We start from the raw sequence: 458,625 nt of genomic DNA, 5'->3' as shown, positions 1-458,625 counted from the left end.
CCACAATAGTTTTACCCTGTTCCCGACGGACCATCCGTTTTCCGGAATGTTTTCAAGCAAGTACTGATGGAATGTCGATGCCTAGACGCGCGGCATCGCGACCCAGTTTTTCCCAGGCAACGTCACCCACCGGCACGCCTTTTTCCAGCGCGGCACGACGCTTGCGGGCAGCACTATCGCCCGGCATGCGCACCGGGCCATTGTTCCACGCTGCCGGCGGATTGCTGCGGCATGCCTCAGCCAGATGATCGGACTGCGTGGTGAAGGCATCGAGGCCCGCGAAAAAGGCGGGATCGATGACCTGAAGAAAGGCGCTTTGTGAAAACACACCGGCCGGCGCATTGGCGCGTCCCTTGCCGGACAGTCCCTGCCCCAGCAATTCGACGATCAGCGCAAGTCCAAACCCTTTGTGGCCCTTCAACTGTCCGCCAAGCGGCATCATCGTGCCGCCACGTTCCGTCACCTCGCGCGGATCATCGGTCGGTTCGCCTGAGGCGGTAAAGGCCCAGGCCTCGGGAAATTTCTGCCCGGCCTTGGCCAGTGTCTGCGTCATCGTGGTGGTGGTTATCGAGGCGGAAACGTCAATCAGGATCGGATCGGCGGATGTCGGGAAACCGGCCGCCATCGGGTTGGGCGTCAGAAGCGGTTTCGTGCCGCCATAGGGCGCGACACGACTGGCTGCCGGATGCGATACCGAGATCTGTACGATCAGCCCGCGTTCCGTCACCTGCCGCATGAAGGCCGAGAGCGCGCAGGTGTGATGACAGTTGCGGATCACGGCGGTGACGACGCCGTATTGACCGACACGCTCGCATGCCTGATCGAGCGCCTCCGACAGAAGCCACGCGCCCGGCAGCGATTTTCCGTCCCAGACGAAGGCGGCACCGCGATCGTTGACGACCTCATAACTGCCGGTTTTGGCGAGCGAGCCGTCTTCCAGCGCTTCGACATACCAGTGCAGAAGGCTGACACCATGCGTTTCATGGCCGATCATGTCGCCTTCGACAAGGATGGCGGCGGTGGCCTTTGCCTTATCCGTTTCCATCCCGGCGCGGGTCAGCATGTTTTGAGCAAAATCGGTCAGGGTTGCGCGTTCGATCAGCGGCATCGGTTTTTCCGTTCGTATTGATGGCTTTGACACAAGAAAGTCCCCCTCTGGCCTGCCGGCGTCCTTCGGACCCCACCACAAGGGGGGAGAAAATTCGCGGCAAACTTCTGCCTCGATTGGGCTTCGGCGGACCGGCTGGGTTAAGCCCCTCCCCCTTGTGGGGAGGGGTTGGGGCGGGGTCTTTTCCATATGCGACACCCCTCCCCTCGTGGGGAGGATATGCGGATTACTTGAAGCGGATCTGCGACAGCTGCAGTTCCGAGTTCGTGGCGATCGTCGGCTTGAAGTCGAGGCGCTTGGAAACGCGGGTAAAGCCGACCATGTGGAACATCGGGATATCGGCGATGATCTCGGTGTTGACCTTGGCGAACAGTTCCTTCCAGAGCTTTGCACGCTCATCGCCGGTGGCAGCCGTTGCCTTGGAGATCAGATCGTCGACGGCCGGATCGCGAACCATCGAATGCGAACCGCCGGAAGCGTATTTGACGAAGGCGGTGAAGACCGGGTCGCCGGTGGCATTGTCATGCTGCGACTGGGTGAGCGTCGGGCCGGAATCCTTGACGAACGGGGCGACGAAATAGCCGTTCCAGACGGACACGTCATACATGTCGAGCTTGACGTTGAGGCCGACCTCCTGAAGCATCGCCATGATGGCTTCCATCGTCTCGGTGGCATTCGGATATTGTCCGTTGCGGCCGATGATGCGGATTTCGCGATCGACCGGCACGCCGTCAGCTTTCGCCGCCTCGACCAGTTCCTTGGCCTTTTCCGGATCATAAGGCCAGGCGGGGATATCGGCGTTATAACCGATGGTGGTCGGCACCACGAGATGGGTGGCGATCTTGGCTTCTGCCGGGAACAGCGTCCCGAGCATGGCGGCACGGTCGATGGCAAGGTTCATCGCCTCGCGGATACGCCGGTCATTGGTCGGTGCCTCGCGTGTGTCGATACGCAGCGACGTCGTTTCCGAGTTCGGATAGGCGAAATCGGTTTCCTTGTTGGTGGCATCCTGCACGGCAACCGCCGGCACGATATCGGCCTCGCCCGCATCGACCATGGCGGCGGCAACGGCGCTGTCGGAGCGGAACAGATAGGTCGCCTGCTCCACCTGCGGCTGCTCGCCCCAATAATCTGGATTGCGCTTCAGCACGATATTCTGGCCGACCGTCCACTGGTCGAACGTGTAAGGCCCGGTGCCGACCGGCTTGCGGGTATATTCGTCCGCAGGGGTTGCTTCAGCGGATTCCATCGGGATGACGGTCATCAGCAGCGGCAGGATCGGCTGCGCCGGCTTGGTGGTGATGCGAATGGTGTTGGCATCCGGAGATTCAAACGAGAATTCGGTGCCGCCGAGATATTTGCCGCCGACTTCGCAAGTGATCTTCTTGTTCTTGTTGCGCTCCAGCGTGAACTGAACATCCTTGGCGGTGAACGGCTTGCCGTCATGCCATTTCACATTGGGCCGCAGCTTGAATTCCCAGGTATCGTCATCGACCTGTTTCCATTCGGTTGCCAGACGCGGTTTCAACGCGCTGTTGGCGTAATCGAACTCCACCAGCATCTCGTTGACGTTTTGCGAAATGACGCGGCCGACATCCTGACGGGCGGCCATGCAGGGCTCGACCACATCGACGGTCTCGGCCAGCACGACGGTGACATTCTTCTTGGCATCCTGTGCCATGGCCGGACTACAGGCCAGGGCGATGATTGCCGTGGACAGGCAGGCAGTTGCGATAGGCAGTTTCATGTCGGTCTCCTCCCATGCGCGTTAAGCGCGGTTTGCAGTGAATGCCATTTCCCTCTGTCAGCGGCCCGCCAGCGACTCCTCTTCGCCAGCGAACCCGATTGCCTCACATAAACACTAATGCATGAGTGACTGGTGAAAGGTGCCACTCAGGCAGTTTACTGGGCGGATAGATGAACCCGCCCGGCAACTCGAAAAACTCAGCTTGCGGAAGCAATCAGCTCGCGCATCATCTCGACCTCTTCCTCGGTCAGATCGACCAGCGGCGCACGCACCGGGCCGGCATCAAAACCGCGCAGACGCACGCCGGCCTTGATGGCGGAAACGGCATAACCGGCCTTGCGGTCACGAATGCGGGCAAATGGGTAATAGAAATCCCGCAGCAACTGCTCGCAGGTGGCATCGTCGCCGGCGGTGAAGGCGGCATGGAACTTCAGCGCGGTTTCCGGCACGAAATTGAAGACGGCAGACGAATAGGTGGGCATGCCGGCGCCACGATAGGCCTGTGCGAAAAGCTCATGCGTCGGCATGCCGCCGATGTAGGACAGGCGATCACCCAAAGCGACGGTGACGCGGCGCACGGTGTCGATATCGCCGGTGCCATCCTTGAAACCGATCAGGTTGGGACATTCGTCGGCCAATTGCGCCAGCTGTTCGGCGGAAACGCGCGCCTGGCCACGGTTATAAACGATGACGCCCATATTGGTGGATTTGCACACGGCGCGCACGCGAGCCGCAATGCCCTCTGCCGGCGCTTCGGTGAGATAATGCGGTAGAAGCAGAATGCCGTCGCCGCCGGCTTTTTCGATTTCCTTGGCCATATCGCAGGCGATGCGGGTGCCATAACCGCAGCCGGCGATGACAGGCGCATCACCGGAGACGGCGCGGGCGGTTTTCACCACATCCACGACTTCACCGGGGGTCAGCGAAAACAGTTCCCCGGTGCCGCCGGCCACGATCAGGCCGGCGACGGGGTAGGAGGAGAGCCATTCCAGATGCGCCGAGAACGGTTTTGCGGCAAACCTGTCTTCCGCGTCGAAAGGGGTGACGGGGAAGGACAACAGGCCGTTGCGGATAATTTCTCGCAGGTCGTTCGGTGCAATCATGAAGGGCTCCTCCTAAGCTTTATTTCAGTTGCGCAGATCTGCCGGCAGCAGGGCCTCCGGGAAGTTCTGGTAGGACACCGGACGCAGGAAACGGCGGATCGACATCGTACCGACGCTGGTGGCGCCAAAGTTGGTGGAGGCCGGATAAGGGCCGCCATGCACCATGGAATCCACCACTTCGACACCGGTCGGGAAACCGTTGACCAGCACGCGGCCAGCCTTGCGTTCCAGCACCGGCAGAAGTTCCTGCGCGAGACCGAGATCGCTGTCGTCCATATGCATGGTGGCCGTCAGCTGGCCGGCAAATTTTTCTGCCAGATCGACCATTTCGTCCGTGGAGCCGACGCGCACGACGAGGCCGAGCGGACCAAACACTTCCTCACCGAGCGAATGATCGGCAAGCCATGTCGCGCCCGTCGTTTCGAACAGATTCGGGCTTGCCTGACGGCCAGCGCTTTCGGAGTTCAGGACCGGCGACACGGCATTGCTGGAACGCATGCGCTCGACACCTTCGTGATAGGCGGAGGCTATGCCATCGGTGAGCATGGTCTGGGCTGCCACCTTTTCGAGACCGGCCTTGGCGGCGGCAACGAACTGGTCGGCTTCCGGGCCTGCAACGACAACGGCGATGCCGGGATTGGTGCAGAACTGGCCGGCACCCATGGTGAGCGAACCTGCCCAGCCGCTGCCGATGCTTTCTGCACGGGCAGCGGTTGCGGCCGGCAGAAGGAACATCGGGTTGACGCTACCGAGTTCGCCGAAGAACGGGATCGGTTCCGGGCGCTCGGCGCAAAGGTCAAACAGGGCGCGACCACCGGCAAGCGAGCCGGTGAACCCGACAGCCTTGATGGCCGGGTGCGTGACCAGCGCGGTGCCGACATCACGACGTCCGCCCTGAATGAGGCTGAACACGCCGGCCGGCATGCCGGTGCGCTCAACGGCGGCGGCAACGGCTTCGGCAATGATTTCGCCGGTGCCGGGATGGGCGGAATGGCCCTTGACGACGACCGGGCAACCGGCTGCGAGTGCGGCAGCCGTATCACCACCGGCTGTGGAGAAAGCGAGCGGGAAATTCGAGGCGCCGAACACGGCAACCGGGCCGATCGGACGCTGCACAAGACGGATTTCCGGACGGGCCGCCGGCTGGCGATCCGGCTGGGCGGCATCGAAACGGGCATCGAGATGGGCGCCCTTGCGGATATGGTCGGCGAACAGTTTCAGCTGGCCGGTGGTGCGGCCGCGCTCACCATTGAGGCGACCTTCCGGCAGACCGGTTTCCTGCGTGCCGATCAGCGTCACGGCTTCGCCGCGCTTGTCGATTTCTTCGGCAATGGTTTCGAGGAAGACGGCGCGTTCCTCACGCGATTTTGCCGAATAGGCGGCAAAAGCACTTTCTGCGGCGCGGCAGGCCTGATCGACGAGATCGACGGTGCCGACGGCAAAGTCGTGTGCCGGGCCGTGCGCCGGCTCCGATGTGAATGTCGAGGTGCCGGGCGTCCACTGGCCGGCGATCAAGTGTTTGCCCGAAGGGGTCCAGGTCATCAATGCTCTCCTTCCGGAGACTGCGCTCCGGTTTGCTGTGATATCTCTGCAGGAGAAGGCCTAACACGTGGACGTGTCCTCCTCCATGCCAGGAAACGCTGACAGCGTTCCCGTTTGTCTAAAAATCAGCCGCCAAAACTGCGGGTCTCGACCGTCCAGTCACGTGCCTGACCGGTGAGGCTGCAGCCGAGGCCGGGGCGACCCGGCACGATCATGCGGCCATCCTTGATTTCCAGCTCTTCATTGAAGAGCGGTGCCAGCCAGTCAAAGTGCTCGACCCATGGCTCGTGGGCGTAAGCCGCGGCCAGATGGACATGGATTTCCATGGCGAAATGCGGAGCAAGCCGCATACGCTTGGCTTCGGCCTGCGTGCAGATGCGCATGAACGGCGTGATGCCGCCGACACGCGGTGCATCCGGCTGGATGAAATCAACCGCATCGGCGCGGATCAACGCCATATGCTCTTCTGCGCTCGCCAGCATTTCGCCGGTGGCAATCGGTGTCGCCAGCTCACGCGCAAGTGCTGCGTGACCCTCGGCATCGTAAGCGTCGAGCGGTTCCTCGATCCATTCGAGATTAAGCGGCTCGACCAGACGACCGAAACGCAGCGCGGTGGTGCGATCCCATTGCTGGTTGGCATCGACCATCAGCGGCACGCGGCCATCGAGATGGGTGGTGATGGCATCGAGGCGGCGGATATCCACCATCGGATCAGGCTGGCCAACCTTGATCTTGATGCCGCCGATACCCGATGCCAGCGAATGATCGATGGCATCGCGGATTTCCTCGACGCTCGATGACAGAAAACCGCCCGACGTGTTGTAACAGGCAACGCTATCGCGATGCGCGCCAAGAAGTTTCGACAGCGGCAGACCGGCGCGCTTGGCCTTGAGATCCCACAGGCAGATATCAATGGCAGCGATCGCCTGCGTGGCAATGCCGGAGCGACCGACCGAAGCGCCGGCCCAGCAGAGCTTGTCCCAGATGCGCGCCGTGTCGTTCGGGTCCTCGCCGATCACATTGTCGGCGATCTCGCAGGCATGCGCATAAAAACCCGGGCCGCCGGCGCGCTTGGAATAGCTGAAACCGAGGCCGCTATGGCCGGCTTCCGTGGTGATCTCGCAGAACAGGAAAGCCACCTGTGTGAGCGGCTTCTGCCGGCCCGTCAGAACCTTTGCATCGCTGATAGGCCGCGCCAAGGGCAAATAGGCAAGCGAGAGTGTGACCGAGCGGATCGCATCCAGTTTGGACGGGCCGGCAGCAAAGCCAGCCTTGGGAGGCTGGGCAGGGATCAGACGTTTATCGGGATTGAACATGGCTTCCTCCTCCGCTGTTCGCCGGTTCGGACATCTGCCGCAAAGTTGCAACGACAGAAGACCGCCAGCACCCTTTTTTCAAACTAATATTTCAGTTAGACTCATATATCAATCGCAATTTTGCATTCTTGTGTATCAGCATCGCCGCCGGTAAGAATGCCGGAAAAGGATTTGCTCCATGAACTCGCAGCTTGCCGCGACCTTTGGCCTTCCAGCACCCGGTTTTCCCGTTGCCGTGGGCGGCACGGTGCAGCGCGTCTATGACGACCTGCGCAAGCGTATCATCACCATCCAGCTGCCGCCGGACACGACATTGTCACGCGGCGAACTGACCGAAACCTACGAAGTCAGCCAGACACCGATCCGTGAGGCGCTGCAACTCCTCAAGCAGGAGGGGCTGGTGCGCATCTATCCGCAATCGCGCACGGTCGTTACCCGCATCGACGTGCTGCAGATCTACGAAGCCCATTTTTTGCGCGTGGCGCTGGAAACCGAGGTCTGCCGCCGGCTTGCCGCCGATCCCGAGCTTGATCCCGCCATCATCACCCGCGCCCGCTCCATCATAAAAATGCAACGCGCTGTCGCCGACGATCCCGAACAGATCACCATCTTTCAGGAGCTGGACGAGCTTTTCCACCAGACCCTGTTTGCCGGCGTCAAGCGCAGCAACCTGCACCAGCTGGTGCGCGAACGTTCCGGCCATCTGGAGCGTATCCGCCGCCTGCATCTGCCGGAAACGGGCAAAATCGTCAGTATTCTGGATGGGCACCACGCGATCGTCGAGGCGATCGCCTCCCGCGATGAACGGGCGGCAGTCGATGCGATCCGCGAGCATCTGAGCCGTACGGTGGCCAAGGTGGAAGACATGCGGAAGGAATTTCCGCATTATTTTATCTGAGGTGAATTGGTCCTGCTTATGCCGCAGGCATTGGCATCTCATGTGAAGCAAGTCCCCCTCTGGCCTGCCGGCCATCTCCCCCACAAGGGGGGAGAAAATTTGTGGCCACCACTTGCCCCAATTCAGGCTTCGGCGGATCGGCCGGGTTAAGCCCTCCCCCTTGTGGGGAGGGTGGGGAGGGGTCTTTCTTTCCTACGCGATACCCCCCGATCAATTCACCGGCGTCAGCAGCGGCTTGCCTGCAAAAAACGCATCGAGATTGTCCACCGCAAGCTGCGCCATCCGTTCGCGTGTTTCTTCCGTACCGCTGGCATGGTGCGGATAAAGCACGACATTGTCGAGGCCAGCAAAACGTGGGTCGGGGTTCGGTTCGTTGAGATAGACATCAAGACCGGCAGAGGCGATGCGGCCCTCCTGTAGCGCCTTGATCAAGGCCGGCTCATCCACCACCGTACCACGCGCGATGTTGACGAAACTGCCGGAAGGTCCGAGCGCATCAAGAACCTCGGCCGAAATCAGACCCTCCGTCGAAGCACCGCCCGGCGTTGCCGCGATCAGAACATCCGCCCATTCGGCCAGTTTTACCGGATCGTCGAAATAGGCGTAGTCATTGCCGGTTTTTGGGCTGCGGGTGTGGTACCCAATTGTCAGCCCCACCGCCTCGCAACGTTTGGCGATGGCGAGACCGATCTGCCCCAGCCCGACAATGCCGGCCTTCTTGCCATATGTGGAGCTTGTGAGCGGCATCATGCCCTTTTTGCCCCACTCGCCCGAACGGACATAGGCATCCCCTTGCGGCAGACGCCGGCGGGCAGACAGCATCAAAAGCAGCGCCATGTCGGCGACATCGTCGAGCAGCACTTCCGATGTGTTGGTGAGCGTGATGCCGCGACGCGTCATCGCGTCGAGATCCATCTGGTCGTAACCGGCCGACGAGCAGGAGGCGAGCTTCAACGCCGGCAATTTCGCCAGAAAAGCTTCATCGACCGTGACATGGCCATTCACCACCATCGCCGTGCAGACAGGTCCGGCCTTTGCAAAAACCGCCTCACGCTCTTCTCCCTTGGCGAGGTCCAGACGGTGCAGCGTGTAACGCTCCGCCAGCATGTCCATCTGTTGGCTGCGGAGGGGGTAGGCGACAAGAACATCGGGTTTCATGCGGGAACTAATCCTTCATTGCGAATACGAGCACTGCGACGGGCGGCCTGAACCTCGGGGTCGGGATCGAGGCTCGCAGCCAGCAGCGCCTGTGTATAGGGATGGCGCGGCGCGTCGAAAATCTGCCGGACGGTGCCTTCCTCGACGATCTCGCCCGCCTTCATGACGATGACGCGATCGGCGAAGTCACGAACCACCGGCAGGTCGTGCGCGATGAAAAGATAGGACAGGCCGAACTCCCGGCGCAAGCCATCCAGCAGTGCAATCACCTGCGTCTGAATGGAAACATCGAGCGCCGAGACAGCTTCGTCGCAGACGATCAGTTTCGGTTCCATGGCAAGCGCGCGGGCAATGGCGATACGCTGGCGCTGGCCGCCGGAAAACTGATGCGGATAACGCTCCGCCATATCCGGTTTCAGCCCCACCTTGACCAGCAGGTCGGCCACCCGCTCCTTCCACTTTGCCTTGGGCAAAATGTCGGGGTGAATAACCCAGGCCTCGGAAATCAGCCGGAACACGCTCATGCGCGGATTGAGCGATTGCGTCGGGTCCTGAAACACCATCTGCAGATCACGGCGCAGCCCAAAGATCTCCCTGGGCGACATCGCCAGAAGATCGTTGCCGCGATAAAAAACCTGCCCCTCCTGCGGATCGTCAAGCCGTACGATGGCGCGTGCCAGCGTCGATTTTCCCGAGCCGCTTTCGCCGACCACGGCGACAGTTTCGCCGGGCATGATGGAAAAGTTGACGCCCTTCAGCGCGTGAAAAGCCCCATAAGTCTTTTTCAGCCCTACCGCCTTCAGAAGCGGTTCGCCCTGCCGTTCGCGCTCGGCCGGAATATCGCCCTTGCCGGGGGCGGCATCGATCAGCTTCTTCGTGTAGGGGTGCTGCGGATTGCGATAAACCTCGGCGGCATTGCCGGTCTCAACGATATGGCCGGAATTCATCACCACCACCCGGTCGGCGATTTCGGCAACGACGCCGAGATCGTGGGTGATGAGCAGAAGACCCATGCCTGTCTCGCGCTGCAGCTCTTCCAGCAGCGCCAGAACCTGTGCCTGCACGGTCACATCGAGTGCCGTCGTCGGTTCGTCGGCAATCAGAATGTCCGGCTTGCAGGCAATCGCCATGGCGATCATCAGGCGCTGCCGCTGGCCGCCGGAAAACTGAAACGGATATTTTTTCATCGCAGCTTCCGGCTCGGGAATGCCGACGCGTTTCAGAAGCTCCAGCGCCCGCGCGGCAGCATCGGCACCGGGTTTGCCATGCGCCGTCATCATCTCGGCAATCTGCCAGCCGACCGGATAGACCGGGTTGAGATGGGCGAGCGGATCCTGAAAGATCATGGCGATTTTTGCGCCATTGATCGCCCGCCTCTCCTCCGCTGTCATCTTCAGCATGTCGCGACCGTTGAAGAGAATGGTGCCGCTGGTGATCTTGCCGGGCGGCATGTCGATCAGGTTCATGATCGCCGAAGCCGACACGGATTTGCCGGATCCGCTTTCACCGAGAATGGCCAGTGTTTCGCCGCGATCCAGATACCAGCTGACATCCTGCACGGCCTTCACCGTGCCGGCCAGCGTGTGGAATTCGACCGAAAGGTCACGGACTTCCAACAGATGTTCAGTCGTGTGGTGTTCATGCATTTTTGCGACCTCCCATTTCAAGGCGCCAGCGTTGCGTCGGGTCGAGCGCGATGCGCAGCCAGTTGGACAGAAGATTGAGCGAGAGCGTGGTGAGAATGATCGCCAGACCCGGCCAGAAGGACAGCCACCAGGCATTGGCGAGATAAGGCCTGCCCTGCGCCACCATCAGACCCCAGGTGATTTCCGGCGCCTGAATGCCGATACCGAGGAAGGATAGCGAGGATTCCGCCAGCATGACGAAGGCGAAATCCAACGTGGCGATGGTGACCAAAGTCGGAAAGATCACCGGCAGGATATGACAGAAAACGATGCGCCAGTGTGACGCCCCCATCACCTTGGCGGCCTGCACGAACATGCGCTCGCGCACTTCCAGCACTTCCGCCCGCGCGGTGCGCAGATAGATCGGGATGCGGGTGATGGCCAGAACCAGCACGATATTGGCGACCGACGGTTCCAGCATGTAGAGCACGATCACCGCCAGAAGCAGCGACGGGAACGACATGATGACGTCGCCGAGACGCATGATCCACTGCGCGGCCGATGCCCGGCTGTAACCGGCGACAAGGCCAAGCGCCGTGCCGACCACCGAGGATGCCAGCACGGCTGCGGCCGCCACCAGCATGGTGTTTTGGGCGGCAACGACCACGCGGGCCAACAATGGCCGCCCGAGCGCGTCGGCACCGAGAACGTAAAGCCAGCCGCGGGTGATATCGAACGGTGGCGCGTTGCGACCGCGCAGGTTCTGTTTGGTCGCGATCGCATCCATCAGAAGCGGGCCGAACAGCGCACAGAGCAGGACGATCAGCAGGAACAGAGCGGCGAAAAAGGCGAACTTGTCGGCCCACAGCATGGCAAACCAGCGAGCAAACGGCCCGTTCGATTTTTTCGGCGCGGCGAGGATTTGGGTGTCTGTCATCGTCGTCATCGCTCAATACCGGATACGCGGATCGAGCAGTGCGTAAGCAAGGTCGATCAACAGGTTCATGATAAAAATCGCCAGTGCCGAGACCATGATGACGGCCAGCACGACGGCGAAATCGCGAAGAAGAATGGAATCGATCATCAGCTTGCCGATGCCGGGAAAACCGAAGACGGTTTCGACGACAACGGCACCGTTGAGGATGGCGGCGGCCTGATCACCGATGACGGTGATCACCGGCAGCATGGCATTGCGCAGGCCATGAACAAAAATGATCGAGCGGGACTGCACGCCCTTGGCGCGTGCAGTCTTCACATAGGCTGAGGAGAGCACGCTGATCATCGAACCGCGCACCACCTGCAAAATCAGGCCGAACGGGCGGATGAACAGCACGCCGACCGGTAGCACCCAGTGCCAGACACTGCCGGTGCCGGACGTCGGCAGCACATGCAGATTGACCGCAAAAATGACGATGGCGACGATCGCCACCCAGAAATCGGGGGCAGCCGCGCCGATCAGCGAAAAGAAGGTGGCGATGCGATCGAACACGCCGCCGACGCGGAATGCGGCGAGCGACCCGATGACTATGGCGGCGATGGTGACCAGCACCATGGTGATGACCGCCAGCCATAACGTCCACGTAAAGGCTTCCAGCACCACATCCATGGCGGGGCGGGCCTGCCGCAGCGAATTGCCGAACTTGCCCTGCACCAGATCCATCACGTAACGGCCGAACTGCACGATCAGGGGATCGTTGAACCCGTGCATCTGCCGGAACTGGTCACGCATCTCCTGCGTGGCGTCGATGGGCAGGTAAAGGTTGGTCGGGTCCCCCGTAAGTCGCGACAGGAAAAAAACGATAACGACGAGCACGACGAGGGATACACCACTGGCGATCGCTCGTTTGCCGATGAAACTCTTCATGCCACTCCTCCCGGGTGATTGCATGCGGGTTTTGACACCCCGTTTCTGTTTTCGCCGGCCAGCGGATCGGCCCGCCACCCTCCAGTGACAAACAGAACCGCGACAAGCCGGCGAAGGCTTAACTAAAATATTAGTGCATCTAGAATTTTTGTGAACTGTTTTTTCTGAAAATCGTCAGATGTCGTCGACAGGCGGCTTTTTGCGCCGCGCCGCACCGCCTGTGGCAATGACGGTTGCCCCGATGATCACGGCAGCACCGATCCATGTCTGGATCGCCGGAATTTCGGCAAAGACCAGAAATGCCATCAGCGCCACGATCGGCAGGCGCAGAAAATCGAGCGGTGCCAGAATGCTGGCATTTGCCATGGAGAATGCGCGGGTGATGATCGCCATATTGAAGGCGCCGAGCACGCCCTGCAAAGCCAGCAGGCCCAGTTGCGTCCATGTCGGCATGGACCAGACCGGCAACATGATGATCAGGCCGAGCGGCACCATGGTGATCAGGTTCCAGGCGACCAGACGGTCGGTCGTGTCACGTACCGCCATGCGGCGCAGCAGCAACTGGCTGGACGCCGTCAGCACTGCACCGGCGAGCGCAAACAGTAGCCACGGATCAAACCCCTGATCACCACTTGGACGGATGATGATCATGACGCCGATGAAGCCGGCGACAACGCCGGCAATGCTGCCGCCGCCAACCTTCTCGCCAAGGATGAGCCATGCGCCAAGCACCAGAAAGATGGGCATGGTAAAATTGATGGCTGTGGCATCCGCCAGCGGAGCATGCGCAAAGGCCACGAACAGACAGACCAGTGCCAGCAATTTCAGCCCGGCGCGTACGGCATGCAGGCTGCGGAAGGGAGAAGCCGACAGATTGACGCCCTTGATGATCCACGGCGTGACGGCAATCAGGCCGAAAAACGAACGGAAAAAACCGATCATCAACGGATGCACTTCGCCCGCGAGAAAACGGACGATGACGGCGTCCAGACTGTTCAGAAAAGCCGCTACAACCATGATGGCGACGGCAAGACCCGTGCGGTTGGCAATCATGCGCCAAAAACCCGGCAGGCATCATTCGCATCGACAAGGCATCGGGACCGGATGGTAAATGCAGACTGGGCAGGCATGTTCGTCTCCGAATCGCTTTGCAGAGGGCACGCGAGGAAGAAACGAAAAAGAAGACGCACACAAGCGCCGGCTCGGACTCCCCGTAGCGCGACTGCCGCCTGACTATGGCAAATGCCAAAACCAGCGTCCAGACTGAAATACAAGAATATCAGCTGAGAGGTCAGCGTGAGTTGCCCGGACGCCAGGGTGCGCGTCCGGGCCACAGTCTCGATCAGAGAAGATCGAAACGGTCGGCGTTCATCACCTTGTTCCAGGCGGACACGAAGTCGCGGACGAACTTTTCCTTCACATCGGACTGGCCGTAGACTTCGGCGATGGCGCGCAACTGCGAGTGCGAACCGAAGATCAGGTCGACGCGGGTGCCGGTCCATTTCAGCTCGTGGCTCGTCCGGTCGCGACCTTCATAGATGCCGCGGGCACCCGCCAGCGGGCTCCAGACCGTGCCCATGTCGAGCAGGTTGACGAAGAAGTCGTTCGTCAACGCCTCAGGCCGGTTGGTGAACACGCCATGTTTCGGCTGACCGACGGTGAGCACGCGCAGGCCACCGACGAGGACGGACATTTCCGGCGCCGTCAGGGTCAGCAGTTGTGCGCGATCGACCAGCGCTTCCTCGGCCTTCATGAACTGGATGCGGCTGTCGTTCACATAGTTGCGGAAACCGTCGACGCGCGGTTCGAGCGCTGCGAAGGATTCGACATCCGTCTGGGTGTCGGAAGCATCGGTGCGACCCGGCGTGAACGGCACGGCGACATCATGGCCGCCGGCCTTGGCCGCCTTTTCAACACCGGCCGCACCGGCCAGCACGATCAGGTCGGCCAGCGAGACCTTCTTGCCGCCGCTCTGGGCCGCATTGAACGCCTGCTGGATGCCTTCGAGCACGCCCAGAACCTTTGCGAGCTGGGCCGGCTGGTTGGCCTCCCAATCCTTCTGCGGGGCAAGACGGATGCGTGCACCATTGGCGCCGCCGCGCTTGTCGGAACCACGGAAGCTGGAGGCCGACGCCCATGCGGTGGACACCAGTTCCTGCACGGACAGGCCGGTGGCCAGCACCTTCTCCTTGAGCGATGCGATATCCACTTCATCAACCAGCGGATGATCGACGGCGGGCACGACATCCTGCCAGATCAGATCTTCAGCCGGCACTTCCGGGCCGAGATAACGCGCTTTCGGGCCCATGTCGCGATGGGTCAGCTTGAACCATGCACGGGCAAAGGCGTCTGCAAATTCCGCCGGGTTTTCGAGGAAACGACGCGAGATCTTTTCATAGATCGGGTCGAAACGCAGGGCCAGATCCGATGTCAGCATGGTCGGGAGTTGCTTCTTGGCCGGGTCGAATGCATCCGGGATCGAAGCATCGGCGTTCTTGGCAACCCACTGATGCGCGCCGGCCGGGCTTTTGGTCAGTTCCCATTCGAAACCGAAGAGGTTTTCGAAGAAATAATTGCTCCACTGCGTCGGCGTCTGGGTCCAGGTGACTTCGAGACCACTGCCGATCGCATCGCGACCGACACCGCTGTTGAACTTGCTCGACCAGCCAAGGCCCTGCGCTTCCAGTTCGCCACCTTCCGGGTCGATACCGACAAAGGATGCGTCGCCGGCACCGTGGGTCTTGCCGAATGTGTGGCCACCGGCGACCAGCGCGACGGTTTCCTCGTCATTCATCGCCATGCGGGCAAAGGTGCTGCGGATGTCGCGGGCAGACGCGAGCGGATCAGGGGTGCCGTTCGGGCCTTCCGGATTGACGTAGATGAGGCCCAGTTGCACGGCACCGAGCGGTTCGGCCAGTTCGCGTTCGCCGCTATACCGTTCGTCACCCAGCCATGTGCCTTCCGGGCCCCAGTAAAGCTCTTCCGGCTCCCACACATCGGCGCGGCCACCGGCGAAACCAAAGGTCTTGAAACCCATGGATTCCAGCGCGACATTGCCGGTGAGGATCATCAGGTCGGCCCAGGAAATGCTGTTGCCGTATTTCTGCTTGATCGGCCAGAGAAGACGGCGGGCCTTATCGAGATTGACATTGTCCGGCCAGCTGTTGAGCGGCGCAAAACGCTGCTGGCCCATGCCGGCGCCGCCGCGGCCATCGGTGATGCGATAGGTGCCCGCAGAGTGCCATGCCATGCGGATGAACAGGCCACCGTAATGGCCAAAATCGGCCGGCCACCAGTCCTGGCTGTCGGTCATCAGCGCGTGAAGATCCTGCTTCAGCGCATCGAGATCGAGCTTATTGAATGCTTCCGCGTAATCAAAGGTCTCGCCCAGCGGATCAGCCAGTGAGGAATGGGTGTGGAGGATCTGCACGTTCAGCTGGTTCGGCCACCAGTCGCGGTTCGTCCTTCCACGCTGCGTAGCGCCATGGGCGCCATGTGCGACGGGACACTGGCCTGTGGTCTCTGTTTTCGTATCCATGACGTTCTCCTTGGTTGCTCGAACATGCACTTTTGGGGAAATGTCGACCTGCCTGCTGTTTCCTCCTCGCCGCACTCGGCAGAATGAAAGACCGGGCTAATGCAGCTATGTATGGCCGACTTCGCAGGTGGCAATCTCTTCCCGACAACGTTCTTAGCGCACGCTGTCGATAGACTTAATTCGTTTTTACAGATCACTTCGATAGGATTTTATGATCGTCAAGGACTGACGTCAGCGGACCCCTGACTTGCCGGCACCTTGAGGGCGGGCCCGCGTCCATGCACTCACGATTGATGGCCCCAACGCCGCGCTACATTCGGTCACTGACTGCAGTTCGCAATGAGAAGCCGGCCATGTGGCAGTCCCGCTCCGATCTGGCGAGCCACGTCACTGCAGCGCGCAGAGTGAGCGTGGTTACCGGTTTCGATGATCGGTTCGCCAAGTCTCAGCCTATCCCAAAAAGCCGCACTGAGAGAGCGAAAGCCAAGGCATAAAGAGAATTGACATCAATCAAACATGAATCAGATTCACGTCTGGATGCAATTTTACCATTTTTCATTCAGCTTTATTGGCACTACCGCTAGAGGCGAGGAGTTCTGGAGGACGTCAAATTGATAACATTCGTTCGCGAGATTAAATCGATTACATTGCGCAAAATTGCGACGTGTTCATCGTTTTTGAACGTCGAAAAGAATGCATCAACGGCTCCCTTCCTGATTTCGACGCAATATGTCGACGGCGAACTCCTTGCAGCAGACTTCAGTAATGCAGGAGGTTACATCCATGAACGCCCCAATTCTCGGGCATAACAGGCCGCTGATAAAGAAGGCCTACGAAATCCGGCGTACAGCCCTTCAGATGGGCAAGGTTCAGGGCCAGGGCTACATTGCTCAGGCGCTTGATATCGCGGACGTTCTTTCCGTCGCCTATTTCCATGCCATGCAATACCGTCCGGCCGAGCCGGAATGGGAGGAGCGCGATCGCTTCTACCTGTCGATCGGTCATTACGCGATCGGCCTCTATGCCGCGCTGATCGAGGCAGGCATTATTCCCCGCGAGGAACTTGAAAGCTACGGCACCGACGACAGCCGACTGCCGATGTCCGGCATGGCCGCCTATACGCCCGGCATGGAAATCACCGGCGGCTCCCTTGGGCATGGCCTTCCGATCGCAATCGGCGGCTGCCTTGGCCTGAAAGTCAAAAAATCGAAGTCCTTCATCTATAATCTGCTGTCGGACGGCGAACTCGGTGAAGGTTCCACCTGGGAAGCGGCGATGTCTGCGGCTCACTGGAAACTCGACAACCTGATCGCCATCGTCGACATCAACAATCAGCAGGCCGACGGCCCGTCTTCACAGGTCCTGGCAAGCGAACCGGTGGACAAGAAGTTCGAAGCGTTCGGCTGGTTTGCGCAGCGCGTGGACGGCAACGATATCGATGCCCTTGTGAAGGCCTTCGATGCGGCACGCAATCACGAGCATGCCGTTCCTCGCGTCATCATCTGCGACACGCTGATGGGCAAGGGCGTTCCCTTCCTCGAAGCCCGCGACAAGAACCATTTCATCCGGGTTGATGCCAATGAATGGGACCAGGCAATTGCGGTCCTCGATGCGGAGTTTGCATCATGACACACAAGAAAAAATTCGCAGCTTTCGATCCTTCCAAACCGCGCCTGACCACATCCGCGATGATCGCCTCGATCGCCGGCGAGAACCAGCCGACGAAGCCGGCACCGTTCGGTAACGCATTGGTCGAACTTGCAAAGGATCGTCCTGAAATCGTCGGCATGACGGCCGATCTCGCCAAGTACACGGATCTTCACATCTTCGCCAAGGCTTATCCCGAGCGGTTTTACCAGATGGGCATGGCTGAACAGCTGCTGATGGCTTCGGCTGCCGGCATGGCGCGCGAAGGCTTCATTCCGATCGCAACCACCTATGCCGTCTTTGCGGCACGACGCGCCTATGATTTCATCTGCATGGCAATCGCCGAGGAAAACCTGCCGGTCAAGATCGTCTGCGCCCTTCCCGGCCTGACCACCGGTTATGGTCCAAGCCATCAGGCGACCGAAGACCTTGCAATCTTCCGCGGCATGCCGAACCTGACGATCATCGATCCGTGCGATGCTTTGGAAATAGAGCAGGCGGTACCCGCGATGATCGATCATCCGGGTCCGGTCTATATGCGCCTGCTGCGCGGAAACGTGCCGCTGGTACTGGACGAGTATGGATACAAGTTCGAGCTGGGCAAGGCGAAGATGCTGCGCGACGGAAACGACGTGCTGTTCATCTCCACAGGCCTGATGACCATGCGCACGCTTGAAGCGGCAAAGGAACTGGCGAAGGACAAGGTCGATGTCGCCGTGCTGCACGTTCCGACGATCAAACCGCTCGACGTCGATGCGATCGTCAAGGCATCATCAAAGAGCGGCCGCCTGGTGGTCGTGGCGGAGAACCACTCCGTCAATGGCGGCCTTGGTGAAGCCGTCGCCGCATCGCTGATGCGCTCGGGTGTTTTCCCCACCTTCCGCCATATCGGCCTGCCCGACGAATTCCTCGACGCCGGCGCCCTGCCGACACTTCACGATCGTTACGGAATTTCAACCAGTGCGATCTGCGAAAGCGTTAAAGGCTGGCTGCAGAAGTAAATCATTCTCCGGCCTTTTTGCATTCCTGTGGCCGGCTGACACTCGCGCGACGTTGAGCGCGCGAGTGCCGAATAAAAAAGACCAGGCGGTGCGGCCTCCGGGAGGAATGGCCGATCAAAATCGCGCGTGAAAAACTGAATCTTTCACATATGAGAGTACTTGGGATGGAAACACAAAGACAACGCCCGACCCACTATCGGTGGTTCGTGATGGCGCTTATTTTTCTCCTTTTTATGGTCGCTCAGGCGGACAGGGCAAACATCGGTTTTGCCATTCCGTTCATGCAAAAGGAGTTTGAACTCAGCAACACCGAGACAGGGGTCATTATCAGCCTGTTTTTTGCCGGTTACGGCCTTTTCCAGATTCCAGCGGGCTTCATCGTCAAGAAGACCGGCATCCGCACCGCATACATGCTGGGCATGATCTTCACCTCCGCATTTACCTTTCTGATGGGACGTGTGGATAGCGCGCTTCACCTCAAGATGCTGCGTGTCCTTGTCGGCGTCAGCGAAGCTCCGGTCGTCATCAGCTCGACAGCGACCATCAACAACTGGTTCCCCAGCAAGGAAAAGGGCACTGCCACCGGGATTTTCCTGGCAGGCTCGAAATTCGGCCCCTTCCTGGTTCCGCCGATCTGCGCCTGGATCCTGCTCAACTACGACTGGCGCCATATCTTCCTGTTCTTCTCGATTCCCGGCGTCATTCTCGGTATTCTGTGGTTCATCCTCGTCCGCAATACACCGGCGGAAAGCCGTTTCGTAAACGAAGCCGAGCTTCGCCACATCAATGAAGAAAAGACGGATGCGGCCCAGACCGATGCCGGCTCGCCTGACGAAAAGGAAGCGAAAGCCTTCAAATTCGGCCTTATCGACAAGATCATCCGTACGTCGCATCTTGCTCCGCTGAAGACGTCGCGAGACATTTTTACCAGTTGGGACATTTACGGCGCGGCAATCGGCTACATGTGCATGGTTGGTATCGTCGATGGCGTATTGATGTCGTGGCTGCCGAAATATCTGCTTGAAGCGCACCAGTTCAATATCGTCAATTCGGCCATTCTCGCGTCTGCCCCGTTTGCCGGAAACGTGCTGGGCAATCTCGTCGGCGGCTGGATCTCCGACAATATCTTCGCTAGGCGGCGCAAACCGTTGATGCTGGTCAGCGCGTTCTGCACCATCTTCATGATGGCGATCATGATGAATGCCCCCCATGACAAGGTCATGCTCACCCTTGTTCTGTTCATGGTCGGTTTCCTGCTGTCGCTGGGTTATTCCGCCTACTCGGTTTATGCCATGGGGCGTGTGGAAAAAGCCTCCTATCCGGTTGCCTACTCGGTCATCAACATGGGTGGCCAGATCGGAGCCGTGATCATGCCTCTGGTGGTCGGCATCCTTCTGGACAGCTACGATTGGTCAGCCGTTTTCATGGCACTGAGCATAGCCGCCGTGGTTTGCCTACTCGTCGTGCTGACGATCCGCGAGCCCGTGCCGCAAACCACATGACGCAGCGAAAGCGAATGGGTTCACTGGCGGCCGGACAGCGACTCTCAGCGATACCGCCGGGCTAAGGAAGCCTATACAATGAGTGCCAGGGGTCGCGCCAACGGCCCCTGGTTATTTGACGGGTGCGACAACATACGTTTTCACACGTACCGTAATTTCACGACATTACTCCATAACATCAATTACTTAGATTACCTCTCCACACTGTCGATACGTGAATTGTCAGGTGGCAACTTTGGCCGACCTGATCGGCGGTCATCGCAAACGCATGAGGTCGACAGGACGGCCGTTGATGATTGCTTCCATGGAAAAAAAGCCGGTGACAGTCGCAAGATCGAAATCGGTGATGAGTTTCTGATAGAAGGCATCATAACCGGACATGCCCTTGGTCACGACCTTGATGAGATAGTCCCAGTCACCGCCGATACGATAGAAATCGATCACTTCCGGCAGACGCTCCACATGGGCGCGAAAACCTTCGCTCCAGTCCTTGGAATGGTGGCGCGTGCGGATCATCACAAAGACGGTCAGGTCGAAACCCAGCGCCTTGAGATCGATCGTGTTATGCGCTTCGCGGATCAGCCCGAGCGACTGCAGGCGCTGAAGCCGCCGCCAGCAGGCATTCTGGGAAAGTCCGATCTTGTCGGCCAGTTCGCGCTGGGAGAGACTCGCGTCCTTCTGAATGAAGTTGAGGATCTTCATATCAAAGTCATCGATCTTGACGTTACTATCGTTCATTTGACACAAGATTCCAAAAAAATAACTAGAAATAAGCGCGTTTTCTCACCCTGAACCGAGATAGGATTGCTGTCAAATACCGCAAGCGGGGAAAACGACCTTGGACGCCACCGGCAAAGTGACAGCATCGATCGAAACGCCACTGGCAAAGTTCCGGAAAAGCCTCGGCCATGGCGATGTCATCGCGTCCCTGAATGACGGACTTGTCGGCTCCACCGCCACAATAAACGGTCCTTATGGTGAGAAGGCGCTTGTCTATGCGGACTATGTCGCCTCCGGCCGCGCCCTGCATCAGGTTGAGCGTTTCGTTCTGGAAGAGGTCCTTCCCTACTACGCCAACAGCCACACGGAAGCGTCCTATTGCGGTGGGTTCATGACCCGGCTGCGCCGCGAAGCCCGTGCGACAATCGCAAAATCTTGCGGAGCAACCGAGCAGCATGCCGTGATTTTCACCGGCTCCGGCGCGACCTCCGGCATCAACCGTCTCGTGGCGCTGTTCGGTGTTACTGAAGCGGTTGCGGCAGGCCAGTCGGTGCGCATCATCCTCGGGCCTTACGAACATCACTCCAACATTCTGCCCTGGCGGGAAAGCGGCGCCGAAATCATCGAAATTCCCGAGCAGTCCGATGGCGGCCCTGATCTTGCCCTGCTCGAAGCGGCACTTCACGATGGAGCGCCGAAGCTGACCATCTGCGCCATGTCGGCGGCCTCCAATATCACCGGCATCATCAGCGATGTCGCTGCAATCACCACCATGGTGAAGGCGGCCGGCGCGAGGATGATCTGGGATTATGCGGGCGGCGGCCCCTACCTGCCGATTGCCATGTGTCCGGCAGCCGGCGCGCAGATCGACGCTATCGTCGTCTCGCCACACAAGTTCATCGGCGGCCCCGGTGCGTCCGGCGTGCTGATCCTGCGCCGAGACGCGCTGGCAACCCGGAAACCGTCCTGGCCTGGTGGAGGCACCGTCAAGTTCGTGTCTCCGACGGCGCATGATTACAGCGACAATGTCGAATCCCGCGAAGAGGCCGGCACCCCCAATGTTGTCGGCGATATCCGGGCAGCACTCGCCTTCATCGTCAAGGATGCCATCGGCGCGGAAAAGATGGAGGCCCGCAATCGCGAACTGACCGAACGCGCATTCAGCCGCTGGAAGCAAATTCCGCAACTGGAGCTTCTCGGGCTTCAGGACGCCGACCGCCTGCCGATCTTTTCGTTCCGTGTCCGTGATGGCAAAGGCGGATATGTCCATCAGCAATTGATCACACGCATGCTGAGCGACCGTTTTGGCATACAGGCACGCGGCGGCTGCGCCTGTGCCGGCCCTTATGTGCACCGCCTGCTGTCAATCACCCCTGAGCAATCGGAGGCGATAAGACAGGCGATCCTTTCCGGCGACGAGATCAGCAAACCGGGTTTTGTCCGCCTGAATTTCAGCGTGTTGCTGCCCGACGAAAAAGTTCGGTTCATTCTCGATTGCGTGGCGCAGATCGCAAGCGACGCGACGACATTCGAGGCCGATTATGATGTCGACGCAAGCCGGGCAATCTTCGCGCCCCGCCCGAAGGCGCCGGCAACCAGAATTCTCGCAGACGCGTGAGCCTACGGAGGCTGGATGCCTATGCCTCCAGCCTTTTTGCCAGAAAATCGATAAACGCCCTTATGCGCACCGCGAGGTGCTCGTGGCCGGCATAAACGGCGTGGATCTCCTCGATATCCTCGGGATTGTAGTCTTCCAGAAGAACGGTCAACCGGCCGGCTTCGATATCCGGCTCGACATGAAATCGGCCGACACGGCCGATGCCAAGCCCATCCAGACAAAGTTGCCGGATGATGGAACCGCTGGAGCCTTTGAGGTTGCCGGAGACGGGAAGGACATCAACCTTGCCGCTGTGCGGATCACGAAAAGGCCAGCCCTCGACTGCGCGGCGAAAATTGAAGTTGATGCAGTTGTGACGCGCAAGATCGGCAGGCGTGTCCGGCTGCCCGTGGTCGCGGACATATTGCGGCGAAGCGATCACCACTTGCCGGCTCTGGCCGAGTTTTCGCGCCATCAGCGACGAATCCCGCAATGCCCCATGCCGGATGGCGATGTCGACGCGTTCGCGGATGAGATCGACCGTGTCGTCGGTGAGCGTGAGATCGAGCTGCACCTCCGGAAACAGCCTCTGGAAGTCGCGTATCATCGGCAGAATGTAACTTTCACCAAAGCCGACCGATGCATTGACCGATAGTGGCCCGCGCGGCCGCATGCGGCCACCGCCCGCCACCACTGCTTCCGTATCAGCAATCTCGGCAAGGATACGCGACGCGCGGGCAAGATAGGTCTCGCCCTCCGGCGTCAGTTGCAGCATGCGGGTGGAGCGCACCACGAGCCGTGTGCCGAGCCTGTCCTCCAGCCGCGTCACAAGCTTGCTGACCGCAGACGGCGACAGTTTCAGTCTTCGCCCGGCCGCCGAAAAGCTTTTCAGCTCGGCCGCCAGCACAAAAACTTCCATTTCTCCGGCGCGGTTATCCAAATGATCACCTGTGATTTCAATTCACAAATGATTATCCGCCTATCCAGCTACACAGGCAAGTGTTCGGCAACGATATTGCGATGCATCAAAAGCACTCCTCCCAAGGAACTGAACAATGCCTCTCGCTCTCTATGCCCTGACCGCCGGTGCCTTCGGCATCGGCGTCACGGAATTCGTCATCATGGGATTGCTGATCGATGTCAGCAAGGATCTCGGCGTCACCATCTCTGCCGCCGGCCTGCTGATCTCCGGTTATGCGCTCGGCGTCGTCATCGGTGCGCCGATCCTTGGCGCCATTTCCGGAAAATGGTCACGCAAGACCCTGCTGATGGCCCTGATGGTGGTCTTCACCATCGGCAATCTCGCCTGTGCGCTTGCCCCCGATTACTGGACGCTGATGGCTGCCCGCGTGCTGACAGCCTTTGCCCACGCCTCCTTCTTCGGTGTCGGCTCGGTTGTCGCAACCGGTCTCGTCGCGCCGAACAAGAAGGCATCGGCCATCGCCATCATGTTTACCGGCCTCACCGTCGCCAACATTCTCGGCGTGCCGTTCGGCACATGGCTGGGTCAGGCCTATGGCTGGCGCTCGACCTTCTGGGCCGTCACTCTGATCGGAATTCTCGCCCTTGCCGTCATCGCCCTGCTGGTGCCAAAGGACAAGACATCCGATGGACAGGAAGAAACCTCGCAAGGTCTGCTGGCCGTGCTCGGTCGTCGTGGCGTCATCCTTGGCCTGCTGACCACCGTTCTCTCCTGGGTGGGCGTTTTCGCCGGCTTCACCTATATCGCGCCGATCCTAACGCAGATCACCGGGTTTTCCGAAAGTGCCGTTTCTCCGATCCTGCTGGTCTTCGGTGGCGGTCTGGTTGTCGGCAATCTGTTCGGCGGCTGGCTGGCAGACAGGCACCTCGTCCCGACCATCGTCGGCAGCCTCGTCGCCTTGGCAGCAATTCTGCTAGCGATGACCGCCGCCATCCATCAGCCCATTCTCGCGGTGATCGGCATCGGCCTGTTCGGCGCCGCAGCCTTTGCCACCGTCGCACCGCTGCAGATGTGGGTTCTGAAACAGGCTGAAGGTGCGGGTCAGGGTCTGGCATCGTCCTTTAACATCGCGGCCTTTAACCTCGGCAACGCCATCGGTGCATGGCTCGGCGGTGCCGTCATCGACCATGGGCCGGGCCTTGGAGCCGTGACCTTCGTGGCCGGCCTCGTGCCAATCGGCGCACTGGCCGTCGCTTTCATCGCCATCCGTTTGGACCGGCAGCAGGCTCCCCAAACCGCACTTGCCCACCCGGCCGAATAAACCGCTTTCGTCACGCAGAAGGATCATCATCATGGAATATCGCAGCCTTGGAAAATCCGGCCTGAAAGTGCCGGTCCTCTCCTTCGGTGCCGGCACGTTCGGCGGCTCCGGCCCGCTGTTCAGCGCCTGGGGTACGACCGATGTCGCGGAGGCGCGCCGCCTTGTCGACATCTGCCTGGAGGCCGGTGTCAATCTGTTCGACACCGCCGACGTATATTCCAACGGCGCTTCGGAAGAGGTGCTGGGACAGGCGATCAAGGGCCGCCGCGACGAAGTGCTGATCTCCACCAAGGCCAGCCTGCCCTCAGGTGATGGTCCGAACGACTGGGGTTCGTCACGCACCCGGCTGATCACCGCCGTCGACAAGGCGCTGAAACGTCTGGGCACCGACCATATCGATATCTTCCAACTGCACGCCTTCGATGCCTCGACACCGGTGGAGGAAGTGGTGTCCACGCTCGACAGGCTCGTGGACGCAGGCAAGCTGCGCTATATCGGCGTTTCCAATTTCTCCGGCTGGCAGATCATGAAATCGCTGGCGGCGGCGGAAAAACATGGATGGACGCGGTATGTCGCCAATCAGGTCTATTATTCGCTGATCGGTCGCGATTACGAATGGGACCTGATGCCGCTTGCACAGGATCAGGGGCTTGGTGCACTGGTATGGAGCCCGCTGGGCTGGGGCCGACTGACCGGCAAGATCAGCCGTTCGAAACCGATCCCGGCCGGCAGCCGCCTGCACGAGACGGCAAGTTTTGGCCCGCCGGTGGATGACGAACATCTTTACCGGGTTGTCGATGCGCTCGAAGACATCGCGGCCGAGACGGAAAAATCCGTTCCGCAGGTGGCACTCAACTGGCTGATTTCCCGACCTACGGTCTCCTCCGTCATCATCGGCGCCCGTAACGAGGAACAGTTGAGGCAAAACCTTGGCGCAGTCGGCTGGGCACTGACGGCGGAACAGATCGCAAAACTCGACGCGGCCAGCGCCGTCACACCGCCCTACCCGCATTTCCCCTATCACCGGCAGGAAGGTTTTGCCCGGCTCGATCCGCCGATTGCCGGCTGAGCCAGGTTCCCCCGTTCCGACGGTTGATCCGACTTTCAGAAACCCCATGTAACGGGGGTCACATTCCCGCCCGGCTTTCCGCCGGGCTTCCTTTCCAAAGGAGTTATCCATGCACAGTGTCAGCGCAAATGGCGCCAACATCCCCGCTCTCGGTTTCGGCACGTTCCGCATGCCCGACGCCGATGTCCACCGCATCCTGCCGCAGGCGTTGAAACTCGGCTTCCGCCATGTCGATACCGCGCAGATCTACAAGAATGAGCAGGCTGTCGGCGACGTTCTGGCAAAGTCCGGCATTCCGCGCGCCGATATCTTTCTCACCACAAAAGTCTGGGTCGACCGCGTCGGCCACGATGCTTTCATCACCTCGGTGGATGAAAGCCTGCAGAAACTGAAGACCGATCACGTCGACCTTCTCTTGCTGCACTGGCCGCAGAGCGAAATGCCGCTCGCCGACCGCATCGGCGCGTTGAACGAGCTTCGCAAGGCCGGCAAGGTCAAGAATATCGGCGTATCGAATTTTTCGACCACGCTGATGGCCGAGGCCGTCAAACTGTCGGATGCGCCGATCGTCAACAACCAGGTCGAATATCACCCCTATCTCGACCAGACAAAAGTTCTCGCAGAAGCGGCCAGGACGGGCATGTCAGTCACCGCCTATTACCTGATGGCCGATGGCGCCGTGCCGAAGGATGAGGTGCTGAAGGATATCGGCGCCAAACACGGCAAGAGCGCCGCACAGGTGGTTCTGCGCTGGGCCGTGCAGCAGAAGGATGTGATCGCGCTTTCCAAGACCGCCACCGAAAGCCGTCTGCCGGAAAATTTCGAGATTTTCGATTTCGTCCTGTCGGAAGAGGAGATGGCGGCGGTGCACAAGCTGGCGCGTGCCGATGGCCGTATCGTCAGCCCCGGCCATCTGGCGCCCGACTGGGACAAGTGACGCTTCGATCTTGATGTCTGATACGAACGGGATGGGTGAAGAATCACCCGTCCCGTTTTGCATTTGGGAAGGGAATGACCCATTTTCCGGCCAAACTTGCCCGCTCGCTTTCTTTCATCTCTCAGCCCTCCGTTGCCTCGTCCAACCATCGCCATAGTTTTATCCTCGGCTGGGACAGGAGGAGTTTTCATGCGTTTGACCAAATTGCTTTTACCCGCGCTTACAGTAGCCGTTGCATCTGCTCTGCCGGCCCATGCGCAGCAGCGGCAACGTGCCGAGCCGCAGCTTAAGGATTGCCCGAAAGCGATGCCCGCAGGTACCGAGTGTTTTGCCGGACAGGACATGCGCGGCGCCTATTACTGGATTGCAAAACCCAAAAACTGGAACGGCACGCTGGTTGTGCACGCGCATGGCGGCCCACGCACCGCCAAGCCGAAACCCGACGATCCGGTGGAGGATCTCGAGCGTTTTGCCGTCACCGTTCAGGAAGGGTATGCCTGGGCCGGCTCCAATTACCGGCGCCAGGGCTATGGCGTGCGCATGGCGGCAGCCGATACGGACAATGTCAGGCGTATCGCCATAAAGCTTCTCGGCAAGCCAAAAAATGTCCTGCTGCACGGGCAGTCATGGGGTGGCAACGTGGCGGCGAAGACCGCCGAGCTTTACGCCCTCGACTGGCGCGGCCGCAAAAACTACGACGGTATCGTGCTGACCAGCGGACTTTTGGCCGGCGGCAGTCGCGGATATGATTTCCGCGCCGACCTGCGTGCCGTCTACCAGTATTATTGCAAGAACCATCCGCGCGCCGATGAAACACAATATCCGGTCTGGCAGGGTCTGCCGAAGGGTGTTTCGATGAAGCGCGACGAGCTGGAAAAACGGGTCGACGAATGCACCGGCGTTTCGCTGGCTGCGGACAAGCGCACGCCGGAACAGGCGAAAAACCTGAAGAACATCCTCGCCGTCACGCATGTGCCGGAAAAATCGCTGGTGGCGCATCTTGCCTGGGCGACCGGTCTGTTTTCGGACATCGTCTGGCGGCGGCTGGACGGCAGGAACCCGTTCGACAATTCCAGGGTCGAATACAAGGGATCGGATGACGACGCGGCGCTGAACAAGGGCGTCGAGCGTTTTACCGCCGACCCTGAAGCCCGCCGGGCGATGGCCTATGACGCCGACCTCACCGGCCAGATCGTTGCGCCAACCATCACACTGCATGCCAAGGACGACCCGACCGTGTTCGTGAACCACGAGGCGATCTACCGCCAGACGGTGGAACGGGCCGGCAATGGCGACCTTCTGCAGCAGAATTTCTCCGACGAGGCGGAGCATTCAAAACTGTCGACACCGCAATATGCGGCGCTGTTTTCCGCCATGCTGACATGGATCGATGACGGCAAGAAACCGACAAAACAGTCGATTGCAGCGCTCTGCGAGGGAAAGCGCAAGACCTATGACGAGCCCTGCCGGCTGTTGCCGGATTTCGAGCCGACGGTGGAATGACAGGAAAGAACACTCTTCCGCTCTCCGGTTAGCCGGCAGAGCGGAAGGGTTTTGATCGGGATCCTTACAGCCAGCCCTTGCGCTTGAAGTAGAGGAACGGCAGCGCCATCGACACGATCATCAGCACCAGTGCCATGTGATATCCATAGTGCCACTGCAGCTCGGGCTGAAACGCGAAGTTCATGCCATAGACGGATGCCACCAGCGTCGGCGGCAGAAAGACCACGGAGGCGACCGAGAAGATCTTGATGATCTGGTTCTGCTCGAGATTGATCAGCCCCAGCGTTGCATCGAGCAGGAAATTGATCTTTCCCGACAGGAAGGCGGAGTGGTCACCCAGCGACGTGGCATCCCGCTGCAAGAGCTTGAGGCGCTGGCGCAGTTCCTTTGACAGCTTTCTGTCCACACCATCGAGCGCCGCATAATAGGCGACGGCACGCGAGACGCTGACAAGGCTTTCCCGCACGACGGTGATGAACTCGCCCTTCAGGCCGATCTCGCGCATCAGTTCCTGCAGGTCGCGGGTCTTCTTGTCGGCCTTGCCGGTCTTGGTCTCGAACACGTCGCGGGAAATCTGGTCGATATCGTTGCCGAGCCGTTCCAGCGTATCGGCCATACGGTCGATGATGGCCTCCACCAGACCGGTCATCACCAGTTCGCCATAACCACAATGAACACCACCACCGCCACCGCGGCGGGCACGCGCCATGAAGGCATCGAACGGACGCGGCTCGGCATGGCGCACGGTGACGAGAGCCTGCCCCTTGATGATGAAGGTGGCCGGAACCTTTCGCGGTGCGCCGGCATCGGGCCGCGTCAGCACGGTCATGGTCATGAACTCGGCGCCGTTCTCCTGATAAAGGCGGGCGGAAAGCTCGATATCTTCCATCTCGTCGGCAGTCGGCACGGCGATGCCGAGCAGATCGCCGACGAGGCGCTCTTCCTCGGCAGTCGGCGAGACCAGATCGTACCAGACGGCATTGGCAAGGAGGTCGGCAGCCGGCAGTTCCACCGGATCGGTGGCAACGGTGACGAGACGATCAAGGTCGTGGGCATGGATGCGCAGCATGGCAGCTCCTATCGGGGACCATCGGTTCCCCGGGAGCCATGATCCGGACAGGATCAGGGAACCAGAGAAACGGGTCGGTATGGTGACGTCGAACTTCGACTGTCGGGGTTCATCTCGGTTGTCCTTTGAAAGAACGGCGTCCGGTCGGGCGCCGTCATGCCGCTGCCATGCGCCCGATTGGCCGCGAAGTCAACGGCTTTTGTGCGTTTGCGCTAATGTTGCGAGGCGATTGAAACCGGCATGGATTTGCGCCATTCAAGGCCTGGGCAGGGAGACGCAGTTTGAACGTTCGCAAGGGCACGCCGCCCGTCATTTCCGAAGCGCAGATCATGACCAAAGCCGCCGTCATTGCAGCGGATCGGCTCGGTCTGGACACTGCCACATTCGCAACCACGATCGGCGTCAGCGAAACACGCATCGTTGAAATGACGCGGCTGGAGGACCTGTTGCGCAAGGGCACACCGCCCTTCGAGCGTGCACTTCTGCTGATCCGGCTTTTCCGTACACTGAAACATGCCGGAGACGAGATCACGGCACGCAAATGGCTTCATGAGCAGAACGACGCGATGGGATGTCGACCGATCGAGATGGTCACCGAGCCTGACAATCTCGGGAAGCTGATCCGGCATCTCGAGGATGAAGCGATGGCAAGGGAACCCGGTTGCATGGACGGCGTTCAATAACAAGTGAAGCCTTTTGCCGCCTGCCGATGACAACCGTGTCGTCAGCAAGCCGCATATGGAGGAGAAACGCCATGAGCAAGGACGACCGCGCCCGCGAGGCCATCGAAGAGACCGAACGTAAGCCGGCCAAGGCACCGGAAAGCGACACTCCGCCGGCAGGTCCGCATGCCAAGGCCCACCTGACCGACAAGAGCAAGACACCCGGCACCGGCTCTCTGCCCGACAACGATGACGACAGCACCACTCCGGGTTCCGGCTGAGCGCCGCAAATAGAAGCCTTCCGGCAAACAGTTTTGAAGAGGACAGGATGAAGAAACCACAGGAAACCAGAGAGGCTACCCAGCCGCTCAAAGCCAAAACCGCAGCGCCCCGCAAACGAAGCCCAGTTCTGAAAAAGGCGCCTGCATCCAACCCTCTGGATGAAATCCGCGCTCTGCGTCAGGAGGTTGCCGAACTCAAGCGGCGGCTGGAGGCGCAGCATGCGCCGACAACCACGCCGGCAGTGTCTTCACGAGACAATCTTCAACCATGGCTGCAGATCGCCGCAACCGTTGGTGTGACATTCGCACTCGGCAAGATCATGCAGGCCCTGAGACTTCCGGCCGCAGCAGCCGTCGCTGTGCCGATGATCACTGCCGAACTGAACCGAAAATTCTTCTGACGATCGGGATAGCCGTTCGACAAAGTCCTGATCAGGCGAGCGCCGTCGCCTGCCTTGTACCTGCCGGAAATGTTATGGCCTGCCCCGTAAGCGAAGATTGCTGGGCGGCCAGCCCCATCATCACCGCCCACCGACCATCATCCAGAGACACGTCCACCGGCCCCGCCCCCTGCGCCGCCCGCATGAAACGCTGGTGCTGGTAAAAGGTGGAGCCGTTATGATCGCCGGCATCGAGAAGCGCCGGATCGACCACAATGTCGATCGCGCGTGGCCCCTGCGGCTCGCGCGGTGACACGATCACCTTGGCGACCGGCGGGTTACCGAGATGCTCCGGCCAGAAACGGCCCGGCCCCGGCACCTTGCATTCGATCTTGCCGAGCGGGCCGACGGCGGAAATCTCCTCCTGATAGCGCGATCCTTCGGCGAACATGCACAGTTCCAGCATGGCGCGGGCACCTGAGGCAAAATCGACGATCGCGTAGCCATGGTCCCAGATATCCGGCTGCAAACCGTCATATCGCTCATCGGCATGGTTCACCGCCTGCCCGCCGGACGCCATGATGCGCACCGGATCGGATTTCAGGATCAGCCGCATCAGATCGAAAAAATGGCAGCATTTTTCGACCATCGTGCCGCCGGTCCGGTCATTGAAACGGTTCCAGTCGCCCACCTTCTTCAGGAAGGGAAAACGGTGCTCGCGGATGGTCAGCATGCGGATGCCGCCGGTCGCGGCTTCAGCCTCGGCAATCAGTCTCGCCACCGGCGGCATGTAGCGATATTCCATCGCCACCCAGATCGGCGCCGGATATTTTTCACGCAAGGTCTCGATACGGGCAATGTCGCTGGCGCCTGTAAACAGCGGTTTTTCGACAAGAACCGGCAGCGGCCGGATCGCCGCGATTTCCTCCAGTTGACCGAGATGAAAATGGTTGGGGCTGGCGATCAGCAGGCAATCCATCGCCTCGACAGCCAGAAGCTCCGCCACCGACCCGACCAAACGCGCATTCGGAGAAAGCTCGGCCGCGCGCGCCCTCATCGCCGCATCCGGCTCGAAAATCGCCACCACTTCGGCATCCGGCAGCAGCGCCAGATTGCGCAAATGTTCCTGCCCCATCATGCCGCAGCCGATCACGCCGTAATGCACTGCCATATCTCCTCCGTCCCTATTTCAGCCGCGACACGTACCGGGCGACCGAATGGTCGATCCATGTGCGCGAAACCTCCGCCCGTTTTCCATCCTGCGCTTCGCTGATGCGAAACACCTGCACCGCCGGCTCTCCCGTCCGGCGGCCAAAATTTTCCGGTGCCCAATCCGGCACCGTATCAAGACCGATCCTATCCTCTGCCCGCGCGATCCACAGACCGAGCCGCGTGCGGTAATAGAGGTAAAGCGATTCAGACAGGTCCGCCGGCGCGATCACGTCGACATAACTGCCATCGAGCCAGATTTCCTCCAGCGCCGCCACCTTGCCGGACAGTTTGCGGATGCGACGGATGCGGTGCGCCTCTTTCGACGCACCGAAATCCGGAAGGTCGGCCGGTTTGGGCAGACGTTGCACATCCAAAATGTCCGCCGTCGGCAGACCTCCGCCTTCCAGCAGTTCCAGCCGGAACATCGCGTAGACACTTTGCGGATCACTAATGGCGCGCACGTAATTGCCCGACCCCTGCATCCGCTCCAGCATGCCGCGCGACTGCAGTTCCGAAAGCGCCTTGCGCAAGGTGCCGGTGGCAATGCCGAGCTTTTCCGACATTTCCCGTTCCGGCGGCAGCTTTTCGCCGTCGATAAGCCGGCCGCTGGCGATGTCGCGGATCAGAAGCTCGGTAATCTGCAGATAGATCGGCAGGCTGCCGGATGTCTGCTGCATGCCCCCTCCGATGCGTGCACAGTCAAATTGATACACTATTGATTTACATCAATCGCAATGTTACGCAACAGGCAATCGTCTCGGGGAGGAGAATTCCGATGACCGTAGTGCCCGTTCGATCCGCCGATCTCGATGCTTCGGAAATCTCGTGGTTTTCCGCGCTGTGTTCGGACGATTACGCCTTTCTCGGCGTGCCGGACGGCGCTTTGCGCTCCAGCTTCGAACATTGCTCGCAAATCGTGAAAAAGGCCGAGACGCTGGGTTTTCGCAACATCCTCTGCCCCTCCTCCTATCAGGTCGGGCAGGACACGCTGAGTTTCGTGGCCGCCTGCGCGCCGATCACCGAGCGCATCAATATGTTGGCCGCCATCCGTTGCGGCGAGATGCAGCCGATCATGCTGGCCCGCACCGTGGCGACACTCGACCACATGCTGAAGGGCCGCCTGACGCTCAACGTCATCAGTTCGGATTTTCCGGGCGAAGTGGCTGACAGCGCCTATCGTTATCGCCGCAGCCATGAAGTTGTTGAGATCCTGCGACAGGCCTGGACGCGCGAGACGATCGACCACGATGGTGAAATCTACCAGTTCAAGGGCATTTCCACCGAACCCGCCCGCCCCTACCAGCAGAATGGCGGGCCGCTTCTCTATTTCGGCGGATACTCGCCGGATGCACAGGAGCTCTGCGGAGCGCAATGCGACGTCTACCTGATGTGGCCGGAGCCGAAGGAACAACTGGCAGAACGCATGCGCGCCGTGCATGCCCGCGCGCAGGCGCATGGCCGCGTGCTGGATTACGGCCTGCGAGTGCACATGATCGTGCGCGATACCGAACAGGAAGCACGCGAATATGCCGAACACCTCGTTTCCAAACTCGATGACGAATACGGCAAACTGATCCGCGAACGGGCGCATGACAGCATCTCGCTCGGCGTATCGCATCAGGCGCGCGCCCGCGAACTGGCCGACCAGTTCGGTTATGTCGAACGCCACCTTTGGACGGGCATCGGCCGTGCCCGTTCAGGCTGCGGCGCCGCCATCGTCGGCTCCACGGATCAGGTGCTTTCCGAAATCGAGACCTACCGAAAGATGGGCATCCGCGCCTTCATCTTTTCCGGTTACCCGCATCTGGACGAGGCCGAGCATTTTGGCAGAAAAGTTCTGCCGCAGCTGAAAACCTGCTCGCTTCCACACGAATATGGTCGTGTGCCGAAAGAGACGCCCGCCACACCGCTAGGCACGGGCGAACGCCGATAGGATTTACGCACCGCTTCCCGGATGGGTGAACAGGCGCAGGCCGTTGTCATCGAAAACGTGCAGGACCGGTTTCGACAGATCGAAATGTACCGTATCGCCCGCATTCAACTTCTGCTGGCCCGGCAGCACCGCCAGCACTTTTTCGCCACCGAGATCGCCATGCACGACGGTTTCCGAGCCGAGCGCCTCCACCAGATAGATTTTCACGGCCGGATGCTGCGGGTCATCGCTGACCACCAGATGCTGCGGCCGCACGCCCACCGTCACCTTTTCGCCGACATGAAGTTTTGCCTTCCCGATCTGCAAGTCGGCGCGATACCCGCGGGAAAATGAGAGCGTGGCTGCACCGGCAGAGACCGCAAGCACATCGGCTCCAAGGAAATTCATATGCGGCGCGCCGATGAAACCGGCGACAAACCGGTTGGCCGGCTCGTTATAAAGCTCCAGCGGCGTACCGACCTGCTCGATCTTGCCGGCTCGCATGACGACGATACGATGCGCAAGCGTCATCGCCTCGACCTGATCGTGGGTCACATAGATCATGGTCGAGCCCAGCCGCGCATGCAGTGCCGCCAGTTCCGCACGGGTCGAAACACGCAATTCGGCATCGAGGTTGGACAACGGCTCGTCCAGCAAAAATGCCGTCGGACGCCGAACGATGGCGCGGCCGATGGCGACACGTTGCCTCTGGCCGCCGGAAAGCTGGCCGGGACGTCGGTCCATATAGGCCTCGATCTCCAGCATGCGCGCCGCTTCGTTGATGCGCTCAGTAATCTCGGCCTTCGGCATGTTGGAGTTTTCCAGCCCGAAAGCGAGGTTTTGACGCACGCTCATATGCGGGTAGAGCGCATAGGACTGGAACACCATGGCAAGCCCGCGATCGGCAGCCGTTACCTCGTTGACGCGCTTGCCGTCGATGGCGATTTCGCCACCGGAGACCTTTTCCAGCCCGGCAATGGTGCGCAGAAGCGTCGACTTTCCGCAGCCGGACGGGCCAACGAAAACGACGAACTCGCCATCCTTGATATGCAGGTCGATATCTTTCAGGACCGCGAGTGCGCCAAAGGATTTCTTGACGTCGGTGAGTTTGATTTCGCCCATCGGATAAGTCCTATTTCAAGCCGGTGCCGGCAATGCCGGTGGTGATGAAACGCTGCAGGAAGATGAAGACCAGCACGACCGGGATCATGGTGACGACGGTCATCGCCAGAATGAAGTGCCACTGCACATTGAGTTCGCCGGAATAGATGCTCAGCCCCACCTGCAACGTGTAAAGCTCACGCCGCGACAGCACGATCAGCGGCCACAGAAAATCGTTCCAGCGCCAGACGACCGAAAAGATCGCCAGCACCGCCAGCGCCGGGGCCGTCAAAGGCAGCACGATACGCCAGTAGATCTGCCATTCCGACGCCTTGTCCATGCGCGCCGCGTCGATAAGCTCGTCGGGAATGGTCAGCATGTATTGCCGCAGGATGAAGACACCGGTCGGCGTCGCCACCGTCGGCAGGATCACACCCCAGAGACTGTTGAACAGGCCGAGCGTCGAGATGATCGAATAAAGCGGTACCATGATCACCGAGAGCGGCACCATCAGTGTTGCGAGGATGACGAGCATGGCAAGCGAACGCCCCTTGAACTCGTATTTCGACAGCGCGAATGCCGCCATGGAATTGACCACCAACGTGATCACCGTTGCCACCACCGTCACGAAAACCGAGTTCCAGAGATAGCGCAGGAAATCGAAATGCACGAAGGGTTCGGTATAGTTCTCCGTGGCAAACGACATGGTGCGCACTGGGGTGCGGTCGTTGATATTGACCTTGACGATCTCGGCCGGCGCCTTGGGATCGACCATCTGCGCCACCAGCCCGATACGGCGGACTTCGGCGAGAACCCGCGTCGAACCGTCCGGCATTTTGGCGTCGTACAGCATCAGCGGCTTGTCATAGCCTTCGACGGTCGCCTGACTGGTGACATAGGGCAGGATCGATGGCGGGAATTCCGCCAGCGCCGCCGGGGTCTTCAGCGAGGAAAACACCAGCCAGACGGCCGGGCCGAACATGATGATCAACCCGCCGACCAGCCAGACCCAGGTAAAGATATCGGTCCAGTGCCAGCCCTTGCCGCCTTTTCGGCGCAGGATGAAACGCGCAACCTTACCCATCAGCGTTTCCCCTTGTTTTCACCGCGTTTGCCGATGCCGAGCTGGATCAGCGTCAGCACGACCAGTACGCCACCCATCAGGATCGAGGCGGCAGCCGCCAGACCCGGATTGCGCAATGCGGAAGCAAAGCCGGTTTCATAGATATATTGCGTCAGGAACAGCGTGCTGGTGCCCGGCCCGCCGCCGGTCAGCACGTAGATCTCGTCGAACACCTGCACGGACTTGATCAGCGCCAGCACCACGACGACCAGAAGGTTCGGTGCCAGAAGCGGCAGGGTGATGCGCCAGAAGACGCGCGCCGGCTTGGTGCCATCCATCTCGGCCGCCTCGTAAAGATCTTTCGGGATCGCCTGAAGCCCGGCCAGAATGATCAGCGCGTAAAAGCCCATATGCGCCCAGAGCGACACCCCGATCGTGGCGGCAAAGGTCCAGTTGCGGTCGGTCAGCCACGTATAGGGGTCCATGCCGAACTGGTAGAGGCCGAAATTCAAGAGGCCCTGCCGTTGCAGGATCCATTTCCAGATCAGGCCGACAACGACCGGTGACAGCAGCACAGGAAAGAAGAACACGGCACGCCAGAAGGAACGCGCAGCCAGTTCACGATTGAGGATCAGCGCCGTGATCAGCGCCGTCAGGATCATCAGCGAGACCTGCAGCACCACGAACCAGAACGTGTTGCCGACGGCGGTCCAGAAGGCATCTTCCTGGCAGGACATCGGATCGAGATAGTTCTGGCATTGAAACAGCCGGGAATATTGTTCGCCGCCGATGAAATCGCGCTCGGACAGGAAAAAGGCGGTGCCGCCGGTCATCGAGTAGACGAAGTTGATGACGAGCGGCAGCAGCACGAAGATGCCGAAGATCAGCATGTTCGGCGCGAGGAAGAAGGTCGCCATGCCGCCGATGCCGGTGGCCTTTTGCAGGCGGCGCAGCGGCACGTCGATGATGCGCATGACAGCGTTGACGGGCGCCATCAGGAGGCTGGAGAGAGATGGTGTGGTCATGGTCTCGTGTCTTCTCCTCCATTGCCGTCGAATTTTATCGTTTCGCCATCTCCAAGACGGGAGGGCATATGAAGCCGGAACAGTGCGCCCAGCCGATCTCCCCCCTTGAGGGGGAGATGTCCGGCAGGACAGAGGGGGGTGTTTCCGGCACAAATGCCGCTTTCAATCCATCTGCCGCACCGTTGTTTACCCCCCTCTGTCACTCTCGTGACATCTCCCCCTCAAGGGGGGAGATCGAAGGGAGCAAGAGGCACCGCCTCACCTCCATCTGCAAAGGCCCTCAGCCCGCGGAAAGATCGGCTGGGCGCAGCGCCTCAACTTCAACACAAATTACTTGCCCGCGTCCTTCACCTTCTGGGCAATATCCGCATCGATCCGCGCAAACGCATCATCGATCTTCAATTCACCGGCCAGCGTCTGGCCGATACGCGTCACGATCGCCGCATAAACGGTGTCCGACCAGCGCCAGCCCGGCAGTTTCAGCGCGGCTTCGGATGTCGTCTTGGTGGCATCCACGAACACATTGAGCGCAGTCTTGGCCTGTGCATTGTCCGACTTGAAATCGAGGCCGCCCTTGTCGACCACGCCCTTGTGGCCGGGCAGGAACAGCGTGCGTTCGGAAAATTCCTTGACGATCTTTTCCTGCGCGAACCAGTCCATGACGGTGGCAACGTCCTTCGGGTTCTTGGTGTATTTCACCGCGACAAGCGCCGCGCCACCCGGCATGCCGGTGCAGGCGGCCGGGCCGCAGGGGCTGCCAACCGCGACCCAGTCAAAATTGTTGCCAATCTTGGTGGCAAGGTTCGCCACCTGCCAGGAACCGGAATAATAGAAGGCGAGCTGGCCGTTGATGAAATCATCGGCCGCGGCACGATAGGTGCTGCCGGCCGCCGACACCCAGACATCCTTGCTGACGGTGCCGTCTTCGGCCCAGCCGACAAATTTGGTGAGATAATCCTTGGCACCCTTGTCGAGCGGCGCCGGCTTGCCGTCGGCGCCGATATAATTGGCGCCATAAGAGAGAAGCGGCGCGGTGATGCGGTGGCCGGAACGGTCGATCGCCATGGCGAACGGCACCAGCTGGCTTTCCTGCACCTTCTTCGAGGCGGCTGCCCAGTCTTCCCATGTCGCCTTCGGACCGGGGATCGGCACGCCGGCCTGATCGAACAGGGTCTTGTTGGCATAACCGCCGGTCAGGGTGATCTGCGTCATGAAGCCGGAAATCTGCTTGGAACCGTCAGGCCGCATCCAGTCTGCCTGCAGACCAAAATTGTCGTCCCAGTATTTGGCGTCCTTCACCAGCGGGCGCAGGTCCAGCCAGTGCTTCGACAGTTCCTTGATGGCGGTGACGCGGGCGATATCGGGGCCGTTGCCGGCTTCCAGCTGCACCGGCAGCTGTTCCTTGATGACGCTATAGGCGACATTGTCGAGAATGACGTTGATGCCGGGGGTTTCCTTCATGAAACGCCCGACAAGGTCTTTCATCACCTCGCCTTCGACGCCATCGGAATACCACATGATCCGCACATCGCCGGCATGGGCCGCCGTCGAGGTGAGAAGCGCGAGCGCAAGGCCCGCCACAAGCGATTTGGTCTTCATGCGCATTTTCCTCCCTTTGTGGACAAGGCCTCCCAACCCGTCCGGTGACGACTAGACGCCAAGCAAGATTGCTTCGCCCCTCACGCTGTAATCCGTCCGCGTTATCACGCGGCCTTCAGCCTCCACGGACCCATCGGCCCGGAAGCGAACGCTACCATATTCCGGGTCCTCGACAATGATGATGCCATCCGGCCCGTGTTCGGCGGCCAGATCACCAAAGCGGCTTTCCAACGAAGTCAGATCACCGGCCTCGCAGACACGCACGATCCAGCGGGTCTTCTGGCCGTATTGCCGCAATTCGGCCCCGGCCGAAGGGCCATCTTCTGTTGCGTGAAGATCGGAACCTGCGCGCAAAAGCACAGCCCCCTCACCCGAACGGGCAAGTGCCAGACTTCCCGAAACCCGGCTTTCATCGAACTCGGCCTTCGGGAACCAGGCATGGGTAAAGTCCGGCTGTTCCTCATAGGTGGTGAACTCAAGGACCGCGAGGCCGCGATATTGCTGCACGCGCGGAATGGTGCCGCAACCGCCCCAATAGGATGGACGCCCGTAACCGAACTGGATCGTCTCGCCCGGATGGTTGATCCAGATCGCCGCCTCCGGCTTTTGCCCGATGCGCAGGTGAAGAACGGTTTCCTGATAACCCCATTCGTCCCAGCGGTAATGCACCGTCGAGCCCATGGCGAAGTTTTTGCCCTTGTAGTGATAGAGCGCAGCGAACGCGTTTTCGCCCTGCGCAAACCGCCATTCCTGATGCTGATCGCCCTGATGATCGGCGATTGCAGCAAACTCTTGCGGGATGACCAGGCCATGGTCGCGCAGGCAGACAGCCATCTGCGGCAGGCAATGCACGCGACGACCGTAAAAGCCCTTGCCCCACAGCAGGCGGGAAACCGCCGAAAGCTCCAGCGAACGACCGGCGCACAGCGTATGTTCGTAAGAACGCCCCTGCGCCGCCGTCACCATGCCGTGATGCGCCGAACGGGCGATGATTTCCGCAAGCCGCACGATCCCGGTTTTGGCGCGCTCGGCGATATCCTTGTCCGGAGACAGTGCCGCCAGCGCCGTCAGGCCCTTCAGATCGATCGGGAAATAGGGTGCCGAATTGAACTCCGCCATTTCCCAGTGTTCGAAATGGTCGAGCCATGCCCGCACCCGGTCCGCACCGACCTTCGCCTGTTCCGAACCCTTGCGGCCGGAACGCACGAACGTGGCTTCGGGGAGAAGATGGCCGGCGAGATAAGCCGAGGTGTGGAACAGCAGCGCGTGGTTTTCCGAAAAATACCACTGCACATCATTGCCCGGCTCATCCATCCAGTACCGATAGTTGAGGATGGCGGCATCGATGCGAGCCCGCGTCTTCTCGTTGATGTCCCCGCCCCAAGTCGTGCGTGACCAGATCAGCGGAACGAGCGAGAAATCGGCGCAGTCGTGGCAATCCTCGATCGACGGCAGGATTTCCTCGATCATCGCATCGGTGTCAGCGCCACCACGGCCGCTGGCCAGCCGGGCAAAGGCGCGCACCGTATCGCGTTCGGAATAATCGGACACTTCGGTCAGCGTGTCGGTGATGCGCTCAGCCAGCGAAGAAGAGGCGTCACCCTGACGCGCCGCATGGCAGATTTCCACGCCGACCGACCGCGAGGCGACAAAACCACCGGCATTCAGCGTCACGCGCAGATGGCGGAAATCCGCGGGCGCCTTTTCCGATGGCCCGACATTAAGGCTGGCCACACCGGCCGGAAGCTCGAAATCATAATCGAAGCGTTCGCGCGACATGAAATCGCCTTCGATGGCGACATTAACCTTCGCCTCAACCGGCAAGGCCTTGGCAAACAGCACGGTGATATCGCCGCCGAAATAATGCTGGCGGTCGAGGTGCATGCCGTCCAGCGCCTCTTCCAGACTGTCCGCCACGGCACCCGCCACCGGAACCGGCAGCGCGACATTGGCGGCGGGGCCGGAGAGATAATCGAACTGGTAGAAATAACGGGCATCACGCTCGGCAAGATCATCGAAGAACAGCACGATCTCGTTCAGGCCGGCGGTCAGCTCCAGTTCGAACTCCTGTTTGGCTTCGAGATTGCGGCTATAGGGCGCCATCCAGCCCACTTCCGCACCGTTCAGCCACAGAACCGCGCCGCCGCAGGTGCCGAGCCGGATCTTTGCCGTACCCGCCGTCTCCGCCTCGACATAGGTGCGCGTCCATGTGGCCAGCCGCGTCGGGCGGAACCAGAAACCGGAAAGATCGAGCCGGGGCGAACCGAAAGGCAGCCACCAGCGCGAGGCTTCGAATTCGCCGCGCACATCCGGCCTTTTGCCGCGACAGGTCTCGGCAAAAATGGTGCGGCAGGGATATTCGTGCGGAATGAAGTTCTTGACCTTGGTAAGGAAGAAGAACGGATCCATCTCGCCCTTCATCGGCGCGTCGGGCACATCGAAACGTTCCTCGGCGATGCGGCCAAGCTGCCAGTAGCGCACGGCATCGCCCGGCTTCAATGTCTTGCGCATCCAGTTCTGCTCCGGGTTCATCTTCGCCTGCCGCCTTATCTGAGTTCGCTTAAGGCCACCGGGGCCACGTCGTTATATTCCTGGTTTTCGCCGGTCATGCCCCAGACAAAGGCGTAGCCATCCGTGCCCGCGCCCATGTGGATGGACCAGGCCGGCGACAGAACCGCATCGAGATCCTTGACCAGCAGATGCCGGGTTTCTTCCGGCCGCCCCATCAGGTGGATGACACGCTCTTCCGGCGCGAGATCGAAATAGCAGTAGGCCTCCATGCGCCGCTCATGCAGATGCGGCGGCATGGTGTTCCAGACGCTGCCTTCGGCCAGATCGGTAATGCCCATCAGAAGCAGGCAGGAGGGTGCCACCTGCGGGTGGATGTACATCCGCAAATTCCGCTTGTTGGAGCGTTTTGCTTCGCCAAGATCGAGCGGTTTCGATTCCGCTTTGCTGATCAGCCGATGCGGGATATCGGCCCCGGCCGGAACCGAATTCATGTAGAAACGCGCCGGCTTTTCCGCCGAATGGCTGGCGAGCGAAATCTCCTGCGCACCCCGGCCGATATACAGAATGTCGCGGTTTTCCAGCTCGAATTTTTGGCGATCCACGGTGATCGTGCCGCTGCCGCCCAGATTGGCGACACCCATTTCGCGCGCGGACAGAAGATAGGGCGTGCCGATATCCTTGCCCGAGCCGAATGTCAGCGTCGCATCGAGCGGCACCGCGCCGCCGAGGATCAGACGGTCGACATGGGTATAGGTAAAACCCACCGCACCCGGCTGAAAAAGGTCCTCGACCAGAAATTCCTTGCGCAGCCGCGCCGTATCGAACGTTCTGATGTCATCCGGGCCGGCGCCATACAGAACCTTCATCGTCATGAAACCTCTCCTTCGACATGGCGTAGCGCCTCGGACAGGCACAGGATCGCCAGCGCCTGACCGTAACCGGTCGGCTGGATCGGAATGTCGCGGTAGAACTGCAGATCGTGGCCCATGCGGGTGCCGTAGGACACGTTCAGCACGGTGCCGGTATCATCGATATTGGCAAGCAGCGCCTCGACGGCCCTCAGACCGGATGGCCGCCATTCCGGCGTACCAAGCCCCAGTCGATGGCCTTTGAGCAGGCCATACCCGAAACCAGCCGTGGCGGAAATTTCCTCGTAGGCGGTTGGATCGTCCAGCAGCGTGCGCCATGCGCCGGATGCGGTTTGCGATGTCAGAAGCGTATCCACCTGCGCCACCAGAACACCGGTCAAAAACTCCTTCACCGCTGCCGGGATGTCGGCCAGATCGAAAAGGTCGAGCAGGCCGGCAGTGATCCAGGCATTGCCGCGCGCCCAGCGCGCCTCTGCAAAATTGTGGTGCCCCTGAAAGGTCCAGCCGTGAAACCAAAGGCCGGTCTTCCTGTCGGCTAGATAACGGGTATGGACGAGAAACTGTTTGACCGCTTCATCGACCAGTTCGGTGCGGCCGCTGGCCTGACCGTAAGACGCCAGGAACAGGGCCACCATATAAAGCGTGTCGTCCCAGAGCTCGTCGTCATTGACCTTGTCGGAGACGTGATGCGCAAAGGCCCCTTCCCGCGTGCGGCCCATTTCGGTGATGGCCCGGTTCGCCCATTCATCCAGCACCGGCTGCCAGCGCGGATCGCGGGTTTCGCGCCACAGAACCGAAAGGCCCAGCATCGGAGCGGTGGTATTGACGTTGAGCTTTGGAAGGCCCGCCTCGATGCGCGCGGAATACCAGTTCTCGATCAACGTCTTCAGATCATCGCGACCGGTAAACAGCCACAGGCGGATCAGGCCATAAAGGCCGACACCCTGCGGCCATTCCCAGCTGTCGAAGGAAATGTAATCGCCGGCCGAGCCGTCGAGATTGGGTTCGTGAAACCGACCGTCATCACGCAGACCGGTCATGCCGACTACGAGAAGATCGAGTTTTTCACGGATATGCCGGCCCGAAAGGCCCATGCTCCATCCTCCTTCCACATTCTTTCGAAAGTGGTCCTCCAATCCGCTTCTCCCAAGCGGCGGATGGATGTAAACACCGGATTTATAATTGCGCAATCTGAAAATTTTTTGCAGTCTGGTGACGATTACCGGAGATGGTCGATGGCGGACGCAGCAATTCCCAATAAGCGCGGCAGGAAAAGCCGGCGTGTCCGGCTCGAGGATATTGCCGAAAAAGTCGGGGTGTCCCTGAGCACGGTATCGCGCGCATTGACCGGCGAAAAGGGCGTACGCGACGATATCCGCCAGCGCATTCTGGAGGCGGCAAAAGACGCCAGTTACCCGATGCCGGCGCCCGTTCCCGGAAAGAAGATTGTCATCGCCGCCTCGAGTGCCGCAATGATCGATTACGTGCGCAACCAGTTCACCCTGCATGTCCTGGAAGGCGCGCGAGACCGGGCGCAGATCCTTGGCCTCGACATCATCACCCGGCCGATTGCCGATGCCAGCGACGAACGTTCGGTTCTGGACGAGGCGGGCAGCGATCCCGACGTGACGGGCCTGCTGTTCCTGACGGTGGATGACGAACGCATGCTGGCCGCCACCCGCGCCTTCGACAAGCCGGTTGTGCTGATCAATGGCGACGATCCGCATATGCGGCTCTCGAGCGTCACCCCCTGCAACCGCTCGGCGGCGCAACTGGCAACCGACCGCCTGCTCGATCTCGGCCACCGCCGCATCCTTTTCCTCATGCGCCCCGGCCGCCGCACGATCGAACGCCGTCAGGAAGGTTTTTGGGATGCACTGCGCCATCGCGGCATTGCCGTCACACAGGATATGACCGTCACCGTCGACGACTGGCTGCCGGAACTGGCGACACAGGCAATTGCGGAGCGCATCGCCAAAAAAGGCCTCGATTTCACCGCCATCCTGGCCGCGGGCGACAGCCTTGCGGCCGGCGCGATGCTGGCCGTGCAACAGGCCGGTTACAGCGTGCCGGAGGATGTTTCGGTCATGGGCATGGACGACCTGCCGCAGGCCGCCTTCCTCAATCCGCCGCTGACGACGGTGCATATCCCGATGCGCGAAATCGGCATGACGGCGGTCGACCTGCTGCGCGATCTCTGTTCCGGTGTGCCGGCTCTGTCACGCCGCATCGAGCTTGCCTGCCATGTGGTGCACCGGCGCTCGGTCTCGGCACCGGCAGTGATGGAATAGGTGCTCAGCCTGCAAATCTCCCGCAATTGGTATAGCAACGCGGAGGTTTGAAACCCTCGGATCGCCAAGGGCGGAGACTCTGCCGATCATTCCCGAGCGGCTGCCAGCGGCAAAAATCGCTATCGCTCGCCCCGCGCCACCAGCCAGATGAGATAGGGCGCTCCGACCATGGCCGCGAAAAGGCCAAGCGGAAGTTCGTAAGGGAAAGTGGCGGTGCGCGCGCCGAAATCGGCAAAGGCCATCACCACCGCACCGAGCAGGAACGAGGCGGCCATATGATCGCCTGACCGCACGAAACCGGCGCGCAGCGCGATATGCGGCGCGATCAGGCCGACGAAGCTCAACGGGCCGACGAGAAGCGAAGCAGCTCCGGTGGCAATGCCGCAGATCAGCAGCAGCACAACGCGGCTGACCGGCACCGACATGCCCAGCGAACGGGCAACCGGCGCGCCAAGCGGCAGCACCGAAAGCCAACGCGTGAAGAACAGCGAGACGGCAAGCCCGACCGCCGCGATGGCGGCCAGAAGAATGGCGGTCGTGCTGGTGGCGGTCGAGGCCGAGCCGCCGAGCCAGGCAAGGATTTGCCAGGAGCGCTGGTCACCGATCGCCATCAGGGCGGCAAGCACGGACGAGGACAGCGAACCAATGGCGATGCCGGCGAGCAGCAGCTTGTCGGCCGGAAGATGACGACGGCTGGCGAAACCAAGCACCAGCGCCATGACGATGAGAGCGCCAGCCCCCGCACCACCCAATTGCGTCAGCGCGCCGCCCATCGGCCAGAAGGTCAGCGCTGCGGCAAAACCCAGCCCCGCTCCGCCGCTGACACCGATCACTTCCGGGCTTGCCATGGCATTGCCGGTCATGCGTTGCAGGACGGCGCCGGTGAGCGCCAGAAGCCCGCCGGCAGCCGCCGAGGCGAGCAGGCGCGGCCAGCGCAGGGGCGCCAGATCGGCGATCTGGTGCACATCCAGCATGACCCAGTGGACGCCGTTGCGGGCAACCGCCAGCGCCAGAACGATGACGACAATGGCGGCAAGTGCAAAAACCGGCAGGCCGCGCCGCAATGCGGTCGGCTTGACGATCAGCGCCGACCGTTCGTGCAGTTCCATGGTTCGCACGCGTGGCAGCAGCCACAGCAGAAGCGGGCCACCAATCAGCGCCGTTACGGCCCCGGTCGGAAAGGTTTCGCCGGCACTGCTGGCAACATATTGAACAATCCCGTCGCACAGGAAAAGGAGAAGCCCGCCGGCAAAAGGTGAAAGCGTCACGACCATGGCCGGCCGCCGGACACCGATACCACGCACCAAAGCCGGGGCGGCAAGGCCGACAAAACTGATCAGCCCGACGCCTGCGGCAACGAAACCCGCCAGAGCGGTTGCGAGTGCGGCCACCGCAAACCGGATGCCGGCGAGATTGACGCCCAGCGCACGCGCACCGGCATCGCCCAGACCGAGCAAAAGCAACGGGCGCAGCAGCAGGGCCGACAGAATGGCGGCCATGACCAGCTCGATCGACAGCGACTGGAACACCGACCAGTCCTGCTGGCTGAGCGAGCCGCCATTCCAGGTGACGAGCGACATCAGGTACTCGCCCTGCGCCAGTGTCAGTGCGGCTGAAAAGGCGGCAGCGGTGACGCCGACCAGAAGGCCGGAGACGACCATGGTTACCGGCTCGAAAGCACGGCGCCATGCGAGAGCGAACACGATGGCCGCAGCCGCACCGGCGCCGAACAACGCGACGAATGTGCGGTTACCATCGAGAAATTCCGGAAAGAACAGCGTGGCGACAACGATGGCAAGCTGGGCACCGGCAGAAATGCCGAGCGTTGACGGATCGGCAATCGGGTTGCGCAGCAATTGCTGCAAAAGCGCGCCGGACAGGCCGAGTGCGGCACCGGCAGCCAGCGCCACACCCGCGCGTGGAAAGGTGCCGTAAAGCAGAATGACCTGATCCATGGAGGGAGACGCGGTCGAGAAGATGGCATCGCCCCAGGCACCGGTTTCGACCACCAGCGAGGCTTCATGCACAAAAAGGGCAATGGCAACCAGGAGGGCGGCCAGTGGAACCAGCCAGATACAATGCTTCATCGGCCGTCATCCTGCGCCAGCAGGGCCTGCGTAAACAGCCGGGCAAACCGCATCCCGGCCGTCACACCACCATAAGGACCGATATTGGCCAGTTGCAGGACACGGCCTTCGCGCACCGGCTCCAGCGTGTTCCAGATCATGCTGTTGCGCAGATCCCGGCGTGACTGCACGGGGATATCGGAGATGATGACGATGCGGGCATCCTTTTCCTCCGCAAGCTTTTCGATCGGCACCGGCGCTGCAAAGGTGAAGCGGGAACGGTCGTTCCAAGCATTGCGCAGACCGAGCCGCGACAGGACATCACCGAACATGCTGTCGGTGCCAAAAATGCGGACATGACGCGCATCGCCCATATTGACGAGATAGGTGGGACGCTCGGCAAAACGGTAAACGGATTGCCGCATGGCATCCAGCGTGCCGAGAATATCGCTTGTTACGCGGGTAGCCTGTTCCGTTCTTCCGAGTTTTTCACCCAGTGCCTTTACTGCGGCCAGCGCCTTTCCGAAGGGTGGTTCGCCCTTGATATAAAACGGCAACGACAGCGTCGGCGCGATGGCAGCGAGTGTCGCTTCTTGCCGTGCGTAGAAAGGCGAGATCAGGATGAGGTCCGGCTTGACCAGATGCAGAAGCTCAAAATTGACGGCACCGCGCAGGCCAAGATCGATCACGTCATCCGGAATGAAAGGCTCGACGGCATCCTCTCGAAACTGGATCAGTTCGGTGGCGGCCACCGGCATGACGCCCAAAGCGACCGAGGTTTCCAGCATCGCCCAATCGACGGCAGCAATGCGCTGAGGCGGCGGGTTGCTTTCTGCAGCGCTCACCCGACCGGCAGACAGAAACGTCAGAGCGGCGCCGAGAACGAGTTCCCGGCGCCGGATCGAAATCGATCGGGACTGCTGCAAAATGGGCTTACCAGCTATAGGAAACTTTCCCCATGAATGTGCGGCCATCACCATAATAGCAACCGAACGAGCTGCAGCTGGCCACATAGTTTTCGTCGGCAATATTCTGCACGTTGAACGAAGCCTTGTAACCGTTATTGCTGTAGCTGATGGCGGCATCCACCAGCGTCACCGGATCGAGATTATAGGTGTTGGCACTATTGCCGTAACGTTGCCCGACATACCGCACGCCGCCGCCGATTCCCAGACCGTCAAGCGCACTGTCTTCCTGGAAAGTGTAATTGACCCACAGGCTGGCCGCATGCTCCGGCACGTTTTCGACACGCTTGCCATTGTCGGCACCGGAACCGATTTCCGTGTCGGTATAGGTGTAGGCCGCACGCAGATCGAGACCTGCCGCCAGACCGACGACACCTTCGAGCTCGATGCCGCGAACCTTGACCTCGCCGATCTGCGAAATCACGCCATTGATGGTGCGCGAAACATTCTGCTGCGTCAGGTCATAGACGGACGCCGCGAAAAAACCATTCCAGTTGGTCGGCTGGTATTTGATCCCGGCCTCGACCTGTTCACCGGATGTCGGTTTCAGGGGGTCGCCGAGGCTGTTTGCACCGGCAACCGGTTCGAACGAGGTGGCATAACTGATGTAAGGCGCAATGCCGTTGTCGAAGAGATAGCTGAGGCCGGCGCGGCCGGTCAGTTTCTGGTCGGTCTGGTCGAGCGAGCGCGCAATGCCGGTAATGCCGCTGGTTGACGTGCCGGATGTGCCCGACCAGTCATGACGCAGACCAAGCGTGGCGCGCCAGTTTTCATAAGCCAGCTCATCCTGCAGATAGAGCCCCGCCTGCCAGAGCTGACTGTCCACCGTCGTGTCGATCGTGCGCGAGATCAGATTGATCGGCCCTCCGTAAACCGGTGAAACCATATCGAGCGTCGTTGCCTGCCAGAACTGCGTGCGGACATTGTTGTCGAAATAGCGGTAGTCGAGACCGACAAGCAGCTTGTGATCGACAGCACCGGTGGCAAAGTCCGCCTCGAAATTGTTGTCGACGTTGAACGTGCTCAGGGCTTCGTTCTGGAAGGTGGCGTTGCGGCGCAGTGTGCGGCCGTCTGCAGCCAGACCAGCGGTCGACATGCCGAGCGACGTGTAATCCCAGTCGAAATCCATGTAGCGAAGGTTCTGGCGGAAGGTCCAGGTCTCGTTGAGGCGCTTTTCCAGCTCGTATCCGAGATTGATCATGGTGCGCTTCGAATCGTCGAAACTCGGATCGCCGACATAGAAATCGCGCGGCAGCTTGTAGCTGGTGGCATTCAATGTCAGCTGCGGCGGCAGGCCGGACGGCGTGCTGGGGTTATCGCGCTGGACGCTGGTCAGGATGGTGAGCTTGGTATCTTCATCAGGCTGCCATGTGAGCGCCGGCGCTATGAAAAAGCGATCATTATTGAGATTGTCGGTCTGGGCGCCGGCATTTTTTGCAAGTCCGGTCAGGCGATAGGCGAAATCCGATCCTTCCGTCACTGCGCCGCCGAAATCGAAAAAACCACCGTAATAGTCGTAACTGCCAGCCTGGGCGCCAACTTCTCCAAAACTCTCGAAAGTCGGGCGCTTGCTGATCTGGTTGATCATGCCGCCGGGGTTGCCCTGACCATACATGACAGAGGCCGGGCCGCGCAGCACCTCGACGCGTTCCAGCCCATAAACTTCGAAGGCCGGCGCGCCGGCCGTGCGCATCATCCGCAGACCATTTAGGAACTGCGCCTGACGCCCATCGAAACCACGGATGATCGGAGAATCGAAACGCGGATCGGCACCAAAGGGCTGAGCGACAACACCGGGCGTATACCCCAGCACTTCGCCCAGCGTCTGGGCGTTCTGGGCCTTGATCTGGTCGCTGGTGACCACCGAAACAGACTGCTGCGTCTCGATCAGCGGCGTGCCGGTCTTGGATGCCGTGGAACTGGACTTGGCGACATAACCTTTGACCGGGCCTTTCGGATCTTCCGCAGCATTTCCGGTGACCACGATCGGGGCAAGCGTTGTGCTTTCGGCAGCATCCTGCGCAAGCGCATGACCGGCACCGATACAGCCGGTGAATGCGACGGACGCTGCGAGCATCAGATGGGTTTTCGACAAGATCATTATGCGCCCCCGCAAATTCGTCCGCATGCGCCATCGCGCCCGGATCATCAATCTGGACTTATTTGCTCATCTTTTATAGCGCGGATATCGATCGATCCAATAATCGGGAGGTGGATTTTTCAGAACTATCAATTATGAAATTCACCTATCGGCATAAGCGCCGATTATTACAACCGAGATTTCCGATGGCTGCTCCCAAGACACCCCGCGCATCGCAATTCGAATTGCGGCATCTGCGTTATTTCATTGCGCTGGTGGAGGAGAAGAATTTCGAGCGGGCAGCGGCTCGGCTGGGGATCGCCCAGCCCGGCCTCAGCCAGCAGATCCGCAATCTCGAAACGCTGGTAGGCCTGCCGCTGCTGGATCGTTCGAAACGCTCGGTGCAGCTGACGCTTTCCGGCCAGATCCTGTTCGACGAGGCACGCAAGATCGTGGCGCAGACGGATCTGGCGCTGGCGCAGCTGCGGCGGGTCGGCCGTGGCCAGACGGGAAAGATCTCGATCGGTTATGTCGCCTCGGTTGCCTATGCCGGCGTGCTGACCGAATCGCTGTCCTCCTTCCGCAGCACCTTTCCCGATATCGAGTTGCAGCTGGTGGAAATGGAAATGCGCATGCAGTTGACCAAGATTGCCGAGGGAGAGCTGGATTTCGGCTACATCCGCCCGCCTGTCGCGGTGCCGGCCGGTGTGGCGACGATGACGGTGCTGCGCGAACCTCTGGTGATCGCGCTGCCGCAAAACCATCCGCTCGCTTCGGTGGAGGAGGTCGATCTGGCGGCGCTTTCGGCGGAAACCTTCATCACGCCACGCCAGCCCGCCGATGTGGGCTTCCATTCCAACACGCTGGATGCCTGCCGGGCCGCCGGTTTCGAGCCAAACATCAGCGCCACCGGCCGTGACTTCACCACCATTGCCAGCATGGTGGCAGTGGGGCTGGGGGCGGCTGTCGGGCCGCAATCGCTGTCCTGCCTGCAATTGCCGGGCGTGCGCTATCTGCAGCTGTTGCGCAACCGGGTGACGTCCGATCTGGCAGTCGCCTATCGCAAGTCGGAAAGTTCGGCTGCCGTGCGCGCCTTCGTCGCCCACCAGCGGGCGAAATATGCTGAGGTCAAGCCCGAGGCGTGACAGCCTCAGCCACGCCATTCGCTGGCGAGCGGCATATCTTCAAGGCGTAGCATGTCGATGGCGCGGCAGGCGATATGCTCGACGATATCGGCAACGGATTGCGGACGATGATAAAAGGCCGGCACCGGCGGCATGACAGTTGCCCCCATTTCGGTGACCGCCACCATGTTGCGCAGATGACCGAGATGCAGCGGTGTTTCCCGCGCCAGCAGGATGAGTGGCCGACGCTCCTTCAGATGCACATCGGCGGCGCGGATGAGGAGATTATCGGCCAGCCCCGTAGCAATGCCGGCAAGCGTGCGCATCGAACACGGGGCGACGATCATGCCGGCTGTGCGGAACGAGCCACTGGCGATCGAAGCGCCGATATTGTCGATGGCGTGGTGGTGATGGCAAAGGCTGATCAGGCGGAAAAGCGCATCCGCACCGATCTCCGCTTCGAATGTGCGGGTTGCGGCCTGCGAGACGACGAGATGCAATTCGACTGCGGCCAAACCCGCCAGCAATTCACTGATCCGCAGAGCGATGGCGGCACCCGATGCGCCGGAGACGCCGAGAACCACGCGCTTTCTTGCTTCGTTCATTGCGGCAAATCCAGCCCGAGCTCGTGCCACATGGCCGAGACACGCGCCTCGACCTCCGGCCTCATGGCCAGCACCCTGCCCCATTCACGATCCGTTTCCGGGCCGATCTTGTTGGTGGCATCCAGCCCCAGCTTGCCGCCAAGGCCGGGTTTCGGTGAGGCGAAATCGAGGTAATCGATCGGCGTATCGGTCAAGACCACCATGTCGCGCGAGGCATCGAAACGGGTGGCGAGCGCCCACATCACATCCGGCCAGCTGCGGACATCGACATCGGGATCAACGGCGATGATGAGTTTTGTATAGGAAAACTGCGGCAGCATGGACCACAGGCCAAGCATGATGCGCCGCGCCTGACCGGCGTACCGTTTGTCGATCGACACCACGATGGCGCGGTAGGAACAGGCTTCCGGCGGCAGAAACAGATCGACGATTTCGGGAAACTGCTTTTTGACCAACGGCACAAAAAGCTCGTTCATCGCCTCGCCGAGCACCGACGGTTCGTCTGGCGGGCGACCGGTATAGGTGGAAAGGTAGACGGGTTTCTGCCGCATGGTGATGGCCGTCACCGTCATCACCGGGAAACGATCGACGGAATTGTAATAACCGGTGTGATCGCCATAGGGGCCTTCATCGGCCATTTCCGTTGCCGATACCGTGCCTTCGATGACGATTTCGGCATTGGCCGGCACCATCAAGGGCTGGCTGACGGCCTTGACGACCCGCGTGCGACGACGGCGCAAAACGCCGGCAAAGGCCAGTTCGCTCATGCCTTCCGGCAGCGGCATGACGGCCGAAAGAATGGTCTGCGGGTCCGCGCCGATGACCACGGCAACCGGCGTATCCTTGCCCTGACGCTGCCATTCGCGATGGTGTTTTGCACCGCCGCGATGGGCAAGCCAGCGCATGATCAGCCGGTTTCGCCCAAGCTTCTGCATGCGATAGACGCCGAGATTGACGTCTGCCGGATCATCATGACTGCGGGTAACGATCAGCGGCCATGTGACGAGCGGTGCCGGCTCCCCCGGCCAGCACCACTGGATCGGCAGTTTGGCGAGGTCGATATCCTCTCCCCGCAGCACCACATCCTGACACGGCGCCGAACCGACATTGCGCACGCCCAGCGACAGCGCCGCTTGCAGCATCTGCAGTTTTCCCAGCGCATCCTTCAGCGATGCCGGCGGGCGGGGTTCGCGCAGGTCACCCAGCAGTTTTGCCAGATCGCCGATCTTTCCCGGCTCCAGGCCAAACCCCAATTCAATGCGTTCGCGTGTGCCAAAAAGGTTTACGAGCAGCGGGATGGGACAGACATTCCCTTCGGCATCCACCGGCTTTTCGAACCACAGCGCTGGACCGGCCTGATGCAGCGCGCGGCGATGGATTTCCGTCACCTCATGCACAAGGCTGACCGGTCTGGAGATACGTTTCAGCAGGCCACGGCTTTCGAGGTCAGAGGCAAAATGCTGGAGATCACGGTAGCGGCGCGGCGCGGCATTTGGGGTCATCCCCTTCTTTGGCCGGGGATTTTACCGCCGTCTTTGTTCTAGCTCAAAAACATGTTGCGCCGCGATCGTTAGCCTTTGCGCGAAATGATCCGGAGACGTCCGACGCCTATGCAATTGATCCCCCCTCTTCTGACCCGTCCGCTCAATGCCGTTCCGCTTGTCGTCATCGAACGTGTCTGCCGCCTGATGTTCAGGCGTATCGGCCTTGCACATCCGGGTCTTTTCGAGCGGCTGGGCGAGCACAAGGCAAAACGGTTTGCCTTCCTGCCGACCGACGTGCCGCTTGCCTTCATCGTCGAACCGGCCAGCGACACCATTTTCGTTTGGCGCAAGACCACCGATGTCATCGCCGATGCCGTGACCGAAGCGCCGCTGTTCATGCTGTTGGCACTGATGGAAGGCCGCTGCGATGCCGATGCGCTGTTCTTTTCGCGCGACCTTTCGGTGACCGGCGACATGGAGGCGATGCTGGCCATGCGCAACGCGCTCGATGCCAGCAGTATCGACCTTTCGAAGGACCTCGCCCGCCTTGCCGGCCCGTTTGCGCCGATGGCGGGACGGGTAATCGGCGAAATCCGCAACCGCGCCCTTGATCGCGCTCTGGCCGGAGAAACCGCATCATGGAACTGATCTGTCCCGCCGGTACACCGGCTGCCTTCCACGAAGCCGTGGATGCCGGCGCCGATGCCGTTTATTGCGGCTTTCGCGACGAAACCAATGCTCGCAATTTTCCCGGTCTCAACTTTTCCCGGGAGGAACTGAAGGAGGCGATCGCCTACGCCAAAAAGAAGGGGTGCGAGACCTTTGTGGCGCTCAACACCTTTATGCGGGCCGGCGCTGAGGAGATCTGGTATCAGGGCGCGGCCGATGCCGTGGCCTGCGGTGCCGATGCCCTGATCCTTGCCGATTTCGGGCTGATGGCGCATGTGGCCGAAAAATACCCCGATCAGCGGCTGCATGTGTCGGTTCAGGCCTCGGCCTCCAACCCGGATGCCATCAATTTTCTCGTCGACACTTTTAATGCCAAGCGCGTGGTTCTGCCGCGCACGCTGACGATCGCCGACATTGCCCGCATCGGCAAATCGATCCGCTGCGAGATGGAAGTCTTTGTGTTCGGCGGGCTGTGCGTCATGGCCGAGGGGCGCTGTTCGCTCTCCTCCTATGCCACCGGCAAATCTCCGAACATGAACGGCGTCTGTTCGCCGGCAAGTCATGTGCGCTACCGCAAGGATGGCCGCGATCTGGTGTCGGAGCTTGGCGCATTCACCATCAACCGCTTTCCCGAAGGCGAAGCCGCCGGTTATCCGACCCTCTGCAAAGGCCGGTTCGATATCGCCGACAGCAATGGTTATGCCTTCGAGGATCCGGTCTCGCTCGACGTGATGGGCGAGTTGGAAGCACTGAAGGCTGCGGGCGTGAGCGCGCTAAAAATCGAGGGACGGCAGCGCGGTAAGGCCTATGTCGCCGAGGTGGTGAAGGTGATGAAGGCGGCGGTCAACAGCCCGCCGGACAGACGCGGCGCCCTTCTTTCGCGGCTGCGCAGCATGAGCGAAGGACAGAAAACCACGTCCGGCGCCTACGAAAAACGCTGGAGATAATGCGATGACACAGACGAAACGTCCGGGCCTGACGCTTGGCCCGGTCTATTACCTGTGGGACGCCGCCAAGTGGCGCGATTTCCACTTTCGCATCGCAGACGAAGCCCCGGTCGAGCGCGTGCTGATCGGCGAAACCGTTTGTTCCAAACGCCAGCATTTCATCGAGCCGCATCTGGCAGAGGTGGTGGAACGGCTAGATAGTGCCGGCAAGGAAGTGGTGTTTTCCACCCTCTCGCTGGTCACACTGGCGCGTGAAAGCAAGCAGATCCGCGAGATGGCCGAAACGAGCGACCACATGCTGGAGGCCAACGACCTTTCGGCGCTGGCCGTGCTGAAGGACAAGCCGCACACGATCAGCCCGCTGATCAATGTGTACAACGCACCGACCGCACGGCTGCTGGCCAGCCGCGGTGCCAAAACCATCTGCCTGCCGCCGGAACTGCCCTTCTCCTCCCTGCGGGAGATTGTCCAAAACTGTCCCGAGATCGATTTCGAGGTGTTTGCCTTCGGCCGCATGCCGCTGGCGATTTCAGCGCGTTGCGCGCATGCCCGCTCCAAGGGCCGCATCAAGGACAATTGCCAGTTCGTCTGCGGCGAGGAGCCGGATGGACTGCCGGTGAAAACGCTGGACCGGCAATCGTTCCTGACGCTGAACGGCGTGCAGACGGTGTCGCATGCCTGCCAGTCGCTGTTGGGCGAGATCGATGATCTGCTGGCAGCCGGCATCCGCTCGTTCCGGCTGTCGCCGCAGGATTGCGACATGGTGGAGGTGGCGAGGCTTTACCGCGCCGTCATCGATGGGGGGATGGCGGCGGACGAGGCGATTGCCAGGCTGCAACAGGTCTATCCGGCAGCGCCGCTTGCCAATGGTTTTCACCACGCACAGGAAGGTGCGGCCTGGGTGGCGCGGGCGAGAAATTTGCAGGCGTCCTGAATGGTGGAACGGGCCTGCATTAAACAGACCTTTCAAGCACCTATTTCGTCATCCTAGGGCTTGTCCCTAGGATCTAACCACGTCAATGATATCAGGCAGTTGCAGATCCTCGGGACAGGCCCGAGGATGACGGCGGCAAGGTTTCCGACCTTTGTCAGCAGTCTACGAGCCTGCATGCAGGCTCTCTTAAAGTTGCCATCTCAAAAACTCAGCGCGCCAACCATCCGCCATCGACCGGGATCACCGTGCCATGCACATAATCCGAGGCCTTCGAGGCGAGGAACACAGCCGCACCGCCGAGTTCCGAAGGCGTGCCCCAGCGACCAGCCGGGATACGCGCCAGGATGGCCTCGTTGCGATCCGGATCTTCGCGCAGCGCCGTCGTGTTGTTGGTGGAGAAATACCCCGGCGCGATGGCGTTTACGTTGACGCCCTTGCCCGCCCATTCGCAGGCCAGCAGTTTTGTCAGCCCTGCCAGACCCGCCTTGGAAGCGGTATAGGACGGGATGCGAATGCCGCCCTGGAAGGACAGCAGCGAGGCAATGTTGATGATCTTGCCGCTGCCGCGCTCCAGCATGTGGCGACCGGCCGCTTGCGACAGGAAGAACGCCGTCTTCAGATTGACGTCGATGACGGCGTCCCAGTCTTCCTCGGTGAAATCCACGGCATCGGCCCTGCGGATGATGCCGGCATTGTTGACCAGAATGTCGAGCTTTCCGAAGGTGGAGATCGTTTCCGACACGATGCCTTTGACAGGCTCGATCGTGCCGAGATCCGCCTTGATGACATGAAAGCCGGTGCCGGCGTTTTTTACCGCCGCCTCGGTTTCATTCATCGACGAGCGGCCGACCGCAACGATGGAAGCGCCGGCTTCAGCGAGCGCAATCGCGATCGCCTGACCGATGCCGGTGTTGGCGCCGGTAACAACGGCCACCTGGCCGGAAAGATCAAACAAGGTCATGAAAGCCTCACTTCAGAAATTCAGCACGATGCGGCGTAAACACGTCGATCAGCCGGCCGGCTTCGAGCGCTTTCACACCGTGAACAAGATCCGGCGGCACGATGAAGCTGCCGCCCTTGAGGAGCGTTTCGGTGCGCCCGTCGATGGTCACCTCAAAACTGCCCTCGGCAACATAACTCGCCTGGATATGGGGGTGGTTATGTTTTGCGCCGATTGCGCCGGCTTCAAACACCACTTCCACCATCATCATTTCCGGCAAATAGGCCATGATACGACGGGTGACGCCCGGTTCCGGGTTCACCCATTCGGCACCTTCTGCCGAAACGAACAGATCACTCGATGACATGGGTGATCCTCACTTCAGGTCTTCGATGGCGACCGGATCGACATCGGTGTAATCGACATTGTCACCGGCCATGGCCCAGATGAACGTGTAGCTGGACGTGCCTGCACCCGAATGGATCGACCAGCCCGGAGACAGGATCGCCTCTTCGTTCTGGACGATCAGGTGGCGGGTTTCATCCGGTTCGCCCATCAGGTGGATGACGCGCGCCTTTTCCGGCAGGTCGAAATAGAGATAGGCTTCCATGCGGCGGTCATGGATATGGCAGGGCATGGTGTTCCAGACGGAACCCTCGGCAAGCGTGGTCATGCCCACGACCAGCTGGCAGGTTTTTGCGCTTTCCGGGTGGATGAACTGGAAAATGGAGCGCTCGTTGCTGGTGGCCTGCGAACCGAGATCGATGCGCTTGGCATCGGAAATACCGATATGCTGGGCCGGATGCTTGAAATGCGCCGGTGCACTGAGCAGGTAGAATTTCGCAGGGTTGGACGCATCGTCGGACGCGAAGGTGACCGATGAACCGAGGCCGGCATAGACCATATCACGCGTGCCGGCAGCGAACTTTTCGCCATCGACGGTGACCGAGCCTGCACCACCGATATTGACGGCAATCAGTTCGCGACGGGCGAGCAGCTTGTCGGTGCCGGCCGGCTTGATGGTTTCCAGTTCGAGCGGCGACGAGGTGGGCGTCGCGCCACCGACGATCATGCGATCGTAATTGGTGTAATGTAGCTGGATGCGGCCTTCCACGAACAGCGGCGGCAGCAGAAAATGGTCACGCAACTGCGCGGTGTTGAAGCCGGCGGCCGTCATCGGATCGATGGCGAAGCGATTGGTGTAATCGGTGTGACTCATGTTATCTCCCAAAACTTTGAGTTTGAAGTCATCATACATATTGACGAAACGCATACAACATGCGGCGTTGAAAATTTGCCGCATGCCCTTTTGGATTTCGTATAAAATCCTTGCATTTCAGAACTAATGGTGTGCAGAAAAAATATCCAAGCGATATGAGCCTTCGCAAACAAATCGTGTTAATACTGTCATGAATTTGTCTATTTTCGCATGAAGCAGGCGCGATGAAGAACCCGGACACCGCAACCAGCCCTACAGAGACAGGGATAGCGCGTCGGCAAAAACTGTCCGACCGGATCGTCACGTCGCTGCGACAGGACTTTTTGTCCGGCCAGGTGGAGATCGGCCACAAACTGCCGACGGAAACCCAACTGGCGGATAATTTCGATGTCAGCCGCACGGTCGTTCGTGAAGCGATTGCCACCCTGGTGGCCGATGGACTGGTGGAGACGCGTCAGGGCGCCGGCATTTTTGTGCTGGGGCACCAGCGCTCTTCGACACCGCTGCCGATCACGACCAAGGACCCGTCCAACAACATTTCACATGCGCTCAACGTGCTGGAAGTGCGCATTGCGCTGGAAATGGAAAGTGCCGCCTTGGCCGCCACCCGCCGCAGCGCCTCGCAGGAGGCGCAGATTCAGGAGCGGTTTTTCGAATTCGAACATCTGTTGAAACGCGGAGAGCCGACCGGGGCTGCGGATTTTGCCTTTCACCGCGCGATTGCCGAAGCCACCAACAACGCGTTTTACGTTGAAGTGCTGGATTCACTGGGAAGCCGCACCATTCCCTGCGACGTGACCTCGCCTTATGCCACCGAAGATGTGCTGTCCTTCACCTATCAGGCAGGCCTGCAGCGGGAACATCTTGAAATTCTCAACGCCATTTCGGCAGGCGATGCGGCCGCAGCCCGCGATGCGATGCGCGCCCATCTTGCCGCCAGCCAGGCGCGGTATCGCCAGCGCCTGTTTGAACGACGCAGCCGTTACCAGACCGATCACGAGGTCTGAACCGTGACAGACATGGCCCATGCCTTTCGACATGGGCCATTGGTTTGTTACAGGCGACGCAGCGCCTTGGTCAGGCCATTGACGATCTCCTCTCCGGCCTCTTCCGCCGTCAACTGGCCATAGGCGAACTGTTCGATGACATCCTTGAACACTTCCTGCACGGACGGGTGCTCGATCAGCGGAGACATGACCGGGCCGGTGGCATCGGCAACGATTTTTGCACCATCGAGACGTTCGGGCGTCAACTTGCCCGCCTGCTCCAGCGTCGCCTTGGCGATGGCGGAGGCCGGCAGACCGCGGCTGTCGCCGAGGATCAGGATGGCGTCCTTGTCGTTGAGCAGGCAGTTGACCACCTGAGCCGCCGCCTTCGGGTCCTTCGAATGCTTCGAGACGGCAAACACCATGGACGGCTTCTTGTAGACGCCATCGGATTTGGCACCCGCGATCTTCAGAGGTGCTGCCGGGATGAGTTTTCCGACCTTGAGCGGATCGTTGTATTTCGAATAGGTCGAATCCCAGAAATAGGTGCCGCCGATCTTGCCCGATCCCCAGGCCGGATCGTCAAAAATCTCGACATTGCCGACGCCCGCCGCAGCCTTGGCCGAGCGCACGATGCCGTTGTCGACCATCCACTGATAATGTTTGAGCGCGCCGGCAATATCATCCGCCGTCCAGTCCAGTTCATTGGTGCCGGGCTTGACGAATTCCTTGCCGGAAATCTGCGCGGCAAAGGCTTCCACCATCAGCATCAGGATGACGCGGGTGCTATCGAACGGATAGATGCCCTCCGGGTTGAGTTTCTTGGCGGCGGCCGCGAGATCATCCCAGCTTTTTGGCGCAGCCAGGCCCGCCTTCTTGTAGATCTCCTCGTTGAAATAATAGGTGGCTCCGGTGACGGACACCGGCACGCCATTGAGCTTGCCGCTCATGATGGCAGGCGCCAGCTGGCTGTCGTTCCACTGTGTGAGATCGAGTTCGCCGGCAAACTCCTTCAGGTCGGCAAAACCGGATCCATCCTTGGAGAACTGGTAAAGCCACGGCCAGTCCACCTGGATGATATCCGCCTCGGTGCTGCCGGCCATCTGCGTCGTCAGCTTTTCCAGATAACCTTCAAAGCCCATGAACTCGGCCTTGACCTTGTGGCCGGTCTTGGTGGTGCAATAGTCCAGCGCCTTCTGGGTGGCGACATGGCGACCATCACCACCCCACCACGACATGCGCAAATCCGCAGCAGACGCGGCGCTGGTGGCAACCGCGGAAGCGGCCAGCGAAAGGGATAAGGCGGCGTAGATCGATTTCCTGCTCATGATGCGTTCCTCCTCCTGAAACACGGCATCGGTGAAACCCTCTCCTCGCCCTAGGCGAGGCTGATATTCTGACCGCTCACGCGGTCGAAAATGAAAACCCGTTCCTCGTCCGGCCGGATGCGCAGCGCGCCATCGACCGAGGCTTTTCGATACTCCTCGACCGGCAGCACAACGGTGAACCGTTCACCGCCGATGGTGACATGCACATCGACCTCATGGCCGAGGAAATCCGCCTTGATGACCTTTGCAATCAGTGCATCCTCACCCGGCGCAGCCAGACGAAAATGCTGCGGGCGCACGCCGAATGTGACGTCGCCATCCGTGCCGGCGGCAAGGCGGCCGGCGAGATCGGCGCCGAAGCGCACCGACTGATCGCCGAACGTGACCACCGGCCCGCCCTCGCCCCGGCTCACGGTGGCGTTGACGAGGTTCATTTCCGGCATGCCGATGAAACCGGCGACGAAGGCGTTTTCCGGCCGCGCATAAAGCGTTTCAGGATCGGCCACCTGCATGATGCGGCCATCCTTCATGACGCAGATGCGGTCGCCCATCGTCATCGCCTCGACCTGATCATGGGTGACATAAACGACGGTGGAGGACTGGCCCTGCTCTTTCAGCCGACGATGCAGATCGGTGATGCGCACACGCATCGAGGCGCGAAGTTTCGCATCGAGATTGGAAAGCGGCTCGTCGAACAGAAACACTTCCGGCTTCTTGATCAGCGCGCGGCCGAGCGCGACGCGTTGCGCCTGACCACCGGACAGCTGTTTCGGCAAGCGGTCGAGCAACGGCCCGATTTCCAGCACATCGGCCACTTCCGCGACACGCCGTGCGATCTCGTCCTTCTTTTCGCCGGCCAGTTTCAGGCCGAAGGAGAGGTTCTTGCGCACTTTCATATGCGGATAAAGCGCATAGTTCTGGAACACCATGGCGATGCCACGTTCGCCCGGCGGCAGATTATTGACCACCTTGTCGCCGATCGAGATATGGCCGCCCGACACTGTCTCCAGCCCGGCGATCATCCGCAGGGTCGTTGACTTGGCGCAGCCGGACGGGCCGACCAGCACCATGAACTCGCCGTCCTTGACGTCGAGATTGATGCCGTGCAGCGCTTTCAGCGCGCCGCCATAGACCTTTTCCAGGTTGCGGATGGAGAGTTGAGCCATTCGATTACCCTTTCACACCGCCGGCTGAAATGCCTTCGACGAAGTATTTTTGCGCAAGGAAGAACACCACCAGCGAGGGCAGCAGCGTCAGCACCGACATGGCGAGGATGCGGTTCCATTCGAACGCTTCGGCGGTATCGATCGACAGTTTCAGTGCCAGCGAGACGGGAAACTTGTCGACCGAGGACACGTAGATCAGCGGCCCGAGAAAATCGTTCATCGTCCACATGAACTGGAACAGCGCCACCGAGATCATCGCCGGCACCAGCATCGGCACCACGACATAGATCAGCGTCTGAAAGCTGTTGGCGCCATCGACACGCGCCGCCTCCTCCATATCGCGCGGGATGGCGCGCAGGAACTGCAACAGCATGAAGACAAAGAAGGCATCCCCCGCGAAGGCGGAGGGCACCCAGAGCGGCAGATAGGTATCGAGCCAGCCGAGATCGCGAAACAGCAGATATTGCGGGATGCGAGTGACCACATTGGGCAGAAGCAGGGTTGCGATCAGCGAGGCGAACAGGATCTTCTTGCCGGGAAACTCGAAACGGGCAAACCCATAGGCAACGGCCGTGCAGGAGATCACCGTGAAGATCGTTTTTGGCGCGATGATCAGAAACGTGTTCCAGAAGAACCGGCCAAACGTGTAGGGCGTCGAGGTTTCCCAGCCCTTGGCGTAACCATCCATGGTCGGACTTTGCGGCATGAAGCCGGCGCCGGCAAAGATTTCCGAATTGGTCTTGAAGCTGGCGCCGATCAGCCAGATCAGCGGATAAAGCATGATCAGACCGACAATGGTGAGGATCGTGTAACGAATGGCCAGCGACACCGTTTCGCGGCGTTTTTGTACGGCCAGCAGCCGTTCGGCATTTTCGATCGCTTCGGCGTGGAGAATTCCGTCGCTCATGGTCAACTCCTCTTGTCGCCGGCGTAATAGACCCAGTGTTTCGATGACCAGAAGGCGATCAGCGTCAGCACCATGATGACCGCGAACAGCACCCAGGCGATGGCCGAGGCATAGCCCATTTCGAATTTCTTGAAGGCCACCTCGTAGATATAGAGCGGCAGCAGATAGGTGGATTTCAGCGGCCCGCCCTGGGTGATGACGTAAGGCCCGTTGAACTCCTGAAACGCCTGGACCATCTGCATGATCAGGTTGAAGAAGATCACCGGCGTCAAGAGCGGCAGGGTAATGGCGAAAAAGGCGCGCCAGGGCTTCGCCCCATCGATGGCGGCGGCTTCATAGAGCGATTTGTCGATCGATTGCAGCGCCGCCAGAAAGATCACCATGGCCGAACCGAACTGCCACAGGCGCAGAAGCGTGATGGTGAACAGCGCCGTGCCGGGATTGCCAAACCAGTTTACGCTCTCAAAGCCAATGCCGGTGAGCATCATGTTGATGAGGCCGGTATCGGCGAACATATAGCGCCACAGGACAGCGACCGCGATGGAGCCGCCAAGAATGGAGGGCACATAATAAGCGGTGCGGAAAAAGCCGATACCCTTGAGCTTGGAATTGAGGATACCGGCAATGAACAGCGCAAAGGCCAGTTTCAGCGGCACGGTGATCAACACATAGATCATCGTCACGCTGAACGAGCGATTGAATGTGCGATCGCTGGTAAGAATGTCGGTGTAATTTTCCAGCCCGATGTAATTTGCGCCCTGCATCAGCCGGTAATCGGTAAACGACAGGTAGAGCGAGCCGAGAAACGGGATCGCCGTAAAGATCAGCAGGCCCAACAGGTAGGGCAGCACATACCAGAAGCCGAGAAGGCGGCCATCGCCACTCATGCAAAATCCCCTTTCAAGCTGTCCGGCACAGAGGCCGAGCAGCCACCCGAAAAGGCAAGGATGAAGTTCGTTCGAGATTGCGCGGACATGCTTTCCTCCTCCCGGAAAGGACGGCATTTTCGCTCCGGCATCGCGCCGGATCGTTGTGCTGGATCATCAGGAGCCCGGCCGCGCCGGGCCGGTCATCAAATGTAGGAACGCAGGTATTCCGACAGGCAGAGGATCGCCATCGCTTGTCCGTATGGCATCGCCGTCAGCTTGACCTGACGGTAATAATCGAGGTCTGCCCCCATGGCCGTGCCGAAGGAGGTGTTCTGCAGCTCGCCGGCCGCATCAATATGGCCGATGACGCCCTGCACGGCACGATGCGCGACGGGCAGATATTCCGGCCCGAGATAGCGTTTGCGCACGGCCTTCATCAGTCCATAGCCGAAGCCGGCGGCGGCAGAGGATTCCACATAACTTTGCGGATCGTCGATCAGCGTGTGCCACAGGCCCGATGGCGACTGATGTTCGGCCAGCGTTTCCGCCTGACGTTTCAGCGTCGAGATCAGGTGACGGCGAAAGGCATCGCCTTCGGGCAGGTCAAGCAGATCGAGAAATTCCGGGATGGCGATGGTGATCCACGAATTGCCCCGCGCCCAGAGCGCATTGGCAAAATTGTGGTTGCCGTCAAAGGTCCAGCCGTGGAACCACAGGCCGCTCTTACGATCCGCCAGATACTGGGTGTGGATGAGGAACTGGTATTTCGCCTCCTCCACATAATCCGGGCGGTTCAACAGCAGGCCGATCTTGGCGAGCGGCATGACGCTCATCATCAACGTGTCATCCCACATCTGCTGATGATTGACGTTGTTATACACGATGTGCTGGATGCCGCCTTCGCTTGTGCGCGGCATCTCGTGCATCACCCATTCCGCCCAGGTTTCCAGATAGGGCTTCCAGGCCGGATTGGGATTGAGCTCATACAGGCAGGCAAGCGTCAGGAACGGGCAGACGGTATTGACGTTCTTGGTCGGCGTGCCTTCGGAAAGCCGCGCATCGAACCATGAGGTGATGATGTCCAGCACCTGTCTGTCGCCGGTCTGTTGCCAGTAATTGAACAGGCCGTAGAGCCCGATGCCGTGGGTCCATTCCCAACCGGCCCAGCCCTTGGTGTCGATCACGCGCCCGTCTTCCAGCCGCAGCAGGAATTCGCCCGTCCGGTCCTCGATGGAGACCAGATTGTCGGCAAGCCGCCGGATCAGCCCCACCACATCCGCGCGGGGCGCCACATAATCCTTCTGCCGCAACAGCGCATGCATCGTCAAAACTATAACCCTCCCAGGCAGCCGGACCTCCTCGTCCAGCCAAAAAAATCGGAATGCGATTTCATTTTTGAAAAAAACCATACTCAAAAATGAAATGCAATAGGGGTTCGGAATTTATCATACTAAACGCCGTAACGCCCATTTCACCGCTATTTTTCGAATTTCTCCGATGCCTTGACAGCGGGCAAGAAGCTTTTCAGAATAGCATTCCATATTTTTTGGAACGGATGATGTCTGACGCTTCTCGCAACAAACCCGACAATGTCGCTGCCGTGCTGAAGGTTTTTTCGGTGCTGGAAACGCTGGCGGAAGATGGCCGCTCCAGCCTTGCCGACATCGCCCAACATGCGATGACATCGAAAGCCACCACCCACCGGCTGCTGCAGACCATGGTCGATCTCGGTTACGTGGAGCAGGAAGAGGAAACCGACAAATACCGGCTGACGCTGAAACTGTTCGGGCTGGGCGCACGCACGCTGCGCGGCCAGACGCATCTGCTGCAGGTGGCCGACCGGGCCATGGGAACTCTGTCGCGCGAGACAGGCGAAGCCATCAATCTCGGCGTGATGGACGAGCGCGAACAGCGTGTCGCCTATATCCACAAATATGACAGCGCCTATAACCTGTCGATGAATTCGCCGCTGGGCAAACGCAACCCGCTGCACAGCACCTCGCTCGGCAAGGCGCTTCTGGCCTTCCGCGACGAGACGGAAATCGCCGACCGGCTGTCGAAGATGACCTTCGAAAAGATGGCGCCGAAGACGATTACCGACGTTGCGGCGCTGCGCGACCAGTTGAGCCGTATCCGCGAGGATGGTTATTCGGAAGAGGTGGAGGAAAGCGAGGCTGGCGTGCGCTGCATGGCGGTGCCGATCCGCGACCATCTGGGCAAATCGATCGCTGCGATCAGCATCTCGTTTCCGCTGTTCCGTTTCGACCCGGCCCGCAAATCCACCTATGTGCGGATCCTGCTGGAGGCCGGGCAAACGGCTTCAAGAAGCCTCGGCTTCGACGGCTGATCCTCAGACCGCGTGATAACCGCGGTTAAGATAGATCAGCGACTGACCGCCATCGCTCACCTGCGTTTCGAGAACCCGGCAGATGAGAATGTCGTGGCTGTGACCATCGGCCACCGAGGTGATTTCACAATCGAACGATGCCAGTGCGCCATCGAGCGCCAGCCCGCCGCTTAGCAGTTCCGTCCATGAGGCACCGGCAAAACGCTCCTCGACCGGCGTCTTGCCACCGAACAGGCGGCTGAGATCCTGATGGTCGGATGAGAGCACGTTGACGCAGATCGTGCCATTGCCCTTGACCGGCCAATAGGCGCTCGACGTCTTGTTGAGGCAGACGAGAAGTGTCGGCGGATTGTCGGACACACTGCAGACAGCGGTTGCGGCAAAACCGGCTCGACCGGCCGCACCCGATGTGGTGACGATATGCACCGCCGCGCCAAGCTTTGCCATGGCGTTGCGATAATCCTCGCGGCGGGTTTCTTCCGTATTGTCCGGCTCTTTCGACACGGCCTGTCCCTGCATGCTCATTCCCCCAGAATCTGGCAGGCGTCGTCAAAATCGAGACGCGGCAGGCGCGCAAACACTTTTGCGGGATCGCCATGGCCGAGATTGATCAGGAAATTCGACTTCCAAGTCGTGCCGGCAAAGAACTCGTCATCCACCTTCTTCTTGTCGAAACCGGACATCGGACCGGCATCGAGACCAAGAGCGCGGGCAGCGAGGATGAGATAGCCGGCCTGAAGCGTGCCGTTGCGGAAGGCGGTTTCTTCGGCAGCGGCCGGGCTGGAGGTGAACCAGCTGCGTGCATCCGCATGCGGGAAAAGCTGCGGCAGCTTTTCGTAGAATTCGGCATCATAGGCGGCGATCACCGTGACAGGCGCGGCCAGCGTCTTTTCCAGATTGCCGGAGGACAGGGAGGGCTTCAGACGCTCCTTTGCCTGCGGCCCCTTCACGAAGACAAAACGTGCCGGCGAACAATTGGCCGAGGTGGGGCCGAACTTCACCAGATCGTAGAGTTGTTTCAGCGTCTCGTCGGAGACGTCACCCGGCAACCAGCCATTCTGGGAACGCGCGGAGAAAAACAACGCATCAAGCGCCTGCTGGTCGAGAACGTTCGTCATGGGAAATCCTGAAATCTATCGATCATTGAGGAAGGAAAGAACCGCATCGTTGAAACCCTGCGGGTCGACAACGTTTACGGCATGGGCGCCGAAATCGAAAAGGGCAAGCGTGGAATCCGGCAGGGCATCGGCAAGTTGCAGCGAACGGCTATAGGGTACGAGCATATCATCCTTCGTTGCGACCACGAGCGTGGGCGCATTGACACCCTCAAGCCGGCCTTCGATATCGAAAGCCCTTAATGCTGCGATGCGGTGTAAAATATTCTCCTTCCCCTGGAAATGTAAAAGCGCATGCTTTTCTTCTTCCGCCATGCGGGAGGAATTTTCTGCCATCCAGATGGCCGGATAGAGAAACAACGGCTGCGCCTTGACGAAAGCCGGCACGCCGGACTTTTCGAGCAGCTCGATACGCACATCGAAACAACGGCCGGAATGCGGATCAGCCTTGGCCCAGGCATTGACCAGCACCAGCCTGTCGATGACCTCGGGAAAGCGCAACGCCAGGTCGAGCCCGACAAGCCCGCCAAAGGCATGGCCCATGAAACTGAAACTGGTGAGGCCCAGCGCGGCAGCGATTTCCATGACCTCATCGGCCATGTCGCTGATCGCGTAACCTTCGGGGACCTCTCCCGGCGAACGGCCGGTGCCGAAATGGTCATAGGTGACCACCCGGAACCGCGCCTTCAAAGCCTCGATCTGCGGCGCCCAATAGGAGGCACTGCCGCCAAGGCCCGACGACAGGATGATCGTCGGGGCAGAGGCGTCCATCACTCCATGCACATCGAAATGCAGCATTCCGTCATTTCCCGATATGCGCAACGGTTGCGATCTCGACCAACGCATCCGGCTTCACCAGACCGCACTGGACGCAATACCGCGCCGGCTTGTCGCCCGGAAAGTACTCGGCATAAACCGCGTTGACGGCCTGATAATTGGCCCAGTCGGTGATGAAGATGTGGTTCATAGTGATATCCTCCATCGTGCCGCCAGCGGTTTCGATGACCGACTTGATGACTTCCAGCACATGGCGGGTCTGGGCACCGGCATCACCGACATGGACGACATCGTTGTTCTTGTCGAAAGGCAGCGTGCCCGAGACGTAGACCACGCCATCGGCAAGCGTGCCGGGCGAATAGGGAGCGATCGGCTTCTGGGTGCCTTCGGGCACGATAATCGTTTTCGGCATGTTCGTTCTCCTCTTTTTATCTTTCAGGCTTCGCTCGGCGCGGCCTGCGCAATGACGCCGCAGAAATCGTTGACGGTCGCGACCCAGCCGAAGAATTTTTCGACATTGTAGACAGTCGCCTGCTGGATGAAGTCCGGCCCCAGATGATGGGTGGCATCTTCCAGCATCACCCCGAAATATTCGAGGTGAAAGGCATCGCGCAGCGAACTTTCGACGCAGACATTGGTGGCGATGCCGACAAAGACGAGATTGCGGATACCACGGGCGCGCAGCACGCTGTCCATATTGGTGTTGAAGAAACCGCTGTAGCGCGTTTTCGGCACAAGAATGTCACCCGGCTGCGGCTGCAACTCATCGACGATCGCGTAATCCCATGTGCCCTTGGCCAGCAATTGGCCTTGCAGCTCGGGATTGGCGCGCATGTGTTTCAAGGCATTGGACTTGTGCCAGTTGGGCGAACCGGGGCCACCGGCCTCGACATAATCCTTGTCCCAGCCGTTCTGAAAATAGATGACCTGCACGCCGTTGGCGCGCGCCGCATCCAGCGTCTTCTTGATGTTGTCGATCGTGCCCTTGGCACCGGTTATGTCGAAACCGGCGAGATCGACATAACCGCCTTCGGTCGAATAGGCATTCTGCATGTCGACTACGACAACCGCCGTTTCCGATGGCTTCAGCGTGATCGGTTCCGGCCGGGCCGGCAGCGTGACACTTTCCGACCGGCTGACCGGCGCCTGATATCCTGCAACCACGCTCATTCGGCGGCCTCCAGAGCCGGCTTGATATGCTGACGGCTTTTCATCAATGGCTGAACATATTGCCCGAATTTTTCGATGCCCTCGACGAAATCGTCGAAGGTGAGCATGACGCCACCGGTGCCGGGCACTTCCGCCATCTCGTCCAGCATCGCCGCCACTTCCGCATAAGAGCCGATCAGCGTGCCCATGTTGATATTGACCGCGGACACCGGATTGGACATGTGCCGCACATTGGTATCGGCGCCCGACTTGGTATCTGCCGCACTCTGCAGGCCGAGCCACTGGATCGCCTCCTGATCGGCGCCGGCCTTGTAATGTTCCCACTTGGCGAAAGCCGCCTTTGTGGTTTCCTCTGCCAGGATCATCGTCAGCACGAAGGAGCGCACATCGCGCCCGGTCTTTTCCGTTGCCGCCAGAAGCCGCTCATTGGTGGGGGCAAATGCCTTTGGCGTGTTGATGCCGACGCCGAAGCAAAAGCTGTAATCGGCAAACTCGGCGGAAAACGCCATGCCGGCATTCGACGAACCGGCGCAGATCAGCTTCACATCGCCCTCCGGCACCGGCTTCATGTGGCAATCGTCCATCTGGAAATATTTGCCTTTGAAATCGGATGCACCCGAGGCCAGAAGCTCTTTCAGCACGGTCGAATATTCGGCGAGATAGGCGTAACGATCGCCAAAATAATCATCGCCCGGCCACAGACCCATCTGGCTGTATTCCGGCCTCTGCCAGCCGGTGACCAGATTGACGCCGAAACGCCCACCCGAAATGCTGTCGATCGTGGTGGCCATGCGCGCGACGATGGCCGGCGGCATGACCAGCGTCGCCGCCGTGCCGAACAGTTTTATCTTCGAGGTGACGGCGGCAAGGCCCGCCATCAGTGTGAAGGATTCCAGATTGTAGTCCCAGAATTCCGTCTTGCCGCCAAAGCCGCGCAGCTTGATCATCGAAAGCGCGAAATCGAACCCGTATTTTTCCGCCGTCAGCGTGATTTTTTTGTTGAGTTCGAAGGACGGCTTGTATTGCGGCGCGTTTTCGGAAAGCAGCCAGCCATTGTTGCCGATAGGGATAAAAACACCGATTTCCATCTCATGCTCCTCTCGATTGGGCGAATTGCCGATTGCCTGTCAATCAGCAAGTTGCATGCCAGTCCGAAATAGATGTTTTTAAACAATGGGATAAAAAACAGAAACGCAATGCCGGCTTGTCCGAGCGTGAAATATTGACCGTCTGGTAAATATTTTTGAAATTGTGCCCGATTGGTATGCAGACGCAAGCTGATTTTCACGCAAGCGACAATCTCCGTCGCCACGACGGCACCATGGAATTTAGCAATTGCAAAGAGTTACGGCGGCAGATCAACAGCCTAAATGCTGGGCATCGGCCGCCATTTCACCAGCGTCGCGATCAGACTGAAACGCCGGCCAGCGAGAAAACGGCGCTCAGGCCGATTCCCGCAGCATGATTTCGGCATTGAGCAGGATGCGCTGGCTTTCCGCCGAGGCTTCCGCCCCTTCCATCTCAAGATCCAGCTTGCGGAACAGCAGGTCCATCGCCAGACGACCGATCTCGTTGTAGTTCTGGGCAACGGTGGTGATCGGCGGACAGGCGTAACGCGACAGCGGATGGTCGTCATGGCCGGCGATGCGGATATCGCTGGCGGCAGACTGGCCGATCTTCAATCCATGCTGATAGGCCGCCGAAATGGCGCCGAAAGCGACGCGGTCGTTGGCGCAGAGAACCGTCTTGGTCGGGAAACCGCCTGCGTTCAGGAAACGCCGGGTTTCCTCGTAGCCGAAACGCTCGAAATCCCAGCTGCCATCATGGGCAGTTTCCAGAAGGATCGGCTCCATTTTCAGCTGGCGCATCGCTTCGACATAGGCGGTTTCGCGGGTCGCGGCATTGGTATTGACCGGCGGCATACCGAGATAACAGGGCGGCTCGCCGGAGCGGACGAGATAATCGACGATGAGCTGAAAGCTCTGACGGTTGTTGGTGCCGACAAACGGCGAGGTTTCGTCCAGTGGTGAGTCCACATAAACCAGCGCGATGGATTCCCCGAGCGCCTTCAGCGTTTCGTGCTGCGACTGCACGCCAAGCGGTGCTATGATGGCGCCGGCGACGTTCATCGATTTCAGCGTTTCGATGGCGCGTGCCTCGATTTCGGCATTGCCATCCGACGACAGAACGAAAGCGAGAAAACCGGCGGCATTGGCGATCAGTTCAACGCGGCGTGTCAGCGCCATATAAAACGGATCGGTCGAATTCGGGATGATGATGCCGATGATGTTGCTGCGCCGACGGTTGAGGTTGACGGCAAACATGTTTGGCCGAAAGCCGCTTTCTTTCAGCGCAACCTCGATCAGCCCGCGGGTTTTCGGCCGGACCGAATTCGGGTCGTTAAAATATTTGGACACGGTCGGGCGGGACAATCCGACAAACTCGGAAAAGTCCTCCATCGTTTTGATGGCCCCACTGATGGGTTTCTCTGACAATAACGTCCCACCCGATTTACTAATCGATTGAAATTATGGACACAGTTCAATCAAAACTTCTGAGTCCGTGCAAGCCGCGCCAATCAGGCGCGGCAGGCTTCGAAATAATCTTCCAGCACGCGATCGACGGCGGCAAGAGCCAGTGCGCGCGCATTCGGCTGAACCTTGCCGTCACGCACCGACACATAGGCACCGGTGAGATACTGGCTGATCAGCGTTTCGGGAATTTCCACGCCATCCAGAAGCTCGAACAGCGCCTTTACAGCGGCATCGATTTCCGGCTGCGGCCAGTAGTAGCGAATGCGGTCGCTATAGCTGAAATGGCGCTGGATATGCTTTTCGGCGTCCGAACCGTGGTAATATTTGTCCCAGTTTTTTGGATCCGCCGTCAGCACGCGTTCGACGGTGGCGATCAGCATTTCCGAGCGCTTGCCGGGGAACAGGAACTCGGCAATCTGGTCGAGACCGTAAAAGGCTTCGCGCAGCGCAAAGGTGAGGCCGGGGCCGACCTTCAGGATGGCAAAACCATCCATCACCAGCTGGCGCAACATTTCGCGGGTCTGGTAATCGGTGGAATGCGCTTCAAAGACCATGCCCGGCATGTCGAACAAGGTAGCACTCAGCGCCTTGGCCTTTGCCGGGACGTAAGGGATGACGTTCTCGTTGCCATATTCGACGCCCGGCTGAACGACGGCGCCGACAACGCGCGAAAATGCATCCGATACGCCGGCAGCTTCGAATGCCTTGGCGTGCACGGCAATGGTTTCGCGCGCAGATTCCGGCTTGGTCACTTCGAGTTCGTCCAGCTCTTCCATCGCGCCGCCGGGGATCGGCACTTCGGTGCCGACGATATAGACCGGCTTGATACCATCAGACCCCGTCAGCGCAGCTTCGGCAACGGCGGCAAGGCGCGCGGCACGCTCGGCGGTCAGTGCGTCCGGAAGCGCGACCGGCTCACCGGCGCAGCCCATGCTGGTATCGAGATGCAATTTTGTGAAACCGGCCAGAGCAAAGGCTTCGATCATCACGCAGGCTTTTGCCATCGCCTCATCGGCGGGCAGGTTCTTCCAAGGATTGGGGCCAAGGTGGTCACCACCGAGGATCAGCTTTTCGATCGGGAAACCGACCTTTTTGGCGATCTCTTCCGCGAAGGCGCGAAAATCGGCCGGCGTCATGCCGGTATAACCGCCATCCTGATTGACCTGATTGCAGGTAGCTTCAACAAGCAGATGCGCATCCTGCTTGAGCGCATGCAGCATGGAAGCCTCGATGACCAGCGGATGTGCCGAGCAGATCGACGGAATGCCCTTGACGCCCGAGCCGTTCTGCCAGTTGGCGATGTCGGTGAGATAGCTCTTTTGCATGTCAGGCATTTCCTTGCGCTTGAATGAGTGCGTCGAGTTCGGCGCGGGTAGAGGCCCCTTCCATCGGGCCGGCCTTGGTGACGGCACGCGCACCGGAGGCATTGGCGTATCGCAGCACTTCGGCCGGATGCATGCCCTTCAGCCAGAAGGTGACGAAGGTGGCACCAAAACAATCACCGGCGCCGGTCGGATCGATTTCCTCGACCTTGTAGCTGGGAAGATCGATCTGGGTGTCCTTGTCGTAATAGCTGGCGCCCTTGTCACCGCGCTTGACGACGATGGCCTTGATGCCCTTGGCAAGCAGCTCGACGACGGCTTCCTTCTCAGTCTTTGCCTGCGCGAACAGGAACAGCTCCTCGCCGCTCGGCATGAACAGATCGGTCTTGGAAAGCACCGTCTGCAACGCTTCGCGCATGCCGGGGCTGTCGAGAATTTCAGGACGCAGGTTGGGGTCGAAGGAAACGGTGCCGCCAGCGGCCTTGATGCGTTCGACGGCGGTCAGGATGCTGGTGACGACGCTCGGTGCGTACAGAGCCGTGCCCATGACATGCATATGCGTGCAGGTGTCGATAAGGGCCAGCGTCTTGTCCGACAGTTCGATCTCACCGCAGGCGCTGTTGCGGATGTTGAAGACAAAATTGCGGCCACCGTCCTCGCGGTAACGCACGAAAGCGCTGCCGGTGGTGCCGAGCGGCAGGACCTCGATGCCCGAGACATCGACACCATCTTCCGTCAGGCGGTTGATGTTGACCCAGCCAAAGTCGTCTTCGCCGACGCGCGAGATGATCGCGCATTCCTGGCCGAGCTTGCCGACCTGATCGATGAAGATCGCCGGTGCGCCCGACGGAAACGGGCCGATCAGCGGCACGGCTTCACGAAAACCGTTGCCGCGATTGGTGGCGACGATTTCGACCAGAATTTCGCCGATGGTGAGAATTTTCGACATTGGTATCTGCTCTAATGATTACTGCTTGGCGCGCTTCGACCGCACGTCGAGATAGACGGCGATGAGAATGACGAGGCCCTTGACGATGAGCTGGTAGAAGTAAGGCACCGACAGCATGTTCATCCCGTTGTTGAGGACGCCGATGATAAGCGCGCCGATCAGCGTGCCGATCATGGTGCCGACGCCGCCGGCAAGGCTGGTGCCGCCGAGAACGGCTGCCGCGATGGCATCGAGTTCATAGCTCATGCCGGCATTTGTCTGGGCCGAGAAGAGGCGCGAGGAGAGCAACACGCCGCTGATCGCCGCCATCACGCCGGAGATCATGAAGATGATGATCTTCAGGCGATCGACCTTGATGCCGGAATAAAGCGCTGCCTCGCGGTTGCCGCCGGTCAGATAGGCGCGACGGCCGAATTTGGTCTTGCTCAAGAGAATGTGGTTGAACAGGAACAGCACAGCAACGACCCAGATGACGATCGGGATGCCGATAAAGCTCTGGGTGCCGATGGCGGTCCAGCTCGGTTCCATGATCATGGCCGGCGCACCATTGGTCGGAAGGCTGACCATGCCGCGATAGATGCCCATGGTCGCCACCGTGACGATAAAGGACGGCAGCAGGAATTTCGCCGTCAGCACGCCGTTGGCGAGGCCGAGCAGCGCACCTGCCGCAATCGTCAGGATCAGCGCCGGCACAAAACTCATGCCAAAAGCGAAACATTGCGCGCCGACCATGCCGGCCACCGCGATGATCGAGCCGATCGACAGGTCGATTTCACCGAGCAGGATGACCCAGGTCATGCCGAAGGCGGCAATGGCGATGACCGACACCTGCTGCAGGATGTTCAGAAAATTCGCCACCGACATGAAACGACCGTTGGTGACGGAAAAAATCACGCACAGAACGATCAGCGATAAAAAGATACCGCCATACTGTTTCATGACCTGTTTGAAGGCGGCGCTGGCTGCGCTCTTGTCACTCATGATGCATATCCCGTGGCAAAGTGCATGATCTTTTCCGGTGTCATCTGGTCAGGGTCGGCGATTGCCGTGACCTTGCCCTCGCTCATTACGACGACGCGGTCACTCATGCCTATGACTTCCGGAAGTTCGGAGGACACGAGCAGGATTGCCGTGCCTTCCGCCGCCAGCTGGCGGATGATCTTGTAGATTTCGAATTTGGCGCCGACATCGACGCCGCGTGTGGGCTCATCGAGGATGAGGATCTTTGGTTTGGTCAAAAGCCATTTGGCCAGCACGATCTTCTGCTGGTTGCCGCCCGAAAGAGAGCCGGCAATGGTATCGAGCGAGGCCGTCTTGATAGCGAGGCGTGCGACTTCGGCATTGGCAGCTTCCCGCTCGCGACGGCGTTTCAGGAAACCGAAGGCGCTGGAAAAGCCGTTCAGCGCCACCATCGAGATATTGCTCTCGACGCTGTGGCTCAAGACGAGGCCTTCTTCCTTGCGGTTTTCGGTGACGAAACCGATACGGCGCTCGATGGCCTCTACCGGCGAAGTGATTTTCACCGGTACGCCATCGATGGCAACGGTGCCGGCGGAGGCCTTGGCCATGCCGAACAGCGTATTCATGACCTCCGAGCGGCCGGAGCCGATCAGGCCGAAAAAGCCCAGAATTTCGCCTGGACGCACATCGAAGGAAACGTTTTCGAATTCTTCGACGCGCGACAAACCATTGACGGCGAGAACCGGCTTTTCGGTGAGTGCCGGAGCGGCCACATCACGCGGCGGATAGATTTCGTTCATGTCGCGGCCGACCATCAGCGCGATCAGCTCGGCGATCGTCACCTCTGTCTTGTCGCGGGTGGTGATATAACTGCCGTCGCGCACGACGGTAATGTCGTCGCTCAGCCGCATGATCTCTTCCATGCGGTGCGAAATGTAGATGATGGCGACGCCCTTGGCTTTCAGGCGGCCAATGATCTGAAACAGGATTTCGGCTTCACTGTCGCTGAGCGAGGAGGTCGGTTCGTCGAGGATGACGACCTTGGCTTCGATGCTCAAACCCTTGGCGATTTCCACCAGCTGACGCTGGGCAATCGACAAATCACCGACCTGATCACTGACCGAAACCGGCAGGCCGAGTTCCTTCACCAGTTCGGCCGCCTTGCGCACCAAAACCTTGTCGTTGATGAAACCGGCCCTGGAGGGCTCGCGGGTTGCCAGGATGTTTTCCGCAACGGTCATGTTGTTGCAGAGGCTGAGTTCCTGAAAAACGATGGTCAGGCCGGCCTTGGCGGCATCCTGCGGATTGGTCGGCGCATAAGGCTGGCCATCGAGCACGATCGAACCCGTCGTTGGCTGATAAACGCCCGCGAGAATCTTCATCAGCGTCGACTTGCCGGCACCGTTTTCGCCGAGAATGGTGTGTACGCGGCCCGGCTTCACCGTAAGCTGCATGTTCTTCAGCGCCTTCACGGCCCCGAATTCCTTGGACATGTCCTTGATCTCAAGGATCACCTTGTCGCCTGAGGTTTCCATGGCGTCACCTTTCAACGAGCGCTTCACACCACCACTGCGGTGAAAGCTGCTCCTTATTCCTGATCATGCAGATGGTGCGCCGCATCGGGCGGCTTCGAACAATCCGCAGATTTCCGGTGGCCCGCCTGGGGGAGCGGACCACCGAAGGAGGCAGTCTCAAAGCAGAGACGGCCTCATGCGCAGAGCGTCTTGGGAGGACTTACTGCTTCTTGGTGTAGACGCCGGGAACGATCGGCTGCTCGGCCGGCACTTCCTCGCCCGCCTGCAGCTTGATCGCGGTCTCGACGGCAAGCTTGCCCATCTGGTCCGGGAACTGCTGGATGACGCCGACGAAGTCCGGATCGGCATCGACTGCCTTGATGGCTTCCGGCATGCCATCGAAACCGATGACCTTGACCTTGCCGGTCAGGCCCGAAGACTTGACGGCAACGGCTGCGGCGAGAGCGGCATCGTCACCGAAACCAAAAATGCCACCGATGTCCGGGTTAGCCTGCAGCATGTTCTGGGCAACGGCCAGTGCTTCGGCGCGGGTAATGCCGGTCTGGATCGACACGATCTTGATGTCCGGGTGCTTGGCAATGGCTTCCTTGAAGCCGTTGACGCGGTTCACCACCGACTGCACCAGCGGGTAGTCGATGATTGCGACTTCGCCCTTGCCGCCAAGCTGTTCGGCCATCAGTTCACCGGCCTTGACGCCACCGGCATAGTTGTCGGTGCCGATATAGGAGGCAACCTTGGCGCCTTCGACCGGTACGTCGACGGTGATAACCTTGATGCCGGCAGCTTCGGCGCGGGCAACGGCTGCAAGTGCGCCCTTGCTGTCGACCGGCGACATGATGATGACGTCGACGCCCTTGACGATGAAGTCTTCAATGTCGGCGAGCTGCTTGTTCAGGTCCTGATTGGCGATCGAGATTTCGACCGACACGTTCTTGGCCTTGGCTTCAGCGGTGATCGCCTTGGCGAGCTCGTTATAGAATGGGTGCTGCTGCGTGAGCAGCGATGCGCCGATGCCTTCGGCATGGGCGGCAGCGGCGGCAAACGTCAGGCTTGCGGAAACCAGCAGCGTCTTTGCGAAATTCTTGAGGGTCATGTTTATTCCTCCCCGTCCTTGAGGCCTTAAAAGCACACATCCAGCCGGCGGGCCTCCTCTTGCCGGCGGATTTTTCATCATATGTCCTAAATTTTACGCGCGTCAATATTTTTGAATTCGTACGTAAATAAATTTACGTGAAAAAGTTTCTGTGACCGTGATCTTATACGGCAAGGCCGCTCGTTTTCCCCAGCCTTGATCGGGCCGAAACAACATAGTCGTTGACGGAATTTTCACCTCGTCTACTATATCTAGTGTTCAAGGTTCTTCCGATTCGCATCGGAAGCTAAGACGGGAATACGGTGCGTGAAACCCATGACGGGCGCCACAATGCCGAAGCTGCCCCCGCAACTGTAAGCGGCGAGCATCCGATCGATCAGGCCACTGACGCCAAAAGCGTTGGGAAGGCGGAACGGATGCCGTGACCCGCAAGCCAGGAGACCTGCCTTGTACGAAACGTCCACGGGCGGGGTGTCCGGAAGGTCGCGTATATGTGCGGGATGATCCTGCGCATGCGCTTCCCCGAATGTCCCGTATGAAATGCTTCGGGGTGAAGTCTTATGTTCTTGAGTTTCGATAAGCATCGATATGTCGACCAGCAAGCCGATGTCGGCCTGCTGATTTCATGTTGCGCGCAGTGGCAATGATGGACGTTTAACGTCCGGCCACGTCAGCGACGACCTTCATACCCAATATTCTTTTGCCCGGACATCGGCGGATGTCCGACCGCTTTTGCACGCCTATTCCACACGAGGGGACCGACAATGACCATCACCGTTTACAGTAAACCCGCCTGCGTCCAGTGCACCGCGACCACCCGCGCCCTCGACCGTCAGGGCATCGACTACACTATCATCGACGTGTCCGCCGATGCCGAGGCTTATGACCTCGTGCAGGGTCTCGGTTACCGACAGGTGCCCGTCGTGATTGCCGGCGAGCAGCATTGGGCAGGTTTTCGCCCTGACATGATCAGCGCCCTCGCCTGACCATCATCGCGATGGGTGAGGTCGTTTATTTCTCCACGAAATCGGAAAGCACCCACCGTTTCGTGGAAAAGCTGGGCATGAACGCCCGGCGCATTCCGATCAGCAGCGATGAGGCGCTTTGCGCGCCCAACCCGTTCGTCCTGATCGTTCCGACCTATGGCGGCGGCGAAAACAAGGGCGCCGTTCCCAAACAGGTGATCCGCTTCCTCAACGATGCGGACAACAGATCCAACATCCGCGGCGTGATTGCCGCGGGCAACACCAATTTCGGCGCAGCCTACTGCATCGCCGGGGACATCATTTCCGCCAAGTGCCAGGTGCCTTTTCTCTACAAGTTCGAGCTTCTGGGCACGCAGGAAGATGTCGACAACGTCAGACACGGATTGGAACGATTTTGGACGCGACAAACTTCGAAAAGCCAGTGAATGCGGTAAAGCCGGCCGAAGCCGCGCTCGATTACCACGCCCTCAACGCCATGCTGAACCTTTATGACGGTGAGGGAAAGATCCAGCTCGACCGCGACCGGCAGGCCGCAAAACAGTATTTCCTCCAGCATGTGAACCAGAACACGGTGTTCTTTCATAACCTGCGGGAAAAACTCGATTATCTGGTGACCGAAAGCTATTACGAGCAGGAGGTGCTGGACCAGTATGCGTTCAATTTCGTGCGCGACCTGTTCGACCACGCATATGACAAGAAATTCCGGTTCCCGACCTTTCTCGGCGCCTTCAAATATTACACCAGCTACACGCTGAAGACCTTTGACGGAAAGCGTTATCTCGAGCGTTACGAGGACCGCGTTTGCATGGTGGCGCTGGCGCTGGCGCGCGGCGATGAAAAGCTTGCCCGCGATCTCGTCGACGAGATCATTTCCGGCCGCTTCCAGCCGGCGACGCCGACCTTCCTCAATGCCGGCAAAAAGCAGCGCGGCGAACTCGTCTCCTGCTTCCTGCTGCGCGTCGAGGACAATATGGAAAGCATCGGCCGCTCGATCAATTCGGCGCTGCAGCTTTCCAAGCGCGGCGGCGGTGTGGCGCTGTCGCTCACCAATCTTCGTGAAATGGGCGCACCGATCAAGCAGATCGAGAACCAGTCCTCCGGCGTCATTCCGGTGATGAAACTGCTGGAAGACTCGTTCTCCTACGCCAACCAGCTTGGCGCGCGGCAGGGCGCGGGTGCGGTTTACCTGCATGCCCACCACCCGGACATTATGCGTTTTCTCGACACCAAGCGCGAAAATGCCGATGAAAAGATCCGCATCAAGACGCTGTCGCTCGGCGTCGTCATTCCCGACATCACCTTCGAACTCGCCCGCAACAACGAGGACATGTATCTTTTCTCACCGCATGACGTGGAGCGTGTTTATGGCGTGCCGTTCACCGAAATCTCGGTGACGGAAAAATATCAGGAAATGGTCGAGGACGGCCGTATCCGCAAGAAGAAGATCAAGGCGCGCGAGTTCTTCCAGGTGATCGCCGAGATCCAGTTCGAAAGCGGTTATCCCTACATCATGTTCGAGGACACGGTGAACCGCGCCAACCCGATCGCCGGCCGCATCACCATGAGCAATCTCTGCTCGGAAATCCTGCAGGTCAGCGATGCGAGCGAATTCAACGACGACCTCTCCTACGCGAAGATGGGCAAGGACATTTCCTGCAATCTCGGCTCGCTCAACATCGCCGCCGCCATGGACTCAACCGATTTCGGCCAGACGATCGAAACCTCGATCCGGGCGCTGACGGCCGTGTCCGAGATGAGCAACATCACCTCGGTTCCCTCGATCGCTCAAGGCAACGAAGACAGCCACGCGATCGGCCTCGGCCAGATGAACCTGCACGGTTATCTCGCCCGCGAGCGGATTTTCTACGGCTCGGAAGAGGGTGTCGATTTCACCAATATCTATTTCTACACGGTTGCCTATCACGCCGTGCGCGCCTCCAACCGGCTGGCGGTCGAAAAGGGCAGAAGCTTCAAGGGTTTCGAAAACTCGAAATACGCGTCTGGCGAATATTTCGACAAATACACCGAACAGGAATGGCTACCGGCGACACAGCGCGTGGCCGAACTATTCGAGACCGCGGGCATTCATATCCCGACTCAGGACGATTGGCGGCAGTTGAAGGCCGAGGTCATGGCAGGCGGGCTTTATAACCAGAACCTGCAGGCCGTGCCGCCGACCGGCTCGATCTCCTACATCAACCACTCGACCTCCTCGATCCACCCGATCGTTTCCAAGATCGAGATCCGCAAGGAGGGCAAGATCGGCCGCGTCTATTATCCGGCCGCCTTCATGACCAATGACAATGTCGAGTATTATCAGGATGCCTACGAGATCGGCCCTGAAAAGATCATCGACACATATGCGGCGGCGACCCAGCATGTCGATCAGGGCCTGTCGCTGACGCTGTTCTTCCGCGATACCGCCACGACCCGCGACATCAACCGCGCGCAGATCTATGCGTGGAAGAAGGGCATCAAGACCATCTACTACATCCGCCTTCGCCAGATGGCGCTGACCGGCACGGAAGTGCAGGGCTGCGTATCGTGTGCGCTGTGATTGCCTGAGCAAAGCCCCTCACTTGCGATTTCTAACACTTAAGCAAGCTTAAGATGTTGAAATCGCTTTCTCTCCCGCAAGGGGAGAGAGACCGGAGCCGCGATCTCGAGCCTCTCCCTCTCCCCTTGCGGGAGAGGATACAAAATCATGATCTTAGCAAAGCTAAGTCATAGATTTTGTTGGTGAGGGGCTTTGATACGGCAGGCGGATGAGGGGCAACCCAAAGCCATTTCCTTCAAGGACCAACCACCATGAACATCGCCGTCAAGCCCGCCGCCGCCATTCGCGCCATCAACTGGAACCGCATCGAGGACGATAAGGATCTTGATGTCTGGAACCGGCTGACCAGCAATTTCTGGCTGCCGGAAAAGGTGCCGCTTTCCAACGACATCCCCTCCTGGGCAGCACTCAAGACCAATGAACAGCAGCTCACCATCCGCGTCTTCACCGGTCTCACCCTGCTCGACACGATCCAGAATGGCGTCGGTTCGGTACGCCTGATGGAGGATGCCGTGACCCCGCACGAAGAGGCGGTACTCTCCAACGTCTCCTTCATGGAGGCCGTGCATGCGCGCTCCTATTCCTCGATCTTTTCGACCCTGTGCTCGACGCCGGACGTCGACGACGCCTATCGCTGGTCGGAGGAAAACGAGTTTCTGCAGCGCAAATCGGCGCTGATCATGCAGCAGTATGACAGCGGCGATCCGCTGAAAAAGAAGATCGCTTCGGTCTTCCTCGAAAGCTTTCTGTTCTATTCCGGCTTCTATCTGCCGATGTACTGGTCAAGCCGGGCGCGGCTGACCAATACCGCCGACCTGATCCGCCTGATCATCCGCGACGAGGCGGTTCATGGTTATTACATCGGCTACAAGTTCCAGCGCGCCGTGGAACTTCTGCCGGAAGCAAAACGTCAGGAGATCAAGGATTTTGCCTTCGATCTGCTGCTGGAACTTTACGACAATGAAGCGAAATATACAGAAGCGCTTTACGACGACGTCGGCCTGACCGAGGACGTCAAAAAATTCCTGCACTACAATGCCAACAAGGCGCTGATGAACCTCGGTTACGAGGCGCTGTTCCCGGCCGACGCCTGCAAGGTCAATCCGGCGATCCTCTCGGCCCTGTCACCCAATGCCGACGAGAACCACGACTTCTTTTCCGGCTCCGGCTCTTCCTATGTCATCGGCAAGGCCGTGGCCACCGAGGACGAAGACTGGAATTTCTGAAGAAAGTCGAAGCAAAGGCTAAGCCTTGCCGGCAAGGTGGTCACTCCACGTTGCCGGCTTTCGGCCGTCGAGTGTGGAGCAGACGTGCCGGTCAGCGATAGAGGGATCGCTGCGCCATCAACTGCCGAACCAGCGCCGCCTGCTGGCTGCCTGCGATCGGCTTTGGCTGCGGCACGGGCACCAACATCGGCGCGGGTTCGAAACTGACCTCCATCGCCTGCGGAACGGGAACCGCCTGAGTGGCCGTGTTCTGCGGCAGCGCGTCTTCCTGCGCGCCCACCTGCGGCGCTGCCGGGCCTTTTGTCAGATCATTCAGTGCCAGTTGCGGTGCAGATGTCTCCTGCTGCGCCATGGCGAGCATGTAGCTTCCGGCCGGCAGCGGCTCAGGTGTCTGCAATTCGCCGTCACGCCCGCGCTTCTCATAGAAGGCATTACCGCCGGCGACAGCAACATAGCTCATGTTCTTGTAAGGGAACTTCAGGCCGTTCGTGTGGAAGAACATCGCGTCCTTCACATCCGGGTGGCGTTCGCCCTTCAGGATGGCTTCGCTTGCACCTTCCAGATCCGGTGCCGTCGCTTCATCCATGATTCGCGTCATCACGCCCGGTGCGAACTGATTCTTCTGGGCAACGACATCACAGATCGTGTCCGGATAAGCGCCCGATGTCAGCCGGTTCATGACAACGGTGCCGACTGCCATGAAACCGTTACGGCTGGTGCGTTTCGATTCGAAATACATGGCGCGCTTCAGGCATTCACGGTCCCTGGAGGTATAGTGATAAACCTGCTTGGCGGGCGTTGGCGCGGCCTTTTTGGTCTCGACGGCGGGGGCTTCGATCTTCGTCGTGTTGCAGCCGGAAAGCATGGCTGCAGACATGATCAACACAGTTGCCCACAAAGAACCGCGGAAACTTTTCATAGGCATGCCATCATCAAAAATTTCAGAAAAATGATTTGTGTGAAAACGGATACCTGCAATTTTAATTTACCTCAAGCGTTTTGAGGATTTTTTGTCACGGCTGAGAATTTTATGCCTATCTCAGGGTAAACGACACAGGCAAAAACACCCTCCTTTTCCCTTAACCTCACTGTCCTTCGAGACGCGAATGACAAAAAAACGGCGGCACGATCCTATCGCACCGCCGTCGTTTTTCATGACCGAAACGGATGGTCTCAGGCGAGGCCGCCCTCAAGGCCGGTGGCCACCACCGACACCCGGAAAAGACCATCAAGATTGCGGTCGAAGATTGCGCCGACGACGATATCGGCCTCTGCCTGCACTTCGTCGCGAATGCGGCTTGCCGCTTCATCGACTTCAAACAGCGTCATGTCCGAACCGCCGGAAATCGAGATCAGCACGCCACGCGCGCCCTTCATCGAGATATCATCGAGCAGCGGGTTGGCGATTGCGGCCTCGGCGGCGGCCAATGCGCGGCCTTCGCCGGATGCTTCGCCCGTGCCCATCATCGCACGGCCCATGCCCTTCATCACCGATTTCACATCGGCGAAATCGAGGTTGATCAGGCCTTCCTTGACGATCAGGTCGGTGATGCAGCCGACGCCGGAAAACAGCACGCGGTCTGCGGTCATGAAGGCATCGGCAAAGCTGGTATTGGCATTGGCGATGCGGAACAGGTTCTGGTTGGGAATGACGATGACCGTATCGGCAGCCTGACGCAGCGCCTCGATACCGGCATCCGCCGTCTTCATGCGGCGATTGCCTTCGAAGGTGAACGGCTTGGTGACCACACCGACGGTCAGAATGCCGGCGGAACGGGCCGCATGCGCGATGACCGGGGCTGCACCCGTGCCGGTGCCGCCGCCCATGCCGGCGGTGACGAAACACATATGCGAGCCTGCGAGATGATCCATGATCTCGTCGATCGATTCTTCGGCAGCCGCACGGCCGACATCCGGCAGCGAACCCGCGCCGAGGCCTTCGGTGATCTGCGCACCGAGCTGGATGCGGCGCGACGCCTTGGAGGTTGCCAGAACCTGCGCATCGGTATTGGCGGCGATGAACTCGACGCCGCTCAGGTTTTCACTGATCATGTTGTTGATGGCATTGCCACCACCACCGCCGACGCCGACGACCGAGATATGCGGCCGCAGGCCCGTAATGCCGCTCTTTGCGTCCGTCATAATATTCTCCTTCGGCGCGCTTGGTTGTGCTGCCTTCCTTGGCAGCGAATCGGAGCGCAAATTAGACGGCTCGAATGCCTTAAGCCAGATAAAAGCGGAAGCCGGCAAATATCGGCGGAACCGGACGCCCCCTGCCCCGTTAAAGCGCACCTCGCCACCGGAATTCTTGGCATGACCACCACAGCCAGCCCCGCCAGCCGCTCCATCATCGCTCTCGCTTTCCTCAATTTCTTTCTGGCAGACGCCCGCGACGGGCTTGGGCCCTTTCTCGATGGATTTCTCGCCACGCGCGGCTGGTCGCCGATGACGCTCGGCATGGTCGCGACCCTTGGCGGCGTGCTGGGCATGATCGCCACGCCGCTGTTCGGCGCCTGGGTGGACAGTTCACGCCACAAACGCATGCTGATCGTCATCCCCGTCGTGCTGGTCACCGCTGCGGCCCTCTGGACGCTGGCGGCACCCGGCAATCTTTCGGTTTTCGGAGGGCAATCGGCGACAGCCATCGTCGGTGCCATCATCGGCCCGGCGCTGATGGGCCTGACGCTCGGGCTGGTCGGCGAAAAACGTTTTACCCGGCAGGTCTCCGCCAACGAGTTCTGGAACCATGCCGGCAATGTCGCCTCGCTGGCGGCGATCTATGCGGCCACCGTGATGTTCGGCATGAACGGCATCATCGGCCTGATGATATTGACCGCGCTGGCGACGCTGGTCGCCGTGTTCATGATCGACCCGGATGCGATCGATCACAAGGCGGCACGGGGTCTTGAAAATGACGATGGCGCGCCTGGCCCTTCCGGCCTGTCGGTGGTGTTTGCCAGCCGCGGCCTCATCCTGCTGGCCATTACGCTGATGATCTTCCATTTCGGCAATGCACCGATCAGCCGCCTCATCGCCCAGGATTTTTCCGTCCAGCTCGGTACGCCTTTTCGCACCACGGCCATCACCACCGGCGTGGCACAGTTGTCCATGATTGCGGTGGCGCTGGCGACGCCCTTTCTCATTCGCCGCTTCGGCCTGTCCTTCGTCTTTATCGTGGCACTTTCCGCGCTGCCGATCCGGGGCGCGATTGCCGGCACGTTCACCAGTTTCGACTGGATTTTTCCGGTGCAGGTGCTCGACGGTGTGGGCGCCGGTTTGATCGGCATCGCCACGCCGCTTGCGGTTGAACGCATCATGGCGGGGACAGGCCGTTTTAATGTCGGGCTGGCATCGGTGATGACCATTCAGGGGATTGGCGCCTCGACGAGCAATATCGCTGCCGGCTGGCTGACCGACCTTGGCGGTTACAGCCTTGCCTATTGGGTGCATGGCGGCGTTGCGGCGCTGGCGATCGCCACTTTCGTCATCGGGAGGAAAGTGATCGTGCCGCCGGATACGCGCGTTGCCGCCTGATGGGCGTACCGCCTCCGGCTCAAACAGCCTTTACCTCGGCGGCAAGCTCCGCAATCATGGCGCCCGTAATGGGAGTGCTTTGATGACGAAAGAACAGATGACCGAAACCACCGCAAATGCCGTGATCAGCGAACTCGAACGGCTGCGCAAAAGCGGCGAACGGGTTGCCACCAGCCATTTCTCCAACCTTCCCGACATGTCGCAGGCGACGGATCTGCAGGGACGGCTGACGCTCGAGGGGTCGACAGAGACGGCGTGGAAGGTCGCGCGTTCGCCGGACGGCGTGCCGGTCGTCGCCCGCCTTCATCCGCTGATCGAAAAAAGCGCCGGCGCCAACCTGCCATGGCGGACCGATACGCTGCTGGAAATCGAAATCGCAGTGCGGCTCGGCAAGGATCTGCCAGTCAGCGGCGCGCCATACCAGCGAAGCGATATTCTCGATGCCATCGGCACGGTTTACCTCGGTGCCGAAATGGTGTGGACTGTGCTTCTCGAAGCCGGAAAGGTGTCGTTCCCACTCTATCTGGTCGATCGTCTCGGCAATGACGGTTATGTGCTCGGCCCGGAACTGGGGCGTGAATTTCTCGATGCTTCGAACACGCCGGCTCTGTCGATCCGCTCGGGTTCCGCGTCGATCTTCGATGCGCCGGCAAAACACGCGACCGGCGATGTACTCTCCTGGCTTCTCGATTACGCCAATCTGGCGGATCGACCGGAAACATCGCTCAAGGCCGGCACCTTGATCACAACCGGCACGCTGTGCGGCGCAATTCCGCTGAAGGAAGGCGGCCAGTTCGATATCGAGCTTGCGGGCGCACCGGCCTTCAGCTTTTCGCTGACCTGACTCCGAAAATATAACCGGGCAGGTGTCAGCACCTGCCCGGCCAAAACTTACTGGTTGCGCAACCGGCCTTCCATCAGGTCGATAATGGCGCGTGCGGCATCCAGCACGTTCGTGCCCGGACCAAAGACCGCGGCAACGCCATTTTGCAGCAGATAGTCGTAATCCTGCCGCGGAATGACACCGCCGACCACCACGATGACGTTTTCCGCGCCCTTCGCCTTCAAGGCTTCGACCAGCTGCGGCGCCAGCGTTTTATGACCAGCGGCAAGCGACGACATGCCCACCACCTGCACCTTTTCCCGCATCGCCATGTCGGCTGCTTCTTCCGGGGTCTGGAACAGCGGGCCGGCCAGAACCTCGAAACCGATATCGCCGAAGGCAGACGCAATCACCTTGGCGCCGCGGTCGTGCCCGTCCTGGCCGAGCTTGGCGACCATGATTTTTGGCTTGCCGGCGCTTTTGCCATAATCGGCAAGGCGCGAGACAATCATCCTGTATTCCGGGTCGTCGGCATAAGCCGGCCCGTAAATATCGCCGACAACTTCAGGCATGGCCGAGTGATCGCCGAACGACTGGCGCATGGCGTCGGAAATCTCACCGACTGTCGCCCGCGCACGGGCGGCTTCGACGGCAGATGCAAGCAGGTTGCCCTCGCCTGACTTTGCGACCTCCGCAAGGGCAGCAAGCGCCTGCTCGACCTTTTTCGGATCACGCTGGCGACGCACCTCTTCCAGACGCTTGATCTGGCCATTGCGGACGGTCGTGTTGTCGATGGCAAGGATGTCGATATCGTCCTCGTTTTCCAGCCGGTATTTGTTGACGCCGACGATGATCTCTTCCGCGCGGTCGACCTTGGCCTGACGCAGCGTTGCCGCCTCCTCGATCAGGCGTTTCGGCAGGCCATCGGCCACCGCCTTGGTCATGCCGCCGAGGCTTTCGGCCTCTTCGATCAGCGCCCACGCCTTTTCCGCAAGCTCATTCGTCAGGCTCTCGACGTAATAGGAGCCGGCCAGCGGATCAACCACCTTGGTGACGCCGGTCTCGTGCTGGAGGATGAGCTGGGTATTGCGGGCGATGCGGGCGGAAAAATCGGTCGGCAGCGCCATCGCTTCATCGAGAGCGTTGGTGTGCAGCGATTGTGTGCCACCCAGCACCGCAGACAGGGCTTCGTAAGCGGTGCGGATGACGTTATTATAAGGGTCCTGCTCCTGCAGCGAGACACCGGATGTCTGGCAATGGGTGCGCAGCATCAGCGAGCCCGGCTTTTTCGGCTCGAACTCTTCCATGATCCGCGACCAAAGAAGACGCGCGGCGCGCAGCTTTGCCGCCTCCATGAAAAAATTCATGCCGATGGCGAAGAAGAACGAGAGCCGTCCGGCAAAATCATCGACATTCAGGCCCTTGGCCAGGGCTGCGCGCACATATTCACGGCCATCGGCCAGCGTGAAGGCCAGCTCCTGCACCAGCGTCGCGCCGGCCTCCTGCATGTGATAGCCAGAGATCGAGATCGAGTTGAAACGCGGCATTTCCTTCGCCGTGTATTCGATGATGTCCGCAACGATCCGCATCGAAGGCTCGGGCGGATAGATATAGGTGTTGCGGACCATGAACTCCTTGAGGATGTCGTTCTGGATGGTCCCGGAAAGCTCGGCCTTCGAACAGCCCTGCTCCTCACCCGCGACGATGAAGGAGGCAAGGATCGGGATGACCGCGCCGTTCATGGTCATCGAAACCGACATGTCCTTCAGCGGAATGCCGTCGAACAGGATCTTCATGTCCTCGACGCTGTCGATCGCCACGCCGGCCTTGCCGACATCACCTTCGACGCGCGGATGGTCGCTGTCATAACCGCGATGGGTGGCAAGGTCGAAGGCGACGGAAAGACCCTTCTGGCCGGCGGCAAGGTTGCGACGGTAAAAAGCGTTGCTCTCCTGCGCCGTGGAAAAACCCGCATATTGGCGGATCGTCCACGGACGGCCGGCATACATGGTGGCGCGCGGCCCGCGCACGAAGGGTTTGATCCCCGGCAGCGTATCGAGATGGTCTATGCCTTCAAGATCTTCCGCCGTGTAGAGCGGCTTGATATCGATGCCTTCAGCGGTGTGCCAGACGAGTTTTTCCGGCGAAGCCTTGAGTTCCTTTGTCGCCAGCGCCTGCCAATCCTCGGGCGCGCTGAACGATGCTTCTGCGGATGTGTTCGTCTTCACCTTGTTATCCGACACCGATGTCCTCCTGCTCTGGTGATTGCATGTCCGCACCTGTTCCGGTGCCATTCTATAGCTAGTGCGCCACCGTGCCGATAGAAGCCATGCCGGCCGTGAATTATACAGCACCAGAGCACGATGACGTGTCTTCGACCCTCAAGATATCCAATGCCGCGAACCTTGCTGAACCGCCGACCAGGCGCACCACAAAAGATCACTCCAACGCAATAAATTGGCATTCATCAAGTATTATTCTGATTTTTAATTAAATAACGCTGCGACAATTTCGCCATACACCGATCACCGTGATGATATCACCGTCAAATCGCGTCGATAAATCACCACATCGATCGCAGTCATCCCGATGTTTTCTATAGATGACGCCATCATACAACGAAAACTGACGGAAATATTTTCCAATATTAGCCGATCCCGATGCGACGTCTTGTACATTGACGATAAAAAACCGCGGACCTAGCCATGTGAATGTCGAATGAGGAGCGACGTCCACATGAATTTTCCGTTCAACATCCACGTCGTTTTGCTGGCCAAAGCCGGCCCCCGTTTGCTCGTCCGGTCGCGCACAACCGACCGGCGCTGATCGGGCGCAAGGCGCGCCCTTGCCTGGGGAGAATGCAATCCGGCGACTGGGAAGGCCGGACACGAGATTTCAAATCGCACTTAAATCGTAATGGAGGAAATACAATGAAAGTAAGTTTGAAGACTATCCGCTCGCTGTTTCTGGCAGCCGGTGCCGCCGGCATTCTGATGAGCTCGACGGCCATGGCGCGCGATTTCCGCTCCGCCGACATTCACCCGAACGACTATCCGACCGTTCAGGGCGCCATGTATATGGGCAAGCTGCTGTCTGAGCGCACCGGCGGCAAGATGGGCGTGAAAGTGTTCCCGAATGGCGCGCTGGGGGATGAACGCGGCACGATCGAACAGTTGCGCATCGGCGGGCTGGACATGCTGCGCATCAGCGCCGCCGTGGTCAACAACATGGTGCCGGAAACCATCGTCATCTCGCTGCCCTTCATCTTCCGCTCCACGGAGCATGAACGCGCCGTACTCGATGGTCCGATCGGCGAGGAAGTGCTGAAGGCACTGGAAAAACAGGGCATGGTCGGCCTTGCCTTCTACGACAGCGGCTCGCGCTCGATGTACACCAAGAAGCCGATCAAGACGCTGGCCGACCTGAAGAACATGAAGATCCGCGTACAGCAGTCCGACATGTTCGTGGCCATGGTGCAGGCGCTTGACGCCAATGCCACGCCGATGCCGATGGGCGAAGTCTATACCGGCCTGAAGACCGGCATCATCGATGCGGCGGAAAACAATTATCCGTCCTACGAGTCCTCGCACCATTTCGAGGCGGCAAAATATTTCACCAGCACAGAACACGCCATGGTGCCGGAACTGCTGCTGTTCTCCAAGCCGATCTGGGACACGCTGTCGGACGAGGATCAGGCGATCATCCGCAAGGCCGCCAAGGATTCGGTCGTCGAGCAGCGCCGCCTGTGGGATGAACGCGAAGCCAAATCGAAGGAGATCGTCGAAAAGGCCGGCAGCATTATCGCCGAGGTCAATGACAAGCAGGAATTCGTCGATGCGATGAAGCCTGTCTACGACCAGTTCGCCAAGACGCCCGAGCTGCAGGATCTCGTCAAGCGGATCCAGGAAACGAAGTAGCTCCTACCCGGAGGCAGCCCCTGAAAAAGACAGGCGCTGCTTCCTCTTCCGAGGAATGTCATGAACGCTCAAATCGAACCGGGCGCGGTGCATCTGCCGCCCATGACCGGATGGCTGACGCGTGTCAACGCGCCGCTTGCCAAAACCGGTATGATACTCGCCATCGCTGGCCTTCTCGTCCTTGTTGCCGTGGTTTTCTACCAAGTGTTCGGCCGTTACGTGCTGAACGACAGCCCGGCATGGACGGAGAACCTTGCCATCGTCCTCATTCTCTACGTCACCATGATCGGTGCCGCCGTCGGCGTGCGTGATGCCGGCCATATCGCGCTGGAATCCCTGACCGTGCTGCTGCCCTATCGCTGGCAGCGCTTCATGGAACTGCTGATCTACGCTGCCGTCTGCCTGTTCGGCGCGGCCATGGCCTATAATGGCTGGCGGCTAGGCTGGTCGGTTGCGCCCTACCTGATGCCCAATCTGCATGTCACCGAAGCCGTGCGTTACATCCCGCTATCGGTCTCCGGCGTGCTGATCCTGATGTTTTCCGTTGAGCATATTTTCGCAATTTTCCGTGGCGCGGAGGTCGTACCGTCATGGCACTAACCATTCTCTGCATTACCTTTGTCGCCTTCCTCGTAATGGGCATACCTGTTGCGTTTGCAATCGGCCTGTCGGCGCTCTGCACCATTCTTTACGAGGGACTGCCGATCGCGGTCGGCTTCCAGCAGATGATGGCGGGCATGAACGTGTTTTCGTTCCTCGCCATCCCCTTTTTCATCTTTTCCGGTGAACTGATGCTGCATGGCGGCGTCGCCGACAAGATCGTCAATGCGGCAAAGGCCATGGTCGGCCATGTGCGTGGCGGGCTCGGCATGTCCAATGTCGTCGCCTGCACCCTGTTCGGCGGTGTCGCCGGCTCCCCCGTCGCCGACGTGTCGGCCATGGGCGCCGTGATGATCCCGATGATGAAGAAGGAAGGTTATGACGCCGACTATGCGGTCAACGTCACCACCCACGCGGCGCTTGTCGGCGCGCTGATGCCGACCAGCCACAACATGATCATCTATGCGCTGGCCGCCAGCGGCAAGGCTTCGATCGGCGCGCTGATTGCCGCCGGCATCATGCCAGCCCTGCTGCTGATGGTCTGCAATCTGGGCGCCGCCTATTATGTTGCGCGCAAACGCGGTTATCCGGCCGGCACGTTTCCGGGCTGGCGCATCGTCGCCCGCTCGCTTGCGGCCGCGGCTCCCGGCATGCTGATCGTAGTGATCATCCTCGCCGGCATCATCTCCGGCATCTTTACCGCCACCGAATCCGCATCGATCGCCGTCATCTATACGCTGCTTTTGACCTTCTTCATCTACCGCACCATGACCTGGAAGGCCTTTCTGGAGGCGGCCGCAAAAACGGTGAAGACGACCGGCATCGTGCTGCTACTGATCGGCGTGTCGACCATGTTCCAGTATCTCATGGGTCTTTACGGCGTGGCCGACATGACCGGTGAACTTCTGGCGCATATTTCCACCAACCCGATCGTCATCTTCCTGATGATCAACATCATCCTCTTTCTGCTCGGCACGTTCATGGACATGGCGAGCACGATCCTGATCTGCACGCCGATCTTCCTGCCGATCGCCATGCAATACGGCATGGACCCGGTCCAGTTCGGTATCGTCATGCTGCTGAACTGCGCGCTCGGCCTCAACACCCCGCCGGTCGGCACCACGCAGTTCATCGGCTGCGCGATTGGCGAAATCTCAGTGGGCGAGGTGATGAAATCGATCCTGCCCTTCTACAGTGCGCTGTTCCTCGCCATGGCATTGGTCACCTATGTGCCGATGTTCTCGATGTGGCTGCCGCGCCTGCTGATGCACTGAGAGAAAAACGCGGAAAAACCACTCAGACGACATCACGCCCGGCATCGAATGCCGGGCGTTTTGTTTGCAATATCGACGGTTGCAAACAGAGGACGGCGGCACCACTGGAATGTCGATGCAGAATTGATTTTTTCTAATTCTGACCAATTTGACAAAACACTAGTCTCATGCGGAACCCAAAGAAAGCATGGTTTTGCTCGTGAGTCCTTGACACCTCCCCTAGTGTCACGCCCACACAAGGAGCCATTTGATGTTTGCCAAGACCATCACCAAAACCGTTTTCGGACTTGCCCTCTCGGTCGCGACGCTCGCCGCCACACAGGCTTCGGCCGATGCCACGCTGGACCGTATCAAGGGTCGCGGCAAGCTGACGGTGGGCGTGATCCTGTCCGGCGCGCCATTCGGCTTCATCGATCCGAAATCGCAGGATCAGAAGGGCTACAATATCGATATCGCCAAGGCGCTGGCCGCCGATCTCGGTGTCGAACTGGAAACCGTGACCGTTACCCCGCCGAACCGCGTGCAGTTCCTGCAGCAGGGCAAGGTCGATGTTCTGATCGCCAACATGCAGTATACGGAAGAGCGCGCCAAGGTTCTGGACCATGTTCCGACGCCTTACGACCGTGCCGGTGGTGCAGCCGTGGTGCGCAAGGATAGCGGTCTGAAGGACTGGGCCGACCTCAAGGGCAAGCCGGTCTGCATTTCGCAGGGCTCCAACTACGCACAGCCGCTCGCCGAAGAATATGGCGCGATCGTAAAGGGTCTGCCGAGCCAGCCGGAATCGCTGCTGGCCCTTCAGGGCGGCAATTGCGTGGCCGCCGTGCATGTCGGCGCAACCGTTGGCCTGCTGCTGGAAGACCGTGCGGACGAATGGAAGGATTACGCCATCCCTTTCCCGACCGAACTGATCCCGTCCGACAGCGTCATCTGGCTGCGCCAGGGCGAAAAGGACACCCAGACCGCGCTCGACGAAGCCGTGAAAAAACTGCATGCTTCCGGCAAGCTGCTTGAGCTGGCAAAGGCCAACCGCCTGCTCAACACCAAATATCTCGAGGAAGAGAACAAGAAGCTTTCCGCCAAATAAGTGGAAAGCAGCGGTAAAGCCATATGCAGGACATGAACCTGACCGGCCTGTTCATCGACATGATGGGCAGGCTCGGCCTCAATTACGAGTTTCTGGCGACGGGATACGAAGCACAGATCTGGCGTGACGGTTTCATCACCACGCTTTATCTCGTTGCGGTCACCATTCCCGTCAGCCTGATTGTCGGCCTGATCTTCGCAGCCTGCCTGACCTCGGGCAGGCTTTGGCTTTCTGCGCCCGTGCGTGCCTTTGTGGAACTGACACGCAACACGCCGACGCTGGTGCAGCTGATGTTCAGCTTCCTCGTCCTCAACACCGTCGTTTCCAACATGCTCGGCGGCGCGCAGAACAATCCGCTTTCGCCATTCTTCTGGGTCGTCGCCGTTGTTGGCCTGCATGTCGCAGCATTGCATGCCGAAGCGATCCGCGGCGGCATCGAAGCCGTTCCCTCCTCGATGATCGAGGCGGCGCGCGGCATGGGGTTCAGCCAGTTCGAAATCCTGCGTTACGTGCAGATCCCGCTGGCGTTCCGGTCATCGCTGCCGGCCATCGTCAACGGCCTCATCAGCCTCGTCAAATCGACCACTGTCGGCAATGCCATTGCGGTCAGCGAAATCACCTATGCCTCGATCATGGTATGGACGCAGCGCGACAATGTGGTGGAGATGATGATCGTGCTTCTCGCCTTTTTCAGCCTGATCAATTTCGTGGTGGCCCGCATCGGCCAATGGGTTGAGCGCAGGCTCGCCATTCCGGGGTATGGGCTATGAGCATGACGGCAACTCAAGCACCCAAAACAACAGCCAAGAGCAGCCGCGTGCTGCGTTCGATCGGCTTCGTGGCGATGCCGCTGCTGGTCGTTATCTGGTCGCTGGTCGATCTGACACTCGGCAAGGAGCTGGTGGAGTGGATCCCCTACCTCGCCTCCGGTTTTTCGATGAACATCCTCATCACCATCTGCGCGGTCACGCTCGGCACCACGGCCGGTGTGCTTCTGGGCCTGATGCAACTGGCGCCCTACTGGTTCGTCCGCCTGCCAGCGCAGATCTACGTACAGATTTTCCGCAATGCGCCGGCGCTGGTGCTGATCTTTGCGACCACCTACATCTTTCCTTTCGAGATAGTGGTCGCCGGCAATTACCTGCCTTTCCCGGACTGGGTGAAGGCGGTGATCGGCCTTGCCATTCTTTCCAGCGCCTATATCGCGGAAATCACCCGCGGTGCGGTTCTCTCCATCCCGACCACGCAATGGGAAGCCACCAAGGGCCTTGGTTTTTCGCGCCTGCAGGCGCTGCGTTACGTGATCCTGCCGCAATGCGTGCGCCGCTCGCTGCCACCCTGGATGAACGTCGCCTCGTCCATGGCCATGGGCACCTCGCTTGCCTCGCTGGTGGGCGTGCATGAACTGATGCATGCCGCAACAGACGCCAGCACCGCCGTACGCCGGCTCGATTTCACCATCATCGCCTATGTCGTGGTGATGGCCGCCTTTTTCACGCTTTGTTACCCGATTGCCCGCCTGACCCGTCGCCTCGAACAGCGCTTCAACGCGGGCTGAAGGATTTTTTGATATGTCTGCATCAACCGACTCCGCGATCGTGAAACTGGAAAACGTTCACCTGTCTTTTGGCCAGACGCAGGTGCTGAAAGGCATCGACCTGACCATCAACAAGGGTGATGCCGTCTCGATCATCGGTCCGTCCGGTTCGGGAAAATCCACCATCCTGCGCTGCATAAACGCGCTGGTGACGCCGCAGAGCGGCAAGATCACCGTTGCCGGCACCCGCGTCGATCAGCTGACGAAAGAAAGCGAACGCATCCAGCTGCGCAAACGCGTCGGCATTGTGTTCCAGCAATACAATCTGTTTCCGCACCTGACCGTTCTCGACAATATCGTGCTGGCACCGACACGCATTCTCGGTGCCGACAAGACGGCGACCGTCAAACTGGCGCGCGAGCTTCTCGAAAAAGTACGCCTCTCCGAAAAGGCCGATGCCTATCCCGGCCAGCTCTCCGGCGGCCAGCAGCAGCGCGTGGCGATTGCCCGCGCGCTTGCCATGAAGCCGGAGCTCGTGCTGTTCGATGAAGTCACCTCGGCGCTCGATCCGGAAACGGTGGGCGAGGTTCTCTGGGTGATCCGCGACCTCATCCGCGACGGCATGACCAGCATTCTCGTGACCCATGAAATGCGCTTTGCCGAAGAGATCAGCGACACGGTCGTCTTCACCGAAAACGGCAAGATCGTCGATTACGGCCCGCCGCAGCAGATCTTTCATTCGACCGACAATCCGCGCATCCGCCAGTTCGTCGGCGGTCTTTCGGGCGGCGGCCGTGGCGCAGTGCGCGACGGCGAGGGTATCTGACCATGGCCAGTGCACCGCTCACCACCGCCTTCGCCAAGGCGATCGTCCATTCCGATCCGACCCGCGATATTGCGGCCATGGATGCGGCCCGTACGGCGATCATCGATTTCCTCGCCTGCACGATTGCCGGAGCCACCGACCGTACGACCGGCGTTCTGGCCAAGGCAGTGGGCGCTGATCTGCCGGGTGAGGCAATCCTTGTTGGCAGCGACAGGAAGACCGATGTGCTGGTGGCGGCCGTGGTCAATGCCTACGCCGGCCATGTGCTGGATTACGACGACGTCCATGCCAGCGTGCGCGGTCATCCGACGACGGTGATCATTCCGGCCCTGCTGGCGCTGGCAGCCGAACGCGAATTTTCCGCCGAAGCTTTTGTCGCCTCCTATGTGGTGGGCCTCGAAGCCATGGCGCGGCTTGGTCTCTCGCTCGGCTCAAAACATTACGAAAACGGTTTTCACGCCACGGCAACGCTTGGCCCGATCGGTGTTGCCGCTGCCATCTGCCATCTAACCGGCGCATCCGTGGAAGAAACCGCGATCGCGCTCGGCATCGCCGCCACACAGGCATCGGGTCTCAGGCTGCAATTCGGCTACGATACAAAACCCTATCACGCCGGCATGGCGGCCCGTTCCGGCCTGCTGGCGGCACGACTGGCGGCGGCCGGTTTTGGTGGCGCACCTGACTTCCTCGACAATCCCGTCGGCTTTCACTCCGCCTATGCGTTTGACGCCGGCAAACCGGAACTGGTGAGTGCAAACTGGGCCGCACCGTGGCAGATCGTATCGCCCGGCCTGACCCTAAAGGCCTATCCCTGCTGCACGGCCAGCCACCCGGTCGCCTCGCTGGGTATCGAGCTTAACGGTGAAGGTCTAAAAGCACACCAGATCGAGACAATCACCTTCACCTATCCGCCCGGTGCCGATGCCGCTCTGGTGGTGACCAAACCGACCAACGGCATCGAAGCCCGCTTTAGCCCGGAATATGTGTTTTCCGCCGCCCTGATCGACGGCGCGCTGCGGCTCGACCATTTTGACGAACGCCCGGTCGAAGAGCGGATCATGACGCTCGCCGCCCGCGCCGGCCGCCGCCATGATAAGGCGGCGCCACGCATGTCGACCGATCCGACCACACGGTTTGTCGTGCTGGACATCACGCTGAAGGACGGCGGCACCATCAACCGGCGCTTCGATGGGCTGCCGGGCGTGACCGATCCGACCGACAAATTCCGTGACGCGACCGCCGCCAATCCGGCCTTCGCCGACATTCCGACCCTTGTCCGCAGCATGAAGACCGAGGCCGATCTTTCCCGGCTTCTCTCCCTGCTGAACCAAAACCCCGTTTGACGAAAGAATTCGCCATGACCGCCAAGAGACAAATCCATCTCGGCCTGTTCCTGCAGGGCGCCGGCCACCACGTTTCCGGCTGGCGTCACCCGAAGGCCGAGGCCGGCAGCGAAAATTTCGATCTTCTGCGCCGCGTCTCGCAGATCGCCGAGCAGGCGAAATTCGACATGGTGTTTCTGGCCGACGGTCTGACCAGCGGCGTCGATGCCCACCCGTCCACCATTGCCCGTTTCGAGCCGCTGACGCTGCTGGCCGCACTCGCGCTGGTGACGGACAAGATCGGCCTCGCCGCGACGTCTTCCACCACCTATGGCGAGCCCTATCACACGGCGCGCGCCTTCTCCTCGATCGACCATCTGAGCCATGGCCGCGCCGCCTGGAACATCGTCACCACCTCCTATGCCCGCACCGCCAACAATTTTTCCAAGTCGCATCCCGAGCATGACGAACGGTATGCCGTGGCGGGAGAATTCGTCGATGTAGTGCGCGGCCTGTGGGACAGCTGGGACGACGACGCCTTCATCAAGAACAAGGAAACGGGCGTTTATGCCGACCCGTCCAAGGTTCACCTGCTCGACCACAAGGGCAAATATTACTCGGTGAAGGGGCCGCTCAACATCCCGCGTTCGCCGCAGGGCCATCCGGTCCTCATCCAAGCCGGTTCTTCCGGTCCCGGTCAGGATCTCGCTGCCCGCACCGCCGATGTGGTGTTCACCGCCCAGCAGAGCCTTGCCGAGGCGCAGGCCTTCTACAAGAGCCTGAAGGGCCGCGTCGAAAAGGCCGGTCGTCACGCCGATGACGTCGCCGTCATGCCTGGCTTCCTGCCGGTGATCGGCCGCACGTCCAAGGAAGCCGCCGACAAGCTGGCCGAACTCGACCAGTGGACAGACCTGAAAAGCGCCATGCCGCTTCTGGAAGAACGCATCGGTCACAGCCTTGCCGATTACGATCCGGATGGCCCGCTGCCGGACCTGCCGATCTCCGACCAGCTGCGCAGCCGCGCCGAACTGCTGACGGCCCTTGCCCGCCGCGAAAACCTGACCATCCGCCAGCTGGCTTTGCGCGTCGCCGCCGGTCGTGGCCACCATATCGTGCTCGGCACGCCGGTGGAGATCGCCGACCGCATGCAGGAATGGTTCGACGGCCGCGCCGCCGACGGTTTCAACGTCATGCCGCCCTTCTTCCCGGAAGGTCTGGAGGACTTTACCCAGCTCGTCGTGCCGATCCTGCAGGAGCGCGGCCTGTTCCGTACCGAATATTCGGGTTCGACCCTGCGCGACCACCTGGGACTTTCGCGTCCGGCTCTGATCAATTGAACCTGATCATTGGGTGCTCCGTTATCTGTCGTACTGGCAGATGGAATCAGTTTGCACCGTACCAACCAGTGAGTCGTTATTCTTGATGGCTCACTGGTTTCGTTCAACTATTTTCCTGATGCGTTTTACGGCTCCCGGATATACATCTTCCGGCAGCTTCATCCTGGAAAGTGGTCGTCGCCAGAGCGCACGACCATTACCATGCCCATGTCGTCATGCGGCGTGCAAATGATCCCGTAGAAACCTTCCTCGATGCAGGTGATATCGACTTCCTGGTTGAGCCTGCGCCTGAACGGAGCGGCGCCTTCCGGGAGGACATCCTTGATCGTCGCTGCATCATATCCCTTCTTCGTTGCAGGGAACTTTACCTTGCCCGGTTTCAGGGAAAAAAGTCCGGCTCGAGATCATGCCTCCGGTCGCGGTGCCATTCAGCATTTTTACTCCAAAGGTCTCGGCATGAGCAGCAATCGGCCGAAGTGTGGACTGCTTTGCAGCATGGCCTGATACTCCATTGAACAATATTGACTTCCGCGATCGGAATGATGGATCAGGCCGGGCTTTGGACACCGTTTTTTCCGAAGCAAGTTCCGGCATTTGGTGGGTTGGATCGATGATGAACGGTTCCGGCTCCAGAGTTCATCCTTTGCAAATGAACTCGCCCATGCGCATGCGCTTTTTCAATGGCGCATGGGCGTCGTACCAAAAGCGCCTGACGATGGTTTCGCCCTGCGACTTGAAAGTTTCGCTTTCAAATATGCAAACGGAATAGCGCTTTATCCGCACCGTTTCGAATGTCAGCGTTGCCTGGCAGTCGGGGACCTGTCTGGCCCGTCTTATCCAACAACCTGCGAGGATCTCGTCATGCCCTTAGCGGTCTATGCTCTGGCGGTGGGCGCTTTTGCCATCTGCACCACCGAATTCGTTATCGTGGGCTTGCTGCTCAATATCAGCAAGGATTTTGCCATTTCCATCTCGGCCTCCGGAATGCTGGTCACTGCCTACGCGATGGGAGTCGTCATCGGTGCGCCATTGCTGACGCCATTCGTGGCAGGCCTGCCCAGAAAGCCGGTTCTGATCGGGCTTATGGGCCTTTACATTGTTGGCAATCTCGCATGTGCGGTCGCGCCGTCCTATGAGCTTCTCATGGTCGCGCGCATCGTTTCCGCCCTCGTCCAGGCATCATTCTTCGGCCTCGGCGCAGTCGTTGCAACGCAGCTGGTTGCTCCCGGAAAACAGGCGAGCGCCGTTGCGGCCATGTTTCTGGGAGCAACGCTTGCCAATGTTTTCGGCGCTCCCGGCGGCACTCTTCTGGGCCAGGCCTTCGGCTGGAGAAGCACGTTCATCGCCTGCTCGGCGATCGGACTTCTGGCCGCCATCGCGATCACGCTGATCGTGCCCAGGGTCAAAACTGAGAAGCCGAAGAACATCGGAGCCGAATTTGCCTCGCTGGCCTCGCCGCGCGTGCTGAAGGCCCTGCTGATCACCATTCTCGGGTTCGGCGGGATATTCACGGCCCTGACCTATATCGCCCCCCTGCTGACACAGGTCACCGGTTTCCCGGAGACAGCCGTCTCCTGGCTGCTTCTGCTGTTCGGCGTCGGCATGGTTGTCGGCAACCCGATCGGCGGGCGCCTGACCGACAAAAGCCTTCGGTTGGGCATCGTCACCACCTTGAGCGCGCTGACCGTCACCCTCGTCGCCATCGGCGCCTTCGCGACCTATCAGATCCCATCCGTCATCCTCGTCTTCCTGTTCGGCGCAGCGATGTTTGCCACCATTCCACCGCTGCAGGTTCAGGCCATGCAGGCGGCAGACGAGGCACCGGTTCTCGGTTCGGCATTCAATATCGCCGCGTTCAATCTGGCGAATGCAGGAGGAGCCTGGCTCGGCGGTTATGCACTCGACCAGGGCGTTGGTCTGGCGGGGCTTCCTGTTCTGGCGGCAATCGTATCGGCCATTGGTCTGGGTTTTGCCATTGTTGCGAAGGCCGGTGCGGCAACGACCACCTCCATCGCCACCCCGGCGGAATAACCGCCCTCACGCAAGCGAAAAGGCACATGCGCCATGTTCAGGTTCAGGTTCAAAAGACGCCGCATCCTTCCCAGTCTCGGTTTATGCGCAACGCTTACGCTGACCACCGGCTTTTGCATCGGCAAAAGCAACAGGGCTATTGCCGATGAAGCAAACGTGGTTCCGGCACATTCCATAAAGAACGTCGTTCTGGTGCATGGAGCCTTTGTCGATGCCTCCATCTGGAGTGACGTCATTCGGCAATTGCAGGCAGCCGGTTACACGCCCTCGGCCGTGCAGTTGCCGATGACATCGCTGAAGGCAGATATCGATGCCACGCAACAGGTCATCGACCGGACAGCCGCTCCCATCCTGCTGGTGGGTTATTCCTATGGCGGCATGCCGGTGACCGAGGTCGGTAGCGATCCGAAAGTCCGTGGCCTGGTTTATGTTGCCGCCATGGCACCGCGGCCCGGCCAATCGATCAATGATCTGTTCGATCGCGGCGCACCGGGCCTGCCCGGTCAGGCAGCCGTCGAGCAAAGCAGTGACGGTTTCTTCTGGCTCACACCCTCCCTTTTTCGCATGGCACTGGCACATGACGCACCGGAAGACAGAACCGCGACCATGTCGGTATCACAGCGACCGATTGCGATTTCCACATTCGGTCAGGCGGTCAGCAAGGCCGCGTGGATGGAGAAGCCGTCATGGTACGCCATCTCTGCCGACGACAAGATCATTCCTGTCGCGCTGGAGCGAAAAATGGCCAAGGACATAAAGGCCGTGACGATCGAATTGAACACAGCGCATGCCTCGCCGCTATCCCAACCGAAAGCCGTGGCGGCGTTCATCAGCCAAGCGGCCAACGCCATCGCGGACTAAAGCCCAGGGCCAGGCCCCGCAGACCCCACATCCCGAATATCCCGAACATCATTGAGAGGTTATCATGGATCTTGGACTTTCCGGACTACAGGCCATCGTGATCGGCGGCAGTGCCGGCATCGGCTCCGCCGTGGTGAAAGCCCTTGCGGCGGAAGGATGTTCCGTAGCGTTTTCGGGCAGAAACGAAGCGCGCATCGCCGATACGGTCGCGGCCGCACGCGAAGTAGCCGCAGACAGTTCGACGGAGGTTGACGGCCACCGGCTGGACATCTCCGACCGTCACGTTCTGGAGGCCTGGTTCGCTTCGTTTTCGCGGATCGATATCGTCGTCACCTGCGTCAGCGCTCTGTCGGCGGACTGGAATGCAGCAATTTCAAGCGACATAAAGGGCACGATCAATGTCATCGAGGTGGCAGAACCCTTCGTTTCCAAATCTCCTTTCGGCGCCATAACCTATGTCGGATCGAAAGCCTCGAGTTTTGCGACGCCGGGCTTTGAAGCATATGGCGCGGCAAAGGCAGCGATGGCGCATTATCTGAAAAGTGTGGCCGTCCGCCTGACCCCGCTCGGTGTGCGGGTCAACGTCGTTTCCCCGGGTGACACCTATGCGGTTGGCGGTTTCTGGGATCACATCAAAAACAATGCACCGGCGGTTTACGATGCCACCATTGCTGCAAATCCGATGAAACGTCTGGCGACGCCCGAGGAGGTTGCCGCGGCGACTGTGTTCCTGTCCAGCCCGGCGTCCAGCTTCGTGTCCGGCGCCAACTGGTATGTCGATGGCGGCGCAACGGCCCATATTCAATTTTGAAAGGCAGGTCATGCGCGCGAGCACCATCACATTCCGGGCGGGAGCCGTCGATTACCTCGCAAACCATTATCCGCATGACGCCTCGGTTCGCATTCTCATGTTTCCGGACTGGGAAGGGTGTCAGACGGCATCCTCGGATCGCCTGGCGCGGCTCTATGCGCAGCATTGCGATGCGGAGGTTGTTGTGACCGACCTCTACGGCGCAGCGCGCCGCCCGGCCGACTATGGCGAAGTCGACTGCTTCATATCCGCCGCTCTTGCCGACCCGTTGCGAACACGATCGATCCTGAAGGCCATCACCACGGCGCTTGAAACGACATGGAAATCCAACGGCCCGCTGATCATTGTCGGGTTCTGCTTTGGCGGTTCACTGGCGTTTGAGGCAGCCCGCGCCGGCATCGAATGCATGGGAGCCGTATCGATCCATGGACAGCCAAACACCAAGGTGCCGTTGACGGGCAGCAGTGCAACGGCTGCATTTCTCATGCTGCAGGGCTCGGAGGACCCTTTCATCAGGATGGATGCGCTGTATGCCTTTATGACCGAGATGCGCAACATGAAGACAGACTGGTCGCTTTACATGCTGGGCAACGCCAAGCACAGTTTTACCCGCGAGGACATCGGTTCGGGCAATATGGCGGTCGGCTACAGCCTCAAGGCGGATAGGGAGGCGGCATTGGCAGTGCAGAGTTTCGCGACACGGCTTTTGCAGAAACAGGGATTTTCGGTGGCTCCACCGGCTATTTTGCAACCTTCCAGTGAGCAAGGCCAAATTCTATGATCGCCTTTTGCTTGGGCGTCGCAAATCTGTCGGGCCGATAGATGAGATGGATCGGTCGCTCCGGCAATCGTTCGTCCGGCAACAACTGAACAAGCCTTCCAGCGGCAAGGTCATCCCTCAGGAGAACCTCGGGCTGAAGCACGATACCTGCGCCTGCGAGGGCCGCCTGGCGGAGGGCTTCACCACTGTTGATACTGAGTTTATCGTAAACCGGAACGTGGAGATCGCCATCCTCTCTCAAAAAACGCCATTGCCGCCCGGAAAGCTTGAGACGGAATCCGACGCAGTCATGGCTGGAAAGCTGCGATGGTGAGGTTGGGGTCCCTCTCTCACGCAGATAATCGGGGGCCGCGGCAATCACCATGCGATAAGGGCCCAACGAGCGCGCAATCAGGCTGGAATCGGGCAGATCTCCGATACGGACGGCGATTTCCACCTCGTCGGCGATAAGATCCATGATGGCATCCGTGAGAAACAGATCGATATTCACCTGAGGAAAAAGACGGCCGAACTTGGCCAGTGATGGCGCCATCACCCGGCTACCGAATGTGGATGGAGCGGTGATGCGTAAAAGACCTTGAGGTTCGGCTTTCATCCGCTGAAGGCTAAGGTGGCTGGCTTCGACGAGATCGATGATCTGCGTGCAATGATCGAAGAAAACATGCCCGGCTTCAGTCAGTCCGAGTTGCCTCGTGGTCCGGTTCAAAAGCTTCGCGCCGACATTTTTTTCGAGGTTTCGAATATGTTGCCCGATCATTTGCGAAGACAGTTCCATCTGGGCGGCAGCGGCCGTCAGGCTTTTTCTCCGCACGACCTCCACAAAGATTTCCATGCTTTTCAATCGATCCATAAAATTCCTCGTGGCGCATGCGGAGATGATGCTTTGAAATGGAGAGGGCGAGGATAGCGGTCGCTTCGATCAGAGGTCGACGGAAATACAAGGGGAGGTTGTTGTCAACATCAGGATAGGTGGAAGATGAAGCTTTCCAGACGCACTGTCGGAATAGAATGGGACAAGCTGCAGTTCTTTGCCGAGGTCGTGAATGCCGGCGGTGTCCGAAGCGCGGCAAAATCATTAGGCCTCAGCGCCGCAACGATCAGCAGAAACCTGCTCGCACTTGAAAAATCCATCGATCGCGAGCTCTTCGTACGGGAGAAATCCGGTATGAGACTTACGGCTTATGGCGAACAGCTGGTAGAAGACTGCCGGACAATCGATGCCATCGTTTCGCAGGTCGAGGCGCGTATGCATACCTGCGCCATGGATCACGAAGTGCGCATTGCCGCAGTTCCCAGCATCGGGCAGGAACTGCTCATCCCGCATCTGGACCTCCTGCGACGGAAATACGCAAATGTCCGCTTTTCGCTGAATACCTCAAGCGACAACTGCGATCTCGATGCCAGAGGCATAGACATTGCCATTCGCGCATCCAGACCGGAACGCGGCGATTACGTCGTCCGCCGGCTCGGCCAGCTCAGCCTCGGATGTTATGCACGCAGCCCTCAGAACGGCGCCATGCCGTCCGGGAAAACCCTTCCTCTCGTGGTGCTCGGCGCAACCAAATTCGATGCCCAGATACGAAACAGCCTCATTCTCGGACTCTATCCCGACAACCCCGTTTCAGATTTCCAGTCGTTGATCAATGCAATGCGTGCAGGGCTCGGGCAGGGATTGATACCGGATTTTGTCGCGCGCAAATACCGGGACCTGTCACCGGTTCCCGACCAGGGTGAGGTTTTCTCGGCCGACATATGGATAATCATCCGCGCCGGATCGTATCGAAGCCGTATCGTCAAGGATATCGCCTCCGAAATCGAACGCCTCGTGTCTCGGCATCTCCGCGGCGCTGAAGACGTGCCCGATCCACGCACAGGATGCCTGTCCTGTCCTTCTCGCGAGCACGCATGAATAGCTTGGGCGAAATACTGCAAGACCGGCATCAGGCAAATGTTTCCACTTTGCCGCGGCCATGTGCCGGCTTCGTCACAAGTTCGATTACGATCAGGGACAGACTGAAACCGGCACCGACACCAAAGAGCAATACCAGACTTCCTGGCGCACTCTCCTCGCTATCGAGATACCGTCCAAGCCCGAGGATCTGATCACTTGGTCCGGTGTGGCCGATGGTCTTTCCAAACGAGGTCAGGAGCCGGCGTCCGAGCGGTGCGAAGGTCGGTTCATAGAGTGTTTCGGAAATAGACTGACCGACAAAAGGAATGACGACCATGTCGTAAGCGTTATACCCTGCCAAACCGACGGCGGCCAGACGGGTCTTCAGCCGCTCGACCGCCGAACCCATCTGATCGAAAAAGGCCGCCTTGCCATAGGCGGATAGAAACCGCTTTTTTCGTGAGCTCACGTCCCAGCGGTTGTCGGGTTGGACAGCAGGGCCGCGATGCATTTCTTCGAGCAGGGGCACACTATCGAAATCCATATAAAGGATTTTTGCGAAGCCGCTTTCCTCACTGAGGCAAACGGCGACGGCCGCATCGCCATAGGCAATTCCCGCATCGGAATTCCAGCGATTGAAACCCGATCCCGAAAAACAGTCCGACGCAACCGAAAGGCCGTTTCCACCGCGAAGCGTCAGCATGGAAGCGTTGGAAAGGATCGCCAGCATAAGGCCGTTGCATCCATGATTGACGGAGAGTGAAATCGCGTCGGCGGCAGCCAATTGCCGCTGGATGAAGGCGGCCGGCTGCCAGAAACCACCGACCCCATTGTCGTGAATGGACGAGTGGGTGATGACCGAAAAAAGGTCGCCGGTCAGTCCGGCGGCGCCGGCTGCCGCCCTGGCAACATCCGATGCCATATCGATCGGTGATCGCGAACTCACCGCGACGGATCGATAACCATCCCTCTCCGCCTGCTCGGGAGAACAGTCACCCTTGGCAATAGCCACGGCAATCTCCTCACGCATGTCGGGGACAAGCGTCGCCAGAGACCGAATGTAGAGGCTCCCTCCTATCGCTCGAAATGGTATCGGCTGGAGCGATATCGCATTGGATGACGGATCATCATCGTTATCGACTGGTGATGGCACGTTACTGATATTGGCGCGGCTCATGTGGCTGCTCCGATCTTGCCAGCGCATGGGGCGGAAGAAATGCAGGGGACTGATCGTCCAGCGAGGCAAGGACATATCCATCAGGCCGGCACAGGATGCCGCCGGTAAAACCAGACACGCGTCGTCCATCCTGCCATGGACGCTGAAGTCGATGCACCGATATGCGGTGCAGCTCCTGCTGCAGGCGGCGCTCGATTTTCGACGTTGCTGCATCGTCTCCGGACAGGAAAAGGTTGAGCCTGTCTCTGCCCATCTCGGACATGGCGGACGATCCGCCCCGCAAGGTGACATTCGGCAATCTTTGCCCGGCACGCGGGCCAGGCTGCACGGCCCCGCCGTCGCTCCCCTCGGCGAAATCGGGATAACCACCGGCGATCTGGGCCATCGAGGCAATCAGCCCGACCGGTTGATGAAATTTCAGAGCGAGCGGCGCAAGAAGGTCGAACATCAGCCTGTTGCCGAGCGAACGCGACATGACTTTTGTCATGGCCTGATCCGTGGCGGTAACGATCGCCTGGGCAAACGTTCTGCGCTCGGTTTCATAAGTATCGAGAAGACTGTCATCCGCCCCGCCTGCCAGCACCAGTGCAAGTTTCCAGCACAGGTTCACCGCATCATGCATGCCCGTGTTCATGCCCTGCCCGCCAGCAGGGGAATGAACATGGGCAGCATCACCGACCAGGAAAATCCTGCCGACACGAAAGCGGGCGGCCACTCTTTTATGCATCTTGTATGAGAGCAACCGGCTGGGATTTTGCATCTCTATGCCCGAAAACAACCCGTTTTCCTTGAGAAATTCGCTGAATCTCTCGAATGAAATGGATTCTGCCCTTGCTTCCTGCTGGCCGGCACCGGCCGCGAAGTTCGGTCCCACGATCCGGTAATTGCCATTGGGTTGCGGAATGACGGCAACGGTCGATCGAGCACCGAAATAGACATGGGTCGCATCACGGCGGATGGCGTTGGATGGGATCTCGACCTCGCTGAGGAGAAAATCGGCAGGATATGTTGCCCCTTCGAAGTTGACATCCGACAGCCGGCGGACGGTACTCGACGCACCATCGGCACCGATGACGAAAGCATAGGCCTTCTTGCGCTCGCCCCCTTCTGTCTCCATGCCGACGATGACGTGATCTTCACGCTGCTCGATGGAGAGCAGGCTCGTGCCCCATTGTACATCGACCTCACGCTCAAGCAGATGATCCGTCAGGATGCGTTCGGTCTGGGACTGCGGCAGGATCAGGTAGAATGGATAATCGGTCTGCCCGCGCAAACGCTCGAAATCCAGAGAAAAGAGCTGCCTGTTGAACCTGTGGAATGCCATGTATCGGGTCGCTAGACCCTGATCCACGAATGAACGGTCAATGCCCAGCATCGCCATGAATTCCAGCGTGCGGGCGTGAACGCCAAGGGCCCGTGAATCATCGATCGGCCCTTGGCGGCGCTCGATGATGTCGAACGCGACGCCCTGGCGGGACAAAAATGCTGCGGCCGTCAGGCCGACAGGTCCGGCTCCGACGATCAGAACCTCAGCATGCGGGTGAGATGACAAGCGATCCTTGTTGGCAGACATGATCTGAAATCTCCCTTAGACAACATAGGCCGGCTGGTTGGGTTCGATCATCGTCCATCCTCTGCTGATCGCGATCTGTTCCAGTTCCAGATCACCTCTGACGACGACGGGATGCTGGGCCAGTTCCAGGAAAGGCAGATCACTGATGTGGTCGCCCACGGCGACCGATCCCCGAAAATTCAGGCCGTGTTCCTCGACATATTGGCGCAGCGCCTCACGCTTGCCTGAGCCGATTGTCTGAATTCCCTTAAGCTCACCCGTCGTGACGCCCTTCTCTTCAGCCAACCTGTTTGCGACGATGGCACCTCCGCCCAGATGATCGACGATCGGCTCGAGGATGAAGTCCGCCGAGCCCGACAGAAACACGATCCCCGCTCCGCGTTCTCGGTGCTCGCGCAACAGGGCGCATGTTTCGGGAATGAACAGGTCAGGGTGAGACGCGACTTCCTCGGCAAACCATTCTTGCGCCAGAAGCCGCAGCCGGTTGATGCCGCGGTGCCTGAAAAGCCTGTAGAACTCACGGTTTACATCCTCTCTGCTGGCGCGCGAACGAAGCGCCTCCAGTTTGTTTCGTACGGCCCCGTACAGAGCGACACCGTGCGGCATGCCGTGTTCGCTGATCAGAACAAAGCGAAGAAAAGAAAACATCGATTTGACGGAAACAAGCGTCTCATCGACGTCGAAGACAGCGAGATAGGGTGTGCTTTCATCTAGGCCTCCCATGCGTTTGAAGGCCTCATCACTGCGGAAAAGCTGATCCATAAAAATGTCTCCGGAAGAACGCACGCGTTACTCGGCGGCGATTGCGGGGCTCTTGGACGCAGAAAACAGCGGTCCGCTGGCGGAAAGCGTTCGCATGACGGCCTGCCCGGCTTTCTCCATCTCCTTGGAGGAGATCACCGCTGCGGGAAAAGCTGTGAAGCTGATGTCGAATTCGGCGCACACTTCTTCGGCCTGGAGAATCCGAACGGTGATATCGAACGCGTGCCGGCCGCCTTTTTCGTGATACGACAGAACTTCATAGTCGATCACCGTGTGAAGAGGAAAGACGAAGGACAGAAACCGGGAGTTGATGCCTTTTATGACGAAATAATAGTCATCCTCGGCATCTCGCAGATAATATTCTTCCGTGACGGCGAGAAAGCTCTGGCGGGCTGCTTCGATCAGAACCATTCCCTGGATATGGCAGCCAGTCATATGATCGAGAAACATCTCGCCGCTTCGATCAAGAACCATTTCAAGTGCAAAACGGGTATCCGTCAACTGGACGGGATAGCTGACAAGGATATTCTCGCAGTTGTTCTTGTGCGCCTGCCGCTTGACTGCACGCGGATAGCGACGTGTCGGCACGGCCCGGAAACTGCGGCCCTCAGGATCCTTTTCGCGCACGGCGGCTGCGATGTTTGAGAAATCAGCCCCCTGTTCGATAATCAGATCAACCGGGTGGTGCGGCAAAGGCAGCGACACAATTTTTTCAACGATCGATGACTCTGGTCGCACTATCTCGGAATTCGCAGCACAGAAGCCACTAAAACGATCACCGACGACAATGTATTGATTGCTCCACATGTGCACGTTCCCCTGAAAAGCTTTTGGCATTCGTCAAAAGAGAGCACTGCGGATAAAATAACAACCATAAATTGCGAAACACCCGTTTCTCGAGAGGCCGAAACAGCCGGTTGACTTTCGCAGGAAAGTGAAGGGCCCAGCGATGTCTCAACCTCCTGCAAGGGAAGACACCCAGTTCGAGCAAGGGTACCGTCAGATCGGCGTCCCCAGGGAAATAAACCTGAGCGGCCTGTCGGGGACGTCGACAACGCCTCCGCTATCGTCGGTGATCATACGCCCCGATGCGGATGCAAAGGACAAAAACAACAGGCTCATGGCCAGCGCCCCGCCCGCGAGGATTGCCGCAAATATCGGTTTACCGACGTTGACACGATGGCTGAGCCGCCACCGGGATGCGGTTATGGCTGCTCTCGGGTTCGTGACATCGATGGGGATATGGTGGCTGAACCGAAAAAGCCTCTCCACTTTTCCGAAGCAAGTCCAGTGGCGCATAAGAGGCTCCGCTGTCCTAGACATGGAGCCTCTCAAATTTCTACCGCTACGCCTTAAACAGCGACTTATGCGTCGAAGGTTGACTCCGATGGTATTGCGGCGCCGCCGATACCTCTCCACCGAGCGCAGCGGCTGCATGCCAAGGCCAGCGTGGATCATAAAGGATCGTGCGGGCCAGGCCAACCAGATCGGCGTCGCCTGTCGCCACGATTGCCTCTGCCTGAGCTGGTTCCGTGATCAATCCAACAGCAACAACCGGCATCTTGACCGCAGCCTTCACCGCCCGCGCGAATGGCACCTGATAACTGGGAGCAACCGGAATGTTCTGACCGACGTGCAGGCCGCCGGTCGATACGTTGATCGCATCGCAACCACGAAGCTCCAAAGCCTTGGCGAACTCGATCGTCTGCTCGATATCCCAGCCGCCATCATACCAGTCGGTGGCGGAAACACGAACCGTGACGGCCTTGTCGGCAGGGAACGCTGCCCGCACTGCATCGAATACTTCGAGCGGGAAGCGCATCCGATTTTCAAGGCTTCCGCCGTACTCGTCGCTCCGCTGATTTGTAAGCGGTGACAGGAAGGAATGCAGAAGATAGCCGTGTGCAGCATGAATTTGTACAGCATCTATCCCGATACGGGCCGCGCGAACCGCCGCCTCCGCGAAGGCATCGCGGATTTCTGCCATGCGCTCGCGGGTCAATTCGGTCGGCACCGTCTCCGTCGATCTGAACGGAACGGATGATGGCGCTTCGGTCTGCCATCCATCCTTGTGATCGACCGGGAGCTGCGCGCCGCCACGCCACGGCAGATCCGACGATGCCTTGCGACCGGCATGAGCCAGCTGAATTGCTATCGGAATGTTCGACCACCTGCGGATGCTCTCCAGCGTCCGGCGCATCGCTGCCTCAGTCGCATCGTTATACAGGCCGACATCCGCGAAGCTGATACGACCCTCGGGAACGACCGCGGTCGCCTCGATCGTCAGCAGGCCTGCGCCGGACAAGGCTAATTGCCCCAGATGGATAAGATGCCAGTCCGTCATGCATCCGTCGACGGCGGAATAGGTGCACATCGGAGCGATGGTGATACGGTTATCAAGGTCGAGATTGCGGATTTTGAATGGCGTGAATAGCTGAGGCTGAGGCATTTGACTCACTCTTGGCATGAAGGGCCTGACGTCATATCGAGACGACCCGACGGGAGGTCTGCAATGACGCGAGATATCAACCGAAACCAGCAATCTCGGGCCGAGAAAGTGGTATGGTCTAATCCATACCTATCTGGCACGAAGGTACGCGTCAAGCCGTACCTTGCGCTTGCACTTGATTGCGGGCACCGGTAAAATATCCCCATGCCAGAGCTGCTTCCCCAACCCAACCGGGCCGAGATCGACCTCAGTGTGGTTTTCTCCACACTATCTGATCCGCTCCGCCGCACCGCAATTGCCATTCTGGCAACGCTTCCTGATTGCACGGAGCGCAACTGCGTTTCCTTCGGTTTTCCGGTGGCAAAGGCTTCCTTGACCCACCATTTCAAGGTCCTTCGCGAGGCAGGCCTTATCAGCCAGATCGACTACGGAAACCGACGTGCGTCTTCGCTGCGCAAGGAAGACATTGAGGCTCGATTTCCCGGCCTTCTTGCAATGCTTGTGGAGGAGCTGGAACGAAACGGTGGGGCCGCAATGGCTGTGGCGTCATCTGGACGGCGCTGAAGGAGATCATTGTCCAGGTCATGGCGCAGAATGATCCGGCCGTGAATGACTTTCACCGCCTTAACGGCCTGATCAAAACGGATACTCTACGGACAGACAGCCCAGTATCCCCGGCTCTTGAATTGGCGCCGGGGAAAGGCCGAGTTGCAGATCAGTGGAAAACTGACGTCAGAATTTAGCCGTCATGTTAAGGTGAAAAGTGCGGCCGGGAGATGGCATAAGGCCGAGGGTCAGCGCATCCATGTAATAGACATCCGTAACGTTATCGATGGCGACGTCGATGTTCACACTGTCGTTCACCTTGTAGCTCGCGAACAGGTCGAGCAAGGTGTACTTCTCCCAGTTAACGACGGTCGTGAAGCCGCCGGTCTCAGCGGTCGTCATGCTTCCACGACTGCCAACATAGGTAAGACGTCCACCTGCCTCCAGCGCATCGTCCAGCATGCGAACGCCGGCTGTCAGCGTTGCACTTTTGCGAGGTGGGAGATGCATCTGGGCGTATCCGTTCGGGATGCCTGACGGAAGGCAAGTCAATCCCGCTCTTTGCTCTGTGCAGAATTCGGTTTTGTCGTAGATCGTGCCACCCAGATCGAAATAGCCCCAGCCGACATCATAGCCGACCGACGCCTCGAACCCGCGAAACAAAGCCCGATCGATATTGCGGACCGACACGTTGGGATAGTTCGTGCGCGACAGGTAATCCTTGACGTCATTGTTGAAATAGGACGCCTTGAACCGCAGCTTATCGCCAGGAAGCATCAGGTCTTCCTGAAGGAGATTGATCCCGATTTCCTTGTTGCGAGAGCGTTCCGGTCGCACCCCGACCAGCGGGCTGGTATCGAACGAAAACCCGGTGGTTGATTCAAACAGGCTGGGAGAGCGGATCGCCTCTGCATATTTCGTGTAGAACTGCACGCCATCCCATGGTTCGATCGTGGCGCTGATCATCGGCGCCCAACCACTGTTCATCTCCTCATTGTGCAAGGTCGAGCCGTAGTTGGAGTTGTTGTCGTAGGAATGCGTCCATGTATAGCGTAAAGCTCCGTCGAATTTCAGCCAGTCGAGGGGCTTCCATTCCGCCGCGGTGAACGCGCTGGCTTCCTTGCGCCAGCCGTCACGTGAGGCCAGGAGGTCATTGGAATCGATATTGACCCTGCCGGATGGCGGCTCGATCGTTTCATAGACAAAGGAACCGCCGAACGAGATCCCCAGATCGCCCCATGCCGTGGTCAGTTCTGATGTGTTGACGATGTCGGTGCCATAACGCTTGGCAATATCCCAGTAGGCCTGGGGTATGTCCATGGTCACACCATTGCCGAAGCTGAATGCATAAGGCGTGAGGATATGGGTATCCGTATCCGTCATCCATATATTGGCTTTGAGGTCGATCCAGTCGTTCTCCTCCGGGTTCCATTTGTACCCGGCGCGGTAAGTATCGACAGACACTTCGCTGAGCGGGGCCTGGGTTGCCCCATCGAAGCGCAGGATGACCGAGGGCATCATCTCGCCGAACATGCTATGGTAGCGCATGTAGCTGAGATCGAAAATGTGGCCTCCATCGAGTTCCAGCTTGGATTTCAGGAGATAGGAGGTGTTGTCCTGCGAGGTATTCAGCACCTCTTCCCCGGCGCGATACCGGTTGAGACCATTGAGAGAGAACACCGTGTAATCGGTGATCTGTTCAGGCCTGCCGGGACGGCCCGGCCGAATGATCCTGTCAGATGTCTGCGTCAGCTCCGGTGCCCGCCCACGTGTACCGGCATAATAATTGCCGTTCTTGCGTTTTGCATAGGCCGCCACAACCTCGAGCATGTCGTTGCGCGCAGCAAATGCTACGCTGCCGGAACCGGACTTCGGCGCAAGAAAAGCAGGGCGATCCATACCGCTGGCGCTGCCGGATAGCAGGTTGTCGGGTATGGGCTCGATCGTGCATGCCCAATTGCAACCGCTTATGAAACGCGATTTGGACATCGGCGCATAGCCGCCCGGTGTGCCAACAGCAGGCGGCGATGACATATTGCCCATCATGCCGCCTCTCACCCGCACACCCCAGTTTTTATCGTCCTTGATGATGTCGCCGGCGTTGATCGTTTCCATACGAACCAACCCGCCGGTTGCTCCGACACCGTAAACACTCGCGGATGGTCCCTTCTCGATGACCGCGCCGCCGATCATATCTGGGTCGACGTAATTGCGAGACGCCACGCCGGAATAACCACGGTAGACGGTATTCTGTTGCACCGTGCCATCGATGACGACAGGCACACGGCCAAATCCCTGCATGCCGCGGACGTTCACATCCACGGCGCCGCTGTTGCGGTTGTCTCCGGTCAGAACGCCCGGCGTACCCTTGATGAAATCGCCGGCAGACGAACCGCGAAAACGCTGCACCTTCTGTTCATCCAGAAATGCACTGCTGCCGGGTGTCCGATAATTGGCGTCCTCGTCCGCCAGGCCACCCAGCGTGGCAATGCGGTTTTTGGCAGTCGTGACCGAGATTGTGTCGAGCAGGGTCGAACCATCTGCAGCAACGCCACCATTGGCGGCCGTAGGATCAATAATCGTCACGGTGTTTGGCTCGGTGAACCGGTAAACCAGCCCGGTTCCGTCAAGCAACCTGTCCAGTGCCTGCTGCGGTGTGAACTGTCCTGAAATACCATTCGTTCTTTTGCCGCGAACGAGATCGGCCGGATACAGAATTTGCAATCCTGCGCTATCACCTAATCTCGATATTGCAGTGCCCAGAACTCCCGCCGGGATTCTGTGAACGATGGCCTGTTGTCCAACATCTTGCGCCTGAGCCGCGGGGATGGCGACTGTTGTCAAGAGTATGAGCCCGAGACTACCCAGACCCAACCTCAACCGATTAGGCTTTTGCGACTTGTTTTTCATTGCCCCGTCAAACTCCTGCTTGCCCATCGCGACCGTGCTTTTCGGTCACTCTTGACAAAGACGGATTTCGATACGGAGCAACTCACCCACAAAGTTGAAAATATTTGTCATGATTTGTTCAGGACACCCGCCTCGATCGCAGGATCACGCAGGGCGTAGCAAAATCAGATAGGGCGTCAGCGCCAATGTTTTCACCGGCAGGGTTTGCGTAATGGCTTCCAGCACACGGTCTGGCCGGGTCACGTCAAATATGCCGCTGACACGCAGAGTTTGCAGGTCGCTACCCACCACTCTGATGATACCCCGGCGATAGCGGTTCAAGTCGCTGACCACCTGACCCAGAGGGACATCTTCGAAGATCAGTTTTCCGCGCTGCCACGCGATTTCCGTTTCGCTATCGACAGTCGTCACGGCTCCCAGACCAGCATGGTCGTAGCTAATTTTTTCTCCGGCATTGAGGATCGCCGAACTGGCGCCGGGATATGATACCGATACCCGGCTTTCCATAACGATCACAGTGATCGTGTCCGCGCTGCTGTGAACCACGAACTCGGTGCCGAGTGCGGTCGCGTGACCATTCCTCGCGATGACCGAAAACGGTCTGCCTGCGTCTTTGGCAACCTTGAAAAAGGCGCGACCTCTCAAAAGGTGCAGATTGCGCGCTGTGTTGGAAAAATCCACACCAATTGCGGTATCGGCATCCATGTCGATGACAGAGCCGTCATCGAGCGTAATGCTCCTGCGCTCGGCAACGGATGTCGCGTAATCGCTGGTGAGAATATCAGGCAATCCGTGAACAGTCGCAAAACCTGCGGCGAGCGCGGCTGCGGCCCCGCCTGCCAGAAACGATCTGCGTCCAACAACAACGCGACCTTGTCGTCGGGCGATGGACAACCGCTTCCTTGGATCCGCAATGTCATCCATGTCGGTCCACATCGCAGAAAGCTTCAGATATTGCCGCGCATTCTCGTGACAGACCGACATCCAGGCTTCGTGAGCCTGATAATCTTCTGCACTGACATCGTCCGATCGCAGCCGCGCGAACCAGGCAGCGGCCTCTTCCATTGATGCCCTGCGGCCAGTGTCGTTCGGTTGTGCCATGATGGTTACCATCTTTTTGGATGTGTCGGGCACGCAATACTGCCGTTCATTGAGAGCACGCTCTGTATTGAGACGTTTCCGGGCGTCGTCTGCCTCACCCTCGTCGACATTTTTTCCATATTGCTAATCCAACAGCCCATCGAGGCGATCACGACAACGGACCAGCGCCTTCATCATCAGCTTTTCGACGGCGCTTTTGCTAATTCCAAGCTGTATCGCGATATCGCCGTAACTCATTCCATCGAATTTGTGCATGATAAATACCTGACGTTGCCGATCAGGCAGCTCGCGGACAGCTTTCTCAAGTATCAGCATACGCTGGCGGTAGTCCGCTTCATGTTCCGGCGAAGGGCGATCCTCTGTCACATCGGGCATGACGTCGCCGGACATGTACCGTTCTCGCGCCGCGGCACTACGAACACGATCTTTCGCCAGATTATCCGCAAGGCGATAGAGATAGGAACGGGGATTACCGATTACCGCATCGGCCGGAATTTTCTGGAGTTTCAGGTATGTATCCTGAAGAATGTCATCGACATCAGAACTGCGTCCGAACCGTCGTGCCAGATGCCTGGCGAGATCACTGTAGCCGGTCAGAAGTATATGCAGGATAATTTTTTTGTTGCTGTCCGTCATGCCGGCTGAGTCATTTGTCACGAAGCCGTCAAACCTCAGATCGGATCGTCATTCTGGAGGCGGCAACAAGAGCTGGAATGACCACAAACAAGAAAACAATGCAATATATATGATTGAATTAGTCATGTTTTTTGACGCCAAAGAAGCAGCTTCATTGGCCATCAAGCGCAAATAGTGTCGATCGGCCCTTTGATTGCGGGCTTGGTCAAGTCTGCTTTGTCTGTGCCGGGATCATGGTCCTTTTCGAGATCATGGCCTTGCTCTGAGCCAGTCCCTCACCTCGCCCGAAACGGCATCAACATCGATCCAGAGGAAGCGGTTTCCCGCTTTCTGCCGCGCCCAATCATATTGCCTCATCCAGAAGTGCGACTGTGCCCAGCCCCAATTACGGTCGGGGCGAAAGCCTGTGGAGATCTACAAAAGCCTGCGCCTTGATTGCGTCTGCCTTCGTAGGGAACAGACGTTCTAAACATCGATAATTCAAGATCGGCTCCAAGCCCTGCGGCCTGACGGCAATTCATCATCTTGCAGAATTATCCAGTCGTGCACGCAGGGTTGCGTTTTCGGTTTCCAGTTGCAGCAAACGTTCACGAAGAGGAGTGACCGCCTGCTCAATCTGCTGTTCGGTGTAGCGCGGGGTGATGTGCTGCGGGCAATTCCAATCGAATGCCTCCAGGCGAAGTTTGAAGACCCGCTCCGCCCTTCCCTTGTAAGTCGGGTCGGAGACCAGCTCCGTGAGTTCCGGCTCGGCATCGAGCGACAGTCGCTCCACATGCGCATAGATTTTAAGCCGCGCACGCCTGGCATAATCCATCAGGAACAGACAGGCGCGATCGTTCACGGCAAGATTGCCGGCACTGATATACTGGCGATTGCCGCGATAATCCGCGAACGCCATCGTTCTTTCATCGACCACCTTGAGGAAACCGGCCTTGCCCCCACGGTGCTGCACATATGGCCAACCCGTTTCAGAGACCGACGCCATGTAAAAACTGTCGCGTGAGGCGATGAACGCGATCTCATTCTCACTGAGCGTGTCTGAAGGACGGTCGTGATCACCCAGCCATATCTGCTCCACGCTCATGTCCGCCTGAGCGGCCCGCACGCTCGGGGTCACAGCAACCTCAAGGAAATGATAGGGCATGCGCAGTCTCCGTGATGCTGCGGACCCGCATGGCTTCCTGGCGATGCGGGTCCGGCTTAATGTTGCCGCTAGATTTCAATCTCCGGCAAGTCCGGCTTTCAGAATTGTATCAGTCTTGCAACGCCCAGTCTGCGGTCTGCCAACGCAGTTCGCCACGATCGGCGACCACGCGGCCAAGGCCGGGAAATGGCATGTGCGTGGCGGCGATAAGCGCCCCTTCCGATGCGGCACGCGGAAAGAAGCGGTCGCGCATGGCCTGGGCCGCGGCACGGTCCTGCTCGAACAGGAAAAATACATCGGTCGCCACCGGATGCACGACCGGAAAGATCATGTCCGAAACCATGATCAGGCTCTTTCTGCCGTCTTCGATCCGCACGCCGATATGGCCGGGTGTATGGCCCGTCAGGTCCACGATCGAAACGCCCGGCGAAATCTCGCGCTCTCCGTCTATCGCCTGGAGCCTCGGATACAGCCTCGCGACCTCCTCCGCCATCTTGAAGCTGGGCTGCAGAAAATCAGGCGCACCGTTGCGTTTTGCCGGATCGGTCCAATGGGTGACATCGCGGCGATCGATATAGATCTCTGCTCCGGGATAATTGTTCTTGCCTCCCAGAACCAACCCACCCATGTGATCCTGATGCATATGCGTCACGATGACCGCATCGATCTGATCGGGCGTCAATCCAAGTGCGGCGAGTGCCTGCGGCAGGTGCCCGGTCTCCCCGATCGAACCCGCAGCACCGGCATCGATGAGGATGCGGCGCTGGCCATCCTCGACCAGATACTGGTTGAAGAGGAACCGAACCCCGCTCGGCCGGGCGGTAAACTGTGCTTTCGCAGCCTTCTCGACCTCGGGCGCGGAACGTCCCGGAAAATAGTCGTATGGCATATCCGCATGACCGTCCGTCAACGCGGTCACGGTGAACCGGCCGATGCGGATCTGCGCAAACGGGGTTACCGCAACAGGCGTGCCGGCAGCAACCTGCTTTGCTGCCTGGGCGGGCGAACTGCCCAGCAGGCTTCCACCGATAAGGCTACCGCCGACAAGGCCGAGAGGCAGGGCGCTGGTAAAGGCGCGGCGTGAAAGTTGAGACATGACGTCTTCCTCCTGATCCGTTGATCGATATTGTCAGCTTTGCGCTGTTACGGTTTCGGCTGCGGTTCTGATGATCGCGCAGACATCGTGCGGCGGCGTCAGCATCACCGCGTGGCTGCTTCGCGTCAGGCATGGCAAAAAGCACGCATGGTGTGCGCTGATCGCCCCGTATCCGTCGGCGTCCAAGCACTGCTTTCACGGTATGAGTAGGTCGGTGGATGCCCGCTCGCAATTGCGATCTAGGTCATACGCAGCTAGACGGAGGCACTGCAAAAATAGACTTTCGTCTATCAATCTTGCCTAACGCCTCGACGAGAAAACGCGTAGTTTTCAGCCCGTGCCGGCGACGCGAAGCACTGGGGAATGGACTTGGAAAAGCAGCAGGACTTCGACGCGATCATCGACCTCATACCGGCAATGGCATGGTCTACGACGTCTGATGGAATGCTCGACTTCGCCAATCAGCACTTTCTTGAATATATCGGCATGTCGCTTGCCGACATTGCGGGCGAAAATTTCTACCGGCTCTTTCACCCCGATGACGTAGATCACCTGGGCTCGCAGTGGCGGAGCATCATGATTTCGAAGACGGGAAGAGAAGTCGAAGGGCGGATAAGACGCGCCGATGGAGACTATCGCTGGTGCAGTCTCCGGCAGAAGCCCAAGCTCGACCATGACGGAAATGTCGCCAGGTGGTATGGTGTCGTCCTTGATATTGAAGATCGAAAACAGGCCGAAAATGCTCTGAAAGAGACAAAATCGGCACTGGCGGCCAGTGAAGAAAACCTAAGACTCATCATCAATTCGCTTCCTGTTCTCGTATGGTCGGCGCGCCCTGACGGCAGTGCCGATTTCGTCAACAAAAGCTGGCTGGATTACGCTGGACTGCCGGCTGAACGGATCCTCGATTGGGGATTTCTCGATCTTTATCACCCCGATGATATTCCCGGGATGGTGGAAATCTGGAAGCGTGATCTCGCGCATTCGGATCATACGCAGCTGAAAGGCCGAATTCGAGGACGGGACGGACAATACCGCTGGTTCTATTTTTCCGGCCGGAAGCTGACGGATGCCAACGGCGTCGTCCGCTGGTTCGGCGTCAATATCGACATCGAGAACCTCCAGTTTGCGGAAAATGCCCTCAGGGAAAGTGAGACAGCGCTCAGGGAGAGCGAACATAAGCTCAACCTCATCATCAATACTATCCCTGCCATGGCGTGGTCATGTACGTCGGATGGGCAGCTTGAGTATTGGAACAAGAACCTTATCGATTTCGTCGGCCTGCCTTTTGAGGAAATCGTCGGCTTTGGTTTTTATCGCATGTTCCATCCTGATGACGTCGAACGTATGCGAACAAGTTGGGAGGACGTGGTCGCCACCAGGCAACCCAACCCGGTAGACGCCCGCATCAGGCGGTTCGACGGTGAGTACAGGTGGTTTAATCTTCGGCAAAGTCCTTTGCTGGATGCGCAGGGCAATGTTGTCCGCTGGTATGGCATTGTGGTCGACATCGAAGACCGCAAGCGCGCCGAGGAATCCTTGCGGCAAAGCCAAAGCCACCTCGCGCAGGTCACCCGTGTTACGACGATCGGCGAACTCGCGGTTTCGATTGCGCACGAGATCAATCAGCCACTCATGGCAGCCGTAACCAATGCTGGAACATGCCTCCGCTGGCTGCAAGATGGACACACGGATCTTGAACAGGCCCGTTTGGCAGCGGAGCGGGTCGTGACGGATGGGCATCGTGCCGGCGAGATCGTCACCAGCATACGTGCGATGGCCCAAAAGTCTCCTGCGCGGATGGAGAAAACCGATTTCAAGAAAGCGCTCGGCGACGTGCTTTTTCTTTTGCGGGAAGAGTTGCAATCGCGAGGCCTGCAGGTCGCTCTGGATCTGACTCCGGAACCTGTCGATATTCTCGGTGATCGCACCCAGCTTCAGCAGGTCCTTCTCAATCTGATCATGAACGGCGCCGAGGCAACACCGCAAGGTTCAGAAGCCGTCATCAGGGTCGCGTGCAGGCGTGGCAATGAAGGCGAAGTCGAGGTTCGCGTTTCCGACACCGGCAAAGGGATACCGCCCGAACAGCTCGACCGCGTGTTCGAGCCGTTCTTCACCACGAAATCCGATGGGATAGGAATGGGGCTGTCGATCTGCCGTTCCATCGTCGAAGCACACGGAGGGCGCATCTGGGCGACAGCCAATCATCCGCACGGAAGCTCATTCCTGTTCACGCTATCCCGCTTCAAGGAGACGGCCGTTGATCGATGACAAGAAGAACAGGCGGCCAACGGTCATCATCATCGATGACGATCAAAGCGTCCGCGAAGCCCTTAAAGGACTGTTCGAGTCAGTGGGCCTGAGCGTCGAGACACACGGTTCCGTAAAAGATTTCATGGAAGCAGACGATCCCGAAAAGGCCGGATGTATCGTTCTCGACATACGCCTTCCCGGCCAAAGCGGGCTTGAGTTTCAAGAGGCGTTGGCGAAGAGCAATCTTCCGCGGTCCGTCGTGCTCATCAGCGCCCATGTCGACGTGCCAATGGCGGTGAGGGCAATGAAGGCCGGCGCAATAGATGTCCTGACCAAGCCGGTTCGCGAGCAAGATCTGCTGGAAGCCGTCAACCGGGCGATTGCCAATGACGCCTTTCGCCGAGAGGAAAGAACGGCGAAAGCGGTCATCCAATCGAGATACATGACGCTGACGGAGCGTGAGCGTCAAATAATGGCATTGGTGATCGCCGGCAAACTGAACAAGCAGATCGCCGCAGAGCTGATGCTGGCGGAGCCAACAGTGAAGCTGCACAGGGGTCACATGATGGGGAAGATGAAGGCAAAATCGGTCGCCCATCTGGTCAAAATGGCTGATGGCTTATTGTAGGCACGCCCCCTGATCAAAACACCGGTCGTGCTGCCGACGAAGAGAGCGGAACCGAACCTCTAACCCAAGATTTGGTTCAAGCCACGGTCACACCGCGGCAAGCAAACCATGGACTTGCTTCGGCAAAGTGGAGAGGTCTTCTTGCTGTCGGCAAGCCGAGTCCTTGGCATATGGCCTGCCGACAAGGCGCCGATTGCCGCAGTCTGTTGCGGCAACCCGAGTGGTGAAACGTCAGTCCCGGCTTGACCCGTCTCGGCCCCGTCTCCATCATCGGGTGACAAGAGAATCCGCAAGTCCGGCAGACAGTGATGACATCAGGTGACAGATCGACCCGCGACGACCTTCTGGCGCGCCTGGGCGACATTTTTTATGCCAGCGGTACCTATCTGGTCGGCATGACCGAGCTGGTGCGGCATCTGCAAACGACGCGGGCAACCTTCTATCGCCACTTCGACAGCAAGGAAGACCTGCTCGTCGCCTATCTGGAAAAACGCGATGCCGCAGTGCGCCAACAGCTGGCGGACGTCACGTCGGGACGAACCGGCGCTGGCGCCATTCTCGATGTCTTTGCAAATCTGGAACGCAAGACCAGCGCCGACAACTTTCGCGGCTGCGCCTTCCTGATCGCGGCGATCGAAAACCCGCAATCGCCGAAAATTCAGGAAGCGGCACGCAATCACAAAATTTTCCTGAAGGATTTTTTCGCAGGTCTGCTGCAGAAGGATCCGGATGGCGCAATCGCCGAACAGTTGCTGCTTCTTTACGAAGGCGCACTTGCAGGCTCCATCCTGCGGCGGGAGGCGGGTGCTGCGGCAACAGCCAAAACCATTGCGGCAATGCTCGTCAAGGACCAATGACGCCGCCCGCACAGCCGAAGTCGCGCGCTTGAGCGGAAAATATTCCGGATAAGCGCCTTTAATCGAAATCCAATTCCTTCGGATGTGGCGCGACTATGCCATAAAAGGCCACCAAGAACGACCGTTCTACAAAACATCAGGCTGCCGATTGTTCAGGCGCGGCCGACATTCGGAGGATATGACATGACCAAGACCATCGATTACTTTTTCGGCCTCGGATCGCCCTGGGCCTATGTCGGCCTGGATGCGTTTGCGGCGCTTGCGGCTGAACAGAATGCAACGATCGTTCCGCATGTCATTCCGCTGATCGAGGACAATGGCGCGATCTATTCGCGCAACCGCCCGGAGGCGCGTCGCGCCTATTGGACCAAGGATCTGAAGCGCTGGGCCGCCCTGCGCGGCAAGGTGCTGAATTTCGATAATCGCGCTGCCCTTTCGGATCCGACACCGGCCGGTTTTCTGGTGATTGCCGCGGCTGAAGCTGGTCAGGACTGGCTGAAGCTTGCCCGCGCGCTGCACGAAGCCTTCTGGGGTCGCGGTGAAGATATCGGCAAGGCCGAAGTGCGCCGCGCCATTGCCGATGCCGCCGGTTTTGACGGTGCTGCGCTTGAAGAGCAGGCGCATGGCGATGCCGTGCAGGCCATCTGGAAAACCAATCAGGAAACCGCCAAGGCCGATGGCGTGTTCGGCATTCCGACCTATCGTTACGAAGGCGAACTCTACTGGGGACAGGACAGCCTGCAGTTCCTGGAACGTCACCTCAAGGGTGAAAAACTCGTCGCCTGATCGATCATCAAGACCGGCCGCGATATCCGTCGCGGCCGTTTCCATTCTGCAGCAAGCCTGTCTTTCAGGAGTTTTTTCATGTCGCTTTCCTTGCCCGGTTCTCTCGTTTCCACCGAATGGCTGGCCTCCCACCTCGATGATCCGGACCTCGTCATTCTCGACGGCTCGTTCAAGCTGCCGGGTGCCACGCCGATTGCGGCGGAAGACTTTGCCGCAAGACACATTCCGGGCGCCCGCTTCTTCGACATCGACAACGTTGCCGATCACGACAGTGCATTGCCGCACATGCTGCCGACCGCCGGAGCATTCGAAAATTATGCCGCGGATCTCGGCATCTCCAACGACAGCGTGGTCGTGATTTACGACACACCCGGCCTGATGTCGGCCGGCCGCGTCTGGTGGACCTTGCGCACCTTCGGTCACGACAAGGTTGCGATCCTGAATGGCGGGTTGCGCAAGTGGCAGGCGGAAGGTCGGCCGGTAACGGCGCAACCGGCATCGGTCACCAGGGGCAATTTCAAAGCTGCATTCGACCCAGCCGCCGTGCGCTCAAAGGCTCAGGTTCTCGGCAATCTCGGCACCCAGGCCGAACAGGTGATCGACGCCCGCTCGGCCGGACGCTTTACCGCCGAGGAGAAGGAAGCCCGGCCCGGCCTGCGCTCCGGCCACATTCCCGGCAGTCTCAACCTGCCGTTCAACGCGCTGACCAACCCGCAGACCGGCGAATTGCTGGATGTGTCGCAAATCCGCGCGGCCTTCGAAAAGGCAGGTCTCGATTTTGCCGCGCCCGTGATCGCCAGCTGCGGCTCAGGTGTCACGGCAGCCGCCCTTGCCTTCGGCCTGCATCTGGCCGGCAAGGACGATGTCGCCATTTATGACGGTGCATGGACAGAATGGGGCCAGCCGGGCGAAACGCCTGTCGATACCGGGCCGAGCGCATCGGGAGCGGCAAAGTGAGCGGTTTCTCCGCAGCCCTTGCGGACACGCTCGGCAGCCGTTTCGGTGATCGTTACTCCACCGCGCAGGCCTTGCGCGAACAGCATGGTCGCGGCGAATCCCACCACACGCCGGCCATTCCCGATGCCGTCGTGTTTGCGCAAACCACCGAGGAAGTGGCCGAAATCGTCAAGCTGTGTGCAGCCGATGGCGTGCCGGTCATCGCGTTCGGCGCCGGCACTTCGCTGGAAGGGCACCTGACGGCGGTGCGCGGCGGCGTTTCGATCGATCTGTCGCGGATGTCGAACATCACCCGCATCAGCGCGGAGGATCTCGATTGCACGGTCGAGGCCGGTGTGACCCGCGAACAGTTGAACACGCATCTGCGCGACATGGGCCTGTTTTTCCCGATCGATCCCGGCGCCAATGCCTCGATCGGCGGCATGGCTTCGACCCGCGCTTCCGGCACCAATGCGGTGCGTTACGGCACGATGCGCGAAAACGTGCTGTCGCTGACCGTGGTGCTGCCCAATGGCAAGATCATCAAGACCGGCGGCCGCGCGCGAAAATCGTCTGCCGGTTATGATCTGACCCGGCTGTTCGTCGGTTCGGAAGGCACGCTCGGCATCATCACCGAAGTGACGCTGCGGCTTTACGGCATTCCCGAGACGATCTCGGCGGCACTGTGCTCGTTTGAAAACGTTGAGGACGCGGTTGCGGCCGCGATCGCGGTCGTGCAGCTCGGCATTCCGGTTGCGCGCATGGAGCTGATGGATCGCGGGCTGATCAAGGCGGTCAACGCCTACTCGAACCTGCCGCTCAAGATCGAAGACACGCTCGCTTTCGAATTCCACGGCTCGCCGGCAGGCGTGCAGGAACAGGTCGAGATGGTGGAGGCGATCGTCAAGGAGAATGGCGGCAAGGATTTCGAATGGGCAAAGACACCGGAAGATCGTAACCGCCTGTGGAAGGCGCGGCACAACGCCTGGTATGCGGTCGTTTCGCAACGTCCCAATGCAAAGGGCTGGTCTTCCGATGTCTGCGTGCCGGTTTCGCAGCTGAGCGGCTGCATCATCAAGACGCGTGAATTGCTGGTCGGCTGCTCCGTACCCAATGCCATTCTTGGCCATGTCGGAGATGGCAATTACCACGTCGTCTTCGCGGTCGATCCGACCAATCAGGCCGAACTCGACGAGGTCGCAGCCATCAACTCCAAAATGGTCGAATATGCCATTTCGGTCGGTGGCACCTCGACCGGCGAGCATGGCGTCGGCACCGGCAAGATCAAATATTTGCGCAAGGAACACGGCGATGCCGTCGATCTGATGGCGGTCATCAAGAATGCCATCGATCCAACCGGCATCATGAACCCCGGAAAGATTCTGCCGGATTAGGATCGATCCGTTTGTCAGCGCCCCAATCATCAGGATAATTCGCGATGAACAGTTTTCAGCCGCACAGTTCCCATTGGGGCGCCTTTTCCGGTCGTCTGGAAAACGGGAGGCTTGAAATCAGGTCTCATCCGGGCGATCCGCACCCGTCGCCGCTTCTCGGCAATATCCCGGCGATTGCCGACAGCCCGGTGCGCATTCGCCGGCCGGCGGTCAGACGCGGCTGGCTGGAGGGCAAGCCGGGTCATGAACAGATGCGCGGTGCCGACGAATTCGTGGAGGTCAGCTGGGCAGAAGCGCTGGAGCTGGTCTCGAAGGAGCTGCGCCGCGTTTACGACGTGTTTGGCCCGACCGCCGTTTTCGGCGGCTCCTATGGCTGGTCGAGTGCCGGCCGCTTTCATCACGCGCAGAGCCAGATCCATCGTTTTCTCAACGTGCTCGGCGGTTATGTGAAATCGGTCAACACCTACAGTTCCGGTGCGGCGATGGTGATCATTCCGCATGTACTGGGGCCTTATGACAGTGTCGACCGCAAGAGCGTGACATGGGATGCCATCGAGCGCTCAACCGAACTTCTGGTGGCCTTCGGCGGCATGGCGGTGAAAAACACCGATGTGCATGGGGGCGGCATCAGCCAGCATGTGGTTCTGCCAAAACTGCGCGGCGCCAGCGCTCGTGGCGCACGGTTTGCGCTGATCAGTCCGCTGCGCGACGATTTTCCCGCCGATGTGAATGCCGATTGGCTGCCGATCATTCCGGGCACCGACATGGCGCTGATGCTGGCTCTGGCACATGTGCTCGTGACCGAAGACCTGCATGACCGTGATTTTCTCGATCGTTACACGGTCGGTTACGGGAAATTCGAAGATTATCTGCTGGGACGCACGGATAGTGTCGCAAAGACGCCGGAATGGGCAGCAAAAATCTGCGGCATTGGTGCCGAGGTGATCACCGATCTCGCCCGCCAGATGGCGCGCTCGCGCACCCTGATCACCGTCAGCCATTCGCTGCAGCGCGCCGATTATGGCGAGCAACCGGTGTGGATGGGCATCGTTCTGGCCGCCATGCTCGGCCAGATCGGGCTGGATGGCGGCGGTTATTCCTATTCTCTCGGCGCACTCGGCAATATCGGCAAAAGCCTGCTGGCCGCTCCGCTGCCCACTCTCAACCAGTTCAAAAACCCGGTTACCGATTTCATTCCCGTTGCGCGCATTTCCGACATGCTGCTGCATCCGGGCGAGGAATTTCACTACAACGGCAAGGCGCTGCATTACCCGGACATCCGCCTTGTCTATTGGGCGGGCGGCAACCCGTTTCACCACCATCAGGATATCAACCGGCTGCGGCGCGCGTTTCGCAAACCGGATACGCTGATCGTTCACGAATCCGCCTGGACCTCGACGGCGCGTTTTGCCGATATCGTGCTGCCGGCAACGACGACGATCGAGCGCGACGACATCGGTGCCGCCGACCGTGATCCCCTGATCATCGCCATGAAGCGGCTGATCGATCCAGTGGGAGAGGCACGCGACGACTACGACATCTTTGCCGACCTGTCGCGCCTGCTCGGCACGTCCGAGACGTTTACGGAAGGCCGGACATCGAAGGAATGGTTGGCAGCCCTGTTCGAGACGACGCGAACGGCGCTTGCAGCCGCCGGCCATGAGGCGCCCGATTTCGAAACCTTCTGGCGCCAGGGCGAACTGCATCTGCCGACCAAGCCGGATAAGGGTGGCCCGGCAAACGCATTCCGACAGGATCCGGCAGCATCCCCATTGCAGACGCCGTCCGGCAAGATCGAGATCTTTTCCGACACCGTCGACGGTTTTGGTTACGACGACTGTGGTGGCCATCCGCGATTTTATCCGCCGCGCGCCGAGACAGAGGATGCGCGTTTTCAATTGCATCTGGTCTGCAACCAGCCGCACCAGCGGCTGCACAGCCAGCTCGATTATGGCGGTTTCAGCCGTTCCACCAAGATCAGGGATCGCGAACCGGTGCGCATAAACCCGGCGGATGCGGCGGCGCGCGGCATCACGGATGGCGACATCGTAAAACTGTTCAACGCCCGCGGCAGCTGCCTTGCGGCTGCGATCATCAGCGAGGATGTGCGGCCGGGCGTGATGCAGCTGGCAACCGGCGCCTGGTTCGAAGCCGACGATCCGGCTGCAGCAGATGCCATGTGCATCCACGGCAACCCCAATATTCTGACCCACGACATCGGCACGTCGAAACTGGCTCAAGGGTCGACCGGCCAATTGACCCGCGTCGAGGTGGAACGGTTTTCCGGCGAACTGCCCGCAGTGCGGATTTTCGAGGCAATGGCCTTCTCGGCCGACGGACGCTGATCCCCGCCCTCGCAATTTGCATGGGACCACATCGGAAAAGCAGACCCTCACAAACGCTGAAACAGAAGAAAATAATCTACTAAGTCCATAGAAAGAGAATGATCGGTCTTCCTCGTTGACGCTGTCTTGCCTAGGCTTGCTCTCATGATTTTTGTCAAACCAACACGAAGACGCATCTGTAGCGAATAGGCAAAAGCCTCCCTCGTTCATTCACCAGCAACCCGTCCTCTGAGCGGGCGCCCTCGCCGAGCGGTTCATCCATCGGCGAACGGTTTTCTGCGCGCTTTTTACAGCGCCGACAGGATCAGAACGCATCTGCGGAACGGGGGAATCCGATCCGCAACCAGAACCGGCAACAACGTCAAGCCTCAGGATTTACCCATGACCGACCGTTCCACCCTTCTGTCTCTTTCCCGACGCCGCCTGTTGCTGACCGCGTCAGCTTTGGCTGCCGTAACACTTGTCGCGACAACCGGCCTGTCTCCGGTTCTGGCCGCCGACACACCCAAGGAGGGCGGCGACATCACCTTCCTGATCGACTCGCTGGGCGATACCTGGATCCCCAACAACAGCGCGATCTCCAGCTTTCAGGGCCATATCTGGGGCCATGTCACCGACAAGCTTCTCTACGTCGATGCCGAGGGCAAGGTCAGCCCTTGGCTTGCCGAACGCTGGGAGCAGAACGACAACGCCACCGAATTCACCCTTCACCTGAAGAGCGGTGTGACCTTCTCCGATGGCGAGCCGCTGGATGCCAAGGCCGTCGTTGCCAATCTCGATATCTGGTATGCCGGTCGCAAGAACGAAGGCATCAACCCGATCGGCCTCTTCCCGAAAACCTATGACCGCGCCGAAGCCGTCGATGCCGCCACGGTGAAGGTCTTTTTCAAGAAGCCGACACTCGGTTTCATTCCCACACTCGGTTATCACGGCTCGATCCTGATCTCGCCAAAGAGCATCGCCCAGCCTGCCTCGGCACAGGCGGATCTCAGCAAGACCGCCGGCAGCGGCCCTTATGTGGTCGAGAGCTGGAAAGAGGGCGACCACGTCACACTCACCAAGCGCAAGGACTATAACTGGGGACCGGCAGCCGTCGGCCATACCGGCCCGGCCTTCCTCGATACGATTACCTACAAGCTGGTCTCGGAACCATCGCTGCGCGTCGCCTCGGTTCAGTCCGGACAGGCGGATGTCGCCTATAACGCATCGCCCCAGGAATTGAAGTCGCTCAAGGAAGAAGGCTTTACCGTCGCCACGCCGCGTTATCTCGGTTTCGTCAATGGCTGGGCGGTCAACACCAAACATGCCCCATATGACGACGTGAAGGTACGCCAGGCGCTGCAGGCCGGCATCAACCGCCAGGAAATCATCGACACCGTCTATACGCCGGACTGGAAGCTCGCGACCTCGTTCATCCAGAGCAACGTGCCCGGAGCGACCGACCAGAGCGCGCTTCTGGCATTTGACCCGGCCAAGGCCGAAAAGCTGCTCGACGAGGCCGGCTGGGTGAAGGGCGCCAATGGCATCCGCGCCAAGGACGGCAAGGAACTGGTGCTGACCATCCATTCCAACCCCTATCTCGCCACCTCGAAATCGGTCGACGAACTGATCGCGCAGCAGCTCGGCAAGCTCGGCTGGAAGGTCGTCATCCGCGCCTATGACGTCGTGACCTACGGCGAAAAGGTGAAGTTCGGCGGCGCTGCCGTGCCGACCTATGAAGTGACACGCAGCTTCATCGATGCAGGCACCGTGGCCGGCATCCTCACCAATGCCAACAACGGCGAGAACTGGTTCGCGCTGGATGACCGCGACGCCAAGATCAACGAGCTGCGCGACAGTATCGCCGGTGCCGGGTCCTTCGATGAACGCAGCCCGCTCTTGAACGACCTGCAGAAGCATGTCCTCGACCAGGGTTATTTCATCCCGCGCACCCAGATCGTCCAGCGCATCTACGTGCAGTCGCCGACGCTGAAGGGCGAGACCTATAACGGCGTGGCTTACGCCAGCTATTACACGGCCTTCATCGCCGACTAACGCAACCGAACCATGCGAGGCACCGGCATGAGCAATGCCTACCTAACCTACGCCGCCAAGCGGCTCGGCCAGGCGGTCGTCGTCATCCTGCTGGCCTATGTCTTCACCTTCGTGGTCGTCAGCATCCTGCCTGGCGACCCGATCACCAGCGTTTTGCGCAACCCGCAGAACGGTTTTTCCGAACAGGAAATCGGTGAAATCATCGCGGCACAGGGGCTGGACCAGCCGGTTCTGGTGCAGTTGTGGCATTCGCTCTCTGGCTTCCTGACCGGCGATCTTGGCGTGTCGATGCGCTCCAACCGGCCCGTATCGACGCTGATCGCCGAAGTCATTCCCTCGACGCTGATCCTGGCGTCGAGCGGACTGGCGGTCGCTCTTTTCCTGGCATTCGCGGTCGCCTACGGCACGCAGGTGCTGCCGAAGCGCTACGGCCAGGGGTTGCTGCGGGCATTCCCGTCACTCTTCCAGTCGACGCCCAATTTCGTCATCGGCCTGTTCCTCATTCATCTTTTCGGTTTTCAGCTCAGGCTGTTCCGCGTCATCGAGCCCGACAGTTTCTGGGCCACCCTGTTTGCGGCAATCACGATCGGAATTCCGTTCTCGGCGCAGATCGCCGAAGTGCTGATCGCCAATCTCGATCACGAGGCCAAACAGGAATATGCCTCGGTTGCCCGCAGCCGCGGCATCGGCCAGCGGCGCCTGTTTACGAGACACCTCCTGAAGCCTGCGTCGCTGCCGGTCGTCACCGTCATCGCATTGACGGTCGGCGAACTGCTTGGAAACTCCCTCATCACCGAGACCGTTTTTGGCCGCACGGGTCTTGGCAGTCTCGTCCAGCGGTCGGTCAGCACGCAGGATCTGCCTGTGCTGCAGGCCATTGTTTCGCTCGGCGCCGTCGTGTTCGTGCTCGTCAACCTGATCGCCGACCTGCTGTATCCACTGCTCGATCCGCGCGTCAAAATGGTCGTGGGGAAAAAATACCGGTCCACAGCCGCCGGTGAACCGTCTCTTGACCCGACCAAAGCGGTGAATCCATGACTTTTGTATCGAACTCCTCCCTCCCCGTCAGCCGGTGGCAGGAGTGGCGCGCCGCTCTTCGCATGCCCACTATCGTCGCCCTGTCCTTTGCCGTGATCGCGATCGTCATCGCCTGGTCGCTGGCGCCGCAGCTGTTCACCACATACAGCCCGGTCGTCGGCGTTCCGGCCGACAAACTCCTCGGTCCCAGCCTGTCGCATTGGTTCGGCACCGACCATCTCGGCCGCGACCTCTATACCCGCGTCGTCTATGGCACCGCCTCATCCGTATCGAGCGCGCTTGTGGCGGTCGTCATCGGTGTTCTGTTCGGCGGGCTGATCGGCCTTCTGGCGGGTTTTCTCGGCGGCTGGGTCGATATCCTGTTGGCGCGTCTGGTCGACGTGCTGCTGTCCATCCCGAAATTTCTGCTGGCGGTGATCATCGTCACGGCCATCGGCTTCGAGACCATCAACGCGGCGATTGCAACCGGCATTTCGGCCGTGGCGTTTTTTGCCCGCGTCACTCGCTCCGAAGTCATCAAGACACGGCAGGCGACCTTCGTGGAAGCCTCGTTCCTGTCGGGCGGCTCGCGCTGGTATATCCTCTCACGCCACGTTGTGCCCAATGCCTCGCGCTCGGTGCTGCCGCTGGCCGTGCTGCAGTTCGGCGAGTCCATTCTGGTGATCGCCAGCCTGGCCTTCCTCGGCTACGGCGACCCGCCGCCTTCCTCCGACTGGGGCCTGCTGATCTCGATCGGCAAGGATTACCTCAAATGGCCGTGGCTGGTTTACGCCCCCGCTTTCGTAACGATCGTGACCGTCCTCTCTGTGAACAGGATCAGCCGATGGCTTCGCAAGACAGACTGAATACCCATCTCACCGCTATCAAGACTGTAGCCTCCCATGCAGCCAACCCGACATCATTGGTGCGCGCGGAAAATCTTTCGGTTTCCTATGGCGGCAACAAGGTCGTCCATGATGTGAGCTTCGAGCTGGGCCGCGGCAAGAGCCTTGCGCTGATCGGCGAATCCGGCTCGGGCAAATCGACGATCGCCCGTGCCGTTCTGCGGCTGCTTCCGAGCGGCGGCCACGCCAGCGGAAAGGTGGTGTTTGACGGGCAGGATGTGCTGTCGCTGTCCGAGCGTCAGTTCCGGCCATTGCGCGGACGCGCCATCGGCTTCGTACCGCAGGATCCCGGCAATTCGCTCAACCCGGTTCGCACGATCGGTGCGCAGGCGATGGAGGCGGCCGCCCTGACCGACGAGCCCAATGCTTCGATCCGCAAGGAACTCATTCTTGAGACCTTCGCGCAGGTGGGGCTCGACAACCCGCAGCGGGTCTACGATTCCTATCCGCACCAGCTCTCCGGCGGCATGTTGCAGCGTGTGCTGATCGGCCTTGCCGTTCTACCCCGCCCCGCCCTTCTGGTCGCCGACGAACCGACCTCTGCGCTCGACGTGACGATCCAGAAGCGCATTCTCGATCTCCTCACCCGCCTGCAGCACGATCTGGATATCAGCCTGCTGCTGATTACCCACGATCTGGCGATTGCTGCCGAACGCGCCGACCAGCTTGTGGTGCTGAAAGACGGCAGCGTGCAGGAAGCCGGCAAAACCGCATCGGTATTTTCGTCGCCGACGTCTGCCTATGCCCGCAAACTGCATGCCGATGTGCCGGCGCTCAACCCGAACCGTTATGCAAAACTGAGAGATCCGGGTTTCCGCCTGCTCGACGGCAAAACCGCCAAGGCCCCGAAGATCGAGGTCAATTCCATCACCAAGACATTCGAGGTCGATGGCAAGGTGCTGACCGCCGTCGATGACGTTTCGTTCGCGGTTCCGGCCGGCACCACCCATGCGCTGGTCGGCGAATCCGGCTCGGGCAAGACCACGACGATCCGGCTGCTGCTCGGGCTGGACGAACCCGATACCGGCAGCATTTCGGTTGCCGGCGACGACCTGGCCGGCCGGTCGCAAAAAGATCTGCGCGCGGTCTGGCGTCACCTGCAACTGGTCTACCAGAATCCTTTCACCTCGCTCGACCCGACATGGACGGTGGAGCGTCTGGTGCGCGAACCTCTCGACCGCTTCAAGATCGGTACGGCGGCAGAGCGGACACAGCAGGTGCGCGAGGCGCTCACCAATGTCGGTCTGGCCGACCATCTCCTCTCCCGCAAACCGGGTGCGCTTTCGGGCGGCCAGCGCCAGCGCGTGGCGATTGCAAGGTCTCTGGTGCTGAAGCCGGATGTCATCGTTCTCGATGAACCGACCTCGGCGCTCGATGTCAGCGTGCAGGCGGATATCGTCGAGGTGCTTCTGTCGCTGCAGGCAAAGCTTGGCCTGACCTATGTGTTCGTGTCGCATGATCTGGCGCTGGTGCGCCAGCTTGCCCACACCGTCTCGGTCATGCAGCGCGGACGCATCGTCGAGCACGGCACTGTTGGCGACATTTTCGACAACCCGAGCCACGCCTATACGGCGACGCTGCTGGAATCCATCCCCTCCGGTCTCTCTGGCGACACATCCGAGGCGGCGCATCGGCGCGTATCGCGCGCCGAGCGCAAGGAGGCGTTTGCATGACCATCGCCCTGCCGACCACCACCCTGCCCGCCGCGTTCCGGCCCAAACAGCGGTTGGGTTTCAACACCCGCGTCTCCTTCAACGACGATGATGGTCCCGCCAAAGGGCTGCGCGACGGCATCGAGCTTTACCGGCAGGCCGAACAACTGGGTTATCAATCCGGCTGGGCCTATCAGCGGCATTTCGACCATTACCTCTCATCGCCGCTGCCCTTCTTCGCGGCAGCCGGACAGCATACAAGCCGCATCACGCTCGGATCGGCCGTCATCCCCATGCGCTATCAGGACCCGATCCTTCTGGCGGAAGCAGCCGGCACCACCGACCTACTGATAGGCGGCCGGCTGGAACTGGCCATCTCGACCGGTGCGAGCGGTGCCTTCGACGCCGTTTTCGGCACGGTCGAAACCGATGCGCGCACCGAAGCCAAACGCCGGCAGGCGCGTTTCCTCTCGGCACTTTCGGGCGACGTCCTTCACACGGTGACGGAAGCGGGTCAGGGCGCGCCAAAAGGTGCCGAGCTTCGCGTCACACCCCACAGCCCGACACTGCGGTCGAGAATTCGCCAGGGTTCCGCCAGCCTGAGTTCCGCCGTGCAGGCTGCCGAACTGGGGATCGGCCTGATCTGCGGCACCGTGCAGCACGATCAGGACGATGGCGAGACTTTTGGTGCCTATCAGGCCCGCATCATCGAGGCCTATCGCAGCAACTGGCGCCGGATCTGGGGCACCGAGCCGCCGTCCGTTGCCGTTGCCGCATCCATTCTGGTCGGCACCACGCCGGATCTGCGCGAAAAATACGCGGCCTATGATCTGGATCGCCGCACCAATGGCATCGCGGCGTCGCGCCCCAAGGGTGCGCTCATCCCCGCGGCTCAGCCAGCCGGAGCGCAGATTTCACCGGTGTTTCAGGGTGCACCCGATGAGGTTCTGGAAGCCGTGTTCAATGATCCGGGTCTGGCGGCAGCGGACGAGATCATCCTCTTCCTGCCGCCCGCCTTTGGTTTGGCCGAAAATATCCGGCTGCTGACCGATCTGGCCGAAACGGTTGCCCCGAGCCTCGGATGGTCGCCCGCCGTCTAGCCGCCTTCTCGATGCGGGTTTCGTCTCACGCACCGCAACAGACAATATTTTCTACGAACTGAATAGAAAACGAAAGACCCGTGTTTTTCACCTTTCATTGCCCGGCCTAACCTCAAGCCAACGGTCGGTTATCTCAAGGAGTTCAAAATGACTGCGGAATTCATCAGCGTCAGCTTTCCCAATGAATCGAACGACCTCAACCCCATTCCGGATGCACCGGTCGATCCGCTTTTCCTCGAGCGTTACGCACGCGCACTCGATGATTACGGTTTCAACTACACGCTGATCCCCTATTCCTCGTCCTCCTTCGATCCGTTCACGCTTGGCGCGACCGTTCTTGCCCACACGAAGAATATCAAGATCATCGTCGCGCTGCGCCCGAACACGGTTTATCCGACCGTTGCGGCCAAATCGCTCGCCACGCTAGACCAGCTGAGCGGCGGCCGTGTCGTCGTCCACTTCATTGCCGGCGGCAGCGATGAGGAACAGGCCCGCGAAGGCGATTTCCTCAACAAGGAAGAGCGTTACGAGCGGCAGGAGGAATATATCCGTATCCTGCGCCTCGCATGGTCATCCAAGGAAGCCTTCGATTTCGACGGCAAATATTACCAGTTCAAGCAGTTCCGCAGCGCCGTGCGCCCGACCAATGGCACGATCCCGATTTCGCTCGGCGGTTCCTCCGACGCGGCTTACCGCATCGGTGGCTCGCTGTGCGACATTTTTGGCCTGTGGGGCGAGCCGCTGGCGGAAACCAAGCAGCAGATCGACCGCGTCTATGCCGAAGCGGCCAAGGCCGGCCGCACCGATCGCCCGCGCATCTGGGTCACCTTCCGTCCGATCGTGGCCGAAACCGACGAACTGGCCTGGGAAAAGGCGCACAAGGTTCTCGACCAGCTGACAGCCAACCGTCAGAAGGGCCTGCATCGCGCTCCGGTCAACGCTCCGGCCCCGGCCAATGTCGGTTCGCAGCGTCTTCTCGACATCGCCAAACGCGGCGACGTGCATGACCGTGCCCTCTGGTACCCGACCGTCACCGCCACCAATGCCAGCGGCGCGACCACTGCGCTTGTCGGCTCGCCACGCACGATCGCCGACAGCATTCTCGATTACATTGATCTCGGCTGCGACCTGATCTCCATCCGCGGTTACGACAACTACAATGATGCGGTCGATTACGGTCGCTACATCCTGCCGCTGGTGCGCGAAGGCATTCGCGAGCGGGAAGACGCAAAAAAGAAGGCTGCCGCATGATTTTGCGGCCCGGCTCACAAGGCCGGGCCGTCTGCCTCCAGCTCACGTAAACAGCCAGAAAGCCCAGACCGCATGTCCCATCATCCCATCGTTCCCGAGGAAACCGTCCGCATCATCGCGGAGGCCGCACCTGAGGCGGATCGCACCGGAGAGTTTCCGTGGACGGGTATTCGTGCCGTACATGCGAGCGGGCTTCTGGAAACGACCGTTGCCACCCGTTATGGCGGCAAGGGCGGCACACTTGCGGATGTCGGCCACATTCTGGCGGCACTTGGACGCGGCGATCCGTCGGTGGCGCTGATCAGCGCCATGACCATCTTCAACCATCTCGGACAGGCGACCAAAAGCCATTGGCCGGAAGATCTCTACAAGCGCCTGCTGGCGGAAGCCGGGCAGAAGCCGCTTCTGCTCAATGCCGCGCGTGTGGAGCCTGAACTGGGATCGCCCGCCCGCGGCGGCCTTCCGGCCACCATCGCTCGACGCACCGCGACCGGCTGGTCGATCACCGGTCGCAAGCGCTTCGTGACCGGCGCCCATGGCCTCACGCATTTCCTCGTCTGGGCGCATACCGACGAGACACCCGCTCGCGTCGGCACGTTCGTGGTGCCGAACGGATTGCCCGGCATTCATGTGATCGAAAACTGGAACAGCCTCGGCATGCGCGCCACCGGCTCGCATGACGTCCAGTATAGCGATGTCGCGATCCCGGCCGGCAATGCCATCGACCTCGTCGACCCATCGGCGGCGCAGCAGGACAACCGCGCCCATGCCGCCTTCAATCTGGCGCTGACCGCGATCTATCTCGGTGCCGCCGAGGCGGCGCAGGCCGCCTTCATCCGTTTCGCGCATGAGCGCGTGCCGGCCAATCTCGGACATCCGATTGCGCGCACCGAACGGTTCATTACCCTTTCGGGCGAAATCGACCTTCTGGTTTCCGGTGCCCGGCAGATCATTTTCGATACGCTGGAACACAATAGTGTCGATGCCGAACGGCTGATCCGGGCGAGATTGCTGGCCGGCCGGCAGTTGCGCGATGCCGTGCAGCTTGCGGTGCGCAGCATCGGCAATCCGGGCCTCAGTGCCGACCTCGGCATCGAACGGCATTTTCGCGATGTCCAGTCGGTGTTGGTTCACGCGCCACAGGAAGACACATCGGTGGCCATCCTCGGCCGCGCAGCATTCGGCCGATGGAACCACGAGCAAACCGTGCAGGCAGCCTATCCGGACACACTGCCCATCCTCAAAACCGCATGACAGCGATCAAGTCGCGAAAGGAATTTCTATGAGCAACGATCTTATCGTCGGTTTTTCGGGCAATCTCTCCCGCCCGTCGAGCACACGCCGTTTTGTCGAGAGCGTGACCGAGCAGTTGGGACGGCAGACGGGCCTCAGCCACGTCGTCTATGATGTCGAAGACCTCGGCACCTCGCTTGCCGCAGCCCGCTCGGTTTCCGACCTTAATCCGGCCGCCAGAAAGATCATCCGCACGATCATCGAGGCGGAAGCGCTGGTCATCGGTTCGCCCACCTACAAGGGCAGCTATACCGGCCTGTTCAAGCATGTTTTTGATCTGCTCGATCCGGCAGACCTGCGCGGCAAGCCGATCATTCTGACGGCAACCGGCGGCGGCGAGCGGCATTCTCTGGTCGTCGAGCACCAGCTTCGTCCACTGTTCGCATTTTTCGAAGCCTTCGTTCTGCCGACCGCGATCTACGCTTCCGGCCGCGATTTCACCGATGGTGTTGCCTCTCCGGTCATTCTCGGTCGTGTCAATCAGGCACTGGCGGAAGCCTCGCTTCTGGTGAAGGCCCGCGCAGCGGTGACAGCGATTGCAGCGGAATAAAGCCGGAAACCCGATATCCGCAGGATCGACATGACAGATGCCAGAAAATATGTGGTCGGCATTACCGACCACATGATCGGTTCGCCCGATCTCGAAGCGGACATCCTTGGGGACGATGTCGAGATCGACTTCTTCGCAAACACCGATGAAACGACGTTCGATCCATCACGACTGGCAAGGCTCGATGCCCTGATGGTGTGGGGCGCCCGGCTGGGGCCGCGCAGCATAACAAGCCTTACCCGTTGTCGCGGTGTGGTGCGTTATGGCGTCGGCTACGAGAAGATCGACCTTGCGGCGCTTGCCCATGCCGGCATTCCTTTCGCCAACAATCCCGATTACGGGACGGAGGAAGTCGCCGATCATGCGCTGGCTATGATCCTGTCGCTGCACCGGCGCCTGTGGGAACACGATTTTCGTGCACGCACCTACACATCCGGCTGGCAGGTTCATAGCCTGAAGCCACTTCCGCGCTCCAACAAGGCAACTGTCGGCGTGGTTGGTGTCGGCCGCATCGGCACGGCAGTGGTCAACCGGCTGAAACCTTTTGGCTTCCACATTCTCGGTTACGATCCCGGCCAGCCGCCCGGTCATGAAAAGGCAATTTCCTACGAGCGCACCGACCGTCTCGACGATCTGTTGGCGCAGTCCGACATCGTTACCTTTCATTGCCCGGCGAACGCCGAGACACGCGCCCTGCTGGATGCCGAAGGCCTTGCGCGCCTGAAGCCCGGCGCGATCATCGTCAACACCGCCCGAGGCGAGCTGCTGGATGATCTCGATGCACTGGAAGCGGCGTTGCGCAGCGGCCATCTTGCAGCCGCTGCCATCGATACGCTGGCTCAGGAGCCTCCTCCGGCTCACCCTTTGCTCACCGCATGGCGGGAGCGCGAGGAATGTCTGGCCGGACGGCTGGTGATCACGCCGCACAATGCCTTCTATTCCGACCACGCCGCCATCGAGATGCGCACCAATGCGGCACGGACGGTGAGAATATTGCTGGATGAGGGCCGATTGCGAAACCGGATCGTGGAGTAAACCCGCCAATTCACGGTAATTCCTGACCGATACCGTAGAAATACGCAGTTGCCGCTTGGCCTGCCTGACATCCGCCCTAGTTATATAACGGGCGGCAACAAAGAGGTAAGAACAATGGCACTGGCCGACAGGATCGCAAAATTCGAACAGACCAACCAGGTCGCATTCGGGATCATCGAGGCGGAAGCTGCAGCGCGTGAACAGAAGACCGAGAAATTGCGTCAGGCGCGCCTGATGCAGACGCGCAAATCCGACAACGATGATTGATCGGGCTCAATAAAACGTGGCGATGCGATTGCCGTCGAGTTCATGCACCTTGAACTCGGTGGCGTAGATTTCCGAGAGAATGTCTTCGCGAACGATCTCGGCCGGTGGCCCCTGTAGCAGAAGCTTGCCATCGCGCATGACCACGATGTGGTCGGAATAACAGGACGCGAAATTGATATCGTGCAGAACGACCACGACCGTCTTGCCGAGATCGCGCGCAGAACCACGCAGCAGCTTCATCATCGATACCGAATGGCTGATATCGAGATTGTTGAGCGGTTCGTCGAACAGCATGTAATCGGTGTCCTGACACAGGACCATCGCCACGAAGGCACGCTGGCGCTGGCCGCCCGAAAGCTCGTCGATAAAACGGTGACGGAAATCACCAAGCCCGAGATAGGCGATGGCACGCTCCACATGATCGCGATCTTCGAGCGTCGGCCGTCCCTTGCTGTAGGGGTAACGGCCGAAAGTCACGAGATCGGTAACCGTCAGGCGGGCAGTCAAATGATTGTCCTGCCGCAGGATGGACAGCCGTTTTGCCAGCACATCACCCGAAACCTTTGTTACGTCGAGGCCATCGACCATGACGGTACCCGCATCCATGGGCATCAGCCGTGCGATCATCGACATCAGCGTCGATTTGCCGGCGCCATTGGGACCTATGATCGAGGTCAGGCCACCCTTCGGCAAGGTCAGCGTGACACCATCGACCACGAGCGATTTGCCATAGGATTTGCTGATTCCGGCGATCTCGATCATCGGTTGCGCCCTTTCAGAAGGAAGAGGATGAAGAACAGGCCGCCGGCAAACTCGATGATGATCGACAAGGCCGTGTCGAAGGCAAAAAGCCGTTCCAGAATGGTCTGCCCACCCACGAGGCAGAGAATGGAGATCAGCACGGCGGCCGGCAGCGTATAGCGGTGGCGGCTGGCCGGAATGATCAGATAGGCAAGATTGGCGACCAGAAGGCCAAAGAACGTGACCGGCCCCACCAGCGCGGTGGAGACGGAAATCAGGATGGCGACGAGGATCAGGATCCTCGTGGTTGCCGCCTGATAATCGAGCCCCAGCGAGATCGCCATGTCGCGGCCAAGCGCCAGCACATCGAACGTGTCGCGCATGCGCCAGATGAAGAAGGTGACGCCCGCCACAAGCGCTGCGGAAACGCCGACAAGCGTGCCGTCGGTGATGTTGAAGCTGGCGAACAGCCGGTCCTGCAACACGACGAAATCGTCGGGATTGATGATCCGTTGCAGGAAACCGGACAGGCTGCGGAACAGCACGCCGAGCACGATGCCGACCAGCACCAGCAGATGGATGTTCTGCGCATGGCCGGAAAACAGAAACCGGAACAGCAGCAGCGAGAAGCCGATCATGGCCGCCACTTCGAGAACGAACATCAGCCGCGGATCAATGGCAGAGGTTGCCGCCGCGCCGAGAGTGAACACGAGAACCGTCTGCAGCAGCACGTAAAGCGCATCAAAACCCATGATCGAGGGGGTGAGGATGCGGTTGCCGGTAATGGTCTGGAACAGCACGGTCGATACCGAAATCGCATAGGCCACGATCACCAGGGCGGCGAGCCGCGTACCGCGGAAACTGAGGACGAATGACCAGCTTCCGCGTGCACCAAGTGTCATGAAGGAGACAGCCGAGATCAGGGCCATTGCGGTCAGGATGGCAAGGGTGATCAGCGAGGTCTTGCGCAGCGCTTCAGGCGACACGGTTGCGCCTCCCCAGCAGCAGATAGAGGAAAAAGAGGCTGCCGACGATGCCAAGAACCGCACCGACCGGGATTTCGAACGGGGCATTGATGACCCGCCCGATGATATCGCAGACAAGCACGAGGGCTGCGCCGCACAGGCCGATCCATGGCAGGCTGCGGCGCAGATTGTCGCCCATGATCATGCTGACGACATTCGGCACGATCAGCCCGAGAAACGGCACGACGCCGGCGGTGACGACGACACAGGCCGTCACCATCGACACGATGACGAGACCGAGTGTCATCACCTTGCGATAGTCGAGCCCGAGATTGCTGGAAAAATCCTCGCCCATGCCGGCGACTGTGAACCGGTCGGCGGCAACGTAGGCGGCGATGGTCAGGGCAAAGGCAATCCAGAGGATTTCATAACGGCCGCGCAGAACGATGGAAAAATCGCCGCTCGACCAGGCGCCAATCGATTGCAGCAGATCAAAGCGGTAGGCGAAAAACGTGGTGACCGCACTGATCATGCCGCCGAGCATGATGCCGACCAGCGGTACCATCAGGATGGAGCGCAAGGGAATGGCGCGCAGGATGGACAGGAACAGCGCCGTGCCGGCCATGGAGAAAGCGGCGGCCACCAGCATCTTGAAAATAACCGGCATATCCGGTGCGATCAGCAGCACGGTGAGCATCCCGAGGCTCGCCGATTCCACCGTGCCGGCGGTGGACGGTTCGACAAACCGGTTGCGCGCCAGCATCTGCATGATCGTGCCGGCGATCGCCATGCCGGAGCCGGCCAGAACAAGGGCAATGGTGCGCGGCACGCGGCTTGCCGCCAGCACCATCAGATCCCGCTGGTCCGCTGTGCCCGAAAACAGATCAAGCGGAGACACATCGCGCACGCCGACGAACAGGCTCACAACGGCCGATAGGAAAGTCAGCAGCAGGGCGGGCAGGAACAGTTTCAACGGCAAAATCTGGATATTCCGGAAAAGGTTGAACCGCGCAGGGTGGCGCGGTTCATTCAGCGAACGATGTGGCTGGCTTCTACGTTAGTTACTGGCGATTGCCTTGGAAAGCTGATCGACGCTTTTCTGCATAGCGGTGATACCGCCACCAACGAGATACCAGGCGACCGGATCGAGATAGACGACATGGTTGTTCTTCCATGCCGTCGTCTGGCCGACGACGTCGTTGTCGAGCATCTTCCTGGCGGCGCCATCACGGCCGATCGCGGCATCGCGATCGATCACGAACAGCCATTCCGGGTTCTTTTCGAGGATATATTCATAGGAGGTCGGGTTGCCATGTGTTCCCTTGGCTCCGGTCGTTTCCGCCGGCACGAAACCGTAATCGGAAAACAGCATGCCGAAACGCGAGTCGGGACCATAGCTGCTCATCTTGCCACCCGTGGTCAGCACCAGCAGCGACTTGCCCTGCTGTCCGGCCTTGGCCTTCAGATCGGCCGTCGAGGCGGCGAGCTTTTCAAGCAGCGCTTCCGCTTCCTTTTGCTTGCCGAAGATCTTGCCGAGGTTGCGAACATTTTCCTGTGCTTCGGGAAGGAACTTCTCGGCACTGACGGTCAGATCGATTGTCGGGGCAATCTTGGCAAGATCCGCATATTTTGCGCTGGAGCGGCCGGCAACGATGATCAGGTCCGGTTCGGCGGCATTGACGGCTTCGTAATCCGGCTCGAAAAACGTGCCGATCTTGGCAACATCTTCACCGGCATATTTGGAGAGATAGTCCGGCTTGTTGCCGGCAGGTACGCCGGCCACATCCACGCCAAGCGCAGTCAGTGTATCGAGCGTTGCGAGATCGAAGGTCAGGACCTTCTTGGGGACCTGCGAAAACGTCGTCTCGCCCTTGGAATGTTTGATGGTGACGTCGGCGGCTTTTGCCTGAAACCCGGAAAACCCGAGAGAAATGACGCCCGCCATGACGGCCATGGCAAATCGGGAGGGCCGCTTCGTCGTCTTCATGTCCATTCCTTTGTCATGGCTGATACGGTCGCGGATCAATGCTGCGTTATCAGCCGAAACTTAAGTTGAGTAATTATGTACACTTATGTAGGGAGTGCTTAAGGGTCAACCGATGTCATTTAGAGACGATCTAAATTGCGCATCGGACAAATCGATGGGCATGACGGGAACGAACAGGCATGGCAGGTGACGGGCATGGCCTCGGCCGGAAAGTGGATGACAGTGGTGCGGGCGCGTTCAGCCAGGTCAAATTGCTGGTGGCATTTGACGCGCTCCTGCGCGAAGGCAGCGTCAGCCGCGCCGCCGCCAGCCTGAAACTGCAGGTTTCCGCCGTCAGCCGCATGCTGTCCGATCTGCGCAAGCTTTATGACGATCCGATTTTCATCCGCACCGGGCAGGGCATGCGGCCCACCCCCTTTGCCGAAACCCTGCGCCTACGGGTTCGAGGGCTGGCGTCCGAGACGGAAGTGCTGCTAGCCGCGACCAACGGCACGCCTTTGGCTAAATCCGCCGTCTTGCCGGTGGCAGACCATGTAACCGCGCCTCTCTCACCCGCCCCCGTGCCAGACAATTGGTCGGTCGAAACCCGAACCGGGATCATTCCGCTTTCGGTCACACCGGCGGATCAGCTTGAAGCGGCACCGACACCTCGCAGCAAAGCCATCCGCATGGCGACAATCGGTGACAATGCTGATCCGCACCGGCGGCTGGCACGCTATATCGCGACAACGGCGCCGGGACCGGGCCAGAGCCGGCCACTGACGCAGGAAGAAGCACGCGATGCGCTCGCCCTCATCCTCGACGGCCAGGCCGATCCATTGCAGATCGGCGCGCTGCTGATGACGATCCATTATCGCGGCGCGAGCGCCAGCGAACTGGCCGGTTTTGCCGAGGCGATCCGCAATACGATGACGATCCCCGCCCGCTTCACCCGGCCGGATCTGGACTGGCCGGCCTATGTCTCTCCCAAGATACGCACGGCACCATGGTTCCTGCATGCGGCCCGGTTGGTGGCGATGGCGGGTCACAAGGTGTTTCTGCATGGCCATTACGGCAGCGGGCCGGAAAGTGGCAAGCTGGAGATGGCGGCCGAAGATTGCGGAATTCCCGTTTGCCTGACACTCGCAGAAGCGAGCGAAGCGCTAAACCACCAGGGGATCGCTTTTGCCCCGCTTGGTGCGCTCGCGCCGCAGACGCGCTGCCTGCTTGGCCTGCATGCGATGTTCGAAATGCGCAATCCGCTGCATTCCGCCATCCACATGATCAACCCGCTCAGCGCGAAAACCGCGATCCTCGGAGCTTCGCAATCATCGCGGCGTGACCTCTATCGAGACGTGGCGCGTCATCTTGATCTGCCCAATATCGCCTTGATCGGATCGGTTCGAGACGTGGCGGAATATACGCCAGGCCGCATGGTCAAGATCTTTCGCATGGCCTCCGGCGTGGACGCGGATACGACGGTTGCGGCTGGCAGGAAAGTCAAGCCGGGCACCAGCGGCATGCTGACCCAGCGGGAATACTGGCAGGCCATCTGGTCAGGTGCCGCCCGCGACGAATGGGCCGAAGCGGTGATACTGAAGACCGCAGCCGTGGCGTTTCTGGCACTGTCCGGCGATCCGCAGGCACGGTTCGATGATTGCGTGAAACGGGCTGGTGAACTGTGGGCTGAGCGCAAGCGATAGACCACCTGCGGCGAAACAGGAAAGGCAAACGCGAAGCTTTTCCGCGTTTGCCTTGATCTTCACGCTCAGAACGTCTTGGTGACGCTCAACCAGAACCGACGGCCTTCCATCGTGGTGTTGAAGTCCGTCTGCTCCACCTTCTTGTCGAAGACGTTGTAGATGGCGCCGTTGACCGTGACGCTGTCGTTGATTGCGTATTTCGCGCCGAAATCGACCATCGTGTAAGGATCGTATTTTCGTCCGGCAGCACCATTGATGGTGACAGGCGTGCCGCTGGTGCCGATGCGCGCGCCCGACGCGATTTCCTCGCCGTGATAGTTCACCGATACCCAGGTTTCCAGCCCTTCGACCGGTGTTATCCAGTCAGCGCGGACATTGGCGATATGTTCCGGAGTGCGCGCCAGCGGGAAGCCGGCATAGGCACCGGTCTGCTGTTCCGAGTGCGTGTAGGTATAGCTGCCGCGGAAGGATAGATCCGGGGTCGCATGCCAGGTGGCGGTCAGTTCAAGCCCTTGGATGATCGCATCGTCGATATTGTAGTTGTACCAGAGACGGTAGTTCGGATCCTCGCTCCAGCGAACCGGATTGCCGGCTGCATCCGTTACCAGCGCATTGGCGATCTTGTCCTTGAAGTCGGTGTAGAAATAGGTGGCGCCGAGGCTGACATCGCCATTGTCCCACAAGGCGCCGATTTCGTAGCTCGTGCTCGTCTCGGCCTTGAGGTTCGGATCTGCGATAATCACTCCGCAAGTGCCGGTCGGGCCGTAGGAGCAACCGCCGCCGCCGGTCGTGTAGACATAACCTGGCGCGATGCTGCGGATATCCGGCGCACGAAATCCGGTGGAGATACCGCCCTTGATCGTCAGATCGTTGGTGGCATTCCAGACGCCATAAAGGCGTGGGCTGAGGTGATAGCCATATTCTTCATGATGATCGCTTCTCAGGCCCCCGGTGAGGGCGAAATCATCGAAGATGCGCCATTCGTCCTCGGCAAATACGGCCCATTGCGTGGCCGAAAAGGCCTCCGTGACACCAGTGCGGCGGCCGGGATTCTGGTCGCGCAGATGCGCTTCGAAATACTGGCCGCCGGTGACAAGCGTGTGCGACCCGAGCAGTTCGAACGGCGTCGTGAATTTGCCATCGATGACAGTGTTGCGGATTTCCGGTGCTCGGGCATTGCGGTCGAAGGCATCGCGAGACGGATTGAATGTGTAGTTCTCGCGCTGTGCCCATTCCTGCAGAATGGAGAATTCCGACGTCGTCGGCCCCCAGCGGCCGGTATGCGACAAAGACCAGTGATCACGACCATTCTGGTTATAGGTGCCATTGGCACCGGCGGCCAGCGTGTTGGGTGCGGAGGCTTCGCGGCGGACATTCTGGCGACCGGCTTCGAGGATAATGTCGTGGTCTTCGTTGGGCGTCAGCGACAGACGGCCGGTAAGATCGAATTCCTTGGCCGATGTCGTGCCGCTCAGGAAACGGTCCTCGGAGCGGGTGAGGCCTCTTCCCCAGATCTGCAGGCCGAGCGTATCCTGAATGACCGGACCATTGGCGTAAAACGAGCCCTGCCCGGAATTTCCGAATTTCGAATGCTGCTGGATCGTCGCATCGGTGCTGACGCTGCCCGACCAGACATCAGAAACTTTTCGGGTGATGATGTTGATGACACCGCCCATGGCATCGGATCCGTAAAGCGACGACATCGGGCCGCGCACGACTTCGATCCGCTCAATGGCGGCAGCCGGCGGCATGAAATTCTGCTCGTAACCGGAATTGCCGTTGGTACGCGCATCACGCGTGCTCTGTCGTTTGCCATCGACAAGGATCAGCGTGTAGGAACCCGGCAGACCGCGGATAAAGATATCCTTTTCGTTTGCAACGCCGGTGACGGCGACGCCCTGCACCTCTCGCAGCGCATCCGTCAGATCGCGATAAGCGCCTTTTTCCAGATCTTCGCGGGTGACAACGGTAATGCTCGCCGGCGCTTCCTTGACGTTCTGCGCAAAACCGGATGCGGTAACGACAAGCTGTTCAAGAACGGTTTCTTCGCCTTCCTGTGCATAGGCTGCGGGTGAGAAACCGAGAGCCGTTCCGGCCAAAGCCAGAGCTATATAGCGATTTGAGATACCGGCTTTTGCCTTACGCGTTGCGGTGTGACGATCGAGCTGGGACCCCGGCTCAACAAAATACTGCATCATGTCCCCCGACATTAATATGACAAAACAAGTCCACTTAATGAATGGGGCTCTGAGGGGTCAATTCGGATGTTTTAGAAGAATTCCAAGTTCTAAAATACGCAAAGTCATGACCTCCTCGAGAGGTGGAGGTTTCCTTACTTCACCAACGAAAAATGCCCGGCTCATCACCGGGCATCTTCATATTCAAACGGCGATACCGATCAGTTCGGCAGCGCGTAGGCGATCACGTAATCACCACGATCGGGCGACTGGCGGGCGCCGCCGGCCGAGATGACCACATACTGCTTGCCCGTCTTAGGCGACTTGTAGGTCATCGGCGTGCCCTGGCTGCCAACCGGCATGCGGGCCTTCCAGATTTCCTTGCCCGTCGCCGAGTCGAAGGCGCGCAGATAGTAGTCCTGCGTGGCGGCGAAGAAGACCAGGCCGCCCTGGGTGGCGAGCGAGCCGCCGATGGTCGGCATGCCGATCGGGATCTTGACCCCCATCTTGATGCCGAACGGGCCAGTGTCTTCCACCGTGCCGAGCGGCACCTGCCACTTGATCTTCTGGCTATCCATGTCGATCGCCGTCAGCGAACCGAAAGGCGGTTCCTGGCAAGGAATGCCGAGCGCCGACAGGAAGCGGTTCTTGTCGACCGCGTAGGGCGTGCCCTTCATCGGCACGACGCCCATGACCGTGTTGGTGGCTTCCGAACCGCTGGAGACAGCGGTGGTCGGGGCGGCTTCCTTCATCTGGATCCACAGGCCGAGGCGCATGTCGTTGACGAAGATGGTGTTCGTCGTCGGGTCGGTGGAGAAACCGCCCCAGTTCATGCCACCCAGCGAACCCGGAAAGTTGAGTGCCAGATCCGTGCCCGGAACCGTGTAGACGCCATCATAACGCATGCCCTTGAAGGCGATACGGCACAACAGCTGGTCGAACGGCGTTGCACCCCACATGTCGCTTTCGGTCAGCGTCTGTGCGCCGATCTGCGGCATGCCGACAGACAGTTTCTGCGTCGGCGAGTAGGGTTCGTTAGGGATCTTGCCCGGAACGACCGGAACGTCCGCAACTTCCGTCAGCGGCTGGCCGGTGGCGCGGTCAAGCACCCAGATCTGGCCGGCCTTGGTGCCGAAGGTCAAAGCCGGAACCGTGGAACCGTCCTTCTTCTTGAAGTTGATGAAGGAGGGCTGCATCGGGGTGTCGAAGTCCCAGAGGTCGTTGTGAACCGTCTGGTAGACCCACTTTTCGCGGCCGGTCGTGGCATCGAGCGCCAGCATGGACGCGCCGTACTTGTGGTCGAGCGCCGTGCGGGTTGCACCGTAAAGGTCGACCGACGGGCTGCCGACCGGCAGGAACACCGTGTTGGATTCCGCGTCATAGGACGTGCCGGCCCAGACGTTCGGGGTCGAACGCGTATAGGTCTGGCCTTCCGGCGGAAGCTTGGTGATTTCCGGGTTGCCCGGATCGAATGCCCAGCGCAGTTCGCCGGTCACAACATCGAAGCCACGCATGACACCGCCCGGCATATCCACCTGGACGTTGTCGGCGATACGGCCGCCGATGATGATCGTCGTGCCGGCCACGGTCGGGGCTGCCGTCAGAACATATTGCGGGTCAGCAGCAGCACCGAGACCAACCTTCAGGTCGACGCGGCCATTGGTGCCGAAATCCGGGCAGAATGCGCCGGTATCGGCATCAAGCGCGATCAGTTCCGCGGTGATCGTGTTCATGATGATGCGGCGCTGGCAAATCGCACCTTCGGCAACCGTCACCGGGGTGACAGGCGTCGAACCATCGATCGTCGGCTGCACGAGCGGTGCGGCCGCGTCGAAATAGGCGAGGCCACGGCAACGCATCCAGACGGACGACTTTGCATTGATCTCGTTCTTCCAGATTTCTTTTCCGGTATCGGCATTGATGGCGATGACGTTGTTGTGCGGCGTGCAAAGATAAACGCGATCACCGATCTGCAGGGGCGTCAGCTGGTCTTCGGCACCGCCGCCGCCGGGGCTGATCGGGGTGTCACCGGTGCGATAGGTCCAGGCAACCTGAAGATCCTTGACGTTGTCGCGGGTGATCTGGTCGAGCGCTGCGAAGCGCGAACCGCCATTGGTGTTGCCGTAGGCTTCCCAGTTCTTCTGTTCCTTGGCCGGGTCGACGGGCGTCAGCGGCGCCGGCGTACCGGTGAAGGCAACGGTCGGATGCGGAACGAACATGCCGGCGAAACCGGCAGCCGAGGCAACGGCCAGAACGGCTGCAATCGCGAAGGAGGCGAGATAGGCGGGGGTCTTGCCGGCTGCCTTGCGCAGCAGCGGGAAGCTGAGTGCAACAACCGTTGCGCCGACGCCGATCGCGAGAAGACGCGAGATCAGCGGCCAGAAATCAAGGCCGGCATCCCAGATCGCCCACACAATGGTGGCGACGGTAACAAGGCCGAACAACAGCGCGCCTGATGGCTTGCGCAGAATGGTCAGCACACCGGAAAGAATGATGACGAGGCCGGCCAGCAGGAAATACCAGCTGCCACCGAGAGAGACGAGCTTACCGCCGCCGACGGCGAAAAACAGGCCCGCGAGAACGAGAACGGCACCGAGCACGAACAGCCATACCTTGGCTATCGTGGACAGGGCGCCCTGAGAGGCTTTCATTTTATCCCTAGCTCCAGTTTTGGATTCGACAGAGTCGACAGTGGAGGCCCTCGGCAGCATCAGGAGCGAAAAAAAGGATCAATTGCGACTACCGTGCTTCTGTTGAAGGCGCGCTGGCGGCATGCAGGCTCACGAAGAGACCGGCGGGTCGGGAGCGTCCTTGCGAGGACTTCATGACGCGGCATGCGCCCTCCCCTGCGCAAACAGCGACGGGCATTTCAAGCCCGTGCATGCGGTATAATGCCGCCTGCGACAAAATTGCAAGAGATTGTATGTACTATTTCGTACACAAACCGTTCACAGTTTTTGCATGTGTGCAAACATGCTGTTGTTCTCGTCTTTTCAGCGCATTGCAGCAAGCTTTTCGCGGGCGGACTGGCTGCCGCCGTGACCGAGTTCGACGTCGATTTCTTCATGCACGCGCGTCCAGATCGGCAGTGCCGCCGTCAGCATCGCCATGCCGGCATCGGTCAGCATCAGCAGTCTGCCGCGGCGATCTTTTGGGTCGACCTCGCTTTTCACAAGCCCGCGCCGCTCGAGAATCTTCAGCGCTGCAGTCAGTGTGGTGCGGTCCATGGCAAGCAGATCGCAGACGGATTTCATCGTCGCCGGCACAGGGCGATTGAGCGACATCATCAGCGAAAACTGGCCATTGTTCAGACCGATCGGCTTCATCGCCACATCAAAACGACGGGCAAGCGCACGCGCTGTCCTTTGCACGTGCAGACACAGGCAGGTGTCGCGCACATGCAGCGTGGTGGAGAACGGGATCGAATCGATATTTGACAGCATGAGATAACCATGTTGATATCAACCTAATCTGTCAAGGAAGAGGAGACCTGATGATGGATACAACTGTTTCCCCAACGAATGCCGTGATCGACCGCAACGAATGGCGCGATGCCCGCCTGAGATTGCTGGAACTCGAGAAGGAGGAAACCCGCCTGCGCGACAAGGTGCGGGCGGCGCGGCGGGCCCTGCCATGGGTGAAGGTGGCAAAGGACTATGCCTTCGACACCCGGACCGGCCGCAAGACGCTGGCCGAGCTTTTCGAGAACCGCAGCCAGCTTCTGGTCTATCATTTCATGCTCGGCCCCGATTGGGAGGAAGGCTGTATCGGCTGTTCCTTCTTCTGCGATCATATCGAAGGGGCGCTGCCGCATCTCAACAATCACGATGTCACCTGGATCGCGGTATCACGTGCACCGCTGTCCAAGATCGAAGCCTATCGTCACCGCATGGGCTGGAATTTCCCCTGGGTGTCGTCCTTCGGCAGCGAGTTCAATTACGATTACGACGTGTCGTTTTCGGCGCAAGAGCGGGCATCCGGCAGCGTCGAATACAATTACCGAAACGTGCCGACCGACCAGATCGCCGATGAGGAACACGGCATGTCATCCTTCTATCGCGACGCGGAAGGCGAGATCTTTCATACTTATTCGACCTATGCCCGCGGCGGCGAAGAAGTCTGCGGCACGCTGATGCTGCTCGACCGTGCGCCGCTCGGACGCAACGAAACCTCGACGATGAGTTTTCTCAAACGCCACGATGAATACGGGCAAAAGCCCGACAAGGCGCATACATCCTGCTGTCACTGAAGCCACCAAGGATAAAACGACATAAGGGAGGAAGACATGTCGATGACAATGGCAAAACCCCGCGCCGAACACGGCTTTCTCGACAGGCTTGTTGGCACATGGGATGTCACGTCCGAAATGAGCGAAGGCACACCATGGGTGGAAAACGTCCGCTCGCTCGCCGGCATATGGGTGATTGCCGAAGGCAATGGCGAGATGCCGGGCGGCGAAGGCCCGGCGACCACTGTGCTCACCCTTGGCTTCGATGCCGCCAAGGAAAAATATGTCGGCACATGGCTCGGCTCGATGATGGATAATCTCTGGGTCTATGAAGGCGAGATCGAACCGGACGGCAGGACGCTCAGCCTTTACACGACGGGCCCCTCGATGAGCGGCGACGGCATGGCCGATTATCGCGAGCAGATCACCTTTCTGACCGACGATCACCGCACCTTCACGTCCAGCGCGAAGCAACCGGATGGCAGCTGGAAATACTTCATGGAAGCGCATTATCGGCGTAAGGCCTGAGCTGACACGACAATAAACAGTGAGGAGACGACAATGCTTCAGACCGCCTCGAACACACGATCCGAAACGCACGGCAAATTCATCTGGTGCGAGTTGATCACGTCGGACACCAAGGCCGCCGGCGATTTCTATTCGACCGTCATCGGCTGGAAGGTCAACGAAATGTCGATGCCGGGGGAAACGGGCTCCATGCCTGCCTATTTCCTGTTCGAGATGGGCGAAGGCGACAATTGCCCCGGCATCGGCGGCATGATGGATTTTCCGCCGGAACTGGAGGGCAAGCTGCCGCCGAACTGGACCGGTTATGTCGCCGTCGACGATGTCGACCAGACCTGCCGTGACTATGTGGCGCATGGTGGCCACGTGCAGCGCGAGCCGGACGACATTCCGGGCGTTGGCCGCTTTGCCGTGGTGGCCGATCCGCATGGCGCGGTGCTGTGTATCATGACGCCGATCCCACCGGAAAATCCGCCGCGTGAACTGGCTGCGACCGATCCCGGCAATGTCGGCTGGCGCGAGCTTTATGCCGGCGATGGTGATGAGGCATTTCAATTCTACGCAAAAATCTTCGGCTGGACGAAAAGCCATGACGTCGACATGGGGCCGATGGGCGCCTATCGCATCTTTGCCCATGGAGGCGAGATCACCGGCGGCATGATGACCCGGCCGGAAGGCGTGCCGGTGCCCTGCTGGTGTTATTACTTCAATGTCGAAGCCATCGATGCGGCGATCGAACGCGTGACGGCCGGCGGCGGCGAGATCGTCAACGGTCCCGTGGAAGTGCCGGGTGGCAACTGGATCGTGCAGGCGCTGGACCCGCAGGGCGCGTTTTTCAGCCTGACGGCAGCCAAGCGGTAAACCACGCAAATTTCATCACGACAGAAAATGCGGGGACGGCCGGCAGCAATCACAGCGGGACCATGCAGACGGTCCCGCTGAGGCCGCATGCCGATCAACCGAACCCTGTTTCACTGCGGCCGTCCCGCGCCGGGGCTGGGAGGCACCCCGGATTTTCCCCTCAAAGCCTACGGATCATGCCCGGGCGGCCGGCACCGCGCAGGCCTCTCCGCCGCCGAACATGCGAGAGCGGGTGAGGAACCGTTTTTCCCGACCGTTATCGAGCGAGAACATGCCGCCGCGGCCCGCAACCACATCGATGATCAGTTGCGTGTGTTTCCAGGCTTCGAACTGGCTGGCGCTGATGAACACCGGCACGCCGCCGATTTCGCCCAGTTTCACGTCGTGATCACCGACGATGAAATCGTCTGTCGGATAACACATCGGCGACGAGCCATCGCAACAGCCGCCGGACTGGTGAAACAGGATATGCGGATGATCCGCCTGGATTTCGGTGATCAGGGCAAGCGCCGCATCGGTGGCGGTAACGCGGGGTTCGCCGTTGATGGTGGTTTCCATGAAAATCCTTTCTGGAGGATGGGGCGACGACGGCCCCTCATCCGGCTCGCTTACGCTCCGCCACCTTCTCCCCGTTTTGACGGGGAGAAGGAAAATTGGTCAGCGCCTTGCCCCAAACGATCGGAGCAAACAGCCTGCGGGTAATCTCATTCTGTGCGGAGAGATGGGGATATCGCTGACGTAGACGATCGAGCCCGGAATTGGTCCTGCCGTGGCGAAAATGGTGGCTTCGAGAACCGGAGCGCAGTGGACTTAATGTCCATGAGCACCGGAAGCGGAGAAGACGCCATTTGCAGCCGGGCAGGGCCAATTCAGGCCGATCGTCAGAAGAAGCCGAGCTTCTTGGGGCTGTAGCTCACCAGCATGTTCTTGGTCTGCTGGTAGTGATCGAGCATCATCTTGTGGGTTTCGCGACCGATGCCGGACTGCTTGTAGCCACCAAATGCCGCGTGCGCCGGATAGGCGTGGTAGCAATTGGTCCACACGCGCCCCGCCTGGATCTCGCGACCGAACCGATAGGCGCGGTTGCCATCGCGGGTCCACACACCGGCACCGAGGCCGTAAAGCGTGTCATTGGCGATTTCGAGGGCTTCCGCATCGGTCTTGAAGGTGGCGACAGACACGACAGGCCCAAAGATTTCCTCCTGAAAGACGCGCATCTTGTTGTGGCCGGCAAACACGGTCGGCTTGATGTAATAGCCATTGGCCAGTTCGCCGCCGAGATCGTTGCGTGTGCCGCCGGTCAGAACTTCGGCGCCTTCCTGTTTGCCGATGTCGAGATAGGCGAGGATCTTTTCCATCTGCTCGTTGGAGGCCTGCGCGCCGATCATCGTGGCGGCATCGAGCGGATTGCCCTGCACGATCGCTTCCACACGCTTCACTGCCCGCTCCATGAAGCGGTCATAAATGCTCTCATGTACCAGCGCACGGCTGGGGCATGTGCAGACTTCGCCCTGGTTGAGCGCGAACATCGCAAACCCTTCCAGCGCCTTATCGAAGAAATCATCATCTTCGTTGGCGACGTCGGCAAAGAAGATGTTGGGCGACTTGCCGCCCAGTTCCAGCGTCACCGGAATGAGGTTCTGGCTGGCATATTGCATGATCAGCCGGCCTGTCGTCGTTTCGCCGGTAAAGGCGATCTTGGCAATGCGCGGGCTGGACGCCAGCGGCTTGCCGGCTTCGAGGCCAAAACCGTTGACGATATTGAGGACACCCGGCGGTAGAAGATCACCGATGATTTCAGCCCAGACCAGCAGCGAGGCGGGTGTCTGTTCGGCCGGCTTGATGACGACGCAATTGCCGGCGGCAAGCGCCGGCGCCAGCTTCCATGCCGCCATCAGGATCGGAAAGTTCCACGGAATGATCTGGCCGACGACACCGAGCGGCTCATGAAAATGATAGGCAACGGTATCGTTGTCGATCTCGCCGATCGAGCCTTCCTGTGCGCGAATGCAGGAGGCGAAATACCGGAAATGGTCGATCGCGAGCGGAATGTCGGCCGCCATGGTTTCGCGGATCGGCTTGCCATTGTCCCAGGTTTCCGCCTGGGCCAGCACTTCCAGCTTGTCCTCCATCCGCTGGGCGATCTTCATCAGGATGTTGGAGCGTTCGGCCGGCGCCGTGCGGCCCCATTTGTCCTTGGCGGCATGGGCAGCGTCCAGCGCGGCGTTGATGTCCTTTTCATCGGAGCGCGGAATTTCGCACAGCTTGCCGCCGGTGACCGGCGTGATGTTGTCGAAATATTTGCCGCCGATCGGCTCTCTCCACTCGCCACCGATATAGTTGCCGTATTTCAGCTTGAACGGCGATTCGACGATTTTCTGATGCAGCATGGAATTATCCTCCCTGATATCCAGCTTCATGATCGCGACCGGTCGGTTAAGACCGCGCTTGAGAGGAAATCTGCGTTTTGTCAGGACGGACGGAAAGCCGGCCATGACGATATGGCGGCGCACACTGTCGCAAGCCTGCGACAGTTGCCGGGCACAAACCATGCCGCGATGCGGCAATACCGGGTCAGATCAATGCAGGCCGAACCGCTTCATCTTGCGGTGAAGGGTGGCGCGGCTCATGCCGAGCGTGATCGCCGCCTGCGAGACATTGCCGTTGGCGCGCGACAATGCACGCGTCAAAGCGGCACGTTCGGCCTCGACGAGATCGCGGGCTGCATCGCAGGAGACTTCATCGAGCGCGTCTGCCGCCGGAATGCCGGCTGCAATCCTGACATCGTCGAGCTTCAGGGCAAGCCGTGCAGCACGCGTGGCGCCGATCACCATGTCGTTGCGATCGACGGCAATCAGGGCAGCGGCACTATGGGCCGCCTGTGGGACCATCAGGAAACGCGCACCGGGAAAAGCCGAACGGAAAAGGTTCAGCTCGATACGCAAAGCGGCGTCGCGCACCGTTTGCGAAATGATAGACAACACGGTTTCGTTGACATCTTCCCGGCAGGTGGAAATGTCGAGCGCCGCCGCCAGCTCACCACGATGATCGCGGATCGGTGCCGTGGTGCAGGACAGCCGGATATTGGACGAGAAGAAATGCTGATCACGAAAAATCGAAACGGCGCGTTCGTCGGCCAGGGCAGTGCCGATGCCGTTGGTGCCGATGCTGGCTTCGGTCCACACCGATGACGTCCAAAGACCGAGATCGTGAAACGCCTTGTCGTCGCCGGCAGCGCCACGACGCTCCAGCGCTACACCGTTTTTGTCGGTGAGGAGAAGGCAGCAGCCCGACCGACCGACGGTGGAAAACAGCCGGTCCAGCTCGTCGCTCGCCTCGGCAATCAATCGCTCCGAGGCCTGTCGCGCCTGCAGGAACTGTGCCTCGGTCAACCGGTTCGGCCTGCGGTTATCCTCCGGCGCCAGATGGTGCATGACCATGCAACGCCGCCAGGAAGCGACCACGGGGGAACTTGCCGCAGCGGCATTGCCGGCGGCACTCGAATAGACATGATCGGCATGCGCCATCGGCGGTAGCGTCATAGGCACACCTTGCCCTGCCTGCGAGAAACGTGCATCGGGTCCTCCTCCACGAGACACGAGGGTATTTTCCGTAAATTAGCAATTGATGCGATCGTCATCAAGGGGCGGAGCCATCACGCTGTGGACGACGAACTGTCCAAAAGGAAAAGCCCCCAAACGTTCCCGTCGTGGAAGCCTTTCTCAATATGTCGCAAACCGTCGGCATCCAGAAGGCAAGAGAAACTCCCGACCTCGCCTGGGATCTCATCGACATGGCGCTACAGCCGGGGCCACAAAGCTGCTGGGGATCGGATCTCCAGAACGCTATGGCGAATGTGAACGTCAAGTACCGCGACGGCGTCGAAAAAAGGATCACGCCGCTCAGCGAAGCCCTTGTGCCGCCCTACGCACAAATCAGCGAATTGAGCGACAAGCGGACAGACCAGTGGAACCGGATCGTCGGGCAATAAGGCGCTTTTTCGAAAACGCGACGGCCATGATGGTCGTCGCGCTTAACAGAACAAGGCCAACCAACTGAGAGATGCGTTTCCCATCGACCGGAACTGCCTGTGACGCGATTGTGTAGACCTCCAAATTGACAATCGCCACCGGCGATTTTACGGAGAGGTGGATGATTATCGGTCGGCTTTGCATTGCCTTTATCTTGTTCATCGGCATGGCACTTTCCACAAGTGCGCAGATGCCGAGCGATTTTGCCTGCCCGTCCAAAACCTATCTCCAGTCATGCCCGGTCGATGCTGGGTCGGCAACAGAACCTTCGTCCTCTTCGGAGCGCCCGTGCCCAGCGAAGGCGATACTTGCCAAAGCCATGCCTGAACGCGCCGAGAACGTCACTGTCATGAGCTATCATCATGAACCCGCAACCGATCTCATGGGTGCGGTGTCAGGCGGCATCGAGCGCCCTCCCAAATCCTCTCAAAGCTGACACCCTCTGGGTTATTCATCCTGAAAATCAGCAGAACCGCGATCGCGATGGTTTGGAACCGTCGTGAAGATCGACGGTGATATGAGAGATTGACAATGTCTATTACGAATTCACGCGTTCCCGAGCGTATTCCCTTCCTGCGCCCGGTCTACCTCGCCCTGCACAACCATGCCGAAACCCTCATGCGGGTTCTGTGCGGCGTGATCTTTTCCGTTCACGGTTTTCCGAAGATAATGGATCCCTACAAGGCCGTGGGCCTGGTCGAAGGACTTGGCTTCTATCCGGGCGCCTTTTGGTCGCCGCTCCTTTCCTTCACGGAATTCTTCGCCGGGATTCTTATCGCCGTTGGCTTTCTGACCAGACCTGCCGCTGTCGCGGCGACTGTCATCCTGCTCGTCACGGTTTATGCCCACTGGGTCCATATGGGTCAGGGTTATAGCGGCGCGGAGAAATCGATTCTCTGGGTTGCAATGACGATCTTTTTTGCTGTTCGAGGTGCCAACAGCCAGTCGATCGACGCGAAGCTTGGTCGTCAATTCTAAAAGACTTGGGAGCCGGCGCCTAACCGCGCTGGCTCCCGGCCGGCTCTCCGAAACAGAGAGCTATGAGAACGGATTTTTTCGAGTGATGGCCTGATCGGCACGGGGTTGCGCACGCCGATGGCAATTAGAACGCCCGCGGAGATCAGCACGGCTCTGCCGTAGATATAGACACCGCCTCGTTGTCGCATGCGATTTCACCACGCGCACCTCGAGTATCCGTTTTAATCAAAAGGAATTTGAGCGAGAGGCCGCCCGGCCTGCGGAAACGGGTGGGCGCACGCGACGCGAGATCGTGGATGATCTGGGGATCGCGCTGTCGACATTGACACGATGACTGAACCGCCACCATTGCCCGATACATCGATGGTTTTTGCAATGCCATACAGCGGCATTCGACGTTCGATTATTTAAGCCTCGCACAGTTCGCGAAACTGGCCGCATGAACTGAAAATGCCTTTCCACATTTCCGAATAAAGCCCAAGAATTGTTACCGCCGCCGTTACAGGCCCATCGCCTGCGGCTGCGAGATCGCCGCGCCGTGATGGGCATCCGTCAGATGTGTGAGATCGGACGCCAGCTCCGCTTCGGTTGGGTCACCCATCTGCCACATCCGCACCAGTTCCTGCGCAGCCGCAATCGCCAAAGGATCATCCAGCGATACCTTGTTCTTTTCACAAAACTGATCGAGCACTCGACGTAATACGAGCATTTGCCTCTCCTGGAGCGCGACAACTTTCACTGCGCCACATTTGAGAGACGAAACGGACGAGAATAAGGTTTCAGCCCGCACGGCACATCAACATCGGATCACATTAAAGCTAGCAGTACGTCGCACCCATTCCGCCTCACATCCTGCCGCTTTGGCCAAATTCTGACATTCCCCAACTGAGAAGAGGCTTATGATATCGCCAAGAGCCTGGGTTACGGTGTCTCGCACACCAAGCATTGACAGCGCCGCAAGGAATCTGCGGCGCTGCGGATCGATTTCATCCTCAAATCAGGCGGCGATCGGCTCCAGATTTGCCTCGATTTCCTCGCGGAAATTCTCATAGCGGCTCGGCAGCTTGAGTGCTTCTCCGAGATGTGCCGTGTCCTCGTCGCGATCGAAGCCCGGTTCGTTGGTTGCGATTTCGAACAAAATACCGCCCGGCGTGCGGAAATAGATCGCCCAGAAATAGTCTCGGTCGATGACCGGCGTGACCTGATATCCGGTATCCATCAGCGCCTTGCGCACTTCGAGCTGCTTCTCGCGATTGTCGACAGCAAAGGCGATATGGTGGACGGAACCAGCACCTTGGCGGGCAAACGGCGTCTTCGGCAGGGCGGCGAGATCGATCGTATCGGCGCCATTGCCGCCAGGAATGATAAATCGCGTCACATCGCCCTCCGCCTCACTGCGCTCATACCCCATGAAACGCAGAAGCTCTTCGGTTGCCGCCGTGTCATGGAGATTAAAACGCGCGCCTGCAAATCCGCGGATTGCGACATCGTCGGCGACGCCCTCGCTGACCCAGGCAGCGCGCTTGTCATCAGCCGTTTCGACCAGCGCAAAACCATCGCCATCGGGGCCGATAAAGCGCAGCCGGTCTACGCCGAACGCCGTGTCCGTCTCTACGCCGGCCACACCCTGGGCTGCAAAGCGCTCCTTCCAGAAGGCCAGAGCTCCCTTGGGAATTGCGAACTGCGTTTCGCCAACCTCACCGACGCCGGGGCGGCCGAGCATCATGTTGGGGAACGGAAAATAGGTCATGACGGTGCCCGGCGTGCCGTTCTCGTCACCATAATAGAGATGGTAGACACTCGGGTCGTCGAAGTTGACGGTCTTTTTCACGCGGCGAAGGCCGAGCGTGTCGGTAAAGAACCGGTTGTTCTGGCGAGCATCGGATGCCATCGACGTAATGTGATGCAGTCCCTTGATATCCTTGATCATGGCCGTTGCCTTTCTGCGTTGGCGGTGTCCGTGTTGTTGGAATGAGATTTAGACCCATTGCCCGCCGCGCTGAATTGCAATATTTCTCTCGAATGAATTGCACTTTTTGAAACAATAGCGATGAACGACTATAAAGCTCTCAAAACCTTCCTGCTTGCCGCCGAAAAACGCAACTTTGCCCAGGTTGCCCGCGAACTCGACATGACGCCGGCCGCAGTGACGCGAGCGATCGCGGCGCTCGAGGATGATCTTGGCGTGCAGCTGTTCGTCCGGACGACCCGTCAGGTGTCGCTGACAACGGATGGGGCGGTGTTTGCCGCGCAGGTTCAAGGCGCAATCGAGGCGTTGGAAAAAGCGCGCAAGGACGTGCGAAACGCAAACAAGGCCGACCAGGGGCGGCTCAGGATCAGCGCGCCGACCTGGTTCGGTAAGGCGGTTCTGCCTCCTATCCTCTCCGGCTTTCGCCAGCTCTATCCGAAGATGAGCTTCGAAATATCGCTATCGGATGGATTGGTGGACATCGTTGACGACGACTATGATCTGGCGATCCGCATTTCGTCTCAGCCATCGGACAAATTCACGATCTGGCGCAAGATCCGCGTCGTGCCACGCATTCTGGTTGCAGCTCCGGGGAGCCGCTACGTCGACATGCAGCACCCGAACGAGCTGACGCCCGACGATTGCCTTGCCTATAGCGGCGAGAGCCGACGTGAGAACTGGGTTCTGTCGGATGGCGGGTCCAGCATGACGATCTCAGCGGGTCGCGCGTTCAGCGCCAATAGCGGGGAGGTTCTTGCCGACATGGCCGCGGACGGTGCCGGCGTCGCCATGCTGCCTGGGTTCCACATATCGGAACATTTGCGGACCGGCCGCCTGGTTCATGTCCTTCAGGGCTGGGCACCGCCAGAGTTATGGCTCACACTATACTACCCGCCGTATCAGGCTCTGCCTCCGCGCATCGCGTCCTTCTCCAAGTTCTTCGAGGAACAGGTGGCCTCGCACATGACGATGCTGGATTGAACGATGAGGCGTGACCAAACTCGAACACGATGTTCTGACCTGCCAAGAACGCTGGCGGCCACGTCGATTATGCTACAGGCGCGGCATTGAACGAGGCCGTTTCGAAGTCAAGGATCTCCTGTGCGACAAGGGCCTGAAGACGCCAGAGATTGCGATCGTGAATGCCTTCTGCACGAAGATCGGTGATCGTGTTCAGGAGATATTCCGCGCAGGATCCACCCTCGCCACAAGCACGCGCGAGAAGGTATGCCGCCTCCTGCAATGGCAGTGTCTTGGTCAGTCCTTCCCGCTTTGTACTTGCCCAGAATATTAGCGCTTTGCGCTCGCCTTGCGCTGTCCTGACAGAAACCCACCGCATCATGCCGGTGACCTCCCGATAACGGATCTCGCGTGCGATCAGTGCACGAAGATCACGGTTCCCCTCCTCGCGAGACAGTCCGAAGAGGACACCATCGCATTGGCCGCCGCGTTCAAGCGCCATCATCAGACCGGGCTGATCGCTGGTTGCCCGCCACCGCTCGATCCGCAGCGAGAACGATCGGTGCCAGCCGAACGCGGTGGCGCGTTCGCGGCTGACTGGCTGAAACTCCGGGTTCCAGATCAGCGAACCATAGGCGAATACGGCAATCGGCTGATCGCCCGCCTCGCGTTCGATGCGCGCAACCAGATCATCGAGCTCCCCATCTGACAGTGGCGTCCAACCGGGTTCAGGGCCGTCATCACGAACGGTTCGGATGGTCTGGGCAACAAGTTCGTGGGTCAAAAGCATGATGGTCTCGTTTTCAATTGCGGCATTCAACCAGTGGATAATGCTCCTGACGAAAGGAGCCTCCCGGTAAGTCCGCAATATCGCCGCCAAGCTTCATCGGCACAATTGCGCCAAATATTTCGATATTATTGCGATTTTCGCAACTATCTTCATCCGATTAGCCTGACAAGCTTTCGAGGCAGCTTTCTTGTATGTCGGCTTGCTTGGCGCAGAGCTGGAGCTGCGGCCTTTATGGTCGTGATGACAGGCTGGCTTCGCTGGAATTCGTGCTTTTGGTGCGGCTCAGCATGACGACACCGCTATCCTGGCGCTTCAGGCTGGTTTCGACATAGTCGATGAATTCCGCCGCTGGCAGGGCCTTGGCGTAGAACCAGCCCTGACAAAACTCGACACCGTGATCGAGCAGATACTCCGCCTGCTCCCGTGTCTCCACACCTTCGGCGATGATCGACAGCTTGAGCGACTTGGCCATTTCGATGATGTGGGCAATAACCGCGCTGGTGGCGGTCTGGCGGTTGATCGCATCGACAAACGATTTGTCGATCTTCAGCGCGTCGAGCGGCAGGCTCTGCAGATATTGCAGGCTGGAATAACCCGTACCGAAATCGTCGATGGCGACGGCATAGCCACGCATCCGCGCTTCGGCGATCGTCTTGCGCGCCTCGTCGATATCCATCAGGCCGCGTTCTGTCGCCTCCAGCCAGATCTGATCGTTGGCGATACCGCTATTGCCAAGACGCTGGCCGACGGTTTCCAGCACACGCCCCGTCTTGAAATCATCCGCACAGAAATTGATGGCCACATGCAGGGAACGATGCTGCTTGAGCAGCGGGCCGATATCGCGGCCAATGGCCTCGATGACCTGATCGGTGATCGGCCGGATAAGGCCGCTCTGTTCTGCCAGAGGGATGAACAGATCGGGCCTGACAAGACTGCCATCCGGCCTCTGCCACCGCACCAGCGCTTCGGCGCCGATACACACGCCCGATGAAAGCGCGATGATTGGCTGGTAATGCACGACGAACTCGCGCTTGCGAACCGCAATCGACAGCTCACCCAATGGCGACAGGCGTTTGCGCGACATGCGAATGACAAGGCCGATAATGACGATGGTCGCGAATGTGCCGAATGCGACGAAGAACCAGTGTTCGTTGCTGAACAGTCCGAAAAGGCCGTTGGTGGAGCTGATGGCGATGGCTGTCCAACCGCCCTTGCTGTTCACGGCATATATATTGCCGTCGACCGTGCCCTTGGTGGTTTCACGGCCAAGCTTGTCGGTAAAATCCGTATCGGGCGTGTTCAGCGTCGCACTGATCACGCCGTTCGGAGCGGTGACGACAACAGAAGCATCCTGATCGGCCAACCCTTCGACAAGGCGAGCCGGATCGACCAAAGCGTTGTAAGGTCCAACCTGCACCACGCTCATCGGATTAGCACCGGTGACCATTGGAATGACGTCAACCCAGGCCTTGATATCCTTGCCGACGACGAAATCGGGTGCCAGTTCCTTGATCAGCCGGTTTTCAGGCCCCCAGGATGTGCATTTGAGCATGCCATCCTCGATATAGCCTATTTCCTCGACCGTGCGGGAATTGACGACCAGACGACGCATTTCACCGATATGGGCGTCCGTGCAGGATATGAAACGGCGCCCGCCAAGCGTTTTCAATGTCGCGGCGGCATCCAGGAAAGACCGTTCTGCCCGTGTCGTGGCTTGAGACGCGATGTCCATCAGCCGGTCCTCTTCCATTCGAAGCGAAAGGGACCATGCGCCATAGATCGTCAGGAACAACGGGAGCAACGCGCCGAGAAAGGCCAGGATGACGGCTTCAAGAATGACGCGCGATCGTTTCAAGGCCGCTTCGCTCCCCTGCGGTTGAGACACAATCGCTAGAGGCAAGATGTTAAAACAACGTCTCCAGAAAAGGAAAAATCGACGTTTTGAAACGTTATCAGATGTTTATGACAGTATAAGACAAATTCATCAATCACCGGACGCAGCAGCGCATCGGAAGCGCAATCGAAAGATGCGGCTGATAGGAAATGGATGCGGCCGGTGCAGGATCGTCACGCCGGCCGCAATTTGACATTACGCTATCGCTTGAGGCTACCCAGGATACCGCGCACCAATGCCCGGCCGATCTGGTTGGCGACGCTCGAGGCGACCGAGCGTGCCGCACTTTTCATGGCGGCCTCGATTACCGTTTCGCGCTGATAACCGGAACGGCCCTTTGCGGCCGGCTTCGCGGCCGGTTCGTCATCCTGCGCATCGCCAAAACCCGGCAGGCTCCATCGGCCGGCAGCACTGTTATTGTCCTCAGCCGGTGGCGCTTCCGCCTCGCGTTTGGCGGCCTCGGCATCCGCAGATTTTTTGGCGCGGGCAGCAAGGATTTCGAAGGCGGACTCGCGGTCGAGATCGCGATCATAGACGCCTGCAACAGGGCTCATGTTCATGATCTGGCTGCGTTCCGGCTCGCTGATCGGCCCGATGCGCGCAGACGGCGGACGGATGAGCGTGCGCTCGACCATCGACGGTGCGCCCTTGCCCTCCAGCGTCGAGACAAGCGCTTCGCCGGTGCCGAGCTGGGTGATCGCCTCTTCGGTCTTGAACTCGGGATTGGCGCGGAACGTATCGGCCGCGGTTCTGACCGCCTTCTGTTCGCGCGGCGTATAGGCGCGCAATGCGTGCTGCACGCGGTTGCCGAGCTGGGCGAGCACCGTTTCCGGCACGTCGAGCGGGTTCTGGGTGACGAAATAGATGCCGACACCCTTGGAACGGATCAGGCGCACCACCTGCTCCACGCGCTCCAGCAACACCTTTGGCGCTTCGGAGAATAGCAGATGCGCTTCATCGAAGAAGAACACCAGTTTCGGCTTTTCCGGATCGCCGACTTCCGGCAGTTCTTCAAAAAGTTCCGAAAGCATCCAGAGCAGAAAAGTGGCGTAAAGACGGGGGTTCATCATCAGCTTGTCGGCAGCCAGAACCGAGATCATGCCGCGGCCATCGGGGGCGACGCGCATGATATCGCTGATCTGCAGCGCCGGTTCGCCGAAGAAATGGATGGCGCCCTGCTGTTCCAGCGTCAGCAGGCCGCGCTGCAGCGAACCAACCGAGGCTTTCGAGACGAAACCGAACTGCGAGGAAATCTCGCCGGCATGTTCGCCCATATAGTTCAAAAGCGCCTGCAGGTCCTTCAGGTCGAGCAGCGGCAGGCCGCCCTGGTCGGCGATCTTGAAGGCGATGTTGAGAACGCCTTCCTGCGCGTCCGACGCATCCATAAGCCGGGCCAGCAGCAGCGGGCCCATCTCGGCGATGGTGGCGCGCACGCGGTGGCCCTTTTCACCATAAAGATCCCAGAACATCACCGGGAACTTGGTAAAATCATAATCCGCATACTGGATCTGCTCGGCACGCTTGAGCAGAAAATCTTTCGGCTCGCCCATGGAGGCGATACCGGAAAGGTCGCCCTTGATATCGGAGCAGAACACGGGAACGCCGGCTGCGGAAAACTCTTCCGCCAGCACCTGCAGCGTCACCGTCTTGCCGGTGCCGGTGGCGCCGGTGATCAGACCATGGCGATTACCGAACTTCAGTTCGAGATATTCGGCTTCCTTGAAACTATCGTCCGGCTTTCGGCTTCCGCCGATCAAGAGCTTTCCCGCGTCAACCATGCAACCGCTTCTCGTTTTCTGCGTTGTCGATGAAATACTTGTATAGGACGAGACCGCTCTTTCGGCAACGAGAAGCCGCTCGCCGGAAACATCAGCCTGGCGGGAGACTGAAAAGATGACGGCAGACACTTTTGGGCAGATCAGCACACCGCCCGCAGACGCCATGCCGCTCAACACATCTCCGATAGACAAGGACCGCGGCCGCGAAGCCGAAACGCCGGCAGACATCCCCGCCCGCGGACTGAAGGATGTGTTCTGGCGCGTCTTCCATTCAATCGAAAGCGACCGCGTGCTGCTGGTTGCCGCCGGCGTGACCTATTACCTGCTGCTCGCACTTTTCCCGGCCATGACGGCGATGGTGTCGCTCTACGGTTTTGTCGCCGACCCCACAAAACTTGCCGACCGCATCACCTTTCTCAGCATGATCCTGCCGCCCAATGCGCTCGACCTGTTTCTCGACCAGTTGCGCAGCCTTACGCAACAGGGCCGCACGACGCTGAATATCGGCCTGTTCGGCGGTCTGGCACTGGCATTGTGGAGTGCGAACGCCGGCATGAAGGCGATGTTCGAAGCGATGAACGTTGCTTACGGAGAAAACGAGAAGCGCAATATCCTCAAACTCAACCTGATTTCTCTTCTGTTCACGCTCGGTGCCATTCTGGTCGCCATCGTCGTGCTGACGGGATTGGGCCTTGTGCCGGCACTTCTGTCCTTCCTGTGGCTGGACCAATGGGCAGAAATGATCATCCGCTTTTCGCGCTGGCCGATCATGATGCTGTTCGTGGCAACCGGCATCGCGGTTCTCTACCGTTACGGCCCGAGCCGCGAGCCGGCACGCATCCAGTGGCTGACATGGGGAGCGGTGTTTTCCAGCCTCGCCTGGCTGGCGGCATCGATCGGCGTATCCTTCTATCTCTCCCATATCGCCAACTACAACGCCACCTATGGCGCGCTCGGCGCACTGATCGGCTTCATGGTGTGGACGTGGATCTCGACGATCATCATCGTCATCGGCGCCGAGATCAATGCCGAACTGGAGCACCAGACGGCACGGGATTCGACCACCGGGCCGGAGCAGCCGCTGGGCGAGCGTGGCGCCTATATGGCTGATACGATTGGCGAGGCTTCGTGAGAGAGCAGATGACGACGGCCAGGTTTGGACAAAATATCGTTTGCGTACCATGATCGTTGAAAGCAGATCCTTCAAAACTTCCGCAGGAGCTTACACATGGCACCGATTGTTATTCTGCGAAAATGGACGGCCCGTATCAGAACCGCCGATGAAGCGGATTACGTCCGCTATGTCGCCGATACCGGCGGAGATGATTTTCACAAGACCCAAGGCAATCTTGGCCACCAGATTATCGTTCGCGAGCTGGGCGACGGCGTAAGCGAGGTTTCCGCCCTGAGTTGGTGGAGCAGCATGGACGCCATTCGGGCATTTGCCGGCGACAATCCCGAACTCGCCCGCTATTACCCGGAGGATGACCGCTACCTGCTCGATAGGCCGGAATTCGTTGAGCACTATCGGGTCATGTCGTACAGCGCATTGCTGGACAATCACTGACGAGATTTCCGCTCGATCACACGATTGGCGCAACAGCAGGCGGGATGGATGCTGCACTCACCACAGGATGCGACAATTCATCCGTTCACGAAACGGTTGATACGCAAAGCTGTCGCTGTCTTTGCCAAATCGACATGCTAATCGTCCACGGGAGAGGCGCGATATTGATCATTGTCAGCGTCTGCCTTTGGCGCAGATGGCGGGCCTCGTTTTTCCGAGGTACATCACGCGTCGAGGGATCAAAAAATCTTTCCACATTCCCGTCCCCACCCCGTTGCCCGTCGACGCGAATGACTTTAACGTAAACGTCAATTTTCAGCCTGTGGAGGTGTTTATGAACGAACTCGTATCCCGCATCGCCGACAATGTCGGTCTTGCCCCTGATGTCGCCGAAAAGGCGATCGGCATGATGCTTGGTTTTTTGCAGCGCGAGGCCGATGATGGCGCCGTGGCGACGATGATCGAATCCATTCCCGGCGCGACGGATCTGGTTGCCAGGTTCAACGGCGAGGGCGCCGGTGGCGGCGGGCTGCTGGGTGGCCTGATGGCGAGTTTCGGCGGTGGCGTGATGGCGCTCGGCCAGCAGCTGATGTCACAGGGCCTCGGCATGGGCGAGATCACCGCGCTTGCACGCGAAACCATGGCGGTTGCCCGCGAACATGCCGGCGACGAAGTGGTCGACAAGGTCATCGCATCGGTGCCGGGCCTCAGCCAGTTCGTCTGATCGCATAGCCGGTTGATGCAAATTTCGAAGGCGTGGCATGTCCACGCCTTTTTGCGTTTCAGGTTTTCAGAGCGGCGATCAACACGTCGAAAACCCGCGGATCGCTCATCTGCGAAACATTGAAGCGCATGTTGTTTTTCGCAGATTGCGACAGGCTGAACACATTGCCGGGCGCCAGCACCACGCCTTTTTCAAGTGCGAACCGGGCGATGTCGGCGGCATCGACATCACCGGGCAGCCGACACCACAAAAACATGCCGGCCTGCGGCTGCAGCAGCGGCTCGATACCGATCGCCTTCAGACGGGCGGTCACATCCACCATCGCCCGCGCCAGACGGCTGCGCAGCGTTTCGAGATGTTTGCGATAACTGCCATCGCTCAGCACTGCGCGCACCAGCTCGGCATTGAGCGCCGCGCCTGCAAAACTGGTGGCGATCTTCAGGTCGGTCAGCCCTTCCAGCCATTCCCGCCGTGTGGCGATGAAACCGCAGCGCATCGAGGCCGACAGCGCCTTGGAAAAACTGCCGATCTGGATGACGCGGTCCAGTCCATCAAAGGCGGCCAGCCGCGGCGCCGGCACATGCTCGAAATCGGCAAAGATATCATCCTCGACGATGGTGAGATCGAACTGTTCGGCAAGTTTCAGCACGCGGTGCGCGACAACCGGCGAGAGGATGGCACCGATCGGATTGTGGATGCCGGAATTGGTGATGTAGAGTTTTGGCCGGTGCTCCGCCAGCACTGCGGCAAAGGCTTCGACATCCGGCCCATTGGCACCATAAGGCACACCGACGATTTTCACCCGATGCGCGCGCAAAAGCGCGTGGAAATTGAAATAACACGGATCATCGACCAGAACCGTATCGCCCGGTTCCAGCAGCAGGCGGCAGATCAGGTCGATAGCCTGCGTGCCGGAATCCGTCAGTATGATCTGATCCGGCGCCACATCCACCGCATGGTCCGCCAGCCGCCTTGCAATCAGCTGCCGCAGGCCGGGCAGCCCGAGCGGCGAACCATAGTCCGTCAGCAGCGAACCGTTCGAACGCGACAGGCCGCGCAGCGCCTTGCGAATAGCCTCCTCCGGCAGCCATGACGGCGGCAGCCAGCCGCAACCGGGTTTCAGCGCCTCTTCCGCCGCCTCCAGCGATTGCCGCGACACCCAGAAGGGATCAACCACACGATCGAGCTTTGGCCCGACATCGGCCGGCGAAAACGGCGCCGCCTGGCTCGCGACATAAAAGCCGGAACCGGGGCGCGACAAGATCGCGCCTTCCGCCACCAGCCGCTCATATGCATCGACAACCGTCGATGTGGAGACTTTCAGACTGGCGGAAAGGCCGCGCACCGATGGCAGTTTTGCACCCGGAGTGAGCGCGCGGGCGGCAATACGCTGCCGGATCGTGGCCATCACCATGCCGACGCGGGTCGTGCCCTCGCCGGAAGGATCAGAGCCTGCAGCCTGCCTTGAAATCCTGCCGATTTCATTCATCCGTATTGCCCGATACACCATAACAGTTTGATCGAACTGTATCAGACTGTCGATGGCAACGCCAAGCGATTTGGCCGATAGATCAGACCGCAGGATCGCCGTTCCCCGCATCGGGGAGACGCGCGCTTCGGCACACAGAGCGACACAGCAGGACAATATCATGACCCAGCCGGTAAACACCGCCCTCGACCGCCCGCTCGATAATCGCGTCGCCGGACTTGTGAACGGCATGATCGGGGTGATCATTTTCAGCGGCTCGCTGCCGGCGACACGGTTGGCAGTGACCGGTTTCGATCCGTTTTTCCTGACGTTTGCACGCGGCACCATTGCCGGTGTGCTCAGCCTTGCCCTGCTGCTCGCCTTCAAGGAGAAGCGGCCTTCGGTGGCGGATCTCATTTCGCTGGCCGTGATCGCGCTCGGCGTCGTGCTCGGTTTTCCGCTGCTGACAGCGATTGCGCTGCAGCACGTTACCTCGGCACATTCGATCGTCTTCATCGGCCTTTTGCCGCTTGCAACCGCCATCTTTGGCGTGATGCGCGGCGGCGAGCGGCCAAAACCGGTCTTCTGGGTGTTTTCGGCTTTGGGCAGCCTGCTGGTGGCGGGATTTGCCGTGGCTCAAGGCCTGACGGCCTCGCCGCTGGGGGACAGCCTGATGCTGGCGGCCGTGATCGTCTGTGGCTTGGGTTATGCCGAAGGTGCGCGGCTCTCGAAACGGCTGGGCGGTTGGCAGGTAATCTGCTGGGCACTCACCCTGTCGCTGCCGGTCATGGCTGTCGGCCTGATGGTCACATGGCCGCAAACCCTCACAAACATTCCCGCCCCGGCATGGGCAGGCCTCGTTTATGTGTCGCTGTTCAGCATGCTGATCGGCTTCATCTTCTGGTATCGCGGGCTGGCACAGGGCGGCACCGCCTCGGTTGGCCAGTTGCAGCTGCTACAGCCATTTTTCGGCCTGGCGCTTGCCGCCACGCTGCTTGGCGAAACCGTCACGCCGCTGATGCTGGTCGCCACGATCGGCGTGATCGGCTGTGTTGCCGCCGCCCGCCGGTTTGCACGGTAGGCGACGGCGCATTCAGGCTCAGCGGTGCGGCCACGCCTCCACCGTCTGGCCGCCAAAAAGGCGATCGGTCGGCATCTGAAAAATGAAATAGGGATTGAGCAGCGGCAAAGCCGTTGCCTGTTCCAGCCGTGCCGATTGCTCATCGCTCAGCCGCACATCCAGCGAGGCGATGTTCTGCGACAACTGTTCCGCCCGGCTGGCGCCGATCAGCACAGATGACACGCCGGGGCGATTGGCCACCCAGTTCAGCGCCACCTCTGCCGGCGAACGGCCGATCTCGGACGCCACCGATTTCAACACATCGACCACATCGAAATTGCGTTCCGTAAAGAGCATGCCGCCGAACGGGTTGTCGCCGTTCAACCGGCCATCGCTGCCGTTTTCGCTGACTTCCGAACCACTATTGGGCAGCGCACCGGCACCCGACGCATCGGCGATCTTGTCGCGACCATATTTGCCGGTCAAAAGGCCGGCGGCAAGCGGGCTCCACGGCACAAGGCCGAGACCGAATTCGTGACCTGCCGGCAGAAGATCCAGTTCCACACCACGATCGATCAGCGAATAGGCATATTGCAGGCCGATCGGCTTTGGCAGGCCATGTGCCTCGGCCAGCGTCGCCACCTTGGCTACATACCAGGCGGGCGTATTGGAAAAGCCGTAATGCAGGATCTTGCCGGCGCGCACGGCATCGCCAAGCGTCTGCAACACCTCTTCGGCCGGCGTCGTACGGTCCCAGACATGCACCCAATACATGTCGATATAATCCGTCTGCAGCCGCTTCAGAGAGCCTTCGATGCCGAGCCGGATGTTCTTGGCGCCATTGCCGCCCCAGAGCGGCGTGCCCTGCCCGCGCGGAAAACCGGATTTCGTGGCAATGACCAAACGATCCCGCAGGCCGCTGTCGGAGAGAAAACGCCCCAGCATGGCTTCGCTTTCACCACCGGAATAGATATCGGCCGTATCGAGAAAATTGCCGCCGGCATCGACATAGGCGTCGAACAGCGCCCGCGCCGTCTGCTCGCCGGCGCCCCAGCGGCCGGCCCCGAATGTCATGGTGCCGAGCGCCAGCGGGCTGACGATCAGGCCGGATTTTCCAAGTGTGCGGTAGCTGGTGAGGTCCATCTGCAATCTCCTTCGTGGTGATGGAGATGCATGTAGCGCCCGGCCCGCAGCGGGATTAGCCATTGCCCGCCGCATGCACTTGTGAGCAGAATGCATGAATGGAACGCAGTCAGCTCAATGATCTAATGGCATTCGCGATGGTGGCGCGCGAACGCAGTTTTACCCGCGCCGCTGCCATTCTCGGCATGTCGCCTTCGGCGCTCAGCCACGCCATGCGCGGGCTGGAGGAGCGGCTGGGCGTGCGGCTTCTGGCCCGCACGACGCGCAGCGTGGCACCGACAGAGGCGGGTGAGCGGCTGCTGCAATCGCTCACTCCGGCACTGACGGAAATCGACAACGGGTTGGAGGCGCTGGCGGAATGGCGCGACAACCCCTCCGGCACGGTGCGTATCACCACTTTCGCCTATGCTGCGCGCATGGTGCTTTTGCCGAAACTGCCGGCCATTCTGCTGGCGCATCCGGATGTGCGCGTCGAGGTCGACATCAACGACGGGCTGACCGATATCGTGGCATCCGGTTTCGATGCCGGCATTCGGCTGGGAGAATCCGTCGACAAGGACATGATCGCTATCAAGCTCGGGCCGGATCTGCGCACGGTGGTGGTTGGCACGCCCTCCTATTTCGAACGTTTTCCGCCGCCGTTGACGCCATACGATCTGGAGCGTCACGCCTGTATCGGCTACCGGCTGACGACATCAGGCGGGCTTCTGCCATGGGAATTCGAAAAGGACGGCAAGGAGATCAGGATCCGCACCAGCGGACCATTGGTGGCCAATGACGGCGACCTGCCGGCGGCAGCCGTTCGCGCCGGTGCCGGATTGGGCTATATCATGGAGCACGATGTCGCCGACGAAATTGCGTCAGGCGCACTGGTGCAGGTTCTGGCCGACTGGTGCCCGACATTTCCGGGTTTCCACCTCTATCATCCCAGCCGGCGACAATCGCCACCGGCGCTGAGGGCGCTGATTGCCGCTCTGAAGATGTGAGGGACCGGGCGAGATTTTTCCCGCCCGACCGAAAATTTTACTGCCAGACCACCACGCGCGCCTTTTCCGGCACGCGGTCGAAGAGGTCGATAATGTCCTGGTTCATCAGGCGTACGCAGCCGGACGATACCGCCTTGCCGATCGAATTCCATTCCGGCGAGCCGTGCAGGCGATAAAGCGTGTCCTGGCCATTCTGGAAGATATAGAGCGCACGGGCGCCGAGCGGGTTCTTGAGGCCCGGCGACATGCCGCCATTCTTGGCGGAATAAGAGACGAGTTCCGGCTGGCGGGCGATCATTTCGTCCGGCGGCGTCCATTTCGGCCAGCGCTGACGCCACTGGATGACGCCCTCGCCCTGCCAGGCAAATCCCTGCCGGCCGATGCCGACGCCGTAACGCATGGCAGTGCCGCCCGGTTCGGTGAGGTAAAGGAAGCGCGACTGCGTATCGACGACAACTGTGCCGGCCGGTTGGCCGGTCGTATTCGACACGCGCTGGCGATAAAAGCGCGGCGGAATTTTCTGATAAGGCACGGCAGGGATGACGAACCCGCCATCGGCGATCTGGCCGTACATGACGTCGAGTTCGCTATTGCCAACGCCAAGCGACGGATCGACCACCTGCGTGGCATTGTCGCGATAGGTGATGGTGTAACCACGGGTGACCGGGCCGGAGGAGGCGCAGCTGGCCAGAGTTGAAGCCGTACCGACAGCCATCAGGCTGAGCAGGTTGCGGCGGGAGAGCATCGTGTCTGTCATGGGGGCCGTTTCGACTTCGTTACAGGACATCAGGCCGCGTCGGCGGCTTTCGACGTCAGGCGGGACCGGCTTAAACGAGGATCGTGAAGATTTGTTCCACACGCTCGTTCCGGACGGATCAGGCCGCTTGTCGTCTGTCAGGAACAATAGGCCGGTCGCGGCTGTCCGGCCACGCAAAGGCTCAGAACTTTGCCGTGATCGCCACGACATTTTCCGTGACCGTGATCAGATCACCACGATCGTGGTCTTGGCCGGAATGCGGTTATAGAGATCGATGACGTCCTGGTTGAACATGCGAACGCAGCCGGAAGACGTCGCCTTGCCGACCGATTGCCAGTCCGGCGTGCCGTGGACGCGGTAAAGCGTGTCCTTGCCGTCCTTGTAGATATACATGGCGCGTGCGCCGAGCGGATTGTTGAGGCCAGGTGTCGCGCCACCTTCGGAGGCTGCAAACTGGCGCAGATCCGGTTGGCGGGCAACCATGTCTTCCGGCGGCGTCCAGCGCGGCCATTTGGCTTTCCACTGTACAGTGCCACGGCCGGTCCAGCCATAACCGGCCTTGCCGAGGCCGACGCCATAACGCATCGCCTTGCCGTTTTCCTGCACGAGATAGAGGAAATGCGCCTTGGTATCGACGACGATCGTGCCCGGCGCTTCCGCTGTCTGGTAGGAGACTTCCTGCCTCAGGTAACGCTGGTCGACACGCGAAGTGGGGATGGCCGGCAGCGTATGGCCCTCGTCGCGCATCACCTCATACATCGTGCGATGCACCGGGTTGGACACAGGCAGACCATAGGTCTGGTGGAAATCGGTCGGGTAGAGCTGGCGTTTATGCGGAATGGCCCCGGGCATCGGCGGTGGATTGTTGCTCGGTGGGTCCGCATATTCGGGAACGGCAAAGACTGGAGCGGTCTGCTGCACGAAAACGGCCGGATCCATCAGCGTCGTGTCGGTAACGAACAGGCAGCCGGAAAGGCTGGTGGTCGCGAACAATGTCGTGGCAAGCACGAACACGCGGCGAAGAGGCAGATGAGACAAGGACATGGGCAGAACCGCTTCCGGCAGATGACGTCGCGGTCAAACTAGACATCGCAACTGGCGCGAAGCTGGAGATTTTTTGTGATGGCAGCAACGAATGTCCAATCATGCCATCAGTCGCTGCGGCATCCTTTGGCTTCAGCCTCGTTTTTGGCGGCAGGAGGCGCAAAATCGGGCGCGATATCGGCCAGCGTCACACCGGCAAAACGCTTCAACAGCAACTGCTCCGCCTCGGCAAAAACATCCTTCAGCGTCGCGTTGACGCCCTGTTCGATCACACAGCCGGGCATATCGTAGGCCGGACCAACAGCGAAGACCGAAGGCTCGCCGACGGCGCGATAGATATCGAGCAGCGTCAGTTCGGAAAGCGGACGGGACAGGGTCCAGCCGCCGCCATGTCCTTTTTCCGAGGCAACATAGCCTTTTTCCCGCAGGCCCGCCATCGTGCGGCGGATAACCACCGGATTGGTGTCCAGCATTTTTGCGATCATATCCGACGTCAACGCACCGTCGTGATGGCCCATGTGGATCAGCACATGCAACATGCGTGAAAGCCGGCTGTCCTGTCGCATTTCATCCCTATCCGCCCATCGGGCCTGTTTTCTCTCCCTGCCAATACCATGGCCGGCCATCACTCGTCACAACAAAAGTTGCGTGACTATTGACTTCGTAATTTCACGTAACTTATGTTGTTTCGAAACTTCACGGGAGCATGCCATGAGCGATCACATCCATGACGTCATCATTGTCGGCGGCAGTTATGCCGGCCTTTCCGCCGCCTTGCAGCTTGGTCGTGCCCGTCGCGATGTGCTGATCATCGACGAGGGCAAGCGCCGCAACCGCTTTGCCGCCCGCTCACACGGTTTTCTGACACAGGACGGTATCGATCCGGCGGTGATCGCAGCGGAAGCGCGGGCGCAGGTCATGGAATACCCGACCATAAACTGGCTTGCCGGCCGTGCCGAAACAGCAGAGCGCACAGAAACAGGCTTTGCCGTCACCACTGCCGGCCAGCGCCACCTGTCGCGACGATTGCTGCTGGCGACCGGCGTGCGCGACATCCTGCCGGACATTGCCGGGCTGGAGGAACGCTGGGGCAAGGCGGTGTTTCACTGCCCCTATTGCCACGGTTACGAACTCAATCAGGGGCAGATCGGCGTCATCGCCGGTTCGGATCTTTCCATGCATCACGCGCTGATGCTGCCCGACTGGGGGCCGACGACATTTCTCATCAACAATGCCTTCGAACCCGACGCCGAACAGCTGAAAAACCTCGATGCACGCGGCGTCACACTCGAGCGCAACCCGATCGAAGAAATCACCGGACATGCGGACATTCGCCTTAAAGATGGCCGCATCCTCTCCTTCGCCGGCCTTTTCGCGCTGGCCCGCTTCGAACTGGCCAGCCCGCTGGCGCATCAACTCGGCCTGCAACTCGAAGAAAACCCGGTCGGTTCGGTGATCAGGACGGACCCGATGAAGGAAACCAGCATGGCCGGCGTCTTTGCCTGCGGGGATGCGGCGCGTCCGATGGCCTCCGTGGCACTGGCTGTCGGAGACGGCAATCTGGCCGGCGCCGGCCTGCATCGATCGCTGTTGTTCGGCGCGATCTGATCAGCAGTCCAATCGCTCTAAGCGAACTGATTAAAGAAGCGAATGCTTTCCACCACCGCGCCCGGCACCACGCCAGTGTGATTGCCGGGCAGCAGAATCTTGTCGATCGGCATCTTCGCGTCCCGCACCCGCGCCATCAGCAATTCGTGGTCGGCATCGAACGGACGCTCCTCGCTGCCACGCAAAAGCAGCGTCGGGCATTTCAGGCTCGACCCGAAACAGACCGAGGAGCGCATGATGAATTCTCGCGGGTTCGAGCCGTCAAACGGCATTTCATCCGAATAGCGGTGAAAATAGCGCCAGGAATTGACGCCCGCTGAAATCGGCGCCGCCGCCCGGAATTTTCGCGTCATTGCAGCCAGAAGCGACAGCGTGCCGCCATTCGAATGGCCGGCGATAAAAAGACGATTACGATCCACGCCGGCCAGGTTTTCCAGGTAGCTGGCGGCAGCAAGCGCATCCGCCGTCTCATCATAAAAACCGGAATAATTGCCGGCCTGTCCGTTCTCCCCGCGGAAAGATGGATGCAGCACAATAAAACCGGCCTCCCAATAGGCCTTCATCAGCGCCCAATGGCCATCGCCGGTGGCATTGCCACCGTGAAGAAACAGCACGGCCGGCTTCAACCTCGATGATGGCTGATATTCCGACAGCCAGGCGATCAGTTCGATCGAGCCGTGCGGACCACCCGGATACGTCACCGTGCGGGCGCCGGGCGGTGTGCCGAGCGCTGCGGATTTTTCCGGTGACGGGCCCCGGCGCAGCAGATGCGTGCGAAATCCTTGCCGGGCGATGGAATAGTCCTGCTTTTCCGCCGGCAGGCTGTCCGGCACAGTAAAGCCGGCAGCAGTGACACGAGACGGAAGCATGGTTGCGGCAACCAAACCCGACATCAGAAAGCGCCGCGTCATCTGCAATGCAACCATAGGATATACCTTGCTGTCAGAAAAATACTGACACAAAATAACACGTAAGATTGTGGCATTTGCAAGTCACATACAATATCGCAACCGGTAGTCGAGTTTATATTTTAATTTAATCTTCTTGATAAGTGAAATTTATCTAAAATTGAATATTTTGACGAATGGTCCACGGAGAACAACGTCTTTCGCTCCGCTGTACTAGGATATTCAGTGTAATGACCGATACCAACATAAGAAGCCCGCTGTGGATAAAGATCACCGGCTACGGCTTTGCTGCCGTGCTTTTCGCCAGCGCCGCTATCGGCGGACTTGCCTGGTACCGTCAGGCCGACATGAGCGACAAGGCGCTTTACAGCAAGGCGGCCAGTGATCTCGAAGTCATCCAGACAGATATGGCGGCAATCCAGCGCTCTGCTTCCGCACTGGCGCTGACACTTTCGGGAGAGCCCGATCTTGCCGGTTATATTGCCAATAATGACCGCCAGGCATTGCTGAACAAGTTCTCCAAGAACATGGCAACGATGAAGGAGGTCGGCGGACTGCAGATCATCACCATCGGCAATGCCAAGGGCGATATCGTCGCCCGTATACATTCGCCGGAAAAATTCGGCGACAACGTTATCGGCCGCCGCAAGACGATCCAGGCCGCCGTTTCGACTGGCAAGCTTGCCGCCGGTATCGAACCCGGCAAGAACGGCATCGGCATCTACGCCGTCGCCCCTGTCATCGTTGACGGAACCGTTGTCGGCGTCGTGGATATCGGCACGGAACTCTCCAATGCCTATTTTAACCCGCTCGCCAACCGCCTTGGCGCCGAGATTTCGGTGAATGTTACGCAGGAAGGCAAGCTGACCAACCAGTCCTCGACGCAGGGCGGCAATCCATTCCTGCCGGCAGAAACCATTCAGGCTGCATTCGACGGGAAAGAGGTTTTTGAACCTGCAACGCTTGGCGGCCGCGACATGCTCGTCAAAGCCGTTCCGTTCAAGTCCTTCTCCGGCGACAAGATCGGCGTTTTCGAAATCGGCACCGACACGACCGAGATTGCCGCTGCAGCCCGCAGCGCATTGTGGACCATGCTCGGCGTGACCCTCGCAACTTCGATCATCGCGCTGACCGCATTTTTCCTGTTTGCCAAATCGCTCGGCAATGCCATCGGTCGCCTGACCTCGACGATGGGACGCCTCGCCGCCGGTGATCTGAATGCGCAGGTGGAAGGTGAAAGCCGCCCGGATGAAACCGGTGCCATGGCCCGCGCCGTTCAGGTGTTCAAGGACAATGCCCTGAAAACCAAGGAACTGGAGCGCCAGGCCGACGAGCAGCGCAACATGACCGAAGAGCAGCGCCGCCAGAATGCCGAGGAAGCGCGCTTGCGTGCAGAGCAGATGGCGGAAGCCACCAATGGCCTGGCCACTGGCCTGCAGCATCTGTCCGCTGGCAATCTCGCCTACCAGCTTGACCGTCCGTTCGCCGAGGACTTCGAAAGCCTGCGTGCCGATTTCAACGCCGCCGTCAGCCAGCTGCGCGGCACACTCGGCTCGGTTGCCCAGGCAACCAGCGCCATCGACAGCGGTTCGCGCGAGGTCAGCCAGAGTGCCGACGACCTTTCCAAGCGTACCGAACAGCAGGCCGCCTCGCTGGAAGAGACGGCCGCCGCCCTCGACCAGATCACCGTCAACGTCTCCAATTCCTCCAAGCGCGCCGAAGAGGCCCGCACGGTGGCAATCCAGGCCAATGAAAGTGCTCGCCAGTCGGGTGCCGTCGTTGCCAATGCCGTGCAGGCAATGGGTCGCATCGAAGAATCGTCCGGCCAGATTTCCAACATCATCGGCGTCATCGATGACATCGCTTTCCAGACCAACCTGCTTGCTCTGAATGCCGGTGTCGAGGCAGCGCGTGCAGGCGAAGCCGGCAAGGGTTTTGCCGTCGTCGCCCAGGAAGTGCGCGAACTCGCCCAGCGTTCGGCCAATGCCGCAAAGGAAATCAAGGACCTGATCGGCAAATCCTCGATCGAGGTCGGCACCGGCGTCAAGCTGGTGCGGGAGACTGGTGAGGCATTGCGCACCATCGAGTCACATATCGTCACGATCAACCAGCATATGGACTCGATCGCCACATCCTCGCGCGAACAGTCGGTCGGCCTGTCGGAAGTCAACACGGCCGTCAACCAGATGGACCAGGTGACCCAGCAGAACGCAGCCATGGTGGAAGAAGCCAATGCTGCCGGCGCGACGCTTGCCACCGAAGCCGGACGCCTGCGCGAGCTGATCAGCCAGTTCCAGCTTGGCCAGAATGCCGCCTCGACAAATCCGGCATCGGCCCTGCGCCAGACCGCTGCCGTCATGGCCGCTTCGCCCCGCTCGACACCAAAAGCCTCGCCGGCGCGCGGCATGGTCGGCAAGATCGCCCAGGCCTTTACCGGCCGCGGCGGTGCGGCAACGGCAGCCGCCACCGACAACTGGGAAGAATTCTGATCCTTTCGGAATTCATCTGAAACAACGAGACGGCGGGACAGCGAAAGCGTCCCGCCGTTTCCATATCCGCCAAACCGTCACTCGAATTCCATGATCAGATCGTCGGTCGCGAGACTTTGGCCAAGCTCGGCGGCGACGTGTTTGACCACGCCCCTGCGCTCGGCCTTCAACACGTTTTCCATCTTCATCGCCTCGACCGAGACGAGCGGTTGGCCGGCTTCCACCGCATCACCGGCCTGAACGGTGATCGATGTGACCACGCCCGGCATCGGGCACAACAACATTTTAGACGTATCCGGCGGCAGCTTGACCGGCATCAGCCGCGCAAGGCCAGCGACCCGCTTTGAGCGCACGCGTGCCAAAACATCGATGCCACGAACACGAAGACGGATCGCCGAGCCGACAAGATTGACCTTTACCGCCAAACTTTCGCCGCCGACGACACACTGCGCCAGCGTCTGACCCGGCAACCAGTCGCAGGTTACCGACAATGACGAACCGTCGGCAAACACCGCGTCGCTTCCGTCCTTCAGAGACAGCGCGACCTCGCCATGCGGCAACATCACCACCCAGTCGTCTCCGACAACAGCCCGGCGATTGGCAAGCACTCCCGAAATTTCAGCGGCTCTCAGGCGGATCGTTCGGTTGATGAGGGCCGCGATGGTGGCGAGCTTTTTTGATGACAGATCATTCGGTGCGACACCGTCAAACCCATCCGGAAATTCTTCCGCGATATAGGCCGTCGTCAACCGGCCGCTGCGAAACCGCTCCTGGCTCATGACTGCCGACAGGAATGGCAGGTTATGGCCGATCCCCTCCAGCTCGAAACGATCCAGCGCCTCCGCCATCGCATCGACAGCGGCCAAACGGGCCACATTCCCCTCGCCCGGCGCCCAGGTACAAAGCTTGGCGATCATCGGATCGTAATACATCGAGATCTCGCCGCCTTCGAACACGCCGGTATCGTTGCGCAGGATCGTGCCATCGGCCATCGCACCTTCAGCCGGCGGGCGATAGCGCGTCAGCCGGCCGATCGACGGCAGAAAGTTGCGATAGGGATCCTCGGCATAAAGCCGGCTTTCGATCGCCCAGCCATTCAACTTGATATCGTCTTGGCCAAAACCGAGTTTTTCGCCGGCGGCAACGCGGATCATCTGTTCCACCAGATCGATGCCGGTCACCAGTTCCGTCACCGGATGCTCGACCTGCAGGCGGGTGTTCATTTCCAGAAAATAGAAATTGCGATCGCCATCGACGATAAATTCCACCGTGCCGGCCGAGTGATAACCAACGGCCTTGGCCAGCTTGACCGCCTGCTCGCCCATGGCTTTTCGCGTGGCTTCATCAAGGAAGGGCGATGGCGCTTCCTCGATCACCTTCTGGTTTCGCCGCTGGATCGAGCATTCGCGTTCACCGAGATAAAGCGTGGTGCCGTGGTTATCGCCAAGAACCTGAATTTCGATGTGGCGCGGTTGAGTGACGAATTTTTCGATGAAAATCCGGTCATCGCCAAAGGCGTTTCTGGCCTCGTTTTTCGACGACTGAAAACCTTCGCGCGCCTCAGCGTCATTCCAGGCGATGCGCATGCCCTTGCCGCCACCACCGGCAGAGGCCTTGATCATCACCGGATAACCGATCGAGGTCGCGATCTTCACGGCCTCATCCGCATCCCCGATCAGCCCCATATGGCCGGGCACGGTGGAAACACCGGCATCGGCCGCGATCTTTTTCGAGGTTATCTTGTCGCCCATCGCCTCGATGGCACCGACCGGCGGGCCGATAAAGGCGACGTTCGCCGCTTTCAGCGCTGCCGCAAAAGCCGCATTTTCCGACAGAAACCCATAACCGGGATGCACGGCGTCCGCTCCGGTCTTGGCGATCGCCTCGATGATCTTGTCGATGACCAGATAGGACTGGCTCGACGCGGCCGGGCCGATATGCACCGCCTCATCCGCCAGCGCCACATGCAGCGCATTGGCGTCCGCATCCGAATAAACGGCAACGGTGGCAATGCCCATCTTTTTCGCCGTCTTGATAACCCGGCAGGCGATCTCGCCACGATTGGCAATGAGGATTTTCTTGAACATTTCAGGCCTCCTCTAAAGCGGAATCGTGTCGTGTTTTTTCCAATGCGTTTTCACCTGCTTGTTGCGCAGCAAGGCAAACGCGCGGGCGATACGCCGCCGTGAGGAATGCGGCATGATCACCTCATCGATAAAACCGCGTTCGGCCGCCACGAACGGGTTGGCGAACCGCGCCTCATATTCGCTCTGGCGCACGGCAATCTTGTCCGCATCGCCGAGTTCGGAACGATAGAGAATTTCGGTTGCGCCCTTCGCCCCCATCACTGCGATCTCGGCCGTCGGCCAGGCATAGTTGATATCCGCGCCGATATGTTTTGACGCCATCACGTCATAAGCGCCGCCATAGGCTTTACGCGTGATCAACGTCACCATCGGCACCGTCGCTTCCGAATAGGCGAACAGCAATTTGGCGCCGTGCTTGATGACGCCACCATATTCCTGCGCCACACCCGGCAGAAAACCGGGCACATCCACCAGCGTCAAAAGCGGAATGGAAAACGCATCGCAGAAACGCACGAACCGTGCCGCCTTGCGCGAACTGTCGATATCGAGGCAGCCGGCCAGCACCATAGGCTGGTTGGCGACGACACCGATCGTCTGCCCTTCCAGCCTGATGAAGCCGGTGATGATGTTTTTCGCAAAGGCTTCCTGGATCTCGAAAAAATCGCCCTCATCGGCGAGCGCGAGGATCAGTTCCTTCATGTCATAGGGTTTTGCGGCGCTGTCGGGGATCAGCGTATCGAGCCGCATTTCAAGGCGGTTCGGATCGTCGTGAAACGGCCGCGAGGGCACGCCGCTGCGATTGTTAGCCGGCAAAAAGTCGAACAGCTGCCGCACCGCCTCCAGCGCTTCGACATCGTTTTCGAAGGCGGCATCGGCAACGGATGATTTTTTCGTATGGGTGGAAGCGCCGCCCAGATCTTCCGCAGAAACGATCTCGTTGGTGACCGTCTTCACCACATCCGGGCCGGTGACGAACATGTAGGCGGTGTCGCGCACCATGAAGATGAAATCGGTCATGGCCGGCGAATAGACGGCACCACCGGCGCATGGGCCCATGATCACGGAAATCTGCGGGATGACGCCTGAGGCCTCGGCATTGCGGCGAAACACTTCTGCATAACCGCCAAGCGAAGCAACACCTTCCTGAATACGCGCGCCGCCCGAGTCATTGAGGCCGATCACCGGCGCACCGACCTTCACCGCCATATCCATGACCTTGCAGATTTTCTGCGCATGGGTTTCCGACAGCGAGCCGCCGAGCACGGTGAAATCCTGGCTGAAAACATAGACCTGCCGGCCGTTGATCGTGCCCCAGCCGGTGACGACGCCATCGCCGGCGATCTTATGGTTTTCCATGCCGAAATCGGTGCAGCGATGGGTGACATACATGTCGAATTCTTCGAACGATCCTTCGTCCAGCAGAACCTCGATGCGTTCGCGCGCCGTCAGCTTGCCCTTGGCATGCTGAGCCGCAATACGCTTCTCGCCGCCGCCCAGCCGCGCTTCGGCACGACGACGCTCCACCTCGTCCAGCACAGTTTGCATGATGCCTCCCGCTATGCACTTCGCAAGCAGTCATAACTGATGATTGTCAGGCGGAAAGCAAGACGGCGCCGATGCAGGTTGGAATTTTGGCGTCGGCAAGGAGCATGCGCTACTGGTCGAACAAGTCAGACAAGGCCGACCGTGATGGCGGCAAGAATGGCGTAACGCGCCGTCTTGGCAATCGTGACCAGAAGGATGAAAACCGGCAGCGGCTCTTTCATCACGCCGGCAACAAGCGTCAGAGGATCGCCGACGATCGGCAACCAGCTGGCCAGCAGCGACCATTTTCCATAAAGTCGATACCAGGCTTGCGCCTTTTCGAGAGCTTTTGGCCTGAGCGGAAACCAGCGGCGATCACGAAACCGCTCGACGCCACGGCCCAAAAGCCAATTGACGATGGACCCCAGAACATTGCCCACCGAGGCGACGACAACGAGCAACCACACCGAATATTCTCCGGTGACGATCAGGCCGACCAGCACCGCTTCGGACTGGGCCGGAAAAATGGTGGCGGCAACGAGCGCGGCGATGAACAGGCTGAAATAGGCAGTCATGCGTTTGGTTTACACGGTTGTCGCTGCGACACACATGTCAAAACGTTCGGATGCAAGTCGAACCGATACACAGATCCGTCAACAGAAACCGCACTAGATTTCCTCAAACAGCGGCTTGCCGAAGGTCAGCTGCGCGACGCCGACCTTGACGACGTCATTCAGGCTGAGGATGTCATCCAGACCGCTGCGCAATATGTCCTGAAAGGCCTGCAAATCGGCCAGCAGATCGGACAGCACTGCCGTTTCCAGATAACCCGCCTCGACCTTGCCCATCACCCTGATCGCAGCGAGGCCGGCGCTCAGCCGCTTTATCTCAAAAACCTCCTCGGCAAAGCGGCGCACTTCGCGCTGGACATCAAAAACGGTGCGCACCGCATCCTGACGGTAGCGGTCTCGCTGTTGCTTCAGCAGCGCGGCTTCCGAAACATGATCGAAATACGGGAGAGGACGCTCGCCGTCGAATATAGTGGCGATTTCATCCTGAATTTCCGACGTCGCAAGAAGGAAGGCACCCTGATGGACTGCCTGCGACACGCGCTCGGTCGCAGCGATGAACTTGTCGAGCCCCAGTCGGATCTGCCCGGACAATTCCTCGTAATTGTTGGAAATCGTGCTGATCGCCTTGCCGGTATCGCCGAGCCGGCTTGCCTGCACGGTGAGGTTCAGCGGCACAAAACGGTATCTCTGATAACCCGCGGCGATGGTGGACGCCGCTTCCAGCAGCAGTTTCGATGCCGACATCAGCTGACCATAAAGCGCCACGGCGGGATGTGCATCCTTTTGCAGATGCCCGGAGCGGCTTGCCAGTTCCGCCGTCAGGCTGGCTCCCATGAAACCATCATAGCTCGAAAAGCCGAGGGCAGAGAGCCTTTGCAGCAAACGCTGCGCACTCTGCGATGGAGACAGGCCCTCGGTCTCCTCCGCTTTCAACAGATCCGCATATTCGCGCAATACGATGGGCAGGAGCGCGCTGCTCGGTTTCATGCGCACCGACATATATCCCGCCGCGATCGGCGAAATGATCGCGTAGACCCAGTAATAACGCCCGTCCTTGGCGCGGTTTTTCACATAGGCGCCAGTCGGCCTGTTCTGACGCAACCGATCCCACAGAAGCTGAAACACGGCGCGCGGCATATCCGGGTGGCGAACGATATTGTGGGGCTTTCCAAGAAGCTCCTGCCAGCAGAAACCGCTGATCTTCTGAAAGACCGTGTTGCCGGCCTGTATCTTTCCCCGCTCATCCGTGCGGGAGAAAAACAGCTCGGCAAAGTCGAGTGGAATTTCGCGCTCGAGCGAAAATTGCTTTTTGGAAGAAACATCCTGATCGCGCATAGAAAATATCCAGCAATATAAACCTCCCACCCAGTCTAAAATTTGCAGAGATATTCGTAATTCTATTCAATTCGGCGGATTTGATCGAGATCAAACATCAATACAGGCGAGGGACGACGATCCACTGAAAACACGTAGCAATCGGGCACGGAAGGCGAAAAACCATTTCTGGGTGTAAAACCGAAACCGAGCCTGACCAACCGCCGGACATGCCGGAGCCGATACCCTGCGTCGCATCACGCCTCAAAATTGTCACTAACTGCCATAATAATTGCCATAAACCGACAACTGATTTGTTCCGGTTGGGAGAGGATATGAGCAGTCGCCGCGAAGATGCCCGTCTGACCGTAGCGCGCCATGCTGCCCGCCTGTTCGTGGAAAATGGATTGGCGGCCACGAGTGGCGCACAGATCGCCAATGCTGCCGGCCTGTCGGAACGCACCATCTGGCGCTACTTCGCCTCGAAGGAAAGCTGCGTCGAACCGCTGTTTTTATCCACCGCCCTGCGCTTTCACGCCAAGCTGCGGCAATGGCCCCGCAATGTGTCGATCGAAGCGCATCTCTATGAATGCTGCCGGCTCGATGACGCATCGCCTCAAGACATTGCCGACGGCGTTCTGGTGGTGCGGCTTCTCACCCGGATGGCGACGGAACCGGCATTGCGCGCCGTCTGGCTGTTTGCCTGTTACCGGGTCGAACAGGACATGATCGACGTCGTTGCCGATCGGCTCGATCGATCGAAGAAGGATTTCGATGTTCGCTTATGCGCCGCGACCGTTGCTGCGGCGATGCGGATGATCGACGAAACGATCAGCATCGCCTCCATTGAACACGGCCAGAAATTCACCACCGAGCAGGTCGTTCACGAGCTTGCACAGGCAATCCGCAAGGCCAGCACTTTACCCATTTGCGATCCGGTCACGCCCAACGTTTTCGGCGCACCGACCCGGCAATGACCCTGAAAGGGACAAACCATGACGACCAAGGGCATTTCGAGCTTCAGCAGATTGGCAACCGTCGCCGTCATCGGCCTTGTGTTGGTGGCAGGCGGTGCCAGCGCGCAACAGCCGGCAAAACTGGAAGGGCCGCTGGAACTTGCCCCGGTCGATGTCAGCAAGGCTGTCCGGCAGGATATCGCAACGGAAGTGCGCATCGCCGGCTCGCTGACGCCGATCCGCCGGTCGACGCTGACATCGCGGGTCTCTTCCACCATCGTTGAACTGCCCGTGCAGATCGGCGACGTCGTCAAGGCCGGCGATCTGCTGGTGCGGTTCGACACCGAGGGACTGGCCTCGGCCGTCACCGCCCGCAAGGCAGAGGTCGATGCGCTGAATGCCCAGGTCGAGCTGGCCGAATCCGTGCTTGAACGCAACACGGCACTGGGAGAGCGTGGCGCCGCATCGGACGCCACCCGGCTGGAGGCGCGCGCCAACCTGTTGAACCTGCGCGCGCAGCTGCGCTCGAAACAGGCGGAGGTCGCCGATTCCGAACGCTCGCTAGCCTATGCCGAACTGCGCGCCGAATTCGACGGTGTCGTGTCCGCCCGCCCGGTCGAGCAGGGCCAGACCGTTGCGCTCAACACCGAGCTGATGACGATCGTCGATCTCAGCCGCATGGAGGTCGATGCCGGCGTGCCGACCAGCCGCATCCCGCTTGTGCAGCTGGAACAGCCGGTCGAGCTTTCGGTCGAAGGTTTCGCCGGCCGCACATTTGCCGGCAAGGTGATGCGCATCTCGCCGACCGCCGTTGCCGGTTCGCGCGCCGTGCGCGTTTTCGTCGCCATCGACAACAATGAGGGCCTGCTGCGTGGTGGCATGTTCACCACCGGCATTCTCAAGGTTGATGATCGCAAGGGTGTGATCGCTTTGCCGACGGCTGCGATCCGGCATGACGGCGACGGCACTTTTGTGCTGAAGGTGGACGGCAATGCGCTGCGCCGCCAACCCGTCAATCTCGGCACGAGCTGGACGGACCGCAACCTCGTGGAAGTGTCGGGCGTGACCGAAGGCGAAACGATCGTCACGGCGCCGCTGCCGGACCTGGTCGCCGGCACCGCCGTCAGCGTCGAGGGCCTCTGATATGTTTCTCACCCGCATCAGCGTCGGTCACCCCGTTTTCGCCACCATGATGATGGTGACGATCCTCGTGGTTGGCCTGTTCTCCTATTCGCGCCTCGGGGTCGACCAGTTCCCGGAAACCGACCTTCCTATCGTCGTCGTCGCCACCACCTATACCGGCGCCTCGCCGGCCTCGGTGGAAAGCGAAGTGTCACGGCCGATCGAATCCTCGCTCAACACCATCGGCGGCATCGATACGATCACCTCGGAATCCTACGAGGGCCGTTCGATCGTCGTCGTGCAGTTCGAACTCGACGTGGACAGCCAAGTGGCCGCGCAGGAAGTGCGGGACCGCGTGGTGCGTCTGGAAGCCACTTTTCCGGACGAAGTCGACACGCCGCAGGTCACCCGCTTCAACCCGGATGACCAGCCGATCCTGTCGATCGCTGCCTCCTCCCCCACCCGCACGCTTTCGGAAATCACCACGCTTGCCAACCGCGTCATCACCAACCGGCTGAGCGTCATCGGCGGTGTCGGCCAGATTTCACTGGTCGGCGGCAGCGAGCGGCAGGTCCTCGTGGTGGTCGATCCCGACCGGCTGGAGGCTTATGGCGTCAGCGTTTCGACGATTATGGATGCCATTCGCCGCGAAAATCAGGACCGCGCCGCCGGCACACTGATCTCCGGCATCAACCAGCGCATCGTCACCGTCGAAGGCCGCATTCCCGATGCCGCGGGCTTCAACAGCATCATCGTGGCCCAGAGCGGCGGTTATCCCGTCTACCTCTCGGATGTCGCTTCCATTCTCGATACCGGCGCCGAAATCACCAGCCGCGCTACCTATCAGGGCGCGCCGTCGCTCGGTCTCGATATCGTCAAGGTTCAAGGGGCCAACACCGTCGAGGTGGCTTCGGCCTTGCGCAAGGAAATCACCACTCTCAACACCGAGCTTGCCAAGGAAAATGTCGAGCTCACCATCACCCGCGACAATTCCCGCGCCATTGCCTCGCAGGTCTCGGAAGTGCAACGCACGCTGATCGAAGGCGGCGTGCTGACGGTGCTGATCGTCTTCGTTTTCCTCAACTCATGGCGCTCCACCGTCATTACCGGCCTGACGCTGCCGATCTCCGTCATCGGCACGTTCGCGGTCATTTATGCGCTCGGCTTCACCCTCAACACGATGACGCTGATGGCGCTGTCCCTGTCGATCGGCATTCTCATCGATGACGCCATCGTCGTGCGTGAAAACATCACCCGCCATCTGCAAATGGGCAAGGACCACGTCAAGGCGGCACTGGATGGCACCAACGAGATCGGCCTTGCCGTTCTCGCCACCACGCTATGCATCGTCGCGGTGTTTCTGCCTGTCGCCTTCATGGGCGGCCTGATCGGCCGCTTCTTCCTGCAATTCGGCGTCACCGTCGCCGCAGCAGTGATGATCTCGCTGTTCGTGTCCTTCACACTTGATCCGATGCTGTCGAGCGTCTGGCATGATCCGCAAAGCCAGAAGGGTGCCAAGCGCGGGTTTATCGGCCGCGCCGTCGAACGGTTCGATCACTGGTTCGAGGGATTGGCCGGGCGTTATCGTTCGCTCATCCACTGGACCTTCGACCACCGCAAGACGACGATTGCCATCGTTGCCGCCATGTTCGTCGGAAGTCTGGCTCTGATCCCGCGCATCGGCGCCGAATTTCTGCCGCCTGCCGATCAGGGCGAAGTCAGCGTATCGCTGGAGGCAGCCCAGGGGTCCTCCCTCGATTATATGGCCGCGAAGGTCAGCCAGGTCGAAAAGGCACTGCGTGAATTCCCTTATGTCTCGGCCACCTATTCCACCATCAATTCCGGCGGCGCGCGTGGCTTCAACCAGGCCAATGTCGCCGTGCAGCTGGTGCCGAATGCCGACCGCACCGTGACGACGGCACAGAGCATCGATCCGATCCGCCAGCGGCTGGCCCGTATTGCCGGGTTGGAAATCTCCGTTGGCCAGTCCTCCGGCATGGGCGGCGCATCGAAACCGCTGCAGCTTTCGATCCTCGGTGACGGCGATCAGGAACTGCGCCGCATCTCCGACCAGATCACCACAGCGCTTGCCGCAGTTCCGGGCGCAACGGAAGTGGAATCCTCGATTGAGAACGTCCGGCCGACCATCGCGGTCAGGGTACGCCGTGAAGCGGCAAGCGATCTCGGCGTGTCGATCTCCACGATCGGCGATACGCTGCGGCCTCTTGTGGCCGGTGATGCGATCTCTGTGTGGAATGCGCCGGATGGCGAATCCTACGACGTGACGCTCCGTCTGCCGGCAACGGGCCGGCGCGACGCGGCGCAGCTGCGCAACCTCACCATTTCCACCGGCCGCACCGATGACGACGGCAAGCCGATCACCGTGCTGCTCGATCAGGTTGCCGATGTGGTGGAAAGCACGGCGCCGGACTCCATCACCCGCAAGGATCTTTCGCGCGAAGTGCGCATCTCCAGCAATATCGAAGGCCGTGCACTGGGTGACATCACGACAGATCTCAATGCCGCCATCGCCAAGATGGATATCCCCGTCGGCTACCGCATCTCGTTTGGCGGCGATGCGGAAAACCTTGCCGAGAGCATGGGGTATGCCGTGCAGTCGCTCGTACTCGCCGTCATCTTCATCTACATCATCCTCGCTTCGCAGTTCGGCTCGTTCATCCAGCCGATCGCCATCATGATGACGCTGCCGCTATCGCTGATCGGCGTGTTGCTCGGGCTGTTGTTCACCGGCTCGACGCTCAACATGTTTTCCATGATCGGCTTCATCATGCTGATGGGCCTCGTCACCAAGAACGCCATCCTGCTGGTCGATTACTCCAATCTCGGCGTGCGCGATGGCAAGACCCTGCGCCAGAGCCTTGCCGATGCCGGCGCGGTGCGCCTGCGGCCGATCATCATGACCACGCTTGCGATGATTTTCGGCATGCTGCCGATGGCGCTGGGGTTGGGCGAAGGCGGCGAACAGCGCGCTCCGATGGCGCATGCGGTGATCGGCGGGCTGATCTCCTCGACGCTGCTGACACTGGTCTTCGTGCCGGTGGTGCTGACCTATCTCGATGGCATGGGCCGCCGCGTGTCACGCTGGTTTTCGCATTCCCCGGAAAAGCGCCCATCCACTCTGGCCGCACCGGATCAGAACCCTAATTAAGCGACCGCTGGCATATCCAAATCATTGTCAGGCTAGGGATTTTAAGGAAACACAGATGAAGAAAATCGTTTTGACCGGTCTGGTGGCGCTCGGCTTTGTTGCGCCGGCTTTTGCGCAAGCCACCAACGAGCAGATGGAAATGGCCTATAACTCGGCCCGCAACCAACTAGGCGTCCTGAAATATTGCCAGAACGAAGGCCATATCGACGGCGCGGCCGTCACCGTACAGGGCAAGCTGATTGCGCTCATTCCGGCGCCGAGCGACACGACCAAGGGCGACGAAGCCGAAAAGATCGGCGAAAAAGGCACGATCGCCGCCATGGGTGTGAACCAGGAGCTCGCCGCGTCCGCCAACGCGCAGAATGTTACCGAAAAGCAGTTTTGCGATGTTGTCGCCAACGCCGTGAAGCAGGTCGGCGACCAGTTGCCGAAGTAAGTTTTTCTGGCCCTGCCCACTTCTTGCATTGTCGAGGAGGGGAACGGATATCGGACAAGTCCCCCTCTGGCCTGCCGGCCATCTCCCCCACAAGGGGGGAGAAAACTTGCGGCAACCACCTGCCCCAACTGAGCCAAAACGGATCGGCCGGGTTAAGCCCCTCCCCCTTGTGGGGAGGGGTTTGGGGCGGGGTCTTTCGTCCTAAATAAGAAGGCCTTGCTTAGACGCGACACAATGTTCAGACGACCGGTCGGCAAACGCCGCCGGTCGTTTTTCGTTTAGGACAGGTTTGCTGTAATGATGGGCAAACTGCCCATGCGACATGCATGCCGCTTGTTTCCGGCAGGACGGCCGCATAAAGCATGCAACGAAGTGGATGCCGGGCATTCCGGCCAACAAGGAGAGCGGCGTGCTGACCCTTCTGGACTATGCGGGCGTCGTCGTTTTTGCAGCCGCCGGCGCGCTTGCCGCGTCGCGCAAACAGCTCGATATCATCGGTTTTCTGTTCTTCGCGGCCGTGACCGGCGTTGGCGGCGGAACGCTGCGCGACCTCATTCTCGGCAGGCTGCCGGTCTTCTGGGTCAAGGAACCCGCCTATATTATCGTCTGTGTGGCGACGGGCTTTCTGGTCTTCTTCTCCGCCCATCTTGTCGAGTGGCGCTACAAGCTGCTGCTCTGGCTCGATGCGCTTGGCCTTGCCGCCTATAGCGTCATGGGTGCGCTTATCGGCCTTGAAACCACGGGCTCCCCCATTATCGCCATCGTCACCGGCATGCTGACCGCCACCTGCGGCGGTGTACTGCGCGATATTCTGGCCGATGAACCGTCTGTTCTGTTGCGTCCGGAAATCTACATATCGGCAGCTCTTGCCGGTGCCGGCATCTTCGTTCTCTGCCAGTCTCTCGACATGTCTCTTTACGCCAGCGCCGCAGCGGGTTTTGCCGCCGCTTTCGCGTTGCGCGGCGGTGCGCTTTATTACGGCTGGACCATACCGCGTTATCGCCCACGCCCCGGACGTGATCCGGATGATGCCTTAAAGAAATAAAAAGCAATGGCAAGGTCGGGAACAGATGAACCAAAAACGCACCTGCGCGTTATAGGGCTGAAATTGTTCCAGCAAAGGACCTGAAATTGGACGTTATTCGTATTCTTTTCGCTATTTTCCTGCCACCCGTCGGCGTTTTTCTGCAGGTCGGCCTCGGGCTTCATTTCTGGCTGAACATCCTGCTCACCCTGTGCGGATACATTCCCGGCATCATCCACGCCATCTGGGTCATCGTGAAGAAGTAAACAAACGCCGGTGCGGCGCGATCTGCACCGGCATTTTCACGCTCTGCCGGCTCCGTTCCGAGATATTCAACGCGAGTTCGAGCCACTTATACGTGACAAAATCCAATTATATTCTGTAAACGCGTATTTTTACGGAATAACGAGTACATATCATCTTAAAAGAGCGGTGAGATAACCGCAATTATTGCCTGTTATAAATTGTACATCATTGATTTCATTGGAAAAACAAAACCACCTTTTTTGGTAATGTTTACTTGGTGCGTTTCGCGCCGAGTACAGCTGCGTTATTTGTGAAGTGCGAAATGATTCGCGTGAATATTGGCTAGATGATTTAGCGAGGCTGCTTTGAACGAGCAAAGTAGTACAATTGAGTCCTGGGCTTTCCAGAGAGCACACCAGATCGTGGTTCACCAGGGTCTGAGTCTTGTCGATGCGGCACAGTCGCTCGACCACAAGCGTACCAGCAACCATACCTATGCATTGCGGCAGGCGATTTCCGATTGCCTGCTGGAAGCCCTGAAACACGGCCTCGGCCGCCAGGGACCCGAAGAAGTCATACAGTAAAATCCCGGAAATACCGGCGGGCGCGAAATTTTGGTTGATGATCACCGTTATGTGACACGGTGCTGACACCAAGGTCTCGCGCCGCCTGTCTTCTGTGTTACTCTTCTAATAGATTAACGCAGTGACGGGGTTGAAATGCTGGTCACCTTTGCGATGCTCATGGGGCTTTCCGCCTCTCCCAATCTCACGGCTGCAACAGCGGGCGGTGAGGTGGATGTCGAACTAGCGCTTGCCGTCGATGTCTCGCGCTCGATGGATTACGAAGAAGTACGGATCCAGCGACAGGGTTATGTCGAAGCACTCTCCCATCCTGAATTCATCAACGCCGTCAAAGGTGGAATGCTCGGACGCGTCGCCATCAGCTATTACGAATGGGCCGGCGAAGTCGATGAAGCCTCGGTCATAGACTGGCAGATCATCGAGACGGAAGCGGACGCCAAGGCGTTTGCCGACAAGATCGCCGCGCGCCCGGTCGCCACCCAGCGCCGCACATCGATCTCCGCGGCGATCGGTTATGGTGCGACATCGATCATCGCCAACGATTATCGCGGTATGCGGCAGGTCATCGATGTATCGGGCGACGGGCCGAACAATATAGGCGTGCCGGTGCTGCCCGTGCGCGACAAGGCTATCGAAGCCGGGATTGTCATCAATGGTCTCGCCATCATGCTGCGCCCTTCCGGCACGGCGGGTGGATTGGACCGTTATTATTCCGACTGCGTGGCCGGCGGACCCGGCTCCTTTGTCCTGCCCGTGCACAAAATCGAGGATTTCGCCACGGCCGTGCGCCGCAAGATGGTGATGGAGGTCAGCAACATTTCCCCCTCACCTCAAATGCACAGGATCGCAGCCGAGCCGAAGGCCGACTGTCTTTCCGGCGAGCGGCAATGGCAGGATTTTCTCGATCGCTAATGACAGAGCATCTGTCAGCGCAAAAGCCCCTGCCCGCCATCGATATAGATCGGCACGCCGGTGATGTGTCTTGAACGCGGCGACGCAAGGAACTGCACGAGATCGGCGACATCCTCGCTGCGGCCAGGCCTGCCATCGCTGATCGGCACCTGCCCCGCCGGCCACTCCACCGGGATCGCCGTCTCTTCCGCATGTCGCTGGCGTGTATTGTCCTCGATACTGGTCTCGATCTCGCCGGGGCAGATCGCGTTGACGCGGATGTGGTGTTTTCCAAGCTCCAGCGCCAGCTGCTGCACCATCGCCACCTGCCCTGCCTTGGTCGCGGCATAGGCGGTCGCGCCGGGTGTCGTGAATGTACGGTTTCCGTTGATCGACGAAATGACGATGATCGAGCCACCGCCCTGTGATTTCAGATGCGGCACGGTGGTATGCAGTGTGAGATAGGTGCCTCGCAGATTGACCGAAATCGTTTTGTCCCATTCCTCGGGCTTGAGATCGTCGATCGGCGCCCAGACGCCATTGATGCCCGCATTGGCGACCACGATATCCAGCTGTCCATAGGTCGTCACAAGCTCATCGACGGCGCGACGCATATCACCCTCCGAAGCCACGTCTGCTTCCAGAACCAGCGCCTGCCCGCCCGCATCGACGATTTCCGTTACCGTCCTTTCGATCTCGGATCGCGTGTGACCGAGAATACCTACCTTGGCCCCCTGCCCGGCCAGCATGATCGCTGCCGCCTTGCCGATGCCGGAACCCGCGCCGGTTACCAGCGCCACCTGAGATTTCAGCTCCATGAAAGATCCTTTCGCCGCAGTGCAACCTTTCACCGCCAACGAAAGAAATCTGCCAAGGTTCCGCGAGTGACCCAGATCAGCCGTGCCGCCGCTCCATTGCGGCCCGCAGCAACGCGGCTGCCCGGTACGCGCCGTGTGCCAGCTTGCCGGTCGAGATAAACAGGAAGAGGCTAAGCACCGCGCCGAAATGGATGGCGAGCAGCATGCCCATCATCATCGTCTCGCGCCATATCAGCAACGCAAAACCGCTGACCGAAACCAGCATCAGCAAAGCCAGCAACATGTAGCCGCCGGCGGTCTGAGCCTGCCGCCGCCGGTCACGCCGCAACCTGCTCCACCACAAACCGCCGCAGCCGAACATCATCAGGCTACCACCGATGCTGCCGAGAACGACTGGCAGGCTGGTCATCGGATAGGGCGCCTGAAGACCAATGCTGTGGTGATAGACGGTCGCGACCGCAGTCGAGGCAAAGCAGAAACCAAAGCCGGTGACCAGACCATGATGCGCCCATCGCCGCATTCCGCCATGATCACAAGCAATGCCGCCACCCTCCAGATTGCGCAGGGTCAGACTGTCGGCCAGCGCCGTCATGATCGCACCACGCGGATTACCGCCGCCACTGCTGCGCCAAAAGCGGAAGATCCCGAAGCCAAGGGCAGCAAGTGAACTCATGAGCGCGATGCCGGCACCAATGCTCAGAACCGACCAGGGCAGCACTACGTAAAAGGCACCGGGCCCCAGATGCCGGGCAAACAGGATATCCGATGGCACGAGGAGGAATGTCATCAGCGGCGCCAGCGGCACAAAAAGCAATGTTAGCCACGACCATATCTTCGGCCACAACTGCGACCGCACATCGGCAAGATTTTTCGGTGGATCGATCTCAAAAACATGCGGCGGGGCATATTGGCATGCTTCGAGACAATTGCCGCAATCGTGGCAGAGATGGGCGAGATAGGTGATGTCGCCATCCAAAAGCTGCGGCCGCCTGCCCGCGGCGCGGAACATTTCGCAAAAGCCGCTGCAGTAATCGCAGACGATGCAGATGGCGAGCATCCGCCGGGCTTCGTCCGACAGGGTTTCATCCAAGCGCATGACGGGCTGCCTCCTCACCTGCGATACGCCCGAAGACAGCGCTGATCGTCAGCGCCGTGCCGGAGAGATAACCGATGTGCAGAACCGCCGGCGCCATGATTGCACCTGCCGCGAACAGATTTTTGCTCACCGAACCATCGCCCATTTTCACCCGAGCACGCGTATCGACCCGCAGACCATGGCAGGAAAAGGTCAGCCCCGACACGACCGGATAAGCAAAAAACGGCGCTTTTCTCACCCGGCCGGATTGCCGCGCCGAGCAGGAAAGAGCCGCGAAATCGACCTCGATCAACGCGGCCATCTCGCCAAGATTTGCCGCACGGATGGGCTCGAAGGCCAACCGGGGCATCGCTGCCATGCCTCCCGCATCGAGAACAAGCGTTGCGCTGGGCACCGGCAAGGCGGCAATCGTCTGCCCCCAAATCGAATAGCGCCGGGACCCGACAATCGCCGTCTCGTCGGCAAACCGTCTGCCTTGCGCATCGACCATCATCCCGAATTGCATGCCATCGATGCGGGTCACGATCCCTCCGTCATGGCGGGGTGAGCGGGCGTCGACGGCAACCAGATGTACCGCCCCCGAGACGCCGGCCACCGCAGCCCCTGCCCGGATCAAGCCTTCCATCGGTGCGCCCACATTGAACGGCGTACCGCGATTGATGAACCGCTGCCGGGCATCGGCCTGATCACCTCCACAGCACAGAACCACTGCTGCAGATGGCAACTCACAAAGGGTATCGATGTCCCATGGCGTCTCGTAGCTGACCGCAATACCAAGCGCCTCGATCCTTGCATAAAGTGCGTTGGTTGCCGCCTTTCCACCGCCCAGAAAGAACGCCGTCCTGCGGGAAAACGGGATATGTTTCGTCTGGAAAACCACGCCCTGGTCGGCAAGCCATTCGCCGAGATCAGCCGCGCGGGACGCCAGCATATCGATCAATGCGGCATCCCCATCTCCACGCGAGACCTCGGTCAGCTCCCGAGCAAATTCCTCGACCGGGTAAATGCCCGGAGAATAGGAACTGATGCCATCGTGCGGGATGCGGATATTGCGGGCATGGCGCAGATTGCCACCGCGCATATGCCGGGGAGACGCTTCCAGAATCCGCACCGTCGCACCCGCCTTTTGCGCTGATATGGCCGCACACAAGCCGGCCATTCCGCCGCCGACGACCAGCACCTCCGCCTTGGACGGAGGCGGCCTCATGCCTGAAAACGGCCCGCATTTCGCTCGGTGCGGCGCAGCCATTCGGATGAAATTTGAAAATGTTGCCAGCTGACAACTCTGGAATAATCGGACTTCATGAGCCCTATCTGACCTAAACGGGGTAGCCTGTCCTTGACATCAAACAAGCTCCCGACGGGCCAAAGCCCGCATCAGAGAACACCCCAGGCGCGAAAGCGACCGCGACCGGTCAGTTCCCGCAGGTTCAATTCACCCGCTATTTTCAACGCCCCTTGCGGGGTCACCGACAGCGCGTCTGCGATCATGCCTGTGGAAACGATCGGGTTGGAGAGAATGAGATCGATCAGTTGCGGCAGCTTCGAGGAGCTTCGACGCCCGGCAAGGCGGTGCTCCATCTGCTGCCGTGCCAGCAGCAGGCGATCATGTTCCTTGAGACCGCTTTCGGCCGCCTCGCGCATCGCCTCGATCATCGCAATGAGCCGGACATCGCGATCGCGATGCGTCCTCTTTTGACGTTGAACCTGTTTCAGGCCGACGCTGATCGGCAGCAGATAACCTGCCGTCAGCCCAGCCTCATGCAGAATTGCGGCGGCCAGCAACCGACCCAACCAAGGCACATGTTGAAGAACCTGCAGCACATTCCAGGCATCCAGCACCACCGCCGCACGCACCACCGCCGGCAAACCGTCACTGTCTTTCAGCGCGCGTTGCCACTCCGCAAGCCGCTCATCCTCGTTCCAGTCGGGCTCATAAACAAGTGCATCCCGTTCCGCCGTATCGCGTAAAAGCGCGGTTCCCTTCGCCGCAGCCAGCAGCGCTTCACTGCGCGCAAGGATGACATCGATCGCGGCCAGCTCCGCACCGAGCGGATCCTCATCACCTTCCATCGGCATCATATCCGGTGGCGTCGAAACGGACTTTATCTCAAGATCGGTTTCGGGACCGTCGCCACTCCGCCGCAGCCTGCGGACACCATCCATGCTCAACGCCCAGCCCGGCGGGTTGGCAAGGATCCGACGTCGCGACCGAAGCACGTCCTGCGCGATGGTCAGTTCATGCGTGGGTTTTCGGACCCCCATGCCTGCATCATGCAGGACGAGATCCTCCATATGGACCAGTTCGCCATCCACCCAAAGGGATGCGCAGGCGTCGAAAAAGTGAGACCGGGCCAGCCAGCCATCTCCATGCTGCGAGCGCATGACGCGCTCATCAAGACGCGCCAATGCAGCAGAGGCGGCGGTGGCCGGCTGCAGAAAGTCCTGAAATGGCAGCATTGCGAATTCATACCGCATCCCTCATGGCTAATCGATTCCATTAACCGAGGCGATAGGCGCCATGAATTATAATGCTGGCAACTGAAATTCACTGTACAGAAAAGTAGCAAACGAGCCGAGCCGGTGAGCCAAAACGGCACAAGAACATGACATTACGGGCCACGAAGCTTGCCAATTCAAGCGCCTCAAGTCACGTTTCATCTATCTGAATTATAATGATAATTATTGCGAATTGAAACCTAAACAGCCATTCGGTTTCAGCACATCGACTTCTACACCGACGAGCCTAGTTCAATCAATGCGCCCTCCAAACATCCGAGCCAATCCGATAGACTCAGTCCCGTTGGATACGGTCCAATCTATACCTCAACACCACAAAAAGTGCCAGAGACTTCAGGCATTGCCGACCGTTTTCAACAACACCGCCTGTCGGAAGGCTTGCTGACAAACCAAGTTGCCATGTGGCAACGCAGACCGGCGCGCCCTGCCCTGCTCTTCGTGAAACCAATGCCGGCAATGGCAGGTCGGCTTGGCTTCAGGAGATCACTCGATCAGCCGCCGCCGAATGGCCTCGGCAATGGCTTCGGTGCGGTTGGATGCCCCAACCTTTTTCACCGCACTTTTCATATAGGTATTTACGGTATCGACCTGATAGCCGCTTTCCGCAGCGATGCGCTCGCTGGTCAGCCCATGGCTTGCCAACCGCAGACAGATCAATTCTCCATACGTAAGTTTCAAAGTGTCGGCTGCGAAGCGATCCATCAGCGGTTTGGTAATAGCGACATGCGTCGCCTCGCAGATGCGCTTGAGGAAATCGACTTCATCAGCATTGAACGGCACCGTTCGTATGAAGGTGATGGCGCCATAGACATGCTCGCCACGCCGCAATGGAAACAAGGTGCGATTGAGAACGCCAAAACTTGTCATCAACTGCTGAAGTCTGGCACTGGGCGGCGCAGACACGAACACCTCTGCATCGCAGACCACATCCTTGCCATCCACCGAAGCGGCCACCAGCGGATCGCTCAGATAGAGTTTTTCCGCGGCATAGGCTTCCATGTAGCCGGGGGGAAGATTGGTATCGATCGACTGCCCGCGGCCAAAACGGAAACGATCTATATCGAGACCGCTGACGGCAATGAAATCGAAATGAACGGCACGACGCAACCGCTCGATAAACGGATGATGGTGAAAGAAACGCGTTCGTGGCACCGACGCCAGATCGACGAATTCCCCATAGGGTTCTGCTTGAGAATCGGAAGCCATCGCCATTAAGATCAACCCACCCATTTGATGCGCGGACCATATTCCCGTTCTCGGCCATCGGCAACGCGCCAGTCTAACGGCCGTCGTAGTCGCCGCGGCGCGTGCTTCAGAAACGCGCTGGAGAGAGTCTTTTGGAGAATTGGGGAGGTGGGTTGCCATATGGCAACCTCGTCAATCCTCTACACGGCGGCGATGAACGAATCGTGGAGCAAATGCTGTTAACCTATCGTTAACCCTAAAGGCCTTGCGACTCAGAGCGACTCGCGTCATGGTTCGCTACGGAATATTCCGACACTCTGGAGATTTATCGTAGTTATGGCCAAGACACGTAGTCAGCCAACGGAACCGCAAGAACCCAAGCGTCCGATGACGGAAGTTATCGCTGGCGACGGTGCTGCTTTGTCCGAAGAACTGCAGGCGATGCGTGCTGCGCTCTTTCCTCCCGTTGCGCAGAAAATGCTTCGCTCGTTTTCCTCAGTGGAATCCGCCAAGCTGATTGGCATTGCTGATGCCTATCTTCGTCAGCTCTCCCTGAACGGCAAGGGCCCGCAGCCCACCATCAACTCTGGCGGCCGGCGTTATTATACGCTGGCACAGATCAACGAGATCCGCGCCGTCCTCGACGAAAATGCCAAGGGCAACAAGCGTTATGTCCAGCGCCGCCGCGAAGGTGAACATTGCCAGGTTATGGCCGTGGTCAACTTCAAGGGCGGCAGCGGCAAGACCACCACAGCGGCTCACCTGGCGCAATATCTGGCTTTCCAGGGTTACCGCGTGCTTGCGGTCGATCTCGACCCCCAGGCGTCTCTGACGGCCCTGCATGGCTATCAGCCGGAATACGACATCGCCAGCAACGAAACGATGTATGCGGCTATCCGCTACGACGATCAACGTCGTCCGATGAAGGACATCATTCGCAAAAGCTACATTCCCGGTCTCGACATCGTGCCCGGCAATCTGGAACTGATGGAATATGAACACGACACACCGCGTGCGCTTGCCGAACGCGGTGCGGAACCGTTCTTCGGTCGGGTCGCATCCTCTCTTGGCACGGTGGCAGACGACTACGATGTCATGGTTCTGGATTGCCCGCCGCAGCTCGGTTTCCTGACGCTCGGCGCACTCTGCTCCGCCACAGGCCTTGTCATCACTGCACATCCGCAGATGCTCGATGTCATGTCCATGTGCCAGTTCCTTCTAATGACGTCCGATCTTCTCGGTGTCGTGCAGGAGTCGGGCGGCGATCTGGATTACGATTTCATTCGTTATGTCGTGACGCGTTACGAACCTTCGGATGGACCGCAGACACAGATGGTCGGTTTCATGCGTTCACTGTTCCGTGAACGTGTGCTGACCAACACCATGCTCAAATCGACAGCCATTTCCGATGCCGGCCTTTCCAAGCAGACGCTTTACGAAGTCGGCCGCGAGAACTTTTCGAAAAACACCTATGACCGCGCCATGGAATCTCTGGACGGCGTCAACAGCGAGATTGAAGGTCTGATCCGTCAGGCCTGGGGTAGGGCAGGATGAGCCGTAAGGATACGTTGAAAGCCATGTTGTCACGTCGGGATCATGAGTTGCCAGCTGGCAACCCTGCCGATGACGATACGACTGCCGGCAAGGCCGTTGCCGCAGACACTGGTCACGACGCGAAGATGCAGCATATCCGTTCCGGTGCCGTCGGTGCCATGGGTCGCACGCTTGGTCAGATTGCCAATGCCGCCGATCAGGCCCGCGCGCTTATTGCAGCCGGTTCCGCCGTTGTGGAAATTCCTGCAGAAAAGATCGAGGGCTCGTTCGTCAACGATCGTCTTCCGGATGATGGCGAGGACTTCCAGCGGCTGACCGACGCCATTCGCGAGTCGGGTCAGAAAAGCCCTATCCTTGTCCGTCCGCATCCTGACAAGGCCGACTTCTATCAGATCGCTTTTGGTCATCGTCGTGTGCGCGTTCTGCGGGCCCTCGGTCGTCCGGTCAAGGCTGTCGTACAGAACCTGACGGACGAAGAACTGGTCGTCATCCAGGGTCAGGAAAACTCGGCGCGTTCGGATCTCAGCTATATCGAACGTGGTCTGTTTGCCCTGGCTCTGGAAGAGAAGGGGTTTGATCGCCGTATCATCATGTCGGCACTCGGCATGGAGAAGACACAGCTTTCGCGCCTGATGTCCGTTGCACATGGTCTGCCGCGTTCGCTGATCGAAGCCATTGGTCCGGCCCCTAAGACCGGGCGACCACGCTGGATTGCCTTGACGGAGCGCCTGGCAGAGAAGCCGGAATCGCCAGCACTGTCGGCACTGCTGCGGAACCAGCAATTCCTTCAGTCGGATTCCGATAGCCGTTTCGTCAAGGTCATGACGGCCCTGTCGGTCAAGATCGAGAAGGAAAAGCCGGAACCGATCAAGGCTGCAAGCGGTGTCAAACTGGCAGTGATGGAGCGCTCCAGCAGCCGCACCACGCTTCTCTTCGATGAGAAGGTCGCACCCGAATTCGCAGATTTCGTTGCAGCCCGTCTGCAGGAACTGCATCTGGAATATCTCAAGTCGTCAGCATTGCGTCACGACTGAGACCATCATCAACCCGAACATTTAGGAGAGGGACAAGAGCGCAAAAGAAAAGCCCCCGAACGTCACCGTTACGGAAGCTTTCCTCGTAGTCTGAGCAACTCGAGAATCGCACTTCCTAGAATCAGTGTCAAGCACAGCGTCGTTTCGGCGAGCGAATTTCTTTTGCCTGTCACAAGGTAAAAGTCATGAACAGTGGATATTTGACGACGCCCTTTGGGCGGCGGTCGATGACCCTTGCCATGTTGACGGATCAGATCGTCGACAGTGAAAAGGTATGCGACAAATCCATCGACAAATGGGAACTCTATCGCGCCCTATGCCAGGCAAAGCCGCTTCTTGGCCTGTCTGACCGTGCGCTTGCGCTTATGAATGCGCTGCTGAGCTTCTACCCGAAGGCCGAGATTTCCCTGGCAAACGGTCTTGTCGTTTTTCCTTCCAATCAGGCTCTGTCTCAGAGAAGCCATGGCATGGCCGAACAAACCATCCGTCGCCATCTGGCATCGCTGGTGGACGCCGGTCTTCTGACACGCAAGGACAGCCCGAACGGCAAACGGTACGCACGACGCGGCAGGGCAGGGGATATCACCCAGGCTTTTGGTTTCTCACTGCAGCCGCTTCTTGCCCGTTCCGATGAAATCTTTGATCTCGCCGAGAAGGTCGAGAACCAGCGTCGGCAGACCCATCTTCTGCGGGAAGAGATCTCTTTGCATCGTCGCGATATCGGCAAGCTGCTGATCGTGGTCGAAGTCGAAGACGTTCCCGGTGACTGGAATTCTCTCAAAATCCGTCTGGCTGACCTCGTTTCTGCTCTCCCGCGCAAGGCTGAACTGCATCAGCTCGAAGCACATCTCTCTATTTTATCGCGCGTTCATGCGGAAATTGTCAATTCATTGAAAAACTTTGCAAATTCCCAAAATTTGGGCGGCAACACCTCTCAAACTGAGCGGCACATAGAATCCAAACCAGAATCCAGATTCGATTCAAACATCTCTGTTGTTGAACCGCGCGCGAGCCAAGAAACCTCGAATGATCGGCAGCCGGCAAAACCGCTGTCACTGGATCTGGTCAACCGTGCCTGCCCCAATGTCGCCATCCTCAGCGCAAGCGGCAGTCTGAAAACCATGCAGGACCTGATGTCGGTTCAGCCGGTTCTATGCTCGATGCTCTCCATCAACCGTCAGCTTCTGGAATTGGCACAGAGTTCGATCGGCATCGTCGAGACTGCCGTCACCATTGCCTGCCTCTATGAAAAGGGCGAGGAGATTGCTTCGCCGAGCGGTTATCTTCGCAACCTCGCATCCTCTGCAAAATCAGGCAATTTCCAAGTAAGGCCGATGGTGGAGAGGCTGATGATGACGCAGCTGGCAACTGTCGGAAACGAACAGCACGCCGCTGAGGTCAATGAAGCTGAGGATGGCAGCCTCACCCATCTCAACCACGCATCGGCCTTCCTGACGGCGAATGAAGCCAAACAGGCCTATCTTCTGTCGATGAAGTCGCAATCGTTTTCTGCCACGGCCGGCAAAAGGGCATATCCGGCAAAATCAGCCGTATCGTCCCACCAGCGTATGATGGCAGGACGCTCGGAATATCCAGCATGATCAACCGGCTGGCGATGATTGCTGATCTTGAGACGGCGCCGAGATTATATCCCGGCCGCTCAGAGAGCGAATGCCGGCACACGTTCGCCGCCAGCACGGAAAATTGCCTCGAGTTCGGCAAGCGTCGGGCATGCGGGAACGGTTTCAAGAAGTCCGGTTTTCGCGTCCGCTCTGGGAAGAGCAACGACCGCTGCGCTCAGCACCGTCGTGCCCGCAGAAATCTCGCCACGCAATTGCGGCACCAGCGTTTTGGCATGGATGAGGTTCGCATTGGCGATGGCACTGATGGCATGGCCGTGGCGTGTGATCGTCGGCGACAGATCGACAATGGCGCTGATATCCGTCTGACCTTGCCAGATGGCTCTGCCCGGCTCCTGCACGCTGCTATCGGCATTGAAATCGGCACGCGGAATGGCAAACCCGCCTTCGCTCGTCTGCAGGCTACGCGGTGTGTGAATGCGGTGGATACGGATATGCCAGGGATTGGCCGGGACAAGCCAGCTCTCGACGGTCACATCATCCCACGGCTTCCAGCGGGAATAGAGTTTGTCGCCGGCAATCAGCGCGTCTTCCAGCGTCTCACGCATGCGAAAATGCACACCGTCATCGGAAAGCCCCAGCATGCCGTCAAAACTGGCGGCAACGAAATGCCGATCGTTGAGTTCGATGTTGAAGCCGTAACGGGTGGAATAGACGAATTTCGAATATTTTTCGTTGGCCCCGAGCATCCTGTCATGCTGTTGGCCGGAAGAAAGGATCACGGTATTGCCGGGCGTATGCATCGCCACCATGCCGGCTTCCTTCAGCGGAACCGGGTCAGCGAAATCAGGGGCAGGGGTCTCCTCAGTCGCCCAGAAAGGATGATCGGCGGGCAGGGCCAGCGGCAGGAAAAACTTGAGTGCCCAATAGGGTGATCCCGCCGAGTTATAGCTCTCGCTCATCATCAGGTTCGGATAACCGTAGCCGATGGAGAGAATGCCATCACGCTCGGCAATCGGCAGGTCCGACCACCAGCGGATATGGCGCATGTAATATCCCTTGATCTCGTTCCAGGGCAGGGCCTCGACGCCGGCAAAGGCCAGCGCCCCCCAAATGCCACCGCAGGCAAAACGATAGGTCTGGCTGCGACCGAAAGCGAGCGCCGCACCATCCGACCCGAACCAGTGGCGGATATCCTTGGCAAACACGTTTGCACGCGCGCGGTAGGCCTCAGCACGCTTCGTGTCGTGCTTGGCAATGACGGAATAGATCAGCGCATAAAAATGCAGGGCGAACGGTACATAGTGGTCGACCCGTTTTACAGGTCCGTCGCGATACCAGCCTTCGCCCAGCCGGAAAGCCTCGACCTCGTCGAGATATTGCTCCGTGAGCGAGCGGTCGAAATCCACACCCGCCTGCGTCAGGCCGAGATCGATCAGGACGCGAAAAAATTTCCAGTTATTGTCGACGAAGTCTTTGGTTCGCGCCGAGATCAGATAGGCGGCAACCGTTTTTTTCTGGTCTTCGCTCAGCGGTTCCCAGATAAACTGCGGCACCATGGCAATGGCAAAACCGATGGCAGCAAGCTCCACCTGTCGCTGGTCGGTGCGGGAAACATCGCCCCAATATTCCGGATTGTCGGGATCGGTGCCGTTGGCAAGGCCGCGACGATAGAGGTCCCAATGCGGAAAATCATAACCGCCGGCAGCCAGCGGCACGATGCCCCACAGCGGCCGGGCAAAACCTTCGAGATCGGCCGCTGCGCGATCAAAATGCGCACCGGTGGCGCTGAGCCGCACCCGCGCGCCACCCTCGGAGAAGTAGGGAAGCAACGGATTGAAGAGATCCATCACCGCTTTGGCTAGATCATCGCGGCTGAGAAGAGGATTGCCGTGGAGGGGATTGGCGCGGACAGGATCGTAGATCATCGGTCTTCCATAGGTTCGGACATGTGTGCGGACAAAAGAAACCCCGCGAAAACGTTTGGTCTCCGCGGGGTTCTGGCATGTTATTTGATGGCCTTCACGCCATCGGCCATTTCCTTCAACCCGTCATCGATAGAGATATTGTCGGTCATGATCGAGTCATGCGCGCGGTTGAGGATAACCTCGATGCGGGCAGCATTCGGCGTGACCGCCATTTCCAGATAGGATTTTCCGGGTTCCAGTGCCCCCTTGCTGGTCTCGTCCTGCGGGAAACCGTCAAGCGAGGCGATCTTCGCCGTCACTTCCGGTGTACGCACGGTCGGAATGGTGCCGGTCGACGCGATGATCGAAGCCCCTTCGGCGCTGGTCACGAACTTGATGAAGTCGAGAACCGCTTCCTTGTGGCCGGAATTGCTGTTCACCGAAAGACCGGAAATCTGCGCCGCCGTGGTGCCGGCAACAACACCGTCCGGATGCGGGAATTTCACGATACCCCAGTTCTTGCTCTTGCTCTCACCGGATTTCACCTTGGCGATCTGCGTGCCGACGAACCATGTGCCCATCGGCAACATGCCGATCGTGCCGTTGAAGAACGGACCGGAATAGTGCGTGTTGGAGGTTTTCAGCGTCGCATAGGATGGCACGATGCTGTCTTCCTGCAGTTTCAGCGCCCGCTCGTACCAAGGCTTGAGGAAGGCATAATCCGGGCCGGCCAGCGTGTTCTTGCCGTCGAGAATACCGGCCAGTTGCACGGTGGAGCGCCAGGTGTGAAACAGCGCGCCATAGGTCTTGTTGACACCCATGCCACCCGCCAGTTTCGTGGCTGTCTCGTCGAACTGCGCCCAGGTCATGTCATTGGTGGGGTAGGGCACGCCGGCTTTGTCAAAAATGTCCTTGTTGTAATAGACGACCCAGAAATCCGAGCGGAACGGCAGCGAATAGATTTTGCCATCCACCGTCATTTCTTCGGCCAGACCACCGAAGGAGGCCTTGTCGATCTTCTGCTCAGTCATGAAGCTGGACAGATCCATGATCGAACCGGCGCGGATCAGGTTCGTGTAGTTCGGCACGTCCTTGACGGTGACGATGTCGATATCTTTTGAACCGCCCGCGAGCTGCGTGGCGATCATCTGCTGGTAATCCTGCGAGCCCAGGTCGATATGCTCGAACTTCACATTGGGGTTCTTGGCCTGATAGGCCTCGATCAGCGGCTTGTAATAGGCCACCTTGTCCCAGTCCCACAGCGCCCAGCGCAATGTGACGGCGTCACCGGATTGCGCGAACGCTGCACCTGTGGTCGATGCCGCAAGGGCAAGCCCCGCCAAAGTCAGTTTCATGCCTCTCCCAAACGTTTCCAAATACATCCTGTTTCTCCTTCCCTGGATTGTCTCTGGTTCAGATATGTCTTGCGTCAGCCGCCTCCGTTTCGAGGGCTGGCTGAACGGCAGCCGGCAGGGCAAGCACCATCACGGCGGCGCGGTGCGCGGCAAAGGTAATGGCGAAAAGCCCGAGTGAAAAATTGAGCGTGGCCGGCATGAACACCGACACCGGGTAAAAGGCGATATGCGCCACCCACAGCGCGGCGACGAAAACAAGGGCGGCGATCGCCGGCAGCGGCCGCAGCACGGAAGCGATGACGGCAAGCTTCAGCAACGTCTTTGCGGGCATGTCGCGCATCACCATCAGCACGATGAGATGGCAGGCGACGATGCCGAGAAAAACAGTGACGGCGAGCGCGGTCGTCAGCGGGAAGGCGAGAAAAACATTCTCCCGCGCCGCTGCCGCGTAGGTGACGATGGCATAGATGGCGAGGCCGATGACGGCGGCAAATGCCAGGCCCCAAGCCGTCGCCCGCCAGAAATAGCGGCGCAGCGCCTCCACGAAATCACGCAGCAGATAGGTGTTGCGGTCCTCGACGAAAGCGACGCAGACAAAAACCGTGGCGGCGATGGCGGCAGGCAGCGGAATGATCAGCAGGGCGACCAGAATGAACAGGATGTTCAGCTTGACCATCTCCCACCATTCACGTGCAAAGATCTGGGAAAACAGAGCAAGGCCGGTCTTTTGCGGCGCATTCTTGGGAATGCCCGGCCCTTCCTTCGTCCACATATCCCGCAGCCACTGCATGGCCTACCTCCAGGTGGTGTTTCCTCAGTAGAGTATCGACCGTTCCGTTTCCTTGTCGAACAGCTGCATATTGGTCGTATCGACGATCAGTTTTGCCGTTTCGCCAATCCCCGCCTTGAAGCGCGGCGAGACACGCACAGTCATAGCCTTTTCCCCGGCGGTGATATTGAGATGGATCTCGGACCCCATCGGTTCCGCCAGATCGACCACGGCCTCGAAGGGCGCAAGATTTGCGGGGTTGATGTCGGCAGGCGCCAGTTCATGGAAGTTTTCGGGGCGCAGGCCGATAACGACTTCGCGGCCCTCGTAGGGCGCAATCCGGGCCTTGTCGAAATTTTGCGGGATCGGCAGCACGCGGCCGTCAAAGATCGCCACATATTCTTCGCCGCGCTTTTCGATCTTCGAAGGCAGCATGTTCATCTGCGGTGCGCCGATAAAACCGGCCACGAACATGTTGATCGGGCGGTCATAGAGGTTCTGCGGCGTATCGACCTGCTGGATATGACCATCGGCCATCACCACGATGCGGTCGGCCATGGTCATGGCCTCGATCTGGTCATGGGTGACGTAGATGAAGGTCGAGTTCAGCCGCTTGTGCAGCTTGGTGATCTCGGCGCGCATCGTGCCGCGTAGCTTTGCATCGAGGTTGGAAAGCGGTTCGTCGAGCAGAAACACTTCCGGATTGCGCACCATGGCACGACCCAGCGCCACGCGCTGCCGCTGTCCGCCGGAAAGCGCCTTGGGCTTGCGGTTGAGAAGATGCGTGATGTCCAGGATCTTTGCCGCTTCCTGCACCTTCTGGTCGATGACCTCTCGCGAAGCCTTTCGCAGTTGCAGGCCGAACGCCATGTTCTTGTAGACGGTCATATGCGGGTAAAGCGCATAGTTCTGGAACACCATGGCGATGTCGCGGTCCTTGGACGGCACGTCGTTGACGACGTCGCCGCCGATGATCAGCTCGCCGCCCGAGATTTCCTCCAGGCCCGCGATCATGCGCAATGTCGTCGACTTTCCGCAGCCGGACGGACCGACCAGAATGATGAATTCCTTGTCGGCGATCTCCAGATCGATGTCATGGACAACGGTCAGGGCACCGTAGGTCTTGTTCAATTTCTTAAGTGAAATGCTGGCCATCGGTTCAATCTCTCACCAGTAGGAAGACCACGAACGCGACAGGCGCGTCAGGGCCTCCATGTAATAATAGTCACCCCAGGACACGCACTCGTCGACGCCTTCGCCGCGGCAGGTGTTGTAGGGCGATTTTTTGGAATAGGTGCCGTGCAGGACGAGCCCGTTGGAGACGGCCGGATCCTTGACCGCATAATGATCGGCAAGGCTTTTCATCATCCGGCGGGCCAGATCGCGGTAACGGTCCGCTGCTTCGCCGCCGACAAGATCGGCCATTTCCAGCAATCCGCAGGCAACGATCGAGGCCGCAGACGTATCGCGCGGTTCGTTGTCGCCATCGGTAAACACCATGTCCCAATAGGGCACCAGATCGGCCGGCAGCTTGTTCAGGTAGAAGGCCAGCAGCCGGTCGAACGTGTCGCGATATTCGTCTATCCGTTCATAACGATAGGAAAACGCCATGCCGGCCACACCCCAGGCCTGACCGCGCGCCCAGAAACTGTCGTCGCTAAAACCCTGCTTGGTGGCGCCGCGCACGGGCGCACCGGTCACCGGGTCCATGTAGAAGGTGTGATAAGTGGATGAGTCCGGCCGCACGGAATTGGCAAGCGTCGTGCGGGCATGGATCAGCGCGATATCGCGGTATTTCGGGTCGCCGGTCTGTTCCGTTGCCCAGTAGAGCAGCGGCAGGTTCAAAAGGCAGTCGATGATGTAGCGGTATTCTTCCGCGACGCCCTTGCGACCCCATGCCTGAATGAACTGGCCGATCGGCTGGTAGCGTTCAAGCAGCTGGTCAGCGGCGAGAAGTGCCGCCTTACGGCCATCCTCGTCGCCCACCAGTTTCCAGGCGGCGATGCAGGAGGGCGAATAGAGAAAACCCATGTCGTGATGGTCGGTTTCGATGCGGTTCTCGATCCGGTGCAGAAAACTCTGCACCTGGATTTGCGCCGCATATTGAAACACCTTGTCACCGCTATGCTCGAAGGCCAGCCAGATCTCGCCCGGCCAGAAGCCGGCGGTCCACTGGTCGTTGGCGACAGCGGGGTAAAAATTTTTCACGCTCGAATGGTTCTGGGCGCTGTAGGTGAAGTCCGGCAGATTGCGGCGGATCTGCGCGACAGCGATATCGAGAGCGGCTTTGACCTCTTCGTCGGTAATCGGCTGCGGAGCGATGGATGTGTTCACGTTCATAAAATCAACCCTTGATGCCGGAGGATGCGACGCCTTCGACAAAGAAGCGTTGCAGCGACAGGAAGACGATCAGCACCGGGATCAGCGCCACCACGGATGCGGCCATGATCAGCCCGTATTCGGCGGAATATTGGCTGATGAACATGCGCAGGCCGATCTGGATCGTCTTCAGCTCGGTCTTGGTCAGGTAGATCATCGGTCCCAGAAAATCGTTCCAGGTGGTGACGAAGGTGAAGATGGTCAGCGTCGAGAGTGCAGGCTTCGACAGCGGCAGCATGATCTTTGCCCAGATCTGGTATTCGTTCATGCCGTCTATGCGGGCGGCTTCGCACAGCTCGGTCGGGATCGACATGTAAAACTGCCGCATCAGGAACACGCCGAAAGCGGTGAAGGCCTGAAGGCAGATCAGCGCCAGATGGGTGTTGTTGAGGCCGAATTCGCGCATCAGCAGGAACTGCGGCACCATATAGACCTGCCAAGGCATGGCGATGGTGGCGATGTAACCGAGAAACAGCGCGTTCTTGTAAGGGAAATGCAGCTTGGCGAAGGCATAGGCCGCAAAGCTCGATGTGAACAGCTGCATCAGCGTCACGATGATCGTCAGCTTCGACGTGTTGTAGATGAACAGCGCCAGCGGGATTTTCGTCCAGATATCGACGTAGTTCGACCACTGCGGGTTGGATGGTATCCATTCGATCGGGAAAACGAACACTTCGCTGCTGAGTTTCAGCGAGGCCGACAGCATCCAGGCGAAAGGCAACAGCATCACGATGGTGATGAGGATGACCGTCGCATAGATGGCGGCGAGTTTTCCGGTGAGTTTTTGGCCGGCAATGCGCATGGCTCAGTCCTCCTTCTGGCGGCGGAACTGGACGACGGTCACGGCCAGCACGAGGAAGAACAGGACGAGCGCGATCATGCTGGAATAACCGAGATCCCAGGAAATGAAGGCCTCGTTGTAAATGTGATAAACGAGCACGAGGGTCGAGGTGCCGGGTCCGCCCTGGGTGATCATGTAGATCTGGTCGAACACCTTGAAGGACTGGATGGTCAGCATCACGGTCACGAAAAATGTCGTCGGCCCAAGCTGCGGCACGGTGACGTACAGAAATTTCTGCCAGGCATTGGCGCCATCCAGATCGGCCGCCTCGTAAAGCTCGGAATTGATGCCCTGCAGGCCGGCCAGGTAGATGACCATGAAATAACCCATGCTTTTCCACACGCCGAACAGGATGACGGTGACCATCGCCCAATGGCGGTCGGCGGCCCAGCCGGGCATGTTTTTCGGGTCGAGGCCAAGAGTGTAGAGGATCATGTTCACCGGCCCCATTTCGGGGTTGAAGATCATGTTCCAGACAACGGCTACGGCCACCAGCGAGGCGACATAGGGAAAGAACATCGCGGTACGGAAAAAGTCGCGGCCTAGGATTTTGTGGTTGAGCAGAATGGCAAGGCCGAGCGCGCAGGCAAGCGTCACCGGCACCGAGACGACCGTATAGATGATCGTGTTCCAGAAGGCGTCCTTGAACGCCTTGTCCTCGAACAGCCGCCAGAAATTGTCGAGCCCGGCGAAAGACATGGCATTGCTGCCATCCCAGTGCATGAAGGCCAAAACGAAGGCGAACAGGATCGGGCCGAGCGTGAAAACGGCAAAGCCCAGAAAATTGGGAGCAATGAAGGAATAGGCCACCAGCGCGTCCTGCACCCTGCGGCGACGTTTGGACACGGTTTTCCGTCGTCTCGCCGGAACCGGTGTGTCGCCGGCGGCAATGGTAGAATGGGCCATGAAACTCCTCCGAAGAATTCGCCACAGACATGCGTTTCAAAGCGCTTATCCGCGGATGCACGTCAGCCAGATTGCTCTGTTGTCCGTACCTCCTCCCACATTCGACATAGCATATCCACGACATTGGTCAAACAACTTATCAACCCATCATATGAATTAGCTGGAACTGCAAAAATACATATGATAGGGCGGATCAAATCACGGTGATCGTGGCTCATGTCGACAGGGAGGAAAACATGTTTGGCGAGGTCGCAGCGCGGCTGCCGGCGGTTTTGGCGGACTTTCTTCCCGGTCGCCCCATCGATGACCGTGAAACCTGGAACAGCTTCCCTGAAAACCTCAGGGCGCTGGTTCTGGCCGATGCCGAGGCGGCGCTTGGTCGCAACTGGCCGGTGATCACGGCCGGCGATTACCGCCAGTTTTCGCAAGACGGCAATCGCGCCGATTTCGAAGCGCTGTATTTTTCCCGCCGCCGTATGTTGAACGATCTGGTTCTCGGCGAACTGCTGCAGAACGAGGGCCGGTTTTTATCCGCGATCATCGATGGCATCTGGCTGATCTGCGAGGAAAGCGGCTGGCAGCTTCCCGCCCATAATGCCTACCAGCGCGGCGGCATCCGTTATCCGCTGCCGGATGTGGACCGCCCGGTCATCGACCTGTTCGCCGCCGAAACCGCAGCACTTCTCTCCACCATTGTCGCGATGATGGGCAGCCGCCTTGACGCGGTGATCGTCAGCCGCATCGAGCGCGAGGTGCGCAAGCGCATTCTCGAACCCTATCTCACCACCCATTTCTGGTGGATGGGTAATGGCGATGAACGCATGAACAACTGGACGGCCTGGATCACCCAGAATGTCCTCCTCTCCACCTTCAGCCTCAGGACCGATCAGGGCTTACGCGCCCATGTGGCGGAAAAGGCGCTCGGCAGCCTCGATGCCTTCATCAAGGATTATGCGGATGACGGTGCCTGCGAGGAGGGTGTCGTGTATTACCGGCATGCGGCGCTCTGCATGTTCGGCGCCATGTCCATTCTCGATACCGTTGCCCCCGGCGTCATGGGGCCGCTCTGGTCCGCCTCAAAAATCCGCAACATGGCGGAATACATCGTCAACATGCATGTGGCCGGGCATTTCTATTTCAATTTCGCCGATTCCGCGGCCGTCATCGATCCTTGCACAGCCCGTGAATATCTGTTCGGCAAGGCGGTCGGCTCGCAAAAACTCAGCGATTTTGCCGCCCGCGATCGCGCCACAAGCGAGAGGCCGCATCTGCCGGAGGAATGGAACCTCTGGTACCGCGTGCAGGAACTGTTGACGCCTGTCGCCCAACCGGAAGGCGCTTTCCTGCCGACAGATGCCTCCTATCCCGGCATCGGCCTTCACATCGCCCGCGACGAAAATTTCGCGCTGGCGGTGAAGGGTGGCAATAATGGCGAAAGCCACAATCACAACGATGTCGGCAGCGTCACGCTCTACAAAAACGGCCAGCCTTTCCTGATCGATGTCGGCGTCGAGACCTATACGGCGAAGACCTTTTCCGCGGATCGTTACCAGATCTGGACCATGCAATCGGCTTTTCACAACCTGCCGACATTTGGCGAGGTGATGCAGTCCGATGGCGCCGCCTTTGCCGCGCGCGACATGCAGGCAAAATTTTCGCCGGAGAAGGCCGAGATATCGCTCGATATCGCGCCGGCCTATCCGCCCGAGGCCAAGCTGCGCAGCTATCGCCGAACGGTCACGCTCAACCGCGGCCATGGCGTCGAGACCACCGATATCCACGAGGGCGACCTGCCGGCCACCCTGTCGCTGATGCTGCGGGAAAAGCCGGTGGTTGAAGGCGGCATCATCCATGTCGGCGACCTTGGTCTCATCGAGGTCGAAGGTGGCCGCGACATTCAGGTCGAAACGATCGAGATCAATGACGCAAGGCTGAAAATCTCATGGCCTGCAAAACTTTACCGGCTGCGCGTCCCGTTCGCGGACACGCGCCTGACATTGCGGATCGTCTGAGGAGGACGGGATGGAACTGACACTGAAAGTGATCGATGGCGCCGGTGCCGTGAAGGCGCAAGCGTCGAATGGCGATGAAGTTTTTCTGGTTTTCATGGATGAATATCAGGCGGGCGATCAGGTCGTGGTCGAAGCCTCCGAACCCGGCCATATCGTGCTGTCGCTGGATGATGCGATGCCTCCGACGCTCGTTTATCTGGCGGCTGAAAACTATGCGCTGGCCGTTCCCTTCGAGATCAAGCGCGCGCCCTACTCGCCTCGGTCCTTCACCGGCGAGCGTCATCGCCTGCATGTGCGAAAAGCTCGCCCGGAAGAGAGCGCTCAACGCCGCAATCTGGCGCTCAATCCATGGGATGACCACGCCAACACGACACTGTTTCCGCACGCGCATGCCAATGTCGAAACCCGCGGTGAATCGCAGTTCTTTGCCCGCAACGCGATTGATGGCGAAAAGGCCAATGACGATCATGGCCACTGGCCCTATACGAGCTGGGGCATCAACAAGGACCGGGAAGCAGCGCTGACGATCGAGTTCGGCCGCCCGGTCAGGATCGATGAAATCGTGCTTTATCTGCGCGCCGATTTCCCGCACGACGCCTGGTGGGAAAAGGCGAGCGTTACGCTCTCCACTGGCGAGACCCATACATTTTCGCTGATCAAGACCGGCGCGGCGCAAGCCTTTCCGATCAAGGAGCAGACGGTGGAATGGGTGCGGCTGCACAGTCTCATCAAGGCGGATGATCCCTCGCCCTATCCGGCATTGACGCAGATCGAGGTCTGGGGTCGGGATTGATCGAGCTGACGGCAGCGGCAATGCTCGCTGCCGAAATCAGTTCGAACCTGCCCGCGAATTCCGTAGCAGATCGCGATACCGGATCTGGCTGCCGCGCAGATGGTCGCGCATGGCGTTGCGGGCGGCTTCCTCGTCGCGATCTGAAATCGCCATGACGATCGCCTCATGCTCCTGATGGATCAGGCGGCGATAGGCAGTCTGTTCGGCGGGTTCTGGGTCCGGCACCGGGCGCGATTGCGGAATGACGGCGCCGCCGTGAAACTCCAGATGCTGGCGGAACAGTGGATTGTTGGTGGCGTCGGCGATCGCGAAATGCAGGGCCAGATCGGCCTCGCGGATCGATTCATTGCGCTCGATACAGCGCAGCACCTGCCGGTGACATTCGAAAATCGCCTCTTCCTGAGCCGGAGAACGGCGCGCGGCGGCAAGGGCTGCCGCCTCGATTTCCAGCGGAGCGCGCACTTCCAGCACTTCCAGATCGGAGGAAACCCGCGCCTTGTCGATCCTTCGGTTATTTGCCAGAGCGGACGCCGGTTCCAGCACAAAAATGCCCGCACCCTGGCGCACTTCCACCAGCCCGTCGGATTTCATCGCCGCCACCGCCTCGCGGATCACCGTGCGGCTCACCTTGTGGGCTTCGGTCAGCTCCGCTTCGCTTGGCAGCTTGTCTCCGGGGGCATACTGGCCGCTGGAAATCGCCAACCGGAGGCTCTCGCCCACCTGAAACACCAGAGACCCGGCTGTCTTGCTTCGATCCTTGGTTTGCACCACCACGCCCAATTCCTTGTCAAAGACTTGCGGCGATGTTTTTGCTCGCCCGATCCGTTTCATCGCGATACTTGTATGATAAGTTAATGCAAACATCAATCTTCGCACGGATTGATGTTTGCCATGTTCACCGGTTAAGCATCGGAAATATGGTGGAGAAGCCGGTTGTCCGGACAGGAATGGCCGCAAAAATGTCAATTCGTATGATGACAATAAGCGGCGGGAGGAGAACAAGAATGATGGATTGCGACGTCAAACGCGATATCGACACGGCGAGAGAAGACCGGCTGCAATTCATGACCTGGGAGCGGCAGCCCGGTGATATGGACAGCGACGGCCAGAAAAAACGAAGAGCCGATTTGGCGAAAAGTGCCGGTGCGCGGATCGCGGACACGGCCTATATCGCCGGTGATGCACGCATATTCACCTCCCGGCTGGTGGTCGGGGAACACTCATGGATCGCAGGCCATGCTCTGGTGCGGGGCGATGTCGAGTTTGGCAAGAACTGCTCGGTCAACGCCTATGCCTGCCTGTCGGGAAAAATCCGCTGCGGTGATGGCGTGCGCATTGCCTCGCTGGTCTCCATCGTCGGCTTCAACCATGGTTTTGATGATCCCGATACGCCGATCAACGACCAGCCGCATGTCACACTCGGCATCACCATTGGCGATGATGTCTGGATCGGTGCCAATGCCGTCATTCTCGATGGCGTGACGATCGGGCGAGGGGCGGTCATCGCCGCCGGTGCCGTCGTGACAAAAGATATCCCCGAACTCGGCATCGCCGCCGGTGTGCCGGCCAAGGTGGTGCGCCGCCGCGGTGAAAGCGCTTTATCCACCAAATCCCGGCGCTCGGAAGTCGAGGCGGCGTTGAAACGGATCGGCGACATTGCCGGCAGCGAATGGCGCGACGTGCTTGCCCACTACTGCACACCAGCGGGGTACATGTCGGCCGGTGCCGATGGCGTGGTGCACGCCGCCCTCCGGCACGAATGCGACGCAATCGAAATCGCCGCCGGTTTCGGCCACGCGCCGCAGGGCGAAGAGGCGCAGGATCTGGTGGCAAGGCTGCAGGCCCTGCAGGATCCCGAAACCGGTTTCATTCCCGATCCCTATAATCCGCCCGACCGCACGAAAAATATCCGCGAGGATTCCGCCTCGCTCTACCATGTGCTTTCGGTCGGTTATGCGCTGGAAATTCTGGGTTCCCGCCCGCGTCTGCCAATTTCGGATGTCGAGCTGGAACCGGCCGCGCTCTGCGACTGGCTGGAAGCCCTGCCGTGGTCGACGCGTGCCTGGTGGAGTGGTGATCGTGTCGATTCCATCGCAACGGCGCTCTATTTCAATGCGCGGTATTTTAAGACCGGCAGGGGCAAGGAAGTGCTGTTCGGCTGGCTGGCAACGCATGTCGATCGTGCCACCGGCCTCTGGGGAAAACCAACAGAGGCGCAGGGCCTGCTGCAACCGGTCAACGGCTTTTATCGCCTCACCCGTGGCGCTTATGCGCAGTTCGGCGTGCCGGTGCCGCTGCCGGAAGCGGCCATCAATTCGGTCATTACCAACTACCGCAATCACGACGGTTTTTCCGGCGAGAGCTACAATGCCTGCAATCTGCTCGACACCATCCATCCCTTGTGGCTGTGCCTGAAACAGACGGATTTTTCGCGCGCGCAGGCGGAAACGATTGCCGAAAACGTCATTCTGCGTGGCGCCGAGAGATGGCAGACGGGCAGGGGCTTTGCGTTTGCAGACCGCCAGAACCCCGGCCTTCAGGGCACGGAAATGTGGCTGTCGACCCTGCATCTGGCGGCCGATCTTCTGGGGGTGGAAGAAAAATTTGCCTTCACGCCGAAGGGTGTGCATCGCACCCGCGCGGTCGGCATGGGGTTATGAAGGGCTTCGAAAAGGTGGGTTCTTAAAGGGCAATGACGCCGTGCGAGCACCGGGCATGGTGTGATTGAAACGTGGCTCGGAAAACCCACGATGTGCATGGATTGATCACTGCTCGAGCAGGCTACAGTCTCTGGGCAGCACATCATTGGCAGGAATGCGGCAAAGGCGGACATCCTTCGAAGTCTTCAGGATGATCCGCGCTATGACCGCAGAGTCATTCTTAGGTCATCCAGCGTGTATCACGGTGGGTGCGGTGGCGACGGGCAGCCGCCATCCGCTGGTTCAGACAATCGGAAAACTAGCCAGCGAGCTCTCTCCGGACGATCTCAGCTCCTGCACTCAAGGCATTCAGCTTGCCTCTTGCCACACGACGGGACAGAGGGGCCATGCCGCAATTGGTGCAGGGGCAAAGGTTTTCTGCGTCGACAAACTTGAGCGCCTTGCGCAGCGTTGCAGCGACCTCCTCCGGGGTTTCGATGGTATCGCTTGCCACATCGATGGCTCCGACCATCACTTTTTTCCCTCGTACAAGCTCCAGAAGATCCATCGGAACATGAGAATTGTGGCATTCGAGGGAGATCATGCCGATGCTGGATTTCTGCAGTTTGGGGAGAGTTTCCTCATACTGCCGCCATTCTGACCCAAGCGTCTTTTTCCAATCCGTATTGGCCTTAATGCCGTAACCGTAGCAGATATGGACGGCGGTCTCGCACTTCAGCCCTTCGATTGCCCTTTCCAGAGTGGCGACACCCCAGTCATTCACCTCGTCAAAGAAAACGTTGAAAGCAGGTTCGTCGAACTGGATGATATCGACGCCGGCCGCCTCCAGTTCCCTTGCTTCCTCGTTGAGTATCCCGGCAAATTCCCAAGCGAGCTTTTCTCGGCTCTTATAGTGCCCGTCAAAGAGTGTATCGATCATCGTCATCGGACCCGGCAAAGCCCACTTGATCGGCTGTTTGGTCTGCTGACGCAAAAACCTGGCGTCTTCGACGAAAACCGGCTTCTGGCGAGAGACAGTGCCGACAACTGTCGGGACACTCGCATCGTAGCGATCGCGAATTCTGACGGTTTCGCGTTTTGCAAAATCGACCCCTTCGAGGTGCTCGATGAACGTCGTGACGAAATGTTGGCGTGTTTGCTCGCCATCACTGACGATGTCGATGCCGGCCTGTTGCTGATCGTCCAGCGAAAGGCGCAAGGCGTCTCTTTTGCCCTCCAGCAATTCCTCATCCGCCAGTTTCCAGGGCGACCACAGTTTTTCGGGCTGCGCAAGCCAAGAGGGTTTCGGCAGGCTGCCGGCGGTCGATGTGGGGAGAAGTTTCTTCACAATGGGGACCTCTTCTAAGTGTTGATCAGGCGGCGCAGTGAGCAAACAGTTGCTCAAGGGCAGCGCGGTATGGCTTGATGAAGTGTTCTTCGGTGAACTTGGCCTGATCCACCGCCAAGCGACTTCGTTCGTCGCGGTCGTAGGCGATCCGGGTCAGCGAATAGTCCTGGTGTTTCAGATTGGGCTGGTAAAATGTCCCGGCCGCTGCATTCGCATTGTAGATTTCAGGGCGATAAATCCTCTGAAACGTTTCCATCGTGCTGATGATGCCGATCAGTTCGATATTGGAATAATCGCCCAGCAAGTCGCCAACAAAATAGAAAGCCAGCGGCGCGACGCTGCCCGCAGGCATGAAGTGGCGAACCTGCAATCCCATTTTCCCGAAATACTGGTCGGTGGACGAGAATTCATGCTGCCGGTACTCGACGCCCATGACGGGGTGATGATTTTCGGTCCGGTGATAGGTCTTGCTGGTCGAGGCGCTGATGCAAATGACCGGCGGCTTGCGAAACTGCGACCGGTAGGCATCTGACTGCAGAAAGGACTTGAACAGCTTCCCATGCAGGTCGCCGAAGTCGGCCGGAATACTGAAGGCAGGCAGGCTCCTGTTATACTCCGGCAGCACCACGCTGAAGTCGTAGTCGCGCACGTAGGAGGAGAAGTTATTCCCCACAATGCCTTCGATACGTTCCCCGGTTTTGTGATCTACGATCGTCGTCTTCAGTATCTCGATGAGAGGAAATTTCTCGCCATCAACATCCAGGTTCATTTCGACCGAAATGATCTCCAACTCGACCGAATAACGGTCAGATTTGGGATTATCCCAGTGTGCGAGGGCATTGAAGCGGCTATCGATCATCGCCAAGACATTGCGCAGGTTTTCCTGCCGCTTTTCGCCTCTGGCCAGATTGGCAAAATTGGTGGTGATGCGCGTATGTGCCGAAGGACGATAATCCTCGTCGAAGGGTAGGCTTGTGATCGTGAAACTGCAGGTCTGAGACATGTTGTGCCCCTATAAAGTTGGGGGCATGGGTCTGCGGACGCATAGCAAGATCGGCCGCGACGATGCAGCCTTTGCTACGGCACACTGGGACACCCCGCCCGTGGACGTTATTTCGCCAAAGGCAGGTCTCCTGGCTCACGGTTCATCACTTCCGTCCGTCTTCCCGGGGTAAACCAGTGACATATTGGACTTCAGCTCGCCGCTTACAGTTGCGGGGGCAGCGTCGGCTTTTCCGCATGACACGGAGCACCGACTTCCCTCTTAGCCCAGGCACGTTGCAGGCAACGACCGGGGAACCTTAGGCATGGTGACCATATTGCAAGTTAAGTCGCCGGTCAACATCATATAACGATATCTTTATATCGTTAAGTCTCTGCTGCAGTTGTAGGTGCGGGCCAAATGATTGCATTCGGCATCAACAGAGGATTCTCGCAGGCGCAGGCTTGGGCCGCGGCAACCAAATATAGATGGCTGACTATCGGCGCAATTCCGACGGGCGCAGGTGAGCATGCGTGATGACCGCAATGGGGCGACCGCAGCCCTGGCATTCTCGCGTCTTCTCTCGTCCCCGAGACATCCAACCCCCAAAACGCAAACAGGCGGCCGAAGCCGCCTGTCCAAAATCTCGAGCCGAAACCGGATCAGCCGGCGGCCGGAACCAGCAGTTCTTCGCAATAGCTGGAACCCTTGGAGCCGGGGCGATCGGCAACGATACGGATGTCTCGGATGTTGTAATCCGAAGAAACCGTCAGCGTCGCCGCGCAGCTGACGCTGGCGCTCTTGCCATTTTCCATCTTGATGCGCTTGTAGCCGCCACGCCAGTTGTAGACGGTGGAGGAACCGCTTGCGACGTCGCTGTATTGCGGGCCATAGGCGGCAAAAAATTTGCCGGCCGACTGGCCGACCCAGCGTGCCGAAATCGGGTCCGACTTCAGGGGAGAAGCGGTGGTGCATGCGGAAAGCGCGACTGCGACGACAGCCAGCGCGGCAAGACGGGTGTTCATGGTTCTGGTGGCCCTTGTTGAAAAACCGGGCAGCCGTCCCGCCACCCTGGAAATGCAATATTTCGCAAGCGGCCTAGCAGATTTCCGTCATGTTTCGCGAGAGGCTTTCCCGCATCTGCGAAAAAACTTTAGCAATCGCACTTTTATGTCACGCTTTTGCTGCGGCAAACGCCTCAGTTCTCGCGCATGGCCCGTGCCACCTGGTCGGTCAGCGGTTTGACCAGATAGGAAAGCGCCGATCGTTCGCCCGATTGCACAAAGGTTTCCACCGGCATGCCGGCCACCAGCGTCAGGTCGCCCAGCTTGTTGCGCTCATCCTGAGGAATGGTGATGCGCGCCGAATACCAGCTTTCACCGGTCTGCTGGTTGTGGTTGAGGTCGGCCGACACCGTTTCGACAATGCCGTCGATCTCCGGCGTGGTGCGCTGGCTGAAGGCGGAAAACCGCAGGCCCGCTTTCTGGCCGGCGCGGACCTGATCGATATCGGCCGGCCGGATCTTTGTGTCGATCACCAGCTTGTCGTCGGTCGGCACGATCTGCATCACCGTTTCGCCGGGTGAAATCACCCCGCCGATCGTGTGCACAGCCAGTTCATGCACGATGCCGGCCTGTGGCGCGATGATGTCGATGCGCTTCAGCTGGTCTTCGGCGGCAATGCGCTGTTCAGCCAGTTCCGCCAGCTTGTTGTCGATGTCGCGCATCTCGGTCAGCACTTCGGCAAGGCGGTCCTGATCCAGTTGCAGGATCTGCAGTTCGGTTTCGGAAATGCGGGTGGCTGCGCGGGCAATCTCGGCAATCAGCTGGCCGCGTTCGCCATCCAGCTGCGCCTTGGTGCGTTGCAGTTCGGAAAGCCGGGTAAACTGCACCAGCCCTTGTTCGCTGAGGTTGGAAATGCGTCGCAACTCCTCGACCACCCAGGAGAGTTCCTCGTTCTTGGCGTCACGCCGCACTTCCAGCCCGGTGCGCTCCTGCTCGATCTGGCCGATCTGCTGGCGAAGCCGTCCCTTCTGGCCCTCCATCGTCTCGCGCCGCGCCCTGAACAGCGCCGTCTCGGCGGAGATGTATTCGGAAACGGCAGGCTCCGACAGGCGTCCGGCCAGATCGTCGGGCACCTTCAAATCCTTCTGCTCGTCACGCTCGGCAATCAGGCGCATGCGCCGCGCGCCCAGCTGGTCGATCTGCTTGGTGACGACCGAAAGGTTGGCGCGGGTAATGGTGTCGTCCAGCCGGATCAGCAATTCACCGGCTTTCACGCGGCTGCCGTCTGTCACGCGGATCTGGCCGATGATGCCGCCTTCGCGGTGCTGGATACGTTTGGCCGATCCTTCCACCACGATCGTGCCGGTGCCGATGACCGCGCTTGAAAGGTTGGCCGTCGCGGCCCAACCGCCGGCACCGACCACGAGGGCACCGACAGTGACCGCCGAGGCCAGAAGATAACGGCGAATGGCTTGTGATGCCGGCGTTTTGGGACCTTCCTCCAGCTTGAACCGCTCGAGAAACTGCAGCCGCTGGCGAAATCCGGGCCAAAGAGATTTCAGGTCGAATATCATATGGCGATCCTCTTGCCGGGCTTGCTGGCGTCCGGTGCCTCGGTCGTCTCGTTCTCGGCCAAGCCCGTGGCCGGTTTCGGTCGCTGGCCTTCTTCCGCCTGTCGCGTCGTCTTGCGCAACACTTCATCGCGCGGACCAAACGCCACCATCGCGCCGCCATTCATCACCAGCACATGGTCCAGCGCCTGAAGCGCGTTGGGCCGGTGGGCAACCACGATGATGATCGAGCCGGCCGCACGCACGGCGGTTATCGCGCGGGTCAGCGCCACTTCGCCTTCGGAATCCAGATTGGCATTCGGTTCGTCCAGCACGATCAGGAAAGGTTTGCCGTAAAGCGCGCGGGCAAGGCCGATGCGCTGGCGCTGGCCGCTGGAGAGAATGGCACCGTGATTGCCGATGGCGGTGTCGTAACCGTCTGCCATGGAGAGCACCAGATCATGCACGCCGGCAAGCTTTGCCGCCTCGATGATCAGCTCCGGGCTGGCTTCGGGCGAAAAGCGGCTGATGTTTTCGGCAATCGTGCCGTCGAACAGGTCGACGCCCTGCGGCAGATAGCCGATCGAGGGGCCAAGTGCTTCCGGGTCCCATTGGTTCAGTGCTGCGCCATCGAGGCGGATGCTGCCGCGCGCTGCCGGCCAGATGCCGACCAGCGCACGCGAAAGCGTCGATTTTCCCGATCCGCTGGGACCGATGATGCCCAGTCCCTGGCCGGCAAACAGGCTCAGCGAAACATCATGGATGATCGGCTTGGCGCTGCCGGGCGGAATGATGGCGAGGCCGGCAACCGACAGCGAGCGTTTTGGCGCCGGCAGCGGCATCGGGCTGCGGTCATTGCCATAACGCTCCAGCGTTTCCTCCAGCCGGCGGCGCGACTGGCGAGCATTGATGAAACTGCGCCACTGGCCGATCACCATCTCGATCGGCGACAGCGCCTTCGAGGTCAGGATGGACGAGGCGATGATGGCGCCGGGGGAGGCCAGTTGCTGGATCACCAGCCAGGCGCCGAGCGCCAGAATGGCCGATTGCAGCGCCATGCGAAAGATCTTCGAGACGGCCGAAAAGCTGGCGGTCAGGTCGCTGGTTGCCGTCTGGCCCTCGACGTAGCGGCGGTTCACCTCGTCGAAGCGGGCGGCATAGGCGCTGCGCATGCCCATCGCATGCAGCGGTTCGGCATTGCGTTTCCCCGCCTCAACCAGTTCCCAGCGGGCCGAAACCAGCTGCGACAGTTTTCGCGTCGGGTCGCGCAACAGGAATTCGCTGGAGAATGTCAGCGCCATCAGGAAGGCGGCGCCGGCCAGCGCCGCATAACCGAAATAGGGATGGAAGATATAGAGGATGATGATGTAGAGCGGCATCCACGGCAGGTCGCAGATGGCGATCGGGCCGGAACCGCTCATGAAGCCGCGGATCTGGTCGAGATCACGCAGCGGCTGCGAAACCGCATCGCCTCGCGCCATGTTGAGCGGCAGCGACAGCACCGTGTTGAAAGTGGGATCGCTCAGCTGTTCGTCGATACGCCGGCCGATCTGCAAAAGGATTTTCGAGCGCATCATTTCCAGAACGCCGAGAAAGGCATAGATGCCGAGCGCAAGCAGGGTCAGTGCGACGAGTGTCGGCACGCTGCGGCTGGTCAGAACCCGGTCATAGACCTGCATCATGAACAGCGGACCGGTCAGCATCAGGATATTGGTCACCGCACTCAGTGCGGCAATGCCGTAAAAGGCCTTGCGGGTTTCCGTCAGCGCGGATGCCACGCGCGTACGCCGACCCCCTGATGAAGCCATCTCACTCACCCTTTAAAAATGTCCGGGATCGATACACGCCTTGAACTTTGACATCATTGATGCCCGGTGTTCATTTTAGGTCAGAGATCTCTAATAAACGTAAATCCGGCCAAAGCATGTTCGCATCCGCGAAAAATGTTGCAATGCCCGCAACGTCATTGCTGCGGAAAATGGATTTTTGCCGGCGCTTTTGAAAATTCTCCGGTTGCTGCACCGCCGCATGCCAATGAAACAATTTTGAACGATCAGGTCGGAAAACGCCAACCGCAGGTCTTAAATTATGTTAAGTATGTGTTTGCAGTGCGGGTGAATGTGTCTCGAAACGAGGCATTTTTCAGGAGGAATCGCATTTGCGGCGTTTGAAGGGCAACTTTCAGGCTATGAATTCGTTAAGGAAATAGGCCGGTCGGGAGCCGGTTGGAGACAATAGGGAGGAATTCACCATGCAAGGACACGTGTCGGGCTATCTTCTGTCGCTACAGATCTCCCTTTACATGTGGGCGGTGATCATCGTCGGCGGATATACGCTTCTGACCTGATGACTACAGAGACGGATATTTTCCGCGGATCTCGGTCATGTAATAATTGCCGGGTGAGGCCGCGACCGTGAGGCCGACCACCTGGCCCTTCGAGACCCCGGAATAGGCCCTGCGTTCGCCATTATAGAGAAAAACCGTGAGGTTTTTTTCGTCCTCGTCGTAATCGATCGCTTCAATCAGCTTGGATTGAATGCTGATGATTGCCATGGCCCACCTCTTTTTTGGTTAAAACACGGCTGGACGCCAGCTGCATCCTGCGGGTCCATTGTGATCGAAATGCGTCAAATGACAAAAAATCTGTCACTTGTTCCGATCATGGATTACACTCCATCCTATCGAACTGCATAAAGCCACCTGCATGACCAATAACGAAGCCAGCCTCCAGTGTGAGGTAAGCTCGGATTGCTGAAAGATTGAGGGTATCTTCGGCATCGAGTTGCGGGCAATCCGTGAGGAATGCCCAAGGCTTGAAGGAATAGGGGGCAGGCATGCGCCAGAAGCGTATAAGGGGCGAACGCACCACGCTGCTTGATGTCGCCACCAAGGCTGGCGTCAGCGCGATCACCGTTTCGCGGGCACTGCGCGAGCCGGATCGGGTTTCGGAAGAATTGCGCGAGCGGATTTTCCGGGTCGTCGCAGAAACCGGCTATGTACCTGATTTTGCCGCAAGAGCATTGGCCAGCCGCCACAACGGCATCGTCTGCGCGCTGATCCCGGAAGTCAGTAGTCTTGCGGTGATGAACATAATCCATGGCATCGAGGCGCGGCTGCAGGATACCGACCTGCGAATACAATATGCCAATGCCTGGCGGGATCCGGAAAAGGAAAAACGCCAGCTGGAAATGTTCATGTCGCAGCATCCGGCGGGCATTCTGGTTGCCGGCGGGCAGAACCAGCAGGTTATTGCCAATCTCATCCTGAGCGCCAAATGTCCCGTCGTCCATATGATCGACATCAACCTGACGGCACTCGGCACCGTCGTTGGATCCGATCACTGCACAGCCGCCAAGGTTGCCGTGCGCCACCTGCTCGATTGCGGTTATCGCCGCATCGCCATTCTTGGCGCAGGCGTTGATCTGCGTGTGCAACGACGGCTGGAAGGTTATCGCGTCATGCTGGAGGCGGAAGGTCTCTTCGACCAAAACCTGGTGATGATGTTGCCGGAATCGACATCGGTCCCGTTAGGATGTCGCATGCTGGGTGAGATGATCGAGCGCCATCCGGATGTCGATGCCGTCTTCTGCCTCAACGATGACCTTGCTCTCGGGGCATATTTCGAATGCAAGCGGCGCGGCATAAACGTGCCGGAGGATTTTGGCATCTGCGGCTATAACGATGTGAATTTCGCAGCCGTTGCCGAACCGCCACTGACGACGGTGCGCATCCCGCGATACGACATGGGCTACCGCGCCGCCGATCTTCTGATCCGCCAGATCAATGGCGAGAAGAGCGCCAAACAGTCGATCGATCTGGGGTTCGAGCTGAAGGTGAGGGGGACGACCCGCCACCGCCTTTAAAGCAATCCTCTGATCCAATATCAGCAAACACCACATCCAGCGTGTGTCCGTACCGAACCGTACGGTTTTGCCTGCAATCGACCTTGACCCGTATCGTGGTGGGTCTATTGCGCCTCCTTTCCCGTATGGAGGCCTCCTTTTGAAAGCGTTGACATCTTTTTCCAGCTTCGTCGGCAGAACATTTGCCGTCTGGGTTATCATTTTTGCCGTGCTCGGCTTTTTTCTGCCCGACCTCTTCAAGCTGGTGGCGCCCTATATCGTCATTCTGCTGGGCATCATCATGTTCGGCATGGGCCTGACCATCTCCGTCGATGATTTCAAGGAACTGGCCCGCCGCCCGTTCGAGGTGGCGATCGGCGTTGTCGCCCATTTCGCCATCATGCCGGCGCTGGCGCTGCTGTTGACCATCCTCATTCCGATGCCGCCCGAAGTCGCAGCCGGTGTCATCCTTGTCGGCTGTTGCCCCGGCGGCACCTCCAGCAATGTCATGACCTATCTTGCCAAGGGCGACGTGGCGCTGTCGGTTGCCTGCACCTCGGTCACCACGCTTGCCGCACCCATCGTCACACCATTTCTGGTCTGGATGTTCGCCAGCCAGTATCTGCCGGTTGATGGCTGGGCGATGTTCATCTCGATCGTCGAGGTCATTCTGGTGCCGCTGGCGCTGGGTTTCCTGGCGCAGAAACTGGTGCCCGGCGCCGTTCGCGCGGCGCTGCCGGTCCTACCGTTGGTCAGTGTCGTCGGCATCGTTCTGATCGTCGCCGCCGTGGTGGGCGCCAGCAAAGGCGCCATTGCCCAGTCCGGCCTGCTGATCTTTGTCGTCGTCGTTCTGCACAACGGATTGGGTTACCTGCTGGGCTTCTTCGCCGCCAAGGCTTTTGGACTGAGCTTTTACAAACAGAAGGCACTCGCGATCGAGGTCGGCATGCAGAACAGCGGTCTGGGTGCAGCACTCGCTACAGCCTATTTCTCGCCACTGGCCGCGGTGCCGAGCGCCATCTTCAGCGTCTGGCACAATATTTCCGGCGCGCTTCTGGCCAATTATTTCGCCAGCCGCAGCAAGGATGAGGAAGCAGGCAAGGCGCCTGTATTCCATTGATGAAAAAGGAAAGGGCCGCGTTTGCGGCCCTTGTCGGTTCTGGAGGAGGAGCCGGGCTCAGATATCGCTGCCGGCATTGCGCCACAACGTTGCCGCTTCCGCTGCCGTCAGACGCTTGATCTCGGCCTCATCGCGGCGGTTGGCAAACAGGTCGCTGGCCATCAGCTGTTCGGCGAGATCCGCTGGTAGTGACAGAACCACCCGGTCACCCTCACGTTTCAACCCGCCAAGATTGGCGCGCTTGCCGGTAATCATGCCGCCGGCCACCGTGTTCAGCGTGTCCGGGTCGATCAGGATGAAGGCACCAGTGGCGCGGTTCTGCTCGTAAGCGTCGAAAACCGCGGTTTCCTCGAAGGCGAGGCGCACCTTGCCGATGGCGTTCATGGCCAGCGTCGACGCATGCGGACGCCACTGACCGGAGGCAAGGTCGAGCTGTGATAACGGCTCGATCGAAACACGCTGGCGGCGCGAACCACTTTTTAGCCAGTAGCGCTTGCCGGGCTCGATGCCGCCCTGCTGAAGCGCCACAAGCTGCGCATCGAAGGCGGTGCCGGTCAGCGGCTGGGCATCGATCGACACGATCAGGTCGCCACGCGCCACGTCCACCTGCCTATCCAGCACGAGTGTGATGGCATCGCCGGCAACGGCGGCATTGCGCACCAGATCGAAGGTGACGATCTGGCTGACATTGGCAACCGTGCCGGAAGGCAGGATCACAACCGAGTCACCCGGCTTGATCGCGCCACCGGCAACCGTGCCCTGATAGCCGCGAAAACTTTCGCCGGGGCGCACCACGCGCTGCACCGGCATGCGGAAACCGCCGGCCTGGGTGGAGCGCGCCGTTGCCAGTTCCAGCGCCTCGATCAGCGTCGGGCCTTCATACCACGGCATGGCATCGGAAGCGGGCGCCACGACGTTTTCGCCCTTCAGCGCCGACATCGGAATGGCGGTGATCTGGCGTACGCCGAGCGACAGTGCAAACTCCCGGAACTCGTGGCTGATACGGTCGAAGATCTCGCGGTCGTAGTTGACGAGGTCGAACTTGTTGACCGCCAGAATGAACTGGCGGATGCCCATCAGCGAGGCGATCGTGGCGTGGCGGCGGGTCTGTTCCAGCAGGCCGACGCGGGCATCGGCCAGAAGCACGGCCAGATCGGCGGTCGAGGCGCCGGTCGCCATGTTGCGGGTATATTGTTCATGGCCGGGCGTATCGGCAACGATGAACGACCGCCGGTCGGTCGAAAAATAGCGATAGGCAACATCGATGGTGATGCCCTGTTCGCGCTCGGCCTGCAGGCCGTCGAGCAGAAGCGCGAAATCGGGCAGGCCCAGATCGTTCTGGGCGCCGCTGTCGCGGGCAAGGCTTGCCGCCTGGTCTTCCTTCACCGCCTTGGTATCCCAGAGCAGGCGGCCGATCAGCGTCGACTTGCCGTCATCGACGGAGCCGCAGGTGATCAGGCGTAACGGCCGTGTGTCACGGTGGACGCGGGCGGCAGATTCCGCAAATGGCAGTATGGTCGCGGATGTGGTTGCTGCAGATGCGCTCATGTCAAAAATATCCTTCGCGCTTCTTCTTTTCCATGGAGCCCGACTGGTCGCGATCGATGGCGCGGCCCTGACGTTCGGAAACGGTGGCGATTTCCAGTTCGGCGATAACCTCATCGAGATTGGATGCGGTCGAGCGGATGGCGCCGGTCAGCGGGAAGCAGCCGAGCGTGCGGAAGCGGATCGAACCGTGTTTCACCTCTTCGCCGGGCAACAATTCCAGTCGCGGGTCTTCGGCCAAAATCATCATGCCGTCGCGCTCCACGTAAGGGCGCTCTGCGGCGTAATAGAGCGGCACGAGAGGGATGTCTTCCGCCTGTATGTAGCGCCAGATATCCACTTCGGTCCAGTTCGACAGCGGGAAGGCGCGCACGCTTTCACCCTTGCGGATCATGCCGTTATAGACATTCCACAGTTCCGGGCGCTGGTTGCGCGGGTCCCATTTGTGGTCGGGCGTGCGGAAGGAATAGATGCGCTCCTTGGCGCGGCTCGCTTCCTCGTCGCGGCGGGCACCGCCGAAAGCGGCATCGTAACCGCCGGCATCCAGTGCCTGCTTCAAGGCTTCCGTCTTCATCACGTCGGTATAGAAGGCCGATCCATGGGTGAATGGCGTAATGCCTTCTTCCTTGCCGCGCGTGTTGGTGTGCACGACGAGGTCGAGATCGTATTCTTCGGCGATGCGATCGCGGAACTCGATCATCTCCTTGAACTTCCACGTCGTGTCGACATGCAGAAGCGGAAAAGGCACGCGGCCGGGAAAGAATGCCTTTCGCGCCAGATGCAGCAGGACGGATGAATCCTTGCCGATCGAATAGAGCATGACCGGGTTATCGAACTCGGCCGCGACCTCGCGAAAGATATGGATGGCTTCGTTTTCGAGGGCCTTCAGATGCGGATCGAGCGGTGGTCTGGAAACGGGCGGGTTCTTGATTTCCGTTTCCTGTACGGACAGGGGCATTTCGGTCTCCGGGGTATTCGTACAAACACAAGAGTTTGGCGTGACCGTCAGCGGACGGAATTTGCCGTGAAACTGGCCTGGGAAACAGGCTGAGCGTCGTTTTCGGTTGCCTGAACATCAGGTACATGCAGACCGCATTCGCGCTTTTCGTCGTTTTCCCACCACCATCGCCCGGCGCGTTCTGGTTCGCCGGGCTTGATGGCGCGGGTACAGGGCTCGCAGCCGATCGAGGGATAACCGCGGGCATGCAGCGGATTGACGGGGATCGCCTCTGCCGAGACATGCGCCTTGATCGTCTCGATGTCCCAGTCGGCCAGCGGATTGACCTTGAGCAGACCGCGCTCGGCATCGAACTCCACGAACGGTGTCGTCGCGCGGTTGCCGGACTGGCCGCGGCGCAGGCCGGTGATCCAGACTTCGGCGCCGGACAGTGCCTTGGCCAGCGGGATCAGCTTCCTGACATGACAGCAGGCATGACGGGCTTCGACGCTGTCGTAGAAGCCGTTCAACCCAAACTTTTCGGCATAGGCGTCGATATCGTCCTGCTCGGGATAGAAACGCTCGATTGCTATATCGTAGCGCTCCTCCGTCTCGGCGATCAGGTCGACGGTTTCCTTGAACAGGCGACCGGTTTCCAGCGTCGAGACATTGATGGGCAGGCGATGGGTGCCGATGGCAGCGGTGATCACCTGGTCCTCGATGCCGAGAGACGTGGTGAACACGGCACGACCGAGCGTTGCCGCGAGCGAAAGACGGCCGGCAAGGTCGAGATCTGCAAATTGGCTATCGAGAGAGGCAATCTCCGCGGAGGCGGCATGAACTGACATGACTACATTCCGTTTTCAGTGATCGGATTATCCTTGTCGAAGAGCCGATTGACCAGAAAAACGGGTTTCAACCTGAGCGAAGGTTGAGCAAATATCTCTCCAAACGCATGAACGCGGAGAAAACTGGCTCATATGCCCGAAAATCCGGGGATTTGTCGTGTTTCACGCCGGTTTGTGCGCGTGTCGCATGGGGGATGGAATGCTGTCTCGCCAGCGACGTTCGTGACCCCTGTGGCGGGTCGATCGGCAGAAGCCTTCACGAAAGGCGTCTCCACGTTAATCAACGTCAGTAATATTTACTCGCTGCGGCGCGGCATTCGTTTGTAATCGTTTATCATTTGGGCTAGGCAGAAGGTGTCGCACGTCAAACGTGTTTTGGCGGCGCCGGAGCCTCTTAAGATCACCTCCGCGAATTCTCGAAACTGAGATCTTCCGCGTTTCGCCGCTTTTGGCGGGGCGTGAGGATATGATGGTCGCGTTATGATATCGCAGAAAGCGAAATATGCGCTGAGAGCGCTGGCCGCACTCGCGCAGGCTCGCCCTGAAGAGCCGATGATGATCTCCGAGATTGCCCTGCAGCAGAGCATCCCGAAGAAATTCCTCGAGCAGATTTTGCTCGACCTCAAGCGTTCTGGCATGGTCGAAAGCCGGCGTGGCAAGCAGGGCGGTTATCTGCTGCTGAAGGCGGCAAACGACATCACCTTCGGCGAGGTCCTGCGTCTGGTCGACGGCCCGATCGCGCCGCTGCCCTGCCTGTCGCAGACAGCCTACCGCAAATGCGAGGATTGCGACGGTGAGCACTTGTGCGAAATCCGCCACGTCTTTGCCCGTGTCGCCGATGCCACCCGCGATGTTCTGTTCAACACCACGATCGCCGATGCGGTCGAAGGGGCAGCAGTCGCCAAGGCGCCGGTGCGGGAACTGCTGACGGCGTGAAGCACGGAAGCCGTGTCAGGGCTTGTCGGATCGTCTGATGTAAACCCTTGGATCGAAATCCACCCTCTGCGTATTTCCATCAGGGGTTTTCAGGACGAGTTCGACGCTCCCACCCATCGAATGCACGTAGCGCACGATCGATGACACCAGCACGTCATCGGCGTGCTCGATTTTCGAGATGGTATTTTGGGTCATCGCGGCCTTTTGGGCCAGTTCCTGCTGCGTAAGGCCGGTCGCTTTTCGCAGTTCTGCAAGCGCGTTGCCCATACGACGAGCTTCGCGTTTTGCATCGAGTTCCGCTCTCACATCCTGCGGCAATTCTGCGCGCAAATCTTTCCAGTCGGTACCCGTCATCTTCTTCCCAGCCATGAATCGAACCTCATATCGGCTTTGGCGATCAGCTTTTTGTAGAAAAGGTCCTCGTTCATGCCCTGCTTGTCGCCGCCGCATAAAATGATCGCAGATTGATCAGGATCGAAGGCAAAGGCGAAACGCCAGATTTCCCGCCCGAACCGGACGCGGATTTCCTTCATGTTAGCATGCCTGGAGCCATTGAACGTGTCCACCTCCGGGCGGCCGAGAAATGGCCCGCTGTCTTCAAGATGGTCCAAAACTTCGCCGGTAATCTTTTTCAGTTCCATCACCAGCTGTTTCCACTCAGGCACAAAGTCATCGTGAAATATCACCCGATAAGGCATGTCTCTTCCATTTATATCTTTAAAGATATTTGATCAAGATATCCGCACTTAGCCGCAGAGTGGTTTGGTTGGACTGGAGGCATGATCGATTAGGCCGAAGAGCGGTGCCGAACAACCATGGAATTCGAGGGAAAAAGCAGTTTCTGTCCGAACTCCCTTTCCGTCCCATGGCCTTTTCCCAATGCGACCATTCTGTGCATTAGCCCTCTCGCCACGCATTCTTTGTCGCCTGAACCCGCTCAAGGGAAACAGTTTTGCCTTCTTTTTGCCGCGAATTGACTAACTCGACCTGACCGCTAGTGTTTAGCCACCAGAACACAGGAGAGACCTCATGCTGAATTTTACCGATGGAATTGGAAAGCGACTGCTGGCTGTCGCCCTCGGCGTGACGCTCGCTGCCGGAAGCGTGGCACCGGCCTTCGCGGCCTCCCAGCTCCTCAACGTGTCCTATGATCCGACCCGCGAGCTCTACAAGGATTTCAACGCCGCCTTCATCAAGCACTGGAAGGCAGAGGGCGGTGATGATGTCACCATCCGCCAGTCGCATGGCGGCTCCGGTGCGCAGGCGCGCTCCGTCATCGATGGTCTCGATGCCGATGTCGTGACGCTGGCGCTCGAAAGCGATATCAACGCCATCCAGAAGACCGGCAAGATCAAGGAAGACTGGCGCACCCGCCTTCCCAACAATGCTTCGCCCTACACATCGACGATCGTCTTCCTTGTCCGCAAGGGCAATCCGAAGGGCATCAAGAACTGGGGCGATCTCGTAAAGGGTGACGTGCAGATCGTCACGCCGAACCCGAAAACCTCTGGCGGCGCCCGCTGGAACTATCTTGCTGCCTGGGCCTGGGCCAATGAAGAGTTCAAGGGCGACCAGGACAAGATCAAGGCTTACATCGCCGATCTCTACAAGCGTGCGCCTGTACTCGACACCGGTGCTCGCGGCTCGACGGTCACCTTCGCACAGCGCCAGATCGGCGACGTTCTGCTTGCCTGGGAAAACGAGGCCTACCTCGCCGGTGAGGAATTCGGCAAGGACGCGTTCGATATCGTCGTGCCGCCGATCTCCATCCTCGCCGAGCCGCCGGTCTCCGTCGTCGACAGCGTCGTTGATGCCAAGGGCACCCGCAAGGTGGCGGAAGCCTACCTGCAGTATCTCTACTCGGACGAAGGCCAGAACATCGCGGCCAAACACTTCTATCGCCCGTCGAAGCGCGAGGTCGTGAAGCCTGAACTCCTGAAGCAGCTGCCGGATATCAAGCTCGTCACCATCGACGATCCGCTGTTCGGCGGCTGGAAGAAGGCGCAGCCGGAACATTTCGGTGATGGCGGTATCTTCGACCAGATCTACAAGCCCGGCGCCAAGTAATCCCACCCCTTGAACTTGGCCAAGTGACACTGACGGCACGGTGCGGTAGTTTTATCCGCACCGTTGCCATGTTGGGCCTGTATCTCGAACCCGGAAGCAAGCATGACCGCATCCGCCACCGCTTCGAAGGCGGGCTGGAGAGTAAAGCAGCCGAGCATCATACCGGGGTTCGGTCTGACACTCGGCTTTTCGCTCGCCTACCTGTCGCTGATCATTCTCATTCCTATCGCCGGCCTGCTCTGGCGCACGGCCGAACTCGGCTGGTCCGGCTTCCTCGCCATCCTCATGGATGAGCGCACCATCCGCGCCCTTTACGTCTCGTTCGGCACTGCTTTTGCGGCGGCCCTGATCAATGTCGTGTTCGGCACGCTGCTGGCCTGGGTGCTCACCCGTTACCGTTTTCCCGGCCGCCGGCTGATCGATGCCATGGTCGACCTGCCGTTTGCGCTGCCGACGGCTGTAGCCGGCATCGCCTTCGCCTCTCTTTATGCGCCGAATGGCTGGGTCGGTTCGTTGTTCATGCCGTTCCGCATTGCCTACACGCCTTATGGCATCGTCATCGCGTTGATCTTCATCGGCCTGCCCTTCGTGGTGCGCACGGTGCAGCCGATCATGGAAGAGATCGACCGTGAGGTGGAAGAGGCCGCCGCAACGCTCGGCGCCAATCGTTTCCAGACCATTTTTCAGGTCCTGCTGCCGGGCCTGACGCCTGCGATCCTGACAGGCTTCGCGCTCGCCTTCGCACGCGGCGTCGGTGAATACGGCTCGGTCATCTTCATCGCCGGAAATATTCCTTACGTTTCGGAAATCGCGCCGCTTCTGATCGTCATCCGGCTGGAAGAGTTCAACTATGCGGGCGCAACAGCCATCGCCACGATCATGCTGCTGATCTCTTTTGCCATGCTTCTGGTGATCAATCTTATCCAGGCCTGGAGCCGTGGGAGGTATGGCAATGCGTGATAACCGCCGCGCGTCCTTCCGCAATCCCGCCGATGAAAGCCTCGTCACCAAAGTCCTGCTCGTTGCGCTGACCTTGGTTTTCCTCGCCTTCTTTCTCTTCCTACCGCTGGTCTCGGTTTTCGTCGAGGCGTTCCGCGATGGTTGGGGCGCTTACGAGGAAGCCCTGATCGAGCCCGATGCCTGGGCGGCCATTCGGCTGACGCTGACGGTCGCTGCCATCGCGGTACCGCTCAACGTCGTTTTCGGCGTGGCGGCAGCGTGGGCAATCGCCAAGTTCGAATTCAAGGGCAAGGCTTTTCTGATCACCCTGATCGACCTGCCTTTCTCCATCTCCCCGGTCATTTCCGGCCTCGTCTATGTTCTGCTGTTCGGAAGTGCTAGCCTGCTGGGGCCGTGGCTGAAAAGTTATGGTATCGAGATCCTGTTTGCCGTGCCCGGCATCGTGCTCGCCACCGTCTTCGTCACTTTTCCCTTCGTGGCGCGCGAACTCATCCCGCTCATGCAGGACCAGGGCACCGGCGACGAGGAAGCGGCGCTGTCGCTTGGCGCCTCCGGCTGGCAGACCTTCTGGTACGTGACGCTGCCCAATATCAAATGGGGCCTGCTCTACGGCGTGCTGCTGTGTAATGCCCGCGCCATGGGCGAGTTCGGGGCGGTGTCGGTCGTCTCTGGCCGTATCCGCGGCCTCACCAACACCATGCCGCTGCATGTCGAAATCCTCTATAATGAGTACAACATGGTCGCGGCTTTCGCGGTGGCATCGCTGCTCGCGCTTCTGGCGCTCGTCACCCTCGCATTGAAAACCTTTCTCGAACTTCGGTTCGGTGCCGGCGCCGCCGGCGGCAGACATTAAAAGGCCGATCGCATGGAAGTTCGCATCAACAATATCCGCAAGGAATTCGACCGTTTTGCCGCGCTGAACGAGGTGTCGCTCGATATCGCGTCCGGCGAACTGATCGCCCTGCTCGGTCCATCCGGCTCCGGCAAGACCACGCTTCTGCGCCTGATCGCCGGCCTGGATTTCCCGACCGACGGCCAAATCTTCTTCGGGGAAGAGGATGCCTCGCATAGCAGCGTGCAGGAGCGCAATGTCGGTTTCGTGTTCCAGCATTACGCGCTGTTCCGCCACATGACGGTGGCCGAAAACATCGGTTTCGGTCTGAAAGTGCGCCCTTCGGCCACGCGCCCCCCCAAGGCCGAAATCCGCAAAAAGGTCTCCGACCTGCTGGACATGGTGCAGCTGTCCGGCTTGGAAAACCGCTATCCGAACCAGCTCTCCGGCGGCCAGCGCCAGCGCGTCGCGCTTGCCCGCGCCATGGCCATCGAACCACGTATCCTTTTGCTCGACGAACCTTTTGGCGCGCTTGATGCGAAGGTCCGCAAGGAGTTGCGCCGCTGGCTGCGCGAATTCCATGATCGCACCGGCCACACAACCGTCTTCGTCACCCACGATCAGGAAGAGGCGCTGGAACTCGCGGATCGCGTCGTGGTCATGAGCCAGGGCAAGATCGAGCAGGTCGGCTCGGCCGATGATGTCTATGACCGGCCGCAATCGCCCTTCGTGTTTTCGTTCATTGGCGAATCCTCACATCTGCCGGTCGAAGTGAAGGATGGCACGGTGCTGTTCCAGGGTGAGCCGGTTGGTCTTTCGGAAAGCGCCGATACCGCCGGTGACCTGTTCTTCCGCCCGGAAGATGTGACGCTGACCGATGAAGCGCATGCGCTGTCGGGCAAGGTGACCGCCTCTCGCCGGCTTGCCGGAACGCGTATCGCCGAGATCGACATCGCCAATAATGGCCATGCGCCCTTTCACGTGGAAATCGAGGTGCCGTTGCATGCGCCGATCGAACTCGGTTCGGAAGCACGTTTCCGCCCGACGCGATGGAAGATCTTTTCGAAATGAATTGAAATGGAGGCGGGTCGGGCAGGCCGAAAAATCTGTCTCCCGCCTCTCTTCCACCTGAACGCATAAGCTTCGGTAAATGAAACTTCGCTAAAGAAAGCCTGGATTGTCTTTCTAACAGGTTCCAGATGGCGCAGAGTGCCCCTAATTCCGCTGTTGTGTCTGCGGTGCGTGATACGCATGCGATCGCGACACAATCCGCGGGAAAACCGCAGCGACTGCAGGATCCCAGCCTGCCTGTCTTCTTTCTGCTCGTCGCTGCGACGGCGCTGTTGGCGACAGTTCTGCTGGTCGATGGCAACCTGTTTACGCGCGGCTGGCAATTTTTGATGTCATGGCTTTTAGGTGAAACGGATCAGATGCATCTCGCAACGCTTTCTTTTGCCAGCGGCTGGACCGGCCGGCGCCTGAAAACCGCAAAAACTGACGATATCACGCCCTCGCGCGAGGAAATCGATCGCGCCATCGCGCTTCTCGACAGCCAGCCCAATGCCAGCGCCGGCCTCGTGCGGCTGGGTGACAAGAACGTGCTGTTTTCCGATTGCGGCAACGCCTTCATCATGTATGCCCGCCAGGGCCGTTCGCTTGTCGCCCTATTCGATCCGGTCGGACCCAGCGAGCTCTGGCCCGACCTGCTGCAAAAATTCATCGCAGCCGCCCGCAGGCAACGGTGCCGTCCGGTCTTCTATCAGGTCTCCACCGAGTTTCTGCCGCATGCCTTCGATAGCGGCCTGCGCCCCTACAAGCTTGGCGAACAGGCGGTGGTGGATCTCACGCGTTTTGATCTGAAGGGTGGCGCCTGGCTAAAACTTCGCCGCTCGATCAACCGTGCCGAACGCGATGGTCTGGAATTTTCGATGTTGCCGGTCGAGCAGGTGCCGGATGTCATCGACGAACTTTTATCCGTCTCGCGCACATGGCTTGCGGCCCACAATGCTTCCGAAAAAGGCTTTTCACTGGGCACGTTCGATCCCGCCTATGTGAAGGCCGGCCCGGTTGCCGTCATCCGCATCGAGGGGCGCATCGTCGCTTTCGCCAGCATTCTCGAAGCCGGCCAGCATGGCGATGCCTTCATCGATCTCATGCGCCATATTCCAGATACCCATCGCGGCATGATGGATCTTCTGTTCGTGCGCATCATGGAGCATATGAAAGCGCGCGGTTTTCGCACGCTCAACCTCGGCATGGCGCCGCTGGCCGGTCTTGTCGACCATCGCTACGCGCCGCTCTGGAACCATTTTGGTCGGCAGGTTTTCCAGTTCGGCGAGCGGTTCTACAATTTCCGTGGCGTGCAGGCTTTCAAGTCGAAATTCGATCCGGTCTGGCAGCCGCGTTATCTGGTGGTCGCCGGTCGTCGCGGCATGCCGATGGCATCGCTTTACGATGTCACAATGCTGATCGGCGGCGGTCTCAAGGGTGTTTTCCGCCGATAAAACCAATCAGCCGCGATAGGCAACAAGCACCGCACCGGCTGCAATGAAGCAGACGCCGAGCCAGTTCGGCAGAGACAGCTTTTCGCCCAGAAAGGTGACGCCGAACACGGCGACCAGCACGACGCTCATCTTGTCGATCGGTGCCACGCGGACACCACCGCCCAGAATTGCCAGCTCAGAAGCATGGGTTGCTGCCTGTTCGAATCTCTAATGCTCTCCCGCCGTAGACCCTAGCGCAGTCAGGCATAGCGCGTAAGGCGATTGGACCTCGACCGTTGACGACAGGGCTGCCCGGTGCAATCATGCATCGCAATTGCAACGCATGAGGTGATGCCGATGAAAACCGCCACCATTCCATCGCTGCGCGTGGATCCTGAATTGCGCGCTGCTGCTGAAAGTGTGTTGAAAGAGGGCGAGACGCTGTCTGCTTTCGTCGAGGCTTCGGTAAAGCAGCAGGTTTACATCCGCAAAACGCAGGCGGAGTTCATTGCGCGCGGGCTGGCTTCACTGGCTGAAGCGGAGCGGACAGGCGTCTATTACAGTTCGGAAGACGTGCATGCGATGCTGCGCGAAAAGCTCGAAAGAGCCAGGAAGCGCAAGGCCGCGCAGTCCAAATGACGTTTCGGCTTAAATATACGGCGGATTTTTACGAGGATTTGGATCGCATAACCGAATTCTTGATCGAGCACGATCCTGACCTTGCCGAGCGCGCAATCATCGCGATCGATAAAGCCCTAACAATTCTCGAGGATTTTCCTTTGATTGCCAGAGCAGTGTCGGCTGACGAGCCAATGCTCCGTGAACTGGTAATCCCTTTCGGCTCTTCGGGTTACGTCGTTCTTTTTCGTATTGACGGCAAGGATGTCATTTCCGTCGCCGCCATCCGCCACCAGCGCGAAGACGACTATCACTGACGCTGAGCCCAGCTACCGATCGCTCACACCCGCACGCGGGTTGACCCAAGGCTCCTGATTGCTGCGGGGCAGGGGCGTTCTTCCCAAAATATGATCCGCTGCCTTCTCGCCCGTCATGATCGATGGGCCGTTGAGATTGCCGTAGGTCACATGCGGAAAGATCGAACTGTCGGCCACTCGCAACCCCTCGACGCCAATCACCCGGCATTGCGGATCGACCACCGCCATCGGGTCGTCGGCACGGCCCATGCGGCAGGTGCCGCAGGGGTGGTAGGCGCTTTCCAGATGGTGCCGCAGAAAGGCGTCGATTTCTTCATCCGATTGCACGGCCTCGCCCGGCTGGATTTCCGGGCCGCGATAATCGTCGAACGCTTTCTGGGCAAAGATATCGCGGGTGAGACGCACGCAATGGCGAAACTTTTCCCAGTCTTCTGGATGGCTCATATAGTTGAAGCGGATGACCGGATCATCTTTTGGATCGGACGAGCGCAGCGTCACGTTGCCGCGCGATTTCGACAGATTGTAGCCGACATGGACCTGGAAACCATGGCTCTTGGCCGCCGCCTTGCCGTCATAGGAAATGGCGACGGGCAGGAAATGGAACTGGATATCCGGCTGCTTCAAACCGGCTTCCGAACGCAGAAAGGCGCAGGCCTCGAACTGGTTGGAGGCGCCAAGCCCGCCCTTTGTCATCAGCCATTGTGCGCCGGCCACGCCCTGCCAGAACCACGGCAGCCACGAATAAAGAGAAACCGGCTTGGTCGAGACCTGCTGGAAATAAAATTCCATATGGTCCTGCAGATTGGCGCCGACCCCCGGCCGGTCCGCTTTCACCTCGATACCCATGTCTTTCAGGTGCTGCGCCGGCCCGATGCCCGACAGCATCAGCAGCTTTGGTGAGTTGAAAGACGATGCGGCTACGATCACCTCGCGGTTGGCCCTGATCACCTCCGTCACGCCGCGACGGGAAATTTCGACGCCGATGGCGCGTCCGTTCTCGATCACCACCCGGTTGGCGAAACCGGTGACGAGCTCAACGTTTTTCCGCTTCATCGCCGGCCGTAGATAGGCATTGGCGGCAGACCAGCGGCTACCATTGTGAATGGTCTGCTCCATCAGCCCAAAACCTTCCTGTTTCGAGCCGTTATAGTCGTCGGTCGTCTCGAACCCGGCCTGCGCCCCCGCCTTGATGAAGGCATGGAACAGCGGATTGGTCACCGGCCCGCGCCGCACATGCAAAGGCCCATCGGTGCCGCGCCATCCGGCCTCGCCGCCATGGCTGTGCTCCATGCGCTTGAAATAGGGCAGCACATCCGCATAAGCCCAGCCGGACGCGCCCAGCTCCTCCCAGCGATCGTAATCCTCCGCATGGCCGCGCACGTAGACGAGGCCATTGATCGAGGACGAGCCACCGAGAACCTTTCCACGCGGTGCAGTAATCCTGCGGTTGTCGAGGTGCGGCTCGGGCTCGGAAAGATAACCCCAGTTGTAACGTTTCATGCTCATCGGCCAGGCGAGAGCGCCGGGCATCTGGATGAACGGCCCGATATCGGAACCGCCGGCCTCAATGACGATCACCGAATTTTTGCCGTCCTCCGACAGGCGGTAAGCCATGGCGGACCCCGCCGAACCGGAACCGATGATGACGAAATCTGCCTGCTGCATGAATATCCCCTAGGGTAATCGAATAGGCGTTTGGGTGATTTGGAACTGAATGCGGCTCTTGTTAGGTTTTGATGTTCTATGATTTCATGGCGGCAGAGACTGGACGAGGCGTATCGATGGGTGCCAGGAATTTCACCAAAAATATTCTCGCCAAACTTGCTCGTCGCGAGAGTGAAAGGCTGGCTCAAGAACGTGCTCGTGAACGGTTCAGCGAAGGTATCTCCAACATTTACCGAGACCGCCGTGAACGCCACCAACCTCGCTCTCGATATATGACAAGACAAGCTCGCAAAGGTGTGGTTGCTGTTGGAGCGTTTTTTGGACTTCTCGTACACTTACGCTCCGGGCTAAACATGATACTTTGCATTTCTGTTTTCGGCGTTTGCGCTCTATTGATCTTCGAGCGCTGGAGGCAGGTGAAGCGCGCACGCGACGCTCACTTCGACTAGCGCTGTTTCGCTCTCAATACGGCGCGTCCACCTTGCCCATGCCTACATAAACCGTCTTCAGTTCGGAATAATGCTCCAGCGCGGCCAGCGAGTTTTCGCGCCCGAAACCGGACTGCTTCGAGCCGCCGAAGGGAATTTCCACCGGGCAGAGATTGTAGGTGTTGATCCACAGGGTGCCGGCATCCAGCTGATCCACCACCCGATGCCCGCGCGTCAGATCGGCGGTGAACACGCCCGCTGCCAGGCCAAATTCTGTCGTGTTGGCGCGAGAAATCACCTCGGCTTCGTCGTCGAAATCCAGCACGCACATGACCGGCCCAAAAATCTCCTCGCGGGCGATTGTCATCTCGTCGGTCACATCGGCAAACACGGTCGGCTGGATGTAATACCCTTCGCCGGTGACATGGTTCGGTAATCCGCCGCCGGTGATGAGCGTCGCACCTTCCGCTTTGCCCTTGTCGATATAGGAGAGCACTTTCTGGCGCTGCTCGAAGGAGACCATCGGCCCCATCTGGGTCGCCTCGTCCAGCGGTTCGCCGATGACGATGTTTTCCGTGCGCACCTTCAGTTTTGCCAGAAACTCCTGCTTGATCGCCTTCTGTACGAACACACGCGTGCCGTTGGAGCAGACCTGTCCGGTCGAATAGAAATTGCCGAGCATGGCGCCGCCGACGGCTGAGTCGAGATCGGCATCGTCGAACACGATCAGCGGCGATTTTCCGCCTAGCTCCATCGTCACATGTTTCAGGTTTCCGGCAGCCGCTGCCGCCACCTTGCGGCCGGTCGGCACTGAGCCGGTCAGCGACACTTTTGCAACGTCGGGATGCTGCACCAGCAAAGGCCCGGTCGAGCGGTCCCCCTGGATGACATTGAACAGACCCTTTGGCAGCCCTGCTTCAATCAGGATTTCTGCGATCTTCAAGGCACCGAGCGGCGTGTTTTCCGATGGCTTGAACACCATGGCATTGCCGGCGGCGAGCGCCGGTGCCGCCTTCCAGCAGGCGATCTGCTGCGGATAGTTCCAGGCGCCGATGCCGACGCAGACACCGAGCGGCACACGCTTGGTATAAGCAAAATCGCCACCCAGCGGAATGTAATCGCCATTCAGCCCGGCCGCGATCACGCCGCCGAAAAATTCAAAACTGTCGGCGCCCGATGTCGGGTCGGCGACGATGGTTTCCTGAATGGGTTTGCCGGTATCGAGCGTTTCCAGTTGCGAAAGCTCACGGTTGCGTTCGCGGATCAGGTCGGCGGCCCGGCGCAGGATACGGCCGCGTGCGGTCGGGCTCAAAGCCGCCCATTCCGGCTGCGCCCGTTTGGCGGCGGCAATCGCCTGTTCAACGATCGCGGGCGTTGCCGCATGCAGCCGGGCAATCACCTCTCCGGTGGCCGGGTACAGGCTTTCGAAGGCGGTGCCTTCGGTGTCTTCCACATAGTCGCCATCGATAAAGTGGCTGGCAATGGGTTGTGCGCGCATAAAATCATTCTCCTCGCGGGTAACGCTTGGAATCCTCGAGATTGTCGAGATTCATGTGGTTGCGCATATAGCGCTCGGATGCCTTTTGCAGAGGCTGGTGGTCCCAGGGGTAATAGGCGCCGTTGCGCAGCGCCTCATAAACCACCCAGCGGCGCGCCTGGCTTTCGCGCACGGCGGCGTCGAAGGCGCCCATGTCCCAGCGCTCCTCGCGTTTTTTGCGGAATTTTGCCACCACCTCGGCAAAGTCCGGGTTTCCCGCGAGGTTGGTCAGTTCCTGCGGGTCGCTGTCGAGATCGAACAAAAGGTCGGGGTCGAGCGTGCAGTGAACATATTTCCACTTGCCCTCGCGGATACCCACAAGCGGCGCATAGGAGGCTTCAGCGGCATATTCCATCAGAACAGGATTTTTGCGGACGCCGCCATCGATGACAGGCCGCAAACTCTCGCCATCCGTCCACGGCGCGATCTCGTCCATGGAAATACCGGCGAGGTCGCAGAGCGTCGGGGTGACATCGAGATTGGAGACCGGAGCGAGATGAAGGGCAGGGACAACGCCCGGTCCCGCAATCATCAGCGGCACGCGCGCAGACCCTTCAAAGAAGTTCATCTTGAACCACAGGCCGCGCTCGCCCAGCATGTCGCCATGGTCGGAGCAGAACAGGATCAGCGTGTCGTCCAGCTGGCGCGTGCGGGTCAGCGTGTCGATCAACTCGCCGACCTTTTCGTCGATATAGGAAATATTGGCGAAATAGGCTTGTCGCGAGCGGCGGACGTTGTCGTCGCTAATGGCGAAGCTCGCATAATCGCAGGATTTCAGGATGCGCGCCGAATGCGGATCCTGCTCCTCCAGCATGCCGACGTCCGGCATCAGGTGTTCGCAGTCGTTATAAAGATCCCAGAATTTTTTCCGCGCCACATAAGGGTCATGCGGATGCGTGAACGACACGGTCAGTGCCCAGGGCCGGCGCTCGGCATCGTCGCGCTCGCGGGAGAGATGGTAGATCTTCTGGTTGGCGAGGAAGGCGACCTCGTCGTCATATTCCATCTGGTTGGTGATTTCGGCGACGCCCGCGCCGGTCACCGATCCCATATTATGATACCACCAGTCGATGCGTTCGCCCGGCTTGCGATAGTCCGGCGTCCAGCCGAAGTCGGCCGGGTAGATGTCGGTGGTCAGCCGTTCCTCGAAACCATGCATCTGGTCCGGTCCGACAAAATGCATTTTTCCCGAAAGTGCGGTGTAATAACCGGCGCGGCGAAGATGGTGTGCATAGGTCGGGATGGAGGACACATATTCGGCGGCGTTGTCGTAAACCCGCGTGCGGCTCGGCAACTGCCCGGCCATGAAGGAAGCGCGGGCGGGCGCGCAAAGCGGTGACGAGGTGTAATTGTTGACGAACCGGGCCGAACGAGCGGCCAGCGCCTTCAGGTGCGGCGCATGCAGCCAGTCGGCCGGGCCGTCGGGAAAAAAAGTCCCATTCAGCTGGTCGACCATGATGATGAGAATGTTCGGGCGGGTCTGGCTCACGGCGTATCGGTGTCCTTCAGAAAGGGCTTGAGCTGCATGTCGATATAATCTTCGGTGAGCCCGATCGGTGCCGCATGTTGAAGCGGTGCGGCGTTCAGGCTCTGGCGGATATACAAGCCATCGATCATCGCCGCCACGCCTTCGGCAATCTTCGCCGCATCGTCCGGCGGGCACAGATGCTTGAGCGCATGCATGAGATTGGAGCGCAGCCGTCGCGTATAGATCACCAGCAGGCGGCGTACCTCGTCGGACCGTTGCGCTTCGACATAAAAGGCCAGCCACGCCGCCACCGTCTCGGCATCGAACTGATCGGCATGGAAGGACACGCGGATGATGGCCGACAGTCTTGCACGCGGCGTATCCGTGCTCCGCAGCGCCGCGACCAGATCGGCGCGCAGCCGTGTGAGCAGCGCCTGAATGGTGGCGATCACCAGCTGCTGCTTGCTGCCGAAATAATGATGCGCCAGTGCCGCCGAAACACCGGCCTCACGGGCGATTTCCGACATGGTCACGTCCAGCGAGCCATGGCTGCCGATCGTGCGCAACGCGGCATCGACAAGCGCCTTTCGGCGCAATGGCTCCATCCCGATCCGTGGCATCCGGCCTCCCGTTTTGCGAAAAGTCTATTTTTGATTGAGTGATCAATCAATATCCGGACGCGACATTTGTTGTTGTGTTTGGCGCGGTGAGGACTGATGTCACAAAGAGGTTCCGCATGTGCGTGCACTTCTCCGGGTTCATAATGCCGTAAACCACGAGCAGGGATGTGGCGCGAACGCAGATGCTTGGCCTCCGTCAAGTCCCTGAGCCATTTTAGAGAATCCTAGAATACCCTTTGAATAAAAACGGTTTTTACTGTCACAAAAGCTTCATAAAACCTTCATGTAAGGCTAAGCCATTCTTGACCATTTGCTGCGACCGTCCGGCCAGATTATTTTAGTGGTAATGCAGTGGAGATGCCGATGTCGGCAGCGACGTCACTCGAACCGGATATGTTCCGGCGTTATGCCAATGACCAGCTGGTCACGCTCGGCAAACTCGTTCTTGAAAATGCCTTCCAGCCCATTGTCGAGGTCGGCACCGGTACCGTTTTCGGTTATGAATCGCTGATGCGCGGTTGCGATCGGCTCGGGTTCGAAACGCCTTTGCAATTGCTCGATCAGGCGGCCGATACCGGGCAGCTTCTGCCGCTCGAGCAGATGATGGCCAGCCGCGCGCTTGCCAAATTCGCCACGCTGCCGGATTTTGCCTCCGCCACGCTGTTCCTCAATCTCGATGTCCGCCTCATTCAGCATGGTGAGGAATTTGTCGAAAAGCTCATCCAGCATTTGCGCAATGCGCATGTGCCGCCGTCTTCCGTCTGTTTTGAACTGTCGGAACGGTTCGACAATACCAGCGTGCCGGAATTCGCGACGCTGATGACCACCATGCGCAAGGCCGGTTTCAAGATCGCCATCGACGATTTCGGCGTCGGCCATAGCGAAATGAAGCTGCTCAGCGATTATCAGGTCGATTACCTGAAGATCGACCGCCATTTCATCGCCGGTTTCGACAAGAGTTCCCGCAAGCGTCATCTGGTCAAGAACATCGTCAGCATCGCCCATGTGCTGGGCGTGCGGGTCATCGCCGAAGGCGTGGAAACCGAAGCGGAATTCCTGTCCTGCCGCGAACTCGGCGTCGATCTCATTCAGGGCTGGTTCGTCGCCAAGCCCACCACCTTCATCAACGAGCTGCAGCCGTCCTTCGCGCATCTGGCCGATCTTGGTCGCACACGCCGCACCACCCAGTCGCTCGACGAAATCCTGATCCGCAAGCAGATCGAACGCCTGCCGACCGTTTACGAGCACGAATCCATCGACAGCGTTTTTGAACTGTTTCGCCGCAATCCGCGCCAGCCGTTCTTTCCGGTACTGAACGCCAATGGCGAGCCGCGCGGCATCATCCACGAATACCACCTGAAGGAATTCATCTACCAGCCGTTCGGCCGCGATCTGCTGAAGAACAAGGTTTATGAGCGCACGATCTCGCATTTCGTCGATCACGCCCCGACTGTCGGCCTCGATGCCAATGCCGAGCGGCTGATGTCGATCTTTGCCAATATGGATGGCAGCGATTGTGTCATCCTCACCGAAAACATGCGCTATGCCGGTATCGTGTCGGCGGCCTCGCTGATCAAGATCATCAATGAAAAGCGCCTGAAAAGCGCGCAGGACCAGAACCCGCTCACCGGCCTGCCGGGCAATCTCGCCATCCGCGATTTCATGCAGAGCGCCGGCCGCGACGACGAGCAGACGCGTTTCTTCTGTTATTGCGACTTCGACAACTTCAAGCCGTTCAACGACCATTACGGCTTTCAGATCGGCGACCATGCCATCTCGCTGTTTGCGGCGCTGATGAAGCGGTATTTCTTCTCCGAAGGTGATTTCCTAGGCCATGTCGGCGGCGATGATTTTTTCATCGGTGTCAGTGGCTGGACGATCGACGAGATCTCCGAGATTCTCGAGCGGCTGCTGAGCGATTTCCACGATGATGCCGTGCAGTTCTATTCACCGCAGGAACGCGCCGAAGGCCGCATCAAGGGCCATGACCGTTCGGGCATGGAGCGGTTTTTCCCGCTGCTGCGCTGCTCGATCGGTGCCATCGAACTGCCGGAAGGCCTGCTGCTCGATGATGTCGGTCGCGTCAGCGCCGAAATCGCCGCCATCAAGGCCTCGTCCAAGGAAAGTGAAGGCGGGCTGGTGTTCCGCGTGTTCGGTGGCGGTGAGCCGGACCTGCTCTCGACACTGCGCGGGGGAGCGACGTAACGCCACCTTCCCATATTTCAGTGACTGCTCTAATTCGGTGGTCGAGATGAATGGGAGAGCCTCCGATGCTGCCGAACCAGATGCGCTATATCGACTTGCCCTCCTTTGGTGGGCCCGAAGTCATGACCATTGCGACCGGGCCTCTGCCCGTCGCCCGCGCCGGTGAAATTCTCGTCAAGGTCGAGGCCGCAGGCGTCAACCGCCCGGATGTGCAGCAACGCAAGGGCGCCTATCCGCCGCCGAAGGATGCCAGCCCCATTCTCGGCCTGGAAATTGCCGGCGAAGTGGTGAGCGTCGGTGAAGGCGTTTCCGAATTCAAGGTCGGCGACAAGGTCTGCGCGCTCGCCAATGGCGGTGCCTATGCTGAGTATTGCGCGGTGCCTGCCGGTCAGGCGCTACCGTGGCCCAAGGAATATGATGCCGTCAAGGCCGCAGCGCTCTGCGAAACCTTCTTCACCGTCTGGGCCAACCTTTTCCAGATGGCGGGCCTCACCGAAGGCGAAAGCGTCCTCATCCATGGCGGCTCCAGCGGCATCGGCACGACGGCGATCCAGCTCGCCAAGGCTTTTGGCGCCACCGTCTACACCACGGTCGGCACGGAAGAAAAACGCATCGCCTGCGAAAAGCTCGGCGCCAAGCGGGCGATCAACTACAAGACGGAAGACTTTGCCGAAGTGGTGAAGGCCGAAACCGATGGCGCCGGCGTCGATGCCGTGCTGGACATGATCGGCGCCGACTATCTGGAAAAGAACCTTTCGGTTCTGGCCAAGGATGGCTGCCTATCGATCATCGCCTTCCTCGGCGGCAATGTCGCCGAAAAGGTCAATCTGGCACCGATCATGGTCAAGCGCCTGACCGTGACCGGCTCGACCATGCGCCCGCGCACGGCCGAAGAAAAACGCGCCATCCGCGATGATCTCAAAAGCCAGGTCTGGCCGCTTCTGGAAGCCGGCACCGTCGCCCCAGTCATCCATTCCGTACTGCCGTTCGATCAGGTGGCAGAAGCGCACCGGCTGATGGAAACCAGCAGCCATATCGGCAAGATCGTGCTGACGGTCTGATGTTCTTCGCAAGGGAAAATCGGGGAGCCTGAAGGAACGATCATCCTCAGGCTCGCGAATGCTAAGCCTAGCCGGCTCATTTTGCAACGCACATATATTCGCATCGCGTTACATAACTTGCCTTGCAGTGCACGCGGTTCGCACCTACCTTTTAATCATCATCAACGTAGTGAAAGGAAGGTGGTCCAATGTCTAATGAGATTTCGGTCTGTGTTACGGGCAATGGAAAGGTGGCGGTTTTGACGGGGCAGCCCTCGAACTGAACCACATCTTCCTTCGGACCGCAGCGATGCGGCCCGGGTTCGTTAAACCGGACCAAACCTCATGGAAGGGTCGCGCAAGCGGCCCTTTTTGCATTTCCGCATCGGCTTCTTCTCCTCTCTATGCAAACTTCACGGCATTCATTGATCTCCCGCAAGCACACCCATGCAAATATGCATGGGTGAGGTGATTATTGCGCGCTTTCAGTGCATCTTTTTCGGGCGTATATAAGGGTCATCGAAGACAAGAGAGCGCCAATCACCGGCAGCTAGGCTTCGAAAACCCACGGAAAGGGGATCATCATGAACGTCGTACGCACACTGAACAACTGGCGCAAATTCCGTCAGACCGTAACTGAGCTGGGCCGTATGTCCCCGCGCGAACTGGAAGACCTCGGCATCGAGCGTCACAATATCCGCCGCTTCGCAGGCACGGCCAACGGCCTCTAAGCCAAAATACTTTCAAGACCGTTCAACGCCCGCTCGTCCGCGGGAGTTTTGCGTTTCGTGCATGGCTCATGCGGCTATATACCGATCCGGCCGATGGCCGGCACCTTGATGCCCGGATCGTTTATGTCGATGCCGGCCACGAGCCCCAGAAAATGCAGTTCGAAGCCGCTGCGCATTCCGGCGGAAAAGCCGAGCAGGCCGCGCAGTGTCACATGCAGATCGCGGCCATCGGCATCGAGATGCCAGAAATCGCCATCCGGCAGATAGTCGCGGCCAACCGCATGCGGTGGTAAGACGGCGCCGAGTTCCGGCACATTGCGCAGCACGTAAGCCACAAAGGTGTTGGAGTTCGGTCCGGGCCAGATCGTATAACCGCCCGGTTCCGAATAGGGATAGGCGGCAATCGCCCCTTCAATCTTGGGGATCAGCAGTTCGGCTTGCGCCCCCTTCGCCTGCACCACCAATTGCGGCGGGTTGGAATACCAGTAGGCATCCGGCGGACGGTGGTTGCGGCGGATCGGGCTGCCCCAGCCGACCTTGTCATAACGAATATAGCCGCTTGCTCCCTTTTCCTTGGTGACGATCCAGGCATGGCTTGCGACGGATCCTTTGAGGCCGCCGGTGGCCGCCGAAAAGATATAGACGGCGGCCTCTTCGCTCTCACCGGCCTCCGGCAAAATGTGGGCGGAGCCCCAATTGGCTTCGCTCCACCGGCCCGGCCGTTCCTTGATCGCCCAGAAACCGGCCGATGCGAAGGTCGGCAACAGATATACGACGAAGATCAAAAGCAACATTCGCTTCAGATATTTCACCTAGTCTCCCCATCCGTTAGTGGAGTATGCGGATTTCAACAGTTCGTCCGCTCCGGGAGGATGACAGCAGCAAATGAGCGAGAGAGAAATGCAAAACCCCGTTACCGTCGAAGTCACCCGCGGCGATCGTGTCGAAAGTGTTCATCGCGGCCTGGCAGCCATTGTCGATGGCGATGGCAAGGTTGTGTTCTCCATGGGCGATATCGATTCTGCGGTTTTCCCGCGTTCGGCCTGCAAGGCCATGCAGGCGCTGCCGCTGATCGAAAGCGGTGCGGCCGATGCCTTTGGCCTGACCAACCGCGAGCTCGCACTCGCCTGCTCGTCGCATTCCGGCGAGGATGGCCATGTGGAAACGGCGGCCGGCATGCTGGCCAAGGCCGGTCATGATCTTTCCGTGCTCGAATGTGGTGCTCACTGGTCGAGTGATCAGCAGACGCTGATCCATCAGGCCCGTACACTGAGCGCACCGACGGCGCTGCACAACAATTGTTCCGGCAAACATTCCGGCTTCATCTGCACCTGCGTTCAGATGGGTTTCGATCCCAAGGGGTATGTCGGTTACGACCATCCGCTGCAGGCGGAAATTCGCGGAGTGATGGAAAATCTGACGGGCGCCGCGCTGGGCCATGAAAACTGCGGCACCGATGGCTGCTCGATCCCGACTTACGCCGCGCCGCTGAAAGGTCTTGCACACGGTTTTGCAAAAATGCTGACCGGCAATGGCCTCGGTGCCGAGCGCGCCAAGGCATCAAAACGTCTGTTCGATGCCTGCATGGCCGAGCCGTTTTACGTTGCCGGCACCAACCGCGCCTGCACGAAACTGATGGCGCTTGCGCCGGGTCGCATCTTTGCCAAGACCGGTGCGGAGGGCGTGTTCGTTGCCGCCCTGCCGGAAAAGGGTGTGGCGATCGCCACGAAATGCGAGGACGGCACCACACGCGCCGCTGAAGCCATGGTGTTTGCGCTGATTGCCCGCTGCCTCGACAAGAGCGACCCGCTGCGTGAGCAGCTCATGAGCATGGCCAACCGGCCGATGAAGAACTGGAACGGCATCCATGTCGGCGATGTGCGTGTGACCGACGCGCTGTTTGCCTGATCGCATGTGACGGCTTCTGCTCCTGTTGTGGCGGTGCTAAAACCATCGCGACAACAGGAGGGTTTTCATGTTCACGCTTCATCTTTCGCCGGGCGCCTGCTCACGCGCCAGCCATATCGCGCTGGCCGAGTCCGGGCTTGCCTATACGCTGAAACGGGTGAAGTTTGCGGAAGCTGAGCAACGCTCTGAAGCATTCCTGAAGGTCAATCCCAAGGGGCGGGTGCCGGCCTTGGAAACCGAGCATGGCGTTCTGACGGAAAACGTCGCCATCCTTGCCTATATTGCAGACACTGCCTCGAAAGCCGGTGCCTTGCTTGCGCCGGCGGATCCGTTCGCCTTTGCCCGCATGCAGGCCTTCAATGCCTATCTGGCATCCACGGTCCATGTCGCCCACGCTCATGGCCGCCGCGGCGCCCGTTGGGCCGATCAGGCTTCCTCGCATGCGGACATGCTGGCAAGGGTGCCGGGAAACATGCGCGACGGTTTCCGCCTGATCGAGGATGAGTTTCTCGCCGGCCCCTATGCCATGGGGGAGCAATATACCGTCGCGGACGCCTATCTGTTCGTGATGTCCGGCTGGTTGAAAAGCGACAATGTCGATATCGCCGAATTCCCGCGGGTCGCCGAGCATTTCGTCCGGATCGGTGCGCGGCCGGCGGTCAAGCGCGCACTGGAGGAAGAGGCGTCGCTTTGACGCCGCTTCTTTTCAGCCAACAGAATGCTGCAATCTAGCCCGGACAGACTCTAGGCCGGTTCCTTGTTGCGTGCATCCCACATGGCCTTGAAGCCCGGTCGGCTCTGGCATCTTTCCAGCCATGCCTTCAGCGCCGGGCGATCGTCCAGAAGCGGCGCGTGGCCCTGACCATAACGAACGCATTCGGCCACATTGATATCGGCAACCGTAAAGCGCTCGCCGACCATGAAGCTGTTGCTTGAAAGATGCTTTTCGAGCACGTCGAATGGCCGTTTCAGGCGACGTGCCGCGACGTCGATCACCGTCCTGCCTTCTTCGCTCTCCTGCTGCCCGCGGGCAATCGTGCCGGAAATATCCAGAGCCGGGGTTTCGATGCTGGTTGCGGCAAACAGCGACCATTGCACCGTCAGCGCTTCTTCGTCGATGTCCTTCGGGCCGAGATCGCCACCATATTTGCGTGCGATATAGATGCTGATGGCAAGCGATTCATGCAGAACAAAACCATCGTCATCCATTGAAGGGATCGAACCCATCGGGTTGACGGCCAGAAAATCCGGCGAAAGCGTGTTGAGTGGCGCTTCCGGCTGCAATGGCTCGCTGATGCGATAGGCCTGGATGACCGGGGCGAGGCGAAAGGGAAGGTCGAGTTCGGTGAGGAGCCAGAGCGGGCGCGTGGCGCGCGAGCGATAGACACCATAGATCGTCAGCATGCGAATCCTCCATGATTGCAGATGCTCAAGCTATGGGGCCAATGCCGCCAGGGGAAGATCAATCGGCGTGCGCAAACCATGAAATCTTGCGATGGTTTCGATATCGAGATGCGATATGATGGGCCTGACAGGAGAGCGCCATGAGCAAGATGCAGTCCATTACTGTAAGTCTTCCGATGGATATTGCGGAGCAGTTGCACGAGAAGGTTTCTTCCGGCGAGTATGCGACGGAGAGTGAGGCCGTCACCGAAGGCCTCAGGGAGCTGTTCGCCGAGGATCCGGCGATCCAAAAATGGATCGAGGACGACGTTCTACCCACCTTTGACCGTCTGCAGGCGGGAACTGAAAAGACGTTTACCGTGGATGAAGTTCGGGAGCGCCTTAATGCCCGTATGGAAGCATTGGTCGCCAAACACGCATGACGCACAAGGTGTTGTTCTCTGAAGCCGCGGATAATGACATTGCCGAGATAACGGCCTATCTGCTCCCCCTGGCAGGGGTGCGTGTAACGGATAGGTATGTGAAGCGCCTGCTGGACTATTGTCAGTCGCTCAACCTGTTTCCAAATCGAGGCGTAGCGATAGATGCGCGGTCTGGTCTCAGGCTGCTTGGATATCGCAAGCAAGCGACGATCGCCTTTTCTGTCGAGGGAGGATGCGTCACAATTGTCAGGATATTTCACCACGGCCGAAACATCGATTTCGACCTGGAGTGAGAGGGCGCCTACACCACCCTGTTGCCCATCACGGTCAGTTGCGGAAAGCCGGCTGCCTCCAGCGCCAGTTCGCGGCTGGCGACATCATGCCAGCGATAACCGATCACGCCGCCGCCCGGAACCTGCGCGAACAGGTTGTTGGTGATCACCGCACTGCCGGCACCTTCGGCCACCGAGACGGCACATCCGGTCTTTGCCTGCCGCACCACGTTTCCGGTAACGACGACATTGCGCAGATATGGTCCCCAGCCGAGAAGCAGCCCGAAACGCGGCGCGTTTTCAATGACGTTTCCCGACACCGCCGTATCCGCCTCCACGCTGATCCCGAGCCCGAAGAATGTATCGGACTGTTCGTAAGGCGCGGTCAGTGAGAGGTTGCGCACGACATTGCCGCTGACGGTTGCCAACCGGCCGCCCTCATTGAAATTGACGATCGAAATGCCGTTTGCGGCGCCATCCACCACATTGCCGTTGACGATAGCGCCTTCGAAACCGAATTCGGAATAGATGGCCGTCTCCCCGGATGCCAGGCACTGGTTGCCGGCGATCTGGACGTTCGACCCGGCATTCGACCGGATCGCAGAAAAGGCGGAACGGGCAATGTGGTTGCCGGTCACCTGCACATTGTCGGCGCGGTAGATGTTGATGGCATTGCCGTATTTTCCGGTGCCGCCGTTGGTGGCGCGCGTGCCGGTTATCCGGTTGCCGCTCACAAGCGTGCCGTCCGGCCCTTTGGTCCAGCGATGCACCAGAATGCCGCCATTTCCGCAATCGGTTACCGTATTGTTGGTGATGGCAAGACCGTTGCTTTCGATGGCAAGCAGGGCGTAGTCGGCAGCGTCGGCAATGCGGCACCGGTCGATCCGGCCCCCACACCGTTCCAGCTGGATGCCGGTCTTCGCCGAACCCAGGATCTCGCAATTGTCGATAATGACGTCGCCGACGTTGCGCATATGGACGATGGCTGCCGCGTTTTCGCCAAGCCCACGACCGGCGCCATCAAGCACGAGGTTGGACATCTCGATGCGGCGTGCACCGTCAGCGCGGAAAAGATGACCGCCGCCACCATACACAAGCCGTGTGGCGCCGCTGACGCCATGAAGCCGGGTGCCGTCCGGCAGGTTCATATTGGCGATGTTGTAAGTACCGGGCGGCAGAAAGACCGGCTGGTTGCTGCCGGCAGCTTTGGCGATGATCGAGGCCAGCTTTCTGCCCTGATCGTTAGCAACGCCGGGCGCCAGTCCCTCCGACCCGGCGTTGAGGCCGCCGCGCAGGTCTGCGGAGCCGATAACCGGTGGTGATGCAGCCATGGCGATTCGCCCACCCAGCATTCCGCCGGCTGCAGCCAGCGTCACGGCAAGCGCCTTTCTGCGAGACATTACTAAATTTGGGTTCATAACTTCCCGCCCGATCTCCGGCTGCCGTTTTCCGTATCAGTTCGATACACCCATAGGCCGATATTAAATTCGTTAGCCCGCAAAAGTTTCGAAATGTTCCGATCTTCTTAATTAAGGATAAGGACTTGTCGCCCATCATCTTCACGTTGGTGGTGGGACTTCCCGATAAAGATGGGTAGAAGGAGAAGCATGGATGAGCAGTGCCATGTTGCGGGAGGTCGTCTCGGAGGACCATCTCGATGGGCTGGATGAACTCCGCTATCAACTGCTCCGAATTTCCACCTCCGGTGAACTGGATGATGATCAAAGAGAACTTCTGAAGCGTGCGCTCGAAGCCGCCAGCATCCTCGATGATTTTCCTGAATATTTCTATATCAAGGACCGTCGCAGCCGTTATGTTTATGTGAACGCGGCGACAGCTGCGGCCAGCAGCAGTTATGCCAATGGTGGCATGCTCGGCACCACGATCTTCGATCATATCCGGCTGGAAAAGGCCGAAGAAATCTTCATGCTCGAGCAGCAGCTGATGTCGGTCGGAACCGGCGTCGTCGAGCGTGAAGAATTCATCGAAGTGCTGGATCGCGATCCCGTCTGGCTGCTGACCACAAAGACGCCGCTGCATAACGCGGCGGGCGAGGTGATCGGCCTGATCGGCGTGTCGCGCGATATCACCGAGCGGAAACGGCAGGAGGAGTTGCGGCGCTGTCATGCCACGCTTCTGGAAATGATTGCCCGCGGGCAGCCCCTTCCCAAAGTGCTGGATGCGCTGACCCATCTGGTCGAGCAGCAACTGAGTGATGTCTGCGCCTCCGTTCTCCTGATCGAGGAAGGTTCGGACCGGCTGCGCCATGGCGCAGCGCCAAGCCTGCCGGATACCTATGTGAAACTGATCGACGGCATAGAAATCGGCCCCCGTACCGGCTCCTGTGGAACTGCCGCCTGGCGCCAGTCACGTGTCGTCGTCAGTGATATCGAGAATGATCCGCTCTGGCATTCGTTTGCCGATCTGGCGCTTGTCTTCGGTTTTCGCGCCTGCTGGTCCAATCCGATCATGGCGCCCGATGGCGAGGTGCTCGGCACTGTTGCGCTCTATGCCCGTACCGTGCGCGAACCGACCGCTGTGGAACTGGAGCTGATGGCGGTTGCCACCGATATTGCCGGCATTGCCATCGAGCGCGCCCGCAGCGAGGAGCGTATTCGTCACATGGCGCATCACGACGCGCTGACGGGCTTGCCGAACCGCGCTTTGTTCTGGACGCAGTTCAATCGGGTGCTTCTGGAGGCCAAACGGACAAAAGCCAAGGTCACCGTCGCCTATATCGATCTCGACAATTTCAAGCAGATCAATGACCGGTTTGGTCATGCCGCCGGTGATGAAGTGCTGAAAGTGCTGGCGGGCCGCATGGCGGCTTGCGTGCGTGCCAGTGATCTTCTGGTGCGCCTGGGGGGAGACGAATTCGCCATCGTGTTCCCCAACAGCTTTCAGGATGAACCGGGCATCGTTCGCCGTTTGCAGGAATTGCGCATGGCTGTCTCATCTCCCGTGACCGTCGAGGACCATACGATCCGGCCGAGCTGCAGCATGGGTGCGGCGTTCTTCCCGCAGGACGGCGATACGCCGGAAGCGCTGCTGGCGAGCGCCGATCGGGCCATGTACGAGGCCAAGGAACTCGGTCGCGACAGGCTGCGCGTGTCGCATTCGCTGTTGATGGATGGATCGGGGATCTGAAGCGGGCACAATCCTTTGGATAGGTTCGCGGCGCTTCAGCCAGACACGATCTTTTCCGGGCCGGGCGGCAAGCCTGCCGGCTCACCGGTCTTGTCCGTCGACTGATAGATTTCTTCGAACCCGTCGACGAAGCGTGCAAACAGCCGCGCAAAGGCCTGCTGGTCCTCGTCGCTCCAGTCAGCGGTCATCTGCTCGATCAGGCCATGCTTGACGCTGCGGATTTCGTTCAACAGCTTTTCACCGAGTTCCGTCGGGGCGATCAGCGAGCGGCGGCCGTCTTCCTGTGAGGCGTCACGGCGCAGGATTCCGCGTGAGACCAGATCCGCCACCAGCCGGCTGCCGCGCGAAGGGTCGATGCGCATCGCATCGGCGATGGCGCCCACTGTGACCTCGCCTCCGGCTTGCGCAATACGTCGGCTGACGTCGAGCACATCGAGATCCGTCAGTTCCAGCCCCGGCGCCACATTGGCGATTGCGATGCGGCCGACGATACGCCGACCGATCAGAAAGCGCATGCGCGTCAGCGTCTGGCCAATGTCCAGGATCGCGGCATCATGCACCGGGCGCTCGGCCGGTGGTTTCGGTGAGGACGTGGTTGGTCGTATCGGCTTGGTCATGGCGGTCTTGTAGCAAACCCGTGCGTGCGGGAAAACATGTAAATGCGAAATGCAAAAGCATGCTGTTGACCATTATATGCAAATGGCACATGATTTGGAAAGTCACACGAAAGTTTTTCCATGGACATGTCCCAGCCGGCGTTTCAGCCGCTCGTCGCCGATCCCCGCCGGCGCCTGTTGCTTTTCTTCTTCCTGATGTTTTCCATGTTCATGGCGACGCTGGACAACCAGATCGTCTCGACCGCGCTGCCCACCATCGTCGGTGAGTTCGGACAGCTTGAGCGGTTTGGCTGGATCGGGTCGTCATACCTGCTTGCCAGCAGTGCCGTCATGCCGCTTTACGGCAAGCTCGGTGACCTCTTTGGCCGCAAATACGTAATGATCGCGGCGATCATGCTTTTCACCGTCGGCTCGCTGATCTGCGGCCTTGCGTGGTCGATGGAGTCATTGATTGCCGCCCGTGTTTTTCAGGGACTTGGCGGCGGCGGCATTCTGGTGTCGATCTTTTCGGTGAATGCCGATCTGTTCGAACCCCGCGAAAGGGCAAAATATCAGAGCTACACCAGCCTCGTGATCATGGCATCGGGCAGCGTCGGGCCGCTGCTTGGCGGCACGATGAGCGACCTGTTCGGCTGGCGCTCCATCTTTCTGATCAACCTGCCGATCGGCATCATCGTGTTGACCGGGCTGATCATTCTTCTGCCCTACAAGCGCCCGGAGCGTCAGCCGAAGATCGATTATCCCGGCGCCATTCTTCTGGCTGCCGCCATCTCGTGTTTCGTGCTGTTTGCCGATAGCGGCGAGCTTTTCGGGTCGATAATTTCCATCGAAAGCGCCATCGTCGTTGCCGTTTGCGCAGTCTGCATCGCGGCCTGGATCGCCGTGGAAAAACGGGCGGCAGAACCGATCGTGCCGCTGCGCCTGTTCAGGGATTCGACCTTCACGCTGTCGCTGGTCATTTCCGCCACCAGCGGCTCGGTGGCGATCGGCATGGTCAATTATTTCGCGCTGTTCCTGCAGACCACGACTGGTCTTTCGCCGACGGCGGCTGGCCTGTTTTTCGTTGCCGTCACGGTCGGTCTGGTCATCGGTTCCATCTCGGCCGGGCGTCTGATTGCCCTGACAGGGCGCTACAAACCTTTCCTCGTGCTCGGACTGTCGCTGAACTGCATTTCGCTTGGCATCTTCTCGCAGCTTCATCCCGGTACATCACTCTATGTGATTGCACTGGTCATGCTGTTTCAGGGCCTTGCCGTCGGGTTTGGCCAGCAGGCACCGGTCATCGCGGTTCAGAATTCGGTGCCTAGAGGCGATATCGGTACGGCTACGGGTACGGTCACACTGATGCGCATGGGCGGTGCGGCGATCGCGATTTCCATCTACGGCGCCATCATCGCGGCCGGGCTTAGAGGCGTGCAGATCAACATTCCCGGTATTTCCGACATCCATTCGCTGACACCGAAACTGATGGCCGCACTTCCGGAGGCATCACGCGCGGCCGTTGCCGAGATCTATGCGGGTGCCTTCACCAATATGTTCCTGACCGCGTCCGGCATTGCTGCACTTGGTCTGATCGCCGCCATCGCCATGAAGAATGTGCGGCTGCCGTTTCGCGGCTGAACCGCGCTTGACAAACCCTCGCCAAAACCTCGGGTTCGCCCTATCTCGTCATGATGAAACCCGAGGCCCTGCTTCATCCCACCCCCGCCGGGCTGTTCTGTCCGATTGGCGGTTTTCACATCGATCCGGTACGTCCCGTCGAAAGGGCGTTGATCACGCACGGTCATTCCGATCACGCCCGCGCCGGCCACAGACACGTTCTGGCGACGCGCCAGACGCTCGATATCATGCGCATCCGCTACGGCGAGGATTTTTGCGAGAGTGAGCAGGCCGCCGAGTTCGGTGAGGTTCTCGAAGTCGGCGGCGTGACGGTCAGCTTTCATCCGGCCGGCCATGTGCTGGGATCGGCGCAGATCGCCGTCGAAAAGGGCGGGCTTCGCATCGTTGCCTCGGGTGATTACAAGCGTGGTATCGACCCGACCTGTGCATCGTTCATGCCGGTCAAATGCGACGTCTTCATCACCGAGGCGACCTTTGGCCTGCCGGTGTTTCACCATCCCGAGCCGCGCGGTGAAATCGCCAAACTGCTGCGATCGATCGAACAGTTTCCCGATCGTACCCATCTGGTCGGCGCCTATTCGCTGGGCAAGGCACAGCGGGTGATCCGGCTGATCCGCGATTGCGGTTGGGAGGAGCCAATCTATATCCACGGCGCGCTGGCGAAGCTCTGTGATTATTATGTCGGGCAAGGGATCGAACTCGGCGATCTGCGCCCTGCGACGATCGACAAGAGTACGCCCGATCTCTTCAAGGGCGCCATCGTCGTCGGCCCGCCCTCGGCCTTTCAGGATCGCTGGGCACGACGTTTCAACGAGCCGCTGATTTCGTTCGCTTCCGGCTGGATGATGGTGCGACAGCGGGCAAAACAGGGCGGCGTCGAGCTGCCGCTGGTGATTTCGGATCATTGCGACTGGCCGGAGCTGCTGGAAACCATCAGGGAGATTGCGCCCTCGGAAGTGTGGGTGACGCATGGCCGCGAGGAGGCGCTGGTGCGCTGGTGCGAGCTGCAGGGCCTGCCGGCCAAGCCGCTGCATCTGGTGGGCTATGAGGATGAGGGGGATTGATGGTGAGCGGCGTTGGTGATTGTGGCTTTACCCCCCTCTGCCCTGCCGGGCATCTCCCCCTCAAGGGGGGAGATCGCAGGGGGCATGACCTCCGCTCCATTGAGAAGACCGCTTTTTCGGAAACGCTTGTGAGTGAGGATGGACGGTGCGTCTATCCGATCTCCCCCCTTAAGGGGGAGATGCCCGGCAGGGCAGAGGGGGGGGGCTCGGCGCCGACCTATATGGCGGTGGCGCCATGAAACCATTCGCAACACTCCTCGATCGCCTCGTCCTCACCCCGTCGCGCAACGGCAAGCTCAAGCTTCTCGCCGATTATTTCCGCACGACACCCGATCCCGACCGTGGATATGGCCTTGCCGCCATTGCCGGTACGCTGGACCTCAAAAGCGTCAAGCCGGCCATGCTGCGCGAACTCGTGATGGAGCGCATGGACGAGGTGCTGTTCCGGTATTCCTACGACTATGTCGGCGACCTTGCCGAAACGATTGCGCTGGTCTGGGATGGCGGCGCCAAGGAGCGTGTCGATGATGCGAAACAACCGCATCTCGGCGAGGTCGTCACCCGCATGAATGCGCTTGGCCGCACCGAAGTCCGCTCCGCCGTTCGCGATCTGCTCGACCATCTCGATCCGTCCGCCCGTTTCGCCTTCCTGAAACTGGCGACCGGCGGACTGCGGATCGGCGTCTCCGCCCGCCTCGCCAAACAGGCACTGTCGGACATGTCGGGCAAGGATGTCACCGAAATCGAGACGCTCTGGCACGGTCTGACGCCGCCTTACGAACCACTGTTCGCCTGGCTGGAGGGCAAGGCGGAAAAGCCGGTTCTCGCCACGCCCGCCATCTTTCATTCGGTGATGCTGGCCAATCCGGTCGAGGACGGAGATCTCGAAAAGCTCGATCCCGCCGATTATGCCGCCGAATGGAAATGGGATGGCATTCGCGTGCAGATGTCGAGTTATGGCGGCACGAAAAAGCTCTATTCGCGTTCGGGTGACGATATTACCGGTGCCTTTCCCGATATCGTCGATGCCATCAATTTCGATGGCGTCATCGACGGCGAATTGCTAGTCGGCGGCACTGCCCGTTCCAACAACCCGACGCGCACCTTTTCCGACCTGCAGCACCGCCTCAACCGCAAGACGGTGACTGCGAAAATGCTGGACGATTACCCCGCTTTCGTGCGCGCCTATGATCTCCTGTTCGAAGCCGATGAAGATATCCGCGCCCAGACTTTTCTCGAACGCCGTGGCCGGCTCGGCGACATCATCGACCGCGCCCCGCACGACCGGTTCGACCTCTCCGACCTCGTGCCGTTCAAGACCTGGGACGAGCTTGATGCCGTGCGCCGTGATCCGCCCGATCCCGTCATCGAAGGCGTCATGATCAAGCGGAAGGACAGCGTCTATCAGGCCGGGCGTCTCAAGGGGCCGTGGTTCAAGTGGAAGCGCGATCCGTTCAATATCGATGCCGTCATGCTCTATGCCCAGCGCGGCCACGGCAAGCGCTCCAGCTATTATTCCGATTTCACCTTTGGTGTCTGGGCCGACGGGCCGGATGGCGAACAACTGGTGCCGGTCGGAAAAGCCTATTTCGGCTTCACCGATGCGGAGCTTGAAGTACTCGACAAGTTCGTGCGCGACAACACGACCGAGCGCTTCGGGCCGGTGCGGGCCGTGAAGGCGCAGCCCGATTTCGGTTTCGTGCTGGAGGTGGCGTTCGAAGGCATCAATCGCTCCAGCCGCCACAAGTCGGGCGTCGCCATGCGGTTTCCGCGCATCGCTCGTCTGCGGCAGGACAAGCTGCCACGCGATGCCGACCGGCTATCGACGCTGACGGCGATGATCGATGCCCGCGAAGGCTCGGCACGGTAAAAACCGCAGACGCTAATCTATGGGTTGTCGATTTCGGCAGGCGCGCTATTTTGGCGCGTGGCTATTCTGCCGCTCCCCAATCGGGATGCCGTCGTTTTCCTGCCCGGTATCCCATCCCCGTCATTGGCAGTTCTGCCATCGCCCGCATTCCCGCACTTGCTGTGCGCATCCGAGACGTATCATGACCTTTTCCGAAATTCCGTTTCCCGACCGCCCGCTGGCCATAAAGGCTTCGTCGATCACCACGCCACGCAATTATGGCTGGGCGGCACCCTTCATGTTCGTGCTCTGCGGGCTGTTCCTCTACTGGCAGGTGCCCGATCTGTGGCGTGACTACGTGATCAGCCAGAATCCCGTCATCGTGGAAAATGGCCAGTTGCGTGATGGTGAGTGCCGCGTCAGCAAGGGTGTGCTGACCATTTGCGATGCCGAACTCGCCTACAGCTATAACGGCCGTTCCTATGAGGGCAAAACCACCTTCTTTTTCGTGGATTTCCACGCCGGCGCCTATGAAACGGATCTGGTGATCTCCGCCGATCATCCCGAATTGTCGACGGTCAGCCTTGGCATCGAAAAGATGTGGAACCGCGTCATCTCCTTCGCGGTGGTGGTGGCAGTACTGGCCGGCCTCTGCGTTACCTCGGTCTTTCTCGGCTTTCGTGTCGCCTGGGTGCGCAGCCGGCTGACCACACCTGAGCCGCTGAAGCCGATCCCGGTTGAAATCGTTACCTTCAAAAGCAGTTTCGGGCGTCTGTACGTCACCTATGCCGACAAGATTGCCGACGACAAGACCAAGCGCACCGCTTACACGACCTTCGGCAAGGGGCAGGAGCCTATCATCCTTGGCGAGGCCGATGGTTCCGCCGTGGCCCTTGCCGTCCGTCATGGCACGACATCACTGCCTGTTCTCCTGGATACGGGGCTGGAGCGCATCAAGATGACGGACGAGGAACGCGCTTCGGTTCTCGCCTCGATCACGGCTGTTCAGGCGACGGTGGAAGGGCCGCAATCCATACGCGAACCGGCAAAGAAGGGCAGGTTCCTGCGCACCATTCTTGGCTTCCTGGCCATCATCCTCGTCATCGTCGGTTTGGTGCTCGGTTACTGGTACTGGTATGTGACGGCCGGCTATACGCAGTTCATGCAGGCCGGCATGGAGATCAACAACATGCTGCCGGCGCCGATGAACGAATGGGGCTGCGACCAGCTGCAGAAACGTTTTGGTGACCAGAACGCGCCTTACGGCTGCACGGCCAGCGATTTCAAAAGCTGGAAATAAAAACTATGCCGCGCGGGTCCCCGGGGAAGGACCCGCGCGGCAGATCGGGGCTGGCTTCACGTCATTGCGGCAGACAATGAGGTGACCCCGACCGGGAAGCAGCTGTTACTCCGCTGGAGAGAGAGCGGGAGCTGCCTCCGAAGCGTGATGATCCTGATGCGGCGGCTCGTCCTTGTGCTGGATGAGCGGCCGGTTTCCGGTCACTGCACGTGCCAGCATGTAGAAGACCGGGGTCATGAAGATGCCGAAGAAAGTCACCCCGATCATGCCGGAGAACACTGCGACACCCATGGCGGCGCGCATTTCCGCACCCGCACCGGTGGAGATGACCAGCGGCACGACACCCATGATGAAGGCCATGGAAGTCATCAGGATCGGGCGCAGACGCAGACGGCTGGCTTCGACCGCGGCCTGCCATGGCGTTCGTCCTTCGAACTCCAGCTCGCGGGCGAATTCCACGATCAGGATCGCGTTTTTCGCCGATAGCCCCACCAGCACCACCAACCCGATCTGGGTGAAGATGTTGTTGTCGCCACCCGTCAGCCACACGCCGGTGAGTGCTGCCAGCACGCCCATCGGCACGATCATGATGATGGCAAGCGGCAGTGTCAGGCTCTCATATTGTGCCGCCAGCACGAGGTAGACCAAAAGCAGCGCCAGCGGGAAAACGATGATGCTCGAATTGCCTGCAAGGATCTGCTGGTAGGTCAGGTCCGTCCATTCATAATCCACGCCCGAAGGCAGGGTTTCGGCAAGGATCTTTTCGATTGCCGCCTGCGCCTGGCCGGATGAGAAGCCCGGTGCCGGTGCGCCGTTGATATCGGCCGCCAGAAAACCGTTGTAACGCGTGGTGCGTTCCGGGCCTGCCGTCTCGTCCACCTTCAGCAGCGCCGAAAGCGGGATCATCTGACCCGATTGCGAACGAACCTTCAGGTTGCCGATATCATCTGCCTTGGCGCGGAATTTGGCATCGGCCTGAACGCGGACGCTGTAGGTGCGGCCGAATGCGTTGAAGTCGTTAACATAAAGCGAGCCGAGATAGATCTGCAGCGTTTCGAAAACATCGGTTACCGATACGCCCAGCTGTTCGGCCTTGGCACGGTCGAGATCGGCGTAAAGCTGCGGCACGTTGATCTGGAAGCTCGAAAAGATGCCGGTGAGTTCAGGCGCCTGGTATGCCTTGGCGATCACCGCCTTGGTGGCTTCGTCCAGCGTCTGGTAGCCGTAGCCGGCACGGTCCTCGATCTGCAGCTTGAAGCCGCCGGTGGTGCCGAGACCGTTGACCGGCGGCGGCGAGAAGATGGCGATGAACGCATCCTTGATGCCGGCATATTGCCCGTTCAAGGCCATGGCGATGCCGTCGCCGGACAGTTCCGGCGTCTTGCGGTTTTCAAAGTCGTCCAGCACGGCAAACACGACGCCGGCATTGGAGCCATTGGTGAAACCGTTGATGTTGAGGCCCGGGAACGCGATCGCGTGTTTCACGCCCGGCTGTTTCAAGGCGATGTCGCTCATCTGCTTGACGACGTCTTCGGTGCGGTCAAGCGTTGCGCCATCCGGCAGCTGGGCAAAACCGACGAGATACTGCTTGTCCTGGCTCGGTACGAAACCGCCCGGAACCGCATTGAACATGCTGTAGGTGAGACCGACCAAAGCCACATAGATGACCATGACGAGGCTCTTGCGCGACAGAAGCCCGCCGACGGTGCGGCCGTAGCCATTCGATGCCCTGCCGAACACCCGGTTGAAGCCACGGAAGAACCAGCCGAAGGCAAAGTCCATGCCGCGGGTCAGCCTGTCCTTCGGGGCGTGATGGCCCTTCAGAAGCAGGGCAGCCAGTGCCGGGGACAGGGTCAGCGAGTTGATCGCCGAGATAACCGTGGAGATGGCGATCGTCAGCGCGAACTGCCGGTAGAACTGTCCCGACAGGCCGGAGATGAAGGCAAGCGGCACGAACACGGCGACCAGAACCAACGCAATTGCGATGATCGGGCCGGAGACTTCCTTCATGGCGCGATAGGTCGCCTCACGAGGATTGTAACCGTTCTCGATATTTCTCTCGACGTTCTCCACCACCACGATCGCATCGTCCACGACGATACCGATCGCCAGCACGAGCCCGAACAGCGTCAGCGCGTTGATGGAGAAGCCGAACATGTACATGACGGCGAACGTACCGATGACCGACACCGGAACGGCGATCAGCGGAATGATCGAGGCGCGCCATGTCTGCAGGAAGATGATGACCACGAGAACGACCAGCGCCACGGCTTCAAGCAGCGTGTCGATGACCTTTTCGATCGAGGAACGCACGAATTCAGTCGTGTCGTAGACGATCTCGTATTTCACGCCGTCCGGCATCGCCTTTTGCAGCTCGTCCATGGTGGCGCGAACCGTGTTGGCAATCTCGATCGAGTTGGAGCCCGGCGCCTGAAGGACCGGGATGGCGACGGCCGGCTGGCCATCGAGCAGCGAGCGCAGCGTGTAGTCGGACGCGCCGAGTTCGATGCGGGCAACGTCACGCAGGCGGGTGATTTCGCCGTTCTCGCCGGTCTTGACGATGATGTTGCCGAATTCTTCCGGTGTCTGCAGGCGTCCCTGTGCATTGACGTTCAACTGAAGGTCGACGCCCGGCAGGCTTGGCGACGCACCGATGATGCCGGCGGCGGCCTGCACGTTCTGGCCGCGGACGGCATTGGTGATGTCGCTGGCGGCCAGCGAATGTTCGGCGGCCTTCTGCGGATCGATCCAGATGCGCATCGAATAATCGCCGGAGCCGAATACCTGTACCTGGCCGACACCCTGGATACGCGCGAGGCGGTCCTTGATGTTGAGCGTTGCATAGTTACGCAGGTAGGTCAGGTCATAACGGTCGGTGGCCGACACGAGGTTGACCACCATGATGAAGTCCGGCGAGGCCTTGATTGTGGTGATGCCGAGCGAGCGCACTTCCGTCGGAAGGCGTGGTTCGGCCTGCGACACACGGTTCTGCACCAGCTGCTGCGCCTTGTCCGGGTCGGTGCCCAGCTTGAAGGTGACGGTCAGTGTCAGCACGCCGTCGGATGTCGCCTGGCTGGACATGTAGAGCATGTCTTCGACGCCGTTAATCTGTTCTTCGAGCGGTGTTGCCACCGTCTCCGCGATCACAGTCGGGTTGGCACCGGGATAGGTTGCGCGCACCACCACGGATGGCGGCACGACTTCGGGATATTCGGAAATCGGCAGCGCGCGCATGCCAAGCAGGCCGGCCACCACGATCAGCACCGACAGCACGCCGGCAAACACCGGTCGGTCGATGAAAAATCTGGAAATGTTCATGACGGAACCCTCTCTCCAGGGGTAAAGCGAGGCATAGAGGTCTCCATCCCGCAGTCAGGTGACAGCGGGCGACCAAAGCCTCGAGGGTGAAAATCCGACCGGACTGCCGCCGGTCGGAATGGTGTTATTTCGATGCCACTTTCGCTTCGTCCTCAGGTGCCACGACGGCACCGGGGCGAATGCGCTGCAGGCCGCTGGTGACAATGCGATCACCGGGCTTCAAGCCATCTTCGACGATACGCATGCCATCCACGGCTGAGCCGAGCTGGACAGGGCGATAGGCGACGGTATTGGCCTGATCGACCACGAAGACGAACTTCTTGTCCTGATCGGTACCGATGGCCTTTTCGCTGATCAGCAGACGATCCTCGGCCTTGGGCTGGCCCATGCGAACACGCACGAACTGACCGGCGATGAGGCGACCGTCACCATTGCCGAACTCGGCGCGCACACGGATCGTGCCACTTGCCGTATTCACCTGGTTGTCGATCAGCTGCAGCTTGCCGCGGATCGGCTCGGCATTGGTGGCAAGTGTCGTCACCTCCACCGGAACCTTGTCGAGTGCCGGAAGACCGTTTTCGACCGGCACTTCCGACAGGATACGGGCGATCAGTTCCTCGCCGGCGTCAAAGCTGGCATAGATCGGATCGATCGACACGATCGTCGTCAGCGGTGTCGAGGCGGAACCCTGTGCAACGAGGTTGCCGACGGTCACCTCGATCCGGCCGGCACGGCCGGAAATCGGCGCGCGGATCTGGGTATAGTCGAGATTGAGCTGGGCGACCTTCAGCGCTGCCTTGGCTGACTGAAGGCTTGCCAGCGTATCCTGCTGGGTGCTCTGGCGTTGGGCATAATCACTCTGCGAAATGGTGTTTTTCGCCGAAAGCGTCCGGCCGCGTTCCAGTTCGGTATTGGCCAGTTCCAGCTTGGCCTCTGCGGAAGCGACAAGGCCCTGTGCCTCGGATACGGCAGCCTCGTAAGGTGCAGGATCGATGCTGAACAGCAGGTCGCCCGCCTTTACCAGGCCACCTTCACGAAAATGCACCGACTGGATGGCGCCGGCGACGCGCGGACGCAGCTGCACCCGGTCGACGGCTTCCAGGCGGCCGGAAAATTCCTGCCATGTGGTGACGCTGCGTGGCTCGACGGCGGCAACCTTGACCGGCACGGCGGGTGCGGCTGATGTCGCAGGGGCCGCGATCGCACCTTTCGGCATGTCGAGGTAGAAGGATGCGCCTGCAATGAGCGCAGCCACGCTCAGTCCGGAACCCCACAGGGCCCAGTTCTTGATCTTCGATGTCATTTTTCTCTCCTGGCGGACGCGAGCCGCCTTTTTGTTCAATTCAAAATCGCGATGAGACCCCGAACCGGCAAAGACCAAGCGTCGGCGGCATGACGTGCCTCCGTGATTTCGTTGTCTTCGATGCCGGGATAGACCTGATGAAAGATCAGGGCCTCATGTTAAAATTCAAAATTCCGCACTGTTCATATGGGTCTCCTTCGACCTTGGAATTTTCACTGCCTGTATGGAATGGGTGCCGAAACTGCGTCAGTGCAGCGTTTCGACAAACCCGGTAAACTCTGAGCAAAGAGAAGGAAGCCATTTGCCGGTTCCCTCCTTGTAGACACTTGTCCAGCCGCAATCGGCCGAAAAGACATGCTGGCGCACCGTGACGCCGCTGGCTTTCAGACGATCGGAATAAGCGATCACCTCGTCACGCAGCGGATCGTCCTCGGATGTGACGATCAACGCCGGCGCCAGATTGTTGAGGCGCGAACACAGACAGGGTGCAGCGTAAGGGTGCTGGAAGAAGGAACCGATATAATGGCTCCATCCATCTGACCATTGTTCGCGCATGCCAACCTTGTCGGCCTCGCGAAACGACGCCGACGTCATCTTCGGATCGATCATCGGCGAGAACAGCATCTGGCCTTTCAATTCGCCGGGCAAAAGATCACGTGCCTTCAGCGCCACGCCGGCCGCCACGTTGCCACCGGCTTCGTCGCCGGCCACGAAAAGTGGTGACTTGGCGCTACCGAACTGTTTGCGCTTGCCCGAAAGGCAGGCCAGCGCCTGAAAGGCGCAGTCCATCGCCTTCGGAAACATGTTCTGCGAGGCAATCGCATAGTCTGCCTCCAGCACCACGGCACCGGTTTCCGCCAGCGCCTTGGCAATCGGTCGCTCGGCTTCGCCACGGTCGCGATCCAGAAAGGCGCGGCCGCGCAGGTAAAGCACGATCGGCGCAGCCTTGCCGGCGCGGGTCCCGTCATAAAGGCGCATGGGTACAGGCGGCGTCACCGACCTGTCGAAAACGATGTTTTCCCATTGCGCAGTCATGATTGCCTCGAGCCGCAAAACCAGGAATGCGGATTGGGTTGCCGAAAATTCTGTGTCTGATATTATTATCCCATTCAAACCGCACAAGCATGCGTTTTGCGGCATCACTATTCCGATTTCATGGATAATGCTGCGACGCACTCGGAGGAATGCTCATGGATCAGCTATCGGCAATGCGCGTTTTCGTCCGGGTCGTCGAAACCGGCAATTTTACCAGAGCCGCCACCGCACTCGACATGCCGAAAACGACGGTGACCAATATGGTCCAGTCGCTGGAGGCGCATCTGCGCACCACGCTTCTCAATCGTACCACCCGGCGCGTCATGGTGACAACTGACGGCGCACTCTATTACGAACGTGCCATCCAGATCCTGTCTGAAATCGACGAACTCGACGGCTCGATGTCGAATTCGCAGGCTCAGCCTTCCGGTCGGTTGCGCGTCGAAATGGCCGGAGCCTTCGCGGATCTGATCGTCATTCCCAACCTGTGCGATTTCTACAAACGTTATCCGCAGATCCAGCTGGATATCGGTGTCGGAGACCGGCTTGTCGATTATATCGCAGAAAACGTCGACTGCGCATTGCGCGGCGGCACGCCGACCGACCAGTCGCTGATCGCCCGCAAGGTCGGCGAGCTCAAGCTGCGCACCTTCGCCGCGCCCTTCTATCTTGAAAATTTCGGCGAGCCGACGCATCCGCACGAGTTGGAAGCCAAGCATTTTTCCGTGGGGTATCTCAATGCGACGCTCGGCCGGGTGATGAGCATGGAATTCTGCCGTGGCGACGAGACCATCGAGATCAATCCGCGTTATATCATTTCGGTCAACGATGCCCGATCCTATCTCAACGCGATAATTTCCGGGATCGGCGTCGGCCAGTCGCTTGGCTTTATGGTGAATGATGCTGTCGAGCGTGGCGAACTGGTCGAGATCATGACCGACTGGGATTGCGAGACCCTGCCGCTCTACATCGTCTATCCGCAGACACGCCACCTCAGCAACAAGGTGCGGGTGTTCGTCGATTGGCTGGCCAAGCTGGTACAGGGTCTGAAGGATGGCGATCAGGCACTGCCGCCGATGCGAAAGGCCGGCTAAAGCGGTTCGGGTACATTTGGCGAAGTGAGTAGATGCATGACATACGCTGTCGAAAAAACAGGCCTCGATGTCCCGCGCGATTGGGTCATTGCCGCGACGGTCAGTGCCGCGCGTGCCGCCTTTTCCGGCCTCCAAGCACTGAGCGATGTGGAAATTGCTCAAGGTGCCCGGTTCCTGCGATCCGAGGATGGTGAGCGTTACCGCGCGGCGCATCTTCTGAAGCGTCATCTGCTTGGGGCGACAACCGGAGAACGGCCGCAAGAATTGCAGTTCGATCGCGAGGTTAACGGCAAGCCGGTGCTGCGAGGCATCACGCCGCTTGATTTCAACCTGTCGCATAGTGATGACTGGGTGATTGCCGGTGTCTCGTTGACCGGCCGTATCGGTGTCGATGTCGAAGCAGAACGGCCCGAACCTTTCTGGCGAGAGATTGCCGGATCATTCCTGACGCCGGCCGAGCTGGTCGCTGCGCGCGACAGTGATTTTCTGAAATTCTGGACGGCGAAGGAAGCTGGGTTGAAGGCGCATGGCGCAGGTTTTGCCATCATGCCGAATGGCGTCACCGTTGCCGAAGACGGAGATGGCTTTGCGATGCAGGTGGAGAGCATGGTCTTGCGCTGCTCGTGGCAGGGGTTGGACGAGACGCATATGCTGGCTGTGGCAACGACAGGCGACATGCCGGAAATCGCCATCTGCCGGAATGCCGCAGAACTGACGGCGGCATTGGAGCGTATCAGCGTTCCCGTTTCGGCAGCGGCTTCAGGCTGACAAACCTCCTGCAGGCAGGAAAGGCCTGTCGGGCGTCAATGCCCGGCCATGCCGCCTCACGCCAGCTTGGCCACGGCATCTTTCAAGCCGACGCCGCTGACGCGGGTTCTGATGGCGGATTCGACCAGATCGGTGATCGCCTGCGCCGCAATCTCGCAGGACAGGCCGCCATCGCGGATGTTGGAGATGCAATTGCGCTTTGAATCCGGCGTGCCGATCAGCGGGTCATAGGTGATATAGGCGCCAAGACTGTCGGCGGCGGAGAGACCGGGGCGCTCGCCAATCAGCACGATCGTCAATCTTGCACCAAGCGCCTCGCCGATCGGATCGCCAAGCGCCACCCGTCCCTGTTCCGCAAGAACGATCGGCGCAAGAGCAAGGCCCAGCGCGCGAAGGCGGGCCGCCAGAGGCTCGATCAGCGCTACCGCATTCGTCTCGACGGCGCTGGAAGACAGGCCGTCCGCCACCACAATGGCGATGTCCGCGGTCGTTTCGCCGCGCAGTGTTTCAAGGCTGTTGCGCGAAGCCTCCGACAACTGGCGTCCAAGATCGGGCCTGCGCACATAGATGCTGCGATCGGTGGCGCAGCTTTCCACCGAAACGGAGGGCAGGCCGAGTTCCTGCAGCCGCTGCGCAAGATTTTCGCGATCGACCAGCGACCACACGGCTTCGCGGGCGCGGGCATGATCGAGCAGAAAGGACTGCGTGGCGCGGGTCGGCAGGCCGGCACCGAAGCGGCCGAGCGCCACGCGGGCATCGGTCATCTCCTTCAGATCGATCGGTGGTGCGATTTCCACCTCATCGGCCGGCGTCATGATGGCAGCGGTCTTGGACATGTCAGGCTCCGATGAGATTGGAATTCTGCAGATAGCCGGTCAGGGCCGGTGGTGCGCCCACCAGCGTGCCATGGGCATTGGTGAGGCCGACATTCATCAGCCATTGTTCGAATTCCGGTGCCGGCGGACGGCTCAGCGTTTCGCGACAATACACGGCGTCATGGTGCGACAGCGATTGATAGTTCAGCATGATGTCGTCGGCGCCAGGAACGGTGATGACGAAATTGACATTGGCGGCGCAGAGAAGCGTCAGCAGCGCGTCCATGTCTTCCTGATCGGCATCGGCATGGTTGGTGTAGCAGACGTCGACGCCCATAGGCAGGCCGAGAAGCTTGCCGCAGAAATGGTCTTCCAGTCCGGCGCGGATGATCTGCTTGCCGTTGAAGAGATATTCAGGGCCGATGAACCCGACCACGGTGTTGACCAGCAGCGGTGAGAATTCGCGGGCAACGGCATAGGCGCGCACTTCCATCGTCTGCTGGTCGACACCGAAATGTGCATCGGCGGAAAGCGCCGCACCCTGACCGGTTTCGAAATACATCACATTGGCGCCGGGCATGCCGCGCTTCAGTGAGCGGCCCGCATCATAGGCTTCGCGCAGCAGCGCGAGATCGACACCAAAACCGGAATTGGCCTTTTGCGATCCCGCCACCGATTGAAAGACGAGATCGACCGGCGCGCCCGCCTCGATCGCCTTGATTGCCGTCGTTACGTGGCCGAGGCAGCAGGTCTGGGTGGGAATGGCCAACCGCTCGCGCAACTCATCGAGAAGCGAGACGATGCGGATATAATCCTCGGTGCTGTCGGTTGCCGGGTTCACCCCGATCACCGCGTCACCCGATCCCATCAGCAAGCCGTCGATGGCGGAGGCTGCGATGCCGCGGCTGTCGTCGGTCGGGTGGTTGGGCTGGTTGCGGGTGGAAAGACGTCCGGTAATGCCGATCGTGTTGCGGAAGCGGGTGACCACTTCGCGCTTGGCGGCAACCGAAATCAGGTCCTGCAGCCGCATGATTTTTGATACAGCCGCCACCATTTCCGGCGTGAGACCATATGTGACCGCCTCCAACTGACGCTGACCGGTTTCGGGCCTGAGCAGCCATTCGCGAAAATCGCCCACCGTCATCGAGGAAATGGGGGCAAAAGCGCGGGCATCGTGCTGGTCGGCGATCAGTTGAGAAACCTCGTCGGTTTCGCAGGGGATCAGCTCTTCCGACAGAAACGTTTTCAGCGGCAGGTCGGCCAGCGCCATCTGCGCCGCCAGCCGTTCCACCGGCCCATCGGCGGCGATGCCGGCCAGCTGATCGCCCGATTTTTCCGGCGTCGCCTTGGCCATCAGCTGCTTGAGGTCATCAAAGCGGAAGACGGTATTTTCGATCGTGGTGCGATAGGACATGAGCTGCTTACTGGTTCAGGAATGCCAAGGCTTCGTCATGAAGCTTGGGTGTGGCGCTGGCCAGCACCCGGCCTTCCGAGTGGATCGAAAGCGGTTTTCCCTCCCAATCGGTAATGCAGCCTCCTGAACCCTGCACCACCGGCACCAATGCCATGTAATCGTACGGCTGCAGCCCGGTTTCAAGCACCAAGTCGCAATGACCGGATGCCAGCAGGCCATAAATATAACAATCGCCACCGAAACGTCGCAGTTTTGCCCCCCGCGACAGTGTTTCGAATTTTTGTGCCTCGTCGTCTGCAAACATGTCGGGTGAGGTCGTGTAGAAACGCGCCTCTGGAATGCTCTGGCATTCGCTGGTGCGCGCCGGCTTGCCCGCAAACACGGTTCCATCAGGTCCGCCCTGCCAGCGCTCGCCGGTGGCCGGCATGTCGATCATGCCGCAGAACGGCTTTTCCTCGAATGTCAGCGAGATCAGCGTGCCGAACAGCGGAAAGCCGGTGATGAAACTTTTCGTGCCGTCGATCGGATCGAGCACCCAGGTAAATGCATTGCCGGGCTTGATGCCCATTTCCTCGCCATAGATACCGTGTTCGGGAAAGCGTGCCTCAATCATATCCCGCAGATGTTTTTCGATCGTGCGATCGGCGATCGTCACCGGGCTTTCGTCGAGTTTCGAAATGATGTCGAGCGGCGTGCGAAAATAGGAAAGCGCCAACGGTCTTGCCGCATCGGCAAGCTCGGCTGCGAAGGCCAGATAGGTTTTCGCATCAGTCGCGGTGAGGTCTGACAGAGGCATTACAGGGCTTTCAAAAAGAGCGGCCAGCGCGGATCGTGAATGATCGAGCGTGCCCGCATGTGTTTCCAGATGCCGTATTTGTAGAAATCGAAATCGAGCGTGGAGATGCGGTTCTGCACCATCGCCCAGGTGCTCCACTTGATATCGGCCAGCGCCTTGTGGACGATGAAGCGGGCATGCTGGCCCTTGTCGTAGCGGCCGAAATATTCCTCGATGATCTCACAGTCGATATCCTCGCTGAAGAACATCTCGCCGCTCCAGATCGCGAGATCGTACAGCCGCTCGTTGTTGGAGGCATATTCGAAATCGATCAGCTTGATCGACTTGTCGTCGCCGACGAGAAAATTGCCGGGCATCGGATCGTTGAAACAGGGCACGAGATCGAGGCCGGCGGCTTCCAGCGCTGCGCGGGCCTGTTTGTAGGAGCGGTAGAGCCAGTCATGATCGAGCGGCCAGTGTCCGCCGAGTTCGCGCACCTGCGCGTAATGCTCCTCGATCATGTCGAACACGGTTTTCGTCAGCGGCAGAGCAGGGGCCTCGTGAAACCGGCGATAGACCCGCACGGCCTCGGCGCGGATATGCGGGTCGGCAAAATCGCGATGGGTGGAGGGGCGCCGGCCATCGATGAATTCGGCGATCTCGATATCCATGTGGTCGAGATAATCGAAGGTTTTCGGCCCGACTCCGATCGTTTCCGCCTGTTTGCTGGCGGCGGCCGCTGCCTTGCGGTCGATGAACATTTCCGTGCCGCGGCCGGGGATTTTCAGGAAATAGCCGAGCGCGTCGCCCTCGACCTCGATGCGAAAATTGGTGTTGCTGATGCCGCCGGTGACAGGGCGATATCTCAGACGGCGTCCCTTCCAGGCTTGCACCTGAACGATGGCCGTCTCGACCGCCCGTTCGGCGTCGGACTTTGCCATTCCCAGTTCGTTCATGTCGTCGTTCCCATTTTTTGTTTTTGTGGGTCGTTTCAGAGATTGCGCAGCCGCCCTTCGAAATCGGGATGGCCGAGTGCCATGCGGCAGCGCAGGAAACGCCAGCCGGCATATTTCAGGAATTCTATGCCGCGCGGCGGCGAACGCATTTCGAGGATCAGGCTGCGCAAGGCCCAGTAGAAATCGTCGGCTGCGGCATAGATGCGGCAGCGGTTGAAGGCCTTTTCGCTGAAGGCACCGTCGTGGATTTCCAGAAGCGGCTTCATGGCGGTCTCGAACTGGTAGAGTTCGTTCATCTGCACGCCGAGCTGATAATAGGGGTCCATATCGCCGGCCATGTCGAAATCGACCAGTTGAAGCGCGCCGTCCGGTCCCAGCATGATATTGGAGGAATGCGGATCGCCATGCGCCGGGCGAATATCGACGCCTGCCGCCTGGATCGCCTCACGCATCGGCTTCATCCATGAGAGCATCCAGTCCGCATCGCCGGGCAGCGGGACCGGGCCGGTGGAAACGATGTGCCAGAGCAGGTCGATACCATCGAAGACGGACCAGCGCCGTCCGAACAGCTCACCGCCGGCAATGGTCTTCTGCATTTCGACAAGTTGCGCCGCTCGGTCGGGATGCATCAGGTCGTCTATCTTGGCCGAGCGCCAGTTTTCATCGAGACGGGCAAACAGGATGCTTTGCGTCTCATTGTCGTAATCGACGGGCTCGGGCGAAAAACCCAGCTGGTGAAGGCGATCCGCCGCCGCAAAGGCAATGTCGTCATCCACGAGTTCCTTCACCTCGTCTATCCCGAAGCGCAGGAAATAGGCGGGCGCCGCGCCATCCACGGCAACCTCGAAGGAGCAGGATTCCACCGCCTGGTAGGATGGAGAGGCAACGGCCGGCATGGCCGGCCGGTAGGTGACGCTGCCGTTTTCGAGGACGGAAAAGGCGCGCAGCGCCTGTTCCGCCCGGATTTCGAAAACATTGCTGGGAGTGCCCGGTGTCTTCATTCAGCCGCCTCTTTTATCTGCGCGACATTCACGCCCTCGCAGGCCATCCTGTAGAGCATGTCGGCAACGATCTGGGTTCCGAGGGCATGGTCCTCGGGACTGGTGAATTCGGTGGGGTGATGGATGACGCCGTCCCGGCTGTGCACGGCCAGCACGACAGACGGGCAGACGTCGTTGACGGCAACCGCATCATGGCCGCCGATCGTATCGAGATGTCGGGCGCTCTCGCCATGGCTCGCCGCTGCCTCTTCGGCCATGGCGATCAGATCGGCGGAAAAGCGGCCGGCCCGACGGCGGTCGATGGATCGCACTTCGTAGGAGACTTCTGCTTTCGCGGCAGCTTCCTCGATTTTGACCTTCATCTTGCGTTCGGCCTCGGCCAACACCTCCGGCGAGCCTGAACGCAATTCGATGAAAAGAACGGCTTCGGAAGGGACGGTGTTGGGTGAGTTCGGAAATACTTCCAGACGACCGACGGACGTATGCAGGTCCAGCCCATGTTCGCCGGCCATCTGCTTCAGGTCGGCGATCAGATAGGCAGCGCCCAGAACCGCATCCTTGCGCTGCGCCATCGGGGTGGCGCCGGTATGGGCCTGCCGCCCGAGGAAGGCGAGGCGGTATTTGGTGGCGCCCCAGTGGCGGGTAAAGATGCCGAACCGTTCGCCGACGCTGGAAAGCGTGCTGTCGCCCTCGATATGCAATTCGATCAAGGCATCGGGGATTTCCACCTTGTCCGTGCCGGCATAACCGATCGCTTCGAGCGACTGCCGCACGGTGATGCCATCGCCATCGGCGCGGTCAAGCGCCCAGTCCAGTTTCGCCGCACCGGTGAAGACGCTGCTGCCGAGCAGGCTCGGCTGGAAACGCGCGCCTTCCTCGTTGGTCCAGTTGACCACCTGGAAATTGCAGGCGGAAAGCCGGCCCTCCGCCTTCAAGCGTTCGGTCACGGCAAGGATCGCCTCGCAGGCGGAAATCACGCCAAGCGCGCCATCGAAGCGGCCGCCATTCGGCTGGCTGTCGATATGGGAGCCGACCATCACCACCGGCGCGTTGGCGCCGGCCAGCGTCATCTTGCCGAACTGGTTGCCGATCGCATCGACCTGCTGCACGAAACCGTTCTGCGCAAACCATTGGCCCAGCCAGTCGCGGGCCTCGCCATCGACCTTGGAGAGTGTCAGGCGGGTCATCGAACCGTCCGGCCCGCCGCCGAAGGTGGAGACGGTCTCCATCATCGTCTGCAGACGGTCGGTATTGATCGGGGCATTGGGGGATAAGGCGTCAGGCATGGATGACTTCCACATTCGATTGAGAAAACTGGTCTGAGAATTCGCGGCCGATGACGCCGCTGGTGATCACGGCATCGATCTCGTTGAGACCGAGCGTGTGAATGGAGCCGAGACGGCCGAATTTCGAACTGTCGGCGACGATCACCGACTTTTTGGCCTGCGTGCGGGCGATGCGGCGCAGCACCGCTTCGTCCTCGCCGAAATCCATGAAACCGCGCTCGATATGGATGGCGCTGATGGCGATGATGGCGAGGTCGAAAAAATGCTCCTTCAGCGCCGCAACCGTTTCATGGCCGTAGGTGGCCTGATAATCGGAGCGCATGCGGCCGCCGAGAACCCGCACGCTGGTTTCCGGCGCCGTGAAGAAATGCGATGCAACGGCAATCGAATTGCTGACGACGGTGAGGTCCTTGCGGTTTTCCAGATGCCTCAGGCAGGCAATCGTGGTCGTGCCGGTGTCGATGAAGATCTTCATCCCATCCTTGACCAGCGATGCCGCGGCCTCGCCGATGCGAGCCTTTTCCCTGGCGCCTACCCTCAAACGTTCGGCGAATGGCTGGTCGCTCTCGTGCTGATCGACCACGGCGCCACCATAGACACGCCGTGCATAACCGCGCGTCTCCAGTTCCTTCAGGTCGCGCCGGATCGATTCCTGGCTGACCTGCAACTGGTCCGCCAGTTCCTTCACATTGACCCGCTGCTGCTGCTTCAGCATGTCGAGGATCAGCTTGAGGCGGTGTTCGGTAAAACTCATCGGTGTTTCCTGCTTTTTTATAGCAAGGCCGGCAGTCCCAAGACGGCCGACCTCGCGCCTTTAATGCGCCACTGCCTGCCTGCCGCCGGCGATGGTCGTCAGCACCGGCGTCACCAGATGACAGGCGGCAAAATCCTGATTGCCGCGCACCGTCAGGCTTGGGTGGATGCTCGAACATTTGTCCATGGCACGCGGACAACGCGACTTGAAGCTGCAACCGGGCGGGATATCGATCGGGCTTGGCGGCTCGCCTTCCAGCAGGCAGTCTTCCGGCTGGTAACGGCGTGTCTCCAGCGTCGGCATGGCGCTCAGAAGCGCCATCGTATAGGGGTGACCCGGATCGAAGAACAGGCGCTCGTTTTCCGCCAGTTCGAACACCTCGCCGAGATACATCACCGCCACGCGGTTGCAGACCTTCCGCACCATCGCGAGATCGTGGGAGATGAAGATGTAGGTGAGGTCGTATTCTTTCTGCAGCTTCTGGAACAGGTCGAGCAGCTTGAACTGTTCGGTCTGGTCTAGCGCCGACAGCGTCTCGTCCATGATGAGGATTTCCGGTTCCAGCACCAGCGCCCGCGCCACGTTGATGCGTTGTCGCTGACCGGCACTGAGCCCATGCGGCAGTTCCTCGTAAAGCTCGGCGGCAAGGCCCACTTCATCCATGACTTTCAGAACCCGCTCGCGGATCTTGCCGCTGTCCTTCCAGCCATGCGTGCGCAAAGGTCCTTCCAGCATCTTGCCGATGGCGGTGCGCGGTGGCAGCGAACCGAAGGGGTCCTGCAGCACCATCTGCAGTTTCTTGCGGAATGCCAGAAGATTGCCGCCGGAAAGACGTGAAATGTCGTCTTCCCCGCACAGGACCTGTCCCGAGCTTGGCAGTTCCAGCCGGCTCAGCAGGCGCATCAGTGTGGACTTGCCGCAACCGGATTCGCCGACAATGGCAAAGCTGTCGCCGCGATGCACGTCGAAGGTGACGTTGCGCACGGCGCGGACCTGATTGAAGCCGCCGAAACCGGTCTTCTTCTTGACCTTGTAGATCTGCGAGGCGTCGCGCAGGCTGAGCACCACGTCGCGCTTCTCGTTGAGACGCGGCATCTCGGTCTTTTCCATCCAGATTTTTGGGGTCTGGGCAACGAGATCCCGCGTATAGGCGTAAGCGGGAGAGGCGATCAGCTGCTCGGTTTCCTGTTCCTCGACGATGCGGCCCTGTTCCATCACCAGAATGCGGCTGCAGGCTTCCCGGGCGACGGGCAGCGAGGAGGAAACGAACAGCACGGCGGTGTCGAATTGTTGCGTCAGCTCCTTCATCAGCCGGATGACCTGGGCAGCGACGGTAACGTCGAGCGGCTGGGTGACATTGTCGGCGATCAGCAGGGCTGGGTTGGTCACCAGCGCATCGACGATCAACGCACGCTGCATCATGCCGCCGGAAAACTGTGACGGGTAATCGTGGAAGCGGCTGCGGGCAGACGGAATGCGCACGGCTTCCAGCAGTTCGATCGTGCGTTTTTCCGCCTCCTGACGCGCGGTGCCCGGCACGACGGCGCGCAGTTTTTCGACGATCTGGGCACCGACCGGCAGTGTCGGGTCGAGCGCGCCCATCGGGTTGGCGCCGACATAGGCCACACGGCGGCGCAATGTGCGCATGTCGCCTTCGCCGAGCTGGTAAATGTCTTTGCCTTCGAACAGCACGGAACCGGAGCGCAGATGCAGCGGTGCATCCAGCCAGTTGACAACCGTTTTGGACAGCACCGTCTTGCCGGCACCACTGGCCCCGACCACGCCGACGATTTCGCGCGGTGCAAGCTGGAAGGACAGGTTGTCGAGCACGACCTTGGCGTTATCGGAACGGCCGGCGGTGACGCTGACATTCTTCAGTTCGAGAAGCGGCTGGTTCATCATTCGGACCCTCCGTGAATGGTGTTGCGGGCACGTTCGAGCGAGGCGCCGATGAGGTTGATGCTGGTGAGGGTCAGGCCGAGAAAAATGCCGGGCATGGTGGCGATCCACCAGGCATTCAGCAGGTATTTGCGACCATCGGCGATGATGTTGCCGAAGGTCGGCGTCGGCGGCTGCACGCCGAGACCGAGGAAGCCGAGAGTGGATTCGAAGATCATCATGCGGGCCACATCGAGCACCGAGGTAAAGATCACCGGCGGCAGCAGCAGCGGCAGAAGCAGGCCGACGATGATGCGGATATCGGTCGAGCCGCCGAGCTTTGCGGCCCGCACATATTCGCGCTGCCGCTCGGTCATCACGATGCTGCGCATGATACGGGCATAGACCGGCCAGCTGGACATGCCGAGCACCAGCACGATGGCGGGAATGGTGGGGCGCGACACGCCGAGGACGGCGATGGCCAGAATGATCATCGGGATCGACAGCTGCGCATCGGTAAGGCGCATGATCAGCGTGTCGGTGCGGCCACCGAAATAGCCGGCAATGGTGCCGAGCGCGCAGCCGATGACGAGCGTGACGGCGACGGAGGCAATGCCGATCAGGAAGGAATAACGCAGCCCGACGAGCGAGCGGACCAGCATGTCGCGGCCGATCTGGTCGGTGCCGAGCGGATGCGCAAAACTCCAGTTGTCGCCGGCAAAAAGCGGCGGCAGCAGGCGTGCGCGCACATCCATCTTGGTCGGATCGATACCGCTGATCTCCGGATAGAGTGCGGCGGCAAGCACCAGCAGCATGAAGATGCCGAGGCCGATGCGGAAGCCGGGTGTGGCAGCGGCACGATCGAAAATGCGGCGCGGAATGGAGCGTGGCACCGTCTTTTTCGGCAGGGGCGTATCGAGTGCGGAAGTCATGGACATCAGTATTCGAGCCTCGGATCGATGGTGGTTGCGGCGAGATCGACGATGATGTTGATCAGGACGAAAATGGCGCTGGTGACGATGGCGATGCCCTGGATCAGCGGGAAATCGCGCTGCAGGACAGCGTTGATGGTCAGAAGACCGAGGCCGGGGTAGTCAAAAATGTATTCGACGATGATGACGCCGCCGAGCAGGCTGGAGAACTGCACGCCGAGCAGGTTGAGAAGCGGCACGGAGGCATTGCGCAGCGCGTGGTTGGCAATGATCCGCTGGCGGCTGAGACCACGCACGCGGCCGACCGAGACGTAGGATTCCATCATCTGCCCGGACACGGAGCTGACCAGCGTGCGGATCAGCACCGGCGACAGTTCGACGGCGAGCACAATCGCCGGCAGGATCGTATAGGCAAAGCCCTTGTAGCCGATCGCCGGCAGCCAGCCGAGCTTGACGGAAAACAATAGCGCCAGAACGATGCCGAGCCAGAAATTCGGCAGTGAAATGAAGATCGACGATATGTAGAAGGCGAGCTTGTCCGGCCATCTGCCGATCGCAAGGCCCCCGGCAATGCCGACGATTGCGGAAAAGATCAGCGCGATTACCAGAGTCACGGCAGCAAGCTGCAATGTCATAGGCAGGGCTTCGAAAATCAGGTCGAAGACTTTTGCGCGTTCGCCGCGTGTGCTGTCGTTGAAGCTTGAGCCGCCGGTGGCCGCGCCATTGGCGGGCCGCACGAACGACTGGCCGAGATCGCCCTGCACGACGCCGCCCATGTAACGGCCGAACTGCACCAGGATCGGGTCGCGCAGGCCCATGTCGGTGGCGATCTTCTCGATCAGCGCCTCGGGCGCCATGCCGCCCGCCATCAGGCGAACCGGATCACCGGGCACGACACGCAGCAGCGTGAAGATCAGCAGCGATACCAAGAAGATGATGACGACACCCTGCATCAGGCGCCGCATCAGGAAATTGACGGCAAACATCGCACATACTCCGCTTCGAAACGTCGGTAGAAGATCCGCGCGCCGCCCGGTTGGGGTGAGGCGGCGCGCGGGTGATCACGTCAGGCAGCGGCCTTCGAGGCATCCATCGACCCATCGGGGAAGATGTACATGCCCTCGAAATCCTTCTGCATGGCGTGGATCATCACCGAAGTGAACAGCGAAAGGGCCGGCATCTTGGAGGCGATGAGCGGCATGGTTTCGGTCTGCAGGATCTTCTGGCGCTCCTCCAGCGTCGGTGCGCTGCGCTCCTTGTCGAGGCTGGCGTCGATATCCTTGTCCTCGATGCCGCAGATGCGGTGCGAGGAGGAGTGGAAGTGGGTGCGCAGGATCAGGTCCGGTTCGGGAGACGCGGTCGACCAGCCGCAATCCACCATGTGGCCAGGGCCACCGCCGGGGCGGTGGTAAAGCCGCTCGTTCCAGGCTGCCGGCTCAAGCACGGTCAGGCTGACATTGAAACCCTGCTCATTGAGCATGGCGGTGATGATCTCGCCATATTCCTTGGTCTTCGGGTAGAAACCGACCGAGGTGATGTATTCCAGCGGCGGCAGGCCTTCACCCTTCGGAAAACCGGCCTCGGCGAGCAGCGCCTGGCATTTTTCCGGATCGTATTTCGGATAGTTTTCGAGATCGACGTAGCCGAACTTGACCGGCGAGACGAAGTTCGAAGACGCGTGTCCGGCCGAGCCGAGCACTTCGAGCAGCATGTCGCGGTCGATGGCGTGGCATGCGGCCATGCGCAGACGCTGGTCGTTGAAGGGTTCCTTCGAGCAGCGGAACCACAGATATTTGTTCTCGACCGAAACGACTTCGTTGACGAAGATCGCCGGATTGCCCTTCACGGTATCCACCTGTTCCGGCTCAAGGCGCTCGACGATCGAAGCCTGGCCGTTCATCAGCGACAGCATGCGGGTGGTGGAATCGCCGGTGAAGGTGAAGTTGATGGCGGGAATGGCCGGCTTGCCTTTGAAATAGCCGTCGAAGGCTTCCATCACCGTGTCATTGCCGCGCTGGGCGACGAACTTGAACGGACCTGTCCCGTTGAGGCGCTGCGATAGCGGGCCGCCGGGGCCGCCGGCAATGTCCTTTGCCGACATGATCGGCAGGAAGGAGGCAAGGAACATGAACAGGTGAGCGGGATAACCGCCCTTGGATGTGTCGACGATGACGGTGTAATCGTCCGGCGTCTCGATGGTCAGCGTTTCCGTCGGGCCGGGATACCACTGCGCCGGGCGATCTGCCTGGGCGCCGTATTCGAAGGTCGCCTTGACGTCCTCGGCCTTGAACGGCTTGCCATCATGGAAAACGATGCCTTCGCGCAGCTTGATCTGCAGGCGGTTCGGATCGAGCAGCTTGATGTCGGTGGCAAGCTCGTAAACGACCTCGCCCGGATTATCGAGCTTCATCGGCGTGCGGGTGAGGAAACCCATCACGAAACCTTCGATATTCTTCTGCGAAAGCGTCGTGTGGGCGGTCGGGTCCCAGTTGCCCGTGATGTTTTCTGCCGAAAGGAAGGTCATCGTCTTTCCGCTTTGGGCATAAGCGGAGGAGAAGAAGAAATCGGGATTGATCTGCATGTAGCCGGCGGTGGCAGCAGCGCCTGCGGCTCCCTGCAGGAAACGGCGGCGGTTGAGGTCTGAGCGCATTGTGTTCCCCTATTGCTTTTTTGAACCACAAAACCGTCAAAACGGTCAGAATGGTCAAATGCAAAGGGTGTGCCAAGTGCGGGATGACCGGCTTTGTCGGCCGGTCATCCCTCGAAAAATGTGGTTTCTGACTAATTTGTAGCCGAGTGAAAATCTTTTGGGCGCCGGAATGCCTTCAACCTGATGGCGTCAGCAGGTAGTGGCCGACACCCCAGACCTCGCCATTGTCGTGACCGAAAAGGCCAGCGGTCGCCAGAAAGAACAACCGCCAGCGACGCTGCCACAGCACGGCATCCTTGCCGTAGACCTGGCGGAAGATCGGACGGATGTGATCGATCTCCCGGTCGAAATTGGCAAGCCAGTCCATGGCGGTGCGCTGGTAATGAGTGCCGGACCAGCGCCATTCATCCTCGACCTGAAACAGGTCGCCGAACCGATGCGGCAGGTCGTGTGCCGGCATGATGCCGCCGGTGAAGAAATGATGGGCGATCCAGTCGGCCGGATCGTCGCGGTCGAAGCGGTAGGAGCGGGTCTTGTGGGTGAAGACGTGGAGGAACAGCTTGCCGTCCGGCTTCACCCAGCCGCGCACCCGCGCCAGAAGATCACGCCAGTTCGACATGTGCTCGAACATTTCCACGGAAACCACACGATCGTAGCGCTCTTCTGCGGAAAAATCGTTCATGTCGCAGGTGATCACGGTCAGGTTGGTGAGGCCGCGCTGCTGGGCAAGGCCGAGAATATAGGCGCGCTGCGAGGCGGAATTTGACACGGACGTGATGCGCGAATTCGGAAAGTGCTGGGCCAGATACAGCGACAACGAACCCCAGCCACAGCCAAGTTCGAGAATGTTCATGCCATCCTCGATCGCGGCATGTTGGACTGTCTCGGCCAGCGCGTGGGTTTCCGCTTCGCTCAGCGTGGTATCGGCAGCCGGATAAAGGCAGCAGGAATATTTGCGTTGCGGCCCCAACGCCAATGAAAAGAACTCGGCCGGCACTTCGTAATGCTGGCGGTTTGCCTCGTCGGTATGCGTGGCAATCGGAAAATGCCCCATCGTTCCGGCAAAGGCACGTTCAGCCGATGCCGGCGTGGCAGAGAGCCGCCGTTTCGTGCGGCCGCAGAGGAAGTCGATGCCCGCAAGGGTGACGCTGTCGGAAAGCGGCGCGCGCTCGGCGGCGTTGATGGCGAAGGCCAGCATGTTCAAGGGCGTGTCTCCTCACGGTGTTCATGATCGGGTTTGCGGGGGCCGGGAAAGAAGGCGTTGACGCGGGCCTGCAGGGCGCGGAATTTTTCGCCGCGCGAGCGCAGCATGTGTTGCTCAAGCGGCGGGATGCCGGAAACATGCACCAGCAACCAGTACATCATCAGCGGCGCCAGAGCCGCGAGCCAGCTCCAGGCTGATCCCTGCAGGGCGAACAGAAGCCAGCTGCACCAGAACAGCCATTCGAAAAAATAGTTCGGATGCCGAGAATAGCGCCAGAAACCGGTCTCGCAAACCTCGGTTTTGGCCTGTGGCGTCTTGCGGAAACGGGCGAGCTGAAAGTCGGACAGTGCTTCGCCACCAAGCGCGACGGCAGCGATGATCATCGCGACGATATCGAGGCCATTGGCAAAGGGCGCGTCGTTTGTTGCGGCGAGATAGACGCTAAGAACCAGCACGAATGCGGCCAGTGCCTGGATCTGCAAAAAAAGGAAAAGCCGCAATGCGGCGCTGTCACCCCATTCTTCCGCCAGCTTGGCATAACGCGGGTCTTCATCATCACCGCGCGTGCGTGCGCCGATATGGCTGCCAAGCCGCAGCGCCCAGGCGGATATGACGACCAGAACGACCATGCGCCGGTCAAAATTTCCGTTGGCGAACAGGGCGGCAATCACACCGCCGAGACCGACCGCAAAAGACCAGATCGTGTCGATCCAGCCGCTGCGTCCCGTCCACCGCTGTATGGCCCAGGCACCAGCCATGGCCAGCGACAGCCAGAGCGCGATCACGATCAGAAGAACACTATCCATTGAGCCGCCTGCATTCGGGTGCGCATTATTTGCGCCATCAAGGCAAGTACGCGGAACGGCTTGAATTGGTTTCGCGTTGTCGCACAAAAATCTGCATCAAGCCGACAAAAGACGGTTGCGTGAAACTTATTGCGACCGGACCTCGTCAGTCTTTCAAAGCAGCATGAGTAGCAGTGTAAGTCGGCGAGGATTCTATGAGAGTTGAAGGGCGCGCAACGGGCGGCGATCGATTGAACATAGCCGTGGTGGGAAGCGGCATTTCCGGCCTTTCTGCCGCGTGGCTGCTATCGCAGCATCACGATGTGACCGTTTTCGAGGCGGGCGACCGGATCGGCGGCCACAGTAACACCGTCGCTTTCGAAAGTGCCGGCGGCCCGGTCGCGGTCGATACCGGCTTCATCGTTTATAACGAAGTCACCTATCCCAACCTGACAGCGCTTTTCTCTCTGCTCGCTGTTCCGACAGTCGCCTCCAGCATGTCGTTTGCCGTATCGCTCAACGAAGGGGCGTTCGAATATTCCGGCGGCACCGGCCTTGGCCTGTTTGCGCAGCGTTCCAACATCGTCAGCCCGCGTTTCTGGTCGATGATGCGGGACCTTCTGCGTTTCTATCGCAATGCGCCGCGCGATATCGAAAACATGGGCGGCATTTCGCTCGACGATTACCTGAACCGCAATGGTTATGGTCGCGGTTTCCGCGAGGATCATCTTTATCCGATGGCGGCCGCCATCTGGTCCACGCCGGCGGTCAAGGTCGGCGAGTATCCGGCGGCAAGCTTTGTGCGGTTCTGCTGCAATCACGGACTGCTGGAGCTTTGGAACCGTCCCATCTGGCGCACGGTGAACGGCGGCAGCCGCGAATATGTCTCCCGCCTCACACGACATTTTGCCGACAGGATCAGGCTCTCGACGCCGGTCGTGCAAATCCGCCGTGGAGACCAACAGGTCGAAATCCGCGATGTACACGGTCAGTTGCACATGTTCGACGATGTGGTGATCGCCACCCATGCGGATCAGGCGCTGCGCATGCTGGCGGATGCCAGCGAGCGCGAGAAACGCATCCTCGGTGCTTTCCGTTATTCTCGCAATGAGGCCGTTCTGCACGGCGATACCAGCCTGATGCCAAAACGCCGCGCCGCATGGTCCAGCTGGAATTATGTCTCCGATACGCGCGTCAGAACCGGCGAAGACGTGCAGCAGCCGTCGATCACCTATTGGATGAACCGGCTGCAGCCGCTGGGTTCGGCACCGGCAACATTCGTGACGCTCAACCCAAGCCAGCAGCCGCGCGAGGAAACGGTGATTCGCCGCGAGGTCTATGAACATCCGATCTTCGACCTTGAGACGGACCGGGCACAGCAGGAAATCTGGTCTCTGCAGGGCGTGCGCAACACATGGTTCTGCGGCGCGCATTTCGGCTCCGGTTTCCACGAGGATGGATTGCAGGCGGGTCTCGCGGTGGCCGAAGATCTGGGCGGTGTTGGCCGTCCGTGGCAGGTGGAGCAGGAAAGCGCGCGTATCGTCCGCAAGCCGGTGACCAGGCCTCTGCGCCAGCGTCTGTCCGAGGTGCCGGCATGAGCGCCGGATTAAAATCCGCACTGTTTCCCGGCCACGTCACCCATGCGCGACTGAAGCCGAAGGAGCACAGGCTCGCCTATCGCATCTATTCGCTGCTGATCGATCTCGATGAACTCAATGTTCTCGACCAGAGGCTGAAGGTGTTTTCGGTCGACCGGTTCAATCTGTTTTCCTTCTATCGCAAGGATCGGGGTGATCGTTCCGGTTCGGATCTGAGGGCGCAGGTGGAAGAGGCGATGAACGCCGCCGGGTTGCAGCCGGATGGCGGGCCGATCCGGCTCCTGACCATGCCGCGTCTGCTGGGCTGGGCTTTCAATCCGCTCAGCGTCTTCTTCTGCTACGGCAATGATGGTGCCTTGCGGGCAATCCTCTGGGAAGTCGACAACACGTTCGGCGAACGCCATGGCTACATGATCCCCGTCGCGGAGGGCGCCGGCAACGAGATCGTCCAGCATTGCGACAAGGCGTTTTATGTCTCGCCCTTCATGGACATGGACCTTCGCTACACATTTCGCGTTTCGCCGCCCACCGACAAGCTTTCCATCCGCATCGAAACACGGGACGACAAGGGGCTGGTGCTGACGGCCCGGCATCTTGCCAAGCGAACGGAACTGACCGACGGCGCGCTGTTGAAAGCCTTCTTCGCCATCCCCTTCCTGACGCTGCGTGTTGTCGGCGGCATCCATTGGGAAGCGCTGAAAATCTGGGTGAAGGGCGTGGGTTTGCGCGTTCGTCCCAAGCCGCCTGAAATGCCCGTTTCCCATATCCACGCCATTGCCTCCAGTCACAACGCATCTGCTAAAAAGGTCGATCTGAATGAGCCAGTCTGACGATTTCTCCGAGGTGATGTTTTCCGCACCGTCAGAAACCGCAAAGCTGGGCTTTGGCGGACGTGTCGCAGAAAAACTGATCCGCAATTTGCGCCATGGCCATCTGAAAGTGGTGTTGCCCTCCGGCACCGTGGTGGAGAAGATCGGCCCGGAGCCGGGGCCCGAGGCAACCATCGTCATGCGGCGCTGGCGGGCACTCCGCCGGGTCGTTGCTGCCGGTGATATCGGTTTTGCGGAAGGATTTATCGAAGGTGACTGGACGACGCCGGATCTGACGGCGCTGATCCGGCTGGCCGCCCGCAATGACGAGGCGCTGGCACCGGCGATCGACGGCAATGTCGCGCTGCGGCTCGTCAACCGCATCCGGCATATGCTGAATGCCAATACCAAACGCGGAAGCCGGCGCAATATCGAAGCGCATTACGATCTCGGCAACGATTTCTACAAGGAATGGCTCGACGGCTCGATGCTCTATTCCTCCGGCATATTCGACGATGACACGGCAACGCTGGAAGCCTCCCAGCGCAAAAAACTCGATCGCATTCGCGAAAAGCTCGATCTTGAGGGCGGCGAAAGCGTGCTGGAAATCGGCTGCGGCTGGGGTGCGCTCGCCCTCGATCTGGCAGCCCAAGCTGATGCGAATGTCGTCGGCCTGACACTGTCGCCGTCACAGCTGGGCTGGGCGCAAAATGTCGTTGCGGCGAACGGCAAATCGCAACAGGTCGACCTGCGTTTGCAGGATTACCGCGATGTTCAGGGCCAGTTCGACCGTATCGTGTCGATCGAAATGTTCGAGGCGGTGGGAGAAGCCTACTGGCCGGGTTATTTCGAGACCCTGAAACGCTGCATGAAGGCCGATGGCCGCGCGGTCCTACAGATCATTTCCATCGAGCAGGCGCGTTATGAAGCCTATCGCGGCAAGGCCGATTTCATCCAGAAATACGTCTTTCCGGGCGGTTTCCTGCCGTCCGACAAAGCGCTCGAGGCGGCAGTTGCGGCTGCCGGCCTGAAACTTCGCGAGGTCGAGCATTTTGGCAAATCCTATGCCCGCACGCTTCTTGAGTGGCGCATCCGCTTTCAGGCGCGTTGGCCGGCAATTGCCAGCCAGGGGTTTGACGAGCGCTTCCGCCGCCTCTGGCACTACTACCTCTGCTACTGCGAGGCCGGTTTCGAGGAAGGAAGCATCAATGTCGGGCTTTATACGATCGAGCACGCCTGAAGGCAGATCACCGGGGAGATCCGAAATGAAATCCAACCTCATCCTGTCCGGGCTGATTTTTCTCGGTTTTGCCGGCGCCTCCCAAGCGGCGGATGTTGATGGTGAATGGGCAAGGGGTGACGGCAATGCGCGGGTGATCGTGGCGCCCTGCGGATCGGACATTTGCGCCGTCAACACCTGGATCAAACCCGGTACGCCTAAGGAAAAGAAGGGCGACAAGCTCGTCATGTCCGTCAAGCCGAGTGGCGATGGTATCTATTCCGGCACTGCTTTCGATCCGCAACGGGACATGACCTACAAGATCACGGTGACGGTGAATGGCGACAAGATGACCACGAAAGGCTGCATCGTCGCCGGCCTTCTGTGCAAGGGCGTCGACTGGTCGAGGATCAACTGACCGGGCGGCTTCCGGTCAAAAGGAGTATTTCATGAAAACCTATGCCACCGCCTATGCCGTCACGCTGATCGTTTTTGTCGTGGTCGATTTTATCTGGCTCAGCGTCATGGCCGATCGCCTCTACCGGCCGGTCATGGGCGACATGCTGGCGCCGAAATTCCGGCTGGCACCGGCGATCGTGTTCTACATTATCTTCATTGCCGGCATGACTTTTCTGGCGGTGCGTCCGGGGATTCTGGCCCAATCTGTCTGGGTCGGCCTCATCCACGGTGCAGTTCTGGGCTTTACCGCTTACGCCACCTACGATCTGACCAGCCAGGCCGTGCTGAAAAACTGGTCTACGGCTCTGACGGTGGCCGACCTGATCTGGGGCACGTTCGTTTCTGCCATCGCAGCGGGTGCGGGAACATGGGCCGCGCTGTTCGTGAAAGCGAGATCGGGGGGCTGAAACGTCGACTGAAACGCGCAGGCGTCAGAGGCTGATGGTGATGCCGCCATCGACATAGAGCGTGTGCCCGTTGACGAATGACGAGCCCTTACCGGACAGAAACACGGCGGCGCCGACCAGTTCATCGACATTGCCCCAGCGGGCAGCCGGCGTGCGCTTTTCCAGCCAGGCGGAAAATTCCGGATTGTCGACCAGCGCCTGATTGAGCGGCGTCTTGAAGTAGCCGGGAGCAATGGCATTGACCTGCAGGCCGTGTTTGGCCCAATCGGTGGACATGCCCCTGGTGAGATTTTTGACCGCACCTTTCGTGGCCGTGTAGGGCGCGATGCCGGGCCGCGCCAGTTCGCTCTGCACCGAGGCGATGTTGATGATCTTGCCGTGACCGCGGGCGATCATGTGGCGGGCCACCGCCTGGCCGACGTAAAACACGCTGGAAATATTGGTGGTCAGAAGCTGTTGCCACTTGTCGATCGGAAAATCCTCCAGCGGCGCGCGATGCTGCATGCCGGCATTGTTGATGAGGATGTCGATTGCGCCGATCTCGGCTTCGATGCGCGTGATGCCCGCCGCGACCGAGGCGGGATCGGTGGCGTCGAAGGCGACGGCTCGGGCGTTAAAACCGTCATCGGCCAACTGTCTGACCGCGGCATCGAGCTTGGTTTCGTCGCGGCCGTTGAGAATGACGCTGGCGCCATGTTCGGCAAGCCCACGCGCCAGCGCCAGACCAATGCCCTGGCTGGAACCGGTGATCAGCGCGGTTTTGCTCGTCAGATCGAACAGCGGAAACGACATCAAGGAACTCTCCCGGTTCAAAAATTTCATGGCGTTGACGCGCGGATGACAGCCTGTTGATCGGCTCAGGTCAAGCGCCGAGGCGAAAGGACGGTGCCGTTGTCAGGATGTCTGATTTTGGTCGGAGCTGGCCCGGTTCTGAAAATAATCCGCCTGCTGGCCGGTCAGTCGCTGGCGGTACCGGTCCTTTGCCGCAACCAGATGCGCGCGCATGGCATCGCGGGCGGCATCCGCATCGCCCAGCGAAATCGCCTGCAGGATGGCAAGATGTTCGCGCTGCAGGCCGTTCAGATAATCCGCCGACAGAACCTCCACCGAATACCATGGCGAACTGCGATCACACGGAATGGTGCGATCGCCCAGCGCATCGAGAATCTCGACATAAAACTCGTTATTGGTGGCAGCCGCGATCTCGCGGTGAAAGGCAAAATCCGCCTTGCCGGTCGGCTCGCCCTGTTTCAGTAGCGCCTCGAACTCGAAAAACGCCTCCTGTATGCGCGCTTCCTGCGATGGGCTGCGGCGCTGGGCGGCAAGACCGGCGCTTTCGATCTCGATGCCCATGCGCACTTCCAGTACATTGACGGCGCGGCTGATACGGTTGCCCATGTCGGCGGTGATCGCGCTGATCTTTAGCGTCGGGTGATCCACCACGAACACGCCGGCGCCGTGCCGCACCTCCACCATGCCATCGCCGGCAAGCGAGGCGACTGCCTCGCGCACGACAGTGCGGCTGACGCCGAACAATTCGGTCATGCGGGTTTCCGTCGGCAGTCTCTCGCCGACACCGAAGTCGCCGGCGAGAATTTGTGTGCGCAATTGCTGCGCAACATTTTCGAAGAGTTTTGGTCTTCGCTCGACACGCATATCCGAAGGGGTGGCAGGCATGTCCATCCTCCTATCGGAAGACGCTCGGCAGCCACAGCGACAGAGCCGGGATGTAGGTGACCATCAGCAGCACTACGAGGCCGGCGCCATAGAATGGCCAGATCGAGCGCATGGCCTCCCACACGGATATCTTGCCGACCGCGCAGGCGACGAACTGCACGGCTCCCACCGGCGGGGTGTTGAGGCCGATGCCGTAGTTGAGGATCATGATCACGCCGAAATGCACCGGATCGACACCATAAGCGACGGCGATGGGCAGAAAGATCGGGGTGGTGATGATGATGGTTGGGCCCATGTCCATGAACGTGCCGAGGATCAGCATGATCACGTTGAGCAGAAGCAGGATCATGATCGGGTTGTCGGACAGAGCCTGCAACCAGACGACCAGCGTCGCCGGCACGCGCAGGAAAGCCATCAGCCACGAGAAGGATGCGGCACAGCCGATGATCAGCAGCACCATGGCGGTGGTGCGCACCGCGCCCATGGTTGCATGCACAAAATCCTTCCAGCTCAGCTGACGATAAACCAGCGTGGTGATCAGCAGCGCATAGATGACGGCGATGCAGGAGCTTTCGGTGGCTGTGAAGATGCCGGAACGCACGCCGCCGAAAATGATGGCGATCAGCAGCAGGCCGGGAATGGCGACGGCGAGAAGATGCAGCGCCACCATCAGGCCCGGAAACGGCTCGGTCGGATAACCGCGTTTGCTGGCGACGAAATAGGCGGTCACCATCAGCACGGCGGCAAACAGCAGGCCGGGAATGACACCGGCGGTAAACAGGTCGGCGATGGAAATCTTGCCGCCGGCCGAGATCGAGTAGATGATCATGTTGTGCGAGGGCGGCAGAAGCAGGGCAATCAGCGCTGCCATCGAGGTGACGTTGACTGCGTAATCGGCGCCGTAACCACGCGCCTTCATCTGCGGGATCATCAACCCGCCAACGGCTGCCGCTTCCGCCACGGCCGAGCCGGAAATGCCGCCGAACAGGGTTGAGGTCAGAATGTTGACCTGCCCCAACCCGCCGCGAAGATGCCCGACGATGGAAGCGGCAAAGGCGACGATACGGCCGGCAATGCCGCCGCGCACCATCAGGTCACCGGAATAGATGAAGAAGGGAATGGCGAGCATGGAAAACACGCTCATGCCGGAGTTCATGCGCTGGAACACCACCAGTGGCGGCAGGCCCATGTAGATGACGGTGGCAAGGCTCGAAACGCCGAGACAAAAGGCGATCGGCGTGCCGATCAGCATGAGCAGCGTAAAGCTGCCGAACAGGATCCAGAGTTCCATTCTTCTATTCCCCCCTGGCCGTGCCGGCTGCGTTCCTGCGCGCCGCATCGGCCGCGTCCTTGCGGACGTCTTCGATGTTTTCGAGTTCGACTGCGATTTCCGGTGGTGCCATTTCGTCCAGCACTTCGTCGATCGGTGCGCCGCTGAGGCGGGCAACGATGCGTTCCAGCGAAAACAGCGAGATCAGCACACCGCCGCCGATCAGCGGCACGTAATCCCATGCGCCGGATATGCCGAGCGCCGGCATGGTGGTGGCGATGGTCAGCTGCACCAGGCTGGTGCCGTACCAGATCATGCCGATGCCGAAGGCGAAGATGACGATGTCGGAAATCATCCGCAGCCATTTCTTGGCGGCTGTCGGCAGCACGTAAAGCAGGACGTCGAAACCCATATGGTTGTTTTCGCGCACGCCGACGGCAGCACCGAGAAAGATGAACCAGCTCATCAGGATCACCGCGCCGGGTTCGGTCCAGCTGGGTGAATCGTTGAGAACGTAGCGGCAGAAAACCTGCCAGGCGACGATCGCCGTCATGACGACGAGCCCGACACCGGCAAGGTAGAGCACCAGCGTGTTGAGTTTGGTGAGAATGGGCAGGCCAGTTCTTAAGTGCGCATTCATGGGTAAGCGTCTCCTGACCTTTCCGGCAGCCGGAAGGGTTGGACGAAGGTCCTTGGGTCTTGGATTTCTCGGAAACGGCGATCCCACCCCGGCCTGAAGGACGGGGTGGGGCTGAAACTTACTTGGCGGCCTGAACGTCGGCGACGAGCTTTTTCAACACGTCGTCCTTGACGTGCTTAGCGTAGACCGGCTTCATCGCGTCGATAAAGCCCTGCTTCTCGACCTCGTTGATCTGGGCCCCGGCCTTTTCGACCGTGGCACGAGATTCTGCGGTCTTTTTCGCCCACAGCTCACGCTGCTTGGCAACGCTGTCTTTTGCCGCCTGCTTGAACAGAGCCTGATCCTCGGGTGTCAGCTTGTCGAAGGCGGCCTTGTTCATGACGAACACTTCCGGCAGGATGGTGTGCTGATCGAGCGAGAGAAATTTGGCGACTTCGAAATGCTTGGCGGTGTCATAGCTCGGAAAGTTGTTTTCCGCGCCGTCGATGACGCCGGTTTCAACCGAGGAATAGACTTCGCCATAGGGCATCGGCGTGGCGTTTGCGCCAAGCGCCGCAGTCATGTCGACAAAGATGTCGGACTGGATGACGCGGAATTTCAGGCCTTTCATGTCGGCCACGGTCTTGATCGGCTTTTTCGAATTGTAGAAGGAGCGTGAACCGGCGTCATAAAAGGCCAGTGCCACCAGTCCTGCCGGTTCGAACGCCGCCTTGATCTGGTCGCCGATCGGGCCGTCCATCACCGCGTGCATGTGTTCTTCCGAGCGGAAAATGTAGGGCAAAGCCGGAACGATGGTTTCCTTCACGGTACCGTTGAATGGCGCCATGGACACGCGGTTGAGTTCGATCACGCCGGAGCGAACCTGCTCGATCGTGTCCTTTTCCTCGCCCAGCTGCGCCGAGTGGTAAACCTCGACGCCATAACGGCCGGCGGTACGTTCCTTGATCAGTTCGCCGAAATATTTGACGCCTTCGACGGTCGGATAACCATCGGGATGGGTGTCGGACGATTTCAGCACGGTCTGTGCCGCCGCCGTTCCGAGCATCAGCAGCGACGCGAGCGCCACGCCGGACAACAATTTGGAAATATGCAACATTTTCTCCTCCCAGATCGCGGACGAGCGTCCGCTGTTGCGCTTTTGGAAAATCACACGACCAGACGCCATCGCGACTTGTCTGTCGCGATGCCTTTACGCATCAGCAGTGGATTGTTTCAGCCGTTCCTCCTACGGTTGAATGCAATTGGTAAAATGCAAAATTGATCATGTCAACATATCAAAAAGTATCAGATGTATGATGACTTTTCGGTCGCATGGGCACTGCGGCGCCGATAGTGTAGGCACTGACTGAAGCGACAAAGGGGAGGTTGTCTGTGTCCGGTTCCACCAAATTGCGCACCGCCATCATCGGTCTCGGCATGGCTTCGCCGCAGCATGCGCTGAGCCTGCTCGACCTGAAGGACGAGGTTGAGGTCGCCGCCGCATTCAGCCCCAGCGAGGCCCGGCGGGCGGCCTTTGCCGAGCGGTTCGGCCTGCCGGTGGTGGACAATGCCGATGCGATCTTCGAGGATGCCTCGATCGATTACGTCATCATTCTCACGCCACCCAACACGCATCTGGAACTGGTGCAGCGCGCCGCCGCCGCCGGCAAACATGTGCTGCTGGAAAAGCCGCTGGATGTCACATTCGAGCGGTCGCAGCAGATCGTCGCGGTGGCCGACAGGGCCAATGTCAGGCTCGGCGTGGTGTTCCAGCGCCGCTTTCGCCCGACATTTATCGAAACGGCCCGGTTGCTGGCAGAGGGTGCCTTGGGCGATATCATCTCTGTCTCGATGCGCCTCAACAACTGGCGGCCGCAAAGTTATTACGACGAGCCGGGACGCGGCACGATTGCGCGCGATGGCGGCGGCGTGTTGTTGACGCAGGCGATCCACACGATCGACCAGATGATCACGCTGGCCGGCTCGCCGGTGCAGGTCAGCGGCTTTGCCGTGACAAGCCCGGTTCACCGCATGGAAACCGAGGACCTCGTGCATGCCGCCATGCGCTTTGAAAACGGTGCGATCGGCTCACTCAGCGCCACCACCGCGGCCTATCCGGGTTATCCCGACGAGATCGAAATTCTCGGCACGAAAGGTTCGGCGCGGCTGAGCAGCGATAGCGGGGTGATTGCGCTGATGGATGGCCGCAGGATCGCGCTTGATGATGGGGCTGAGGGGGGCGGAACGGGCGATGACCCGATGGCATTCTCGCACAAAAATCATCTGGCGCTGCACAGAGCGTTTATCGACGCACTTCGTCAAAAGCGCCAACCGATGGCCTCGGGAGAGGAGGCGCTGAAAGCCCACCGGCTGATCGACGCCATCCTGCGGGCAGCAGATGAGGGCGTGACAGTCACGCTCTGATCGCCGCCCACGTCCTGCACCATCTCAGTCGGCGAATTCCGGTTCGGTGCGCATCAGCTGGCGGCGGATGCTTTCCATGTGCAGGCGTGCGCTTTCCGGATCGCCCTCGCGCATTTCCAGATAGGTTTTCCGGGCAATCTCCGGTGGCACCGCCTTGAGCTGGCGGCCGGTGGACATGGCGAGCAACTGCACTTCGGCGGCACGTTCCAGATAATAGAGATCATCATAGGCTTCGGCGATGGTCGGCCCAAGCACCATCACGCCGTGGTTTTTCAGGAATACGATATCGGCATCGCCCATGGCGCGGGCAATGCGGAGGCCTTCGTTATCGTCGAGCGCCAGGCCATTGTAGTTCTCGTCGATCGCCGTGCGGCCGTAAAATTTCAGCGCCGTCTGCCCGGCCCAGACCAGCGGTTCTCCCTCCAGCATGGAAAGCGCCGTTGCATAGGGCATATGGGTATGGAAGGCGGCGGTGGCGCGCGGCAGGGTCTTGTGAAGCTGGGCGTGAATGTAGAAGGCTGTCGCCTCCGGCTTACCGCTGCCGGCCACGACATTGCCGTTGAAATCGCAAACCAGAAGCTGCGACGCGGTGATTTCGGCGAATGCCCAACCGTAAGGGTTCACCAGAAACAGGTCGTCATGGCCGGGCAGGAGCGCGGAAAAATGGTTGCAGATGCCTTCCTGCAATCCGAGTTTTGCCGCCATGCGGAAAGAGGCGGCGAGATCGATGCGCGCCTCGCGGATGGCGTTGCTCTCAAGCGAGGCATGACGCAGGACAGAAGGGGCCGCGGAGACGCTTTTCAATTCATGGGCCATGACATTCTCCTTTTGCTTAAAGGGGGGATTTCTTGTCACCGGTGAACGGCGAGTGCGTTGTCGTAGAGGGAACAGAATTCGGCAGAAACATCCGATGCGATCGATGCGATCAGTGGCGCAAGTCGCGACGACGGATTGTCGAGATAGACGGCAAAATAGTCGGTTGCCGGAAAGGGATGGCGAACGTTCAAGACTTTCAGCGTGCCGAGCCGCAACTCGTTCTGAATGACGATCGGCGGCAGAACGGCAATGCCGATGCCGGCCGCGACCATGCTGATCGTCGTTGCCAGCGAGTTGGAATAATGCACCACACCCTGACCCAGCGAATTGGTCGGCAGATATTCGACCATGCGCTTGTAGGCCTGTGTGCCCACCTCATAGGAAATGATCGGGTTCAGCATCAGGTCGGCGCGGGTCATCGCCTCCTCGTCGGAGGGAAAGGCGCTGTTGGCGATCCAGAACATGCCGAGCGTACAGAGATCGACGACCCGGAATTTTTCCACCTGTGGGCCATGAAAACCGAGAATGATGTCGAGTTCGCGCTTTTCCAGCTTGGAAAGGATGGTGAGCGACGCATCGGTGGTGACGGACACACGTACACGCGGAAACCGCTGCCTCAGTGTTTCCATGATGCCGGGAAGGATCGCCAGCGCCATGGAGGGTACGAGGCCGATGCGCACCGTGCCCTCCACCGTTTCAGGGGGCGCGACATCGGCGACAAGGCGATTGTAGCGGGCGATGATATCGCGGGCACCGGAAACGAAGGAGCGGCCCTCGCGCGTCAGGTGCACGTCGCGGGTGTCACGCTCGAAAAGGCGGATGCCGAGTTCCTGCTCGATGGCCGAGATGCGGTTGGAAATGGCGGCAGGAGTGATGTTCATGCGGTCGGCGGTGACACGAAAACTTCGAAGTTCCGCAAGCCAGACCACGGTTTCAAGGAAACGAATATTCATCGCGTGAACGCGCCTCACCGTTTTGTCGACCAATCCTGCGCATTATTCGCGTCCAGATTGTCGTAAGCTGCTGTTTTTCACAGACTATGTTCCCTGCTGCCACGTTACACCGTGAAGATGATATGGCAACGGCGGGTCGGTTGAGTTTGCGTTTCATCGCAAAAATAAGGTCCGGGCTGATGCCCGGACCCTGGGTCGTCAGTGTCAAGCGAGCTTGGCCAGGACCTTGGCGGTCGCGCCGGTCATGTCACCCAGCTTCTGCACCTTGTCACGTACGCTGGCTTCGCGCTTCTTGCCGGTTTCCTGGCGCTTCAGGGCTTCCTCGGAAACGGCCCGCACTTCATCACGCGGGATGACCAGCACGCCGCTTTCGTCGGCAAGGATGGCATCACCCGGCATCACCACGGCACCGCCGCAGCTGACCGGAATGTTGAAACCACCGCCGAGATCGTAAAGCCGTGTGGTGATTGGCGAGAGACCGCGCGACCACATCGGGAAATCCGAATCCTGGATTTCCGTGAGGTCGGTGCAGGGGCCATCGACGATGCCGGCAACCGCGCCGGCAGCTTTTGCCGCAACGGTAACACCGCCGCCCCAGCAGGCGTATTTGTCATCGCCGAGACGGTCGACAACGAGGATGTCGCCGGGGCGCAACTGGCCGGTGGCGTGGTGCAGGAGCGTCGAGTCCGGGCCGGCGATCGCCAGCGTCACGGCGGTGCCGACAACGCGGCGGCCGGGAAGCAGCGGCTGGATCTGCCTGTCCATGAAACCGAACAGGCGCCAATGGCCGACGGTTGCCGTTTCGACACCGGAGAGAAGATCTAGATCTTCCTGCGGGATCTGCTCGGGCATGTCCTTGATGACGTACATGATAAAGCTCCTTATGCGCAGGCGATGCGACGATGCTGCGTCATCGGGATGAGGTTGCGCACGCGCTTGATCTCCTTGGCGTCGATGCGGGCGGTGACATAACCGACCGGATCGGAAGCGCGGGCGATCGTGTGGCCCCACGGGTCGCAGACCAGCGAGTGGCCGTAGCAGGCGCGCTTTTCACCGTTGACGGTGACGCTGCCGGTCTGGCCGCATGCGACGAAATAGGTCTGGGTCTCGATGGCGCGGGCGCGGGCCAGCACTTCCCAATGGTCCTTGCCGGTCTGCAGCGTGAAGGCGGCAGGCAGGACGATGATGTCGCAACCGGCCTTTTCGAGCTGCAGGAACAGTTCGAAGAAACGAATGTCGTAGCAGATGGCGCAACCGACCTTCATGCCGTCGATCTCATAGGTGACGATGTCCTCACCCGGCTTGACGGTGGCGGATTCCTTGTAGGCCGTGCCATCCGGGGCAACGATGTCGAACATGTGGATCTTGCGATAGGCGGCAACTTCCTTGCCTTCGCGGTCGAACACGAAGGAGGTGTTGTAGATGCGGTTTTCGCCCTCGACCTTTTCCATGATCGTGCCGGCATGGACAAACACCTTGTTCTCGCGGGCAAAATCCTGCGCCATCGTGTAGGCGGCGCCGCCGGCGGGTTCGGCCAGCGCCAGCTTTTCTTCGGTCGTCGTGCCGTAGACTTCAAAGTATTCCGGCAGGACGATCAGGTCCGGCTGATCGGTCTTCAGGGCTTCCGCCATCAGATCACGGGTGATCTTCAGGTTGGCGTCGCGGTCTTTCTGCGGGTTGGTCTGGATCAGGCTGATTTTCATGGGTAATCCCTCCAAATTGCGATGTCGCTCAGGCGACGATCTTTTCCTGCTTGAGTGCGTTGATGGTGGACATGATGCCGGCGCGCAGCGCCATGTTCTGGGTGGCGACGACCAGCATTTCGGCGCCTTCCTCCAGTGCGAATGTGCGCTCGGCCGGTGTCCAGGCCGGCATGATCCACTTCTTGCCGGCGTCACGGGCGGCCTTGGCGATGCGGGAAAGGTCGCGACGGTCTTCATCGTTGAAGGCGTAGGCGCCGCGGCCGCAGGCGAGCGCCAGATCGGATGGGCCGGGGAACAGACCATCGACCGTGTCGAGTGCGATGATCTTTTCGACATCGGCCAGGCTCTCGGCCGTCTCGATCATCGCGTAGCACTTGGTGCGCTTGTTTTCCTTTTCAAAGGCATCGGAGGACGGGCGGGAATAACCGAACACGCGACCACCTGCATAGGAGCGGATGCCGAGCAGCGGATATTTGGCCGCTTTCGTCACTTCGCGGGCGTGATCGACACCGAGAATGTGTGGCAGGATGACGCCGTCAGCCCCGAAGTCGAGAGCCTGCTGGATGGCTTCGGTGGTCGGCGCGATCACCTTGGTCAGGGCCGGGATGCCGAGCGACTTGGAAAAGGCCAGGAACTGGTCGAGCGTGGCGAGATCGAACGTGCCGTGCTCAAGCTCGATGACGAGCTGGCTGACGCCGCAGGTCTTGGCGATTTCCAGAAAGCCGAAATGCGGCTGCGACATCCAGAGCGCGATATTGTCCATTTCAGTAGTCTCCATTGCAATTTCAGTCACTTGCCGATGGTCTTCGAGAGGCCAAGCGTGCGTTCGATGAGAAAGATGATGAGAAGGGTGGCGACGACGAGGACGACGGATACGGCAGCCGTCATCGGGTCGGTCTGGCTTTCGACGTAGTCGAAGATTTCCACCGGCAGGGTGCGCAGGCGAGGGCCCGTGATGAACAGCGAGATCACCACTTCGTCGAAGGACAGAAGGAAGGAGAGGGCAGCGCTGGCGATGAAGCCCGGCATCATCAGCGGCAGGGTGATGCGGCGGACCACCGTGAAGGGTGACGCGCCGAGCATGGTGGCTGCATCCTCCACCGATGGCGGTATCGTGGAAAATGCCGTCAGCATGATGCGGATCACGTAAGGAGTGGTGATGATCAGATGGGCGATGATCAGACCCGTATAAGTGCCGAGCAGCCGTGCCTGGACGAAGACCAGAAGAATGGCGAGGCCGAGCACGATCGACGGCAGAAGGAGAGGCGCCGTGAACAGGTTAAGCAGGAATTCGCGACCGATGAATTTGCGGCGGCGGATGGCGAAGGCGGCGGGCACACCGGCAGCAAGGCCCAGCACCGTCACCGTGATGGCGATGACGAAACTGATCCACAGCGCCTGGGCAAAACCGGCATGCGAGAACATCGCGGCATACCAGCGAAGGCCCCAGCTTTCCGGCGGGAAGGTGATGTAGCTGTCATTGCTGAAGGACAAGGGCAGCACGATCAGGATGGGGGCGAGCAGGAAGAGATAGATGCAGGCGACGAGGAGCCTGAACGGAATGGTCAATTGGCCGATCATGTCAGGGTTCCTCCTTAATCGAAGCGCTTGACGACGCGGGAATAGACCGCGAGCGCAAGGCCGAAGATGATGAGCACGATGACGGAGATTGCCGCGGCCGTCGGCCATTCCAGCTGGATGACGGCCTGGTCGTAGATCTCGGTCGCCAGCAGGAACACGCGTCCGCCGCCCAGAAGCTTGGGAGTGATGAACGAGCTGATGGAGAGCACGAAGCAGAGCAGGCAACCGAGTGCGATGCCGGGTGCCGTCAGCGGCAGGATCACGCGGCGAAACCGCGTCCAGCGGTTGGCGCCGAGCGATGCGGCGGCTTCCTCGTAAACGTTTTCGAGACGACCAAAACCGGCGATCAGCGAAAGCGCCATATAAGGGATCAGCACTTCCACCATGCCGATGAAGACACCGAGCGTGTTGTTGGTGAGGCGCAGCGGGCTGTCGATAATGCCGGACGACATCAGGATGCCGTTGACCACGCCCTGATCACCGAGGATGACCATCCAGCCATAGGTGCGCACGACGCTGCTGACGAGAAGCGGCGATACGGTGATGACGAACAGCATGTTGCGCCATTTCGGCGAGACCCGGTGCAGGAAAAGCGCGATCGGATAAGCGCAGCACAGCGTGATCAGCGTGACGCCAAAGCCCAGGGTCAGCGAGTTGGCGACCAGTTCGAAACTGAAACTGTCAGTGAAGAAGCTGACATAGTTTTCCAGCGTGTAATTGTTGGTCAGCACGCCGCCGCTGCGGCTTTCGATAAAGGAAATCATGCCCAGCCGGACGACCGGCAGGACGAAGGCGATGAAATTGATGATCGCCATCGGCAGAAGCAGCGCAATCAGCAGAAAGGGAAACTTTCGGCGAGTTTGAGGCGCATCGGCAAGAGGGACGGATGAGGTGATCGCTGCCATGGTTCAGCTCCCTGAACCTTGGGCGAAAACCTGCATGTCCTGCGGCTTCCACTCACAGAGAAGCTTTTCACCGCTCTGGAAACTGTGGCCGGCGCTGGCGGTGTGCACTTCGGTGGTGAGCGTATTGCCGCCGATATCGATGTCGTATTGCACGACGTCGCCGATATAGGTGACGCGTGTGACTTTCCCGTGAGCAGCATTGGTGGCCATGCTGACGAGGCTGCGGTCGCGGCTCGGCGTCAGGCTGATACGGTGCGGGCGGATGGCGGCTTTCGCCTTGCCTGATGTCAGGCCGCGGGTGTCGCAGGGGTAAACGGAAGCACCGATGCGTACACGGTCAAGTGCTTCGATCTCGCAACCGAGAACATTGGTGCGACCGACGAAGTCGGCGACGAACAGGTCGGCCGGGCGCTCATAGATGTCTTCCGGCGTGCCGAGCTGGGCAAGCTTGCCCTTGTGCATGACGCCGACGAGGTCGCACATGGTCAGCGCTTCCACCTGATCGTGGGTGACGAACACGGTGGTGATCTGCAGGCGCTGCTGGATTTCGCGGATTTCAATGCGCATGTCGTCGCGCAGTTTTGCGTCGAGGTTGGACAGCGGTTCGTCGAGAAGTAGAAGACGAGGACGGATGACGAGAGCGCGGGCAAGCGCCACGCGCTGCTGCTGGCCGCCGGACATTTCCTTGGGCTTGCGCTCGCCGTAACCGGGCAGCCGCACCATTTCGAGCGCTTCTTCCACGCGGTCGCGGGCTTCCACGCGGTTGACGCCGCGCATTTCCAGACCGAAGGCCACGTTCTGCGCCACCGTCATATGCGGGAACAGCGCGTAGTTCTGGAACACGAGGCCGATATCGCGCTTGTGCGGCGGCTTGTGGGAAATGTCGTCACCATCGATGGTGATCTTGCCCTTGGTGATATCCAGAAGGCCGGCGATCATGCGCAGCGTCGTGGTTTTGCCGCAGCCGGAGGGACCAAGCAAACCAAGCAGCTTTCCCTTCGGTACATCGATGTCGAGATCGTCAACAGCCATGTAATCGGCGCCGTAGCGCTTGGTTATGCCTTTCAGCTTGAGAAAGGCCTGATCGCCGGGATTGGTTTCGGCGGCCAGAGGTTCCTGGCGCAGTTCCTGAGTTTGCATGTCGTCACCATGTGCGGATTTGAGGTCGTCGAGGGCAACGGGAGCAAAGCCCCGTCACGATGGCGTGCGTGCTCGATCACGCGCGCTGGGCGCGTGCCGCTGGGTATTTTTCTGGAAAGGGACGGAGCCCGGGCCTTTTCAGGCCCGGAACGTCGTGCTTAGCGTCCGGCCGGGATAATCTTGCGGCGCCAGGGCTGCAGGATGTCTTCGCGCATGGCGCCGATCGTCATCCAGTCGACGGGGATCAGCTTTTCGCGCTGAACCGGGTCCATCATCGGAATGCGCTTGGCGGTGGCTTCATCCACGACCGCCTTGGTGTTGACCGGGGCATAGAACATCGCCTTGGCAAAGGCTGCCTGTGCTTCCGGGCTGATCGCATAATTGATGAAGGTCTGGGTTGCCTCCGCCTCGGACGCCTTTTCGATGGCGCTGATGACGTTGATCTGCGAAGCGGTCCCTTCCGTCGGGCCGACCGAGCTCATGCGGCCTTCCGTCTGGTCGAAATAGAACTGCGAACGGGCGTTCCAGCCGATCGAAACCGTGGCCGTGCCGTTGGCAACCAGTGTATAGGCGTCTGGCTTCGGTTCCCAAGTCTGCACGCGCGGTGCCACTTCCACCAGCTTTTCGACGCCCGGATCAATGGTCTTCTTATAATCGTTTTCGCCGGCCATGCGGTTGGCGATGATCGTCAGAAGAATGGCCTGGATGTCACCGCCGCCCTGCGCCGGCAAAACGACCTTGCCGTCCTGCTTCTTGTCCCACAGCGCTTCCCAGCTGGTCGGCGCCGTCGGGAATGCCTTGGCGTTATAGATCAGCGACAGCGTGTCGTAGGTCAGCGGGATGGCGGCGCCACCGAGATCCTTGCCGATCTCGGAAACATCGGCGTAGTTCGACAGCTTGGATGTGTCGAGATCGGCGACAAGGCCTTCTTCCTTGGCGATCTTGGCGACCGAAAGGTCATAGATGACCGCGTTGACCTGCGGTGCGTCACGCTGGGCGCGCATGTTGCCGAGCGAATTTGCAGCGTTCTGAACGCCGTAATAGGTCACCTTGATGTCGGGATGGGCCTTCATGAAGGGCTGGATGACAGCCTTCGTGTAGTTTTCCTCGAACGGACCGCGATACCCCATGACGGTGATATCGGCGGCGTTCGCGTAAGCTCCCGACAGCATTGTCGCTGCGAAAAGCGTTGCAGAAAGGACTCGTGTGGAAATGCGTTTCATATCGGTATTCCCCTTTCGCCTTTTTGGCCTTGCTTGTTGTTAGGTGAACGATATGCAGCGTGCCGGTAGGGGTCCAACGACTAAAATCTACCGAGTGTTTAGAAATTCTTTCTGATAAAAATAATGTCTGCAGCGGCAATAAATCGCCATGCAAATCGATTTTGGAATAAAATTTTTCCATAAACATGCTCTTCCGGCATCGTATCTGCATCATTTTTCCTAAAGTCAGGCTGTGGTCATCCTTTGCTGAATACTCCTATAGGTAATCATCTATGCACTTATAGTGTCCATGGGTTGTTGCCCTTCGCAGTCGCGGCAAGAAATACCTTGAGAAGGAAAGTACGCACGATAGCATGAGGCATCGCAGTTCGACTGCACGCATTTGCGGAGTGCTTCATGACCACCAAATACATGCTTCTCACCGGCGCCAGCCGTGGCATTGGCCATGCCACGGTCAAGCTTTTCCAGGAACATGGGTGGCGGATTTTGACGGTTTCGCGGCAGCCTTTTTCAGAGGAATGCCGCTGGCCCTCCGCACGTGAAAGCCATATTCAGGCTGATCTCGAAGATATCGACAGCATTGATGCACTGGCCGCAACGGTGCGCGAGCGTCTGCCGGATGGCAAGCTTGCAGCGCTGGTCAACAATGCCGGCATTTCTCCTAAAGGTCCTGGTGGTTCCCGTCTCGGTGTTGCCGATACCGATGCCGCCACATGGATGCGGGTGCTGAACGTCAACCTGATCTCGACTGCCCTTCTGGCGCGCGCCCTGTTGCCGGAGCTGAAGGCGGCCCAAGGTTCGATCGTCAACGTCACCTCCATTGTCGGCTCGCGTGTGCATCCGTTTGCAGGTGTGGCCTATGCGGCATCGAAGGCGGGGCTTGCCGCGCTGACCCGCGAACTCGCCCATGAATATGGTCCGATGGGCATCCGCGCCAACGCCATCGCACCCGGCGAGATCGATACCGCCATCCTGTCTCCTGGCACGGCGGATCTCGTCAGTGCGCAGGTGCCGATGAACCGGCTGGGTACGACGCGCGAAGTGGCAGAGACGATCTACTTCCTCTGCAACGAAACGTCGTCCTATATCAACGGCGCGGAAATCCATATCAATGGTGGCCAGCACGTCTGATGGACTGGGCATCGGGCCGGCGCTAAAAATTGGGAAATCAACCTCGAAATTCGGGGTTGCAATAACAAGGGAACGAAGGAGCAGCATATGACCATCCAGCCGAACTCGGCGGAAGCCCGCGACATGGCCTACCAGATGCACCCGATGGTGAATCTCCGGAAATATGAAAAGACCGGCGGTCTGGTGATCGAAAGCGGCGACGGCATCTACGTCACCGATAATACCGGCAAGCGTTATATCGAGGGACTGGCCGGCCTTTGGTCGGTGGCGCTCGGTTTTGGCGAGAAGCGTCTTTCGGATGTGGCCAAGGCGCAGATGGACAAGCTGCCCTATTATCACAGTTTCGCCTACAAGAGCAGCGGCCCGTCGATCGATCTCGCCGAGATGCTGGTCAAGATGGCACCTGTTCCGATGTCTAAGGTGCATTTCACCTCGTCCGGTTCCGAAGCCAACGATCTTGCCTGCAAAATGGTCTGGTACCGCTCCAATGCGCTGGGCAAAAAGGACAAGAAGAAGATCATCGGCCGCATCAAGGGCTATCATGGTGTGACCATCGCGTCCGGCTCGATCACCGGCCTGCCGCGCAACCACGAGAGTTTTGATCTTCCGCTGGACCGGATGGTGCATACGTCCTGCCCGTCCTACACGCATTTTGGTCTTGAAGGCGAAAGCGAAGCCGATTTCACGACGCGCATGCTGAAGGACCTCGAAGACCTGATCCTCAAGGAAGGACCGGAAACGGTTGCCGCCTTTTGGGGCGAGCCGGTGATGGGTGCCGGCGGCGTGCTGGTGCCGCCTGCCGGTTATTGGGCGGGTGTCCAGAAGATTCTCAGGAAATACGACATCCTGCTGGTTGCCGACGAAGTCATCTGCGGCTTCGGCCGCACCGGTAAAATGTTCGCTTGCGAGACCTATGGCATCGAGCCCGACGTGCTGGTTCTCTCCAAGCAGATTTCGTCGTCCTACATGCCGCTCTCGGCAATCCTGATGAACGACAATTTCTATCAGCCTATCGCCGATGAGAGCGACCGTATCGGCGTGTTCGGTCACGGCTTTACCGCCTCCGGTCATCCGGTGGCGACCGCCGTCGGGCTGGAAAACCTGAAGATCATTCAGGAGCGCGATCTGGTGGGCAATGCGGCCCGGCTGGAGGAAAAATTCCTCGGCGGTCTGGCGGAACTTGCAAAACATCCGCTTGCCCAATCATCGCGCGGTGTCGGCCTGCTCGGCGCGCTGGAAATCAAGCCATGGGCGGATGCCAATCCCGGTGATGCCGCTGCCGCGATCAATGCCGTCCTGCAGGACGAGGGCGTCATCGTCCGCAATATCGGCGAGGCGATCTGCTTCTGCCCGCCGCTGATCATCACCGCCGAACAGATCGACGATATGTTTGCGGCGCTGAAGCGGGCACTCGACATCGTGCAGCAGGCCCGAGCCTGACAGGAACCGATGCGGGAAGACGTCTGACGTTTTCCCGCTCAGGCCCGGCGCTTTCTCCTGTGGGTATCGCCACGGGAGATCGCATGGCCGTGCCGGCGTAACAGCGAAAACGGAATATTGCCGTCATGACAAAGACTGCTGCATCAAGAGTCCTCGGTGCCGAACTGGAAACCGGCGCGGTCGCCGTGCCGCCGGATCAGGCAGAGATGATCGCCCGCGAACATTATGGTCTCGTCGGCCGGGCCGAATGGCTGTGGGGCGAAAAGGACAGCAATTATCGGCTCACACTCGAGGATGGCACGGCCTATCTGCTGAAGATCCTCAACCCGGCCGAGGATCCACAAGTCACGGCCATGCACAGTCAGGCATTGCTGCATGTGGAAGCCAGAGACCCCGGCATTCCGGTCCAGCGCATTATCAAAACACGGGAAGGCGCGGCTGACTTTCGTTTCGTAGCCGATGACGGCGGCGAACGTGGTGTGCGCATGGTGACCTTTGTGCCCGGCATGGCGCAACGCACGTCACCGCATTCGACGTTGCAGCGCCAAAAAATAGGCGCGCTGCTCGGGCGCATGCAAAAGGCCTTGAAAAGCTTTGTCCACGAGGCAGCATCCCACCGCATCACCTGGGACATGAAACATGCAATGGGCATGCGCGACCTCATGCCGGCCTTCACCGACATCAGCCAGCGGACACGGCTGGAAAAGGTGATCGACGCTTTCGAGAGGGAGATCGTACCGGTGATGGCGTCGCTGCCATCGCAGGTGATCCATAACGACTTCAACATGGAAAACATTCTGGTCGATCCCGACAGGCCCGACGAGATTACCGGCATCATCGATTTCGGCGATATGGTGCATGCGCCTGTTCTTTTCGATGTCGGCGTGGCGGCCGCCTATCAGATCGGGTCCGAACCCGATCCGGTGGAAGCCATGTGTGATCTGATCAGGGGCTATCGTAGCGAATGCACCCTCTCCGATACGGAAATCGACCTCGTCTATACGGCCGCCGTCATGCGGCTGGTGATGCGGCTTGCCATCCCGCAATGGCGGGCAAAACTGTTTCCGGAGGATGCCGAACGTCTGACGATCCGAAGCGCCAGTGTCTGGGAACAGCTGGCGCGGCTTGACGCTATCCCGAAGCACAAGGCAATCGAACGCCTGCGCGCCGCCAATCGACAAGGATGAAGACCATGAACAAGCCCGTTTCCGGCAAGCCGACCGCAACCATGGTCAACGGTTTCGATGCCGCCCGGCTCGGCAGCCTGCCGGAGCGCGAGCGAAAGCTGATAGAGCGGCGGCAGGCGCTGCTCGGTCCGTCCTATCGGCTGTTTTACGAAACGCCGGTGCATGTCACGCGGGCTGAAGGCGTGTGGCTGTATGGACCGGATGGCGAGGCCTATCTCGATGCCTATAACAACGTGCCCTCGGTCGGCCATTGCCATCCGCATGTCACGCAGGCAATCGCCCGGCAGGCGGCCGAACTCAACACCCATACCCGCTATCTCGGCGAACAGATCCTCGATTACTCCGAACGCTTGCTGGCGACGTTTCCGGCCGAACTCGACCGCGTCATGTATACCTGCACCGGCAGCGAGGCGGTGGATCTCGCCTTGCGGCTGGCGCGCTATTACACCGGCGGCACTGGCCTCATCATCACCGAAAACGCTTATCACGGGGTAACCGCCTCGGCTGCGGAAATCTCGCCGTCGCTCGGGCCAAATATGCCGCTCGGCCAGCATGTGCTGACGGTTCCGGCACCCGATACCTATCGCGCCGAAGGCCGTGATGTCGGGCAGGCACTGGCGGAAGATGTGGCGAAGGCGATTGCCCATATGCGTCGGCGCGGCATCGTTCCCGCCGCCTTCATCGCCGATGGCATCTTTTCCACCGATGGCATTTTTGCCGATCCTGCCGGTTTGCTGAAACCCGTTGCCGATCTGCTGAAAGGCGAAGGCGTTCTCTACATTGCCGATGAAGTGCAGCCCGGTTTCGGACGTCTGGGATCGCATATGTGGGGTTTCATGCGCCATGGCGTCGTGCCCGATATCGTCGTCATGGGCAAGCCGATGGGCAACGGCATGCCGATCGCCGCCGCCGTGATGAAATCGGAGATACAGGAAAAATTCGGACAGGATATCCGCTACTTCAACACGTTCGGCGCCAACAACGTCTCGATTGCTGCAGCTTCCGCGGTGCTGGATGTGATCGAGGGTGAAGGTCTGATGCAGAACGCGCAGGTGACCGGTGATTACATGCTGGCCGGCATGCGCCGTCTGCAGGATCGGTTCGAACAGATCGGCGATATCAGGGGCGCCGGTCTGTTCCTCGGGCTGGAATTCGTGAAGGACCGGCAAAGCCGTGAGCCGGATGGCGCACTGTCTCTCAAGGTGGTCAACGCCTTGCGGGATCGGCGTGTGCTGATCAGCGCATCCGGCAGCGGGGGCAACGTGCTGAAAATCCGGCCACCGCTTCCCTTTATACAAGACAATGCCGATGTGTTTCTCGGCGCACTCGAGGAAGTGCTGTCCGAGATCGGCTCTAGCTGATGATGTTCTCGTCGCCCTGCGACAGCGGAAACCGTATGTCGCAGATCAGGCCTGTTGTGGCATAATCCAGCGTGGTTTCGCCGCGCAATTCGTAGCGGATGCTGCGCTGGATCAACGTCGTGCCAAAACCGTCTTCCTGTGGCGGCTCCACGGCCGGGCCGTCGATCTCGCGCCAATGCAGGGCAAGCCACGGCTCGCCATCGATCTCCTCGCGCGACCATTCAATGCCGACACGGCCGTCTGCATTGGAAAGCGCGCCGTATTTGATCGCGTTGGTCATCAACTCGTTGAAGGCAAGGCTCAGCGCCAGCGCGGCCTTGGGGTCGAGATGAATGACCGGGCCGGCAACGATCTCAAAACGGTTGCCCTGTTCATGCGGCGTGATCGTCCGTTCCAGCACCTGCAGCAGTTCGGCATCGGTCCAGTTGCTTTCAAACAGCAAGGCATGTGCATCCGCCATCGCGCGCAGGCGACCGCTGAGGTTCTCGACGTAACTTTCCACCGTGCCGCTGTTGCGGGCCGTTCGTCGCACGATCGACATCACCATCGCCATGGTGTTTTTCACCCGGTGGCTCAGCTCACGGACCAGCAGCTCTTTCTGGTGCTCGGCGCGGCGGCGCTCGGTGCGTTCGCGTGCCTCGGCCAGTGCCCGTTCGACCGCGGCCGGCAGGCGGATCAGCCGCTGCTTCAGCACATAATCGGTCGCGCCGCGGCGGAAAGATTCGATCGCCACTTCCTCGCCCAGCACGCCGGACACGAAGATGAACGGCACATCCGGCACCTGCGCGGCGGCCAGTTCCAGTGCCGACATGCCGTCGAAATCCGGCAGCGAAAAATCAGACAGGATCACGTCGAAGTCACGCTCGCCCAAGGCCTTCACATAGGCCGCACGCGAAGCCGCCCGGCGGATTTCCGGCACCGGCGAGATCTTCTCCAGATATTCGGCGATCAGTTCGGCGTCGAGCGGGCTATCCTCGAGCAGAAGAATACGTGGGCGCGCGGGGGCATGTTCAAGGGGCATTATCTGGATCCCGGTGGCGGTTCGTTGAGGATGGCCCAGAAGACGCCGAGGTCCTGGATCGCCTTGAAAAATTCGTTGAACTCGACCGGCTTCACCACGAAGGCGTTGACGCCGAGTTCGTAGGAGCGAACGAGATCCTGCTCCTCTCGCGAAGACGTCAGCATCACCACCGGAATGTGGCGCAGCTTCTGGTCCTTCTTGATCTTTTCAAGCACTTCCAGCCCGTCGATCTTGGGCAGTTTCAGGTCCAGCAGCACCACGGTCGGGTTGCCACCGTCCTTACCGGCATGGGGACCCTGGCCAAGCAGGTAATCCATCGCCTCGGCACCATCACGGGCAATGACGATCTCGTTGGCCAGCTGGCATTTTTCCAGCGCCGCAAGCGTCAGTTCAAGGTCGCGCGGGTTGTCTTCGACAAGCAATATCGGGCGCAGTTCAGGCAAGGATCTTTCCTTTCCCCTCTTTCGGTAAAACAAATAGGAAGGTGGCACCTTTATCGACTTCACCCTCACCACGAATGGTGCCGAAGTGTCGTTCGATGATTCGACGTACAAGGGCAAGGCCGATGCCCGTACCCTCGAAATCCTCCACCCGCTGCAGCCGCTGGAACACGCCGAACAGCTTGTCCACATAGGCCATGTCGAAACCGACGCCGTTGTCGGTCAGGGTGTAGGTCGTGCGGTCGTCTGCACTGCTGCCGGTGACGGAAATCTTTGCAGGCTGACGTGGGCGGGAATATTTGACGGCGTTTTCAACGAGGTTGAACCAGACCTGCCGCAGCAGCGTCGCATCGCCCCAGGCGGGCGGCAACACGCCGATCGACCATTCGATATCGCGGTCCTGATTGGTCAGCATGACGCTTCGCACCACTTCGGCGACCAGCTTGTTCATGTCCACCGTCTTGTGCGCAATCGCGGCACGGCCGAGCTGTGAAAAATTCAGGAGGTCATCGACCAGCCGGCCGGCCGCAAGCGCCGCATCGGAGATCGTTTCCAGATAGTGTTTCGACTTGGCATCCAGCGTGTTTTCCCGCTCGCGCAGCAACTGGGCAAAACCGACGATATGGCGAAACGGCGCACGCAGATCGTGCGAGACGGAATAGGAAAACGCCTCCAGCTCCTTGTTGGAACGCTGCAACTCGCTGCTCAGCTGTGCCAGTTCCTCGGCCTTGCGCAGCACGATGCCGACGATTGCGGCGCGCAGGTCGCGGGCGGCGGTGATTTCGGCATCGACCCATGCGACAGAATGCAGGCGCACCTGCTCGCTCCAGCGCTCGAAGGAAACGCGCGGATGAATGCGGCCCTGCTCGTGCACCACCTTGTGCGGATTGCCGCCCCATTCGACGGTGCTGAGCACTTCCGGACGGAACCAGATCAGCCAGCTTTCATGCAGTTCGGAAATGCGGATGGCGATGATGCCGCTGGCCACCGTGGCAAAATCCGTCGCCTCTGGCATTTCCGCCGGCAGCGTGTCGGTGGAATAGAGTTCGGTTTCGGCGCGATCCGCCAGCCAGTCGATGATCTGGCGGACCTCGTCCTCTGCAGGCGTCTCTCCGACGCTGTGGTAATCGCCGCCGCTGATGATGGCGGCCCCGGAGGCAGAAACCTGCGCCAGCAGGTCTTCCGGGTTGGAAATCAAACCATCCAGCCAATAGTGGCTTGCACTCATGGTACCCAGCAACCGGCCCTGAATGCGTGCAAGCGTCACGCTGTGGGCAGCGCTGCCGGCATGTTCCTGCGCGGCAATGCGCATGGCCAGCGTCTGGACAATGAAATCGCAGGCCTCGCGGGTGACGACAGACACGTTGTGCGGCTCATGACTGTGGCAGGCGATCAGGCCCCATAACTGGCCATCGACCATGATCGAGACCGACATCGAGGCCGATGTCCCCATGTTGCGCATGTATTCGAGATGGATCGGCGAAACGCTGCGCAGTTGCGCCGAACTCATGTCGAGCGGCGCACTTGTCTGCGGATTGACGGCTGGCTCCACCGCCACCGGGTTATAGTCCACATCCGGGATCATGCGGACGTGGTTGGAGGCGTATAACGCGCGCGCCTGCGCCGGAATGTCGCCGGCCGGAAAACGCAGGTCCATGTAGGACGGCAGACGCCCATTGCCGGCTTCCGCCACCACATGGCCGTTCCAGTCCCTGTCGAAACGATAGGCCAGCACCCGATCGAACCCGGTCAGTTTCTCGATCAGCCGGACGGTGGTTGAGAGCGCACCGGACAAGTCCTGCTGGCCGGCCAGTTGCTGGGCAAAACCGCGAAAGCGTAGGAAAACATGGTCGGCGAGACCGTCCGGCAGCTTTTCCACCTCGACAATGATCATGTCGCCGGAGCGATGAAAATCGAGGCTGAGATTGTCGGTCTGGATCTGCAGCCGCGGTTCTTCCGAGGCATGCCAGGCAAGAATGTCAGCGCGATGCGTGCTGATCACGCCACCGATTGTCTTGCCGGCTTCAATCGGATGGTCGAGAAAATCAGCAACATTGACGCTCGCCTGCAGCACGAGCATGTCGGACGCGCGCAGCACGATCATCGCACCGTGCGGCTGTATCGCTCCGGGGATGTGTATCGGTTCCTGCGCACAGGTCTCAAGATCAAGATCCGGCAGGTTCACACTGGTACTCCGAAGTTGGCGAAAGTTTCGCTTTGACCGGCCGCTTGATAATCATCAATTTTCCGGCGTCGTCAGGCCAACATAGGCAGGACGCGCTTGATGTAAACGCCCGAACCCGATTTCGGTTCAATGCTCCGCCACCACAACAGGCAAGGGCGCAGGTCTCCCTGCGCCCGTCATTCACATTTGATAATTGCCAGGTCAGAATTCTTCCCAATTGTCCTGAGCAAGTGCCGCATTGCCGTGGAAGGCGGGGGTAGCAGCGCGCTTCGGTGCCTGCTTCGGCATTGCCGGAGCGACGGCGCGCGGCTGTGCCGGTCTGGCTGCAGATCTTGCCGCCGGTGCTGCGGAGCGGCTGAACGATGCTTCCACGGCCTGTCTCTGTCCATGCACGGCATTGCCGACATTGAACTGGGCGATCAGCCTGAACAGGTCTTCCGCCTCGGCGGCGAGTGCCTGGGCTGCGGCGTTGGACTGTTCGACCATGGCCGCGTTCTGCTGCGTGCCCTGGTCGATCGTGTTGACCGCCTTGTTGATCTCGATGAGCCCAGTCGACTGTTCGCGGGCGGATTCGACGATTGCTGCGACATTGCCGCTGATCTGCTGTACCTGGATGACGATCTGGTCGAGAGCGGCGCCTGTGCGGTCCACAAGGGTCACCCCTTCCTTCACCTGGGCTGCCGAAGCGGTAATCAATCCCTTGATTTCCTTGGCGGCCTTCGCCGAACGCTGTGCCAGTTCGCGCACTTCCTGGGCAACCACGGCAAAACCTTTGCCCGCCTCGCCGGCACGTGCGGCCTCGACGCCGGCATTCAGCGCCAGAAGGTTGGTCTGGAATGCGATCTCGTCGATAACGCTGATGATGTTGGAAATCTCGCGCGACGAGTTTTCGATGGCACCCATGGCGGAGATCGCCTCACGCACGACCACGCCGGATTGTTCGGCATTAGTGCGGGTGGTTTCCACCAGTTTGCCGGCCTCATGGGCGCGGCGGCTGCTGTCGGCAACGGTGGTGGTGATCTCTTCAAGTGCGGCGGCCGTCTCTTCCACGGATGCGGCCTGATCGTCGGTGCGCCTGGAAAGATCGTCGGAAGCGCTGCGAACTTCGGCGGAAGCGGCGGCAATGCCACTTGCATTGCGGGCAACGGTCGTCATCGCTTCGCACAGGCGCTGTGCCGTCAGATTGAAATCCACCCGCAGGCGTTCCAGAGAGGGAATGAACGGCTGCTCAAGCCTGCTGGCCAGATCGCCGGCGGCCAGATGGTTAAGGCCGTCCGCAAGAATATCGACATTGTTGACGCGACCGGTAATGTCGGTCGCGAATTTCACGACCTTGAACACCTTGCCATTCATGTCGAAAATCGGGTTGTAAGACGCCTGAATATGGATGATGCGTCCGCCCTTGCCGACGCGCTTAAATTCGGAGGCGAGAAATTCGCCGCCCTGCAGCCGGGTCCAGAAACCTCGGTATTCATTTCCATGAATGTAATCGTTGTCGCAGAACATCGCGTGATGCTGGCCGATGATCTCGCTCAGCTGGTAACCCACTGTCTGCAGGAAGTTCTCGTTGGCACTGAGGATCTTGCCCTCGGGCGTGAACTCGATCACGGCCTGCGCGCGGGAAACAGCGGCAATCTTGCCGGCATCGTCGGCAGCCTTCAGCTTGGCCTCGGTAATGTCGGTCGCGAACTTGACGACCTTGTAGACCTTGTCGCCACGAAGGACCGGATTGTAGGAAGCCTCGATCCAGACTTCACGTCCGCCCTTGCCGATGCGCTTGTACTGGCGGCGATCGAAATCACCGCGACCGAGCTTTGCCCAGAACTGCCGATAGTCTTCGCTTGCCGCTTCTTCCGGCGGCACGAACAGCTTGTGATGCTGGCCGACGATTTCTGATGCGGCATAACCCATCGCGGCGCAAAAATTCTCGTTAGCCGCCAGCACACGTCCACTCGGATCAAACTCGATGATGGCCTGCGAACGGCTCATGGCCTTGAGGATGCGCGCGGCATCCGACGATATGGAAAGAGGCATGTGTGAGCTCCAGATAATTGTTCCAGCTCAAGTCACAGCCGTCCGGGTTCGTGCGAAATGATTGTTTTCGCAACCGGAAGCTTAGTGTGTTGATCTGGGACCCCCTAATTGCAATTCTGAATTTCGATATTCCGCAATATACGCGAAACTAATTTCGAAGCAGTGAAGCCGAATTGCTGAATTAAAATTGTCCGACTAGGAGGTTTTACTGTCTGAAATTGTGATTTTATATCACTGATGGAGAAATGCATTATCGCACCGCCTCGTGGTGACGCTGCATTATTGTTCTGGACGTTAAGGTGTTGCCGATAATTTCCTGTCGAACCAAATAGATCTATTTCGCTACGGCCTCGAACACATCGTTCAGCAGCAGATCAAGCTTCTGCGGGTTCCATGGTTTTGCCAGCAAGGGCAATCCGGTCAGCTTCTGTTTCAGTTCGGGAAGCTCGGCATAGCCGCTGCAAACGATCACCGGCACGCCACGTTGCCGCAACAGATCGATAACCGGCAACGATGTTTCGCCATGTAGGTTGAGATCAACGACCGCACCATCGAGATGCATGCTCTCCGCAGCCTCCAGCGCCTGGTCCACCCGTCCATAAGGGCCTGCGATACGATAACCCCGATCGTCGAGAAAATCTTCCATATCCATCGCCAGAAGCAGATCGTCTTCGAGAAGGAGGATGGTCGGTTTTGCTGCGGTCTTTCGGGCTATCTGCACTGCGTCGTCCTGCTTGTCATCCAATAATGTGTCGTGCGGGAGGTGTTAGGTGCGGCACAAAGAACAGAATTCAAGAGTTTTATGCCGTTCTAAAGTATTCGTGATTGCCGCTGCCAAACTCTGCGATGACGGCTTGAAAGCGTTTCGCATAGGTGCGCGGACGATGATCCGTCACGCGGGCAAAACCTTCAGGATACGAATTCTGTCGCCGGGGGCAAACGCCAGGATGCCATCCTGCTCCAGTGCCGACAGAACCGCGAGTATCTCGTCACGTGCATATCCCGCGGCATTCAGCGGCGTGCTGATGTCCACGAGATTGATGGTCTTTTCCGGTTTGGCCTTGAGGACGCGAAGCCGCTCGACAAGTGCGATCTCGATCTCGTTGAATCTGCTCATGCGCCAATTTTATCCGGGATGTGGTTGGTCTGGTATCGTCTGCTTCGAGCGAACGCGGCGGAAAGCGTAAAATTTCCAGGCGGTCCTATCACATTCCTTCATCCGGAATGTTGAGGATGTGGCCGCAGGCCTTGCAGTGGACGGCGTCTGCATCATGACGCTGCAAACCGCATTCCGGGCAAGGAAATGTGACCTTGTAGGGCCGCACCACCGCCTGCGCGAGGCGCACGAACAGCGATATGCCGATGATCATGGTCAATACCGAGGTCAGCTTGCCGATCGTGCCGGGCAGGGTGATGTCGCCGAACCCGGTGGTCGTCACGGTTGCAACAGTAAAGTATAGCGCATCGACAAACCCCTCGCCGCCCGGCCGATCGTAAAAGAAGCTCGTATAAACGAAGCCGGTCATGACGAAGAGAAAGACGAGGAAGTTGATGACGGCCCTGATGACGTCGTGAACATCGGCGCAGCCGGCTTTTCTCAGGATCGTCTTGAACAATGCACTGTTGCTGATCGCCCAGAGCCGCATGATGCGCAGGAAGGCAAAGTTGAACAGCGCGGTGGGAAACAACAGCGTCGCCAGAATGAACAGGTCGATCCAGGTCATCGGCCGTTTGGCGAATGTCCAGAACGATGGCGCGGCAATCGCGCGTGCCGTGAGTTCGCCGGCGATCCACACCGCGATCATGTAATCGATAATCAGGTAGCTCGGGCCGCTTCTCAAATACGGGCCGAGCAGGAAGAAGGCGAGAATGGCGAGGTCGATACAGGCCAGCAGCGCCTGCCAGCGTAGCGCCCAGTTATCGCGCCCACGTTCTATACGCTGCAGGTTCTCCCGCAGGTGGCGGGAGCGGGACGTGACATTCTGGCCGGATTTGCTGGTGCTCATGCCGCCCAGATAGAGACTTCTCGTATGCGGTCAAGCGGCCATGCAAAAGCTGTCAGGTTGCCACTTTTTCCAGCTCCGATGCGCGGTCCATCGAACCGAGAATACGGCTCTTGCCGACATCGATGACATGCTGCATGGCGGCGATCGCCTTGGCCGGATCGCGCGAGGCGATTGCATGGGCAATACGCAAGTGGTTGCTCGCCACTTCGTCGATCTTTTCCGGTGATGCGGCAGGCGACGAAAGCTGGAACGAGATCGCCAGCGCCGCCTCGATCAGCGCGCTGGCGGAGCGCATGAACGGGTTGCCGGACATGCGGGCGACGGCGAGATGGAATTCGAGATCGACCTTGGCGATGGTTTCCGGCGTGTGAGACAGATCGTCGAAGCGCGCTGCAATGGCATAAAGCGCAACGATGTCGTCGCTGGTTGCGCGCACAGCGGCGGCGGCGGCTGCCGCAGGTTCCAGCGCGTTGCGCATCTCGGCGATGTAATCGATGAATGCGTGATCAATGCCGGCATCGCAGCGCCAGCCCAGTACATCAGGATCGAAGAAATTCCAGCTGTCGCGCGGCAAAACGCGGGTGCCGACGCGTGCCTTCGGCTCGATCAGCCGTTTGGCGGTCAGCGTCTTCATCGCTTCGCGCAGCACGGTGCGTGATACGCCGAAGCGGGCGGACAGATCGTTGTCGCCCGGCAGGATGGAACCCTCCGGAATTTCGCCGGAAACGATGGCGCTGCCGAGGCCGGCAACCACATGCGCGTGGCTGCTGCGTCTTTTGCGTCCGCTAATCGTCGTTTCCAGCAGTCCCAATTCATACCCCCTTCAGGCGTGCGATATCGATGCGCCTGTTTGAATACCAGATGATGCCGCGCTGCAACACGATGAACACAAAGAGCAGGATTCCAATGACGATTTTCGTCCACCATGAGGACAAAGTGCCGTCGAAAACGATGTAGGTCTGGATCAGGCCCTGGATGAGAATGCCGATGAACGTGCCGGCGATCAGCCCGGTGCCGCCGGTCAGCAGCGTGCCGCCGATGACAACCGCGGCGATCGCGTCGAGTTCCACGCCCACCGTCGCCAGCGAATACCCGGAGGAGGTGTAGAGCGTGTAGGCAATGCCGGCGAGCCCGGACAGAAAACCGGATGTCGCATAGATGCCGATCGTGGTGCGCCCGACCGGCACGCCCATCAGTTCGGCAGATTGCGGATTGCCCCCGAGCGCATAGACATTGGCGCCAAAACGGGTGCGCGCCGCGATGATGCCGCCGATGATGAAAACCGCGATCATCAGCATCGACATCGCCGTCAGTCGTCCACCGCCGGGAAAGCGGAAATAAAAACCCTGGATCGTATCGAGGAACGGGTGCGAGATCGGCACGGACTGGGTCGAGATCAGATAGGCGGCGCCGCGTGCGAGAAACATGCCGGCCAGCGTCACCACGAAGGGCGGGATCTGCAAGTAACGGATCATCGCGCCCATGGCGCTGCCGAACGCGGTGGAGATGACCAGAACCAGTGCGAAGGCGGTGAGCGGATGCAGGCCGAGTGTGCCGACCGTGACGGCCACGAAGACGCTGGTGAAGGCGATGACGGAGCCGATCGACAGATCGATGCCGCCCGACAGGATGACAAAAGTCATGCCGACCGCCGCAATGCCGAGAAAGGCGTTGTCGACAAGCAGATTGCCGATCACGCGGGTCGACAGCATGGCCGGAAACTGTATGGCGCAAAGCGCGTAGGCGATGATGAAGATGGCAAGCGTGGTGACGAAGGGAAGGTTGCGGCTGTGGATCATCGTGCAGTTCCCTTCACGTCGGTATCATTGACCTCGCTTCGTTTGGTCGGAGGCATGATTTCTGGCCGCTTGCGCCAGAAGCGCAGGAAAGCGGTCAGCGTCAGCAGTGCCGGCGATTGCAGGGTCAGCACGATGACGATGATGACGGCCTTGATGATCAGGTTGAATTCCGGCGGAAAGCCCGAAACCAGAATGCCGGTATTGATCGACTGGATGATCAGCGCGCCCAGGAGCGAGGCGGTGATGGAAAATCGTCCGCCATTCAGCGAGGTGCCGCCGATCACGACAGCAAGGATGGCATCCAGTTCCAGCCACAGGCCTGCATTGTTGGCATCGGCACCGCGGATGTCGGCGGTGACGATCAGGCCGGCAACGGCGGCCATCAGGCCGGAAATGGCGTAGACGAAAAAGATCAGGAATTTGGCCCGCACGCCGGCAAGCGTCGCGGCGCGGCGGTTGATGCCGGTCGCCTCGATCAGAAAACCGAGTGCCGAGCGCCGCACCAGCAGACCGACCACCATCGCCATCGCCAGCCAGATCAGGATCGGCAACGGCACGCCTGCAAAGGAGCCGGAGCCGAGGGCGGCAAATGTGTCGTCGTTGAAGGTGAGGATGGCGCCCTCGGTGATCAGCTGGGCGATGCCGCGACCGGCCACCATCAGGATCAGCGTGGCGATGATCGGCTGGATGTCGAGAAGCGCCACCAGCATGCCGTTCCACAGGCCGCAGATCAGGCCGACGCCGAGCGACACGAGAATGACGACGGGCAGACTGTAGCCCTGTGTCACAAGGCTGGCCGCGACCGCGCCACAGATGGCGATGACTGCACCGATCGACAGGTCGATACCACGCGTGGCGATGACCAGCGTCATGCCGATCGTCAGCAATGCCACAGGGGCTGCGCGGACCAGCACGTCGATCAGGCTGCCATAGATGCGGCCATTGGCGATGGAGAGATTGAGAAAGCCGGGGGCGACGGCGGTGATCATTGCCAGAATGACGACAAGCGCGATCAGTTGCGGGGCAAGGCGTCGCAGGCGGCGGGTGACGCTGTTCATCATGCGGCCTCCGTCCGGTTCGGGGCGGCAATGGCGTGCATGATGTTGTCGGCCGTCACGTCTGCGCCGGAAAGCTCGGCAATGTGCTTGCGGTCGGAAAGAACGATGACGCGGTGGGCAATCGCCGTCAGTTCCTCCAGTTCGGATGAGATGACGACGAGCGACATGCCCTCGGTGCAGAGTTTTTCGATCATTTTCAGAATTTCCGCATGCGCACCGATATCGATGCCGCGCGTCGGTTCGTCGAGGATCAGCAGGCGTGGATTTGTGGCAAGCCAGCGGGCGAGGATCGCCTTCTGCTGGTTGCCGCCGGAGAGGAATTTGATCGGCCGGTCGGGATCGGCGGGGCGGATATCCAGCGAGCGGATGAATTCGGCGGCAAGCGCCTGCCGCTGGCGCGAGGGGATCGGTTTTGCCCAGCCCTGCCGCGCCTGAAGCGCCAGCGCGATGTTCTCGGCCACGGAAAAATCGCCGATAATGCCGTCGCTCTTGCGTTCTTCGGGACAGAAACCGAAACCGTTGGCGATCGCGGCTTCCGGCGAGGTGAGCGAGATCTCGCTGCCATCCACCGTCGCCGTGCCGCTGTCGGCGCGGTCGATGCCGAACAGAAGGAAGGCGGTTTCGCTGCGGCCTGAACCCAGAAGCCCGGCAATGCCGACCACTTCACCGGGCCGAATGGCGAGATCGAAGGGCGAGATGCTGCCGCGCTTGCCATAGTCGTTGAAATGGATCGCGGCCTCGCCGGTCGGCACATCGCCTTCGCTGGCCTGATGGTCGCGCGTCACATGCTGCAGCTCGCGGCCGAGCATCATCGAGATCAGCTCCATGCGCGGCAGACCGTCGATATCGCGGCTGCCGACCAATCGGCCGTTGCGCAGCACGGTCACGCGGTCGGCCACCGCATAGACCTGATTGAGAAAATGGGTAATCAGAATGATACCGAGCCCGTCTGCCTTCAACTTGCGCAGCACGGAAAACAGGACTTCCACCTCCTGCGCATCGAGGCTGGCGGTCGGCTCATCGAGCACCAGGACCTTGCCGGACAGGTCGACGGCGCGGGCAATGGCGATGATCTGGCGGATGGCGACGGAATAGGTGGAGAGCAGCGCATCGACATCGATATCCAGCCCGTAACGGGCCAGCAGGTCACGCGATCGGCGGCGCATTTCGCGGCGGTCGGTGAGGCCGAAACGGCGCGGCTGACGGCCGAGAAACAGGTTTTCCGCCACCGTCAGGTTTTCCAGAAGATTGACCTCCTGATAGACGGTGCCGATGCCAAGCACCTGCGCTTCGCCGACATTGGCGGGAGACACGTCCTCGCCATCCAGACGGATCGTGCCGCTGTCGCGGCTGTAGACGCCGGTAAGGATCTTGATCAGGGTCGATTTGCCAGCGCCGTTTTCGCCCAGCAGCGCATGGATCTCTCCACGTCGCAGCGAAAAATCGACATTGTCGAGCGCGACATTGCCGAGAAAGCTCTTGGCAATGGCTTTCGCTTCCAGAATGTTTTGGGGGTCTGACATGCTCACCTGTCCGCACGGTTTTCGGGCGAGCGGCACGTGGTCAAACGCGCCGCCCGTCTTGCGTCAGTGATGCGGGCAATTCAGCGAATGCCCGCTTTCGTTATGCCTTGAGGGCAGGGATCAGTAACCGAGGCCCTTCTTGGACTCGTACACCTTCATCGGGTCGTCCTTTTGGGTGTAGAGCTTGGATTCGGTCTGGATCCATTTTTTCGGCTCCTTCTTGTCCTTCAGATACGCATCGAGCGCATCGAAGGCGGGGCCGGCCATGTTCGGGGTCAGTTCAACGGTGGCGTTGGCCTCACCCTTTGCCATGGCCTGAAAAATGTCCGGCACGGCGTCGATCGAAACGATCTTGATGTCGGTACCCGGTTTCAGGCCGGCTTCCTTGATCGCCTGGATGGCGCCGACGGCCATGTCGTCATTGTGCGCGTAAACGGCACAGATATCCTTGCCGCCGCCTTCCGCCTTGATGAAGCTTTCCATGACTTCCTTGCCCTTGGTGCGGGTGAAGTCACCGGTCTGCGAGCGCACGATCTTGATGTTCGAAGCGGCCTTGATGCCTTCTTCAAAACCCTTCTTGCGGTTGATGGCCGGCGAAGAACCGGTCGTGCCCTGCAGTTCCACGACCTTGCAGTCCTTGGAACCGACATCCTTGGCAAGCCATTCGCCGGCAACCTTGCCTTCATGCACCTGATCGGAGGTGACGGCTGTCAGGTAAAGATCCTTTGGCGACTCGATTTCGCGGTCGAGCAGGATCACCGGGATCTTCTCTTCCTTGGCTTCCTTCAGGACTGCATCCCAGCCGGTGGCGACCACCGGTGCGATCAGGATCGCATCGACGCCCTGGGCAATGAAGCCGCGGATCGCCTTGATCTGGTTTTCCTGCTTCTGCTGCGCGTCGGCGAATTTCAGCGTCACGCCGCGTTTTTCGGCTTCCTGCTTGGTCACTGTCGTTTCGGCCGCACGCCAGCCCGATTCGGAGCCGATCTGCGAAAAGCCGACCGTCAGCGAGGCTGCGGAAACACTGGTTGCAAGGGAAAGTGTGAATGCGACGCCAAGCGCCGCGAATGCTGTTCTCATCTTAAATCCTCCCAGAGATGAAACTTAGCAAGTGCAAAGCTAACTGAGCATATAGTCATACTTTTGCAAGCGGAATTTTCTCAAAAAAGTAGCATTTTGCAGGGCGTCCCTACTCATGCGGGATATAAACGTTTGAAATCGCCTATAATATCAGCGATGGCTTGATCAATTTCGATGCTTATTGCCAATTTCCGCTGCTTGACAATCCGAGCCTCCATCCAATAGTCATATTTATCGGCGACGCGTCACTATGGCGCAGATGCCGGGGAGTGTTCGGCCCTGAGGAGGCGCCGGGCGGGAGTGAAACACCTACAGGTGATTTGTTTATGCTGCGAATTCTTCAGGTTGCGGATGAAACCGGCACGGTGCGTGTCGTTGCGTGGGATGGTGAAGGCGAGGCGCGTGTGGTGACGGGTGCCGCCTCCACATACGAACTGGCCCGACAGGCCATCGCGGCTGGAAAGTCCCTGGCTGAACAGATCAAGACGTCCGGTTTCGGCGACGCGGTCGATCTCGAAAAGGCAGCCGCCGAAAAGCGTATTCGTCTCCCAATCACGCATCCCGATCCAGCCCATTTCATCGTCGCCGGCACCGGCCTGACGCATCTCGGTTCGGCCGATGGTCGCGACAAGATGCACAAGGCGGCGCAATCGGCGGAAAAGCCGACCGATTCCATGCGCATGTTCCTGATGGGCGTCGAAGGCGGCAAGCCGAAAGCCGGTCAGGAAGGCGTGCAGCCGGAATGGTTCTACAAGGGTGACGGCTCGCAGTTGCGTGCCACCGGGGAGGATTTGCAATCGCCTGCCTTCGCGCTTGATGGCGGCGAAGAACCGGAACTGGCCGGCATCTATCTGATCGGCGATGACGGCGTCACCTACCGCGTCGGTTTCTGCCTCGCCAACGAGTTTTCAGATCACGTCACCGAAAAGGGCAATTACCTCTGGCTTGCCCATTCCAAGCTGCGTCAGGCAGGCCTTGGCCCGGAACTGCTGGTCGGCGATCTGCCGGAGCATGTGGAAGGTACGTCGCGCATTCTGCGGGATGGCAAGACCGTGTTCGAAAAGCCTTTCCTGTCGGGCGAGGCGAACATGTCGCACACGATTGCCAATCTCGAACACCACAATTTCAAGTACGATATTTTCCGCCGACCGGGCGATCTGCATGTGCATTTCTTCGGCACTGCAACGCTGTCCTTCTCCGAAGGCATCAAGACCGAACCGGGCGACGTTTTTGAAATCTCGGCAGCGCCGTTCAAGCTTCCCCTCGTCAATCGCTTGTCCGTCGCCGCGGCGACGTCGGTCGACGTGCGCAAGCTTTAAAGGAAGACTGGAATGGGTAATATTCGTCTCGGCATCGTCGGGCTCGGCAAGATCGCAAGGGATCAGCACCTCGGTGCCATCGCTGCGACCGACGGTATCGAACTGACGGCGGTGGCCAGTCGCAACGCCGCACTGGATGGTGTTCACTGTTTCCGCGACATCGAGGAAATGCTGGCATCGGGTGTCGAACTCGATGCGGTCTCTCTGTGCACGCCGCCGCAGGGCCGTTTCGCGCAGGCCAAGGCCGCCATCGAAGCCGGCAAGCACCTGATGCTGGAAAAACCGCCGGGCACGACCCTGTCGGAAGTCTATGCGCTGGAGCGCCTGGCGCGTGACAAGGGCGTGAGCCTCTACACGACATGGCATTCGCGTGCCGCCGCCGCCGTCGAGCCGGTCCGTGACATGCTGGCAACGCGCACCATTCGCTCCGTTGCCGTCGAATGGAAGGAAGACGTGCGTCACTGGCATCCGGGTCAGGCCTGGATCTGGGAACCGGGTGGCCTCGGCGTGTTCGACCCGGGCATCAATGCGCTGTCCATCGTCACCCGCATCATGCCGGACAGTTTTCACCTGACGTCATCCGATCTGTCCTTCCCGGCCAACCGGGCAGCGCCGATCGCCGCCAGTCTCGCATTCGAAACCGCCGGCGGCATTCCGCTGACGGCCGAATTCGACTGGCGCCAGACCGGACCGCAGACCTGGGATATCCGCATCGACACGGCGGAAGGCTCCATCGTCATGACGCATGGCGGCAGTCGCCTGATCGTTGATGGCAAGCCGCAGATCGTCGAGGAAGACCACGAATATCGCCGTCTTTATGAGCGTTTCGTCGAACTCGTGCCCAATGCCGGCATCGATGCCGATCTTTCACCGCTGGTGCATGTGGCCGACGCCTTCATGCTTGGCCGTCGCCTCACCGTCGAAGCGTTCGAGGATTGAGATGAACACTCGATCCGCCCCATCTTTCAATTCGAGAACCGCATCATGAGCAATTCCGAAAACCACGATCCGAAAGCCATCGTCGAAGCTGCAAAGGGCCGCAAGCTGCGCTCGCGCGCCTGGTTCGACAATCCCGACAATGTCGACATGACGGCGCTTTATCTCGAGCGTTACATGAACTTTGGCCTCAGCCAGGCAGAGCTGCAGTCGGATCGCCCGATCATCGGCATCGCCCAGACCGGTTCGGATCTTTCGCCCTGCAACCGTCACCATCTGGAACTGGCACATCGCCTGCGCGAAGGCATTCGTGAAGCCGGTGGCATCGCCATCGAATTCCCGGTCCACCCGATCCAGGAAACGGGAAAACGCCCGACGGCGGGCCTCGACCGTAACCTCGCCTATCTCGGCCTCGTCGAAGTGCTCTATGGCTACCCGCTCGATGGCGTCGTGCTGACCATCGGCTGCGACAAGACCACGCCGGCCTGTCTGATGGCGGCGGCCACCGTCAACATCCCGGCCATTGCGCTTTCCGTCGGCCCGATGCTGAACGGCTGGTTCCGTGGCGAGCGTACCGGTTCCGGCACCATCGTCTGGAAGGCGCGCGAACTGCTGGCCAAGGGCGAGATCGATTATGCCGGCTTCGTCAAGCTGGTCGCTTCCTCGGCGCCGTCCACCGGTTATTGCAACACGATGGGCACGGCAACGACCATGAACTCGCTTGCCGAAGCGCTCGGCATGCAGCTTCCCGGTTCGGCTGCCATCCCGGCGCCGTATCGCGACCGTCAGGAAGTTTCCTATCTCACCGGCCTGCGCATCGTCGACATGGTCCGGGAAGACCTGAAGCCTTCCGACATCATGACCAAGGAAGCTTTCATCAACGCAATCCGCGTCAACTCGGCGATCGGCGGCTCCACCAATGCGCCGATCCACCTCAACGGTCTCGCCCGCCATATCGGCGTGGAACTGACGGTCGATGACTGGCAGCATTACGGCGAGGAAGTGCCGCTGCTGGTCAACCTGCAGCCGGCCGGCGAATATCTCGGCGAAGACTATTACCATGCCGGCGGTGTTCCGGCCGTCGTCAACCAGCTGATGACGCAGGGTCTCATCCACGAGGATGCGATGACGGTCAACGGCAAGACGATCGGTGAAAACTGTCGCGGCGCGGTGATCGAGGACGACAAGGTCATCCGCACCTACGACAATCCGCTGAAGCCGCATGCCGGTTTCCGCGTCCTGCGCGGCAACCTGTTCAACTCGGCCATCATGAAAAAGAGCGTGATCTCGGAAGAATTCCGCAATCGCTACCTGTCCAATCCGAACGACCCGGAAGCCTTCGAGGGCCGTGCTGTGGTGTTCGATGGACCGGAAGATTACCATCACCGCATCGACGATCCGTCGCTCGCCATCGACGGCACGACGGTGCTGTTCATGCGCGGTGCCGGCCCGATCGGTTATCCGGGTGCTGCCGAAGTCGTCAACATGCGTGCCCCGGATTATCTGCTCAAGGAAGGCATCAGCTCGCTGCCTTGCGTTGGTGATGGTCGCCAGTCCGGTACATCCGGCAGCCCGTCCATCCTCAATGCCTCGCCGGAAGCGGCGGCAGGCGGCGGTCTCGCCATCCTGCGCACCGGCGACCGCGTGCGCATCGATGTCGGCCGCGGTACGGCGGATATCCTGATTTCGCCGGAGGAACTGGAAGCGCGTCACAAGGCACTCGCGGCCGATGGTGGCTACCAGTACCCCAAGCATCAGACGCCATGGCAGGAAATCCAGCGTGGCATCGTCGGGCAGATGGAATCCGGTGCGGTTCTCGAGCCGGCGATCAAATACCAGCGCATCGCCCAGACTGCAGGTCTGCCGCGCGACAACCACTAGCATTCCCACTGAAAATCAGGGGTGGTTTTCGGGCGATGCTGCACACAGACTGATTGAACGGCGGCGTCTCGCGCGCCGCCGAGGAGCACGAGGAATTGGTGACGGCCGCCGGCCGTCATCTGGAGGATCAAGCGGCTCGTTGGGAGCACGCTTTTTTTGGGAGAGAAGCCATGACTATATTCAAATATCTGTCGACGGTGGCGATCGCTGCTGCCGTCGCCTTTGCCGCACCGGCATTTGCGGCCGACAAGGGCCTCGTCGGCGTTGCCATGCCGACCAAGTCCTCGGCGCGCTGGATCGCCGACGGCGACAACATGATCAAGGTTCTGCAGGAGCGCGGTTACCAGACCGATCTCCAGTACGCCGAAGACGATATCCCGAACCAGCTTTCGCAGATCGAAAACATGATCACCAAGGGCGCCAAGGTGCTCGTGGTCGCCTCGATCGACGGCACGACGCTGTCGGACGTCCTTGCCCAGGCCCATACGGCCGGCATCAAGGTCATCGCTTATGACCGCCTGATCCGCGACACGCCGAATGTCGACTATTACGCGACCTTCGATAACTTCCAGGTTGGCGTTCTGCAGGCAACCACGCTGGTCAAGGCCCTCAAGGCCGACACCGAAAAGGGCCCGTTCAACATCGAACTGTTCGGCGGTTCGCCGGACGATAACAACGCCTACTTCTTCTATGACGGCGCCATGAGCGTTCTTCAGCCGCTGATCGACAAGGGCACGCTCGTTGTCGGCTCCGGCCAGACCGGCATGGACAAGGTCGCCACCCTGCGTTGGGACCCGGCAACCGCACAGGCTCGTATGGACGCCATCCTGTCCTCGACCTATTCCGACAAGAAGCTGAACGCTGTTCTGTCGCCTTACGACGGTATCTCGATCGGCATCCTGTCGTCGGTCAAGGGCGTTGGTTACGGCTCCGGCGACTCGCCGATGCCTTTCGTTTCCGGTCAGGACGCTGAAGTGCCTTCGGTCAAGTCGATCATCGCCGGCGAACAGTATTCGACCATCTTCAAGGACACCCGTGACCTTGCAAAGGTCACCGTCGACATGGTCGATGCCGTCATGAACGGCAAGGAACCGCAGGTTAACGACACCAAGACCTACAATAACGGCAACAAGGTCGTACCGTCCTACCTGCTGAAGCCGGTTGCCATCGACAAGACCAATGTCGATCTTCTGGTCAAGAGCGGTTACTACACCGAAGCACAGATCAAGTAATTCGATAATGCCGCGCGGCGTTTTAGCCGCGCGGTTCCTTTATATTGGGAGTTGTCATGCTTGATCCCGTAATATCTGCTGCGGAAAAGCCGCCTATTCTTGAAATGCGCGCCATTTCGAAAAGTTTTGGCGCCGTGAAGGCGCTCTCCGATGTCAGTTTTGATGTCAGGGAAGGCGAGATCCACGCGCTCGTCGGCGAAAATGGCGCCGGCAAGTCCACCTTGATGAAGGTCCTTTCGGGCGTTTACCCGCACGGTTCCTACGAGGGCTCTATCCTTTTCGGCGGCGAAGAACGGCATTTTCGCGATATCAACGACAGCGAAAAGCTCGGCATCATCATCATCCATCAGGAACTTGCGCTGATCCCGCTGATGTCGATTGCGGAGAATATCTTTCTCGCCAAGGCGCCGGCAAAATTCGGCGTCATCGATCGCGATACCCGCTATCGGCGCACCCGCGAATTGCTCGCCAAGGTGGGGCTGACCGAAGCGCCGGAAACGCTGATCACCAATCTCGGCGTCGGCAAGCAGCAGCTGGTGGAAATCGCCAAGGCGCTGTCGAAAGACGTACGCCTGCTGATCCTCGACGAGCCGACGGCCTCGCTTAACGAGACCGATAGCGCCGCCCTTCTGGAGCTTCTGAAGGAATTCCGTCGCGCCGGCATCACCTCGATCATGATCAGCCACAAGCTGAACGAGATCACCGAAGTCGCCGACCGCATTACGGTTCTGCGCGATGGTCGCACCGTTGGCACGCTCGATTGTCACGAGGGTGCGGTCGATGAGGACGAGATCGTCCGCCGCATGGTCGACCGCGATCTCGAAAGCCGCTATCCGGCCCGCACGCCGAAAATCGGCGAGGTGATCTTCGAGGTCGAGAACTGGTCCGTATACCATCCGCAGCATTCCAGCCGGCAGATGGTCAAGAATGTCTCGATGAAGGTTCGGGCCGGCGAAGTCGTCGGCATTTCGGGCCTGATGGGCGCCGGACGCACCGAATTCGCCATGAGCGTGTTCGGCCGCGCCTATGGCCGCGATATCACCGGCACCGTGAAAATCCACGGCAAGGAAGTGGATACGTCCGACGTTCACAAGGCCATCAAGGCGGGCCTTGCCTATGTCACCGAAGACCGCAAGCATCTGGGCCTGATCCTGGCGGAGGATATCCGCAAGAATGTCTCGCTTGCGCATCTCGGCGGTGTTTCGAGCTCGGGCGTGATCGACGACATCAAGGAAATGAAGGTGGCGCAGGAATTCCGCACCCGCATGCGGATACGCAGCCATAACGTCTATCAGGAAACCGGAAAACTTTCGGGCGGCAACCAGCAGAAGGTGGTGCTGTCGAAATGGCTGTTCACCAGCCCGGATATCCTCATCCTCGACGAGCCGACACGCGGTATCGATGTCGGCGCGAAATACGAAATCTATTCCATCATCAACGAACTTGCGGATGCCGGTAAGGCCGTCGTCGTGATCTCGTCGGAAATGCCCGAGCTTATCGGCACATGCGACCGGATCATGGTGATGCACGAGGGCGAATTTGTCGGCGAAGTGGCCGGCGAAGAGGCTACGCAGGAAAATATCATGCGCGCCATCATGCGCCGCAAGGGGAGATAAACCCATGAGCACTCCACAGGAAGCAACTATCGCTCCCAAAGCGGCGACCGGTTTCTGGAAGGAAAACCTTCGCGACTACGGCATGCTGATCTCGCTGGTCGTCATCGTCATCTTCTTCCAGTTCGCCACCGACGGCATTCTTTTGAAGCCGCTCAACGTCACCAACATCATCCTGCAGAACTCCTATATCGTCATCATGGCGCTGGGCATGCTGATGGTCATCGTCACCGGCCATATCGACCTTTCGGTCGGCTCTGTGGCTGGCTTTATCGGCGGCCTTGCCGGCCTGTTGATGGTCCGCTGGGGCGTCGATATCTGGCTCTCGATCATCGCCTGCCTTGTGGTTGGTGGTGTGATCGGCGGCGTCCAGGGGTATTTTGTCGCCTATTTCAAGATCCCGTCCTTCATCGTCACGCTCGCCGGCATGCTGGTCTTCCGTGGTCTGATGATCGCCATCCTCGGCAGCCAGGCCATCGGCCCGTTCCCGCCGATCTTCCAGAAACTGTCCTCCGGCTACGTCGTCGAACTGATCTCGTCGGATGGCGGCATCTATCTGACCTCGTTGCTTATCGGCCTCATTCTCGCAGCCCTGCTCGTCTGGCAGAATGTTCGCAGCCGCTCGCGCCGCGTCATGCATGAGGTCGAAAGCGAGCCTTTCGGTTTCTTCATCGGCAAGAACATTCTCGTTCTCGCCGCCGTCGGTTACGTCGCCTACCTGATCTCCTCGCATCGCGGCCTGCCCAACGTGCTGATCATCATGGCCGTGCTGATCGTCGCCTATGGCTTCTTCACCAACCGCACCATTCTCGGCCGGCAGATCTATGCCGTCGGCGGCAATGCCCGCGCAGCCGAACTGTCGGGTATCAAGACCACGCGTCTGGTGTTCTGGACCTTCGTCAACATGGGCGTTCTGGCAGCGCTTGCCGGCCTCGTTGTTGCCGCGCGTTTGAACAGCGCCACGCCAAAAGCCGGTACCGGCTTCGAGCTTGACGTCATCGCGGCCTGCTTCATCGGCGGCGCCTCGGCTTATGGTGGTGTCGGCAAGGTTACCGGCGCGGTCATCGGCGCCTTCCTGATGGGCGTCATGAACAACGGCATGTCCATTCTCGGCATCGGCATCGATTACCAGCAGGTCATCAAGGGGCTTGTTCTGCTCGGCGCTGTCTGCGTGGATGTCTACAACCAGCGTCGCTGATCGTTTCCGATCGTCACGACATCGATACCGGCGCCGTCATCTCGAAGACGGCGCCGTTTTCGTTTCGCAGTGTATGGGTACCGTGCAACTGCTTCACGAAACTGCCGATCAGCTTGCTGCCCATGCCGACGCGCCGCTCGGTTTCCACGACAAGTCCCGGTCCGTCATCACGGATGCTCAGGCTGAATTCGTCGCCCTGTTCCTGCAGTGAAACAGTCAATGTTCCGGCATTTCGTCCGGCAAAGGCATATTTGAATGCGTTGGATACGACCTCGTTGATGATCATGCCGAGTGGCAGCGCCTGCTCCCGGTCGACCGTTACAGCCTGCAGATCGAGATCCAGCTTAACCGGTGTGTCATATGCCGAAGCAACATCCTTGATCAGCTTCTCCGCATAGGCTGCGACGTCGACCCGTTCGAACTGGTCGTTCTGGTAGATCTGTTCATGCACGGCAATCATCGCGCCCACCCGGCGGCTCATGTCGCTGCGTGCTTCCGGCGGCAGCGGCTGCAGGCGCACCAGCGCCAGCACCGCCTGCAGATTGTTCTTCACGCGGTGGTGGATCTCGCGCAGCAGAAAGCGGTTGCGCTCGAGCGCCTGTTCCAGTTCCTCGTTGCGCGCGGCGTAACGATAGAGCAGCCGCGTGATCCAGAACGATGCCAGCACCAGCACGAACATCAGCGGCACGGCAAACAGCGCGTCGGACCAGACATTGTTCCAGAACTGGTCCAGCACTTCCTGTCGCTCGATGGCGGTCAGCGAGATCAGCGGCCAGCCATTGACCTTCCAGAAGCCGACAATGCGGGAATAACCGTCGATCGGCGAAACCGGGCTGTGATAGACGCCCGACTGCGCGGTGCGCGTCATCGGGTACCATTCGGTGGTGCTGAGATCGACCGCCTTTGCGGAGACCGGGCGGCGCGCCACCAGCCAGCCGTCGTCGCGCACGGCAGAAACGGTGGAATGCGGACCAAGCCCCATCGAAGCCCAGAAACGGTCCATTGTCTCGTTCGGAATGGCGATCGTGGCAACGCCGACGAATTGCGCATTGCGGGTGATCCGGCGTGCGATCATGAAGGCCGGCTTGGAGGTGCGCTCGTCCTCGAACAGCCGCGATACGGTCATCGGTTCGCCGTCGCGCAGGCGCTGGAAATAACCGCGATCGCCATGGTTCAGCGGCGCGGCATTCGGAATGCTTGAAAGGCGCTGCAGGCCGTTTGCATCGAAAACCGAATATTCGAAGCCGGAAGGCAGGTCTCCGACCGCTTCGGCAATGTTGGCCAGCGCGTTTTCAGGTGAAGCGATCGGATCGTCGCCCAGCGCGGAATCGATACGGCGTAGCGCCTGGTTGCTGGCTTCCATCATCCATTCGACATGGGCTGCCACAACATGTGCAGAGGATATCGCCCGTGCTTCGCCGGCGGCCAGCGAACTCTTGTAGTTCTCCAGCAGGATCAGGCCGGTGACGGTGGTAATGGCGAGGAGGAAAATGCCCGTCAGCCACAGGGGCAGCGTCGGCATGGCGCGAAGCGAACGCGGCGATGCGGGCATTGATTCGTCAGACACGACCGCGATTCCCCTTCTTGTCCCGCAGTCGTATCATGTTGGTGCGGAAGTCAAAACGCCATTCCATTCAATGCTTAACCAAATTTTAACCGCAGGAGTCAAAGGGCCATGCAATTTATGATTGCATGGCCCTTTGGTGTCATCCATAGCGAATATGGTCGGCAAATACGAGCGTTTTCCAACGAATGCTCATATTCCACGGTGCGTCAGTTCACCCCATGCGTTCCGACGCGTAGCTGCCGGGGCTTGGCGGAAACACGATCGTGCGGTTGCCGTTGATGAACACGCGGTGATGGATATGTGCATGGATGGCACGGGCCAGAACCTGCGCCTCGACGTCACGCCCCAGCGAGACGTAATCTTCCGGGCTCTGGGCATGGGTCACGCGCACCGTGTCCTGCTCGATGATCGGACCTTCGTCGAGATCGGCGGTGACGTAATGCGCCGTGGCACCGATCAGTTTGACGCCGCGCGTATAGGCCTGCTTGTAGGGGTTGGCGCCCTTGAAGCTCGGCAGGAAGGAATGGTGGATGTTGATGATCCGGCCCGACATCTTCTTGCAGAGCGCGTCCGACAGCACCTGCATGTAGCGCGCCAGAACCACCAGCTCGGTGCCGGAATTTTCCACCACTTCCAGAAGTTGCGCTTCGGCCTGCGGCTTGTTTTCCTTCGTCACCTTGATGTGGTGGAAGGGAATGTCGTGGTTGACCACCAGTTTCTGGTAATCGAAATGGTTGGAGACAACGCCGACGATATCGATCGGCAGCGCGCCGATCTTCGAACGGTAGAGAAGGTCATTCAGGCAATGGCCGAAACGCGACACCATCAGCAGCACTTTCATGCGCTCCGATGCGTCGAAGATTTCCGCTTCCATCGCGAATTTTTCCGCAACCGGCGCAAATCCATCGAGCAGGGCCTGACGGTCGACGCCTTCCTCAGAAATGAAGCTGATGCGCATGAAGAAGCGCTTTGCGTCCAGGTCGTCGAACTGCGAACTGTCGACGATATTGCAGCCTTTTTCCGCCAGATAGCCGGAAATCGCCGCAACAATGCCGCGGCTGGTGGGGCAGGACACGGTCAGGACATAGCTGCTCATGATCAATTCCTCGTTCGCTGGGCACGCATCATGCTGCGGCGCACCCGGTATGGTGACTGGCGGCGGACCATATCGATGGCCCCGCCGGAATGGAAACAGGTTTTTTGACCCTGCAGCGAATTTTGCCGGCAAGACATTGCTGCCCATGTCCCGACGCCTGACGAATGTAAGGTGGCGGCGTGGCGATGCCGTTCTCAAAGCGTCGTCTGTCCGCAGATCAGCGCCAAGCCGGTTGCGCAACCACCGGCGATCGGACAATAACGGCTTCATAAGGCTCGGCTGATATCAGCAATGCCGCAGCGCAAAAACGGGGAAGCGGTTTCATGGCAGATCTGCAGGCGATCCTGGATGATATTCACGCGGAGCTGAAGCCGCGGCTGGGCGAGGGCAAGGTCGCCGATTACATTCCCCAGCTTGCCCATGTCGATCCGAAAAAATTCGGCATGTCGCTGATTACCGTCGATGGCACCGTCCACAAGGTCGGTGATTGCGATGAGCCGTTTTCCATCCAGAGTATTTCCAAGGTTTTCACGCTGACCATGGCGCTTGGCAAGCATGGCGAAACCACCTGGAACCGGGTCGGCCGAGAACCGTCCGGCTCGGCCTTCAACTCCATCGTCCAGCTGGAAAACGAAGGCGGCAAGCCGCGCAATCCGTTCATCAACGCCGGTGCAATCGCGGTCAGCGACCTCGTGCTCGCCGGCCATACGCCGCGCGAGGCGATCGGCGAAATCGTCCGGTTCGTGCGTTATCTCGCCGATGACGAAACGATCGCCATCGATCCGGCCGTTGCAAAATCGGAGGAGGCGACCGGGTTCCGCAATGCGGCGCTGGCCAATTTCATGCGCGCCTTCGGCAAGCTCACCCATCCGGTCGAACACGTGCTCGGCGTTTATTTCCACCACTGCGCGCTCGCCATGACCTGCACGCAGTTGGCCCATGCCGGCCTGTTTCTGGCGGCCGGCGGCACCAATCCGCTCACCGGCCATTCGGTCGTTTCCAGCCAGCGGGCCCGCCGTATCAACGCGTTGATGCTCACCTGTGGCCATTATGACGGCTCGGGCGAATTCGCCTATCGTGTCGGCCTGCCGGGAAAAAGCGGTGTCGGCGGCGGCATTCTCGCCGTCGCACCCGGCAAGGCTGCCGTCACCGTGTGGTCGCCGGGCCTCAATGAAAACGGCAATTCGCAGCTGGGTTCGCTGGCGCTGGAAATGCTCGCCGCCCGCACCGGCTGGTCCGTGTTCGGCCCGGCGTGAAGCGGGCGTAGATCAGGCCTTGCGTCCGGCCTCCATTCCCGCAGCAATGCCGGCGCCGAGATAACGCGTGTCGCTGCCCAGGATGAAAAATGTCATGCCGGCCTCGGCCCATTTGCCGACATCCCCCGTGGTCGGGCGAAAAATACCTGCCACCTTGCCGGCGCGGCGTGTTGCCTTGGCAATGGTCATGATCGCCGCATCCAGTCGATCGGCATCGGCGGGCGTGGTGGCGCCCAGTGATGCCGCCAGATCGGACGGCCCGACAAAGATCACGTCGATACCGTCCACCGCGACGATCTCGTCGATATTGGCCAGCCCTTCGGCTGTTTCCACCTGAATGGCCAGCACCAGTCGCTCATTGGCGGAGGCCAGATAATCGGGGATTTGATAGCCATAGGATGTGGCCCGGCCCGGTCCCAGCCCTCGCTCGCCGATCGGCGGAAAACGTGTGGCCTTCACCGCCGCCCGTGCCTGTTCGGCATTGGAAATGCGCGGCACCAAAACGCCGGCCGCTCCCGCATCCAGCACGGCGGCCGTCCATTCCGAAGCGTGGCCCGGCACGCGCACCATGGCCGGCACCTGCCGCACATCGGCGGCGCGCACCAGATCCTCGATCCGTTCACGGCTGATCTGCGCATGCTCCCAGTCGATGCAGAGAAAATCGGGGCCTGCGGCCGCCGACACCTCGATCGCGACCGGATGCGGAATGGCGCAAAAAATGCCGACAACGCGATCCTGTGCAACGCAACGCTTACGAAAATCAGTCATGCTTTCCCTCATGCGATATCGGCATCTGCTGCACCAGGCATGCCGTCGCAGATCCTGAGCGCCGAGTATGCGCACAAAGGTCAGAACGACAAGCCGTGATTGCCGGCTATTGCGCTTTCTGCCGCGGACGATAGGTATGGAATGCGCAGCCGTGGTCGCGTGCATGTGGAATGGGATTTGGAGTTGGAATGACGCCGGAAGAGGATGCAGAGACCGCAAGACTGGCCTTTCGTGATGCCATGTCGCGCCTTGCCGCCGCCGTGCATGTGGTCACCACCGATGGTCCTGCCGGTCGTGCCGGCTTTACCGCATCCGCGGTCACCAGCGTTACCGACAGGCCGCCGACGCTGCTCGTCTGTCTCAACCGGGCAAGCTCGGTCGCCGGCCTGTTCGAAAAGAACGATGTGCTTTGCGTCAACACACTGACATCGGCACAGGAAGAGATTTCCCGCGCATTCGGTGGCTCCACCCCGCAGGCAGACCGTTTTGCCGCCGGCGAATGGACAACGGGTGATACCGGCGCACCGATATTGAAGGACGCGCTCGTTTCCTTTGATTGTCGTATCGAAAGCGCTGTCGCCAGCGGCACACATCATGTGCTGTTCTGTCAGGTGCTGGGCATGCAGACCGGTGCGGATGAGGATGAGGCGCTGGTCTATTTCCGCCGCCGTTATCACCGTATCGGCTGAATTTTTCCCAACGACAGTGCGTGCGGTCTTGCCAGTGCTGCGGCAAACGGCAAGATTGGCTGGATGGTGTTTTGGCACCGCTTCTCGCCCACGAAAACGCGCCGGGGAATTTCATGACCGACATCGCAATGATCAGAGCCGCCCGTGATCGGATCGGCAACCATGCCCGCCGCACGCCCTTTCTGTCCTCGCCCTTTCTCGACGAAATCGCCGGGCGCCGCCTGTTCGTGAAAGCGGAATGCCTGCAGCTGACCGGGTCGTTCAAGTTTCGTGGTGCATGGTCTGCCATCTCGGTTCTGGACGAGGAAACGCGGGCGCGCGGCGTCATCGCCTTTTCCTCCGGCAACCATGCGCAGGGCGTGGCACTTGCGGCGCGCATGCACGGCGTGCCGGCCGTCATCATCATGCCGGCGGATGCACCGCGCATGAAGATCGAAAATACCCGTGCCTATGGCGCCGAGGTCGTTCTCTATGATCGCCAGAAGGAAGATCGCGATGCCATCGGCGAACGTCTGTCGGCAGAGCGCAATCTCACCCTCATCCGCCCCTTCGATGAGCCTTATGTCGTGGCCGGTCAGGGCACGGTCGGTCTGGAAATCGCCGAGCAGGCGAAGGAGCACGGCATCACCCGCGCCGAGGTTCTGGTGCCCTGCGGCGGCGGCGGCCTGACATCCGGCATCGCGCTGGCGCTGGAAGCCGAAGCGCCCGATTTTCTGGTTCGCCCGGCCGAGCCACAGGGTTTTGACGATACCGCGCGATCACTCGTTTCGGGCCGGATCGAGCGCAATCCGGCCATGGGCGGATCGATCTGCGATGCCATCCTGACGCCCGCTCCCGGCAACGTCACCTTCCCCATCACCTCGCGCCTGTGCGGCCCCGGCCTCGTGGTCAGCGATGATGAAGCTCTGAAGGCGATGGTGCTGGCATTCACCCGCCTCAAGATCGTTGTCGAACCCGGCGCTGCCGTGGCGCTCGCCGCCGCGCTTTTCCGCAAGGACGAGGTGAAGGGCGATACGGTCATCGCCGTCACGTCGGGCGGCAATGTCGATGCCGATCTGTTCGCCGAAGCGCTGCGCCGGTTTGGTTGAAGCCAAGCTGCGATGAGCTGGGTCGAAGGACGGGCGAGTATTTGCTCGCCCTGAATATATTTGCCCGGGATATTTTGCGCTGCAAGTAAAAATGCTGCGACGCACAATATAAATTGGCTGAAATCTACCACTTGTCCCCGCAATCATTAGGGGAAATTTAGTCAATATTGAACATTCATTTTGCAATGCGAGATCGCCACGGTCGCGCGGAGGATATCGGGTCGACGCACGCAATGGGGATTGCGTCCCGTCGGTCCCTTTGGGGGCGTTGCAATGAAGTTTTCGGTTCGCAATATTCTGGTCACCGTTTTTGCGGTTCTCAGTCTGACGGTCATGGGCTTGATGGGGCAGCAATTGCTGCGCCAGATCGACGCCCAGCACACATCCAGCCAGCTGGCGGGTCTCGCATCACTGGACAAGGCTCTGTTCGATGCGCTGCTCGGCATGCGCGGCGAGCGTGGTGCCATCAACTCGGCGGTCAAGCTGGAACCGGTCGACATGGCCTCCACCCGCAAAAATATCGATGACGGTCGCCGTGATCTCGATGCCGCCTTCAAGGATGCCAAATCGGTTATCGACACGGTCGAACCCGCAAGTCTGAAGACCAGCGTTGGACCGGTTCTCGACAATTACGCCAAGTGGCTGGATCTGCGTCCGAAGATGGATGCGGCGCTCGCCCTGCCGGTCAAGGATCGCGATGCGAGCGTCGGCAAGAGCGCGCTGACCCTCGCCGACCAGATGCTGGTCGATCTCGAAAAGGCTTCCTATCAGGTCGAAGCGGTCATCAATGCCCGCGGCCCGGCGATGATCATGTTCACACAGCTGCGCTCGCTGGCATGGACCTCGCGCACGCAACTCGGCACCGCCAATTCGTCCATCGTCGGCGCCATCATTTCCAAGCAGCCGCTGCCGGCCGAAAAGCTTGCCGAAATCGCCGTGCAGGATGCGCGCGTGTTTCTGGCCTGGGATGTGATCTCGCAGATCGTTGCCAGCGATACCACGCCGGCTGCCATTCGCGATCTGCACAAGGTGGCGCAGAATACCTATTTCTCCGGCGCCTATGCCGAACAGAAGGCCACTGCCATCAAGCAGTTCCAGGCCGGCCAGCCGTTTGCCATGAATGTCGATGACTGGCGCAAGCCCGCAGGTCCCGCACAGGCCTCGCTTGCCGATATCGCCTCGGCGTCCCTGAAGGAAATGACGGCGATCACCGCCGCCAACAATGCCGCCTCGCTTCGGTCGATCATCGTTTACGGCGTCGCCACGCTTCTCGCTCTCGCGCTGTCGATCGTCGGCTTCACCACCATCATCTTCCGCATCGCCAACCCGATCACCGCGCTGACCGGTGCCATGCGAAAACTCGCCGCCGGTGACCTGTCGGTCACGATTGCCGGATCGAACCGCAAGGACGAGATCGGCGACATGGCGCGTGCGGTCGAAGTGTTCCGCGAGGCATCGGTCCACAATCGCCAGCTGGAAGAAGACGCCGTCCGCTCGCGCCAGAGTGCGGAAGCCGAACGGATCGCGTTCCAGAAACGCGCCGAAAGCGAAGCGGAAGAACGCCTGACGCAGGCGACTTCGGGCCTCGCCACCGGTCTGCGTCGCCTCGCTTCGGGTGATCTGCTCTGCGAAGTCGAAGAGGTGTTTTCCGAACAGTTCGAGGCATTGCGCCACGATTTCAACAGTTCCGTCCGCCACCTGCGTGATGCGCTGGAAGGTGTCGCCAAGTCGGCGCTGACGGTGCGCAGCGGCAGTGGTGAGATTTCCACGGCTTCCGACCAGTTGGCCAAACGCACGGAACAGCAGGCCGCTTCGCTGGAGGAAACGGCTGCGGCTCTGGAAGAGGTCACCACCAACGTCAAGCAGACCTCTGAACGTGCCGCCGAAGCCCGCGAAATGGTGCGCCATGCCAGCACCCGCGCCGGCACGTCCAGCTCGGTAGTTTCGAACGCTATCGATGCCATGGGCCGGATCGAACAGGCCTCGGCCCAGATCGGCCAGATCATCGGCGTCATCAACGACATCGCTTTCCAGACCAACCTTCTCGCGCTGAATGCCGGTGTCGAAGCCGCGCGTGCAGGAGAGGCGGGCAAGGGCTTTGCCGTGGTTGCGCAGGAAGTGCGTGAACTCGCCCAGCGATCTGCCAATGCCGCCAAGGAGATCAAGGTCCTAATCGGCAATTCCGAGGCAGCGGTGACGCAGGGCGTGACGCTGGTCAACGATACCGGCAATGGCCTGAAGGAAATCGCCGATCTCGTTGCCGCCATCAACCAGCATATGGATGCCATTGCGGTCGGCGCGAAGGAACAGGCGTCGGGTCTCACCGAGATCAACACCTCGGTCAACCATATGGATCAGGTGACACAGCAGAACGCCGCCATGGTGGAGGAGATGAATGCAGCCGGCGCCGGTCTCGCGGATGAAAGCGCGCGCCTGTCGGAACTGCTCTCGCGCTTCGAGATGCGGCAGGCCACGCCTGCCGGCCATTATGGACGGCGCGCCGCCTGATCGAGACACAAGACTGCGCAGTCAATTGAAGGCCCCGGACAACAGTGTCCGGGGCCTTCATGCGCTGCGGTGGATCAGTTTGTTTCTGCGCTCGCCACATCCGTGCCGCTCTGGGCAACGTCGATGCTGGCGATGACCGACATGCCGGGCACCAGCTTTTCCGAAAGCGGCTGCTGTGCATCGACGGCCACCCGCACCGGCACGCGCTGCGCCACCTTGGTGAAGTTGCCGGTGGCATTGTCGGCCTTGATGATGGTGAATTCGGAGCCGGTTGCCGGCGCAAACCGCTCTATACGGCCGGTAAATTCCTTGTGGCCGAGTGAATCGACGGTGAAGGTCACCTTTTGGCCGACGCTCATGCCGGCCAGCTGGGTTTCCTTGAAATTGGCGACGACCCATGTGTGGTTCGGCACGATCGAGGTCAGCTGCGTGCCGGCCGAGACATACTGGCCAAGACGGCCGGAGACTTCGCCAAGTGTGCCGTCCTGCGGCGCGGTGATGCGGGTGTTCTGCAGGTCGATATCGGCCAGCTCGACGGCGGCCTTGGCGCCCTCGACGGTTGCCTCCAGCGAACGGCGGCTGACGATGACGGTATTGAGATCCTGCTCGGCCACCTGTTCGGCGGCTTGCGCCTGATGTACGGCGGCGACCGCCTGATTGTAGGTGGCGCGGTTCTTTTCCGCTTCGCTCTGGCTGGCGATGTTCTTTTCCAGAAGCGCTGTCGTGCGATCATTGGCCATGCGGGCGGCATCGAGCGCAGCCTGTGCGCTTTCGACGGCGGCCTTGGCGGAAACGATCTTGGCTTCCGCGGTCTTCTGGCTCTGCTGCGAATTGTCGAGTGCGGCTTCCGCCTGCGCCTCGGTCGCCTTGGCCTGTTCCAGCTTCTGGGTGAAGATGCGGTCGTCGATGCGTGCGATCAGGTCGCCCGCCTTGACCTTCTGGTAGTCCTGAACCGGTACTTCGACAAGATAACCGGCGAGCTGCGGGCTGAGCAGCGTCACCTGCCCGCGCACATAGGCGTCGTTGGTGGTTTCCACCGAATTGTGAAAGGGCGGCAGCTGCCAGGTATAGAGGATCACCAGAATACCGGCGGCGCCGATGAGCAGTGCCACATAGGTGGCGAGGGAACGGAAGGCGTTCATTGTGTTGTTCTTCTTAGCGGTTCGTTGTCTTTGAAATCAGGAGTTCACGGCCACGGGCGTTTCCGTTTCGCGCGGCTTGAAAAGTGCGTGTCGGTGTCGCCAGGCCATGTGCAGACACAGGCAGGCGAGCGCGGCGAGAGACATGGCCGAGGTCAGCAGGAAGGCGTCGTTGTAAGCCAACACATAGGCTTGGCTCTGGATCAGTTTCGAAAGCTGATTGGCGCCCTGTATGCTGCGCAGATTGCCGTCCTGCGTCGCATGACTGAAGGCTGCGGCATATTGCTGAAGTCGCGCCGTCAGCATCGGATCGGTCGGGTTCAGCCGCGAGATGATGCGGAACGAATGAAACTGTTCGCGCCATGTCACGAAGGTACCGAACAGCGCGCTGCCGAGATAACCGCCGACCTTCTGGGTGGCGAGAAACACCGCCAGAAAGCTGAGAATGTAGACGAGGCCGCGTTGCAGCGCTGCGCCAAAACCCACGGCCATGGCCGGCGGCAGGAACATGCCCATGGCAAAGCTCACCAGAAACTGGCTGAAATACATCTGTTCGGGCCGGGTCAGCACGGTCGACTGGCTGTCCATATAGCTGCCGATGGCGAGCAGAAGCAGCGAGACGGCATGGATGATTTCCTCGCGGCCCGGTCGCGACAGCCAGGCGCAGAAGGCACCGGCACCGAGCGAGCCGACGAGGATGACGATATAAAGCCCCTGCAGCTGGTCATTCAGCAGGCCAAGCTGGCGGAACATGTTGATGGCGCCACTCGATTGTTCCGACAGAAGGACGCGGAACAGCAGCAGGATGCCGGCGAAATGAATGATTTCACGCGAGGTCAGCCAGCGGATATCGATCAGGTTGTTGCGGCGGTTGAGTTCGATGACGGCGCAAATCATGCCGGAGGCGACACCGACGGCCATCATCCATCCCAGCCACGGCGCTTCCGTCCACCAGTAAAGCCGGCCAAGCGTCAGCGCGGCGGCAAAACAACCCATGCAGACGGCAAGGAAGGTGAAGCTGACATAGTCCATCCACTGCATCACTTTCATGCGCGGTGGAGAGGTCAGCGGCAGAAGGAATATCATTGCCAACGAAACCAGCGACAGGCCGAGTTCCAGCATGTTGAGCGTTGCCCAGTCGCCGAGATCAAACAGGCCGGGTGACAGAAGGCCGGCGACAGGAGTCGGCAGGGCAATGGCGGTCAGGGCGATGGCGGTGCCCACGCTGAGCTTCTGTTTGGGCGGAAAGACCTCGATCGTGTAGAGAAAGGCAAGCGACGACAAGGGTGCTGCGGCCGCGCCGGCAAAAAAGCGCAGGATCATCGCCGAGGTAAAGTCGTTCGCCCACAGATGCGCGATCGACACCAGAACATAAACGCCGATGGCAACCTCGGCAAAATTGCGGATGCCGTATTGCATGCGGATCTTGAACAGGAACAGGCCGAGGCTGGCGTTCGGGAACACATAGGCAGCCATCAGCCATGCGGCTTCATTGGTAGTCACGCCCAGAGGGCCTGCCACCTGCTGCAGGTTCACCGTCAGGAAGGAAAGACCAAGCCCCTGCGTCAGTGCCACAATGGTGGCGGCCATGATGTAGCCGAAAGCGATCAGCGGCGGTTTCGGAATGAACGCCGGAGGGGCTGCCGGTGCAGCAGCAGGGGCCGGCTTTTCCTCGGTCTGTTCCTGCTCGGATGGCTCGGTGCCATCTTTCGCCTCGGGCGCATCATCCGCCGCGCGGGCAACGGTTTCACGCGGGGACATGCTGCACCTCAAGATCGGCCACGCGGCCGGTTATGGTTTGCAAAAGCAGCGTCAGTCCGCGCAGGTCCTCCATGTCAATGTCGGCAAACACTTCCTGACGCATCTGGTCGGCAATCGAGCGCACCAGCGTTGCCTGTTCTTCACCATGCGGGGTGAGGGCAATCCGCTTCACGCGGCGGTCGTCGGCAGACTGACGGCGCTCGATCAGGCCATTTTCCTCCATCCGATCCAGCAGGCGCACCATGGTCGCCTGTTCCAGCTCCAGCTCGAAGGCAAGTTCGGTCTGCGCCATGTCCGGCCGCTCCGCAAGGCGCCACAGGGCGCGGGCGCGCGGGTAGGTCAGCCCATGCGCTGTCACCCGCTGATTGAAGGCGGTGCGGATCTTGCGGCTGGTCTTGGTCAGCGCCTCAAGAAAATCGGATTGGGCTTCGGTGCGTTTCATCTGACAGACTGATAGTTAGTGTGCTAATGGTGTGTGATAAATAGTTAGCACAGCAACTATTGCATTGCAATGAATTGATGGTTGTCATTGCGTGTCGCCAGATATGCAAAATGGGCAGGGCTGGGAGAGATGGATGACGCAGATCATCCGTTGACGACGGCGTTTTTCATCCCGATAGGGTCAGGCCGAAAAGTGTGGTAATCGCCACGCAGACAATAACCGGAGTGAAATCGTGAGCGAACCGTCAGTCACAGAAGCAACAACCCGCATTTATGAATCGCTTCAGGCGGACAATGCCGACATCGATCTGCATATCGCGAGCCTCAAGGCAGCGCTTGCGCGCGAGGGCGTGAAGGAGGCGGTCTTCGATCCGGCCAGGCTCGTACAGAACAACCGCTCCGGCCGAAAACTGATGCAGGCCTATTTTCGCCAGCGCGGCGTGACGGTGAAATTTGCCGCTGAGTGAATCTGCTGAGTTGTGACCCGAAGCGGCTCGACTATTGCAGCTAGCGCTTCTGCGCTGCGTTCGCTTCGGTTTTCACCGGCCCACTACTCGCGCAAAGTATCGGCAACAAGCGCATTGGCATGGCCATGACCCATGCCGTGCTCCTGCTTCAGCCAGTTGGCAAGCTCCATGTGTTTCTTCCCGCCTTGCCCGCGGATGAGTTCCTTCCACTCAGCGATCGGACGGCCATATTTGGCTTCGATGGAAGGGAAATAGGACGCAGGACCTTTGACCGTCTCGTTTGCCATGGCGCACCTCCGGCTGCAGCAGTTTCAGCCCGCGATATTAACAGGAAGCAATCCGCTGTCATCGTCTGCGGTCGCCCTGCAGGATAATCGGTGCATTCAGCATGCCGCATCGAGGCTCGTCCCGGTGCCGCCTTCTTTCGGCCAAAACGTTGCATCTATAAGCGCATATGGACACGTTCGACGCTTACATCCCTGAAGATATCTATTCCCTGCTGGTCATGATCGTGGTCGCGCTCGTTGCGATCTGGCTGGTGATGTTCGTCGTCCGCAAGCTGATCGGCATCGCCATTGTCGCGGGTCTGGTGATCGGCGGCTTCATGGTCTGGCAGGATCCGAGCCTGCTGCGCACGGCCCAGGACAGCGCGCTGAGTTATTATGACCAGTGGCAAAACGGCGCTCCGGCCGGTAATGAACGCGGTCAGTGGTAGCTGGCCGGCCCGCCATATTTCCTTACAACACCGTCAAACCTCTTGCCGCAAAGATCGCCCGTGCCTGTGCAACGGAATCCGGCGTCGGCGTCGGCGAATCCTTCAGCGGATATTCGATGCCCAGCTGCTCCCATTTCTGGGTGCCCATCTGGTGGAAGGGTAGAACCTCCACCCGTTTGACGATGTCGCCGAGGTCGGCGACGAAATCGGCAAGGCGGGCAATATCTTCCGCGCCATCCGTCCAGCCGGGCACCAGCACGTAGCGCAGCCACATCGGTTTTTGCAGGCGTTTCAGGCGGTGGGCGAAATCCAGCGTCGGCTGCAGCGGTTGCGCCGTCAGGCGCTTGTAGGTGTCCGGGTCGGAATGTTTGATGTCGAGCAGAACGAGGTCGACATTGTCGAAAAATGTATCCTCGACATTGCCGTGCAGAAAACCTTGCGTGTCCAGCGCGGTGTGCAGGCCAAAATCCTGCTTGATGCGGCGAAACATCTCGCCGACAAAACCTGCCTGCATCAGCGGCTCGCCGCCGGAAATCGTCACGCCACCGGCAAATTTCAGGAAACCGGCATAGGGTTTGATCTCGGCAATGGCGTCATCCAGCGTGATGCGGCGGCCGTTATGCAGTTTCCAGGTGTCCGGGTTGTGGCAATAGAGACAGCGGAACTGGCAGCCCGCCATGAAGAAGACAAAGCGCATGCCGGGACCGTCTACTGCGGCGCCGCTTTCGACCGAATGCAGAAAGCCGTGATCGAGTGGGGTGTGGTGGCCGGCGGCCGCTTTTGGCAAACCGTCCTTGATCGTGAGGATATCCATGGTGAGGCTCATGGTTTGTGGCGAATGATGTGGCTGGAGGTCCCGCGCGCAGAAACCTGCGCGCGGGATGTCATCCAGATCCGGCTTACATCTTGGCGTGGAACGTACGCGAGATGACGTCGAGCTGCTGTTCGCGGGTCAGCTTGACGAAGTTGACGGCATAGCCCGAAACACGGACCGTCAGCTGCGGGTAGAGTTCCGGGTGATCCATGGCGTCAACCAGCGTCTCGCGATTGAAGACGTTGACGTTGACATGGAAACCACCGGCCGCCGCATACCCGTCCAGGCAATTGGCGAGGTTCTGCGCGCGTTCCTCGTCGGTCTTGCCGAGCGAATCCGGGGTGGCCGAAGCCGTCCAGGAAATGCCGTCGAGAGCCGAGTCGTAGGGGATCTTGGCAACCGATGCGCCGGCAGCCACAAAACCCTTGGTGTCGCGGCCGTTCATCGGGTTTGCACCCGGCGCAAAAGGCTCGCCGGCGCGGCGTCCGTCCGGCGTATTGCCGGTCTTCTTGCCGTAGACCACGTTGGAGGTGATCGTCAGAACCGACTGCGTCGGCATCGAGTCGCGGTAGAAATACGGCTGGGCGGCGATCTTCTTCATGAAGGTCTCGGTCAGCCAAACCGCGATGTCGTCAACGCTGTCATCGTTATTGCCGTAAGCGGGGTAGGAACCCTCGATCTTGTAATCGACGGCAAGGCCTGCCTCGTTGCGGATCACATGCACCTTGGCGTGCTTGATGGCCGACAGACTGTCCGCTGCCACCGACAGGCCGGCAATGCCGCAGGCCATGGTGCGCAGAATGTCGCGGTCGTGCAGCGCCATTTCGATACGCTCGTAAGCGTATTTGTCGTGCATGTAATGGACGGTGTTGAGTGCCTTGACATAGGTCGCGGCCAGCCAGTCCATCATCTTGTCGAACTTGGCCATGACTTCGTCATAGTCCAGCACGTCGCCCTTGATCGGCTCAAAGCCCTTGGCGACGGCAACACCGCTCTTTTCATCGACGCCGCCATTGATCGCATAAAGCAAAGCTTTGGCGAGGTTGGAGCGGGCACCGAAGAACTGCATCTGCTTGCCGATGCGCATGGCCGAGACGCAGCATGCAATGCCGTAGTCGTCGCCCCATTTGGGCCGCATCAGATCGTCGTTCTCGTACTGGATGGCGCTGGTATCGGCAGACACCTTTGCGCAGAAGTTCTTGAAGCCGGTCGGCAGTTTTGTGCTCCACAGCACGGTCAGGTTCGGTTCGGGAGCCGGGCCGAGATTGTAGAGCGTGTGCAGGAAGCGGAAGCTCGACTTGGTGACGAGAGGACGACCGTCTTCGCCCATGCCGCCGATCGATTCGGTCACCCAGGTCGGGTCACCCGAAAACAGCTGGTCATACTCTGGCGTGCGCAGGAAGCGAACGATCCGGAGCTTGATGATCATGTCGTCGATCAGTTCCTGGGCCTGTTCTTCTGTGAGAAGCCCGGCATCGATATCCCGCTGGATGTAGATGTCGAGGAAGGTCGAGACACGGCCGAGCGACATGGCCGCACCGTTCTGTTCCTTCACGGCAGCCAGATAGGCGAAATAGGTCCACTGGATGGCTTCGCGCGCATTGGTCGCAGGCTTGGAAATGTCGTAGCCGTATTTCGCGGCCATTTCACGCAGCTCGTCGAGCGCACGGAACTGTTCCGAAAGCTCTTCACGCAGGCGCATCACGCTGTCGGTAAAGACCTCGTTCTCGATGGCGCGGAAATCCTTCTGGCGGAAGGCGCGCAATGCGTCCGTGCCATAAAGGGCGACACGGCGATAGTCACCGATGATACGGCCGCGACCATAGGCATCCGGCAGGCCGGTGATGACGCCGGACTTGCGGGCAGCGAGGATTTCCGGGCTGTAGACGTCGAAAATGCCCTGGTTATGGCTCTTGCGATATTTGGTCCAGACTTCCTTGACCGAAGGATCAAGCTCGAAACCAAAGGCTTCCAGGCCGTTTTCGACCATGCGCAAGCCGCCGTTCGGCATGATGGCGCGCTTCAGCGGTGCATCGGTCTGCAGGCCGACGATCAGCTCGGCTGCCTGGTCGATGTAACCGGCGTCATGGGCGGTGATGGTGGAGGCGCGGTCGGCGGAAACGTCGAGGACGCCCTTTTCACGCTCGGCCTTCAAAAGAACGCTCAGGTCTTCCCAGAGCTTCAGTGTGCGTTTTGTCGCACCGGCCAGAAATGTGCTGTCAGCGGTATAGGGCGTGTAGTTCGCCTGGATGAAATCGCGAACATCGACGCTTTCGCGCCAGGCTTCACCCTTGAAACCCGACCACGCATCGGCCGGGGTGATTTTCTCGGAAAGGATGCCCATTAATGTCTTCCTTCTGCTTTGCCTTGCGGCACTTGGTTTAGGATCCTCCCAGATCGTGATGCCTGCTCATTCGTGTGCAGGCATCCTGACTTCCATCCGCAGACTATCAACATGCGGACGGAAACCATTGATCCCGATCAACGCCGACCCTGCGACATCCCGATAAGTTCATCTCGAAAGCGCATGACGGGGGTCAGAGAGACGTCCTGCGCTTTGTGCCGCGAATGCGCGGTGTGAAGGGATGGACAATGACACAACAGAAAATTCGGGTCGCATCGATCGGCGAATGCATGATCGAGATGCAGTGCAAGCCTGATGGGTCGATCACCCAGGCTTTCGGCGGCGACACCTTTAATACGGCTGCCTATATGGCGCGCCTCGGTGCCGGGCTGGGCTCTTTCGTCTCCTACGTAACCGCCATCGGCGACGATCCGTTCAGCGATCAGATGGCCGCTTTCTGGAACGAGCAGGGCGTCGACGATCATCTCGTCCTGCGTCTGAAGGGGCGTCGCGCCGGCCTTTATTTCATCCGCACGGATGCGGCCGGCGAACGCCGCTTCTTTTACTGGCGCGGCGAGGCGGCCGCCCGGGAAACCTTTGAATCGGACGGTTCAAAGGATCTGCTGGAGGCTCTTGGAAGCTATACCAGCGTCTACCTGTCGGGCATCAGCCTGGCAGTCCTGAAGCCCGAAAGCCGCGAGCGCCTGCTGGTGCGGCTGGAGGAACTGGCCCGTGCCGGCGTCGCCGTCGATTTCGACGGTAACTACCGCCCGTTGCTCTGGGGCGGCATCGAGGCCGCGCGTGCCGCTTATGAGCGCGTCATCGGATTTTCCACCCGCGTTCTCGTCACCATTGAGGAGCTGGAAGTGCTGGGGCTGGCTCCCACCGTCCAGGCCGGCATCGATTATTTCGCCAAAATGCCGCAGCTCGAAGTGGTGATCAAGGACGGGCCGGGCGATGCCACGCTCATCCATAGCGGCAAGGTCGAAATCGTGCCTGCCACCAAGGTCGGAAAAGTCGTCGATACGACCGCGGCCGGTGACAGCTTTTCGGCCACCTACATCCTCGGACGTCTTCTCGAGCTTCTACCCGCAGAGGCTGCCGGCCGAGCGCATATCGTCGCAGGTGCCGTCGTACAGCACCACGGCGCCATCATTCCGGAGGGAGCAACGCCGGACGTTTTTTCAAACGAAATCGCTGCCCGCGGCCAACAGAAAAGTGCCGACGAATAGCGAATACGAATTTTCAGGAGGAATGCACAATGAATATCAAGAAAGCAATCGACAAAGTCCCCGGCGGGCTCATGCTGGTGCCGCTCATTCTCGGCGCACTTTGCAAGACCTTTTTCCCATGGGCCGGAAGTTACTTCGGTTCGTTCACCAACGGCCTGATCGCCGGTACGGTGCCGATCCTGGCCGTCTGGTTCTTCTGCATGGGCACGTCGATCGACCTTCGCGCAACCGGCACGGTGCTGCGCAAATCGGGTAACCTCGTCGTCGTCAAAACCCTCGTTGCCTGGGGCGCAACCTATATCGCTGCCCAGTTCCTGCCGCTCGAAGGCGTCCAGTCGGGCCTGTTCATGGGCTTTTCGGCACTCGCTATCTGCGCTGCAATGGACATGACCAATGGCGGTCTCTACGCCGCGATCATGCAGCAATACGGCACCAAGGAAGAATCGGGTGCCTTCGTGCTGATGTCGATCGAATCGGGTCCGCTGGTCTCGATGCTGATCCTCGGCGCTGCCGGCGTTGCCACTTTCGAACCGCACCTGTTCGTCGGCGCCGTCCTGCCCTTCCTGATCGGCTTCATTCTCGGCAACCTCGACAAGGACCTGCGCGCCTTCTTCAAGGGCGGCGTCACCACGCTCATCCCGTTCTTCGGTTTTGCGCTCGGTAACGGCATCGACCTCAACGTCATCCTGACCACCGGTCTGGGCGGCATTCTGCTCGGTATCATCGTCATCGTCGTCACCGGCATCCCGCTGATCTTCGCCGACAGGCTTATCGGCGGTGGTAATGGCACTGCAGGTCTCGCCGCCTCGTCGGCTGCCGGTGCGGCCGTCGCCAACCCGATGATCATCGCCGAAATGGCACCGCAGTTCAAACCCGCTGCCGCTGCCGCAACCTCGCTGGTCGCCGCTGCATGCCTGACCACGGCCATTCTGGTCCCGATCCTGACCGGCATGTACGCCAAGCACATGAAGAAGCGGGCCGGCGTGACCGAGGCTACTCCGGCTGATGCGCCTCAGGCGGGTGACGCCCTGCGCCCTGCCGAGTAAGGTTCGCCGGGGCCGGCGCTCCGTCGCCGGCCCCGCCAAAGAAAATCAAGGAATAATGTCATGTATCTTAGCCATCTCGCCACGCTCGACCGCGACGCCGCCATCCTGCCTGAGAACGTCCGCAAAGGTCTCGACTTTCTTGCCAAGACCGATATCGCATCTCTGCCAGCCGGCCGGGTCGATATCGACGGCGACACCATCTTTGCGCTCATCCAGGATTACGACACGGCACCGAAGGCTGAAAAGCGCCCGGAATCGCATGCCCGCTATATGGACATCCAGTATGTCTTTGCCGGCCGCGAAGTCATCGGCTACGCCCCGCTTGCCGGTGCCCACACGGTCGAGGAAGACCTGTTCGAAGGCCGCGATGTCCGCTTCTATTCTGATGTCACCGACGAGACCGACCTGCTGCTTGGCCCGGGCGCCTATGCGCTGTTCTACCCGACCGACATCCACCGTCCGGGTTGCGTTGCCGAGACTGCCGGCAAGGTCCGCAAGGTCGTCGTCAAGATCCTTCTCTGAGGCCTTTCCGCAGGCCCCCATTTCATAACGATACCAGTTTCTACAGGAGTTACACTCATGGACATCCGCTATTCGGCCAGTCAGAGAGATTTCAAGCGTTACACCACCGAAGAAACGCGCGCCGAATTCCTCATCGAAAAACTCTTCGTCGCTGACGAAATTCTTGCCACCTACAGCCATGTCGACCGTATGGTCGTGTTCGGCTGCATGCCCGTTGCCGAGGCCGTTCCGCTCGACAAGGGCATCGACTGCATGAAGAATTTTGGCACGAACTACGTGCTGGAGCGCCGCGAACTCGGCATCTTCAACCTCGGTGGCGAAGGTTCGATCGAAGTCGACGGCGAGGTCTATGAGACCGGCTTCAAGGATTGCCTCTATGTCACCAAGGGCACCAAACAGGTGATCTTCCGCAGCAAGGACAAGGCCAAGCCGGCCAAGTTCTACATGATCTCGGCACCGGCCCACAAAGTCTGCAAGACCACGTTCCTGTCGATCAATGACGCCAAGAAAAAGCCGGTCGGCGACAATGCCACCGCCAACAAGCGCGTCATCAACCAGTTCATCCATCCGGACGTTCTGGAAACCTGCCAGCTGTCGATGGGCCTGACCGAACTCGATCCGGGCAATGTCTGGAACACAATGCCGGCCCACACCCACGAGCGTCGTTCGGAAATCTACTATTACTTCAACATCGCCGAAGATCAGGCTGTCTTCCACATGATGGGCGAAGGCCAACAGACGCGTCACATTCTGGTTGGCAACGAGCAGGCGGTTATCTCGCCGTCGTGGTCGATCCATGCCGGCTGCGGCACCGCCAACTACACGTTCATCTGGGCAATGTGCGGTGAAAACCTCACTTTCGACGACATGGACCATATCCCGATCAACGAGCTTCGCTGATCGTCGGACGAGGGCGCGAAAGCGTGCAAGGTTTTCGCGCCCGCACCATGATTTTCAAGAACTGATCCCGCAACCGGCATCGATCGATCAGATCGCCGGCAGGGCGCGGGGTCCGGCAGCCGCGACACGGCGCTGCCGTTTTATCCTCCCTCCGTATTCAAGGATTTTTTGATTATGAGCTATCCCGACGCATTCTCGCTCAAGGGCAAGGTCGCCCTCGTCACCGGCGCCTCCTACGGCATCGGATTTGCACTGGCGAGCGCGCTGGCCGAAGCCGGCGCCACCATCGCCTTCAACGACGTCAACGAGGAATTTCTGGCCAAGGGTATCGAAGCCTACAAGGCAGCGGGCATCGACGCCAAGGGCTATATCTGCGACGTCACCGACGAGCCGGGCGTGCAGAAACTGGTCGCCGATATCGAAAAGGATCTCGGCCCGGTCGATATCCTCGTCAACAATGCCGGCATCATCCGCCGCACGCCGATGCATGAAATGGACGTCAAGGATTTCCGCCAGGTCATCGATATCGATCTGACCGCGCCCTTCATCGTCGCCAAGGCCGTCATTCCCGGCATGATCAAGAAGGGCGGCGGCAAGATCATCAACATCTGCTCGATGATGAGCGAACTCGGCCGCGAAACGGTCTCGGCCTATGCTGCTGCCAAGGGCGGCCTGAAGATGTTGACCCGCAACATCGCCTCCGAATACGGCTCGCTGAACATTCAGTGCAACGGCTTGGGCCCGGGTTATATCGAGACCCCGCAGACCGCACCGCTGCGCGAGCCGGGTCATCCGTTCAACTCCTTTATCCTGGCCAAGACGCCGGCCAATCGCTGGGGCACCACGCAGGACCTGAAAGGCCCGGCCGTCTTCCTCGCTTCGCCGGCATCGGATTTCGTCAACGGCCATGTTCTTTACGTCGATGGAGGCATTCTGGCCTATATCGGCAAGCAGCCCTGATCCTGTTCCGCCCGCGATGATGCAAGCCGGGGTTCGCGCCCCGGCTTTTTCGTGTGCGCTCGAAAATGGCGGGGATGGGCTTGCAATCTGTTCCGACGATGGAGATCGTCATTTGTACACCGGGCTCCGCAGCAAAGTGAGCGCGCAGATTTTCAGAAACGTCAAAGCCGGTATGGCCAACGTGATGCGTGGATCGCCTGGGGCGGTCTCTATGCTGTTCCCGGAGTGATTACATTTGATCGTAAAAGGCTCTAAATGCAGCGAACATCATGTCGACAAGGGATTCTGTCATGGCCATACCCGATCCGGATCAGGCGATCGAGCGCAAGCGCGGTTCAGGCGTAAAGCTTGTCTATGATCTCCTGCGTGACGAAATCCTCGATCTCAAGCTGGCGCCGGGCAGTGCCATAGACGAGGTGGCGCTGGCGGCCCGTTTCGGCATGTCGCGCACGCCGATCCGTGAGGCGCTGGTACGGCTGGTCGGCGAAGGCTTGATCGAGACGCTGCCCAATCGCTCGACCATGGTGTCGAATATCGATTTCCTCGGCATGCACGCCTATTTCGACGCCTTAGTGCTGATGTACCGGGTGACGACGCGCCTGGCGGCGCAGCATCACCTGGCGGAAGACCTGATCGACATTCGCGCCCATCAGGCCGAGTTCAGCGCTGCCGTGCGCACGCAGGACGCTCTGGCCATGATTGCCACCAACGCCGCTTTCCATTCGGCCATCGCAGCGGCCGGTAGCAATGCTTATTACGCCGGCTTTTTCGATCGCCTTCTCGGTGAAGGCCGGCGCATGCTGCGGCTTTATTACCAGTCCTATGACGATCGTCTCCCGTCCCGCTTCGTCGATGAGCACGAGGAAATCATCGCCGCCATCGAAGCCCGCGATGTCGCTGCTGCGGATCGTCTCGGCAAGGCGCATGGCGAGCAGATCGTCGAGCAGATCGGACGCCTTCTGACACGTCATGAAAGGCTCGATATCGACTTGTGAAAATCTTGTATTTTTTTTGTCGACAAAGAAAGTGGATGGAGTATTCTCCCATCTCAGAGGTGTGGGTGTGCTTGCCCACCAACGGATTTTGAGGAGTTTCGGGAATGGCAAATATCTTTTCGGGCGTTGTCCCGGCCCTGATGACCCCCGGCAAGGCTGACCGTACGCCGGATTTCGACGCGCTGGTCTCGAAGGCGAAGCAGCTGATCGAAGCCGGCATGTCGGCCGTTGTCTATTGCGGTTCGATGGGTGACTGGCCGCTTCTCACCGATGTGCAGCGCATGGAAGGCGTCGAGCGTCTGGTCAATGCGGGCATTCCGGTCATCGTCGGCACCGGCGCCATCAATTCGGCGTCTGCTGTTGCGCTTGCCGCGCATGCCCAGAAGGTCGGCGCCAACGGCCTGATGGTCATCCCGCGCGTTCTGTCGCGCGGCTCGGTGATTTCGGCCCAGAAGGCGCATTTCAAGGCCATCCTGTCGGCAGCACCTGATCTGCCGGCCGTCATCTACAACAGCCCTTATTACGGTTTCGCCACCCGCGCCGACCTGTTTTTTGCGCTGCGCGCCGAACATCCGAACCTTGTTGGATTCAAGGAATTCGGCGGCCCGCAGGACATGCGTTACGCGGCGGAAAACATCACCAGCCGCGATGACAATGTCACGCTGATGATCGGCGTCGATACCGCCGTCTACCATGGTTATGTCAATTGCGGCGCGACCGGCGCCATCACCGGCATCGGCAATGTCCTGCCGAAGGAAGTGCTGCATCTTTGCAATCTCGCCATCGCTGCGGCGAAGGGCGATGCCGATGCCCGTGTCCGCGCCAAGGAACTGGAAGAAGCCCTCGGCGTACTCTCCTCCTTCGATGAAGGCCCGGATCTGGTCCTCTACTTCAAGCATATGATGGTGCTGAAGGGCGACAAGGAATACGCGCTGAACTTCATCGAAACCGACGTGCTCTCCGACAGCCAGCGCGGTTATGTCGAGACCCAGCTTGCGCTGTTCGACAGCTGGTACGCCGACTGGAGCAAGTTGCCGGGCGCAGTCCAGAGTGCCAAGGCTTAAAATACTTCTATGAAAAACCCTCCGCTGGAGGGTTTTTCTCTATCAGGACGGGGAATGAGCGTGCCGCCACGGCATGCCGGAAAGCTGGGGAACATGAGCAGGTCGGATGTCATCGTCATCGGGGCAGGGGTGGTTGGTCTCTCCATTGCCATCGCCGCGCAGATGCGGGGTCTCAATGTCACCGTCATCGATCGCGAAGGCCCGGCAGCCGGTGCTTCCGCCGGCAATGCCGGTGCTTTTGCCTTTACCGATATCCTGCCGCTTGCCTCTCCCGGTATTCTGAAAAAAGCGCCAAAGTGGCTGCTGGATCCGCTCGGCCCGCTCTCGATTCCGCCGGCATATGCGCTGCAGATCGCGCCATGGATGTTCCGGTTTTGGCGGGCCTGCCAGCCATCGCGCGTCGCCCAGTCCACCAGCGCCCAGACGGCCTTGATGGATCTGTCCAAGGCGGAACTGGAGCCGTTCCTCGCTGCCACCGACGCGCTTTCCATGCTGCGCAAGGAAGGCAATCTGCAGGTTTATGAAAGCGGTGCCGAGTACGAGGCGTCGTTGCCGGGCTGGCAGGCGCGCGAAAAACACGGCATCGAATTCCGGCACATGCACGCCGCCGAAATGGCGGACATCCAGCCCGGCATCGCGCCACGTTTCATTCGCGGCACGTTCACACCGGGCTGGTATTCGATCGCCGATCCCAAACTCTATACGCTGGCATTGGCCGCCCAGTTTTCAGCGCGCGGTGGCGTGATTGAGATCGCTGAGGTCAAGGCGCTGAGCCCGATTGCGGATGGCGCCGAAGTGGTGGCCGTGGACGGTCGCAGACATGTTGCGGGCAAGGTGGTTCTCTCCGCCGGCGCGTTTTCGCACCGCATTGCCCGCACACTCGGCGAAAACATTCCGCTGGAAACCGAACGCGGTTACAACACAACATTGCCGGAAGGCTCCTTCGATCTGCGCACGCAGGTCACGTTCGGCGGACACGGTTTTGTCGTCACGCGCCTGACCAGCGGCATCCGCGTCGGTGGTGCCGTCGAACTCGGCGGGCTTGAGCTGCCGCCGAACTTCAAGCGCTCGGAAGCCATGCTGAAAAAGGCACAAGCCTTCCTGCCGGGTCTCAAGGCCGAGGGCGGCTCGCAATGGATGGGTTTTCGCCCATCAATGCCTGACAGCCTGCCGGCCATCGGCCGCGCGAAAACCACGGCCAATGTCGTTTACGCATTCGGCCACGGCCATCTTGGGCTCACTCAGTCGGCCGGAACTGCACGGCTGGTCGCCGATATGCTGTCGGGCAAGACGACGGCGATCGATATCGCCGCATTCTCTCCGCAGCGGTTCGGATAAGTCCGATCAGCCGAACGGTTTTTCGATGGAATGCGCCGGTTCGGTGAAGAACACCGGGCCGGTTTCCGACATGTAGATGATGTCTTCCAGCCGCACGCCGCATTCGCCGTAAACGCACAACATCGGCTCGTCGGAAAACACCATGCCGGGTTCCAGACGTGTCGTGTTGCCGCGAACGATGAACGGGTCCTCATGCAGGTCCATGCCAAGTCCGTGGCCGGTGCGGTGCGGCAGGCCCGGCACCTGATAATCTGGACCATAACCGGCATCGGTCAGCACTTTGCGCGCCGCCGCATCCACCTCTTCGCAAGGCGTGCCGATCCGTGCTGCCTCGAAGCCGGCGCGATGCGCGCTCTTTTCCAGCTCCCAAAGCTCCCGCTGACGCTCGCTCGGTGTGCCAAAGATGTAGGTGCGGGTGATGTCCGAGCAGTAACGATGGATATGGCCGCCGAGATCGATCAGCACCATGTCGTTTTTCTTCAGCGTTTGCGCATAGGGCACGCCGTGTGGATAAGCGGTCGCTTCGCCGAACTGGGCGGCAGCAAAAACATGGCGCATGCCAAGCTTCACATGCGCCGCCTGAATGAAATCGATGATCTCGGTGGTCGAGATGCCCTCGTAAAGGCCTTCCCAGACTGCCTTGTGCACACGCAGGCTGGCCGACATGGCAGTCTGGATGATGGCGATCTCGGTTGCCGACTTGATCTGCCGGCAAGCGGCGATCAGCTCCTTTGCACCGATGACCTTAAGCCGCGATTCGATATGGGCGGCGATTGGCGTGAAAAAGGCAAAGGGTGTCGCCGGGTCGAATGCCAAAGCGCTGCCCTTTGCGTCCAAGCCGCAGATCAGCTCGGCAACCAGAAGGGCCGGGTCCTCATGTTCTTCCCATGTGGCGATATCGCCTTCGATCCTGATGAGCGTGACCGTCTTCGGTTCTTCGAAGGCGGGGCTGATATAGATCGGTGCGCCGGAGGACGGGATGACGGCGCCGTGCAGGCGTTCGCTGGCGCCGAGCGTCATGCCGGTGAAATAGGTGAGGCTTGTCGATGTATCGAGATACACCGCCTTCACATCGGCCTCAGCCATCCGCGATTGCAGCTTGGCGATGCGGGCAGCGAGTTCATCGTTTGAAATCGGCGCGACAGCGTCGGCGATGTTTTCGAATTCGGACAGGGATTGTTCGAAGGATTTGTAGACTGGGGCGCTCATGCGGGACACTGCCATGATCATATGATTTCATCATCGCGCAACGGCTGAACGCCTTCGCGATTGGTTTTCACCTAACACGATCTGGCCCCTGCGCCGCAAGCCTTGCTGCGGCATGACATGCGTTTCTGACCTGCGCAAACACAAACGCCCGCGACAGCGCGGGCGTCTGGCAAGGTCCGTGTGGTGGCCGCTATTTCGCCAGCCGTTTTGGCCGCCGGTAGATCAGCCAGTAGATGCCGCCAACCAGCAGCGATCCGCCGACCCAGTTGCCGAGCGTGACGACGAGGAGGTTCATGGCAACACCGCTCAGCGGGATCGGTGCCGTATGACCTGCGACGATCGCCTGAAAACTCTCGGAGCCGCCGTAATGGATCAGCAGGCCGATCGAGAAATAATACATGTTGGCAACGCAGTGCTCGAAACCGGCGGCAACAAAGGCCGTGACGGGAAAGACGATCGCCAGAATGCGGTCGGTGGCGCTGCGGCCGGCGAGTGTCAGCCAGACGGCGAGGCAGACGAGAATGTTGCACAGGATGCCGAGCGAAAATGCTTCCAGTGGCGGAAGCACGGATTTCGCCTCGGCATAATGCAGCGCCGCGATGCCGATGGCGCCGCCGCCGAACTTGTAATGCCCGGAGAGGAAAACAAGCACGGCAACCCCGGCTGCGCCGATGAAATTGCCGAACCAGACCAGGATCCAGACTTTGACCATCTTGACGGTGCTGATGCGCTTGCTCGCCCAGGCCATCACCATCAACATGTCGCCGGTGAAAAGCTGGGCGCCACCGATCAGCACCAGAACGAGGCCGAGCGAGAAACTGAAACCGGCCAGAAGACGCGTCACGCCATAGGGCAGGATGCCATCGGCACCCGATGCGACCGTGGTCGCGAACATGGCGCCGAGGCCGATGAAGGCACCGGCGAGGATCGCCAAGGCCAGAAGCGTGATGGTGTCGCTCTTGCTTTTCTTGACACCCATTTCCTCGGCCTCGACCGCAATTTCATGCGGTGCGAGGATAAGGCCTGCATCAAGCCCGCGTATGGCGGACTTGGTGTCGTGCAGGGCTTCATCGTGATGCGGAAGCGCGCTCATGCGGTGGCAACGCTCTTCACGGCTTCTTGTTCAACGATCTTGGGCGCATCGGCCTGAATGGCCGTCAGTGCGATCGTGAAGACGATGTCATCGACAAGTGCGCCGCGCGACAGGTCGTTGACCGGCTTGCGCAGACCCTGGAGCATCGGGCCGACCGAAACCACGTCGGCAGAACGCTGCACGGCCTTGTAGGTCGTATTGCCGGTGTTGAGATCGGGGAAGACGAACACGTTGGCGCGACCGGCGACCGGGCTTTCTGGTGCCTTCGAGCGGCCGACGCTTTCGACACTTGCCGCATCGTACTGGATCGGCCCGTCGATCAGCAGGTCGGGGTTCTTGGCGCGGGCGATCTGGGTGGCCTCACGCACCTTGTCCACATCGCCACCGGTGCCGGAGACGCCGGTCGAATAGGAGATCATCGCCACCCTTGGATCGATGCCGAAGGCACGCGCGGTGTCGGACGACTGAAGCGCGATTTCGGCCAGCTGTTCGGCCGTCGGGTTCGGGTTGATGGCGCAATCGCCGTAAACGAGAACCTGATCCGGCATCAGCATGAAGAACACGGAGGAGACGATGCTCTGGCCCGGTTCGGTCTTGATCAGCTGCAGGGCAGGGCGCACCGTGCTGGCGGTCGTGTGGATAGCGCCGGAGACGAGACCATCGACTTCTCCCACGGCCAGCATCATCGTGCCGAGAACCACGGTGTCTTCCAGCTGCGCCATCGCCTGCGGAGGTGTCATGCCCTTGGATTTGCGAAGCTCCACCATGGCGTCAACATAGTTGGCGCGGATCGCCTGCGGATCGAGGATTTCCAGATCGTCCGGCAGGTCCAGCTTCTGGGCCTTGGCCATCGCATGAATGGTTTCGGGATTGCCGAGCAGCACGCAGCGAGCAATGCGCTTGCGGTGGCAAATGACGGCCGCCTGCAGGGTGCGGGGTTCCTCGCCTTCCGGCAGCACGATGCGCTTGTTGGCGCGGCGGGAGAACTCGATCAGCTGATTGCGGAAGCGCGGCGGCGACAGGCGCAATTCGGATGGTGAGCCGATCTTCTGACGCAGCGAACGGGTGTCGATATGTTCGGCAATGAACTCGATCACCTGTTCCATATGGCCGCCATCGTCGCGGCTGACATGGTAGCTCAGGTGCGACAGGCGTGATGCCGTGGCATAGGTGTCGTCCGGGGTCGACAGGATCGGCAACGTGGCCGGCCCGGAGGATGTGATCAGTTCGGCGACCGGCGGGGCGAGAAGCGCGCCGCAGGTCAAGAGCATGCCGGCGATCGGGATGCCGCGCATATGCGCCAGTGCCGTTGCCAGCGCGATATCGCTGCGGTCACCCGGCATCACCACCAGCGTCATAGGGCCAAGGCGATCGATGATATTTTCCACCGAGCGGGCGGCAACGACGATCTCGCCGACGCGGATGGCATCCAGATCGTCGCCCTGCTCGACCTTGAGGTCGAGCGAGGACACGATGTCCGACAGGCGTGGTGCGTTGAGGCTGGGGCGATAGGGGATCGCGCCGATCACCTCGCAATCGCCCATGTCGGCCGCGGCCAGCGCACCGGTGAGCGCCTGACGATTGGCGGTTTCAGGCAGCTTGTTGACGAGCAGACCTGCAAAATGGTGGTTCGCCTCACGCATGTACTGGCGGCGGGCAAGTGTGACGGCATCGGTGAGGCGCTTGCCGTCATTGTCGCTGCCGTTGACGACAGGCACGACTTCCGCGCCGAGGCTGCGGGCAATCTCGACATTGAGGCGCGGTGCAATCTGCAGGTCGGCGAAAGGGATCAGGCCCTCGACCACCACAACATCATGATCGGCGCGCAGCGCTTCCGTCATCGTGGCGACCTCTTCCAGCAGGAGGTCGAGTTCGCCCTTGCGCAGAAGGTCTTCCGCATAGGCGAAGGCAATCGGCTCCGGCGCTTCCGTCAGGCAAAGCGTGCGGGCGAAGTGGCTGGAGGTTTCCGTTGTTCGGAGCGTGGAGCCCGGATGTTCGCTTGCCGTCGGCTGCGCAATCGGCTTGACGAAGCCGACCTTCAGGCCGTCGCGCTGCAGGGCGCGTACGAAACCGAGTGCGACCGAGGTCAGGCCGACGTCTTGCGCCAGTGGCGCCAGGAAGATGACACGTGCCGTCATGAACTTTAGCCTTTCGATAAAATCTGTCTGTTCCGGCGAAGCCGGGGAAAATGCATTTTTTGCAGGCGCCCGATCCCGATATGAGCCGGGCGCCGTGATCGTATGGACGTGGGTCGCTCAGCCGGCCTTGCGGATTTCCTGGCCGATGTAGGGGCGCGCCTCGTTGGCGATTGCCCATTCCTCGTTGGTGGCGATGACGGCTGCGACGGCTGCGGAACCTGCAGCACTGATGACGCCGCAACGCCCGCCGAACATGCCGCCATTGGTGGTTTCGTCGAGCTTGATGCCAAGCGTTGCCAGACGCGCGATGGTCTTGGCACGCACGAAGGACGAATTCTCGCCGATGCCGCCGGTGAAGATCACGGCATCAAGGCGCGGCAGCGAGGTGGCGAGGCCACCGATATAACGGGCAAGGCGATGAACCATGACGTTCATGGCGAGGATCGCACCCTCATGACCTTCGCCCGCCGCACTTTCCAGCGTGCGGCAATCATTGGACAGGCTGGAAAGGCCGAGAAGACCGCTCTTGCGGTTCAGCAGTGCGTCGAGATCGTCGATCGACAGCTTGTCCTGACGGGCGATATGGAAAATTGCGCCGGGGTCGATGTCGCCGGAACGGGTGCCCATGACCAGACCTTCAAGCGGCGTCAGGCCCATGGAGGTGTCGACGCTTTCGCCGTTGAGAACCGCAGTCGCGGACGAGCCGTTGCCGAGATGGGCGATGACAAGGCCGTGGTTCTCGGGGTCGAGGCCCAGCAGTTCGACGGCTTCCTTGGCGACGAAACCGTGGCTGGTGCCGTGGAAACCGTAGCGACGAACGCCGGCCTCACGATATTCATGCGGGATCGCGTAAGTATGGGCGGCCTGGGGAATGGTCATGTGGAAGGATGTGTCGAACACCGCCACATGCGGTACCCAACCCAGCACTTCCATTGCAACCTTCACGCCAAGCACATTGGCCGGATTGTGCAGCGGGGCGAGGTAGGAGAGTGCTTCGATCTCGCCAAGAACCTCGGCATCGAGGCGGGTGGCTTGCACAAAACGCTCGCCACCATGGACGATGCGGTGGCCGACCGCGCCGATGGCATCCAGAAGACCGCGCTCCTTTAGTTCTGCCATCAGGCGGCGCAGCGCCGCATCGTGGCTGCCGCCATCGAGCGCAATGGTTATCTTGGCGTCATTTTCCTTGAGGATCAGCCGGCTTTCCGCCTGGCCGAGATTTTCCGCCAGACCCGACAGAATGGCGGAACGGTCGGTTCCGGCAAACAGACTGAACTTCAGCGACGAACTGCCGCAATTGATAACCAGTACATGCGTACGATCTTCGGCCATGCATAAATTTCCTTGTAAAATAGTCTCTTGGTCTGTGGAAACAACGAGGCGGCCTCGAAGGCTTTGAAATGTCGGCCGCCCGGCTTTTTTCAAGCGCTGGTCAGGCTGCGGACGGAATTCGCTCGCTATCGAAGGCGGCTGCGATCTGCCCGTCGATCAGGAAGCCATCGAATTCGACGAAATTCGAACTGTCATCGGCATCTGGTGACGTCGTCGCATGAAGCGCATCGAAAGCGGGCTGGTCGGCGGAACTGAAAGACTGGGCTGCAACCGCCTGCGTTGCGGGAATCGCCCATCGGCGCGCCAGAAAAACTTGCCCCGCGAGAGCTTTCGCAGCGTTTGTGTCAGGCGTTTCGCAACGGCCTGCATCGCTGTCGGGGATGTAACTCTGCAGCCGGGGCTGTGTCAGAGGAAACCGGTCGGAAAGGATGCCCATCTGTCTGTCTTTCTGTAAGGCACGTGGTCAAGGCTCCTCCTCCCCACGGCCCGACATCGAAACATCCGGCCGTGTGCTTCATTCGCGATCCTAAAGACGTCATCGGTGCAGGCATTGATCACGATCAACGGCCCGTCGCGGCGTCATGCCGCAATGATACCACCCGTTTGGTAATCGGCAAATTAATATGAGTTATATGATCAAGTATTGATGCGCTGGCAGGTTTTGCCTCTCCGCCGCAGCGCGGATGTTGCAAAGCCGGCATGAAACTATTCCGTTTTTGTTGTGCCCGCGGGCGCTGCACTCAAGTAGGCTTGCCGCAATTCGAGACTGGAACCTTACGCGATGACCTTGGAAAACCGCATGCGTCTGCGTGCGCTGGGCATGTCTATCGGCCATTACGAAACCGGCGCGTTGAACGCGATCACGGACGTTGCGGGCGTGGCTGTCGGTCATGTGACCTGCATTGAAGGAGACCGCACGCGAACCGGCGCGACGGCCATTTTGCCGCATGACGGCAATCTGTTTCAGGACAAGGTTCCGGCGGCGCTCGCCGTCTTCAACGGCTTTGGCAAATTCGCCGGTTCGACCCAGATTGCCGAACTGGGTGAGATCGAGACGCCGATCCTTCTGACCAACACGCTTGGGGTCGGGCGTGCCATCGAAGCCATCAATCGCCATACGCTGGCGCAGGTCGGCAATGAACGTGTCGTTTCACTGAATGCCGTCGTCGGCGAAACCAACGATTCCCGCCTGAACGATATTCGTGCTGCTCGTCCAACTGTCGATGAAATGTCGCAGGCACTTGCTGCTGCAAAGGTCGGCCCTGTGGAGGAGGGCGCCATCGGCGCCGGGACCGGCACGGTCGCCTTCGGTCTCAAGGGCGGCATCGGCAGCAGTTCGCGGGTCGTCTCCACCGCTGGCGAAACCTATACGATCGGCGTTCTCGTTCAGTCGAACTATGGCGGCAAGCTGATGGTGGCCGGTCAGCCTTATGAGGCAGACGGCGCACATGACAAGGACGGCTCGATCGTGATGATTGTCGCGACCGACGCGCCGTTGTGCTCGCGCAATCTCAAGCGTCTCGCGGAGCGCTGTTTTGGCGGCTTGGCGCGCACCGGGGCGGCGCTCAGCAACGGATCGGGTGATTACGCGCTGGCGTTTTCCACGGCCGAACAGGTTCGCCGCACGCCGGAGCGTCGCAAGGCGGTCGCCAGCTATCCGGTTCTTTCCAATGATGTCGTTTCGCCGCTGTTCGAAGCCGTCATCGAAGCCAGCGAGGAAGCCATCCTCAACTCGATGACCATGGCGACGACGACCCACGGCTACAATGCCGGCACGAACAAGCCTTCGACAATCCAAGCCATTTCGCTCGACGCTCTCAAGCGCCGTTGATCATATCTGAAAATTCGCACGGAGTTCCCATGCCTGCCGCAACGCCTCGCACCGTTTATCTCAACGGCGCCTTCCTGCCCGAAAACGAAGCGCATATCTCGATCTTTGATCGCGGTTTCCTGTTCGGCGACGGCATTTATGAAGTCACGGCGGTGCTGGACGGCAAGCTGATTGACAGCCCGCTGCATATGGCGCGCCTGGAGCGCAGTGTGCGGGAAATCGGTGGCCATCTGCCGATCACAACGGACGAGATCGTTGCCATCGAAAAGCGTCTGGTCGAAGACAACAAGCTGACCGAAGGCGTGATCTACCTGCAATACACGCGTGGCGCCGAAGACCGCAATTTCCTCTATTCGGAAAATCTCGAGCCGACGCTTCTGCTCTTCACGCAGGAAAAGACGCTGGAACATGTCGCGGCCGTTGAGAAGGGCCTGAAGGTCAAGGTCGTGCCGGACCAGCGCTGGGAACGTCGCGACATCAAGACCGTCTGCCTGCTGCCGCAGGTTCTGGCCAAGCGTATCGCCAAGGCCGAAGGCTGCGATGAAGCCTGGATGGTGGAAGACGGTTTTGTCACCGAAGGCGCGTCGTCGACGGCCTATATCATCACCCATGACGACAAGATCGTCACCCGTGGCAATGGCACGGCCATCCTGCCGGGCTGCACGCGTCTCGCCGTTCTCGATCTTGCCCGCGAACAGGGCCTGACCATCGAGGAGCGTCCGTTCACGGTGGAAGAAGCGATGGCGGCGCGCGAAGCCTGCCTCACCAGCGCATCCAACTTCATCGTGCCGATCACCTTTATCGACGGCAAGCCGGTCGGTGATGGCAAGGCCGGCCCGATGTTCCAGCGCCTGCGCACGCTTTACATGGACAATGCCCGCCGCACGGCGGTCTGATTTTCAGGAATTCGTATCGCTTCAGGAAACAATCCCCGTTTTGAAGCGGTACGAAATTAGCCGGCGGCCACAACATCCCAGATTTTTCTGACGATGGGTCGCCGGTTTTCTTTTGACCGGTAAAGCCGGATCTCCACCTCGATATCCCATTCGGTTTCTGCCGCGCGCACCAGCCGGCCATCCGCCAGTTCTGCGTTGATGAGGCTTTCCGGTATCCAGGCCAGTCCCCAACCCGATAGCGCCATGGCTTTCAGGCCGACCGAATGGCTGCCGACATGCACGCGGTTGTCCGTCGGCAGGCGTGAGGCAAATGCGCCGGCCACCAGCTGGCCGAAAAACGACGTCTTCTGATAACTGACATGGGAAAATCCCGGCTCCAGCTCGTGCTGTGGCCGGCCATCCGCATCCGGCACACTGACGGGAATGATGGTTTCGGCACCAAGCGTGTGATGTTCGAACTGCGGATCGAGCAGCATCGGCACATGCAGGTTCTGATAGGTCAGCAGAAAATCGGAATCGCCGTCGATCAGCGAATTGAGATTTTCGTCCATGCTGCCCGAGTCGGGGCGCATATGCGACACGAGCGGTCCCAGCTTGCCGCGCAGATCGCTCAGCCAATCGGGAAAGAAGGTGAAGGACAGCGTGTGCAGCGCCGTCAGTGTGACAGTTCGGGCATCATTGCCCTCTTCGTGCTGCAGGTTGCGGCGCGCCTGATAGAGACCTTGCAGCGTCTGTTCGGCGATCGGCACGAAACGTTTGCCGGCTTCGGTGAGGCGTGAGGGATAGGTGGCACGGTCGATCAGGCTGGTGCCGACCCAGGCTTCCAGCTGCCGGATGCGGCGGCTGAAGGCGGATTGGGTGACGTTGCGCTCGTCCGCTGCCTTGGAAAAGTTCAGCGTCTGGGCGAGCGCCAGAAAATCTTCAAGCCATTTGACTTCCACCGAACACTCCAAAACAAAACCGGCTGCGGTTTTTCATTGGTCCGATTGGTGGCAAAATGCAATCACGCGTCTCGGCTATATTCGATCATTCGTGCGCGAGACAGAACCAGTTCGACCTGGTTTTCGGCAAGAACGTGCAGGCAGACGCGCTTGGTCCAGGGGCCGTCCTTCAGCGTGAACAGGAAGCGTCCACCGCCCAAAACCGTGAGCGGCATGCGGTGACGAACCGGCCCGACGCCCATGACGACGGCATCGCCATCGATCTCGAAATAGGCGCCTTCATCGGAGAACCAGCGGCCGGCAAGCGTGGCTGGTACACCTGTGTCGACGGCGGGCAGGAACTTGCGTGGCGGATGGCCGATCTGGCCGACGATCGCATCGCCCTCCATCTTCAGGCGCATCGGCGACGAGGCGGAGAAGGACGAAACGTAACCGTCAACATCTTCATAAGCGGTATCGTCGGCGTCGAGCCAGGTGACGGTCGATCCCTTGACCTCGATCCAGAAGGGACCGGTTTCGGTGACGTAGAGACCATCGCTCAGGGCAGGGGCCGCGACGGGTAGGGCGAGATCGAACAGGGCAGCCATGGCTTCCTGTGCGATCTTGTTGCCATTGGTGTCTTCGCGGTTGGAGACGATGACGAAACCGCTTTTGCTTGTCTGGTCGATGAGGAAATAGGTCTTGTAACCCGGATGCGAACCGCCATGGCCGGTGAATTCGCGACCACCGAGGACGGTGCGGCGCAGGCCGAGGCCGTAACCGCTTTCGGAGCCGTCGGCCAAGGCACGTGGTGCCGCGAGATTGTCGAGAATACCGGCGAGCGATCCCTCGCCGAGAGTCAGGGCACGCACCCAATTGGCAAGGCTGGTGGCGCTGCCGGTCATGCTGCCGGAGGCGGAGATATGCAGACCGGCGGCCGAGAGTTGCCATTTTTCGCCGTCGTGCCAGTAACCGGGTACAAGGCCGGCAACGGCATCGTTCCAGACATCCGGGGCGTCGAGCGTGGCATCGGCTTTTGCGCCGGCATCGCGGATGAAATCGCGGAAGAACAGGCCCTTGCGCTCAAGTGCTGTTTCAACGAGGCGGTAGCCGGTGTTGGAATAGGAAACTTCGGTGCCGGCCTCGTAGTTCAGGCGCGTCTGGCGGGCCAGAAATTCCATCAACGGGCCGGCCTTGGTTTCGGTGTAGACCGAAAGACCGAGCAGGGAGAGGCATTCGCGCGTGTCCGGCAGACCGCCGCTCATGTCCAGCGCACGTCCGACGGTGACGCTTGCCATCGGCTCCTGCAATTCGGGCAGATGCTGGCCGAGCGTGTCTTCGAGGGAGATTGCTTCAGGATGCGACAAGACCATGGCGCAAAAAGCGTGTTTGGTGACGGAGGCGTAGCGCACCACCGTATCGGCGGAGAAGGGCGCCATGGTCGAGAGGTTCTCGACGCCACCGACTTCTGCGAAGCGGATGCCATTGGCATCGAAACCGATCACGGCGCCGCCGGGCTGGTCGCTGCCCCATGCGCCGGTAAACTTCCTGGCGGTTTCCTGTGCTTTTTCCCAGTTGGCCATCGATGTCTCACTTCTCCAATGACGAGAATTGAACCTCTCCCACGTCATCCTCGGGCTTGTCCCGAGGATCTAAGCCCTCGCCAGGCATTCGACGTGGTTGGATGCTCGGGACAGGCCCGAGCATGACGGCGGAAAGCGCAAAGGCCTTGTTGTCAGGCCGGTTCTTCGAGTTCCACGCTCAGGCTGCGCAGTTCGCGCGTGTGAGCGTGGCTGACATTGCCGAGCCTCAGATCCTCGGCGGTGACCTGTTCCACCATATGGCCATCGATCATCACACCCACTTCGGTGCACAGATGGGCGATGACGCTGAGATTGTGGCTGACCATCACATAGGTGAGGTTCCGCTCGGCTCGCAGGTCCGCAAGAAGGTTCAGGATTTCCGCCTGAACCGAGACGTCGAGCGCAGAGGTCGGCTCATCGAGCAGCAGCACTTCCGGTTCGGCGATCAGCGCGCGGGCAATCGCCACACGCTGGCGCTGGCCGCCGGACAGCTGGTGCGGATAGCGGAAGCGTGCCGTCTGCGGCAGGGCAACGGCAGCCAGCACCTTGGCGATGCGGTCGTCGATATTGTCCATGCCGTGCACGAGCGGCAGTTCCGACAGGATGCGGTCGATCGTCTGGCGTGGATGCAGGGAGCCGTATGGGTCCTGAAACACCATCTGCACCTTGCGGAAGAAGGCCGGCGGGCGAAACAGCGGGGCATCCTCGCCGGAAAAGGCGATGCGGCCCGACCATTCGTTGTTGAGGCCGGCCATGGCGCGCAGAACGGTGGATTTGCCCGAGCCGCTTTCGCCGACGATGCCGAAGCTGGCGCCCTTGGCGACGTTGAAGGACACGCCCTTGACGACTTCCTTGTCACCGAAGGCGATGCGCAGATTGTCGATCTCGATGGTCATTTCAGCCACTCCGGATCACGGGTAAGGACAGGCAGGCGCTCCTTGGGATGGATCAGCGAGGGCATGCAGTTGAGCAGCCCGCGCGTATAAGGATGCTGCGCGGACAAAAGTTCGGATGCCTTCAGTTCTTCCATCACACGGCCGGAATACATGACGGCGACGCGGTCGCAGAAATGCGAGACCAGCGGCAGATCGTGGCTGATGAGCAGCAGGCCCATGCCGCGTTCCGACACCAGTTCCTCGATCAGGCGCAGGATTTCCGCCTGCACCGTGGCGTCAAGCGCCGAGGTCGGTTCGTCGGCGATCAGCAGTTCCGGATCGGGTGCCAGCATCATGGCGATCATGACGCGCTGGCCCATGCCGCCCGAAACTTCGTGCGGATAGGCGCTTGCCACCTTGCGTGGATCGCGGATTTTCACCATTTCCAGCAGGTTGATGGCGGCTTCAAGGGCTGCACGCTTGCTGCCGCCCTTATGGGCGCGCCAGGATTCGGCCACCTGGCTGCCGATCGTTTTCACCGGGTTCAGCGAATATTTCGGGTCCTGAAGAATGAAGCCGGCCCGCTTGCCGCGGATCGTGCGCATCTGCTTTTCCGACGCCGACAGGATGTCGATGCCGTCGAATTCCAGCTTGTCGGCTTCGATCCGCGTCTGTTTGGGCAGAAGCTTCATAAGGGCGCGGGCGGTGAGGCTCTTGCCCGAGCCGCTTTCGCCGACGATGCCGAGCTTTTCGGTGCCGAGCGTCAGCGACACGCCCTTGACGGCGGGCGCAAAGCCGGTGCGGCTTTCAAAGCCGATATGCAGGTTCTTGATTTCAACGAGCATATCAGGCCGCCTTCGGATCAAGGACGTCGCGCAGCGCGTCGCCGAGGAAGTTGAAGGCCAGCGAAACCATGAAGATCGCGATGCCGGGAATGGCGGCAACCCACCACTGTTCGAAGATGAAGCGCTTGGCAGTCGCAATCATCGCACCCCATTCCGGCGACGGCGGCTGCGCGCCCATGCCGAGGAAGCCGAGCGAGGCGGCGGTGATGATGATCGAGGACATGTCGAGCGTGACGCGCACGATCAGCGTCGGCACGCAGAGCGGCATGATGTGGCGGAAGATGATGCGCCACGAAGAGCCACCGGTCAGGCGGTAAGCCGCGATGAAGTCGCTGCCGCGAACGGTCAGCGTTTCGGCGCGTGCCATGCGGGCATAAGGCGGCCATGCGGTCAGCGCGATGGCGAGCACGGCGCTTTCGACACCGGGCTGCAGGGCGGCCACGAAAGCGAGCGCCAGAACCAGACGCGGGAAGGCCAGAAAGATGTCGGTGATGCGCATCAGGATGGTATCGACGACGCCGCCGAAATAACCGGCGATGCAGCCGATGGCGAGCCCGATCGGAGCCACGAGAACCACGACGGCGATAACCATGCCCAGCGTGACGCGGCCGCCGTAGAACAGGCGCGAATAGATGTCGCGGCCGAGTTCGTCGGTGCCGAACCAGTGAGCGGCACTCGGCGCGGCCAGACGATTGGCAAGATCCTGCGCTGCCGGATCATGCGTTGCCAGCAGCGGCGCGAACAGGGCGATGCCGATGAAGATCAGGATGATGGTCAGGCCGATCATGCCGAGCGGATTGCCGCGCAGGTTCAGCCAGATGCGGTACCAGTTGCCCCAGGCGGCCTGGCGGCGCGAGGACGGATTTTCGTCCAGCGCCCAGTTTCGGAAGGTGGCGATCATTATTGTACCCGTGGATCGAGGACGCGGTAGAGAATGTCCGCAATCAGGTTGAGGCCGACATAGATGAGGCCGATCAGAAGCGTGGTGCCGATGACCGGGTTCATGTCCGCATTCATCAGCGAAACGGTCAGATATTGGCCGATGCCCGGCCACGAGAACACGGTCTCTGTGACAACGGCGCCTTCGAGAAGGCCGGCATAGGTCAGCGCGATGACGGTGACGAGCTGCACGGCAACCGTCGGGAAGGCGTGACCCCAGATAACCGTGGTCAGCGACAGACCCTTGGCGCGGGCGGTGATGACATACTCACCCTTCAGCGCGTCGATCATGAAGGCGCGCGTCATGCGGGCGATATAGGCCATCGAAAAATAGGCAAGGATGATGACCGGCTGCGCCATATGCGCCAGCGCGTCCCGGAAGGCATCGAAATCGCCGGCAATCAGCGTGTCGATGGTCAGGATGCCGGTGACCGTATCGATCATGCCGTCAAAGATGATGTCCTGCCGGCCGGGGCCGGGGGCGATATCGAGCCACGAATAGAAGATCAAAAGCGAGATCAGCGACAGCATGAACACCGGCACGGAATGGCCGGCAAGGCAGACGACGCGGATGGCCTGATCGGTCAACGAGCCCTGACGGACGGCCGCCCAGACGCCGAGCGGAATGCCGATCAGTGCCGCCAGCAGCAGGGCTGCGGTGGCAAGCTCGAACGTCGCCGGGAAAAAGCGGACGATATCGGTCGCGACCGGGTTCTTGGTCAGAACCGACATGCCGAAATCGCCATGGATCAGCTGGTTGAGATAATGCAGGAACTGCACCGGAATGGGCTGATCAAGGCCCATCTCAGTGCGTACGCGAAGAATGACATCCTCCGGTGCATTGTCGCCAACGGCGGCAATGACCGGATCGACCGGCATGACCCGGCCGATGAGGAAAGTCAGCACAGTCAAACCGAACAGCGTCAGGAGGACGCTGCTCAGTGTTGCTGCAAGGCTTTTGAAACGCTTGTTCACGCCTTGGAAGTCTCCAGATAAGAATTGCCTTCAGACAGAACGCCGAGCTGGAAGCCGGTGGTGTTCTTGCGGCAGGCAGCTGTCTTGGTGGTCTGGAACATGACGGCGAACGGGCTGTTTTCCATGAACTCGCGCTGCAGGGCTTCGTAAAGTTCCAGACGCTTTGCCGGGTCCTTCTCGTCGCGGGCAGCTTCTGCCTTGGCGGCCAGGTCATCGTTCTTGAAGCTGGAGCGCCATGCGAACGGCTTCTTCTTGGCGTCGTCCGAATTGTCCTTGTTGATGCAGAACACTTCGGCGTTCGAGTTCGGATCGAAATAGTCCGTGCCCCATGCCGACAGTGCCATTTCATGGCCGCGGGCGCGCATCTTGGTGAGAACCTGACGGTTTTCAGCCGACTGCAGCTTTACGCGGATGCCGATGGCGCCGAGGTTGGCCTGGATCGCCTGTGCGAGATCCGGGTAGGGCTGGGCCGCATAGTGGTCGAGGGTGATGTCGAAACCGTCTGCGAGACCGGCCTCGGCCATCAGTGCCTTGGCCTTTTCGACGTTCTGCTTGAACGGCGTGTCGGTGACGGTGCCCGGGAAACCGGCAGGCTCCATGCTCTGGTGAACGACGTGCGTCAGCGGCACGATGTTCTTCTGCATGCCTTCGTAATCGAGCGCCCACTTCACAGCCTGCCATACCTGCGGCTTGGCAAGGTTGGCATTGTTCTGGTTGAGCGAGATCAGCACCAGCGAAGCGATCTGCTTGCGCACCAGCGTGACGTTTTCGTCAGACTGCAGCGCCTTTAGCTGTTCCGAGGTCAGGTCGCGGGCAATATCGACGTCGCCCTTCTGGAGCATCAGCATCTGCGAGGACGGATCGACAACGTGGCGGATGATGACACGCTTCAGGTTGCCCTTGTAAGGACCGTGTTCGTTCAGCGTCAGCGCGATGCTTTCCGAAGCCTTCCAGGCCTGCAGCTTGAACGGGCCGGAACCGGCGCTGTTCTTCTGCAACCAGGCATTGCCGAGGTCGCCGTTCACTTCGTTTTCGAGAACGGTCTTCTTTTCGACGATGGCGCCGATGTTCGCCGACAGGCAGAACAGCAGGAAGGAGATCGCGGTGGGTGTTTCGGTCGTCAGCGTGACGGTCTTTGCGTCCTTGGCGACGATGCGGGCTTCAACATTGTCAGCCGTGAAGCCGAACTGGTTGATGATGAAGGCCGGGCTCTTGTTCATCTTGATGGCGCGCTGCAGCGAGAACGCAACGTCGTCGGCCGTGACGGCAGCGCCGGAGGCGAACTTGGCATCGGCCAGCTTGAAGGTGAAAACCTTGTTGTCGGCATCGGCTTCCCAGGAAGCGGCAATGACCGGGGTCACGGTGTCGGGGTTGTCGCTGTTGGCGCGTACCAGCTTCTGGTACATGTTGCTGATCATCTCGCCGCCGACGGCCTCAAAACCCTCATGCGGGTCAAGGCTGGTCATGTTGTCGAGCTGCTGTGCAACGACCAGAATATCCTTCGGCGTGGCCGCAAAAGCGGTTTCGGCCAGTTCGAGATAGGACAGGAACGGGACGGCTGCGCCGCCGATCAGAAAGTTGCGTCTTGATACCATTGCTATATTCCCCTTGATAAGCCGGCCCCTGGGATTTGAGGGGCAGGCAAGATTTTGCCGCAATTTTCGGCGGTCTTAACAGTGCGTTTAAAAACCGACCAATTCCATTTTTCGCATAGGTTATGCGCGGTTTGCATTTGCGACCGCGCCACCACCTACTTACGGATAACCGAAACCTCAATGCTCCGGCGGGACACTTCAGAAAATGTTGAACAATTTTCTTCCGATCTTCGATGGCCATAATGACGTGCTGCTTCGCCTGCGACGCGACGGCGGCGCTGATCCGGTAAAGCGTTTTCTCGAGGGAGAAGATGTCGGGCATATCGACTTGCCGCGCGCCAAGGCCGGCGGTCTGGCCGGTGGCCTCTGCGCTATCTACGTTCCTTCGCCAAGCATGACGAAGGACGCGAACGGTGATTACCCGACGCCGACGCAGCCGGATGCCATCAATGAAACGCTGGCGATGGCGCGGTTGTTGTTCGATATCGAGGCACGGTCGCAAGGTGGTGTGACGGTGTGCCGCACGGCCGATGATATCCGCCGCTCGATCGAAACCGGCAGCTTTGCCGCGGTCTTCCACATCGAGGGCGCGGAAGCGGTGGCCGCCGATCTTGATGCGCTTTACGTGCTGCATCAGGCAGGCCTGCGCACACTCGGCCCGGTCTGGAGCCGCCCGAACGTCTTTGCCTATGGTGTGCCGTTCCGTTACCCGTCGACGCCGGATATCGGCCCGGGCCTCACTGAGGCTGGCCGCGATCTCATCCGCGCCTGCAACGAGCTGAAAATCATGGTTGACCTGTCGCACATGAACGAGGCCGGCTTCTGGGAAATTGCCAAGCTTTCGAATGCGCCGCTGGTCGCCTCGCATTCCAACGTGCATGCGCTGTGCAACCACAGCCGCAACCTGACCGACCGCCAGCTCGACGCCATCCGCGATACGGACGGTCTCGTCGGCATCAATTTTGGCGTTCTGTTCTTGCGTGACGACGGCATTAAGGATGCCAATACCAGTCTCGACCTGCTGGTGCGCCATGTCGCCTATATTGCCGAGCGGATCGGCATCGACCGCGTGGCGCTCGGTTCCGACTTCGACGGCACTACGATCCCGAACGAAATCAAGGATGCAGCCGGACTGCCGCGTCTGGTCGAGGCGCTGCGCAAACATGGCTTCAACGACGCGGAATTGAAGAAGATCGGCCACGAGAACTGGATTTCCGTTCTCGAACGCACTTGGGCCTGAGAAGGTTCAGTCCACGTCCGGCTTGAACGAAAGCTCGAACCGGTCCGCGAGAAAGCGCGTGCGCACGCTCTGGACCGGTTTGTCCTCCATATCGACATCGACGGCATTGCTGATCAACACGATGGCGTCGGCTGCGCATTGCAGCAGTTCGGCGTCATGGGGTGACACGCGCTCGGCGGTGATGCGGGTTTCGCGGCGGCGGTAATCGCTGACGCCCGATTTTTGCAATGCCTGCGTGATCGAGCCGGTTTCCGCGTAAGCCGAAATGATGTCTGGAAAACGCTCCACCGAAAACAGCGAGGTGGAGCGCGACATCGGCATGCCATCCACCACGGCCAGCCGCTCCAGCCGGTGCAAAGGCGCGCCGACCGAGATATTCAGCAATGCCGCCTGCCGCGCATCGGCGGCCACACGCTCTGCGCCGATCAGCCGGCCTGACGGCTCGATCGACTGTTTCATCATGTTTTCGCGAAAACGCACGCGCTCGCCGATCGGATAGATGACGCGTGGCGGCTGGGCGTTGACAAATGTGCCGCGACCGCGCTCGGCGCGCAGCAATCCCTCGGTCGAGAGAGCCGCAATGGCGCGGCGCACCGTATGGCGGTTGACGCCATGACGTTCGGCAAGCTCGACCTCGGGCGGAAGCTGCTGTGCGATCACGCCGGAAGCGATGTCGGCGCGGATGGCGTCGGCGACGCGGCGCCAGCGGGAAATGCCGTCATCGAGGGCGTGCATGAGGGTAGTCCTTAAAAAATGCGAAATGTCATCAAGCTGTCACTGGTCAGGCTCTATAACCTCGATTAGATTAGTTGTCTACACAAATAGACAAATAGGTGCGACATGACAGCAGAAACAGCGAATGCGCGGAGAAAGCGGGCCCTGGATGCGATGGCGTCCATGCCGGCCAGTTTGCTCCATGAACTTTACAATCAGAATACAGCCGGCGCGCCCGGCGCCATTGCGGTTCGTGGTCCGGAAATCGGCGCCATCATGCTGCGCGGCCGGATCGGCGGCGGTGGTGCGCCGTTCAATCTCGGCGAGGCCAGCGTGACACGCGCCACGGTGCGGCTGGAGAGCGGTGAACTCGGCCATTCGATCGTGCTCGGTCGTGATGCCGACAAGGCGCGTATGGTCGCCCATCTCGATGCGCTGCGCCAGCTGCCGGACTGGGTGGCCCGCGTGGAAAAATCGATTGTCGAGCCGGCGCTGCAGCATGCCCGCGATCAGGCCGCAATTCAGGCTGAAGAGACGGAAGCGACGCGTGTCGACTTCTTCACCATGGTGCGGGGAGAAGACTGATGAGTGTTTCGATCAATGCGCGTTCGGAAGGCCATGTCTTTGAAGGTGGCTTTGCCAATCCGGTGATGGATAGTCAGGCCGTATTTCGTCGTGTGATGAATGCGCTGGCGCAGCCGGGCACCATTGCCGATCTCGCCGGCTTCGTTACCCCGCCGGCACCAATGTCGCAGGCAGCAGCCGCCATCCTGCTGACGCTTGCCGATTACGATACGCCCGTCTGGTTCGAAAAGCCGGAAAACAATGACGACGCCATCGGCTGGATGTCGTTTCACACCGGTGCGCCGCGCACGGCCGATGTTCTTCGCGCCGGTTTTGCCGTGCTGGAAAAGGCAAGTCCCGTTTCAGCATGGGCATCCTTCCCGATCGGCACCAGCGATTACCCGGATCGTTCCGCCACGCTGCTTCTGCCGGTCGAAAGCCTTGTCGGCGGTCAGCCTCTGACACTCACCGGCCCCGGCATCGAAACGCAAACGGTGATCGCACCTAGCGGCCTGCCGGAGGGATTTGTCGCCGTCATGGCGGAAAACCGCGCCGCTTATCCGCTCGGGCTGGATGTCGTGCTGGTTTGCGGCGGTGAGGCGATCGCGCTCCCCCGCACGACGCGGATCGAGGAGTTCTGACATGTATGTAGCCGTAAAAGGCGGGGAAGCCGCCATTGCCAATGCCCACCGTCTGCTGGCCGATCGTCGTCGTGGTGATCGTGATGTACCGGCGCTGACGCTGGAGCAGATTACCGGCCAACTGGCGCTCGCCGTCGATCGTGTCATGGCCGAAGGTTCGCTCTACGATCCAGATCTCGCCGCCATGGCCGTGCGCCAGTCGCGTGGCGACATGATCGAGGCGATCTTTCTGCTGCGTGCCTACCGCACCACGCTGGCGCGTTTCGGAAATTCGCGGCCGATCGATACCGCGAAGATGCGCATCGAACGCCGTGTCTCCGCCACCTATAAGGATATTCCGGGTGGCCAGCTTCTGGGGCCGACCTTCGATTACACCCACCGCCTGATCGATCCGGCCATGGCTGGAGACGCGCCGGTCGATGAACCGCTGCGCCGTGCCCGCGAGGATGAGCGCCGCGCACCTCGGGTGACCGACATTCTCAACGATGAAGGCCTGATCGAGCGCGATGTTCTGTCCGACGAAGAGCCGGGTGACCTTACCCGCGATCCGACCGCTTTTCCGGCCGATCGCGATGTGCGCCTTCAGGCTCTGGCGCGTGGCGACGAGGGTTTTCTCCTCTCGCTCGGGTATTCGACGCAGCGCGGTTACGGCCGCACCCATCCGTTTGTCGGTGAAATCCGCATCGGTCTGGTCGATGTCGAGATCGATGTGCCGGAACTCGGTTTTGCCGTCTCGCTCGGCAGCGTTCGGGTGACCGAATGCCAGATGGTGTCGCAGTTCACCGGCGGCAGCGAAGAGGGCGCAAAGTTCACCCGTGGTTACGGTCTGGTTTTCGGCCAGTCCGAACGCAAGGCGATGGCCATGAGCCTCGTTGACCGCGCCCTGCGCGCCGACGAATTCGATGAACAGCGGCTGGCGCCGGCGCAGGATGAGGAATTCGTGCTCGCCCATTGCGACAACGTGCAGGCGACAGGTTTCGTCGAACACCTGAAACTGCCGCATTACGTCGACTTCCAGGCCGAACTCGACCTGTTGCGCACGTTGAACACGGCCAAGGCCACTAACGACGAGATGAGGGAGGCCGCGGAATGACCCTTCCAGAGTACAATTTCGCCTATCTGGACGAACAGACAAAGCGGATGATCCGCCGCGCGATCCTGAAAGGCATCGCCATCCCCGGTTATCAGGTGCCGTTCGCCTCGCGCGAAATGCCGATGCCATATGGCTGGGGCACCGGCGGTGTGCAGGTGACGGCGGCGATCCTCGGGCCCGACGATGTACTGAAGGTTATCGATCAGGGCGCCGACGACACCACCAATGCAGTTTCCATCCGCGCCTTTTTCGCCAAGACTGCCAATGTGGCGACGACGACGAAAACAGCCGACGCAACGGTCATCCAGACGCGACACCGTATCCCGGAAGCGCCGCTCTCCGCCGGTCAGGTCATCGTCTATCAGGTGCCGATCCCGGAACCCCTACGTTTCCTCGAGCCGCGCGAGACCGAAACCCGTGTCATGCACGGGCTGGAGGAATACGGCCTCATCCATGTAAAACTCTACGAGGATATTGCCCAGCACGGTCATATCGCCACCACCTATGCCTATCCGGTCAAGGTCGAGGATCGGTATGTCATGGACCCATCGCCGATCCCGAAATTCGACAATCCAAAGATGAACGGTTCGCCGGCCTTGCAGTTGTTCGGTGCCGGTCGCGAAAAGCGCATTTACGCGCTGCCGCCCTTCACCCATGTCGTCAGCCTCGATTTCGAGGATCACCCGTTTCAGGTGCAGAAATTCAAGCAGCCCTGCGCGCTCTGTAACGCCACCGGCGTCTATCTCGACGAAGTGGTGACCGATGATCGCGGCGGCCGCATGTATGTCTGCTCCGATACCGACCATTGCGAAACGCGCCGTCAAGACGGCCATCACGGGACGGGCCTGCCGATTGCGGGCCAAGAGACCGTCAAGGAGGACGCGGCATGACCTCTCCCATCCTTTCCGTCCGAGACCTTGAGCGCCGTTACGGCGATTTCATCGGCTGCACGGATATCTCCTTCGATGTCTGGCCGGGCGAAGTGGTCGCTATCGTCGGTGAATCCGGCTCCGGCAAGACGACGCTGCTCAACTGCATTTCCGGTCGGCTGGAGCGTTCCAGCGGCAGCATCCAATACCATATGCGCGACGGTCGGTTTCCTGATTTGGCCGACCTGTCGGAAGCCGAGCGGCGCTTTCTGATGCGTACCGACTGGGGTTTTGTGCACCAGAACCCCGCCGATGGTCTTCGCATGCGGGTTTCCGCCGGTGCCAATGTCGGCGAACGCCTGATGGCGATCGGTGATCGCCATTATGGCGAGATCCGCGATACCGCCACCGAATGGCTCGGCCGCGTGGAAATCGCCGGTGACCGTATCGATGACAAGCCTGTCGCCTTTTCCGGCGGCATGCGTCAGCGCCTGCAGATCGCCCGCAATCTCGTCACCCGCCCGCGCCTGATCTTCATGGACGAGCCGACCGGTGGTCTGGACGTCTCGGTGCAGGCGCGTGTGCTCGATCTTTTGCGTGGTCTCGTCAGCGATCTCGGGCTTGCGGTGGTGATCGTCACCCACGATCTGGCAGTCGCCCGCCTTCTGTCGCAGCGGATGATCGTCATGAAGAATGGGCGCATCGTCGAAACCGGTCTCACCGACCGCGTGCTCGATGATCCGCATCATCCCTATACCCAGCTTCTCGTCGCCTCGATCCTGGAGTCGTGATCATGACCGTTGTAATCCAAGAGACAGGCAACGCGCTTCTTTCAGTGCGGCAGGTGGCAAAGTCCTTCACCATGCATCTGCGTGACGGCGTCATCCTGCCGGTCGTCAATGATGTGAATTTCGAACTGTTTGCCGGCGAATGTGTCGTGCTCGGCGGACCGTCGGGCGTCGGCAAGTCGTCGATCCTGCGTATGGTCTACGGCAATTACGCCATCGACAGCGGCGAAATCCTGATCCGCGACAGGACATCGGGCGAGGCTCGTGATCTCGGTGCCGGTGATCCGCGTCTTGTGCTCGATCTGCGGCGAGATTGCATCGGCTACGTCAGCCAGTTTTTGCGCGCAGTCCCCCGTGTCTCGGCGCTCGATATCGTCGCCGAACCGCTGGTGTCGCGTGGTGTCGACCGGGCTGTTGCTGCCGAAAAGGCAGCTGGCCTGCTCAACCGCCTGCATCTGCCGGAAGCGCTGTTCGACCTGCCACCCGCCACCTTCTCCGGTGGCGAAAAACAGCGCGTCAACATCGCTCGTGGTTTCATCACCGATCACCCGATCCTGCTGCTCGACGAGCCGACGGCGTCGCTCGATGCCGCCAATCGTGACGTGGTCATTTCGATGATCCAGGAAAAACTGGATGCCGGCACTGCCATCCTCGGCATCTTTCACGATCAACCGGTGCGTGATGCGGTGGCGACTCGCACCATCGATGTCTCCGCCTTCTCCGCACGAAAGGCCGCGTGATGCAAAAGCAGCTTTCCGCCACCGTTCCCTTTGTTGATCCGACCGCCGTCGTGACTGACAGCAAGCTCGGTCGTTACACTGAAGTGGCGGCCGGCTCGATCGTCACCGAAACCACAATGGGCGATTATTCCTATGTCAGGGAAAATTGCATGGTGTGGTGCGCGGAGATCGGCAAGTTCGTCAACATTGCCGCTGCCGTCCGCCTCAATGCCACCAATCACCCGACTGAACGCGCAACACTGCACCACTTCACCTACCGTGCCGGCGATTATTTCGACGGCGCCGAAAACGAGGCGGACTTCTTTGCAGCCCGCCGCGCGAAGCGCGTGATCATCGGCCATGATGTCTGGATCGGCCACGGCGTGACCGTGCTGCCCGGCGTGAAGGTCGGCAATGGTGCGGTGATCGGGGCAGGGGCCGTCGTCAGCCGGGATGTGGCGCCCTACACCATCGTCGGTGGCGTGCCGGCCAAGCTGATCCGCGAGCGTTTTTCCGCCGGTATCGGCGCGCGCATGGATGCACTTGCATGGTGGGATTGGCCTCACGAACAGTTGTTCGAAGCATTGCAGGATTTTCGTGACCTGTCTGCAGAAGACTTCCTGGGGAAATACGGCGTCTGACACAGAAGTTTCACGCAAATGTCGCCGAAACATCACCAAAACATCGTCAGAGTTTCTTGAAACCCGAACCGTTCAGGGGAAGAAAATGACAGCCATTACCGTCTCTAATCTGTCGAAGACTTTTGGACGCAACCGCGCCCTCGACAAGGTGAGCCTCACCGTCGAGCCCGGCGAGATGGTGGCCCTGATCGGCGCGTCGGGCTCCGGCAAGAGCACGTTGATCCGCCACATTGCCGGCCTCGAAACCGCCGATATCAAGGGTGGCCGTATCGATGTGCTGGGCGATCTGTGTCAGGACGGCGGGCGCATCAACCCGCGGCTGAAGCGCGGCCGCGTCTCGGTCATCTTCCAGCAGTTCAATCTGGTCGGCCGTCTGTCGGTGATGACCAATGTGCTGATCGGCCATCTGGGCCGCACGCCGCGCTGGCGCGGTACACTCGGTCTCTTCAATCGCGACGAAAAGCAGGTGGCGCACCGTGCTCTGGAGCGTGTCGGTATTCCGCAGGTGTTTGCCCAGCGGTCCTCGACGCTCTCGGGCGGCCAGCAGCAGCGCGCAGCGATTGCCCGCACGCTGGTGCAGGAAGCGGAAATTCTGATCGCCGACGAACCGATCTCGGCGCTGGACCCATCCTCTGCCCGCCGCGTCATGGACGTCCTGTCCAGCATCAATTCCGAAGACGGCATCACCGTCGTCGTGTCGCTGCATCAGGTGGAATATGCGCGCCGTTATTGCCCGCGCACCATCGCCATGCGTGACGGCGCGATCGTCTATGACGGACCGTCGACTGCGCTTTCCAACGAATTCCTGGCCGAACTTTACGGTGCGGCCTCGGAAGAACTGGTCCTGCCGGATGCCCCGGCCGGTCAAGCTGCTCCCAGCGTTGCCGCGGAGCGAGAACGTCCACGGGCCGAGCTGGAGCTCGCCTGATCACTCTTTGAAAACTCGGAGAAATACGATGAACGCTCTACTGAAAAGCATGGCGACGATGTCCGTCGTCTTCACCATGAGCTCCGCAGCCTTTGCGGCAGACACGATCAATTTTGGCATCATCTCGACCGAATCCCAGCAGAACCTGAAGACCAGCTGGCAGCCGCTGCTCGACGACATGAAGGAAAAGACCGGCCTCGACGTCAAGCCGTTCTTCGCCTCCGATTACGCCGGCATCATCGAAGGCATGCGCTTCAACAAGGTGCAGATGGCCTGGTACGGCAACAAGTCGGCGATGGAAGCCGTCGATCGCGCCGATGGCGAAGTATTCGTGCAGAGCGTCGCCGCCACCGGCGAGCCGGGCTACTGGTCCGTTGTCATCGTTCCGAAGGACAGCCCGATCCAGAACATCGATCAGGTCCTGAAATGCGACCAGTCGATCAACTTTGGCCTCGGTGACCCGAACTCCACCTCCGGCTTCCTCGTTCCGATGACCTTCGTGTTCTCCAAGAACAATATCGAGCCGAAGAAGTGCTTCAAGAACGTCACCAATGCCAACCACGAAACCAATGCCATGGCCGTTGCCAACAAGCAGGTTGATGCTGCTGCCAACAACACTGAGAGCATGGCGCTGATCAAGCAGAACAATCCGAAGGCTTACGACAACATCCGCGAAATCTGGCGCTCGCCGCTGATCCCGGCTGACCCGATCGTCTGGCGCAAGGATCTGTCGGAAGAAAACAAGGGCAAGATCCGCGAATTCTTCCTGACCTACGGCACCGACAAGTCGAAGGGCAATGTCGAGGAAGAAAAGAAGATCCTTGCTGGCCTGAAGTGGGCACCGTTCCGCGCCTCGAGCGACAACCAGCTTCTGCCGATCCGCGTCATGGAACTGACCAAGTCGATCAGCCAGACGCAGGGCGACGCCAAGCTGGACGCTGCCGCCAAGGAAGCCAAGATCAAGGATCTGACGGCCCAGAAGACCAAGTTCGAAGCCGAACTCGCCAAGGTCAGCACCAACTGATTTCAGTTGGTCTGAACGATCGCGGGGCAGGCTTTTGGGCCTGCCCCGGCTAACGCCGAAGGGCGCAAGTCTCTCCGCCGTCATCCTCGGGCCTGTCCCGAGGATCTGCAGCTGCCTGATATCAGGCACGTGGTTAGATCCTCGACACAAGGCCGAGGATGACGGAATTCAACTGGTCGGCTTGCCTCTTGGAGGGCTGGCCCTTCTTCCGGCACAACCCCCACACAATGAGCGACGCGACGATGACCTCCACCACCGCCACGACCAAGCCGCTGCCGAAACAACCCGGCAGTGCGCGCAATGGCCTGCTCCTGCTGACGGTGATTGCCGCGCTCGCCTATAGCTGGGGGCCGGCCGAAATGGGCCGCTGGACCTACCTCTTCACCGATGCCGGCAATATGGCCGAATATGCCAGCGGCTTCCTGAAACCCGATTTCAGCGAGTGGCGCTTTTATCTCGAGGAAATGGTCGTCACCGTGCAGATCGCACTCTGGGGCACATTTCTGGCCGTCGCTCTCTCCGTGCCGCTTGGCATTCTTTCGGCCAACAACATGGCGCCCTGGTGGATCAACCAGCCAGTCCGCCGCCTGATGGACATGTTCCGCGCCATCCATGAAGTGGTGTTTGCCGTTCTGTTCGTCGTCGCCGTCGGCCTTGGTCCGTTCGCGGGCGTCATGGCGCTGTTCATCCATACGACCGGCACGCTGTCAAAACTCTTTTCCGAAGCCGTCGAAGCCATCGATCCGCGCCCGGTCGAAGCGATCCGCACCACCGGTGCCTCGCGCGTTCAGCAGGTCCTGTTCGGCGTCATTCCGCAGGTTCTGCCGCTCTGGATCTCGCTGTCGCTTTATCGTCTGGAATCCAACATCCGCTCCGCCACCGTGCTCGGCGTCATCGGCGCCGGCGGCATTGGCCAGGTTCTGTTCGAAAGCATCCGTGGTTTTTATTACCCGCAGGCCTCGGCCATGCTCATCATCGTCATCATCACCGTCAGCCTGATGGACCTTCTGTCCCAGCAGTTGCGCAAACTGGTGATCTGACACTTTCCGCATTCTTTTCCTTGAGCGTATCGAAAACGCTCCGTAAGCTGTGAATCACACCATGACCCCAGACATGAAACAAGAAACCATCTTCACCAATTGCGCCATCGTGCTGGCCGACGAAATCGTCACCGGCAGCGTGCAGGTGCGCGACGGCAAGATCGCCGACATCTCCACCAGCCCTTCGGCCAATGGCATCGACCTGAATGGTGATTATCTGCTTCCCGGCTGCGTCGAACTGCATACCGACCATTTGGAAACCCATTTCCAGCCGCGCCCGAAGGTGCGCTGGAACATGGATGCGGCGCTTCAGGCGCATGACGGTCAGGTGGCAAGCTCCGGCATCACCACCGTCTTCGATGCGCTGCGTGTCGGCATCGACGACGATACCGATCTCGGCCCTGCCGACATGGCGGCGATGGCGTCGAAAATATCGCAGGCCAATGCCGCCGGTCGTTTGCGCGCCGAACATTTTATCCATCTGCGCTGCGAAGTCTCGATGGCGGATGTCGCCGAACAGTTTGCGATGATGGAAGGCAATGACCGTGTGCGGCTGGCCTCGCTGATGGATCACGCGCCGGGCCAGCGCCAGTTCGTCAGTCTGGAAGCCTATCGCATCTATTATCAGGGCAAGAAAAAGCTTTCGAATGCGGAGTTCGACGCGTTCAGCGCCCGCCGCATCGCCGAATCCGAAGCCAATTCCGACCGCAATCGCAAACGTATCGCCGAACTTTGCCATGAAGCCGGTATTTCGATTGCCTCGCATGACGATGCGACCGCCGCCCATGTGGCAGAAGGTGTCGAACTCGGCATCGCGCTTGCCGAATTCCCGACCACGATCGAAGCCGCCGTCCTGTCGCGTGAAGCCGGTTTGCAGGTGCTGATGGGTGCGCCGAATGTGGTGCGCGGCGGTTCGCATTCCGGCAATGTCTCGGCGCTCGACCTTCTCGAAAAAGGCGCGCTCGACATCCTGTCATCCGACTATATTCCGTTTTCGATGATGCAGGCGGCGTTCGTTCTGACCGATCGCGGCCTTGCCGACCTGCCGCAGGCCGTGCGTCTGATCTCCGACAATCCGGCCCGTGCCGCCGGTCTCAACGATCGTGGCCGTATCGAAGTCGGCCGCCGCGCCGATCTGGTGCGTGTGCGCGCCGAGCGCGACCTGCCGCCGGTCGTTTCCGGCGTCTGGCGGGAGGGCAATCGTGTCTGCTGAGAAAAAGGGCCTGTTTGTTGCCGTCGTCGGCCCGAGCGGTGCCGGCAAGGACACGTTGATGCGGGCCGTGGCAGCGCGTTTGAGCGATCGCCCGGATATCCGTTTCGCCCAGCGTGTCATTACCCGCGATGCTGATCCCGACAACGAGGATCACGAAGTTCTGTCGCGCTCGGAATTTGCCGATGCCCGCAAGGACGGTGCGTTCTGCCTCGATTGGGAAGCGCATGGCCTGTGTTATTCGCTGCGCCGCGAAGCCGCAGACCATGTCGCATCGGGTGGCACGATGGTCGCCAATCTGTCGCGTGCCGTTCTCTCCGAAGCGGCATCGCGTTTCACTCGCATGGATGTGTTGGAAATCACCGCACGCCCGGAAATCCGTGTCGAGCGTTTGCTCGCCCGCGGCCGCGAAACGGCTGACGACATCCGCAGCCGCGTTGCCCGCGAAATGCCGATTTCGGTGCCGAACCTGCCAGGTCGCATCGTCACCATCGACAATTCCGGACAGCTGGACGATGCCGTGGATGCCCTCGAAGCCTATCTTGCAGGGGCGAAATCAGCGTCCTGATCGGCGGTTTGCAGCAAATCTCCTGATCGTGATGCCGGCACTCTTCACCGGCGTGACGCTCTGTGGCAGGTTCCCGCCCGCAAGAGGAGATTGCCGCGCATGCAGGAAAATATCGCCGTCCGGCTGGAAAATGTCAGCCGTGTTTTCGGAACGACGGCGGCCGTCAACGGCATATCGCTGGATATAGCCAAGGGCGAAATCGTTTCGCTGGTCGGCCATTCCGGCTGCGGCAAGTCGACATTGCTGCGCATCATTTCAGGCGTCGAAACGGTCGATTCCGGCCGTGTTGTTCTCGATGGTCGCGAAGTCGACGGCAACACGTTTGTCGAGCCGGAAGTGCGTGGCGTCGGTTTCGTGTTTCAGGATTACGCGCTTTTCCCGCACTTGAGCGTGCGCGACAATATCCTATTCGGCCTCAAAAGCCGCGCCCGGACAGAAGCGGTCGCCATGGCCGAGGATGTCATCCGCCGTGTCGGCATCGACCATCTGGCCGAACGGTTTCCGCATACCCTGTCTGGCGGCGAGCAGCAGCGTGTGGCGTTGGCGCGGGCCTTGGCGCCGCAACCCGCCGTCATCCTGATGGACGAACCATTTTCCAATCTCGATCAGGGACTGCGCGACAAGGTGCGCACCGATACGCTGTCGCTGCTGCGCTCACTGGATGCCACTGTGATCATGGTCACGCATGACCCGCAGGAAGCACTATCGGTCGGTGACCGCGTCGTGTTGATGAGATCGGGCGAAATCGTGCAGGCCGGCACCGCTTATGATCTGCACGACCGGCCGGTGAACAGCTATGCCGCCGAGTTTTTCGGCAGCTTCAACAAGGTGCCCGGTTCCTGGCGCGATGGTCGTCTTGAAACGGCGCTTGGCAGTTTCTCAGGTGCGCAAGGCTCTGGCCCAGAGAGTGGCACGATTTTGTATCTGCGCCCGCAGGGGATTGTCGTGTCTGTCGATCGCGGCGATTTTTCCGCACGTATCGAACAGCGCATCTTTCAGGGCGACAGCGAGCAGGTCTTGTTGCGCGTCGATGGTCTAGATTTGCCCTTGAAGGTGATCACCCGCGAGCGCCTGCCATCCGGCACGGAGGCGGTGAAAATCAGCATTCTGCCTGAACGGACGATGGTGTTTTAATGGTGTACCATTGATTGCCGACGCATATAACGCATCGATAAAGTTTGCGTGAGGCCCTGCCATCTCAGGGAATTTAAACTTGACCAAACCGGTCAAGAACTGCTGCAAACCTCTCGTGTTTCTTTAACGGGGGAGTTATCATGAAACCTCATGCCATTCTGGCCTCCACGCTTCTCGCCGCTTCAATGCTGTCCGCACCGTCGCTTGCCGCGGCGGCTGAAATTAACGTCTACACGACGCGCGAACCGGCCCTGATCGCACCGCTTCTCGAAGCCTATACGAAATCCACCGGCACCAAGGTGAACACCGTCTTCATGAAAGATGGTTTGGCCGAGCGTGTTTCTTCGGAAGGCGCAAGCTCGCCGGCCGATATTCTGATGGCCGTCGATGCCGGCAATCTCGTCGATCTGGCGGAAAAGGGCGTGACCCAGTCGGTTGAGTCCTCCGTGCTGAATTCGGCCATCCCGGCCGAGCTGCGCGACGGCAAGGGCCATTGGTTCGGCCTGTCCTACCGCGCCCGCGTGCTTTACGCCGCCAAGGATCTCGATCTCGCCGCGTTCAACTACGAGGATCTTGCCGATCCGAAATGGAAGGGCAAGGTCTGCATCCGTTCTGGCCAGCATCCCTATAACACAGCGCTGTTTGCCGATTACATCGCCCATCACGGTGCGGAAGAAACCGAAAAGTGGCTGACCGGCGTCAAGGCCAACCTGGCGCGCAAGGCGGCCGGTGGTGACCGCGATGCGGCCAAGGATATCCTCGGCGGCATTTGCGATATCGGCATCGCCAACTCCTATTATGTCGGCCTGATGAAGTCCGGCAAGGGTGGCGAAGAGCAGGTCAAGTGGGCTGAAGCGATCAAGGTCATCCTGCCGACCTTCAAGGATGGCGGCACCCAGGTGAATATCAGCGGCGCGGCCGTTGCCAAAAATTCGCCGAACAAGGCCGAAGCCGTGAAATTCCTGGAATATCTCGTCTCCGACGAAGCCCAGAAGATCTATGCCGAAGCCAATTACGAATACCCGGTAAAGGCCGGTGCTGCTGTCGATCCGATCATCGCCTCTTTCGGCACGCTGAAGGTCGACAACAAGCCGCTGTCTGAAATCGTCAGCCATCGCAAGCAGGCGAGCGAACTGGTCGACAAGGTCGGTTTCGACAACTAACGGCTAGGGAAGGCGTCCCGTCGGGGCGCCTTCATCGTTTTCGTGAAAGGCCATCCGCCTTCCCTTTTTGTCATCCTCGGGCTTGTCCCGAGGATCTGCCAAGGTCTACTTGTCTCGGACTCAGCAGATCCTCGGGACAAGCCCGAGGATGACGTCGTTGAACTCGTCGTCGTGTGATGGGCGGTCTCCAGTGAGCATTGTGATGCACTCCAACCAACCGTTTGCCACGTCGTTAAATGCGAAGCGCGGTGCTCGTTCCGGCAGAAACTGGTTGCTGTTTTCCGTCATTGCAGCGCTGATCGTCACGCTGCCTATCCTCGGGCTGGCGCTGGAGGCGCTGAAAGGTTCGTCCGGGCTTTGGGCGCATCTTTTTTCCACCATCCTGCCCGTGGCGATGGTCGATACGGTGATCCTGCTTGCCGGGGTCGGGATCGTGACGGCTGTGATCGGCACAACGACGGCCTGGCTGGTGACGGCCTATGAATTTCCCGGCCGGCGGCTGCTGGAATGGGCACTTTTGCTGCCGCTTGCGGTGCCGACTTATATCATCGCCTATGCCTATCTCGATATCCTGCATCCGATCGGTTCGGTGCAGGGGGCGATCCGCTGGGTACTGGGTTATGAAAGCCCCAGACAATTCCGCCTGCCCGATATCCGCTCGATGACCGGCTGCATCCTGCTGCTCGGTTTCGTGCTTTATCCTTACGTCTACATCCCGACGCGGGCGATGTTTCTCACCCAGTCCGGCAACCTCATCGATGCCGCCCGCACGCTCGGTGTGTCCCGTCGCGCCGTGTTCTGGCGGGTGGCGCTGCCGCTGGCGCGTCCGGCTGTCGCCATCGGCGTGGCGCTGGCGCTGATGGAAACGCTCAACGATGTCGGTGCCGCCGAATTTCTCGGCGTGCGCACCATGACGGTATCGATCTACACGACATGGATCACGCGCACCGATCTGCCGGGCGCCTCGCAGATCGCACTGGCCCTGCTTTTGATCGTGGTGGCGCTTGTCGGCATCGAACGTTGGGCGCGACGAAAACAGCGATATGCCACCGATGCCCGCCGCAGCCGCGGGTTTTCGCCTCAGAAGATCGCGCCCTTGCCGGGTCTGCTGTTTCTGGGCATCGGCCTTGTTCCCGTTCTTCTGGGGTTTGTCGCGCCCGCCATCTATCTCACCACGGAAGCCTGGAAACGCTATCGTTTTGCCGGCCTGTCACCGCGCATTCTCGATGAGGCGGTCAACACAATCGTCATTGCCACGGTGGCGACGGTTGTCACCATTCTTCTCGGTCTTGTCGTTGCCTATGCGGCGCGCATTCGACCCGGCAAGAAATCCGCCGCGCTGCTGCGACTGTCGAGCATGGGTTATGCCGCGCCCGGCACTGTTGTCGCCATCGGCGTGCTGATCGTGCTGGCCGGTCTCGATCGGTTCATCGATCGCACCGCGCTCGACTGGTTCGGTGTTTCCACCGGCCTGCTGTTCATGGGCTCGGGTGCTGCCGTCGTTTATGCGCTGACGGTGCGGTTTCTGGCGATATCCGCCGGCGGCATCGAAGCGGGTCTGTCGCGCATCCCGATGTCGCTCGATCATGCGTCGCGCACGCTCGGGCAATCGGTCTCCGGCACGTTCCGGCATGTGCATCTGCCATTATCGAAAACGGCGATTTCGGCGGCGGCTCTTCTGGTCTTCGTCGATTGCGTCAAGGAACTGCCGGCAACACTGCTTTTGCGGCCCCTCAATGTCGAAACATTTGCCACGCATCTATATGGCGAGGCGGCACGCGGCACTTATGAGGAAGCTGCCATCGCTGCCCTTGCCATCGTCGCCATCGCCATCCTTCCGGTTTTGCTGTTGTCGCGGGTGGGCAGCACCCGGCCTGACGCAGGCTGAGCCGTCAGTTCTCCACCCATCGGCGGCCGGAGGCCGTCAGGTGTGCATGCATGGCCGCCTGCGCCGCCAGCGGATTTTTCGCCTCGAGTGCTGCCAGAATGGCCTCGTGTTCGCTTAAGGCAAATTGCCAGGTTTCCGGCGTCTCGAAGCGGCCACGCATGTGATCCGACATCGGGCTATGCCTCTCGTCGAACAGGCTGGCGACGATTTCCGAAAGAACCGAATTGCCGGCGCTTTCCGCAATGATCAGGTGAAACTGGCGATCCTGCTCCAGCGGCTTGCGACCCTCGTCGATCTCCGAGCGCATGGCGACAAGAATATCCCGAAGCGTGGCCAGCGTTTCGGTTGGCATGGCGGCGGTTGCCTGAACAATTACCGCGCTTTCGATGACGGCGCGTGCCTGCATCAATTCCGTCGGACTTTCTCCAAGCGAACGGCCGGTAACCGCTGGCCTCGCCGCGTTCAGCACATAAATTCCCGACCCCATGCGAATCTCGATCGTGCCGTCGATTTCCAGCGCGATCAGTGCTTCGCGCAGGGATGGGCGCGAAACACCCAGTTGTTGGGCCAGATCACGCTCCGCCGGCAGACGGGAACCGGGCGGGTATTGGCCATTGACGATCAGTTGTCGCACCTGATCGGCGATCTGCTGGTAAAGGCGACGTGCATCCGTCATCGTGGTCAGGCCAATCGATCCATATTGCATTCTGAAATTGAATAGATGGCCAAAATTGAGAAAATGCAAGTCAGCGGAGAATAATTGGCTTGACCAATATTAATTTCGCGGCCTAGTTTGCCCATCGAAAGCTCGGGAGGCTTTTGCGCGAGGAGGAGATCGCGATGGGAGGAATGCCGGCAACGGCAGGCAATGTCGATGCGCGGCCGGTCGTGCTGAAGCTCGATAATGTCTCGAAGGAATTTCCGGGCGTGAAGGCGCTGTCCGGCGTAAGCTTCGATCTGCGCGCCGGTGAGGTGCATGCGGTCTGCGGCGAAAACGGCGCCGGCAAATCGACGCTGATGAAGATCATCAGCGGTGTCTACCAGCCGAATGGCGGATCGGTCACCTACAAGGGCGAGCGGGTGCAGTTTGCCACGACCTTGCAGTCGGAAGCCGCCGGCATTGCCATCATTCATCAGGAACTCAATCTCGTCCCGCATCTGACGGTGGCGGAAAACATCTATCTCGCCCGCGAACCGCGTCGTGGCTGGCTGGTCGATCGCCGAAAACTGTTTGCCGATGCAAAACGCTGCCTCGATCGCCTCGGTGTCGATATCGATCCGAATGTGCAAGTGCGCACGCTCTCGGTCGCGCAATGCCAGATGGTCGAGATCGCCAAGGCACTGTCGCTGGATGCGACCGTGCTGATCATGGACGAACCGACGTCTTCGCTGACCGAGCAGGAAGCGCAGCTGCTGTTCAAGGTCATTCGCGACCTGAAAGCCCAGGGCACCGGCATCATCTATATTTCGCACCGTCTCGACGAGATGGCGGAGATCGTCGATCGCGTCACGGTTCTGCGCGACGGCCGCTATATCTCCACCGATGATTTCGCCGATCTCAGCATCGACGACATCGTGGCCCGCATGGTCGGTCGTTCGCTGGAGGACAAGTTTCCCGAGCCAACGCGTGTGCCGGGCACGGATGTCATTTTCTCCGTTTCGGCTCTGACGCGCGCCGGTGTTTTTTCCGACGTGAATTTCGAGATCCGCCGCGGCGAAATTTTAGGGTTTGCCGGGCTGATGGGGGCAGGTCGTACGGAGGTGGCGCGGGCCATTTTTGGCGCCGATCCTCTGGATGCGGGAACGATCACACTCGATGGCGATACGCTCAAAATCACCGATCCGCGCAGCGCCATTGAAGCCGGCATCGCCTACCTTTCGGAAGACCGCAAGGCGCAGGGGCTGGCGGTGAAAATGCCGGTCGATGCCAATCTGGTGATGGCGCGCATGCAGGCGGTCAGCAATTCGGCGGGCGTCATCGATCGCAGAAAACATCGCGAGGCAAGCCAGCGTTATGTCGATCTCCTGAATATCCGCACACCGAGCCTCAGCCAGCCGGTGCGGCTGCTTTCCGGCGGCAACCAGCAGAAGATCATCATCGGCAAGTGGCTATTTCGCGAGCCGCGCATCATGTTTTTCGACGAGCCGACGCGCGGCATCGATGTCGGCGCGAAATTCGCGATCTACCAGATCATGGACGAGCTTGCGGCAAACGGCATCGGCATCGTGCTGATCAGCTCGGAATTGCCGGAAGTGCTGGGCATGTCGGATCGCGTCGCGGTGTTCCACGGTGGGCGCATCACCGCCACGCTGAATACGCGCGACACCAATCAGGAAGAAATCATGCATTACGCGTCCGGCAGCGGCCGGCATGCGGAATAGGGGGCGTCATGGCCGATATTACCAATGAAAAGCCGGCGCCGCAGCCCGCCCAGCCGCCGCAGGGCCGACGTCTCAGTGACCGGCAAAAGGATATCATTCAGAAGTTTGCGGCACTCGGCAGTCTGGTCGTCCTGGCGGTGATCTTTTCGGCCACCAGCAGCGCCTTCATGTCTGTCGGCAACGGCATGACGATTGCCCTGCAGGTGACGTCCATCGCGCTTCTCGGCATTGGCGCAACCTACGTCATCATCACCGGCGGTATCGATCTGTCGGTCGGTTCGGTTCTGGCCTTGGCCGGGGTCGTCGCGGCGTTGGTGGTGAAGGAACTGCAAATGCCGATCTGGATCGGCATGCTGTGCGGCATCCTCACCGGCTCGGCCTGCGGGCTGATCAACGGCCTCATCGTCACGCAGCTGAAACTGCCGCCCTTCATCGCGACCTTGGGCATGATGCTGATCGCGCGCGGCGTCGCCTTGCAGATTACCGGCGCACGCGCCGTGTCCGGTCTCGGCGAAAGTTTTGGCGAACTCGGCAATGGCTCGCTGTTTCGCATCGAGAGCATTGATGAACTCGGTTTCCCCGTCGTCACTTTCCCCGGCATTCCCTATCCGGTCGTGCTGATGATCGTCATCGGTGTCATCGCGGCTTTTGTGCTGAACCGCACCGTGCTCGGTCGTTACATATATGCGATCGGCTCGAATGCCGATGCCGCGCGGCTGTCCGGCGTCAACGTTTCGCGCGTCACGGCCTTCACCTATGTGGTTTCCGGCACGCTGGCTGGTCTCACCGGTTGCGTGCTGATGTCGCGCCTTGTCACAGCCCAGCCGAATGAGGGCGTGGCTTACGAACTCGATGCCATTGCCAGCGCCGTCATCGGCGGCACCTCGCTGATTGGCGGGGTCGGTACGATTTCCGGCACGATCATCGGTGCCTTCGTCATCGGCATCCTGCGCAACGGCCTCAATATGAACGGCGTTTCCGCCTTCACCCAGCAGATCATCATCGGCCTCGTCATTCTGGTCACCGTGTGGATCGACCAGTTGCGCAACCGCCGCTGAAGAGACGGGAGCGGCTTGGCCGCTTTCCTGGACGTGCATGCCAAGGGAAGGAGAGGAGCCTTCCCCCGCCACGGCCCCGGCAGGGCCGGCTTATCGAGGAGGATAAGACATGCGTAAACTGACGATCGCCCTGATGGCCTCGGCCATCGCCCTGGCCGGCGCAACCGGCGCTTCGGCGGCGGAAATCGCCGTCATCGTGAAAACCGTCAATTCCACCTTCTGGCAGAACGTCCAGAAGGGCGCGGATGCGGCGATTGCCACCGCCAAGGGCAAACACACCATGACCTTCCAGGGCCCGGCGGCGGAATCCGCCATCGCCGATGAGGTCAACATGGTGGAAAACGCCGTCAACCGTAAGGTCGGCGCCATTCTGCTTGCCCCGTCCGATCCGGATGCGCTGGTGCCGGCCGTTAAGAAGGCCTGGGAAGCCCGCATTCCGGTCGTCATCATCGACAGCCAGCTCGCTGACGGTGCCGACAAATATTACCAGTCGTTCCTGGCCACGGACAACCGCAAGGCCGGCGAACTGGCCGCGCAGGCGATGATCGACAAGGTTGGCACGACCGGCAAGATCGCCGTCATGTCCTATGTCGCCGGTGCGGGCTCCGAAATCGGCCGCGTCGGTGGCTTTACCGATTACATCAAGAAAAACTCCAAGCTCGAAATCGTCGGCCCGTATTATTCGCAGTCGCAGATGGCGACGGCGCTGAACCAGACCACCGACGTGCTGGCTGCCAACAGCGACCTCAAGGGCATTTTTGGCGCCAACGAGCCGACCGCGATCGGCATGGGCCGCGCCATCAAGCAGGCCGGCAAGGCGGGCAAGATCGTCGCCATCGGCTTCGACGGCAATCAGGACCTTCAGGAATTCGTCAAGGACGGCACGCTGCATGCCACCGTCGTGCAGGGTTCCTACCAGATGGGCGACAAGGGCGTCGCAGCCCTGCTGCAGCTTCTCGACAAGCAGAAGGTCGAAAAGACCATCGATACCGGCGTCGTTGTCGTGACCAAGGACAATATCGACAAGCCGGAAGCCAAGAACGTTCTTTACTGAGCCAGACTTTTGACGCGCGGGCCTTTGTCCGCGCGTCTTATTCAAAGCGATCAGGATTTGAGAGTATGAAAGTTTCCGACAGGCGCAGGCTGCGCAACCGCGATGTCTCGTTCACCGTGATGGGTCTCGGCTGCGCCCAGATGGGCAATCTCTACCGGCTGACCAGCTATGCGGAATCGCTCTCCGCCTTCGATGCGGCCTGGGAGGCGGGCATCCGTTATTTCGATACGGCACCGTTTTATGGCTACACCCGTTCGGAACGCCGGCTCGGCACCATGTTGACTGATCATGAACGCCAGAAATATCTGCTCAGCACCAAGGTCGGCCGCATCATGGTGCCGGATGAGACTGTGGGTGCGGAAGAGGATGCCTATGTGGCGCCGCTGCCTTTTCGCCCGACCTATGATTACAGCTATGATGCGATCATGCGGTCTTTCGAGGCGAGCCGTCAGCGCCTAGGTATCTTCGCGCCCGATATTCTCTACGTCCACGATATCGGCCGCGCCACGCATGGTGATCGTCACCAGCATTATTGGGACCAGCTGACCAAGGGGGGCGGTTTCAAGGCGCTGGGCGAGTTGCGTTCGAGTGGTCTGATCAAGGCCGTAGGTCTCGGCGTCAATGAGTGGCAGGCGGTTTCCGACGCCATGGATGAATTCGACATCGACGTTTCGATGCTGGCCGGCCGCTACACGCTGCTGGAACAGGATAGTCTGACCCTGCTCGACCGTTGCCACCGCGAAGGGGTGGGCATCGTTGTCGCGGGCGCCTTCAATTCCGGTCTGCTCGCTGGCAACAAGAAATTCAATTACGCCGAGGCGCCTGCCGACATTCTCGCTCGCGTGAACGAGATCGAAGCGGCCTGCGAAGCAGAAGGTGTTTCCATGCAGGCGGCGGCGCTGGCCTTTCCGACGCTGCATCCGGCCGTCGTCACGGTCGTTTCAGGTGCGCGCAATGGCGAGCAGATGAAAGCCAATGTCGGCTGGTTCGAACAGGATATTCCGGCATCCTTCTGGACGCGCCTCAAGGAAAAGGGCGTGATCTCGGGTGATGCTCCGATCGGGGACAAGTGACGCCATGGTCATCGATGCCCACCAGCATTTTTGGCTTTTGAAGGATCGCGGTGGCGGCTGGCCTCCACCGGATCTCGAAGCGATCTATCGTGATTTCCTGCCCGCCGACCTGGCACCGGAGATCAAGGCTGCCGGCGTGACCGGCACGGTTCTGGTGCAATCGCTGCCAAGCGTGGCCGATACCCGCTTCATGCTTGGTCTGGCTGATGTCAGCGACATCATTCTCGGTGTTGTCGGCTGGGCCGATCTGAAGGCGGCCGATGCGCCTGATATGATTGCAGACCTCGCCAAGGCAAAGAAGCTCAAGGGCCTGCGGCCAATGCTGCAGGATATCTGCGACGAGAACTGGATCGATGACGCGGCACTGGAACCGGCGGTCGATGCGATGATCGCGCATCAGCTTGTGTTCGATGCACTGGTGCTGGAACCGCATCTGCCGGCTTTGCATGCTTTTGCCCGCCGCCATCCCAGCCTGCCGATCATTATCGATCACGGCGCCAAGCCGCGTATCGCCAGCGGACATTTTACCGATTGGCGCCATGCCATGTTGCGGCTTGCCGAACTCGATAACGTCGCCTGCAAGCTTTCCGGTCTTTTGACCGAGGCCGGCGATCAGGATCCGCGCGCGCTGCGGCCCTATATCGAGACCATTCTGGACCTGTTCGGGCCCGAGCGGGTGATCTGGGGCAGCGACTGGCCGGTGATCAATCTCGCCGGCAGCTATGGCGCATGGATCGCACAATGCCGCGATATCGTGCCGACCGCCGACCACGAAGCCGTTTTCGGCGGCAATGCCCGCCGTCTCTATCGCCTGTGAGGATTTTGCGAATGCAGAGAATGGGAATGGTCATCGGCGTGCAGCCGGGCAAGGTCGAGACCTACAAGGAATTGCACGCCACTGTGTGGCCGGAAATCCTGGCGCTGATTTCGAGCTGCAACATCAAGAACTACACGATTTTTCTGAAAGAGCCGGAAAATCTTCTGTTCGGCTACTGGGAGTATCACGGCACCGATTTTGAAGCCGACATGGCGAAAATGGCAGCGAGCGAAAAGAACCGGGAATGGTGGTCGTTCTGTATTCCCTGCCAGAAACCGTTCGAAACCCGGAAAGAGGGCGAATGGTGGGCCATGATGGAAAACGTTTTCCACCTCGATTGATAAGGATGATGAAATGACCGGGAACATTCAGGGCAAGACGATTGTCGTTACCGCTGCCGGGCAGGGTATCGGCCGCGCCAGCGCGCTTGCCTTCGCCGCGGCTGGTGCAAAAGTCTGGGCGACCGACATTAATGACGCCGCGCTCTCCACGCTTGATGGTGAAGCCAATATCCAGGCCGCGCGTCTCGACGTGCTCGACAATGCCGCTGTGACGGCTTTCTTCGATCGCATAGGCGCCGTCGACGTGCTCTTTAATTGCGCCGGTTTCGTGCATGCCGGTTCGGTTCTGGACATGCCGGATAGCGATCTCGATTTCGCCTTCAATCTCAATGTCCGCGCCATGGTGCGCACCATCAAGGCGGTGCTGCCCGGCATGCTGGAACGTGGTGACGGCACGATCATCAACATGGCCTCGATCGCTTCCAGCTCCAAAGGCGTGCCGAACCGCGCGGCCTACGGCATCACCAAGGCTGCCGTCATCGGGCTCACCAAATCCGTTGCCGCCGATTACGTGGCGCAGGGCATCCGCTGCAATGCCATTTGCCCGGGTACGGTGGAAAGCCCGTCGCTGGAAGGGCGCATGCGCGCTCAAGGGAATTACGACGAAGCCCGCGCCGCCTTCATCGCCCGCCAGCCGATGGGCCGCCTTGGCACGCCGGAAGAGATTGCCGACCTTGCCGTCTATCTGGCCGGTGCGACCTACACGACCGGTCAGGCCGTCGGTATCGACGGCGGCTGGGGGATCTGATTTTCTGGCACCTGCCGATTTTGAAATATGCAATGAAAGGATACTGACATGAAGTTTCTCCGTTACGGCGCACCCGGTGCCGAAAAGCCGGCCATTCTCGATGCCGACGGCAAGATCCGTGATCTTTCCGCCCATGTTTCAGATCTTTCCGGTGCAGCCCTTGCGCCTGATGCGCTGGCAAAGCTTGGCGCGATCGATGTGAAAAGCCTGCCGCTGGTGGACGGTGATCCGCGCCTTGGCCCCTGCGTTGCCGGCACCGGCAAATTCATCTGCATCGGCCTGAACTATTCCGACCACGCCGCCGAGACCGGTGCGACCGTGCCGCCGGAACCGATCATCTTCATGAAGGCGTCTTCCGCCATCGTCGGCCCCAATGACAATGTTCTGATCCCGCGCGGTTCGGAAAAGACCGACTGGGAAGTCGAACTCGCCGTCGTCATCGGCAAGACTGCGAAATATGTGACAGAGGCCGAAGCACTGGATTATGTCGCCGGTTATTGCGTCACCAACGACGTCTCCGAGCGCGCCTTCCAGACGGAGCGTTCCGGCCAGTGGACCAAGGGAAAATCCTGCGACACGTTTGGCCCGATGGGCCCGTGGCTGGTCACCAAGGATGAGATCCCTGACCCGCAAAACCTTGCCATGTGGCTGAAGGTGAATGGCCAGCAGCAGCAGGACGGTTCGTCGAAGACCATGGTTTATGGCGTGGCTTTCCTCGTCTCCTATCTGTCGCAGTTCATGTCGCTGCATCCGGGCGATGTGATCTCCACCGGCACACCTCCCGGCGTCGGCATGGGCCTGAAGCCGCCGCGTTACCTGAAGGACGGTGATGTCGTCGAACTCGGCATCGAAGGCCTCGGCACACAGAAGCAGACTTTTGTCGCCGACCGCTAAACCAACATAACCTTCCATTCTGACAGACGAGGCCGCCTCATGACCCGTATCACCAATCTTCGTGTTTTCGACCTGCGTTTCCCGACCTCGCAAAGTCTGGACGGGTCCGACGCCATGAACCCGGATCCGGATTATTCGGCGGCCTATGTCATTCTCGAAACCGATCGCGAAGGCATTTCCGGCCACGGCCTGACGTTTACGATCGGTCGAGGCAACGACATCTGCTGCATGGCGATCGAAGCCATGCGGCATCTCGTTGTCGGCAAGGATCTGGCCGAAATGCGCGCCGCGCCGGGCAAATTCTGGCGGCACCTGACGGGTGACAGCCAGCTGCGCTGGATCGGCCCGGACAAGGGTGCGATGCACCTTGCCACAGGCGCCGTCGTCAACGCGCTCTGGGATGCGCTCGCCAAGGAAGCGGGCATGCCGGTGTGGAAACTCGTGTCCACCATGTCACCGGAGGAAATCGCCGATATCGTCGATTACCGGTATCTCACCGATGCGCTGACCCGCGATGAGGCGATCGACATCCTGCGCAAGGCCGAGGCCGGCAAGGCAGAGCGGATCTCGATCCTAGAGAAGGAAGGTTACGCCTGCTACACGACCTCGGCCGGCTGGCTGGGGTATCCGGACGACAAGCTGCGGCGACTGGCGCAGGAAGCGGTCGATGCCGGTTTCAACCATGTGAAGATGAAGGTGGGACGCGACCTCGAAGACGATATCCGCCGCCTGACCATCTGCCGCGAAGTGATCGGTCCCGACCGTTACATGATGATCGACGCCAATCAGGTCTGGGATGTCGATCAGGCGATCGACTGGGTGAAGGCGCTGGCCTTCGCCAAACCCTTCTTCATCGAGGAGCCGACCAGCCCGGATGATGTTGCCGGCCACAAGAAAATTCGCGAGGCGATAACACCGGTCAAGGTGGCGACCGGCGAAATGTGCCAGAACCGCATCATGTTCAAGCAGTTTATCGCCGAAGGTGCGATCGATATCGTGCAGATCGATGCCTGCCGCATGGGTGGCCTGAACGAGGTTCTGGCCGTACTACTGATCGCCGCGAAATTCGACAAAGCGGTATGGCCACATGCCGGTGGCGTGGGGCTTTGCGAATATGTGCAGCACCTGTCGATGATCGATTACATTGCGGTATCCGGCACAAAGGAGGGCAGAGTGATCGAATATGTCGACCATCTGCACGAACATTTTGTCGATCCCTGCGTCATCAAGGATGCGGCTTACATGCCGCCGTCGAAGCCCGGTTTTTCGATCGAAATGAAACCGCAATCGATTGCCGATTATACATTTGGCCGTCCGAAGGCTGCGTGAGGAATTGATGATGACGAACGATATTCTGGCTCTGACACTTTCCGCTGAAACCATTCTGCCGGGCGACGCCGACAAGGCGATCCTGATCGGCCGAGTCTGGTCGAATGCAGCTGGCGGCCCGTTGCCTGTGCTGTATCGCGGTGGCCAGTTGCACGACATTTCCGCAATCGCCTCGACCTCCAGCGCGCTTCTTGAAATCGACGGTATTGCCGCGCGTCTGGTCAACGAAGCCGGTCCAGCCATCGGCCCGCTCGAGAAATTTCTCGATGGCAGCCTCGGTGCGCTTCTGGCGCCGGTCGATCTGCAGGCGGTCAAGGCTGCCGGCGTCACCTTTGCCGGTTCGATGCTGGAACGGGTGATCGAAGAGTTTACGCGCGGCAATCCGGCCGAAGCGGCGAATGTTCGTGCGCGGCTTGCGCCGGTGCTCGGCGAAAAGCTCACCGGCTTGGTTCCGGGTTCTAAGGAAGCTGGGGAAGTGAAGGCGCTGCTGACCGAGATGAAACTGTGGTCGCAATATCTCGAAGTCGGTATTGGCCCGGATGCGGAGATCTTTACCAAGGCACAGCCGATGTCTTCGGTCGGGTCTGGCGCGCTCGCTGGCCTGCACCCCAAGTCGGAATGGAACAACCCGGAACCGGAAGTGGTGCTGGCCATCCGTTCCGATGGGCAGATCGTCGGCGCGACACTCGGCAATGACGTCAACCTTCGCGATATCGAAGGCCGTTCGGCTCTGCTGCTCGGCAAGGCCAAGGATAACAATGCCTCCTGCTCGATCGGCCCGTTCATCCGCCTATTCGATGACACGTTTACGCTGGATACGGTGCGCAATCTGGAAGTGTCGCTGAAAGTGACCGGCGAGGACGGTTTTGTGATGGACGGCGTCAGCCGCATGAACGCCATCAGCCGAGATCCCGCCGATCTGGCCGGGCAATTGCTCAATCCCAATCACCAATATCCCGATGGCGCGGTGCTGTTCCTCGGCACGATGTTCGCGCCGGTCAAGGATCGTCGCGGCCCCGGTCAGGGCTTTACCCATGAAGTGGGGGATCGGGTAGAAATCAGCGCGCCGGAACTGGGCCGTCTGGTCAACCGCATGGCACGCTGCGCCGACTGCCCGCCCTGGACGTTTGGGGTTGGCGCGCTGATGCGCGATCTGGCGGGAAGGGGGCTTTTGTAGGCGGCAATTGCCAATGGAGGCGACAGGATCTACATTGATCTTGTGGTTCGTCTACATGGAGGCAGCTTTGCCTATAAACGTCAACAATCGCGAAGCAGACGCATTGACACGCGAGTTCGCGAAGATGGCGGATGTGAGCATCACCGACGCCATCGTGATCGCCATGAAGGAGGCGATCGAACGGCGTCGCAAGATCGAGACGCCAATTGAAACCGCGGCACGTCTGCGTGAAAAATTCGGTATCACACTTTCTGAGCAGGCCAAGAAGCCTCTGCCGAAATCCGTATTCGATAGCATGTGGGATGAAGGCTGATGTATGTCGATGCCTGCGCCATCATTGCTATTGCATCGAATGAGCAGGAAGCCGAACGTATTTCGAATGCGTTGAGCGTCGCGAAAGCGCCGATTACATCGGTCGTTGCTGTCCTGGAAGCTGCATTGGCATTGGCGCGGCCTGATAAATTCAACCAACCCGTTTCGCAAGTGGAGCCGTTTTTGATGGCTTTTCTCAAGGAGCGGGGAATTGACCTGTGTGATCTGCCACCAGCGAGAACGGCATCGAGCCTGGTGCTGATGGCAGCAGACAAATTCGGACGCGGCCCGAACCGGCTTAACCTTGGTGATTGCCTGCATTATGCCTGCGCCGCCCACTATCAGGTGCCGATACTCGCCACCCATAATGAATTTCGGCAGACAGATCTAGAAACCGTACCGTGACTTGTGAGCCGTAGGGCCGCCCAAACACGACGGCCCATCCGCAATTACATCACCGCGCCGATCTGCCACGGCACGAATTCGTGCCGTCCATAACCCAGCAGTTCCGATTTCGACTTCTTGCCCGACGCAACGTCGAGGATGACCTCAAAAATCTCGCGGCCCTTGTCTTCGAGGCTCACACCATCGATGACGTCGCCGCAATTGATGTCCATGTCCTCGGTCATGCGGGCGTAAAGCTCGTTATTGGTGGCGAGCTTGATTGACGGCACCGGCTTGCCGCCATAAGCGGAGCCACGGCCTGTGGTGAAACAGAGAATGTTGGCGCCGCCTGCCACCTGCCCTGTCGCCGCCACCGGGTCGTAGCCGGGTGTGTCCATATAGACAAATCCCTTGCGGTCGATGCGCTCGGCGTAGCGATAGACGCCTCTGAGCGTGGAATTGCCGCCCTTGGCGACGGCGCCGAGTGATTTCTCCAGAATGGTGGTGAGTCCACCCGCCTTGTTGCCGGGGGAGGGGTTGTTGTTCATCTCGCCGCCATTGCGGGTCGTGTATTCGTCCCACCAGGCGATCAGGTCAACGATCTTCTGGCCGACCTCGACGCTTTCGGCGCGGCGGGTCAGCAGGTGTTCGGCGCCATAGATTTCCGGTGTTTCGGAAAGGATCGCCGTGCCGCCCTGCCGCACCAGCATGTCGGCAGCGACACCGAGCGCGGGATTGGCGGTCAGGCCGGAATAACCGTCGGAGCCGCCGCATTGCAGCGCCAACGACAGTTCGGAGGCCGAGATCGGCTCGCGCTTCGAGCGGGCGACGAAAGGCAGCATTTCCTTGATCCGCGCAACCCCTGCCTCGACCGCCTTGCGGGTGCCGCCGGTTTCCTGAATGGTCAGAGACTGAAAGTGCTCGCCCTCGGCAATCCCGTAGGTTTCCTTCATGCGCGGGATCTGAAACACTTCGCAGCCGAGGCCGACCAAGAGCGCTGCCGCAAAATTCGGATGGCTGGCGTAACCCCATTGCGTGCGCGACAGCACGTCGAACGCCTCGCCCTTGCCGGCCATGCCGCAGCCCTGGCTATGCGGCAGTGCCACGATGCCGTCGATATCCGGGTAATCGTTCAGAATGCCGGAGCGGTTGATCTCTTCGGCGATGTAATCCACCGCCGTGGCCGAACAGTTCACGGAAGACAGAATGCCGATAAAATTGCGCGTGCCGGCGCGGCCGTCGGCGCGGCGGAAACCGTTGAAGAATGCCGGTGCTTCGCCGGGCAGCAACGTCTCCTTTGGTTTGGCTTCGGCGGCGAAAGCATAATCGCGCTCGAAATCCTCGCCCATGGTGACGTTCTTTTCGTGCACCCATGCGCCGGGCATGATGTCCGTCGAGGCAAAGCCGATGATCTGACCGAATTTGCGGATCGGCTCACCCTTGGCGATCGGGCGCGTTGCCACCTTGTGGCTGCGCGGCACACGAGCGATAGCCACGACATCGCCTTCGATCGGCGTCCCGGTGGGCAGGTCGGCGGTCGCTACCACCACATTGTCCTGCGGGTTGAGGCGCAGCGTCTTTTTCGTGGTCATGTTCACAGTCATGTCAAACCTCCAGAATCGCCTTGATCACGCCGGCTTCCGGCTTCGACCATTCGGCGAGAAGCGTGGCGCCATCCTCAAGGCGTCCGCGATGGGTATTGAGTGCGCGGGTCGGCACCTTGCCGGCCTCGATCTGCCGCACCACTTCGGCGAAATCGTCCGGCTGGGCGTTGCGGCTGGCAATCAGGGTTGCCTCGCGCTTGTGGAATTCCGGATCGGAAAAGGTGATGTCCTGACGCACGACGGACAGAAGAACGTAACGAGCGCCATGGGCGAGAAAACCGAAGCCGCGCTGCATCGGCACGGCATTGCCGGTGGCGTCGATCACCACGTCATACCATTCGCCGCCGGTCTGGCGTTCGGCCTCTGCTTCGGCGTTTTCGTCGGCGAAGATTGTTTCATCCGCCCCGAGCTGGTCAACGGCGAATTTCAGCCTGTCCTCGCGCGTATCCATCACCGTCACATGCGCGCCGCGTGCCTTGGCAAAGATGATGGCCGACATACCGATTGGGCCGGAACCGGTCACCAGCACGCGATCTTCCGAGGTGATCATGCCGCGTTTGACGCCATGGGCGCCGATCGCCAGAAACTCGATCATCGCCGCGTCTTCGAGCGGAATATTGCCTGTAGGGATGACATTCTGCTCGGGCACGCAGAGATATTCCGCCATGCCGCCATCCTTGTGCACGCCCAGAACCTGAATGTTGCAGCAGGCATTGGACAGGCCCTTGCGGCAGGCCTTGCAGGTACCGCAGGAAAGATAGGGCACGATATAGACCGGATCGCCGGCCTTCAGTCTGCTATTCGCCGGCGCCTCCTCAACCGTTCCCGACAGTTCATGGCCCATGACCCGAGGATATTCGAGAAAAGGATGTTTGCCGGCAAAGATGTGAAAGTCGGTGCCGCAAATGCCGACATGGCGAATGCGGACCTTGATCTCGTTGTCGCCACGCACCGGTTGCGGGCGCGAGACGATCGAGAGGCGGCCGGGTTCATCGCAGACGAGTGCCTTCATGCGGTTTTCCTGTCGGTGGTATGGACGATGGCTTCGAGTGTCGGGGCAGGCGTGCCGGCCCAGTCGAGAAAGGCTTTTATCCGTCGCTCGATCTTCAGTTCATGATTGCCGGCAATGTCGGCGATGCGGTGTTCGAGATAGGGGTTGAGGAAGCGCCCCATCGTCGTTTCGACATAGGCCTTGGCTTCCTCGCCCATGCCGCGCGCCGCAAAGCCGGGAACGACCTCGTCGCGATAGACCGCATCCAGCCGCGCACGCACGGCAGGGTCGGCGAGGATTGCCTTCACCGTCTCGCCCTTCGGACGACCTTCCTTCAACCAGATGTCGGCGAGCGTGGTGTGGCCAAGGTTGAGAATGTGCAGTTTCAGGCGTTCGAAGGGCTCGAGCTTGTCGGTCAGCACGATCGACGGATGCGTGCAGGGCAGGTTGAGGCCGGGGCTGCGTTCGATCGCCCACAATGCGTATGGTTCTGCGACGGCGCCGACCGGTTCGATCGGCTCGGAGACGATGCGGTCCACCAGCGTATTCGCGAAAACCACCTTCTCTTCCAGCCATGCGAGGAACGCGGCATCCGCGCCGCTCTTTTGCACGAGATCGCGGATGATGCCCTTCAGCACGGGGCCATTGCCGTTGATCAGTTCGCAAGGGAGAATGATGATCGGCTTTGCTGTTCTGCCGAAGCGCGCGTGCAGAAGCTGGGCGAGTTTGCCGGGGAATGATGGGCGCGGTGACAGGACGTCCAGTTCGGTGCCTGTTGCCTCCGCCGATATGTCGTAACCGGAATCGCCGGTATTGGAGAGGATGAATTCCGCCTGTTCGCAGAACAGATTGACGACCTCAGCCCAATTGCCGGCAACGGACAGGCCGCGTTCGACGCTTTTGACCGCAACGGTGCGTTCGACAGCGTGTCCGTCTTCCAGCCCGCGAATGATGACCGGAAAACCGGCAGGGTCCGTGAAAGCGGCCAGCCGCCCGGCGCGCTCGGCAGAGCCCGATGTCTGCACGATAACCACCGGCAGAACATGCTGTCCTGCCTGTTTTGCCTCATGCAGGAAAAAATCCGCATGCGCCTGGAGAAAACGGCTGGTGCCGAATTGTAAAATGATGCCCGTCATGGACGCTCCGCCCTGATTTGGTAATTCTTTGAAATGATGACCAGTCGAGGCGTGACGAGCGCGCAGCATCGCAATTCGCGTGGCATGTCTTCCTCTCCCGTAACATGCAGTAAACTGTTCTTTTGGGATAAAAGACAATCGCCTTGCAGGCAATTTGTTTTTTATATAAAAAGAGCAGTTATAAAAAACAGCTTCTGCCAAGTGTCATTTCAAGGCGCCCTTTTCCGGTCATGAAAACCAACGCCCTCTTCAAACGCAGCTATAATCAGGCCCTCGACATGCTGGCCGCCACACAGGTGGAGGCCGCGCTGCCATCGGAGCCGGCCATGGCTGCGACACTTGGCATCAGTCGGACGACTGTGCGTGCGGTGCTGGCGGCGCTCGCCATGCGCGGCATCATCACCATAGACGGGCGTGCCAAGCAGCTGTTGCGCCTGCCGAAGCGTAACGACTACATTGCCGATGCCGATCTGGAGCCGCTGGCCGACATGGTGGAGCGCAAGTTCATGGCATGGCTGGTCGGGCCCGATTGCAGCCCCGGCCATACGATCAATGGTCTTGATCTTGCCCGGCAGTTCGGCGTGTCGACATCGGCCATTCGCGATTGCCTCGGAAAATTCAGCCATTTCGGCCTGTTGGAACGACAGAGCAACGGCCGCTGGCGCACGCTTGGCCTGACCGTCGATTTCGTCGCGGAACTGTTCGATATGCGCGAATTGATCGAGTTCCGGGCTGTCGATCGATTTGTGGCGCTGCCGAAGGATGATCCGCTCTGGGGCGATTTGTCTCTGCTCGCGGATGAACATCACGCCCTGCTCGACGATTTCGAGCGCCGCAATCGCGAGTTTTCCGATCTCGATCACCGGTTTCACAAGCTGGTCGACAGCGTCGTTCCCAACCGGTTTCTCGGCAATATCCAGGGCGTGATGTCGGTGATTTTTCACTATCACTACCAGTGGAACAAAAAGGACGAGAGCGCCCGCAATCATCGGGCTCTGGGGGAGCATCTGGCCTATATCGAGGGATTGCGGAGTGGGGACCTTTCCCAGGCGCGCGAAAGCTGCCGCCTGCATCTGCACACGGCCCGTTCAACTATGCTGGCTTCCATCAATCCCGGCTGATGGTATGGAAATCCTCAGTATACAACTTGACTGTAATGATATTACATAACATACACTATTGGCATTGACGGCGGGCGCATCTGCCAGCTAAGTCAGCGTCGACGGTTTCCAACGCCAAAAGCAATGGGATTAATAGGGAACACGGTGCGGACCTTGACCGGACCAATGCCGTGGCTGCCCCCGCAACTGTAAGCGGATCACCGTCCATCCTCGAGATGCCCGAAGGGTATCTGGCCACTGTGTCGTGATCGGCATGGGAAGGCAGGTGGACGTCATGTTCGTGAGCCAGGAGACCTGCCGTCAGGACAGAGCTATCGTTACGGGCGGGGATGCCCGGAAGAGGACCACGTTATGATGCTTCCGAGCGCTTATGCGCACTCCATGGTCTTTATCCCTCATCCGTCGATGTCGGCTGTCTGCCGGCAGGTGCTGTGACACGCCTTGCCGCTTCCCATCGATCACACCCTTCAAGGAGAGACCATGTTTCATTTTACGCGCCGGGCGTTGAGCGCTGGCCTTTTGGCTGCCGCTTCATTGTCATTGGCCACCACCGTGTCTGCTGCCGAAACGCAATATCCATTGACGATCAAGAATTGCGGCCTTGAGCTGACATTCAAGCAGGCGCCCTCGAAAACCGTTTCGGTTGGCCAGAGTGTCACGGAAGTTCTTTATCTGCTCGGTCTCTCCGACAAGGTGGTCGGTACTGCGCTCTGGGTCAGCCCGGTGCTGAAGGGTTTTGAAGAGGTCAATGCCAAGGTCGAGCGCCTTGCCGATAATGATCCGAGCTTTGAAGCAGTGATCGGCAAGAAACCTGATCTAGTTACCACCCAGTTCCAGTGGCAGATCGGCCCGGAAGGTGTGGTTGGTACCCCGGCACAGTTCGCCGAACTCGGCGTGCCGGTTTACACATCGCCGGCCGATTGTGTTGGCAAGGACAATTCCGGTGGTGGCGATGGCGTGCGCACCGGCGTCTTTTCGATGGAGCTGATCTATCAGGAAATCCGCGATCTGGCGGTCATCTACAATGTTCAGGATCGTGGTGAGGAAGTTGTAGCCGACCTGAAAAAACGTGAGGACGCCGCGCGCAAAAAGATCGCGTCGGCGGATGGCAAGCTTTCGGCTGTCTTCTGGTTCTCCAGCGCCGAACTCGATATCGATCCTTACGTTGCCGGCCGTCATGGCGCGCCGGGCTACATCATGTCGGCGCTCGGCATCAAGAATGTCATCGAAAGCGATGAGGAATGGCCAACCGTCGGCTGGGAAACCATCGCCAAGGCCAACCCGACCATCATCGTTGCCGGCAAGATGGATCGCCGTCGTTTCCCGGCCGATGATGTTGCCGTCAAGCACGCGTTCCTGAGGGAAGACCCGGTTGCCAGCCTGATGCCGGCCTTCAAGCAAGGCCATGTGGTTGAAATGGATGCGCAGGCCATGAACCCGACCATTCGCACGATCGAAGGTCTGGAAGTGCTGGCTGATGCGGTCGCCTCTGCCGGTCTGGCCAAATAAAGCCGATCGCAGTGAAACGCATTCCAGCAAAACTTGGAGGGACAGGCGCCGCAGTTGCGGCGCTCGTTCTTCTTCTGGTGGCGCTGATTGCCGGTGCGGCGATCGGCGAAACCTCCATTCCCTTCGATGTGGTGGTGAAAACGGTTGCCAATCGGATGCTCGGTGCGGGTTATCCGCTTGAGCCTCTCGATGAAGGCATCGTCTGGAGCTATCGCCTCAGCCGCGCCGTCGTTGCCGCCTGTTGCGGCGCGTCGCTGGCGCTGGCCGGTGCGGTGCTGCAGTCGCTTTTGCGCAATCCGTTGGCAGACCCCTACATCCTCGGTATTTCGGCCGGTGCCTCCACCGGTGCTGTCGCCGTTGCCCTTCTCGGTTTCGGGGCCGGCATGCTGACCATGCCGATGGGCGCGCTTGCGGGCGCTCTCGCCGCCTTCCTGCTCGTCAGCCTTCTGGCCGTGCGCGCCGGCAGCGGCAGCAATGCCATCATTCTCGCCGGTGTCGCCGGCTCGCAGATGTTCAACGCAATCACCTCCTTCGTCGTCACCAAGTCGGCGACGGCGGAACAGGCGCGCGGCATCATGTTCTGGCTGCTCGGCAACCTGTCCGGCGTGCGCTGGCCGGATGTCGGTCTGGCGCTGCCGGTCACCATCATTGGCCTGCTGATCTGCCTCTGGCATGTCCGCGCGCTCGATGCCTTCGCCTTCGGCAATCAGGCCGCCGCCTCGCTCGGCATCCGGGTGCGCCGGGTGCAGGTCGTGCTGATCTGTACGGCGGCGGCGATGACGGCAGCGATGGTGTCGCTGGTCGGCTCGATCGGCTTTATCGGTCTGGTCATCCCGCATGCGGCTCGGCTGATCGTCGGCGTCCGGCATGGTCGGCTGTTGCCGGTCACGGCTCTGGTCGGCGCTATTTTCATGATTGTCGCCGACATACTGTCGCGCACCATCATTTCCGGTCAGGTTCTGCCGATCGGTGTCATCACCGCATTGTTCGGCGCGCCGGCCTTCGCCTTCATCCTCGGGCAGAAGAGGGCGCGGCCATGAAGCTGTCCGCGCAAAATCTCTGCTGGTCCGCCGGCCGTCTGGAGATCGTCCGCGATGTCTCCTTCGAGGTCGCGTCAGGGGAATTTCTCGGGATCATCGGCCCCAATGGTTCTGGAAAAAGCACGTTGCTGTCGATGTTGGCCGGCATTCGCAAACCACTGTCCGGTCAGGTCATGCTGGGTGATATGCCCATGCGCTCCATCGGCAGCCGGGAGGTCGCCCAAAAGCTAGCCTTTGTCGAACAGCAGGCGGAAACGGCGGAGCGCATCACCGCCCGTCAGGCGGTTGAGCTGGGGCGCACGCCCTATCTCGGGCCGCTGTCCGGTTGGTCGGTCGAGGATGACACGATCGTCGATGCCGCGCTCGACAATGTCGATATGGCCGACAAGGCCGATCGCCAGTGGCATCACCTTTCCGGCGGAGAACGGCAGCGGCTTCATATCGGCCGCGCACTCGCACAGGAACCGCGTGTGCTGCTGCTTGACGAGCCAACCAACCATCTCGATATCGGCCACCAGATCGATCTGCTCGACCTCGTGCGCCGACAGGATCTGACGGTCGTGGCGGCCCTGCATGACCTCAACCACGCTGCCATGTTCTGCGATCGGATCGCGATCATGGACAATGGTCGGCTGACGGCGATCGGCAAGCCGCATGATGTCCTGACAGCCGCCACCATCAGTTCTGTCTTCGGCGTGGATGCCTCGGTTTCCCCCGATGAAGACGGTATCTGCCATGTGCGGTTTCGCGCCGGCGGCAGAAGACGAATTTCTCCCACGAAGGACGATTTTACATGATGAAAGTTCTCAGACCCATCCTCGCCTCGCTGGCACTGGCGGTTTTCTCCGGCAATGCGATGGCCGAGACTTTCGAAGTCAAGATGCTGAACCGGGGCGAAAAAGGCCCGATGGTATTCGAGCCGGATTATCTGGAAATCAAGCCCGGTGATCGGGTCGTGTTCGTTCCCACCCACAAGAGCCACAATGCCGCGACGATCGATGGCATGATCCCGGAAGGTGCGGAAGGTTTCAAAAGCCGTATCAACGACCAGTTCGAGACCGGTTTCGACAAGCCCGGCTTTTACGGGATCAAATGCTCACCGCATCTGGGCATGGGCATGGTCATGCTGATCAAGGTGGGGGAGGCAAAGCTTCCGGAAAGCTACAAGTTGATCTCGCTACCGGCCCGCGCCAAGCCGCGCATGGATGGATTGTTTTCGCAGGCGGAAAAAACGCCTGCTCAGTGAAATGCAAAAGGGCGGCACCTCGCAAAGGGCCGCCCTTTCTCTGTCTGCAATGACCGGCCGCCTGTATGCGGCCGATCTTGTCTTCATCTCGGATCAGGCTACCTGGTAGGCAGCGATGACGGCTTCGACCTGCTTGTTGTCCATTGCCGCAAGCTGCTTTTCCGTAAGCTCACCAAGGCGTGTCTTGCCGAGGCTTGCGATGTCCTCCACGGACAGACCGCCAATAGCCTTCGTGTTGATCGCGGCGATTTCGTCTGCCGTGAACTGCTTGATGGCATCGGTTGCCAGTCCGGCAATCTGGGCGGTGGACAATACGCCGATCTGACCGGTCGTCAGCTCTGCCACCTGGGTCAGCGTCATGTTGGCAATCTGGTCGGCGGTCAGGCCAACCACGGCCTTGTTGCTGAGCTTGGCGATATCGCCGGTGTCGAGCTCCTTGATCTGGTCGTTGCTCAATGCGCCAACCTGGTTGGCCGTGAGGGCGCCAAGCTGAGTGTCGTCCAAGGCCTTGATGGAGGCAGTGCTGAGGCTCTTGACCTGGTTGGTGCTGAGTGCGGCAACCTGACCAGCCGAAAGCTTTGCAATCTGAGTGGTGCCCAAACCGCCGACGACCGTATCGGAAAGGCCGGAAATTGCCTTGGTGCTGATCGCGCCGATCTGGTCGTCAGTCAGCTCCGCAGCGGTCTGGAAGCCACCGAGCTGTTTTGCCGTCAGCGTGGCGATCTGCGCGGTGGTGATGGCCTTTGTCTGCGTTTCGGACAGCGCGGAGATCTGTGCCGTCGTCAAGCCAGCCGTGGCCTTGGTGCTCAGCTTCTGGACGGAAAGCTTGGCAACCTGCTCGTCGGAAAGTACCGCCACCTGCGTGGAGGTCAGTGCCGCAAGCTGTGTGTCGCTCAGTTTTTCGATCTGCGCGTCTGTCAGGCTCTTGATCTGGTTTGTGCTCAGCGCCGAGACCTGAGCGGCCGTGAAGGCATCATCAATGTCGTCGGCAGCGATCTTGGAGATGATGTCGGTGGACAGGCCGGTGATTTCCTTGGCGCTGATCTTGGAGATCTGGGCTTCAGTCAGGTCACCGTCTGCAAAGGCGCCGATCTGCTTGCTGGTCAAGGAACCCATCAGCGTATCGGTGAGCGTGGCGAGCTGGGTTGCACCCATATTGCCGAACTGCTCCGCCGTCAGGCCGGGAATGGCCTTGGTCGAGAGCTTGGTCAGATCGACCTTGGCGAGCTGAGCATCGCTCAGGCCGGCCACCTGGGTGGAGGACAGGGCGCCCAGCTGTGTTTCGGTAAGCTTGCCGATCTGTGTGTCCGACAGGCCATCGATCTGTGCGTTGCTCAATGCGGTGATCTGGGCCGGCTTGAGGGCGCCCAGCTGGGTGTCGGTCAGCGCGGTGATCGCAGCAGGGAGGATGCTGGAAATCGCCTTGGCATCGATTGCGGCAATCTGGGTGTCGCCAAGCTTGCTGAACTGGTCAGCAGTGAGGCTACCGATCTGCTTGGCACTCATTGCGGTGATCTGAGCCGGCTGGAGTGCTGCAATCTGACCATCGTCGAGAGCGGCGACCGCTTCGAGCGACAGGCCGGAAATCGCCTTGGCGCTGATCGCGGTGATCTCGTCATCGGCAAACTTTCCGATGTCGGCACCTGTGAAGCCGGACAGCTGGTCTGCGGACAAGGAGGCGATCTGGCCTGCGGTCAGGTCTTCGACCTGATCGTCGGACAGTGCGCCGACCTGCGCCTTGCTGAGGCCTGCGACAGCCTTTGCGGAAAGTGCGGTAACGTCGATCTTGGCGAGCGCGGCTTCGCTGAATGCGCCGAGCTGTGTGGCAGAGAGCGCGCCGATCTGACCTGTGGTGAGCTTTTCTGCCTGCGCGTCTGTCAGGGCCTTGATCTGGTTTGCACCCAGAGCTGCGACCTGACCGTCCGTCAGGGCGGTCGGGATGCTGGCAGCGGCGATACCGGCAATAAATTCTGCGGTCAGGCCGGAGACAGCCTTGGTGCTGATCTTGGCAATGTTTGCAGCGTCCAGATCACCCGTTACGAAGCCGGCAACCTGCTTGGCTGTCAGGGCACCAAGCTGCGCGTCAACGAGGCTCTTGGTCTGCGTGTCGCTCATCGCGCCGATCTGCGTCGAGGTCAGGCCGGAGACGGCCTTTGCCGACAGCTTGGCAACGTCAAGCTTTTCGATCTGCGCGGTGGTCATGGCGGCAACCTGGGTCGAACCCAGAACGCCAACCTGGTCAGCGGAGAGTTCGTCAATCTGGTCGGCTGTCAGGGCCTTGACCTGGTTTGCACCAAGCGCGGCGACCTGGGCGGTCGACAGAACGGTTGCAACCTTGGTCTTGTCGATGGCCGCCAGAACGTCGGTGCCGAGGCCGGAAATCGCCTTTGCGCTGACGGCAGAAATCTGTGCTTCGGTCAGGTCGCCGCTGGCGAACCCGCCCAGCTGCTTTGCGTTAAGCAGGCCGATCTGTGTTGGTTCGAACTTCTTTGTCTCTGTGTCGGTCATTCCCGTCAGCTGACCGGCGGTCAGGCCGGTAATGGCCTTGGCACTGATCTTGGTGACATCAATCTTGGCGAGCTGTTCGTTGCTCAGAGCGCCGACCTGTGTGGCGGAGAGCGCGCCGATCTGTTCTGCAGACAGCTTTTCAGCCTGTGCCGCAGTCAGAGCCTTGATCTGGTTGGTACCCAGAGCTGCAACCTGGCCGGTCGACAGGGCCGTGGGGATATCGGCAGCAGTGATGCCGGCAATGAATTCTGCGGACAAGCCGGAGACTGCTTTGGTGCTGATCTTGGAAATGTTTGCAGAGTCGATGTCGCCTGCGGCAAAGCCGGCAACCTGCTTGGCTGTCAGGGCACCAAGCTGCGTGTCGACGAGGCTCTTGGTCTGCGTGTCGCTCATCGCGCCGATCTGCGCCGAGGTCAGCCCAGGGACGGCCTTTGCCGACAGCTTGGCAACATCGAGCTTTTCGATCTGCGCGGTGGTCATGGCGGCAACCTGGGTCGAACCCAGAACGCCAACCTGGTCAGCGGAGAGTTCGTCGATCTGGTCGGCCGTCAGGGCCTTGACCTGGTTTGCACCAAGCGCTGCGACCTGGGCGGTCGACAGAACGGTTGCAACCTTGGTCTTGTCGATGGCAGCCAGAACGTCGGTGCCGAGGCCGGAAATCGCCTTTGCGCTGACGGCAGAAATCTGTGCTTCGGTCAGGTCGCCGCTGGCGAACCCGCCTAGCTGCTTTGCGTTAAGCAGACCGATCTGCGTTGGTTCGAACTTCTTTGTCTCTGTGTCGGTCATTCCCGTCAGCTGACCGGCGGTCAGGCCGGTGATGGCCTTGGCACTGATCTTGGTGACATCAATCTTGGCGAGCTGTTCGTTGCTCAGTACCGAAACCTGCGATGACGTCAGTGCTGCCACCTGGCCGTCGCCAGTGAGCTTTTCAAACTGGGCGGCCGTCAGCGCCTTGACCTGGTTGAGGCTGAAGCTGGCAATCTGTGCCGGCTTGAGAGCAGCCAGATCATCGTCGCCGAGCGCGGCGACTGCGTCTGTTGCGAGGCCCGATATGGCCTTGGCGCTGATGGCGCCGATTTCGTCAGCCGTGAATTTTCCAATGTCGCCCGCGCTGAGGCCGCTGATCTGGGCTGCGCTAAGCGATGCGATCTGTGTGGCGTCGAGCGCGGTGACCTGATCTTCGCTCAATGCGCTCATCTGCGTAGACGATAGCGCAGCGATCTGTGCCGTCGAGAAGAGGGCAATCTTGCTGTCGTCGATGGCAGCAATCTGTTCTGCCTTGAGGCCGACAATCGACTTGGCCGAAATCGCCTTCAACTGTTCGTCGCTCAATACATCGACGTGGTCAGCACTGATGGCGCCGATCTGAGCCGAGCTCAAAACCTTCACCTGCGCTTCGGTCAGCGCTTTCACATCATCTTCTTTGAGGGTGGCGATGGTCGCAGTCGACAGCTTCTGGATCTGAGCCGTCGAAAAGGAAGAGATAATCGATGTCATTTTGCGGGCCTATACTTGTTTCTTCGACGTTGAACTTTACCGAAACAGAAACATCGATAGTGACGGCAGTAAAATGCGAAAGACACAGGCAGCCGTGCCCGCGTATCTGCATTCTGCTTGGTGTCGATGCATTGCGTTGCGAAGTTTCTGGCGGACGGAAGTAGATTGAAACATGGCTCGCCCGAGCCGAGGCGCTGGAAGGACATCATGTTCAGGCGTGTTGGACACCTGTTCCAGTCGCGTTCATGCAAAAGAATCCCACCAAACAATAGGGTTTGAATTCTTTTCCGGCATATTGTTTGTTCACACAGTTCAGCCGGTGATTCTGAAGATATTGGCCCTCAATTAATTTTGGATTAAAAGAAAAAGTGATTATTCGTCATGGGCGACGATGATGTTGTGTTTCATGACTGATCATGACAGCTAAAAACATGAATTTGTTATGCTATCGGTGCCAAGGATGGCCGAATGTGTTCTCCATCCGCCCGATATTAACCAAGTTAGACGTGTCTGAAGCGATTTTTAACGGATTTTATCAATATACCAATGGGCTATCCCGCTATCCATGCCGGGTATCTTAGTAAGCATTAATATATTATTTGATCTAAACTTCATTTTTATGCATTAACCAATGGGGCGCAAAAACGACAGGGTTAACATCGCTGTGCTCGTGGCTTAGAGGTGATTACTGCGGGACGTCGATATTCAAATGAGATGAAGGAGATGGCGCATGGCGGATGACCACCACCATCATCACGACGATGATCACTGGAAACACAATGGCGTGCGCGTCATCAAGGGTGATCAACTCGACGACAATACAGCGCAGACACCCGGCATGTACCGGCAGGCGGCGATCAACCATGCGCGTGTCGGCGCACAGAAGATCTGGGCTGGGACGGTGGCGATCGAACCGAATGCCAAGACCGGCGTGCACCATCACGGCGCGCTGGAAAGCGTCATCTTTGTCGTACGCGGCAAGGCGCGTATGCGCTGGGGCGACAAGCTGGAATATGTCGCCGAGGCCGGCCCCGGTGACTTCATTTTCGTGCCACCCTATGTGCCGCATCAGGAAATCAATGCCGACCCGGACAACGTGCTGGAATGCGTGTTGGTGCGCTCCGACAACGAGGCGGTGGTCGTTAATATCACCGATGTGGATCCGGTCGAGAAACCGGAAGCGGTCTATTGGGTGGACCCGATCCACAAGCATCCGGGGGCGCCGGAGTAAAAGCATCCGCCGACAGGCCGCCCCGGACGGGCGGCCTTCGAGCGTGAAACTCAGAAGGTGAGGTGCACTTTCATCGATTTCGTGCGGTCGCTGGCAAGATCGAATGCCTCGACCGCGCGGTCCATCGGGATCTGGGCCGACAGGAGCGGCCGCACGTCGATGCGCCGGTCGGAAATCAGCTTTGCCGCAAGAGCGAATTCGGCATCGAAGCGAAACGTGCCGCGCACCACCAGTTCCTTGGTAACGATGGCACTGATGGGCAGAGTGACGTCATTGCCCATGCCGACGGCGACGATCGTTCCGCGCGGGCGAACCACCTTCAGCAGGCCTGCCAGAACCGGGCCGCTGCCCGAGCATTCGAAAGCAACGTGGATCTGGCCCTTGCCTTCAGCATAGGGTGTCAGCCCGTCCGGCTGTTCGGCGACATTGATGACCGTGTCGGCACCGATGGATTTTGCGATTGCTAGCGCGGAGTTGGAAATGTCGGTGGCGATGATCTCGCTGGCGCCGGCGAAACGGGCGGCCAGAATGGTCAGGCAGCCGATCGTGCCGGTGCCGGTGATCAGGACACGTTTGCCGACCAGCGATCCCGCCTGTTCGATGGCATGCAGGCACACTGCCAGCGGTTCGCAGCAGGCGGCCTCCTCGAATGGTGTGTCGGGGCCGACCGGCACGGCCTGATCGGCCTCGACGACGATTTCCTCGCGAAACAGGCCCTGCACATGCGGAAAACGCATGGCCGAACCGTTGAACCGCATTTCCATGGCGTGCTGCCGTTGGCCCTCGCGCATGAATTCGCAATCACCCTGCGGACGGCTGGGATTGATGGCAACGCGCTGCCCGACCGTCACATGGGTTACGCCTTCACCGACCGCCGCGATCTCGCCGGAAGCCTCGTGACCCAGGATCATCGGTTCGCGAACCCGCACCGTGCCAAATCCGGCATGATGATAATAATGCAGATCGGAGCCACAGATGCCGCCGGCCTTGAGGCGAATGCGGACTTCGCCGGGACCGGGTTCGCCGACATCGCGCTCCTCGATCCTGAGATCATGTTCCTTGTGAATGACGACGGCTTTCATGGACGATCCTTGAGAGGGTGGCGATGGGTGAGGGTGTCAGCGCGACGGGCCAAGGCCACGGGTCGGGAACAGTTTCCGGCGTCACGACAAAAGCGGCGTAACACATCCGCCGCATCAACATCCTTCATCGAACCCTCCCAAAGGTCTCGGCCAGACGGCCATTCCGTAAAATGCATATGTCGGCCAGCCTCCTCGCTGTCCGACAATGCCATGTTATGCCGTTATCTCACCATTCGGCAACACTGCCATCCTCATGGCGCCAGATCGGATTGCGCCAGCGATGGCCTTCCTTGGCGCGTTCGATCACATATTGCTCGTCCACCTCGATACCAAGCCCCGGCCCCTGCGGAATGCTGACAAAACCGTCGGCATAATGAAACACTTCCTTGTTGGAGATGTAATCGAGGATGTCGTTGCCCTTGTTGTAATGGATGCCGAGGCTCTGCTCCTGAATGAAGGCATTGTGGCTGACGGCATCGACCTGCAGGCAGGCGGCAAGCGCGATCGGCCCCAGCGGGCAATGCGGCGCAAGTGCCACGTCATAGGCCTCCGCCATCGCCGCGATCTTGCGGCATTCGGTGATGCCGCCGGCATGCGAAAGGTCAGGCTGGATGATATCGACATAACCGTCCGACAGAACCTGCTTGAAATCCCAGCGGGAGAAGAGGCGTTCGCCGAGCGCGATCGGTGTCGAGCAATGGTTGGCGATTTCCTTCAGCGTCTCGCGGTTTTCGGAAAGCACCGGCTCCTCGATGAACATCAGCTTGTATGGCTCGAGTTCCTTGGCGAGAACCTTGGCCATCGGCTTGTGCACCCGGCCGTGGAAATCGACGCCGATGCCGATATGCGGGCCGACAGCTTCGCGGATGATGGCGATGGTTTCGATGGCCTTGTCGACCTTTTCGTTGGTATCGACGATCTGCATTTCCTCGCAGCCGTTGAGCTTGATCGCCTTGAAGCCGCGCGCGACGACGTCCCTGGCATTGTTGGCGACGTCGGACGGCCGGTCGCCGCCGATCCACGAATAAACCTTGATGCGGTCGCGCACCTGACCGCCGAGCAGGGAATGGATCGGCTGGCCAAGCGCCTTGCCCTTGATATCCCACAGCGCCTGGTCGATGCCGGCGATAGCCGACATATGAACGGCGCCACCACGGTAAAAGCCGCCGCGATACATGACCTGCCAGTGGTCCTCGATCAGAAACGGATCCTTACCGATCAGGTAATCTTCGAGCTCGTGAACGGCGGCCTGAACGGTGAGGGCACGGCCTTCGACAACCGGTTCGCCCCAGCCGAAAATGCCCTCATCCGTCTCGATTTTCAGGAACAGCCAGCGCGGCGGCACGATGTAGGTGGTGAGCTTGGTGATTTTCATGCGTCTATACCCATTTGCCCGGCCGGCGCCGGATTTCTGCATGCGTCTGCGGCCGTGTTGCGGCGTGCCGGATCGTTGGAGATCGTCACGGAGCCTGCAACGCTGCAGGATTTCAATTGCCTCTCCCGCTGCCGACATCTTCGATGTAAGCGGAGGCGAAGCTAAATAAATCATACTTATTGTCAAACTAAATATGATTTTTTGCCGCAGCTTTATCGAGGGTCTCTCCTGCAAGCCGCAAACCTATTCAGCACAAAAAAACCGCGCCCCGAGACAGGGCGCGGCTGCAGGTCTGGACTGTTTACGCGATCACAGCTTGTAAGCTGTCTTCGCCAGGTTATAGGCCAGTTCCCAGGCCAGTTCGTGGGCGTCGTCGATCTCCAGACGATGCTCGGCCACCAGTCGCGCAAGGAAACCGCAATCGATACGGCGCGCCACGTCATGGCGGGCAGGGATGGACAGGAAGGCGCGGGTGTCGTCGTTGAAGCCGACCGTGTTGTAGAAACCGGCCGTTTCCGTCGTCTGCTCGCGGTAGCGGCGGATGCCTTCGGGGCTGTCATGGAACCACCAGGCCGGGCCGAGGCGCAGCGCCGGATAATGGCCCGCCAGCGGTGCCAGTTCGCGGGCATAGGCGGTTTCGTCCAGCGTGAACAGGATGACGGTGAGGCGCGGGTCGTTGCCGAAACGGTCGAGCAATGGCTTCAAATTGCCGACATAGTCGGTTGCCTTCGGAATGTCGGCGCCCTTGTCCTTGCCGTATCGGGCAAAGATCTGGTGGTTGTGATCGCGGAATGCACCGGGATGGATCTGCATGACCAGACCGTCGACAACGCTCATCTTGGCCATTTCCGTCAGCATCTGGCCACGGAAGGTTTCGGCATCGGCGGTAGAAACCGCGCCGCTGATGACCCGCTGGTAAAGTGACGCGGCATCTTCATCGGAAAGGTTTTCGGTACGGGCCGTTGCATGGCCGTGGTCTGTCGACGTGGCGCCGGCCACCTCCTTGAAATACTGGCGGCGGTTCTGCAGGGCGCCCAGGTAACCGGCGAAACTGGAAACGTTGCCGCCGGTAATGCGGCCGAGTTCCGCGACATTTTTCGCAAAATTCGGGAATTCCGGATCAACAACCGGGTCGGGACGGAATGCCGAGACGACGCGGCCCTTCCACCCACTCTCACCCAGTTTGCGATGGTGGCGCAAATCGTCGAGCGGGCTTTCCGTGGTGGCGATCACCTCGATGTTGAAACGCTCGTAAAGTGCGCGCGGCAGGAATTCGGGGCGCTGAAGTGCTTCGGAAATGTGGTCATAGAAGCGGTCGGCGCTTTCCGCAGTCAGCCGTTCCTTGATGCCGAACACCTCGGTGAAGGCATGGGCCAGCCAGATCCAGGACGGCGTGCCGCGGAACAGGTGAAAATTCTCGGCAAAGATGCGCCAGATCTTGCGCTTGTCAGTCTCCACTTCCGTGCCGTCTATGGTCGGAATGCCGAGGCTTTCGAGCCGGATTCCCTGGCTGTAGAGCATGCGGTGGACATAGTGGTCGGGAACGATGAAGAGGCTGGAAGGATCGCCGAACGGCGCATTGTCTGCAAACCAGGAAGGTTCCGTATGGCCATGCGGGCTGACGATCGGCAGGTCGGCAACCTTGGCGTAAAGGCTGCGGGCAATATCCCGCGTGGCGGGCGCATCGGGAAAAAGCCGATCCGGATGAAGTGAAAACGTGTTGGTCATTCGATACCCTTTCTAGACATGCCCCGCCTCCCATGGCTGTGCATTCCGTGATGCTGTCTCCGGCGCGTGGCTTTGTGTCGTGTGGTGACGATCAAAATCCATTCGCCGGCAAGGCTCAGTGGATGTCGTGCCGCGCGCGAGCCTCCAAGGCGCGAAACACGAATCTCAGTGGTGGTCCCGCTTGGCGGGATGCCGCGTCAGTTAGATGCCAAGTGCCGTACAGGTGCAACCTGATCTTTGAGCGACAAAATGACTTGCGCATACGCCATCATGAAAGGGCCCACGCCCTTGGCATCGTCGGACACGACCTCTTCAACGAGGTAATATTCCGGTGAACCATCACGGTAGCGTCCATTGAACGGCCCGAGACCGGCGACCTGGCAAATGCCGGTGAGGCGGGTTTCGCCGTCCTCATCGATGAGCCGCGTATCGGCCAGTGCATCGACTGCTTTTGCGCCTGCTGCGGTAACACGCTGCATGTCCGGTGCATCAAGATGGAGGTCGGTGGCGTAGGAAAGTGCATAGGCAAACATCGCTGAGGCCGAGGTTTCCTCGTAGTTGCCGTCAAGGTCCGGCGCGTCGAGAACCTGGGGCCAGAGGCCTGACGCCTGCTGTCGGTTCGCGATTGCGGTGAGGATGGTGCCTGTCTGCCTTCGCAGCGCTGCCGTTGCGTGATCGTCCGGCAGAACCGCCAGAATATCCACCAGCGCCATTGCCTGCCAGCCCATGGCGCGTGCCCAGACTGCCGGCGATTTGCCGGTGGCGGAATCCGCCCATTTTTCCTTGCGGCTGTCGTCGTAACCGTGAACATGCATGCCGCCGCCGATCGCCGTCAGGGCAAGCGCCGTCGCCATCTGCTGCAATGCGTCGCTGATCCGCGGTGTTTCACCGGCCGCCATCGCGTATTCCACCTGAAACGGCAGGCCCATGTAGAGGCCATCCAGCCAGACCTGGGAATGATACCGCTTCTTGTGCCAGTAATTGCCGGCGGGGATGCGCGGATGGGTGTCAAGCTGGGCGATCAGGCGTTTCGCTGCAGCCATGTAACGCGGATCGCCGGTTTCGCGATCAAGGAACAGCAGGTTGCGACCGGGCAGGATGTTGTCGATATTGAATTCATCCGGCGTGTAACCCGCCAGACTTCCATCCTTGCCGACCTGCGGCGAGATCAGCCGGATAAGGTGGTCGAACCAGCGTTGCTCGCCGGTTGCCTTGTAGAGCAGTTCCAGCCCACGATAGATGCAGCCGTCCTCATAACACCAGGCGCCGTTCTTATAGGCTTCGTAGCGGCTGCAGAATTGGTCGAAATATTCGGTGGGTTTCATGAGGCCGCCAACAGGTTGGAGAGAGAGATCGGATCGGTTGAAAGAAGTTTGAGGTTGTCGCAATCGATCTCGGCATGTTCGCCGAGAATGCCTTCGTGACGCATCGGGCGAACCCCGTCGGCCATGATCGGCGGCATCGGTGTCGCGGTCGGATCATGGGAGTGGACGCGCAGTTGCCGGATGCGAATGTTGCGTATGGGCATTTCCGGCAGGCCCAGAAAAACACCGGTCGCCAATGCGAGGCCATGCACATCGACATCCTCGACGAGGATGCCATCGATCTCCGGCGTGCCTTCGACAACGGCTGCCGGTTCGCGCGATTGTACCCATTCATCATGGCCGTCCGCATCGCAGAAATAATGAGCGTTGGCCGACAGCGGCACCAGTACACCGTCCATCCTGACCCGGCGCATCGCAATATTGCTGATCGCTCCACCGCGTCCGCGCCGTGTCTTGATGCGCAAGCCGCGATCGGTGCCGATCATCTCGCAATCCTCGACCGTCACGTCATGAACGCCGCCGGACATTTCCGAGCCGATGACGACGCCGCCATGGCCGCGTTCCATCATGCAGTGGCGGATGTCGATGCCGCGTGTTTCGCGCAGATGCCCGGCTTCTCCTGAGCGACCGCGTTTCCCGGCCTTGATTGCAATGCAATCGTCCCCGACGGAGAAACGTACACCTTCGACGCGCACATCGGTGCAGCCTTCTGGATCGAACCCATCGGTGTTGGGGCTGTCATGCGGAGCCTGAATATGAAGTCCGACTGCTTTCAGGCCGTCACAGCCTTGCGGATGCACTGTCCATGACGGCGCGTTGCGAATGGTAAAGCCGAGTAGGGTGACATCCCTGCAGTCGATCAGATGCAGACCGCGCGGGCGTCGCGCGCCGTTGCGGGTTTCCTTGGGCCATGTCCACCAGTCGCCGGCATTGCCCGAGCCGTCGAGAACGCCTCTGCCTTCGATGATCAGCCGCTCGGTGCCGATCGCATGCACCGGTGCCGCGAAACACGCGTCCGGCAACCCTTCCCAACTGCCGAGCATATGATCGGCGGCATCATGCGCCGGCAGAATGGGCCAGCCGTCGCGCAGGCTTGGTGCGCGAAGAACGGCGCCCTTTGCCAGATTGAGCGTCATGTCGCTCTTGAGCGCCAGTGGCAGTGTTGTCCAGACGCCCGGGCCGATATGAAGCGTGCCGCCGACAGGAACATAGGCCAGCGCCTCGTTCAGCTTGCTTGCATTATGCTGGGCAGACTCGAGATCGGTCAGCGGCGCATCCGCGACGAGCCCGAAATTTGCGGCATTGACCAGGCCCGCGCAGCCCCGTGTCTGGAAATGGAAATCCGCAAAGCCCTCGACAGAAAGCCGATAGCGCGTGTCGGGTTCGAGTCCGTCAACAAGCGTCACAACCCGGTCGGTCGTACCCTGCTGCGAAAATTCATTGCTTCCGGCCTGAGACAAGCGCCAGGAAAGCGGTTGTGTCAGCTCATAACGTGCGCCGGGCACAGGCAATCTTATGGCCGCGATCCGGCCGGAGATCGCAACTGCAATGGCTTTGTTCATCATCTCTCTCTTGGATTGGTTCGCCACCCGGCATGACGCGCAGCCGGGTGGCGGTTGCCACTGGCGATTAGTCGAACTTGGCGAGAACGTCGTTCACGCCTTCGATGATCTGTTCGGCGGCTTCCTTTTCGTCGATCTGCTCGTAGGCATATTCTTCAAGCGTATCGATGATCAGGCTGCGGATGACCGGGTGTTCGTTGAACGGCGAAATCGTCGGGCCGCTGGCGGCCATGGCGATTTCGTTCGCGGCACGAACTTCCGGCTCTCCTTCCTTGCCGAGGCGGGCGATCGCTGCCTTAGAGGCCGGAATGCCGCGCGACGTGCCGAGAATGTCGATGCCTTCCGGTTCGTTCAGCAGGCAATTGACGATCTGGGCGGCGGCCTCCGGGTTTTTGGAGTTTTTGGAAACGGAGAACACCATCGAAGGTTTGCGATAGACGCCGTCGGTGACGGCATTCGTCAGCTTCAACATCGGAACGGGTTTCAGAACCTGTCCATCCTTGAGCGGGTCTGCATATTTCGAATAGGTCGAATCCCATTCATAGGAGCCGGCAATCTTGCCTTCCGACCATGCCGGCTTTTCGAAAAGGTTGACGTTGCCATCAGCCGCTTCCTGCTTCTGCGAGCGGATGGCACCGGTTTCGACCAGCTTGCCAAGGAAGCTGATGCCGGCTTCCAGTTCTTCCGGCGTCCATGCTACACGGTTGGTCTTCGGATCGACCATGTCCTTGCCGGTTGCCTGGGTGACAGCCAGAATGGTCAAAAGATGCGCCGTCTCCTTGACCGCGTTGAACGTGTAATAATCCGGGCCGAGCTTTGCCTTGACCGTCTTGGTCATCTCGAAGAACTCTTCCCAGGTCTTCGGCACGGCAACGCCCGCTTTCTCAAGCGTCGTCGTATTGAAGAAGAACACGCGGCCGGTCGTCGATACCGATACGCCCTGCAGCACGTTGTTCATCGAACCGGATGCCAGATCTGCGTCCGACCAGTTGGAGAGGTCGATTCCCTTCAATGTGCGCAGGTCGGCAAATCCGTTGCCGTCCTTGGAAAACAGCGGCAGCCATGGCCAATTCACCTGAATGATGTCCGCTTCGGTCTTGCCGGCCATCTGGGTCGTCAGTTTTTCCAGATACCCGTCGAAGCCGGTGAATTCCCCCTTCACTGTGTGCCCGTGTTTGGTGCCGCAGGCGGCAATGGCTTTCTGTGTGGCAACGTGGCGGCTTTCACCACCCCACCATGACATGCGCAGTTCCGCCGCTCCTGCCGACGGTGCCATCGCGATGAGACCCAGTGCCGTACCGGCCATGATGACTGACGATTTGAGTATGCTCTTCATAATCCTGCCTCCTCTTTGAAATTAAGCCGCGATGCTGCTGCCTCCATGCAGCGAAACATTGCGGCCGTCCGATTTATCGAAAATGTGAAGTGTCTTCGGGTCGGGGCGCAGGCGGATCACATCCGACTGTCCGCGTGCCTCGAATTCCGCAGCGCCGACGACGCTGATCAGGCGGCGCCCCTCGCAATCGGCGTGCATGTAGACCTCGTGGCCCATGAACTCGGCATTGACCAGTCTGGCATGCAGTGCCGGCCCTTCCGATACCAGCGAAAACTGCTGTGGCCGAATGCCCAGAACCGCCTGATCGGGCTGCCCCGAAAGCCGGCCGTGCAACTCGCCGCCCAGCGTCAGACGCTGGCTGCCCATGACGAAATCGCCGCCCTCCATCGCCCCTTCCACGAGGTTCATTTCCGGCGTGCCGATGAACCCGGCGACGAACAGATTGGCGGGCGCGTTATAAAGCTCCTTCGGCGTCGCGACCTGCATGATGCGGCCGGCCTGCATGACGCAGATACGGTCACCCATGGTCATGGCTTCCGTCTGGTCATGGGTGACGTAGACGACAGTGGGTGAGCTTCCCTGTGCCTTCAGCTGGCGGTGCAGATCGGTGATGCGCACCCGCATCGAGGCGCGCAGCTTGGCATCGAGGTTCGACAGCGGTTCGTCGAACAAGAAGACGCCGGGATCTTTAATCAGCGCCCGTCCGAGCGCGACACGTTGTGCTTGTCCGCCCGACAACTGTTTGGGCAGACGATCGAGCAGCGGCTCGATTTCCAGAATGGCGGCGACATGAGCGACGGCCGCTTCGATTTCAGCTTTCGGGCGGCCGGCAATGCGCAGGCCGAAGGAAAGATTGCCGCGCACCTTCATATGCGGATAAAGCGCATAATTCTGGAACACCATGGCGATCGAGCGTTTGCTCGGCGGCAGATCGTTGACGCGCTGCCCGCCGATGATGACGTCGCCACCGCTGATGTCTTCAAGCCCGGCGATCATGCGCAGTGTGGTCGATTTGGCGCAGCCGGATGGGCCGACCAGTACCATGAACTCCCCGTCATGGATATCGAGGTTGAGACCGTGAACGACCTTGTTGGTCTTGTTGTAGATCTTTTCGAGGTTTTTCAGTTGAACGTGTGCCATGTCAGCCTTTCCTGCCTCCCGCAGAAATCCCTTCGATGAAGTAACGCTGCGCCACAAAGAACACGACCAGCGCAGGTGTGATGGTGAGCACCGACATCGCCAGGATGCGGTTCCATTCGAAGGCTTCGGTTGTATCGATTGAGAGTTTGAGCGCGAGGCTCACCGGGTATTTGTCGACGGACGAGATATAGATCAGCGGCCCGAGGAAATCGTTCATCGTCCACATGAACTGGAACAGGCAGACCGAGACCAGTGCCGGCCCGAGCATGGGGACGACGATATAGACCAGCGTCTGCAGGCTGTTGGCGCCATCGACGCGGGCAGCCTCTTCCATATCCGTCGGCAGCGAGCGCAAGAACTGCACCAGCATGAAGACGAAGAAGGCATCACCGGCGAGTGCCGACGGCACCCACAGCGGCAGAAAGCTGTCGAGCCAGCCGAGATCCCGGAAGAGAATATATTGCGGGATGCGGGTGACGACGTTGGGCAGCAGCAGAACGGCAATGACCGATCCGAACAGTACTTTCTTGAACGGAAACTCGAAGCGCGCGAAGGCATAGGCCACCATCGTGCAGGAAATCGCCGTGCCTATAACCTTCGGCAGGATGATCAGGAACGAGTTCCAGAAAAACCGGCCGAACGTGTAGGGCGTGGACGTCTGCCAGCCGCGAGTATATCCTTCCAGCGTCGGGCTTGAGGGCAGGAAACCGGCACCGGAGAAGATCTCCGAATTGGTCTTGAAGCTGGCGCCGACCAGCCAGATCAGCGGGTAGAGCATCAGGAAACCGACGCCGAACAGCAGCGCGTAACGGATGACCGATGAGATCAGGTCCATGCGCGCCCGCCGGGCGGCCGCGGCTTCGTCGGTTGTGTGGATCGATGTGTTGGACAAATGGATGTCTGTCATGGCTCAGCTCCTCTTGTCGCCGGCGTAATAGACCCATTTCTTCGAGGACCAGAAGGCCACGAGGGTCAGGACCATGATGATGGCGAAGAGCACCCAGGCGATCGCCGAGGCGTAGCCCATGTTGAACTTCTTGAAGGCCTCTTCGTAGATGTAGAGGGGCAGCAGATAGGTGGATTTCAGCGGGCCGCCCTGGGTGATGATGTAGGGGCCGTTGAACTCCTGGAATGCCTGGACCATCTGCATGACGAGGTTGAAGAAGATGACCGGGGTCAAAAGCGGCAGGGTGACGAAGATGAAGGTCGTGACCTTGCCGGCACCATCGATGGAGGCTGCCTCATAGAGCGACTTGTCGATCGATTGCAGGGCGGCGAGGAAGATCACCATGGCCGAGCCGAACTGCCAGCAACGCAGAAGCGTGATGGTGAAAAGCGCATTTGCCGGATCGCCGAACCAGTCGACAGGACCGAAACCGAGCGTGGCGATCGCCATGTTGACGAGGCCTTCGGTCGAAAACAGGTAACGCCACAGAACGGCGATGGCGATCGATCCGCCAAGGATCGACGGCACGTAAAATGCCGTGCGGAAGATGTTAATGAACTTCAGCTTGTAGTTCAGGATGGCCGCGATGAAGAGCGCGAAGGCCAGCTTCAACGGCACGGTGCTGAACACGTAGAGAAGCGTGACGCTCAGCGATTTTTCAAAAGTACGGTCACGGGTGAAAAGTCGTTGGTAATTGGAAAGCCCGGTCCATTGCGGGCTGCTCATCAGGTCGTAGCTGGTGAAGCTCAGATAAAGCGACGTCAGAAACGGTATCGCCGTGAAAATAACGAGGCCGACCAGATAGGGTGCCAGATAGGCATAACCCAAGAAACGCTGCGACCTCATGTGATACCTCCGGAGGGTGCATGACACCCCGAAAAGGCAAATTCATTTTTGTACAAATTCAATTCCTCCTCCAGCCAGAAAGTGCAAGGCTGTTATGCGTCAAGCACTTAGCTCTCAATCCAAACAAAGATCAATTTGTCCAATTGAGCTGTAATACCCGTGACATAATGGGATTTTTGTCCCAGAATGAATAAACAAACATGGGAAAAAAAATGGACGAAATCGAAGGTGGAATTCTCTCCAGTATTGCACCATCGGCGCTGGCGCTCAGCCTGACGCGTGCAACCATCCGGATGCAGCATTCGAGGGTCTGGAGGATCGATAAAACCAACCCGGTGGAGGATCTGGTGATCTGCCTTGAGGGGCGCGGGCACTATGTGATCGAAGGCGAGCGTTACGTGATGGAGCCGGGCGACGCGATGTTGATCCGGCGGGGGCAGCGTTTCCGCGGCTGGAACCACGGACCGGAAGCCTATACCGGCATCGCCCAGCATTTCATGCTCGACATCTACGGCAAGCACGATCTGATCGCGCAGATGGAATTGCGGCCGCTGGTGCGGCTGAAAAAATGGTCGCTGCTGGAGCCGCTCGTGCGACAGTACCGGCAGACCGCGCCGCCGTCATCGATCACGCTCAGCCAGCATCACCTCTTCATGTATCTGCTGATCGCCTATATCGAGGATGCATTCGTTCGCTGGCACGACAGCGCCACCTATCAGGCAGAGGGGGCGGACGCTCTGGATCTGGCGGTCATGAAGGCAGTGGCGATGATATCCGCCAACGCGCTCGATGCGGATATTTCGGAAAAGGCGGTCGATGCCTCGCCGTTCAATGCCGATTATTTTCTGCGTGAGTTCAAGAAAAGGGTGGGGCAGACGCCGCGCAAATATCAGGAACTCAAGCGGATGGAACGTGCCATGCACCTGCTCGAAACCGGAATGCCGGTTGCCACCGCGGCCGCGGAAGTGGGCTATGGTGATCCCTATTATTTCTCACGCATGTTCCGCCGCACGACCGGCATGAGCCCGCGCGACCATGTGAACCGCGTGAAGCGAAATCGCAATGGCGGGCTGATGGGGCTGGACGAGCCGGAACAGCAGCGCCTGATGAATGCCGAGCCGTAATCGCGAGGCTGCGCTTCGATATGTGCGGCGCCACATGGCGCCAACGGCGTGGTCTCAGAGCTCATCCTTGTCGGGATCGACATGGCGCGGTTTCGCACCCAGCCGGGCCAGCACCTTGCCCGGAATGCCGTATTCCCTGATGACGTCCTCGCCATTGTGAAGCCCGCAGGTCTCGCGATGGACGAAGAAACCCCAGACGGCTTCGGCAGCGGCATCAAGCAGCCGTTCGTGTTTTTCCGTGTCCAAAGCCTTGCTCTCGCCGGCAACGAGCGCGGCAATCGCCTTTTCGACGGCTTGTCCATGACGGCCAAGCGCGCTGGCACGCTCTGCCATCAGTTCATATTCAAGGACGGCAAGGCCGCTTTTCATCGGATCGGATTTTCCAAAATTCCCCGGTGGGCGAACTGTCATGTCGATCTCCGTGGATGATACCGTGCCCGATATGGGCGCGATGACAAGCACCATCATGGCCCGACATGGCCGGTATCGCGACCGGCAATATGACGCATGCGCTTTGAATGCGTTTTAGGACGCGCGTCAGAGAAACGTTTTGCTCTGAAGAATATGCTCCACACCGCTGCGGATATGCCTGCGTAAAATGTCCTTGGCCGCAGCGACATCTTTTTTGAGGGCGATCTCGAACAGCATCCGGTGATCATCGACGACCGGCTGGCCGCGAAAACTTTCGGCCAGCATGTGGTAGCGCAAAAAGCGGTCAAAGACGGATGAGAGGTTCTGCATCAGCGCCGCCGAATTGCAGGCAGCGACGATCGCCTGATGAAATTCCCAGTCGTAACGCACCCAGTCGATCGTGCGGGAAAAGTCACCGCTCAGGAGCCGGCGCTCCACCGCAGCTAGTCGGTGGTGGGCGGCGACGATATGTCCCTCCCATTCCAGATCACCGGCGGCAAAAGACAGTTCGATCGCGTGACATTCGAGCAGGATGCGCAGGTCGGCGAGTTCCATCAGCTCCTGTCGCGATACGGGACTGACCTCGAAGCCGCGCTGGCCCTCGGCAATCACCAGATTTTCCGCCGTCAGCCGATAGAGGATTTCGCGCAGCGACGACACGCTGACCGAATATCGCTGCCGGGCCTGTTCCAGCTTGATCTTGCTGCCCGGTGGCAGGATGCCGAGGATGATATCCTCGCGCATCTGCCGGAAAACGGCGTCGCTGACCGTCTGTCCCAGCTCGTTTTCAGGCGAAGACAGAAGCGCTTCAAGCGTGGTCGATTTCTTAGCCATCCGTCAGCGGCCTTCTTGCAAGCGCATGTTCGACACCGCCCTGGATATGCCGGGCCAGCAGTTTTCGTCCGGTTTCCTGATCACGTCGCATGGCCGCGTCGAGAAGCTGCTGGTGCTCCTCGGCTGCGACATCGCCGCGATAGGAGAGCGCCACCATCTGATATCGCAGGTATTTGTCGAACACGGCGGCATGCGTATTCATCAGCAGCTTCGAGCCGCAGGCGGAAATCAGCGCCTGATGAAATTCCCAGTCGTAGCGCTTCCAGTCTTCGGCCTGGCTGGTGTCGCCGGACGCCATCACCTGTTCCATGCGGGCGAGCTTGTAATGCGCGGACACCAGCCGTGCTTCCCATTCGACATCGCCGTTTTCAAAGGATTGGGTGAGCGCATGCGTTTCCAGAAGGAGGCGGAGTTCGGCGGTTTCGCGCAGATCCGCTTCGGAAATGCCGGCGACCTCGAAGCCGCGCTGCCCTTCGGCGGCAACAAGCCCTTCGGAATGCAGTCGGTTCAGTATCTCCCTCAGCGTGCTGACGCTTGTGGCGTAATCGTCCTTGAGTTTGTCGAGTTTCAGCTTTCGGCCGGGCAGCAGGCGACCGAAAATGATATCCGCCCGAATGCGCTTGTAGGTACTTTCGGCGACAGTCTCGTTGCTTGGGTCGATAGACATATGTGAATCTCGGGCATTTCCTTGATCCTCGTATAGTCTGCCAAACGCCATCTGCTCAAACGATATCGTCATTGCTTGCCAGACTTTCGAATGCAGGTGGTTTCACGCGCCTAGAGTTTCGGGACGCCTTCCGGCCGAAGCGCCTTCTTCAAGGCCGCGATACGGAAGATTGCGTTGGCCGCACCATAACCGCGATAACCGCTGCGCTGGACGATCTCGAAGAAGAAACCTTCGCCGAAGGTGGTGCTGTAAAGCTGAAAATATTCGCCGTGGTCGTCGCGGTCATAAAGGATGTTGTCGGCCTTCAACCGCTCGGTCAGATCGGGATCAAGGCCGAACCGGGCTTCGACATCGCCATAATAATTGGGCGAGATCGGCAGGGGCCGGAAGCCATTGGCTTTCAGCGCTGCCGCCGTCGCAAAGATATCGTCGGTGTGGAACGCGAGATGCTGAATTCCCGAGCCGAATTTTTCGGCGATGAAATGTCCGGCCAGCGTGCGTCGGTTTTCTGCGCCGTTGAGGGTGATGCGCAGGCTGCCGGAGCCGTTTTCCACCACCTGGCTGCGCACCACGCCTGCCGGGTCGATGATATCCACCATCGGCGTCTTGTCGGCGTCGAAGATGGATGTGTAGAACAGCAGCCAGGTCAGCATTTCGTCATAAGCGACGGTCTGGGCGAAATGGTCCACATGTCGAAGATGGGTCGGTGCGACCTGCGGACTGTCAGCGACCGGCAGGAAATCGATTTCTGCGAAACGGCCAAGATCGCTTCGGTCGTCGATCAGATAGATCAACCCACCACCGACGCCACGAATGGCGGGGATTTCGACCTCGCCTTCGGCAACGGCCTGAGCAAAGGGTTCCGCACCGAGCGCGATGGCGCGGGCATAGGCCTTGGCGGCGTCATCGACGATGAGCGCCACCGCATAGGCCGAGGTGCCGTGAACCGCAAAGGATGCGTTGGCAAAGCCCTGCTCGTCGGTATTCAGCATCAGGCGGATATCGCCCTGTTCGAACAGCGAGACTTTTTTGCTGCGGTGCTCTGCCGTTCTGCGAAAACCCAGCGTCTGCAGAATGGTCGTCAGATTTTCCGCGTCCTTTTCGTCGGCCGAAAACTCCACGAAACCGACGCTTTTGACCGTCGCTCGATCCGGCATGTCGGCGACAGTCAATGCTGACGCTTCGGGAATGCGACGCACCTTGTCGCCCAGATAGATCAGCGATCGATGTCCATCGGCGGCAATCGCCTTGGGCGAGCCGCCGCGGAACTGGTCGTTGAAGATTTCCAGCGAGAGATAACCGTCATATCCGGTTGCGGCGACGGCGGCGGTAAACTCCGTCACCGGCAGATCACCTTCACCCGGCATGTTGCGGAAATGGCGCGACCAGTAGAGCAGATCCATGTCGATCAGCGGCGCATCGGCCATCTGCACGATAAAGATCTTGTCCTTGGGGATGGAGCGGATCGAATTGATGTCGATCTTGCGCGACAGGGTGTGAAAACTGTCGAGAATGATGCCGATATTGGCATGGTCGGCGCGTCGAACGATTTCCCACGCGTCGCGGTGGTCGTTGATGTGGCGACCCCAGGCAAGTGCTTCATAACCCACCCGCAAGCCACGTTTCGCCGCCCGTTCGCCAAGCTCGTGAAAATCCGCTGCTGCCCGGTCGATGCCGCCAAGCGATGCCGGCGAGACATTCGAGCAGACAAGAACGAGATCGGTTCCGAGTTGCTGCATGATGTCGAACTTGCGCTCCGCCCGATCAAAGGTGCGGCTGCGCAACGGTTCCGGCATGCCCTCGAAATCGCGAAACGGCTGGAACAGGGTGATCTCCAGTCCATGGTCGCGCACCATGCGGCCGACATCGGCCGGACTGCCGTCGAAAGCCAGAAAATCATTCTCGAATATCTCGACCCCGTCGAAACCGGCGGCGGCAATGGCCGCCAGTTTTTCGGGAAACTCTCCGCTGATTGAAACGGTGGCGATCGACGTTTTCATCGCTCTCTCCTCGCAAAGCTCCTCCCGAGCCATTGCCGTTCATATAATAGACGCAGGTTTTAAGGTGCAAATGAAAAATATCATATGTTTTTGATAAACTCGGTTGAAATGAGAATTATCTCGTGGCAGTTTGACAATTGTCAGCGGGAGGAGCTGGCAAGGCCGACCAAGGCCTGCAAAGGGAGGAGCACCATGTTCAAATTCGCATTGAAGCGCCGTCAGGCGCTGCTGGGCGCACTTGCGCTCGCCGCCGCGACGTCGCTGTCGCAGCCCGCCGCTGCCATCACGCCGGACGAAATCAAGGCCAGAGGCAAGCTCATCGTCGGCATCCAGGGTGACAATCCGCCCTGGGGTTTTGTCACCAGTGCCGGCAAGCAGGACGGTTTTGACGCCGAAATGGGCGCCTTGTTCGCCAAGGAGCTCGGCGTCGAGGTCGAATTCGTCCCGCTGGAAGTCAACAACCGCATTCCCGCGCTGACATCCGGTCGCGTCGACATCCTGTTTGCGACGATGGCCATGCTGCCGGATCGCGCCAAGGCCGTGCAGTTCAGCCAGCCCTATAATGCCAATGCCATCGTTCTGATCGGCCCCAAGGACAAGTCGATCAAGACCAACGAAGACATGGCCGGCCTGACGATCAGCGTCGCCAAGGGTGCTGCCCAGGACACGCAGGTGACCAAGAATGCACCGCCCACCGCCACCATCCGCCGTTATGACGGTGATGCTGCCAGCGTTCAGGCGCTTGCTTCCGGCCAGACGGATGCGCTCGGCGGCAACATCTTCTATCTCGATCGCGTCGAAAAGGCCGTGCCCGGCAAGTTCGAAAACAAGCTCGAGTTCCAGAAGCTTTATAACGGCGCCTGCACCCGTCTGGGTGAGAAGGAGCTCAACGTCGCGGTGAACGCGTTCATCGACAAGATCAAGACCAATGGCGAGCACAAGAAGATCTACGACAAGTGGATGAAGGTGCCGGTGCCGGAATTCCCCAAGAGCCTCGAAGGCATTTCGTTCACGGCGAACTGAGCAAGAAAAGTCCCCCTCTGGCCTGCCGGCCATCTCCCCCACAAGGGGGGAGAAAACCTGCCGCATTCGCCTGCCTCGATTGGGCTTCAGCGGATCGGCTGGGTTAAGCCCTCCCCCTTGTGGGGAGGGTGGGGAGGGGTCTTCTTCAAGTGTTGGACCTGCCTGATCCGTCAGTACGTCCGTGCCAACACCGGCCGCCGTTCCCGGCGGCGGTTATCAAGGCATTCACTGCCCGGAGCATTGCAATGAGCAAGACCATATTCGTGCTCAACGGTCCCAACCTCAACCTTCTGGGCGAGCGGGAACCGGAGATCTATGGCACGACGACACTCGCCGACATCCGCGACGCCTGCCATGCCAAGGCGGAAAGCCTCGGCTTCTCGGTCGATTTTCGGCAGACGAATTTCGAGGGTGAACTGGTGGAGTCCGTCCATCAGGCGCGCCGCGAGGCCTGCGGCATCATCATCAATCCGGCGGGCTACACGTTCACGTCCATCGCACTTCTGGATTCGCTGAAGATGTTCGATGGCCCCAAGATCGAGCTGCATATCTCCAACGTGCATGCCCGCGAAAGCATCTACCACAACTCGCTGATCTCCCGCACCGCGACCGGCATCATGATCGGTTTCGGCGCGCGCGGTTATGAGCTCGCCATCGAGGCGATGGCCGGAATGGTCAAGCCATCCTGAGGCCTATCTGCAGGAAACGCCATGAACTACACATTGGATTTTACACCGGTCATCGATGGCCTTCCGGATCTGCTGACGGCTTGTCTGGGCACATTCACGCTGGCGATCTGCGGCATGCTTCTGGCCACCGTCATCGGCATCGGCGGGGTCGTGCTTCGCCAGTCGCCGATCAAGGCGCTGCGCTGGCTGGTCATCGGTTTCGTCGAGATCATCCGCAACACGCCGTTTCTGGTGCAGATCTTCTTCATCTATTTCGCGCTTCCGCTCGCCGGCATCCGGCTGGACCCGACGCCGACGGCCATCATCGCGCTCGGCATCAATGGCGGTGCCTATGCGATCGAGATCATTCGCGGCGGCGTGCAGTCCATCTCGAAAGGCCAGATGGAAGCCGGGCTGGCGCTCGGTCTGCACAAGGCGCAGGTGTTTCGCCTGATCATTCTGAAGCCGGCACTGCGGGCGATCTATCCCTCGCTCACCAGCCAGTTCGTGCTGCTGACGCTGTCCACCAGCATCGCCTCGGCCATCTCGGCCTATGAGCTGACCTCGGTATCGCAGCGGATCGAATCCGACAGCTTTCGCAGTTTCGAAGTCTATTTCACCGTGACGGCTTTCTACCTCGTCATATCCTGGGTGATGATGCGCATCTTCGCGTTCTTCTCGGCCCGTTATTTCGCCTATCCGGTCAAGTGAGGAGAACGGCACCATGGGTCGCGATGAATTTCTCTTCCTTCTGATCGGTCTGAAATGGACCGTTGCCCTGTCGATCGTCGCCTTCATCTGCGGCTCTATCGCAGGCCTTGCCGTGGCGCTGGCGCGCACATGCGGCATCGCCATCATCGAGCGTGTGACCGCCGGTTACATTGCGGTGTTTCAGGGTACGCCGCTGCTGATGCAGCTCTTTGTGGTCTATTACGGACTGGCGCTGATCGGCATCAAGATGGATGCCTGGGCCGCCGTCTCCGTCGGCCTGACTTTGCATGCCAGTGCCTATCTGGGTGAAATCTGGCGCGGCTCGATCGAGGCTGTGCCGCGAGGGCAGACGGAAGCCGCCAAGGCACTTGCGCTGCGTTATGTCTCGCGCATGAAAGAGGTCGTGTTGCCGCAGGCGATCCGCATCTCGCTGCCCGCGACGATCGGTTTCCTCGTGCAGTTGATCAAGGGCACCTCGCTTGCCTCGATCGTCGGGTTCACCGAACTCACCCGTGCCGGCAACATCATCTCAAACCAGATCTTTCAGCCGATCACCGTCTTCGGCGTCGTCGGCATCCTCTACTTCCTGATGTGCTGCCCGCTGACGATCTATGGCGCCCATCTCGAACGCAAGTTCGCGACCGAGGTCCGCTGACCGTGACCCCGACCGTTTTCTCTGCTGCCCATGCCGGCAAAATTTTGGAGTTTTACCCATGACCCAGGCCGCGATCCGCACGGATGTTCCCGAGCAGATGATCACCATGACCGGAGTCGGAAAATGGTATGGAGCCTTTCAGGCGCTGCACAATGTCGACATCACCGTCAACAGAGGTGAAAAGATCGTCCTCTGTGGCCCCTCGGGCAGCGGAAAATCGACGCTCATTCGCTGCATCAACCATCTCGAAGCTTATCAGGAAGGCCAGATCCATGTTGGCGGGATGTTGCTCGGACATCAGGCGAAGACGATCGACGCGGTGCGCCGCGAGGTGGGCATGGTCTTCCAGCAGTTCAACCTGTTTCCGCATCTGACCGTCTTACAGAACTGCATGCTGGCGCCGGTCAAGGCGCTGGGCCTCAGCAAGGCCGAAGCGGAAGAGCGGGCGCGGCAATTGCTGGAACGCGTGAAGATTTCCGAGCAGGCGGAAAAATATCCGGCCCAGCTTTCCGGCGGCCAGCAGCAGCGTGTCGCCATCGCGAGGGCGCTGTGCATGCGCCCGCAGGTGATGCTGTTCGACGAGCCGACCTCGGCGCTCGACCCGGAAATGGTCAAGGAAGTGCTCGATACGATGATCGCGCTGGCCGAAGAGGGCATGACGATGATCTGCGTCACCCATGAAATGGGCTTTGCCCGTCAGGTCGCCGACCGCGTCATCTTCATGGCCAGCGGCGCCATCGTCGAAGAGGCGCCGCCGGCCGAATTCTTCTCCAATCCGCAGCACGAACGCACCCGCAAGTTCTTGGGCGAAATTCTCGGACGGCATTGATGCCGTCCGCATTCCATTCACGTGTCAGGAGCGATCTCATGTCGCGGCCGGAAGGTAAAAGCCGATGATCAACGGCAATACGAAACTCATCGCGCATCTCGGCTTTCCGACGCACACGTTCAAGGCGCCGCTGATCTACAATCCGTATTTCGAAAAGAACGGCATCAATGCTGTCGTCGTGCCGATGGGCTGCCGGCCGGAGGATTTTCCGTCTTTTCTGAAACACGTGTTTCGACTTTCCAATATCCATGGCGCTCTCATCACCATGCCGCACAAGATCACGACCATGGCGCTGCTCGACGTGATCTCCAAAAATGCCCAGGTGGCCGGCGCCTGCAATGCGGTGCGTCTCAATGCCGACGGCGCCTTGGCCGGCGACATGTTCGATGGCGAAGGTTTTGTTCGCGGGCTTGTGCGTCGGGGGCGAAAAATCGAGGGCGCCCGCGCAGTCATGGCCGGTGCCGGCGGCGTGGGTTCGGCGATTGCCGCCTCGCTTGCCAATGCCGGTCTGTCGGAACTGGCGCTCAGCGATGCCTCCGCGGTGATGATGGACGGTCTGGCCGATCGGCTGCGCCTCCATTATCCGGCGCTGCAGGTGCAAACCGGAATTTCCGACCCGGTTGGTTATGACATCGTCATCAATGCAACGCCGCTCGGCATGAACGACAATGATCCGCTGCCCTTCGATGTGTCGCGCATAGCCCCCTCGGCCTTTGTCGGCGAGGTGGTGCTGAGCCGGGAAATCACGCCCTTCCTCGCCGCCGCCAGCGCGCGCGGTTGTCAGTATCAGGTCGGCACCGACATGCTGTTCGAGCAGATTCCCGCCTATCTGGAGTTCTTTGGCCTGCCGACGACAAGCGCCGAGGAACTGCGCGCCGTCGCGAGACTGTGAGGACAAGACGATGATCTATTCCCCGCAAAGGATCGGCCTGATGGGGGCCGGCCTTATCGGCCGCGAACATGCCGTTCTGCTTTCCAAAAATCCCGGGACGGAACTGGTCGCCATTGCCGATCCGGCGGATGCGGCAGCGGTTATGGCCGCCGAATTCGGCGCGCAGCATTATGTCGATTTCCGCCGGATGCTGGATGAAGAGCGTCTCGATGGTGTGATCATTGCCCTGCCGAACGCGCTTCATGCCGATGCGGCGATTGCATGTCTGGAGCGCGGTATTGCCTGTCTGGTGGAAAAGCCGATCGCCGACACGCTGGAGGCAGCATTGCGGGTGGTCGAGGCTGCCGAGCGCACGGGTGTCCCGGTGCTGGTCGGCCATCAGCGCCGCCACAGCCCGGATATCGCCAAGGCACGCCGGATGGTGGCGGGCGGCGAACTGGGCAGGCTGGTCGCCGTCAACGCCATGTGGATGGCGGATAAGCCGGACGCCTATTTCGATGCGGCATGGCGACGCCAGTCGGGCGGCGGGCCATTGCTCATCAATCTCATCCACGACATCGATTGCCTGCGGTTCATCTGCGGCAATATCGAAGAGGTCATGGCCTTCACCTCGAATGCGGTGCGTGGCTTCGAGGTGGAGGATACGGCGAGTATCAGTGTCCGCTTCACCTCCGGTGCGCTGGCAACGATGGTGATGAGCGATGCGGCGGTCTCGCCATACAACTGGGACACGGCGGCCGGGCAGGCGCTGTATTTTCCGCACCAGCCGGAAAATGCCTATTTCTTTTCCGGCACCAAGGCCGCGCTGGCCGTTCCCGGTATGGACCTTTGGCGACATGAAACCGAGGACGGGCACTGGCAGCATCCGCTGGTTCGCCGCCACATCACGCTCGATGGCAGTCGTGCCTATGACAATCAGCTTGCGCATTTTATTGAGGTTATCGCACGACGTGAGAAACCGCTCGTTTCCGCGCGCGACGGCATGACCACATTGGCAAGCGTGCTGGCAATCAGCAGGTCCGCGGCAGAAAGGCGGCCTGTCAGGCCCTCGGAAATGCTTGGCTGACTGTCACGATCGGCCGCCTTCGAGGCTGGCTGCAGCGGACGATGGCTTTGATCCCTCGAATAACGGATCGTTTCTGATTGGCGTATTTCGCGCCGGATTCCGGCGACGGAGTGGCCGCGTCGTCAGGCGCTGTCGCGCACCATCAATTTTCCTGCAAATAGCCGATCGAAATCACGGTCTTCCTCGCTGCCGAGAACCTTTACGAGATATTCGGCCATATCCGTCAGTGGCTGCCGGTAGGTGGTCAGCCGGTAATTGGCGCCTTCCGCCTGCGGCACGTCGTCGAAGCCGGTAATGGCAATGTCCTCGGGGATGCGCAGACCAAGCTTGTGGCGGATAACATCGGTTGCGCCGATCGCCAGCGCATCGTTTTCGCAGACAAGAATATCCGGCAGCCTCGCCCGCGGCCGATCACCAAGTGCGTCTTCGACAATGCCTGCGGCAAGCGAAGGATCATAGGCGGAAACGGAGACGGTTTCCGGCTCGTTGCCAAAATGCTGGCGCCAGTAATCGACAAACGTTTCCTTTCGCAGCAGGTGCGCCGACGAGGTGCGCGGACCCGCCAGAAACATGGGACGCCTGTAACCGCGTTCATGCACGTAGTTGGCAATCTCCTTCATCGCATGAACGTCATCGACCGCGATCGAGATCGTGTTCGGATTTTGCGATGTGCGGGCAAAGATGATCAGCTTGCGGAAGCGGCGGGCGTGCAGCGCGGTGTCGAGAACATCGTCATCGAACTGGATGCCGATCAGGATCACCGCATCGACCCGGCGCTGACTGGCGTTCAGAAGCGCATGGCCGGCATCGGCGCGGTCCAGCGTGTTGACCAGCAGGATATCCCAGCCTTCACGCCGGAGAATCCGCGTCAACCGTTCCATCATCACCAGCTTGTGGGGATTGGCAAAGTCGTCGATCAGCAGGGCCACCAGATTGGAGCGATCGGAGGCGAGGCTGGCTGCGCGCAGGTCCGGCACATAACCCAGTCGTTCTGCCGCAACCCGCACCTTTTCAAGACTTTTCGAAGAAATCGAAGCATCCTTGCGGAAGGCACGGTTGACCGTCCAGCGGGACACGCCGGCCTCGGCTGCGACGTCGTCTGCAGTGATGTTGCCCGCAAAGGCAGGTTTTTTTTCGTCCGGCATTTCCGCTCCCGAATCCTCTGGTGGACCGGCTGGCACCATTCATAGCGGGTTTTTCCGTTCGCCTGAAATTATTTTTGCTCCCGCGAGCAAAATGCTCTTGCTCGCGGGAGCAAAAATTGCAATGTTCAAATCAAGGGCGGTCGGGAGCTGCCTTTCGGGAGGATAACAGTGCTGAAAATCGGATTGCTCGGCGCCGGCCGTATCGGTCGTGTGCATGCCATCAATATTGCCGGTCACGCTCGCAGCCAGCTGGTTGCCGTGTCGGATGTTAACGAAGACTCGGCGCGGTCACTGGCCGACGCTTATGGCGCAAAGGCCGCCAGTTCGGATGCGATCCTGTCGGATGCCTCGATCGATGCTGTGTTGATCGCCACCTCGACCGACACCCATTCGGACCTGATGGAAAGAGCCGCTGCCGCCGGCAAGGCGATCCTCTGCGAAAAGCCGGTCGATCTGTCTCTGGAGCGGGCGCAGGCGTGCCTGGAAACCGTCAGCAAGACCGGCGTGCCGGTGATGATCGGCTTCAATCGTCGTTTCGACCGCAATTTCGCATCCATCAAGGCGTCCATCGCGGCCGGCGAAATCGGCAAGCCCGAGCTTCTGTCGATCACATCCTTCGATCCGGCCCCGCCGCCGGTGTCCTATGTCAAAGTGTCCGGCGGCCTGTTCCGCGACATGATGATCCATGATTTCGACATGGCAAATTTTCTGATGGGCGATGTGCCGAAGACGGTGCACGCCGCCGGCACCTCGATCGTCGATCCCGAGATCGGCAAGGCCGGCGATGTCGATACCGCCGTCGTGACGCTCACCTATGCCGATGGCCGTATCGCCGTCATCAAGAACAGTCGGCGTGCTGTTTACGGGTATGACCAGCGGGTCGAGATCCTCGGCTCCGAAGGTCTGTTGTCCGCCGGCAATGTGCTGGAGAATACGGTTTCGAAAGCGACCACGCAGGGCGTGATGAGCGCCAAGCCGGAGTTCTTTTTCCTCGAGCGTTACATGCGCGCCTATGCGACCGAATGGGATGCGTTTGTCGCTGCCATTCTCGATGGCGCTGCCATTCCGGTATCGCTCAAGGATGGTGTTGCCGCGCTCGCGCTCGCCGAAGCCGCGACCCAGTCGGTGAAATCGGGTCAACCCGTTTCTTTGGTTCGATAAGTCGGAAGGCGGCGGCGAATGCCGTCGCCACAAGAGATTGCTGCGGAGCAGGGGAGTGTGCCGCAGACTTTCGGTGCCGGTCCCGTGTGACCGGATGGACGGGGTGTCGGGGAGTGACACGCCGGAATTCACTTGGGAGGAAGTCATGAAGAAATTGCTTGCCGCAGCCGCAACGATTGCGCTCATTGCCGCTGCCAGCCCGGTGCTCGCCACCGATATCATCGTCGTCGCACATGGTCAGGCCAACGACCCGTTCTGGTCGGTGGTCAAGAACGGCGCCGAAAAGGCTGCCAAGGATACCGGCGTCAATGTCGAGTTCCGCTCGCCGGAAACCTTTGACATGGTGGCCATGGGCCAGCTGATCGACGCCGCCGTCAATCAGGATCCCGATGGTCTCGTGGTCTCGATCCCGGATGGCGATGCGCTTGGTCCGGCGATCAAACGCGCCGTGGATGCCGGTATTCCGGTCATCTCGATGAATTCCGGCTCGGATGTCGCCCACAAGCTCGGCGCCAAGCTGCATGTCGGCCAGTCCGAGTTCGATGCCGGCAAGGTGGCCGGTGCCAAGCTCGCCGAAATGGGCGGCAAGAAAGCCATCTGCGTCAATCAGGAGGTCGGCAACGTCTCGCTCGACCAGCGTTGCGCCGGCTTCGCCGAAGGTTTCGGCAAGAACGTGAAGGTGCTTCCGACCAGCAATGATCCGACCGAGGTCGAATCCAAGGTGCGCGCGGCATTGGAATCCGACAAGGATCTTGATGTCATCCTGTCGCTCAATGCCTCTCTGGTAGGCGAGCCGGCCGTGAAGGCGGCCCAGGCACTTGGCCGCGACAAGGTGCTGATCTCGACCTTCGACATGTCCGCCGGTTTCCTCAAGGATATCGCCGACGGCAAGGCCGCCTTCTCGATCGACCAGCAGCAGTATCTGCAGGGTTATCTGCCCGTCTCCTTCCTGGCGCTGCATGCGCAATACGGGCTGATGCCGGGTGGTGACGTTGCTTCCGGTCCGAACCTCGTGACCAAGGAAACCGCAGCGCAGGTCATCGAACTGTCCTCCAAGGGCATCCGCTAAGCACATCCTCTTCCGGGTCGCCGCAGTTTTTGCCGCGGCCCGGTCATCGATCCCAGGGGACAGACCCAGGAGACATATCCATGTCGACAGACACGCTGGCGCTTAGCGACGAGCGCATCAAATCCGAGCCTTTTCTCACCAAACTCATGAAACGGCCGGAACTCGGCGCAATCGGGGGCGTGGTCCTCGTCACAATCTTCTTCATGATCACCGCCGATCGCACGATGTTCACGCTGTCGGGCGTGATGAACTTCATGACGCCGGCAGCCCAGCTCGGCATTCTCGGCATTGCCGCGGCCATGCTGATGATCGGCGGCGAATTTGATCTGTCGATCGGTTCCATGGTTGCCTTTGCCGGCATGGTGTTTGGCGTCTTTGTCGTCAATATCGGCATGCCGCTTGTCATCGCCATTCCGCTGACGCTCGCTCTGGCCGCCGTACTCGGTGCCACCAACGGCATGATCGTGCTGCGCACTGGCCTGCCGTCCTTCATCGTCACGCTGGCGGGCCTGTTCGTGCTGCGCGGTGCAGCCCTTGTCGGCCTGAAACTTTTCACCGGTGGCTCGACGCAGCTGCGCGGCATTCGTGAAGCGGTGGAAGGCGATTTTCTGGCGCCGATCTTTTCAGGCGATGCCTTTGGCTTCATCATGCGCTGGCTGGCGGAAGCCGGCATCGTCGATAGTTTTAAATCGGGCGTGCCAAAGGTGCCGGGCATTCCGGTGGAAATCATCTGGTTCGTCGCCTTTGCCGCGATCGCCACCTATATCCTCCTGCGCACCCCCATCGGCAACTGGATCTTTGCGACCGGTGGCGATGCGCTTGCGGCGAAAAATTCCGGCGTGCCTGTGCGCCGTGTCAAAATCTCGCTGTTCATGCTGACGGCCATGGCCGCTGCGCTCGTCGCCATCATCACCGTCATCGATGCCGGTTCCACCGATGCCCGCCGCGGCTTCATGAAGGAATTCGAGGCGATCATCGCAGCCGTTATCGGCGGCTGCCTGCTGACGGGTGGTTACGGCTCGGCGATCGGTGCCTTCTTCGGCGCAATCATCTTCGGCATGGTCACGATCGGCCTGACCTACACCAAATTCGACCAGGACTGGTTCCAGATCTTTCTCGGCACGATGCTTCTGCTGGCCGTCATCTTCAACAACGTCATTCGCCGACGTGTGACCGGGGAGCGCTGAACGATGACCGCACCCATCATCCACATGGAAAACATCAAGAAGCACTATGGCAATGTCATTGCGCTCAACGGTGTGACCTTCGATCTACGTCCCGGCGAATGCCACTGCCTGCTCGGCGATAACGGCGCCGGCAAGTCCACCTTCATCAAGACCATGTCGGGCGTGCACAAGCCGACCGAGGGTTCGATCACCTTCGAAGGCAAGCCGCTGTCCTTCGGCAGCCCGCGCGACGCGATGGAGGCGGGCATCGCCACCGTGTTTCAGGATCTCGCGATGATCCCGCTGATGTCGGTGACGCGCAATTTCTTCATGGGGCGCGAACCGACCAAGGGCAGGGGCATCTTCAAGCGGTTCGATATCGACACCGCCAACGAGATCACCATGGCGGAGATGCGCAAGATGGGCATCAACCTGCGTGGTCCCGATCAGGCTGTCGGCACGCTTTCGGGTGGTGAGCGGCAGACCGTGGCGATTGCCCGCGCCGTCTATTTCGGCGCCAAGGTTCTCATCCTCGATGAACCCACCTCGGCGCTCGGCGTGCGTCAGACCGCCAACGTGCTTTCCACCATCAACCGCGTGCGCGAACAGGGCATCGGCGTGGTGTTCATTTCTCACAATGTCCGCCATGCGATGGCGGTCGGTGACCGGTTCACGGTTCTGAACCGTGGCCAGACGCTCGGCACCGCGACACGCGGAGACATCAATGCGGCCCAGTTGCAGGACCTGATGGCGGGCGGACAGGAAATGGCCGCGCTCGAAGGTTCGCTCGGCGGAACGATCTGAGGCATTTTTCATGGTACAGACTTCAACTCTCCCGGATCGTCCGCTTGGTATCGCGCTGATCGGCACCGGTTTCATGGGCAAGTGCCACGCCATGGCCTGGCGCAATGTGGCCGCCGTCTTCGGAGGTGCACATCACCGGCTGGAAATCCTGTCCGACGCCACGCCGGAGAGTGCGCAACGTTTTGCCGATCAGTTCGGCTTTGCGCGTTCCACGGCCGCTTGGCAGGAAGCCGTCGGCGATCCGAATGTCGATGTCGTCTCGATCACGGCGCCAAACGGCATGCACCGGCCGATGGCCGAGGCGGCGCTCAAAGCCGGAAAACATGTCTGGCTGGAAAAGCCGATGGCGCTGACGCTGGCCGATGCTCAGGCAATGGCCGCAACCGCCGCCGCCTATCCGCGCCAGGCAACGATGCTCGGTTACAACTATCTCAGAAGCCCCGCCTTTCAGGCTGCACGCAATCTGATCCGCGATGGCGGGATCGGAAAACCGCTCGCTTTCCGCGGGGTTTATGACGAGGATTATTCCGCCGATCCACTCCTCCCGTGGTCGTGGCGGATGACTCACGAAGGTGGCGGTCTGGGCGCGCTTGGCGATCTCGGCTGCCATCTCGTGAGCCATATGCTGGCGCTGATGGGGCCGGTGGCCGAAGTGGTCGCCCAGACCCAGGTTGCCATTCCCGCGCGTCCGTCGCCGGAGGGTCCCAAGCCGGTTGAAAACGAGGACAGCGCGCTGGCCATGCTGCGGTTTGCCTCCGGCGCGCAAGGCTCGTTTGCCACGTCGCGCGTGGCGCGTGGCCGCAAATGCAGGCTGCAATGGGAAGTGCATGGCAGCGAAGGCACGATCGTTTTCGATCAGGAAAACATGAATGAACTCTGGGTTCATCGTGCTGGCGAGGCGGGTTTCACCCGGCACCTGACCGGCCCGGATCAGCCGGATTTTGCCGCCTTCTGCCCGGCACCCGGTCACAACTTTGGTTTCAACGAACAGAAGGTGGTGGAAGCCCGCGATCTGCTTGTCGCGATTGCCGGCGGGCCGAATTCCGGTCCTGATTTCGGCCACGGGTTGGAGATCGAAAAGGTCATTCACGCCATGGCCGCCTCCAACGGCAGCACCATCCGCATCGAAAGGGTGACGACATGACGAAGACACTCGACGTCATCACGATCGGCCGCGCCGGTGTCGATCTGTATGGCGCCCAGATCGGTGGACGGCTGGAAGACATGGGCTCGTTCGAAAAATATATCGGCGGCTCGCCCACCAACATCGCCTGCGGCAGCGCGCGGCTTGGCCTGAAGACGGCACTGATCAGCCGGGTCGGCAATGAGCACATGGGCCGCTTCATCCTCGAGCAATTGAAGCGCGAGGGAGTTTCGACCGAGGGTGTAAAGACCGATCCGGAACGGCTGACGGCGCTGGTCATTCTCGGCATTCGCGACGACACCCAGTTTCCGCTGATCTTCTACCGCGAAAACTGCGCCGACATGGCGCTGTGCGAAGACGATATCGATGAGGACTTCATCGCCTCCGCCCGCGCCGTTGTCGTCACCGGCACGCATCTGAGCAATAACCGTACCGAAGCCGCCGTGCTCAAGGCGCTGACGCTCGCCCGCAAGCACGGTCTGCGCACCGCGCTCGATATCGACTATCGCCCCAACCTCTGGGGTGTCGCCGGTCATGGCGATGGCGAAAGCCGGTTTGTCGAAAGCGCCAGGGTCACGGCCCGTTTGCAGACAAGCCTGCACCTGTTCGACCTGATCGTCGGTACCGAAGAGGAATTCCATATTGCCGGTGGCTCGACGGACACGCTGGCGGCCCTCAACGCCGTTCGCAAGGTCAGCGCCGCGACGCTGGTGTGCAAACGTGGTCCGCTTGGCGCCACCGCCTTCGAACATGCCATTCCGACCAGCCTGGATGATGGTCAGAGCGGTCAGGGTTTTCCGATCGAGGTGTTTAATGTGCTCGGCGCCGGCGACGGCTTCTTTTCCGGGCTTCTGCGTGGCTGGATGACCGGCGAGGACTGGCCGACATCGCTGAAATTCGCCAATGCCTGCGGCGCCTTCGCCGTCAGCCGACATGGCTGCACGCCGGCCTATCCGAGCTTCGAGGAACTGGAATTTTTCCTGAAGCGCGGCGTCGTGCGTCCCGATCTGCGCAATGATGCGGAACTGGAGCAGCTGCACTGGTCGACCACGCGTCAGAGGCGGGTCGATGGCGACTGGTCGACCATGCGGGTGTTTGCCTTCGATCACCGTGTCCAGCTGGAGCAGATGCCCGGATACACGTTGCAAAAGGGCGCGGCCTTCAAGGAATTGTGCCTTCAGGCAGCGCTTCGCGTGCAGGCGGGCAAATCCGGTTACGGCATTCTCTGCGACAACCGCATCGGCCGGTCGGCACTGCACAAGGCTTCGGGGTCCGGGCTTTGGATCGGCCGTCCGGCCGAGTGGCCGGGGTCGCGGCCGCTGACGCTGGAACCGGAGCTGGGTACGGATTGCGGCACGCTGTCCGAATGGGCGCGCGAGGATGTGGTCAAGGTTCTGTGCTTCTGCCATCCGGATGACGATGCGCAAACGCGGGCGCAGCAGGAAGCGACGGTCAAGAGATTGTTCGAAGCGGCACGGCGCAACCGGCTGGAATTTCTTCTCGAAGTCATCCCGTCCAAGGTCGGACTAACGGATGACCACACGGTTGCGACGCTGATCCATCAATTTTATGCGGCCGGCATCTATCCCGACTGGTGGAAGCTGGAGCCGATGAAAACCACGGCCGGCTGGCGAAATGCCATCGCAGCCATCGAGGCGCATGACCGCCATACACGCGGCATCGTCGTGCTCGGCCTGGATGCGCCGGAAGCGGAACTGTCGACCAGTTTCGAAGTCGCGGCAGGTTTCGATCTGGTGAAGGGCTTTGCGGTCGGACGCACGATTTTCGGCGAGGCCGCCAAACGCTGGCTGGCGGGTGACATCACGGACGAGACGGCCGTTGACGACATGGCCAAACGGTACCAGCGGCTGTGCACCATTTGGGACACGGCACGCGAAAAAGCACAGGAGCAGGCGGCATGACCACGTTACGACTGACGGCGGCGCAGGCCATGGTGAAATGGCTCTCGGCACAGATGACCGAGGATGGCGAGCGTTTCGTCGATGGCGTCTGGGCGATCTTTGGCCACGGAAATGTCGCGGGTCTTGGCGAGGCGCTGCAGAAGGCCGGCAACAGCCTGCCGACATGGCGCGGCCAGAACGAACAGACCATGGCGCATGCCGCGATCGCCTATGCCAAGGCGAAAAAGCGTCGGCGCATTCAGGCGGTCACGTCCTCGATTGGGCCGGGCGCCACCAATATGGTGACGGCGGCGGCACTCGCCCATGTCAACCGACTGCCGGTTCTTCTCATTCCCGGCGATGTGTTTGCCAATCGCCGACCCGACCCGGTGTTACAGCAGATCGAGGATTTCGATGACGGCACCGTCTCGGCCAATGACTGCTTTCGCCCGGTCAGCCGTTATTTCGATCGCATCATGCGGCCGGAACAGCTTCTGACGGCACTGCCACGCGCTTTGCGCGTAATGACCGATCCGGCAAATTGCGGGCCGGTAACGCTGTCCTTCTGCCAGGATGTGCAGGCCGAAGCATATGATTGGCCGGATGCCTTTTTCGAGCCGAAGGTTTGGCGCATTCGCCGGCCTGAGCCTGACGCCCGAGATCTCGATGAGGTGGCGGCGCTTGTTCGTGCAGCGAAAAATCCCGTCATCGTCGCGGGTGGGGGCGTGATCTACAGCGATGCGGAACAGGATCTTGCCGAGTTTGCCACACACCACGCCATCCCGGTGATCGAGACGCAGGCCGGCAAATCGGCACTCGCCCAAAGCCATCCGATGAATTTTGGTGCGGCTGGCGTCGATGGTTCGGCCGCCGCCAATGCGCTTGCCCGCAAGGCTGATCTGGTCATCGGCATCGGCACGCGGTTTCAGGATTTCACCACCGGATCGTGGTCGCTCTTCGAGGCGAAGGACCGAAAACTCGTTTCGATCAACGTGCAGGCCTATGATGCCGACAAGCACGGTGCCATCGGCCTTGTCGCGGATGCCAAGGTTGCGTTGGCGGCACTGGGCGAAAAGCTGGGCGGCTATCGCGCGCCGGAATCCGATGCCGTGTCCCGTAGCGAATGGCTTGCCGCCGTCGATCAGCATTGCGCCGCACCGTCGCAGGAAGGTCTGTCGACGGATGCGCAGGTGATCGGCGCTGTACAGCGGGCAACGGGCGAAAACGCCATCGCCATGTGTGCGGCCGGCACCATGCCGGGCGCGTTGAAACTTCTCTGGCAACCGAGCCAGGGCGGCTACCACATGGAATACGGTTTCTCCTGCATGGGTTATGAAATCGCCGGCGCCATGGGTCTGAAACTGGCGAGGCCGGACCGCGAGGTGATCTGCTTCGTCGGTGACGGTTCCTACATGATGGCCAATTCGGAGCTGGCGACGGCGGTCATGCGCCGCGTGCCGTTCACCGTCGTGCTGACTGACAATCGTGGTTACGGCTGCATCAACCGGCTACAACGCGGCACCGGCGGCGAGCCGTTCAACAATCTCTACGCAGACTGCAATGTCGAGCAGCAGCCGGAGATCGATTTCGTCGCACATGCCGCGTCGATGGGCGCGGCATCCGTGAAGGCCAAGGACATTGCCGATCTCGAAGCGCAGATCGCACAGGCCCGTGGCCGCGATATCCCCACCGTCATCGTCATCGACACAGATCCAACCGATGGCCCTGGTTTCGGCGATGCCGGCCACTGGTGGGATGTCGCTGTGCCGGAAGTGAGCACCACCGACAAGCTGAAACAGACCTATGCGCGCTATCTGACAAGTGTCGCCAAGCAGAACACCGTGAATTGAGGACAGGACCATGATCCGCTTCGGCACCAATCCCATCGCCTGGGCCAATGACGACGACCAGACCCTTGGCGCCAACATTCCGACCGAGCAAATCCTGCGTGAAGCCGGCGAGATCGGTTTTGACGGTATCGAAAACGGCCATCGCTGGCCGAACGATCCGCAGGCGCTGAAAGAACTGCTCGGCGGCCACGGTCTGGCTTTCGTTTCCGGCTGGTATTCGCTGAACCTGCTGACGCAGTCGGTGGAGGAGGAAAAGAAGGCCATCCAGCCGCATCTCGACAAGCTGAAGCACAATGGCTGCACGGTTTGCATCGCCTGCGAAACGTCGAACAGCGTGCAGGGGCTGCAGGTGCCGCTTTCGCAAAGCCCGGTTCTTTCCGAGGCGCAGATGAAGGCTTTTGGCGCCAAGGTCGAAGAGCTTGCCGCCTTCACCGCCAGCCAGGGCATAGCGCTCGTCTACCATCACCATATGGGGACAGTGGTCGAGACCCCGGAAGAAATCGATGCCTTCATGGCTGTGACGGGACCTGCCACACGTTTGCTGTTCGATGCCGGTCACTGCTTCTTCGGCGGCAATGGTCGCGATCCCGAAACCGTGCTTGCTCGCCATGTCGATCGCGTCAGCCATTTTCATGCCAAGAACGTGCGCCCCGCCGTCATGCGCCAAGTGCGCGATGAGGGCCTGTCGTTCATGGACGGCGTGCGTGCCGGCGTGTTCACCGTGCCGGGTGACGAGGAAGGTGGCGTCGAATTCGAGCCGCTTCTGAAGATCCTCAAGAGTGCCGGGTATCACGGCTGGATCGTCATCGAGGCCGAACAGGACCCGGATGTCCGCAATCCGTTTGATTATCAGTCGCTTGGCCTGAAGACGTTGAAAGCCGCTGCCGCCAAAGTCGGACTTGTCTGAACAATCGGGTCTGAGAAAACAGCAGGAGTTTCGAGATGCCCAATCTTCTCCACCGCCCATTCGGCAAACACGGCAAGGTGCACGAGATCACGCCTGCATCGGCAGGTTGGCGGTATGTCGGTTTTTCGCTTTACCGGCTGCGGGCCGGTGAAGCCGTGACCGAAGAGACCGGTGACCGTGAGGTCATTCTGGTTATGGTCGAAGGAAAGGCGGCGCTGGAAGGTGCGGGCAAGGATTGGGGCGTGCTTGGCGAGCGCATGAGCGTGTTCGAAAAATCGCCGCCGCATTGCCTCTATCTGCCGAACGGCAGCACATGGAAGGCCGTTGCTGAGACCGATTGTGTCATCGCCGTCTGCTCCGCCCCCGGCATAGGCGGTCACGAGGCGCGGCGGATCGGCCCGGCCGGTATAACGCTCACCCAGCGCGGCGAGGGCACGAACACCCGCTACATCAACAATATCGCCATGGAAAACGAGGATTATTGCGACAGTCTTCTGGTAACGGAGGTGTTCACGCCGGCCGGCCATTGGTCGAGCTATCCGAGCCACCGCCACGACGAAGACGATTTTCCGCGCATCACCTATCTCGAAGAGACCTATTACCATCGCCTCAACCCGGCTGACGGTTTTGGTATCCAGCGCGTCTACACCGACGACCTGCAACTGGACGAGACCATGGCCGTGCATGACGGCGATGTCGTCTGCGTGCCGCGCGGGCATCACCCCTGCGGCGCACCGCACGGTTTCGAGATGTATTATTTGAACGTCATGGCCGGTCCCCTGCGCAAATGGCGTTTTGTCGCCGCGCCGCCGGTCGAGCACCTGACGCGCTGACCCTCACACAAGCGGATAAAACAATGGATCAACCTTTTACGCTGGCCGCCTGCGCGGAAATGCTCTGGCGCGACAAGCCGATCGAATGGCGCTGCTCGGCACTCAAGGAAATGGGTTTCGAGGTCGGCTTATGGAACTGGCCGGAGCATGATCTCGCTGCGCTCGAAAAGTCCGGCGCGACCTTTTCCATCATGAATGGCTATCTGACAGGTCGTCTGGCCGATGATGAAGGGGCCGACGAATTGCTGCGTTCGGCCCGGGAGACGGCGCAGGTCGGTAAACGGCTCGGTGTCGCCCGGCTTAATCTGCATGGTACAGGCCTTGGTGAGGGCGGTTTGCCTGTTCGTCCCAGTGAAGTGACGACCGGACGCATGTGGCTGAAAGCGCGTGACACGCTGGCGCGTATCGCCGATATGGCGGAAGAGGAAGGCGTCGTCTTCACGCTTGAAAACCTCAATCTGCCGGTCGATCATCCCGGCACGCCGTTCGGCCGTGCGGAAGATACGCTTGCCTTGGTCGAAAGCGTCAATCATCCGCGCCTGCTGCTCAATCTCGACCTTTATCATGTGCAGATCGGCGAGGGGAATTTGATCGAAACCTGCAGGGCTTGCCTGCCTTTCATCGGCGAGGTGCAGGTAGCGGATGTTCCGGGACGGTGCGAGCCGGGCACCGGCGAGATAAACTACCCGTCGATTGCCAGATCGCTGGTCGATATGGGGTATCGCGGGCCGGTGGGGCTCGAGGCTTTTGCGAAGGCCGATCCCGTCGTCGCATTGGAAGCGTTTCGCGCCGCCTTTACGATGAGAAACTGACCAATTGCGTCTCGCTGAGGATTGGCGCGCGGAGCGGGTCGCGTCAGTCTTTCAGCGTGTCGAATGTGGCCCGCGCGGCATCGACCGCTTCATGATTTTCGACCGCCCAGATCCACACGTTGCAGAATGCTGCACCAAGCGTCAGCCCGAGAGGCGAAAGGCTATATTCGACCTTCGGCGGTACGCAGGCGTAGATCTTGCGCACGACAAGGCCGTCCCGCTCCATCCGCCGCAGGGTTTGCGTCAGCATCTTCTGGCTGATGCCGGTGACATGGCGGGCGATATCCGAAAAGCGCAACGTGCCTTCATCCCAAAGCGTGTCGAGAATGACGACGGTCCACTTGTCGGCAAAGCCGGAGATCATTTCCCGCACCAGCCCTTCGATCTTCGGATCGACATTCTGCGGATAATCGCGTGCCTTATACGATTGCGCGCGTTGCAGATCGTTGGCGGTGTAGGTCGAAGGCTGCGGTTTGGTCATCGGTTCTGGCCCATAAGTTTATATCGGAAACTTACTCTACAAAAGAGAGTTAGGCAACGCTCTGCGGCTATTCAGACCTTGACCGTCCGTTCTCGTGGGCCGTTTCAACGTGTTCATATCCAGCCGAGCGCCTTGGCGGCCCGGATCGCTTCGGCCCGCCTCGAGCAGCCGAGTTTCCGAAACAGATTGCCGACGTGGAATTTCACCGTCACCTCTGAAATGCTGAGCGTGTGGGCGATCTTCTTGTTGGGCATGCCGGCGGCAACCAGTTGCAGCATCTGTGCCTCGCGCTGCGACAGGCCGCCGTGAAGGGCGCGGGCATGCGGCGAGTTGACCGATGAGGCAAAGATCGACAGCGCCATGCGCACATCGGAGGATGTCTCGATGAAGGCGCGGATGCGCTGGTCGTTCAGGAGCGGCGACAGAAATAGCCGTTCTTCGGAGAGCACGCCGTTGCAGCCCAGCCGCGTCGCGGTCTCCAGCGCGGAAAGAAGCTGCGCGCGAGCTGCGGCATTGTCGCGCCGCTGGTGCGAGACGTAGCTCTGCCAAAGCTGAAGGGCCACCTTCTCACGGTTGGTCACTTTTGGATTGGCGATCAGCGCATCGATCTGGCGGGGCAGGTAGGCGCGGGGCGTGGCGATGTGCACGGCGTCGCGCAGCCATGCCATCGCATAGGCAATCTCGTCGCGCCGGGAGAGGCGGGTCAGTTCGTCGGTGGCGCTGTCCACCCAGTTGCGGCCGATCGGCATGCGCACGGCGGTCAGGGTGGCTGCCGCATCGGTCCAGCGATTGGCGTTCTGATAAGCGATGGCGGTGCGGATCTCCATCATCGCATGAAACTGCAGGCCCTCGGACAGATGGATCCACAGACCATCGAGGAAACCGGGACGGATGGTCATGGCGAAATGATCGCCCAGAACCTGCGAAGCATAATGCAGGGCAAACTGCATCAGGCTCGGCCAGATTTCGGCGGCGGCAAAGGCCTCGAAATCACTCTGCACGAATTCCAGAAGCTCGCGCGGCCGACCGGATTCGTAGGAAAGGCAGGCTTCCGCCAGCCGCAGCATACGAAACTCCTGCACGGCTTCGTGTGGCACGGCCTCCAGCCGGTCACGTGCGTCTTTCGCCGCGCGGCGGGCCAAAAGGGCATCGCCACTCATCAGCCGCAGCACGATCTGGTGCAGGTGGATGAAAAATTCCAAGAGCGGCTGGCCGCCAGGTTTGCGCAGGTAAACGAGCGCGCGGGCAGCGGCGGCTTCCGCTTCTCGAAAATTGCGCCGCCGCACCTCGAATTCCAGGATGGCGTTATAATAACCCGACCATTTTCCGTAATCGCCAAGCGGATAGTCCGCCATGAATTCGCCCAGCCGGGTGATCATCGCATCTGATGGCGTCAGATCCTCGCAGATCATCAGGTTGAGGCGAAAGGTGCGTGCCGCAAACGAAAAACGCGAATTCCGGTTCAGGACTTTCAGCGGATCGAGGTAATCGTGGCCCAGATGCCGCGAGACCAGATGCCGGACGCGGGAAAGCTCGCCTTGCTTGAGAAGGCTGCGTGCCACTGCGAACAGAACCGTTTCGTTGGTGGCCATGATGGGCTGGGAGAAGCGCATGATGATGGTCTGAAACGCTTCCACGCTGCTGCGATAGATCAGCTCGCGGCCATGGGCGCGTTCGAGGATTTGTGCCGCATGCTCTTCATGACCGTGATCGAGAAGCAGGTCCATCGCGGCCAGCGGTCGTTCGGCCCGTTCCAGTGCCGAGGCGATGTCGATGACGGCGCCGCCCGTTACCAGTGTATGAAAACGCTCCTGAACGGCGATGCGCAGAAGGCGCAGCAGCTCGGTGTTTCGTTCCGGGGTTTCCGTCAAGGCCGGCGGAAGGGCTGCTTTCCAGTCTCCGACGGCATCCGCGGATGGGGCTTCCAGCCAGATCGAAAGGTCGGCCGTCTGCGTCGGTGAAAGCGAGGTCAGAAACGTTTCCCGCAGATATTCGGTACAGGCGTCGTCGTCAGGGTTTTGGCAGAGAGGAAGGAAGGCTGGCCAGCCCGCATATCCTTCAGCCAGGAGCTGGCGTGGTGATGCGGGCAGGGGAGCGAGTTCCCGCGCCGTAAACGTCAGGTCCTCCGCCGAAAACGTCACGGCCCCGTCATGCATGATGCGGCGCGCCAGTCCGCTGATCCGCTGTTCGGGGCGGCAGGCGATGATGATGCGACGCGCATGATCCAACACCTGCGCCGGCAGCCGGGCTGAGCGAGCCGCAACCGGCACATCCCAGATCAGGATGCCCTCTTGTACGTCGTCCACGCGCGGCTGGTGAGCGCAGGATACCTGCAGGCCAAGTTGTTCAGCCACCATGCGCAAAGCCACGGATTTCCCGGCGCCGGCCGGTGCACGCAGGAAGGTGATCGCTGCGGTTTTGCGGGCGATATCACGGACAATCTGCGGGCGTGGCAATAAATCAGGCATCTGCATGCGATACCGCGAAACGGGTTCATAACCTATACCACGACGTCAAAAAACTATACTTTTGAGCTGTTGCTGATACGGCCGTGCTGCGAAATGCTAAACCTCGATCCGGACATGCTGCGTCCGAAAGCCATGACGGCTTTCAAATGCTGGATGTCAGACTTGAAGAGTTGCAGCGTCCCTTGTGCGTCAAGTCTGGCGCACGGCGCTGCAATGATGCACGAGGACCAATCCGCCGATGCAGCAACATCCATTGATCGCCATTCTCACCAGACTGGGCACGTTCGTGCTGGTGATGATTGCTCTTTCGATCATGATCTTTGTGCTGGCGCGCGTCGTGCCCGGCGATCCCGCCCGCATGGCGCTTGGCCCGGCCGCGACGGTCGAACAGGTCGAGGCGCTGCGGCTGCAGATGGGCCTCGATCAGCCGCTGGTGTTCCAGTATGTCGATTATATCGGCAAGGCGCTGCGCGGCGATCTTGGCATGTCGCTCGTGTCGCAACGGCCTGTCACGACCGATCTTGGCCAGACTGTTCCGGCAACGCTTGAACTGGTTCTGGTGTCGGTGATCTTCATGTTCATCGTGGCGATCCCGCTCGGCGTCATCATGGCGCATTACCGTGATCGTGCCGTCGATCACATCGGTCGCCTGTTGTCGCTGACCGGCGTCACCATCCCGAGCTTTCTGTTCGCCATCACGCTCCAGCTCATTGCGGCCCGCTTCCTCTCCGGCTGGCCGATCATCGGCAGGCTCGATCATAACCTCGGCTGGACCGGCGGCCCGACCGGGTTGCTGATCCTCGATGGTCTGTTGACGGGGCGCCCGGACGTGTCGCTGAATGCGCTTCAGCATCTGGCCTTGCCTGCCTTTGCGCTGTCCATGGCCGGCATCGGCCAGATTACCCGCATCACCCGTTCCGCCATGATCGAAAACCAGCGCAAGGATCATGTGCTGACGCTGAAAAGCTTTGGGGTGCCCGAGCGCGTGATCATCTTCAAATATCTTCTAAAGCTGTCGTCGATCGCACCGCTCACCATCATGGGGCTGGAATTCGCCTCGCTGATCGGCAACGCCTTCGTCATCGAGATGGTGTTCGCCTGGGGTGGTTTTGCCTCCTACGGCCTCCAGTCGATCCTGCAGAAGGATCTCAACGCCGTCACCGCCGTGGTTCTGGTTGCCGGCCTGTTCTTCATCGTCGCGAACCTGATCGTTGATGTTCTCATCACGATGATCGACCCGCGCCTTCGCCGTAAGGAGGCCCGCTGATGGCCGATATCAAGATGCTCGATGCCAGCGATCGCGGTTTGAGCGCCGGTTACATGATGTGGTACCGGTTCAGTCGCAATCCGGCCGCCGTGATCGGCGCGCTGATCATCTTTTCGGTGATCTTTCTCGCCATCTTCGCGCCGCTTTTGACGCCTTATCCGAAACATGTCGGTGCGGTCGTGGATTTCCGCGCTCGCCATCTGCCGCCGGATGCCGCCCATTGGTTCGGCACCGACAAGGCCGGCCGCGACATCTTTTCGCGTACGATCTTCGGTCTGCGCATCTCGCTTCTTCTGGTGGTCGGCGTGCTTGGCATCTCGGTGCCGGTGGGTGCGGTTCTGGGCCTGATGGCCGGTTATTTCGGCGGCTGGACGGAAAAGGTCATCAGTGGCCTGACCAACGTCATGCTCGCCATGCCGCCGCTCGTCATGGCGCTTGCCGTCTCCAACCTGCTGGAGCCGACGCTGACGAATGCGATGATTGCCATCACCCTTCTGTGGTGGACCTGGCATGCACGCCTCATCTATGCAGTCTCCAAGCAGATCGCCTCGGAAGATTATATCGAGGCGGCCCGTCTTGCCGGTGCCGGCCCGATGCACATCCTCTTCCGCGAAATCCTGCCCAATTGCGTGCCGGTGATTTCGGTGAAGACCACGCTCGATGCGGCTTTCGTCATCCTGTTCGGCGCAACGCTCAGCTTCCTCGGTTTCGGCGTCAAGCCGCCGACGCCGGACCTCGGCTCGATGGTTGCCGATGGCCGCCAGTTCATGCCGGATTTCTGGTGGGAAGTGCTGTGCCCCGGTGCCGCCGTCTTCTACGTGACCCTCGGTTTCAACCTGCTGGGCGATGGCCTGCGCGACATGTTCGATGTGGAGAACTGAGCGATGAGCCAACCGCTTCTGAATGTCGAGAACCTCACGGTCTCGTTCACCACCTACGGCCGCACGCGCCAGGTTCTCAACAATGTCTCGTTCAGCGTGTCTGCTGGCGAACGCGTGGCTCTGATCGGCGAAACCGGCTCCGGCAAATCGGTGACGGCCAAGGCGATCATCGGCACGCTGCCGAAAAATGCCTCCGTCCAGTCCGGTGCCATCTCCTTCGGTGGCCGCAACGTCTTCGAAATGCCGCGCGGCGAGCGCGAGAGCATGAAGGGCAGCGCCTTTTCGCTGATCATGCAGGACCCGCTGTCCTCGTTCAATCCGGTCTTCAAGATCGGCACCCATCTCGATGACGTCATGCGGTTCGCCGACAAGCGCGCCGGCAAGTCGTCGTCTCGCTCGGAGCGCCGCACCCGCATCGCCGCCGTGCTGCGCCGGGTGCAGCTGGCCGATACCGACCGCGTCATGAACGCCTATCCGTCGGAACTGTCGGGCGGCATGCGCCAGCGCGTGCTGATCGGGCTGGCGCTTCTGCACCAGCCAAAACTTCTGATCGCCGATGAGCCTGGCACCGCGCTGGACGTCACGACACAGGACGAGATCCTCAACCTCATCAACCAACTGGTTGTCGAGGAGAACATGGCGCTGCTGATGATCACCCACAATCTCGGTGTCGTGCGCAAGGTCGCCGACCGGGTCGTGGTCATGCATCATGGCGATATCGTCGAGACCGGCCCCTGTGCGGAAATCCTGTCGGCGCCGAAACAGCCCTATACGATCTCGCTGCTCGATGCGGTGCCGCCGCTTTATGGTTCGCGTGTCATCGACCAGAAGGGCAGTGAACGCCCGCCAATCGTCACCGTCGATGGCCTCAACAAGATTTATGGTCGCCGTCCCGGCTACCACGCGGTGCGCGACGTCAATCTGACGCTGCGCGAAGGCGAGGTTTTGGGGCTTGCCGGTGAAAGTGGTTCGGGCAAGACCACGGTCGCCCGTATCATCATGGATCTCATCGACCCGACCACGGGAAGCGTGTCTATCGATGCGCCGGCGTCGGCCAAGGGCAAACGCCTGACGCAGATCGTCTACCAGAACCCCGGCACCTCGTTGAACCCGAAACGCACGGTCAAACAGACGCTCAGCCTGCCGCTGAAATCGATTGGTCTCGACGGCGCCGCCCGCGAGGCGCGCATGAACGAGCTGATGGGCCTCGTGCGGCTGCCGCAATCCTATCTCGGCAAATATCCGCACGAGCTTTCCGGCGGCCAGAAGCAGCGTGTGGCGATTGCCCGTGCGCTTGCGGCGGAACCAAAGATCCTGATCCTCGATGAACCGACCGCGGCACTCGATGTATCGGTGCAGAAGACGGTGATCGAGCTGCTTCTGCAACTGCGCGAGGAGCTTGGTCTCACCTATCTGATGATCTCCCACGATCTGTCGCTGATGCGCAATTTCTGCTCGCGCATCGCCATCATGCTGCGCGGCGAAATCATCGAGGAGGGGGCCACCCCGGACGTTTTTGCCGAACCGAAACATCCCTATACCCGCGCGCTGATCGCGGCGATCCCGGTCGTCAGCGATGAGGAGGAGCGCCTGAAACCTGTCGTGACGGAGGAAGAGCGCACGCGCTTCCTCGTCAAGACAACCGATTGAGAGGAGCCTGACGTGTATCGCGTTGGAATTGACGTTGGCGGCACCAATACGGATGCTGTCGTTCTGCAAGGCAAGACGGTTCTGGCCGGCGTAAAGGCTTCGACCACCGAGGATGTGACCTCGGGCGTGATCGAGGCGCTGGAAAAGGTCATCGAAGCCTCCGGCATCGACCGGCAGCGCATCGGCGCCGTGATGATCGGCACCACGCATTTCACCAATGCGGTGATCGAGCGCCGGCATATGGAAGAGGTCGCGGCGATCCGTCTTGGCCTGCCGTCCGGTGCCGGTCTGCCGCCGATGGTCGATTGGCCGGATGACGTGCGCGAGATCGTCGGCAACCACGGTTATCAGGTGCGCGGCGGTTACGAATTCGACGGGCGTGAAATCTCGCCGCTCGATGAAGACGAGATCGTGCGTATCGCCGGCGATATCCGCGCCAAGGGTCTGAAGGCTGCGGCCGTCACCTGCGTGTTCAGCGGCATCAACGATGCGATGGAACAACGCACCAAGGAAATCCTGCAACAGCATTGCCCCGGCCTGCCGGTGGTGATGTCGAAGGATATCGGTCGTCATGGTCTGCTTGCGCGCGAAAGTGCTGCAATCATGAATGCCAGCCTGCTGTCGCTGGCCGACCGCACGGTCGCCGCTTTCGGCAAGGCGCTGGAAACGGCCGGCATCACTGCGCCGTTCTACATCACCCAGAACGACGGAACGCTGATGGCAGCCGATGTCGTGCGTGGTTTCCCGGTTCTCACCTTCGCTTCCGGCCCGACCAATTCCATGCGGGGTGCTGCCTTCCTCACCGGCATCAAGGATGCCGTCGTGGTCGATGTCGGCGGCACCACGTCCGACGTTGGTTCGCTGTCGCACGGTTTTCCGCGCCAGGCATCCACGACTGTCGATATCGGCGGCGTGCGCACCAATTTCCGCATGCCGGACGTGTTTTCGATCGGCCTCGGCGGCGGTTCGCTGGTGGTCGAAACCGATAAGGGCGTGACCATCGGCCCGAAATCAGTGGGCTACCGTGTCCGTCAGGATGCGATCTGCTTCGGCGGCAAGACCCTGACGGCAACGGATATCGCCGTTGCTTCCGGCAAGGCGGATATGGGCGATGCCGGTTTGCTGGCCGGTCTCGATCCGTCGCTGGTGGAAGCGGCCGCGAAAAAGATCGATGCCATGCTGGAAGCCTGTGTCGAGCGCAGCCGCATTTCCTCGACGCCGGTTCCGGTCATCGCCGTTGGCGGCGGATCCATCCTGATGCCGGACAAGATCGGTGATCTCGATGTCATCCGCCCGGACAATTTTGCTGTCGCCAATGCGGTCGGTGCTGCAATCGCCCAGATCAGCGGTGAAACCGATCGCGTCTTTTCGCTGATCGATGGCCGCACCCGCGAAAGCGCGCTGGCTGAAGCCGAAGCCGAAGCGCGCGAAAAGGCGATTGCCGCGGGAGCGCTCGCCGAAACACTCGAAGTCATCGAACGCGAGGACACGCCGCTGGCCTATCTGCCCGGCAATGCCACCCGCATTCACGTCAAGGTCGTTGGAGAAATGGGAGGCCATGGTGGCTGAACCGCGCAAGCTGAAATACGACGAAGCCGATCTGCGTACGCTCACCGTCGAGGATTTGGATGCGCTGGAAATCGGGGCCGGCATTCTGGGCACCGGCGGCGGCGGCAATCCCTATCAGGGCAAGCTTCTGGCACTGGAAGCCATGAAGGCCGGTTACGAACTAAAGATTCTCGCCACCGACCGGATCGAGCCGGATGCGCTGTGCATGTCGATCGGCGGCATCGGTGCCCCCGTCGTCGGCACCGAGCGTCTGCGTGAGGGCCGCGAGGGCCTGCGTTGCCTGCGCGCCATGGAAGACCTGATCCGTCAGCCGATCGATGCCATCGTCTGCGAGGAAATCGGTGGTGCAAACGCCATTAACCCGCTGGTGACGGCGGCGCTCGGCGGTCTGCCGATCCTTGATTGCGACGGCATGGGCCGCGCCTTCCCGGAAATGCAGATGACCACCTTCTCCATCTACGGTCACAGCTCGACGCCATCGGTGATGTGCGACCTGCACGGCAATGCCGTCATCTTCAGCCACGCGGTTTCCGAAGTCTGGCATGAACGCATGGCGCGCGCCTGCGTGGTGGCGCAGGGCGGCGGCGCGATGCTGGCAACGGCACCGATGCAGGCGCATTTCGTGCACCGTTACGGCATTCCGAAAAGCTACACCAAGGCGATTGCGCTCGGTCAGGCCGTCATCGACGCTCGCAAGGCGCAGGAAGATCCGATTGCCGCAGTCTGCAATCTTGAAGGCGGACGTCGCATCTTCAACGGCAAGATCACCGATCTGAAACGCCATCTGCGCGGCGGCTTTGCGGTCGGCGAAATGGAACTGGCGGGCTTTGACGATTGCACCGGCCAGACCGCCGGCGTCGCCATCCAGAACGAGTTCCTGATTTTCCGCCGTAACGGCAAGGTCGAGGTCACTGTACCGGACCTGATCGTGCTGCTGGATGTCGATACCGGTTACCCGATCACCACCGAAATGCTGCGTTACGGCCAGCGTGTCGCGGTGCTGGCCATCCCCTGCCACGATCTGCTGCGCAGCGCCCAGGCACTCGACGTCGTCGGCCCGAAGGCCTTTGGCTACCCCGAGCTTACCTTTTCTCCGCTGCCATCGATCGCAAGTCAGGCAGCCTAATCATAAGCGGGTGTTCCGCATCTAAGAGAGGAACTAGCATGAAAACCACGTCGAAAATGTCTCGCCTTGCCGCGCTTGCGCTTGGCACCGCGCTTACGCTTACGATGCATTCCGCATCGGCCTCGGCTGCCGACGAAAAAGTGTCGATGGCCGTCAACACGATGCAGATCTTCTCGTCGCTCGATCCGGCCAAGGTGACCGATTACACCGGCTACATGGCGATCGTGAACATGTATGATGGCCTCACCACCGTCAGCCCGTCGGGCGAGATCGTGCCGCATCTGGCAAAATCCTGGGAGATTTCGCCGGACGGCCTGACCTACACGTTCCATCTGCGCGATGATGCAAAGTTCCAGGACGGCACCGCCCTCAAGGCTTCCGATATCGCATGGTCGGTGAAGCGCCTGATCGGCATCAACAAGGGCCCGTCCAACCTCGTCGTCGGCCTGATCAAGCCGGAAAACATCACCACGCCGGACGATGCGACTGTGGTCTTCAAGCTCGAGCGTCAGTTCGCACCGTTCATGTCGGTCACGCCGATCTTCATGGCGCTGAACCAGAAGCTGATCGAAGCCAACACCAAGGCCGAAGACAAGTGGGGCGAGGCCTATGTCGGCGAACATTCCGCCGGTTCCGGTCCCTACAAGCTGATCAGCTACAACCGCTCTGCCGATATGGTCATCGCCCGCAATGCCGATTATTTCCTCGGCTGGACCAAGGGCAAGCCGATCGACGAAGTCCGTTTCGTGCAGACCAGCGACGATGCCACCGTCAAGGCTCTCGCAGAGAAGGGCGAACTTGGCCTGACCTCGCATGGTCTCGGCAACGACACCTATGAGGCAATCGGCAAGATGGATGGCTACAAGCTGATCCAGACCCGCACCGCCGGCGGCTTTGTCATCAAGCTCAACACCAAGGTTTACCCGACCGACGACGTGCATGTGCGCCGCGCCATCGCTTACGCCACCGACTACAAAACCATTCAGGAAGTCATCTATCCCGGCTTCGACATGAAGGGCCCGCTGTCGGACGCTTTCAAGGACGCGCACAACGATGGCATCGAGCCGGGCGTCTTCGATCTTGAAAAGGCCAAGGAAGAACTGGCCAAGTCGAAATATGCCGGCCAGAAGATCACGCTGGTCAATAGCTACGTCGCTTCGCTTGCCTTCGAGGCGGAAGTGGCACTGCTGCTGCAGGCCAATCTCGAACAGATCGGCATCACGCTCGACATCAAGCCGGAGCCGTGGAACCGCATCGTCGAGCTGTCCGCCAAGCCGGAAACCACGCCAGCCTCGACGCAGGTCAACGTTTCGCCGAGCTACCCTTCGCCGGACGCGATGTTCTACAACCAGTATCACTCCAAGGCATCCGGCACCTGGTGGGCAATGGAATGGCTGCAGAACCCGGAAATCGACGCGCTGATCGACAAGGCGCGCGGCGAAACCGATGTGGCTGCCCAGAACGCCACCTACAAGGAACTGCAGACCAAGATCGCCGATCTGCAGCCGGATGTCTGGGCCGTGGCACCGAACCGTCGTTACGGCGCCAACAAGTGCCTGCAGGGTTATGCCTTCATTCCGATGCAGAGCTGGGACCTGAATTTTTCGAACTTCTATTGGGACTGCAAGGCCAACTAAAGCCTTCGTGATCTCTCACGAAATCCGGTCCGCACAGATGCTTGTCTATGTGCGGGCCGGGCTCTGCCATCGACTGTTTGGGTGACACATGCTTCAGGAATTCCCCGAGGAAAATATCGAACCGCTCGCCACGGGCGCCTGGATTCTGGGCACCGGCGGCGGTGGCAATCCCTATATCTCCACACTCAACCTGCGCCGCCTTTATGCGGAAGGCCGCCGTGTGCAGATCATCGATCCGATGGATCTCGCCGATGACGACATGGTCGCCGTGGTCTCCAAGATGGGCGCACCGCTGGTCGGTCAGGAACGTCTCAGCGATCCCGTCCATCTCGCCCGCGCTGTCGAGGTGATGGAGGATTATCTGGGAAAACCGTTCCGCGCCATCATGAGCGTCGAAATCGGCGGCTCAAACGCGCTCTCCTCCTTCCTCGCCGGTGCGATGCTCGACCGCCCTGTCGTCAATGCCGATGCGATGGGCCGCGCCTATCCCGAAGCGCAGATGACTTCGTTCGCCATCGGCAACCTGCCGATGTTCCCGCTGTCGCTGGTCGATATCCGCGACAATGAAGTGATCGTCACCCGCGCCGCCTCGTGGAAGTGGATGGAGCGTATATCCCGAAAGGTCTGCACGGAAGTCGGCTCGACCGCCGCCACCTGCAAGGCACCTCGCACCGGCCGCGAGGTCAAGGATTGGGGTATTCATTACACCGTCACCAAGGCAACCGAACTCGGCCGTGCCGTCATCGAGGCGCGCGCGCGTCACGACGATCCGGTCAAGGCGGTGCTCGACCATGAAGGCGGCAAGCAGCTGTTTCGCGGCAAGATCGTCGATGTGGTGCGCGAAACCACCGGCGGCTTCCTGCGCGGCAAGACGGTCATCGAGGGCATCGATGCCGACAAGGGCTCGCGCATGGAACTGGCCTTCCAGAACGAATGGGCCGTGGCCTTCCGCGATAGCCAGCCCGTTGCCATGACACCGGACCTGCTCTGCCTGCTCGACACGGTTTCGGGCGGAGCCATAGGCACCGAATCCGTGCGTTACGGCCAGCGTGTCACTGTCGTGGCACTTCCGGCACCTGAGCTTTTGACCACGCCTGCAGGCATCGCCGCCGTCGGCCCACGCGCCTTCGGTTATGACATCGAATTCACATCGGTATTCCCATGAAACGCATCGGTATTGACGTTGGCGGCACCAATACGGATGCCGTGCTGATCGACGGCGACACGATCCTCTCCTCGATCAAGGTTCCGACCACGCAGGACGTCATGTCCGGCGTCAAGGCAGCACTCGCGCATGTGTCCGGCTCGATCGCTGTAAGTGGTCGTCCGCTCGACGCCGTGATGATCGGCACCACCCATTTCACCAATGCGGTCGTCGAACGCGCTCGGCTGGAACGTGTCGCGGCCATCCGCATCGCGCTGCCGAGCGGCTCTTCCCTGCCGCCGATGTGCGACTGGCCGGAAGATCTGCGCACTGCTGTCGATCCCTTGATCTTCATGGTGCATGGCGGCCATGAATATGACGGCAGCCCGATCGTGCCGATGATCCCGGACGAGATCCGCGAAGCGGCGATGAAGATCCGCGACGCCGGCATTACCTCGATCGCGATTTCGGCAACATTCTCGCCACTCACCACCGAATGCGAAGTGACAGCTGCCGAGATCGTCCGCTCGATCATTCCGGAAGCCCGCATCACGCTATCGCACACGCTGGGCCGCATCGGTCTGCTGGAACGTGAGAACGTGGCGCTGCTGAATGCCGCGCTGCAATCGCTCGGCAAGACCACCGTTCAGGCGTTTTCCGACGCATTGCGTGAAGCCTCGATTGCTGCCCCGTTCTTCCTCACTCAGAACGATGGAACTGTGGCCTTGGCGGATGTGGCGGCAGCCAATCCGGTTCACAGCTTTGCCTCCGGCCCGACCAATTCCATGCGCGGCGCGGCTTTCCTCACCGGCCTCACCGATGCGATGGTCGTCGATGTCGGCGGCACCACGTCGGATATCGGTTGCCTTGTCGGCGGTTTTCCGCGTGAGGCGAACAATATCGTGCATGTCGGCGGAGTGCGCACGCTGTTCCGCATGCCGGACCTGCTGCCGGTAGCACTTGGCGGCGGCACGATCATCGATCCGGAAACCGGCAAGATCGGCCCGCGTTCAGTCGGTTACCGCATCCTTTCGGAAGCCCTCGTGTTCGGTGGCAATACGCTGACGACATCTGACGTGGCTGTTGCCGCAGGTCTGATCGAGATGGGAGACAAGGACCGCGTGAAGGGTCTCGATCCGGCCTTCGTCAAGGCCAGCCTCGAGCGCATCCGCGACATGGTCACCGACAGCTTTGACCAGATGAAGACCTCGGCCGAAGATGTACCGCTGATCGCGGTCGGCGGCGGAGCCTTCCTTATCCCGGAAAAGGTTTTGGGCGCTTCCGAAGTGCTGCGTGTCGAAAACGCCGGTGTCGCCAATGCACTGGGTGCGGCGATGGCGCAGGTCTCGGGCGAAGTGGATCAAGTTTTCTCCGGCATCAGCCGCGACGAGGCTCTGGCCACAGCGGAAGCCGAAGCGCAGGCCGCAGCCGTCGCCTCCGGCGCCAGCCGCGAAAGCCTGAAGACGCTGGAGGTCGAGGATATCCCGATCGCCTATCTGCCGGGCGGCGCGCGTCGCGTGCGCGTGCGTGTCATCGGTGATATCGAACTTAGCTGAAATCTGACTGCTACACCCCGCATTAAAATGCGGGGTGTTTTTCAATGCGGGCCGGAAATGCAGGTAGAGATATGAAGGACAGAGCCATGACAAAAATTGCACTTGCGATACACGGTGGCTGCGGCGTGATGGCCAAAGATGACCTCAGCGAGGTGGAATGGGCAGCGGCGCGTGTCGATCTTCATCGGTCGCTGCAAGCCGGTTGGGCCATCCTGAAAGCCGGCGGCTTGGCGCTCGATGCGGTGCAGGCGGCGGTCGTGGTCATGGAAGACAGCCCGCATTTCAACGCCGGTCATGGCGCGGCACTCAACACCGATGGCGAACACGAACTCGATGCCTCGATCATGGATGGCAGCACGCTCGAAACCGGTGCGGTGACATTGACGCGACACATCCGCAATCCGGTCAAGGCCGCACGCCGTGTCATGGAGAAGGGGGATGCCGTTCTGCTTGGAGGTCCTGCTGCCGATGATTTCGCCAGGGTCGAAGGGCTGGATATCGTCGACCAGAACTATTTCACCACCGAAAAGCGGGTGCAGGCGCTGGCGGCCATGAAAGCGCATGCTGCAGCCGGCACGGCGGCCAAGGCCAGCGAATCCGAAAAACACGGCACAGTCGGTGCCGTTGCGCTGGATGCGTCCGGGCACCTTGCGGCGGCGACATCGACCGGTGGTTACAACAACAAGCCGGTCGGCCGCATCGGCGATACGCCGATTGCGGGGGCGGGGACCTATGCCCGTGATGGCGTCTGCGCCGTATCGGGCACCGGCAAGGGCGAATATTTCATCCGTTATGCAGTCGGCCATGAAGTGGCGAGCCGCGTTCGCTATCTCGGCGAAAACGTCGATCAGGCGGCCACCCAGGTCATCATGGGAGAGCTTAAGCCGCATGCGATCGGTGCGGGCCTTGTCGCGATCGGCGCCGATGGCTCCGTTGCGGCGCCCTATAACACCGCAGGCATGTTCCGCGGCTGGGTGACGCCTGACGGTGATTTTTTCGTCGCAACGCATGACGAGGTTTACGCGCTTTGAACTGTGCCCAGCTGTGTCTCTGCCGCGAGTGACGAGATGATGGTCGATAACATGGCTGCTATGTAGGCCAGGTTTTTCAAAAGGACGCGTTCTTCAGGGCCCATAAGTCCGCAAATACCGCCGGGGCGTGTCCTTGCGCCCCGGCTTCCCGCATTCTGATACGTTGTTTTGTTTGATCAATTGCGGGTCTTGAAAAAAAATTGGCCGCGAAACCCTTGTGGCTCAGGGGATGCGCATTTTTCCGCTTCGAAACATGACATTTTTGCGAAGTTGGTGTTGACTTGAGGAAGTGGTGGGGACTATAACCCGGTCACTGACGAGGGCGGCGGCGCTGCTAGCGACGATGTCCTTCGTTCTAAAGAAACCTACATA

At 60.0% G+C, this 458,625-nt stretch carries 411 protein-coding genes, 1 pseudogene and 3 riboswitches; of the genes and pseudogenes, 205 read left to right on the top strand and 207 right to left on the bottom strand.

Going from position 1 to position 458,625, the window contains the following annotated elements:
- Nucleotides 1-52: 52 nt before the first annotated feature.
- The 5 genes from AAIH70_RS13865 to AAIH70_RS13845 all read right to left on the bottom strand — a co-directional run bounded on the left by AAIH70_RS13865 (nt 53) and on the right by AAIH70_RS13845 (nt 6,816).
- Nucleotides 53-1,108 (bottom strand): Ldh family oxidoreductase, encoded by a 1,056-nt coding sequence (locus tag AAIH70_RS13865; protein ID WP_132274716.1) that lies wholly within the window; start codon nt 1,106-1,108, stop codon nt 53-55.
- A 226-nt stretch (nt 1,109-1,334) separates the two neighbouring features.
- Nucleotides 1,335-2,855: an ABC transporter substrate-binding protein gene (locus AAIH70_RS13860; protein ID WP_132274719.1), complete on the bottom strand. Its 1,521-nt coding sequence runs from the start codon at nt 2,853-2,855 to the stop codon at nt 1,335-1,337.
- Between the two features lie 197 nt (nt 2,856-3,052).
- Entirely contained in the window at nt 3,053-3,958 is a 906-nt protein-coding gene (locus AAIH70_RS13855) for a 5-dehydro-4-deoxyglucarate dehydratase (RefSeq protein WP_132274722.1), read from the bottom strand.
- Nucleotides 3,959-3,982: 24 nt separating this feature from the next.
- Nucleotides 3,983-5,500, bottom strand: coding sequence for an aldehyde dehydrogenase (NADP(+)) (locus AAIH70_RS13850; protein WP_132274725.1), 1,518 nt, complete (start codon nt 5,498-5,500; stop codon nt 3,983-3,985).
- A 125-nt stretch (nt 5,501-5,625) separates the two neighbouring features.
- Nucleotides 5,626-6,816 (bottom strand): L-talarate/galactarate dehydratase, encoded by a 1,191-nt coding sequence (locus AAIH70_RS13845; RefSeq protein WP_430034383.1) that lies wholly within the window; start codon nt 6,814-6,816, stop codon nt 5,626-5,628.
- Between the two features lie 178 nt (nt 6,817-6,994).
- Here AAIH70_RS13845 and AAIH70_RS13840 point away from each other — a divergent pair, with 178 nt between their 5' ends.
- Nucleotides 6,995-7,714 carry a GntR family transcriptional regulator gene (locus AAIH70_RS13840; protein ID WP_132274730.1) on the top strand — a complete coding sequence of 240 codons (720 nt, stop codon included), beginning with the start codon at nt 6,995-6,997 and terminating at the stop codon, nt 7,712-7,714.
- A gap of 210 nt (nt 7,715-7,924) precedes the next feature.
- On the opposite strand, the gene AAIH70_RS13835 is transcribed toward AAIH70_RS13840, so the two are convergent.
- The 6 genes from AAIH70_RS13835 to katG form a co-directional block, all read right to left on the bottom strand.
- Nucleotides 7,925-8,872 carry a 2-hydroxyacid dehydrogenase gene (locus AAIH70_RS13835; RefSeq protein ID WP_132274733.1) on the bottom strand — a complete coding sequence of 316 codons (948 nt, stop codon included), beginning with the start codon at nt 8,870-8,872 and terminating at the stop codon, nt 7,925-7,927.
- Nucleotides 8,869-10,518: an ABC transporter ATP-binding protein gene (locus tag AAIH70_RS13830; RefSeq protein ID WP_132274735.1), complete on the bottom strand. Its 1,650-nt coding sequence runs from the start codon at nt 10,516-10,518 to the stop codon at nt 8,869-8,871. The genes AAIH70_RS13835 and AAIH70_RS13830 overlap by 4 nt, the downstream gene beginning before the upstream one ends.
- Nucleotides 10,511-11,434: an ABC transporter permease gene (locus AAIH70_RS13825; protein WP_132274738.1), complete on the bottom strand. Its 924-nt coding sequence runs from the start codon at nt 11,432-11,434 to the stop codon at nt 10,511-10,513. Before AAIH70_RS13825 ends, AAIH70_RS13830 begins: the two co-directional genes overlap by 8 nt.
- Nucleotides 11,435-11,446: 12 nt before the next feature.
- A complete protein-coding gene (locus AAIH70_RS13820) occupies nt 11,447-12,361 on the bottom strand; it encodes an ABC transporter permease (RefSeq protein WP_132274740.1) in 915 nt (304 codons plus the stop codon).
- Between the two features lie 174 nt (nt 12,362-12,535).
- Nucleotides 12,536-13,414: a DMT family transporter gene (locus AAIH70_RS13815; RefSeq protein ID WP_132274743.1), complete on the bottom strand. Its 879-nt coding sequence runs from the start codon at nt 13,412-13,414 to the stop codon at nt 12,536-12,538.
- Nucleotides 13,415-13,703: 289 nt separating this feature from the next.
- Entirely contained in the window at nt 13,704-15,899 is a 2,196-nt protein-coding gene (gene katG / locus AAIH70_RS13810; protein WP_430034380.1) for a catalase/peroxidase HPI, read from the bottom strand.
- 783 nt (nt 15,900-16,682) lie between these two features.
- Between katG and AAIH70_RS13805 the strand changes: the two genes are divergently transcribed.
- From AAIH70_RS13805 to AAIH70_RS13795, 3 genes are all read left to right on the top strand, one after another.
- Nucleotides 16,683-17,528, top strand: a complete 846-nt coding sequence (locus tag AAIH70_RS13805) for a transketolase (RefSeq protein WP_132274748.1) — start codon at nt 16,683-16,685, stop codon at nt 17,526-17,528.
- Nucleotides 17,525-18,547, top strand: coding sequence for a transketolase family protein (locus AAIH70_RS13800; RefSeq protein ID WP_132274751.1), 1,023 nt, complete (start codon nt 17,525-17,527; stop codon nt 18,545-18,547). Before AAIH70_RS13805 ends, AAIH70_RS13800 begins: the two co-directional genes overlap by 4 nt.
- A 209-nt stretch (nt 18,548-18,756) precedes the next feature.
- Complete coding sequence (locus tag AAIH70_RS13795; RefSeq protein ID WP_132274753.1) at nt 18,757-20,049, top strand: MFS transporter; 1,293 nt, start codon at nt 18,757-18,759, stop codon at nt 20,047-20,049.
- A gap of 255 nt (nt 20,050-20,304) precedes the next feature.
- Here AAIH70_RS13795 and AAIH70_RS13790 read toward each other — a convergent pair whose 3' ends face one another.
- Complete coding sequence (locus AAIH70_RS13790; protein WP_132274756.1) at nt 20,305-20,787, bottom strand: Lrp/AsnC family transcriptional regulator; 483 nt, start codon at nt 20,785-20,787, stop codon at nt 20,305-20,307.
- 100 nt (nt 20,788-20,887) lie between these two features.
- On the opposite strand from AAIH70_RS13790, the gene AAIH70_RS13785 reads away from it, so the two are divergent.
- On the top strand, nt 20,888-22,387 hold the full coding sequence (locus AAIH70_RS13785; RefSeq protein ID WP_132274759.1) for an aminotransferase class V-fold PLP-dependent enzyme: 1,500 nt from the start codon (nt 20,888-20,890) through the stop codon (nt 22,385-22,387).
- 19 nt (nt 22,388-22,406) lie between these two features.
- Here the strand turns inward: AAIH70_RS13785 and AAIH70_RS13780 are convergent, their stop codons facing one another.
- Complete coding sequence (locus tag AAIH70_RS13780) at nt 22,407-23,306, bottom strand: LysR family transcriptional regulator (protein WP_132274763.1); 900 nt, start codon at nt 23,304-23,306, stop codon at nt 22,407-22,409.
- 115 nt (nt 23,307-23,421) lie between these two features.
- On the opposite strand from AAIH70_RS13780, the gene AAIH70_RS13775 reads away from it, so the two are divergent.
- The 4 genes from AAIH70_RS13775 (at nt 23,422) to AAIH70_RS13760 (ending at nt 28,118) form a co-directional block, all read left to right on the top strand.
- Nucleotides 23,422-24,609, top strand: a complete 1,188-nt coding sequence (locus tag AAIH70_RS13775; RefSeq protein ID WP_132274766.1) for an MFS transporter — start codon at nt 23,422-23,424, stop codon at nt 24,607-24,609.
- Nucleotides 24,610-24,640: 31 nt separating this feature from the next.
- Nucleotides 24,641-25,678, top strand: a complete 1,038-nt coding sequence (locus AAIH70_RS13770; protein WP_132274768.1) for an aldo/keto reductase — start codon at nt 24,641-24,643, stop codon at nt 25,676-25,678.
- Nucleotides 25,679-25,787: 109 nt separating this feature from the next.
- Nucleotides 25,788-26,615, top strand: coding sequence for an aldo/keto reductase (locus tag AAIH70_RS13765; protein WP_132274771.1), 828 nt, complete (start codon nt 25,788-25,790; stop codon nt 26,613-26,615).
- A gap of 189 nt (nt 26,616-26,804) precedes the next feature.
- A complete protein-coding gene (locus AAIH70_RS13760; RefSeq protein WP_132274773.1) occupies nt 26,805-28,118 on the top strand; it encodes an alpha/beta hydrolase family protein in 1,314 nt (437 codons plus the stop codon).
- Between the two features lie 64 nt (nt 28,119-28,182).
- Here AAIH70_RS13760 and AAIH70_RS13755 read toward each other — a convergent pair whose 3' ends face one another.
- A complete protein-coding gene (locus AAIH70_RS13755) occupies nt 28,183-29,187 on the bottom strand; it encodes a magnesium transporter CorA family protein (protein ID WP_132274776.1) in 1,005 nt (334 codons plus the stop codon).
- Nucleotides 29,188-29,468: 281 nt separating this feature from the next.
- Between AAIH70_RS13755 and AAIH70_RS13750 the strand changes: the two genes are divergently transcribed.
- The 3 genes from AAIH70_RS13750 (at nt 29,469) to AAIH70_RS13740 (ending at nt 30,531) form a co-directional block, all read left to right on the top strand.
- Complete coding sequence (locus AAIH70_RS13750; RefSeq protein ID WP_207908257.1) at nt 29,469-29,870, top strand: transcriptional regulator, XRE family protein; 402 nt, start codon at nt 29,469-29,471, stop codon at nt 29,868-29,870.
- A 71-nt stretch (nt 29,871-29,941) separates the two neighbouring features.
- The gene (locus AAIH70_RS13745) at nt 29,942-30,130 is read left to right on the top strand and encodes a hypothetical protein (RefSeq protein WP_132274779.1); all 189 of its coding nucleotides are present in this window, start codon (nt 29,942-29,944) and stop codon (nt 30,128-30,130) included.
- A gap of 47 nt (nt 30,131-30,177) precedes the next feature.
- A complete protein-coding gene (locus AAIH70_RS13740; protein ID WP_132274782.1) occupies nt 30,178-30,531 on the top strand; it encodes a hypothetical protein in 354 nt (117 codons plus the stop codon).
- 31 nt (nt 30,532-30,562) lie between these two features.
- Here AAIH70_RS13740 and AAIH70_RS13735 read toward each other — a convergent pair whose 3' ends face one another.
- A complete protein-coding gene (locus AAIH70_RS13735; protein WP_132274784.1) occupies nt 30,563-31,681 on the bottom strand; it encodes a Gfo/Idh/MocA family protein in 1,119 nt (372 codons plus the stop codon).
- Between the two features lie 13 nt (nt 31,682-31,694).
- Nucleotides 31,695-32,399: a GntR family transcriptional regulator gene (locus AAIH70_RS13730; protein ID WP_132274787.1), complete on the bottom strand. Its 705-nt coding sequence runs from the start codon at nt 32,397-32,399 to the stop codon at nt 31,695-31,697.
- A gap of 98 nt (nt 32,400-32,497) precedes the next feature.
- On the opposite strand from AAIH70_RS13730, the gene AAIH70_RS13725 reads away from it, so the two are divergent.
- Complete coding sequence (locus AAIH70_RS13725) at nt 32,498-33,655, top strand: LLM class flavin-dependent oxidoreductase (RefSeq protein WP_132274789.1); 1,158 nt, start codon at nt 32,498-32,500, stop codon at nt 33,653-33,655.
- A gap of 3 nt (nt 33,656-33,658) precedes the next feature.
- On the opposite strand, the gene AAIH70_RS13720 is transcribed toward AAIH70_RS13725, so the two are convergent.
- From AAIH70_RS13720 to AAIH70_RS13690, 7 genes are all read right to left on the bottom strand, one after another.
- Nucleotides 33,659-34,756 (bottom strand): ABC transporter ATP-binding protein, encoded by a 1,098-nt coding sequence (locus AAIH70_RS13720; protein WP_132274792.1) that lies wholly within the window; start codon nt 34,754-34,756, stop codon nt 33,659-33,661.
- Nucleotides 34,757-34,766: 10 nt separating this feature from the next.
- Complete coding sequence (locus AAIH70_RS13715) at nt 34,767-35,819, bottom strand: carbohydrate ABC transporter permease (RefSeq protein WP_132274795.1); 1,053 nt, start codon at nt 35,817-35,819, stop codon at nt 34,767-34,769.
- Nucleotides 35,819-36,823, bottom strand: coding sequence for a carbohydrate ABC transporter permease (locus AAIH70_RS13710; protein WP_132274797.1), 1,005 nt, complete (start codon nt 36,821-36,823; stop codon nt 35,819-35,821). The genes AAIH70_RS13715 and AAIH70_RS13710 overlap by 1 nt, the downstream gene beginning before the upstream one ends.
- 330 nt (nt 36,824-37,153) lie before the next feature.
- Entirely contained in the window at nt 37,154-38,422 is a 1,269-nt protein-coding gene (locus AAIH70_RS13705) for an ABC transporter substrate-binding protein (RefSeq protein WP_132274803.1), read from the bottom strand.
- Nucleotides 38,423-38,473: 51 nt separating this feature from the next.
- Nucleotides 38,474-40,954, bottom strand: a complete 2,481-nt coding sequence (locus AAIH70_RS13700) for a hypothetical protein (RefSeq protein ID WP_132274805.1) — start codon at nt 40,952-40,954, stop codon at nt 38,474-38,476.
- Nucleotides 40,955-40,968: 14 nt separating this feature from the next.
- Nucleotides 40,969-41,805 carry a 5-dehydro-4-deoxy-D-glucuronate isomerase gene (gene kduI / locus AAIH70_RS13695; protein ID WP_132274808.1) on the bottom strand — a complete coding sequence of 279 codons (837 nt, stop codon included), beginning with the start codon at nt 41,803-41,805 and terminating at the stop codon, nt 40,969-40,971.
- Complete coding sequence (locus tag AAIH70_RS13690) at nt 41,802-42,896, bottom strand: glycoside hydrolase family 88/105 protein (RefSeq protein WP_430034371.1); 1,095 nt, start codon at nt 42,894-42,896, stop codon at nt 41,802-41,804. The genes kduI (AAIH70_RS13695) and AAIH70_RS13690 overlap by 4 nt, the downstream gene beginning before the upstream one ends.
- A 141-nt stretch (nt 42,897-43,037) precedes the next feature.
- On the opposite strand from AAIH70_RS13690, the gene AAIH70_RS13685 reads away from it, so the two are divergent.
- The gene (locus tag AAIH70_RS13685) at nt 43,038-44,093 is read left to right on the top strand and encodes a LacI family DNA-binding transcriptional regulator (protein WP_132274812.1); all 1,056 of its coding nucleotides are present in this window, start codon (nt 43,038-43,040) and stop codon (nt 44,091-44,093) included.
- 119 nt (nt 44,094-44,212) lie between these two features.
- Here AAIH70_RS13685 and fhuB read toward each other — a convergent pair whose 3' ends face one another.
- Genes fhuB through AAIH70_RS13670 form a run of 3 tightly spaced genes read right to left on the bottom strand, consistent with a single transcriptional unit; the run spans nt 44,213 to nt 49,225 of the window.
- Nucleotides 44,213-46,180: a Fe(3+)-hydroxamate ABC transporter permease FhuB gene (fhuB, locus tag AAIH70_RS13680; protein WP_132274815.1), complete on the bottom strand. Its 1,968-nt coding sequence runs from the start codon at nt 46,178-46,180 to the stop codon at nt 44,213-44,215.
- A complete protein-coding gene (locus AAIH70_RS13675) occupies nt 46,177-47,085 on the bottom strand; it encodes an ABC transporter substrate-binding protein (protein ID WP_430034368.1) in 909 nt (302 codons plus the stop codon). Before AAIH70_RS13675 ends, fhuB begins: the two co-directional genes overlap by 4 nt.
- Before the next feature lie 7 nt (nt 47,086-47,092).
- Nucleotides 47,093-49,225 (bottom strand): TonB-dependent siderophore receptor, encoded by a 2,133-nt coding sequence (locus AAIH70_RS13670; protein ID WP_430034366.1) that lies wholly within the window; start codon nt 49,223-49,225, stop codon nt 47,093-47,095.
- Between the two features lie 185 nt (nt 49,226-49,410).
- Between AAIH70_RS13670 and AAIH70_RS13665 the strand changes: the two genes are divergently transcribed.
- On the top strand, nt 49,411-50,349 hold the full coding sequence (locus AAIH70_RS13665; protein ID WP_132274820.1) for a LysR substrate-binding domain-containing protein: 939 nt from the start codon (nt 49,411-49,413) through the stop codon (nt 50,347-50,349).
- Nucleotides 50,350-50,354: 5 nt separating this feature from the next.
- On the opposite strand, the gene AAIH70_RS13660 is transcribed toward AAIH70_RS13665, so the two are convergent.
- The gene (locus AAIH70_RS13660; protein WP_132274823.1) at nt 50,355-50,933 is read right to left on the bottom strand and encodes a UbiX family flavin prenyltransferase; all 579 of its coding nucleotides are present in this window, start codon (nt 50,931-50,933) and stop codon (nt 50,355-50,357) included.
- On the bottom strand, nt 50,930-52,435 hold the full coding sequence (locus AAIH70_RS13655) for a UbiD family decarboxylase (protein ID WP_132274825.1): 1,506 nt from the start codon (nt 52,433-52,435) through the stop codon (nt 50,930-50,932). Before AAIH70_RS13655 ends, AAIH70_RS13660 begins: the two co-directional genes overlap by 4 nt.
- 108 nt (nt 52,436-52,543) lie before the next feature.
- Between AAIH70_RS13655 and ubiT the strand changes: the two genes are divergently transcribed.
- From ubiT to ubiV, 3 genes are read left to right on the top strand one after another with little or no spacing between them, the layout of a single operon-like run.
- Nucleotides 52,544-53,065: a ubiquinone anaerobic biosynthesis accessory factor UbiT gene (gene ubiT, locus AAIH70_RS13650; protein WP_132274828.1), complete on the top strand. Its 522-nt coding sequence runs from the start codon at nt 52,544-52,546 to the stop codon at nt 53,063-53,065.
- Nucleotides 53,056-54,033, top strand: coding sequence for a ubiquinone anaerobic biosynthesis protein UbiU (ubiU, locus tag AAIH70_RS13645; RefSeq protein ID WP_132274830.1), 978 nt, complete (start codon nt 53,056-53,058; stop codon nt 54,031-54,033). Before ubiT ends, ubiU begins: the two co-directional genes overlap by 10 nt.
- A gap of 4 nt (nt 54,034-54,037) precedes the next feature.
- Nucleotides 54,038-54,967 (top strand): ubiquinone anaerobic biosynthesis protein UbiV, encoded by a 930-nt coding sequence (ubiV, locus tag AAIH70_RS13640; protein ID WP_132274833.1) that lies wholly within the window; start codon nt 54,038-54,040, stop codon nt 54,965-54,967.
- 208 nt (nt 54,968-55,175) lie between these two features.
- On the opposite strand, the gene kduD is transcribed toward ubiV, so the two are convergent.
- From kduD to kduI (AAIH70_RS13625), 3 genes are read right to left on the bottom strand one after another with little or no spacing between them, the layout of a single operon-like run.
- Complete coding sequence (kduD, locus tag AAIH70_RS13635) at nt 55,176-55,928, bottom strand: 2-dehydro-3-deoxy-D-gluconate 5-dehydrogenase KduD (protein ID WP_132274835.1); 753 nt, start codon at nt 55,926-55,928, stop codon at nt 55,176-55,178.
- A gap of 7 nt (nt 55,929-55,935) precedes the next feature.
- Complete coding sequence (locus tag AAIH70_RS13630; protein ID WP_132274838.1) at nt 55,936-56,274, bottom strand: cupin domain-containing protein; 339 nt, start codon at nt 56,272-56,274, stop codon at nt 55,936-55,938.
- A gap of 9 nt (nt 56,275-56,283) precedes the next feature.
- Complete coding sequence (gene kduI, locus AAIH70_RS13625; protein ID WP_132274840.1) at nt 56,284-57,126, bottom strand: 5-dehydro-4-deoxy-D-glucuronate isomerase; 843 nt, start codon at nt 57,124-57,126, stop codon at nt 56,284-56,286.
- A 224-nt stretch (nt 57,127-57,350) separates the two neighbouring features.
- On the opposite strand from kduI (AAIH70_RS13625), the gene AAIH70_RS13620 reads away from it, so the two are divergent.
- Complete coding sequence (locus AAIH70_RS13620; RefSeq protein WP_132274843.1) at nt 57,351-58,133, top strand: FadR/GntR family transcriptional regulator; 783 nt, start codon at nt 57,351-57,353, stop codon at nt 58,131-58,133.
- Between the two features lie 47 nt (nt 58,134-58,180).
- Here AAIH70_RS13620 and AAIH70_RS13615 read toward each other — a convergent pair whose 3' ends face one another.
- From AAIH70_RS13615 to AAIH70_RS13595, 5 genes are all read right to left on the bottom strand, one after another.
- Entirely contained in the window at nt 58,181-59,440 is a 1,260-nt protein-coding gene (locus AAIH70_RS13615) for an ABC transporter substrate-binding protein (protein WP_132274845.1), read from the bottom strand.
- A 50-nt stretch (nt 59,441-59,490) separates the two neighbouring features.
- Nucleotides 59,491-60,606, bottom strand: coding sequence for an ABC transporter ATP-binding protein (locus AAIH70_RS13610; RefSeq protein ID WP_132274848.1), 1,116 nt, complete (start codon nt 60,604-60,606; stop codon nt 59,491-59,493).
- 4 nt (nt 60,607-60,610) lie between these two features.
- Nucleotides 60,611-61,513, bottom strand: a complete 903-nt coding sequence (locus AAIH70_RS13605; RefSeq protein WP_132274851.1) for a carbohydrate ABC transporter permease — start codon at nt 61,511-61,513, stop codon at nt 60,611-60,613.
- A 2-nt stretch (nt 61,514-61,515) separates the two neighbouring features.
- Nucleotides 61,516-62,400 carry a carbohydrate ABC transporter permease gene (locus AAIH70_RS13600; RefSeq protein WP_132274854.1) on the bottom strand — a complete coding sequence of 295 codons (885 nt, stop codon included), beginning with the start codon at nt 62,398-62,400 and terminating at the stop codon, nt 61,516-61,518.
- A 185-nt stretch (nt 62,401-62,585) separates the two neighbouring features.
- Entirely contained in the window at nt 62,586-63,704 is a 1,119-nt protein-coding gene (locus AAIH70_RS13595) for a glycoside hydrolase family 88/105 protein (protein ID WP_132275859.1), read from the bottom strand.
- A gap of 236 nt (nt 63,705-63,940) precedes the next feature.
- On the opposite strand from AAIH70_RS13595, the gene kdgR reads away from it, so the two are divergent.
- Nucleotides 63,941-64,729: a DNA-binding transcriptional regulator KdgR gene (kdgR, locus tag AAIH70_RS13590; RefSeq protein WP_132274856.1), complete on the top strand. Its 789-nt coding sequence runs from the start codon at nt 63,941-63,943 to the stop codon at nt 64,727-64,729.
- A gap of 3 nt (nt 64,730-64,732) precedes the next feature.
- Here the strand turns inward: kdgR and AAIH70_RS13585 are convergent, their stop codons facing one another.
- From AAIH70_RS13585 to AAIH70_RS13530, 12 genes are all read right to left on the bottom strand, one after another.
- Entirely contained in the window at nt 64,733-65,248 is a 516-nt protein-coding gene (locus tag AAIH70_RS13585) for a flavin reductase (RefSeq protein WP_430034360.1), read from the bottom strand.
- Between the two features lie 2 nt (nt 65,249-65,250).
- Entirely contained in the window at nt 65,251-65,847 is a 597-nt protein-coding gene (locus AAIH70_RS13580) for a malonic semialdehyde reductase (RefSeq protein WP_132274862.1), read from the bottom strand.
- Between the two features lie 15 nt (nt 65,848-65,862).
- On the bottom strand, nt 65,863-66,642 hold the full coding sequence (gene rutD, locus AAIH70_RS13575; protein WP_132274864.1) for a pyrimidine utilization protein D: 780 nt from the start codon (nt 66,640-66,642) through the stop codon (nt 65,863-65,865).
- 4 nt (nt 66,643-66,646) lie between these two features.
- On the bottom strand, nt 66,647-67,033 hold the full coding sequence (rutC, locus tag AAIH70_RS13570) for a pyrimidine utilization protein C (RefSeq protein ID WP_132274866.1): 387 nt from the start codon (nt 67,031-67,033) through the stop codon (nt 66,647-66,649).
- Between the two features lie 23 nt (nt 67,034-67,056).
- Nucleotides 67,057-67,791 carry a pyrimidine utilization protein B gene (rutB, locus tag AAIH70_RS13565; protein ID WP_132274868.1) on the bottom strand — a complete coding sequence of 245 codons (735 nt, stop codon included), beginning with the start codon at nt 67,789-67,791 and terminating at the stop codon, nt 67,057-67,059.
- Entirely contained in the window at nt 67,788-68,879 is a 1,092-nt protein-coding gene (rutA, locus tag AAIH70_RS13560) for a pyrimidine utilization protein A (protein WP_132274871.1), read from the bottom strand. Before rutA ends, rutB begins: the two co-directional genes overlap by 4 nt.
- Nucleotides 68,880-69,233: 354 nt before the next feature.
- On the bottom strand, nt 69,234-70,250 hold the full coding sequence (locus AAIH70_RS13555; protein ID WP_132274873.1) for a LacI family DNA-binding transcriptional regulator: 1,017 nt from the start codon (nt 70,248-70,250) through the stop codon (nt 69,234-69,236).
- 119 nt (nt 70,251-70,369) lie between these two features.
- On the bottom strand, nt 70,370-71,650 hold the full coding sequence (locus AAIH70_RS13550; RefSeq protein WP_132274877.1) for a D-tagatose-bisphosphate aldolase, class II, non-catalytic subunit: 1,281 nt from the start codon (nt 71,648-71,650) through the stop codon (nt 70,370-70,372).
- Nucleotide 71,651: 1 nt separating this feature from the next.
- A complete protein-coding gene (locus tag AAIH70_RS13545) occupies nt 71,652-72,596 on the bottom strand; it encodes a tagatose kinase (protein ID WP_132274880.1) in 945 nt (314 codons plus the stop codon).
- An 18-nt stretch (nt 72,597-72,614) separates the two neighbouring features.
- Nucleotides 72,615-73,577, bottom strand: coding sequence for an ABC transporter permease (locus tag AAIH70_RS13540; protein ID WP_132274883.1), 963 nt, complete (start codon nt 73,575-73,577; stop codon nt 72,615-72,617).
- Nucleotides 73,574-75,091 carry a sugar ABC transporter ATP-binding protein gene (locus AAIH70_RS13535; RefSeq protein WP_132274886.1) on the bottom strand — a complete coding sequence of 506 codons (1,518 nt, stop codon included), beginning with the start codon at nt 75,089-75,091 and terminating at the stop codon, nt 73,574-73,576. The genes AAIH70_RS13540 and AAIH70_RS13535 overlap by 4 nt, the downstream gene beginning before the upstream one ends.
- A gap of 199 nt (nt 75,092-75,290) precedes the next feature.
- Nucleotides 75,291-76,184: a substrate-binding domain-containing protein gene (locus tag AAIH70_RS13530; protein ID WP_132274889.1), complete on the bottom strand. Its 894-nt coding sequence runs from the start codon at nt 76,182-76,184 to the stop codon at nt 75,291-75,293.
- A gap of 244 nt (nt 76,185-76,428) precedes the next feature.
- Nucleotides 76,429-76,648, top strand: a riboswitch (cobalamin riboswitch).
- Nucleotides 76,649-76,948: 300 nt separating this feature from the next.
- Between AAIH70_RS13530 and nrdH the strand changes: the two genes are divergently transcribed.
- The 4 genes from nrdH to nrdF all read left to right on the top strand — a co-directional run bounded on the left by nrdH (nt 76,949) and on the right by nrdF (nt 80,953).
- Nucleotides 76,949-77,170, top strand: coding sequence for a glutaredoxin-like protein NrdH (gene nrdH, locus AAIH70_RS13525; protein WP_132274891.1), 222 nt, complete (start codon nt 76,949-76,951; stop codon nt 77,168-77,170).
- 11 nt (nt 77,171-77,181) lie between these two features.
- Nucleotides 77,182-77,595, top strand: coding sequence for a class Ib ribonucleoside-diphosphate reductase assembly flavoprotein NrdI (gene nrdI, locus AAIH70_RS13520; protein WP_132274894.1), 414 nt, complete (start codon nt 77,182-77,184; stop codon nt 77,593-77,595).
- Complete coding sequence (nrdE, locus tag AAIH70_RS13515) at nt 77,565-79,727, top strand: class 1b ribonucleoside-diphosphate reductase subunit alpha (protein ID WP_207908258.1); 2,163 nt, start codon at nt 77,565-77,567, stop codon at nt 79,725-79,727. The genes nrdI and nrdE overlap by 31 nt, the downstream gene beginning before the upstream one ends.
- Nucleotides 79,728-79,978: 251 nt before the next feature.
- Nucleotides 79,979-80,953, top strand: coding sequence for a class 1b ribonucleoside-diphosphate reductase subunit beta (nrdF, locus tag AAIH70_RS13510; RefSeq protein WP_132274896.1), 975 nt, complete (start codon nt 79,979-79,981; stop codon nt 80,951-80,953).
- 91 nt (nt 80,954-81,044) lie between these two features.
- On the opposite strand, the gene AAIH70_RS13505 is transcribed toward nrdF, so the two are convergent.
- Entirely contained in the window at nt 81,045-81,830 is a 786-nt protein-coding gene (locus AAIH70_RS13505; protein WP_245519176.1) for a cell wall hydrolase, read from the bottom strand.
- Nucleotides 81,831-82,126: 296 nt separating this feature from the next.
- A complete protein-coding gene (gene ftsZ, locus AAIH70_RS13500; protein ID WP_132274901.1) occupies nt 82,127-83,095 on the bottom strand; it encodes a cell division protein FtsZ in 969 nt (322 codons plus the stop codon).
- A 171-nt stretch (nt 83,096-83,266) separates the two neighbouring features.
- Between ftsZ and AAIH70_RS13495 the strand changes: the two genes are divergently transcribed.
- Entirely contained in the window at nt 83,267-84,487 is a 1,221-nt protein-coding gene (locus AAIH70_RS13495; protein WP_132274904.1) for an MFS transporter, read from the top strand.
- Between the two features lie 82 nt (nt 84,488-84,569).
- Nucleotides 84,570-85,331 carry a 2-keto-4-pentenoate hydratase gene (locus tag AAIH70_RS13490; protein ID WP_245519177.1) on the top strand — a complete coding sequence of 254 codons (762 nt, stop codon included), beginning with the start codon at nt 84,570-84,572 and terminating at the stop codon, nt 85,329-85,331.
- Nucleotides 85,332-85,378: 47 nt separating this feature from the next.
- On the opposite strand, the gene scpA is transcribed toward AAIH70_RS13490, so the two are convergent.
- The gene (gene scpA / locus AAIH70_RS13485; RefSeq protein ID WP_245519178.1) at nt 85,379-87,553 is read right to left on the bottom strand and encodes a methylmalonyl-CoA mutase; all 2,175 of its coding nucleotides are present in this window, start codon (nt 87,551-87,553) and stop codon (nt 85,379-85,381) included.
- 699 nt (nt 87,554-88,252) lie between these two features.
- On the opposite strand from scpA, the gene AAIH70_RS13480 reads away from it, so the two are divergent.
- The 9 genes from AAIH70_RS13480 (at nt 88,253) to AAIH70_RS13440 (ending at nt 97,207) form a co-directional block, all read left to right on the top strand.
- Complete coding sequence (locus AAIH70_RS13480) at nt 88,253-89,227, top strand: TRAP transporter substrate-binding protein (RefSeq protein ID WP_430034463.1); 975 nt, start codon at nt 88,253-88,255, stop codon at nt 89,225-89,227.
- A gap of 60 nt (nt 89,228-89,287) precedes the next feature.
- The gene (locus tag AAIH70_RS13475) at nt 89,288-89,827 is read left to right on the top strand and encodes a TRAP transporter small permease (protein WP_207908259.1); all 540 of its coding nucleotides are present in this window, start codon (nt 89,288-89,290) and stop codon (nt 89,825-89,827) included.
- The gene (locus AAIH70_RS13470; protein WP_132274912.1) at nt 89,818-91,101 is read left to right on the top strand and encodes a TRAP transporter large permease; all 1,284 of its coding nucleotides are present in this window, start codon (nt 89,818-89,820) and stop codon (nt 91,099-91,101) included. The genes AAIH70_RS13475 and AAIH70_RS13470 overlap by 10 nt, the downstream gene beginning before the upstream one ends.
- Nucleotides 91,102-91,351: 250 nt before the next feature.
- Nucleotides 91,352-92,185 carry a transporter substrate-binding domain-containing protein gene (locus AAIH70_RS13465; protein WP_132274914.1) on the top strand — a complete coding sequence of 278 codons (834 nt, stop codon included), beginning with the start codon at nt 91,352-91,354 and terminating at the stop codon, nt 92,183-92,185.
- Between the two features lie 23 nt (nt 92,186-92,208).
- Nucleotides 92,209-92,955 carry an amino acid ABC transporter permease gene (locus tag AAIH70_RS13460; RefSeq protein ID WP_132274917.1) on the top strand — a complete coding sequence of 249 codons (747 nt, stop codon included), beginning with the start codon at nt 92,209-92,211 and terminating at the stop codon, nt 92,953-92,955.
- A 2-nt stretch (nt 92,956-92,957) separates the two neighbouring features.
- The gene (locus AAIH70_RS13455) at nt 92,958-93,743 is read left to right on the top strand and encodes an amino acid ABC transporter permease (RefSeq protein ID WP_132274920.1); all 786 of its coding nucleotides are present in this window, start codon (nt 92,958-92,960) and stop codon (nt 93,741-93,743) included.
- Between the two features lie 13 nt (nt 93,744-93,756).
- Nucleotides 93,757-94,548: an amino acid ABC transporter ATP-binding protein gene (locus tag AAIH70_RS13450; RefSeq protein WP_132274923.1), complete on the top strand. Its 792-nt coding sequence runs from the start codon at nt 93,757-93,759 to the stop codon at nt 94,546-94,548.
- A complete protein-coding gene (locus AAIH70_RS13445; protein ID WP_132274926.1) occupies nt 94,545-95,891 on the top strand; it encodes an MmgE/PrpD family protein in 1,347 nt (448 codons plus the stop codon). Before AAIH70_RS13450 ends, AAIH70_RS13445 begins: the two co-directional genes overlap by 4 nt.
- A gap of 14 nt (nt 95,892-95,905) precedes the next feature.
- Nucleotides 95,906-97,207, top strand: coding sequence for an LLM class flavin-dependent oxidoreductase (locus tag AAIH70_RS13440; protein ID WP_132274930.1), 1,302 nt, complete (start codon nt 95,906-95,908; stop codon nt 97,205-97,207).
- A gap of 158 nt (nt 97,208-97,365) precedes the next feature.
- Here AAIH70_RS13440 and AAIH70_RS13435 read toward each other — a convergent pair whose 3' ends face one another.
- The gene (locus tag AAIH70_RS13435) at nt 97,366-97,590 is read right to left on the bottom strand and encodes a plastocyanin/azurin family copper-binding protein (RefSeq protein ID WP_430034461.1); all 225 of its coding nucleotides are present in this window, start codon (nt 97,588-97,590) and stop codon (nt 97,366-97,368) included.
- Nucleotides 97,591-97,718: 128 nt separating this feature from the next.
- On the opposite strand from AAIH70_RS13435, the gene AAIH70_RS13430 reads away from it, so the two are divergent.
- From AAIH70_RS13430 to AAIH70_RS13410, 5 genes are all read left to right on the top strand, one after another.
- Nucleotides 97,719-97,976: a hypothetical protein gene (locus AAIH70_RS13430; protein ID WP_207908271.1), complete on the top strand. Its 258-nt coding sequence runs from the start codon at nt 97,719-97,721 to the stop codon at nt 97,974-97,976.
- Between the two features lie 92 nt (nt 97,977-98,068).
- Nucleotides 98,069-99,238, top strand: coding sequence for an MFS transporter (locus tag AAIH70_RS13425; protein WP_132274933.1), 1,170 nt, complete (start codon nt 98,069-98,071; stop codon nt 99,236-99,238).
- Nucleotides 99,239-99,394: 156 nt separating this feature from the next.
- Nucleotides 99,395-100,099 carry an alpha/beta hydrolase gene (locus AAIH70_RS13420; protein WP_165932035.1) on the top strand — a complete coding sequence of 235 codons (705 nt, stop codon included), beginning with the start codon at nt 99,395-99,397 and terminating at the stop codon, nt 100,097-100,099.
- Between the two features lie 64 nt (nt 100,100-100,163).
- Nucleotides 100,164-100,910: an SDR family NAD(P)-dependent oxidoreductase gene (locus AAIH70_RS13415; RefSeq protein WP_132274939.1), complete on the top strand. Its 747-nt coding sequence runs from the start codon at nt 100,164-100,166 to the stop codon at nt 100,908-100,910.
- Entirely contained in the window at nt 100,873-101,691 is an 819-nt protein-coding gene (locus AAIH70_RS13410) for a dienelactone hydrolase family protein (RefSeq protein ID WP_132274941.1), read from the top strand. Before AAIH70_RS13415 ends, AAIH70_RS13410 begins: the two co-directional genes overlap by 38 nt.
- Here the strand turns inward: AAIH70_RS13410 and AAIH70_RS13405 are convergent.
- Entirely contained in the window at nt 101,651-102,541 is an 891-nt protein-coding gene (locus AAIH70_RS13405; protein ID WP_132274944.1) for a LysR substrate-binding domain-containing protein, read from the bottom strand. The two genes, AAIH70_RS13410 and AAIH70_RS13405, sit on opposite strands and share 41 nt — an antisense overlap.
- A 126-nt stretch (nt 102,542-102,667) precedes the next feature.
- On the opposite strand from AAIH70_RS13405, the gene AAIH70_RS13400 reads away from it, so the two are divergent.
- On the top strand, nt 102,668-103,600 hold the full coding sequence (locus AAIH70_RS13400; RefSeq protein WP_430034351.1) for a LysR family transcriptional regulator: 933 nt from the start codon (nt 102,668-102,670) through the stop codon (nt 103,598-103,600).
- Between the two features lie 31 nt (nt 103,601-103,631).
- On the opposite strand, the gene AAIH70_RS13395 is transcribed toward AAIH70_RS13400, so the two are convergent.
- The 6 genes from AAIH70_RS13395 to AAIH70_RS13370 form a co-directional block, all read right to left on the bottom strand.
- On the bottom strand, nt 103,632-104,594 hold the full coding sequence (locus AAIH70_RS13395) for a hypothetical protein (RefSeq protein WP_165932036.1): 963 nt from the start codon (nt 104,592-104,594) through the stop codon (nt 103,632-103,634).
- A gap of 142 nt (nt 104,595-104,736) precedes the next feature.
- Nucleotides 104,737-106,332 carry an FAD-dependent monooxygenase gene (locus tag AAIH70_RS13390; RefSeq protein WP_132274953.1) on the bottom strand — a complete coding sequence of 532 codons (1,596 nt, stop codon included), beginning with the start codon at nt 106,330-106,332 and terminating at the stop codon, nt 104,737-104,739.
- A gap of 15 nt (nt 106,333-106,347) precedes the next feature.
- Complete coding sequence (locus tag AAIH70_RS13385; protein ID WP_132274955.1) at nt 106,348-107,094, bottom strand: HAD family hydrolase; 747 nt, start codon at nt 107,092-107,094, stop codon at nt 106,348-106,350.
- 27 nt (nt 107,095-107,121) lie between these two features.
- On the bottom strand, nt 107,122-107,901 hold the full coding sequence (locus AAIH70_RS13380; protein ID WP_165932037.1) for an AfsA-related hotdog domain-containing protein: 780 nt from the start codon (nt 107,899-107,901) through the stop codon (nt 107,122-107,124).
- Between the two features lie 192 nt (nt 107,902-108,093).
- Entirely contained in the window at nt 108,094-108,417 is a 324-nt protein-coding gene (locus tag AAIH70_RS13375; RefSeq protein WP_132274961.1) for a hypothetical protein, read from the bottom strand.
- A gap of 22 nt (nt 108,418-108,439) precedes the next feature.
- Nucleotides 108,440-109,543 carry an NADH:flavin oxidoreductase/NADH oxidase gene (locus tag AAIH70_RS13370; protein ID WP_132275867.1) on the bottom strand — a complete coding sequence of 368 codons (1,104 nt, stop codon included), beginning with the start codon at nt 109,541-109,543 and terminating at the stop codon, nt 108,440-108,442.
- A 204-nt stretch (nt 109,544-109,747) separates the two neighbouring features.
- Here AAIH70_RS13370 and AAIH70_RS13365 point away from each other — a divergent pair, with 204 nt between their 5' ends.
- Nucleotides 109,748-110,107: an ArsR/SmtB family transcription factor gene (locus AAIH70_RS13365; protein WP_132274964.1), complete on the top strand. Its 360-nt coding sequence runs from the start codon at nt 109,748-109,750 to the stop codon at nt 110,105-110,107.
- A 168-nt stretch (nt 110,108-110,275) separates the two neighbouring features.
- Here AAIH70_RS13365 and AAIH70_RS13360 read toward each other — a convergent pair whose 3' ends face one another.
- From AAIH70_RS13360 to AAIH70_RS13340, 5 genes are all read right to left on the bottom strand, one after another.
- Entirely contained in the window at nt 110,276-113,026 is a 2,751-nt protein-coding gene (locus AAIH70_RS13360; protein ID WP_132274967.1) for a TonB-dependent receptor, read from the bottom strand.
- 117 nt (nt 113,027-113,143) lie between these two features.
- Nucleotides 113,144-114,100, bottom strand: a complete 957-nt coding sequence (locus AAIH70_RS13355; RefSeq protein WP_207908260.1) for a FecR family protein — start codon at nt 114,098-114,100, stop codon at nt 113,144-113,146.
- A gap of 123 nt (nt 114,101-114,223) precedes the next feature.
- Nucleotides 114,224-114,736 carry an RNA polymerase sigma factor gene (locus AAIH70_RS13350; RefSeq protein WP_132274970.1) on the bottom strand — a complete coding sequence of 171 codons (513 nt, stop codon included), beginning with the start codon at nt 114,734-114,736 and terminating at the stop codon, nt 114,224-114,226.
- A 520-nt stretch (nt 114,737-115,256) separates the two neighbouring features.
- Complete coding sequence (locus AAIH70_RS13345) at nt 115,257-115,880, bottom strand: pyridoxamine 5'-phosphate oxidase family protein (protein ID WP_132274973.1); 624 nt, start codon at nt 115,878-115,880, stop codon at nt 115,257-115,259.
- Between the two features lie 109 nt (nt 115,881-115,989).
- Nucleotides 115,990-116,976, bottom strand: coding sequence for an MBL fold metallo-hydrolase (locus AAIH70_RS13340; protein ID WP_132274975.1), 987 nt, complete (start codon nt 116,974-116,976; stop codon nt 115,990-115,992).
- Nucleotides 116,977-117,339: 363 nt separating this feature from the next.
- Here AAIH70_RS13340 and AAIH70_RS13335 point away from each other — a divergent pair, with 363 nt between their 5' ends.
- The 17 genes from AAIH70_RS13335 to AAIH70_RS13255 all read left to right on the top strand — a co-directional run bounded on the left by AAIH70_RS13335 (nt 117,340) and on the right by AAIH70_RS13255 (nt 137,279).
- On the top strand, nt 117,340-119,247 hold the full coding sequence (locus AAIH70_RS13335) for a PAS domain-containing sensor histidine kinase (protein ID WP_245519179.1): 1,908 nt from the start codon (nt 117,340-117,342) through the stop codon (nt 119,245-119,247).
- Nucleotides 119,237-119,857, top strand: coding sequence for a response regulator transcription factor (locus AAIH70_RS13330; RefSeq protein ID WP_132274981.1), 621 nt, complete (start codon nt 119,237-119,239; stop codon nt 119,855-119,857). Before AAIH70_RS13335 ends, AAIH70_RS13330 begins: the two co-directional genes overlap by 11 nt.
- 308 nt (nt 119,858-120,165) lie before the next feature.
- Nucleotides 120,166-120,714 (top strand): TetR/AcrR family transcriptional regulator, encoded by a 549-nt coding sequence (locus tag AAIH70_RS13325; RefSeq protein WP_132274984.1) that lies wholly within the window; start codon nt 120,166-120,168, stop codon nt 120,712-120,714.
- A gap of 183 nt (nt 120,715-120,897) precedes the next feature.
- On the top strand, nt 120,898-121,500 hold the full coding sequence (locus tag AAIH70_RS13320) for a 2-hydroxychromene-2-carboxylate isomerase (RefSeq protein ID WP_132274987.1): 603 nt from the start codon (nt 120,898-120,900) through the stop codon (nt 121,498-121,500).
- A gap of 78 nt (nt 121,501-121,578) precedes the next feature.
- On the top strand, nt 121,579-122,457 hold the full coding sequence (gene sseA, locus AAIH70_RS13315) for a 3-mercaptopyruvate sulfurtransferase (protein ID WP_132274989.1): 879 nt from the start codon (nt 121,579-121,581) through the stop codon (nt 122,455-122,457).
- The gene (locus AAIH70_RS13310; protein ID WP_132274992.1) at nt 122,454-123,830 is read left to right on the top strand and encodes an FAD-binding oxidoreductase; all 1,377 of its coding nucleotides are present in this window, start codon (nt 122,454-122,456) and stop codon (nt 123,828-123,830) included. The genes sseA and AAIH70_RS13310 overlap by 4 nt, the downstream gene beginning before the upstream one ends.
- Nucleotides 123,831-123,874: 44 nt before the next feature.
- Nucleotides 123,875-126,175, top strand: coding sequence for a molybdopterin guanine dinucleotide-containing S/N-oxide reductase (locus tag AAIH70_RS13305; RefSeq protein ID WP_132274994.1), 2,301 nt, complete (start codon nt 123,875-123,877; stop codon nt 126,173-126,175).
- Between the two features lie 381 nt (nt 126,176-126,556).
- Nucleotides 126,557-128,209, top strand: a complete 1,653-nt coding sequence (locus tag AAIH70_RS13300; RefSeq protein ID WP_132274997.1) for an ABC transporter substrate-binding protein — start codon at nt 126,557-126,559, stop codon at nt 128,207-128,209.
- 27 nt (nt 128,210-128,236) lie between these two features.
- Nucleotides 128,237-129,247, top strand: coding sequence for an ABC transporter permease (locus tag AAIH70_RS13295; protein ID WP_132274999.1), 1,011 nt, complete (start codon nt 128,237-128,239; stop codon nt 129,245-129,247).
- Nucleotides 129,244-130,092, top strand: coding sequence for an ABC transporter permease (locus tag AAIH70_RS13290; RefSeq protein ID WP_132275002.1), 849 nt, complete (start codon nt 129,244-129,246; stop codon nt 130,090-130,092). The genes AAIH70_RS13295 and AAIH70_RS13290 overlap by 4 nt, the downstream gene beginning before the upstream one ends.
- A complete protein-coding gene (locus AAIH70_RS13285) occupies nt 130,071-131,804 on the top strand; it encodes a dipeptide ABC transporter ATP-binding protein (protein WP_132275005.1) in 1,734 nt (577 codons plus the stop codon). The genes AAIH70_RS13290 and AAIH70_RS13285 overlap by 22 nt, the downstream gene beginning before the upstream one ends.
- A complete protein-coding gene (locus AAIH70_RS13280; protein ID WP_132275008.1) occupies nt 131,801-132,883 on the top strand; it encodes an LLM class flavin-dependent oxidoreductase in 1,083 nt (360 codons plus the stop codon). The genes AAIH70_RS13285 and AAIH70_RS13280 overlap by 4 nt, the downstream gene beginning before the upstream one ends.
- Nucleotides 132,884-133,030: 147 nt before the next feature.
- Nucleotides 133,031-134,134, top strand: coding sequence for an LLM class flavin-dependent oxidoreductase (locus AAIH70_RS13275; RefSeq protein WP_132275011.1), 1,104 nt, complete (start codon nt 133,031-133,033; stop codon nt 134,132-134,134).
- Between the two features lie 72 nt (nt 134,135-134,206).
- Nucleotides 134,207-135,388 carry an acyl-CoA dehydrogenase family protein gene (locus AAIH70_RS13270; RefSeq protein WP_132275014.1) on the top strand — a complete coding sequence of 394 codons (1,182 nt, stop codon included), beginning with the start codon at nt 134,207-134,209 and terminating at the stop codon, nt 135,386-135,388.
- 28 nt (nt 135,389-135,416) lie between these two features.
- Nucleotides 135,417-135,977, top strand: coding sequence for an FMN reductase (msuE, locus tag AAIH70_RS13265; RefSeq protein WP_132275016.1), 561 nt, complete (start codon nt 135,417-135,419; stop codon nt 135,975-135,977).
- A 30-nt stretch (nt 135,978-136,007) separates the two neighbouring features.
- Nucleotides 136,008-137,012, top strand: coding sequence for a C-terminal binding protein (locus AAIH70_RS13260; protein WP_132275019.1), 1,005 nt, complete (start codon nt 136,008-136,010; stop codon nt 137,010-137,012).
- A gap of 114 nt (nt 137,013-137,126) precedes the next feature.
- Nucleotides 137,127-137,279 carry a hypothetical protein gene (locus AAIH70_RS13255; RefSeq protein WP_165932038.1) on the top strand — a complete coding sequence of 51 codons (153 nt, stop codon included), beginning with the start codon at nt 137,127-137,129 and terminating at the stop codon, nt 137,277-137,279.
- Nucleotides 137,280-137,285: 6 nt separating this feature from the next.
- Here the strand turns inward: AAIH70_RS13255 and AAIH70_RS13250 are convergent, their stop codons facing one another.
- The 4 genes from AAIH70_RS13250 to AAIH70_RS13235 all read right to left on the bottom strand — a co-directional run bounded on the left by AAIH70_RS13250 (nt 137,286) and on the right by AAIH70_RS13235 (nt 140,972).
- On the bottom strand, nt 137,286-138,041 hold the full coding sequence (locus AAIH70_RS13250; protein WP_132275022.1) for an ABC transporter ATP-binding protein: 756 nt from the start codon (nt 138,039-138,041) through the stop codon (nt 137,286-137,288).
- Nucleotides 138,038-138,991: an iron chelate uptake ABC transporter family permease subunit gene (locus AAIH70_RS13245; RefSeq protein WP_430034459.1), complete on the bottom strand. Its 954-nt coding sequence runs from the start codon at nt 138,989-138,991 to the stop codon at nt 138,038-138,040. The genes AAIH70_RS13250 and AAIH70_RS13245 overlap by 4 nt, the downstream gene beginning before the upstream one ends.
- Nucleotides 138,992-138,995: 4 nt before the next feature.
- Complete coding sequence (locus AAIH70_RS13240; protein WP_430034457.1) at nt 138,996-139,958, bottom strand: ABC transporter permease; 963 nt, start codon at nt 139,956-139,958, stop codon at nt 138,996-138,998.
- A gap of 84 nt (nt 139,959-140,042) precedes the next feature.
- The gene (locus tag AAIH70_RS13235; RefSeq protein ID WP_132275030.1) at nt 140,043-140,972 is read right to left on the bottom strand and encodes a siderophore ABC transporter substrate-binding protein; all 930 of its coding nucleotides are present in this window, start codon (nt 140,970-140,972) and stop codon (nt 140,043-140,045) included.
- Between the two features lie 179 nt (nt 140,973-141,151).
- Here AAIH70_RS13235 and AAIH70_RS13230 point away from each other — a divergent pair, with 179 nt between their 5' ends.
- The gene (locus AAIH70_RS13230; protein WP_132275031.1) at nt 141,152-142,654 is read left to right on the top strand and encodes a glycosyl transferase family protein; all 1,503 of its coding nucleotides are present in this window, start codon (nt 141,152-141,154) and stop codon (nt 142,652-142,654) included.
- Nucleotides 142,655-142,719: 65 nt separating this feature from the next.
- Here AAIH70_RS13230 and AAIH70_RS13225 read toward each other — a convergent pair whose 3' ends face one another.
- From AAIH70_RS13225 to AAIH70_RS13215, 3 genes are all read right to left on the bottom strand, one after another.
- The gene (locus AAIH70_RS13225) at nt 142,720-144,849 is read right to left on the bottom strand and encodes a TonB-dependent receptor domain-containing protein (RefSeq protein WP_132275033.1); all 2,130 of its coding nucleotides are present in this window, start codon (nt 144,847-144,849) and stop codon (nt 142,720-142,722) included.
- Nucleotides 144,850-145,052: 203 nt separating this feature from the next.
- On the bottom strand, nt 145,053-147,482 hold the full coding sequence (locus tag AAIH70_RS13220; protein ID WP_165932039.1) for a glucose/quinate/shikimate family membrane-bound PQQ-dependent dehydrogenase: 2,430 nt from the start codon (nt 147,480-147,482) through the stop codon (nt 145,053-145,055).
- Nucleotides 147,483-147,824: 342 nt separating this feature from the next.
- Complete coding sequence (locus AAIH70_RS13215) at nt 147,825-148,271, bottom strand: MarR family winged helix-turn-helix transcriptional regulator (RefSeq protein WP_132275873.1); 447 nt, start codon at nt 148,269-148,271, stop codon at nt 147,825-147,827.
- A 56-nt stretch (nt 148,272-148,327) separates the two neighbouring features.
- On the opposite strand from AAIH70_RS13215, the gene AAIH70_RS13210 reads away from it, so the two are divergent.
- From AAIH70_RS13210 to AAIH70_RS13200, 3 genes are read left to right on the top strand one after another with little or no spacing between them, the layout of a single operon-like run.
- The gene (locus AAIH70_RS13210) at nt 148,328-149,080 is read left to right on the top strand and encodes a DUF899 domain-containing protein (protein ID WP_132275875.1); all 753 of its coding nucleotides are present in this window, start codon (nt 148,328-148,330) and stop codon (nt 149,078-149,080) included.
- A 42-nt stretch (nt 149,081-149,122) separates the two neighbouring features.
- Nucleotides 149,123-149,587, top strand: a complete 465-nt coding sequence (locus AAIH70_RS13205) for a DUF1579 domain-containing protein (RefSeq protein WP_132275877.1) — start codon at nt 149,123-149,125, stop codon at nt 149,585-149,587.
- Nucleotides 149,588-149,620: 33 nt separating this feature from the next.
- Complete coding sequence (locus tag AAIH70_RS13200; RefSeq protein WP_132275035.1) at nt 149,621-150,445, top strand: VOC family protein; 825 nt, start codon at nt 149,621-149,623, stop codon at nt 150,443-150,445.
- 174 nt (nt 150,446-150,619) lie between these two features.
- Here the strand turns inward: AAIH70_RS13200 and AAIH70_RS13195 are convergent, their stop codons facing one another.
- From AAIH70_RS13195 to AAIH70_RS13185, 3 genes are all read right to left on the bottom strand, one after another.
- Nucleotides 150,620-151,003: a DUF779 domain-containing protein gene (locus AAIH70_RS13195; RefSeq protein WP_132275037.1), complete on the bottom strand. Its 384-nt coding sequence runs from the start codon at nt 151,001-151,003 to the stop codon at nt 150,620-150,622.
- Between the two features lie 323 nt (nt 151,004-151,326).
- Nucleotides 151,327-152,835, bottom strand: coding sequence for an aldehyde dehydrogenase (adh, locus tag AAIH70_RS13190; RefSeq protein ID WP_132275038.1), 1,509 nt, complete (start codon nt 152,833-152,835; stop codon nt 151,327-151,329).
- A gap of 189 nt (nt 152,836-153,024) precedes the next feature.
- A complete protein-coding gene (locus tag AAIH70_RS13185; RefSeq protein WP_245519180.1) occupies nt 153,025-153,987 on the bottom strand; it encodes a helix-turn-helix domain-containing protein in 963 nt (320 codons plus the stop codon).
- Nucleotides 153,988-154,154: 167 nt separating this feature from the next.
- Between AAIH70_RS13185 and AAIH70_RS13180 the strand changes: the two genes are divergently transcribed.
- From AAIH70_RS13180 to AAIH70_RS13170, 3 genes are all read left to right on the top strand, one after another.
- Complete coding sequence (locus tag AAIH70_RS13180) at nt 154,155-154,436, top strand: hypothetical protein (protein ID WP_132275040.1); 282 nt, start codon at nt 154,155-154,157, stop codon at nt 154,434-154,436.
- 161 nt (nt 154,437-154,597) lie between these two features.
- Entirely contained in the window at nt 154,598-154,912 is a 315-nt protein-coding gene (locus AAIH70_RS13175; RefSeq protein ID WP_132275043.1) for a hypothetical protein, read from the top strand.
- A 95-nt stretch (nt 154,913-155,007) separates the two neighbouring features.
- Nucleotides 155,008-155,454, top strand: a complete 447-nt coding sequence (locus AAIH70_RS13170) for a DoxX family protein (protein WP_132275046.1) — start codon at nt 155,008-155,010, stop codon at nt 155,452-155,454.
- Between the two features lie 499 nt (nt 155,455-155,953).
- Here the strand turns inward: AAIH70_RS13170 and AAIH70_RS13165 are convergent, their stop codons facing one another.
- Entirely contained in the window at nt 155,954-156,163 is a 210-nt protein-coding gene (locus AAIH70_RS13165; RefSeq protein WP_132275048.1) for a hypothetical protein, read from the bottom strand.
- Nucleotides 156,164-156,451: 288 nt separating this feature from the next.
- Nucleotides 156,452-157,384: a VOC family protein gene (locus AAIH70_RS13160; protein WP_132275051.1), complete on the bottom strand. Its 933-nt coding sequence runs from the start codon at nt 157,382-157,384 to the stop codon at nt 156,452-156,454.
- A 120-nt stretch (nt 157,385-157,504) separates the two neighbouring features.
- On the opposite strand from AAIH70_RS13160, the gene AAIH70_RS13155 reads away from it, so the two are divergent.
- Nucleotides 157,505-158,404, top strand: coding sequence for a LysR family transcriptional regulator (locus AAIH70_RS13155; RefSeq protein ID WP_132275055.1), 900 nt, complete (start codon nt 157,505-157,507; stop codon nt 158,402-158,404).
- 67 nt (nt 158,405-158,471) lie between these two features.
- Here the strand turns inward: AAIH70_RS13155 and AAIH70_RS13150 are convergent, their stop codons facing one another.
- The 3 genes from AAIH70_RS13150 to AAIH70_RS13140 all read right to left on the bottom strand — a co-directional run bounded on the left by AAIH70_RS13150 (nt 158,472) and on the right by AAIH70_RS13140 (nt 162,845).
- The gene (locus AAIH70_RS13150; protein WP_132275881.1) at nt 158,472-159,173 is read right to left on the bottom strand and encodes a gamma-glutamylcyclotransferase; all 702 of its coding nucleotides are present in this window, start codon (nt 159,171-159,173) and stop codon (nt 158,472-158,474) included.
- A gap of 229 nt (nt 159,174-159,402) precedes the next feature.
- A complete protein-coding gene (locus AAIH70_RS13145; RefSeq protein ID WP_132275059.1) occupies nt 159,403-161,028 on the bottom strand; it encodes an EAL domain-containing protein in 1,626 nt (541 codons plus the stop codon).
- A 239-nt stretch (nt 161,029-161,267) separates the two neighbouring features.
- Nucleotides 161,268-162,845: a helicase HerA-like C-terminal domain-containing protein gene (locus AAIH70_RS13140; protein ID WP_132275061.1), complete on the bottom strand. Its 1,578-nt coding sequence runs from the start codon at nt 162,843-162,845 to the stop codon at nt 161,268-161,270.
- Nucleotides 162,846-162,960: 115 nt separating this feature from the next.
- Here AAIH70_RS13140 and AAIH70_RS13135 point away from each other — a divergent pair, with 115 nt between their 5' ends.
- The 3 genes from AAIH70_RS13135 to AAIH70_RS13125 all read left to right on the top strand — a co-directional run bounded on the left by AAIH70_RS13135 (nt 162,961) and on the right by AAIH70_RS13125 (nt 165,136).
- Complete coding sequence (locus AAIH70_RS13135) at nt 162,961-163,977, top strand: YihY/virulence factor BrkB family protein (protein ID WP_245519181.1); 1,017 nt, start codon at nt 162,961-162,963, stop codon at nt 163,975-163,977.
- 96 nt (nt 163,978-164,073) lie between these two features.
- Nucleotides 164,074-164,412 (top strand): hypothetical protein, encoded by a 339-nt coding sequence (locus AAIH70_RS13130; RefSeq protein WP_207908261.1) that lies wholly within the window; start codon nt 164,074-164,076, stop codon nt 164,410-164,412.
- 334 nt (nt 164,413-164,746) lie between these two features.
- Nucleotides 164,747-165,136 carry a hypothetical protein gene (locus tag AAIH70_RS13125; RefSeq protein ID WP_132275064.1) on the top strand — a complete coding sequence of 130 codons (390 nt, stop codon included), beginning with the start codon at nt 164,747-164,749 and terminating at the stop codon, nt 165,134-165,136.
- Nucleotides 165,137-165,194: 58 nt separating this feature from the next.
- On the opposite strand, the gene AAIH70_RS13120 is transcribed toward AAIH70_RS13125, so the two are convergent.
- On the bottom strand, nt 165,195-166,625 hold the full coding sequence (locus AAIH70_RS13120; RefSeq protein WP_132275067.1) for a PLP-dependent aminotransferase family protein: 1,431 nt from the start codon (nt 166,623-166,625) through the stop codon (nt 165,195-165,197).
- 160 nt (nt 166,626-166,785) lie between these two features.
- Here AAIH70_RS13120 and AAIH70_RS13115 point away from each other — a divergent pair, with 160 nt between their 5' ends.
- Complete coding sequence (locus AAIH70_RS13115) at nt 166,786-167,685, top strand: DMT family transporter (protein ID WP_132275069.1); 900 nt, start codon at nt 166,786-166,788, stop codon at nt 167,683-167,685.
- Between the two features lie 18 nt (nt 167,686-167,703).
- On the opposite strand, the gene AAIH70_RS13110 is transcribed toward AAIH70_RS13115, so the two are convergent.
- A complete protein-coding gene (locus AAIH70_RS13110) occupies nt 167,704-168,807 on the bottom strand; it encodes an aldo/keto reductase (RefSeq protein WP_132275072.1) in 1,104 nt (367 codons plus the stop codon).
- A gap of 98 nt (nt 168,808-168,905) precedes the next feature.
- Between AAIH70_RS13110 and AAIH70_RS13105 the strand changes: the two genes are divergently transcribed.
- Nucleotides 168,906-169,793 carry a LysR family transcriptional regulator gene (locus tag AAIH70_RS13105; RefSeq protein ID WP_132275075.1) on the top strand — a complete coding sequence of 296 codons (888 nt, stop codon included), beginning with the start codon at nt 168,906-168,908 and terminating at the stop codon, nt 169,791-169,793.
- 37 nt (nt 169,794-169,830) lie between these two features.
- Here AAIH70_RS13105 and AAIH70_RS13100 read toward each other — a convergent pair whose 3' ends face one another.
- The 3 genes from AAIH70_RS13100 to AAIH70_RS13090 all read right to left on the bottom strand — a co-directional run bounded on the left by AAIH70_RS13100 (nt 169,831) and on the right by AAIH70_RS13090 (nt 172,160).
- On the bottom strand, nt 169,831-170,550 hold the full coding sequence (locus tag AAIH70_RS13100; protein ID WP_165932040.1) for a L,D-transpeptidase: 720 nt from the start codon (nt 170,548-170,550) through the stop codon (nt 169,831-169,833).
- Between the two features lie 225 nt (nt 170,551-170,775).
- Entirely contained in the window at nt 170,776-171,594 is an 819-nt protein-coding gene (locus AAIH70_RS13095) for a L,D-transpeptidase (protein ID WP_132275080.1), read from the bottom strand.
- Nucleotides 171,595-171,701: 107 nt separating this feature from the next.
- Nucleotides 171,702-172,160: an Rrf2 family transcriptional regulator gene (locus AAIH70_RS13090; protein ID WP_132275082.1), complete on the bottom strand. Its 459-nt coding sequence runs from the start codon at nt 172,158-172,160 to the stop codon at nt 171,702-171,704.
- A 145-nt stretch (nt 172,161-172,305) separates the two neighbouring features.
- Here AAIH70_RS13090 and AAIH70_RS13085 point away from each other — a divergent pair, with 145 nt between their 5' ends.
- The gene (locus AAIH70_RS13085; RefSeq protein ID WP_132275085.1) at nt 172,306-173,202 is read left to right on the top strand and encodes an NAD(P)/FAD-dependent oxidoreductase; all 897 of its coding nucleotides are present in this window, start codon (nt 172,306-172,308) and stop codon (nt 173,200-173,202) included.
- 17 nt (nt 173,203-173,219) lie between these two features.
- Here the strand turns inward: AAIH70_RS13085 and AAIH70_RS13080 are convergent, their stop codons facing one another.
- Nucleotides 173,220-174,128 carry an alpha/beta hydrolase family protein gene (locus AAIH70_RS13080; protein WP_132275088.1) on the bottom strand — a complete coding sequence of 303 codons (909 nt, stop codon included), beginning with the start codon at nt 174,126-174,128 and terminating at the stop codon, nt 173,220-173,222.
- A gap of 212 nt (nt 174,129-174,340) precedes the next feature.
- On the opposite strand from AAIH70_RS13080, the gene AAIH70_RS13075 reads away from it, so the two are divergent.
- Nucleotides 174,341-176,599: a methyl-accepting chemotaxis protein gene (locus tag AAIH70_RS13075; RefSeq protein WP_430034332.1), complete on the top strand. Its 2,259-nt coding sequence runs from the start codon at nt 174,341-174,343 to the stop codon at nt 176,597-176,599.
- A gap of 77 nt (nt 176,600-176,676) precedes the next feature.
- Here AAIH70_RS13075 and AAIH70_RS13070 read toward each other — a convergent pair whose 3' ends face one another.
- From AAIH70_RS13070 to AAIH70_RS13055, 4 genes are all read right to left on the bottom strand, one after another.
- Nucleotides 176,677-178,686, bottom strand: a complete 2,010-nt coding sequence (locus tag AAIH70_RS13070; RefSeq protein ID WP_132275093.1) for an acetyl-CoA carboxylase biotin carboxylase subunit — start codon at nt 178,684-178,686, stop codon at nt 176,677-176,679.
- 12 nt (nt 178,687-178,698) lie between these two features.
- Complete coding sequence (locus tag AAIH70_RS13065) at nt 178,699-180,231, bottom strand: acyl-CoA carboxylase subunit beta (protein WP_132275096.1); 1,533 nt, start codon at nt 180,229-180,231, stop codon at nt 178,699-178,701.
- A 125-nt stretch (nt 180,232-180,356) separates the two neighbouring features.
- On the bottom strand, nt 180,357-180,785 hold the full coding sequence (locus tag AAIH70_RS13060) for a YqaA family protein (RefSeq protein ID WP_132275099.1): 429 nt from the start codon (nt 180,783-180,785) through the stop codon (nt 180,357-180,359).
- 93 nt (nt 180,786-180,878) lie between these two features.
- Nucleotides 180,879-182,117 (bottom strand): PAS domain-containing protein, encoded by a 1,239-nt coding sequence (locus AAIH70_RS13055; protein WP_132275101.1) that lies wholly within the window; start codon nt 182,115-182,117, stop codon nt 180,879-180,881.
- 314 nt (nt 182,118-182,431) lie between these two features.
- On the opposite strand from AAIH70_RS13055, the gene AAIH70_RS13050 reads away from it, so the two are divergent.
- From AAIH70_RS13050 to AAIH70_RS13015, 8 genes are all read left to right on the top strand, one after another.
- Nucleotides 182,432-183,073 carry a TetR/AcrR family transcriptional regulator gene (locus tag AAIH70_RS13050; RefSeq protein ID WP_165932041.1) on the top strand — a complete coding sequence of 214 codons (642 nt, stop codon included), beginning with the start codon at nt 182,432-182,434 and terminating at the stop codon, nt 183,071-183,073.
- Between the two features lie 18 nt (nt 183,074-183,091).
- Nucleotides 183,092-184,195, top strand: a complete 1,104-nt coding sequence (locus AAIH70_RS13045) for an efflux RND transporter periplasmic adaptor subunit (RefSeq protein ID WP_132275107.1) — start codon at nt 183,092-183,094, stop codon at nt 184,193-184,195.
- Between the two features lies 1 nt (nt 184,196).
- Nucleotides 184,197-187,343 (top strand): efflux RND transporter permease subunit, encoded by a 3,147-nt coding sequence (locus AAIH70_RS13040; RefSeq protein ID WP_430034327.1) that lies wholly within the window; start codon nt 184,197-184,199, stop codon nt 187,341-187,343.
- 55 nt (nt 187,344-187,398) lie between these two features.
- Complete coding sequence (locus AAIH70_RS13035) at nt 187,399-187,779, top strand: pore-forming ESAT-6 family protein (protein WP_132275112.1); 381 nt, start codon at nt 187,399-187,401, stop codon at nt 187,777-187,779.
- Between the two features lie 409 nt (nt 187,780-188,188).
- Nucleotides 188,189-188,824, top strand: coding sequence for a trimeric intracellular cation channel family protein (locus AAIH70_RS13030; protein ID WP_245519182.1), 636 nt, complete (start codon nt 188,189-188,191; stop codon nt 188,822-188,824).
- Between the two features lie 86 nt (nt 188,825-188,910).
- Nucleotides 188,911-189,069, top strand: coding sequence for a YqaE/Pmp3 family membrane protein (locus AAIH70_RS13025; protein WP_112733530.1), 159 nt, complete (start codon nt 188,911-188,913; stop codon nt 189,067-189,069).
- A gap of 402 nt (nt 189,070-189,471) precedes the next feature.
- Nucleotides 189,472-189,633: a hypothetical protein gene (locus tag AAIH70_RS13020; protein WP_348639721.1), complete on the top strand. Its 162-nt coding sequence runs from the start codon at nt 189,472-189,474 to the stop codon at nt 189,631-189,633.
- A gap of 135 nt (nt 189,634-189,768) precedes the next feature.
- Nucleotides 189,769-190,545 (top strand): DUF1194 domain-containing protein, encoded by a 777-nt coding sequence (locus AAIH70_RS13015; protein WP_132275120.1) that lies wholly within the window; start codon nt 189,769-189,771, stop codon nt 190,543-190,545.
- Nucleotides 190,546-190,559: 14 nt separating this feature from the next.
- On the opposite strand, the gene AAIH70_RS13010 is transcribed toward AAIH70_RS13015, so the two are convergent.
- The 5 genes from AAIH70_RS13010 to AAIH70_RS12990 form a co-directional block, all read right to left on the bottom strand.
- Nucleotides 190,560-191,342, bottom strand: coding sequence for an SDR family oxidoreductase (locus AAIH70_RS13010; RefSeq protein WP_132275123.1), 783 nt, complete (start codon nt 191,340-191,342; stop codon nt 190,560-190,562).
- Nucleotides 191,343-191,418: 76 nt separating this feature from the next.
- Complete coding sequence (gene tcuB / locus AAIH70_RS13005; RefSeq protein ID WP_430034323.1) at nt 191,419-192,438, bottom strand: tricarballylate utilization 4Fe-4S protein TcuB; 1,020 nt, start codon at nt 192,436-192,438, stop codon at nt 191,419-191,421.
- Entirely contained in the window at nt 192,425-193,645 is a 1,221-nt protein-coding gene (gene tcuA, locus AAIH70_RS13000; protein ID WP_132275129.1) for an FAD-dependent tricarballylate dehydrogenase TcuA, read from the bottom strand. Before tcuA ends, tcuB begins: the two co-directional genes overlap by 14 nt.
- Before the next feature lie 170 nt (nt 193,646-193,815).
- A complete protein-coding gene (locus tag AAIH70_RS12995; RefSeq protein ID WP_132275131.1) occupies nt 193,816-194,916 on the bottom strand; it encodes an RHE_PE00001 family protein in 1,101 nt (366 codons plus the stop codon).
- A gap of 525 nt (nt 194,917-195,441) precedes the next feature.
- Nucleotides 195,442-196,170, bottom strand: coding sequence for a helix-turn-helix transcriptional regulator (locus AAIH70_RS12990; RefSeq protein WP_207908267.1), 729 nt, complete (start codon nt 196,168-196,170; stop codon nt 195,442-195,444).
- A gap of 309 nt (nt 196,171-196,479) precedes the next feature.
- Here AAIH70_RS12990 and repA point away from each other — a divergent pair, with 309 nt between their 5' ends.
- The 3 genes from repA (at nt 196,480) to repC (ending at nt 200,332) form a co-directional block, all read left to right on the top strand.
- A complete protein-coding gene (gene repA / locus AAIH70_RS12985; RefSeq protein ID WP_132275134.1) occupies nt 196,480-197,697 on the top strand; it encodes a plasmid partitioning protein RepA in 1,218 nt (405 codons plus the stop codon).
- Complete coding sequence (gene repB / locus AAIH70_RS12980; protein WP_132275136.1) at nt 197,694-198,731, top strand: plasmid partitioning protein RepB; 1,038 nt, start codon at nt 197,694-197,696, stop codon at nt 198,729-198,731. Before repA ends, repB begins: the two co-directional genes overlap by 4 nt.
- A 185-nt stretch (nt 198,732-198,916) precedes the next feature.
- Entirely contained in the window at nt 198,917-200,332 is a 1,416-nt protein-coding gene (gene repC / locus AAIH70_RS12975) for a plasmid replication protein RepC (RefSeq protein ID WP_132275139.1), read from the top strand.
- 59 nt (nt 200,333-200,391) lie between these two features.
- Here repC and AAIH70_RS12970 read toward each other — a convergent pair whose 3' ends face one another.
- The 7 genes from AAIH70_RS12970 to AAIH70_RS12940 all read right to left on the bottom strand — a co-directional run bounded on the left by AAIH70_RS12970 (nt 200,392) and on the right by AAIH70_RS12940 (nt 208,468).
- The gene (locus tag AAIH70_RS12970; RefSeq protein ID WP_132275142.1) at nt 200,392-202,239 is read right to left on the bottom strand and encodes a DUF2264 domain-containing protein; all 1,848 of its coding nucleotides are present in this window, start codon (nt 202,237-202,239) and stop codon (nt 200,392-200,394) included.
- An 80-nt stretch (nt 202,240-202,319) separates the two neighbouring features.
- A complete protein-coding gene (locus AAIH70_RS12965) occupies nt 202,320-203,600 on the bottom strand; it encodes an ABC transporter substrate-binding protein (protein WP_132275144.1) in 1,281 nt (426 codons plus the stop codon).
- Nucleotides 203,601-203,631: 31 nt separating this feature from the next.
- Nucleotides 203,632-204,363, bottom strand: coding sequence for a DUF624 domain-containing protein (locus AAIH70_RS12960; RefSeq protein ID WP_132275147.1), 732 nt, complete (start codon nt 204,361-204,363; stop codon nt 203,632-203,634).
- A gap of 24 nt (nt 204,364-204,387) precedes the next feature.
- The gene (locus AAIH70_RS12955; RefSeq protein WP_132275150.1) at nt 204,388-205,497 is read right to left on the bottom strand and encodes an ABC transporter ATP-binding protein; all 1,110 of its coding nucleotides are present in this window, start codon (nt 205,495-205,497) and stop codon (nt 204,388-204,390) included.
- A gap of 12 nt (nt 205,498-205,509) precedes the next feature.
- Nucleotides 205,510-206,682: a glycoside hydrolase family 88 protein gene (locus AAIH70_RS12950; RefSeq protein ID WP_132275153.1), complete on the bottom strand. Its 1,173-nt coding sequence runs from the start codon at nt 206,680-206,682 to the stop codon at nt 205,510-205,512.
- 4 nt (nt 206,683-206,686) lie between these two features.
- Nucleotides 206,687-207,523 (bottom strand): carbohydrate ABC transporter permease, encoded by an 837-nt coding sequence (locus tag AAIH70_RS12945; protein WP_132275156.1) that lies wholly within the window; start codon nt 207,521-207,523, stop codon nt 206,687-206,689.
- Nucleotides 207,524-207,526: 3 nt separating this feature from the next.
- Entirely contained in the window at nt 207,527-208,468 is a 942-nt protein-coding gene (locus AAIH70_RS12940) for a carbohydrate ABC transporter permease (protein WP_132275158.1), read from the bottom strand.
- 236 nt (nt 208,469-208,704) lie between these two features.
- Between AAIH70_RS12940 and AAIH70_RS12935 the strand changes: the two genes are divergently transcribed.
- Together AAIH70_RS12935 and AAIH70_RS12930 are read left to right on the top strand one after the other, a co-directional pair.
- Entirely contained in the window at nt 208,705-210,480 is a 1,776-nt protein-coding gene (locus tag AAIH70_RS12935; protein WP_132275161.1) for a heparinase II/III domain-containing protein, read from the top strand.
- Nucleotides 210,481-210,490: 10 nt separating this feature from the next.
- Entirely contained in the window at nt 210,491-211,273 is a 783-nt protein-coding gene (locus AAIH70_RS12930) for a carbohydrate-binding protein (protein ID WP_132275163.1), read from the top strand.
- Nucleotides 211,274-211,309: 36 nt separating this feature from the next.
- On the opposite strand, the gene AAIH70_RS12925 is transcribed toward AAIH70_RS12930, so the two are convergent.
- On the bottom strand, nt 211,310-212,041 hold the full coding sequence (locus AAIH70_RS12925; protein ID WP_430034454.1) for a FadR/GntR family transcriptional regulator: 732 nt from the start codon (nt 212,039-212,041) through the stop codon (nt 211,310-211,312).
- 236 nt (nt 212,042-212,277) lie between these two features.
- On the opposite strand from AAIH70_RS12925, the gene AAIH70_RS12920 reads away from it, so the two are divergent.
- Nucleotides 212,278-213,933, top strand: a complete 1,656-nt coding sequence (locus AAIH70_RS12920; RefSeq protein ID WP_430034316.1) for an acyltransferase — start codon at nt 212,278-212,280, stop codon at nt 213,931-213,933.
- Nucleotides 213,934-214,231: 298 nt separating this feature from the next.
- Here AAIH70_RS12920 and AAIH70_RS12915 read toward each other — a convergent pair whose 3' ends face one another.
- From AAIH70_RS12915 to AAIH70_RS12890, 6 genes are all read right to left on the bottom strand, one after another.
- Nucleotides 214,232-215,260 carry a methionine synthase gene (locus tag AAIH70_RS12915; protein WP_132275893.1) on the bottom strand — a complete coding sequence of 343 codons (1,029 nt, stop codon included), beginning with the start codon at nt 215,258-215,260 and terminating at the stop codon, nt 214,232-214,234.
- Between the two features lie 25 nt (nt 215,261-215,285).
- The gene (locus tag AAIH70_RS12910) at nt 215,286-216,263 is read right to left on the bottom strand and encodes a DUF1852 domain-containing protein (RefSeq protein WP_132275166.1); all 978 of its coding nucleotides are present in this window, start codon (nt 216,261-216,263) and stop codon (nt 215,286-215,288) included.
- A gap of 103 nt (nt 216,264-216,366) precedes the next feature.
- Nucleotides 216,367-216,579: riboswitch (cobalamin riboswitch) on the bottom strand.
- A 325-nt stretch (nt 216,580-216,904) separates the two neighbouring features.
- Entirely contained in the window at nt 216,905-217,267 is a 363-nt protein-coding gene (locus AAIH70_RS12905) for a hypothetical protein (RefSeq protein WP_132275169.1), read from the bottom strand.
- Between the two features lie 173 nt (nt 217,268-217,440).
- Nucleotides 217,441-218,820, bottom strand: coding sequence for an HlyD family type I secretion periplasmic adaptor subunit (locus AAIH70_RS12900; protein WP_132275172.1), 1,380 nt, complete (start codon nt 218,818-218,820; stop codon nt 217,441-217,443).
- Nucleotides 218,817-220,604, bottom strand: a complete 1,788-nt coding sequence (locus AAIH70_RS12895) for a type I secretion system permease/ATPase (RefSeq protein WP_207908262.1) — start codon at nt 220,602-220,604, stop codon at nt 218,817-218,819. Before AAIH70_RS12895 ends, AAIH70_RS12900 begins: the two co-directional genes overlap by 4 nt.
- Before the next feature lie 542 nt (nt 220,605-221,146).
- Entirely contained in the window at nt 221,147-221,350 is a 204-nt protein-coding gene (locus AAIH70_RS12890) for a KTSC domain-containing protein (RefSeq protein ID WP_132275190.1), read from the bottom strand.
- Between the two features lie 281 nt (nt 221,351-221,631).
- Here AAIH70_RS12890 and AAIH70_RS12885 point away from each other — a divergent pair, with 281 nt between their 5' ends.
- Together AAIH70_RS12885 and AAIH70_RS12880 are read left to right on the top strand one after the other, a co-directional pair.
- Nucleotides 221,632-222,660, top strand: a complete 1,029-nt coding sequence (locus tag AAIH70_RS12885) for a LacI family DNA-binding transcriptional regulator (protein ID WP_132275193.1) — start codon at nt 221,632-221,634, stop codon at nt 222,658-222,660.
- 139 nt (nt 222,661-222,799) lie between these two features.
- Nucleotides 222,800-223,759 carry a bile acid:sodium symporter family protein gene (locus tag AAIH70_RS12880; RefSeq protein WP_132275196.1) on the top strand — a complete coding sequence of 320 codons (960 nt, stop codon included), beginning with the start codon at nt 222,800-222,802 and terminating at the stop codon, nt 223,757-223,759.
- A 57-nt stretch (nt 223,760-223,816) separates the two neighbouring features.
- Here the strand turns inward: AAIH70_RS12880 and cysN are convergent, their stop codons facing one another.
- Genes cysN through AAIH70_RS12865 form a run of 3 tightly spaced genes read right to left on the bottom strand, consistent with a single transcriptional unit; the run spans nt 223,817 to nt 227,089 of the window.
- Nucleotides 223,817-225,307, bottom strand: coding sequence for a sulfate adenylyltransferase subunit CysN (cysN, locus tag AAIH70_RS12875; protein ID WP_132275199.1), 1,491 nt, complete (start codon nt 225,305-225,307; stop codon nt 223,817-223,819).
- A gap of 1 nt (nt 225,308) precedes the next feature.
- Nucleotides 225,309-226,262: a sulfate adenylyltransferase subunit CysD gene (cysD, locus tag AAIH70_RS12870; protein WP_132275201.1), complete on the bottom strand. Its 954-nt coding sequence runs from the start codon at nt 226,260-226,262 to the stop codon at nt 225,309-225,311.
- A gap of 47 nt (nt 226,263-226,309) precedes the next feature.
- The gene (locus tag AAIH70_RS12865) at nt 226,310-227,089 is read right to left on the bottom strand and encodes a phosphoadenylyl-sulfate reductase (RefSeq protein ID WP_132275204.1); all 780 of its coding nucleotides are present in this window, start codon (nt 227,087-227,089) and stop codon (nt 226,310-226,312) included.
- 480 nt (nt 227,090-227,569) lie between these two features.
- On the opposite strand from AAIH70_RS12865, the gene AAIH70_RS12860 reads away from it, so the two are divergent.
- Entirely contained in the window at nt 227,570-228,025 is a 456-nt protein-coding gene (locus tag AAIH70_RS12860; protein ID WP_132275207.1) for an RrF2 family transcriptional regulator, read from the top strand.
- Between the two features lie 15 nt (nt 228,026-228,040).
- On the opposite strand, the gene AAIH70_RS12855 is transcribed toward AAIH70_RS12860, so the two are convergent.
- Nucleotides 228,041-228,394, bottom strand: a complete 354-nt coding sequence (locus AAIH70_RS12855; RefSeq protein WP_245519188.1) for a helix-turn-helix transcriptional regulator — start codon at nt 228,392-228,394, stop codon at nt 228,041-228,043.
- Nucleotides 228,376-228,723, bottom strand: coding sequence for a type II toxin-antitoxin system RelE/ParE family toxin (locus tag AAIH70_RS12850; RefSeq protein ID WP_132275209.1), 348 nt, complete (start codon nt 228,721-228,723; stop codon nt 228,376-228,378). The genes AAIH70_RS12855 and AAIH70_RS12850 overlap by 19 nt, the downstream gene beginning before the upstream one ends.
- Nucleotides 228,724-229,054: 331 nt before the next feature.
- Here AAIH70_RS12850 and AAIH70_RS12845 point away from each other — a divergent pair, with 331 nt between their 5' ends.
- The 5 genes from AAIH70_RS12845 (at nt 229,055) to AAIH70_RS12825 (ending at nt 234,388) form a co-directional block, all read left to right on the top strand.
- Nucleotides 229,055-230,092 (top strand): sulfate ABC transporter substrate-binding protein, encoded by a 1,038-nt coding sequence (locus tag AAIH70_RS12845; RefSeq protein ID WP_132275212.1) that lies wholly within the window; start codon nt 229,055-229,057, stop codon nt 230,090-230,092.
- A gap of 102 nt (nt 230,093-230,194) precedes the next feature.
- Nucleotides 230,195-231,052 carry a sulfate ABC transporter permease subunit CysT gene (gene cysT / locus AAIH70_RS12840; RefSeq protein ID WP_132275215.1) on the top strand — a complete coding sequence of 286 codons (858 nt, stop codon included), beginning with the start codon at nt 230,195-230,197 and terminating at the stop codon, nt 231,050-231,052.
- Nucleotides 231,045-231,905, top strand: coding sequence for a sulfate ABC transporter permease subunit CysW (gene cysW / locus AAIH70_RS12835; RefSeq protein WP_165932042.1), 861 nt, complete (start codon nt 231,045-231,047; stop codon nt 231,903-231,905). Before cysT ends, cysW begins: the two co-directional genes overlap by 8 nt.
- A gap of 12 nt (nt 231,906-231,917) precedes the next feature.
- The gene (locus tag AAIH70_RS12830; RefSeq protein WP_132275220.1) at nt 231,918-232,955 is read left to right on the top strand and encodes a sulfate/molybdate ABC transporter ATP-binding protein; all 1,038 of its coding nucleotides are present in this window, start codon (nt 231,918-231,920) and stop codon (nt 232,953-232,955) included.
- Nucleotides 232,956-233,083: 128 nt separating this feature from the next.
- A complete protein-coding gene (locus AAIH70_RS12825) occupies nt 233,084-234,388 on the top strand; it encodes a GNAT family N-acetyltransferase (protein WP_132275223.1) in 1,305 nt (434 codons plus the stop codon).
- 6 nt (nt 234,389-234,394) lie between these two features.
- On the opposite strand, the pseudogene AAIH70_RS12820 reads toward AAIH70_RS12825, so the two are convergent.
- A pseudogene (locus AAIH70_RS12820) lies at nt 234,395-234,553 on the bottom strand (EamA family transporter); the annotation flags it as partial.
- 171 nt (nt 234,554-234,724) lie between these two features.
- Here AAIH70_RS12820 and AAIH70_RS12815 point away from each other — a divergent pair.
- Nucleotides 234,725-235,006, top strand: coding sequence for a YlcI/YnfO family protein (locus tag AAIH70_RS12815; protein WP_132275225.1), 282 nt, complete (start codon nt 234,725-234,727; stop codon nt 235,004-235,006).
- A complete protein-coding gene (locus tag AAIH70_RS12810; protein ID WP_132275228.1) occupies nt 235,003-235,302 on the top strand; it encodes a type II toxin-antitoxin system RelE/ParE family toxin in 300 nt (99 codons plus the stop codon). Before AAIH70_RS12815 ends, AAIH70_RS12810 begins: the two co-directional genes overlap by 4 nt.
- 12 nt (nt 235,303-235,314) lie before the next feature.
- Here AAIH70_RS12810 and betA read toward each other — a convergent pair whose 3' ends face one another.
- From betA to betI, 4 genes are all read right to left on the bottom strand, one after another.
- Nucleotides 235,315-236,967, bottom strand: a complete 1,653-nt coding sequence (gene betA / locus AAIH70_RS12805; RefSeq protein ID WP_132275230.1) for a choline dehydrogenase — start codon at nt 236,965-236,967, stop codon at nt 235,315-235,317.
- 462 nt (nt 236,968-237,429) lie between these two features.
- The gene (gene betB, locus AAIH70_RS12800; RefSeq protein WP_132275233.1) at nt 237,430-238,893 is read right to left on the bottom strand and encodes a betaine-aldehyde dehydrogenase; all 1,464 of its coding nucleotides are present in this window, start codon (nt 238,891-238,893) and stop codon (nt 237,430-237,432) included.
- 4 nt (nt 238,894-238,897) lie between these two features.
- On the bottom strand, nt 238,898-240,421 hold the full coding sequence (betC, locus tag AAIH70_RS12795) for a choline-sulfatase (protein WP_132275235.1): 1,524 nt from the start codon (nt 240,419-240,421) through the stop codon (nt 238,898-238,900).
- On the bottom strand, nt 240,418-241,020 hold the full coding sequence (gene betI / locus AAIH70_RS12790) for a transcriptional regulator BetI (RefSeq protein ID WP_132275238.1): 603 nt from the start codon (nt 241,018-241,020) through the stop codon (nt 240,418-240,420). The genes betC and betI overlap by 4 nt, the downstream gene beginning before the upstream one ends.
- A 363-nt stretch (nt 241,021-241,383) precedes the next feature.
- Between betI and AAIH70_RS12785 the strand changes: the two genes are divergently transcribed.
- The 3 genes from AAIH70_RS12785 (at nt 241,384) to AAIH70_RS12775 (ending at nt 244,996) form a co-directional block, all read left to right on the top strand.
- Nucleotides 241,384-243,225: a bifunctional diguanylate cyclase/phosphodiesterase gene (locus AAIH70_RS12785; protein ID WP_430034308.1), complete on the top strand. Its 1,842-nt coding sequence runs from the start codon at nt 241,384-241,386 to the stop codon at nt 243,223-243,225.
- A gap of 65 nt (nt 243,226-243,290) precedes the next feature.
- A complete protein-coding gene (locus AAIH70_RS12780) occupies nt 243,291-244,286 on the top strand; it encodes an NAD(P)H-quinone oxidoreductase (RefSeq protein ID WP_245519190.1) in 996 nt (331 codons plus the stop codon).
- Between the two features lie 563 nt (nt 244,287-244,849).
- Nucleotides 244,850-244,996 (top strand): DUF1127 domain-containing protein, encoded by a 147-nt coding sequence (locus AAIH70_RS12775; RefSeq protein WP_132275246.1) that lies wholly within the window; start codon nt 244,850-244,852, stop codon nt 244,994-244,996.
- Between the two features lie 74 nt (nt 244,997-245,070).
- Here AAIH70_RS12775 and AAIH70_RS12770 read toward each other — a convergent pair whose 3' ends face one another.
- Nucleotides 245,071-245,790, bottom strand: a complete 720-nt coding sequence (locus AAIH70_RS12770; RefSeq protein WP_430034451.1) for a DUF3750 domain-containing protein — start codon at nt 245,788-245,790, stop codon at nt 245,071-245,073.
- A gap of 106 nt (nt 245,791-245,896) precedes the next feature.
- On the opposite strand from AAIH70_RS12770, the gene AAIH70_RS12765 reads away from it, so the two are divergent.
- Nucleotides 245,897-246,904 (top strand): asparaginase, encoded by a 1,008-nt coding sequence (locus AAIH70_RS12765; protein WP_132275897.1) that lies wholly within the window; start codon nt 245,897-245,899, stop codon nt 246,902-246,904.
- A gap of 67 nt (nt 246,905-246,971) precedes the next feature.
- Nucleotides 246,972-247,598 (top strand): glutathione S-transferase family protein, encoded by a 627-nt coding sequence (locus AAIH70_RS12760; protein WP_132275252.1) that lies wholly within the window; start codon nt 246,972-246,974, stop codon nt 247,596-247,598.
- A 50-nt stretch (nt 247,599-247,648) separates the two neighbouring features.
- Here AAIH70_RS12760 and AAIH70_RS12755 read toward each other — a convergent pair whose 3' ends face one another.
- Complete coding sequence (locus AAIH70_RS12755; RefSeq protein ID WP_132275255.1) at nt 247,649-248,308, bottom strand: glutathione S-transferase family protein; 660 nt, start codon at nt 248,306-248,308, stop codon at nt 247,649-247,651.
- A 140-nt stretch (nt 248,309-248,448) separates the two neighbouring features.
- On the opposite strand from AAIH70_RS12755, the gene AAIH70_RS12750 reads away from it, so the two are divergent.
- Nucleotides 248,449-248,730, top strand: a complete 282-nt coding sequence (locus AAIH70_RS12750) for a ribbon-helix-helix domain-containing protein (RefSeq protein WP_132275258.1) — start codon at nt 248,449-248,451, stop codon at nt 248,728-248,730.
- Entirely contained in the window at nt 248,727-249,023 is a 297-nt protein-coding gene (locus AAIH70_RS12745; RefSeq protein WP_132275261.1) for a type II toxin-antitoxin system RelE/ParE family toxin, read from the top strand. The genes AAIH70_RS12750 and AAIH70_RS12745 overlap by 4 nt, the downstream gene beginning before the upstream one ends.
- Nucleotides 249,024-249,031: 8 nt before the next feature.
- On the opposite strand, the gene AAIH70_RS12740 is transcribed toward AAIH70_RS12745, so the two are convergent.
- Nucleotides 249,032-250,402, bottom strand: coding sequence for a TIGR03808 family TAT-translocated repetitive protein (locus tag AAIH70_RS12740; protein ID WP_430034304.1), 1,371 nt, complete (start codon nt 250,400-250,402; stop codon nt 249,032-249,034).
- Between the two features lie 211 nt (nt 250,403-250,613).
- Here AAIH70_RS12740 and AAIH70_RS12735 point away from each other — a divergent pair, with 211 nt between their 5' ends.
- Nucleotides 250,614-252,149: a diguanylate cyclase domain-containing protein gene (locus tag AAIH70_RS12735; RefSeq protein ID WP_132275267.1), complete on the top strand. Its 1,536-nt coding sequence runs from the start codon at nt 250,614-250,616 to the stop codon at nt 252,147-252,149.
- Nucleotides 252,150-252,184: 35 nt separating this feature from the next.
- Here AAIH70_RS12735 and AAIH70_RS12730 read toward each other — a convergent pair whose 3' ends face one another.
- Nucleotides 252,185-252,766, bottom strand: coding sequence for a MarR family winged helix-turn-helix transcriptional regulator (locus tag AAIH70_RS12730; protein WP_132275270.1), 582 nt, complete (start codon nt 252,764-252,766; stop codon nt 252,185-252,187).
- Between the two features lie 120 nt (nt 252,767-252,886).
- Between AAIH70_RS12730 and AAIH70_RS12725 the strand changes: the two genes are divergently transcribed.
- From AAIH70_RS12725 to AAIH70_RS12710, 4 genes are all read left to right on the top strand, one after another.
- Entirely contained in the window at nt 252,887-254,386 is a 1,500-nt protein-coding gene (locus AAIH70_RS12725; protein WP_165932043.1) for an MDR family MFS transporter, read from the top strand.
- 53 nt (nt 254,387-254,439) lie between these two features.
- The gene (locus AAIH70_RS12720) at nt 254,440-255,450 is read left to right on the top strand and encodes a ligase-associated DNA damage response exonuclease (protein WP_165932051.1); all 1,011 of its coding nucleotides are present in this window, start codon (nt 254,440-254,442) and stop codon (nt 255,448-255,450) included.
- A gap of 235 nt (nt 255,451-255,685) precedes the next feature.
- Entirely contained in the window at nt 255,686-257,320 is a 1,635-nt protein-coding gene (locus AAIH70_RS12715) for a cisplatin damage response ATP-dependent DNA ligase (RefSeq protein ID WP_430034301.1), read from the top strand.
- Nucleotides 257,321-257,501: 181 nt separating this feature from the next.
- A complete protein-coding gene (locus AAIH70_RS12710) occupies nt 257,502-258,599 on the top strand; it encodes a hypothetical protein (protein ID WP_430034299.1) in 1,098 nt (365 codons plus the stop codon).
- A 105-nt stretch (nt 258,600-258,704) separates the two neighbouring features.
- Here AAIH70_RS12710 and AAIH70_RS12705 read toward each other — a convergent pair whose 3' ends face one another.
- From AAIH70_RS12705 to AAIH70_RS12695, 3 genes are all read right to left on the bottom strand, one after another.
- Entirely contained in the window at nt 258,705-261,917 is a 3,213-nt protein-coding gene (locus tag AAIH70_RS12705; protein ID WP_132275282.1) for an efflux RND transporter permease subunit, read from the bottom strand.
- A gap of 124 nt (nt 261,918-262,041) precedes the next feature.
- A complete protein-coding gene (locus tag AAIH70_RS12700; RefSeq protein WP_132275285.1) occupies nt 262,042-263,220 on the bottom strand; it encodes an efflux RND transporter periplasmic adaptor subunit in 1,179 nt (392 codons plus the stop codon).
- Between the two features lie 246 nt (nt 263,221-263,466).
- On the bottom strand, nt 263,467-264,255 hold the full coding sequence (locus AAIH70_RS12695) for an alpha/beta hydrolase fold domain-containing protein (RefSeq protein ID WP_132275287.1): 789 nt from the start codon (nt 264,253-264,255) through the stop codon (nt 263,467-263,469).
- A gap of 155 nt (nt 264,256-264,410) precedes the next feature.
- Between AAIH70_RS12695 and AAIH70_RS12690 the strand changes: the two genes are divergently transcribed.
- On the top strand, nt 264,411-265,349 hold the full coding sequence (locus AAIH70_RS12690) for a LysR family transcriptional regulator (RefSeq protein WP_132275290.1): 939 nt from the start codon (nt 264,411-264,413) through the stop codon (nt 265,347-265,349).
- Nucleotides 265,350-265,385: 36 nt separating this feature from the next.
- Nucleotides 265,386-266,117 carry a 4'-phosphopantetheinyl transferase family protein gene (locus AAIH70_RS12685; RefSeq protein WP_132275293.1) on the top strand — a complete coding sequence of 244 codons (732 nt, stop codon included), beginning with the start codon at nt 265,386-265,388 and terminating at the stop codon, nt 266,115-266,117.
- A gap of 56 nt (nt 266,118-266,173) precedes the next feature.
- Here the strand turns inward: AAIH70_RS12685 and eutC are convergent, their stop codons facing one another.
- The 13 genes from eutC to AAIH70_RS12620 form a co-directional block, all read right to left on the bottom strand.
- Nucleotides 266,174-266,953 carry an ethanolamine ammonia-lyase subunit EutC gene (gene eutC, locus AAIH70_RS12680; protein WP_245519191.1) on the bottom strand — a complete coding sequence of 260 codons (780 nt, stop codon included), beginning with the start codon at nt 266,951-266,953 and terminating at the stop codon, nt 266,174-266,176.
- A gap of 1 nt (nt 266,954) precedes the next feature.
- Complete coding sequence (locus AAIH70_RS12675; RefSeq protein WP_132275296.1) at nt 266,955-268,346, bottom strand: ethanolamine ammonia-lyase subunit EutB; 1,392 nt, start codon at nt 268,344-268,346, stop codon at nt 266,955-266,957.
- Between the two features lie 7 nt (nt 268,347-268,353).
- On the bottom strand, nt 268,354-269,142 hold the full coding sequence (hisN, locus tag AAIH70_RS12670) for a histidinol-phosphatase (RefSeq protein WP_132275299.1): 789 nt from the start codon (nt 269,140-269,142) through the stop codon (nt 268,354-268,356).
- Complete coding sequence (locus tag AAIH70_RS12665) at nt 269,142-270,077, bottom strand: phosphotransferase (protein WP_430034295.1); 936 nt, start codon at nt 270,075-270,077, stop codon at nt 269,142-269,144. Before AAIH70_RS12665 ends, hisN begins: the two co-directional genes overlap by 1 nt.
- Nucleotides 270,078-270,112: 35 nt before the next feature.
- Complete coding sequence (locus tag AAIH70_RS12660) at nt 270,113-271,078, bottom strand: phosphotransferase family protein (RefSeq protein ID WP_132275305.1); 966 nt, start codon at nt 271,076-271,078, stop codon at nt 270,113-270,115.
- Entirely contained in the window at nt 271,075-272,364 is a 1,290-nt protein-coding gene (locus tag AAIH70_RS12655) for a Zn-dependent hydrolase (RefSeq protein WP_132275308.1), read from the bottom strand. The genes AAIH70_RS12660 and AAIH70_RS12655 overlap by 4 nt, the downstream gene beginning before the upstream one ends.
- Complete coding sequence (locus AAIH70_RS12650) at nt 272,357-273,118, bottom strand: DeoR/GlpR family DNA-binding transcription regulator (protein WP_132275311.1); 762 nt, start codon at nt 273,116-273,118, stop codon at nt 272,357-272,359. Before AAIH70_RS12650 ends, AAIH70_RS12655 begins: the two co-directional genes overlap by 8 nt.
- A gap of 60 nt (nt 273,119-273,178) precedes the next feature.
- Nucleotides 273,179-275,017 (bottom strand): ABC transporter ATP-binding protein, encoded by a 1,839-nt coding sequence (locus tag AAIH70_RS12645; RefSeq protein WP_132275905.1) that lies wholly within the window; start codon nt 275,015-275,017, stop codon nt 273,179-273,181.
- Nucleotides 275,017-275,934: an ABC transporter permease gene (locus AAIH70_RS12640; RefSeq protein ID WP_132275314.1), complete on the bottom strand. Its 918-nt coding sequence runs from the start codon at nt 275,932-275,934 to the stop codon at nt 275,017-275,019. Before AAIH70_RS12640 ends, AAIH70_RS12645 begins: the two co-directional genes overlap by 1 nt.
- Nucleotides 275,934-276,914, bottom strand: coding sequence for an ABC transporter permease (locus AAIH70_RS12635; protein ID WP_132275317.1), 981 nt, complete (start codon nt 276,912-276,914; stop codon nt 275,934-275,936). Before AAIH70_RS12635 ends, AAIH70_RS12640 begins: the two co-directional genes overlap by 1 nt.
- A gap of 80 nt (nt 276,915-276,994) precedes the next feature.
- A complete protein-coding gene (locus tag AAIH70_RS12630; protein ID WP_132275320.1) occupies nt 276,995-278,578 on the bottom strand; it encodes an ABC transporter substrate-binding protein in 1,584 nt (527 codons plus the stop codon).
- A 175-nt stretch (nt 278,579-278,753) separates the two neighbouring features.
- A complete protein-coding gene (locus AAIH70_RS12625) occupies nt 278,754-279,782 on the bottom strand; it encodes an SAM-dependent methyltransferase (RefSeq protein ID WP_132275323.1) in 1,029 nt (342 codons plus the stop codon).
- On the bottom strand, nt 279,779-280,588 hold the full coding sequence (locus AAIH70_RS12620; protein ID WP_132275326.1) for a DUF1295 domain-containing protein: 810 nt from the start codon (nt 280,586-280,588) through the stop codon (nt 279,779-279,781). Before AAIH70_RS12620 ends, AAIH70_RS12625 begins: the two co-directional genes overlap by 4 nt.
- A gap of 194 nt (nt 280,589-280,782) precedes the next feature.
- Here AAIH70_RS12620 and AAIH70_RS12615 point away from each other — a divergent pair, with 194 nt between their 5' ends.
- Genes AAIH70_RS12615 through AAIH70_RS12595 form a run of 5 tightly spaced genes read left to right on the top strand, consistent with a single transcriptional unit; the run spans nt 280,783 to nt 285,059 of the window.
- Nucleotides 280,783-282,165, top strand: a complete 1,383-nt coding sequence (locus AAIH70_RS12615; RefSeq protein WP_132275329.1) for an NAD(P)/FAD-dependent oxidoreductase — start codon at nt 280,783-280,785, stop codon at nt 282,163-282,165.
- Nucleotides 282,162-282,995 carry a DUF1365 domain-containing protein gene (locus AAIH70_RS12610; RefSeq protein WP_430034291.1) on the top strand — a complete coding sequence of 278 codons (834 nt, stop codon included), beginning with the start codon at nt 282,162-282,164 and terminating at the stop codon, nt 282,993-282,995. The genes AAIH70_RS12615 and AAIH70_RS12610 overlap by 4 nt, the downstream gene beginning before the upstream one ends.
- Nucleotides 282,982-284,214 (top strand): SAM-dependent methyltransferase, encoded by a 1,233-nt coding sequence (locus AAIH70_RS12605; protein ID WP_132275335.1) that lies wholly within the window; start codon nt 282,982-282,984, stop codon nt 284,212-284,214. Before AAIH70_RS12610 ends, AAIH70_RS12605 begins: the two co-directional genes overlap by 14 nt.
- 25 nt (nt 284,215-284,239) lie before the next feature.
- Nucleotides 284,240-284,611 (top strand): DUF2147 domain-containing protein, encoded by a 372-nt coding sequence (locus AAIH70_RS12600; protein ID WP_132275338.1) that lies wholly within the window; start codon nt 284,240-284,242, stop codon nt 284,609-284,611.
- A 31-nt stretch (nt 284,612-284,642) separates the two neighbouring features.
- A complete protein-coding gene (locus tag AAIH70_RS12595) occupies nt 284,643-285,059 on the top strand; it encodes a DUF2177 family protein (RefSeq protein ID WP_132275341.1) in 417 nt (138 codons plus the stop codon).
- A gap of 24 nt (nt 285,060-285,083) precedes the next feature.
- Here AAIH70_RS12595 and AAIH70_RS12590 read toward each other — a convergent pair whose 3' ends face one another.
- From AAIH70_RS12590 to AAIH70_RS12570, 5 genes are all read right to left on the bottom strand, one after another.
- Nucleotides 285,084-285,851, bottom strand: coding sequence for an SDR family oxidoreductase (locus tag AAIH70_RS12590; RefSeq protein WP_132275343.1), 768 nt, complete (start codon nt 285,849-285,851; stop codon nt 285,084-285,086).
- 102 nt (nt 285,852-285,953) lie between these two features.
- Complete coding sequence (locus AAIH70_RS12585; protein WP_165932044.1) at nt 285,954-286,736, bottom strand: FadR/GntR family transcriptional regulator; 783 nt, start codon at nt 286,734-286,736, stop codon at nt 285,954-285,956.
- Between the two features lie 10 nt (nt 286,737-286,746).
- Nucleotides 286,747-288,027 (bottom strand): TRAP transporter large permease, encoded by a 1,281-nt coding sequence (locus tag AAIH70_RS12580; RefSeq protein WP_132275346.1) that lies wholly within the window; start codon nt 288,025-288,027, stop codon nt 286,747-286,749.
- 4 nt (nt 288,028-288,031) lie between these two features.
- Nucleotides 288,032-288,646 carry a TRAP transporter small permease gene (locus tag AAIH70_RS12575; protein WP_132275349.1) on the bottom strand — a complete coding sequence of 205 codons (615 nt, stop codon included), beginning with the start codon at nt 288,644-288,646 and terminating at the stop codon, nt 288,032-288,034.
- A 118-nt stretch (nt 288,647-288,764) separates the two neighbouring features.
- Complete coding sequence (locus AAIH70_RS12570; RefSeq protein WP_430034448.1) at nt 288,765-289,691, bottom strand: TRAP transporter substrate-binding protein; 927 nt, start codon at nt 289,689-289,691, stop codon at nt 288,765-288,767.
- Between the two features lie 326 nt (nt 289,692-290,017).
- Between AAIH70_RS12570 and AAIH70_RS12565 the strand changes: the two genes are divergently transcribed.
- Entirely contained in the window at nt 290,018-291,049 is a 1,032-nt protein-coding gene (locus tag AAIH70_RS12565; protein ID WP_132275355.1) for a Gfo/Idh/MocA family protein, read from the top strand.
- 24 nt (nt 291,050-291,073) lie between these two features.
- Here the strand turns inward: AAIH70_RS12565 and AAIH70_RS12560 are convergent, their stop codons facing one another.
- From AAIH70_RS12560 to AAIH70_RS12520, 9 genes are all read right to left on the bottom strand, one after another.
- Nucleotides 291,074-291,865: an aldolase gene (locus AAIH70_RS12560; protein WP_132275357.1), complete on the bottom strand. Its 792-nt coding sequence runs from the start codon at nt 291,863-291,865 to the stop codon at nt 291,074-291,076.
- A 35-nt stretch (nt 291,866-291,900) separates the two neighbouring features.
- Nucleotides 291,901-292,818 (bottom strand): LysR family transcriptional regulator, encoded by a 918-nt coding sequence (locus AAIH70_RS12555; RefSeq protein WP_132275360.1) that lies wholly within the window; start codon nt 292,816-292,818, stop codon nt 291,901-291,903.
- Nucleotides 292,819-293,022: 204 nt separating this feature from the next.
- Entirely contained in the window at nt 293,023-293,688 is a 666-nt protein-coding gene (locus AAIH70_RS12550) for an RraA family protein (protein ID WP_132275363.1), read from the bottom strand.
- 11 nt (nt 293,689-293,699) lie between these two features.
- Complete coding sequence (locus AAIH70_RS12545; protein ID WP_132275366.1) at nt 293,700-294,521, bottom strand: carbon-nitrogen hydrolase family protein; 822 nt, start codon at nt 294,519-294,521, stop codon at nt 293,700-293,702.
- A 28-nt stretch (nt 294,522-294,549) separates the two neighbouring features.
- Nucleotides 294,550-295,284 carry an HpcH/HpaI aldolase family protein gene (locus AAIH70_RS12540; RefSeq protein ID WP_132275369.1) on the bottom strand — a complete coding sequence of 245 codons (735 nt, stop codon included), beginning with the start codon at nt 295,282-295,284 and terminating at the stop codon, nt 294,550-294,552.
- Between the two features lie 26 nt (nt 295,285-295,310).
- Nucleotides 295,311-296,102, bottom strand: coding sequence for an ABC transporter permease (locus tag AAIH70_RS12535; protein WP_132275372.1), 792 nt, complete (start codon nt 296,100-296,102; stop codon nt 295,311-295,313).
- 14 nt (nt 296,103-296,116) lie between these two features.
- Nucleotides 296,117-297,007 carry an ABC transporter permease gene (locus tag AAIH70_RS12530; RefSeq protein WP_132275375.1) on the bottom strand — a complete coding sequence of 297 codons (891 nt, stop codon included), beginning with the start codon at nt 297,005-297,007 and terminating at the stop codon, nt 296,117-296,119.
- A 3-nt stretch (nt 297,008-297,010) separates the two neighbouring features.
- On the bottom strand, nt 297,011-298,147 hold the full coding sequence (locus AAIH70_RS12525) for an ABC transporter ATP-binding protein (RefSeq protein ID WP_207908263.1): 1,137 nt from the start codon (nt 298,145-298,147) through the stop codon (nt 297,011-297,013).
- A gap of 158 nt (nt 298,148-298,305) precedes the next feature.
- A complete protein-coding gene (locus AAIH70_RS12520) occupies nt 298,306-299,370 on the bottom strand; it encodes an extracellular solute-binding protein (RefSeq protein ID WP_132275378.1) in 1,065 nt (354 codons plus the stop codon).
- A 396-nt stretch (nt 299,371-299,766) separates the two neighbouring features.
- Between AAIH70_RS12520 and AAIH70_RS12515 the strand changes: the two genes are divergently transcribed.
- The 4 genes from AAIH70_RS12515 to AAIH70_RS12500 all read left to right on the top strand — a co-directional run bounded on the left by AAIH70_RS12515 (nt 299,767) and on the right by AAIH70_RS12500 (nt 304,489).
- Nucleotides 299,767-300,501: an SDR family NAD(P)-dependent oxidoreductase gene (locus tag AAIH70_RS12515; protein ID WP_165932045.1), complete on the top strand. Its 735-nt coding sequence runs from the start codon at nt 299,767-299,769 to the stop codon at nt 300,499-300,501.
- Between the two features lie 87 nt (nt 300,502-300,588).
- Nucleotides 300,589-301,941: an aspartate aminotransferase family protein gene (locus tag AAIH70_RS12510; protein ID WP_132275381.1), complete on the top strand. Its 1,353-nt coding sequence runs from the start codon at nt 300,589-300,591 to the stop codon at nt 301,939-301,941.
- Nucleotides 301,942-302,066: 125 nt separating this feature from the next.
- Entirely contained in the window at nt 302,067-303,128 is a 1,062-nt protein-coding gene (locus AAIH70_RS12505; protein ID WP_430034280.1) for a phosphotransferase, read from the top strand.
- 41 nt (nt 303,129-303,169) lie between these two features.
- The gene (locus tag AAIH70_RS12500; protein WP_132275913.1) at nt 303,170-304,489 is read left to right on the top strand and encodes an aspartate aminotransferase family protein; all 1,320 of its coding nucleotides are present in this window, start codon (nt 303,170-303,172) and stop codon (nt 304,487-304,489) included.
- Here AAIH70_RS12500 and AAIH70_RS12495 read toward each other — a convergent pair.
- The 12 genes from AAIH70_RS12495 to ytfQ form a co-directional block, all read right to left on the bottom strand.
- Entirely contained in the window at nt 304,482-305,510 is a 1,029-nt protein-coding gene (locus tag AAIH70_RS12495) for a sensor histidine kinase (RefSeq protein WP_132275386.1), read from the bottom strand. The genes AAIH70_RS12500 and AAIH70_RS12495 overlap by 8 nt on opposite strands.
- On the bottom strand, nt 305,510-305,953 hold the full coding sequence (locus AAIH70_RS12490) for a response regulator (RefSeq protein WP_132275389.1): 444 nt from the start codon (nt 305,951-305,953) through the stop codon (nt 305,510-305,512). The genes AAIH70_RS12495 and AAIH70_RS12490 overlap by 1 nt, the downstream gene beginning before the upstream one ends.
- A complete protein-coding gene (locus tag AAIH70_RS12485) occupies nt 305,946-308,135 on the bottom strand; it encodes an ATP-binding protein (RefSeq protein WP_132275392.1) in 2,190 nt (729 codons plus the stop codon). The genes AAIH70_RS12490 and AAIH70_RS12485 overlap by 8 nt, the downstream gene beginning before the upstream one ends.
- Before the next feature lie 201 nt (nt 308,136-308,336).
- Complete coding sequence (locus AAIH70_RS12480) at nt 308,337-310,169, bottom strand: methyl-accepting chemotaxis protein (protein WP_132275395.1); 1,833 nt, start codon at nt 310,167-310,169, stop codon at nt 308,337-308,339.
- A 334-nt stretch (nt 310,170-310,503) separates the two neighbouring features.
- Nucleotides 310,504-310,890 carry a response regulator gene (locus AAIH70_RS12475; RefSeq protein ID WP_245519192.1) on the bottom strand — a complete coding sequence of 129 codons (387 nt, stop codon included), beginning with the start codon at nt 310,888-310,890 and terminating at the stop codon, nt 310,504-310,506.
- Nucleotides 310,891-311,061: 171 nt separating this feature from the next.
- A complete protein-coding gene (locus AAIH70_RS12470) occupies nt 311,062-311,286 on the bottom strand; it encodes a hypothetical protein (RefSeq protein ID WP_132275398.1) in 225 nt (74 codons plus the stop codon).
- Between the two features lie 88 nt (nt 311,287-311,374).
- On the bottom strand, nt 311,375-312,175 hold the full coding sequence (locus tag AAIH70_RS12465; RefSeq protein ID WP_132275401.1) for a potassium channel family protein: 801 nt from the start codon (nt 312,173-312,175) through the stop codon (nt 311,375-311,377).
- Nucleotides 312,176-312,227: 52 nt separating this feature from the next.
- Nucleotides 312,228-312,986 (bottom strand): FadR/GntR family transcriptional regulator, encoded by a 759-nt coding sequence (locus AAIH70_RS12460; protein ID WP_132275404.1) that lies wholly within the window; start codon nt 312,984-312,986, stop codon nt 312,228-312,230.
- A 1-nt stretch (nt 312,987) separates the two neighbouring features.
- On the bottom strand, nt 312,988-313,974 hold the full coding sequence (gene yjfF, locus AAIH70_RS12455; RefSeq protein ID WP_132275407.1) for a galactofuranose ABC transporter, permease protein YjfF: 987 nt from the start codon (nt 313,972-313,974) through the stop codon (nt 312,988-312,990).
- Nucleotides 313,971-315,032 carry an ABC transporter permease gene (locus tag AAIH70_RS12450; RefSeq protein ID WP_430034446.1) on the bottom strand — a complete coding sequence of 354 codons (1,062 nt, stop codon included), beginning with the start codon at nt 315,030-315,032 and terminating at the stop codon, nt 313,971-313,973. Before AAIH70_RS12450 ends, yjfF begins: the two co-directional genes overlap by 4 nt.
- On the bottom strand, nt 315,032-316,555 hold the full coding sequence (locus tag AAIH70_RS12445; protein WP_132275413.1) for a sugar ABC transporter ATP-binding protein: 1,524 nt from the start codon (nt 316,553-316,555) through the stop codon (nt 315,032-315,034). Before AAIH70_RS12445 ends, AAIH70_RS12450 begins: the two co-directional genes overlap by 1 nt.
- A gap of 120 nt (nt 316,556-316,675) precedes the next feature.
- Nucleotides 316,676-317,635: a galactofuranose ABC transporter, galactofuranose-binding protein YtfQ gene (gene ytfQ / locus AAIH70_RS12440; RefSeq protein WP_112729724.1), complete on the bottom strand. Its 960-nt coding sequence runs from the start codon at nt 317,633-317,635 to the stop codon at nt 316,676-316,678.
- Nucleotides 317,636-317,961: 326 nt separating this feature from the next.
- Between ytfQ and araD1 the strand changes: the two genes are divergently transcribed.
- The 6 genes from araD1 to mmsB all read left to right on the top strand — a co-directional run bounded on the left by araD1 (nt 317,962) and on the right by mmsB (nt 325,814).
- A complete protein-coding gene (gene araD1, locus AAIH70_RS12435; protein WP_132275416.1) occupies nt 317,962-318,954 on the top strand; it encodes an AraD1 family protein in 993 nt (330 codons plus the stop codon).
- Nucleotides 318,955-318,966: 12 nt separating this feature from the next.
- Nucleotides 318,967-319,893: a Gfo/Idh/MocA family protein gene (locus tag AAIH70_RS12430; protein ID WP_132275419.1), complete on the top strand. Its 927-nt coding sequence runs from the start codon at nt 318,967-318,969 to the stop codon at nt 319,891-319,893.
- Nucleotides 319,894-319,938: 45 nt separating this feature from the next.
- The gene (locus AAIH70_RS12425) at nt 319,939-321,771 is read left to right on the top strand and encodes an IlvD/Edd family dehydratase (RefSeq protein ID WP_132275422.1); all 1,833 of its coding nucleotides are present in this window, start codon (nt 319,939-319,941) and stop codon (nt 321,769-321,771) included.
- Nucleotides 321,772-321,941: 170 nt separating this feature from the next.
- Nucleotides 321,942-323,003, top strand: coding sequence for a multiple monosaccharide ABC transporter substrate-binding protein (chvE, locus tag AAIH70_RS12420; RefSeq protein ID WP_132275424.1), 1,062 nt, complete (start codon nt 321,942-321,944; stop codon nt 323,001-323,003).
- Nucleotides 323,004-323,059: 56 nt separating this feature from the next.
- The gene (gene mmsA, locus AAIH70_RS12415) at nt 323,060-324,619 is read left to right on the top strand and encodes a multiple monosaccharide ABC transporter ATP-binding protein (RefSeq protein ID WP_132275427.1); all 1,560 of its coding nucleotides are present in this window, start codon (nt 323,060-323,062) and stop codon (nt 324,617-324,619) included.
- A gap of 4 nt (nt 324,620-324,623) precedes the next feature.
- Complete coding sequence (mmsB, locus tag AAIH70_RS12410; RefSeq protein WP_132275430.1) at nt 324,624-325,814, top strand: multiple monosaccharide ABC transporter permease; 1,191 nt, start codon at nt 324,624-324,626, stop codon at nt 325,812-325,814.
- Between the two features lie 13 nt (nt 325,815-325,827).
- Here the strand turns inward: mmsB and AAIH70_RS12405 are convergent, their stop codons facing one another.
- Together AAIH70_RS12405 and purU are read right to left on the bottom strand one after the other, a co-directional pair.
- The gene (locus AAIH70_RS12405; protein ID WP_132275434.1) at nt 325,828-327,381 is read right to left on the bottom strand and encodes a sensor histidine kinase; all 1,554 of its coding nucleotides are present in this window, start codon (nt 327,379-327,381) and stop codon (nt 325,828-325,830) included.
- Nucleotides 327,382-327,592: 211 nt separating this feature from the next.
- A complete protein-coding gene (purU, locus tag AAIH70_RS12400) occupies nt 327,593-328,477 on the bottom strand; it encodes a formyltetrahydrofolate deformylase (RefSeq protein WP_132275438.1) in 885 nt (294 codons plus the stop codon).
- Nucleotides 328,478-328,800: 323 nt separating this feature from the next.
- On the opposite strand from purU, the gene AAIH70_RS12395 reads away from it, so the two are divergent.
- Nucleotides 328,801-329,733, top strand: a complete 933-nt coding sequence (locus AAIH70_RS12395; protein WP_132275441.1) for a glutaminase — start codon at nt 328,801-328,803, stop codon at nt 329,731-329,733.
- 12 nt (nt 329,734-329,745) lie between these two features.
- Here AAIH70_RS12395 and AAIH70_RS12390 read toward each other — a convergent pair whose 3' ends face one another.
- Complete coding sequence (locus AAIH70_RS12390) at nt 329,746-330,501, bottom strand: HpcH/HpaI aldolase family protein (protein ID WP_132275444.1); 756 nt, start codon at nt 330,499-330,501, stop codon at nt 329,746-329,748.
- A gap of 188 nt (nt 330,502-330,689) precedes the next feature.
- On the opposite strand from AAIH70_RS12390, the gene AAIH70_RS12385 reads away from it, so the two are divergent.
- From AAIH70_RS12385 to AAIH70_RS12375, 3 genes are all read left to right on the top strand, one after another.
- Nucleotides 330,690-331,190, top strand: coding sequence for a flavin reductase (locus AAIH70_RS12385; protein WP_207908264.1), 501 nt, complete (start codon nt 330,690-330,692; stop codon nt 331,188-331,190).
- 113 nt (nt 331,191-331,303) lie between these two features.
- Nucleotides 331,304-332,278, top strand: a complete 975-nt coding sequence (locus AAIH70_RS12380) for a threonine ammonia-lyase (RefSeq protein ID WP_132275450.1) — start codon at nt 331,304-331,306, stop codon at nt 332,276-332,278.
- A 273-nt stretch (nt 332,279-332,551) separates the two neighbouring features.
- The gene (locus AAIH70_RS12375) at nt 332,552-334,786 is read left to right on the top strand and encodes a methyl-accepting chemotaxis protein (RefSeq protein ID WP_132275453.1); all 2,235 of its coding nucleotides are present in this window, start codon (nt 332,552-332,554) and stop codon (nt 334,784-334,786) included.
- Nucleotides 334,787-334,860: 74 nt separating this feature from the next.
- Here AAIH70_RS12375 and AAIH70_RS12370 read toward each other — a convergent pair whose 3' ends face one another.
- Genes AAIH70_RS12370 through AAIH70_RS12360 form a run of 3 tightly spaced genes read right to left on the bottom strand, consistent with a single transcriptional unit; the run spans nt 334,861 to nt 338,128 of the window.
- Nucleotides 334,861-335,928, bottom strand: coding sequence for an HlyD family secretion protein (locus AAIH70_RS12370; protein WP_132275456.1), 1,068 nt, complete (start codon nt 335,926-335,928; stop codon nt 334,861-334,863).
- A 36-nt stretch (nt 335,929-335,964) separates the two neighbouring features.
- The gene (locus AAIH70_RS12365) at nt 335,965-337,686 is read right to left on the bottom strand and encodes an MFS transporter (protein WP_245519193.1); all 1,722 of its coding nucleotides are present in this window, start codon (nt 337,684-337,686) and stop codon (nt 335,965-335,967) included.
- The gene (locus AAIH70_RS12360) at nt 337,673-338,128 is read right to left on the bottom strand and encodes a MarR family winged helix-turn-helix transcriptional regulator (protein WP_132275459.1); all 456 of its coding nucleotides are present in this window, start codon (nt 338,126-338,128) and stop codon (nt 337,673-337,675) included. Before AAIH70_RS12360 ends, AAIH70_RS12365 begins: the two co-directional genes overlap by 14 nt.
- 229 nt (nt 338,129-338,357) lie before the next feature.
- Between AAIH70_RS12360 and AAIH70_RS12355 the strand changes: the two genes are divergently transcribed.
- Nucleotides 338,358-338,594, top strand: a complete 237-nt coding sequence (locus AAIH70_RS12355) for a hypothetical protein (protein ID WP_132275462.1) — start codon at nt 338,358-338,360, stop codon at nt 338,592-338,594.
- A gap of 83 nt (nt 338,595-338,677) precedes the next feature.
- Here the strand turns inward: AAIH70_RS12355 and AAIH70_RS12350 are convergent, their stop codons facing one another.
- Nucleotides 338,678-338,881, bottom strand: coding sequence for a DUF4287 domain-containing protein (locus AAIH70_RS12350; protein WP_132275465.1), 204 nt, complete (start codon nt 338,879-338,881; stop codon nt 338,678-338,680).
- A 167-nt stretch (nt 338,882-339,048) separates the two neighbouring features.
- On the opposite strand from AAIH70_RS12350, the gene AAIH70_RS12345 reads away from it, so the two are divergent.
- The gene (locus AAIH70_RS12345; RefSeq protein ID WP_132275468.1) at nt 339,049-339,309 is read left to right on the top strand and encodes a hypothetical protein; all 261 of its coding nucleotides are present in this window, start codon (nt 339,049-339,051) and stop codon (nt 339,307-339,309) included.
- Between the two features lie 22 nt (nt 339,310-339,331).
- Here AAIH70_RS12345 and pflA read toward each other — a convergent pair whose 3' ends face one another.
- Nucleotides 339,332-340,123: a pyruvate formate-lyase-activating protein gene (gene pflA, locus AAIH70_RS12340; RefSeq protein WP_132275471.1), complete on the bottom strand. Its 792-nt coding sequence runs from the start codon at nt 340,121-340,123 to the stop codon at nt 339,332-339,334.
- An 85-nt stretch (nt 340,124-340,208) separates the two neighbouring features.
- Complete coding sequence (pflB, locus tag AAIH70_RS12335; RefSeq protein ID WP_132275474.1) at nt 340,209-342,467, bottom strand: formate C-acetyltransferase; 2,259 nt, start codon at nt 342,465-342,467, stop codon at nt 340,209-340,211.
- Nucleotides 342,468-342,715: 248 nt separating this feature from the next.
- Here pflB and AAIH70_RS12330 point away from each other — a divergent pair, with 248 nt between their 5' ends.
- The 8 genes from AAIH70_RS12330 to AAIH70_RS12295 all read left to right on the top strand — a co-directional run bounded on the left by AAIH70_RS12330 (nt 342,716) and on the right by AAIH70_RS12295 (nt 350,524).
- Complete coding sequence (locus tag AAIH70_RS12330; RefSeq protein ID WP_132275477.1) at nt 342,716-343,699, top strand: sugar kinase; 984 nt, start codon at nt 342,716-342,718, stop codon at nt 343,697-343,699.
- A 29-nt stretch (nt 343,700-343,728) separates the two neighbouring features.
- The gene (kdgT, locus tag AAIH70_RS12325) at nt 343,729-344,745 is read left to right on the top strand and encodes a 2-keto-3-deoxygluconate transporter (RefSeq protein WP_132275480.1); all 1,017 of its coding nucleotides are present in this window, start codon (nt 343,729-343,731) and stop codon (nt 344,743-344,745) included.
- A 60-nt stretch (nt 344,746-344,805) separates the two neighbouring features.
- Complete coding sequence (locus tag AAIH70_RS12320; protein ID WP_132275483.1) at nt 344,806-345,267, top strand: YhcH/YjgK/YiaL family protein; 462 nt, start codon at nt 344,806-344,808, stop codon at nt 345,265-345,267.
- A 57-nt stretch (nt 345,268-345,324) separates the two neighbouring features.
- Nucleotides 345,325-346,167, top strand: coding sequence for a 5-dehydro-4-deoxy-D-glucuronate isomerase (kduI, locus tag AAIH70_RS12315; RefSeq protein WP_132275486.1), 843 nt, complete (start codon nt 345,325-345,327; stop codon nt 346,165-346,167).
- A 174-nt stretch (nt 346,168-346,341) separates the two neighbouring features.
- Nucleotides 346,342-347,127 carry a gluconate 5-dehydrogenase gene (locus tag AAIH70_RS12310; RefSeq protein WP_132275489.1) on the top strand — a complete coding sequence of 262 codons (786 nt, stop codon included), beginning with the start codon at nt 346,342-346,344 and terminating at the stop codon, nt 347,125-347,127.
- Between the two features lie 290 nt (nt 347,128-347,417).
- Entirely contained in the window at nt 347,418-348,122 is a 705-nt protein-coding gene (locus AAIH70_RS12305; protein WP_430034262.1) for a GntR family transcriptional regulator, read from the top strand.
- Nucleotides 348,123-348,226: 104 nt separating this feature from the next.
- Nucleotides 348,227-349,186 carry a dihydrodipicolinate synthase family protein gene (locus AAIH70_RS12300; RefSeq protein ID WP_132275494.1) on the top strand — a complete coding sequence of 320 codons (960 nt, stop codon included), beginning with the start codon at nt 348,227-348,229 and terminating at the stop codon, nt 349,184-349,186.
- A 93-nt stretch (nt 349,187-349,279) separates the two neighbouring features.
- Complete coding sequence (locus AAIH70_RS12295) at nt 349,280-350,524, top strand: NAD(P)/FAD-dependent oxidoreductase (RefSeq protein WP_132275497.1); 1,245 nt, start codon at nt 349,280-349,282, stop codon at nt 350,522-350,524.
- A gap of 6 nt (nt 350,525-350,530) precedes the next feature.
- Here the strand turns inward: AAIH70_RS12295 and AAIH70_RS12290 are convergent, their stop codons facing one another.
- The 5 genes from AAIH70_RS12290 to AAIH70_RS12270 all read right to left on the bottom strand — a co-directional run bounded on the left by AAIH70_RS12290 (nt 350,531) and on the right by AAIH70_RS12270 (nt 356,732).
- Nucleotides 350,531-351,754, bottom strand: coding sequence for a M24 family metallopeptidase (locus AAIH70_RS12290; RefSeq protein ID WP_430034259.1), 1,224 nt, complete (start codon nt 351,752-351,754; stop codon nt 350,531-350,533).
- 169 nt (nt 351,755-351,923) lie between these two features.
- Complete coding sequence (locus AAIH70_RS12285; protein WP_132275503.1) at nt 351,924-352,826, bottom strand: formate/nitrite transporter family protein; 903 nt, start codon at nt 352,824-352,826, stop codon at nt 351,924-351,926.
- Nucleotides 352,823-354,964, bottom strand: coding sequence for a phosphate acetyltransferase (gene pta, locus AAIH70_RS12280; protein WP_132275506.1), 2,142 nt, complete (start codon nt 354,962-354,964; stop codon nt 352,823-352,825). Before pta ends, AAIH70_RS12285 begins: the two co-directional genes overlap by 4 nt.
- Nucleotides 354,965-355,081: 117 nt before the next feature.
- Nucleotides 355,082-356,296: an acetate/propionate family kinase gene (locus AAIH70_RS12275; protein WP_132275509.1), complete on the bottom strand. Its 1,215-nt coding sequence runs from the start codon at nt 356,294-356,296 to the stop codon at nt 355,082-355,084.
- A gap of 100 nt (nt 356,297-356,396) precedes the next feature.
- Nucleotides 356,397-356,732, bottom strand: a complete 336-nt coding sequence (locus tag AAIH70_RS12270) for a hypothetical protein (RefSeq protein ID WP_132275512.1) — start codon at nt 356,730-356,732, stop codon at nt 356,397-356,399.
- Between the two features lie 345 nt (nt 356,733-357,077).
- On the opposite strand from AAIH70_RS12270, the gene AAIH70_RS12265 reads away from it, so the two are divergent.
- Nucleotides 357,078-358,127, top strand: coding sequence for a P1 family peptidase (locus tag AAIH70_RS12265; protein WP_132275515.1), 1,050 nt, complete (start codon nt 357,078-357,080; stop codon nt 358,125-358,127).
- A 29-nt stretch (nt 358,128-358,156) separates the two neighbouring features.
- Nucleotides 358,157-359,023 (top strand): D-amino-acid transaminase, encoded by an 867-nt coding sequence (locus AAIH70_RS12260; protein WP_132275518.1) that lies wholly within the window; start codon nt 358,157-358,159, stop codon nt 359,021-359,023.
- A gap of 56 nt (nt 359,024-359,079) precedes the next feature.
- Here AAIH70_RS12260 and AAIH70_RS12255 read toward each other — a convergent pair whose 3' ends face one another.
- The 7 genes from AAIH70_RS12255 to AAIH70_RS12225 all read right to left on the bottom strand — a co-directional run bounded on the left by AAIH70_RS12255 (nt 359,080) and on the right by AAIH70_RS12225 (nt 366,755).
- Complete coding sequence (locus AAIH70_RS12255) at nt 359,080-359,964, bottom strand: LysR family transcriptional regulator (protein ID WP_132275521.1); 885 nt, start codon at nt 359,962-359,964, stop codon at nt 359,080-359,082.
- 62 nt (nt 359,965-360,026) lie between these two features.
- On the bottom strand, nt 360,027-361,526 hold the full coding sequence (locus AAIH70_RS12250) for a serine hydrolase domain-containing protein (protein ID WP_132275524.1): 1,500 nt from the start codon (nt 361,524-361,526) through the stop codon (nt 360,027-360,029).
- Nucleotides 361,527-361,678: 152 nt separating this feature from the next.
- Nucleotides 361,679-362,422 carry an ABC transporter ATP-binding protein gene (locus tag AAIH70_RS12245; protein ID WP_132275527.1) on the bottom strand — a complete coding sequence of 248 codons (744 nt, stop codon included), beginning with the start codon at nt 362,420-362,422 and terminating at the stop codon, nt 361,679-361,681.
- The gene (locus AAIH70_RS12240) at nt 362,419-363,246 is read right to left on the bottom strand and encodes an ABC transporter ATP-binding protein (protein ID WP_132275530.1); all 828 of its coding nucleotides are present in this window, start codon (nt 363,244-363,246) and stop codon (nt 362,419-362,421) included. The genes AAIH70_RS12245 and AAIH70_RS12240 overlap by 4 nt, the downstream gene beginning before the upstream one ends.
- A 1-nt stretch (nt 363,247) precedes the next feature.
- The gene (gene nikC / locus AAIH70_RS12235; RefSeq protein ID WP_132275917.1) at nt 363,248-364,150 is read right to left on the bottom strand and encodes a nickel transporter permease; all 903 of its coding nucleotides are present in this window, start codon (nt 364,148-364,150) and stop codon (nt 363,248-363,250) included.
- Nucleotides 364,147-365,160 carry an ABC transporter permease gene (locus tag AAIH70_RS12230; protein WP_132275533.1) on the bottom strand — a complete coding sequence of 338 codons (1,014 nt, stop codon included), beginning with the start codon at nt 365,158-365,160 and terminating at the stop codon, nt 364,147-364,149. The genes nikC and AAIH70_RS12230 overlap by 4 nt, the downstream gene beginning before the upstream one ends.
- Nucleotides 365,157-366,755, bottom strand: a complete 1,599-nt coding sequence (locus tag AAIH70_RS12225) for an ABC transporter substrate-binding protein (RefSeq protein WP_132275536.1) — start codon at nt 366,753-366,755, stop codon at nt 365,157-365,159. Before AAIH70_RS12225 ends, AAIH70_RS12230 begins: the two co-directional genes overlap by 4 nt.
- Nucleotides 366,756-366,960: 205 nt before the next feature.
- On the opposite strand from AAIH70_RS12225, the gene AAIH70_RS12220 reads away from it, so the two are divergent.
- Nucleotides 366,961-367,995 carry a dipeptidase gene (locus tag AAIH70_RS12220; protein ID WP_132275539.1) on the top strand — a complete coding sequence of 345 codons (1,035 nt, stop codon included), beginning with the start codon at nt 366,961-366,963 and terminating at the stop codon, nt 367,993-367,995.
- 6 nt (nt 367,996-368,001) lie between these two features.
- Here AAIH70_RS12220 and phnF read toward each other — a convergent pair whose 3' ends face one another.
- Entirely contained in the window at nt 368,002-368,730 is a 729-nt protein-coding gene (phnF, locus tag AAIH70_RS12215) for a phosphonate metabolism transcriptional regulator PhnF (RefSeq protein ID WP_132275542.1), read from the bottom strand.
- 162 nt (nt 368,731-368,892) lie between these two features.
- On the opposite strand from phnF, the gene phnG reads away from it, so the two are divergent.
- The 15 genes from phnG (at nt 368,893) to AAIH70_RS12140 (ending at nt 382,979) form a co-directional block, all read left to right on the top strand.
- Nucleotides 368,893-369,294 (top strand): phosphonate C-P lyase system protein PhnG, encoded by a 402-nt coding sequence (gene phnG, locus AAIH70_RS12210; protein WP_245519194.1) that lies wholly within the window; start codon nt 368,893-368,895, stop codon nt 369,292-369,294.
- Nucleotides 369,294-369,914: a phosphonate C-P lyase system protein PhnH gene (phnH, locus tag AAIH70_RS12205; protein WP_132275548.1), complete on the top strand. Its 621-nt coding sequence runs from the start codon at nt 369,294-369,296 to the stop codon at nt 369,912-369,914. Before phnG ends, phnH begins: the two co-directional genes overlap by 1 nt.
- A gap of 1 nt (nt 369,915) precedes the next feature.
- The gene (locus AAIH70_RS12200; protein ID WP_132275551.1) at nt 369,916-371,007 is read left to right on the top strand and encodes a carbon-phosphorus lyase complex subunit PhnI; all 1,092 of its coding nucleotides are present in this window, start codon (nt 369,916-369,918) and stop codon (nt 371,005-371,007) included.
- Nucleotides 371,004-371,897: an alpha-D-ribose 1-methylphosphonate 5-phosphate C-P-lyase PhnJ gene (locus AAIH70_RS12195; RefSeq protein WP_132275554.1), complete on the top strand. Its 894-nt coding sequence runs from the start codon at nt 371,004-371,006 to the stop codon at nt 371,895-371,897. Before AAIH70_RS12200 ends, AAIH70_RS12195 begins: the two co-directional genes overlap by 4 nt.
- Nucleotides 371,894-372,667, top strand: a complete 774-nt coding sequence (gene phnK, locus AAIH70_RS12190; RefSeq protein WP_132275557.1) for a phosphonate C-P lyase system protein PhnK — start codon at nt 371,894-371,896, stop codon at nt 372,665-372,667. Before AAIH70_RS12195 ends, phnK begins: the two co-directional genes overlap by 4 nt.
- Nucleotides 372,668-372,669: 2 nt before the next feature.
- Nucleotides 372,670-373,404, top strand: a complete 735-nt coding sequence (gene phnL / locus AAIH70_RS12185; RefSeq protein WP_132275560.1) for a phosphonate C-P lyase system protein PhnL — start codon at nt 372,670-372,672, stop codon at nt 373,402-373,404.
- The gene (locus tag AAIH70_RS12180; RefSeq protein WP_132275919.1) at nt 373,404-374,024 is read left to right on the top strand and encodes a DapH/DapD/GlmU-related protein; all 621 of its coding nucleotides are present in this window, start codon (nt 373,404-373,406) and stop codon (nt 374,022-374,024) included. The genes phnL and AAIH70_RS12180 overlap by 1 nt, the downstream gene beginning before the upstream one ends.
- A gap of 85 nt (nt 374,025-374,109) precedes the next feature.
- A complete protein-coding gene (gene phnC / locus AAIH70_RS12175; protein WP_132275563.1) occupies nt 374,110-374,952 on the top strand; it encodes a phosphonate ABC transporter ATP-binding protein in 843 nt (280 codons plus the stop codon).
- 28 nt (nt 374,953-374,980) lie between these two features.
- Entirely contained in the window at nt 374,981-375,976 is a 996-nt protein-coding gene (phnD, locus tag AAIH70_RS12170; RefSeq protein WP_132275566.1) for a phosphonate ABC transporter substrate-binding protein, read from the top strand.
- 242 nt (nt 375,977-376,218) lie between these two features.
- The gene (gene phnE / locus AAIH70_RS12165) at nt 376,219-377,016 is read left to right on the top strand and encodes a phosphonate ABC transporter, permease protein PhnE (protein ID WP_245519195.1); all 798 of its coding nucleotides are present in this window, start codon (nt 376,219-376,221) and stop codon (nt 377,014-377,016) included.
- Between the two features lie 73 nt (nt 377,017-377,089).
- Nucleotides 377,090-378,229, top strand: coding sequence for an alpha-D-ribose 1-methylphosphonate 5-triphosphate diphosphatase (locus AAIH70_RS12160; RefSeq protein ID WP_132275574.1), 1,140 nt, complete (start codon nt 377,090-377,092; stop codon nt 378,227-378,229).
- Nucleotides 378,219-378,794, top strand: a complete 576-nt coding sequence (phnN, locus tag AAIH70_RS12155; RefSeq protein WP_132275577.1) for a phosphonate metabolism protein/1,5-bisphosphokinase (PRPP-forming) PhnN — start codon at nt 378,219-378,221, stop codon at nt 378,792-378,794. The genes AAIH70_RS12160 and phnN overlap by 11 nt, the downstream gene beginning before the upstream one ends.
- Before the next feature lie 99 nt (nt 378,795-378,893).
- Nucleotides 378,894-379,928 carry an ABC transporter ATP-binding protein gene (locus AAIH70_RS12150; protein ID WP_132275580.1) on the top strand — a complete coding sequence of 345 codons (1,035 nt, stop codon included), beginning with the start codon at nt 378,894-378,896 and terminating at the stop codon, nt 379,926-379,928.
- 185 nt (nt 379,929-380,113) lie between these two features.
- Nucleotides 380,114-381,091: a Fe(3+) ABC transporter substrate-binding protein gene (locus AAIH70_RS12145; RefSeq protein WP_430034443.1), complete on the top strand. Its 978-nt coding sequence runs from the start codon at nt 380,114-380,116 to the stop codon at nt 381,089-381,091.
- A 202-nt stretch (nt 381,092-381,293) separates the two neighbouring features.
- Nucleotides 381,294-382,979 (top strand): ABC transporter permease, encoded by a 1,686-nt coding sequence (locus tag AAIH70_RS12140; protein WP_132275921.1) that lies wholly within the window; start codon nt 381,294-381,296, stop codon nt 382,977-382,979.
- 4 nt (nt 382,980-382,983) lie between these two features.
- On the opposite strand, the gene AAIH70_RS12135 is transcribed toward AAIH70_RS12140, so the two are convergent.
- Entirely contained in the window at nt 382,984-383,655 is a 672-nt protein-coding gene (locus tag AAIH70_RS12135) for a FadR/GntR family transcriptional regulator (protein WP_132275586.1), read from the bottom strand.
- A gap of 164 nt (nt 383,656-383,819) precedes the next feature.
- Here AAIH70_RS12135 and AAIH70_RS12130 point away from each other — a divergent pair, with 164 nt between their 5' ends.
- From AAIH70_RS12130 to AAIH70_RS12075, 12 genes are all read left to right on the top strand, one after another.
- On the top strand, nt 383,820-385,361 hold the full coding sequence (locus AAIH70_RS12130; protein WP_430034247.1) for a sugar ABC transporter ATP-binding protein: 1,542 nt from the start codon (nt 383,820-383,822) through the stop codon (nt 385,359-385,361).
- An 8-nt stretch (nt 385,362-385,369) separates the two neighbouring features.
- Nucleotides 385,370-386,419, top strand: coding sequence for an ABC transporter permease (locus AAIH70_RS12125; protein ID WP_132275589.1), 1,050 nt, complete (start codon nt 385,370-385,372; stop codon nt 386,417-386,419).
- Between the two features lie 109 nt (nt 386,420-386,528).
- Nucleotides 386,529-387,473, top strand: a complete 945-nt coding sequence (locus tag AAIH70_RS12120) for an ABC transporter substrate-binding protein (RefSeq protein WP_132275592.1) — start codon at nt 386,529-386,531, stop codon at nt 387,471-387,473.
- A gap of 65 nt (nt 387,474-387,538) precedes the next feature.
- Nucleotides 387,539-388,546, top strand: a complete 1,008-nt coding sequence (locus AAIH70_RS12115) for an aldo/keto reductase (RefSeq protein WP_430034244.1) — start codon at nt 387,539-387,541, stop codon at nt 388,544-388,546.
- 4 nt (nt 388,547-388,550) lie between these two features.
- Nucleotides 388,551-389,363, top strand: coding sequence for an amidohydrolase family protein (locus AAIH70_RS12110; protein ID WP_132275597.1), 813 nt, complete (start codon nt 388,551-388,553; stop codon nt 389,361-389,363).
- Nucleotides 389,364-389,374: 11 nt separating this feature from the next.
- Nucleotides 389,375-389,704 (top strand): L-rhamnose mutarotase, encoded by a 330-nt coding sequence (locus AAIH70_RS12105; RefSeq protein ID WP_132275600.1) that lies wholly within the window; start codon nt 389,375-389,377, stop codon nt 389,702-389,704.
- 13 nt (nt 389,705-389,717) lie between these two features.
- Nucleotides 389,718-390,452 (top strand): SDR family oxidoreductase, encoded by a 735-nt coding sequence (locus AAIH70_RS12100; RefSeq protein ID WP_132275603.1) that lies wholly within the window; start codon nt 389,718-389,720, stop codon nt 390,450-390,452.
- A gap of 48 nt (nt 390,453-390,500) precedes the next feature.
- The gene (locus AAIH70_RS12095; protein ID WP_132275606.1) at nt 390,501-391,346 is read left to right on the top strand and encodes a fumarylacetoacetate hydrolase family protein; all 846 of its coding nucleotides are present in this window, start codon (nt 390,501-390,503) and stop codon (nt 391,344-391,346) included.
- Between the two features lie 39 nt (nt 391,347-391,385).
- On the top strand, nt 391,386-392,675 hold the full coding sequence (locus AAIH70_RS12090) for an L-fuconate dehydratase (protein ID WP_132275609.1): 1,290 nt from the start codon (nt 391,386-391,388) through the stop codon (nt 392,673-392,675).
- Nucleotides 392,676-392,685: 10 nt separating this feature from the next.
- Nucleotides 392,686-393,852, top strand: coding sequence for a fumarylacetoacetate hydrolase family protein (locus AAIH70_RS12085; RefSeq protein ID WP_430034241.1), 1,167 nt, complete (start codon nt 392,686-392,688; stop codon nt 393,850-393,852).
- 67 nt (nt 393,853-393,919) lie between these two features.
- Nucleotides 393,920-394,165, top strand: coding sequence for a type II toxin-antitoxin system VapB family antitoxin (locus tag AAIH70_RS12080; protein ID WP_132275925.1), 246 nt, complete (start codon nt 393,920-393,922; stop codon nt 394,163-394,165).
- Nucleotides 394,165-394,569, top strand: coding sequence for a type II toxin-antitoxin system VapC family toxin (locus AAIH70_RS12075; protein ID WP_132275615.1), 405 nt, complete (start codon nt 394,165-394,167; stop codon nt 394,567-394,569). The genes AAIH70_RS12080 and AAIH70_RS12075 overlap by 1 nt, the downstream gene beginning before the upstream one ends.
- Nucleotides 394,570-394,613: 44 nt before the next feature.
- Here AAIH70_RS12075 and AAIH70_RS12070 read toward each other — a convergent pair whose 3' ends face one another.
- The 3 genes from AAIH70_RS12070 to AAIH70_RS12060 are packed head-to-tail and all read right to left on the bottom strand — an operon-like array spanning nt 394,614 to nt 398,279.
- Nucleotides 394,614-396,140, bottom strand: coding sequence for a UxaA family hydrolase (locus AAIH70_RS12070; protein WP_132275927.1), 1,527 nt, complete (start codon nt 396,138-396,140; stop codon nt 394,614-394,616).
- 13 nt (nt 396,141-396,153) lie between these two features.
- On the bottom strand, nt 396,154-397,164 hold the full coding sequence (locus tag AAIH70_RS12065) for a zinc-binding alcohol dehydrogenase family protein (RefSeq protein WP_132275617.1): 1,011 nt from the start codon (nt 397,162-397,164) through the stop codon (nt 396,154-396,156).
- Nucleotides 397,161-398,279 (bottom strand): mannitol dehydrogenase family protein, encoded by a 1,119-nt coding sequence (locus AAIH70_RS12060; RefSeq protein ID WP_132275620.1) that lies wholly within the window; start codon nt 398,277-398,279, stop codon nt 397,161-397,163. The genes AAIH70_RS12065 and AAIH70_RS12060 overlap by 4 nt, the downstream gene beginning before the upstream one ends.
- Before the next feature lie 230 nt (nt 398,280-398,509).
- On the opposite strand from AAIH70_RS12060, the gene AAIH70_RS12055 reads away from it, so the two are divergent.
- The 5 genes from AAIH70_RS12055 (at nt 398,510) to AAIH70_RS12035 (ending at nt 403,195) form a co-directional block, all read left to right on the top strand.
- Complete coding sequence (locus AAIH70_RS12055) at nt 398,510-399,400, top strand: GntR family transcriptional regulator (RefSeq protein WP_132275623.1); 891 nt, start codon at nt 398,510-398,512, stop codon at nt 399,398-399,400.
- 85 nt (nt 399,401-399,485) lie between these two features.
- Nucleotides 399,486-399,716: riboswitch (cobalamin riboswitch) on the top strand.
- Between the two features lie 164 nt (nt 399,717-399,880).
- On the top strand, nt 399,881-400,909 hold the full coding sequence (locus tag AAIH70_RS12050) for an ABC transporter substrate-binding protein (RefSeq protein WP_132275626.1): 1,029 nt from the start codon (nt 399,881-399,883) through the stop codon (nt 400,907-400,909).
- Between the two features lie 11 nt (nt 400,910-400,920).
- Nucleotides 400,921-401,949 (top strand): FecCD family ABC transporter permease, encoded by a 1,029-nt coding sequence (locus AAIH70_RS12045; RefSeq protein WP_132275628.1) that lies wholly within the window; start codon nt 400,921-400,923, stop codon nt 401,947-401,949.
- Nucleotides 401,946-402,746: an ABC transporter ATP-binding protein gene (locus tag AAIH70_RS12040; RefSeq protein ID WP_132275631.1), complete on the top strand. Its 801-nt coding sequence runs from the start codon at nt 401,946-401,948 to the stop codon at nt 402,744-402,746. Before AAIH70_RS12045 ends, AAIH70_RS12040 begins: the two co-directional genes overlap by 4 nt.
- On the top strand, nt 402,743-403,195 hold the full coding sequence (locus AAIH70_RS12035; protein WP_132275634.1) for a pseudoazurin: 453 nt from the start codon (nt 402,743-402,745) through the stop codon (nt 403,193-403,195). Before AAIH70_RS12040 ends, AAIH70_RS12035 begins: the two co-directional genes overlap by 4 nt.
- Before the next feature lie 93 nt (nt 403,196-403,288).
- Here the strand turns inward: AAIH70_RS12035 and AAIH70_RS12030 are convergent, their stop codons facing one another.
- Nucleotides 403,289-407,200: a hypothetical protein gene (locus AAIH70_RS12030; protein WP_132275637.1), complete on the bottom strand. Its 3,912-nt coding sequence runs from the start codon at nt 407,198-407,200 to the stop codon at nt 403,289-403,291.
- Between the two features lie 730 nt (nt 407,201-407,930).
- Here AAIH70_RS12030 and AAIH70_RS12025 point away from each other — a divergent pair.
- Complete coding sequence (locus AAIH70_RS12025; protein ID WP_430034236.1) at nt 407,931-408,431, top strand: cupin domain-containing protein; 501 nt, start codon at nt 407,931-407,933, stop codon at nt 408,429-408,431.
- A gap of 50 nt (nt 408,432-408,481) precedes the next feature.
- Here AAIH70_RS12025 and AAIH70_RS12020 read toward each other — a convergent pair whose 3' ends face one another.
- From AAIH70_RS12020 to AAIH70_RS11980, 9 genes are all read right to left on the bottom strand, one after another.
- Entirely contained in the window at nt 408,482-409,513 is a 1,032-nt protein-coding gene (locus AAIH70_RS12020; RefSeq protein ID WP_132275643.1) for an L-idonate 5-dehydrogenase, read from the bottom strand.
- A 226-nt stretch (nt 409,514-409,739) separates the two neighbouring features.
- On the bottom strand, nt 409,740-410,888 hold the full coding sequence (gene dgoD, locus AAIH70_RS12015; RefSeq protein WP_132275646.1) for a galactonate dehydratase: 1,149 nt from the start codon (nt 410,886-410,888) through the stop codon (nt 409,740-409,742).
- A 309-nt stretch (nt 410,889-411,197) separates the two neighbouring features.
- Nucleotides 411,198-412,616 carry a glucuronate isomerase gene (uxaC, locus tag AAIH70_RS12010; protein ID WP_132275649.1) on the bottom strand — a complete coding sequence of 473 codons (1,419 nt, stop codon included), beginning with the start codon at nt 412,614-412,616 and terminating at the stop codon, nt 411,198-411,200.
- A 197-nt stretch (nt 412,617-412,813) separates the two neighbouring features.
- Nucleotides 412,814-413,941, bottom strand: a complete 1,128-nt coding sequence (locus AAIH70_RS12005) for a glycoside hydrolase family 88/105 protein (protein ID WP_132275651.1) — start codon at nt 413,939-413,941, stop codon at nt 412,814-412,816.
- Nucleotides 413,938-415,503, bottom strand: a complete 1,566-nt coding sequence (locus AAIH70_RS12000; RefSeq protein WP_132275654.1) for a glycoside hydrolase family 28 protein — start codon at nt 415,501-415,503, stop codon at nt 413,938-413,940. Before AAIH70_RS12000 ends, AAIH70_RS12005 begins: the two co-directional genes overlap by 4 nt.
- Before the next feature lie 67 nt (nt 415,504-415,570).
- Nucleotides 415,571-416,809 carry an ABC transporter substrate-binding protein gene (locus AAIH70_RS11995; RefSeq protein ID WP_430034440.1) on the bottom strand — a complete coding sequence of 413 codons (1,239 nt, stop codon included), beginning with the start codon at nt 416,807-416,809 and terminating at the stop codon, nt 415,571-415,573.
- Nucleotides 416,810-416,860: 51 nt separating this feature from the next.
- Nucleotides 416,861-417,979: an ABC transporter ATP-binding protein gene (locus AAIH70_RS11990; RefSeq protein ID WP_132275659.1), complete on the bottom strand. Its 1,119-nt coding sequence runs from the start codon at nt 417,977-417,979 to the stop codon at nt 416,861-416,863.
- A gap of 1 nt (nt 417,980) precedes the next feature.
- On the bottom strand, nt 417,981-418,886 hold the full coding sequence (locus AAIH70_RS11985) for a carbohydrate ABC transporter permease (protein ID WP_132275662.1): 906 nt from the start codon (nt 418,884-418,886) through the stop codon (nt 417,981-417,983).
- A 3-nt stretch (nt 418,887-418,889) separates the two neighbouring features.
- Nucleotides 418,890-419,771 carry a carbohydrate ABC transporter permease gene (locus AAIH70_RS11980; protein WP_132275665.1) on the bottom strand — a complete coding sequence of 294 codons (882 nt, stop codon included), beginning with the start codon at nt 419,769-419,771 and terminating at the stop codon, nt 418,890-418,892.
- A 212-nt stretch (nt 419,772-419,983) separates the two neighbouring features.
- Between AAIH70_RS11980 and AAIH70_RS11975 the strand changes: the two genes are divergently transcribed.
- A complete protein-coding gene (locus AAIH70_RS11975; protein ID WP_132275668.1) occupies nt 419,984-420,895 on the top strand; it encodes an AraC family transcriptional regulator in 912 nt (303 codons plus the stop codon).
- Nucleotides 420,896-420,949: 54 nt separating this feature from the next.
- On the opposite strand, the gene AAIH70_RS11970 is transcribed toward AAIH70_RS11975, so the two are convergent.
- The 4 genes from AAIH70_RS11970 to AAIH70_RS11955 form a co-directional block, all read right to left on the bottom strand.
- Complete coding sequence (locus AAIH70_RS11970; RefSeq protein ID WP_132275671.1) at nt 420,950-421,306, bottom strand: DUF6665 family protein; 357 nt, start codon at nt 421,304-421,306, stop codon at nt 420,950-420,952.
- A 126-nt stretch (nt 421,307-421,432) separates the two neighbouring features.
- Nucleotides 421,433-422,140, bottom strand: a complete 708-nt coding sequence (locus AAIH70_RS11965) for a GntR family transcriptional regulator (RefSeq protein WP_132275674.1) — start codon at nt 422,138-422,140, stop codon at nt 421,433-421,435.
- On the bottom strand, nt 422,133-422,807 hold the full coding sequence (locus AAIH70_RS11960) for a GntR family transcriptional regulator (RefSeq protein ID WP_132275677.1): 675 nt from the start codon (nt 422,805-422,807) through the stop codon (nt 422,133-422,135). The genes AAIH70_RS11965 and AAIH70_RS11960 overlap by 8 nt, the downstream gene beginning before the upstream one ends.
- A 110-nt stretch (nt 422,808-422,917) precedes the next feature.
- Nucleotides 422,918-424,807 carry a bifunctional sugar phosphate isomerase/epimerase/4-hydroxyphenylpyruvate dioxygenase family protein gene (locus AAIH70_RS11955; RefSeq protein ID WP_132275680.1) on the bottom strand — a complete coding sequence of 630 codons (1,890 nt, stop codon included), beginning with the start codon at nt 424,805-424,807 and terminating at the stop codon, nt 422,918-422,920.
- 192 nt (nt 424,808-424,999) lie between these two features.
- On the opposite strand from AAIH70_RS11955, the gene AAIH70_RS11950 reads away from it, so the two are divergent.
- The 7 genes from AAIH70_RS11950 (at nt 425,000) to AAIH70_RS11920 (ending at nt 430,651) form a co-directional block, all read left to right on the top strand.
- Nucleotides 425,000-425,830 (top strand): transporter substrate-binding domain-containing protein, encoded by an 831-nt coding sequence (locus tag AAIH70_RS11950; protein ID WP_132275683.1) that lies wholly within the window; start codon nt 425,000-425,002, stop codon nt 425,828-425,830.
- A 245-nt stretch (nt 425,831-426,075) separates the two neighbouring features.
- Nucleotides 426,076-426,519 (top strand): type II 3-dehydroquinate dehydratase, encoded by a 444-nt coding sequence (locus AAIH70_RS11945; protein ID WP_132275686.1) that lies wholly within the window; start codon nt 426,076-426,078, stop codon nt 426,517-426,519.
- A 21-nt stretch (nt 426,520-426,540) separates the two neighbouring features.
- Nucleotides 426,541-427,209, top strand: coding sequence for an amino acid ABC transporter permease (locus AAIH70_RS11940; protein ID WP_132275689.1), 669 nt, complete (start codon nt 426,541-426,543; stop codon nt 427,207-427,209).
- 13 nt (nt 427,210-427,222) lie between these two features.
- On the top strand, nt 427,223-427,864 hold the full coding sequence (locus AAIH70_RS11935) for an amino acid ABC transporter permease (RefSeq protein WP_132275692.1): 642 nt from the start codon (nt 427,223-427,225) through the stop codon (nt 427,862-427,864).
- 97 nt (nt 427,865-427,961) lie between these two features.
- The gene (locus tag AAIH70_RS11930) at nt 427,962-428,693 is read left to right on the top strand and encodes an amino acid ABC transporter ATP-binding protein (RefSeq protein WP_132275929.1); all 732 of its coding nucleotides are present in this window, start codon (nt 427,962-427,964) and stop codon (nt 428,691-428,693) included.
- A gap of 64 nt (nt 428,694-428,757) precedes the next feature.
- Nucleotides 428,758-429,585 (top strand): shikimate dehydrogenase family protein, encoded by an 828-nt coding sequence (locus AAIH70_RS11925; RefSeq protein WP_132275695.1) that lies wholly within the window; start codon nt 428,758-428,760, stop codon nt 429,583-429,585.
- A 10-nt stretch (nt 429,586-429,595) separates the two neighbouring features.
- Complete coding sequence (locus tag AAIH70_RS11920) at nt 429,596-430,651, top strand: Gfo/Idh/MocA family protein (RefSeq protein WP_132275698.1); 1,056 nt, start codon at nt 429,596-429,598, stop codon at nt 430,649-430,651.
- A gap of 122 nt (nt 430,652-430,773) precedes the next feature.
- Here the strand turns inward: AAIH70_RS11920 and AAIH70_RS11915 are convergent, their stop codons facing one another.
- The gene (locus AAIH70_RS11915; protein ID WP_132275701.1) at nt 430,774-431,796 is read right to left on the bottom strand and encodes a LacI family DNA-binding transcriptional regulator; all 1,023 of its coding nucleotides are present in this window, start codon (nt 431,794-431,796) and stop codon (nt 430,774-430,776) included.
- A 168-nt stretch (nt 431,797-431,964) separates the two neighbouring features.
- Between AAIH70_RS11915 and iolG the strand changes: the two genes are divergently transcribed.
- The 10 genes from iolG to AAIH70_RS11865 all read left to right on the top strand — a co-directional run bounded on the left by iolG (nt 431,965) and on the right by AAIH70_RS11865 (nt 443,443).
- A complete protein-coding gene (iolG, locus tag AAIH70_RS11910; RefSeq protein WP_132275704.1) occupies nt 431,965-432,957 on the top strand; it encodes an inositol 2-dehydrogenase in 993 nt (330 codons plus the stop codon).
- A gap of 145 nt (nt 432,958-433,102) precedes the next feature.
- Nucleotides 433,103-434,026, top strand: a complete 924-nt coding sequence (locus AAIH70_RS11905; protein WP_132275707.1) for a sugar ABC transporter substrate-binding protein — start codon at nt 433,103-433,105, stop codon at nt 434,024-434,026.
- 80 nt (nt 434,027-434,106) lie between these two features.
- Nucleotides 434,107-435,213 carry an ABC transporter permease gene (locus AAIH70_RS11900; protein ID WP_132275710.1) on the top strand — a complete coding sequence of 369 codons (1,107 nt, stop codon included), beginning with the start codon at nt 434,107-434,109 and terminating at the stop codon, nt 435,211-435,213.
- Nucleotides 435,214-435,216: 3 nt separating this feature from the next.
- The gene (locus AAIH70_RS11895; protein WP_132275713.1) at nt 435,217-435,996 is read left to right on the top strand and encodes an ATP-binding cassette domain-containing protein; all 780 of its coding nucleotides are present in this window, start codon (nt 435,217-435,219) and stop codon (nt 435,994-435,996) included.
- Between the two features lie 10 nt (nt 435,997-436,006).
- A complete protein-coding gene (locus AAIH70_RS11890) occupies nt 436,007-437,140 on the top strand; it encodes a Gfo/Idh/MocA family protein (RefSeq protein WP_132275716.1) in 1,134 nt (377 codons plus the stop codon).
- Nucleotides 437,137-439,062 (top strand): bifunctional 5-dehydro-2-deoxygluconokinase/5-dehydro-2-deoxyphosphogluconate aldolase, encoded by a 1,926-nt coding sequence (locus tag AAIH70_RS11885; protein ID WP_132275719.1) that lies wholly within the window; start codon nt 437,137-437,139, stop codon nt 439,060-439,062. Before AAIH70_RS11890 ends, AAIH70_RS11885 begins: the two co-directional genes overlap by 4 nt.
- A complete protein-coding gene (gene iolD, locus AAIH70_RS11880; protein ID WP_430034226.1) occupies nt 439,059-440,891 on the top strand; it encodes a 3D-(3,5/4)-trihydroxycyclohexane-1,2-dione acylhydrolase (decyclizing) in 1,833 nt (610 codons plus the stop codon). The genes AAIH70_RS11885 and iolD overlap by 4 nt, the downstream gene beginning before the upstream one ends.
- Nucleotides 440,892-440,901: 10 nt before the next feature.
- Nucleotides 440,902-441,798, top strand: a complete 897-nt coding sequence (gene iolE / locus AAIH70_RS11875; RefSeq protein WP_132275725.1) for a myo-inosose-2 dehydratase — start codon at nt 440,902-440,904, stop codon at nt 441,796-441,798.
- A gap of 35 nt (nt 441,799-441,833) precedes the next feature.
- The gene (gene iolB, locus AAIH70_RS11870; RefSeq protein ID WP_132275728.1) at nt 441,834-442,631 is read left to right on the top strand and encodes a 5-deoxy-glucuronate isomerase; all 798 of its coding nucleotides are present in this window, start codon (nt 441,834-441,836) and stop codon (nt 442,629-442,631) included.
- Between the two features lie 23 nt (nt 442,632-442,654).
- A complete protein-coding gene (locus AAIH70_RS11865) occupies nt 442,655-443,443 on the top strand; it encodes a TIM barrel protein (RefSeq protein WP_132275731.1) in 789 nt (262 codons plus the stop codon).
- Between the two features lie 43 nt (nt 443,444-443,486).
- Here the strand turns inward: AAIH70_RS11865 and AAIH70_RS11860 are convergent, their stop codons facing one another.
- Nucleotides 443,487-443,924, bottom strand: coding sequence for a winged helix-turn-helix transcriptional regulator (locus AAIH70_RS11860; protein ID WP_132275734.1), 438 nt, complete (start codon nt 443,922-443,924; stop codon nt 443,487-443,489).
- Between the two features lie 113 nt (nt 443,925-444,037).
- On the bottom strand, nt 444,038-446,392 hold the full coding sequence (locus tag AAIH70_RS11855; protein ID WP_132275737.1) for a helix-turn-helix transcriptional regulator: 2,355 nt from the start codon (nt 446,390-446,392) through the stop codon (nt 444,038-444,040).
- Nucleotides 446,393-446,630: 238 nt separating this feature from the next.
- Here AAIH70_RS11855 and AAIH70_RS11850 point away from each other — a divergent pair, with 238 nt between their 5' ends.
- From AAIH70_RS11850 to AAIH70_RS11810, 9 genes are all read left to right on the top strand, one after another.
- Entirely contained in the window at nt 446,631-447,659 is a 1,029-nt protein-coding gene (locus AAIH70_RS11850; RefSeq protein WP_132275740.1) for an ABC transporter permease, read from the top strand.
- Nucleotides 447,659-448,540, top strand: coding sequence for an ABC transporter permease (locus tag AAIH70_RS11845; RefSeq protein ID WP_132275743.1), 882 nt, complete (start codon nt 447,659-447,661; stop codon nt 448,538-448,540). The genes AAIH70_RS11850 and AAIH70_RS11845 overlap by 1 nt, the downstream gene beginning before the upstream one ends.
- A gap of 3 nt (nt 448,541-448,543) precedes the next feature.
- Complete coding sequence (locus AAIH70_RS11840; RefSeq protein ID WP_132275746.1) at nt 448,544-450,190, top strand: ATP-binding cassette domain-containing protein; 1,647 nt, start codon at nt 448,544-448,546, stop codon at nt 450,188-450,190.
- Nucleotides 450,191-450,202: 12 nt separating this feature from the next.
- Entirely contained in the window at nt 450,203-451,759 is a 1,557-nt protein-coding gene (locus AAIH70_RS11835; protein WP_132275749.1) for a hydantoinase/oxoprolinase N-terminal domain-containing protein, read from the top strand.
- The gene (locus AAIH70_RS11830; RefSeq protein ID WP_132275931.1) at nt 451,752-452,885 is read left to right on the top strand and encodes a DUF917 domain-containing protein; all 1,134 of its coding nucleotides are present in this window, start codon (nt 451,752-451,754) and stop codon (nt 452,883-452,885) included. The genes AAIH70_RS11835 and AAIH70_RS11830 overlap by 8 nt, the downstream gene beginning before the upstream one ends.
- Before the next feature lie 38 nt (nt 452,886-452,923).
- On the top strand, nt 452,924-454,522 hold the full coding sequence (locus tag AAIH70_RS11825) for an ABC transporter substrate-binding protein (RefSeq protein ID WP_132275752.1): 1,599 nt from the start codon (nt 452,924-452,926) through the stop codon (nt 454,520-454,522).
- Between the two features lie 88 nt (nt 454,523-454,610).
- Nucleotides 454,611-455,687 (top strand): DUF917 domain-containing protein, encoded by a 1,077-nt coding sequence (locus tag AAIH70_RS11820; protein ID WP_430034222.1) that lies wholly within the window; start codon nt 454,611-454,613, stop codon nt 455,685-455,687.
- On the top strand, nt 455,684-457,222 hold the full coding sequence (locus tag AAIH70_RS11815) for a hydantoinase/oxoprolinase N-terminal domain-containing protein (RefSeq protein ID WP_132275758.1): 1,539 nt from the start codon (nt 455,684-455,686) through the stop codon (nt 457,220-457,222). Before AAIH70_RS11820 ends, AAIH70_RS11815 begins: the two co-directional genes overlap by 4 nt.
- An 86-nt stretch (nt 457,223-457,308) precedes the next feature.
- Complete coding sequence (locus AAIH70_RS11810; protein ID WP_132275761.1) at nt 457,309-458,253, top strand: isoaspartyl peptidase/L-asparaginase family protein; 945 nt, start codon at nt 457,309-457,311, stop codon at nt 458,251-458,253.
- Nucleotides 458,254-458,625 lie beyond the last annotated feature (372 nt).

This window comes from Neorhizobium sp. BT27B (genome assembly GCF_050455485.1).
Classification (GTDB): domain Bacteria; phylum Pseudomonadota; class Alphaproteobacteria; order Rhizobiales; family Rhizobiaceae; genus Neorhizobium.
This window is presented reverse-complemented; position numbering and strand designations above follow the sequence as displayed.

Excerpts from the sequence above, each read along its gene's own strand:
- AAIH70_RS12815 (WP_132275225.1), top strand. The coding sequence starts at position 234,725 with ATGAAAACCGCCACCATTCCATCGCTGCGCGTGGATCCTGAATTGCGC.
- AAIH70_RS12390 (WP_132275444.1), bottom strand. The coding sequence starts at position 330,501 with ATGACTGATTTTCGTAAGCGTTGCGTTGCACAGGATCGCGTTGTCGGC.
- AAIH70_RS13410 (WP_132274941.1), top strand. The coding sequence starts at position 100,873 with ATGTCGATGGCGGCGCAACGGCCCATATTCAATTTTGAAAGGCAGGTC.
- AAIH70_RS13860 (WP_132274719.1), bottom strand. The coding sequence starts at position 2,855 with ATGAAACTGCCTATCGCAACTGCCTGCCTGTCCACGGCAATCATCGCC.
- AAIH70_RS13375 (WP_132274961.1), bottom strand. The coding sequence starts at position 108,417 with ATGTCTAGGACAGCGGAGCCTCTTATGCGCCACTGGACTTGCTTCGGA.
- AAIH70_RS13770 (WP_132274768.1), top strand. The coding sequence starts at position 24,641 with ATGGAATATCGCAGCCTTGGAAAATCCGGCCTGAAAGTGCCGGTCCTC.
- AAIH70_RS12855 (WP_245519188.1), bottom strand. The coding sequence starts at position 228,394 with ATGGCTGGGAAGAAGATGACGGGTACCGACTGGAAAGATTTGCGCGCA.
- dgoD (WP_132275646.1), bottom strand. The coding sequence starts at position 410,888 with ATGAAAATCACCAAGCTCACCACCTACATCGTGCCGCCGCGCTGGCTG.
- AAIH70_RS12965 (WP_132275144.1), bottom strand. The coding sequence starts at position 203,600 with ATGTATTTGGAAACGTTTGGGAGAGGCATGAAACTGACTTTGGCGGGG.
- mmsA (WP_132275427.1), top strand. The coding sequence starts at position 323,060 with ATGCTTGATCCCGTAATATCTGCTGCGGAAAAGCCGCCTATTCTTGAA.
- ubiU (WP_132274830.1), top strand. The coding sequence starts at position 53,056 with ATGGAACTGATCTGTCCCGCCGGTACACCGGCTGCCTTCCACGAAGCC.
- AAIH70_RS11865 (WP_132275731.1), top strand. The coding sequence starts at position 442,655 with ATGGATCAACCTTTTACGCTGGCCGCCTGCGCGGAAATGCTCTGGCGC.
- AAIH70_RS12300 (WP_132275494.1), top strand. The coding sequence starts at position 348,227 with ATGGCAAATATCTTTTCGGGCGTTGTCCCGGCCCTGATGACCCCCGGC.
- iolE (WP_132275725.1), top strand. The coding sequence starts at position 440,902 with ATGATCCGCTTCGGCACCAATCCCATCGCCTGGGCCAATGACGACGAC.
- rutB (WP_132274868.1), bottom strand. The coding sequence starts at position 67,791 with ATGAGCGTGGTTGCAGGATATCAGGCGCCGGTCAGCCGGTCGGAAAGT.
- AAIH70_RS12645 (WP_132275905.1), bottom strand. The coding sequence starts at position 275,017 with ATGAACCAGCCGCTTCTCGAACTGAAGAATGTCAGCGTCACCGCCGGC.
- AAIH70_RS12135 (WP_132275586.1), bottom strand. The coding sequence starts at position 383,655 with ATGACGGATGCACGTCGCCTTTACCAGCAGATCGCCGATCAGGTGCGA.
- AAIH70_RS13290 (WP_132275002.1), top strand. The coding sequence starts at position 129,244 with ATGACTTTTGTATCGAACTCCTCCCTCCCCGTCAGCCGGTGGCAGGAG.
- rutD (WP_132274864.1), bottom strand. The coding sequence starts at position 66,642 with ATGCTGCATTTCGATGTGCATGGAGTGATGGACGCCTCTGCCCCGACG.
- AAIH70_RS13135 (WP_245519181.1), top strand. The coding sequence starts at position 162,961 with ATGACGGCAGACACTTTTGGGCAGATCAGCACACCGCCCGCAGACGCC.
- betB (WP_132275233.1), bottom strand. The coding sequence starts at position 238,893 with ATGCGCGCACAACCCATTGCCAGCCACTTTATCGATGGCGACTATGTG.
- AAIH70_RS12890 (WP_132275190.1), bottom strand. The coding sequence starts at position 221,350 with ATGGCAATCATCAGCATTCAATCCAAGCTGATTGAAGCGATCGATTAC.
- msuE (WP_132275016.1), top strand. The coding sequence starts at position 135,417 with ATGAGCAACGATCTTATCGTCGGTTTTTCGGGCAATCTCTCCCGCCCG.
- AAIH70_RS12775 (WP_132275246.1), top strand. The coding sequence starts at position 244,850 with ATGAACGTCGTACGCACACTGAACAACTGGCGCAAATTCCGTCAGACC.
- AAIH70_RS13455 (WP_132274920.1), top strand. The coding sequence starts at position 92,958 with ATGACGGCAACTCAAGCACCCAAAACAACAGCCAAGAGCAGCCGCGTG.
- AAIH70_RS13615 (WP_132274845.1), bottom strand. The coding sequence starts at position 59,440 with ATGAGCAGGAAATCGATCTACGCCGCCTTATCCCTTTCGCTGGCCGCT.
- AAIH70_RS11895 (WP_132275713.1), top strand. The coding sequence starts at position 435,217 with ATGACCGCACCCATCATCCACATGGAAAACATCAAGAAGCACTATGGC.
- AAIH70_RS12095 (WP_132275606.1), top strand. The coding sequence starts at position 390,501 with ATGAAGTTTCTCCGTTACGGCGCACCCGGTGCCGAAAAGCCGGCCATT.
- AAIH70_RS12955 (WP_132275150.1), bottom strand. The coding sequence starts at position 205,497 with ATGGCCAGCATTTCACTTAAGAAATTGAACAAGACCTACGGTGCCCTG.
- AAIH70_RS12445 (WP_132275413.1), bottom strand. The coding sequence starts at position 316,555 with ATGTCAGACCCCCAAAACATTCTGGAAGCGAAAGCCATTGCCAAGAGC.
- AAIH70_RS12035 (WP_132275634.1), top strand. The coding sequence starts at position 402,743 with ATGATGAAAGTTCTCAGACCCATCCTCGCCTCGCTGGCACTGGCGGTT.
- AAIH70_RS12745 (WP_132275261.1), top strand. The coding sequence starts at position 248,727 with ATGACGCACAAGGTGTTGTTCTCTGAAGCCGCGGATAATGACATTGCC.
- AAIH70_RS12910 (WP_132275166.1), bottom strand. The coding sequence starts at position 216,263 with ATGTCTCAGACCTGCAGTTTCACGATCACAAGCCTACCCTTCGACGAG.
- AAIH70_RS13320 (WP_132274987.1), top strand. The coding sequence starts at position 120,898 with ATGACCAAGACCATCGATTACTTTTTCGGCCTCGGATCGCCCTGGGCC.
- AAIH70_RS13210 (WP_132275875.1), top strand. The coding sequence starts at position 148,328 with ATGGATACAACTGTTTCCCCAACGAATGCCGTGATCGACCGCAACGAA.
- AAIH70_RS12105 (WP_132275600.1), top strand. The coding sequence starts at position 389,375 with ATGCAGAGAATGGGAATGGTCATCGGCGTGCAGCCGGGCAAGGTCGAG.
- AAIH70_RS13545 (WP_132274880.1), bottom strand. The coding sequence starts at position 72,596 with ATGTCGAAAATTCTCACCATCGGCGAAATTCTGGTCGAAATCGTCGCC.
- AAIH70_RS13425 (WP_132274933.1), top strand. The coding sequence starts at position 98,069 with ATGCCCTTAGCGGTCTATGCTCTGGCGGTGGGCGCTTTTGCCATCTGC.
- AAIH70_RS12905 (WP_132275169.1), bottom strand. The coding sequence starts at position 217,267 with ATGAACACCCGTCTTGCCGCGCTGGCTGTCGTCGCAGTCGCGCTTTCC.
- AAIH70_RS12065 (WP_132275617.1), bottom strand. The coding sequence starts at position 397,164 with ATGAAGGCACTCGTCTGCGATGAACCCGGCCGCCTCTCGATCGTCTCG.
- AAIH70_RS13120 (WP_132275067.1), bottom strand. The coding sequence starts at position 166,625 with ATGAATGAAATCGGCAGGATTTCAAGGCAGGCTGCAGGCTCTGATCCT.
- AAIH70_RS12860 (WP_132275207.1), top strand. The coding sequence starts at position 227,570 with ATGATATCGCAGAAAGCGAAATATGCGCTGAGAGCGCTGGCCGCACTC.
- phnL (WP_132275560.1), top strand. The coding sequence starts at position 372,670 with ATGACCGTTGTAATCCAAGAGACAGGCAACGCGCTTCTTTCAGTGCGG.
- AAIH70_RS13775 (WP_132274766.1), top strand. The coding sequence starts at position 23,422 with ATGCCTCTCGCTCTCTATGCCCTGACCGCCGGTGCCTTCGGCATCGGC.
- AAIH70_RS12195 (WP_132275554.1), top strand. The coding sequence starts at position 371,004 with ATGACCCTTCCAGAGTACAATTTCGCCTATCTGGACGAACAGACAAAG.
- AAIH70_RS13035 (WP_132275112.1), top strand. The coding sequence starts at position 187,399 with ATGAAGAAAATCGTTTTGACCGGTCTGGTGGCGCTCGGCTTTGTTGCG.
- betI (WP_132275238.1), bottom strand. The coding sequence starts at position 241,020 with ATGCCACGGATCGGGATGGAGCCATTGCGCCGAAAGGCGCTTGTCGAT.
- AAIH70_RS13535 (WP_132274886.1), bottom strand. The coding sequence starts at position 75,091 with ATGGAAACCTCAGGCGACAAGGTGATCCTTGAGATCAAGGACATGTCC.
- AAIH70_RS12850 (WP_132275209.1), bottom strand. The coding sequence starts at position 228,723 with ATGCCTTATCGGGTGATATTTCACGATGACTTTGTGCCTGAGTGGAAA.
- AAIH70_RS13080 (WP_132275088.1), bottom strand. The coding sequence starts at position 174,128 with ATGGTTGCATTGCAGATGACGCGGCGCTTTCTGATGTCGGGTTTGGTT.
- ubiV (WP_132274833.1), top strand. The coding sequence starts at position 54,038 with ATGACACAGACGAAACGTCCGGGCCTGACGCTTGGCCCGGTCTATTAC.
- AAIH70_RS12635 (WP_132275317.1), bottom strand. The coding sequence starts at position 276,914 with ATGTTTGCCGTCAATTTCCTGATGCGGCGCCTGATGCAGGGTGTCGTC.
- AAIH70_RS13835 (WP_132274733.1), bottom strand. The coding sequence starts at position 8,872 with ATGAAACCCGATGTTCTTGTCGCCTACCCCCTCCGCAGCCAACAGATG.
- AAIH70_RS12615 (WP_132275329.1), top strand. The coding sequence starts at position 280,783 with ATGAGAGTTGAAGGGCGCGCAACGGGCGGCGATCGATTGAACATAGCC.
- nrdF (WP_132274896.1), top strand. The coding sequence starts at position 79,979 with ATGAACATCGCCGTCAAGCCCGCCGCCGCCATTCGCGCCATCAACTGG.
- AAIH70_RS13555 (WP_132274873.1), bottom strand. The coding sequence starts at position 70,250 with ATGGAGGACTTTTCCGAGTTTGTCGGATTGTCCCGCCCGACCGTGTCC.
- AAIH70_RS12350 (WP_132275465.1), bottom strand. The coding sequence starts at position 338,881 with ATGGCAAACGAGACGGTCAAAGGTCCTGCGTCCTATTTCCCTTCCATC.
- AAIH70_RS12375 (WP_132275453.1), top strand. The coding sequence starts at position 332,552 with ATGAAGTTTTCGGTTCGCAATATTCTGGTCACCGTTTTTGCGGTTCTC.
- AAIH70_RS11855 (WP_132275737.1), bottom strand. The coding sequence starts at position 446,392 with ATGCCTGATTTATTGCCACGCCCGCAGATTGTCCGTGATATCGCCCGC.
- AAIH70_RS13450 (WP_132274923.1), top strand. The coding sequence starts at position 93,757 with ATGTCTGCATCAACCGACTCCGCGATCGTGAAACTGGAAAACGTTCAC.
- AAIH70_RS12085 (WP_430034241.1), top strand. The coding sequence starts at position 392,686 with ATGACGAACGATATTCTGGCTCTGACACTTTCCGCTGAAACCATTCTG.
- AAIH70_RS13400 (WP_430034351.1), top strand. The coding sequence starts at position 102,668 with ATGAAGCTTTCCAGACGCACTGTCGGAATAGAATGGGACAAGCTGCAG.
- AAIH70_RS13530 (WP_132274889.1), bottom strand. The coding sequence starts at position 76,184 with ATGACCCTCAAGAATTTCGCAAAGACGCTGCTGGTTTCCGCAAGCCTG.
- AAIH70_RS12535 (WP_132275372.1), bottom strand. The coding sequence starts at position 296,102 with ATGATCGGCCAATTGACCATTCCGTTCAGGCTCCTCGTCGCCTGCATC.
- AAIH70_RS13850 (WP_132274725.1), bottom strand. The coding sequence starts at position 5,500 with ATGACCTGGACCCCTTCGGGCAAACACTTGATCGCCGGCCAGTGGACG.
- AAIH70_RS12845 (WP_132275212.1), top strand. The coding sequence starts at position 229,055 with ATGCTGAATTTTACCGATGGAATTGGAAAGCGACTGCTGGCTGTCGCC.
- AAIH70_RS12900 (WP_132275172.1), bottom strand. The coding sequence starts at position 218,820 with ATGATATTCGACCTGAAATCTCTTTGGCCCGGATTTCGCCAGCGGCTG.
- araD1 (WP_132275416.1), top strand. The coding sequence starts at position 317,962 with ATGCTGCGAATTCTTCAGGTTGCGGATGAAACCGGCACGGTGCGTGTC.
- AAIH70_RS13730 (WP_132274787.1), bottom strand. The coding sequence starts at position 32,399 with ATGCAGCAGACATCCGGCAGCCTGCCGATCTATCTGCAGATTACCGAG.
- AAIH70_RS12090 (WP_132275609.1), top strand. The coding sequence starts at position 391,386 with ATGACCCGTATCACCAATCTTCGTGTTTTCGACCTGCGTTTCCCGACC.
- AAIH70_RS13155 (WP_132275055.1), top strand. The coding sequence starts at position 157,505 with ATGAACGACTATAAAGCTCTCAAAACCTTCCTGCTTGCCGCCGAAAAA.
- AAIH70_RS13580 (WP_132274862.1), bottom strand. The coding sequence starts at position 65,847 with ATGACGAACGTTCTCGACCAGCAGGCGCTTGATGCGTTGTTTTTCTCC.
- AAIH70_RS13855 (WP_132274722.1), bottom strand. The coding sequence starts at position 3,958 with ATGATTGCACCGAACGACCTGCGAGAAATTATCCGCAACGGCCTGTTG.
- AAIH70_RS13845 (WP_430034383.1), bottom strand. The coding sequence starts at position 6,816 with ATGTTCAATCCCGATAAACGTCTGATCCCTGCCCAGCCTCCCAAGGCT.
- AAIH70_RS12605 (WP_132275335.1), top strand. The coding sequence starts at position 282,982 with ATGAGCCAGTCTGACGATTTCTCCGAGGTGATGTTTTCCGCACCGTCA.
- AAIH70_RS13655 (WP_132274825.1), bottom strand. The coding sequence starts at position 52,435 with ATGACCCCAAATGCCGCGCCGCGCCGCTACCGTGATCTCCAGCATTTT.
- AAIH70_RS12395 (WP_132275441.1), top strand. The coding sequence starts at position 328,801 with ATGGCAGATCTGCAGGCGATCCTGGATGATATTCACGCGGAGCTGAAG.
- AAIH70_RS13255 (WP_165932038.1), top strand. The coding sequence starts at position 137,127 with ATGGCACTGGCCGACAGGATCGCAAAATTCGAACAGACCAACCAGGTC.
- AAIH70_RS12530 (WP_132275375.1), bottom strand. The coding sequence starts at position 297,007 with ATGGCAGCGATCACCTCATCCGTCCCTCTTGCCGATGCGCCTCAAACT.
- AAIH70_RS13470 (WP_132274912.1), top strand. The coding sequence starts at position 89,818 with ATGGCACTAACCATTCTCTGCATTACCTTTGTCGCCTTCCTCGTAATG.
- AAIH70_RS13815 (WP_132274743.1), bottom strand. The coding sequence starts at position 13,414 with ATGATTGCCAACCGCACGGGTCTTGCCGTCGCCATCATGGTTGTAGCG.
- AAIH70_RS13370 (WP_132275867.1), bottom strand. The coding sequence starts at position 109,543 with ATGCCTCAGCCTCAGCTATTCACGCCATTCAAAATCCGCAATCTCGAC.
- AAIH70_RS12160 (WP_132275574.1), top strand. The coding sequence starts at position 377,090 with ATGAAACAAGAAACCATCTTCACCAATTGCGCCATCGTGCTGGCCGAC.
- AAIH70_RS12760 (WP_132275252.1), top strand. The coding sequence starts at position 246,972 with ATGTTCACGCTTCATCTTTCGCCGGGCGCCTGCTCACGCGCCAGCCAT.
- phnF (WP_132275542.1), bottom strand. The coding sequence starts at position 368,730 with ATGCACGCCCTCGATGACGGCATTTCCCGCTGGCGCCGCGTCGCCGAC.
- phnG (WP_245519194.1), top strand. The coding sequence starts at position 368,893 with ATGCCGGCCAGTTTGCTCCATGAACTTTACAATCAGAATACAGCCGGC.
- AAIH70_RS12265 (WP_132275515.1), top strand. The coding sequence starts at position 357,078 with ATGACCTTGGAAAACCGCATGCGTCTGCGTGCGCTGGGCATGTCTATC.
- AAIH70_RS12060 (WP_132275620.1), bottom strand. The coding sequence starts at position 398,279 with ATGACGGGCATCATTTTACAATTCGGCACCAGCCGTTTTCTCCAGGCG.
- AAIH70_RS13150 (WP_132275881.1), bottom strand. The coding sequence starts at position 159,173 with ATGCTTTTGACCCACGAACTTGTTGCCCAGACCATCCGAACCGTTCGT.
- AAIH70_RS11915 (WP_132275701.1), bottom strand. The coding sequence starts at position 431,796 with ATGCCGGACGAAAAAAAACCTGCCTTTGCGGGCAACATCACTGCAGAC.
- AAIH70_RS12385 (WP_207908264.1), top strand. The coding sequence starts at position 330,690 with ATGACGCCGGAAGAGGATGCAGAGACCGCAAGACTGGCCTTTCGTGAT.
- AAIH70_RS13260 (WP_132275019.1), top strand. The coding sequence starts at position 136,008 with ATGACAGATGCCAGAAAATATGTGGTCGGCATTACCGACCACATGATC.
- AAIH70_RS12430 (WP_132275419.1), top strand. The coding sequence starts at position 318,967 with ATGGGTAATATTCGTCTCGGCATCGTCGGGCTCGGCAAGATCGCAAGG.
- AAIH70_RS13610 (WP_132274848.1), bottom strand. The coding sequence starts at position 60,606 with ATGGCTCAACTCTCCATCCGCAACCTGGAAAAGGTCTATGGCGGCGCG.
- cysN (WP_132275199.1), bottom strand. The coding sequence starts at position 225,307 with ATGAGCGCATCTGCAGCAACCACATCCGCGACCATACTGCCATTTGCG.
- AAIH70_RS12030 (WP_132275637.1), bottom strand. The coding sequence starts at position 407,200 with ATGACATCGATTATCTCTTCCTTTTCGACGGCTCAGATCCAGAAGCTG.
- AAIH70_RS12770 (WP_430034451.1), bottom strand. The coding sequence starts at position 245,790 with ATGTTGCTTTTGATCTTCGTCGTATATCTGTTGCCGACCTTCGCATCG.
- AAIH70_RS13065 (WP_132275096.1), bottom strand. The coding sequence starts at position 180,231 with ATGCAAACTGTGCTGGACGAGGTGGAGCGTCGTCGTGCCGAAGCGCGG.
- AAIH70_RS13350 (WP_132274970.1), bottom strand. The coding sequence starts at position 114,736 with ATGACGGACAGCAACAAAAAAATTATCCTGCATATACTTCTGACCGGC.
- AAIH70_RS13865 (WP_132274716.1), bottom strand. The coding sequence starts at position 1,108 with ATGCCGCTGATCGAACGCGCAACCCTGACCGATTTTGCTCAAAACATG.
- AAIH70_RS11820 (WP_430034222.1), top strand. The coding sequence starts at position 454,611 with ATGCTTCAGGAATTCCCCGAGGAAAATATCGAACCGCTCGCCACGGGC.
- AAIH70_RS12660 (WP_132275305.1), bottom strand. The coding sequence starts at position 271,078 with ATGAAGACACCGGGCACTCCCAGCAATGTTTTCGAAATCCGGGCGGAA.
- AAIH70_RS12495 (WP_132275386.1), bottom strand. The coding sequence starts at position 305,510 with ATGCCCCTTGAACATGCCCCCGCGCGCCCACGTATTCTTCTGCTCGAG.
- nrdH (WP_132274891.1), top strand. The coding sequence starts at position 76,949 with ATGACCATCACCGTTTACAGTAAACCCGCCTGCGTCCAGTGCACCGCG.
- AAIH70_RS13720 (WP_132274792.1), bottom strand. The coding sequence starts at position 34,756 with ATGGGCGAAATCAAACTCACCGACGTCAAGAAATCCTTTGGCGCACTC.
- phnK (WP_132275557.1), top strand. The coding sequence starts at position 371,894 with ATGACCTCTCCCATCCTTTCCGTCCGAGACCTTGAGCGCCGTTACGGC.
- AAIH70_RS13230 (WP_132275031.1), top strand. The coding sequence starts at position 141,152 with ATGGCAGGTGACGGGCATGGCCTCGGCCGGAAAGTGGATGACAGTGGT.
- AAIH70_RS12825 (WP_132275223.1), top strand. The coding sequence starts at position 233,084 with ATGGCGCAGAGTGCCCCTAATTCCGCTGTTGTGTCTGCGGTGCGTGAT.
- AAIH70_RS13325 (WP_132274984.1), top strand. The coding sequence starts at position 120,166 with ATGACATCAGGTGACAGATCGACCCGCGACGACCTTCTGGCGCGCCTG.
- AAIH70_RS12360 (WP_132275459.1), bottom strand. The coding sequence starts at position 338,128 with ATGAAACGCACCGAAGCCCAATCCGATTTTCTTGAGGCGCTGACCAAG.
- AAIH70_RS11840 (WP_132275746.1), top strand. The coding sequence starts at position 448,544 with ATGAGCCAACCGCTTCTGAATGTCGAGAACCTCACGGTCTCGTTCACC.
- AAIH70_RS12755 (WP_132275255.1), bottom strand. The coding sequence starts at position 248,308 with ATGCTGACGATCTATGGTGTCTATCGCTCGCGCGCCACGCGCCCGCTC.
- AAIH70_RS12465 (WP_132275401.1), bottom strand. The coding sequence starts at position 312,175 with ATGAGCACCAGCAAATCCGGCCAGAATGTCACGTCCCGCTCCCGCCAC.
- AAIH70_RS12885 (WP_132275193.1), top strand. The coding sequence starts at position 221,632 with ATGCGCCAGAAGCGTATAAGGGGCGAACGCACCACGCTGCTTGATGTC.
- AAIH70_RS12540 (WP_132275369.1), bottom strand. The coding sequence starts at position 295,284 with ATGGACAATATCGCGCTCTGGATGTCGCAGCCGCATTTCGGCTTTCTG.
- AAIH70_RS11970 (WP_132275671.1), bottom strand. The coding sequence starts at position 421,306 with ATGACAGTTCGCCCACCGGGGAATTTTGGAAAATCCGATCCGATGAAA.
- AAIH70_RS13725 (WP_132274789.1), top strand. The coding sequence starts at position 32,498 with ATGACCGTAGTGCCCGTTCGATCCGCCGATCTCGATGCTTCGGAAATC.
- AAIH70_RS12290 (WP_430034259.1), bottom strand. The coding sequence starts at position 351,754 with ATGATCATGGCAGTGTCCCGCATGAGCGCCCCAGTCTACAAATCCTTC.
- AAIH70_RS11960 (WP_132275677.1), bottom strand. The coding sequence starts at position 422,807 with ATGTCTATCGACCCAAGCAACGAGACTGTCGCCGAAAGTACCTACAAG.
- AAIH70_RS13275 (WP_132275011.1), top strand. The coding sequence starts at position 133,031 with ATGACTGCGGAATTCATCAGCGTCAGCTTTCCCAATGAATCGAACGAC.
- AAIH70_RS13665 (WP_132274820.1), top strand. The coding sequence starts at position 49,411 with ATGGCTGCTCCCAAGACACCCCGCGCATCGCAATTCGAATTGCGGCAT.
- AAIH70_RS12720 (WP_165932051.1), top strand. The coding sequence starts at position 254,440 with ATGAAACCCGAGGCCCTGCTTCATCCCACCCCCGCCGGGCTGTTCTGT.
- AAIH70_RS13225 (WP_132275033.1), bottom strand. The coding sequence starts at position 144,849 with ATGCAGTATTTTGTTGAGCCGGGGTCCCAGCTCGATCGTCACACCGCA.
- ftsZ (WP_132274901.1), bottom strand. The coding sequence starts at position 83,095 with ATGACGGACGCAAAGAGCGGCATTACGGGCCTGCGGCCGCATATCTCG.
- AAIH70_RS11995 (WP_430034440.1), bottom strand. The coding sequence starts at position 416,809 with ATGGCCGGTACGGCACTGGGTCTCATCGCGATGGCACCGTCGGCAGGA.
- AAIH70_RS12110 (WP_132275597.1), top strand. The coding sequence starts at position 388,551 with ATGGTCATCGATGCCCACCAGCATTTTTGGCTTTTGAAGGATCGCGGT.
- AAIH70_RS13475 (WP_207908259.1), top strand. The coding sequence starts at position 89,288 with ATGAACGCTCAAATCGAACCGGGCGCGGTGCATCTGCCGCCCATGACC.
- AAIH70_RS12505 (WP_430034280.1), top strand. The coding sequence starts at position 302,067 with ATGACAAAGACTGCTGCATCAAGAGTCCTCGGTGCCGAACTGGAAACC.
- AAIH70_RS13110 (WP_132275072.1), bottom strand. The coding sequence starts at position 168,807 with ATGGACCTCACCAGCTACCGCACACTTGGAAAATCCGGCCTGATCGTC.
- AAIH70_RS12570 (WP_430034448.1), bottom strand. The coding sequence starts at position 289,691 with ATGCTCGGAACGGCGGCGGCACAGACCGTGCTGAAATCGTCCGACACC.
- AAIH70_RS12810 (WP_132275228.1), top strand. The coding sequence starts at position 235,003 with ATGACGTTTCGGCTTAAATATACGGCGGATTTTTACGAGGATTTGGAT.
- AAIH70_RS12140 (WP_132275921.1), top strand. The coding sequence starts at position 381,294 with ATGCACTCCAACCAACCGTTTGCCACGTCGTTAAATGCGAAGCGCGGT.
- kduI (WP_132274808.1), bottom strand. The coding sequence starts at position 41,805 with ATGACGATGAAGGTTCTGTATGGCGCCGGCCCGGATGACATCAGAACG.
- AAIH70_RS12725 (WP_165932043.1), top strand. The coding sequence starts at position 252,887 with ATGGACATGTCCCAGCCGGCGTTTCAGCCGCTCGTCGCCGATCCCCGC.
- AAIH70_RS12270 (WP_132275512.1), bottom strand. The coding sequence starts at position 356,732 with ATGGGCATCCTTTCCGACCGGTTTCCTCTGACACAGCCCCGGCTGCAG.
- AAIH70_RS12525 (WP_207908263.1), bottom strand. The coding sequence starts at position 298,147 with ATGCAAACTCAGGAACTGCGCCAGGAACCTCTGGCCGCCGAAACCAAT.
- AAIH70_RS12690 (WP_132275290.1), top strand. The coding sequence starts at position 264,411 with ATGGATCAGCTATCGGCAATGCGCGTTTTCGTCCGGGTCGTCGAAACC.
- phnC (WP_132275563.1), top strand. The coding sequence starts at position 374,110 with ATGACAGCCATTACCGTCTCTAATCTGTCGAAGACTTTTGGACGCAAC.
- AAIH70_RS12580 (WP_132275346.1), bottom strand. The coding sequence starts at position 288,027 with ATGGAACTCTGGATCCTGTTCGGCAGCTTTACGCTGCTCATGCTGATC.
- AAIH70_RS12595 (WP_132275341.1), top strand. The coding sequence starts at position 284,643 with ATGAAAACCTATGCCACCGCCTATGCCGTCACGCTGATCGTTTTTGTC.
- AAIH70_RS12040 (WP_132275631.1), top strand. The coding sequence starts at position 401,946 with ATGAAGCTGTCCGCGCAAAATCTCTGCTGGTCCGCCGGCCGTCTGGAG.
- AAIH70_RS13220 (WP_165932039.1), bottom strand. The coding sequence starts at position 147,482 with ATGAAAGCCTCTCAGGGCGCCCTGTCCACGATAGCCAAGGTATGGCTG.
- AAIH70_RS13045 (WP_132275107.1), top strand. The coding sequence starts at position 183,092 with ATGACGACCAAGGGCATTTCGAGCTTCAGCAGATTGGCAACCGTCGCC.
- AAIH70_RS13270 (WP_132275014.1), top strand. The coding sequence starts at position 134,207 with ATGTCCCATCATCCCATCGTTCCCGAGGAAACCGTCCGCATCATCGCG.
- AAIH70_RS13355 (WP_207908260.1), bottom strand. The coding sequence starts at position 114,100 with ATGGCACAACCGAACGACACTGGCCGCAGGGCATCAATGGAAGAGGCC.
- AAIH70_RS11965 (WP_132275674.1), bottom strand. The coding sequence starts at position 422,140 with ATGGCTAAGAAATCGACCACGCTTGAAGCGCTTCTGTCTTCGCCTGAA.
- AAIH70_RS12480 (WP_132275395.1), bottom strand. The coding sequence starts at position 310,169 with ATGCCTCTTTCCATATCGTCGGATGCCGCGCGCATCCTCAAGGCCATG.
- iolD (WP_430034226.1), top strand. The coding sequence starts at position 439,059 with ATGACCACGTTACGACTGACGGCGGCGCAGGCCATGGTGAAATGGCTC.
- AAIH70_RS13170 (WP_132275046.1), top strand. The coding sequence starts at position 155,008 with ATGTCTATTACGAATTCACGCGTTCCCGAGCGTATTCCCTTCCTGCGC.
- AAIH70_RS13755 (WP_132274776.1), bottom strand. The coding sequence starts at position 29,187 with ATGCTGCGCATCCATGCCCACGACCTTGATCGTCTCGTCACCGTTGCC.
- phnD (WP_132275566.1), top strand. The coding sequence starts at position 374,981 with ATGAACGCTCTACTGAAAAGCATGGCGACGATGTCCGTCGTCTTCACC.
- AAIH70_RS11825 (WP_132275752.1), top strand. The coding sequence starts at position 452,924 with ATGAAAACCACGTCGAAAATGTCTCGCCTTGCCGCGCTTGCGCTTGGC.
- AAIH70_RS12610 (WP_430034291.1), top strand. The coding sequence starts at position 282,162 with ATGAGCGCCGGATTAAAATCCGCACTGTTTCCCGGCCACGTCACCCAT.
- AAIH70_RS11810 (WP_132275761.1), top strand. The coding sequence starts at position 457,309 with ATGACAAAAATTGCACTTGCGATACACGGTGGCTGCGGCGTGATGGCC.
- AAIH70_RS13765 (WP_132274771.1), top strand. The coding sequence starts at position 25,788 with ATGCACAGTGTCAGCGCAAATGGCGCCAACATCCCCGCTCTCGGTTTC.
- AAIH70_RS13740 (WP_132274782.1), top strand. The coding sequence starts at position 30,178 with ATGAAGAAACCACAGGAAACCAGAGAGGCTACCCAGCCGCTCAAAGCC.
- AAIH70_RS12700 (WP_132275285.1), bottom strand. The coding sequence starts at position 263,220 with ATGACATCGAAGATCAAGAACTGGGCCCTGTGGGGTTCCGGACTGAGC.
- AAIH70_RS12940 (WP_132275158.1), bottom strand. The coding sequence starts at position 208,468 with ATGGCCCATTCTACCATTGCCGCCGGCGACACACCGGTTCCGGCGAGA.
- katG (WP_430034380.1), bottom strand. The coding sequence starts at position 15,899 with ATGGATACGAAAACAGAGACCACAGGCCAGTGTCCCGTCGCACATGGC.
- AAIH70_RS13390 (WP_132274953.1), bottom strand. The coding sequence starts at position 106,332 with ATGTCTGCCAACAAGGATCGCTTGTCATCTCACCCGCATGCTGAGGTT.
- AAIH70_RS13800 (WP_132274751.1), top strand. The coding sequence starts at position 17,525 with ATGACACACAAGAAAAAATTCGCAGCTTTCGATCCTTCCAAACCGCGC.
- AAIH70_RS13205 (WP_132275877.1), top strand. The coding sequence starts at position 149,123 with ATGACAATGGCAAAACCCCGCGCCGAACACGGCTTTCTCGACAGGCTT.
- repA (WP_132275134.1), top strand. The coding sequence starts at position 196,480 with ATGGCCAAGACACGTAGTCAGCCAACGGAACCGCAAGAACCCAAGCGT.
- AAIH70_RS13630 (WP_132274838.1), bottom strand. The coding sequence starts at position 56,274 with ATGTCATCGAGTGATCTGTTCGTTTCGGCAGAAGGTGCCGAATGGGTG.
- AAIH70_RS12990 (WP_207908267.1), bottom strand. The coding sequence starts at position 196,170 with ATGGCGATGGCTTCCGATTCTCAAGCAGAACCCTATGGGGAATTCGTC.
- AAIH70_RS12550 (WP_132275363.1), bottom strand. The coding sequence starts at position 293,688 with ATGTACGTCATCAAGGACATGCCCGAGCAGATCCCGCAGGAAGATCTA.
- AAIH70_RS13670 (WP_430034366.1), bottom strand. The coding sequence starts at position 49,225 with ATGATCTTGTCGAAAACCCATCTGATGCTCGCAGCGTCCGTCGCATTC.
- AAIH70_RS12730 (WP_132275270.1), bottom strand. The coding sequence starts at position 252,766 with ATGACCAAGCCGATACGACCAACCACGTCCTCACCGAAACCACCGGCC.
- AAIH70_RS12130 (WP_430034247.1), top strand. The coding sequence starts at position 383,820 with ATGGGAGGAATGCCGGCAACGGCAGGCAATGTCGATGCGCGGCCGGTC.
- AAIH70_RS13200 (WP_132275035.1), top strand. The coding sequence starts at position 149,621 with ATGCTTCAGACCGCCTCGAACACACGATCCGAAACGCACGGCAAATTC.
- AAIH70_RS12675 (WP_132275296.1), bottom strand. The coding sequence starts at position 268,346 with ATGTCCTATCGCACCACGATCGAAAATACCGTCTTCCGCTTTGATGAC.
- AAIH70_RS13385 (WP_132274955.1), bottom strand. The coding sequence starts at position 107,094 with ATGGATCAGCTTTTCCGCAGTGATGAGGCCTTCAAACGCATGGGAGGC.
- AAIH70_RS12320 (WP_132275483.1), top strand. The coding sequence starts at position 344,806 with ATGTATCTTAGCCATCTCGCCACGCTCGACCGCGACGCCGCCATCCTG.
- AAIH70_RS12785 (WP_430034308.1), top strand. The coding sequence starts at position 241,384 with ATGTCGGCAGCGACGTCACTCGAACCGGATATGTTCCGGCGTTATGCC.
- AAIH70_RS11925 (WP_132275695.1), top strand. The coding sequence starts at position 428,758 with ATGATCAACGGCAATACGAAACTCATCGCGCATCTCGGCTTTCCGACG.
- mmsB (WP_132275430.1), top strand. The coding sequence starts at position 324,624 with ATGAGCACTCCACAGGAAGCAACTATCGCTCCCAAAGCGGCGACCGGT.
- ubiT (WP_132274828.1), top strand. The coding sequence starts at position 52,544 with ATGCAATTGATCCCCCCTCTTCTGACCCGTCCGCTCAATGCCGTTCCG.
- rutC (WP_132274866.1), bottom strand. The coding sequence starts at position 67,033 with ATGCCGAAAACGATTATCGTGCCCGAAGGCACCCAGAAGCCGATCGCT.
- AAIH70_RS11935 (WP_132275692.1), top strand. The coding sequence starts at position 427,223 with ATGGGTCGCGATGAATTTCTCTTCCTTCTGATCGGTCTGAAATGGACC.
- chvE (WP_132275424.1), top strand. The coding sequence starts at position 321,942 with ATGACTATATTCAAATATCTGTCGACGGTGGCGATCGCTGCTGCCGTC.
- AAIH70_RS11905 (WP_132275707.1), top strand. The coding sequence starts at position 433,103 with ATGAAGAAATTGCTTGCCGCAGCCGCAACGATTGCGCTCATTGCCGCT.
- AAIH70_RS13340 (WP_132274975.1), bottom strand. The coding sequence starts at position 116,976 with ATGTCTCAACTTTCACGCCGCGCCTTTACCAGCGCCCTGCCTCTCGGC.
- adh (WP_132275038.1), bottom strand. The coding sequence starts at position 152,835 with ATGCTGCATCAGAAAATCGTCGAATCGCCGTTCAAGCTGAAATACGGC.
- AAIH70_RS13820 (WP_132274740.1), bottom strand. The coding sequence starts at position 12,361 with ATGAAGAGTTTCATCGGCAAACGAGCGATCGCCAGTGGTGTATCCCTC.
- AAIH70_RS13015 (WP_132275120.1), top strand. The coding sequence starts at position 189,769 with ATGCTGGTCACCTTTGCGATGCTCATGGGGCTTTCCGCCTCTCCCAAT.
- AAIH70_RS12100 (WP_132275603.1), top strand. The coding sequence starts at position 389,718 with ATGACCGGGAACATTCAGGGCAAGACGATTGTCGTTACCGCTGCCGGG.
- AAIH70_RS12620 (WP_132275326.1), bottom strand. The coding sequence starts at position 280,588 with ATGGATAGTGTTCTTCTGATCGTGATCGCGCTCTGGCTGTCGCTGGCC.
- AAIH70_RS13075 (WP_430034332.1), top strand. The coding sequence starts at position 174,341 with ATGACCGATACCAACATAAGAAGCCCGCTGTGGATAAAGATCACCGGC.
- AAIH70_RS13295 (WP_132274999.1), top strand. The coding sequence starts at position 128,237 with ATGAGCAATGCCTACCTAACCTACGCCGCCAAGCGGCTCGGCCAGGCG.
- AAIH70_RS12685 (WP_132275293.1), top strand. The coding sequence starts at position 265,386 with ATGACATACGCTGTCGAAAAAACAGGCCTCGATGTCCCGCGCGATTGG.
- repB (WP_132275136.1), top strand. The coding sequence starts at position 197,694 with ATGAGCCGTAAGGATACGTTGAAAGCCATGTTGTCACGTCGGGATCAT.
- AAIH70_RS12920 (WP_430034316.1), top strand. The coding sequence starts at position 212,278 with ATGATGGATTGCGACGTCAAACGCGATATCGACACGGCGAGAGAAGAC.
- AAIH70_RS13460 (WP_132274917.1), top strand. The coding sequence starts at position 92,209 with ATGCAGGACATGAACCTGACCGGCCTGTTCATCGACATGATGGGCAGG.
- AAIH70_RS12240 (WP_132275530.1), bottom strand. The coding sequence starts at position 363,246 with ATGCTCGTTGAAATCAAGAACCTGCATATCGGCTTTGAAAGCCGCACC.
- AAIH70_RS13620 (WP_132274843.1), top strand. The coding sequence starts at position 57,351 with ATGAAGAACCCGGACACCGCAACCAGCCCTACAGAGACAGGGATAGCG.
- AAIH70_RS12865 (WP_132275204.1), bottom strand. The coding sequence starts at position 227,089 with ATGTCAGTTCATGCCGCCTCCGCGGAGATTGCCTCTCTCGATAGCCAA.
- AAIH70_RS12750 (WP_132275258.1), top strand. The coding sequence starts at position 248,449 with ATGAGCAAGATGCAGTCCATTACTGTAAGTCTTCCGATGGATATTGCG.
- AAIH70_RS13365 (WP_132274964.1), top strand. The coding sequence starts at position 109,748 with ATGCCAGAGCTGCTTCCCCAACCCAACCGGGCCGAGATCGACCTCAGT.
- AAIH70_RS12000 (WP_132275654.1), bottom strand. The coding sequence starts at position 415,503 with ATGAACAAAGCCATTGCAGTTGCGATCTCCGGCCGGATCGCGGCCATA.
- AAIH70_RS13335 (WP_245519179.1), top strand. The coding sequence starts at position 117,340 with ATGGACTTGGAAAAGCAGCAGGACTTCGACGCGATCATCGACCTCATA.
- AAIH70_RS13405 (WP_132274944.1), bottom strand. The coding sequence starts at position 102,541 with ATGGATCGATTGAAAAGCATGGAAATCTTTGTGGAGGTCGTGCGGAGA.
- ytfQ (WP_112729724.1), bottom strand. The coding sequence starts at position 317,635 with ATGAGAACAGCATTCGCGGCGCTTGGCGTCGCATTCACACTTTCCCTT.
- uxaC (WP_132275649.1), bottom strand. The coding sequence starts at position 412,616 with ATGACCAACACGTTTTCACTTCATCCGGATCGGCTTTTTCCCGATGCG.
- AAIH70_RS12765 (WP_132275897.1), top strand. The coding sequence starts at position 245,897 with ATGCAAAACCCCGTTACCGTCGAAGTCACCCGCGGCGATCGTGTCGAA.
- AAIH70_RS11920 (WP_132275698.1), top strand. The coding sequence starts at position 429,596 with ATGATCTATTCCCCGCAAAGGATCGGCCTGATGGGGGCCGGCCTTATC.
- AAIH70_RS13060 (WP_132275099.1), bottom strand. The coding sequence starts at position 180,785 with ATGACTGCCTATTTCAGCCTGTTCATCGCCGCGCTCGTTGCCGCCACC.
- AAIH70_RS13700 (WP_132274805.1), bottom strand. The coding sequence starts at position 40,954 with ATGAACCCGGAGCAGAACTGGATGCGCAAGACATTGAAGCCGGGCGAT.
- AAIH70_RS13840 (WP_132274730.1), top strand. The coding sequence starts at position 6,995 with ATGAACTCGCAGCTTGCCGCGACCTTTGGCCTTCCAGCACCCGGTTTT.
- AAIH70_RS13280 (WP_132275008.1), top strand. The coding sequence starts at position 131,801 with ATGACCATCGCCCTGCCGACCACCACCCTGCCCGCCGCGTTCCGGCCC.
- AAIH70_RS12585 (WP_165932044.1), bottom strand. The coding sequence starts at position 286,736 with ATGCCTGCCACCCCTTCGGATATGCGTGTCGAGCGAAGACCAAAACTC.
- AAIH70_RS13600 (WP_132274854.1), bottom strand. The coding sequence starts at position 62,400 with ATGAGTGGCGATGGCCGCCTTCTCGGCTTCTGGTATGTGCTGCCCTAC.
- iolB (WP_132275728.1), top strand. The coding sequence starts at position 441,834 with ATGCCCAATCTTCTCCACCGCCCATTCGGCAAACACGGCAAGGTGCAC.
- AAIH70_RS13085 (WP_132275085.1), top strand. The coding sequence starts at position 172,306 with ATGAGCGATCACATCCATGACGTCATCATTGTCGGCGGCAGTTATGCC.
- AAIH70_RS12655 (WP_132275308.1), bottom strand. The coding sequence starts at position 272,364 with ATGCCTGACGCCTTATCCCCCAATGCCCCGATCAATACCGACCGTCTG.
- AAIH70_RS12450 (WP_430034446.1), bottom strand. The coding sequence starts at position 315,032 with ATGAACAGCGTCACCCGCCGCCTGCGACGCCTTGCCCCGCAACTGATC.
- AAIH70_RS13360 (WP_132274967.1), bottom strand. The coding sequence starts at position 113,026 with ATGGGCAAGCAGGAGTTTGACGGGGCAATGAAAAACAAGTCGCAAAAG.
- AAIH70_RS13305 (WP_132274994.1), top strand. The coding sequence starts at position 123,875 with ATGAACAGTTTTCAGCCGCACAGTTCCCATTGGGGCGCCTTTTCCGGT.
- AAIH70_RS12025 (WP_430034236.1), top strand. The coding sequence starts at position 407,931 with ATGGCGGATGACCACCACCATCATCACGACGATGATCACTGGAAACAC.
- AAIH70_RS13055 (WP_132275101.1), bottom strand. The coding sequence starts at position 182,117 with ATGCGCGATCAGGATGTTTCTTCCAAAAAGCAATTTTCGCTCGAGCGC.
- kduI (WP_132275486.1), top strand. The coding sequence starts at position 345,325 with ATGGACATCCGCTATTCGGCCAGTCAGAGAGATTTCAAGCGTTACACC.
- AAIH70_RS11985 (WP_132275662.1), bottom strand. The coding sequence starts at position 418,886 with ATGACAGACATCCATTTGTCCAACACATCGATCCACACAACCGACGAA.
- AAIH70_RS12345 (WP_132275468.1), top strand. The coding sequence starts at position 339,049 with ATGGACACGTTCGACGCTTACATCCCTGAAGATATCTATTCCCTGCTG.
- AAIH70_RS12055 (WP_132275623.1), top strand. The coding sequence starts at position 398,510 with ATGAAAACCAACGCCCTCTTCAAACGCAGCTATAATCAGGCCCTCGAC.
- AAIH70_RS13040 (WP_430034327.1), top strand. The coding sequence starts at position 184,197 with ATGTTTCTCACCCGCATCAGCGTCGGTCACCCCGTTTTCGCCACCATG.
- AAIH70_RS11885 (WP_132275719.1), top strand. The coding sequence starts at position 437,137 with ATGACGAAGACACTCGACGTCATCACGATCGGCCGCGCCGGTGTCGAT.
- AAIH70_RS12295 (WP_132275497.1), top strand. The coding sequence starts at position 349,280 with ATGAGCAGGTCGGATGTCATCGTCATCGGGGCAGGGGTGGTTGGTCTC.
- AAIH70_RS12370 (WP_132275456.1), bottom strand. The coding sequence starts at position 335,928 with ATGAACGCCTTCCGTTCCCTCGCCACCTATGTGGCACTGCTCATCGGC.
- AAIH70_RS11815 (WP_132275758.1), top strand. The coding sequence starts at position 455,684 with ATGAAACGCATCGGTATTGACGTTGGCGGCACCAATACGGATGCCGTG.
- AAIH70_RS11860 (WP_132275734.1), bottom strand. The coding sequence starts at position 443,924 with ATGACCAAACCGCAGCCTTCGACCTACACCGCCAACGATCTGCAACGC.
- AAIH70_RS13115 (WP_132275069.1), top strand. The coding sequence starts at position 166,786 with ATGACCCAGCCGGTAAACACCGCCCTCGACCGCCCGCTCGATAATCGC.
- AAIH70_RS13760 (WP_132274773.1), top strand. The coding sequence starts at position 26,805 with ATGCGTTTGACCAAATTGCTTTTACCCGCGCTTACAGTAGCCGTTGCA.
- AAIH70_RS12650 (WP_132275311.1), bottom strand. The coding sequence starts at position 273,118 with ATGAGTTTTACCGAACACCGCCTCAAGCTGATCCTCGACATGCTGAAG.
- AAIH70_RS11850 (WP_132275740.1), top strand. The coding sequence starts at position 446,631 with ATGCAGCAACATCCATTGATCGCCATTCTCACCAGACTGGGCACGTTC.
- AAIH70_RS12705 (WP_132275282.1), bottom strand. The coding sequence starts at position 261,917 with ATGAACATTTCCAGATTTTTCATCGACCGACCGGTGTTTGCCGGCGTG.
- AAIH70_RS13175 (WP_132275043.1), top strand. The coding sequence starts at position 154,598 with ATGATTATCGGTCGGCTTTGCATTGCCTTTATCTTGTTCATCGGCATG.
- AAIH70_RS12640 (WP_132275314.1), bottom strand. The coding sequence starts at position 275,934 with ATGTCCATGACTTCCGCACTCGATACGCCCCTGCCGAAAAAGACGGTG.
- AAIH70_RS13125 (WP_132275064.1), top strand. The coding sequence starts at position 164,747 with ATGAACGAACTCGTATCCCGCATCGCCGACAATGTCGGTCTTGCCCCT.
- AAIH70_RS12365 (WP_245519193.1), bottom strand. The coding sequence starts at position 337,686 with ATGTCCCCGCGTGAAACCGTTGCCCGCGCGGCGGATGATGCGCCCGAG.
- AAIH70_RS12150 (WP_132275580.1), top strand. The coding sequence starts at position 378,894 with ATGCAGGAAAATATCGCCGTCCGGCTGGAAAATGTCAGCCGTGTTTTC.
- AAIH70_RS13010 (WP_132275123.1), bottom strand. The coding sequence starts at position 191,342 with ATGGAGCTGAAATCTCAGGTGGCGCTGGTAACCGGCGCGGGTTCCGGC.
- AAIH70_RS12220 (WP_132275539.1), top strand. The coding sequence starts at position 366,961 with ATGTTGAACAATTTTCTTCCGATCTTCGATGGCCATAATGACGTGCTG.
- AAIH70_RS12125 (WP_132275589.1), top strand. The coding sequence starts at position 385,370 with ATGGCCGATATTACCAATGAAAAGCCGGCGCCGCAGCCCGCCCAGCCG.
- AAIH70_RS11980 (WP_132275665.1), bottom strand. The coding sequence starts at position 419,771 with ATGAGGTCGCAGCGTTTCTTGGGTTATGCCTATCTGGCACCCTATCTG.
- AAIH70_RS12050 (WP_132275626.1), top strand. The coding sequence starts at position 399,881 with ATGTTTCATTTTACGCGCCGGGCGTTGAGCGCTGGCCTTTTGGCTGCC.
- kduD (WP_132274835.1), bottom strand. The coding sequence starts at position 55,928 with ATGACCTTGTTTGATCTTTCCGGCCAGGTGGCCGTTGTTACCGGCGCC.
- AAIH70_RS12180 (WP_132275919.1), top strand. The coding sequence starts at position 373,404 with ATGCAAAAGCAGCTTTCCGCCACCGTTCCCTTTGTTGATCCGACCGCC.
- AAIH70_RS12740 (WP_430034304.1), bottom strand. The coding sequence starts at position 250,402 with ATGTCTCGCAGAAAGGCGCTTGCCGTGACGCTGGCTGCAGCCGGCGGA.
- AAIH70_RS13595 (WP_132275859.1), bottom strand. The coding sequence starts at position 63,704 with ATGCATGCGCTGTTGCGGCAGAAGGATTATGTGGCGCCCCGCGCGGAT.
- AAIH70_RS12945 (WP_132275156.1), bottom strand. The coding sequence starts at position 207,523 with ATGCGCATTGCCGGCCAAAAACTCACCGGAAAACTCGCCGCCATCTAT.
- AAIH70_RS13160 (WP_132275051.1), bottom strand. The coding sequence starts at position 157,384 with ATGATCAAGGATATCAAGGGACTGCATCACATTACGTCGATGGCATCC.
- AAIH70_RS12545 (WP_132275366.1), bottom strand. The coding sequence starts at position 294,521 with ATGAAAATCAGCCTGATCCAGACCAACCCGCAGAAAGACCGCGACGCC.
- AAIH70_RS13690 (WP_430034371.1), bottom strand. The coding sequence starts at position 42,896 with ATGGGCCTTTCGGGCCGGCATATCCGTGAAAAACTCGATCTTCTCGTA.
- AAIH70_RS12115 (WP_430034244.1), top strand. The coding sequence starts at position 387,539 with ATGAAAGTTTCCGACAGGCGCAGGCTGCGCAACCGCGATGTCTCGTTC.
- AAIH70_RS13790 (WP_132274756.1), bottom strand. The coding sequence starts at position 20,787 with ATGAACGATAGTAACGTCAAGATCGATGACTTTGATATGAAGATCCTC.
- AAIH70_RS12380 (WP_132275450.1), top strand. The coding sequence starts at position 331,304 with ATGACCGACATCGCAATGATCAGAGCCGCCCGTGATCGGATCGGCAAC.
- fhuB (WP_132274815.1), bottom strand. The coding sequence starts at position 46,180 with ATGAAGCATTGTATCTGGCTGGTTCCACTGGCCGCCCTCCTGGTTGCC.
- AAIH70_RS13285 (WP_132275005.1), top strand. The coding sequence starts at position 130,071 with ATGGCTTCGCAAGACAGACTGAATACCCATCTCACCGCTATCAAGACT.
- AAIH70_RS12425 (WP_132275422.1), top strand. The coding sequence starts at position 319,939 with ATGAGCAATTCCGAAAACCACGATCCGAAAGCCATCGTCGAAGCTGCA.
- AAIH70_RS12070 (WP_132275927.1), bottom strand. The coding sequence starts at position 396,140 with ATGACCACGAAAAAGACGCTGCGCCTCAACCCGCAGGACAATGTGGTG.
- AAIH70_RS13735 (WP_132274784.1), bottom strand. The coding sequence starts at position 31,681 with ATGGCAGTGCATTACGGCGTGATCGGCTGCGGCATGATGGGGCAGGAA.
- phnE (WP_245519195.1), top strand. The coding sequence starts at position 376,219 with ATGACCTCCACCACCGCCACGACCAAGCCGCTGCCGAAACAACCCGGC.
- AAIH70_RS13380 (WP_165932037.1), bottom strand. The coding sequence starts at position 107,901 with ATGTGGAGCAATCAATACATTGTCGTCGGTGATCGTTTTAGTGGCTTC.
- AAIH70_RS12200 (WP_132275551.1), top strand. The coding sequence starts at position 369,916 with ATGTATGTAGCCGTAAAAGGCGGGGAAGCCGCCATTGCCAATGCCCAC.
- AAIH70_RS12020 (WP_132275643.1), bottom strand. The coding sequence starts at position 409,513 with ATGAAAGCCGTCGTCATTCACAAGGAACATGATCTCAGGATCGAGGAG.
- AAIH70_RS12470 (WP_132275398.1), bottom strand. The coding sequence starts at position 311,286 with ATGAGCAGATTCAACGAGATCGAGATCGCACTTGTCGAGCGGCTTCGC.
- sseA (WP_132274989.1), top strand. The coding sequence starts at position 121,579 with ATGTCGCTTTCCTTGCCCGGTTCTCTCGTTTCCACCGAATGGCTGGCC.
- cysT (WP_132275215.1), top strand. The coding sequence starts at position 230,195 with ATGACCGCATCCGCCACCGCTTCGAAGGCGGGCTGGAGAGTAAAGCAG.
- AAIH70_RS12305 (WP_430034262.1), top strand. The coding sequence starts at position 347,418 with ATGGCCATACCCGATCCGGATCAGGCGATCGAGCGCAAGCGCGGTTCA.
- AAIH70_RS12995 (WP_132275131.1), bottom strand. The coding sequence starts at position 194,916 with ATGCGGTATGAATTCGCAATGCTGCCATTTCAGGACTTTCTGCAGCCG.
- AAIH70_RS12515 (WP_165932045.1), top strand. The coding sequence starts at position 299,767 with ATGACCACCAAATACATGCTTCTCACCGGCGCCAGCCGTGGCATTGGC.
- AAIH70_RS13105 (WP_132275075.1), top strand. The coding sequence starts at position 168,906 with ATGGAACGCAGTCAGCTCAATGATCTAATGGCATTCGCGATGGTGGCG.
- AAIH70_RS13050 (WP_165932041.1), top strand. The coding sequence starts at position 182,432 with ATGAGCAGTCGCCGCGAAGATGCCCGTCTGACCGTAGCGCGCCATGCT.
- AAIH70_RS13440 (WP_132274930.1), top strand. The coding sequence starts at position 95,906 with ATGACCGCCAAGAGACAAATCCATCTCGGCCTGTTCCTGCAGGGCGCC.
- AAIH70_RS12830 (WP_132275220.1), top strand. The coding sequence starts at position 231,918 with ATGGAAGTTCGCATCAACAATATCCGCAAGGAATTCGACCGTTTTGCC.
- AAIH70_RS12960 (WP_132275147.1), bottom strand. The coding sequence starts at position 204,363 with ATGCAGTGGCTGCGGGATATGTGGACGAAGGAAGGGCCGGGCATTCCC.
- AAIH70_RS12935 (WP_132275161.1), top strand. The coding sequence starts at position 208,705 with ATGTTTGGCGAGGTCGCAGCGCGGCTGCCGGCGGTTTTGGCGGACTTT.
- AAIH70_RS12310 (WP_132275489.1), top strand. The coding sequence starts at position 346,342 with ATGAGCTATCCCGACGCATTCTCGCTCAAGGGCAAGGTCGCCCTCGTC.
- AAIH70_RS12735 (WP_132275267.1), top strand. The coding sequence starts at position 250,614 with ATGAGCAGTGCCATGTTGCGGGAGGTCGTCTCGGAGGACCATCTCGAT.
- AAIH70_RS12630 (WP_132275320.1), bottom strand. The coding sequence starts at position 278,578 with ATGCGCTCAGACCTCAACCGCCGCCGTTTCCTGCAGGGAGCCGCAGGC.
- AAIH70_RS13540 (WP_132274883.1), bottom strand. The coding sequence starts at position 73,577 with ATGAGTGACAAGAGCGCAGCCAGCGCCGCCTTCAAACAGGTCATGAAA.
- AAIH70_RS12005 (WP_132275651.1), bottom strand. The coding sequence starts at position 413,941 with ATGAAACCCACCGAATATTTCGACCAATTCTGCAGCCGCTACGAAGCC.
- AAIH70_RS12330 (WP_132275477.1), top strand. The coding sequence starts at position 342,716 with ATGACACAACAGAAAATTCGGGTCGCATCGATCGGCGAATGCATGATC.
- AAIH70_RS13165 (WP_132275048.1), bottom strand. The coding sequence starts at position 156,163 with ATGCTCGTATTACGTCGAGTGCTCGATCAGTTTTGTGAAAAGAACAAG.
- AAIH70_RS11900 (WP_132275710.1), top strand. The coding sequence starts at position 434,107 with ATGTCGACAGACACGCTGGCGCTTAGCGACGAGCGCATCAAATCCGAG.
- yjfF (WP_132275407.1), bottom strand. The coding sequence starts at position 313,974 with ATGATCCACAGCCGCAACCTTCCCTTCGTCACCACGCTTGCCATCTTC.
- AAIH70_RS13685 (WP_132274812.1), top strand. The coding sequence starts at position 43,038 with ATGGCGGACGCAGCAATTCCCAATAAGCGCGGCAGGAAAAGCCGGCGT.
- AAIH70_RS12970 (WP_132275142.1), bottom strand. The coding sequence starts at position 202,239 with ATGATCTACGATCCTGTCCGCGCCAATCCCCTCCACGGCAATCCTCTT.
- AAIH70_RS12500 (WP_132275913.1), top strand. The coding sequence starts at position 303,170 with ATGGTCAACGGTTTCGATGCCGCCCGGCTCGGCAGCCTGCCGGAGCGC.
- AAIH70_RS13795 (WP_132274753.1), top strand. The coding sequence starts at position 18,757 with ATGGCGCTTATTTTTCTCCTTTTTATGGTCGCTCAGGCGGACAGGGCA.
- AAIH70_RS12665 (WP_430034295.1), bottom strand. The coding sequence starts at position 270,077 with ATGAACGAACTGGGAATGGCAAAGTCCGACGCCGAACGGGCGGTCGAG.
- AAIH70_RS13100 (WP_165932040.1), bottom strand. The coding sequence starts at position 170,550 with ATGACAGACACGATGCTCTCCCGCCGCAACCTGCTCAGCCTGATGGCT.
- AAIH70_RS13805 (WP_132274748.1), top strand. The coding sequence starts at position 16,683 with ATGAACGCCCCAATTCTCGGGCATAACAGGCCGCTGATAAAGAAGGCC.
- AAIH70_RS13825 (WP_132274738.1), bottom strand. The coding sequence starts at position 11,434 with ATGACAGACACCCAAATCCTCGCCGCGCCGAAAAAATCGAACGGGCCG.
- AAIH70_RS12930 (WP_132275163.1), top strand. The coding sequence starts at position 210,491 with ATGGAACTGACACTGAAAGTGATCGATGGCGCCGGTGCCGTGAAGGCG.
- kdgR (WP_132274856.1), top strand. The coding sequence starts at position 63,941 with ATGTCTGACGCTTCTCGCAACAAACCCGACAATGTCGCTGCCGTGCTG.
- AAIH70_RS13300 (WP_132274997.1), top strand. The coding sequence starts at position 126,557 with ATGACCGACCGTTCCACCCTTCTGTCTCTTTCCCGACGCCGCCTGTTG.
- AAIH70_RS13095 (WP_132275080.1), bottom strand. The coding sequence starts at position 171,594 with ATGTCCTTGTCTCATCTGCCTCTTCGCCGCGTGTTCGTGCTTGCCACG.
- kdgT (WP_132275480.1), top strand. The coding sequence starts at position 343,729 with ATGAATATCAAGAAAGCAATCGACAAAGTCCCCGGCGGGCTCATGCTG.
- kduI (WP_132274840.1), bottom strand. The coding sequence starts at position 57,126 with ATGAGTCACACCGATTACACCAATCGCTTCGCCATCGATCCGATGACG.
- AAIH70_RS13465 (WP_132274914.1), top strand. The coding sequence starts at position 91,352 with ATGTTTGCCAAGACCATCACCAAAACCGTTTTCGGACTTGCCCTCTCG.
- repC (WP_132275139.1), top strand. The coding sequence starts at position 198,917 with ATGAACAGTGGATATTTGACGACGCCCTTTGGGCGGCGGTCGATGACC.
- AAIH70_RS13605 (WP_132274851.1), bottom strand. The coding sequence starts at position 61,513 with ATGAGCGACGGAATTCTCCACGCCGAAGCGATCGAAAATGCCGAACGG.
- betA (WP_132275230.1), bottom strand. The coding sequence starts at position 236,967 with ATGCAGCAGGCAGATTTCGTCATCATCGGTTCCGGTTCGGCGGGGTCC.
- hisN (WP_132275299.1), bottom strand. The coding sequence starts at position 269,142 with ATGCCTCTGTCAGACCTCACCGCGACTGATGCGAAAACCTATCTGGCC.
- AAIH70_RS13715 (WP_132274795.1), bottom strand. The coding sequence starts at position 35,819 with ATGGGTAAGGTTGCGCGTTTCATCCTGCGCCGAAAAGGCGGCAAGGGC.
- AAIH70_RS13550 (WP_132274877.1), bottom strand. The coding sequence starts at position 71,650 with ATGCAAAAGAGCTATCTCACCGACATCGCCAACTGGCAGAACGGCTCG.
- AAIH70_RS12575 (WP_132275349.1), bottom strand. The coding sequence starts at position 288,646 with ATGAATGCGCACTTAAGAACTGGCCTGCCCATTCTCACCAAACTCAAC.
- AAIH70_RS12695 (WP_132275287.1), bottom strand. The coding sequence starts at position 264,255 with ATGACTGCGCAATGGGAAAACATCGTTTTCGACAGGTCGGTGACGCCG.
- AAIH70_RS13195 (WP_132275037.1), bottom strand. The coding sequence starts at position 151,003 with ATGGAAACCACCATCAACGGCGAACCCCGCGTTACCGCCACCGATGCG.
- AAIH70_RS13490 (WP_245519177.1), top strand. The coding sequence starts at position 84,570 with ATGACGAAAGAACAGATGACCGAAACCACCGCAAATGCCGTGATCAGC.
- AAIH70_RS13415 (WP_132274939.1), top strand. The coding sequence starts at position 100,164 with ATGGATCTTGGACTTTCCGGACTACAGGCCATCGTGATCGGCGGCAGT.
- AAIH70_RS13140 (WP_132275061.1), bottom strand. The coding sequence starts at position 162,845 with ATGGTTGACGCGGGAAAGCTCTTGATCGGCGGAAGCCGAAAGCCGGAC.
- AAIH70_RS12780 (WP_245519190.1), top strand. The coding sequence starts at position 243,291 with ATGCTGCCGAACCAGATGCGCTATATCGACTTGCCCTCCTTTGGTGGG.
- nrdI (WP_132274894.1), top strand. The coding sequence starts at position 77,182 with ATGGGTGAGGTCGTTTATTTCTCCACGAAATCGGAAAGCACCCACCGT.
- AAIH70_RS11955 (WP_132275680.1), bottom strand. The coding sequence starts at position 424,807 with ATGAAAACGTCGATCGCCACCGTTTCAATCAGCGGAGAGTTTCCCGAA.
- AAIH70_RS13495 (WP_132274904.1), top strand. The coding sequence starts at position 83,267 with ATGACCACCACAGCCAGCCCCGCCAGCCGCTCCATCATCGCTCTCGCT.
- AAIH70_RS12245 (WP_132275527.1), bottom strand. The coding sequence starts at position 362,422 with ATGACCATCGAGATCGACAATCTGCGCATCGCCTTCGGTGACAAGGAA.
- AAIH70_RS11975 (WP_132275668.1), top strand. The coding sequence starts at position 419,984 with ATGGACGAAATCGAAGGTGGAATTCTCTCCAGTATTGCACCATCGGCG.
- tcuA (WP_132275129.1), bottom strand. The coding sequence starts at position 193,645 with ATGAGGCCGCCTCCGTCCAAGGCGGAGGTGCTGGTCGTCGGCGGCGGA.
- AAIH70_RS13710 (WP_132274797.1), bottom strand. The coding sequence starts at position 36,823 with ATGACCACACCATCTCTCTCCAGCCTCCTGATGGCGCCCGTCAACGCT.
- AAIH70_RS12250 (WP_132275524.1), bottom strand. The coding sequence starts at position 361,526 with ATGGCCAACTGGGAAAAAGCACAGGAAACCGCCAGGAAGTTTACCGGC.
- AAIH70_RS11950 (WP_132275683.1), top strand. The coding sequence starts at position 425,000 with ATGTTCAAATTCGCATTGAAGCGCCGTCAGGCGCTGCTGGGCGCACTT.
- AAIH70_RS13250 (WP_132275022.1), bottom strand. The coding sequence starts at position 138,041 with ATGATCGAGATCGCCGGAATCAGCAAATCCTATGGCAAATCGCTCGTG.
- AAIH70_RS12120 (WP_132275592.1), top strand. The coding sequence starts at position 386,529 with ATGCGTAAACTGACGATCGCCCTGATGGCCTCGGCCATCGCCCTGGCC.
- pflB (WP_132275474.1), bottom strand. The coding sequence starts at position 342,467 with ATGGGCATCCTTTCCGAGAAAATCACCCCGGCCGATGCGTGGTCGGGT.
- pflA (WP_132275471.1), bottom strand. The coding sequence starts at position 340,123 with ATGGATATCCTCACGATCAAGGACGGTTTGCCAAAAGCGGCCGCCGGC.
- AAIH70_RS13830 (WP_132274735.1), bottom strand. The coding sequence starts at position 10,518 with ATGCATGAACACCACACGACTGAACATCTGTTGGAAGTCCGTGACCTT.
- AAIH70_RS12285 (WP_132275503.1), bottom strand. The coding sequence starts at position 352,826 with ATGAGCGCGCTTCCGCATCACGATGAAGCCCTGCACGACACCAAGTCC.
- AAIH70_RS13660 (WP_132274823.1), bottom strand. The coding sequence starts at position 50,933 with ATGAACGAAGCAAGAAAGCGCGTGGTTCTCGGCGTCTCCGGCGCATCG.
- AAIH70_RS12555 (WP_132275360.1), bottom strand. The coding sequence starts at position 292,818 with ATGAATATTCGTTTCCTTGAAACCGTGGTCTGGCTTGCGGAACTTCGA.
- AAIH70_RS11930 (WP_132275929.1), top strand. The coding sequence starts at position 427,962 with ATGATCACCATGACCGGAGTCGGAAAATGGTATGGAGCCTTTCAGGCG.
- AAIH70_RS13070 (WP_132275093.1), bottom strand. The coding sequence starts at position 178,686 with ATGTTCAAGAAAATCCTCATTGCCAATCGTGGCGAGATCGCCTGCCGG.
- cysW (WP_165932042.1), top strand. The coding sequence starts at position 231,045 with ATGCGTGATAACCGCCGCGCGTCCTTCCGCAATCCCGCCGATGAAAGC.
- AAIH70_RS11940 (WP_132275689.1), top strand. The coding sequence starts at position 426,541 with ATGAACTACACATTGGATTTTACACCGGTCATCGATGGCCTTCCGGAT.
- AAIH70_RS13705 (WP_132274803.1), bottom strand. The coding sequence starts at position 38,422 with ATGAAGACCAAATCGCTTGTGGCGGGCCTTGCGCTCGCGCTTCTCACC.
- AAIH70_RS13185 (WP_245519180.1), bottom strand. The coding sequence starts at position 153,987 with ATGACGCTACCGCCGATGGCGCATGCCGATCATGTCTATTCGAGTGCC.
- AAIH70_RS13745 (WP_132274779.1), top strand. The coding sequence starts at position 29,942 with ATGAGCAAGGACGACCGCGCCCGCGAGGCCATCGAAGAGACCGAACGT.
- phnH (WP_132275548.1), top strand. The coding sequence starts at position 369,294 with ATGAGTGTTTCGATCAATGCGCGTTCGGAAGGCCATGTCTTTGAAGGT.
- AAIH70_RS12225 (WP_132275536.1), bottom strand. The coding sequence starts at position 366,755 with ATGGTATCAAGACGCAACTTTCTGATCGGCGGCGCAGCCGTCCCGTTC.
- AAIH70_RS12950 (WP_132275153.1), bottom strand. The coding sequence starts at position 206,682 with ATGAACGTGAACACATCCATCGCTCCGCAGCCGATTACCGACGAAGAG.
- AAIH70_RS13345 (WP_132274973.1), bottom strand. The coding sequence starts at position 115,880 with ATGCCCTATCATTTCCTTGAGGTTGCTGTGACCCCGAGCGTGCGGGCC.
- AAIH70_RS13090 (WP_132275082.1), bottom strand. The coding sequence starts at position 172,160 with ATGCGACAGGACAGCCGGCTTTCACGCATGTTGCATGTGCTGATCCAC.
- AAIH70_RS12560 (WP_132275357.1), bottom strand. The coding sequence starts at position 291,865 with ATGGCCCATGAATTGAAAAGCGTCTCCGCGGCCCCTTCTGTCCTGCGT.
- cysD (WP_132275201.1), bottom strand. The coding sequence starts at position 226,262 with ATGCCCCTGTCCGTACAGGAAACGGAAATCAAGAACCCGCCCGTTTCC.
- rutA (WP_132274871.1), bottom strand. The coding sequence starts at position 68,879 with ATGGAAATCGGTGTTTTTATCCCTATCGGCAACAATGGCTGGCTGCTT.
- purU (WP_132275438.1), bottom strand. The coding sequence starts at position 328,477 with ATGAGCAGCTATGTCCTGACCGTGTCCTGCCCCACCAGCCGCGGCATT.
- AAIH70_RS12600 (WP_132275338.1), top strand. The coding sequence starts at position 284,240 with ATGAAATCCAACCTCATCCTGTCCGGGCTGATTTTTCTCGGTTTTGCC.
- AAIH70_RS11845 (WP_132275743.1), top strand. The coding sequence starts at position 447,659 with ATGGCCGATATCAAGATGCTCGATGCCAGCGATCGCGGTTTGAGCGCC.
- eutC (WP_245519191.1), bottom strand. The coding sequence starts at position 266,953 with ATGTCCAAGACCGCTGCCATCATGACGCCGGCCGATGAGGTGGAAATC.
- AAIH70_RS12275 (WP_132275509.1), bottom strand. The coding sequence starts at position 356,296 with ATGGCCGAAGATCGTACGCATGTACTGGTTATCAATTGCGGCAGTTCG.
- AAIH70_RS12510 (WP_132275381.1), top strand. The coding sequence starts at position 300,589 with ATGACCATCCAGCCGAACTCGGCGGAAGCCCGCGACATGGCCTACCAG.
- AAIH70_RS12590 (WP_132275343.1), bottom strand. The coding sequence starts at position 285,851 with ATGTCGTTTCCGCTGTTCGATCTGACGAGCAAAACCGCGCTGATCACC.
- pta (WP_132275506.1), bottom strand. The coding sequence starts at position 354,964 with ATGACGGCACGTGTCATCTTCCTGGCGCCACTGGCGCAAGACGTCGGC.
- AAIH70_RS12075 (WP_132275615.1), top strand. The coding sequence starts at position 394,165 with ATGTATGTCGATGCCTGCGCCATCATTGCTATTGCATCGAATGAGCAG.
- AAIH70_RS12520 (WP_132275378.1), bottom strand. The coding sequence starts at position 299,370 with ATGAAACGCATTTCCACACGAGTCCTTTCTGCAACGCTTTTCGCAGCG.
- AAIH70_RS12710 (WP_430034299.1), top strand. The coding sequence starts at position 257,502 with ATGACCTTTTCCGAAATTCCGTTTCCCGACCGCCCGCTGGCCATAAAG.
- AAIH70_RS13585 (WP_430034360.1), bottom strand. The coding sequence starts at position 65,248 with ATGCAGGGACAGGCCGTGTCGAAAGAGCCGGACAATACGGAAGAAACC.
- AAIH70_RS11990 (WP_132275659.1), bottom strand. The coding sequence starts at position 417,979 with ATGGCACACGTTCAACTGAAAAACCTCGAAAAGATCTACAACAAGACC.
- AAIH70_RS13505 (WP_245519176.1), bottom strand. The coding sequence starts at position 81,830 with ATGTCTGCAGCCATGCTTTCCGGCTGCAACACGACGAAGATCGAAGCC.
- AAIH70_RS13235 (WP_132275030.1), bottom strand. The coding sequence starts at position 140,972 with ATGAAGACGACGAAGCGGCCCTCCCGATTTGCCATGGCCGTCATGGCG.
- AAIH70_RS12145 (WP_430034443.1), top strand. The coding sequence starts at position 380,114 with ATGCTGTCCGCACCGTCGCTTGCCGCGGCGGCTGAAATTAACGTCTAC.
- AAIH70_RS12895 (WP_207908262.1), bottom strand. The coding sequence starts at position 220,604 with ATGGCTTCATCAGGGGGTCGGCGTACGCGCGTGGCATCCGCGCTGACG.
- AAIH70_RS13130 (WP_207908261.1), top strand. The coding sequence starts at position 164,074 with ATGGCACCGATTGTTATTCTGCGAAAATGGACGGCCCGTATCAGAACC.
- tcuB (WP_430034323.1), bottom strand. The coding sequence starts at position 192,438 with ATGCGCTTGGATGAAACCCTGTCGGACGAAGCCCGGCGGATGCTCGCC.
- AAIH70_RS12260 (WP_132275518.1), top strand. The coding sequence starts at position 358,157 with ATGCCTGCCGCAACGCCTCGCACCGTTTATCTCAACGGCGCCTTCCTG.
- AAIH70_RS12715 (WP_430034301.1), top strand. The coding sequence starts at position 255,686 with ATGAAACCATTCGCAACACTCCTCGATCGCCTCGTCCTCACCCCGTCG.
- AAIH70_RS11890 (WP_132275716.1), top strand. The coding sequence starts at position 436,007 with ATGGTACAGACTTCAACTCTCCCGGATCGTCCGCTTGGTATCGCGCTG.
- AAIH70_RS11945 (WP_132275686.1), top strand. The coding sequence starts at position 426,076 with ATGAGCAAGACCATATTCGTGCTCAACGGTCCCAACCTCAACCTTCTG.